Genomic DNA, 345,320 nt, shown 5'->3' with positions numbered 1-345,320 from the left:
GTGGCGCGACGGACAACCGTCCGTCGCGCCACCGGCACATCCGCTTGAGTTCTCCCGGGGCGGGTCACCGGACCGGAGGCGACCGCCTGAAACGGGAGAACGGGGGTGCCACTCGTGCGGATCGGACTGCTCACCGAAGGTGGTTATCCGTATGCGACGGGAGAGGCCAGGATCTGGTGTGACCGGCTCGTACGCGGCCTGCCGCAGCACGAGTTCGAGCTCTACGCGCTGAGCCGCAGCGCCGAGCAGGAGGAGCGCGGCCGGGTCGTCCTCCCCGAACACGTCACCCGGGTCTGGACCGCCCCGCTGTGGGCCCCGGCCGACGACGGCCGCAGCTACTCCCGACGCGAACGCCGGCGTTTCGCCGACTGCTTCAATGAGCTCGTCCGGGGCATCTGCGCCGACGAGCCCGCGGCCTTCGCCGCCGGACTGTACGGGCTGGCCGAACTCGCCCGCGAGCAGGGCGGGCTGTACGCGGCGCTGCGCTCCGAGACCGCGGTGCGCGCGGTGGAGGCCGCCTGCCGCGCCCCGGGAGCGCGCCGCTCCGTACAGCGCGCCCAGGTGGCGGACCTGCTGGAGTTCGTCGACGCCCTGGAGCGGCTGCTGCGGCCGCTGTCCCTCGACTGGTACGAGGACCTGCGCGAGGTCGACGTGTGCCACGCGGCCGCGGGCGGGGTGGCGGCGCTGCCCGGACTGCTGGCCAAACGCTTCTTCGGGGTTCCGCTGCTGGTCACGGAGTACGGGGTGCAGCTCCGGGCCCACTACCTGGAGGACGCCGAAGGCACCCGGCCGGCCGTGCGGGCCCTGCTCGCGGCCTTCCACGTACGGCTGGCCGCCGAGATCTACGCCCGCGCCGACCTGCTCACCCCCGGCAACGCGCACGCCCGCCGCTGGCAGGAGCGGTGCGGGGCGCAGCGGGAGCGGGTGCGGACGGTGTACCCGGGAATGGAGGCGGACCGATTCGCCACCGTCGGGGAGGCGCCGGACCGCGGAGACCCGGACACCCTGGTGTGGGTCGGCCGGATCGAGCCGGCCAAGGACCTGATCGCTTTGCTCCATGCGTTCGCCGAGGTCCGCAAGGGCGCGCCGGGGACCCGGCTGCGCCTCTTCGCCACGGCGGCGGTGCCGGGGTACCTCGCGGACTGCCGCTCGCTGGCGGCGCAGCTCTTCCCCGACGAGGCCGCCGACGCGGTCACGGTGGGGGAGAACCCGGTCACCTTCGAGGAGATCGGCGGACCCGAGGCCCCCTCGTCGGCCGACGCGTACGGCTCGGGACGCGTGGTCGTCCTGTCCTCCGTGATCGAGGGCTTCCCCATCACCTTGGCCGAGGCGATGTTCTGCGGGCGGGCCACCGTGTCCACCGACGTCGGGGCGGTGTGCGAGGTCATCGGCGGCACCGGCCTCGTCGTCCCCCCGCGCAATCCGCGGGCCCTGGCCGACGCCTGCCTGGCGCTGCTGGGCGACCCCGAGCGGGCCGGGCGGCTGGGCGCCGCCGCCCGGGCGCGGGCCATGGAGCTGTTCACCGTCGAGCAGAACGTGGCCGCCTTCCGGGAGATCTACCTGCAGCTGCTGGCCCGCGGGCCGGGGCGCGCGGGCGCGGGGGTCCCCTTCGCGCAACCCCCGGAGGCCCGGGTCCCGGGCCATTGGACGACCCCGACCTGGGCGTCCACGCCGAGCGCGGGCGCGGGGCCCGATGCCGGCCCGGCGACCGACGCGGGTCCGGCGACCGAGACGGATCCGGCCGCGGTGCCGGTTCCCGCCGCGGGCGCGGCGGCGGCTCCGGGCCCGGCTTCGGCCGCGGCCCCGGACGTGTATCCGGGCGCCGCGGGCCCCGGCGCGGCAGCCCCGTCGGAGGCGGCGGTATGACCCTCGACGAAGCGGCACCCCTCGCCCCCGTCCCCGGGACACCCCGCCGCCGCGCCGCCGGGGACCCCGTCAAGACCCTGCTGCACCGCCACCGGGCGCTGTGCGAACGGGCCGTGGACCCGCTGGAGATCGCCGCCGGGCTGGAGGCCCAGGGCATCACCGACCGGACCGCCGCCCGCTTCCGCCACCGCGACGTCTTCTCCCTCGCCGAGGAGCTGTACGCCCGGACCCCGCGCGGGGACGAGCCCGCCGCCCCGCCCGCCGGCCGGGCGGTCGACGCCCGTGCGTTACGCGGCTTCGGGTACGCCCTGCTGCCCGGGGCCCTCGCGCTCGGGGCCGCAGCCGCCGGGACGCCGTTCGCGGGCCCGATCGCCGTACTCGCCACCGTCGCCGCCCTGGTACGGCCCGGCCGGCCCGGCGGGGCCGCCGCCGGACGCTTCCCGTACGCCGCGCACCTCCTCGCCGCGGCCGCCGTCGGCTGGGCGGTGTACCGCCACGGCACCGCCCTCGGGGTCGCCCTCGCGCTGGCCGTGGCCCCCGGCCACCTGATCGGCGCCCTGTTCGCCGCCCGCGCCCGGCGCAGGCTCGCCGGGAGCCGCGCCCTGGAGGACTTCGCCGAGGGGACCCGGCCGCTGCTGCTCGGCGCGGTGGCCGCCTTCGCCGCAGCCGCCGCCGGGGCGGCCGCCCTCGCCGGGACACCGCTCGCGCTCGCCGTACCGCCGGCCGTCCTGCTGTTCCTCACCCGCCTGCTGCTCGGCCACGGCGCCGCGCGCGGGCCCGTGACCGCAGCCCTCGCCCTCGCCCTGGTCCCCGTCCCGCTCGCGGTGTCCGCCGCCGCGGCAGGGCTCCTCGTCCACGCCGTCGTCGCGCTGTCCCGCGCGTCCGCCCACGCAAGGCCCTGAACCGCCGAACCCGGCCCCCACCCCGACCCCGACACGACCCCTGCCCACCGACGAAGGAGACACAGGATGACCGGCCAGCCAACCGATCAAGGGGCCGCGCGATGAGGGTGCTGCTGATCGGAGCCAACGGATACCTCGGCCGCTACGTCGCCGACCGCCTGCTCGCCGACCCCGCCGTCCAGCTCACCGCGCTCGGCCGCGGCGACGACGCCGACGTCCGCTTCGACCTCGCCACCGGCAGCCCCGGCGCGCTCACCCGGTTCCTCGACGCCGTCCACCCGGGCGTCGTCATCAACTGCGCCGGCACCACCCGGGGCGGCGCCCGGGAACTGACCCGCCACAACACCGTCGCCGTGGCCACCATCTGCGAATCGCTGCGCCGCAGCGGCTGCGGGGCCCGCCTCGTCCAGCTCGGCTGCGCCGCCGAGTACGGGCCCAGCCAGCCCGGATCGTCCACGGCCGAGGACGCCGTGCCCAGACCCGGCGGACCGTACGGCGTCAGCAAGCTCGCCGCGACCGAGCTGGTGCTCGGCTCCGGACTCGACGCGGTCGTCCTGCGGATCTTCTCGCCCGTCGGCCCCGGCACCCCTGCCGGATCCCCGCTCGGCCGGCTCGCCGAGGCCATGCGGCGCGCCATGCAGAACGGGGACGGTGAGCTCAAGCTCAGCGGGCTCGGCGTCCAGCGCGACTTCGTGGACGTCCGGGACGTGGCGCGGGCCGTGCACGCCGCCTCGCTCTCCGCCGCCCAGGGCGTCGTCAACATCGGCACCGGCCGCGCGGTCCGGCTGCGCGACGCGGCGGCCGTGCTGGCCAGGGTCGCCGGCTACGGCGGGGCCCTGCACGAGCTGGACGTACCGCACGGCGGAGCGCAGCAGCACGCCCACGGGCACGGGCCCGGACACGGGCACCCGGGCCGGCCGGCCGGTCTGGCGGCCATCGGAGCCCCGCGTTCGGAGGCCACGCCCGAGCAGATCGCCGCGGCCGCCACGGTGCCTGCGGCGTACCCGTACCCCGACGGCTGCGGCGCCTGGCAGCAGGCCGACGTGCGCACCGCCCGGGACCGGCTCGGCTGGCGGCCCCGGATCAACCTGGAGGAATCCCTCGCGGACATCTGGATGGAGGCGGCGTGCCGCATCTGACGACACAGGCCGCGGCCGCCGCCACCGAGGCGGGCCGTCTCGGCCTGGGCGTGCCCGGCTACGCGCACCCGCTGCTCGCGCCGGTCGAATGGGCCGAGCTGACCCGTCCCGGGACCCCGCTGCACTGGACCGTGCTCAACGTCGCCGACGGGCCGGGCGGCCGGCCCGACCCGCACTGCACCGAAGCCGCGGCGAAGCTCCGTAACGCCGGCGGCACCGTACTCGGCCATCTGGCGATGCGGGACGGGTCCCGCTCCTTCGGGGAGCTCGTCTCCGACGCCCACCGCTACCGGGACTGGTACCGGGTGGACGGGTTCTACCTCGCCGACGCCCCCGCGGACCGGGCGGACCTGGTCGCGGTACGCCGGGTCGCCGACACGCTGCGCGGGCTCGGCGACGGGGGAGAGGCGCTGCGGATCGTGCTGGGACACGGCACGCACCCGTACGAGGGCTACGTGGAGGCCGCCGACCAGCTGGTCACCTTCTCCGGCGCATGGACGGACTACCGCTGGTCCCAGGTGGCGGAGTGGACCGCCGAGTACCCGGCGGAGCGGTTCTGCCACCTGGTCCACGGGGTGCCGCGCACGCACCTGGAGGAGGCGGTGCGGATCGCCCGCTGGCAGGGCGCGGGCACGATCTGGTTCACCGACCGGCGCGGGACGGGAGACCGGGACCCCTGGGCGTCAATGCCCGCGTACTGGGACGAAATCGTCTCACGCATCGGACCGGGTGTCTCGGAATGAAGAAGGGCGTGGCAGTGTTACGGAAAGAACCACCGTTCAGACATACCCATCTACGGAGTCCCCGTGTCGCTGCCACCCCTGGTCGAGCCAGCTGCTGAGCTCACCGTTGACGAGGTTCGTCGGTACTCCCGCCACCTGATCATCCCGGATGTCGGGATGGACGGCCAGAAGCGCCTGAAGAACGCCAAGGTGCTGGCCGTGGGCGCGGGCGGCCTCGGCTCTCCCGCCCTCATGTACCTCGCCGCGGCCGGCGTCGGCACGCTGGGCATCGTGGAGTTCGACGAGGTCGACGAGTCGAACCTGCAGCGTCAGATCATCCACAGCCAGGCGGACATCGGCCGGTCCAAGGCCGAGTCCGCGCGCGACAGCGTGCTGGGCATCAACCCGTACGTGAACGTGGTCCTTCACGAGGAGCGGCTCGAAGCCGACAACGTGATGGAGATCTTCAGCCAGTACGACCTCATCGTCGACGGCACGGACAACTTCGCCACGCGCTACCTGGTCAACGACGCCTGCGTGCTGCTGAACAAGCCGTACGTGTGGGGCTCGATCTACCGCTTCGACGGCCAGGCCTCGGTCTTCTGGTCCGAGCACGGACCGTGCTACCGCTGCCTGTACCCGGAGCCCCCGCCGCCGGGCATGGTTCCGAGCTGCGCCGAGGGCGGCGTCCTGGGCGTGCTGTGCGCGTCCATCGGGTCCATCCAGGTCACCGAGGCCATCAAGGTCCTCACGGGTGTCGGCGAGCCGCTGGTCGGCCGCCTGATGATCTACGACGCCCTGGAGATGCAGTACCGCCAGGTCAAGGTCCGCAAGGACCCCGACTGCGCGGTCTGCGGCCCGAACGCGACGGTCACCGAGCTCATCGACTACGAGGCCTTCTGCGGCGTCGTGTCGGAGGAGGCCCAGGAGGCCGCGGCCGGTTCGACGATCACTCCCAAGCAGCTCAAGGAGTGGATCGACGAGGGCGAGAACATCGAGATCATCGACGTCCGCGAGAAGAACGAGTACGAGATCGTCTCGATCCCCGGCGCGAAGCTGATCCCCAAGGGCGAGTTCCTGATGGGCACCGCGCTCCAGGACCTCCCGCAGGACAAGCGGATCGTCTTGCATTGCAAGACGGGTGTCCGTAGTGCGGAAGTCCTCGCGGTCCTGAAGTCCGCGGGCTTCGCGGACGCGGTCCACGTGGGCGGCGGCGTGATCGGCTGGGTCCACCAGATCGAGCCGGAGAAGCCGGTCTACTAGTCCTCCAGTCCTCCTCCCGGAGGCACTTCGCAGGCACTTGGACCTTCGAGGGGCCGTACCGCGCACGCGGTGCGGCCCCTCGGTCCGTTCCTACCCCGCCGAGGTGGAGGAGGCGGAGACGGCGGTCGCGGAGGAAGAGGCGGACGAAGAGGACGGGGTGCAGACGGTATTGGCCGCGGGCACCTTCCCGTCCAACAGGTAGGCGTTCACGGCCTGCTGCACGCACTTGTCGCCGCTGTTGTACGCCCCGTGCCCCTCGCCCTTGTACGTGAGTTCCACGCCGACACCGGGCCCGAGCCGCTCGACCATCCTGCGGGCGCCCTCGTACGGGGTCGCCGGGTCACCGGTGTTGCCGATCACCAGGATCGGGGCGGCGCCCGGGGCGGAGACGTCCGGGGTCTCCCAGGCGCCCGGGACCGGCCAGTCGGTGCAACTCATCAGCGCCCAGCCGAGGAAGTCCCCGAAGACGGGGGAGGCGGCGCGGAACTCCGGCAGCTTCGACCGGGTCTGCGCCAGGGTGAACCGGTCCTTGGAGTCGGCGCAGTTGATGGCGGCGTTGGCGGCGCCGATGTTGCTGTAATGGCCTTGCTGGTCACGCCCGTTGAGCGCATCGGACAACGCCATCAGCAACTGCCCCTGGCCGCCCTCCGCCTCGTCCACGCCCTGCTCCAGCAGCGGCCACAGCTCCTGCGAGTACAGGGCCTGGGCGATGCCGTTGGTCGCCGCGGAATCGGTGAGCATCCGGCCGCCGAGGCCGGGGATGGGCTTCGCGGCCAGGTCCTTCTGGAGCTTGAGGATGTTCTCCTCGATCTCCTGGGCGGTGCTGCCCTGGATCCGGCAGGCCTCGCCCCGGTCCACGCAGTCCTGCGCGAAGTTGCCGAGGGCCAGTTGGAAGCCCTTGGCCTGGCCGAGTGCACCTCCCTCCGCGGTCTTGGTGGGGTCGACGACGGCGTCGAAGACGGCCCGGCCGATGTTCTTCGGGAAGAGGTGCGCGTAGACCCCGCCGAGCTCGGTCCCGTAGGAGATCCCGAAGTAGTACAGCTTCTCGTCGCCGAGGGCCTGGCGGATCCGGTCCATGTCGCGGGCGGCGTTCTCCGTCCCGACGTAAGGCAGCACCTTCCCGGACTTCGTCTTGCAGGCCTGCTGGTACTTCTTGATGTTGTCGACGAAGACGACCTCTTCCTGAGGGGTGTCGGGCGTCGAGTCCTGGGAGTAGTAGGCGTCGAGCTGCTTGTCGTCCTCGCACTGGACGGGGGCGCTGCGGCCCACCCCGCGGGGATCGAAGCTGACCAGGTCGTAGCGGGCACGCAGGGCCTCGTACTCCTTGGCGGCGCCGGGCAGCGTACTGATCCCGGACCCGCCGGGCCCGCCGAAGTTGAACACCAGCGAACCGATCCGCTTGCCCTTGTCCCGCGCGGGCGCCTTGATCAGCGCGATCGGGATCGTCTCCCCCTCGGGCTTCGCGTAGTCGAGCGGCACGTGCAGGGTGGCGCACTGCCAGTCCTTGGGCGGCGCCTGCCCGCCGCCTTCGGCGACGGTGGGGGCCCCGCACTCCCCCCACTTGAGCGGCGCGGCCCCCTTGGTCCCGCCGGCCCGGGGGGTCTTCTCCTCCCCGCTGTCAGAACACCCACTGACCCCGGCCAGCAGGGTGGCGAGCACGGCGAGAGCGGAGATCCGCGGCAGGTTTCGCGACATACCCCCATCCTGCGCGCCCCCACTGACCCCCGCCCCCGCGCTGACCCATCCGGGTCGGACCGGCGAGCGGCCCCGTACCTCTGAGCCGGCGGGACCGCGATTCGGCCCGCGGCTCCCCGCTAGATGGCTTCCTTGCGGGTGAGGAAGTTGAACGAGATCCAGCCCGGGAGGACCGGGAGCCAGAAGGTCATCAGGCGGAACAGCAGGACCGCCGAGATGGCGACCTCCTTGTCCAGGCCGGCCGCGATCAGGCCGAGGGTCAGCGTCGTCTCCACCGCACCGATGCCGCCCGGGGTCGGGGCCGCCGAGCCCAGGGCGTTGCCGGCCAGGAAGACCACCGCGATGCTGGCGTAGCTCAGGGCCTCGCCGCCGCCGAAGGCACGGATCGAGGCGTCCAGGCACATCACGAAGCAGCCGGTCAGCAGCAGCATGCCGCCGATGCCCGTCATCAGCTTCTGCGGCCGCTGCAGGACGTCCAGCATGCGCGGCACCACGCCCGCGAACAGGGCGCGCACCCGCGTCACCACGAACTTGCGCAGGAACGGCACCGCCGTCACCACCAGCACCAGCACCGCCACCGTCAGCAGACCCGCGATGACCGTCCTGGACGGGGTCATCTCTGGGGTCTTCTCGGTGCCCGTCAGGTAGCCGAAGGCCAGCAGCAGCAGGACGTGGCTCGCGAGGCCGAACAGCTGCGAGGCGCCCACGCTCGCCACCGCCAGCCCCGGCCGGATCCCCGCGCGCTGCAGGAAGCGCGTGTTCAGGGCGACGCCGCCGACCGCCGCCGGGGCGACGAGCTTCACGAAGGACCCCGCCACCTGGGCGACCACGGTGCGCAGGAACGGCACCCGTTCCGGTACGAAGCCCAGCAGGCTCATCGCCGCCGCGAAGTAGGTGAGCGCCGAGAAGGCCAGTGCGGCCCCCACCCAGCCCCACTCCGCCTCGCCGATGATCGTCCCGAAGTCCACATGGGCCAGCTGCGTGAGCAGGAAGTACGCACCGAAGGCTCCGGCGATGAACGACACCAGCGTCCGCGGGCGGATGCGCTCCAGCCGGGCCGGCTCCACCGGGGCCTGCGGGCGGATCAGCAGCACCTGCTGGCGGATCTGGCTCAGCAGGTCCTCCTCCCGGGCCCCGTCCAGGGCGTCGTCCAGCGCCTTCTTCTCGGCCTTCCGGTCGGCCGCGGAGGTCGTCCCCGCACCGGACTCCGCCCCGGCGGCCGCCTCCCGCGCCGCCTTCGCCGCCCGCGAGGACTCCAGTACGGCCTCCCGCTGCCGGTCGGCCCGTTCCCGGGCCAGCCTGCGCAGCGTCGACCGGGTGGAACGGCTCAGCGCGATCGGCTGGAGCAGCGGCAGGCAGTCCGCCACAGTGTCGGGGCCGAGCACCGACACCGCCGAGGCCACCGCCCGCTCCGCGCCGACCCGCAGGCCGAGCGTGGTCAGCAGCTGCGCGGTGTCCATCCGGAGCACCAGGTCGCCGGCCGCGATCTCGCCGCCGCGCAGGTCGGTGAGGATGACCTTGCCGGAACGATCCACCAGCAGGGCGTCACCCTCAAGCCGGCGGTGCGCGATCCGGCGCGACTGCAGGGCCCGCACCTGCTCCCACGCGTTGCGGGTCAGGTCGTCGGTGATCTCCTCGTCGGCGAGGGCGTGCAGCGGCCGGGCATCGAGGTGCTCGTACACGAGCATGACGGCGTCCGGGCCCAGCTCGGAGGTGGCGATCAGCTTCGGCGCGTTGGCCCCGGCCGCGATGGCGGCGTACGCGAGCAGCGCCTCCTGCTCCAAGGCCTGGCGCAGCGACTGGAGGCTGCGCCGGGTGGTGATGCCGCGCAGCGTGAGGCGGCGCCAGACCCGGTAGAAGAAGCCGTGGGCCTGCTGCTCGCGGTCGACGACGGTGACGTCGAGCGGCGGGCCGTCCTCCAGGGTGACGTGGTAGCGGCGTCCCCGGTCGCTCACCTCGGGGGTGTCGCCGCCCTCGGGGACCTCGGCGCGCATCGCGCTGACCGGCTGGAACCCCACCCGGCGCAGCCCGGCCAGCAGGTGCTGCCCGGTGGGCCGCACGTTCGGCGAGCCGACGGCGTACAGCGTCCCGTACGCGACGCTCCAGCCGATCAGCACCGTCAGGATGATCGAGAACGGGGTCGTGTAGCCGCTCACCAGCATCGCGAACGCGTCGAGCAACAGCACCACCCAGAGGGCGACCCGCCAGCGGGGCCGCCGCGTCATGCCGACGGCGGTCATGTACGCGATGACCGGCGCGAGGTAGCCGTGCACCGGGTCGGTGAGGGCGCCGCCCGCCCCGGTGGCCCGGGTCAGGGCGTCCTGGATGGTCGCGGGGGCGGCCTGGGAGACCCACAGGTCGGTGGCGAGGGTGACGCCGTGGGCGAGTACGGCGGCGAGGACGCCGTCGGCGATGCGCAGCCCGTCGCGTTTGATCAGCCGTTCGATGGCGAAGGCGACGGGGACGAGCAGGACGGCGATGCTGGAGACCAGCCCGGCGACCTTGATCAGCAGGTCGGGCGCGGCACCGGTGCCCTGGGAGATGTCGGCTTCGAGGCCGGCGGTGGTGCCGTGGGCGAAGGCGGCGATGGCGAGGACGACGGCGATGCCGAGGATGCCGACGAGGAGGCGGACGAGGTCGGAGGGCCGGTGCACCCGGGCGGCGAGCAGCGGTTCGTCGCCCTCGACCTGGTCGGCGGGGTCGGAGCCGAGGCCGTGCTCCTCCCCGGACGCGGACCCGGCGGACCGGGCCCCGGCGCCGGACGCGGAGCCGGGCGCGGCAGGGGCGGTCTCCGGCCCGGTCCCGGGCTGCGACGCGGCCCTGCTCCGCTCGCCGGGGCCGGAGCCCGGGCGGGGTTCGGGGCGCGGGTCCGGGCGCGTGCCGTCGTCCTCTGCCGCGCCGTCCGGAGGGCTCACACCCTGCTCCTTCGTCGTCACTTCCGTCTCTTCTTGATCACGTATCACCAGTCACCGCCCGGAAGATGGTGGCACGGACCGGCGGGCAAGGGAGGCATCAGGGTGCGCGCCGGTGCGGAGGGAAGCCCTCCGCGGGCCCGTCGGCGACGTGCGGCACCATGGGCGGAATGAGCGAAGAGCTGCCCGCGTACGCGGAGCGGGTGCTGGAAGCGACCGAGCGGATTCCGCCCGGGCGGGTGATGACGTACGGGGACGTGGCCGAGTGGCTCGGCGAGGGCGGCCCGCGCCAAGTCGGCCGCGTCATGGCCCTGTACGGGGGAGCCGTGCCCTGGTGGCGGGTGGTGCGGGCGGACGGGCGGCCCCTCCCGGGCAGCGAGCACCGCGCCCTTCAGCACTACCGGGCCGAGGCCACGCCGCTGCGCCTGACCGCCGGCGGCGAGGCCCGGCTCGACATGCCGCGGGCGCGCTGGGACGGCCGGGACGTACGCGAAGAGCGGGAGGGGGCTCACACCTGACAGCTTCGTCCATCCGGGGCGCGAGCGGGTGGCCGAGTCCCCGTACGAAGGCCCGTACGGGGGACGGTACGCCTCCCCGGACGCCCCGCGGGCCTGCCCGCACGCCGGCCCGTCCGGTGCGGTGGGGAGCCCCCGGCCCCGAGCCGGCGCCCCACCTCGGGGAACTGCGCGGGGCGCGCCGGTTGCCGTAGCGTTGCCTCTTCGGCGGACGCGGCAGCGGCCGCGGCAACGGCAGACCCACCAGGACCGGCACCCCACGTGATCACCTCTCCCTCCGACCGCTCCGAGCGGCGGCGTACGCGGACCCCTGACGCGTACCGCCTCGTGCGCACCGGGCCGGAACGGGTGGATCCCCCTGTGCTGGACGCAGCGCAGCAGGCGGTGGTTGACCACACCCGCGGGCCGCTCCTGGTCCTGGCCGGGCCGGGCACCGGGAAGACGACCACGCTGGTCGAGGCGGCCGCCGCCCGCGTCGAGGCCGGTACGGACCCGGCCCGGATCCTGATCCTCACCTTCAGCCGCAAGGCGGCCGTGGAGCTGCGCGACCGGGCCGCGCTGCGCCTGGGCGGCGCGCGGGCGCCGCAGGCCACCACCTTCCACTCCTTCTGCTACGGGCTGGTGCGCGCCCACCAGGACACCGACCTGTTCGCGGATCCGCTGCGGCTGCTGTCCGGCCCCGAGCAGGACGTGATGGTCCGCACCCTGCTGGAGGGCCAGCGCCAGATCCGCTCGATCCGCTGGCCCGATGACCTGCGGGCCGCGCTGACCACGCGCGGCTTCGCGGACGAGGTCCGCGCGGTGCTCGCCCGCGCCCGCGAGCTGGGTCTCGGGCCGGAGGCGCTCGACGCGTTCGCCTCCCGGCTGGGGCGTCCGGACTGGAAGGCGGCGGCCGCGTTCCTCGCCGAGTACCTGGACGTCCTGGACATGCAGGGCACGCTGGACTACGCCGAGCTCCTCCACCGTGCGGTCCTGCTGGCCGAGCGCACGCCGTCGCTGTCCGGTGCGTACGACGTGATCTACGTGGACGAGTACCAGGACACCGACGCCTCGCAGCTGCGGCTGCTGCGGGCCCTGAACGGGCCGGCCGGCACGCTGGTCGCCTTCGGCGATCCGGACCAGTCGATCTACGCCTTCCGCGGCGCCGACCTGAACAACATCCTCGACTTCGAGGGGGTCTTCCCCGGCGCGGCCGTCCATGCCCTGACGGTCGGCCGCCGCTCGGCCGCGAACCTGCTGGCCGCGACCCGCCTGCTGACCGCGCGGATGCCGGTTCCGCGGCTGCCCGCGGCCGCCGTACGGGCGCACCGGGAGCTGCGGGCCACGCGGGAGGGCGGCCGGGTCGAGGTGTTCACGTACCCGACGGCCGGCGCCGAGCTTGACAACATCGCGGACATCCTGCGCAGGGCGCACCTGGAGGACGGCGTGCCCTGGCAGGACATGGCCGTCCTGGTCCGCTCGGGCGGGCGCACCCTGCCGGCGATGCGGCGCGCGCTGATCTCGGCGGGGGTCCCGGCCGAGACGGACGGCACGGACATCCCGCTGCGCCACGAGCCGGCGGTGTCCCCCCTGCTGACGGCGCTGCGCACGCTGGCCCTGTCCACCCTGCCCCCGGGCGCGGACCGGGCCTCGGCCGGACCGGTCCCGGCTTCCGCCGCCGCCGACGAGGCCGCCGGTGAGGCCGCAGCTCCTCCCGCCACCGTCCCCGCCCAGCGCCAAGCGGGCGCCCCCGCCACCCCGGCGTCCGCAGCCGCCGGGCCGGAGGCCGCAGCCCCGGCCGCGCCGAACGACGCCGAAGCCGAAGCCGAAGCCGAAGCCGGAGCCGCGGCCGGAGCCGTAGGCGGGCCCGGCGGCGCCCTTGATGAGGGGTGGGTCGGGGTGGAGGCCGCCATCACCCTGCTCGGTTCGCCCCTCGGCGGGATGGACTCCGCCGACCTGCGCCGGCTCGGGCGTGCGCTCCGCGACGAGGAGCGGGCCGCCGGGATCAAGGTGCCCGCACCGTCCGACGTGCTGCTGGCCCGCGCCCTCGCCGAACCGGAACGGCTCGTCGCGCACGACCCCTCGTACGCCCGCGGAGCGCAGCGCCTCGGCCTGCTCCTGCGCAAGGCCCGCGAGCTGCTCCAGGGCGGCGGCACCGCCGAAGAGGTGCTGTGGACCCTCTGGGACGGCACCCCCTGGCCGCAGCGGCTGGAGCGCAGCGCCCGCCGCGGGGGCCCGGCCGGCCGCAACGCCGACCGCGACCTCGACGCCGTCTGCGCGCTCTTCGACACGGCCGCCCGCGCCGAGGAGCGGACCGGCGGCCGCGGCGCCCTGAACTTCCTCGAACAGCTCGAAGCCGAGGACATCGCGGCCGACACGCTCACCCGCAAGGCCACCCGCACCGAAGCGGTCCGGCTGATGACCGCCCACCGCTCCAAGGGCCTGGAGTGGCGGCTCGTCGTCGTCGCCGGCGTGCAGGAAGGCCTCTGGCCCGACCTGCGCCGCCGCGGCTCCCTCCTCGAAGCCGACCGCATCGGCCGCGACGGCCTCGCCGAGCCCCTCACCCCCGGCGCCCTCCTCGCCGAGGAACGCCGCCTCTTCTACGTCGCCGCCACCCGCGCCCGCGAACGCCTCGTCGTCACCGCCGTCAAGGCCCCCGCCGAGGACGGCGACCAGCCCTCGCGCTTCCTCACCGAGCTCGGCGTCACCCCCAAGGACGTCGCCGGCCGGCCGCGCCGCCCCCTCGCCGTCCCGGCGCTCGTCGCCGAGCTGCGCGCCACCACCGTCGACCCCGAGGCCTCGCCCGCCCTGCGCGACGCGGCCGCCCGGCGGCTGGCCCGCCTCGCCGCGCTCACCGACGAGGAGGACCGCCCGCTCGTCCCCGCGGCGCATCCGCAGCGCTGGTGGGGCCTGTACGAGCCCACCCGCAGCAGCGTTCCGCTGCGCGACCGGGACCGCCCCGTCGCCCTGTCCGGCAGCGCCCTGGACCAGCTCGCCAACACCTGTTCCCTCCAGTGGTTCCTGGGCCGCGAGGTCAAGGCCGACGCACCCTCCACCGCCGCGCAGGGCTTCGGCAACGTCGTCCACGTCCTCGCCGACGAGGTCGCCTCCGGCCGCACCCCCGCCGACCTGGCCGTCCTGATGGAGCGCCTCGACTCCGTCTGGGACGCCCTCGCCTTCGACGCCCCCTGGAAGTCCCGCCAGGAGAAGGAGACCGCCCGCGCGGCCCTGGAGCGCTTCCTGCGCTGGCACACCACCGACCGCGGGGGCAGGGCGGCCGTGGCCACGGAGCACGCGTTCGACGTCACGCTCGAAGCGGGCGAGTACGCCGTTCGGATCCGGGGCTCCATGGACCGGGTCGAATCGGACCCGCAGGGGCGTGCGTACGTCGTGGACTTCAAGACCGGCAAGGCCGCGCCCACCAAGGCCGAGGTCGCCCGGCACCCGCAGCTCGCCGTCTACCAGCTCGCGGTGCGCGAAGGCGCCGTCGACGAGGTCTTCGACGGCCTGCGGCCGCAGCCGGGCGGCGCCGAGCTCGTCCACCTGCGCCAGGGCGCCGCCGTCCGCGAGGGCGGCGACGCCGTCCCCAAGGTGCAGGCCCAGGAGCCGCTGGACGGCGAGTGGGTCGGCGACCTGCTCGCCACCGCCGCGGGCCGGGTGCTCGACGAGCGCTTCACCCCCGCCGTCGGCAAGCACTGCGACCACTGCTCCTTCCGCAGTGCCTGCAGCGCCCGGCCGGAGGGCCGCCAGACGGTCGAGTGAGCGGGACTGTCGGCGGCTGCGGCTAGCCTCTTTCCCGTGCCCGCGCGTCCGTCCCCTCCCCCCTCCGCTCCCGCCGCTCCCTCGCTTCCGGCCGTCCTCACCGACCCCGAGCAGCTCAAGGAGCTCCTCGGCATCCCCTTCACGCCCGAGCAGCTCGCCTGCATCACCGCGCCGCCCGCCCCGCAGGTCATCGTGGCCGGCGCCGGCTCGGGCAAGACCACCGTCATGGCCGCCCGCGTGGTCTGGCTGGTCGGCACCGGGGCGGTCGCGCCCGAGCAGGTCCTCGGCCTGACCTTCACCAACAAGGCCGCCGGCGAGCTCGCCGAGCGCGTCCGCAAGGCCCTCGCGGCGGCCGGCATCGGCGACCCCGACCCCGCCCCCCTCCTGACCGGGGTCGATGCGGTCGGCGGTGAGCCGCGGATCTCCACGTACCACGCGTTCGCCGGGCAGCTCCTCAAGGACCACGGCCTGCGCATCGGCCTGGAACCCAGCGCCCGGCTGCTCGCGGACGCCACCCGCTTCCAGCTCGCCGCGCGGGTGCTCCGCGAGGCGCCCGGCCCGTACCCGGCGCTGACCAGGTCCGTCCCCGACCTGGTCAGTGACCTGCTCGCGCTCGACGCCGAGCTCTCCGAGCACCTGGTCCCCCCGGAGCGGCTGCGCGCGTACGACACGGGGCTGCTGGACGTGCTGTCCGGCACCCGGCTCACCAACGACGACCTGCGCAAGGTCCCCGAGGCGGCGCGCGGCCGCCTGGAGCTGCTGGAGCTGACCGAGCGCTACCGCGCCGCCAAACGCTCCCGCGACCTGTTCGACTTCAGCGACCAGATAGCCCTGTCCGCGGAGCTCGCGACCACCCGGCCCGAGGTGGGGGCGCTGCTGCGCGAGGAGTTCCGGGTGGTCCTGCTCGACGAGTACCAGGACACCTCGGTGGCCCAGCGGCTGCTGCTGTCCGGGCTGTTCGGCGGGGGCAGCGGGCACGCCGTGACCGCCGTCGGCGACCCCTGTCAGGCGATCTACGGCTGGCGCGGTGCGTCCGTGGCCAACCTGGACGACTTCCCCGAGCACTTCCCGCACGCGGACGGCAGCCCGGCCACGCGCTTCTCGCTCAGCGAGAACCGGCGCAGCGGCGGCCGCCTCCTCGACCTGGCCAACGGGCTCGCGGCCCCGCTGCGGGCCATGCACGAGGGAGTCGAGGCGCTGCGGCCGGCGCCGGGGGAGGAGCAGGCCGGCTCCGTGCGCTGCGCGCTGCTGCCCACCCGCGCCGAGGAGCTGGAGTGGCTCGGGGACTCCGTCGCGCACCTGGTCCGGACGGGCACGGAGCCGCGGGAGATCGCGGTGCTGTGCCGTTCCGCCGCCGACTTCGCGCAGATCCAGGCGGTGCTGGTGGCCCGGGACGTGCCGGTCGAGGTCGTCGGCCTGTCGGGGCTCCTGCACCTCCCGGAGGTCGCGGACCTGGTCGCGGTGTGCGAGGTGCTCCAGGACCCGGGAGCCAACGCCTCGCTCGTACGCCTCCTCATCGGGCCGCGGTGGCGGATCGGCGCGCGCGACCTGGCCCTGCTCGGGCGGCGCGCGCGGCTGCTGATCGGCCGCTCGCCGGGCGGGGCGGAGGACCCGGACGAGCGCCTCGCGGCGGCGGTGGAGGGCGTGGACCCGGCGGAGATCATCTCGCTGGCGGACGCCCTGGAGACGTTCCTGGACGGCTCCGGCACGTCCTCGCAGCCGGACGACCTGCCGTTCTCGGCCGCCGCCCGGGTCCGCTTCGCGCACCTGGCCCAGGAGCTGCGCGACCTGCGGCGCTCGCTCGCCGACCCGCTGATGGACGTACTGCACCGGGTGCTGGCCGTGACCGGCCTCGACGTGGAACTGTCCGCCTCCCCGCACGCCCTGGCCGCGCGGCGGCGCGAGACGCTGTCCGGCTTCCTGGACGTGGCGGCGGGCTTCGCCTCCCTGGACGGGGAGGCGTCGCTGCTGGCGTTCCTGGCCTTCCTGCGCACGGCGGCCCAGTACGAGAAGGGCCTCGACCACGCCCTGCCCGGCGGCGAGAACACCGTGAAGGTGCTCACCGCGCACAAGTCCAAGGGGCTGGAGTGGGACGTGGTCGTGGTCCCGGAGCTGTGCGCGGGCGCGTTCCCGAAGGAGAACCCCCCGGAGGCCTGGACCTCGTACGCCAAGGTGCTGCCGTACGCCCTGCGCGGCGACGCCTCCACCCTTCCCGGTGATCCGGCGTGGACCTCGGCGGGGCTGAAGGCCTTCAAGGCGGCCCTGAAGGACCACAAGGAGACCGAGGAACTCCGCCTCGGCTACGTGACCTTCACCCGCCCCCGCTCCCTGCTGCTCGCCTCGGGGCACTGGTGGGGCCCCACGCAGAAGAAGCCGCGCGGACCGTCGTCTTTCCTGTCGGCGCTGTACGAGCACTGCGTCGCGGGACACGGCGAGATCGAGGCCTGGGCGCCTGAGCCGGCTCCGGGCGAGGAGAACCCGGCCCTGGCGGCGGGGTCGACGCAGGACCAGTCCTGGCCGCTGCCGCTGGACCCGGAGTCCCTCGCCCTGCGCCGCTCGGCGGCCGCCCTGGTCGAGTCGTACCTCACGGCCCGCCCCCCGCACCGACCGGCTGCGCCCCCGGCTTCCGCCTCCGCTCCCGCGGGGGAAGACCTCTGGGGCCCGCCCGCGGATGCACCGGCGGACGAGGACCACTACCTTGCGGCTCCGCCCGCAGCCGCCGCGGCCGACGACCCGTGCCGCGCGGCTCCGCGCCCGGCTTCCGCTTCCGCTCCTGCGGACGATCCGGCCCGCGAGGCTCCGGCCCCGGCTGCGCCCGGGGCCGACGACCCGTACCTCTGGCCCCCGGACTGCGAGGACCCGGCGTACGCGTCGGAGCCCCCGGAGCCGGAGCCGTGGACCGACGACCCGTTCCCGGGCGGGCACGGGGAGTCCGGGCTGCCCGCGGACGCGGCGCAGGGCCCCGGGCACTGGGCCGACGGCTCGGTCGGTTCCGGGGGCCGGGGCGGAGCCCCGGTTTCGGGAAGGGGCGGGGTGGGGAAGCCGAGCACCCGGGCCGCCGCCCCGCAGGACGACGAGCTCTGGCCGGAGGCGGAGCTCTGGGGCGCCGCCGCTCCGGAGGCCGCCCTCCGGGGCTCCGGCTCAGGCTCCGGCTCCCGCACCGGCAACGGCCCCGAGACGACGCCCGAGGAGGAGCGCACCATCGCGTCCTGGGACCGGGACCTCGACGCCCTCGAAGGCGAGCTCCGCCGTGCCCGCGCCACCGTCCGGGACGTGGAGCTCCCGGCCGCGCTCTCCGCCAGCCAGCTGCTGCGCCTCGCCGCGGACGAGCAGGCCTTCGCCCGCGATCTCGCCCGCCCCATGCCCAAGCCCCCGCAGCCCGCCGCCCGGCAGGGCACCCGCTTCCACGCGTGGGTGGAGTCCCGCTTCGACGAGCTGCCGCTGCCCTTCCTCGACCTGCTCGAACCGGAGACGGAGCTGCCCGGCTCCGACCAGGAGATCGCCGACGAGGCCGACCTTGACGCCCTCAAGGCGGCCTTCGAGCGCAGCCCGTACGCCGAGCGCACCCCCCACCGCATGGAGGTCCCGGTCCAGCTCACCCTCGCGGGCCGGGTGATCCGCGGCCGGATCGACGCCGTCTACCACGACCCCCGCCCCGGCGCCCCGTACGCGTACGAGATCGTCGACTGGAAGACCGGCCGCACCACGCAGGCCGATCCCCTCCAGCTCGCCGTCTACCGCCTCGCCTGGGCGGAAGCCACCGGCACCCCCCTCGACCGGGTCGCCGCCGCCTTCCTCCACGTCCGCAGCGGCCGCGTGATCCGGCCGCGGGACCTCCCCGACCGCGCCCGTCTTGAGCGGATCCTCCAAGGCAAATCGGGCACGGGCAGTGGCCCCGAGGCCGACAGATAGGCTCATGGGCATGAGCGAAATCCCGGCGGACAGCGTCGTCCGCACGTACATCGACACGCACCGCGCCGCCTTCCTCGACGACCTCGCCGAGTGGCTGCGCATCCCCTCCGTCTCGGCGCAGCCGGAGCACGCGGACGACGTACGGCGCAGCGCCGAGTGGCTCGCCGCGAAGCTCAAGGAGACCGGCTTCCCGGTCGCCGAGATATGGCCGACGCCCGGCGCGCCCGCCGTCTTCGCGGAGTGGCCCAGCGAGGACCCGGACGCGCCCACCGTCCTCGTCTACGGACACCACGACGTGCAGCCCGCCGCCCTGGCCGACGGCTGGCACACCGACCCCTTCGAGCCGGTCGTCCGGGACGGCCGGATGTACGGGCGCGGAGCCGCCGATGACAAGGGCCAGGTGTTCTTCCACACCTTGGGCGTACGGGCCCACCTGGCCGCCACCGGCGCCACCGCTCCCGCCGTGCACCTCAAGCTGCTGGTCGAGGGCGAGGAGGAGTCGGGCTCCCCGAACTTCCGGGCCCTGGTCGAGCGGGAGGCCTCGCGCCTGGCCGCCGACGTCGTGATCGTCTCCGACACCGGCATGTGGTCCGAGACCACCCCCACCGTCTGCACCGGCATGCGCGGCGTCGCCGACTGCGAGATCGACCTGCACGGGCCCGACCAGGACATCCACTCCGGCGCCTTCGGCGGGGCCGTGCCCAATCCGGCCACCGTCGCCGCCCGCCTGGTCGCGGCGCTGCACGACGCCGACGAGCGCGTGACCATCCCCGGCTTCTACGACAACATCGCCGAGCTCACCGACGAGGAGCGGGCGCTGATCGCCGAGCTGCCGTTCGACGAGTCCGAGTGGCTGCGTACGGCCAAGTCCCACGCCACCGCGGGCGAGCGGGGCTACTCCACCCTGGAGCGGGTCTGGGCCCGCCCGACCGCCGAGGTCAACGGCATCGGCGGCGGCTACCAGGGCCCCGGCGGCAAGACCATCGTGCCCGCCTCCGCGCACCTGAAGCTCTCGTTCCGCCTGGTGTCCGGGCAGGACCCGTACGAGGTCGAGGCGGCCGTCAGGGACTGGGTCGCCGCCCGGATCCCGGAGGGGATCCGGCATTCCATCGTGTTCGGCGCCCCCACCCGGCCGTGCCTGACGCCGCTGGACCACCCGGCGCTGCAGTCGGTCGTACGGGCCATGGGCCGCGCCTTCGGCGAGAAGGTCCGCTTCACCCGCGAGGGCGGCTCGGGACCGGCGGCGGACCTCCAGGACGTCCTGGACGCGCCCGTCCTGTTCCTCGGCATCTCCGTGCCGTCCGACGGCTGGCATGCGCCGAACGAGAAGGTCGAGCTGGACCTCCTCCTCAAGGGGGTGGAGACGGCCGCGTACCTGTGGGGTGATCTCGGCGCCCGGGGGAAGCCCGCCTGAGACCACCCCAGCCCGCCCGGGACCGCCGCGCCACAGCGCCACAGCGCCACACGCGGCGTCCCCGGCTCACCACCGTCCACGTTTCACCGAGCCTGCCTGTCTGTCCCACCACCGGGGGAGTTGGAAGTACCTGTGAGCACGCACACCGAGCGCCCTCTCTCGCTCGCCGCGGCCAGCGGAATCGACCGCGCCGCACACCACCGCCTCGACGAGGCCTGGCTCGCCGCCGCCTGGAGCCACCCGACCACGCGCGTCTTCGTCGTCTCCGGCGGCCAGGTCCTGATCGACGACACCCCCGACGGAGAGACCGGGATCGTGATGACCCCGGCCTTCGAGGCCCCGCTCACCGAGACGCACCGGTACTTCCTGGGCACCGACGAGGACGGCGTGCGGTACTTCGCGCTGCAGAAGGACTCGCTGCCGGGCCGGATGGACCAGTCGGCCCGCCCGGCCGGCCTGCGCGAGGCGGGCCTGCTGCTGTCCCCGCGCGACGCCGGGCTGATGGTCCACGCGGTGGCCCTGGAGAACTGGCAGCGGATGCACCGCTTCTGCTCCCGCTGCGGCGAGCGCACGGTCGTCGCGGCGGCCGGGCACATCCGCCGTTGCCCGGGCTGCGGCGCCGAGCACTACCCGCGCACCGACCCGGCCGTGATCATGCTCGTCACCGACGAGCACGACCGGGCCCTGCTGGGCCGCCAGGTGCACTGGCCGGAAGGGCGCTTCTCGACGCTGGCCGGCTTCGTGGAGCCGGGCGAATCGATCGAGCAGTCGGTGGTCCGGGAGGTGTGGGAGGAGGCCGGCGTCAAGGTCGGCGAGGTCGAGTACGTCGCCAGCCAGCCCTGGCCGTTCCCGTACAGCCTGATGCTGGGCTTCACGGCCCGCGCCGTCAGCTCCGAGATCACGGTCGACGGCGAGGAGATCGAGGAGGCCCGCTGGTTCTCCCGCGAGGAGCTGCGCGCGGCGTTCGAGTCGGGCGCGGTGATCCCCCCGTCGGGCATCTCCATCGCGGCCCGCCTGGTGGAACGCTGGTACGGCGAGCCGCTGCCGAAGCCGCTCGCGTAGCGCGCAGGCGTCGTTCGTCACAGCAGAAGGCCCCCGCCGCGGCGGGGGCCTTTCTGGGCTCCGGGTGCGCGGGGCGCGCAGGCGGATCAGCGGGATCAGACGGCGAGGGCCTGCTTGACCTGGGCGAGGCTCGGGTTCGTCATGACCGACTCGCTGCCGGCGGGGGAGACGACGAGCACGGTCGGAACCGTCTGGTTGCCGTTGTTCGCCTTCTCGACGAAAGCGGCGGACTCGGGGTCCAGCTCGATGTTGATCTCGTTGTACGCGATGCCTTCCCGGTCCAGCTGGGTCTTCAGCCGGCGGCAGTAGCCGCACCAGGTCGTGCTGTACATCGTCACGGAACCCGTGTCCTGCATGCTCGCTCCTCTGTGGTCTGGGTGGTCCGAGTACTCGAACGTACGGGAGTGCGGTGCCATTCCCGCACCCGTGGTGCACCGGGTCCGTCAAGTACGACGAATACGGTCGGCCTGTGGACGGATTTCCCGTCCGCCCCGGGCGACCTGGCAGCATGGCGGGGTGACAGCAGCAACGCACTTCCCTTCCCTCCCAGCCGACGCCGAGTCGGCCGACGCGGTGCTCCTGGGCCTGGACCCGGAGCAGCGCGAGGTCGCGACGACCCTGCGCGGGCCGGTGTGCGTCCTGGCGGGCGCCGGGACGGGCAAGACCCGGGCGATCACACACCGCATCGCCTACGGCGTCCGCTCCGGGCGGCTCATGCCGGCCAGTGTGCTTGCCGTCACCTTCACCAACCGCGCCGCCGGCGAGATGCGCGGCCGCCTGCGCTCCCTCGGCGCGGGCGGGGTCCAGGCGCGCACCTTCCACTCCGCCGCCCTGCGCCAGCTCCAGTACTTCTGGCCCAAGGCGATCGGCGGCGAGGTGCCGCGGCTCGTCGAGCGCAAGGTCCAGCTCGTCGCCGAGGCGGGTGCCCGCTGCCGCATCCGGCTCGACCGCGGCGAGCTGCGCGATGTCACCGGCGAGATCGAGTGGGCGAAGGTCACCCAGACCGTACCCGCCGACTATCCGGCGGCCGCGATCAAAGCCGGCCGCGAAGCCCCCCGGGACATGGCGGAGATCGCCCAGATCTACGGGACGTACGAGCAGCTCAAGCGCGACCGCGGCATGATCGACTTCGAGGACGTGCTGCTGCTCACCGTCGGCATCCTGCAGGACCGCCACGACATCGCCGAGCAGATCCGCGCCCAGTACCAGCACTTCGTCGTCGACGAGTACCAGGACGTCAGCCCGCTCCAGCAGCGGCTGCTGGAGCTGTGGCTCGGCGAGCGCGACAGCCTCTGCGTCGTCGGGGACGCCAGCCAGACCATCTACTCCTTCACCGGGGCCACCCCCGACCACCTGCTCAACTTCCGCACCCGCTACCCGCAGGCGACGGTGGTCAAGCTGGTCCGCGACTACCGGTCCACCCCCCAGGTCGTCCACCTCGCCAACGGGCTGCTGCGCCAGGCCAAGGGGCGCGCCGCCGAGCACCGCCTGGAGCTGGTCTCCCAGCGCGAGCCCGGCCCCGACCCGGTCTACGCGGAGTACCCGGACGAGCCCGCCGAGGCCGAGGGCGTCGCCGCGCGGATCCGTGACCTGATCGCGGCCGGCGTCCCGGCCGGCGAGATCGCCGTGCTGTACCGCATCAACGCCCAGTCCGAGGTCTACGAGCAGGCCCTCGCCGACGCCGGCGTCCCGTACCAGCTGCGCGGCGCGGAGCGCTTCTTCGAGCGGAACGAGGTGCAGAAGGCGATCCTCGCGCTGCGCGGCGCCGCCCGCTCCGGCGGGAACGACCCGCTGCTCGACGACGTCGTCGAGCTCGGCTCCCAGGTGCGGGCCGTGCTCAGCTCCACCGGCTGGCCGGCCGAGCCGCCCGCCGGCTCCGGCGCGGTGCGCGAGCAGTGGGAATCCGTGGCGGCGCTGGTCCGGCTCGCCGAGGACTTCTCCCGGGCGCGCCCGGGGGCCACCCTGGCCGACCTGGTGATCGAGCTGGACGAGCGCAGGGCCGCCCAGCACGCTCCGACCGTCCAGGGCGTCACCCTGGCCTCGCTGCATGCGGCGAAGGGCCTGGAGTGGGATGCCGTGTTCCTGGTCGGCCTCACCGACGGCATGGTGCCGATCACCTACGCCAAGACCGACGAGCAGGTCGAGGAGGAGCGTCGGCTCCTGTACGTCGGTGTCACGCGGGCCCGCCACCACCTGACCCTGTCCTGGGCGCTCTCCCGCTCCCCGGGCGGCCGGGCCTCCCGACGTGCCAGCCGCTTCCTGAACGGGCTGCGGCCGGGCTCCGCGCTCCCGGGAAGCCGGGTGGCCGCCGCGGGCGAGCAGCCGGCCCGCAAGCGGGGCCGCCGCGGGCCGGTGCGCTGCCGGGTCTGCGGCAAGACCCTGACCGAGGCCGGCGAGCTGAAGCTGATGCGCTGCGAGGACTGCCCGTCGGACATGGACGAGGGCCTTTACGAGCGGCTGCGGGAGTGGCGCGCGGACCGGTCGAAGGAGCAGGGACTGCCCCCATACTGCGTCTTCACGGACAAGACGCTCATGGCCATCGCGGAGGCCGCGCCGTCCGAGGCGGGAGAGCTCTCGATGATCTCGGGAGTGGGCGGCCGCAAGCTTGACCGGTACGGAGCCGAGGTGTTGGCCATCTGTGCAGGTCAGGCGCCTGGGGGTGCGGATGCTGACGACGCGTAGAAACTCGTCGGAAAAATAGTTTGCACATGCCCAGCGGATCCCCATAGGTTCTTAGCAACGGAAACGGTGGCTTCTTCGAAGCCCTGGATCCGTGCTGTACTTATCCGAATACGCATGGGACGGGCCCTCGGGCCCAGCTCCCCGAGACGCCGAGAGGAGGCGAGACCAGTGACCAGCTTCATCACCAGCACCAAAATGACCGATCGCTCGGTTGCCGCCTCCTGCCTGCTCGGCTCCTCCGCTTCGCTCCTGGGTACCGGTCTGTCCGCGATTTCCGCTGACAGCCGTGCCCTCCTGGCCACGCTTCCCGTGCGTGAGCGGAATGAGCGACCGACCCAGGCACCGGTGGCAGTAGCGGAAGCCCAGGCGCATGGCGCCTATGGCTTCGCGGCCGCAGCCGGTGCCGGATCCCAGACGACGCAGACGAAGCAGCAGCACCACCTGATGTGGGCCTTCCGTGGGCTCGAACCCTGGAGTGATCCAGCCTGATCTGACGATCAGGCCGGCGCCTTCAGGGCCGCGGAACCCCACCCGGGATCCGCGGCCCTTCTGTTTGTCCCCGAATGGGGACGACAGCACGAAGGAGCCTCGGGACTGGCAAGACCAGGTACCAGCCGCCCCCGGCCGAACCGGGCCGGACCGACTAGCCGATCAAGACGAGGAAGAAAACACCGTGCAACTCGAAGCGCACGCCCCGTCCGTACCGCAGACCCAGACGATCTCCCCGCCCGCAGTCCCGGAGGACTCCACCTTGACTCCCCTCACCGCGCTCACCGCGCTCGACGACGCCATCGAGAACCTCGGCGTACCCGTTGCCTGTCGTACCTACGACCCCGAGGTCTTCTTCGCCGAGTCCCCGGCCGACGTCGAGTACGCGAAGTCGCTCTGCCGGACCTGCCCGCTGGTCGAGGCCTGCCTCGCCGGGGCGATCGAGCGCCGCGAGCCCTGGGGTGTCTGGGGTGGCGAGCTGTTCGTCCAGGGCGTGGTCGTAGCCCGCAAGCGTCCCCGTGGCCGCCCGCGCAAGAACCCGGTTGTCGCGGCATGACCGCCATCGGAACCATCGACCGCCCCCTGACGCACGACCCCCTGAAGCAGGCCCCCATGACCGCCCTCACCACGAGCGAGCAGCCGAACGGCTCCGCCACCGCAGACTTCATCACCGCCGGCGCGATCACCTCGCGTCAGAACAGGACCCGCGAAATGCAACTCATCCCAGAAGCCCTGGCCCGTGCCCATATGGACGACCGCATGCGTGAGGCCGACGCCGAGCGTCGCGCCCTGCGCCTGGTCGCCGCCCGCCGCATGCAGCGGCGAGCCGAGCGCGTCTCGCTGCGCGCCCGCCGCGCGCTGGCCATGGCCGTCATGCACTAAGAGCCGAGAACAGCCACCGGGGGGACCGGTCCCGAAGGGACCGGTCCCCCCGGTGCGTTGCGGAAGGGTCCGCGCCCTGCGCGGAGGTATCGTCTGGAGGTGGACCAGCCGACTCCCCACCCTGCCCCGTCGGGACCCCAGGCCGAACCCGTCGTCTGCGCGAGCTGCGGCAAGAAGGCCCCTGACGGCGCCCCGCCCACCTGGACCTGCTCGGTGGAGAACGGGACCAGACAGTTCTTCTGCGTCGACTGCGCGCGGGCCAACCTCCGCGCGATCGAGGGCCGCCTCGACTCCTCCTGGTGGTGAACCGGCCGGCCGGCCGCGGGGCGCGCGGCAGCCGGGACTAATCCCGGTCCTGCACCCGGTCCTCGGACGAGAAGCCCGGGAGCCAGGAGTCCAGTTCGTCCCGCAGCCGCACCGTCGCGCCCAGCTGGCACAGCACCCCGATGGTGCTCAGCGTCACCCGGTGGATCAGCAGGTACGAGGGCGGCAGGTTGATCTGCCGTCCCAACTGGTGTGCGGGGGAACGGGGATCCGCGATCCGAGCCGCCTGGCCGCGCAGCCACGGCCGCGTGAAGGTGAACTCCTCCGCCTCGGCGGGCTCGATGATGGGCTTCAGGTAGTCCAGCACCGCATCCGGATCGAGCTCGATGGACTCGCGTACGAAACCTTCCGCGCACAGGTGCCCGTAGATCCCCTGGGCATCCCCCTCCAGCGTCATCCGCAGCGAGGTACCGATGGGCTTGGGCCAGCCGCCCGGAAGCCGGTCGACGGTGCCGAAGTCCAGCACGCCCAGCCGCGTCCGGCCGTCCGCCCCCTGTATCAGGCGGAAGTTGCCCGGGTGCGGGTCCGCGTGCAGCAGGCCCGTGCGCGCGGGCCCGGAGAAGAGGAACCGGGCCAGCAGCTGTCCGGCGCGGTCGCGCTCCTCCTGGGTGCCGTCGGCTATCACCTCCGACAGCGGGGTGCCTTCCATCCACTCGGTCACCAGCACCTGGTCGCCCTGGTGCACGACATCCGGTACTACCACGTCCGCGTCGCCCTCGAACGCATCGGCGTGCGTCCGCTGCGCCTCCGCTTCGAGCTCGTAGTCCAGCTCCTCCGAGACCCGGTCGCGCAGTTCCTTGATCAAAGGCTTCATGTCCATGCCGGGTATCAGCGGCCCCAGCAGTCCGGCGAACCGGCCCAGTTGCTTCAAGTCGGAGAGGAGTGCCTCTCCGGCGCCCGGATACTGGACCTTGACCGCGACCTGCCGGCCGTCGTGCCAGACCGCCCGGTGCACTTGCCCGATCGAGGCCGCCGCGGCCGGCTTGTCCTCGAACTGCTCGAACAGGTCCCGCCAGTCGGCGCCCAGCCGGTCCGCCAGCACCTGGTGCACCGTCGCCGCGGGAAGCGGCGGCGCCGCCTCCTGCAGCTTGGTCAGCGCCGCCCGGTACGGCCCGGCGACCTCCTCGGGCAGGGCCGACTCGAAGACCGAGAGGGCCTGCCCGAACTTCATGGCACCGCCCTTCAACTCCCCGAGGGTGCGGAACAGCTGGTCGGCGGTGCGCTGTTGGAGCTCGCGCGCCACGATCTCCGCCGACTTGCCCCCGATCCGCTTCCCCAGCCCCCAAGTGACCCGGCCCGCGATGCCGAGCGGCAGCGCGGCCAGCTTGACGGTACGGGTGACCGCCTTCCGGGGAAGATCAGACATACGCCCCTCCAAATCCCAGACAGCTGCGCCCCACAAGGCGTTTCAGCGCGGCGCCCTCGGCCCCTTGCATCCTGTCATGGCCTTCCCGCGCCCCCCTGGCCGAGTCGGCCGCCGGCGGATGGCGGGAACCGGGCCGTCTGCCGGACAGCGTTCACCCCCATGGGACAGCATGGCCGGACAGTGGGTCGAGCAGTGAGCCGAAAGGGCTGCGGATGGCGGTGCGGGGGCCTTCGAGGCAGGAGCTGATCCGACGGCGGCGCTCCAGCGGCTTCATCGGGCGCCAGGGGCAGGTCACGGCGTTCCGCGAGGTCCTGCGGCAACCGCCCCAGGAGGCGGCGCAGTTCCTCTTCCACATCCGCGGCCCGGCCGGCGTCGGCAAGTCCACCCTGGTGCGCCAGCTGGACACCACGGCCCGCGAGGGTGGGGCGATCACTGCCTACGTGGACGAGTCGGTCGCGGACGTGATCGAGACGATGGAGGTCATCAGCGCCCAGTTCACCCAGCAGGGAGCGGCGCTCAAGAACTTCGACAAACTGCTGTCCACCTATCGCCAGCGCCGGCACGAGGCCGATGCCGGGGTCGCCTCGGCCGTGGCCGTGGCCGGGGCGGACGCGGCAGCCGGCGGCGGGCCGTCCCCGTCCCCGTCCAGCGTGATCGCCTCGCAGCTGGGGCTGGTCGGGCTGGGCATGATCCCGGGGGTCGGCGCCTTCACCGGTGCGGTCGACCCGAACCAGCTCGCCGCCGGCGCCGACCGGGTCAAGACCCTCCTCAGCACCCGCCTGCGCAGCCACGGCGATGTCGAGCTGGTGCTGTCCCCCGTGGACGCCCTGGCCCCGGTCTTCCTTGAAGAGCTCGGCGAGGTGGCCCGCAGACATCCGTGGGTCGCGCTGTTCTTCGACACCTATGAGCGCACCGGCCCGATGCTCGACACCTGGCTGCGTGACGTGCTGGTCAGCGACCGCCACGGCGAACTGCCCGCGAACGTACTCGTCACCCTGGCCGGGCAGGCGCCACTGGCCGCCCGCTGCTGGGAGGACTGGCGCGACCTGGTCACCGACTGGCCGCTGGAGGTGTTCACGGACTCCGAAGCCCGCCAACTGCTGACGGGCAAGGGTGTGACGGACGAACGGGTCGTCGAGATGATCCTGCACCTGTCCGGGCGGCTCCCGGTCCTGGTCTCCACCCTGGCCGAGGCCCAGCCCGGCACGGTGGAGGAGATCGGGGACCCCAGCGGCACCGCCGTCGAGCGGTTCCTGAAGTGGGAAACCGACCCCGCCCGCCGAGCCGCAGCCCTGGCCTGTGCCTTTCCCCAGGAGCTGGACGAGGACGTGTACCGGGCTGCCGTCGAGGAAGAGGCCGCCGAACTCTTCGGCTGGCTCCGGTCGATGCCCTTCGTCACCGACCGCTCGGGCCACTGCCGCTACCACGAGGTGGTCCGCAGCACCATGCTGCGCCTGCAGCGCAGGCAGTCCCCGGCCCGCTGGGAGCAGCTGCACACCCGGCTCGCCGGCGCCTTCGGGCAGCGCCGCGCCCGGCTGGAGGAGGCCGCCACCCCGGCCGACGGCTGGTGGTCGGACGAGAGCTGGCGCGGACACCGCCTGCAGGAGACCTACCACCGGCTCTGCGCCGCCCCCCGTGGCGCCATGCCGGCCGCCCTGCGGGAACTCCTCGACGCCTACGACCACGACGTGACCACGCTGCACCGCTGGGTACAGGTGGTGGTCAGGGCCGGCCGCGACACCGAATCCGGCGACCTGACCGGCTGGGGCGAGCGGCTCCAGACGGCCCTGGGCCGGCCCGACCCCGGTACCGCCACCCTGACCCTTCTCCTGACCCGAGCCGGACTCGCCCCCGACGGCCGGTGCCTGGCCCTGACCCTCCGTGCCCGAGACCACCGCAACGCCGGGCGATATCCGCAAGCCTTGACCGACTACGCCCAGGCACTCGCCCTGGATCCCGAAGCCGCCCGCGTCCACTTCGGCCTCGGACGGACGCACGAGCTCATGGAGCGGTACGAGGAGGCGATCGCGGACTACTCGCGCGCGCTCGAACTCAAGCCCGGCGACTTCCTGACGCTGGCCAACCGCGGGGTCTCGTACCGCTTTGCCGAGCGGTTCGAAGAGGCGCTGGCCGATCTCGACCGCGCCGTCGAGCTCGACCCGACCGTGCACTGGGTGCTCACCATCCGCGGGATCGTCCACCAGCTGACGGGACGGCACGAGGAAGCCACGGCGGACTTCACCCGTGCCATGGAGACCGGGGGCGGGAGCGCATGGGCCTGCGTGAACCGGGGGAACACCCACACCCTCGGGGGACGCTATGAGCAGGCGTTGGCGGACTTCGACCATGCCATCGAACTGGCCCCGGACTACTACCCGGCCTTCACCAGCCGCGGGCTCGTGCACCGATACCTGGGGCGGTACGAGGAGGCGCTGGCCGACTTCCGGCGCGCCCTTGAACTGAGGCCCGACAGTGCCTGGGCCCTCGCCTGCAAAGGCGACATCCACCGATCGATGCAGCGGTACGACGAGGCGCTGGCCGACTTCGACCGGGCCATCGAACGCGAGCCGGATTCCAGCTGGGCCCTCACCGGACGGGGTGAGACCTTCCGGTTGATGGCCCGGCACGAGGAGGCATTGGCCGACTTCGACCGGGTCGTCGAGCGCGCCCCGGACGACCACTGGGCTCTCCACCTGCGGGCCTCGCTGCTTGAGAAGCTCGGTCGCTTCGAGGGGGCACTGGCCGACTTCGTGCGCCTCGGCGAGCTCCGTCCCGACGACCACTGGGCAGCCACCAAGCGGGGTGATGTCCATCGCCTGCTGGGCCGGTACGAGGAGGCCTTGGCGGACTACGGCGTGGCCGCCGCACTCCGGCCGGCCAGCGCATCCGCCCTCACCGCCCGAGGACTCACCTACCGTCTGCTCGGCCGGTACGACGAGGCTCTGGCCGACCTCACCCGCGCCACCGGGCTCGAACCGGGCTTCGCCTGGACGCATTACGAGAAGGCCGTCGTGCTGCACGCGCTGCGGCACCCGGATCGGGACGGAGAGCTGGCGCGCACGGTCGAGATCCTCGCCACTGGCGACGCAGGTGACCGTTCCACTTCCGATGTGGGCAATCTCCTGCTTGCGCACTGCCTCTGGCCGAGGTGGGAGCAGGCCGAGCAGAATCTTGCGGAGTTCCTCGGCTGCAATCCGCCTCCTGGGCAGATGCGTGAGATGGTCGCCGCCCTGCGCAGCCTGGCGCTGGTGGTCCCCTCGGCGCAGCCCCGCCTCGAAGCGCTCTGTCGCACCGTCGAGGACAGGATCGCGGAGCCGTCGTAACAGCCTCCTCATGACGGCACCGCCTCTTCCACCGGGACCGCCGCGCCACACGGGCACTCCGGGTCGGGGCGGACGTCCGTGCGCTCCCAGTGCAGCCCCGGGAGGGCCGCCTCCCAGCGGGAGGCGGTGGAGGCCGGGAGTTCGCCGTCGAGGAAGGACAGGGCGTGGGCCGCGGCCAGGCCCGCCACCGCCGTGGACAGGCCCAGGTCGCAGGCTCCGCCGGCCCGGCGGCGGTGCGCCGATCGCCACTGGACCAGCATCCGGGGCCAGGCGGGATCCTGCGCGACCCGGTCCCGCTCCATACAGCCCGCGCAGGCCGTGGCACCCGGCAGCACCAGCGGCCCCACCACTCCCGTGCCCTCCAGCACCCCGGCGTACAGGTGGGGCGTGCCCGTGGCGATCCAGTCGGCGGCCGTGCCCGGATCCGGGGCCCAGGCATGCAGCCCGTCCCGGGGTGCGACCACCACCAGGGCCAACCCGGGCTCGGGGCCCTCGCGCTCCTCGGCCCGCGGCGCGCGCCCCGGAGCCGACGCCCGCACCAGCCCGGCCGCGGCCTCGGCCCGCAGCCGGCCCACGCCGGCCGGTCCCAGCCCGCCCGGGGCCACGTCCCCCGGCTCGACCCGGCCGCCGTCGAGCACTTCGACCCGGCCCACGCCCGCTCCCGCCAGGACCGCCGCGATCACCGCGCCCACCCGGCCGCTGCCGCGCACCTGCACTCTTATCTGCCGGCGCGCCGCAGCCCCCCGCAGGTTGCCCCCCGGTTCGCGGTGGACCAGGGAGAGGGAGCCCAGATCGGGCCCGAGCCGCTCCAGCTCCTTCGGGCGCCGGCGCATGTCCTGGGCCCGTGGGCCGCCCGCCGTGGCGTCGTCGAGCAGCCCGGCCGATGCCAGTCGCCGGACCAGCCCGTCCACCTGGCCCTCCGGCAACCCCATCCCCGCCGCCTCAGCCCGCAGCAGCTCCATCCCCCGCGTCCCGTCGATCCGCTCGATGAGCGATCCGGTCGCCGTGTCCACCGGTTCCAGCACCACCGCATGCGCGGGCGTCACCCCGAACTGCACCGTCTGCAGATCCCGCCAGGCCCTCGCCAGCGCCGGCTTCACCTTCGGATACATGGCCGTCCCCTTGTCAGAATCCCGCTCTGGATTTCCGCTCCTCCGCAGAGTGCCCGCCCCCCGGATTTCCCGTCCGTATTTGTCCACAGGCAAGCCCTATTAGGCATATGAGATGGAGAAATGGTGTGTTTCCTGCGCCACCGCGGAATCGATCATGTTCGAAGCGTGGAGCAGGGGGACTTCGGCCGCGGCGAGCAGGTACGGTCTTGGGCGTGTCCGCCGACCCACCCCAGCGCGCCGTCGAAGTTCGCCGGAGCGCGCGCCGCCGCAGGACCGTATCCGCCTACCGCGAGGGTGACCGTACGGTCGTCCTCATCCCTGCCCGGATGTCGGAGGCGGAGGAGCGGCGCTGGGTGGGCGTGATGCTCGACAAGCTGGCGGCCCAGGAGAACAAGCGCACCCTGGGAGACGGGGAACTCACCGCGCGCGCCGAGCGTTTGTCCGAGCAGTACTTCGGCTCCCGGGCCCGTCCCCGCTCCGTGCGCTGGGTCACCAACCAGAACACCCGCTGGGGCTCCTGCACCCCCGCCGAGGGCAGCATCCGGCTCTCGCACCGCCTCCAGGGGATGCCCGAGTACGTGGTCGACTACGTACTGCTGCACGAGCTGGCCCACCTCCTCGTGCCCGGACACGGGCCGCGTTTCTGGGAGTTGCTGGCGGCCTATCCGCGCACCGAGCGGGCCCGCGGCTATCTGGAGGGAATCGTCGCCGCCGAACGCCTTCCCGCGGTTCCCGCCGCCCGGGGCGAATGACCGCGGCCACACCCCGGGCGGCGGCTGGGACGGGATGTACCGGATCGGTACCGGCTTGGCCGGATGTCGGCAGTTGCGGCTAGCCTGAGCGCCACGCAATTCACTGTCGGGATGGGGGACGGTCGTTACGTATGGCCAGGGAATTCCAACGCGGTCACAAGGCCAGGATCAGCGATCTGACGGCAGGCACGGACCTGTACGTAGGCGTCCAGATCGCCGGGCCGGGACTCGCCATCGACATCAGCTGCTTCGGTCTCGACGCCCATGAGCAGTTGTCGGACGACCGCTACTTCGTCTTCTACAACCAGCCGAAGTCGCCCGAGGAGTCCATCCAGCAGCTCGGCGCCCAGGCCGGTGACACCGAGTCCTTCCGGGTGACGCTGGACCGCATCCCGGCGAACATCCACAAGCTGTCCTTCGCCGCCTCCATCGACGGCCCCGGACAGATGTCGCAGATCGGCCCCGGCTACATCCGCATCGTGGCGGGCGGCGAGGAAGTCGTCCGCTACTCCTTCACCGGTGCGGAGTTCAGCACCGAGCGGGCGCTGATGATCGGCGACTTCTACCTGAAGGACGTGTGGCGCTTCGCCGCCGTGGGCCAGGGCTTCGACGGCGGCCTCGCCGCCCTGCTGGAGAACTTCGGCGGAGAGGTCGCCGAGGAGGAGCAGCCCGCGCAGGCCCAGCCTCCGGCCCAGAGCGGCGCCGCGCCCGGATTCGCCCCGCCGCCGCAGGGCGCCGCTCCCGCGCCGTCCTTCGGCGCCCCGGTCCAGGCCCCCGCCCCGCAGGCGCCCGCCGCCCAGGCGCCTGCCCCGCAACCTCCGGCCCCCGCCCCGCAGTACCAGCAGCCCCCGGCTCCCCCCGGGCCGGCGGCCCCGGTGCACTCGGCGCCCACCATGGTCGCGCCGCTGGGCGCGCCCGCCCCGGCGTACGGTCAGCCGCCCCAGCCTCCGCAGCAGGCCGACCCGCCCTCGTACGGCCAGCTGCCCGGCCACGGCCAGCAGCAGGGTTACGGCCAGCAGCCCGGCTACGGCCAGGTGCCGCCGCCCGCCCCGGCCCCCGCGCCTTACGGCCAGGTCCCCGGCCAGCAGCCGCCCCCGTACGGCCAGCAGCCCGGCTACGGGCAGGTCCCGCCGCACGCAGGCGCCCCGAACGCCGCTGCCCCGCACGCCGCCGGAGCCGGCCTCGCCGCCGCCCTCCAGCCGTACAAGGAAGCCCCCACCGGCGCCCGCTGGACCCCGCAGAACCAGCAGCTCATGCGCGTCGACCTGTCGATGGGCGGCCAGCCCGTCCTCGCCCGTCAGGGCAGCATGGTGCTCTACCAGGGCAAGGTCGACTTCAGCTACAAGGGCGCGGGCTTCGCCGGCCGCATCGTCGGCAACGCCACCGGCCAGGAGATGCAGCTGATGCGCTGCAGCGGCCGCGGTCAGGTCTTCCTCGCCGAGAACGGCGCCCACCTGCACGCCATCGAGCTCCAAGGCGACGGGATCTGCGTCTCCGCCGAGTCCGTCCTCGCCTTCGACGAGTCCCTCCAGCACGAGGTCCGCCGGATCGAAGGCCACGGCATCCCGGGCGGCGCGCTGTTCACCATGCTCTTCCAGGGCACCGGCACGGTGATCGTCAAGACGCACGGCGTGCCCGTCGTCCTGCCCGTCACCCCGACGACCTTCGCCGACAGCAACGCCATCGTCGCGTGGTCCGCCGCCTCGCAGGTGATCGTCTCCAGCCAGGTCCGGCTGCGGCGCAACGCCTACCCCGGCCACAGCGGGGAGACCGTGAACCTCCAGTTCCGCGGCGCCCCCGGCAACTTCATCGTCGTCCAGCCGTACGAGGTCTGAGGGAGCCCGTCATGAACGCAATGAACCAGCAGCTCGCGGGCTACGCCCCCACCCCCGTCACGGCCCGCATGGAGAACCACGGCCGCGCCATGCTCAAGGTCGCCATGCAGAGCGGCCAGGACCTCTTCGCCCGCACCGGATCGATGGTCGCCTACGAGGGCTTCGTCCAGTACGAGCCCAACCCGCCCGCCCTGCGCCAGATGGCCTCGCAGTGGCTCACCGGCGAGGGCGCACCGCTGATGAAGTGCACCGGCGACGGCCTGCTCTACCTCGCCGACTACGGCGCGGACGTCGTCGTCATCAATCTCAACAACGACGCGCTGTCCGTCAACGGCACCAACCTGCTCGCCTTCGACGCCCACCTCCAGTGGGGCGTCGAGCGGGTCAGGGGCATGGCCAAGTTCGCCGGCCAGGGACTCTTCAACGTGCAGATCGCCGGCACCGGCTGGGTCGCGATCACCTCCCGGGGCACCCCGATCGTGGTCGACTGCGGCCGCGGCGAGGACGAGACGTACGTCGACCCGGACGCGCTCGTCGCCTGGTCGCCGAACCTCAAGGTCAAGGGGAAGCGCAGCTTCAAGGCCTCGTCGATGATCGGCCGAGGAAGCGGGGAGGCCTACCAGATGGCCTTCTCCGGCCAGGGCATCGTCGTCGTACAGCCCAGCGAGGACAGCACCGACCGGCTCCGGACCCGGGGCTGAGGGGGAGCGGACACATCATGCAGAGCGCACTTTTCGCCCACGCCGAGGCGCAGTCCCAGGAGCGGTACACCGTGCAGAACCCGCAGCTGCTGCGGGTCACGCTGAGCGGCTCCGACGACGTCCTGGCCCGAAAGGGCGCGATGGTCGCCTACCAGGGGATCATCGACTTCGACGGCGAGTACCAGAACACCACCCAGCGCACCGCCCGCAGCCGCACCGGCGAGGGCCTGGACCTGATGCGCTGCTCCGGGCAGGGCACGGTCTACCTGGCCAACCTCGCCCAGTACGTGCACGTGGTGGACGTGGACCACGACGGCCTCACCGTCGACAGCAGCTACGTGCTGGCGCTGGACTCCACGCTGCACACCGAGGTCATCGCGGTGGACAGCCAGTACGGGATCTCCGGCTCGGGCAAGTACCAGCTCAACATCAGCGGCCGCGGCAAGGTCGCGCTGATGACCTCCGGGCAGCCGCTGATGATGCAGGTCACGCCCGACAAATACGTCAACGCCGACGCCGACGCGATCGTCGCCTGGTCCACCTCGCTGCGCGTGCAGATGCAGGCCCAGACGCACTCCAGCGGCGTCTGGCGGCGGCGCGGCAACACGGGCGAGGGCTGGGAGCTCAGCTTCCTCGGCACCGGTTTCGCGCTGGTGCAGCCCAGCGAGGTGCTGCCGCCGCAGAACGCCCAGCTCGGCCAGGGCGTCGCCGCCCAGTTCGGCATGGGCCAGCACGGCGCCCACGCCCAGAACCAGAACAACGCCTGGAACTGAGCACCACGCATTACCGGCGGCCCACGGGCCGCCATGCAGTGAGGGGCGGCCCGCATCCGCGGGACCGCCCCTCACCCATCCTCCCCAGGGCGTCAGAGCCGCGCCCGGGTCGCCTCCACCAGCCGTACGACCGAGGCGTCGGCCACCGACGCCACCTCCTCGTACGGGAACCAGCGCAGGTCGAGCGACTCCTCGCTGATCTCGGCCAGGGCCCCGGCCGGTGCCAGGGCCGCGTACTGCACGTCCAGGTGCCAGTTGCACGGTGCCGGGATCGGATGCCGGTCCAGCCGCACCGGGCCGCCCGGCAGCAGGCTCAGCCCCGTGCCGATCCCGGACTCCTCGACGGCCTCCCGCAGCGCCGCCGAGGCCAGCGTCGTGTCACCGGGCTCGCAGTGGCCGCCCATCTGGAGCCACATGCCGAGCTTCTTGTGCAGGGTCAGCAGCACGCGCCCCCGCTCCGGGTCGACCACCAGCGCACTGCCGGTGATGTGCCCGGCCGTGCAGGGCTTGTACACCCCGTCGGGATGCGTGCCGAGGTGCTCCAGGTACAGGTCGCGCAGGTCGGGCTGGTCCTCGTAGGACTCCAGGACGCGGACTGCGTCTTCGTGCAGGCTCACTTCTGGTCTTCGCCCTCGCCCTTGCCGTCACCCTGATCCCGCTTCTGCGCGGCCTCTCCGAGCATCTTGTCGATCTCCGAGAAGTCCAGCTGCTCGCGGTGCACGAACCCGTCCGGGTCGTCGAGGTCGGAGGCCGTCGGCAGCATGTCCGGGTGCTCCCACAGCCCGTCGCGGCCCTCCATGCCGCGCGCGTCGGTGAGGGAGGCCCACAGCCGCGAGGCGTCGCGCAGCCGGCGCGGGCGCAGCTCCAGGCCGATCAGGGTCGCGAAGGTCTGCTCCGCCGGTCCGCCCGAGGCGCGCCGCCGGCGCATGGTCTCGCGCATGGCGTCCGCCGAGGTCAGCCGGGGCTTGGCCGCCTCGTGCACGACGGCGTCCACCCAGCCCTCGACCAGCGCGAGGGCCGTCTCCAGGCGGGCCAGGGCCGCCTTCTGCTCCGGGGTGTCCTGCGGCTGGAACATGCCGCCCTGGAGCGCTTCCTGGAGCTGCTCCGGGTTGGTCGGGTCGATCTGGCCGACCACGTCCTCCAGCTTCGAGGTGTCGACCTTGATGCCGCGCGCGTACCCCTCGACCGTGCCGAGCAGGTGCGAACGCAGCCACGGCACGTGCGCGAACAGCCGCGCGTGGGCCGCCTCGCGCAGCGCCAGGTAGAGGCGCACCTCCTCGGAGGGGACGCCGAGGTCCTTGCCGAAGCCCTCGATGTTCAGCGGGAGCAGCGCCGCCTTGCCGGCCGGGCCCAGCGGCAGGCCGATGTCGGTCGAGCCGACGACCTCGCCCGCGAGCACGCCCACGGCCTGCCCGATCTGCTGGCCGAACATGGCCCCGCCCATCGAGCGCATCATGCCGAGCAGCGGGCCCGCCATGGCCTGCATCTCCTCGGGCAGCACATTGCCCATGGCCGCGCCGACGCGCTCGGCGACCGGGTCCACGAGCTCCTTCCACACCGGGAGGGTCGCTTCGACCCACTCGGCGCGGCTCCACGCGACGGCGGTGGTGGCGCCCGAGGGCAGCGAGGTCACCCCGTCCAGCCAGTGGTCGGCGAGGCGTACGGCCTCCTCCACCGCGGACTTCTCGGCGAGGCCGACGCTCGTGTCCTTGACGCCGTCCGCCGTGCCCTGCGCCACGGTCTGGCGGGCGATGTCCTTGGCCATGTCCCAGTTCACGGGACCGCCCTCGTAGCTGAGCATCTGGCCGAGCTGCTGGAAGGCCGCCCCCAGGTCGTTCGGGTTCATCGCGCCGAACATCGCGGCGAAGGGATTGTCCGCACCGCCCGGGCCGCCGGCGCCGCCCGGCAGGCCCATGCCGCCGGGGAACCCGAACGGATTCGGGCCGCCCTGGCCGCCCTGACTGCCCTTCTTCTTGCCCTCGTCGCCGTTCTCCGGCTCCTCCGGCGGAAGGCCGAATCCGAATGGGGTGTCGCTCACGGGTTTCCTCGGCTCGTAGGGCCGCCGGCGGGAGCCGACGGGCGATGGTCCGACAACACCACCCAGCGTAGACACCGGACCCGCTTCCGGGCTCGGTGCTCCACCCACTCCCGCGCTGCGGCAGGATGGACGCCAACTGGTGGGCACGCGTCACGGCGCGTCCCTACTGAAGACAACCGCTGGAGACGCCCCGTGAGTTCCCCAGATCCGCAGCTTCGCCCGCCGCACGACGGCGAAGACCGCCCTGAGCACGGTGACGGCGCCCAGGGCGTTCGCCAGCCGCGAAACCAGTCGGCCCCCCGACGCCCGAGCCCCGTGATCGCCGTCACGGGCGCCGCCTCCGGCGTCGGGGCGGCACTCGTGAACCGCCTGGTCGACTCCGACGAGGTCAAGCAGGTCGTCGCCATCGACGAGCGGCGCGGCGACTGTGCGGCCGCGCAGTGGCACGTCCTGGACGTACGCGACCCGGCGATCGCCGAGAAACTCCGCGGCGCCGACGTGGTGGTCCACCTCGCGCTGGACCTGGACCTGGAGACGGACCCGGCGGCCCGTACCGCGTACAACGTGCGCGGCACCCAGACCGTCCTGACGGCGGCCGCGGCGGCCGGGGTGCACCGGGTCGTGCTCTGCACCTCGGCGATGGTCTACGGGGCCCTGCCGGACAACGACATCCCGCTCTCGGAGGACTCCGAGCTGCGGGCCACGGCCGAGGCGACCGGCGTCGGCGACCTGCTGGAGATCGAGCGGCTCGGCCGCCGGGCCCCGCGTGCGCACCCGGGGCTGAACGTGACCGTGATCCGCCCGGCCGTGCTGGTCGGCGGCACCGACACGGCGCTGACCCGCTACTTCGAGTCCCCGCGCCTGCTGGTGGTGGCCGGATCCCGGCCGACCTGGCAGTTCTGCCATGTCGAGGACCTGGTCAGCGCCCTGGAGTACGCCGCCCTGGAGAAGGTCGAGGGCGAGCTCGCGGTGGGCTGCGAGGGCTGGCTGGAGCAGGAGGAGGTCGAGGAGCTCAGCGGCATCCGCCGGATGGAGCTGCCGTCCGCGGTCGCCCTCGGTGCGGCGGCCCGGCTGCACCGCATCGGCCTCACGCCGTCCCCTGCGGGCGACCTCGCGTACACCATGCACCCCTGGGTGGTCAGCGTCAGCGGCCTGCACGCGGCGGGCTGGCGGCCGCGCTGGACGAACGAGGAGGTGCTGGCCGAGCTCCTGCAGGAGGTCGCGGGCCGGCACACCGTCGCGGGCCGCAGGCTCGGCCGCAAGGACGCCACGGCCGCAGGTGCGGCGGGTGCCACGGTCGCGCTGCTGGGAGCCGCCGCGGTGGTCCGCCGGGCCCGCCGGCGGCGCGGGATCTGACCGCTGCGCTGCCAGGGGCGCGCGCGGTCCTGTAGGAGGCTCCCAAGTGCGGGGGCGCGGCACGGGTGAATCGGCTATTTCGCGACCATGGAGGCTAGGGCACGATGGAAGGCATGGCACCGCACTTCGACCACCCCGGCGAGCAGGCCGCTCCGGACCCGATCCGGCTGCTCCAGATCCGCGAGACCCCGCTGTCGATCGACGAGGTCTTCCAGGCCGTCGGCGACGACGCGACGGGCGGCACGACGCTCTTCGTCGGCACGGTGCGCAACCACGACGGAGGGGCGGACGTCGACTCGCTCGGCTACTCCTGCCACCCGACGGCCGAGGCCGAGATGCGCCGCATCGCCGAGCGCGTCGTGGCGAAGTACCCGGTGCGCGCCCTGGCCGCCGTCCACCGCATCGGCGACCTGTCGGTCGGTGACCTGGCGGTCGTCGTCGCCGTGTCCTGTCCGCACCGCGGGGAGGCCTTCGAGGCCTGCCGCATGCTGATCGACGACCTCAAGCACGAGGTCCCGATCTGGAAGCACCAGACCTTCTCGGACGGCACCGAGGAGTGGGTCGGCGCCTGCTAGGCGATCTTGTCGTTCGCCTGCTGAGGCGACCTCGGCGCGGTCGGCAGGGGGCGGTGCGTGCCCAGCCCGGGGGTCGTTGAAACCCGGTCGGCGGGGCGGTGTACTGTCCCACCCGTTCGGCCGCGCAACACGCCCTCGATTTGCGTAACCCCCCCACGGGCACGAGCGTTGAAGCCACCAACGACACGCACTTCGGGGTAGGGAGGCACGTCCATGGCGTCACTGGCGTGGTTGCTGATTCCGCTGTTCGCCGCGATCGGAGCAGCGATATGGGGCAGCTGGGCGGCCCGCGACCGTACCCAAGGTGACATATCCGAGCTCGCGGGCTACGCGAGGTTCCGTGAAGCCATGGGGAAGGCCGAGCAGAGCAGGGTGAAGGCAGAGGCACACTCCGGTTCCGACGCCGTCTGACGCGTCCCGTACTGTCGATCCATGCCACGCCGCACTGCGACGATGCTCGCCTCCACGCTCATGCTGTTCGCGCTGCTCTGCGCAGGGGTGTTCATCAAGGTTCCGTACTCGGAGATGAGCCCGGGCCCCACGGTGAACACGCTCGGAGACTCGCACGGCGCGCCCGTCATCAGCATCGCGGACCGCAAGACCTATCCGACCAGCGGCCACCTCAACATGACGACCGTCCGCGTCACGGGCGCGGACTACGACATGAACCTGCTGGAAGCGGTCTACGGCTGGCTGTCCGGCGACAACATCGTCGTCCCGCACGAGAACCTCTACCCGGACGGCAAGACGGAAGAGCAGTCCACCCAGGAGAACGCCGAGGAGTTCAGCCAGTCGCAGGAGAGCGCCAAGGTGGCGGCACTCAAGCAGCTGGGCGTCCCGGGAGTCAGCACCCGCGTGGTGGTCTCCTCCGTGGTCAAGGGCAGTCCCGCCGAGGGCAAGCTGCACGCCGGGGACGTGATCCGCGCGGTCGACGGCACCGCGGTCACCGCCCCCGACGACGTGGCCAGGCTCGTCACCAAGCACAAGCCGGGCGAACCGGTCGAGTTCACCCTCGTGCCCGCCGCCGAAGCGGCCGAGGCCGAGAAGACGCACCGCGAGCCCACCGGCTCGACCAAGGTCACCATCACCACCGCCAAGGCGCAGGGCGACGGGCACGCCATCGTCGGCATCCGGGCGGGCACCGACCACACCTTCCCGTTCGCCATCGACATCAAGCTCGCCGACGTCGGCGGCCCCAGCGCGGGCCTGATGTTCTCCCTCGGCATCGTCGACAAGCTCACCCCGGGCGACCTGACCGGCGGGAAGTTCGTCGCGGGCACCGGCACCATCGACGACACGGGCAAGGTCGGCCCCATCGGCGGCATCCAGATGAAGACCATCGGCGCCCGCAACGCCGGCGCCGAGTACTTCCTGACCCCCGCCGAGAACTGCGCCTCGGCCGCCAAGAACGTCCCCGACGGCCTGACCCTGGTGAAGGTCTCCACCATCGGCGACGCCACCCAGGCGCTGGAGAAGATCGGCAAGGGGGACCCGGCCGGGCTGCCGCAGTGCGGCACGCCCTGACCGCTCCCGCAGGGACCGGCCCGCGGGGAGCCCCCCCGCGGGAGTCCGCCCCCGCGTTACGCGAACGTCGCGGCCAGCGCCTCCGCCAGCCCGGGCACCAGGCCCCCGCCGGTGAGCACCTCGGTCGAGGAGTCCTTCTCCCGCAGCCGTACGGCAGACTCGCGCGATCCGTCGCGCAGCACGGCCACGGTCAGGCGCACCTCCTGCCGCTCCGGGTGGCCGGCGACCCACTTCGCCAGCTGCTTGTCGCCGAGCCCTTCCGGTACGGAGGCCTCCGCGGACGGCGGCAGCATCAGCCGCTCCACGGTCAGGGCGCAGCCGACGACGGAGTCGGGCCAGGCGATGGTGCCCAGGAACTTGTCGAGGGGGGTCCCGGCGGGCAGCTCTTCCTGCTCGATGGGGGTGAGGGAGGACTTGCCGGCGTCGTCCTGGTCGAGGCCGAGCTGGTTTGCGAGACGGGGCTCCTGCCTCTTGAGCTTGGCCGTGTCGACGAGGGCGAACAGCCGCGCGGGCTGGTCCCAGCCCAGGCCGGCCGCGTACTCGTCGATCTCAAGGCAGGCGCGGGTGAGCGGGCTGGCCGCCATCGGCGTGCCGGGGGAAGGGGAAACGTTGGACATGGACAACATCCTGCCTCGTTTCCACCCGATAACGGGAACTGACTAAAGCCTCAGTAAGTTGCATGAGTGGGCCCTACGATCGGGGGCCCAGCTTTTGAAATGCCCCATCACCAGACTCAGCGACTTTCGAGGTGCGCACCTTGGCTTTCCAGATGCCGGACCGCGGCGGAGGCCCCTCCGGGCCACGGATGAGAGTCGGCCGCCCCTCCCGGCGGTCCCGCACTCTTCTGATGACCTTGGGCGTGCTGGCCGTCCTGGGCATGGCGTTCGTCATGTTCGCGGGCTTCTGGACCGACTGGCTCTGGTTCCGCTCCGTCAAGTACTCCACCGTCTTCACCACCACCCTGTGGACCAAGATCGGCCTCTTCGCCGTCTTCGGCCTGCTGATGGCCGGCGCCGTCGGGCTGAACATCTGGCTGGCCCACCGGCTGCGGCCGCCGCTCAGCGCGATGTCGATGGAGCAGCAGAGCCTCGACCGCTACCGGATGAGCATCGCCCCGTACAAGAAGTGGCTGCTCTTCGGGATCGCCGCGCTCGTCGGCATGATCGCGGGGGCTTCGGCGGCCGGCCAGTGGAAGACCTGGCTGATGTACGTGAACGGGGTGCCCTTCGGCGAGAAGGACCCCCAGTTCCACCTCGACGTGTCCTTCTACACCTTCGAGCTGCCCTGGTACCGCTTCCTCCTGGGCTTCGGCTTCGCGGCGGTCGTGCTGTCCGTGATCGCCGCGGTCGTCGTCCACTACCTGTACGGCGGCCTGCGCGTGACCAGCCCGGGCGCCCGGGCCACCGCCGCCGCGACCGGGCACCTGTCGGTGCTGCTCGGCCTGTTCGTCACGCTCAAGGCGGTCGCGTACTGGCTGGACCGGTACGGGCTCGCGGTGAAGTCCAGCGACTTCAAGGCCGCCGACAACTGGACCGGCCTGCGCTACGTCGACGCGAACGCGTACCTCCCGGCCAAGACGATCCTCGTCGCCATCGCCGCCATCTGCGCCGTGCTCTTCTTCGCGACCCTGTGGCGCCGCACCTGGCAGCTGCCGGTGATCGGCTTCGGCCTGATGGTGCTCTCGGCCATCCTGATCGGCGGGCTGTATCCGGCGATCGTCCAGAAGTTCCAGGTCCAGCCGAACGAGCAGGCCAAGGAATCGCCGTACGTCGAGAAGAACATCAAGGCCACCCGCGATGCGTACGGGATCGACCGGTCCGAGGTGAAGGACTACCCGGGCGTGCCGCAGACGCAGGACAAGTCGAAGCTGCGGCAGGCCGCCGACACCACGGCCAGCGTCCGCCTCCTCGACCCCAACATCGTCTCCCCGGCGTTCCAGCAGCTCCAGCAGGTCAAGGGGTACTACGCCTTCCCGTCCACGCTCGCCGTGGACCGGTACAAGGGCCAGGACACCGTCATCGGGCTGCGTGAGCTGAACATCGGCGGCATCCCGAAGAACAACTGGATCAACGACCACTTCAAGTACACGCACGGATACGGCGTGGTCGCCGCCAAGGGCACCACCGTCGGCGACCAGGGCGCCCCCGACTTCACCCAGTCCGACCTGCCCTCCAAGGGCATGTTCGGCACCGACTTCGAGCAGCGCATCTACTACGGCGAGCAGACGAAGCAGTACTCGATCGTCGGCGGTCCGCAGAAGGAGCTCGACTACTCGGACGACAAGGGCGAGAAGGAGACGAGCTACCAGGGCGACTCCGGTGTCAACCTGGACAACCCGGTCAACCGGGCCGCGTACGCCCTGGCCTTCAGCGAGCCCCAGATCCTGTACTCCGGTGCCATCGGGGACGGTTCGCGGATCCTCTACCACCGCACGCCCAAGGAGCGCGTCGAGGCGGTCGCCCCGTGGCTGACCATCGACGGCGCCCCGTACCCGGCGGTCATCGACGGCCGGATCAAGTGGATCGTCGACGCCTACACGACGACGAACGGCTACCCCTACGCCTCGCGCACCACGCTGGGCCAGAGCACCGCGGACTCGCTGACCAACAGCCAGCGCGCGGTGGTGGCGCAGGAGAACCAGGTCAACTACATCCGCAACTCGGTGAAGGCGACCGTCGACGCGTACGACGGCACGGTCAGCCTCTACCAGTGGGACACCAAGGACCCGGTCCTGCGCACCTGGATGAAGGCGTTCCCCGGCACGGTCAAGACCAAGGGCGAGATCCCCAAGTCGCTCATGGAGCACCTGCGCTACCCGCAGGACCTCTTCAAGGTCCAGCGCGAGCTGCTGACCCGCTACCACGTCACGGACCCGCAGACCTTCCTCAGCGGCAGTGAGGCCTGGGCCGTCCCCGACGACCCGACGACCAAGGCCGGTACGGCCGTTCCGCCGTACTACCTGTCGATGAAGATGCCGGACCAGAAGGAGAAGGACCAGGTCTTCTCCCTCACGACGACCTTCACGCCCAACGAGCGGCCCAACCTGAGTGCCTTCATGGCGGTCAACGCCGATCCCGGCACCCCGGACTACGGCAAGATCAGCATCCTGAAGCTGCCGACCAGCAAGCCGGTCGACGGCCCGGGCCAGGTGCAGAGCAAGTTCCAGTCCGAGCCGAAGATCGCCGAGTCGATCCGGCTGCTGCGCGGCGGCGACTCCGAGGTCGAGTACGGCAATCTGCTCGCCGTGCCGCTCGACGGCGGAATGCTGTACGTGGAGCCGGTGTACGTGCGCAGTTCCGGGCTGAAGTACCCGCTGCTGCGCAAGGTGCTGGTGACCTACGGCGGCCAGACCGCGTTCGAGGACACCCTGGAGAAGGCGCTGAACGTGGTCTTCGGGGCGGAGGCGCCGACCGTGCCGACGACGCCGGTGACCCCGCCGGGCGACGGGACGGCCACGCCGCCGACCGCCCAGGACCCGACGGTCAAGGCCGCGCTCGCGGATGCCCAGAAGGCCGTCGAGGACGCAGAGAAGGCCCGCCAGGCCGGTGACTGGGCGGCGTTCGGCAAGGCGCAGGACGAGATCAAGGCGGCGCTGAAGCGGGCGATCGACGCGGAGGCGAAGCTCACGACCCCCAAGCCGGGGGGCTGAGCGCCCGGCGTAATGGCTCGGCCCCGCGTCGTGATACTGTGGTTTCACCGACGCGGGGTGGAGCAGCTCGGTAGCTCGCTGGGCTCATAACCCAGAGGTCGCAGGTTCAAATCCTGTCCCCGCTACTGAAGATGAAGGCCCGGATCCATGGGATCCGGGCCTTCGTCGTGCCCGGGACGGGTGCATGGGGAGCATGAGGTAGCTGGGGCGGGTGAGTTGGGGGCGGAGCGTGTTTGACTTATCTCTCTGTGGGCATGTCGACAAAACGCTGTAGTGACCTCACAGGCTGCGACATACCAGGTGTACGCGGGTAGCAGGTGATGCGACGATGGGATTTATGGGGGACAGGTCAACTCTGCTGGAGGCAGGGCGGTTTGTGAGGACGGCAGCCGCATCGGGCACAGAGGCCATGGAGGAGGCTCCGGTCGTTAACGCGCAGACCGCACTGACCGATGCGGATTTCGCGGAGGAAATGTTCGCCGAGACCGACCCGGCGAGCGACGCCGAGCTGGAGGCACGGCACCGGGTCGCGGCGGACCGGGGCGACCCGGGCGCGATGAGCGTGCTCGGGGCGCTGCTGCTGCGCCGCGGAGACCTGGACGGCGCCGAGCCGTACCTGAGGGGGGCCACCGCGGAGGGGGACCGCGCCGCCGCCAACAACCTCGGGGTGCTGCTGCTCCAGCGGGGCTACCCGGACGAGGCCGCCGGCTGGTGGCGGGTCGCCGCCGTGGCCGGCTCCGCGCCGGCCGCGCACGCCCTGGGCCGCCACTTCCGCGAACGCGGGGACGAGCCCGCCGCCGAGTACTGGCTGCGCCAGGCGGCGGAATCCGGTCATGCCCTGGGCGCGTACGGCCTGGCCGAGCTGCTGGAGCACCGCGGGGACAAGGGCGTCGAGCGGTGGTACCGCCAGGCCGCCGAACAGGGCCACCGCGAGGCCGCCTACCGGCTGGCCCGGCACCTGCGCAAGGGCGACCCCGCAGAGGCCGAGCAGTGGTACCGGCAGGCCGCCGCGCGCGGCCACCGGCGGGCAGCGCTGCACCTGGGCGCCCTCCTGGAGGCGCGCGGCGAGCTCAAGGAGGCCGCCCGCTGGTACCTGACCTCCGCCAAGCAGGGCGAGGCCAGGGCCGCGTGTGCGCTCGGCTTCCTGCTGCGCGACGCCGGTGACGAGGAGAGCGCCGTCGCGTGGTGGAACCGCGCCGCGCAGGACGGCGACGGCAACGCCGCGAACGCGCTGGGTGCGCTGCACGCCGCCCGGGGGGAGACCGAGACCGCGGAGAAGTGGTACCGGACCGCCATGGACGCGGGCGACCAGAACGGGGCGTACAACCTTGCTTTGCTGTGCGCCGCACAGGACCGGACCGCGCAGGCCGAGCAGTGGTACCGGCGGGCCGCCTACGCGGGGCACCGGGAGGCGGCCAACGCCCTCGCCATCATGCTGCTCCAGGTCGGCGACGCGGCCGGGGCGGAGCCGTGGTTCTCGAAGGCGGCGGAAGCCGGCAGCGTGGACGCCGCCTTCAACCTCGGCATCCTGTTCGCGAGCCGGGACGAGGACCGCACCGCCCTGAAGTGGTACGAGCGGGCCGCGTCCGCCGGGCACACCGACGCCGCGCTCCAGGTCGGCATCGCGCTGGTCCGGGACGGCGAGGAGCGGGCGGCCGAGCGGCACCTGCGGTGCGCGGCGGGCGGCGGCAGCGCCGAGGCCGCGTTCCGGCTGGCCGCGCTGCTCGAATCGCTGGCTCCGCCGCCGGAACCGGTGGCGCTGGGCGAGCCGGTGGGCGGAGCCCCGAAGACCGAGAGCGAGGAGTGGTACGAGCGGGCCGCGGAGCTCGGGCACCGCCGGGCGCAGGTGCGGGTCGGGATGCTGGCCGCCGCGCGGGGCGAGCTCGCCGCGGCCGCCCGGTGGTACCGGGAGGCGGCGGAGGCCGGCTCCCGCAACGGTGCCTTCAACCTCGGGCTGCTGCTCGCCCGCGAGGGGAACGAGCCGGAGGCGGCGCTGTGGTGGACCCGTGCGGCCGTCGCCGGCCACGGCCGGGCGGCGCTGCGGCTGGGGCTGCTGGCGGCCCGGCACGGGGATCTGGCGGAGGGGCAGAAGTGGTGCGTCCGCGCCATGGAGCTGGGGCCGGCGGAGGTCTCGGAGCGGGCGGCGCGGCTGCGCGACGCGCTGGCCGAGGAGCTGTCCGCCTGACCTGCGGCCGGGGCCCGAAGCCCCGGCCGCAGGTCCGCGCCCGTTAACCGATTTGCATGTGTCGCGGGGTGTCACGTAACGTTGGGTTTACCGACGCGGGGTGGAGCAGCTCGGTAGCTCGCTGGGCTCATAACCCAGAGGTCGCAGGTTCAAATCCTGTCCCCGCTACTGAAGGCTGAAGGCCTGGATCCTTGGATCCGGGCCTTCAGTCGTTTCCGGTCCCGTTCAGGTCTGCGCAAGGGGCCCCCTTCGGGCACGCGCAAAGGGCCGGGGGCTGCGGCCCCCGGCCCTGCTTGCTTTCCTCAGCGGCGTGCCGCGCCGCTCACGCGCCCGCGCAGTTCGGGCACAGGCCCCGGTAGGTCACCTCGACCGCCGACACCACGAAGCCGAAGCGCTCGGCGTCCGGCAGGTCGGCCAGCGGGTTGCCCGCCGGGTGGACGTCCCGGATCGAGCCGCACTGTGCGCAGACCAGGTGCTGGTGGGGCTGGTGGGCGTTCGGGTCGTACCGCTTGGCGCGGCGGTCGGTCGAGACTTCCAGTACCTCGCCGAGGGACACGAGCTCGCCCAGGGTGTTGTAGACGGTCGCGCGGGATATCTCGGGCAGCTTCTCCACCGCGCGCGCGTGCACCTCGTCCGCCGTCAGGTGAACGTGGTCACCGTCGAGCACCTCGGCCACGACACGCCGCTGTGCGGTCATGCGCCATCCGCGTCCGCGAAGTCGTTCCAGCAGGTCACTCATGGACACCAGCCTAACAGTGAGGGGATTCGGTGTAACTCCCGAATCAGTGCGGACTTGGATCCTTGCTTGACTTAGACAAAGTCCATCGTAGGATCGAGTACGGCAGAGGCCGAGGGCAGGACACGCAGGAATGACGCAGGAGGCGCACGTGACGCAGGGACCGCTCACCACGGAGGCCGGGGCGCCGGTCGCCGACAACCAGAACAGCGAGACCGCGGGCATCGGCGGCCCCGTCCTGGTCCAGGACCAGCTCCTGCTGGAGAAGCTCGCCCACTTCAACCGCGAGCGCATCCCGGAGCGCGTGGTGCACGCCCGCGGCGCCGGCGCCTACGGCACCTTCACCCTCACCCGTGACGTCTCGCAGTGGACCCGGGCGAAGTTCCTGTCCGAGGTCGGCAAGCAGACCGAGACCTTCCTGCGCTTCTCCACCGTCGCGGGCAACCTCGGTGCCGCCGACGCGGTGCGCGACCCCCGCGGCTGGGCGCTGAAGTTCTACACCGAAGAGGGCAACTACGACCTCGTCGGCAACAACACGCCGGTGTTCTTCATCAAGGACGCCATCAAGTTCCCCGACTTCATCCACACCCAGAAGCGCGACCCGTACACCGGCTCGACCGAGGCGGACAACGTCTGGGACTTCTGGGGCCTGTCGCCCGAGTCCACCCACCAGGTGACCTGGCTCTTCGGTGACCGCGGCATCCCGGCGTCCTACCGCCACATGAACGGCTACGGCTCCCACACCTACCAGTGGAACAACGAGGCCGGCGAGGTCTTCTGGGTCAAGTACCACTTCAAGACCGACCAGGGCATCAAGAACCTCACCCAGGCCGAGGCCAACCGGCTCGCCGGCGAGGACCCCGACTCGCACCAGCGCGACCTGCGCGAGGCCATCGAGCGCGGCGACTTCCCCAGCTGGACCGTGCAGGTCCAGATCATGCCGGCGGCCGAGGCGGCCGAGTACCGCTTCAACCCGTTCGACCTCACCAAGGTGTGGCCGCACGAGGACTACCCGCCGATCGAGATCGGCAAGCTGGAGCTCAACCGCAACCCGGAGAACATCTTCGCCGAGGTCGAGCAGTCGATCTTCTCTCCGGCGCACTTCGTCCCCGGCATCGGTCCCTCCCCGGACAAGATGCTCCAGGGCCGCCTCTTCGCGTACGGCGACGCCCACCGCTACCGCGTCGGCATCAACGCCGACCACCTGCCGGTGAACCGGCCGCACGCCACCGAGGCCCGCACCAACTCCCGTGACGGCTTCCTCTACGACGGCCGCCACAAGGGTGCGAAGAACTACGAGCCGAACAGCTTCGGCGGTCCGCACCAGATCGACCGACCGCTGTGGCAGTCCCTCTCGCTGACCGGCGGCACGGGCAACCACGCCGCGCCGGTGCACCGCGAGGACAACGACTTCGTCCAGGCGGGCAACCTCTACCGCCTGATGTCCGAGGACGAGAAGTCCCGTCTGATCGAGAACCTCTCCGGCTTCATCGCCAAGGTCTCCCGTGACGACATCGCCGAGCGGGCGATCAACAACTTCCGCCAGGCGGACGGCGACTTCGGCAAGCGGCTGGAGGCCGCGGTCCAGGCCCTTCGCGGCTGACCCGCTCGCCGAAAGCAGGAGGGCCGGACCCCGCGGGGTCCGGCCCTCCGGCGTTCACGCAGGGACGGTGCGGCGGGCGGGTGCCCAGCAGCGGATGACGTCACGGACGGACACGATGCCCACGGGGCCGCCGTCCTCCAGCACGATCAGATGCCGGAAGCCGCCGTGGACCATCGCCTCGGCGGCTTCCTGGACGGTGGCCTGCGGGGTGCAGAACACCACGTTGTTGGTGGTGTGGGTGCCCACGGTCTCCCGGTCGGGATCGTGGCCGGCGCCGATCGAGTTGAGGATGTCGCGTTCGGTGAGGATGCCGACGCCGCTGTGGTCGGGGTCGAGGACGACGGCCGCGCCGACGCGACGGCCGGACATCAGGCAGGCCGCCTGCCGGAGGGTGTGGGCGGGTCCGAGGGTGAGGATCACGGTGCTCATGGCGTCACGGACGAGCATGAAGAGAGCCACCTCCTGAGGAGAGTCCCTCCGCTGGAGAAAGCCTTCACAAGCGCACAAGCGGAGGAGTCCCAGATTCCCACGGGCACGGAGGGTCATCAAGAGGGCGCACCGGGTTGTCCGGGTGCAGGCCCGCGCCCGGCTCAGGCGCGGGGGCGCAGGTAGCCGAGCATCTCCTCGTGCAGCAGCCCGTTCGAAGCGGCCGCGTTCCCGCCGTGTACGCCCTCGACCCCGTCCAGGCTGGTGAAACGGCCTCCGGCCTCCTGGACGACGACCGCGACGGCGGCCATGTCCCACAGGTTCAGCTCCGGCTCGGCGCACAGGTCGAGCGAGCCCTCCGCGACCATCATGTACGGCCAGAAATCGCCGTAGCCGCGCGTACGCCAGCACTGCCGGGTCAGGTCCAGGAACCCGTCGAGCCGCCCCTGCTCCTCCCAGCCGCTCAGCGAGGAGTAGGCGAACGAGGCGTCGCCCAGGGAGGCCACCTTCGACACGCCGATCGGGGTGGTCCCGCCCAGCGCACCGCCGGCGTACGCGCCCGCGCCGCGCGCCGCCCACCAGCGGCGGCCCAGCGCCGGCGCCGAGACGACACCCACCACCGGCCGGAACACGCCGTCCGGGTCCTCCTGCATCAGCGAGATCAGGGTCGCCCAGACGGGGACACCGCGGACGTAGTTCTTCGTACCGTCGATCGGGTCCACCACCCAGCGGCGCGGGCCGCTGCCCTTGAGCCCGTACTCCTCGCCCAGGATCGCGTCGGCGGGCCGCGCGGTCCCGATCCCGGCCCGGACGACCTCCTCCGCGGCCTGGTCGGCCTCGCTCACCGGAGTCATGTCCGGCTTGGTCTCGACCTTCAGGTCGAGGGCGCGGAAGCGCTGCATCGTGGCGGCGTCCGCCGCGTCGGCGAGCTCAAGGGCAAGGCGCAGGTCATCGTCATACTCGGGCATGGCCGAACAATATCGAGACTGCCCGGGCCCGGCGAACGGCGTTCACGGAGCGGCCGGCAGGCGCCCTTGACAGGATCTGTCGACCCGTCAACTCTGGCGGGAAGGCCCAGCGGGGAAAGCGGAGCGGGGAGGCGCGGATGCCGGCAGCCCGGGAGTCCTTGCTGGAAGCGGCGGGAGCGGCGCTCGCGACGCGCCCCTGGCCGTCGGTGCGGATGGTCGACGTGGCTGCCGCCGCCGGGGTGTCCCGGCAGACCCTCTACAACGAGTTCGGCGGCAAGGCGGGCCTCGGCCGGGCCCTGGTGCGGCGGGAGGCCGACTGGTACCTCGACGGGGTGGACCGGGCCCTGCGCTCCCCGGCGGCCGGCGGCGAGCGCCTCGCCTCGGTCGCGGAGTGGACCGTGCGGGCGGCTCGCGCGCGTCCGCTCGTACGGGCCCTGCTGACGGGGTGCTGGGACGGGAACCTGCCGGTGCCGCCCGGCCAGGGGGCGCGCCCGGGGGTCCCGGCGCCCGGCCCCGGAGAACTGGCGCGGGCCGTCCGCGACCGGGCCTCGGCCGCGCTGCGGCCGGGGGAGGGGGCGCAGCGCTTCGAGCTCGCCGTACGCCTCGCGCTGTCCTACGTGATAGCCCCCGGGGAGGAACCGGGGCTCGGGGAGCTGATGCGCCTGCTGCGGCTGCTCAGTGAGCCGAGCCCGACAGCTGGAGGCCGATGACCCCGAGGATGACCAGCGAGATCGAGACGAGCTTGAGGGTGGAGACCAGGTCGCCGAGGAAGACCATGCCGTAGATGGCCGTTCCTGCGGCGCCGATGCCCGTCCACACCGCGTACGCGGGACCCACGTCGAGTTTCTTCAGGGCGAGCGTCAGCAGGCCGAAGCTGCCGAGTGCGAAGGCGGCGAAGGCGATGGTCGGCCACAGGCGGGTGAAGCCGTGGGACAGCTTGAGGCAGACCGCGAAACCCGTCTCCAGGAACCCGGCCACCACGACCAGCAGCCACGCCATGGCGTATGCCTCCCCGTGTCACGTGACGTCGCATCACTTCGGGCGCTCGTGCATCGAGTGCATCACGACAGACTTGACCCTTGGCAAACGCGGCCAAACCCCGTCGGGCGCTCAGTCCCCTTCGCGGCGCTCGCGCGTCTCCAGCAGCCGCCGCAGCGAATACAGCCGGGCCGGGTCCGCGTGGCCGTCCTGTACCCACTGGTCGAGCGCGCAGTCCGGCTCGTCGTGGCTGCACGCGCGCGGGCAGCCCTCCGTGCCCGGGACGAGGTCCGGGAAGGCCAGGATCACCCGGGACGGGTCCACGTGGTGCAGGCCGAAGGAGCGCACACCGGGGGTGTCGATGACCCAGCCGTCGCCCGAGGGCAGCGGCAGCGCGAGCGCCGAGGTGGTGGTGTGCCGGCCGCGGCCGGTCACCGCGTTGACGTGGCCCGTGGCGCGCTGGCGCCCCTCGGCGACGAGCGCATTCACCAGGGTGGTCTTGCCGACGCCCGAATGGCCGACGAAGGCGGTGATCCGGCCGGTCAGCCGCTCCCGCACCCGGTCCGCCGCATCACCGTTGGCCAGCTCCTCGCGGTTGGTGACCACGTAGTTCAGGCCGAGCGTCGAGTAAATCTCCAGGATCTTGTCCGCGGAGGTCAGATCGGACTTGGTCAGCACCAGCAGCGGTTCCAGCCCGGCGTCGTACGCGGCCACCAGACAGCGGTCGATCATGCGGGGCCGCGGCTCCGGGTCGGCCAGCGCCGTGACGATCGCCAGCTGGTCGGCGTTGGCCACGACCACGCGCTCGTACGGGTCGTCGTCGTCTGCGGTGCGCCGCAGCACCGACTTGCGCTCCTCGATCCGCACGATCCGCGCGAGCGTGTCCTTCTTGCCGGTCAGATCGCCCACGATCCACACCCGGTCGCCGACCACCGCCGCCTTGCGGCCCAGCTCGCGGGCCTTCATCGCGACGATCGTGCGGTCTTCGACCAGACAGGTGAGCCGACCGCGGTCCACGGTCAGGACGAAGCCCTCGGCCGCGTCCTCGTGCTTGGGCCGGATGCTCGTTCGCGGCCGGTTGCCCTTGGGATTGGGGCGGGAGCGGATGTCGTCCTCGTCGGTGTGCTTGCCGTACCTGCGCATGACCGGCCCTACGCTCCCGCGCTCCGCGGAGCTCGGCCGAGCATGTCGGCCCACATCCTCGGGAAGTCCGGCAGGGTCTTCGCGGTCGTCGCCACGTTCTCGATCTGCACGCCCTCCACGGCCAGGCCGATCACCGCGCCCGCGGTGGCCATCCGGTGGTCGTCGTAGGTGTGGAACACCCCGCCGTGCAGCGGGCGCGGGCGGATGTGCAGGCCGTCCGCGGTCTCGGTGACCTCGCCGCCGAGCCCGTTGATCTCCGCGGTCAGGGCCGCCAGCCGGTCCGTCTCGTGCAGCCGAAGGTGTGCCACCCCGCGCAGGGTGGAGGGGGAGTCGGCGAGCGCGGCCACGGCGGCGATGCCGGGGGTCAGCTCGCCGACCTCGCCCAGGTCCACGTCGATGCCGTGGATCTTGCCGCTGCCGGTGAAGACCAGCCCGGCGTCGGTCAGCTCGCAGGATCCGCCCATCTCCGTGAAGATCCGGCGCAGCTCGTCGCCGGGCTGCGTGGTGCGCAGCGGCCAGTCCGGGATGGTCACCGTGCCGCCGGTGATCAGGGCCGCCGCCAGGAAGGGCTGGGCGTTCGACAGGTCCGGCTCCACGATCATGTCGCGGCCCAGGAGGGCGCTCGGCGCCACCCGCCACACGTTCGGCTCGCCGCCTGCCTCCGGGGTGTCGACCTGGGCGCCCGCCGCCCGCAGCATCTCCACCGTCATCCGGATGTGCGGCATCGAGGGCAGGGTGGTGCCGACGTGGCGGACCTCGACGCCCTGGTTGAACCGGGGAGCGGACAGCAGCAGCGCCGAGATGAACTGCGAGGAGTTCGAGGCGTCGATCTCGATCGTGCCGCCCTCCAGGGCCCCGCCGCCCTGGACGGTCATGGGCAGGGAGCCCCGGCCGTCGTCGTCGATCCGGGCGCCCAGCGCGCGCAGGGCGTTGATGACCTGCCCGAGCGGACGCTCGTAGGAGCGCGGGTCGCCGTCGAAGCGGATGTCGCCCGCGGCGAGCGTGGCGACCGGGGGCAGGAAGCGCATGACCGTGCCCGCGTTGCCGACGTCGACGGTGGCCGGGCCGTGCAGGGCCGCCGGGATGATCCGCCACGCCTCGCCACCGGCCTGGCCGCCGGAGCCGGAGCCGGAGCCGGAGCTGGAGGAGACGGTCTCCTCGATGCCGACACCCATCGCACGCAGCGCATCGGCCATCAGCCGGGAGTCGCGCGAACGCAGCGGGCGGCGCACCCAGCCGGGCTCGGCGGCGAGCGCCGCGAGCACGAGGGCTCGGTTGGTGACCGACTTCGACCCGGGCACGGAGACGGTGGCCTGGACGGTTCCGTCGGCGAGCGGCGCGGGCCAGAGGGCGGGGAGAGCGGGGGTCTCGGTCATGTCGACCACTTTAGTGGCTCGCCAGGGCTCCAGATCTTGATCGTGGCCCGTGCGGGGCCCCGTCTCAGAGGCCGAGAAGCCAGCGCCCGCCGCCGATGAGCGAACACAGTGCGACGGCGTGGAAGAGGAGCAGCCAGGCCACCGGATGGACGTGGGTGAGCCGGCCGAGCTGGTCGGCGTCGGAGTCGGGGGCTCCGCCGTGCCGGCGCATGGCGCCCAGCTCGAAGACCGGCCGTACGCCGCCCAGCAGCAGGAACCACACCACGGCGTACGCGAACAGGGCCTGCACCTCGGCGGGGGTCTGCCAGGACACCAGCACGAAGGTCCCGCCGACCAGCAGCACCGTCAGGACGCCGTACGCGTTGCGGATCATCACCAGCATCGCCACCAGCAGGGCCGTCGCCGCCCACAGCAGCACCGTGATCCGGTGGGCCGACAGCAGTGCGGCCCCGCCGAGGCCCAGCAGCGAGGGCGCCGTGTACCCGGCCGCGGCGGTCAGGACCATCCCGATCCCGGTCGGCCGGCCCCGGCTGAGGGTGACCCCGCTGGTGTCCGAGTGCAGCCGGATGCCGTCCAGCTTGCGTCCCGTCAGCAGGGCCAGCAGTCCGTGGCCGCCCTCGTGCGCGATGGTCACGGCGTTGCGGGACAGCCGCCACACCGGGTGGGGCGCCACGGCGCATAGTGCGAGCACGCCCGTCACGATCACCACCCACACGGGGGGCGAGGCCTGTATGCCGGTGAGCCGGTCCCACAGACCGGCGGCCGTCGTGGTGCTGTCCATAGAGTGGCGGACTCCTTGCGGTGGTGGTCGGGTCGCATGGCAGTGTGGCAGCCATGTGCGGACGGTATGCAGCGAGTCGCAGGCCCGAGGACCTGGTCGAGCTCTTCGGCATCGAGAAGTGGGAGCCCGAGGAGACCCTGGCCCCCGACTGGAACGTGGCGCCGACGAAGGAGGTCCACGTCGTCCTCGACCGTCCCCTGAAAGACGCCGCGGACCCGCGTCCGGTTCGGCAGCTGCGCGTCCTGAAGTGGGGGCTCGTCCCCTCCTGGGCCCAGAACCCCGACGGCGCCGCCCGCATGATCAACGCCCGGTCCGAGACGCTGGCCGAGAAGCCGTCCTTCCGCCGGGCCTTCGCACAGCGCCGCTGCATCATCCCTGCCGACGGCTATTACGAGTGGGTCACCGCCCACGACGAACGGCAGCTGGAGGTCGAGGGGAAGAAGAAACGGGCGCGCAAACAGCCCTACTTCGTGCTGCCCGCCGACGGCACCGTCTTCGCCATGGCGGGGATATACGAGTTCTGGCGCGACCGGACCCTGCCCGACCAGCACCCGCTCGCCTGGCGGGTGACCTGCTCGGTGATCACCACGGAGGCCGAGACCGGACCGCTGGCCACGGGGCCCGCCGAGGGGCCGCGCTCCCTGTCCGAGATCCACCCGCGGATGCCGCTGATGCTGACCCCGGACCGGTGGGACCGCTGGCTGGACCCCGCGGACACGGACACCGAGGGCTCGCTGCGGGACCTGCTGGCGCCGCCTCCGGGCGGGCTGATGCGGGCGTACCCGGTGTCCACCGCCGTGAGCAGCGCGCGCAACAACGGGCCCGAGCTGCTGACGGAGCTCGCCGCGCCGGAGGAGGGCACGCTCTTCTGAGGAGCGGCCCGGGGCAGGATGGGCCCCATGACCACCCGCACCGAGAGCGTCGACACCCCCGCGGGCCAGGCCCGCATCACCTGGCACACCGCCTTCGGAGCCTCCCTCGTGCTCGCCGTCGGTCACGGCGCGGGCGGCGGGATCGAGGCGCGGGACCTGCAGGCGCTGGCCGGCGCCCTGCCCGCGCTGGGCACCACCGTGGCCCTGGTCGAACAACCCTGGCGGGTCGCCGGGAAGAAGGTCGCCGCCGCGCCCAAGGTGCTGGACGAGGGCTGGCGGGGGCTGTGGCCCGCCCTGGCGGCACCCGGCCTGCCGGTGGTGGCCGGCGGGCGCAGCGCCGGGGCGCGGGTGGCCTGCCGGACCGCCGCCGAGCTGGGTGCCGTCGGCGCCCTGGCCCTGGCGTTCCCGCTGCACCCGCCGGGGCGGCCCGAGAAGTCCCGCGCCGGGGAGCTGCTCGGCGCGGGGGTGCCCACGCTGGTGGTGCAGGGCGGCCGGGACCCCTTCGGACGCCCGGAGGAGTTCCCGCCGGCGGCCGGGCAGACGGCGTACGAGCTGGTGGAGGTCCCCCACGGCGATCACGGCTTCGCGGTGCCCAAGAAGGCGGACCTGACCCAGGACGGGGCGCTCCGGGTGATCACGGAGGCGGTCGCCGGATGGCTCGGCGGGCTCCCGCGGTGACCCGGGCCTCCCCGCCGACCTGACAGGGTCCGTACGGCCCGTGCCCGCGCGGGAATGCGCGACCCGGCCGCTCTGTTGTGCCGGATGTCAGAACGCACGGAACCCGTCGGAGGAGAGGGAGCGCATGACCCAGGTCATCAGCCAGGAGCGTCCGCAGGTCGCCGGCCTGGGGGCCCCGTCCAGCGGCAGCTGGGGGAGGACGGTCCTGCCCGCGCCCAAGCGCAGCCCGCTTCGGGCGGCGGAAGGCCGGGATGGTCGACTATTCTCCGATTCGAGCGGGTCCGCTTTCGGAGCCGTCACGCAGTCGGAGGAGGTGGGTCCTGTCGCTGGGACCGACGAAGGCCACGCGGAGGAAACGACCCCGGAGCGCAATGCGCGCTTCGAGAGGGACGCCCTCGGCTACCTCGACCAGATGTACTCGGCCGCCCTGCGCATGACGCGCAACCCGGCCGACGCCGAGGACCTGGTCCAGGAAACGTATGCGAAGGCGTACGCGTCCTTCCACCAGTTCCGCGAGGGCACCAATCTGAAGGCGTGGCTTTACCGCATTCTGACCAATACGTTCATCAACTCCTACCGCAAGAAGCAGCGCGAGCCGCAGCGCAGCGCCGCGGAGGAGATCGAGGACTGGCAGCTGGCGCGCGCCGAGTCGCACATGTCGACGGGGCTGCGTTCCGCGGAGTCCCAGGCGCTCGACCACCTGCCCGATTCCGACGTGAAGGAAGCGCTTCAGGCCATTCCGGAGGAGTTCCGCATCGCGGTCTATCTTGCCGACGTAGAAGGCTTTGCGTACAAGGAGATCGCGGACATCATGGGTACACCCATCGGTACGGTCATGTCCCGACTGCACCGTGGCCGCCGTCAACTCCGCGGAATGCTGGAGGACTACGCCCGTGAGCGCGGGCTGGTCCCGGCCGGCGCGGGAGAGTCGAACGACCTGAAAGGCTCGGGCTCATGAGCTGCGGAGAGCCGCACGAGACGGAGTGCTCGGAGGTACTTGACCACCTCTACGAGTTCCTGGACCACGAGATGCCGGACAGTGACTGCACGAAGTTCGAAACACACTTCGGCGAGTGCAATCCCTGTCTGGAGAAGTACGGCCTGGAGCAGGCCGTGAAGAAGCTGGTGAAGCGCTGCTGCGGGTCGGACGACGTGCCCAGCGACCTGCGGTCGAAGGTGATGGGGCGGATCGAGCTGATCCGGTCCGGTCAGGCCGTCCCCGACCACGACGTCACCGCGGATCCCGCCACCGGCTGAGCTGACCAGTTGACCAGCTGACAGCTGATGGGACAACCGCCCCTGGAAGACCCCTTCGTTCACTCGAAGGTGCTAATCCGGGGGCGCCCGTACGGCGCAATACGAAAATGTGGCCCACTTCGCAAGGGGCCCCACTTATTCTCCCCAAACGGTGCTGGTTGGATCGGTACCTGATGTGCACGGCACAGGGGAGGAGAGCGCCATGCGGGTACTTCCGGCAGGGGCGCGCGCCCTCATCCTGTGCGCCGTTCTCGCGGCATGCGCCTGCACCGCCCCCGCGCTCGCGGATCCCCGGACCCCCTGGCCGGCCGTGGGGCTGCTCATGCTCCTCTATGCCGGCTGCGAGCTCGTGAAGGTCTGCCCCTTCGTGGGCAGCCGGGTTCCCGAGGGCATCGGCTCCTTCTTCCCCGTGCTGCTCGCCGCGGTCTTCCTGCTGCCTCCCTCCGCCGCGGCGCTCGTCGCGCTGCCCGGGGGGTTCGCCCAGGCCGTCGACCAGCGCCCCGCCCGGGTACGCCGGGTCTGGCACGCGGCGCAGCAGGCGCTCGCCGCCTGGGCCGCGGGGCGGGCGTACGGACTGCTGGGCGCCCCCGGCGCGCTGGGCGGCTCCGGCTCCGGTCAGCCCGGCCGCACCGCGGACTTCCCGTACGTGCTGGTGCCCGCGGCGGCGGGGGCCGTCGCCTTCTCCCTCGTCCTGACCGCCCTCGACGCGGGCATCCTCGCCCTGGCCGAGCGGCGCCCGGCGCGGACCGCCTGGCGCGGGCCGGTGACCCGGTCCCTGGCACCGCACTGCGTGCACGGGCTCGCCGGACTGATGATGGCCGTGATGTGGCGCAGCCCGTACGGGGTCCCGGCCGCGCTGCTCGTCCTGCTGCCGATGTACATCTCCTGCTGGGTCTTCGCCCAGTACCACCGCGAGCGCGCCGCCCACCGGGCCACCATCCGGGCGCTCGTCCAGGCCGTCGACATCAAGGACCGCTACACGCGCGGCCACAGTGAGCGGGTCGGCCAGGCCTCCGCGATGATCGCCCGCGAGCTGGGCATGGGCGAGGAGCGCCTCGAAGTGGTCCGGATCGCCGGGATCCTGCACGACGTGGGCAAGCTCGGCGTCCCGACGCGGCTGCTGCGCAAGGACGGGCCGCTGACCCCCGAGGAGCGGCGGGTCATCGAACTGCATCCCGAGTACGGCCACGAGATGGTCCGCGGCATCGGCTTCCTCGGCGAGGCCCGGGCCGCGATTCTGCACCACCACGAGCGGGTCGACGGCTCCGGCTACCCGTACGGGCTGAGCGGTGAGCAGATCCCGGAGCTGGCCCGGGTGGTGGCGGTGGCCGATGCCTTCGACGCGATGACCTCGACCCGCTCGTACAGCCGGGCCAGGCCGGTACCGACCGCGCTGGCCGAGCTGGAGCGGTGTGCGGGGGCCCAGTTCGACCCGGCGATGGTGCACGCGCTGGTGGACGCCATCGGGCGGCACGGCTGGCATCCGGTGGTGACGGCGGACGAGGACGTCCCGGCGGCGCTGCCCGCTCAGGGCGGCCGGGCCGCGGGGGCCGCCCGGCCGCCTGCCCCGGCGCCGTCCGCCCCGGCCCCGGTCGGCCCCCGGTCGCGGGCCGGGAGCGGGCAGGCCCCGCGGGACGCCGAGCGCGGGGGCGGGCCGTGACGGGGTGGGCCGTGTGGGGGGTGCGGGGAGCCGCCGGGGCGCTCACCCTCGCGGCGCTCGGGCACACCCTGTGGAACGGCGTCGTCGAACCGGGCACCGCCCTGGCCTTCGCCGCCCTGATCGCCTGCGGAGAGCTCGCCCGCCGGGACACCCGGGACGGCCCCGACGACCGCCACCCCGCGCCGCTCGGCTTCGCGGGCGCCCTCGCGTACGCCCTGCTCGGGCGCAGCGCCGCCCTGCCCACCCACCACGGGGTGCTCCAGATCGTCGCCGTCACCGTCGCCGCGGCCCTCGTCGGGATCGTCCCGCACATCGCCCGGGGTCGCGGGCCCGCCGTCGACCACCTGGCCCGACGGGTGCTGACCGTCGCCTTCGCCGCGGCCTGCTTCCAGCCGCTCTACAACTCCGGCCGGCTGGAGCAGTGGCTCGGCCGGAGCCCGTACCTCGTCCTCTTCCTGCTGCTCCTGCTTGGGCTCACCGCCCTGTGCGACGCCGTCCTGGCCGCCGCGCTGGCCGGGGCCCGCACCGGCTGGCCGTACGGGCCCCTGCTGCGCGACGGGCTGCGGGCCCAGCTCGGCATCGGCTCGGCGATCTGCGCCACCGGCGCCGTCATGGCCCTCGGCGCCGCCGTCGCCGGCCTGTGGGCGCTGCCCGTCTTCTGCGTGCCGCTGCTGCTCACCCAGATGTCCTTCCACCGGATCACCGCGATCCGCACCACCTACCGCCAGACCATCACCTCCCTGGCCCGCGCCACCGAGATCGCCGGCTACACCCGGCCCGGCCACGCCCGCCGGGTCGCCGTTCTGAGCTGCGCCGTCGGCAGGGAGCTCGGCCTCACGGAGCGGGAGCTCACGGTGCTGGAGTACGCCGCCCTCATGCACGACATCGGCCAGCTCTCCCTCGTCGACCCCGTCCACGCCGGGGCCACCGCCGAGCTGCCGGCGGCCGAGGCCTGCCGGATCGCCGGGCTCGGCGGCGAGGTGGCCCGCCGGACGGGAGTGCCCGCCGAGGTCGCCCGAATCGTGGAGCGCCAGGCCGATCCGTACCGGGAGCAGCCGGTCGCCGCACGCATCGTGCGCGCGGTCAACGCGTACGACGACCTGCTCGGCGGGAGCCGTCACCCGGGCAGCTCACTGGAGGCGCTGGAACAGCTCCGGCTGGGCACCGGCCACGACTACCAGCCGGAGGTCGTGGAATGCCTGGCCAGGGTTCTGGCCAGGGGCGGACGTGACAGAGTTGTTCCCGTCCCACCTGGGTAACCCATGGGTAATGAGCGGCCGTCCGAGTGGGCATGGTTGGATGCCAGTAGGAGTGTCCGCAAGGCTGCACCTTGTCCCAGCGACCGCTGGGAGGTGCCCCCAGGCAGGCGGGAATCGTGAGGATCTTCGGGAAGGTACGGCATCGGCCCTCCGCCTCGTGGCGGCAGGCCACCGACCGCGCGTTCACGCTGATCGGCGACGGTCGGTACGAGGACGCGGGGGCGCTGCTCACCAGAGCCGCCGACCTGGAGCCCTGGCTGTCCGAGTCCTGGTTCAACCTCGCCCTGCTGCACAAGTTCCGGCACGACTGGGAGCAGGCACGGGCCGCCGGACTGCGCGCCGTGGCCCTCCTCGACCGCGGGACCGGAGCTCCGGACTGGTGGAACGTCGGGATCGCCGCCACCGCGCTGCAGGACTGGCCGCTGGCCCGCCGTGCCTGGCAGGCGTACGGGCTGAAGGTCCCCGGGGATCCGCACGGCGCGGGCGGAGGCGGCGAGCCGGTCGGCATGGAGCTCGGCAGCGCCGCCGTCCGGCTCTCGCCCGAGGGCGAGGCCGAAGTGGTGTGGGGCCGCCGGCTGGACCCGGCGCGCATGGAGATCCTGTCGATCCCGCTGCCCTCCTCGGGGCGGCGCTGGGGCGAGGTCGTCCTGCACGACGGGGTCCCGCACGGCGAGCGGGTCACCGCGGCCGGGCCGGCGTACCCGGTCTTCGACGAGATCGAGCTGTGGGCGCCCTCGCCGGTGCCGACCTGGGTGGTGCTGCTGGAGGCGGCCACCGAGGCGGACCGCGACGCCCTGGAACAGCTCGCCTCGGACGCCGGCTTCGCCGCCGAGGACTGGTCGTCCTCCGTGCGGCTGCTGTGCCGGACCTGCTCGGAGAGCGTGATGCCGAGCGCCGAGGGCGACGGCGAGCAGCTCGACCCGCACGACCACAGCGAACCGGGGCACCCCGGCCCGCTGGGGCACCGTACGGCCGGCTCGGGCTCGCTGTGGGTGCCCGAGCGCGAATGCGGTATCGCGGCGCCGGCCGGCCTGGTGCGCGGACTGCTCGACGGCTGGGTCGCGGACAGCCCGGACACCCGTGAGTGGCGGGATCTCGAAGAGGTCTGCTGACCGCGCACCGTAGGCTGTACCGGCACATTGGTGAACGGGTGGACTTACGGAAGGCGTACGGCGGACATGGCGCAGCAGGAGAACGAGGTTGTCGGTGGTGTCGAGGCCGTCAACGACGGGTACGTCGTGGACACCGAGGACTGTGCGGCGCGTGAGCTCGCCCACCGCGAGCGCGGCACCGCCCGGCCGATCACCGTGGTCGGCAACCCGGTCCTGCACCGTGAGTGCAAGGACGTCACCGAGTTCGGCGACGAGCTGGCGCAGCTGATCGACGACATGTTCGCCAGCCAGAAGGCCGCCGAGGGCGTGGGCCTGGCGGCGAACCAGATCGGCGTGGACGCCAAGGTGTTCGTCTACGACTGCCCGGACGACGAGGGCGTGCGCCACACCGGCGTCGTGGTCAACCCGAAGCTGGTGGAGCTGCCGGCCTCCGCCCGCGTGCTGGACGACTCCAACGAGGGCTGCCTGTCGGTCCCCACCGCGTACGCCTCGCTGGCCCGCCCGGACTACGCGGAGGTCGAGGGCCAGGACGCGCAGGGCAACCCGATCAAGGTGCGCGGCACGGGCTACTTCGCCCGCTGCCTCCAGCACGAGACGGACCACCTGTACGGCTACCTCTACATCGACCGCCTCTCCAAGCGCGACCGCAAGGACGCCTTGCGCCAGATGGCCGAGGGCACCCCGCGCTACGAGACCGTCCCGAACGAGTAGTCCGCGGGCGGCCGCGGACCGCGGAAGTCCCGGAACGCCGGATCGGCCGGCAGCCGCACGAGGCGGCTGCCGGCCGATCACCTGCCCGGGAGGAGGAGGCGAGGGCTCAGAAGTCCTCGTCCAGGTCGACGGTCCCCTCGACCGCGACCTGGTAGGCCGACGGGCGGCGCTCGAAGAAGTTGGTCAGTTCCTGGACGCCCTGGAGCTCCATGAACGAGAACGGGTTCTGCGAGCCGTACACCGGCGGGAAGCCGAGGCGGACCAGGCGCTGGTCCGCGACGCACTCCAGGTACTCGCGCATGGACTCGGTGTTCATGCCCGGCAGGCCGTCACCGCACAGGTCGCGGCCGAACTGGAGCTCCGCCTCCACGGCCTCCTTCAGCATGTCGGTGACCTGCTGCTGGAGGGCGTCGTCGAAGAGCTCCGGCTCCTCCTTGCGGACCGTGTCCACGACCTCGAAGGCGAAGTTCATGTGCATGGTCTCGTCACGGAACACCCAGTTGGTGCCGGTGGCCAGGCCGTGCAGCAGGCCCCGCGAGCGGAACCAGTAGACGTACGCGAAGGCGCCGTAGAAGAACAGGCCCTCGATGCACGCGGCGAAGCAGATCAGGTTCAGCAGGAAGCGACGGCGGTCGGCCTGCGTCTCCAGCCGCTCGATCTTCTCGACCGAGTCCATCCACTTGAAGCAGAACTGGGCCTTCTCGCGGATCGACGGAATCTCCTCGACCGCGTCGAAGGCGGCCGCGCGGTCGTCCGGGTCGGGCAGGTAGGTGTCGAGCAGCGTCAGGTAGAACTGGACGTGCACGGCCTCCTCGAACAGCTGGCGCGACAGGTACAGGCGCGCTTCCGGGGAGTTGATGTGCTTGTAGAGCGTCAGCACCAGGTTGTTCGAGACGATCGAGTCGCCCGTCGCGAAGAAGGCGACCAGCCGGCCGATCATGTGCTGCTCGGCGGGCGTCAGCTTCGCGAGGTCGGCGACGTCCGAGTGGAGGTCGACCTCCTCCACGGTCCAGGTGTTCTTGATCGCGTCCCGGTAGCGCTCGTAGAAGTCCGGGTAGCGCATGGGGCGGAGCGTGAGCTCGAAGCCCGGGTCCAGGAGGTTCTTCTTCTCGGTGGTCATTACTGGCAGGCCTCGCAGGACTCGGGGTTCTCAAGGGAGCAGGCCAGCGCCTCGGCGTCGACGGCCTGCGGGAGCGGGGTGGCGGCGGCCGGGACGGCGGCCGAGCCGGACGCGGCGCGGGCGATCTTCGTCGCCGGGCGCGAGCGCAGGTAGTACGTGGTCTTCAGGCCCTGCTTCCAGGCGTACGCGTACATCGAGGACAGCTTCCCGATGGTCGGCGTCTCCAGGAACAGGTTCAGCGACTGCGACTGGTCCAGGTACGGGGTGCGGGCCGCCGCCATGTCGATCAGGCCGCGCTGCGGGATCTCCCACGCCGTGCGGTACAGCTCGCGCACCTCGGCCGGGATCCAGCCGAAGCCCTGGACGGAGCCGCTGGAGTCGCGCAGCGCCTCGCGGGTCTGGGCGTCCCAGACGCCGAGCTTCTTCAGGTCCTCCACCAGGTAGGCGTTGACCTGGAGGAACTCGCCGCTCAGCGTCTCGCGCTTGAACAGGTTGGACACCTGCGGCTCGATGCACTCGTACACGCCGGCGATCGAGGCGATCGTCGCCGTCGGGGCGATGGCGAGGAGCAGCGAGTTGCGCATACCGGTGGTCGCGATGCGGGCGCGCAGCGCGTCCCAGCGCTCCGGCCAGCTGAGCTCGACGTCGTAGTGGTCGGGGTGCAGCACGCCCTGGGCGGTACGGGTCTGCTCCCAGGCCGGGAGCGTGCCGTGCCGCTCGGCCAGGTCGGCGGAGGCCTCGTAGGCCGCCAGCATGATCCGCTCGGCGATCTTCGTGGAGAGCGCCTTGGCCTCGGCGGAGTCGAAGGGCAGGCGCAGCTTGAAGAAGACGTCCTGCAGACCCATCGCACCCAGGCCCACCGGACGCCACTTGGCGTTGGAGCGGCCGGCCTGCTCGGTCGGGTAGAAGTTGATGTCCACGACGCGGTCGAGGAAGGTCACGGCGGTGCGGACCGTCTCGTCGAGGCGCTCCCAGTCCATCTCGCCCGTCCCGGTGAGCACGAAGGCGCCGAGGTTGACCGAGCCGAGGTTGCACACGGCGGTCTCGCCGTCGTTGGTGACCTCGATGATCTCGGTGCACAGGTTCGACGAGTGGACCACCGTGCCGGGCAGGGCGGTCTGGTTCGCGGTCCGGTTGGAGGCGTCCTTGAACGTCATCCAGCCCTGGCCGGTCTGCGCGAGGGTGCGCATCATGCGGCCGTACAGGTCGCGGGCCGGCATGGTCTTCTTCGCGAGGCCCGCCGCCTCGGCCTTGCGGTAGGCGACGTCGAACTCGTCGCCGTACAGGTCGACGAGCTCGGGCACGTCGGCCGGGGAGAACAGCGACCAGTCGGCGTCGGCGTTCACGCGGCGCATGAACTCGTCCGGCACCCAGTGCGCCAGGTTGAGGTTGTGCGTGCGGCGCTGGTCCTCGCCGGTGTTGTCGCGCAGCTCCAGGAACTCCTCGATGTCCGCGTGCCAGGTCTCCAGGTAGACGGCGGCGGCGCCCTTGCGGCGGCCGCCCTGGTTTACGGCGGCGACGGAGGCGTCGAGGGTCTTCAGGAACGGCACGATGCCGTTGGAGTGGCCGTTGGTGCCGCGGATCAGCGAACCGCGGGCCCGGATGCGGGAGTACGAGAGGCCGATGCCGCCGGCGTGCTTGGAGAGGCGGGCGACCTGGTGGTAGCGGTCGTAGATCGAGTCGAGCTCGTCCAGCGGGGAGTCCAGCAGGTAGCAGGAGGACATCTGGGGGTGCCGGGTGCCGGAGTTGAAGAGCGTGGGGGAGGACGGCAGGTAGTCCAGGCGGCTCATCAGCCGGTAGAGCGAGGCCACTTCCTCGACGGCCTGGATGCTGTCGTTCTCGGCGAGGCCGCAGGCCACGCGCAGCATGAAGTGCTGCGGCGTCTCGACGACCTGGCGCGTGATCGGGTGGCGCAGCAGGTAGCGGCTGTGCAGGGTGCGCAGGCCGAAGAAGCCGAAGCGGTCGTCGGCGCCCTCGGCGAGGCTGTGCTCGACCAGCGCGTCGAGGCGGCTCGCGTGCAGCGCCACGAACTCGGCCGTGCGGTCGGCGATCAGGCCCTCGCGGTGGCCGACCGCGACGGAGGCGGAGAAGGAGGTGGCCCCCTGGCCGGCCGCCTCGTCCGCGACGGCCATCGTCAGCAGCCGGGCGGCGAGCCGGGAGTACGCCGGGTCCTCGGAGATCAGCCCGGCGGCGGCTTCGGTGGCCAGCGCGCGCAGTTCGGCCTCGTCGGCGGCGGAGCTGCGCCCGCGCAGCGCGGCGGCGGCGACCCGGCCGGGGTCGGTGTCGGGGAGGTCGGCCGTCAGCTCGGTGAGGGTACGCAGCAGCGCGGCCCCCGGACCCTCGGTCTCGGGGTGGTCGGACTCGGCGCGCGGTGCGGAAGGCGCGATGGTCACGGGGAGCTCTCCCTCGCTCGGCCCGGTCAACGGCGGGTCGGGGCAGGGGGAAGCGCGTGCGGGCAGGGCAGGGAGCGCGCAGGCCGCATGGCGTCCACCGGCCCAACCGCGAGGCCCGGACGAATCGGCACCCGGTTCGGTCGAGCCGGGCGCACTGTCGGCAGGTCCTCGGACTTGCGGTAGCACCGTGGGTGTACGTCATACCGTTGCGGGACAGTTCCGGATTCGCACCGGATTCCCCTGCGGCGACAGCGAGCACGAGCATACATGTGGGGGGCCGTTGCTGCGTGCACCCCCACATGTTGTGTCGGCGCTGGTGGTGTTGGCGCTTGCTGAGCGTGGCGTCACAGCTCCAGTCGGTAGGTGAGCAGCCTCAGCGCGGGGATCGGCGACCAGTCCCGCTCGGGAGTCCGCACGAAGCCCAGGCGCGTGTAGATCCGCTGGGCGCCCCGCATGGCCGGCTGGGTGGACAGGACCAGGGCCGTGACCCCGCCGACCGCACGGGCCCGCTCGATGCAGGCCCGTACGAGAGCCTCCCCGACGCCCTTTCCGCGGGCTGCGGCAGCCACCGCCAGCATCCGGAACTCGGCCTCGTCCGGTCCGGCGATGTCGGCGAGCGGGCTGCCGGGCGCGGCGAAGGTCACCCCGCCGAGGAGCTCCCCGTCCTGGACGGCGACGAGGACCTCGCCGTCGCCGGCCCGGCCCGCGACATCGTGCAGGACGTTCAGGTAGGTGTCGTCGTCGTTCAGGTCGAGCAGCCCGTCCCCGGTGTAGGCCAGCCCGGTGATCCGGCCCAGCCGCTCGTACTCGGCGGGTGCGGCCCTGCGTATCTCGAAGTCCATGCGGTCGAGTGTGCAGTACGGCTGTCGGCGCCCGGCGCTATCGTCGGAGACAGCACCGTCGAGGAAGGCGAGCGAGGCATGAGCGTCATGACCGAACGTCCCCACATGTCGACCGCGTGCTTCGAGCACCTGGCCCGCATAGCCGCCCGCGAGGAGGAGGGGCTGCGACTGGAATTCATCGGTGGGGTGCTGAGGAGCAAGGCCATGCCAGACGGGGACCACGGGCGGATCATTCTGTGGTTGACCCGGATCTGTATGCAGCACCACCCGGACTTCTGGCTGCACCCGGGGCAGGGGATCAAGGCGGAACAGTACCGAGAGGGCCGCGCCATTCCGGACGGGGTTCTGGCGCACGAGGACGCGTTCGTTGGACAGGGCGACTGGGTGGATCCGGGCCCGATCCTGATGGCCGTCGAGGTGACCTCGTGGGACTCCGACACCGAGCGGCGCGACCGGATCGAGAAGCCGCGTGCTTATGCGGAGACCGGTATCCCCGTCTACCTGCTCATCGACCGGCTCAAGTGCCAGGTTCTCGTCCACAGCGACCCGGATGGCGACCGCTACGAGACCGTGCGCACCGTTCCCTTCGGTAAAGAGGTCAAGCTTCCCGACCCCGTCGGCATCACCCTCCAGACCGAGCCCCTCAAGGACTGGGTGCGCTGAGTACGCGGAAGGGGCCCCCGCCGGCTGACCGGCGGGGGCCCCTTCACGCTGTCAGCAGCAGCGGAAGCCCTCGCGGGGGTCGCCCTCGCGCGCGTCGGTGCGGGCGCGTTCGAAGGCGCGCCGGGTCATGACCTCCGCGTCCGGGTCGTGCGAGCGGGTGTGGGCGACGTACCGGTCGTAGGCCGCCTCGCCCGAGAACTCCCGTACGAAGAACCGCGCCTTCGCCAGCGCTCCGCGGACGCCGCTCACGCCACCGGCTCCTTGGCGCGGCCGCCGCCCGAGTCGAGACCGGCGGCGGCGAGCTCGGCCCGCTCCTCGGCCGTCGCGATCAGCCCGGCCGGGGCGATGATCTTCGACTCGGTCCACGGGACCTCGGACAGCGTGGCCGACTCCGGCGCGCGGACTGCCTTCAGGCAGGTCCGGGCCGCGTCCAGCAGGACGATGATGATCAGGAGGGCGAAGAGCGCCGACAGCACGCCGTCGACCGTGGCGTTGGTGACCACGGTGTGCATCTCGTCCATGTTCTTGGCGGGCTTGAGCACCTTCCCCGCGTCGATGCCCTGCTGGTACTTGTCGCGCTGCGCGAAGAAGCCGATCTTCACGTCGTCGGAGAAGACCTTCTGGTAGCTCGCGGTGAGGGTGACGGCCACGTCCCAGGCCAGCGGAACGGCGGTCACCCAGGCCCACTTGAGCCGACCCGACTTCACCAGCAGGGTCGTGCAGACGGCCAGGGCCACCGCGGCGAGCAGCTGGTTCGCGATGCCGAACAGTGGGAACAGCTGGTTGATGCCGCCCAGCGGGTCCTTGACGCCGACCCACAGGAAGTAGCCCCAGCCGCCGACCACGACCGCGCTGGCCAGCCACACACCGGGCTTCCAGCTGACGTTTCTGAAGGACTTGTGCACGTTGCCGAGGGTGTCCTGGAGCATGAACCGGCCGACCCGGGTGCCGGCGTCGACCGTGGTCAGGATGAACAAGGCCTCGAACATGATGGCGAAGTGATACCAGAACGCCTTCATCCCGGCGCCGCCGATCACGGCCGAGAAGATCTCCGACATCCCGAGTGCGAACGTCGGCGCGCCACCCGTGCGGGAGAGCAGGGAGGTCTCCTCGACGTCCTTCGCGGCCTGGGTGAGGAACTCCGGGGAAATGGCGAAGCCGAAGTCGGACACCGCCTGCGAGGCGGTCTGGACGGTGGTGCCGATGACCCCGGCGGGGGAGTTCACGGCGAAGAAGAGCCCGGGCTCGATGATGGTGGCCGCGATCATCGCCATGACGGCGACGCAGGACTCGGTCAGCATGGCGCCGTAGCCGATGACCCGGACCTGGGTCTCCTTTTGGATCATCTTCGGCGTGGTGCCGGAGGAGACCAGCGCGTGGAAGCCGGACAGGGCTCCGCAGGCGATGGTGATGAACACGAAGGGGAACATCGAGCCGGCGAAGACCGGGCCGTCCCCGCGCGTGGCGAAGTCGGTGATCGCCGGCATCTTCAGCGTCGGCATGGCGATGACGACGCCCAGCGCGAGCAGCCCGATCGTGCCGACCTTCATGAAGGTGGAGAGGTAGTCGCGGGGTGCGAGCAGCATCCACACCGGCAGCACCGAGGCGATGAAGCCGTACCCGATCATCCACAGGACCAGCGTCTCCTTCTCCAGGGTGAAGGTGGACGCGAGGGAGGACTCGGCGACCCAGCCGCCCGCGACGATGGCGAGCAGCAGCAGCGCGACACCGATGACGGAGACCTCGGTGACCCGGCCCGGGCGCAGCACGCGCAGGTAGAAGCCCATGAACAGGGCGATCGGGATGGTCATGCCGATGGAGAACACGCCCCAGGGGGAGTGCCCCAGTGCGTTGACGATGACCAGCCCGAGCACCGCCAGCAGGATGATCATGATGGTGAACACGGCGAGCAGCGCGGCGGCTCCGCCGACGGGGCCGATCTCGTCGCGGGCCATCTGCCCGAGCGAACGCCCGTCACGGCGGGTGGAGAAGAAGAGCGTGACCATGTCCTGGACGGCGCCCGCGAAGATGACGCCCGCGACGATCCAGATGGTGCCCGGGAGGTATCCCATCTGCGCGGCGAGCACGGGACCGACCAGCGGTCCGGCGCCGGCGACGGCGGCGAAGTGGTGGCCGAAGAGCACGCGGCGGTCGGTCGGGTGGAAGTCCACGCCGTTGTCGAGGCGTTCGGCGGGGGTGGCCCGGGTCTTGTCGACCTTCAGGACGCGGTGGGCGATGAAGCGCGCATAGAAGCGGTAGCCGATGGCGTACGAGCCCAGCGCGGCGGCGAGCATCCAGGCGGCCGAGATGTCCTCGCCGCGCGACAGCGCCAGCATGCCCCAGCCGATGGCCCCGACGAGGGCGACCAGCACCCACACGGCGATCGAAGCGGGCGTCATGCGCCCGGATGCGGAAGGCGAGCCCGGCTCGGTGCCCGGGCCCGCCGTGTTCCGTTCTGTCCCTGTTGCTTCCGGTTCCGGCATGACCCTCGTCCCCTCGTCGATCATCTGCTGAGCGCAGGGAATCTACGGGGGACGGCCCGGTGAGCGTAAGACCCCGTCCGCAATCCGGTACCGGGGCCGGCTGTCAGACGGCGGGGCGCTGGAGGCGGGCGACGAACTTGTAGCGGTCGCCGCGGTACACCGACCGCACCCACTCGACGGGTTCGCCGTCCGCGTCCAGGGAGTGCCGCGAGAGCATCAGCATCGGCAGGCCGACGTCGGTGCCGAGCAGGCCCGCCTCGCGCGGGGTGGCCAGTGAGGTCTCGATCGTCTCCTCGGCCTCGGCGAGGCGGACGTCGTACACCTCGGCGAGGGCGGTGTAGAGGGAGGTGTACTTGGCCAGTGAACGGCGCAGCGCGGGGAAGCGCTTGGCCGAGAGGTGGGTGGTCTCGATGGCCATGGGCTCGCCGCTGGCCAGGCGCAGCCGCTCGATGCGCAGGACCCGGCCGCCGGTGGCGATCTTGAGCAGGCCGGCCAGGGTGTCGTCGGCCGTCACGTAGCCGATGTCCAGGAGCTGGGAGGTGGGCTCCAGCCCCTGGGCCCGCATGTCCTCCGTGTACGAGGACAGTTGGAGCGGCTGGGACACCTTCGGTTTCGCGACGAAGGTGCCCTTGCCCTGGATGCGCTCCAGGCGGCCCTCCACGACGAGCTCTTGCAGCGCCTGGCGCACGGTGGTCCGCGAGGTGTCGAATTCGGCCGCGAGCGTGCGCTCCGGCGGCACGGGGGTGCCGGGGGGCAGGGTCTCGGTCATGTCGAGCAAGTGCCGCTTGAGTCGGTAGTACTTGGGCACCCGCGCCGTGCGAGTGGCCGCCCCGCCTTCCGGCTCGGTGGTCGCCCCTTCGGTGGCCATCGCCGCCCGCCTTCCCGACTCCAGTTTCGCTGCCGTCACCGGCTCCTCCGATATGTGCGGTCACATGGTGACACGGGCGGGAGGGCAGGCCTCCTCCCTCCCCCAGGTGTCGGTCCGGTAACGGACCCGGCACCCGCTCATTAGACCCTTGACACCCCTAAAGGTCTAGGCCAAGCTCCGGTTACTGGTCTAAACCAATGCGGATCAGATCCCGGCCCCAGGGCAGTACTTGGTGCATGTCACCGCGGCGGGCGAGGGAAGGTGCAGGCAGCATCCCTGAGGAGGGTGGCGTGAAGCGCAAGCTCATCGCGGCGGTCAGTGTCGCGGGCATGATGGTCGGGGTCGCGGCGTGCGGCGGCAACGACGGCGACGGCAAGGGGAAGACCGACGCGGGCGGCGCCAAGGAGATCACCGTCTGGGTGATGGACGGCTCCGCGCCGAAGGCCTGGATCGACGAGGTCAACAAGGAGTTCTCGGCCAAGCACCCGGGCGTCACCGTCAAGGTGGAAGAGCAACAGTGGAAGGGCATCCAGGAGAAGGTCACCACGGCCCTCTCCGAGGACACCCCGCCGGACGTCCTGGAGCTCGGCAACACCCAGGCCGTCGGCTACGCCGTCACCGGCGGTCTCGCCGACCTGACCAAGGACAAGGCCAAGCTCGGCGCCGACGCCTGGCAGAAGAGCATGCTCGCCTCGGCCGAGTACGAGGGCAAGCTCTACTCCGCCCCGTGGTACGCCGCCAACCGCGTCGTCGTCTACGACAAGAAGGCCTTCGCGAAGGCCGGCGTCACCCCGCCGACCACCCGTGACGAGTGGATCGCCGGCCTGGAGAAGCTGAAGGCCGCCGACCCCTCCTCGCAGCCCATCTACCTGCCCGGCCAGAGCTGGTACGTCCTCGCCGGACTCGTCTGGGACGAGGGCGGCGACCTCGCCGTCAAGGACGGCGGCAAGTGGAAGGGCGGACTCGGCACCCCCCAGGCCGCCTCCGCCATGGAGTTCTACAAGAAGCTCCAGTCCTACTCCACCGCTCCCAAGGACAAGGACGAGGCCACCCCGCAGCAGTCCACCGACATCGTCCCCAAGGGCGGCGTCGCCTCCTGGATCGGTCTCGGCTGGGAAGCCGGCGGAGCGGAGAAGGCCCTGAAGGAGGCGGGCAAGGAGGCCGACTTCGGCTACTTCCCGATCCCGGGCAAGACCGCCGACAAGCCGGGCACCGTCTTCCTCGGCGGCTCGAACCTCGCCGTCGCCGAGCGCTCCAAGAACAAGGAGCTCGCCAAGGAGTGGCTGGCCCTCGCCGCCGGCAAGGACCAGATGACCAAGTACGCCGCCGAGACCAAGGGCGCGCTGCTCCCCAACCAGGCGGCCGCCAACTTCACCCCCGCCGCGGGTTCCTTCGCCGAGGCCATGGGCAAGGCCGGCGTCAACGGCAAGATCACCCCGGTCACCCCGAACTGGGCGAACGTCGAGACCGAGCCCAACCCGGTCAAGGAGTTCATGACCAAGGTGCTGAAGGGTGAGGACGCCGCCAAGGCGGGCGAGGCCGCGGACAAGGACATCGCGAGCCGCCTCAACAAGTAGCACCCGACGTACCGGCAGTGAACGCACCGGGGTGTGCGGCCGGCGCCCGCGCGCCCGCCGCACCCCCCGGTCGCGCTTGGACAGACGTAGGCGACGCCCGAACGCAGCCGAGGTAACCACGACATGACCGTGCACTCCCAGGGAGCGGTGACCGCTCCACAGGACGCACCACCCACGTCCGCCGGACGGCAGCAGACGCCGCCCCCCGCCGGGACCACCCCGCCGCCCCCCGGCCGCGGCAGGACCTCCCGCCCCACCGGCTGGCTGCCCTACCTGCTGATCGGACCGGCCGTCCTCAGCCTGGCGACGCTGCTGCTGTACCCGCTGGCCAAGAACGTGATCCTGTCCTTCCAGAAGGTCGACAAGATCGAGTTCATCCAGCGGAAGTCGCCCTTCAACGGCGTTGCGAACTACACCCAGCTGCTCGGCGACACCCACTTCTGGACCGTCGTCCTGCGCACCTTCGCCTTCACCGCCGCCAACGTCGTGCTGATCATGGTGATCGGCAGCCTCGTCGGCATCCTGCTGAACCGGCTCGGCACGTGGATGCGCCTGGTCCTCTCGATGGCGCTGGTGATGGCCTGGGCCATGCCCATCGTCGCCTCCGTCACCGTCTTCCACTGGCTGTTCGACGAGCAACTCGGCGTCATGAACTGGGTGATGCGCACCCTCGGCTTCTCCGGCTACGAGCAGCACAACTGGTTCGAGACCGGCCTCTCCACCCTGACGATCATCACGGTCCTGGTGGTCTGGGGCTCCGTCCCCTTCGTCGCCCTCAACATGTACGCCGGCCTGACCACGGTCAGCGGCGAACTGTACGAGGCCGCGCGCATGGACGGCGCCAACGGCTGGCAGACCTTCTGGCAGGTCATCTTCCCCAACCTCAAGCCGTTCTTCCTCGTGACGACCTTCCTTGAGGTGATCTGGGTCTTCAAGGCCTTCACCCAGGTCTACGCGATGAACAAGGGCGGCCCCGACCGCGCCTCCGAGACCCTTCCCGTCTTCGCGTACGTCGAGGGCCAGAGCCAGGGCCACTACGCCCTCGCCGCGGCGATCTCCGTCCTGACGATCGTGATGCTCGTGATCGTCATGTCCTTCTACTTCCGCCTGATCCTGAAGCAGGAGGAGGAGCAGTGAACACGACCACCGCGCCGAAGCAGGTCTCCCAGGCCGCCCCGACCCCCGCCCGGCAGCTGCGCACGCGCCGCCCGCTGCGCCCGGGGACCCTCGCCAAGAACCTCGGCGCCCTGCTCCTGGCCGCCGTCTTCGTCTTCCCCGTCTACTGGATGTTCTCCTCGGCGCTCAAGCCGTCCGGCGAGATCCTCTCCAAGGACCCGGTCTTCGTCTTCACCCCGACGCTGGACAACTTCACCAAGGCCACCGGCGTCGAGCTGTTCTGGACCTACGTCACCAACAGCCTGGTCGTCACCGTCGGGGCCGTCCTGCTCGCCCTGGTCGTCGCGCTCGCCGCGAGTTTCGCGATCGCCCGGATGAAGTTCAAGGGCCGCAAGGGCCTCGTCCTCGCCGTGATGATGGCCCAGATGGCCCCCTGGGAGGTCATGGTCATCGCGATGTACATGATCGCCCGCGACGCCGAGACGCTGAACAGCCTCCCGCTGCTGACCGCCATCTACTTCGTGATGGTCCTCCCCTTCACCATCTGGACCCTGCGCGGCTTCATCGCCGCCGTCCCGGTGACCCTGGAGGAGGCCGCCCAGATCGACGGCTGCACCCGCGGTCAGGCCTTCCGCAAGGTGATCTTCCCGCTGCTCGCGCCGGGCCTGATGTCCACCTCGCTCTTCGGCTTCATCACCGCCTGGAACGAGTTCGCGATGGTCCTGATCCTGAACAAGGAGAAGACCGCGCAGACCCTCCCGCTGTGGCTGACCCAGTTCCAGACGGCCTTCGGCAACGACTGGGGCGCCACCATGGCCGCGTCCACGCTCTTCGCGCTCCCGGTCCTGGTGATCTTCATCTTCCTCCAGCGCAAGGCCGTCGGCGGAATGACCGCCGGCGCCGTGAAGGGATAACGGCCCATGACTGTCCTTGCGCACCGCACCACCGCGTCCGGTCCGGACGACGGCCTCACCCGCGACGCCCTCGCGGTCCTCCAGCCCGGCTTCGAGGGCACCACCGCCCCCGCCTGGCTGCTGCGCAGGATCGGCGAAGGCCTCACCTCCGTCGGCCTGTTCGGCCGCAACATCGCCTCGACCGGGCAACTCGCCGCGCTCACCTCGCAGCTGCGCGCCGAGCGCGACGACGTCCTCGTCGCCATCGACGAGGAGGGCGGCGACGTCACGCGCCTGGAAGTACGCGGCGGCTCGTCGTTCCCCGGCAACCTGGCCCTCGGCGCCGTCGACGACACCGCCCTGACCCGCGGGGTCGCCCGCGAGCTGGGCCGCAGGCTCGCGGAGTGCGGGGTCAACCTCAACTGGGCGCCGTCCGCCGACGTCAACTCCAATCCGGACAACCCCGTCATCGGCGTACGGTCCTTCGGGGCCGACACCGCCCTCGCCGCCCGGCACACCGCCGCGTACGTCGAGGGCCTGCAAGCCGCCGGGATAGCCGCCTGCACCAAGCACTTCCCCGGCCACGGCGACACCAACGTCGACTCCCACCACGCGCTGCCCCGCATCGACGCGGACCTCGACACCCTCCAGGTCCGCGAGCTCATCCCCTTCAAGGCCGCCATCGAGGCCGGCACCCGGGCCGTGATGAGCGCGCACATCCTGGTGCCCGCCCTCGACCCGACCCGCCCCGCCACGCTCAGCCCGCAGATCCTGACCGGCCTGCTGCGCAAGGAGCTCGGCTACGAGGGCCTGATCGTCACCGACGGCATGGAGATGAACGCCATCGCCGGGACGTACGGCATCGAACGCGGCTCGGTCCTCGCCATCGCGGCCGGCGCCGACGCCATCTGCGTGGGCGGCGGGCTCGCCGACGAGGCCACCGTGCTCCGGCTGCGCGACGCCCTGGTCGCGGCCGTACGGGAGGGGACGCTCCCCGAGGAGCGGCTCGCCGACGCCGCCGCCCGGGTACGGGAGCTGGCCGCCTGGACCCGGCAGGCCCGGGCAGCAGCCGCCGTGCCGGGCGCGCCGGAGGGGGGTGCGCCCGGCATCGGCCTGACGGCGGCCCGCCGCGCGCTGGCCGTGACGGGCGCCGCCGCGCCGGTGTCCGCCCCGTACGTCGCCACCCTCGCACCCGTCGCGAACATCGCGGTGGGCGACGAGACCCCCTGGGGCCTGGCCGCCGAACTGGCCGCGCTGGTGCCGGACACCGCCTCGGGCGTGTACCCGGAGGGCGCCTCGGCCCGGGACGTCCTGGCGGCGGCGGGCAGCCGCACCGTGGTCGCGGTGGTCCGCGACGCGCACCGGCACCCCTGGATGGCCGAGGCCCTGGACGCGCTGGTCGCGGCCCGGCCGGACACCGTGGTGGTCGAGATGGGCCTCCCGCGGGCCGAGCCGCGCGGGGCCCTGTACATCGCCACCCACGGCGCCTCCCGCGTCTGCGGCCGCGCGGCGGCGGAGGTCATCGCGGGGGCGTAACCGGGCGGGCCGCCGCCCGGCGGCAGCCCCGTGCACGACGGAGGGCCGGACCCGCGACAGGGGTCCGGCCCTCCGTACGTACGGCTACAGGCCCTGCCAGGCGGGCTTGTCGGCGTAGGTGTGGCGGAAGTAGTCGGCCAGCTTCAGCTTCGAGGCGGCGGCCTCGTCCACGACGACGGTCGCGTGCGGGTGCAGCTGGAGCGCGGAGGCCGGGACGAGGGCGGACAGCGGGCCCTCGACGCTCTGCGCGACGGCCTCGGCCTTGCCCTCGCCGGTGGCCAGGAGCACCAGGTGGCGGGCGTCGAGTATGGTCCCGATGCCCTGGGTGATGACGTGGTGCGGCACCTGGTCCAGGTCGTCGTCGAAGAACCGCGCGTTGTCGACGCGGGTCTGCTGCGTCAGCGTCTTGATGCGGGTGCGGGAGGCCAGCGAGGAGCAGGGCTCGTTGAAGCCGATGTGCCCGTCGGTGCCGATGCCCAGCAGCTGGAGGTCGACCCCGCCCGCCTCGGCCAGGGCCCGGTCGTACGCCTCGCACGCGGCGACGATGTCCTCGGCCGAGCCGTCCGGGCCCATGAAGGAGGCCTCGGAGAGGCCGAGCGGCTCGACGACCTCGCGCAGCACGACCGCGCGGTAGGACTCGGGGTGCCCGGCCGGCAGGCCGACGTACTCGTCGAGCTGGCAGATCCGGGCCCGGGAGGCGTCGACCTCACCGGCCCTGACCTTGGCGGCGAGCGCTTCGTAGACGGGCAGGGGAGTCGAGCCGGTCGCCACGCCGAGCAGGGCGTCCGGCTTGCGGCGTACCAGGGCGGCCATGGCCTCCGCGATGAGCTCGCCGCCTGCCTTGGCGTCCGGGACGATGACAACTTCCACGCGGGGCCTGCCGATCTGGAGTGCGGTGGTGTGGTATAGACCAATCTAGCAGAGCCCGGGCAGCGCGGGCAGGGGTTCAGGGGGCTCCCGGCCCCCTTTTCCATGGTGGTCCGGATCCCCGTCCGCGGCCTCCCGTCCGAGGCCTCCCGGCCCCGGCTCCACGGCTCCGCTCGAAGCAGCGCGAGCTGCAGGCAGCCGGTGGCGTCCGGGTGCCGGCCGGTCACCCAGCGGGAGTCCGGCGAGGCGGGGAAGGCCACCACGTCGGCGGCCTCCTCGGCCGTACCCACCCGCCGGCCGGGATCGCGGGCAGGGTGATCCATCGGGGTGTCCCGGCAGGCGCGCGACGGCGCGGGGCGGGCGGGGCTGGAGGCGGTGGCGGAGCCGGCCGTACGGGCCTGGCCGCAGTAGCGGACGCCGTACGGGGGGCGCGGGGGGCGATCTCCGTACGGGTCTGGCCTCGGTACGGTCGCCGGTTCCTCTGGGCCACGGTGCCAGGACGGGACCCTCAACCCGTCCGGCACCGTAGCCCGGAGTACTTACGGCCGGCGGGTGTGCGGTTCCCGCGGCCGGGGGAGGTGCCTGCGCGGTCAGGGCAGAGCGCGCGGCTACCTCTATCCGTCCTCCTGTGCGGGGAGGGCGGAAGCTTATGGCAATTGTGGACTAGACCAATCTGTCCTGTCCATCCAATGACGGGGTCTGCGCACCCGTCACTTCCTCCAACAGTACGCGTCCCGGACCCCTCCTGGATACTCCTGAGTAGGGCGGCGTGTGGAATGTCATGGCCCCTACCCGGGGTACGCTCGCCACGTGCCCTCCATGAACGACCTCGTACGCCAGCACACCGCTCTCGGTGAAACCGACCTGGAGTGGCTGCACCTGCTGGTTTCGGAGTGGCAGCTGCTCTCCGACCTGTCCTTCGCCGACCTCGTGCTGTGGGTCCCCACCCTGGACGGCACCCGGTACGTCTCGGTCGCGCAGATGCGCCCGAACACGGGTCCGACCTCCTACCAGGACGACATGGTCGGCCACCTGGTGCCCCGCGGCCGGCGCCCGCTGCTCGATGCCGCCCTCGACGAGGGCCGGATCGTGCGCGAGGGCGACCCGGAGTGGCGCGAGGAGGTGCCCGTACGGGTCGAGTCCATCCCCGTGCGCCGCGAGGGCCGGGTCCTGGGCGTGATCGCCCGCAACACCAACCTGCTCACGGTGCGCACCCCGAGCCGGCTGGAGCTGACGTACCTCCAGTCCGCCTCCGACCTCGCCCAGATGATCGCCGCCGGCTCCTTCCCGTTCCCCGGGCAGCAGGTCGACATGGACGCCTCCCCGCGGGTCGGGGACGGCCTGATCCGCCTCGACGCCGACGGCGTGGTCACGTACGCGTCCCCGAACGCGCTCTCCGCCTACCACCGCCTGGGGCTCGCCTCGGACCTGGTCGGCCAGCACCTGGGCACCACCACCGCCGAACTGGCCCCTTCCCGAGGTCCGGTGGACGAGGCGCTCGTCAAACTCGCCAGTGGCTGGGCCCCGCGCGAGACGGAGATCGAGGGCAACGGCGGGGTCATCCAGCTGCGCGCGATCCCGCTCAAGCCCAAGGGGATCCGGATCGGCTCCCTGGTCCTGTGCCGCGACGTCACCGAACTGCGCCGCCGCGAACGGGAATTGATCACCAAGGACGCGACCATCCGGGAGATCCACCACCGGGTGAAGAACAACCTGCAGACCGTGGCCGCCCTGCTGCGCCTCCAGGCCCGCCGGATGGACTCCGAGGGCGGCCGCGAGGCCCTCAACGAGGCCGTCCGCCGGGTCGGTTCGATCGCCATCGTCCACGAGACGCTGTCTCAGAACCTGGACGAGCGGGTGGAGTTCGACGAGATCGCCGACCGGGTCATTGCGATGGTCTCGGAGATCTCCCCGGGCAAGGTGGACTGCCGGCGCACCGGCCGCTTCGGGATCCTCGACGCAGAAGTCGCCACACCGCTGTCGATGGTGCTGACCGAGATCCTGCAGAACGCCCTGGAGCACGCCTTCACCCAGGGGGAGGGCGGCACCGTGGAGGTGTCCGCGACGCGCACCGGCACCGGCCGCGCCGACGCCCGGCTGCTGATCACGGTGCTCGACGACGGGTCGGGCCTGCCCGAGGGATTCGACCCCCAGCGGGCCGGCAATCTCGGGCTGCAGATCGTACGCACCCTGGTGGAGGGCGAGCTCGGCGGCACGTTCGACATGGTCCGGGCCGAGCCGCGCGGCACCAGGGTGGTCCTGGACGTCCCGGCCAGCCCGCAGAAGTAGCAGGCCGCCGGTCGCGGCGGGAGGCGGACAGCCGACCGTCACTCAGCGTGAGCGAAGGAGTCCCGTCGGCGCCCCGCACAGCACTGAGCCCCGGACCGAAGGGTTCCCGGTCCGGGGCTCAAGAGCACGTTGCTGAGCGCTTGTACGGTGTTACTACGCGCTGCGTCGAGGCTCGAAAGTCAAATGTCAGGCGCTGGCGTTGCGCGCCCGGTTGCGAGCGGCGCGGCGCTTCATGGCGCGGCGCTCGTCCTCGCTGAGACCGCCCCAGACGCCGGAGTCCTGACCGGACTCAAGCGCCCACTGCAGGCACTGCTCCATGACGGGGCAACGGCGGCAGACGGCCTTGGCTTCCTCGATCTGCAGCAGCGCAGGACCGGTGTTGCCGATGGGGAAGAAGAGTTCCGGGTCTTCCTCACGACAAACGGCGTTGTGACGCCAGTCCATGGCTGCTCCATCTCCTTGTATTGCGGGCAGGTTGCTTGTGAATGTGAACGCTTTCACGAATCCCCCCGTGAGGGAAGGGCGACCATCCAGTCACCTGGAAGGTCAGTCGAAGATTCGTGGTGGGGTTCTGGCGGTCTGTTGGGGTGCCGGGTTCTGCGGGCCGTCCCGATCGCCATGAAGAGATTCGCAAACCTCGGACGGGGATACAACCCCTTCCGGAAAGTTTTTTTTGATTCGTCGGTGTCTACTAGGTCACAGCCCTACATCGTGAGGGTGGACCGGCGTGTAAACGTTCGAGTGAAAGGACTTTAGGCCCTTCCACTCACACAATCACACGCAGTGCACGGCGTACGCCTGTGAACCGAACGCTGGTCCGCAGACCGAGATGGTCGCCGTCCATCTGGAAGGGCAGGGGGACCTTCGAATGCAAGGTGAAGTCGGTCAGATCGTGCAGAGACACCGCGTGCTTGCCCTGGGGACCGCGCTCAGGAGTCGAGGTCAGGAGCTGTGTCGCGTACCGCGCGACGGCCGGAGTTGACAAACGGTCCAGCGCCAATACGTCAAGTGCAGTATCGAACGAGGCCTCCGGCGAGGCGTACAGCGGACGATTGCCCAGATACGTCCAGGGGGAGGTGTTGCAGACTATCGACAGCACCAGATCGGCGACGGGATCCGCGCCGGGGCGCTCCAACGTGATCGTTCCGTGCCGCCGGTTCGGCTCATCCCAGAACTGGCGCATCAGCTGCCGTACATACAGGGCGTGCGTCGAACGCTTGCCGCGCTCGCGCTGCTGTTCGACCCGCCCGACCACACCCGCGTCGAAACCGAAGCCCGCGCAGAAGGTGAACCAGCGCGCCGGGACCGACTCGTCCTCCGTGCCCGGGGTGCCGGCCGCGAGGCCGAGTCCCACCGTGCGCTCGCGCCGCTCGCGCAGTGCGTCCAGCAGGGCCCCGGTCGCCTCGACCGCGTCATTGGGCAGGCCGAGCGCGCGGGCGAAGACATTGGTGGAACCGCCGGGGACCACCGCCAGCCCGGGCAGCCGCTCCGGATCGGGCCCGCTGTGCAGCAGTCCGTTGACCACCTCGTTGACCGTGCCGTCGCCGCCCAGCGCCACGACGAGGTCGATGCCGTTCTCCGCGGCCTTGCGTGCCAGGTCCCGGGCGTGTCCCCGGTACTCGGTGGTCACCGCCTCCAGCTTCATCTCGCTGGCCAGGGCGTGGGTGAGCACGTCGCGGGTGCGCGCACTCGTGGTCGTCGCTGCTGGGTTGGCCACGAGAAGTGCACGCATGCACGTCAGCCTACCGACCCGTCCATGGGCCGCCCATACTGCCCGTCCCGTCCGGCTCCGGGGGCACGCGGCTACCCTGCTGGGGTGAGTACCAAGCCCACCCCCGCCCCGGCCCGGACGAGCGCCCCGCTGCCCCGCCGACTGACCGCCGCCGCCGCGCTCACCGCCCTGGAGGGCCTCGCGCTGGCCGGCCTCGGCGCCTACCTGCTGTTCGTGGGCATCGCCGGCGACCCCGACTCCCCCCAGCAGGCCGAGACTGGCGGGATCACGGTGCTCGTGCTCGCCGCGCTGCCCCTGCTCGCGGCCCGCGGGCTGCGCCTGGGCCGCCGCTGGAGCCGGGGCCCCGCGCTGATCACCCAGCTGATGGCGCTGCCGGTGGCGTGGACCCTGTACACCACCGGCGGGGCGATGATCGCCGCCGCCGTCGCGCTGGCCCTGTCCGCCGTGGCGGTGGTGGCGCTGCTGGTGAACCCGACGGCCACCGAGGCCCTGGGCATCGGGCCCGGCGAGCAGACCCGATGACCCCTCCAGGTGCGTACCGGTAGCCCCGTACGCACCTGTCCTACTCCTCGACCAAGAGCTTCTCGCGGAGCTGGGCCAGGGTGCGGGCCAGCAGGCGCGAGACGTGCATCTGGGAGATGCCGACCTCCTGCGCGATCTGCGACTGGGTCATGTTGCCGAAGAAGCGCAGCAGCAGGATCCGCTTCTCCCGCGGCGGCAGCCCCTCCAGCAGCGGCTTGAGCGACTCGCGGTACTCGACGCCCTCCAGCGCCTCGTCCTCCGCGCCCAGGGTGTCCGCGACCGCCGGCGACTCGTCGTCCGTGTCCGGGACGTCCAGCGAGAGCGTGCTGTAGGCATTGGCCGATTCCAGGCCCTCCAACACCTCCTCCTCGGAGATCCCGAGCCGCTCGGCCAGCTCGTGGACCGTGGGGGAGCGGCCGTGCTGCTGGGACAGCTCGGCCGTGGCCGTCGTCAGCGAGAGCCGCAGCTCCTGCAGCCGCCGGGGTACACGTACCGCCCACCCCTTGTCCCGGAAGTGGCGCTTGATCTCGCCGACCACCGTCGGGGTCGCGTACGTGGAGAACTCGACCCCGCGGTCCGGGTCGAACCGGTCCACCGACTTGATGAGGCCGATCGTGGCGACCTGCGTCAGGTCGTCCAGCGGCTCGCCGCGATTGCGGAACCGCCGGGCCAGGTGCTCGACCAGCGGCAGGTGCATCCGCACGAGCCGGTTGCGCAGCTCGGCCTTCTCCGGCGAGCCGTCGGGCAGCGCCCGCAGCTCGATGAACAGGGCCCGCGCCCCGCTGCGGTCCCGTGGATCCGGCAGCACCGAAGCGGGCACCGGGAGGACCGGCGCCTGATCGGTGTCCGGATCCGTGTCCGTCGGCGCATCCGTCAACGGCCCCGCGTGCTGCTCCGGGGCTGCGGCAGCGGCCCCGGGTGGCTGCGCCGCCAGTGGTTCTTCGTGCTGGTTCTCGCTCATAGGGCCCGCCCGTCGCTCCGCCGAGTCCAAAAAGCCGTCTTCCGCATCCGCGTCAGCCGGGTGCGGCCGGGCGTGCTGCTGCTCCGGGATGCCGCCGTCGACCTCGTGCCGTACCCGGGGCCGATCCCCGCCCCGCACCGGGATCTCCCCGCCGCTCACGCCGGGCCTGGACCCGCGCCGCGCTGTTTGTAGAGGCTGATGCTCACCGTACGGTCCTCCTCGACCGTCGACTCGACCTTCCCGGCCAGTGCGGACAGGACGGTCCAGGCGAACGTGTCGCGCTCCGGCGCACGCCCGTCCGTGGTCGGCGCCGAGACGGTCACCTCCAGCGAATCGTCGACCAACCGGAACACGCAGCTGAGGACGGAGCCGGGCACGGCCTGCTGGAGCAGGATCGCGCAGGCTTCGTCCACCGCGATGCGGAGGTCCTCGATCTCGTCGAGGGTGAAGTCCAACCGTGCCGCGAGACCGGCCGTGGCCGTGCGCAGCACTGACAGGTAGGCACCCGCAGCGGGCAGCCGGACTTCCACGAAGTCCTGGGTCCCGGGCTCGCCTGCGATCTGGGACACCCTCACCTCCAAGGTGGTACGAGCTCTGTTCGCCGGTGACGCTACCGCGATCCGGGCGATCGTGTCGCGGCACCCCTCATGACGCCCGCTGCGGACACCCTCGCCTACGGCCAGTGACTGATGGTATGCCCATGGGTACGCACAGTGGCTAGGGGTCTGCGGGTCCAAATCGGGGGAACCGGCGGAGGGTTGAACTACCCCGCCTCAGACGATCGAACCGTCGACAAAACACCACCGCCAGGTCTCGCCCGGTTCGAAGCTGCGCATCACCGGATGGCCGGTGGCCTGGTAGTGCGCCGTGGCGTGCCGGTGGGGGGAGGAGTCGCAGCAGGCGACGTACCCGCACCCGAGGCACATCCGCAGCTGGACCGGGTGACTGCCGAGTGCCAGACATTCCGGGCAGGTCTGGGCAGCCGGGACAGGCTCGGGGCGCGGCAGTTCGGGAACATGCGTGCACTCGCTCATGATGGCCAGCGTACTGAGGTGCGGGCGCCCGAGGACGACCAATTCCGAGGAGAATGGATCTTCGATGGAGGTATTGCCGCTGGTGGCGCTGGTGGCGGGCAGCGCGGTCGTCGCAGGGGTCGCTCGCCGTACGCCGGTGCCGGCGCCGCTGCTGCTGGTCGCGGTCGGGCTGATCGCCTCGTACATCCCGGGACTGCCCGCGTACGGCCTCGATCCGCACATCGTGCTGCCGCTGCTGCTGCCGCCACTGCTCCACACGGCCGCCGTCGACAGCTCGTACCTGGACCTGCGGGCCAACGTACGGCCGGTCGCGCTGCTGTCGGTGGGCTACGTGCTCTTCGCGACGCTCGCCGTGGGCTGTGCGGCGTACCTGGTGGTGCCCGGACTGTCGCTGCCCGTGGCGCTGGTGCTGGGCGCGGTGATCGCGCCGCCCGACGCGGTGGCCGCGACCGCGATCGCGCGCAGGCTCGGGCTGCCGAACCGGATCACGACCATCCTGCAGGGCGAGTCCCTGGTCAACGACGCCACCGCCATCACCGCGTACAAGGTGGCGCTGGCCGCGGCCGTGGGCACCGGCGTGGGCTGGGCGGGCGGGATCGCGGAGTTCCTGCTCGCCTCGGTGGGCGGGATCGGGGTGGGCCTGGTGCTGATGGTGCCGATCCACCACCTGCGCAAGCGGCTGCGGGAGCCGCTGCTGCAGAACACCCTGTCGCTGCTGATCCCCTTCGTGGCGTACGCGGCGGCCGAGCGGGTGCACGCCTCGGGCGTGCTCGCGGTGGTCGTGGTGGCGCTCTACCTCGGGCACCGCAACTGGCAGGTCGACTTCGCCACCCGGCTCCAGGAGGAGGCGGTGTGGAAGATGGTCGCCTTCATCCTGGAGTCGGTGGTCTTCGCGCTGATCGGGCTGCAGCTGCCGGTGGTGCTGCGGGGGCTGGAGGAGTACGAGGGCCTGCACGCGGCCTGGTACGCGCTCGCGGTGTTCCTGGCGGTCGTGGTTGCGCGGTTCCTCTGGGTGTTCCCGGCCACCTTCGTACCGCGGTGGGTGTCGCAGCGGATCCGGGAGCGGGAGCCGGACACCACCTGGAAGGCGCCGGTGGTGGTGGGCTGGGCCGGGATGCGCGGGGTGGTCTCGCTGGCGATCGCCTTCTCGGTGCCGATGAGCGTCCCGCACCGGAACCTGATCCTCTTCCTCACCTTCACGGCGGTGATCGGCACGCTCGTGGTGCAGGGGCTGACGCTACCGCCCCTGATCCGGCTGCTGCGGCTGCCCCAGCGGGACCAGCAGCAGCAGACCCTGGCGGAGGCCCAGGCGCAGAACGAGGCCTCGCGGGCGGCGGAGGAGCGGCTCGCGGAGATGCTGGCCGAGCCGGAGAACGCACTGCCGCCGCCGCTGGCGGAGCGGCTCCGCACGGTGATGGAGCGGCGGCGCAACGCGGTGTGGGAACGGCTGGGCGAGACCAACCCGGTCACCGGCGAATCCGCCGACGACGTCTACCGGCGCCTCGCCCGGGAGATGATCGCGGCGGAGCGGGAGGTGTTCGTGTCCCTGCGCGACCGGCGCCGGATCGACGACGAGATGCTGCGGGGCCTGCTCCGCCGCCTGGACCTGGAGGAGGCGGCGGCCTACCGCGAGGAAGGGGCCTGATCCCAGGCCTGGGGGCGGCCGGTGACGACGGCCGTCAGGGTGGTGCCGCGGGGGAAGGCGCCGGACGCGGTGAGGGCGGCCAGGGCCCAGAGCAGTTTGGCCACGTAGATCCGCTCGACCGGGATGCCGTGCCGCGCCTCGAAATCGGCGGCGAAGGCCTCCAGCTCGGCGGGGACACGGGCGTAGCCGCCGTGGTGGAAGCCCTCCGCCAGGCTCCATTTCCCGGCCGGGCCGCCGAAGGCCGCCCGCTGGAGGGAACGTATCTCCTCCGCGAGGAAGCCCCCCGCCAGCACCGGCACGCCGAGGGCCCGCTGGCCGGGGGCGAGGCCGGCCGCCAGGCCTGCCAGGGTGCCGCCCGTACCGCAGGCCACCGCCACCACCTCGCCCGCGCCGTGCAGCTCGCGCCCCAACTCCGCACAGCCGTGCAGGGCGAGGGCGTTGCTGCCGCCTTCCGGGACCCGGTACGCGGCGTCGGCGCCGGCCGCGGACAGCAGCCGGGCCAGCACCTCGGGGTCGGACTTGCGCCGGTACTCCGCACGGGAGACGAAGTGCAGCCGCATCCCGTCCGCCGCGCACCGGCCGAGGGAGTCGTTGAGCGGCCGGCCTGCCAGCTCGTCGCCGCGGACGATGCCGACGGTGGCCAGCCCCAGCAGCCGCCCGGCCGCGGCGGTGGCCCGCAGATGGTTGGAGTACGCCCCGCCGAAGGTCACCAGCGCCGGAAACCCCCCGGCGACGGCGGCCCGCAGATTGGGCGCGAGCTTGCGCCACTTGTTGCCGGGCAGCTCCGGGTGGACGAGGTCGTCCCGCTTCAGCACCAAGCGCACCCCGTGCCGCTCGAACCGCTCGTCGCGGAGCTCCTCCAGGGCGGAGGGCGGCCGGGGCTGCAGGAGCACGTCAAGGTACGCGGGGCGGTTCACCCGTCCATTGTCGCGGGAGGGGGGCGGGCGGGCGGCGCGACTCCTGGTCATTTGAGGCGGTTCGCCACGCGGGCGCGGAAGGAGTCCATCGTGAAGCCCTTCGGGTCGATCTTGCCCGGCTGCCATTCGAGGTGGCCGATCACCGAGCGTTCCGTCCAGGCGTGGACCCGGCAGAGAGCCGCCGCCGCGCGGGCCATGGCGTCGAGCTGGACCTCCGGCCAGGGGTCCTTGCCGTCGCCCAGGTTTTCGCATTCGAAGCCGTAGAAGTGGCGGTTGCCGTCGGTGTTCGCGTGGTGGTCCGGGGGGAGCCGCTTTTCCGCGATCACCGCCGCCAGGACGTCGGAGTCGCCCGCGCCCGCGTGGTTGGCGCGGCCGTAGCCGACCAGGTGGACCCGGCCGTCCTTGGTGATCACGCCGTGGCAGAGCGGGCCGGGCAGGGCCTCGTCGCCGTCGCGGCAGAGCTGCACGGTGTAGGCCGTGCCGTGGGTGACCGTGTGGTGGACCATCACCCCGTGCACCGGGCCCCAGGGGCCTTTGTGGTTGCGGTTGTGGGTGCGCCAGGCGCCGACCTCGACGACGGTCAGACCCTCGTTGCGCAGGGCGTTGATGAACCGGCTCGCGGACATGGGTGCGGACACGGCCGCCTCCTCTCCGGTGCACGGCGGTCACGTCACGTGTCCACCTCGTTACAGACCGGTGTAGTGGAGGCCACCCCTCCGGGCTAGTGCCTTCGTACGGTGAGCGAGCGAATCCGGACAACCGGGCAGCGTCCTGCCGCAGCAGCGGGGGGTTCGCACGGGCGGGAAGGGTGCCCACGCCGCGGACGGAGTAGTCCCACACTTTTGTGTAATGGTCCCACCACGCTCCGTGCTGAAAAGCTGCTCCCGCAGATCCATGGAGTGATCGAAGGGGAAACACATGTCGGTCCAGGCGGGTTCCGAAACCGAGGCCCAGGCCCCCCAGCGGAGTCTTGGCACCTCGGCCGCGCGGAACTTGGCGACCACGACCAAGTCCGCGCCGCAGATGCAGGAGATCACCTCGCGGTGGCTTCTGAAGGCGCTCCCGTGGGTGTCCGTCCAGGGCGGTACGTACCGGGTGAACCGGCGCCTGAGCTACACGGTCGGTGACGGACGCGTGGAGTTCATCAAGACGGGGACGCAAGTCCAGGTCATCCCGGCCGAGCTCGGCGAGCTCCCCCTGCTGCGCACGTACGAGGACCTGGACGTGCTCACCGAGCTCGCCCGGCGCTGCCGGCAGGTCGACTTCGAGGCCGGCCAGGAGCTGACCTCCTTCGGCAGCTCCTCCGACCGCGTGTTCCTGCTCGCCCACGGCCGGATCGAGCAGATCGGGCCCGGCCCGTACGGCGAGGACGCCGTCCTGCGGACGGTCGCCGACGGCGCCTATTTCGGCGAGGACTCCCTCGTCGACGAGGAGGCGATCTGGGAGTACACCGCCCGCTCCGTCACCTCCGGCACCGCGCTCGTCCTGACCCGCCAGGACTTCCGGCTGCTCGCCGACCGCGTCGACTCGCTGCGCGCGCACGTGGAGGGCGCGCGCTCGCTGCCTGCCCAGCGCACCAACGCGTATGGCGAGGCCGCGATCGACCTCTCCGCCGGCCACCAGGGCGAGGCCGTCCTCCCCGGCACCTTCGTCGACTACGAGGCCAGCCCGCGCGAGTACGAACTCTCCCTTGCACAAACGGTCCTGCGCGTGCACACCCGCGTCGCCGACCTGTACAACCATCCGATGAACCAGACCGAGCAGCAGCTGCGGCTCACGGTCGAGGCGCTGCGCGAGCGCCAAGAGCACGAGATGGTCAACAACCGCGAGTTCGGCCTGCTCCACAACGCCGACTACGACCAGCGCATCCAGCCCCACGACGGCGTGCCCAGCCCCGACGACATGGATCAGCTGCTCAGCATGCGGCGCGGTTCCAAGCTCTTCCTCGCCCACCCCAAGGCCATCGCCGCCTTCGGCCGCGAGTGCAACAAGCGCGGGCTGTATCCGGAGGCGGTCGACGTCGGCGGACACCGGGTGACGTCCTGGCGGGGCGTGCCGATCTTCCCGTGCGACAAGATCCCGATCAGTGACGCGCGTACGACGTCCATCCTCTGCATGCGTACCGGCGAGGAGGAGTCGGGCGTCATCGGTCTCCACCAGCCGGGCATCCCCGACGAGATCGAGCCGAGCATGTCGGTGCGCTTCATGGGCATCAGCGAGCAGGCGATCATCTCGTACCTGGTCACCGCCTACTTCTCCGCCGCAGTGCTGGTGCCGGACGCCCTCGGCGTCCTGGAGAACGTCGAGATCGCCCGCTGGCGCTGAAATGATCACCACCGGTGAGGGGCAGGAAGCCGCGGTCCTGCTGGAGCGGGCAAGAGAAACGGTCAACCCGGAACTGCGCCGGACGATCGAGGGGCTGCCCGGTGCGATGCGGCGCGTGGCGATGTACCACTTCGGCTTCGAGCAGGAGGACGGCACCCCGGCGGCCGGCCACGCGGGCAAGGCCATCCGGCCCGCCCTGGTGCTCGCCGCCGCCCAGGCCCTGCACGGCCCGCACACGGCTGCGGCCGAGGGCGCGGTGCGGGCGGCGGTGGCCGTGGAACTGGCGCACAACTTCACGCTGCTGCACGATGACGTGGTCGACCAGGACGTGCGGCGCCGGGGCCGCGCCACGGCCTGGACCGTCTTCGGGACACCGGACGCGGTCATCACCGGCGACGCCATGATGGCGCTCGCACTGCGGCTGCTGGCGCAGGACCCGCATCCCGCCTCGGCGGCGGCCTCCTCGCGGCTCGCCACCTGCATCATCGAACTGTGCGCGGGACAGCAGGCGGACTGCGCCTTCGAGCAGCGGCCGTACGTCTCGCTCGACGAGTGCCTGAGCATGGCGATGGCCAAGACCGGCGCCCTGCTGGGCTGCGCGTGCGCACTCGGCGCCCTGTACGCGGGCGCCGGGCCGGACGAGGTCGACGCGATGGACGCCTTCGGGCGTGAGGCGGGTCTGGCCTTCCAGCTGATCGACGACCTGATCGGCATCTGGGGGGATCCCGGGCACACCGGCAAGCCCGCCGGGGCCGATCTGCTCGCCCGGAAGAAGTCCCTGCCGGTGGTGGCCGCCCTCACCTCCGGCACCACGGCGGGCGAGGAACTGGCCGCCCTGTACGCGGGTCCCATGACCGGGGGCGACGTGCGCAAGGCTGCCGATGCGGTGGACCGGGCGGGTGGCCGCGACTGGGCGCAGGCCCATGCCGCGGACCGGATGGGCCGGGCGGTGCAGCAGCTGTCGCGGGCCGTGCCGGACCTCGCGGCGGCGGGCGGGCTGCTCGCGCTGGCGGAGTACGTCACGCGGCGCACCAGGTGAGGCCGGGGGAGGGAGCGCGGCAGCAGTAGGAGGGGAAGCGCGGGACGCAAGCCCTGTTCCGGCACCGCATGGTGCCGGAACAGGGCTTTCCGCCGGTGCGGGCCAACTCTAGGATCACTCGCGGTCGTTGACACGTGAGCGAAAGGTGTGGCCAGTGGGACTGGAGATACGTCAGGCGCAGCAGTCGGACCGCGACGCGGTGGCGCGGCTGCTCGACGAGGCCTTCCGCACCGACCCCGTGAGCAGCTGGGTCTTCCCCGACCCGGAGCACCGGGCCGCCGTGCACGGCGCGTTCCTCGGCGTGTTCGTGGACGTGGCGCTGGAGGAGGGCCGGATCGACTACGCGGCCGACGGCTCGGCGGCCGCCCTCTGGCTGCGGATCCCGGCGGGCGAGCCGGAGGGCGAGGACGAGGTCCCGGCCCGGATGCGGGCGGTGGCCGACCCCGGCAACGAGCGGTGCGAGCTGGTCGGACGGCTGACGGGCGCCGTGCACCCGACGGCCGAGGAGCACGAGTACCTGCTGATGATCGCGGTGGCCCCGGACCGGCAGGGCCAGGGGCTGGGGACCGAGCTGATCAGGCCGGTGCTGGAGCGCTGCGACCGGGACGGCGTGCCGGCGTACCTGGAGGCGAGCAGCGAGCGGAGCCGGGGCCTGTACGAGCGGCTCGGCTGGGAGTTCACGGGGACGGCGGTACAGCTGCCGGACGGCCCGCAGATGTGGCCGATGTGGCGCAAGCCGCGGGTGTAGGGGGAGCGCTCGTCGCCGGACGGCCGGGTTGCCCTCGTCCACCGTTGCCGGACCACTACAAGTGAAGTACTTTATGCGACGTGCCCCGGGAGTCGGGGCGCCGTCGAACGGAAGAGAATCGCTTGCGCAAGCTCACGTACTTCATCGCCGCGACGGTCGACGGGTTCATCGGAGCCCCGAACGGCGACGCGGACTTCCTCTACGCGTTCCTCGACCCCGAGTTCATCGACCACCTGAAGGCCGAATATCCCGAGACGGTTTCCGGCCAGGGCCGCAAGCAGCTCGGGATCGAGGGCGCCGCGCCGAAGCGGTTCGACACGGTGCTCATGGGGCGGGGTACATACGAGCCGGGCCTCAAGGCGGGCATGGCCAGCCCGTACGGGCACATGCGCGAGCAGTACGTCGTCTCGCGCTCCCTCACGGAGGCCCCCGACCCCGAGGTGCAGCTGATCAGCGGGGACGTCGCGGCCCGGGTCCGCGAGCTCAAGGCACAGGACGGGCTCGACATCTGGCTGTGCGGCGGCGCGGACCTCGCGGCCCAGCTGGTCGACGAGATCGACGAGTACATCGTCAAGACGTACCCCGTCGTGGTCGGCACCGGCATGCCGATGTCCCGGGCCGGCTTCGGCGTGCGCCCGCTGGAACTGACCGGCTGCGCCGCCCTCGGCGGAGGCCAGGTCATCACCTCGTACACCGTCAAGCGCTGACCCGCCGGAGACGGAAAACCGGCCTACCGTGGAGGTATGGCCGGTGAGCAGCAGCACGAGCACGAGCACGAGCACGAGGCGGTCGCCCCGCAGGCCGGGCACGCGGAACACACGTGCCCGGCCTGCGGGCGCCCCGTCGAGACCGTCGTCCGGCGGCGCAAATCGCTCGGGATCTTCGTCCCGGAGTGGGCTCCGGGTCCCTGCCGGAACCCGGACTGCCCGCGGTACGTTCCCCTGGTGGCCGGCTAGCTCTTCGTGCCCAGGCCGGAGGCGGCGAGGCCGTTCGCCCACAGCTGGTTCACGCGCGCCCGCTCGGTGCTGTTCGGGTAGGCGTTCTGGCAGGAGGTGCCCGGACCGCCGCCCGACATCAGCTCGGAGCACGGGCCCGAGTAGTGGTCGGGCAGGCCGAGCACGTGGCCGGTCTCGTGCGCGGTCACCCGGGTGGAGTTGTACTGCTGGTTCTGCTGGTAGTCGAGGAAGATGTAGCCGCGGCCGTGCCCGTCGGTGCTCGCGTACGAACCGCGGGAGTCACTGCCCTCGTAGTACGCGAAGTTCCCGCCGGAGGAGACCTCCTGCAGCTTCACGTTGGACACCGAGCTGTTCCATATCTGCGTGGAGCGCGATATCTGGCTGCGGAAGCTGGGTGCGTTGCGGGTGTTGTACGTGACGGTCACGGCCAGGAGCCCCGGGTTCGCGGCGCGCTGCTCGGCGACCGAGCGCTGCACGGCCTCGAAGAAGGCGCGGTTCGCGTCCTGGTTCTCCTGGGAGCGCTCGTAGGCGGCGTACGTCGCGGGGCTGCCGGTGGGGGCGGCGGCGCTCGCGGCGGGCACGACACCGCCGAGGGCGGCGGCGAGCCCGAGGCCGATGGCGGTGGCGAGCATGGCCTTGCGGGAGGTGCGGGGCATGCCGGAGGGGCGCATGTGGGGGGCTCCTACTCATCCGGTGTGTGGGGGGTGGGTCGTTCCGGTACCGGAGTCTGAGGGAGCGGGAGCGGTCGGCGGATGATGTCAGCCACCGATAGCGCCGGACTATCGGGAGGATTTCAGGCGCCAACTTCCTTGAGATTGGCGTGATTCGATGGGGTGTCAGTGGCTGGTGCGGTCGGCGGGGGCCGCCCTACCCTCTGGGCATGGAGCTTGAGGTCAGGCACTTGCGCGCCCTGTGCGCCATCGCCGACGCCGGCAGCCTGCACAAGGCGGCGCGGCAGCTCGGCGTGAGCCAGCCCTCCCTGACGACCCAGCTCCAGCGGATCGAACGCGCCCTGGACGGCGAGCTGTTCCTGCGCGAGCGCACCGGCTGCCGCCCCACCCCGTTCGGCCGCACCGTCCTCGGCCGGGCCCGGCCGCTGCTCGACGAGATGACCGCCCTCGTCGCCGAGGCCAGGGCACTGGCCCGCGGGCCGCGCCTGCGCATCGGCTCGACGGCCAGCCGAGCGCTGCCCGGATGGCTGCGCAGACTGCACCGGCGGCATCCGGACACGGAGACCTCACTGGTGGTGGACGTCTCCCCGAACGCCCTGCTGAGGATGGTGGCTTCGGGACAGCTCGACGTGGCGTTCGTGCACGAGGTCGAGGGCAGCCCGCTGCGGGTGCCGGCGGGGCTGGAGCTGCGGGTCCTGATGGAGCGGGAGCCGCAGTTCGTGTCGATGGCCCTGGACCATCCGGCGGCGCGGCGGCCCGTCGTGGAGTTGGGGGACCTCGCGGCCGACCGGTGGACCGTGGACCCGTCCGTGGACGGGGAATGGGACGGGCTGCGGCGGGTGTTCGCCCGGGCCGGGCTGGATCCGCCGGTGCTGCACGCCGATTACCACACCGCGGCCTCCCTGATCCTCTCCGGTGAGGCGGTCGCCCCCTGCCAGCCGACCTCGGGGCCGCGGGACGGCATGGCGATCCGGCCGCTCTCGGGCGACCCGCTGGCGGTCCGGCTGCTGCTCGCGACGCGGCCCGGCGCGCATGCCGAGGTGTACGAGGACCTGCGGGCGGCCTACCGCGAGGCCGCCCTGCGCACGCCGCCGTACCGGGCGTGGCTGCACCACCATGCGAGTCCGCTGCTGGCGGCGTAGCCGCGCCCGGGGCGGAAGGCTAGGGGCGGGCGTAGGGCCGGGTCATGACCTCCAGGTTGTGGCCGTCCGGGTCGGTGAAGTAGGCGCCGCGGCCGCCGAACAGCCTGTTGATGCGGCCGGGCTCGGTGTGGGCGGGGTCGGCGTAGTAGGTGACCCCGACCGCTTCCAGGCGGGCGATCACCCCGTCGAACCGCTCCTCGGCGACGAGGAAGGCGTAATGCTGTGACTGGATGGGCTCGTCGCGCTTCTCGTAGTAGTCGAGGGTCACCCCGTTGCCGAGGTCGACGGGCAGGAACGGCCCGAACGGCGCGCCCACCTCCAACCCCATGACCACGGCCAGGAACTCGGCCGACAGCCGCCGGTCACTGGCGTAGACGGCGGTGTGGTCCAGGCGGACGGGCGGCTGCGGGTGCGGCTGTGCGTCGTGCATGAGTGGTGTGTGTCTCCGTGTCTCGGATGCGCTGGGACGGCGCCGCGCAAGGGCGCCGGGGCAAGAGGACGCGGAGGGGTGGCGGGGCTCTGGCCCGCCCCGTGCTCACGCCGAGGCCGGGAATCCCACTCGTGCATGGCTCAAGGCCGACCCGGCAGTCACCCGCCCGACTGTAGTGATCATCACGGCGGCTCGCAACGCAGTTCCGAGCCCCTGCGCGGCCGCCGCCGCTCTTGACTTCAGCCAACCGCGATATATCGTGTTCTTCGAGAGACGCGATATGTTGCGCGAGTCCGTACGCCCAGGAGGGCCCCATGGCAGAGCAGAAGACGTGGTCCGTCGCCGCACCGCAGAAGCTCACCTTCGACGAGCCGGTGACCGAGGTCCGCGTCCGTGTCGTCGCCGGCACGGTCAACGTCGTCGCCGACGAGGGCCCGGCCCGGCTGGAGGTGGCCGAGGTCGACGGGCCGCCCCTCTACGTGGTGCAGGAAGCCGGTGCCCTCACCGTCTCCTACGAGGACCTGCCCTGGAACGGGTCACAGGGCTTCAAGAAGTGGTTCGAGGGCAAGCCGTGGAAGGCCTGGACCGGTTCGGGCTCCGGCCGCAAGGCGTGGGAGCGCAGCGTCACCGTCACGCTCACCGTCCCCGCCGCCACCCGCGTGCAGCTCGCCGCCGTCAGTGCCGCCGCCGTGGTCTCCGGCATCGCGGGCGGCACCGAGCTCAACGGGGTCTCCGGGGATGCCACGCTGGTCGGGTTGTCCGGCAGCGTCAAGGCGCACACCGTCTCCGGCAGCGTCGAAGCCCAGTCCGTCACCGGCGAGCTCACGTTCCACTCGGTCTCCGGCGGCCTGACGGTGGTCGACGGCTCGGGCGTGAGCGTACGGGCCGACTCGGTCAGCGGGGACATGCTCATCGACCTCGAAGCCGATCCGGCGGCCCCCCGCCCCGTGGACATGACCCTCAACTCCGTGTCCGGGCAGGTCGCCATCCGGCTTCCGCACCCGGCGGACGCACGGGTGGAGGCCAACACCGCCACCGGCGGCCTCTCCAACGCCTTCGAGGACCTGCGGGTCTCCGGCCAGCTGGGCACCAAGCGGATCACCGGCACTCTGGGCTCCGGCACCGGGACCCTGCGCGCCACCACCGTCTCGGGCGCCATCGCCCTGCTGCGCCGCCCCGCCGCCGACGCCCCGGCCGCGCCCCTCGTGCTCGACAAGAAGGTGCTCTGACATGCCGCCCGTCTTCGCCCACGGACGCCTGCGCCTCTACCTGCTCAAGCTGCTGGACGAGGCCCCGCGCCACGGGTACGAGGTGATCCGCCTGCTGGAGGAGCGCTTCCAGGGCCTGTACGCGCCCTCGGCGGGCACCGTCTACCCACGGCTGGCCAAGCTGGAGGCCGAGGGGCTGGTCACGCACGCCACCGAAGGCGGCCGCAAGGTGTACTCCATCACCGACGCCGGCCGCGCCGAACTGGCCGACCGGGGCGGGGAACTGGCCGCCCTGGAACTGGAGATCCGCGACTCCGTCTCGGAGCTGGCTGCCGAGATCCGCGACGACGTACGGGGCGCCGCGGGTGCTCTGCGGCGGGAGATCCGGGCCGCCGCCACCGCGACCGCCACCCCGGTCGAGGACGCCTCCTGGGCCGCGGCCAAGGAGGAGCTGCGCCGGGCCAAGCAGGAGTGGAAGGAGCAGGCCCGCCGGGCGAAGGACGAGAGCCGCCGGGCCCGCGAGGAGGCCCAGCAGGCCCGCCGCCAGGCCAAGGAGGCACAGGAGCGGGCCCGGGAGGAGGTCATACGGATCGCGGGGCAGCTACAGGAGCAGTTCGCCAAGTCGGGCGGGGTCCTGGGCAACCTGGCCGGCAGCTGGCTGGCCGGCGCCACCCCGCCGGTCCCCACGGCCGCGCCCGCCGGAGCGGAGACCGGAGCGGAGGCCGCCCCGAACGCCGGTGCGAAGGCCGACGCCGAGGCCGGAGCCGGAGCCGGAGCCGGTACGGGCTGGGCGGAGGACCTCACCCCGAGCGGCGACGCCGCCCGCGACCTGGACCGGCTGCTCGACCGCTTCCGCGACGACGTGCGCGATGCGGCCCGCGACCACGGCATCACGGCCGCCCAACTGGCGCAGGCGCGCAGCCACCTGGCGGCGGCGGCAGCCCACCTCGCGGACACCCTGCGCTCCGCCCGCTGAGCCCGCCCCCGGCCGGCCCCGCACGAGGGCCCCCGTACCCGCACGGGTCCGCGGGCCCTCGCGGGTCACGGCTTCAGGACGATCTTGCCGAAGAGGTCCCCGGCCGCCAGCTTCTCGAAGCCCTCCCGCGCCCGGTCGAGCGGGAGCACCTCGTCGATCACCGGCCGGACTCCGGTCGTGGCGCAGAAGGACAGCAGGTCCTCCAGCTCGTCCTTGGACCCCATCGTCGACCCGACGACCTTCAGCTCCAAGAAGAAGATCCGGGTCAGTTCGGCGTGCGCCGGGCGGTCCCCGCTGGTGGCGCCCGAGATGACCAGGGTGCCGCCCGGCCGCAGGGACTTGACGGAGTGCGACCAGGTGGCCGCGCCGACCGTCTCGATCACCGCGTCCACCCGCTGCGGCAGCCGCGCGCCCGGCTCGTACGCCTCCAGGGCGCCCAGCTCGACGGCCCGCTTGCGCTTGGCCTCGTCCCGGCTCGTGGCGAAGACCCGCAGGCCCGCCGCCTTGCCGAGGGCGATCGCGGCGGTGGCGACGCCGCCGCCCGCGCCCTGGACGAGCACCGAGTCCCCGGGGCGTACGCCCGCGTTCGTGAAGAGCATCCGGTACGCCGTCAGCCAGGCCGTCGGCAGGCAGGCGGCCTCCTCGAAGGACAGCTCGGCGGGCTTGCGCAGGACGTTCCAGGCGGGGACGGTGACCTGCTCGGCGAAGGTCCCCTGGTAGCGCTCGGTCAGGATGGAGCGCGGCTCGTCCGGGCCGACCCCGTGGCCGCTCTGCCCGATCACGGAGTGCAGGACGACCTCGTTGCCGTCCTCGTCGATGCCTGCGGCGTCGCAGCCGAGGATCATGGGGAGTTTGTCCTCGCCGAGGCCCACCCCGCGCAGCGACCACAGGTCGTGGTGGTTGAGCGAGGCGGCCTTGACGTTCACGGTCACCCAGCCGGGGCGTGCCTCGGGGGCCGGGCGCTCGCCCAGCTCAAGGCCGCTCAGCGGCTGGTCACGGTCGATTCGGGCGGCGTAGGCAGCGAACATGCCGCCAGACGCTACCGCTCGGTAGGGGCGGGGGCCAGGCCCGTCGGGGTGCTGCCGGTGAGGCGTTCGTCGCACAGGTCCGGCGCGGGCCCTGCACCGCGCGTACGCGCAGAGCAAGAAAGGCGGGAACCGGACAGGGGTGTTCCGGCGTCCTGAATGGCCCTCCGGGAGCCTGAACGGAACTGTCCGTCGCCCCGCCAACTACCGTCCGTACGTGCAGTCTTGTGTTGTCACCGACGGAAAGCGGAATGCGCGGATCGGGCTTCGGAGAGGGGTAATATTCAAGCCGCGCGGCCGGCTGATCATGAGCCTGTCACCGTGGACCGCGCGCTCTTCCGTGCACCCGGGGCGCCTTGCGGCGCGCCCTGCACGGAAAGTCCGCGGCGCGGCGACCCCTCCCGGTTCGGGGGCCAGGAGGGTGCGTCGGCGGCGCGGCCGCGCCGTCGGACGCAGTCCGACGCAGCGGACCGGAGCCGGAGAGGCCCGCCAGGGCCGAGCCGTACGGGGGCGCGAACGAAAAGCAGAGGCCCGGCCGGAGTGATCCGGCCGGGCCTTCTGGTGCGTGTGCTGCGGGTCAGACCAGGCGGGCCACGCCGTCGGCCTTCGCCGCCGCGGCGACCGCGGTGGCGACGGCCTCGGCCACGCGCTCGTCGAAGGGCGACGGGATCACGTAGTCGGCGGCGAGCTCGTCACCCACGACACCGGCGATGGCGTCGGCAGCGGCGATCTTCATGCCCTCGGTGATCCGGCTGGCGCGGACCTTGAGGGCGCCCGCGAAGATGCCGGGGAAGGCGAGCACGTTGTTGATCTGGTTCGGGAAGTCCGACCGGCCCGTGGCCACGACCGCCGCGTACTTGTGCGCGACGTCGGGGTGGACCTCCGGGTTCGGGTTGGCCATGGCGAAGACGAACGCGTTCTGCGCCATCGAGGCCACCGCCTCCTCCGGCACCGTGCCGCCGGAGACGCCGATGAAGACGTCCGCGCCGGCCAGGGCGCTCTCCAGGGAGCCGGTGAGGCCGGTCTTGTTGGTCAGGCCCGCGATCTCGGCCTTGACGTCCGTCAGGTCCTCGCGGTCGGCCGAGACGACGCCCTTGCGGTCGGTGACGCAGACGTCGCCGATGCCGGCGTCCACGAGGATCTTGGCGATGGCGATGCCCGCCGCACCGGCACCCGAGATCACGGCGCGCAGGTCACCGAGCGTGCGCCCGGTCAGCTTCGCGGCGTTGCCCAGGGCGGCCAGCGTCACGATGGCGGTGCCGTGCTGGTCGTCGTGGAAGATCGGGATGTCCAGCTGCTCCTGCAGCCGGCGCTCGATCTCGAAGCAGCGGGGCGCGGAGATGTCCTCCAGGTTCACCCCGCCGAAGGACGGCGCGAGACGGACGACGGTCTCGATGATCTCGTCCGTGTCCTTGGTGGCGAGCGCGATCGGGACCGCGTCCACGCCGCCGAACTGCTTGAAGAGGATGGCCTTGCCCTCCATCACGGGGAGGGAGGCCTCGGGTCCGATGTCACCGAGTCCGAGCACGGCCGTGCCATCGGTGACGACGGCGACCACGTTGGACTTCCAGGTGTACTCGTTGACCAGCTCGGGCTGCTCCGCAATGGCGCTGCAGACCTTCGCCACGCCGGGCGTGTACGCGAGGGACAGGTCATCCTTGTTCTGGACCGGCACCGTGGCCTGAATGGCCATCTTGCCGCCCCTGTGCAGCGCGAACACCGCGTCCGGGTTGTTGTCCGTCGCGCTGTCGCTGCGAGGATTGACGATCTCCGCTGCCACTTTCTTGGCCCCTTAGGTCTTTGAATCGTTGAGGGTGGCCACTCCTGGTTAAGGGGTGGGCGGGCACCGCGTCCGTACTCCGCATCGACGGTTGGCCCGTCTCCGCGAAGGGGAGGTTCGTACGCGCGGGCGCGCCGCACGCGCGCCCTGAGCCCCGGATGAGGGGTGTAAGGATCCGTTGTACCGGATGAACGCTCACCCAGACGAGTCGATTCCTGCTCGACTGTAAGCCCCTTGTCCCGTTTTCGGCGAAAGGTCCAAACGGCTCTGTCCAACAGGCGAGACGTGCTGCAAATAGTCCGTCAAAAGCGCCTGGTCGCCGGGGTTCCTGCGGCGTCGGGGCCTGCTGCCCGCAGGGCTGTTGGGTACCCCCGCCCACCCGTTATCCGATTTTGACCTGACGAACTGCCTGAATGCGTCAGTCCGAATGGCAAGATGCCGTAATCACACGAGGTCGCGACACTCGAAGGTGCGTGCCCGACCGCTCTCGGATGCTTTCCCCAGCCACCCGGAGGAACCAGCTCATGACCGCTAGCACCACTCGTCGTACGACCGCCGCCCGGTCCCGGATCGCCGCGGTCGGCGCGATCGCGGTCGCCGGCGCCCTGATCCTCACCGGCTGTGGTGACCAGACGGAGAAGGGCTCCACGTCCACTCCGACGGGCGGTGCGGCGTCCAAGGACACCTCCGCCCCGCTCTTCTCGGCCCTGCCGAAGAAGATCCAGGACGCCGGTGTCATCAAGGTGGGTACGGACTCCGCGTACGCCCCGATGGAATTCGTCGAGAACGGCAAGATCGTCGGTGTCGACCCCGACATCGCCGAGGCCCTCGGCAAGCAGCTCGGCGTGAAGTTCCAGTTCACCGCGGGCACCTTCGACGGCCTGATCACCTCGATCTACTCGGGCCGCCAGGACGCGATCATGTCGTCGATCACCGACAACAAGAAGCGCCAGGAAGGCCTTGACGACAAGGGCCAGAAGATCGGCAAGGGCGTCGACTTCGTCGACTACTTCTCCTCCGGCCTCTCCCTCCTCGTGAAGAAGGGGAACCCCGAGGGCATCAAGTCCATGGACGACCTCTGCGGCAAGACCGTCGCCGTCCAGCGCGGCACGATCTACGAGGACACCTTCAAGGCCCAGGCCGAGAAGTGCGGTGACAAGAAGCTCACCATCCAGGCCTTCGACACCGACGCCGAGGCGCAGACCCGCGTCAAGGCCGGCGGCGCTGTCGCCGACCTGAACGACTACCCGGTCGCCGCCTACACGGTGAAGACCTCGGGCGGCGGCAACGACTTCGAGATCGCCGGCCAGCAGAGCGACGTCGGCCTCTTCGGCATCGGCGTGAGCAAGGAGAACACCCAGCTCCGCGACGCCCTCAAGCAGGCCCTCGACGCCATCATCAAGGACGGCTCCTACGCCAAGGTCCTGGAGAAGTGGAACGTCGCGGACAGTGCCGTGAAGGAAGCCACGGTCAACGCCGGCCAGTGACCCCCCACGCACCAACGAGTTCCACTGAAGGGCAGTCATTGTGACTGACAAGATCGACAAGGGTCCGGCCGCAACCCCGCCGGCCGGACCCGGCGCCTCGGGCACCCCGTACGAGGCCATCAAGGCAATCCCGGTCCGGCACTACGGTCGCTGGATCAGCGGCGTGATCGTGGTCGCGCTGCTCGGCTGGCTCGTCTACGCCTTCTCCCAGGGCAACGTGATCTGGGCGACGGTCGGCGACAAGCTGTTCGACCCGGCGATCATGAGCGGTCTCGGGAACACCGTGATCATCAGCGTCTCCGCCATGGCGCTGGGCCTCGTGCTCGGCATCCTCTTCGCGGTGATGCGCCTCTCCAAGAACCCGGTGACGAACTCCGTCGCCTGGCTCTACATCTGGTTCTTCCGCGGCACCCCGGTGTACGTCCAGCTGCTGGTGTGGTTCAACCTGTCGCTGATCTTCCAGTACATCAACCTCGGTCCGATCTACAAGAACGAGACCGTTGACGTCATGACCCCGTTCATGGTGGCCCTGCTGGGCCTCGGCCTGAACGAGGGCGCGTACATGGCGGAGATCGTCCGGGCCGGCATCCAGTCCGTCGACGAGGGCCAGACCGAGGCGGCGCACGCACTCGGCATGCCCCAGACGAAGACCATGGCCCGCGTCGTGCTGCCCCAGGCGATGCGCGTGATCATCCCGCCGACCGGCAACGAGTTCATCAACATGCTGAAGACCTCGTCCCTGGTCTCGGCGGTGCAGTACACCGAACTCCTGCGGGCCTCCTCGAACATCGGCAACACGGCCGGTGCCATCATGGAGATGCTGTTCGTGGCCTCGGTCTGGTACCTGGCCCTGACCAGTGTGTTCAGCGTCGGCCAGTACTACCTGGAGCGCCGCTTCGCCCGTGGTTCCACGCGGAACCTGCCGCCGACGCCGTTCCAGCGCCTGCGTGCCAACCTGAACATGTTCCGCCGTACGGAGGTCGCGCGATGACCGCCCAGCCGATGGTCAAGGCAGAAGGCGTCCACAAGTCGTACGGCGCCGCCCACATCCTCCGGGGCATCGACCTCGAAGTCGCCCCCCGGGAGGTGTTCTGCCTGGTCGGCCCGTCCGGCTCCGGCAAGTCCACCTTCCTGCGGTGCATCAACCACCTGGAGCGCATCAACTCCGGGCGGCTCTCGGTCGACGGCCAGCTGGTGGGCTACCGCCAGAAGGGCGACAAGCTCTACGAGCTGAAGGACAGCGAGGTCGCGGCCCAGCGCCGTGAGATCGGCATGGTCTTCCAGCGCTTCAACCTGTTCCCGCACATGACGGCCATCGAGAACGTCATGGAGGCCCCCGTCCAGGTCAAGGGCGAGAGCAAGTCGGTGGCGCGGGCGCGCGCCGTCAAGCTGCTCGACCGCGTCGGCCTGGGCGACAAGGGCGGGAACTACCCCTCGCAGCTCTCCGGCGGCCAGCAGCAGCGGGTGGCCATCGCCCGTGCGCTCGCCATGGAGCCCAAGCTGATGCTCTTCGACGAGCCCACCTCGGCGCTCGACCCGGAGCTCGTCGGCGACGTCCTCGACGTCATGCGGGACCTGGCCGAGTCGGGCATGACCATGATCGTGGTGACCCACGAGATGGGCTTCGCCCGCGAGGTCGGCGACAACCTCGTCTTCATGGACGGCGGCGTCGTGGTCGAATCCGGCCACCCGCGCGAGGTCCTCGGCAACCCGCAGCACGACCGGACGAAGGCGTTCCTGTCCAAGGTGCTGTGACGCTGCGCTTGCTCGGCATGAGGAGGGGCGGTACGGGATCCCGTACCGCCCTTCCTGTGTTTCGATTCTTACTTTCCTACAAGTCCCTACCTGAGACCTAGGACCAGGGCGTCGGAGGGGGAGCGCCACACCGTCCGGGCCTCCGCGAAACCCGCCTCGCGCAGGGCGCGGACGTGCCAGGCCGCGTCGGGGGTGTCGCCGTCCGCGTGCTCCCCGTAGATCTCGTAGCGGCGCCTGGTCGGCTCCGCGAGCACCGGATCGGCGGCGGCCAGCGCCCACCAGTCCGCCCAGTCCAGCGCCCCCGCGGCGCGGGCCCGGTCCATGGCGGCGTGCCGGTGGGCGCGGTCGGCGGCGTTTATCCGCGGGGTCGCCGGATCGGGCATGTGGTCGGCGTTCATGAACACCCCGCCCTCCCGCACCAGTGGCGCGATCTGCCCGTACAGCACGGCGAGCTCGGGGCTGTGCAGCCAGTGCAGGGCGGTGGCCGTCAGGACCGCGTCGTACGAGGGGTGCGGGAGCGCCGAGACCCAGGCGGGGTCCTTCAGGTCGGCGGCGACGAAGGCGGCCCGGTCGTCTCCCGCGAAGTGGCCCCGGGCGATGGTCAGCAGCGCCGGGTCGAGATCGACGCCCGTGCTGGTGGCGTTCGGGAACCGCTTGAGGACGCGGTCCGTGATACTTCCCGTACCGCACGCCAGATCCAGAACCCGGGGGGTGGGCCCGACCAGCGCCTCGACCATGTCCAGCACCACCCGGAACCGCTCCTCGCGGTCGGGCATGTACCACTCCTGCTGCCGGTCCCAGCTGTCCTGCCAGGCCTGCCAGTCGGTCGTGGTCTCTGCCATCGCGAACCCCTCCGCCCGTAATACCCTCGAAAGTGTCTCAGCCGTTACCGAGACCCTAATCCGCAGCCGTAAGGACTACAAGTGGAACTGGCCCATTACTCGGACTATGCCGTGCGCCTGGTCAACACCGAGGAGCCGGCCCGCAACAAGGACGCCCTCACCTCCGTGGACGCCGTCCGCTCGCTCTTCGGCCCCGGGGTCCAGGCCGCCCGCCGGGTCACCGACGCCGACGTCACCCGCTTCCGCAACGTCCGCGGCCGCCTGCGCGCCGTCTTCGAGGCCGCCGACGGCGGCGACCACGTCCTCGCGGTCGACCTGCTGAACTCTCTCCTCATGGAGTTCCCGGTCAGCCCACAGGTCTCCGGCCACGACCACGTCGGCGAGGACGGCCGCCCCAACTGGCACATCCACCTCGCCGACCACCCCTCGAACGCCTCCGCCGGATACGCGGCCATCGCGTCCTTCGGGCTGGCCTTCCACCTCACCGAGCACGGCCCCGACCGGCTCGGCCTGTGCCAGGCGGCCCCCTGCCGCAACGCCTACCTGGACACCTCCACCAACCGCTCCCGGCGCTACTGCTCCGACCGCTGCGCCACCCGCGCCAACGTCGCCGCCTACCGCGCCCGCAAGCGGCTGGAGGCCGAGGCGTCCGCCCACAGCGGGCGAAGCGCCGAGGCGGCCCAGGACAACCGCGCCCTCAGCGAGCTCTGACCGGCCGGGCGCGGCCTGAAGCGCAGCACGGCCGTCGCGAGCACCAGCTCCTCGGGCACCGTCCCGTAGTCGGTGCTGTCGCCGGTCTCGTTGTACGGGTTGTCCCCGAGCACCCACCAGCCGCCCGGCCGCCGCTCCACCGCCCGCTTGACCACCAGCAGGTCCTGCTGGAAGGGGTGCCGCAGCACCACCACGTCACCCGGGCGGACCGGCGCCCCGTACCGGACCACCAGCCGGTCCTCGTGCAACAGCGTCGGCACCATCGACGGCCCCGCCACCTCCAGCACCTCGAACCGCACCCGCGCCCGCCCGTTCTCCGCCATGCGTGACCTCCTCACCAGCACCCGTCTCCGTGCGCATGCTGCCGCACGCTCCCGTACATTCGCTCACCGGTTCCGCCGGGCCCCTGGACTTTTGTCCTAAGCCCCTGGGGGCGCCCGCGAAATCCGGTTCTCCAGCGAGTAATCTCCCCCTTGAGAAGACGATCACGAGGAGGACACTCCATGCTTTCCCGCCTCTTCGCCCCCAAGGCGAAGGTCTCCGCCCACTGCGATCTTCCGTGCGGCGTGTACGACCCTGCCCAGGCCCGCATCGAGGCCGAGTCCGTCAAGGCCGTCCAGGAGAAGTACCAGGCCAACGAGGACGCCGACTTCCGCGCGCGCGCCATCACCATCAAGGAGCAGCGCGCCGAGCTGGCCAAGCACCACGTCTCGGTGCTCTGGAGCGACTACTTCAAGCCGCCGCACTTCGAGAAGTACCCGCAGCTGCACACCCTGGTCAACGACACCCTGAAGGCCCTCTCGGCCGCCAAGGCGTCCAACGACCCGGCGACCGGCCAGAAGGCCCTCGACCTCATCGCCGAGATCGACCGCATCTTCTGGGAGACCAAGGCCGCCTGATCCGGGCCGACTCCCGACGACGAAGGGGCCCGACCGCCGCGGCGGTCGGGCCCCTTCGTCGTCGGCCGCCCCCGGGGAAACGGCGGTCTCACTCGACGCTCAGGCGTCCTCGTCGTCCTCGTCGTCCAGCCGGGCCAGCCACGTGGCCAGGCGCTCCACCGGAACCTCGAAGTCCGGGTTCAGGTCGACGAAGGTGCGCAGCTGCTCGGCGAGCCACTCGAAGGTGACCTCCTCCTCGCCGCGCCGCTTCTCCAGCTCCTCGATGCCGCGATCGGTGAAGTACAAAGCGGGCTCCGTGCCGTGATGAAGGTGTGCAGGGGGTGTTTCCCGCCAGGATAATCCGCATGCCCGGCGAGACCTCCCCCGTCCCGCCCCCCGGCGCTAGCCTTGAACAGCCACAGACCTGAGGGGGCAGGGGATGCAGGACGGGCGCACGACCGGCACCGCGCGCGCCTACGAGCTCCTCGAACCCCTCGTCCAGGCCGCGACCGTACGCGTCCATGCGGCGCCGGGCGGGTATGCACCCTCTGGGACCGGCCCCACCTGGGGGAGCGGCTTCTTCGTCGCCCCCGGCTGGGTCCTGACGTGCGCGCACGTGGTCGGCGAAGGGGGTGCTGCGGTGCGTCTCGTGGGACGTGAGCTCGGCATCACCTTCTCTTCCGGCGGCGGCGCCACCGGAACCGTCACCGGCCGTGTCGAGTGCGTCCTGCCCGAGCGGCTGGAGGAGCGCCGGCCCGCCCGGCGGGCCCTGTGGGACCTGCCCGACCTGGCGCTGGTCCGCGTCCTCGCGCCGATCTCGCACGCCTGCGTCCGGCTGACCGACCGGGCCCGGCCGCGCCTCGACGAGGTCGCGTACTTCGGCTGTACCGAGGACCTCGGCACCCCCGAGATCACCGGCCGCACCACCCGGCTGCGCGGGACCGCCGCCAACGGCGCCGCCCTGCGCCTCGGCGACGAAGACGAGATCGAGCCCGGCATGTCCGGCGGTCCCGTCGTGGACCTGGCCCGCGGCGAGGTCATCGGCGTGGTCAAGGCCCGCCGGCAGGGCGGAGGCGGCGGGCTCGCCGTCTCCGTGATCCAGTTACGGACCCTGCCGCTCGCCGCCACCGGCCAGATCGGGCTGTACCGCCGGGTCATCCAGGCCCACGACCTCTACCACTACGACCAGCACCTCAGCGATCTGGGAACCCGCCGCACCTGGACCGACGTCCACGACGAGCTGCCCGCCGAGGACGACCCGTACGAGGGGCGCCGGCGGCTCACCCCCGCCGAGCGCACCACCCTGTGCGGGCTGCTCGCCGAACTCCCGCCGCCCCGCTCCTCCGAGGCCGTACGGGCCCTGGTCGAAGCGGCCCGCGGGGAGGAGCCGGACCCGGCCCTGCCCGCCCCCCTGAGCTGGCGCGACGGCCTCGGGATGCTGCTCGACCCGCCCGGCGCCGCCGGGGAGGCCGCCGCGATGCTCCGGTACGCGACCGACGTGAGCGTGGCCGACCACCGCGAGCCGCCGTCCCCCGGCGCCGACGAGGAGCTGTGGGACTGGGTCCGGGCCACGGCCGAGCGGCTCTGGAGGCCCCTGCGCCGCGAGCTCGCCGAGCGGCACGAACGCGGCCTGGTCGAACGGGAACGACGCCGCCGCGCCCGGGCCGGCCGGCCCGCGGCAGCCCAGGGCCGGCCGGCCGCAGGGCCGCGGCCGGGGCCCTCCGTCCTGCTGGAGGCCTGGGCCCACGGCTGGGAGAACGTGTACGACTGGCGGGTCTCGGTGCTCGCCGGGCCCGCCCACCCGGAGCGGCTCACCCCCGTCGACTCGGGCGAACGCGTCACCGCGGCGGGACTGCCCGAGGCCCTCCGGGCCCCGCTCGCCGAGGCGTTCCGCCGCTGCGACACCCACGACGCGGCCGCCGTCCTCGAAGTCGCCGTCGCCCCCGAGCTGTTCGGGCTGCCCGTCGACACCTGGACCGTGACGGGCCGGGTCCCGCTGGGCGTGCAGCGGCCGGTGGTGCTGCGCCACCCCGCCGGGAGCGGCGAACCCCCGCCCGGCAGCGAGGCCGCCCACCGCAGGGCGGACCGCTGGGCCCGCGTCCAGGCCGGCCCGCCGCTGGACGAGCGGGCCGACTGCGCGCGGGGCCGCCCCCGGATCCCCGACCCGGCCTGGCTCGACGCACTGCCCGACAACACCGTGCCCGTGCACTGCCGGGCCGCCGACCAGGAGCCCACCCTCGGCTCCCTGCAGGCGGTCCACGACGCGGGGTACGGGGTCGCCGTCGGGCGGCGTCCCCCGGCCGATCCGGCCGCGCCGTGCGCGCCGTTCCACCGCGGGCTGCGCGAGGAGCTGACCGAGGCGGGACACGGCGAGCGGCTGCCGGAACGGCTCCAGGCGCTGCGGGCCCGCGCCCACGGAGCGGACCCGGACGCGTACTGGGCCGACGGGATGACCCTGATCTGGGAGGACCCTGCCCGCGCCCTGCCCGAGGACGAGCCGCTGCACGGTGACCTGTGACCGGAGGGAGGGAGCAGCAGTGAACGAGGAATGGCTCATATACCGGGGGGTGGGCGAACCCCACGACGGGATCGACGCACTGCCCGATCCGCCGCCCTGGCGGGACTTCGACGGCGGACCCGTCGGCGAGCCCGGCGGCCAGGCCGCGACCGCCGACGGGAACGTCACCCGGCGCCTCGGCGCGCACCGGCACGCAGCCGAACTGCACCGCCCCGAACCGGAGGAGCTGGAGGCCATCAACGCGGCGCTGTACCTGCGCCGCCCCCTGCTGGTCACCGGGTACCCGGGCACCGGGAAGTCGACCCTCGCGCACGCCGTCGCCCACGAGCTGAAACTCGGCCGGGTGCTGCGCTGGCCCGTGGTGTCGCGGACGGTGCTCCAGGAGGGGCTGTACCGGTACGACGCCATCGCCCGCCTCCAGGACGTGCAGATCGCCGCCGGCGGCGGCGCACCCGGCGGCGCCCCGGGCATCGGAAAGTACATCCGCCTCGGCCCGCTCGGCACCGCCCTGCTGCCCACCGAACGGCCCCGCGTCCTGCTCATCGACGAGCTCGACAAGAGCGACATCGACCTGCCCAACGACCTCCTGAACGTACTGGAGGAAGGCGAGTACGCGCTGCCCGAACTGGAGCGCGTCGCCGACACCGAACCCGAGGTGCAGGTGCTCACCGACGACGGGGCGAAGGTCACCGTCCGGGGCGGCCGGGTGCGCTGCCGGGCCTTCCCCTTCATCATCCTGACCAGCAACGGCGAACGGGACTTCCCCGCCGCCCTGCTGCGCCGCTGCATCCAGCTCAAACTCGGGCAGCCCGGCGAGAAACGGCTCGCCACCATGGTCCGCGCCCACCTCGGCGAGGAGGCCGCCCAGCTCGGTGCCGACCTGATCCGCGAGTTCCTCAGCCGCTCCCAGTCCGAACTCGTCGCCGCCGACCAGCTGCTGAACGCCATTTACCTCACCCACTACGCCGCCCCGCCCACCCGGGAGGACCTCGCCGACCTGCTCATCCAGCGCCTCGACCGTCCGAGGTGAGCGGCCGTGACCCCCGACCGGCCACCGGTCCCCCCGGGCCTGCGCGAACTGGCCGCGCTCCTGCGCACCGCGGGACTCGATCCCTCCGCCGAGGAACTCGCCGACGCCCTGTGGCTGGCCGGGCACATCGGCCCGCCCGCGGCCGGCGGCCCCCCGCGCCAGGAGGCCCGGATCAGGCGCCCGCGGACCGGGGGGGCGCCGCCGCCCGAGGAGGAGCCCGTACGGCCCGGCGCACCGGCCGAGGACCCCGTCCGGCTGTACGCCGCCCGGGCCCGGGGGGCCGTCGCGGCGGAGGCCGCCCTGCTGCCGGACGGGGGAGGGGTGCCCGTACGGGTGCCCGGGGCCGCGGCCCTGCCCCGGATACTCGACATCCAGCGGGCCCTGCGCGCCCTCCAGCGGCACCGGCCGCCCGGTCCGCCCACCCGGCTCGTGCTCGACGAGCCAGCCACCGCCGAGGCCAGCGCCCGGGCCCTCGGGCTGGTCATTCCGGTGCTGCGGCCGGAGAGCCGGCGCGAGGCGACCGTACGGCTGGTGATGGACGCGTCCCCGTCCATGGCCGTCTGGCAGGAGATGTTCGAGGAACTCCGGGCCGTGTGCGAGCGCTTGGGCGCCTTCCGGGACGTGCAGGTGCACTACCTGCACCGGCTCGCCGACGGCCGGGCGGCCCTCGGGCGCGGGCCCGGCCCCGGCACCCGGCTGCGCTCCGGGGACCAGCTGCGCGATCCCACCGGCCGGGCGCTGACCATGGTCGTCTCCGACTGCGCCGGCCCGCTGTGGCGCGAGGGCGAGGCCCAGCGGCTGCTGTACCGGTGGGCCGAGTGCACCCCCTGCGTGGTCGTGCAGCCGCTGCCCCAGCGGCTGTGGAACAGGAGCTGGCTGCCGACCGAGCGGGGCGCCCTCACCCGCATCGAAGGCGGGTCGGGCAGGCTGAAGTTCCGCCCCGACCGGCCGGCCCGGCCCGGGCGGCCCACCGGCGGGCTGACCGTCCCCGTCCTGCCGCCCCGCGCGACCGCCCTCGGCGCCTGGGCCCGCCTCGTCGCAGGACTGGGCACCGGGCCCGTACCCGCCGAGGTGGGCCGGGTGCTCGCCGACCACCCCGCCGCCCCCGTACCGCCGCCCCGGGCCGTGCGGCCGCCGCAGGAACTGGTGCGCCGCTTCCGCTCCTCGGCCTCGCCGCGCGCCGTGCAGCTCGCGGTGTACCTGTCGGCCGCGCCGCTGACCCTGCCGGTGATGCGCCTGGTCCAGCGCACGATGCTGCCCGACTCGGAGCCCTCGGACCTGGCCGAGGTCCTGCTCAGCGGGCTACTGCGGCGCGGCACCGCACCCGGGCAGTGGTACGAGTTCGTGCCCGGTGTCCAGGACGTGCTGCTCGGACCGCTCGGGCGGGACGAGGCCGCCCTCGTGCTCAAGCACTGCTCGGAGTACGTCCTCGCGCACTTCGGGCGGGGCGTGCGCAACTTCCCGGCGCTCGCCGTCTCGCAGCTGACCGGAGCGCCCCTCGTCGAGGAGGGCGGGGACGAACGGGTTGCCGCCGGACGCCTCCCGCAGGCCTTCGCCGAGGTCTCGGCGAGAGTCGTACGGCGCTACCTGCCCGGCCCCGACGAGGAGGAACGCGCCGCAGCCGTCCCGGACGCACCGCTCGGCCGGGCCTGGGCCGTGCGCACCGCCCGCGACCGGCTCGCCGCACCCGACCCCGACGCCGGCGGGCGCGGGCTGTACGAGGCCGCCGCCGTGCTGCGCCGGGCCGTGGCGGCCCCCGCCACCGCCGACGACCCGCCGGGGGAGGCGGAGTGCGAGCTCGCGGCCGTGCTGCTGCGGCTGTGGGCCCGCCGCCGGGACCCCGACCTGCTGACCGAGGCCCAGCGGGCCGTGACCGGGCTCCCGACCGCGCAGGCCCGGGCCGTCCTCGGCCGGGTGCTGTACGAACGGGCCCTGGAGGGCGCGCCCGACGCGGAGCTGCTGGCCGCGGCGGAACGGGAGTTCGCGGCGGCTGCCGCCGCCCCGGAGCTGGATCCGCAGCTGCGGCTGGACTGCGTGGTGCGGCGGGCCCAGACCCTGGTCCGGCTGGGGAAACTGCGGGAGGACACCGGGGCGCTGCGCGAGGCACGGGCCGCCCTGGAGGCCCTGGCCGGACCGGCCCCCGTACCGCTGGTGCAGGCCGCCCTGGGCCGGGTGCTGCTGGCCCTGCTGAGCCGCACGCCCGACCCGGCGGAGCGCACCGCCCTGGCCGAACAGGCCGCCGACCGCCTCGCCGCGGGGCTCGCCGCCGGGCCGGGTGCACGGATCCGGGTGGAGCTGGCGACCGCCCTGCGCCATCTGCCCGGGCGGCTGGAGGAGGCCGCCGAACAGCTGGGCCTGGCCCTCGCCGAGACCCCCGCGGATCCCGAACTGCGCCTGGCCGGGCTGGTCTGCCTGGCCAGGGTGCACCGCGCCCGGTACGCCCGGGACGGGGACCCGGCGGCCCTGGAGGACGCGGCCGAGGCCTACGGCCGGGCCCGCCGGCTGATCCCCCGGGACGGGGAAGCGTACGGGGAGCTGCTGCCCGAGTGGGGCGAGGTCCTGCTGGACCGGGCGCGGGCCGCCGACGGGCGGCGCTTCACCTCGGCCGCCGTACGGGTGCTGCGCGACAGCCGGGCGGCGGTGCCGCAGTCCGACCCCCGCTCGGCGCAGCGGCTGCTGCGGCTCGCGGCGGGGCTGCGGCTGCGGCACGCGTACGAGGGCGACCTGGTGGACCTGCGGGAGGCCGAGTACCTGCTGGAACTGGCCGTCCGGCAGAGCCGCGACCCGCTGGAGCAGGCGCGTGCCTGGCGGGAGCACGGAGACGTCCAGCAGGAGATCCACTCCCACACCCGGGGACTGGACCGGCTCGACCGGGCGGCCGACTCCTACCGTCGGGCGTGGCGCCAGGCGCTGGCCGCCGACCGGGAGGAGCGCGAGGAGGTGGCCGTGGAACTGGCCGCCCGGGTCCAGGAGCTGCGGGGGGAGGTGCTGGAGCGGCTGGCGCGGCCCCGGGCGGCCCTGGACGCCTACCGCTCCGCGGTGGAGCTCCTGGGGCGGCTCGGGACGGCCGCAGCCGACCGGAGGGAGGCGGTGCAGGTGCGCGTACGCCTGCTGGAGGCGGCGCTGTGACGTCCACCGGGGCTTGGAGGGCCGAGGCAGTGGGAAAGGGCAGTGGACCATTGAATGCGCAGACTCGACAGGGGGACGGGCAGCCCATGGTGACGCGGCACCAGGAAACGGCCACGACGGGAACAGCCTGCGCCGGAGCGTTACCGGACCTGTCCGGGTTCGATCTGGCCGCACTGCGCGCCATCGACCATCCCGTGCTCGCCCAGGTGATCGAGGGCATGGTGGAGCGGGTCACCCACCCCGCCGAAATCCTCAACGCCTTCGATTCCGGGGTCTCGTGACACAGCGCGTTCCCAGCGCCACTCAGCGCACGCAGAGTTGACCGTTTTCCGTCGTTAGCCCGGGCTGTCCGCGGGCAGGGATGGACCGTCCGCCGGGGGGAGGGAGTGCAGGCCATGAGGCAGACCCGCACGGGCGGCGCCGCGCTGCCCGCCCACCGCACGCACGCCCCCTGGCCCCACGCCCGGCTCGACGTGGCCGCAGCCCGCGCCCAGGGCCACCGGCCGCACCCCATACGGCAGTTCGTCCTCAAGACCCGCAGCCGCTGCAACCTCGCCTGCACCTACTGCTACGTCTACGAGATGGCCGACCAGGGCTGGCGCGGCCAGCCCGCCGCCATGGCCCCGGCCACCGTCGCCCGTACCGCCGAGCGCATCGCCGAACACGCCGCCGCCCACGCACTGACCCGCGTCGACCTCGTCCTGCACGGCGGCGAACCGCTGCTCACCGCACCCGACCGGCTCGCCGTCCCCGTCGACGCCGTACGGGCCGCGCTCGCCCGGACCTCGCCGCGCACCCGGGTCACCGCCACCGTCCAGACGAACGGCACCCTGCTCACCCGCGGCCGGCTCGCCGCGCTCGCCGACGCCGGGATCCGCGTCGGCGTCAGCCTGGACGGCGGGCTCCCCGCGCACAACACCCGGCGCGTGGACCACGCCGGACGGCCCGGCTTCACCGCCGCGGCCCGCGGCCTGCGGCTGCTCGCGCGCCATCCCGCCGGCTACGCCGGGGTGCTGTGCGTCATCGACCTCGACCAGGACCCGGTGGAGACCTACGAGTCCCTCCTCGCCTTCGCCCCGCCCGCCATCGGCCTGCTGCTGCCCCTCGCCAACTGGAGCACCCCGCCGCCCGGCCACCACCCGCCCCGGACCCCGTACGCCGACTGGCTCCTCGCCGTCTTCGAACGCTGGTGGCAGGACGGGGTCCTGCGCACCCGGATCCGGATCTTCGAAGAGATCATCGCCCTGCTGCTCGGCCTGCCCGCCGCCACCGAGACCCTCGGCCTCGCCCCGGCCGCCACCGCCGTCATCGAAACCGACGGCAGCCTGGAACAGGCCGACTCCCTGAAATCCGCCTACGAGGGCGCCGCCGCCACCGGGATGAGCGTGCACCGCCACAGCTTCGACCAGTTCCTCGACCACCCGGGGCTCGCCGCACGGCAGCTCGGCCTCGACGCCCTGGCCGCAGGCTGCCGCTCCTGCGAGCTCGTCACGGTCTGCGGCGGCGGCCACTACCCGCACCGCTACCGCGCCGGCGAAGGCTTCCGGCAGCCGTCCGTCTACTGCGCCGACCTCCAGGTCGTCATCCGGCACATCGCCGCCGCCCTGCACCGGGCCGCGGTCCCCGCGGTCCCCGCGGTCCCCGCGGCCCCCCGGGCGGCCGCCTCATGACCGGCACGGCCGCCACCCTGACCGGATTCACCGTCGGCTCGGCCACCCTGCGCGCCCTCGGCTCCACCGAACCCTGCGCCGAGGCCACCCGCCTGATCCGCGCCGTCCGCCGCTCCAAGCGCCTCGTCCTGCTGCGCGCCGTACTCGACGCCGTTCCCGCCGGCCGGGCCGCGGAGGCCGCCGACCACTGGGCCCTGCTGGAGGAGGCCGAACGGCACGACCCCGCAGCCGTCCACGACGTCCTGCACTACCCGGCCACCGGCGTATGGGCCGAGGAGACCCTGCGCAGGCTGCACGCCCCCGCCGGGCCGCCGCCCGACCTCGGCCACCTCGGGGCCCTCGCCGTCGCCGCCGCCCTGCGCTCCGGCATCACCTTCAAGACCGCACTGCGGCCCGCCGGCGGCCGCCTCGCCCTCCCCACGCTCGGCCTGCTGCGGCCCCCGCGCCCGGGCCCGCTCGCCCTCACCGAGCGCTCCTGGGACCCCGAGGACCCCGCGGTCCTCACCCTGCACACCCTCCCCGGGGGACACACCGCCCTCGACGACCTCGACCCGTACCGGGCCACCGGCCCCGCCCACCCGGCCAGCGCCCGCCCCGCCCGCCGGCTCACCCCCAAGGGGCACAAACGCTGGGACACCCAGTGGTCCGGCGCGCTCACCCTGCTCCAGCGCTACGACACCGCCCGCGCCGGGGAGGTCGGCCGGCTGCTGCGCTCCGTCGTCCCGCTGGGCGGCGGCGCCCGCTCCAGCGGCGCCACCCTGCCCGCAGCCGCCGGGGCCGTCCTCGCCCGCGCCCAGGCCCCGCCCGCCCTGGCCGCGACCCTCGTCCACGAGGTGCAGCACGGCAAACTGGCCGCCCTCGCCGACATCCTGCCGCTGCACACCGCCGACCGGACGCCCCTGCACTGGGCCCCCTGGCGCAGCGACCCCCGCCCGTTGGAGGGACTGCTGCACGGCGCGTACGCCCATCTGGCCCTGGCCGGCTACTGGCAGCGCGCCGCCCTCTACGGGGCCCGCGGCGCCTGGGCCCAGCACGCCCGGATCCGGGCCCAGGTGGCCGCCGTGCTCCCGGTCCTGCACGAGCATCCCCGACTGACCGCGGCCGGACGCCAGTTCACCGCCGCGATGACCGCCGCCGAGCAGGCCATGGACGAACTGCATCCGCCCGGTGACCAGCACGCCACCGCCCGCCGGGCCGTCGACCGCGAACGCCGCGCCTGGTGCGAGGACCACCCCGAACTCGCCCCGTTCGCACAGGGATGACGGACCGTCCGCTGCGGTACCTTTTCAACCCCGTCCACTGCCCGGATTCAGGGAGACGGCCGCATGACCACCGGTAGTCGGCAGGACCGAGACCGAGACGGAGCCGCGCAGCCGCAGCGCTTCGTCATCAGCTTCGCGGGCTTCAACCGCCCCTGGGCCGTGTGGATCGCCCACCGCCTGGAGGAGCACGGCCACCGCGTCGCCCTCCAGCGCTGGGACCCGCAGAACAGCCCGGGCATCGCGCAGGCCCTCGACGACCTCGCCCGCAGCGGCAGCCGCGTCCTGCTCGTCCTCAGCGAACGCTACTTCTCCGCGGGCACCCACACCGACGAGGAGTGGAACACGGCCCTGCGGACCGTCACCGACGACCACCCCGACCGGTTCGCCGCCGTCTGCCTCACCGACGCTCCGCTGCCCAGCGCCGTCGCCGTACTGGAGAAGACCGACCTGTGGGGCCTGGACGCGTACGAGGCCGAATACCGCGTGCTGCGCAGGCTGGAGCTGCCGACCGACCGGATCGGCACCGAGACCGGCCGCCGCGGCCCCCGCTTCCCCAACGACCCGCCCGAGATCTGGGGCCGGGTCCCGCGCCGCAACCCGCGCTTCACCGGCCGCAACGACGTCATCGGCCGACTGCGGGCCGCCCTGACCGAAGCCCCGCCCGGGGCCGCCACCGTGACCCTGCTCGGCCTGTCCGGGGTGGGCAAGACGCAGGTCGCCACCGAATACGCCTACCGTTTCGCCTCCGAGTACGACGTGGTGTGGTGGGTGCCCGCCGAGGACCGGCCCACCCTGCGCGAGCGGCTCGCCGACCTGGCCCCCGCCCTCGGCCTGCCACGCGGCGCGGGCAGCTACGGCGAGCAGATCCGGGCCGTCCTGGAGGCGCTGCGGCGGGGCTCCCCGTACCACCGCTGGCTGGTGGTCTTCGACGGCTGCGACAACCCCGACGACCTCACCGATCTGCTGCCGCAGGGCGCCGGCGACGTCATCATCACCTCCCGCAACCGTGAATGGGCCTCCCGGCACACCAGCCTCGTCGAAGTCCCGCTCTACGCCCGGCCCGAGTCGATCACCTTCATCCGCCGCCGGGCCATCCGGCTCACCGGCGAGGAGGCCGACCAGCTCGCCGAGGCCCTGGAGGACTACCCGCTCGCCCTCGACCAGACCGCCGGCTGGCTCGCCGACTCCCCGCTGACCGTCGGCGACTACCTGCGGCTGCTGCGGAGCCGGCTGGACTCGCGGGAGGCCGTCACCGTCTCCGACGACTACCCGCTGCCCTTCCCGACCGCCCTGGCGATACTCCTCAACAACGTCCGGGAGAACTTCCCCGACGCCCTCGCCCTGTTGCGGCTGTTCGTGTTCTTCGCACCGGGACCGGTGCCCCTGCGGCTGCTGCGCGAGTTCCCCGCCGCCGACGTGCCCGAACAGCTCGCCGGGCTGATCAACGACCAGATCCGGTGGAACGCGGCCCTCAACAAACTGGTCCAGTTCTCGGTGGTACGCCTCGAATACTCCGACCTGTCCGTGGAGGAGGGCGGCGGGCTGGAGACCGTACAGCTGCACCGCATGGTCCACGGCATCGTCCGCGAGGACCTCTCCGCGGACGAGGCCGAACCCCTCTCCCGCGCCGTGCGCCAGGTCCTCGCCGCCGCCGACCCCGGCCGGCCCTCCGATTCCCGGCTCTGGCCCAGGTACGCCGAACTCATCCCGCACCTGGAGAGCTCCGGCGTCCTGACCAGCACCAATCCGCGCATCCAGAACTTCCTGCTGCACTGCCTGCGCTACCTGATCCTCGCCGGGGAGTACCGCACCTGCCTGCGGCTCGCCGAACTGACCGACGCCGTCTGGCGCACGATGCTCGGCGACGACCACGACCAGGTGCGCGAGCTCAGCTACCACTACGGCGGCGCCCTGCGCATGCTCGGGCACTTCAAACGCGCCGAGACCCTCGCCAAGGCGGTCGCCGACCGCATGCTGGCCGAGCGGGGCGACCGCGACCTGGAAACCCTGCGCGCGACCAGCACCTACGCCGGGGTCCTGCTCAGCACGGCCAAGTTCGACCAGGCCCGGGAACTGCTGGAGCACGCCTTCGCCCGCTACCGCGAGCTGCTCGGCGAGGACGACCCCACCACGCTCAACGCCGAGAACAACGTCGCCGTCGCGCTGCGGCTGCTCGGCCGCTACCAGGAGGCCTACGACACCGACCTCGACACCCTGCGACGGCGCGAACGGGTCCTGCGCGTCCGGCACATCGCCACCCTGTCCTCCGGGATCGGCTGCGCGATGGGCCTGCGGCTCATGGGCCGCTACCGCGAGGCCCTCGCCCGCCAGGAACAGGGCCTCAAGCTCAACTCCCAGGTGCTGGGTGCCAACCACCCGCAGACCCTGCGCGCCGAGCACAACCTCGGGATGTGCCTGCGCCGCTCCGGGGACATCCCCGGCGCCGGAGCCCGGCTGCGCAGCGTCCTGGAGCGCTCGACGCGGGTGTTCGGCGCGACGTTCCCGTGGACGCTGATGGTGGCCTCCGACTACGCCACCCACCTGCGGGAGTACGGGGACATCGGCGAGGCCCGCCGGATCTCCGAGGAGGTCGTACGCGGCTACCAGACGCAGCTCGGCCTCGCCCACCCGTACAGCATCGGCACCGTCGGCAACCTCGGCCTGGTGCTGCGCGCGCAGGGCGAACGGGTCGAGGCACTCAGCCTCGCCGAACAGGCACTGGTCGGCATGCGGGGCGCGGTCGGCGAGCGGCACCCGTGGACCCTGGGCTGCGCCCTCAACGCCACCGGGCACCGCAACATCACCGGCCGCCTGGAGGACGCGCTCGACCTGAGCCGGGAGACCCTCCGCGGCTGCGAGCAGGTCCTCGGCCCCGACCACCCGATGACGCTGAGCGCCCAGATCGCCTTGGCGGCCGACCTCCGGTCGGTACGGGAGGACGTGGAGGCACAGAAGCACGAGGACGCGGGCCTGCGCGCCCTGACCCGCACCCTGGGCCCCCAGCACGTCCACACCGTCTCGGCCCGCCAGCAGATGCGCCCGTACTGGGACTTCGAACCACAGCCGTAGGCGGCGATCAGCCCCGACAGGGCGCACGGAGACGGCCCACGACGCCCCCGTTCCGCAAGCCGTTCCGGGCGCGAAAGGCCGTCGGCGCCCGGCCACCCGGGTGCCAGCCGCGCCCGGAACGGCCGGAAGGCCCGGCCCCCTTGAGGGGTCGGGCCTTCCTTGTTCAGCTCAGCGCAGCGACTAGGCCTCGAAGACCTCGTTCAGCAGCAGCTGCTGCTCCGCCTGGTGGCGCTTCGCGGAGCCCACCGCCGGGGAGGAGCCGTGCGGGCGCGAGATGCGCCGCAGGCGCTCGCCCGACGGGATGTCCGCGCCGACCGCCAGGTCGAGGTGGTCGATCAGGTTCAGCGCGATGAACGGCCACGCACCCTGGTTCGCCGGCTCCTCCTGCGCCCAGATGTACTTGGCCGCGTTCGGGAACTTGGCGATCTCCGCCTGGAGCTCGGCACCCGGCAGCGGGTACAGCCGCTCGATGCGGATGATCGCCGTGTCGGTGACACCGCGCTTCTGCCGCTCGGCCTCCAGGTCGTAGTAGACCTTGCCCGCGCAGAAGACGACCTTGCGCACCGCGTTCGGGTCGACGGTGGAGTCGCCGATGACCGGGCGGAACGAACCGCTCGTGAACTCCTCCGCCTTCGACGCCGCGGCCTTCAGGCGCAGCATCGACTTCGGGGTGAAGACGATGAGCGGCTTGTGGTGCGGGTTGTGGACCTGCCAGCGCAGCAGGTGGAAGTAGTTCGACGGCAGCGTCGGCATGGCGACCGTCATGTTGTTCTGCGCGCACAGCTGGAGGAAGCGCTCGGGGCGGGCGGAGCTGTGGTCCGGGCCCTGGCCCTCGTAGCCGTGCGGCAGCAGCAGCGTGACGCCGGAGGTCTGGCCCCACTTCTGCTCGGCCGAGGAGATGAACTCGTCGACGACGGTCTGCGCGCCGTTGACGAAGTCACCGAACTGGGCCTCCCACAGGACCAGCGCGTCCGGACGGGCCAGCGAGTAGCCGTACTCGAAGCCCATGGCCGCGTACTCCGAGAGCAGCGAGTCGTAGACGTTGAACCGGGCCTGGTCGTCCGACAGGTACTGCAGCGGGGTGTGGTCCTCGCCGGTCTCCCGGTCGATCAGCACCGCGTGGCGCTGGCCGAAGGTGCCGCGGCGGGAGTCCTGGCCCGACAGCCGGACCGGGGTGCCCTCCATCAGCAGCGAGCCGAAGGCCAGGGTCTCGCCCATGCCCCAGTCGATGGTGCCCTCGTCGATCATCGCCGCGCGGCGCTGCAGCTGCGGCAGCAGACGCGGGTGGACGGTGACGTGGTCGGGGATGTTGACCTGCGACTCGGCGATCCGCTTGACGACCTCCGGGGAGACCGCGGTGTCCACGGGCACCGGGAACTCGGCCTGACCGGCCGGGGCGACCGGCGGGGCGACCGCGGGCTGCGTGGCGGCCTCGCGGACCTCCGCGAAGACCTTCTCCAGCTGGCCCTGGAAGTCCTGGAGCGCCTGCTCGGCCTCTTCGAGCGTGATGTCGCCGCGACCGATGAGGGACTCGGTGTAGAGCTTGCGCACCGAGCGCTTCTTGTCGATCAGGTCGTACATCAGCGGCTGCGTGAAGGCCGGGTTGTCGGACTCGTTGTGGCCGCGGCGGCGGTAGCAGATGAGGTCGATGACCACGTCCTTGTTGAACGCCTGGCGGAACTCGAAGGCGAGCCGCGCGACGCGGACCACGGCCTCCGGGTCGTCACCGTTCACGTGGAAGATCGGCGCCTCGATCATGCGGGCCACGTCGGTCGCGTACATCGAGGAACGCGAGGACTCCGGGGCGGCGGTGAAGCCGACCTGGTTGTTGATCACGACGTGGACGGTGCCGCCGGTGCGGTAACCGCGCAGCTGCGACATGTTGAGCGTCTCGGCGACGACGCCCTGGCCGGCGAAGGCCGCGTCACCGTGCAGCGCGACGGGCAGGACGGTGAAGTCCGTACCGCCCTTGTTGATGATGTCCTGCTTGGCGCGGGCGACACCCTCCAGGACCGGGTCGACCGCCTCCAGGTGGGAGGGGTTCGCGACGAGCGAGACCTTGATCTGCTCGCCGTCGAGGCCGGTGAAGGTGCCCTCGGCGCCCAGGTGGTACTTGACGTCGCCGGAGCCGTGCATGGACTTCGGGTCGAGGTTGCCCTCGAACTCGCGGAAGATCTGCGCGTAGGACTTGCCGACGATGTTCGCGAGCACGTTCAGGCGGCCGCGGTGGGCCATGCCGATGACGACCTCTTCGAGGCGGGCCTCGGCGGCCGAGTCGATGACGGCGTCGAGCAGCGGGATGACGGACTCGCCGCCCTCCAGCGAGAAGCGCTTCTGGCCGACGTACTTCGTCTGCAGGAAGGTCTCGAAGGCCTCCGCCGCGTTCAGCCGGCGCAGGATGCGCAGCTGCTCCTCGCGCTCCGGCTTGGAGTGCGGGCGCTCGATGCGGTCCTGGATCCACTTGCGCTGCTTGGGGTCCTGGATGTGCATGAACTCGACGCCGGTGGTGCGGCAGTACGAGTCGCGCAGCACGCCGAGGATGTCGCGCAGCTTCATCATCGACTTGCCGGCGAAGCCGCCGACCGCGAACTCGCGCTCCAGGTCCCACAGGGTGAGGCCGTGCTCGGTGATGTCGAGGTCGGGGTGCTTGCGCTGCTTGTACTCCAGCGGGTCGGTGTCGGCCATGACGTGGCCGCGGACCCGGTAGGAGTGGATCAGCTCGAAGACGCGGGCGGCCTTCGTGACGTCGTCGTCGTGCGAGGCGTCGATGTCGCGGTTCCAGCGAACCGGCTCGTACGGGATGCGCAGCGACTCGAAGACGCCGTCGTAGAAGCCGTCCTCGCCGAGCAGCAGGTTGGCGACGATGCGCAGGAACTCGCCGGAGGCCGCGCCCTGGATGACCCGGTGGTCGTAGGTCGAGGTCAGGGTCATGACCTTGGAGATGCCCAGCTTGTTCAGGGTGTCCTGCGAGGTGCCCTGGAACTCGGCCGGGTAGTCCATGGAGCCGACGCCCATGATGACGGACTGTCCGGGCATCAGGCGGGGCACGGAGTGCACGGTGCCCAGGCCGCCGGGGTTGGTCAGCGAGACGGTGACGCCGGTGAAGTCGTCCATCGTCAGCTTGCCGACGCGGGCGCGGCGGACGATGTCCTCGTACGCCTGCCAGAACTCGAAGAAGTTGAGGGTCTCGGCCTTCTTGATGCCGGCGACGACGAGCTGGCGGTCGCCGTTCGGCTTCACCAGGTCGATCGCGAGGCCGAAGTTCACGTGCTCCGGCTTGACCAGGGTCGGCTTGCCGTCCTTCTCCGCGAAGGAGTAATTCATGGACGGCATGGCCTTGATGGCCTGCACCATCGCGTAGCCGATGAGGTGGGTGAAGGAGATCTTCCCGCCCCGGGCGCGCTTGAGGTGGTTGTTGATGACGATGCGGTTGTCGAACAGCAGCTTCACCGGGACGGCGCGCACGGACGTGGCCGTCGGCACCTCCAGCGAGGCGTTCATGTTCTTCGCCACGGCGGCAGCCGGGCCGCGGAGCGTCACCAGCTCGGGGCCCGCGGGGGCCTCGGCGGCGGGCGCGGCCTGCTTGGGGGCTGCGGTGGCGGGAGCGGCGGCCGGGGCCTGAGAGGCGGGCGCGGCCGGTGCGGCGGCCGGGGCCTGGGAGGTGACAGTCACAGCAGGGGCACCAGAGGGGGTGGCAGGAGCAGGGGCAGGAGCTGACACAGGAGTGGGCGCGGCAGATGCGGGCGCGGCGTCGGCCGCTGCGGTGGAGCCGGTGCCTGCACCGGGGCCGGCCGCCCCCGTGGCGGCAGCCTCGGAGACCTGCGGGGCCTGGGTGACGGCCGTGGCGGCCTGTGCGGAGGCGCCATCCGTCACCGGGGACTTCTTCGGTTCTTCGGCCTTCGCGGGAGCGGCAGCGCCGCCCGGCTTGTAGTCGGCGAAGAAGTCCCACCAGGCCCGGTCGACCGAGTTCGGGTCCTGGAGGTACTGCTGATAGATCTCGTCGACGAGCCACTCATTCGCGCCGAAGCCCGAGGCAGGGGTCTTCCCGCCCCCTGCTGCTTCGGTCGTGGTGGTCGGGTTACTGGGGGACTGTGGCGACACGGCGGCAACCGCCCTCTTCCGCTTCACAAGGTATGGACAGCGGGAATAAAGGCTACGCCTCTCCAGGGGTGAGATGCAGACCGGGCCGGACTTCCGTCATGTAGGTCACACCGAACGGCGGGTTTCGCCGCGCGGAATGGCGGGAAACCAGCCAGGTTCGGGTAGGCGGCACCCAGGTTGCGGCCCCCTTGGCTTCGCACCCCTGACGGACCCCGGGCACGTGTGGCCGAGATCATGTCCTTCCCACTCGAACCCTACGTCAATGAGGCGCCTGTGAACTGCCCGGAAGCGTGACAAGGATGCGGCAGCCGCGTGACGATTCGGCCACTCCGATGTCCCCTCCGTGCAGGCCGACGGCCCAACGGGCGATCGCCAGGCCCAGCCCGGTGCCCCCGTCGCCGCCGTGGGCGCTGCCGCGGTTGAACCGTTCGAAGACCCGGTGCCGCTCGGCCTCGGGGATGCCGGGGCCCTCGTCCCGTACCTCCAGCGCCAGGCTCCCCGGAGTCTCGCCCGCGCGGGCCCGGACCGTGACCCGGCCGTGCGGCGGGCTGTGCTTGACCGCGTTGTCGATCAGGTTCGCCACCACCTGGTGGAGGCGCTCGGCGTCCGCGTAGGCCGTCAGTCCGGACGGGAAGACGTCGAGGTGCAGGTGCACGTCGTTGCGGGTGTGCCCGCCCGAGCCGGACGACAGGCCCGGTCGGCCGGCGGCGGCGAGGCCCGACTCCTTCAGCACGCCCGACAGGTACGGCCACACCTCGAAGCGGCGGGCCTTCAGCGGCACGACCCCGTTGTCCACCCGGGACAGGTCCAGCAGCGTCTCGACCAGCCGCCCCAGCCGCTCGGTCTGCTTCAGCATCGTCCGCATGGTCTCCGGGTCGGCGGCCGAGACCCCGTCCACCACGTTCTCCAGCACCGCCCGCAGGGCGGCGATGGGCGTGCGCAGCTCGTGCGAGACGTTGGCGACCAGCTCCCTGCGGTGCCGGTCCACCGCCTCCAGGTCGTCCGCCATCAGGTTGATGGTGGAGGCCAGGTCGCCCAGCTCGTCGCGGCGCCCCGCCCCGCGGACCCGGCGGGTGAAGTCCCCGTGGGATATCGCCCGGGCCACGGTGGTCATCTCGTCCAGCGGCGCCGTCAGGCCGTGCGCGACGAACTGGGTGATGAGCATCGAGGCGATCACCGAGAAGACGGTGATGAACCGCAGCTCCGTGTCCGTGCGCAGGGCCACCATCAGCAGCCCCGTGGTGATGAAGACCGACACCACGACCAGCGTGCCCAGCTTGGTCTTGATCGAGAAGGGGGAGTACGGCCTCAGCTGGTGGGCGGGCCGGGGCCGCGGCGGGCGGCCCGTACCGGGGCCCGTGCCGGGGCCTGTTCCGGAGCCCGTACCGGGGTGCATGCCGCGGCTCATGCCTGGGCCGGGGTCTCCAGGGCGTACCCGACGCCGTGGACCGTACGGATCCGCTCCGCCCCGATCTTGCGGCGCAGGGCCTTGATGTGGCTGTCGACCGTACGGGTCCCGGACGCGTCGGCCCAGTCCCACACCTCGGCCAGCAGCTGCTCCCGGGAGAGCACCGCCCGCGGGGTCCCGGCCAGGCACACCAGCAGGTCGAACTCGGTCGGGGTCAGGTGCACGTCCTCGGACTGGACCCGGACCCGGCGCTGCGCGTGGTCGATCTCCAGGTCGCCCAGCCGCAGCGTGGCCCCGCGCGGGGCGTGCGCGGCGAGCGTCGCCCGCTCCACCCGCCGCAGCAGGACGTGGACCCGCGCGGCCAGCTCGCGCATCGAGAACGGCTTCGTCATGTAGTCGTCCGCCCCGACCCCGAGCCCGACCAGCATGTCCGTCTCGTCGTCGCGGGCGGTGAGCATCAGCACCGGCACCGGCCGCTGCGCCTGGACCCGGCGGCAGACCTCCAGCCCGTCGAAGCCGGGCAGCATCACGTCGAGGACCAGCAGCTCGGGCTGCCAGCTCTCGGCCGCCGCCACGGCCGCGGGGCCGTCGAAGGCCGCCTGGACCTGGAAGCCCTCGGCGCGCAGCCGGGCCGCGATGGCATCGGCGATGGTGCGGTCGTCCTCGACCACGAGCACGCGCCGCTGAGCGCCGGGAGTGGCCGCGGCCCCGCTGTGGGTGGTGTGTGTCTGTTCCATTTCCGCCCCTGAAGATCCGCGTAATGGGGTGCAGCGTAGAGGAGCCACCGGCCTGCGGCTATGCGGGGTTCGGACAGGCCAGGCGGCGGAACCGATGATTCCGATTCCGTCGGGAATGGGGATATGACGGGCCATGCCGGGTGCCCGGCCGCCCTCGGGAGACGGGGCCGGCCGCGCGGCGGGGCCGGGCACCGCCCCCGGTTTGTGGGCCTCCTACAGGACGCCGCCCGCCCGCGGCCTCAGCCGCTCTCGAACGGGGGCAGCACCGCGAGCACCTTCTGCAGCCCCGGCGGCACCGACCCGTCGGCGGTGGCCACCTCGAAGCCGGCGTGCACGAAGGCGTACGTGAACCCGTCGAACACCGTCGGACCGCCGCGCACCACCCGGGGCAGGTGCGCGAAGTCCGCCTCTGCGAGCGCGGTGCGCAGCCCCGCGAGCCGGTCCGGTGACAGCTTCCCGCTCCCCTCGGGTCCGCCTTGCCCGTCCAGCCGGGTCCACGAGCCGTCGCCCCTGATCAGCAGCGTGTGCGTCCTGCCCGCGAAGCCGCCGCTGCGGGTGACCGTGACCAGGCGTTCCGCCGCGGAGGACGGGGCCGGGGAGGCGGGCGGCCCCGAGGCCGACGCCGGGGGCGACGGGCTCGCGGGCGGCGCGCCCGTCGGGCCGGGCGCCGCAGACGAGAGGGCCGTGGCCCCGGGGGCGGGCGGCGCCGACGGGGTCACGGCCGCCGAGGCCGTCCCCCCGGAGCCGGACCCGCCGCCGGAGCCCGCACCGCATCCGCCCAGCGCCACCGCGCCGAGCAGTACCGCCGCCACTCCTCGCACCGCACGCACACCCCACCCCCACGGGTCCTCGGGTCGACCCCCGAGTATGGAGTCGGCACCCCCCGTACGGAAAGCACCAGGAGGACGACATCCGCAGCATCGCCCCCTGGCGCTGGCTGCCTGCGCTGCTCGCCGTGCTCCTCGGCCTCTGGGGCCTGCGCCGCGGCGGCAGCATGTGGCGCGACGAGTCCGTCACCTGGCAGGTGGCGCACCGGCCGCTCGGCGGCATCGGCGAACTGCTGGGCCAGGTCGACGCCGTGCACGGGCTGTACTACCTGCTCATGCACGCCGTCTTCCTCGTGGGCGGAGACGGCCTGTGGACGCTGCGCCTGCCCTCCGTCGCCGCCACCGCCCTCGCGGCGGCCGGCGTGGCCGCCATCGCCCGGCGGCTCGCGGGGGAGCGGGCCGCGCTGTTCGCCGGGGCCGTGTACGCCCTGCTGCCGCCCGTGCAGATGTACGCCCAGGAGGGGCGCTCGTACGCCCTGGTCGCGGCCGCGGTGGTGTGGGCCACGTACCTGATGCTGTGCGAGCGGTGGACGGCCTACACGGTGGTGCTGCTGATGGGCTGCTGGCTCCACGAGTTCGCCGCCCTCGTCCTGCTCGCGCACGCCTTCCGGGGCCGCCGCTTGCGGGGCTGGCGCCGCAGCGCCGCCGTCGTGGCCGCCCTGCTGCTGCCGCTGGCGGTGGTCACCGCCCGGCAGGCCCAGCAGCAGCTCGGCTGGCTCGGGCGGCCGAGCTGGCAGGACTGGGCGGCGTACGCGGTGGTCGGGGTCGTGTCGCTGCTGCTCGCCCGCGGGACGGCGGTGCGGGAGCTGGCCGGCGTGGCCCTGCCGCTCGTCCTGCTGCCGCCCGGGCTGCTGATGGCGGTCTCGCTGGTCCACCCCTGGTACGTCGACCGGTACGTGCTCTACGCCCTGGCCGGGCCGGCCCTGCTGGCGGGGGCCCGGCTGTCCGCGCTCCGGGTGCCCGCGCTCCGGGTGCCCGCGCTCCGGCCGTCCGGGGCCGGGTTCCGGTGGTGGGGGTCCTGGGCGCTGGCCGCGGTCCTGCTCGTGCCGTCCGGCTGGTGGTCGGCGTGGCTGCGTACGCCCGAGAGCCGCAAGGACGACGTCCTCGCGGTGGCCGCCGCGGTCCGGGAGCGGGCCGTGCCCGGGGACGCGGTGCTGTTCCTGCCGGCGCGGCGGCGCGAGTGGCTGCTGTCCTCGCCGGACGTGTACGGGGGCCTGTACGACCTGGCCCTGGACCGCACCCCGGCGGCCTCGCACACCCTCCAGGGCACCGAGCTGCCCGCGGACCGGATATGGGCCCGCCTGGTGGACGCACCCCGGGTGGTGGCCCTCCTGGACCCGCCTGACCAGCCCCGCGACCGCACCCCCGCGGAGGCGGTCAAACGCCAGACCCTGGCCGCCCACTTCGAACTGTGCTCCCTGACGCCGGCCCGGGGCGCCCGGATCGCCGTCTTCGCCCCACCGGGCCGCTGCCCCGCGAAATGAGCGGTGCGGCAGGATGGCGCCACCGATCACGTACCAGGCTCCGGGGGGCGCGCCGCAATGACCAGTGACGAGAACGGGAACGCGGGGGCCCTGCCGGGGCCGCTGGTCGACGTGCGGTGGCTGGGGGAGCGGCTCGGTGCGCCCGGGCTCGTCGTCCTCGACGCCTCCGTCGGCGCCCACCGCGGTGCCGCCCTGCGGATCCCGGGGGCGCGGCCCTTCGACCTCGACGGCGACCTCTCCGACCACGAGGCCCCCGCCCCGCACACCATGCCCGCGCCCGAACGGTTCACCGAAGCCGTACGCGGCCTCGGCATCGACGACACCAGCACCGTCGTCGTCTACGACGGCGCCGGCATCTACTCCAGCGCCCGCGCCTGGTGGATGCTGCGCGCCATGGGCTTCGACCGGGCCGCCGTCCTCGACGGCGGGCTGCCCGCCTGGGTCGCGGCGGGGCTGGACGTGGAGAGCACCGCCCCCGCCTACGCCGGGCCGGCCGGCTCGTTCACCGCCCGGCCCCGCCCCGGGCTGCTGGTCGACCGTACCGCCGTCCGCGCGGCCCTGGCCGATCCGGCCGCGGCCGTACTCGACGCCCGGACCCGCGAACGCTTCGCCGGCACCGCCTCCGAGCCCCGCCCCGGGCTGCGCGGGGGCCACATGCCGGGCGCGGTCAATCTGCCCTTCGGGGAACTCCAGCGCGACGGCGGCCGGATGCGGCCCGCCACCGAACTGCGCCAGGCCTTCGCCGCGTTGGCCGCAGACCGCGAAGAGCTCTACTTCAGCTGCGGCTCGGGGGTGACGGCGTGCGTCCTCGCCCTCGGCGCCACCCTCGCCGGCTACACGCACCTGGCGGTCTACGACGGCTCCTGGACCGACTGGGCCATGGACCCGGAGCTCCCGGCGGTGACCGGCCGGAGGGCCGAGTTCTTCCCCGGCACCACCACCGAGCGGGAGTTCGACGTGCCCGCCACGGGCGAGGAGCGGCGCATGCTGGCGGGGTTCCTCGCCGCCCAGCGCGCCACGCTGGAGCTGAAGTGCGCGGGCCTGGAGGGCGCGGACCTGGCGCTGCGTTCCGTGGAGCCCTCCACGCTGTCGCTGCTCGGCCTGGTCCGCCACCTCGCGGACGTGGAACGCCGGTGGTTCCGGCGCGTCCTCGCCGGGGAGGAGGCTCCGGCGCTGTACTCCTCGGAGGCCGACCCGGACGGGGACTTCGACCGCGTACAGGCCGGCCCGGCCGCCGTCGCGCAGGCGTGGCAGGCCTGGCGCTCGGAAGTGGCGTTCGCGGAGGCCTTCGTCGCGGACGCCCCGCACCTCGAGGTCGAGGGCGAGGACGCGTGGCGCGGACGGGTCTCGCTGCGTTGGGTGCTGCTCCACCTGATCGAGGAGTACGCGCGCCACAACGGCCATGCCGACTTGCTGCGCGAGCGGATCGACGGGGCCGTCGGCATCTGACGCAGGAGCGGCCGGCACCGCAGCGGCCCGCCCGCGGCGGCCCGGCATGCCATGTTCGCCCCGGGCGAACGGGGGTTGGGGAACATCGGGAGGCGCACATGCATTGAGTCGGCATAGCTCAACTTCACTGCCGGAGGGAAGATCATGGCTTCGACGTCCGTAACGCTCACTCTGCCCGTGCTGCCGCTCGACGACGAGGTCGTGCTGCCCGGGATGGTCGTCCCGCTCGAACTGTCCGACGCCGAGGTGCGGGGGGCCGTCGAGGCCGCCCAGGCGGCGGGCGGGAGCGGGAAGCCCCGGGTGCTGCTCGTGCCGCGCGTCGACGGGAAGTACGCGGGCACCGGTGTGCTCGGAACCGTCGAGCAGGTGGGGCGGCTCTCCGACGGGGACCCCGGGGCGCTCATCCGCGGCGTCGGCCGCGTCCGGATCGGCGCCGGCACCACCGGCCCCGGCGCCGCGCTCTGGGTCGAGGGCGAGAGCGTGGACGAAAAGCTCGCCGAGCCGCTGCCCGGGGCCGTGGCCGAGCTCGTCAAGGAGTACAAGGCCCTCGCCACCAGCTGGCTCAAGAAGCGCGGCGCCTGGCAGGTCGTGGACCGGGTCCAGCAGATCGAAGGCGTCTCCGCCCTCGCCGACAACTCCGGCTACTCGCCGTTCCTGACGGTGGCCCAGAAGGTGGAGCTGCTGGAGACCGCCGATCCCGTCGCGCGGCTCAAGCTCGCCGTCAAGTGGCTCCGCGACCACCTCGCCGAGCAGGACGTCGCCGAGTCCATCGCCAAGGACGTCCAGGACGGCGTCGAGAAGCAGCAGCGCGAGTTCCTGCTGCGCCGTCAGCTGGAGGCGGTCCGCAAGGAACTGCGCGAGCTGAACGGGGAGAAGGAGGGCGAGGAGTCCGACGACTACCGCACCCGCGTCGAGGCCGCCGACCTCCCCGAGAAGGTGCGGGAAGCCGCCCTCAAGGAGGTCGAGAAGCTGGAGCGGGCCAGCGACCAGTCCCCCGAGGGCTCCTGGATCCGGACCTGGCTGGACACGGTGCTGGAGCTGCCGTGGAACGAGCGGACCGAGGACGAGTACGACATCCGCGGGGCCCGGGCCGTCCTCGACGCCGAGCACGCCGGGCTGAGCGACGTGAAGGACCGCATCACCGAATACCTCGCCGTACGCAAGCGCCGCTCCGACCGGGGCATGGGCGTCGTCGGCGGCCGCCGCGGCGGGGCCGTGCTCGCGCTCGTCGGGCCGCCCGGTGTGGGCAAGACCTCCCTCGGGGAGTCCGTCGCGCACGCCATGGGCCGCAAGTTCGTCCGCGTCGCCCTCGGCGGCGTACGGGACGAGGCCGAGATCCGCGGCCACCGCCGGACGTACGTCGGCGCGCTGCCCGGCCGGATCGTCCGCGCCATCAAGGAGGCCGGGTCCATGAACCCGGTCGTGCTGCTCGACGAGATCGACAAGGTGGGCTCCGACTTCCGCGGGGACCCCGCCGCCGCCCTGCTGGAGGTCCTGGACCCGGCCCAGAACCACACCTTCCGCGACCACTACCTGGAGGTGGAGCTCGACCTCAGCGACGTGGTCTTCCTCGCCACCGCCAACGTACTGGAGGCCATCCCGGAGGCCCTCGCGGACCGCATGGAGCTCGTCCGCCTCGACGGCTACACCGAGGACGAGAAGATCGTCATCGCCCGCGACCACCTGCTGCCCCGTCAGCTGGAGCGGGCCGGCCTGGAAGCCGACGAGGTGGTCCTGGAGGAGGACGCCCTGCGCAAGCTCGCCGGGGAGTACACCCGCGAGGCGGGCGTGCGCACCCTGGAGCGCTCCATCGCGCGGCTGCTGCGCAAGGTGGCCTCGCAGCACGAACTGGGCGAGCGGGAGCTGCCCTTCCGGATCGGCGCCGACGACCTGCGCCCCCTCATCGGCCGGCCGCACCACGTCCCCGAGTCCGGGCAGGACCCGGCGGAGCGGCGCACCGCCGTCCCCGGGGTGGCCACCGGCCTCGCGGTGACCGGCGCGGGCGGCGACGTGCTCTTCGTCGAGGCCTCGCTGGCCGACCCGGAGACCGGGGCCGCAGGGCTCACCCTCACCGGCCAGCTCGGCGACGTGATGAAGGAGTCCGCGCAGATCGCGCTCAGCTTCCTGCGCTCGCACGGAGCCGAGCTGGAGCTGCCGGTGGCCGACCTGAAGGACCGGGGCGTGCACATCCACTTCCCGGCGGGCGCCGTGCCCAAGGACGGCCCGAGTGCGGGCATCACCATGACCACCGCGCTCGCCTCGCTGCTGTCCGGCCGGCAGGTCCGCACGGACGTGGCGATGACCGGCGAGGTCTCGCTGACCGGGCGGGTCCTGCCGATCGGCGGTGTCAAGCAGAAGCTGCTCGCCGCGCACCGGGCCGGCCTGACCACCGTGATCATCCCGAAGCGCAACGAGGCCGACCTCGACGACGTCCCGTCCGAGGTCCTGGAGGGGCTTGAGGTGCACCCGGTGACGGACGTGCGTCAGGTCCTGGAACTGGCGCTGGCGACGGCCGGCGCCCAGGCGGTGGCCACCGCGGCCTGACCCGCCGGGGCGGCCCGGGCTCCCGCTGCGGCGGGGTCCCGGGCCGCCGCCGTACCCGCTGCGAAATACTGGAGTCCTCGGGAACCCCCACTCGGACACAGACTCAGACAGCGGGAGCGGAACGTGCACGGGAGCGAAGACCAGGAGTTCCTTGCCCTGGAGCGGGAGCTGTCCGTCTTCCTCCGGCGGGCCCGCGCCTCCTCCGGGGAGATGGCCCGTGCCCTCCACCCCGAACTGGAGCCCGCCGCGTACGGCCTGCTCGTCCGCCTGGAGGCCGCCGGCCGGCAGCGGGCCACCGACCTCGCCGCCTACTTCGGGGTCGGCAAGGCCACGATGAGCCGGCAGCTGCGCGCCCTGGAGGTGCTCGGGCTGGTGGCCCGCGAGCCCGACCCCGCGGACGGCCGGGCCTTCCTGGTCGGCCTCACCGAGGAGGGCCGGGAGCGCTTCCTGCGCGTCCGCGGCGCCCGGCGCGAGCAGTACATGCGCAAGCTCGCCGACTGGGACCGCGGCGAGGTCGCGGAACTGGCCAGGCTCCTCAACCAGTTGAACCAGGGCGAGGACTGAGCGGACCGAAGCGACCGAGCGGACCGGGAGGGCTGAGCGGACCGAGAGGCCTGAGCGGGCCGGGCGGCCGGCTGCGCCCGGCCCCTACAGCTCCGCGTACGCCGCAGAGGCATCGTCGTGGCGCTTGCCCCGGGACGGGGTGCGCTGCGGATCCGACTCCAGGGCGCGCACCCGGCCGATCAGCCCCGCCGCCCCCTCCTTCCGCAGCACGGCCAGGCACTGCGCCCAGTCGCCCTCCCCGAACGTGTCCGTCCACCGGCTCGCCCCGTCGGTGAGCGCGGCCAGCGCCCGCACCCGCTCGCGCGGGGTCCGGCCGGTCACCGCCCGCGCCGCCACCGCAGGATCCGCGGCCGCCGTGAAGAAACCGCCCTCTCTGTTGCGCAGCGTGTCCGCCGAGGCGTTGGTCCGCAGCAGCTCGCGCGGGACCCGGTCGAGCCGGTCGTCGAGCACCGCCGTCACCGCGCCCCCGGGGTCCTGGAGGAGGAGGACGGAATCCGAGAGCACCAGGTGCTCCACGTACGCCTCGTCCCAGCGGACCAGCACCACCGTCGCCTGCGGAGTGCGCACGTGAGAAAGGTCACAGGTGTGGCGGTGGGAGTCGGCCGTGTCGCGGATCGCCTCCGCCAGGATCCGGTCCAGCGGCATGTCCCGCCGCGAACCGGACAGTTCGGTCAATCGGCCGCCGAGCCGCGCCGCGAACCACGGCACGCCGTGCGCGCAGCCCGCCTCGCCGTCCGGCGGGGTCACCCCGTCCAGGGCGACCAGGACCCCGCCTCCCACCGCCGGAATCGCCGCCGACAGCCAGTCCTCATTGGGGCGTTCCGGGTTGCCGGGGACCGAGGCGAGGTCGATGCGCATGCGGACATTCTGCCCGCCGGGCCCCCCGCGGACGGGCAAGGTCCGTACCAGAGGGGGAAGGGCGGGGCGGGCCGTGCCCCAGGCCCCGCGAACGTGCGGGCGGGCATACTGCCAAAGCCCCCATAGATCTTTCAACCACCCGTCCACGGCGGCGCCCTGACCTCACCCCGCCGAGTTGGTCGCCAACTCATCCGTGATGTTCACTCGTTCGAGTGGCCGGGTGGGCGATGTCAGGCTCTGTCCCCAACACACTGCGAAGGTCTGAGGCGGTACGAGGGGGCAGGGGGCGTTTACTTGTTGACCGGCCGTTACCTCGGCCACACGAGTAGACGAGCACGAGCACACGTACAGGATTGCGAGCACCGGTGCAGAAGAAGCGGTCTCGGAAGAACGGCACCGCCACCGACGGACCCGCCCCCGCAGGACCCCGTGTCCGCGTGCGCAGCAGGCTGGTCGTCGGCGTGGCCGTCGCCGGCCTCACCGTCCTCGCGGCCGGCGCGCCCGCCGTGGTGTCCGCGACACGGGAGCTGAACGACTCCCAGCAGCTGGTCACCCTCGCCGAGCAGACCCGGCACACCCTCACGCTCGCCCACCTCCTCGGCGACGAGCGCGACGCCGTCGTCGAGTACGTGGCCAAGGGCCGTCCCGGCGGACAGGCCAAGGCGCCCGTCCAGGAGCGCATCCTCCTCACCGACCGGCAGCTCGCCGAGATCCGCTCCGAGGCCGACGAACCGCTCGCCCGGAGCCTCAGCCGCATCGCGGCCGTCCGCTCCGAGGCCGTCGACGGCAAGGGCAGCGCCCTCGCCGCCCACCAGGCGTACGCGGGCGCCATCGCGGAGGTGCTGGCCCCGGGCGACCGGCTCGCCGTGCTCACCCCGCCCCGTGCCGGCGCCGCCCTGGTCACCACCCGCCCGCTGGCCCCCCTCGGCCAGGCCGTGGAACAGGCCTCGGCCACCCGTGGACTGCTGCTCGCGGCGCTGGCCGTCCCCCGCGGCGAGCAACCCCCCAACTCGGCGGTCGTGGACGAACTCACCGCCGCCGCCCAGCGCGCCCGCGTACGGGAACAGGCGGCCCTCGACGACTTCGCGCGGGCCGCCCGACCCGACGTGCGCCAGACCCTCGCCGCCACCGTCACCGGTCCCGAGGTCAAGACGGCCGACGACCTCCTCAAGCGGCTCACCGAACGGCCCACCCTCACCTCCGCCGACCGCAAGCTCGACGGCGCGGCCGTCGGCCCGCCGCTCACCGCCCGGATCGAGCGGATCCGGAGCGTGGAGGCCACCCTCGCCGGGCAGCGGGCCACCGCCCTCGCCACCTTGCGGGACGACGACGTGACCCGGCTGGAGCTGCTGGTCGGCGCGCTCGGCGCACTGTTCCTCTTCGTCGTCGGCGTCTCCACGGCCGTCGCCCGCTCGCTCACCCGGCCCCTGTCGGTGCTGCGGCGCGGCGCCGCCCGGCTGGCCACACCCGAGGGCTCGGTCGAGCCGGTCCGCTTCACGGGCCGCAACGACGAGTTCGCCGAGGTCGTCCGCCACCTGAACGCGGTCCGGGACCAGACGGTGTCCCTGCACACGCGGATCGCCGGCCTCGACGCCGACCAGCGCCGCCTCATCGGCCGCAACGAGGCGCTGACCGCCGGCCGGGAAGCACTGGAGCAGGAGCTCAAGGAGCTGCGGGCGGGGCTGGAGGAGCACCGCCGCATCATGTCCACCACCTCGGTCTCCCTCTCCCTGCGCACCCTCGGCCTGGTGGAGCGGCAGCTCACGGTCATCGAGGAGCTGGAGTCCAAGGAGCAGGACCCGGACCGGCTGGCGACCCTGTTCAAGCTGGACCACCTCGCGACGGTGATGCGCCGCCACAACGAGAACCTGCTCGTGCTCGCCGGACAGGAGACCGGCCACGGCGCCGGAGCCCCCGCGGTGCCGCTGGTCGACGTGATGCGGGCCGCGGTCAGCGAGATCGAACGCTACGAGCGGGTCGACCTCGCGGGGCTGCCGTCGTTCACCCAGGTGGCCGGGCACGCCGCGGACGACATCTCGCACGTCCTGGCCGAGCTGCTGGAGAACGCGACGACCTTCTCGCCGCCGGACGCCAAGGTGAGGGTGTCCGGCTGGCAGCTGGACTCCGGCGACGTCGTGCTGTCGGTGGTGGACGCGGGCATCGGAGTCACCGAGGACCGGCTGGAATCGCTGAACTCCCGGCTGGCGACGCCCGAGGCCTACGACGAGGAGCCCGAGGCGGAACACGGCCTGGGTCTCGGCCTGTACGTGGCCGGCCGCCTGGCGGCCCGGCACGGCGTCACCGCGGAACTGCGCGCCGGCCGGCACGGGGGCACGGAGGCCCTGGTGGTCGTCCCCGCGGCGCTGCTGCCGACGACCCCGCCGGCCACCCCGGTCCACACCTTCGCCGCACCGGACCGGCCGGAGCTGCGGCTGCCGGGTGTCATCGCCGAGGCCAACGAGCACACGCTCCCGCCCCGCACCCGGCCGCAGCCGGAACCTCCGGCGGCGGAGCCGGCGTCGGCCCCCGCCGGGGCCGAGGCCGGGGCCGAGGCCGAGGCCGAACTCGGCCTTGAGCCGGAGGCGGCCGCGACCGAGCTTTGGCCGGAGCCGGAGCTCGGGTTCGGAACGGAGGCGGAGCTCGGGCAGCAGCTGGAGCTCGGGCCGGAGCCTGAGGCGGCCGCGGCCGAGCTCTGGCCGGAGCCGGAGCCGGAGCCGGGGCTCGGGCTTGAGCCGGAGGCGGCTGCGGGGGCCGGAACGGAGCCCGATCGGGAGCTGCCGGCCGAGGCCGCGCCGGAGCCTGCCCAGGATGGGCACGGCTCCGCCGGGGCCGAGGGCGCGCTGCCGCCCCCGGAGCAGGTCTTCACCGTCCCGGCCCCGGCTCCGGCCGGGCCGGAGCCCGCCCAAGAGCTCCTCGCGCGGGTCGTCCCCGACGGCGCGGACGAGGCCTTCGCAGGGTTCGACCCCGCCCCGGCGTCCCCCGACCCGTCGGCCGGTTCCGCCCCGCGGGCCGACGTACACGAGGAAGCGGCCGGGCCCGACACGGAGCGGACCCCGCACAGCCACGCCACCCCCGAAGGCGACTGGCTGCCCCGCCGGGGAGCCCACCCCGAGGCGGAGACGCCCGAGGCCGCCGAGGCCACCGGGCCCGTCACCGGCAAGGGGCTGCCCAAGCGGACCCCCCGCGTGGTGGCCGCCCGGCGCAGCGAAGCCGCCCGGCCGCCGGAGCCGCCGCGCCGTGTCGACGCGGACGAGCTCCGGCGCCGGCTCGGCGGGTTCTACCAGGGGACGCGCGACGGCAGACGCGTCGTCGCCGCCGAACTCGCACAGGACACCGACCGGGGGGACACCGCACAGGAGGCACGCACATGACCGCGCCCAGTACGTACGGACTGAGCACCCAGGCCCGCAACCTGCAGTGGCTGCTGACCGACCTGGTGGAGGAGGTACCCGGCGTCAACTCCGTCGCCGTCGTGTCCTCGGACGGGCTCCTGCTGCTGTCCTCCGACCCCGCGGGAGCCGGCCAGAGCCCCACCCCGACCAAGGGGCCGCGCGGCGCCTCCGCCGACCTCGCCACCATCGTCTCCGGGCTCGGCAGCCTCACCACCGGCGCCGCCGCGCTCATGGAGGGCGGCGGGGTCAAGCAGACCATGGTGGCGATGGAGCACGGCTCCGTCTTCGTCATGGCCATCAGCGACGGCTCCCTGCTGGGCGTGCACGCCACCCCGGACTGCGACATGAGCGTCGTCGCCTACCACATGGCGCTGTTCGTCGGCCGCGCCGGCCACGTCCTGACCCCCGAAGTCCGCAGCGAGCTGCGCCAGTCGATGGAGAAAACCCCGTGAGGAGTCCGGCCTCCGACCGGCTGCCGATACGCGGCGCCGACCGCCGCCCCGCCCGCGTCCGCCCGTACTCGCTCACGGGCGGCCGCACCCGGTTCACCCAGGTCCTGCACGTCGAGACGTTCGTCGCCGCCCTGGACGCCAAGGTGTCCCAGCCGCAGCTGCCGGGCGGGACGGAGGACAAGACCGACGGCACGTCCGACGGCAGGGCGGACGGCAGGTCCGACCGCATGCCCGAGATGCCCGCCATCGTCGAGGTCTGCCGGCGCATGCGCACGATCGCCGAGATCGCCGCGCTGCTGAAGCTGCCGCTCGGCGTGGTCCGTGTCCTCGTCAGCGACCTCGCCGACCAGGGGAGGGTCCGCGTCTTCGGCACGGGCCACGGCCCCGGCCGGCCCGAACGCGCACTGCTCGAAAGGGTGCTCAGTGGCCTTCGCCGTCTCTGACCCGGTCGCGTCGGTGGACGACGAACCCGTCCAGCCCTGGCAGTACGACCGCTCCCGTGCGCCCGTGGCCGTCAAGGTGCTGGTCGCGGGCGGCTTCGGCGTCGGCAAGACCACCTTCGTCTCCTCCGTCTCCGAGATCACACCGCTGCGCACCGAGGCGGTGATGACCCGCGCCAGCCTGCCGACCGACGACCTGTCCGCGACCCCGGACAAGAACACCACCACCGTCGCGATGGACTTCGGCCGCATCACCCTCGACGACGACCTCGTGCTGTACGTGTACGGGACGCCCGGCCAGGAGCGGTTCTGGTTCATGTGGGACGACCTCGTCCGCGGAGCCGTCGGCGGCATCGTCCTGGCCGACACCCGTCGGCTGCGGGACTGCTTCCCGGCCCTCGACTACTTCGAGAGCTGCGGGCTCCCGTACGCCGTCGCCGTGAACCACTTCGAGGGCTCCCGCTCGTACGAGCCGGAGGACGTGCGCGAAGCGCTCACGATCCCGCCCGACGTACCGGTGGTGATCATGGACGCGCGGCGCCGGCCCACGGTCGTCGAGTCCCTGCTGACCCTGGTGGGCCACGCCCTCGACACCACTCCCGAATAGAGAACGCGGATGCGCAGGATACTCGTCGTCGGAGCCGGGCAGTCCGGTCTCCAGCTCGCCCTCGGCCTCCAGGCGAAGGGGTACGAGATCACCCTCATGTCCAACCGGACGCCGGACGAGATCCGGACCGGGAAGGTCATGTCCACGCAGGTCATGTTCGACGCCGCGCTCCAGCACGAGCGCGACCTGCAGCTGAACTTCTGGGAACGGCAGGCCCCGCGGATCGAGGGGCTCGGCGTCTCGGTCGCCGCCCCGGACGGTTCCCGCCCGATCGACTGGCTGGGCCGTCTCAAGAACTTCGCGCAGTCCGTGGACCAGCGGGTGAAGATGGCCGGCTGGCTCGACTGCTTCGTGCAGCGCGGGGGGCAGCTCGTCGTGCACGGCGCGTCCGTCGCCGACCTCGACTACTTCTCCCGCACCTACGACCTGATCCTCGTCGCCGCGGGCAAGGGCGAGCTGGTGTCGATGTTCGAACGGGACGCGGCCCGCTCCCCGTACGACGTGCCGCAGCGCGCGCTGGCGGTCTCGTACGTGCACGGGCTGGGGCCGCGGCCCGAACACCCGCAGACGGAAGCGGTGCGCTGCAACCTGGTCCCGGGGGTCGGCGAGCTGTTCACCATGCCGGCGCTGACCGCCTCGGGGCGGGCGGACATCCTGTTCTGGGAGGGCCTCCCGGGCGGTCCGCTGGACGTGTTCCGCGGGGTCAACGACCCGGCGGAGCACCTGCAGCTGACGCTCGACCTGATGGAGAAGTACACGCCCTGGGAGTACGCGCGGGCCAAGGACGTCGAGCTGACCGACGCGGGCGCCACCCTGGCCGGGCGGTACGCGCCGGTCGTGCGCAAGCCGGTGGGGCGGCTGCCGGGCGGCGGACTGGTGCTGGGCGTCGCGGACGTGGTCGTGACGAACGACCCGATCACGGGCCAGGGCTCGAACACGGCCGCCAAGTGCGCGGCCTCGTACCTGTCGTCGATCCTGATGCACGGCGACAAGCCGTTCGATGCGGCCTGGATGCAGGCGACCTTCGACAGGTTCTGGTTCACGACGGGCAAGCCGGTGACCCAGTGGACCAACGCGATGCTGGGCGCGCCGCCGGAGCACGTGCTGAACCTGATCGGTGCGGCCGGGCAGCTCCAGCCGGTGGCGGATCGTTTCGCCAACGGCTTCGACAACCCGGCCGACTTCGACGGGTACTTCTACGATCCCGAGGACGCGGCGGACTACTTGGCGGAGGTCTCGGCGGCAGCCTCGGCTTCCTCCGCCTCCTCGGCCGCTTCGGACGCTTCGGCCGCCGCCGTGGACGGTGCCGCCCCGGCGGCTGCGGACGGTGCCGCCTCGCCCGAGTAGCCGGTGTCGTCGCCCGCCTCCGCCCCCTCGGGCAGCGGCGGCGGGGTGTAGGCGGTGAGCGGGGTGCCCCCGGGGTCGGGGCGGACGGCCCCCAGCAGCGGATTCGCCGCGATCGGGGACACCTTGACCTTGGCCCCGGGCCGGGGCGCCTGCACCACCTTGCCGTCGCCGATGTAGAGGGCCACGTGGGTGGCGGTGGGGAAGTAGACCACCAGGTCCCCGGGCCGCAACTGGTCCAGCGGCACCTTCGGCAGCTGCGCCCACTGCTCCTGGCTGGTCCGGGGGATGGACCGGCCGGCGTGGGCCCAGGCCTTGGAGGTGAGCCCGGAGCAGTCGAAGGCACCGGGCCCCTCGGCGCCCCACGTGTACGGTTTGCCGATCTGGGCGGCCGCGTAGCTCAGGGCGGCGCCGCCCGCGGCCGTGGGGGTACGGGGGGCGGCCGGGCTGCCGAGCGTCCCCGCGGCGATGAGCTCCCGCTGGGCGGTGGCCGTCTGGGCGGCTTCGCGGGCGCCGAGCTGTGCCAGTTGCTCCGGGGTGAGGGAGGAGAGCATCCGCTCGACCTCCCTGAGCCTGAGGGTCACCTCGTCCTTGCGCTGCTTGCGCTGGGCGGCGAGGGACTGCTGGGCGTCCAGGGCCTTGCGGGCGGCGGTGGCGAGGGCGTCGGCCTCGTGCTCTCCGCGGGCGAGCCGGGCCAGGATCCCGGCCCGGCGGGCGCCCTCGCGGGCGGCGAGGTGGCGCTGGTCCTGGGCGGCCTGGGCGTCGCCGGTGAGCAGCATCCGGGCGTACGAGGAGAGGCCGGCCCGGGCGCCCTGGTACTGCTCCCGGGCCATCCGCCCAGCGGCTGCCCGCTCGGCGTCGAGGGCGGTCCGGGTCTTGCCGAGGGCGGAGCTGAGGCGGCGCTCCTCGGCTTGGCGGGCTTGGAGGGTGACGTCGGTGGCGTTGTAGGCCTCGGTGGCCTCTTCGGCCTGGCGGTAGAGGGTTTGGAGGCGGGTGAGGAGCGCGCCGAGGCCCTGGCCGGGGGTGGCTGCGGCGGTCGCGGTGGTCCCCGTGGGCGCGGTACCCCCGGTGGTCGCGGTGGTGCCCGTAGGCGCGGTGCTCCCGGTGGTCCCGGTGGTCGCGGTGGTGCCCGTAGGCGCGGTGCTCCCGGTGGTCCCGGTGGTCGCGGTGGTGCCCGTAGGCGCGGTGCTCCCGGTGGTCGCGGTGGGCGCGGTGGTCGCGGTGCTCCCGGTGGTTCCGGTGGTCGCGGTGTCCGTCGTGGTTTCGGGGGTCTCCTTGTCCTCAGTGGTTTCTGTGGTTTCGGCCTCGGCGGGTTCGGTGGCTTCTGCGGTTCCGCCGGGTCTTTCGGTGCCGGTGCTGGTGGTTCCGGTGGGCGGGTCTTCCGGGCCGGGGTTGGCATGGGCGGGCCCGGCCGCGACGAGTACTGCGGCGAGACATGCGGCGCGGAGCAGCCGACGTGACATGGGATCACCTCCAAGGCGGCCGATGCTGCCATGCGCGGTATGACTAGATGCTGAACGGCGGCGGCCAGCCGTCGGGGCCCACCCGTCCGGCCGATCCCTCGGGGCGGGGGCTGCGTGGTGGGGCCGTCGCCGGGCCGGCCTGGGCCGCCGCCTGCACCTGACCGGTCTTCGGCGCACTGCGACATACGCGGACATTCCGACCGGCGCCTTGCTACGTTGCCCTCATGACCGCCCTGACGGAACAGGTGGTGGACCCCGTTCCGCCCCCGCCCCCCGACAGCCGCGCCCCCCGCCGCGGGGTGGAGTCGGCGCTGCTGCTCGGGGCCGTGCTCATTGCCGTCCTCGGTCATCTGTACGTCGGCCTCTCCGGCACCGGCCGCATTCCCGAGTCCGCCGCCCGGTACGGTGCCGGGCTTGCGGCTGCTGCCTTCCTTGCGCATGTCGCCGTCAGAGTGTGTGCTCCTTATGCCGATCCGCTCGTTCTGCCCATCGCCGTCCTGCTGAACGGCTTGGGGCTGGTGCTGATCCAGCGTCTCGACCTCACCACGCCCGGGCACCTCACCGCCGGAGACCAGCTGCGGTGGTCCGCGTTCGGGGTGGCGCTGTTCGTGTGCGTGCTCGCCGGGTTCCGGGACCACCGCCTGCTCCAGCGGTACGCGTACCTCTCGGTGGCCGCCGCCCTCGTGTTGATGCTCGTGCCCGTCTTCTTCCCGGCCGTCAACGGGGCCCACATCTGGATCCGGTTGGCCGGACTCTCCTTCCAGCCGGGAGAGTTCGCCAAGATCCTGCTCGCGGTGTTCTTCGCCGCGTACCTCGCGGCGAACCGCACCGCCCTCGCCCTCACCGGCCGTCGGCTGTTCTGGCGGCTGCGGCTCCTGCCCGGGCGGGTGCTCGGGCCGATCCTGGCGATCTGGCTGCTGAGTGTCGGCGTGCTCGTGCTGGAGCGGGACCTGGGGACCTCGCTGCTCTTCTTCGGGCTGTTCGTGATCATGTTGTTCACCGCCACCGGCAGGGTCGGCTGGATCGCCATCGGGCTGCTGCTCGCCGCCCTCGGGGCGTACGCCGTCGGAACCTTCGAGCCGCACGTGAACAGCCGGGTCGAGGACTGGCTGAATCCTTTCGCCTCGATCGGGCGCGGCGAGGGTCCCGGACAGCTCGCCCAGTCGCTCTTCGCCTTCGGTGCCGGCGGGCTGCTCGGTGCCGGGCTCGGGCACGGGCAGTCGTTCCTGATCGGTTTCGCCGCCAAGTCGGATTTCGTCCTGGCCACGGCGGGCGAGGAGCTCGGCCTCGTCGGGGTCAGCGCGATCCTGCTGCTGTACGGGCTCCTCGTCGACCGGGGCTTCCGGGCCGGGCTCGCGCTGCGCGATCCGTTCGGGCGGCTCCTCGCGACCGGGCTCGCCTCGATCGTCGCGCTCCAGGTGTTCGTCATCGCCGGGGGAGTGACCGGGCTGATCCCGCTGACCGGCATGGCCATGCCCTTCCTCGCCCAGGGCGGCTCTTCCGTGGTCACCAACTGGATCATCGTCGCCCTGCTGGTCCGGCTCAGCGACAGCGCCCACCGCCCCCGTCCCGCCGACGGGGAGGCCGCCGCGTGATCCGCTACATCCGCTGGTGCGCGTACTTCTGTGCCGCCCTGCTGCTCGCCCTCCTGGTCAACGTGGCCCGGGTGCAGGTCTGGGAGTCCGCCGCGTACGGGGCGAACCCGGCCAACAAGCGTCCCGCCATCGCCCGCTACGCCGAGCCCCGCGGGGACATCCTGGTCGAGGGCCGGCCCGTCACCGGATCCCGGGACAGCGGCCAGCTCCTGCGCTACGAGCGGACGTACGCCGACGGCCCGCTGTACGCGCCGGTCACCGGCTACTCCTCGCAGACGTACGGGACCAGCTTCGTCGAGCGCGCCGAGGACCGGATCCTCTCGGGCACGGATCCGGGGCTCTCCGCGTTCCCCCTCTGGTACGAGCTCTCCCGGCGCCGTCCGGCCGGGGGGAACGCGGCGACCACCCTCCGGGCCGCGGTGCAGCGGGCCGCGTACACGGGGCTCGCCGGCAAGCGCGGTGCGGTGGCCGCGCTGGAGCCCGCCACCGGGAGGATCCTCGCGCTGGTCAGCAGCCCCTCGTACGACCCGGGGACGCTCTCGGGGACCGGTGCGGCCGTGAAGGCGGCCTGGGCGCGGCTGAATGCGGATCCCGCCCGGCCGATGCTCAACCGGGCGCTGCGGGAGACGTATCCGCCCGGCTCGACCTTCAAGATCGTGACGGCTGCGGCGGCCCTGGACGCGGGCGTGGTCACCGATGCGGACGCGCCGACGCGGACCCCCGACCCCTACCCCCTGCCCGGCACCCGCACCCTGCTGCCGAACGCGGCCACCGGCTGCGAGGACGCCTCGATGGCGGAGGCGGTGCGGTGGTCCTGCAACACGGTGATGGCGAAGATCGGCGTCCAGGTGGGGCTGCGCAGGATGGTGGAGGCGGCCCGGCGGTTCGGGTTCAACGACGACGGGCTGCGCGTGCCCTCGTGGGTGTCCCGCTCGAACTTCGACACCGACATGAGCCAGGACCAGCTGGCGCTGTCCTCGATCGGGCAGTTCAACACCACGGCGACCCCCCTGCAGATGGCGATGGTGGCGGCGGCCGTGGCGGACGGCGGCGAGCTCAGGGCCCCCTACCTGGTGGACCGGACCACGCGCGGCGACGGCGGTCCGGTGCGGCGGGGCGTCCCGCGCAGTCTGGGCCGGGCCATGAGCCCGGCCACCGCGGTGCAGCTCCAGGAGCTGATGGTGAAGGCGGTGGAGGACGGCACCGGGCGCAACGCGGCGATCCGGGGCGCCGTGGTGGGCGGCAAGACGGGGACGGCCCAGCACGGCGTCGGCAACGCGGGCACCCCGTACGCGTGGTTCATCGGCTGGGCCAGGGCCGAGGACGCACCGCTGCCGGGGGTCGCGGTCGCGGTGGTGGTCGAGGACGCGTCGGCGGTCCGCGGGGGCGTCAGCGGCAACGGCGCGGCGGCCCCGATCGCCCGGGCGGTGATGGAGGCGGCCCTGTCCGGGGCGCGGCCGCGGGCCTGACCCGCCCTACGGGTTCTCGCCGCCCTCCGCGATGGCGGCCTGCACCTCCGCCACCCTCTCGGCCTCCTCGGCCGCGAACCGCTCGCGGTCGAGGGCTTCGGCGATCTCCTCGTCCTGGCTCATCAGCAGGTCAAGGTTGGAGTCGCCCATGTCGAAGACGCCCATGTCCAGGTACGCCTTCTGCAGCCGCTCGCCCCACAGCCCGATGTCCTTCACGCAGGGCACGATCCGGCTGAAGAGCAGCCTGCGGAACATGTGCAGGAACTCCGACTGCTCGCTGAACTCCTCCGCCTCCTTGCGCGGGATGCCGAAGTTCTCCAGCACCTCCACCCCGCGCAGCCGGTCGCGCATCAGGTGGCAGCCCTCGATCACGAACTCCTCCCGCTCGCGCAGCTCGGCGTCCGTCAACTGCTTGTAGTAGTCCCGCAGCGCCATCCGCCCGAAGGCCACGTGCCGGGCCTCGTCCTGCATCACGTACGCGAGGATCTGCTTGGGCAGCGGCTTGTCGGTGGTGTCGCGGATCATCCCGAACGCGGCCAGCGCCAGCCCCTCGATGAGCACCTGCATGCCCAGGTAGGGCATGTCCCAGCGGGCGTCACGCAGGGTGTCGCCGAGCAGGCCCTGCAGGCTGTCGTTGATCGGGTAGAGCATCCCGATCTTCTCGTGCAGGAAGCGCCCGAAGATCTCGGCGTGCCGGGCCTCGTCCATGGTCTGGGTGGCGGAGTAGAACTTCGCGTCCAGGTCCGGCACCGACTCCACGATGCGTGCGGCGCACACCATCGCGCCCTGCTCGCCGTGCAGGAACTGGCTGAAGTTCCAGGCGGCGTAGTGCCGGCGCAGCTCGCCCTTGTCCTGGTCGGTGAGCCGGGACCAGTAGCGGGTGCCGTGGAGGGTCAGCGCCTCGTCCGGCGTGCCGAGCGGGTTGTACGGGTCCACTTCCAGGTCCCAGTCGATGCGCTTGGCACCGTCCCACTGCTTGTCCTTGCCCTTCTGGTACAGCGCGAGGAGGCGCTCCCGGCCCTCGCCGTACTCCCAGCTGAAGCGGGCGGCGCCGGTGGCGGGAACCTGCCAGACGTCTGCGCCCGGGTCCTTGGTGTAGAGCTCGTGCGTCGACACTGACGCCCCCTCGGCTCGTGTACTTCCGTACAGGACTGGATGGTTGGCAGCGTCACACGTTGGTAGACGCGCGGTCAACAAGTGACGCGCGGGGGATTGACGCCCTTGCTGACAGGCAGTCTCATAACTGGTGACGCAAGCAGTGACGCCCCACCCATCCATCCATCCGGAACACGGCGAGGTGCCCCCGCCATGACGACCACGACTGATCGACGGGTCCTCCAGGACGCGCTCGGCGTCCTCAAGGACCGCGAGCAGATCGCCGCACGCCTCCTCGAATCCTCCGCCAAGCACTCCTTCGACCCCGACAAGGAACTCGACTGGGACGCCCCGACGGTCGACGGGAAGTACTACTGGCCCCCCGAGCTGCTCTCCCTCTACGACACCCCGCTGTGGAAGAAGATGGGCGAGGAGCAGCGCATCGACCTCTCCCGCCACGAGGCGGCGGCGCTCGGCTCCCTCGGCATCTGGTTCGAGATCATCCTGATGCAGCTCCTGGTCCGGCACATCTACGACAAGCCGCTGACCAGCAATCACGTGCGGTATGCGCTCACCGAGATAGCCGACGAGTGCCGCCACTCGATGATGTTCGCCCGCATGATCCAGAAGGCCGGGGCCCCCGCGTACCCGGTGTCCCGCACGAACCACAACCTCGCCCGCATCCTCAAGACGGTCTCCACCACCCCGGGCTCCTTCGCCTGCACCCTGCTCGGGGAGGAGATCCTCGACTGGATGCAGCGGCTGACCTTCCCCGACGAGCGCATCCAGCCGCTGGTCCGCGGGGTCACCCGGATCCACGTCATCGAGGAGGCCCGGCACGTCCGGTACGCCCGCGAGGAGCTGCGCCGCCAGATGCTGACCGCCCCGCGCTGGGAGCAGGAGCTCACGCGCATCAGCTGCGGCGAGGCCGCCCGCGTCTTCTCCCTGGCCTTCGTCAACCCCCGGGTCTACGAGAACATCGGCCTGGACCGCCGCGAAGCCGTCGCCCAGGTCAAGGCGAGCGGCCACCGGCGGGAGGTCATGCAGACGGGTGCCAAGCGGCTCACCGACTTCCTGGACGACATCGGCGTCCTGCGCGGGGTCGGCCGCAAGCTCTGGCGGAGCTCGGGACTCCTCGCCTGAAGCCCGGGGGGTGGGGCTACCCTGCGGGCATGACCGTACGCGCGTACCGCAGGCTGAGCGTCGAGGAGCGGCGGGCCCAACTCCTCGACGCCGCCCTGTCCCTGTTCGCGCACCGGGCGCCGGAGGACGTCTCCCTCGACGACGTCGCCGAGGCGGCCGGAGTCTCGCGCCCGCTGGTCTACCGGTATTTCCCCGGCGGCAAGCAGCAGCTGTACGAGGCCGCCCTGCGCTCGGCGGCCGACATCCTGGAACTGTGCTTCGCCGAGCCCCAGGAAGGCCCGCTGACGCAGCGGCTGTCCCGGGCGCTGGACCGCTACCTGGGCTTCGTCGACGTGCACGACGCGGGCTTCGCGGCCCTGCTGCAGGGCGGCAGCGTCGTGGAGACCTCCCGTACGACGGCGACCGTGGACGGCATCCGGCGGGCTGCCGCGCAGCAGATCCTCGTCCACCTGGGCGTCCCGTCGCCGGGGCCGCGGCTGCGCATGATGGTCCGCACCTGGATCACCGCCGTCGAGGCCGCCTCCCTGATCTGGATCGACGAGGGCAAGCAGCCGGACGTGGCCTCGCTGCGGGACTGGCTGGTGGACCAGTTCATCGCCCTCCTCACGGCGACCGCCGCCACCGACCCGCAGACCGCGGCCGCGGCGGGGGCGGCGCTGGCCCTGGAGTCGGCGGACGGGCCGGCGGGAGTGCTGGCCCGGCGCGTGATGCCCGTGGTCTCGCAGGCCGCGCACCTGCTGTGACACTGGTGGGGTGAGAAGCGAACCGACCCCCTTCGAGGGCGGCCCGATGGACGGCCGCGTCCTCCCGATCCTCCTCGGCCCGACCGGCCACCCGCCGCGGTGGTACGAGATCCCGGTCCCGGCGGCGGACGGCGGGGCCCCGACGGTCCTGCTCTACGAACGCGTCCCGGCCGGCTACAGCAAGCGGCTGCACCTCCAGAAGGGCTGGAAGTACGCGTACCGCCCGCAGGCGAGCAAACCGGGACTGCGCTGGCCCTGGAGCAAACCGAGCCGGCCCCCCGCCGCCTGAGGCAGGCCTTGGGGTTCGTCCCCTTCGCCCCCCGCCTGAGGTGGCTCCCGCCTGAGGTGGCCCCCGCATGGGGTGGCCGCCTCGATCGAGGTCAGCCCTCGCTGCGGCCGCGGCGCAGCAGGGCGAAGCCGAGCCCGGTGGCGCCCAGTGCCGCCATCCCGGCGCCCGCCGCGACCAGCACCAGCCCGTCGCCCGGTTCGTCGGCCAGGGTGTCCAGGCGCAGCACCCCGGTCGCGTCGGCGGCGACGGTGTGCGTGCGCGGCGCCGCCGCCGGGGCGGTGTGCCCGTCCCGGATGCCGGTCTTGTAGCCGTCGCCTCCGGGCGTACCGCTCGGGGCGGAGGGGTCGCCGACCCAGGAGGAGAACCGCCCGTCGGGCTGCAGGGCCGCGTGCAGCGGGCCCGCGCCGCCGACGGCGGGGATCCCGTCGCGGCTGGTCACGGTGGTGGCCAGGGAGCCGTCGGCGGTGAGGATCTCCGCCCGGTACACGCCCTCGGAGACCCGGTACACCTTCGCGGTGGAGACGCCGTCGGCGAGGCCGAGGCTCTTGACCGGCGTCCCGGGTGCGCCGGCGGTGTGCGCGGCCGACGCGGCCGGCACCCCTTCGGCGAGCGCCGCCGCGGCGGGCAGCGCGAGCAGGGCTGCGGCGCAGGCGGTCACGGCGGCTGCGCGAACGGGAGTGCGGCGGCTGACGGTGGTCACGTGAATCCCTCGGTGCGGTGGGTCCGGCGGCTGCGGGTGCCACCAACGTAGGTGCGGGCCATTGCGGTTGAGCACGCGCCGTGTAACAGGAACCCGGCGGAGTCCCGTAGAAGTCGTTACACGGCCGAACGGCCGAGAACTCCACCGGGGGATTGCCGCACGGCCCCGAGGCTGCTCCCATGTACGGCGGGGGTGAGGTCCCGTGCGCGGACTCAAGGTGCTGCCGAGCGGCCGGCCCGGCCGCGGCCGGCTGTATGTGAACCTGCCCGACGGGCGGGCGGTGGCCTGGTACGACCGGGAGGCCAACCGGATCAGCGTGCTCGCCGACGAACACCGCGACGCGGTCCTGGCGGCCCTGCGCCCGTACCTGGCCCGCGGCTACGCCGTCGGCCCGCCCCCGGTCCCCACCCGGGCCGAGCTGCGCCGGCTCTCCCTGCCCCCGGACCGGGACCTGGCCCCGAACCGCCCGGGCGAGCTGCTGCTCGGCGAGCTCGAACACGGCTCGGCGGGCACCAGGGCCCGGCACCGGCTGCGCCAGGACCTGACCGCCCAGCAGCAGATGGGCGAGGTCCTCGACGCCCTCGAAGCGGAGGGCTGGCGGGTCCTGCACGGAGTTCCGCTGCCCGCCCTGGGCCCGGTCGACCACCTGCTCATCGGCCCGGCGGGACTCTTCTGCGTCCGTACGGTCCCGGGCCGCAGGCAGCGCGCCTCGGTGGGCGACCTGCTGCTGACCGTGGGCCGTACGGAGCCCCGCCCGGACCCGCGCTGGATCCGCCGCGCCGCCGCAGCGGCCACCCGCGCCCTGGCAGCCCCCGTCAGCCCGGCCCTCGCGCTGGTCGACGCGGCCCGGATCGCGGTGGCGCCCACGGTCGCCGACATCCGCGTCCTGGAACCGGCCACGGCGGCCGAGGTGCTCGCCTCGGCCCCCGCCACCCTCAAAGCGCCGGACACCGAAGCCCTCTTCGCCCTCGCCCGCGACAGCCGGACCTGGCTCCCTGGTCCCGCGGTCCCCGGCCCGCGCAGCCTCCTCAGGCCGTTCGCTTCCGCGGGGCCGCCTTCTTCGCTCCCGAGGCCGTCTTCGCCGCCGAGGCGGTCTTCTTCGCGGAGGTCTTCTTCACCGCCGAGGTGGACTTGACCGTGCCGGACCGGGCCCCGGAAGCGGATTTGCCCGACGCCGACTTGGAGGTCGACTTGGCCGCCGACTTCTTGGCCGTTCCCGAGGCCGCCGTCTTCTTCGCCGTCGTCGCGGTCGACTTCTTGCCGCCCACGTCCTTCGGTGCGGATCCCGCGGACTTGCGGGAGGTCCGGGAGCCGCCGGAACCGGAGGACGCGGACCGCCGCATCGGCGTCACCTCCGCCTCGCCGCCCTCCGCCCCGGCCGCGCCCGCCCCCGACGCCGCCTCACCCCGGGCGGCCTTGGCCGCCCGTACGCTGTTCTCCAGTGCCGCCATCAGGTCGATCACCTTCCCGGCCGGCTCCGTCCCCACCTCCGCCGGAGGCTCGAAGGCGCCCTCCGCCTTCGCCTCGATCATCGATTCCACGGCGTCCCGGTACTCGTCCCGCAGCGAGCTGATGTCCACCTCGCCCAGGGTCGCCATCAGTGCGTCCGCCAGGTCCAGCTCCGCGTCCCGCACCGACACCGACCCCTCCGGGGCCACGCCCTCCGGCTCGCGGATCTCGTCCGGCCAGAGCAGCCCGTGCATGGCGATCACATCGTCGACGACCCGCAGCATCCCCAGCCGCTCGCGGCCCCGCAGCGCGTACTTGGCGATGGCGACCTGCCGGCTCCGCTTCAGCGCCTCCCGCAGCAGGGTGTACGGCTTGGCGGCCGTGGCCCCGTTCGCCGCGAGGTAGTACGCCGCGTCCATCTGGAGCGGATCGATCTCGTCGGCCGGCACGAAGGACACGATCTCGATCGTCTTCGCCGTCGCGATCGGCAGCTGCGCCAGGTCCTCGTCCGTGATCGGGATGATCGCCCCGTCCGGCTCCTCGTAGCCCTTGCCGATCTCGGCGTTGGTCACCTCCTCACCGTCCAGCTCGCACACCTTGCGGTAGCGGATCCGTCCGCCGTCGCTCAGGTGGATCTGCCGAAAGGAGATCGAGTGGCTCTCGGTGGCGTTCACCAGCTTGATCGGAATGCTGACCAAACCGAAAGAGATTGCGCCGTTCCAGATGGATCGCACGGTTCCTCCCGTTTCATGGCAATCTCATCGTATGACGCCGATCACCATGGTGGAGGGGCGTCGCATCTCGCTCAGCAACCTGGACAAGGTCCTGTACCCGGAGACCGGCACCACCAAGGGCGAGGTGCTGCACTACTACGCCACCGTCGCGGACCCGCTGCTGGCCCACACCCACAACCGGCCGGTGTCGTTCCTGCGCTACCCGGACGGCCCGGACGGCCAGCTCTTCTTCACGAAGAATCCGCCGCCCGGCACACCCGCCTGGGTGAAGACCGCCCCGGTGCCGCGCAGCGACGAGCCCTCCGCCGCCCAGGTGCTCGTCTCGGACCTGCCGTCCCTCATGTGGGCGGCCAACCTCGTCGTCGAGTTCCACACCTACCAGTGGCCGGCGGGCAGCCCCGCCGTCGCCGACCGGATGGTCCTCGACCTCGACCCCGGCCCGCCCGCCACCGTCGTGGAGTGCTGCGCCGCCGCGCTGTGGCTGCGCGAGCGCCTGGCCGCCGACGGCCTGTCCGCGTACGCCAAGACCTCCGGCTCCAAGGGCCTCCACCTGGCCGTGCCCCTGGAGCCCACCCCGTCCGACCGCGTGTCCGCGTACGCCAAGGCCCTCGCCCAGGAGGCCGAGCGGGTGCTCCCCGACCTGGTCGTGCACCGCATGGCCAAGGCCCTGCGCCCCGGCAAGGTCTTCGTCGACCACAGCCAGAACGCCGCCGCCAAGACCACCGCCGCCCCTTACACCCTGCGGGCCCGGGCCCGCCCCACGGTCTCCGCGCCCGTCTCCTGGGAGGAGGTCGCGCACTGCGGGGACCCTTCCCAGCTGGTCTTCCTCGCCGAAGACGTCCCGCCCCGGCTGGAGCGCGACGGGGACCTCTTTGCCCCGCTGACCGACCCCGACCGGGCCCGCCCGCTCCCCGGGCACCACCGGACCCGGACATCCCCCGCGACGCGGAAGCCCCCCGGGACCAGGCGATGATCAGGGTCGCGCTCGCCGCGCCCGTGCGGACCCTGCCCGTCGCGGCGGGCCTCGCGTACGAGCCCAAGTTCGACGGCCACCGGATGGTCATCGTCCGCACCGGGCGGGACGTCCAGCTCCAGGCCCGCTCCGGGCGCATCGTGACCAGCGCCTTCCCCGACCTGGCGGCCGCGGCGCTGCACCTGCCCGCCGACACCGTCCTCGACGGCGAGGTGGTGGTCTGGCACGAGGGCCGGACGGACTTCGCCCTCGTCCAGCGCAGGGCGGCCGCCACCGCGGCGCGCGCCCCCGTGCTCGCGCAGAGCCTGCCGGCCTCGTACGCCGCCTTCGACGTGCTGGAGCTGGGCGGCGTGGACGTACGCGGGCGCCCCTACGTGCGGCGCCGGGCGCTCCTGGTGGACCTGCTGCTCCCGCTCGGCCCGCCGCTCCAGCCCGTACCGATGACCACCGACCCCGAACTGGCCGCCACCTGGTACGAGACCCTGCCCGCGAGCGGCATCGAGGGGATCGTGGTCAAACGGCTCGACCAGACCTATCCGGCGGGACGGCGCGGCTGGCAGAAGCTGCGGCACACGGAGGTGCGCGACGCGGCGGTGGTCGGCTACACCGGCACCCCGCGGCGGCCGCTCGCGCTGGTGGTGGTGGTGCCGGTGGAGGACGAGACGCCGCTGGTGTCCAGCCCGTTGTCGGCGGCGCTGCGGGCGGAGGTGGCGGCGGAGGTGGCGGTGCGGGCGGGCTCGGCGGGGGAGGCCGGAGCGGCCGGGGTGCGGGCGGGGGCGGGGGTCGGGGCCGCGACCCGGACCGTCACGGCGATCGGGTTCGGCGAGGTCGTGTACCGGACGCTGGACCCGCCCCTGGCGGCGGAGGTCCGCTACACCTCGCTGAGGCATCCGCCGCCCGAGGTGCTCAGGCTCCGGACAGACCTCTGACCTGCGCCGTGGGGTGGCGCAGGTCAGAGGCGATCGGCACGGACAGGGGGCGGCCCGGCACGGACGGACAGGGCTCAGGCGTGGCCGGTGGGTTTGTCCCGCGGCGGCTCGCCCTTCGGCGGCTGCTGCGGCCCGGGGTACGTCGGCGGATTCCGGTAGCCCGCCTCGCGCTCGGCCCGGATGTCATCGGGATGTGCGGAGGTGGTGGACCCGAAGTTCCCGAAGCCCTGCATCTCGTGCGGGCGCAGGCCCTCCGGCGGGAACCCCACCGGGTCGCGCTCCTCCCGGATCTCCCCCACGGCGCCGCCGTTCGGCAGGTGGGGCTGGCTCTCGGGGGTGGGCGGCGGCGGCTCCTTGGCGCGGACCCGCTGGCCCAGCTTGAAGGCGCCGAGCAGGAAACCGACGATCGCGATTCCGACGACCAGGAACCACGCGATGTTGGTCAGCATCCTGTCCATGCTCAAAGTCACGTCCATATCCACCATTTTCCCGCATATCGGCCCAATGCACTCGGGCGCTTGGAAAACCTCCGGACCGGATACCTCGTCCGGGCCGGGGTAAACGCCCCAGGCAAGCGACCGGTACATGACCCGGAAAGGAGCGCGTCATGCCCCGCGGATCCTCCCCCAAACGGGAACGCCAGTACGAGCACATCAAGGAGAGCGCCGAGCAGCGCGGCGAGTCCGAGGACCGGGCCAAGGAGATCGCGGCCCGGACGGTGAACAAGGAACGGGCCCGGGCCGGCGAGTCCAAGACGGCGAGCAAGGAGTCCCTGGAGGACATGTCCTCGTCCCGCCGGGGCGGCCTGCACTCGCACTCCGGCGCGCAGGGGCCGACGTACGACCAGCTCTACGCGGAGGCCAAGCGCCGCAACATCCACGGTCGCTCGGACATGAACAAGGACCAGCTGAAGCGCGCCCTCGACAAGTGACACCGCGCACCGGCGGGCGACCCGCCTGAATTCACCCGCCCGCACACACCTGTCCGGGTGACGCCGGGCCGGCGGCGGACCCGAATGCCGGAGCGGGAGCCGGAGCCGGAGCCGGTGGGCGCCGGCCGCCGCCGAGGCCGAAGCGCCCGGCGGCGGCCGCCCGGCCCTACCGGAGCGGCCCGTCCGAGTCCCGCAGGGCCCGCACCTCGTACCCCCCGAGCACCGCCAGGACCTCCGCGCAGATCGCCAACGCCGTCTCCGCAGGAGTCCTGGCCCCCAGGTCCAGCCCGATCGGCCCGTGCACCCGCGCCAGCTCCGCTTCGCCCACCCCGGCGGCGATCAGCCCCTCCCGCCGCCGCGCGGTGGTCTTGCGGGAGCCGAGGGCGCCGACGTACGGGATCCCGAGGGCCAGAGCGGTCCGCAGCGTCGGGACGTCGAACTCCGGGTCGTGGCTCAGCATCACCAGGCAGGCGGCGTCGCGCCGAGCCTCCAGCAGTTTCTCCGCCTCCCCGGCGTCGGCCACCGTCGCGCTCGTCCAGCCCAGCAGCCGGACCTGCGCCGCGATGACGTCGGCGAGTTCACCGCCCCCGCCGATCAGCACGTACGGCGGCGACGGGTACGCCTCCACCAGCACCAGCCCGGAGTCCCCGTACAGCGCGTCGCGGCCGGGCCGGCGCGTGGCCAGCAGCTCACCGGCCCGGCGCTCGGCGTCGTTCCCGTGCGCGTCCACGGCCCGTACGACCTCGCTCACGGCCTGGTCGGCCCGCTCGTTGAGCCGGGTCACCAGAGCCACCCCGACCCCCTCCCCGAGCAGCTCCCACCACTGCGCCGGGGCGGAGGCCAGCGGCTGCAGCAGGATCTCCGCCCGGCCGCCACAGGTCAGCCGCGCCTCGGCGGCCCCGTCGGCCCCGACCGAGACCTCGCACACCCGCGCCGTCGCCCCCGGCTCCCACGCACCGGCCTCGGCCAGCAGCTCGGCGTCGAAGACCCCCCGGTACAGGTCCCCCTCGCACGCCCCGCCCCGCGCATCCAGGAGCAGGGCCCCGGCAGGGTCCCGCGGCCCGAATCCCTGCTCGGCCACGGGCCTGGCCAGGAAGCCCACCCGCCCCTCGGCCACCCACTGCCGCGCCGTCTCCACCAGCTCACGCATCCCGCTGCCCCATCCTCGTCGTCAGAGCCCGCCGCAAAGCACCAGGTCAGCGGCGCAATTGCGGCCTCTCGCCCAACCTACGCACGCTTCCCACCCCTACCCACCCCCCAAAACCCACAGACCCCGACCCCCCTCCCTCGTACGGTCCACCGGACCCGACTTGCGCAACGGCCGCGGCAGAGGTTGTTTCGTAGGAGAAGGCTCAACGCTCCTGCACCGAGGTGGAACCAGGTGTTCTTCACCGACCGCGAGGACGCGGGACGAAGACTGGCCACGGCACTGCGCAAGTACGCGCCGGAGAACCCGGTGGTGCTCGGCCTGCCCCGGGGCGGGGTTCCGGTGGCCTTCGAGGTGGCCGAGGCGCTGCACGCCCCGCTCGACGTGGTCGTCGTCCGCAAGCTCGGCGTGCCGTACCAGCGCGAGCTGGCCTTCGGCGCCATCGGCGAGGGCGGCGTACGCGTGATCAGCGAGGACATCGTCCGACGCGGCCGGATCAGTGCCCAGGCCATCGCCTCGGTCGAGGAGGCCGAGCAGACGGAGCTCACCCGCCGCGCGGCCCGCTTCCGCGCCGGCCGGCCCCGCGTGGAACTGGCCTCGCGTACCGCCATCGTGGTGGACGACGGCATCGCGACGGGCGCCACCGCCGCCGCTGCCTGCCAGGTCGTACGGGCGCAGGGCGCGGCCCGCGTGGTGATGGCGGCCCCGGTGGCCCCGCCCGATGCGGTGGCCCGGGTCGGTGCGGCGGCGGACGAGGTGGTCTGCCTGGCGACGCCGAGCGACTTCTCTGCGGTCGGCCAGTGGTACCAGGACTTCTCCCAGACCCCCGACGAGGTGGTGGTGGCCCTGCTGGCCCGGGCCGCAGCAGGTCCCCCGACGGCGGAAGGGAGGCCGGAGCAGTGACGGAACAAGGAGCGGTACCCGACGAAGGAGCGGTGCCGGACGAAGGAGCGGTGACGGAAGCGGTGTCGGTCGAAGCCGCAGCCCTCACCCTCCCCGGCGACCTGACCACACCCCCGCACGCCCGGGCGGTGGTGATGTTCGCCCACGGCTCGGGCAGCAGCCGCCACAGCCCGCGCAACCGCGCGGTGGCCGAGGCCCTGAACCGGGCCGGCCTGGGCACCCTGCTCTTCGACCTGCTCACCCCGGCCGAGGAGGCGAACCGGGCCCACGTCTTCGACATCGAGACCCTGGCGGCGCGCCTCTCGGCCGCCACCGCCTGGCTCCGCACCCGCACGGACGCCCCCGTGGCCTACTTCGGCGCGAGCACCGGAGCCGCCGCAGCCCTGACGGCGGCCGCAGCCCCCGACTCCCCGGTCTACGCGGTGGTTTCCCGAGGCGGCCGCCCGGACCTCGCGGCCCCCCACCTGGCCGCGGTCCGCGCCCCCACCCTCCTCATCGTGGGCGGTGACGACGACCTCGTCCTCACCCTCAACCGCGAGGCCCAGGCCCAACTCCGCTGCGAGAACCGGCTGGACGTCGTCGAGGGCGCGACCCACCTGTTCGAGGAACCGGGCGCCCTCACGGAGGTCTCCGCCCTGGCCACCGCCTGGCTCACCGGCCACCTTCCCTGACGGCCTACGACCGCCCTGCCCGAGGCCGCCGGTGCACACCCCGCACCGCACCGCGCCGCGCGTACGAAAACCGCGTGCACCGGCTCGAACACCTCTGGGAGCATGCCCGGATGGTCCACCGCCTCGAACCCCTGGTCATCCGGCACACCCTCCGCCTGCCCGTCCCCTCCGGACCCGCCGGGCAAGGCGCCGTCGCAGCGCGGCAGTTCGACGCCGCGCTGATGTCGGTGGGCTTCAAGCTCTCGGCGGCCCTCCTGGAGCACCTGTCGGGGCTGGCCGAGGAGACGGTCATCCACACCGCCGCGCACACGCTGGACACCGTCCGCGCGATGGCCGGCGACCACGTCCGGCACAACGTCTACTTCGTCGACTTCCCCGCCAACGTGCCCGACACGTTCGACTTCTGGACGCGGTGCATCACCGAGGCGCTCGCCGACGACGCCTCCCGCGACAGCACCCTCGCGCAGCTGCGCACCGGTCTGGTCGACCTGCTCACCCTCCCCTCGTACGGCACCTACCAGCACCCGTACGCCGAAGTGCTCGCCGCTCACGACGAGCTGATCGCCGCCGCCGGCGACCGCATGACGGTCCTCCACCGGGGCGGCACCGCGCACGACGAGGCCACCGCCCTGTACCTGGCCCTCGCGGGCAGCAGCACCCCGCTCGGCGAGGAGGGCCTGCGCGATCTGCGCACCCTCGCCGAGTACTGCGTCGACGGCCCCCAGCCCGCGGCGGTCCCGGTCCGCGAGACCCGCGCGGTCGTCAACCTCGCCCGCCTCGACGCCGGCGCGGCCCTCCTGCTGGACACCGTCACCGACGTGCTCCGCCTGGCCTGCGCGCTGTCCGGCGGCGACGTGACCCTCGTGGAGCCGACCCGGTTCCGCTCACTGACCCGGCCGGTCCGCCGCGCCCTGCTCGCCGGCCTCGACTCCCTCGTGGCGGCGGCTCCCGCCAAGCTCGCCGACGTCACCGCGCACCGCGAGGCGTTCAAGCGCCTCGGCGAGCGGCTCCACCCGCACGAGTACCCGCGGTGGCCCCACGCCGCCGAGGTGTTCGCCGTGGCCCGCGGCGAGAAGGAGGCCCGGTCCTTCGACAGCCGCCTTGAGGAACTGCTCGGCGCGAAGGACGTCACCGGGGCCGTGCGGCTGCTGGCGGCCGCCCCGGGCCGGCTGCTGCGCTCCCTGGACCGGCTGCTGCGGGCCTGCCCCACCCAGGAGGAGCGCGACGCCGTCGTGGCCGCCGCCGAGCGGGCCGCCCCGCAGGTCTCCGGGCGGGTCCTGCTGTCGGTCCGGGAGCACTTCCACCACCGCACCCGGGAGACCGGCGAGCGCCGCGTCTTCGTCAACCGCTTCGGCCGTGCCTGGGTCGCCGCCGACACCCGCGCACCCGTACCGCCGCCCGAGAGCGAGCGCCTGATCGCGGCCGTGGACGCCGAGACGCGCCGCCGCCTCCCGGAGCCCGGACATCTGCTGATCGACCCCGACGTCCTCGACGTGGCGCTGCCGCTCAGCGGCAGGGCGACGGCCGCCGGCCTCGGCGTGCTGCCCCGCGGCTCCCTCTCCCCGGTCGACGGCGAACTGCTGCGGTTCTTCGTGCACTGGAAGCAGACGAGCCGCCGCACCGACTACGACCTGTCGGCGCTGATGCTGGACGCCTCGTACCGGACCGTCTCCTGGCTGTCGTACACGGCTCTCACGGAGGTCGGGGGTGAGCACTCCGGCGACATCACCGACGCGCCGGACGGCGCCTCGGAGTTCATCAACCTGCGCCTGGACGCCGTGCGCGGCGCGTTCATCGTCCCCCAGGTCAACATCTACGCGGGAGAGGGCTTCGAGGAGGTCGAGGAGTCGTTCTTCGGCTTCATGCTGCGCGACGCCGAGCAGCAGGGCCGCCCCTTCGAGCCGCGCACCGTACGCATGAAGTCGGAGCTGCGCGGGCCGGGCAAGGTCGCCCTCCCGTTGGTGTTCCTGCGCGGGAACGACGGCCGCTGGCGCGCCAAGTGGCTCCACCTGTACCTCCAGGGCCACCCGGACGCGAACCGTGTCGAGGGCAACCGGGTGTCGGTCGCCACGCTCGTACGCGGCCTCGTCGAGCGCGACCACCTCACGGTCCGGTACCTCACGGACCTGATGGCCGACCGCGCCACGGCCACCACCCTGTGGGACGGCACGACCCTCCCGGACGGCCCCGTCACCTACATCGGGCTGGACCGCCCGGAGGGACTGCACCCCGATTCGCGGATCTTCACCCCGGAAAACCTGCGCGACGTGATCCCCGCCTGACTGCTAGCGTGAGCCTCGGCGAGGCCATGGACGGACTTCCTTCTCACTCCACTGAAACTAGTCCCTCCGCTTTCCTCGCCCTCAACGTCCCGCCGGGGGGTGCCGAAACGGCACCCCCCGCGGCCGTTCCCGCACCGCGCAGCCTGCCTGCCCCGGCCGGGGGGCCACGCCACCGGCCCCGGGCCCGGCGGCGGAGCCCGGGCCCACCGGGGGAGCCGACCCGGCGAAGCCCGCGCCGGCCGGGGGAGCCGACCCGGCGGGGTTCGGGCCTACCGGCGGAGCCACGCCGCGGGGTCCGTCCCCCACCGCGACGGCCCCCGCAGCCAGTCCCCGAAGGGGCTGGCCGCGTAACGCAGCTTCCCGTACCCCGAGTTCCCCTCCCGCAGCCACGGCTCCGGGTCATATCCCGGCACCTGCCCCGGCCCCGGCTCCGATACCTCCGCACCGGCCCTCGGGACGTCCCGGACCAGCCACGACGCCGTCCCCGCGAGGGAGAACCGCAGCGCGCACCCGCCCCCGTCCGCCAGCGCCCGAAGCACCCCCGCCGCCACCAGGTACCCCGTGCCGTGGTCCAGTGCCTGCGCCGGCAGCACCCCCGGCTCACCCTCCGCCCCGGCGCACCGCGCGGCGATCCCGTACCCCGCCTGCACCAGCGAGTCGAAGCCGCGCCGCCCCGCCCACGGCCCGCGCCACCCCCACGCGCACAGCTCCGCCACCACCAGCCCCGGCCACCGCTCCAGCAGCTCCTCCGCGCCCAGCCCGTACCGTGCCAGCGCCCCCGGCCGGTACCCCGACACCACCACGTCGGCCTCGGCGAGCAGCCCCTCCAGCACCGCCCGGTCGTCCGCCCGCGCGAGGTCCAGCAGCGCCGACCGCTTCCCGAAGCCGGTGTCCGCGTACGCGTCGTCCGCCTCCGGCAGCCCGGGCGGGTCGATCCGCAGCACGTCCGCCCCGAGCAGTCCGAGCGTTCGGGTGGCGACCGGGCCGGCGATGACCCGGGTCAGGTCAAGGACCCGTACCCCCGTCGCAGGCGGCTCCCCCGGCTCCCAGGGGCCCGGCACCCGCCCGCGCCCCGGATCCGGCCGACGGACCCACTCCACCAGCGGCTGCGGCTCCCCGTACCCCTGCGCGACGGCGACCGCCAGCCCGCCCTGCGCGTACACCAGCTCCTGCGCCTCCACGGCGCCCCGCCGCGCGAGTGCCTCCCGTACGGCCTCCGGGGACGCGGCCACACCGAGCGCCCGTACCAGGGCCGCCTCGTGGTGGGGATAGTTGGCGTGGGTCCGCACCCACCCGTCGGCCGCCCGCCAGAACCCCGACAGCGGCGCGAAGGCGACCGGCGCCCGGCCCTCCACGCGCAGGTGCCGCTCACTGACGAACGCCGTGGCCACCGCCCCCTCGTCCACCACCACGGGAGCCGCGTCCAGCGCCGTCCCCCCGGCCCGTACGGCAGCCAACTCGGCCGCCGCGAGCCCGCACACCCCCACGGCGGCCCGCGCCAACTCCCGTACCGGCAGCGGACTCTCCAGCCCGCTCCCGCCCCGGTAGCCCACCCGCTCCGCCAACTCGCCCGCCCCACCCAGCGCTTCCCACGCCTGCGCGGTCCCACCGTCCCGTGTCGCCATCCCCCCATGCTGACACCCCACCTCACACAGGCCGCCGCAGCCCCTCGATGCCCCCGGCCCCGCACAGGCAAAGACCCCGCTCAGCGAATGCGCTGAGCGGGGTCCATGGCTACTTCTCACGAAGTACCCGGCATCAGGGCACGCGTCCCGCCGGGCCACTGCCATCAGTCGTGGTCGATGCAACCATCCCCGTGGAGGTGGGTGAAGCGGAGGCGGCGGGCCATGGCGTTGACGGCGCGCTGCGACGGGGTGGCTTCTGGCGGGTCCGGAAGGAAGCTGAGCCACCCTTCCCGGGCCGCTGCCTCGGCGACTGCATGGGCCAGTCGTTCGACGCGTCGCAGGTATTCCAGTTCATCGGCCGATGGCGGCTCGCTTATGTCGTCATCCACGGCCGCCAAGGTAGCCCAGCGGTCGTCGCCCCTGGGTGATTCCCGGGGGCCGCGTATTGCCGGGGCTGACCTGCGAGGTTCTGGCCATACCCCAGGCCGGGAATGGGGCGCAGGGGCTGTCATGCGGCTGCACAGGGCGGCAGTTGGCTGCGCATACGCGAAGACCCCGTCCTCAGCGTTTTCGCTGGTGGCGGGGTCTTGTGACACTTACACAGTAAGTGCCCCCGGCAGGATTCGAACCTGCGCACACGGCTCCGGAGGGCGCGTGCTTCTTGGTCGTTTATGCAGGTCAGAGACCTAAGAGCTGGTAGCTAAGCCTGGCCGGTCCACAAATAGGCCGCGTCCAACCGAGGCGCCTTCGGGCCTCACCCGGCAGTGATGTGGGCACACAGGCTTCGCTGTTGGTATCCCCCGGGCACCTCAGCTCCAATGGCTTCCCAGAATCCCTTGGAGTCACGGAGGTGCCCACCCAAGGTGTGCCACGACAGCCCCGGATGCTCGATCCGCAGCGCCGCGAGGCCAGCGGATGCCAGGCCGCACCGCTGATACTCCGGCAGCGTGTACGGCTGCTCCACCCACCCGAGCTGACAGTTCGGGCAGACCTGGTAGTCCACGCTGAACGCGAACTCGCCGTCCAGATTGGCTGCACGCTCACGCCAGCCTTGCCGTTCCCCTGAGAGGGTGTCTTGCCATGGCGTGTCCAGCTTCGGCGCTCTCGCCCATCCACTCTGCCGCCCGAACCGCCCGCGGCTCACCCGCTGCAACAGGTCGGCCCACCCCTTCCGCCCGGACACCCGCCCCACTTCATGAGCCCGGCCGGCTAACTGGTTCGCTGCCCTCTGTTCGATGGTCATGCCCTCCTCGTTCCCACTGCGGACCCGAGGCGACCATGTTCGCCACTCGTGCCGTGGTATCACTGGCGAGAAACACCCCGTCTTGCCTGACTGCCACCCCTGGGTGCGAACCAGTAGGTGAGGGGTCCCCTGACCTGCGTGTTCCTGGCTCACCCTCGTAGCGACCTTGTCACTATTGGCCGCCTCCGGTCGCCCCTGAGCCCCCTCGCACTGCCCACAGACGGCCCGAGTGTCACCCACTCCCCTGCCGCCGCCACGGAAGCCCGAGAGTCGGGCCGAGTCGACGGGCATGACCTCTCTGCGGCCTTACCGTTCGCACCGGCCAGCTCGACCAGGTCCCCGACCTGTAGGTTTACAGGAAGCCGCCATTGCGCTAAATTCCTCGACGAAGCCGGAGCTTTCCGGCCTCCGAAGTTTCCGGCTTCGGGCTGATTGGTGTAATGGTGTGCGAATTTGCGCCGGTCAATTCGCACAAGAACACGCTCGCCTGGCGAGAGTTCCTCGGTTCAATTCCGAGGTCGGCAGAGTCTATTAATCTTGGTAGATTCTGCCGACTTCGGTAATTAAACCTTAGGGGAGCCCGATGGATCGCGGGAAGCGCCATAGCGCACACGTACGCAATATGGAAGCCCTTGAAACGTCTTTCGAGGTGGCCAGCCGATCCTGCAAGGAATCCATTCGGCAGGGCGAAAAGCACGAGGTTGAGGCGCTAACGCGAACCTGTGCACTTCTCCTCGGCGCCACTCTCGAAGATCGCCTCATGACGATCATTAGCTCACCGTACTTCCCGGAAGCAAGCGAGCAGCGCGTCATGCGACAGCGGACTGTACTCGACATGTGGAACCAGGTACTCGTCGAGGCTTTCGCAATCCGCTACAAAATACCTCGCACAAAGGTTCCCTCAGGTCTCCCCTATACCAGCGCAGCCCACTTCGCCGGCATGAAGTCAGTTCTTGACGTGTGGATGGAACCGCTCATCAACACCAGGAACTCCCTTGCCCACGGCCAGTGGATTGTCGCCTTCAATGAACAGCGCGACAAGGTCAACAACGATCGAACCAAACGATTGAATGCGCTGACTCTCTGGCATCTTCGCCTGCAAAGGAACATGCTGAAGCATCTTGAGCGGCTGATTTTCGACCTAACGGCCACTCAGTATGCTTTCGAGCGAGATTTCGACAGGCATTGGGCGAACCTTAAGGCCGCTCAAACTAGAATTGCCATGGATAAGGCAGCAGATTGGGAACTCCTCCTTCAGCGTCGGCACCAGAGAGGGAAGAGGCACATCAGGCGGAACTACCGTCGCCTCATTGACGCTGGCCTCATCTAAGTCGGCCACCACGACTGACCCCAGCTCCCATCCCGTCTGCCGTCGACCCACACACCGTGGAGCAGGCGCGGTGCCGGGCGTCCAGGTGGAGCGCCCAACTGGACGAACGACCTGGACGCCCGGTGCCGTGTCTGCTCGGCTCTGCCTGGGTCGACGGCAGACGGGATGGGAGTCCCCACCGCCACACCCCACCGGCCGGCACCCGCGAACGGCCCCCTCCCATCCCGGAGCCTGAGCGCCCCCGCCGGAGGCATCGTCTTGAGCCGCACTCGCGTACCGCCTCGGCCGCATTGTGGGTTCGTCACCCATCAACCCGAGCCGTCAGGCGTGCGGTCGGCGGCCGGGCTGGAGCGGGGCGGAGACAGGAGCGCAGGCCCGGGCGACGGGCCGCGCGCGCCGCGCCGTGCGCGGCGGGTGCCTTGATGAAGTAGGGAAACTCTTACCGCGCCTGCACCAGGTGCTTGCCGTCGTGGCTCCGGACATGGGGCCCATCTCCGTCCAGGGCATCCAAGAGGCGGATCGCGAAGACCTCGGACATCTGCTGGGACACCTCCTCCGGGGTGAGCCAGGCAACTGCGGTCGATTCCTCCGAGGTGCGCTCCGTTCCGCCGGATACCTTGCAGCGGAAGACCAGGGCGACGATGCCGCGCGTGGTGTTCTTGTAGACACCGGTGAGCTCGTCCACCTCGACCTCGATGCCCGTCTCCTCCAGGACCTCGCGGCGGACGCCGGCCTCCGGGGACTCCGTGAGTTCGAGTACGCCACCCGGAAGTTCCCAAGTCCCGTTGTCCGCTCGGCGGATCGCCAGGAGTCGGCCGTCCTCGCGCAGCACTGCCCCGGCTACGGACACGGAGTGCAGTGGCGTTGACTTGGTCTGCGGGGAACCCGTACTCATGTACAGGAGCATAGGAGGAAGAGAAGGACTATGGGAACCGCAGTGGGAGGTGGCCGCGCCGTACCGAGGTACGTGCAGATCGCCGATGACATCGTGCAACAGATCCGGGCCGGGGTGCTCAAGGCTGGCGCCATGGTGCCAAGTGAGTCCGAGCTCGTGGACCGCTACGGCGTCTCCGGCGGGACGATCCGTAAGGCCATGGTGGAGGTCCGGGCCAGTGGGCTCGTGGAGACTCGGCACGGCAAGGGATCGATGGTGAAGGCCCGGCCGCCGGTACGCCACCGGTCCTCGGACCGCTTCCGGCGTACGCACCGGCAGGAGGGCCGCGCCGCCTACCTCGCCGAGTCCGCACAGTCCGGGGCCGAGGCCAAGGTGAGCGTCCTGTTCATCGGGCCCATGGTGGCGCCCGACGAGATCGCGGAGCGGCTCGGAGTCACCGTGGGCACTCAGGTACTCGCCCGGCGACGGCTGTACTTCCGCAACGGGACACCCGTGGAGACCGCCACCTCGTACCTGCCGTGGGACGTCGTCAAGGACATCCCCGAGCTGTTCGCGGAGAACCCCGGCCCCGGCGGCATCTACGCACGGCTGGAGGACCACGGCCACGTCTTCGCCGAGTACGTAGAGACGCTCCAGGCCCGGCCGGCCGCCAAGTCCGAAGCCACCGAGTTGTCGCTGAGCCCCGGCGCTCCTGTGGTGCATCTGCTCCGCAACGCCGTCACTAAGGAAGGCCGTGTGGTCGAGGTCTGCGACACCCTGATGGCCGCTGACCAGTTCGTTTTCGAGTACCGGATCCCTGCCCGCGACTGACGGTCGCTCAACTCCCCCCAGCCCGCCGCGAGTTTCTCTTCGCGGCGGGTTGACTCATGTATAGGAGTGGTGCACTCTTCTTCATGTCACTCATGTACATGAGTGACGGAGTTCCACCCCTATAGAGGAGTGATCTTCCGTGCGTCAGATCCCTGTCGACACCACCGGTGCGACCGTGATGGTCGCCCAGCCCCCGCAGCTCAAGATCCGCGACAAGAAGACCGGTCAGGTCGCAGTCGACAACGAGAGCGGCAGCAACCTCATGACCGTCGACGTGCTGTTCGTGATGAACGGCAACGCCGAGGTCATCTCCGTGACCGTGGCGGAGCCCGACATCTCCGGCGAGCTGGCCATGGGTACCCCGGTCGCCCTGACCGGCCTGGTCGCCCGCCCGTGGGAGAACGAGTTCAACGGTCAGAAGCGGCACGGGATCAGCTTCCGCGCCGTCGCCGTCACCTCCCTGGCCAAGGCAGGCTGAGCATGAACGCCTTATGGATCACGCTGCTGGTGGTTCTCGCCCTCGCGCTCCTTCTGCGCTGGCTGCGGCCCACCTGGTACTGGATGACCTTCGGGGTCACCTTCGCGACGGTCCGCGTGCTGATCCGCTACCGCTCGGTCATGGACGCCTGCGGGCTCACGGTCCCGCCCTCCCGCTGGCGGCTCACTCTCGCCCGGGTCACCAACCGCCCCACCCCCGAAGCCCGGTCGCCGCGCATCCTGCGTCTGCGGCCCACCGCGACCGGCCTGGTCCTCCGGCTCAAACTCCGCCCTGGTCAGGACGCGTTCGACTTCTCCGCCTCATCCGATCGGCTACGGCACTCCTTCGCTCTCCACAACGTCGTCTCCCGGGAAATCCGGTCCGGCGTGGTCGAGCTGCGGATGACCGGATACGACGTACTCAAGCGCGTGCGAATGCCCGCGGCCCGGCCCACTGAGGTGCTCCGGGTGCCGGTGGCCCTGCGCGAGGACGGGGAGGTCCACCACCGGGACTACCGCCAGGTCCCGCACGCCCTGAACGTCGGGGCGACGAAATCGGGGAAGTCCGTCTATCAGCGCACCCTCGTCGCCGGGCTCGCACCGCAGAACGTCACGCTCGTCGGCATCGACTGCAAGAACGGTGTGGAACTCTCGCCGCTGGCGGCGCGATTCACCGCCATGGCGGACAACCCCGCCGACGCTGCCAAACTGCTGGCCGCACTCGTCCAGTACATGAGTCGCGTGTACGAGGTCATCCGCGCCGAGCAGCGCATCAGCGTCGCCCTGCCGGATGCGGAGATCACCGCCGACATCTGGGACCTGCCCGCGCACCTTCGCCCCCTACCCGTCGTGGTCCTGGTGGACGAGGTTGCTGAGCTCGCACTCGCCGCGAACAAGGCCGAGGAGGCCCGACGGGACCAGATCGTCACCGATCTCGTCCGCCTGGCCCAGCTCGGCCGAGCCGCCGGCATCCACCTGGAGATCTGCGGCCAGCGCTTCGGCTCCGAGCTCGGCAAGGGGATCACCATGCTCCGCGCCCAGCTCACCGGCCGTACCGCCCATCGCGTGAACGACGAGACCTCGGCGAACATGGCCTTCGGGGACATCTCACCGGACGCCGTCCTCGCCGCCGTCCAGATCGACAAGGACCGCCCCGGCACCGCCGTGGCCGGTGACTCCTCCGGCGGCTGGTCCCGCATACGGGCCCCGCACACCACGCTCCGCCAGGCCGTGGACACCTGCAACGCCCACGCGCACCGCACCCCGAGCATCCCGGAGCTGGAGCCCTTCCGGCCTGCGCTCCCTGCTCGGGTCCTCGTGGGCAAGGTGCAGCCCAAGGCTGCTACGGCAACTGCCTTCTAAGCACGTCGCCCACCCGGTCGGCGCGGCCTCATCGCGCCACGTCCCTACCACCCCCATGCCTGAAAGGAGGTGAACACCATGACCCGCCTGGTCCGTCCGGACGCCGTCCTCGTCCAGGCCGTCATCGCCGGAGCCCTCTCCTTCGCCCACCTGCACGACCTTGCCGCAGCTGCTGGACAGGACGGCTGGAAGGCCTGGGCCTACCCGATCAGCGTGGACCTGCTCCTCGTCGCCGCCTGGCATCGCCTGCGCACCCTGCGGGACGCGGGAGAGCCCTCGCGGTCGGCCTGGTCCTGGTTCGCCGTCGCCCTCGCGGCCTCGCTTGGCGCGAACGTCGCGACCGCCGGCCTTCTCGACCTGAACGACGTCCCCGCCTGGCTCCGGATCCTCGTCGCCGGATGGCCCGCGCTCGCCTTCCTCGGCGGAACGCTCCTGGTCCACAGGCCTACGCCGTCCAGCACGCCGTCTCCCGAGCCGGACCCTGCCACGGCTCCTCAGCCCGTGGTCGAGCGGGAGACAGAACCCGGCGTACAGGTCGCCCCGGTCCCCGCCCTACCCGCACCGGCGCCGACGATCACGGCTCCGCCCGCCCTCGTCGCCCATGCCCAGAAGATCGCGGCCGATCACCGCACCCGCACCGGCTCGGAGATCGACACCGAGACGCTGCGCGCCCGGCTCGGCGTCCCGCCCCCGCTGGCCGAGGCCATCGCCGCCCAGCTCACCTGACAGGAGACCGTCATGCCCGCCCGGATCAACTTCCGCTCGCTCATGAAGATCGGCCCCGTCCAGATCGGTACCTACCGCGACCGCCACGGCCGCTCGAAGGACGCCGCCGTGTGCACCTCCGACGGCTGCGGCTGGTCCTCGGACTACAGCTCCTCGACCGCTGCCCAGCTCGCCGCCCGCTCCCACCGCTGCCGCGTCAGCTGAACCGAAAGGCCAAAGCCATGGACGTCCCGCTCTGGTTCGCCCTCCTCGCCGTCGGTGTCCTCGGCGTGAAGCTCATCCGCCCGCCGTGGTGGCTCGTCGCCGTGATCCTCCTCGGCGGCTTCCTCCTCGCGGACAGCTTCCTCGCCCCGGCCATCGACACCGCGATCCACAAGTAGCCCACCCCGGAAGGAGAACCGCTGTGTTCAAGCCCCAGTACCCCCGCCCGGACACCTACCCGCCGGCGACCATCCGCCCGACCCCGGTCCCCGTCGAACACCCCGCGTCCGCCCCGGCTCCCGCAAAGACCCCTACCGCCCTCGGCGGCCTGGTCCAGAACTCGCCCGGCACCGCGCTCGCCCTCGCCGCCGGCGGAATCGCCGGAGTCCTCGCCCTGGCCTCCGTCGCCGTCTCGCTCCTCCTGGCCGTCGCCGTCACCGCAGTCGCTCTGTCCGTCAGCGGCGTGGTGCTGCTCTTCCTCGTCCGGGCCCTGCGCCAGGGGTTCAAGAACCACTGATCGACCGGTCTCCGCGGGGTGCCACAAGCCGCCAAGCATCGCCGCCGCTCGGAGCCCGACCCATCACTACTTCCGACCGCACGAAGGAGCATCGTGGACACCCAATCGCTCGCCTTAGGCCTGCCGCTCATCGGCTGGGCCGCCCACTCCGCCCTGTTGACCCACCGACTCGCCACCGCCCGCCGCGACCCGCTGACGGGCCTGCGGACCCGCGCCGGATGGACCGTACGCGCCGAGCGCTTCCTCCGCCGTCACCGGGACTCCGCCGTCCTCCTCCTCGACCTGGACGAGTTCAAGAGCCTGAACGACACCCACGGCCACGCCGCCGGGGACGCTGCCCTCGCCGCGACGGCCGCCCGGCTCACCGGCTGGTGCGAGCACTACGGGTTCGCCGGCCGTCTCGGCGGAGACGAGTTCGTCGCCGTGCATCGTCGCTCGGACCTGGACCTGGACCGGCTGAACGCCCTGCTCCACGCCCCCGTGATCCACGACGGCCGCCCGCTGCCGGTCTCGGTCTCCGTCGGCTCCTGCCGCCTCGCGGACCTGCCCGTCCGCAGCCTTCCCGAAGCCCTGGCCGTCGCCGACGCCGCGATGTACGCGGCCAAGGGCACCCATGGCCGCCGAGGCTCGCGCCACACCACTCGCTGACCGGCCTCCGGGCGACGCACAAGCCGCCAAGCATCGCCGCCGCCCGGACGGACCGGCCCCTCCCAACCGCAATCGAAAGGACCACCATCATGGCCCAGCCCACTCCCATACCGCCCCAGGTCTGCCCCAACTGCGACGGCTTCCCCGCCGTTGCCATCACCCTCGGCGGCCGCGACCGCACAGGGGCCCTGCGCACCATCACCGCCCACTGCTCGGCCTGCCACGGCACCGGCCACCGCTCCACCCGCCGACCCCACCGGACGGTGACGGCGTGACCCACCCCGCGGCCCTCACGGACCTGGACCCCGGGCTCCTCGGCGACATGCTGACGGTGGCTGGGGCTCCTGGTTACGCACGCTGGGAAGACCAGATCCGCCGTACCGGCGGCTGCTCCGACCCGATCCACATCACCGGCTGGACCGTCGCCAAGGACAAGACCACCGGCGAGATCCTCCACCGCTACTCCACCGAGAACGAACCCGGCGCCCGCCTCCGGATCGCCTGCGGCAACCGCCGCGCCTCCCGCTGCCCTGCCTGCGCCTGGACGTACTCGGGCGACACCTACCACCTCATCCGGGCCGGGCTGGCGGGCGACGACCGCCGGGACATTCCCGCCACCGTCCGCGTGCACCCGCGCGTCTTCGCCACCCTCACCGCCCCGTCTTTCGGACCAGTCCACAACCGCCCCGCCGGCCGCCCCTGCCGCTGCGGCAAGCACCACCAGGAGCAGGACGCCGAACTAGGAACCCCTCTCGACCCGAGCACGTACGACTACGCCGCTGCCGTCCTCTTCAACAACCACGCCGGACAGCTGTGGCAGCGCTTCACGACCCGCCTGCGCCGCGAGGTCGCCGCGTACGCCGGGCTGACCCAACGCGAACTGAAGGAGGAAGCCCGAATCTCCTACGGCAAGGTCGCCGAGTTCCAGAAGCGCGGCGCCATCCACTTCCACGCAGTGATCCGCATCGACGGACCTGCCGGCCCTTCCACCTCACCGCCGTTCTGGGCCAGCACCGAACTCCTCGAACGCGCGATCCGGGCGGCTGTCGCCCACTCCTACACCTCGGCATCGGTCCCGGCCGCAGCCGACCAGCCTGCCCGCACATTCCGCTGGGGCACGCAGCTCGACGTACGGTCCATCAAGGCCTTCGGGGATGGATCCGATATCACCGAGCAGGCCGTCGCCTCCTACGTTGCCAAGTACGCCACCAAGGCTGCCGAGACCACCGGAGCCTCCGACACGGCCGTGCACTGCCGCATGTGCGGGGGATCGGGCCGCTCCAGCCGGTACAGCCGCTCTGGTTCCGCGCTGAGCCGTTGTGCCCGCTGTCACGGCACGGGGCTGGGTGAAGACCTCGCCCAGATGTCCGTCTCGGAGCACGCCCGCCGTCTGATGGGTGCCTGCGCCGCCCTACAGCCCCTCTACCCGGATCGCCCACTCACCCGCTGGGCCCACATGCTCGGCTTCCGGGGCCACTTCTCCACCAAGTCCCGCCAGTACTCCACCACCCTCGGGGCCCTCCGCCAGACCCGCGCTGACTACCGCGCTTCCCAGGAACGTGAAGCACGGGGTCTCGATGACCTCGAACCGGACACCGTCCTCGTCCTCGCCTCTTGGCAGTACGCCGGCCACGGACACAGCCCGGGGGAGTCGGTACTCGCCGCCACCATCGCCCGAGACATCCAGCTCAACCGCCAGACCGCCCGCGAAGCCCTGCACGACTTGGAAGGAGCTGCGACGTGAAAGACGAGCTGATGACCGTTCCGGAGATCCTTTCCGAACTGAAAGGGATCTCTCGACGCACCTTCTACCGGTGGCGTGAGCTGGGCCTCGCACCTCAAGCCTTCAAGCTGCCGAACGGCGAACTGCGCGTGTGGCGGAGTGACTTTCTCGCCTGGCTGCGGAGCCAGGAAGGTGCTGCCGCGTGAAGTCGCTCGACGTCAAGATCTGGAGTGTCCGAAAGAGGGACACGAAAAGACCTTCCTACGACGTTCGCTGGTCGGTGGCTGGACAGGTCTTTTCCGAGTCCTTCCGGACGAAGGGCCTCGCTGACAACTACCGCTCCAAGCTCATGCGGGCGACACGTGACGGTGAGGAGTTCGACACCGCCTCGGGCCTTCCGGGCTCGATGACCGAGCAGAAGGCGACGCTGAGCTGGTACGACTTCGCCCTGAAGTACCTCGCCATGAAATGGCCGCATGCGGCGCCCAACACGCGCGACGGGATCAACGAATCCTTGACCTCAGTCACCATGGCGCTCTTGGACGATAGGCCTGGCCGACCCTCCGATGCCGAGTTACGGAAGGCGCTTCGCAGCTGGGCATTCGTCCTGCCCGGCCCTGACAGCACGGATCTTCCCTCGCAGATCGGGAACGTCCTGCACTGGGTTGCCAAGGCCTCCCGGCCTCTTTCTGACTTTGCTGATCCGGCTCTCGGCCGGGCCGTCCTCGACTCCCTGAAGATCAAATTGGATGGGACCGCTGCAGCGGCTGAAACCGTACGCAGGAAGCGCCGCACACTCGTGAATGCCCTGCACTATGCCGTCGACCTCGGGAAATTCCGAGAGCACCCGCTCACCTCAGTGCGCTGGCAGAAGCCAAAGGTCTCGAACGAGGTGGATCCCCGGGTGGTGGCCAACCCGGAGCAGGCGCGGTCGCTGCTGCACGCGGTCTCGTACGTCGGTGGTTACCGCCGCGCTCGCGGTCGGCGGCTGGTGGGACTCTTCGCCGGGATGTACTTCGGGGGCTTCCGGCCGGCGGAGGTTGTGGGGCTCGCTGCGGGAGATCTGACGCTGCCCGATTCCGGGTGGGGAACTGCCTTGCTTCATCGGACCCGGCCGAGTGTCGGGAAGCGGTGGACTGATTCAGGGGCGAGCCATGATGACCGCGGGCTGAAGAACCGACCCATGGAAGACGTGCGGCGGGTGCCGATTCCCCCGCAGCTCGTGACGATCCTCCGCGAGCACGTGGACACCTTCGGGACCGCCGACGACGGGCGGCTGTTCTTCAGTGAGGGCGGGGGAGTGGTGTCCTCGTCGACGTACTACCGGGCCTGGCAGGAGGCGCGCGTCCTGGCCCTGCCGCCGACCGCGGCTGCCTCGCCGCTCGCCCAGCGGCCCTATGACCTTCGGCACTCGGCACTCTCGACGTGGCTCAATGCCGGGGTCGACCCGACTGAGGTCGCCGAGCGCGCCGGCAACAGTGTGGAGGTGCTGCTGAGTCGGTACGCGAAGTGCCTCGACGGTCGTCAGGAGGTGGCCAACCGTCGTATCGAAGATCTGCTGCGCGAGTACGAGTGATCGCGAGTGAGTGGCGATAGCCTGCGAGGCCCCTGGACCTGTCCGGGGGCCTTCGGCGTTTCCGAGGCTGACCTGGGGTGATGGGCCAAGATCCTGTCCACGAATAGTCCACAGGGTCTGACATACGGGTGCACAGGGCGGCAGTTGGCTGCGCATACGCGAAGACCCCGTCTCAGCGTTCTCGCTGATGGCGGGGTCTTTGGGCACTTCCTGCGAAGTGCCCCCGGCAGGATTCGAACCTGCGCACACGGCTCCGGAGGCCGTTGCTCTATCCCCTGAGCTACGGGGGCGTGTCGTTCGCGGTGCGGCGACGGGTTGAACACTACCAGCTTCCGCGGGGTGATCAGGAACCCCTTTTGCGGGTGGGTGGGGGGTGGGTCGCCCGGACGGGGTGGAAGTGGCAAAAACCCGGACGCGGGGGCTTAGGCGGACCTACTCTCGAGTTGTGCCAGGCGCCTCGGGCCGGGTGCTTGTTGTCGACGACAACAAGGTCATCCGGCAGCTGATCAAGGTCAACCTCGAACTGGAGGGCTTCGAGGTGGTGACCGCGAACGATGGTGCCGAGTGCCTGGACGTCGTCCACCGCGTGCGTCCCGACGTGGTCACCCTTGATGTGGTCATGCCCCGGCTGGACGGGTTCGGGGCGGCCGCACAGCTGCGGGCCGATCCGCGGACGCGGCATCTGCCCGTCGCCATCGTGAGCGCCTGTACGCAGCACGAGGTGGAGTCGGGGATCGCCGCCGGGGTGGATGCCTTCCTCGCCAAGCCGTTCGAGCCGGCCGAGCTGGTGCGGGTCGTACGACGGCTGGTCGAGCGGAAGGACCGGAGGGAGCGGAAGGGCGCCCCCGCGGGCAGCGGCCGGGGGTAAGAGGCCGGAAAAGCCCCCGGCTGTCCCCGCCCCGCCGGCGCCACCACCGGCCCCCTGCCCCCGCCGGGAGCACCACCGCCCCCGTCCTCCTGTTCACATGGCGAAACCGTTCGCGGGTTGCCAGGGCTTCTCCCCTAGGCTGGGCCTGTGACCCCCGTGGACCTCTCCCGTACCGTCGTACGCGCCGTGCGCTGCGCCGTGGAGGACGGGGAGCTGCCCGCCGCGGCGGGTGTGCCCGAGCGGGTGGTCGTCGAGCGGACCAGGCCCGGGGGAGTGGGGGAGTACGCCACCCCCGTGGCCTTCCAGGTGGCGAGGAGTGCCGGGCGGCAACCCCGCGACGTGGCCCGCGTGCTGGCCCGGCGGCTCGGCGGTGAGCCCGGTATCGAGCGGGTCGAGATCACCGGCGCCGGCTTCCTGAACTTCGTGCTCGCGCAGCGCTCCGCCGCCGAGCTCGTACGCGAGGTGCGGGCGCGGGGGCTGCGGTACGGGTACGCCCCCGACGGCGAGCTGCGGGCGCGGGTGGTGGGCGAGGCCGTGGACCGGATCGCGCGGAGCCAGGGACTCCGCCCCGCCGAAACGGAACTGCGGGTCGCCCCCGTGGCCCGGCGCGACGCGGACGTCGTCGCCCGCTACGGCGCGGACGCCGCCGCCTGGGCCATGCTGTCCGTGCCCGCCCGGGAGACCCCCGTGTTCTTCCCGCAGCTGCTCGTCCAGGGCGAGGACAGCGAGTTCTTCCGCGTCCGCTACGCCCACGCCCGCAGCCGTGCGCTGGTGCGCAACGCCGCCCGGCTGGGGTTCGCGGGCGAGCCCGGCGATGTCGCCGGCGACGACGCCCCCGAGCTGGTGCGCGCCCTCGCCGACCACCCCCTCGTGCTCGAAGCCGCCGCGCACCACCGCGCGCCGGAGAAGCTCGTGCGGCACCTCGTCGTGACCGCCGATGCGCTGCTCGACTTCCAGTACCGCGTCCTGCCCCTCGGCGACGAGAAACCCTCGGCCGCCCACCGCGCCCGGCTGGCTCTTGCCGAAGCCGCCGGGACGGTGCTGGCCGGTGGCCTGGCCCTGCTCGGCATGGATGCACCCGACTGCCTGTGATTTGCGAAGAGAGATACCGATGAGCCGTTCCGCGCACCCCGCCGGGCCCCGCCACGCCGACGTCCTGCCCGAGGGCCACTACGCCCCGCCGCCCGCCGACCTGAACGCGCTCGACGAGAAGGTCTGGGCCCGGACCGTCAGCCGCAACGGCGACGGGGTCGTCACCGTCGGCGGGGTCGAGGTCACCCGGCTCGCCGAGGAGTTCGGGACGCCCGCGTACTTCCTCGACGAAGAGGACTTCCGGGAGCGCTGCCGGGCCTGGGCGCACGCGTTCGGACCCGACGCCGACGTGTTCTACGCCGGGAAGGCGTTCCTCTCCAAGGCCGTCGTGAAGTGGCTCCGGGAGGAGGGGCTCAATCTCGACGTGTGTTCGGGGGGAGAGCTCACCACCGCGCTCGCCGCCGGGATGCCGGCCGCGCGGATCGCCTTCCACGGGAACAACAAGTCCGTTTCCGAGATCACCCGCGCCGTCGAGGCCGGGGTCGGGCGCATCGTGCTCGACTCCTTCCAGGAGATCGCCCGCGTCGCGCACATCGCCCGCGAGCTGGGGGTCCGCCAGCCCGTGCAGATCCGCGTCACGGTCGGCGTCGAGGCGCACACCCACGAGTTCATCGCCACCGCCCACGAGGACCAGAAGTTCGGCATCGCCGTCGCCGACGGCTCCGCCGCCGAGGCCGTGCGCCGGGCGCTGGGGCACGACAGCCTGGAGCTGCTCGGCGTCCACTCCCACATCGGTTCGCAGATCTTCGACATGGCCGGCTTCGAGGTGTCCGCGAAGCGGGTCGTGCGGCTGCTGGCCGCCGTACGCGACGAGCACGGCGTCGAGCTGCCCGAGATCGACCTCGGCGGCGGCCTCGGCATCGCGTACACCCCCGCCGACGACCCGCGCGAGCCGCACGAGATCGCCAAGGCCCTGCACGAGATCGTCGCCCGCGAGTGCGAGTCCGCCGGTCTGCGGGCGCCCCGCATCTCCGTCGAGCCCGGGCGGGCCATCGTCGGGCCCACCGCCTTCACCCTCTACGAGGTGGGGACGATCAAGCCGCTGGAGGGGCTGCGTACGTACGTGTCGGTCGACGGCGGCATGTCGGACAACATCCGCACCGCCCTCTACGACGCCGAGTACGCCGTGACCCTCGTCTCCCGTGTCTCCGACGCCGAGCCGATGCTCGTCCGCGTCGTCGGCAAGCACTGCGAGAGCGGCGACATCGTCGTCAAGGACGCCTTCCTGCCGGCCGACCTGGCCCCGGGCGACCTCCTCGCCGTGCCGGCCACCGGGGCGTACTGCCGCTCCATGGCCAGCAACTACAACCATGCGCTGCGCCCGCCCGTCGTCGCGGTGCGCGACGGGCAGGCCCGTGTGATCGTCCGGCGGGAGACGGAGGAAGATCTCCTGCGTCTCGACCTCGGATGATGCCCATGTTTCCGGGGGAAGCCCCCCGGACCCCCAAAATGGGTGTCTCACCCAATGGACCGAAGGTGGAAACTGCTGTCCATTGCGTGAGACTGGTTCAGACCTGGAATGCAATACCGCGTACCGGGTGAAGCTGGAAGATCGAAAGGCGTAGGTCGAATGATGCGTACGCGTCCGCTGAAGGTGGCGCTGCTGGGCTGTGGAGTGGTCGGCTCAGAGGTGGCGCGCATCATGACGACGCACGCCGACGATCTGACGGCCAGGATCGGGGCGCCGGTCGAGCTGGCCGGAGTGGCCGTGCGCCGCCCGTCCAAGGTGCGCGAGGGCATCGACCCGGCGCTCGTCACCACCGATGCGACCGCGCTCCTCAAACGCGGCGACATCGACGTGGCCATCGAGGTCATCGGCGGCATCGAGCCCGCCCGCACCCTGATCACCACCGCCTTCGAGCACGGCATCTCCGTCGTCTCGGCCAACAAGGCGCTGCTCGCCCAGGACGGCGCGGCCCTGCACGCGGCGGCCGAGCAGCACGGGCTGGACCTCTACTACGAGGCCGCCGTGGCCGGCGCCATTCCGCTGGTCCGCCCGATGCGCGAGTCCCTCGCCGGCGACAAGATCAACCGGGTGATGGGCATCGTCAACGGCACGACCAACTTCATCCTCGACAAGATGGACTCGACGGGCGCCGGCTACCAGGAAGCGCTCGACGAGGCCACCGCCCTCGGGTACGCCGAGGCCGACCCGACCGCCGACGTCGAGGGCTACGACGCCGCCGCCAAGGCCGCGATCCTGGCCGGCATCGCCTTCCACACCCGGGTCCGGCTGGACGACGTCCACCGCGAGGGGATGACCGAGGTCAGCGCCGCCGACTTCGCCTCCGCCAAGCGGATGGGGTGCACCATCAAGCTGCTCGCGATCTGCGAGCGGGCCGCCGACGGCGAGTCCGTCACCGCGCGCGTCCACCCCGCGATGATCCCGCTCAGCCACCCGCTCGCCTCCGTCCGCGAGGCGTACAACGCCGTCTTCGTCGAGGCGGAGGCCGCCGGGCGGCTCATGTTCTACGGGCCCGGCGCGGGCGGTTCGCCGACCGCCTCGGCGGTCCTGGGCGACCTCGTCGCCGTCTGCCGCAACAAGCTCGCCGAGGCAACGGGGCCGGGCGAGTCGGCGTACACCCAGCTGCCGGTCAGCCCCATGGGCGACGTCGTCACCCGGTACCACATCAGCCTCGATGTGGCCGACAAGCCGGGCGTCCTCGCCCAGGTGGCGACGACGTTCGCGGAGCACGGTGTCTCCATCGACACCGTCCGCCAGCAGGGCAAGGACGGCGAGGCGTCCCTCGTCGTCGTCACCCACCGCGCACCCGACGCCGCCCTCTCCGGGACCGTCGAGGCGCTGCGGAAGCTGGACACCGTCCGCGGTGTCGCCAGCATCATGCGCGTTGAAGGGGAGTAAGGACCCATGAGCAGCAATCGCACCCACCAGTGGCGCGGCATCATCGAGGAGTACCGGGACCGCCTGCCGGTGACGGACGCGACGCCCGTGGTCACGCTCCGCGAAGGCGGCACTCCCCTCGTCCCCGCACAGGTGCTCTCCGAGCGCACCGGCTGCGAGGTGCACCTCAAGGTGGAGGGCGCGAACCCGACCGGGTCCTTCAAGGACCGCGGTATGACGATGGCGATCACCAAGGCCAAGGAGGACGGCGCCAAGGCCGTCATCTGCGCCTCCACGGGCAACACCTCGGCCTCCGCCGCCGCGTACGCGGTGCGCGCCGGGATGGTCTCCGCGGTCCTCGTGCCCCGCGGCAAGATCGCGCTCGGCAAGATGGGCCAGGCGCTGGTGCACGGCGCCAAGATCCTCCAGGTGGACGGCAACTTCGACGACTGCCTGGACCTCGCCCGCGCGCTGTCCGACAACTACCCGGTGGCGCTGGTCAATTCGGTCAACCCGGTCCGCATCGAGGGCCAGAAGACGGCCGCGTTCGAGATCGTCGACGCCCTCGGCGACGCCCCGGACATCCACGTGCTGCCCGTCGGCAACGCCGGCAACATCACCGCGTACTGGAAGGGCTTCAAGGAGTACAAGGCCGACGGCCTGTCCTCCCGTACGCCGCGCGTGTGGGGTTTCCAGGCGTCCGGGTCCGCGCCCATCGTCCGCGGCGAGGTCGTCAAGGAGCCGCACACCATCGCCACCGCGATCCGCATCGGCAACCCGGCCTCCTGGGACTACGCGCTCGCCGCGCGTGACGAGTCGGGCGGCTTCATCGACGAGGTGACGGACCGCCAGATCCTGGCCGCCTACCGGCTGTTGGCCGCGCAGGAGGGCGTCTTCGTCGAGCCCGCGTCGGCCGCCTCCGTGGCGGGCCTGCTCAAGGCCGCCGAGCTGGGACTGGTCGACCCGGGCCAGAAGATCGTATGCACCGTCACCGGCAACGGCCTCAAGGACCCCGACTGGGCGGTCGCCGGCGCTCCGCAGCCGGTCACCGTTCCGGTGGACGCCGAGGCCGCGGCCGTCCGGCTCGGCCTGGTCTGACCGGGCGAGCCCGCACCGCCCCACCTTGAGTTGCCGGGTTCCGGAGTCTTCCGGAACCCGGCAACCCGGCTCGTACGGCATCAAAACCCGGCGGCCCCGGAGCGAGGGCAGCGACACGCATCGTGCGCCTCCTGTGCGCCCTATGTCGCGAGAGAACCTTCCTTCGATAGGCTGTACTTACATCCGCCACCGCGCATATGACCGTGGTGCTGCCCAGAGGGCCTTCGGGTGTCGTACGTTCTCCAGTACATTCGCAGCGAGCCAGCGAACACCTCGTCTCGCACAGTCACAAGGAGTGTCATCGGACGATGGCCGGTCCAGCGTTCCGCGCCGCCGCCGTACGGGTGCGCGTCCCCGCCAGCAGTGCCAACCTCGGCCCGGGTTTCGACGCCCTCGGCCTGGCCCTGGGGCTCTACGACGACGTCGTCGTCCGGGTGGCCGACTCCGGCCTGCACGTCGACATCGCCGGTGAGGGTGCCGACACCCTCCCGCGGGACGAGAGCCACCTGCTCGTACGCTCCATGCGCACCACCTTCGACCTGCTGGGCGGCCAGCCGCGCGGCCTTGAGGTCGTCTGCGCCAACCGCATCCCGCACGGCCGCGGCCTCGGGTCCTCCTCCGCCGCCATCTGCGCCGGCATCGTCGCCGCCCGCGCGGTGACCATAGGCGGCGAGGCCAAGCTCGACGACGCGGCCGTACTGGAACTGGCCACCGAGATCGAGGGCCACCCCGACAACGTCGCCGCCTGTCTGCTCGGCGGCTTCACCCTGGCGTGGATGGACGGCGGCAGCGCCAAGGCGATCCGGATGGAGCCCGCCGATTCCATCGTTCCGGTGGTATTCGTGCCCTCCAGGCCCGTTCTGACCGAGACCGCGCGCGGCCTGCTGCCGCGCAGCGTCCCGCACGTGGACGCGGCCGCCAACGCGGGCCGTGCGGCCCTGCTCGTGGAAGCCATGACCAGGCGTCCCGAGTTGCTGCTGCCCGCCACCGAAGACCGGCTCCACCAGGAGTACCGGTCCCCCGCGATGCCCGAGAGCGTGGCACTCGTGGGCCGACTGCGGGGGGACGGCATCCCCGCGGTCATCTCCGGCGCGGGCCCCACGGTCCTCGCGCTGGCCGACAACGACGCGGCCGACAAGGTCGCGCAGCTCGCCGGTGAGGGATGGGCGGCCAACCGGCTCGCCCTCGACGCCGCGGGCGCGAGCGTACTTCCGCTGGGCACCCCGGCCGGTTAGGCCGCGGACTGCGCAGTGCGGGCGGTGGCCGAAACACGTCCACCGCCCGGGGGCGGCCAGGGCAGGCCGCCCCCGCGGAAGGCGCGATTGCGGGTGATTGAGAGGGGGAATATCTATTGGATCCGGTAGTGTTAGTCTCAAGTGCGCAGCCGAAGCCGCCATGGCTCGGTGCTCAGTGTCCCCATCCGGGACCACCTTTCTTCCGGGAGCCTCCCCGACTGCTTTGATCGCTGCCAGCAGTTTCGAGCACGCTCCGGAATCGGCGTGAACTTCCCACGCTTCCAGCTCGGGGGCCTCTCGCCGGAACCACCATGCACGTTTCTCTCCGCCGTATCTCTACCGGCGGACCACCGCCCCGGCACGGTCCACACGTAGGACCGTTGTCGGACAGCACAACCGGTCGCCGAGCCAGACAGGCCGACGTCCGCTCCAGGGAAGGACCCTTCGTGAGCGACACCACCGATCTGATGGGCGCTGCCGACACCAATGTCGACACCAGTGCCCCCGCCGCGGGCGCCCCGGCTGCCACTGCCGGACGGCGTCGCCGCTCCGGCACCGGCCTTGAGGGCATGGTCCTGGCCGAACTGCAGCAGGTCGCGTCCGGCCTCGGCATCAGGGGCACCGCGCGGATGCGCAAGAGCCAGCTGATCGAGGTCATCAAGGAGGCCCAGGCGGGTGGCGGCAGCGCCCCCAAGGCCACGGCCGCCCCGACCGCCGACGCCGCCGAGGCCAAGCCGAAGCGCCGCGCCACCAGCAAGGCCCGTACCGGCGAGACCGCCGCCCAGGCGCCTGCCGAGAAGCCTGCCACGCAGGCGCAGATCGAGATCCCGGGCCAGCCGGCCAGCGACGACGCCCCGGTCGGCGAGCGCCGCCGCCGTCGGGCCACGGCCCCCTCCGGCAGCCCGGAGACCGCGGCTCCGGTCGCCACGGCCGTCCAGGTCGAGCAGAAGACCGAGACCGCCGCGGCCCCGGCCGCCACCGCGCAGACCGACCTCAAGGCAGAGGCGGCCACCGCCGTCTCCGCGCCCGCGCAGGACGGCGAGGGCCGCGGCCGCCGGGACCGCCGCGACCGCGGTGACCGTGCCGAGCGCGGTGACCGTGCCGAGCGCGGCGACCGCCGCGACCGCCGCGACCGCGGCGCCAAGGCCGACGACCAGGGCCAGGCCGCCCCGGGCCAGGGCCAGGGCGGCGGTCAGGGCGGGGGCCGCCAGGACCGCCAGCAGGGCGGCCGTGGCCAGGGCCAGCAGGGTCAGCAGGGCCGCCAGGACAGCGGTCCGCAGGACGACTTCGACGACGAGGGCGGCCGCCGCGGCCGTCGCGGCCGCTACCGCGACCGCCGGGGCCGCCGCGGCCGCGACGAGTTCGCGCCGGGCGAGCCGCAGGTCGCCGACGACGACGTCCTGATCCCCGTCGCGGGCATCCTCGACATCCTCGACAACTACGCGTTCATCCGGACCTCGGGCTACCTGCCCGGCCCCAACGACGTGTACGTCTCCCTCGCCCAGGTCCGCAAGGCCGGCCTGCGCAAGGGCGACCACACCACCGGTGCCGTGCGCCAGCCCAAGGACGGCGAGCGCCGCGAGAAGTTCAACGCCCTCGTGCGGCTGGACTCCGTCAACGGCATGGCGCCCGAATCCGGCCGCGGCCGACCGGAGTTCCAGAAGCTGACGCCGCTGTACCCGCAGGACCGGCTCCGCCTGGAGACCGACCCGGGTGTGCTGACGACCCGCATCATCGACCTCGTGTCGCCGATCGGAAAGGGTCAGCGAGGCCTGATCGTGGCCCCGCCGAAGACCGGCAAGACCATGATCATGCAGGCGATCGCCAACGCGATCACCACCAACAACCCCGAGTGCCACCTGATGGTCGTCCTGGTGGACGAGCGTCCGGAGGAGGTCACCGACATGCAGCGGTCGGTCAAGGGCGAGGTCATCTCCTCGACCTTCGACCGCCCGGCCGAGGACCACACCACCGTCGCCGAGCTGGCCATCGAGCGCGCCAAGCGTCTCGTCGAGCTGGGTCACGACGTGGTCGTCCTGCTGGACTCCATCACCCGCCTGGGCCGCGCGTACAACCTCGCGGCGCCCGCCTCCGGCCGCATCCTGTCCGGTGGTGTCGACTCGACCGCGCTGTACCCGCCGAAGCGCTTCTTCGGTGCCGCGCGCAACATCGAGGACGGCGGCTCGCTGACCATCCTGGCCACCGCGCTGGTCGACACCGGCTCGCGCATGGACGAGGTGATCTTCGAGGAGTTCAAGGGCACCGGCAACATGGAGCTCAAGCTCGACCGGAAGCTCGCCGACAAGCGCATCTTCCCGGCCGTCGACGTCGACCCGTCGGGCACCCGCAAGGAGGAGATCCTCCTCAACAGCGAGGAGCTCGCCATCGTCTGGAAGCTGCGCCGGGTGCTGCACGCGCTCGACTCGCAGCAGGCGATCGAGCTGCTGCTCGACAAGATGAAGCAGACGAAGTCGAACGCCGAGTTCCTGATGCAGATCGCCAAGACGACTCCGTCGGGCAAGAACGACGACTGACGTCTTCGCAGCGCACCACCGGGACCGCCCCCGCCGCATCCGCGACGGGGGCGGTCCCGCGTTCGCGTCCGGTCCCCGGCCCGGCGGGGATGCGCGTACGGATGCGCGGCGGGCGCGCCTGCGGTTGCGGACGGGTGCGAGCTTCAGCACACCCCGCCGCCGCGCGACCGCGTCCGCCGCCACCCCGGCCCCCAGGGAAACCGCAGGTGGGAGGGGGCGCGGCGGAAGGCCCGTCCCGGCCGGCCCGATCGTGGCCGCCCGTCGGCAGCCTCCCTGCGCCGTGGAACCCTGAGGGGGCGTTCCGCCGTCTGTGTCAGCGACAGCGGGAGGCCACCGGGCCGGAACCGCCCGGAGACGGCACGCAGGACTGAGGAGAGCATGAGCGAGGACAGCAGCGGCCAGGGCCGACGTGCCGCGGGCCGGCGCCGACGGAAACCGGCGAAGCGCCGCAGAGCCCTCGTGGTCGCCGCGTGGAGCGCCGCGGGCGTCGTCCTCCTCGGCGGAGCGGGCCTCGGCTACGTCTACTTCTCGCTGAACGGGAACCTGAAGACGGTCGACATCGACCAGGCCCTCGGCACCGACCGCCCCCAAGACGTGGACAACGGCTCGATGGACATCCTCGTCCTCGGCTCCGACTCCCGCAGCGGCGCCAACGGCGAGTACGGACAGGACGACGGCGGCTCCGCCCGCTCCGACACCGCGATGATCGTCCACCTGTACGAGGGCCACAAGAAGGCCAGTGTCATATCGATCCCGCGAGACACCCTCGTCACCCGCCCCGCCTGCACGGTCACCGGTTCGAACAAGACCGACCGCGGCGGGCCGCGGCAGATGTTCAACGAGTCGTTCACCATCGGCGGGGCGGCCTGCGCCGTCAAGACCGTCGAGAAGATGTCGGGGATCCGCATGGACCACTACATCGAGGTCGACTTCACGGGCTTCAAGAAGATCATCGACAACCTCGGCGGCGTCGAGGTGACGACCACCAAGCCGATCAAGGACGGGTCCAGCCACCTCGACCTGCCGTCCGGCACCAACAAGCTCAACGGCGAGCAGGCCCTCGGTCTCGTACGCACCCGCAAGAGCGTCGGCGACGGCAGCGACCTCGGCCGAATACAGCTCCAGCAGGCCTTCATCAAGGCCCTGATCAAGCAGGTCAAGGGCATCGGCGTCTTCGACAACCCCAAGCGGCTCCTCGACCTCGCCGACACCTCCACCAAGTCGCTCACCACCGACACCCAGCTCGGCAGCGTCAAGGCGCTCGCGGGCTTCGCCCAGAGCCTCCAGGGCATCGACGCCCAGAACATGCAGATGATCACCCTGCCGGTGACCGCCGACCCCCGGGACCCCGACCGGGTGGTCCCGCTCACCAAGGAGTCCCAGATGGTGTGGACCGCGCTGCTGGGCGAGCAGACGATCCCGGCCGAGGCCACGGCGAACTCCATGGGCGACAAGGGCAAGGCCGGCGAGATCGTCCGCTAGGGCCCGTCGGCCCCTCGGCCGGGGGCCATCTCCCCGGGCCCGCACCCGGCCGCCGCCGGGCTCCCGCCCGGCTCCGCGTCCCGCGGAATAGATCCCGGGCGCCCCTGGTTGAGGGGATCGTCCTCAGAATTTTGACAGGCAGCCCGGTCCTGGCAGACTGGTCTGTCGGCCCCGGTTCACGCAGTGCGCAATTCGGCTCCTGCGACCCGGCGCCCTCCCGAATCTAGGAGACACCTTGAAGCGCGATGTTCACCCCGAGTACGTCGAGACCCAGGTCAGCTGCACCTGTGGCGCGTCGTTCACCACCCGCAGCACCCTGACCGAGGGCACCATCCGTGCCGAGGTCTGCTCCGAGTGCCACCCGTTCTACACGGGCAAGCAGAAGATCCTCGACACCGGTGGCCGTGTCGCCCGCTTCGAGGCCCGCTTCGGCAAGGCTGCCGGCTCGAAGTAGCGAGCCCCCGGCGCCGGACCCCGGCTGCACCCTGTCCACACGGGGGCAGCCGGACCGGCGCCTTTGTCGTCCCGCAGCCCTTTTTCGTACTTTTCACCCCAGGAGCCCCCGATGTTCGAGGCGGTCGAGGAACTGATCGGCGAACACGCCGATCTTGAGAAGAAGCTCGCCGACCCTTCGGTCCACTCCGATCAGGCCAACGCGCGCAAGCTCAACAAGCGCTACGCGGAGCTGACCCCGATCATCGCGACCTACCGGGCGTGGAAGCAGACCGGGGAGGACATCGAGACCGCGAAGGAGTTCGCGGCCGACGACCCGGACTTCGCCGCCGAGGTCAAGGAGCTGGGCACGCAGCGCGAGGAGCTCACCGAGAAGCTCCGCCTGCTGCTGGTCCCGCGCGACCCCAGCGACGACAAGGACGTGCTCCTGGAGGTCAAGGCGGGCGCGGGCGGCGACGAGTCGGCCCTCTTCGCCGGCGACCTGCTGCGCATGTACCTGCGCTACGCCGAGCGGGTGGGCTGGAAGACCGAGATCATCGACGCCACCGAGTCCGAGCTCGGCGGCTACAAGGACGTGCAGGTCTCCGTCCGCACCAAGGGCGGCAACGGTGCCACCGAGCCCGGCCAGGGAGTCTGGGCCCGCCTGAAGTACGAGGGCGGCGTGCACCGCGTCCAGCGCGTTCCGGCCACCGAGTCGCAGGGCCGCATCCACACCTCCGCCGCGGGCGTGCTCGTCACCCCGGAGGCCGAGGAGGTCGAGGTCGAGATCAACCCGAACGACCTGCGCATCGACGTCTACCGCTCGTCCGGCCCCGGCGGCCAGTCCGTCAACACCACCGACTCGGCCGTGCGCATCACGCACATCCCGACCGGTGTGGTCGCCTCCTGCCAGAACGAGAAGAGCCAGCTCCAGAACAAGGAGCAGGCGATGCGTATCCTTCGCTCGCGACTGCTCGCGGCCGCCCAGGAAGCAGCCGAGCAGGAGGCCTCCGACGTGCGCCGCAGCCAGGTGCGCTCCGTGGACCGCTCCGAGAAGATCCGTACGTACAACTTCCCGGAAAACCGGATCTCGGACCACCGGACCGGCTTCAAGGCGTACAACTTGGACCAGGTCCTCGACGGCGACCTCGACCCGGTCATCCAGGCCTGCGTCGACACCGACTCGGCCGCCAAGCTCGCCGCCGCGAACTGATCCGCCCGCTCCGCCCCCGCACCACCCCCGTACGACAGCAGCCCGGAGGACCAGCGTGAACTTGCTGCTTGCCGAGGTGGCCCAGGCCACCCAGCGGCTGGCCGCCGCCGGCGTGCCCTCACCGCGCTTCGACGCGGAGGAGCTCGCGGCCTTCGTGCACGGCGTCAAGCGGGGGGAACTGCACCACGTCAAGGACGCGGACTTCGACGCCCGCTACTGGGAGGCCGTCGCCCGGCGCGAGGCGCGCGAACCGCTGCAGCACATCACCGGGCGCGCCTTCTTCCGGTACCTGGAGCTCCAGGTTGGGCCGGGGGTCTTCGTGCCCCGGCCCGAGACCGAGTCGGTCGTCGACTGGGCCATACACGCCGTCCGGGCGATGGACGTCGTCGAGCCGCTGATCGTCGACCTGTGCACCGGTTCCGGCGCCATCGCGCTGGCCATGGCGCAGGAGGTGCCGCGCTCGCGCGTCCACGCGGTGGAGCTGTCCGAGGAAGCCCTGCGGTGGACCCGCAAGAACGCCGAGGGCTCCCGGGTCAGCGTCCACCAGGGCGATGCGCTCAGCGCGCTGCCCGAGCTGGACGGCCAGGTCGACCTGGTCATCTCGAACCCGCCGTACATCCCGCTCACCGAGTGGGAGTACGTGGCCCCCGAGGCCCGCGACCACGATCCGGAGATGGCCCTGTTCTCCGGCGAGGACGGCCTCGACACCATCCGCGGCATCGAGCGCACCGCGCACCGGCTGCTGCGGCCCGGCGGCATCGTCGTCATCGAGCACGCCGACACCCAGGGCGGCCAGGTCCCGTGGATCTTCGCCGAGGAGCGAGGCTGGGCCGACGCCGCCGACCATCCCGATCTGAACAACCGCCCGCGCTTCGCGACCGCCCGCAAGGCCCTGCCGTGAGCGCACCCCTGCCCGAGAACACCCTGCTGCACGAGGAGTCCCGCTGATGGCCCGGCGATACGACTGCAACGACGCGACGGACCGCAAGACGGGTCTGCGCGAAGCCGCCTCCGCCGTGCGCCGCGGCGAGCTCGTCGTGCTGCCCACCGACACCCTGTACGGGATCGGCGCGGACGCCTTCAGCGCGGAGGCCGTCGGCGACCTGCTGGCCGCCAAGGGGCGCGGCCGCAACATGCCGGTCCCGGTGCTCATCGGCTCCCCGAACACCCTGCACGGCCTCGTCACGGACTTCTCCGAGCAGGCGTGGGAGCTCGTCGACGCCTTCTGGCCGGGCGCACTGACGCTGGTCGCCAAGCACCAGCCCTCGCTGGCGTGGGACCTGGGCGAGACCCACGGCACCGTCGCCGTCCGCATGCCCCTGCACCCCGTCGCGATCGAGCTGCTGACCGAGGTCGGCCCGATGGCGGTGTCCTCGGCGAACCTGTCGGGGCAGCCCGCGCCGGAGGACTGCGACGCGGCGCGGGCGATGCTGGGCGACTCCGTGTCGGTGTACCTGGACGGCGGCCCGACGCCGGGCATCCAGCCGTCCTCGATCGTCGACGTCACCGGAAAGGTTCCCGTCCTGCTGCGCGAGGGGGCGCTGACCGCCGAGCAGCTGCGCGAGGTCGTACCCGACCTTGAGGTGGCCCCGTGAGCCCTGAGGGGCGTGGCATAGCAGGCGGGCACCACCCGGCGCTGGCTCAGGGAGACACCTTCCGCATCCTCCACGTCAGCACCGGCAACGTGTGCCGTTCGCCCATCACCGAGCGGCTGACGCGGCATGCGCTGGCGCACCGGCTGGGCGGGCTGCCGGCGAGCGGTCTGATCGTGGAGAGCGCGGGCACCTGGGGGCACGAGGGCGCCCCGATGGAGGCCAACGCGGCGGCCGTGCTGGCGGACTTCGGCGCGGACGCCTCCGGGTTCACCGGGCGGGAGCTGCTGGACGAGCACGTGATCCGCGCGGACCTCGTGCTGACGGCCACCCGCGACCACCGGGCGCAGGTCATCTCGATGGGGCACTCGGCGGGGCTGCGGACCTTCACGCTGAAGGAGTTCACCCGGCTGGTGCGGGCCATAGACCCGGCCACGCTGCCGCCGCTGGACGACGGGGTGGCCGAGCGGGCCCGCGCCCTGGTGCGGGCCGCGGCCGCGCTGCGCGGGTGGCTGCTGGCGCCCTCGCCGGACGCGGACGAGGTGTACGACCCGTACGGCGCGCCGATCACCTTCTTCCGCTCGATCGGCGACGAGATCAACCAGGCGCTGGAGCCGGTGGTGACGGCCCTGACGGGCGTCACGGCCGCCCGCTGACCCTCCCGGCCCCCAGGCGCGGTCCGGCCGCGCTCCGGCTGCGGCGACGCACCCGGTCCCGGCGGACGGCTCACAGGGCGGAACGGGCCGGGCCGTCCTAGAGTGGCGGGTACCGGGACAGCCCACTGGAGTCGCGCCATGAGCGTCATCACCCCGCCCACGGACCTGCTGCGGCAGCAGGACCCCCAGATGGCCGACGTCCTCGCCGGTGAGGCGCAGCGGCAGGCCGCCACTCTGCAGCTGAGCGCCGCCGAGAACTTCACCTCGCCCGCCGTGCTGGCCGCGCTCGGCTCGGCGCTCGCCAACAAGTACGCCGAGGGCTATCCGGGCCGCCGCTACCACGGCGGCTGCGAGTACGCCGACCTCGCCGAGCGGGCCGCCGCCGAGCGGGCCTGCGCCCTGTTCGGCGTCGAGCACGCCAACGTACAGCCGCACTCCGGCTCCGCGGCCGTCCTGGCCGCGTACGCCGCGCTGCTGAGGCCGGGGGACACGGTGCTCGCGATGGGGCTCGCGTACGGGGGCCACCTGACGCACGGCTCGCCCGCCAATTTCTCCGGGCGCTGGTTCGACTTCGTGGGCTACGGGGTCGACGCCGAGACCGGGCTCATCGACTACCACCAGGTGCAGAACCTGGCCCGGACGCACCGGCCGAAGGCCATCGTGTGCGGGTCGATCTCCTCCCCGCGCCACCCCGAGTACGCGGCGTTCCGGGAGATCGCCGACGAGGTGGGGGCCTTCCTCATCGCGGACGCCGCGCACCCCATCGGGCTGGTCGCGGGCGGAGCGGCCCCCAGCCCGGTCCCGTACGCGGACATCGTCTGCGCGACCACGCACAAGGTGCTGCGGGGCCCGCGCGGCGGGATGATCCTGTGCGGCTCCGAGTTCGCCGAGCGGATCGACCGGGCGGTGTTCCCGTTCACCCAGGGCGGTGCCCAGATGCACACGATCGCCGCGAAGGCGGTGGCCTTCGGGGAGGCGGCCGCGCCCGCGTTCAGCACGTACGCCCATCGGGTGGTGGCCAACGCGCGGGTGCTGGCGCAGGAGCTGGAGGGCTGCGGCTTCGCCGTGACCACGGGCGGCACCGACACCCACCTGATCGTCGCCGACCCGGCCGGCCTCGGCATCGACGGGCCCTCCGCCCGCGCCCGGCTCGCCGCGGCCGGGATCGTGCTCGACACGTGCGCCCTGCCGTACGGGGACCAGCGGGGGATCCGCCTCGGAACGGCGGCCGTGACGACCCAGGGCATGCGGGAGCCCGAAATGGCGCGGATCGCCGAGCTGTTCACCGCCGCGCTGACGGGGAACGCGACGAGAACCCGGAGGGAAGTCACCGAACTGACGGGTGGATTTCCCCCGTACGGGGAGTAAGGCAGACAAAAGGGGAACTGGTGCAACCGGCATACGGACCCCTCGCGTCCTCGGTGGCGGGGACATCGCAGCTAATGTGTGGGGCTGAGATGGCCGGCGATACATCTGGGGCAGCCCGTGCGTGAATATCTGCTGACGCTTTGCGTCACGGTCGCGGTGACCTACCTGCTGACCGGGCCCGTGCGCAAGTTCGCGATCGCGGTCGGCGCCATGCCGGAGATCCGGGCCCGCGACGTCCACCGCGAACCCACCCCGCGGCTGGGCGGCATCGCCATGTTCGGCGGGCTGTGCGCGGGCCTGCTGGTCGCCGACCACCTGCAGAACCTCAACGGCGTCTTCGAGCTGTCGAACGAACCCCGGGCCCTGCTCTCGGGCGCCGCCCTGATCTGGCTGATCGGCGTCCTCGACGACAAGTTCGAGATCGACGCCCTGATCAAGCTCGGCGCGCAGATGATCGCCGCCGGCGTGATGGTCATGCAGGGGCTGACCATGCTGTGGATCCCCGTCCCGTGGATCGGGACGGTGGCGCTGACCCAGTGGCAGGGCAACCTGCTCACCGTGGCGCTCGTGGTGATCACCATCAACGCGGTGAACTTCGTGGACGGCCTCGACGGGCTGGCCGCCGGCATGGTGTGCATCGCCTCCGCGGCGTTCTTCCTGTACGCGTACCGGATCTGGTTCGGCTACGGCATCGAGGCGGCCGCGCCCGCCACCCTCTTCGCCGCCATCCTGATGGGCATGTGCCTCGGCTTCCTGCCGCACAACATGCACCCCGCCCGGATCTTCATGGGCGACTCCGGCTCGATGCTCATCGGCCTGGTGCTCGCCGCCGCAGCGATCTCCATCACGGGGCAGGTGGACCCGGACACCATGGCCCTGTTCGCGGGTGGTGAGCGCAATGCCACGCACGCGATGCTGCCGGTCTTCATCCCGCTGCTGCTGCCGCTCACGATCATCGCCATCCCGATGACCGACCTGATCCTGGCCGTCGTCCGGCGCACGTGGAACGGGAAGTCGCCCTTCGCGGCGGACCGCGGGCACCTGCACCACCGGCTGCTGGAACTCGGGCATTCCCACAGCCGTGCCGTGCTGATCATGTACTTCTGGTCGGGGCTGATCGCCTTCGGCGCGGTGGCCTACTCGGTGCATTCGGCCTCGATGTGGATCGTGCTCGTGATCGTCGCGCTCAGCGCGGTGGGCCTGGTCCTGCTGCTCCTGCCGCGGTTCACCCCGCGTGCGCCGCGCTGGGCCGAGTTCCTGGTGCCGCCGCGCTACCGGCACGCGGAGCGGGCCGCGGAGGCGGCCGCCCTGGACGCCTCGGGCCTGGAGCCGGAGCCGGCCCGGCCGATCGTGGTGGGTGTGTCCGGCGTCAACGGAGCGACTGCGGTAGGCCCCCGTTCGCGCTTCCCCGACCGGCGTAAGGCCGGATCGGCGCGCTGACGCCGCCGGTGCATGTCCGACATGGGCGGCCTTTAGCACACAAGGTCATCGGTTGTCGCGCACACACGGGCGGGTTAGCTCTCATGTGTGACAGTCGGCACACCCGCCGGGTAAAGCTCTCATCAAATAGTTTGTGATACCGTTCACTAAACCCGGCGACAGAGCCGAAGGACCGTAGTGCGACGGTCCATTGGCCCGAGGTTCGATCTCGGACCGGGCTTACGCTCGTCCCGTACGAGTCCCGTGCCCCCACCACCACGCGGAGCAACCCGCCATGCGGTCAGATGACGTCCGATCCCTCCTGCACGCCGCTGTGCCCACAGCCGCTGCCGGCGGCCTTGCCGCCGTCATCAGCGCTGTCGTGGCCGGCGGCAAGGGGGCGCTGGGTGCCGTCATCGCCACGCTGGTGGTGCTGCTCTTCATGGGCGCCGGATTCGTCATTCTGCAACGCACCGCGAAATCGCTGCCGCACTTGTTCCAGGCCATGGGGCTCATGCTCTACACGGTCCAGATCCTGCTGCTCTTCGTCTTTGTCGCCGTGTTCAAGAACACGACGCTGTTCCACCCCAAGGCCTTCGCGATCACGCTCGTCGCCACCACCCTCGTGTGGATCGGCGCACAGACGCGTGCTCATATGAAGGCCAAGATCCTCTACGTCGAACCGGACTCGAAGGGCGACAAGCCCGAAAATTCGGGGCCGAAGTCGTGAGGGGTAGGGCCGGAATAAGGGCGCGTTCGAGATGCTGCTATCGTCCGGTGCCAACTGCGGCATTGCGGGCGCGGGCATCTGAGCTGACGCCTGTTCCATCGCGAGGCTCGATGCCAGACCGCCGCCCCCAAACCCGTTACACCAGTCCAGTGCCGAACCGCGGCCGTGCGCCGCGCCGACACAACGAGGTTGCCGTACCTATGCGCCACGCTGAAGGAGCCCGCGGTGAGTGACCCGACGCAGGTGCTCGCTTTCGAGACCGACTGTCACATCTTCGACGGATGCGGCTTCCCCGGCCCGGGCCTGCACTCGTTCCTCTTCGAGCCGCTGTGGGGCGAAGCGGGCCTGACGAGCGCGTACTTCAACAAGCCGATGCTGCTGGCCCTGCTGGGCTCGCTGATCATCGTCGTCTTCTTCTGGGCGGCCTTCCGCAAGCCGAAGGTCGTCCCGGGCAAGCTCCAGATGGTCGCCGAGTCCGGCTACGACTTCGTGCGCCGCGGCATCGTGTACGAGACGCTGGGCAAGAAGGAGGGCGAGAAGTACGTCCCCTTCATGGTCTCGCTGTTCTTCTTCGTCTGGATCCTGAACGTCTGGTCGATCGTCCCCGTGGCACAGTTCCCGGTGACCTCGATCATCGCGTACCCGGCGGTTCTCGCGGCGATCGTCTACTTCATCTGGATGTCGGTGACGTTCAAGCGTCACGGCTTCGTCGGCGGTTTCAAGAACCTCACCGGCTACGACAAGTCGCTCGGCCCGGTGCTTCCGCTCGTCATGGTCATCGAGTTCTTCTCGAACGTCCTGGTGCGCCCCTTCACCCACGCGGTCCGACTCTTCGCGAACATGTTCGCCGGTCACACCCTGCTGCTGCTGTTCACCATCGCCAGCTGGTACCTGCTGAACGGGATCGGGATCGCCTACGCGGGCGTCTCGTTCATCATGGTCGTCGTGATGACCGCCTTCGAGCTCTTCATCCAGGCTGTCCAGGCGTACGTCTTCGTCCTCCTGGCCTGCAGCTTCATCCAGGGCGCGCTCGCCGAGCACCACTGAGTCCGGCCCACCCCCAAACCCCCTTGTCGTCCGGTGGCCAACCCCCACCGGTCCGTGAAAGAGAAGGAAGAACTGGCATGTCCCAGATCCTTGCTGCCGCCGAAGGCGTCACCGGTTCCCTCAGCTCCATCGGTTACGGCCTCGCGGCCATCGGCCCGGGCGTCGGCGTCGGCATCATCTTCGGTAACGGCACGCAGGCTCTCGCCCGTCAGCCCGAGGCTGCCGGTCTGATCCGCGCCAACCAGATCCTCGGCTTCGCCTTCTGTGAGGCGCTCGCCCTCATCGGTCTGGTCATGCCGTTCGTCTACTAAGACGAGCCGACCACTAGTCCGATTAGACGAAAGGCACTGATGTGAACCTCCTGGTTCTCGCGGCTGAGGAGGCCGAAAACCCCCTCATTCCGCCGATCCCCGAGCTCGTCATCGGTCTGATCGCCTTCGTCATCGTCTTCGGTTTCCTCGCGAAGAAGCTCCTCCCGAACATCAACAAGGTTCTGGACGAGCGTCGCGAGGCCATCGAGGGCGGTATCGAGAAGGCTGAGGCCGCTCAGACCGAGGCCCAGAGCGTGCTGGAGCAGTACAAGGCCCAGCTCGCCGAAGCCCGGCACGAGGCCGCGCGCCTGCGCCAGGAAGCGCTGGAGCAGGGCACTGCGCTCAAGGAAGAACTGCGCGCAGAGGGCCAGCGGCAGCGTGAGGAGATCATCGCTGCCGGCCACGCCCAGATCGAGGCCGACCGCAAGGCCGCCTCTCAGGCGCTGCGTCAGGACGTGGGCAAGCTCGCCACCGACCTGGCCGGCAAGCTCGTCGGTGAGTCCCTTGAGGACGTCGCCCGTCAGAGCCGCACCATCGACCGCTTCCTCAGCGAGCTTGAGGAGAAGGCCGAGGCGGCCCGATGAACGGAGCGAGCCGCGAGGCGCTGGCCTCCGCGCGTGAGCGTCTCGACGCGCTGACGGACAACACGTCCGTCGACGCGGCGAAGCTCGCCGGTGAGCTGGCTGCCGTCACCGCGCTGCTCGACCGTGAGGTCTCGCTGCGTCGGGTCCTCACCGACCCGGCGCAGTCCGGCGAGGCCAAGGCCGAGCTGGCGGGCCGGCTGCTGGCCGGCCAGGTCGGCGGGGAGACCCTCGACCTGCTGTCGGGCATGGTCCGGTCCCGCTGGTCGCAGTCCCGCGACCTGGTGGACTCGCTGGAGGAGCTGGCGGCCACCGCCGACCTCACGGCGGCCCAGCAGGGTGACGCGCTGGACAACGTCGAGGACGAGATCTTCCGGTTCGGCCGGATCGTCGCCTCGAACACCGGGCTGCGCTCCGCGCTGACCGACCGGGGGGCCACCGCCTCCGCTAAGAGCACGCTGCTGCGCAGCCTGCTCGGCGGCAAGGCGAACGCGGTCACCGAGCGTCTGGTCACGCGTCTCGTCACGCACCCGCGTGGACGTAGCCTGGAGGCGGGACTCGAGTCCCTGTCCAAGCTCGCCGCCGAGCGCCGCAACCGCATGGTCGCCACCGTGACCACCGCGGTTCCGCTCAGCGACGTGCAGCGGCAGCGTCTCGGCGCGGTGCTGGCGAAGCTGTACGGCCGCCAGATGCACCTGAACCTGGACGTGGACCCCTCGGTCCTCGGCGGGATCGTGGTGCGCGTCGGCGACGAGGTCATCGACGGCAGTGTCGCGGAGCGCCTCTCCGAGGCCTCCCGCCGCATGGCCGGCTGACCGGCCACCAAAAGAACAACGCATTCCTAGCGGCCCGGTTGGGCCGTGCAGAACTTGCAGAAGATTCCTGGGGGTCGCCCCCAGACCCCTAAGAAGCTTCAGGCCCAACAAGGAGAGCAGGGAACCCAGATGGCGGAGCTCACGATCCGGCCGGAGGAGATCCGGGACGCACTGGAGAACTTTGTCCAGTCGTACCAGCCGGACGCGGCCTCGCGCGAGGAGGTCGGAACGGTCAGCGTTGCCGGCGACGGCATCGCGAAGGTGGAGGGTCTGCCCTCCGCCATGGCGAACGAGCTGCTGAAGTTCGAGGACGGCACCCTCGGTCTCGCCCTCAACCTTGAGGAGCGCGAGATCGGTGCGATCGTCCTCGGCGAGTTCAACGGCATCGAAGAGGGCCAGCCGGTGCAGCGCACCGGTGAGGTTCTCTCCGTAGGTGTCGGCGAGGGCTACCTCGGCCGCGTTGTCGACCCGCTCGGCAACCCGATCGACGGCCTCGGCGAGATCGCGACCGAGGGCCGTCGCGCCCTCGAACTGCAGGCCCCGGGCGTCATGGTCCGCAAGTCGGTGCACGAGCCGATGCAGACCGGCTACAAGGCCGTCGACGCGATGGTGCCGATCGGCCGTGGCCAGCGTCAGCTGATCATCGGTGACCGCCAGACCGGCAAGACCGCCCTGGCCGTCGACACGATCATCAACCAGCGCGACAACTGGCGCTCGGGCGACGTGAACAAGCAGGTCCGCTGCATCTACGTCGCCATCGGCCAGAAGGGCTCGACCATCGCGTCCGTGCGCGGCGCCCTGGAAGAGGCCGGCGCGCTGGAGTACACGACGATCGTCGCCGCCCCGGCGTCCGACCCGGCCGGCTTCAAGTACCTGGCGCCGTACACCGGTTCCGCCATCGGCCAGCACTGGATGTACGCCGGCAAGCACGTCCTGATCATCTTCGACGACCTGTCGAAGCAGGCCGACGCCTACCGCGCCGTGTCGCTGCTGCTGCGCCGCCCGCCGGGCCGTGAGGCCTACCCGGGTGACGTCTTCTACCTGCACTCGCGGCTGCTGGAGCGTTGCGCCAAGCTCTCCGACGACATGGGCGCCGGTTCGATGACCGGTCTGCCGATCGTCGAGACCAAGGCCAACGACGTCTCGGCGTTCATCCCGACCAACGTCATCTCCATCACCGACGGCCAGTGCTTCCTGGAGTCCGACCTGTTCAACGCGGGCCAGCGCCCGGCGCTGAACGTCGGTATCTCGGTTTCCCGTGTCGGTGGTTCCGCGCAGCACAAGGCCATGAAGCAGGTTTCCGGCCGTCTGCGCGTGGACCTGGCCCAGTACCGCGAGCTGGAGGCGTTCGCCGCCTTCGGTTCCGACCTGGACGCCGCGTCGAAGGCCTCGCTGGAGCGCGGCAAGCGCATGGTCGAGCTGCTGAAGCAGGGCCAGTACCAGCCGATGCCCGTCGAGGAGCAGGTCGTCTCCGTCTGGGCCGGCACCACCGGCAAGATGGACGACGTCCCGGTGGCCGACATCCGCCGCTTCGAGTCGGAGCTGCTGGAGTACCTGCGCCGTGAGCGCAAGGACCTCCTCACCTCCATCGCCGAGGGCGGCAAGATGTCGGACGACACCCTGACGTCGATCGCTGACGCCATCGCCGGCTTCAAGCGCCAGTTCGAGACCTCGGACGGCAAGCTCCTGGGCGAGGACGCACCGGCCGTCAACGTCTCCAAGTGACGACGGAAGGGACCTGACTCATGGGAGCGCAGCTCCGGGTCTACAAGCGTCGCATCCGTGCCATCACGGCGACCAAGAAGATCACCAAGGCGATGGAGATGATCTCCGCCTCGCGCATCGTCAAGGCGCAGCGCAAGGTGGCGGCATCGATGCCGTACGCGACCGAGCTCACCCGTGCGGTGACCGCGGTGGCGACCGGTTCGAACGCCAAGCACGCCCTGACCACCGAGGTCGAGTCGCCGACCCGCGCCGCGGTCCTGCTCATCACGAGCGACCGCGGTCTGGCCGGCGGCTACTCCTCGAACGCCATCAAGCAGGCCGACCGGCTCACCGAGCGGCTGCGCGCTGAGGGCAAGGAGGTCGACGCCTACATCGTCGGCCGCAAGGGTGTCGCGTACTACGGGTTCCGCGAGCGCAAGATCGCGGACTCGTGGACCGGCTTCACCGACAGGCCGGAGTACGCCGACGCCAAGCGCGTCGCGGGGCCGCTGATCGAGGCCATCCAGGCGGACACCGCCGAGGGCGGCATCGACGAGCTGCACATCGTCTACACGGAATTCGTGTCGATGATGACGCAGAACGCGGTCGACAACCGGATGCTGCCGCTCAGCCTCGACCAGGCTGCGGAGGAGAGCGGTACGAAGGGCGAGATCCTTCCGCTGTTCGACTTCGAGCCGTCGGCGGAGGACGTCCTCGACGCCCTGCTGCCGCGCTACGTCGAGAGCCGCATCTACAACGCACTGCTGCAGTCGGCTGCCTCCGAGCACGCCGCCCGCCGCCGCGCGATGAAGTCGGCGACCGACAACGCCGGGGACCTCATCAAGAGCCTCTCCCGGCTTGCCAACGCGGCCCGCCAGGCCGAAATCACCCAGGAAATCAGCGAGATCGTCGGTGGCGCGAGCGCCATGGCCGACGCGACCGCGGGGAGTGACAAGTAATGACGACCACTGTTGAGACGGCCGCCGCCACGGGCCGCGTCGCCCGGGTCATCGGCCCGGTCGTCGACGTGGAGTTCCCCGTCGACGCGATGCCCGAGATCTACAACGCCCTCAAGGTCCAGGTCGCCGACCCGGCCGAGGACGGCAAGCTCAAGACCCTGACCCTTGAGGTCGCGCAGCACCTGGGTGACGGCCTCGTCCGTACCATCTCGATGCAGCCGACCGACGGTCTGGTCCGCCAGGCCCCGGTCACCGACACGGGAACGGGCATCACCGTCCCGGTCGGCGACTTCACCAAGGGCAAGGTGTTCAACACCCTGGGTGAGGTGCTCAACGTCCCCGAGGCCAACGCCGAGGTGACCGAGCGCTGGCCGATCCACCGCAAGGCCCCGAACTTCGACGAGCTTGAGTCGAAGACCGAGATGTTCGAGACCGGCGTCAAGGTCATCGACCTCCTCACCCCGTACGTCAAGGGTGGAAAGATCGGTCTGTTCGGTGGTGCCGGTGTCGGCAAGACCGTTCTGATCCAGGAAATGATCTACCGCGTCGCCAACAACCACGACGGTGTGTCGGTCTTCGCGGGCGTCGGTGAGCGTACCCGTGAGGGCAACGACCTCATCGAGGAAATGCACGACTCGGGCGTCATCGACAAGACGGCCCTCGTCTTCGGCCAGATGGACGAGCCCCCGGGCACCCGTCTGCGCGTCGCCCTCGCCGGTCTGACCATGGCGGAGTACTTCCGCGATGTGCAGAAGCAGGACGTGCTCTTCTTCATCGACAACATCTTCCGGTACACCCAGGCGGGTTCCGAGGTGTCGACCCTGCTCGGCCGTATGCCCTCCGCGGTGGGTTACCAGCCGAACCTGGCCGACGAGATGGGTCTCCTCCAGGAGCGCATCACCTCGACCCGTGGTCACTCGATCACCTCGATGCAGGCGATCTACGTCCCCGCGGACGACCTGACCGACCCGGCGCCGGCGACCACCTTCGCCCACCTCGACGCGACGACGGTTCTCTCCCGTCCGATCTCCGAGAAGGGCATCTACCCGGCCGTGGACCCGCTGGACTCGACGTCCCGCATCCTCGACCCGCGGTACATCGCGGCGGACCACTACGCGACCGCCATGCGCGTCAAGGGGATCCTCCAGAAGTACAAGGACCTCCAGGACATCATCGCGATCCTCGGTATCGACGAGCTGGGCGAGGAGGACAAGCTCGTTGTCCACCGTGCCCGTCGCGTCGAGCGCTTCCTGTCGCAGAACACCCACGTCGCCAAGCAGTTCACCGGCGTGGACGGTTCGGACGTTCCGCTCGACGAGTCGATCACCGCGTTCAACGCGATCTGCGACGGTGAGTACGACCACTTCCCCGAGCAGGCGTTCTTCATGTGCGGTGGCATCGAGGACCTGAAGGCCAACGCCAAGGAGCTGGGCGTCTCCTGATCCGGCGCGCTCCTCCGGGAGCGCATCCGGTCGCAGGTTTCTCCGGAGAGGGGCGGGTGTGTCCCGTCCCTCTCCCCACGCCCATTAGAATTTGACCCAACACCCGGCTGACCCGCCGGGTGGTGACCCGAGGAGCCACCTTGGCTGCTGAGCTGCACGTCGAGCTGGTCGCGGCGGACCGCAATGTCTGGTCCGGCGAGGCCACCCTTGTTGTCGCCCGCACCACGTCCGGCGACATCGGCGTCATGCCCGGTCACCAGCCGCTTCTCGGTGTGCTGGAATCGGGCCCGGTGACCATCCGTACCAGCGAGGGCAACACTGTCGTCGCCGCGGTGCACGGCGGATTCATCTCGTTCGCGGACAACAAGCTGTCCCTGCTGGCCGAGATCGCCGAGCTCGCCGACGAGATTGACGTCCAGCGGGCGGAGCGGGCACTGGAGCGCGCGAAGTCGGAGGCCGATGCGGCCGCCGAGCGTCGCGCCGATGTCCGGCTGCGCGCGGTCACGGGGCACTGAGCCCCGTAACCGAACAGGTGTGAGACCTCAGCCGCGGTCCGGTTCTGGAATTTTCCAGACCGGGTCGCGGCTGAGGCGATGCAGGTGCTTTTTCGTGTGCGGTATGTCGATGAGCGAGGAGGTCGGTGAAAGATGCTCCTCGCTCTGCTTGTGAGCGGCCTGGTCGTAGCCCTGGTGGTGATCGGGCTGTTTGTGTTCGGCCTGCGCCGCAGACTCATCCAGCGTTCCGGCGGCACCTTCGACTGCAGTCTGCGCTGGGGCGTCTCCGAGGAGCCCGACGTCTCCGGCAAGGGCTGGGTGTACGGGGTGGCCCGCTACAGCGGTGACCGGATCGACTGGTTCCGCGTCTTTTCGTACTCGCCCCGGCCGCGCCGGCTGCTGGAGCGGGCCTCCATCGAGGTGATCGCCCGCCGCGCCCCCGAGGGCGAGGAGGAGCTGGCGCTGCTCTCCGACGCCGTCGTGCTCGGCTGTCTCCACCGGGGGACCCGCCTGGAGCTGGCGATGAGCGAGGACGCGCTGACCGGTTTCCTGGCCTGGCTGGAGGCGGCGCCTCCGGGGCAGAGGGTGAACGTCGCGTAGGCGCGGACACCGCCTTCGGTACGCGAAGAAGCCGGGGAGACGGGGGCGGACCCGTCTCCCCGGCTTCGTCATGTCACCGGGGCGGTGTGGGGTTCACTGCAGTCCGGTGTGGATCGCGTTGGCGAGCTCGCCGTTCGCGGTGTCGCCGCTGAATTCCCAGAAGAAGGCGCCCTTGAGGCCCTGCTGCCTGGCCCAGGTCATCTTCCCGGCGACGGTGGCGGGGGTGTCGTAGCTCCACCAGTTGCTGCCGCACTTGGCGTAGGCCGTGCCGGCGACGGTCCCGGTGGCCGGGCAGCTGCCCTTGAGCACCTTGTAGTCCTCGATGCCCTGCTCGTACGTGCCCGCGGCGGGCCCGGTGGCGGCGCCGCCGGGGGCGTCCTGGGTCACGCCGGTCCAGCCGCGGCCGTAGAAGCCGATGCCGAGGTTGAGCTTGGCGCCGGCGATGCCCTTGCCCTTGAGCTTCGTGATGGCGGCCTCGGAGTTGAACCCGGCGATCGGGATGCCGGCGTAGGAGGTGAGCGGGGAGTGGGGGGCGGTCGGGCCCTTGGCGTCCCACGCGCCGAAGAAGTCGTAGGTCATGACGTTGTAGAAGTCGACGTACTGCGCGGCGCCCGCGTAGTCGGCGAGGTCGAGCTTGCCGCCGTTGGAGCCGTCCGCGGAGATCGCGGCGGTGACCAGGTTGCTGCCGCCGAACTTGGCGCGCAGGGCGGAGAGCACGTTCTTCAGGGAGGCGGCGCCGCTGGTGTCGCATGACAGCCCGCAGGCGTTCGGGTACTCCCAGTCGATGTCGATGCCGTCGAAGACGTCCGCCCAGCGCGGGTCCTCGACCAGGCTGTAGCAGGAGTCGGCGAAGGCGGCCGGGTTCGCCGCGGCCTGGCCGAAGCCGCCGGACCAGGTCCAGCCGCCGAAGGACCACAGCACCTTGATGCCCGGGTACTTGGCCTTGAGCTTGCGCAGCTGGTTGAAGTTGCCGCGCAGCGGCTGGTCCCAGGTGTCGGCGACGCCGTCGACGGCCTGGTCGGCGGTGTAGGCCTTGTCGTAGTCGGCGTAGGAGTCGCCGATGGTGCACTTGCCGCCCTGCACGTTGCCGAAGGCGTAGTTGATGTGGGTGATCTTCGCGGCGGATCCGGAGGTCACCAGGTTCTTCACGTGGTAGTTGCGGCCGTAGACGCCCCACTCGGTGAAGTAGCCGAGCTTGACCTTGCCGCCCGGGTCCGGGGGAGTGGTGCCGCCGCCGGTCGTGGTGACCGAGAGGGTGCCGGAGGACGGGCCGGTCTGGCCGGCGGTGTCGCGGGCGGTCACGCTGTACGCGTACGTGGTGCCCTTGGTCAGGCCGGAGTCGCCGAAGCTGGTGCCCGTGACGGTCGCGATCTTGGTGCCGCCGCGGTAGACGTCGTAGTTCTTGATGCCCTTGTCGTCGGTGGCGGCGGTCCAGCCGAGGGTGAGCGAGGTGTCGGTGACCCCGCTCGCGGTCGGGGTGCCGGGGGCCGACGGCGGGCTGTCGGTGGGGGTGGTGCCGCCGTCACAGGAGCCGCCGTTGATCTTGCAGCCGCCGGGGGCGCCCGGGCCGGCGCCGTTGAAGCCGAAGCTGACCGCGGCCCCGGGGGCCAGGGTGCCGTTCCACCCGACGTTCTTGCCGGTCCAGTGGGTGCCGGAGCTGGTGACGGTGGCGTCCCAGGCCGAGGTGACGGTCGTGCCCGCGGGGTAGTCCCACTCCACGGTCCAGCTGGTGAGGGTGGTGGTGCCGGTGTTCTTCACCGTCCACTTGCCCTCGAAGCCGGAGCCCCAGTCGGAGACCTTCGTGTACGTCGCCGTCGCGGAGGCGGCGGCCTCGGCAGGGGCCGCCAGGGCCACGAGCCCCGCGACAGGCAGGGCGAAGGCGGCCACGGTCGCGGCGAGCCGCCGGATCAGTCGGAAGCGGGGTGGGGGTGCTGTGCTCAAGGGTGCTCCTCCGTAGGTCCGTCGTGGCCGTGGGGCCGACTACGACTGGGGATGGGACCTGCGCCGCCCGTGAGCGTGTTGTCATGGCACGCTCACCACAGTTCCGGCGAGCGTAGAAAGGTCTGGACCAAGCGTCAAGAGGTCCAGACCTCCTGTCAGCCCGGCTCGCCGGAGTCCTGCTGGAGCCCCAACTCCCTTGCCAGCACCGCCGCCTGGACCCGGCTGCGCAGCTCCAGCTTCCCCAGCAGCCGGCTGACGTGCGTCTTCACCGTCGCCTCCGCCATCTCCAGCCGCACCGCGATCTCCGCGTTCGCGAGCCCGTCGCCCAGGCAGCCCAGCACCTCCCGCTCCCGGCGCGTCAGCGAGGCCACCGCCGCGGCACGCTCGGGCGGCACGCAGGGCCGCACCGGCTGCGGGGCCGCGAACTCGGCGATCAGCCGCCGCGTCACCGCCGGGGCGATCAGGCCCTCGCCGCGTGCGACGGTCCGTACCGCCTCGATCAGCTCGGCCGCCTCCGCGTTCTTCAGCAGGAAGCCCGCGGCCCCCGCCCGCAGTGCGCCGAACACGTACGCGTCGAGGTCGAAGGTGGTCAGCACCAGGACGTCGGCCAGCCCCTCCGCCACCACCTGGCGGGTCGCCGACACGCCGTCCAGCCGCGGCATCTGCACGTCCATGAGGACGAGATCCGGCCGCATTTCCCGGGCCAGGCGCACCGCCTCCTCCCCGTCCGCGGCCTCGCCCGCCACCTCGATGTCGCCGGCGCTGCGCAGGATCAGCACCAGCCCGGCCCGCACCGCGCTCTGGTCCTCCGCCACCACCACCCGGATCGTCACCCGGTCACCGCCTTCTCCTCCGCGGGCAGGACCGCCCGCACCTGCCACACCGACCCGGCCCGGCCCGCCTCGAACCGGCCGCCCAGCAGTTCCGTCCGCTCCCGCATGCCGACCAGCCCGGCGCCGGAGCCGGGCGCGCGGGGGCCCGGCCGGTGCCCGTACGGCGATTCCACCCGTACGGTCAGCAGCCCGTCCGCGTGCGACACCCCGACCCGGACCATGCCCGGCGCCGCGTGCTTGAGGGCGTTGGTCAGCGACTCCTGCACGATCCGGTAGGCGGCCAGCTCCACCGGAGCCGGGACCGGCTTCCCGGGCGGCCGCTCGTCACGGAGTACGAAGTCCAGCCCGCTCGCCGAGCCGTTGACACGGGCCTGCCCCAGCAGGGCGTCCAGTCCGGCGAGCGAAGGCGTGGCGGCCGGCTCCTGCTCGGCGCCCGCGTCCCGCAGCAGCCCGATCAGCCGGCGCATTTCGGCCAGCCCCTCCACGCTGTTCTCCCGGATCACCCCGAGGGCCTCGCGGCTGGTGGCGGGGGAGTCGATGGAGAGCGCGGCGGTGGAGTGGATCGCGATGGCGGACAGGTGGTTGGCCACCATGTCGTGCAGCTCGCGGGCCATCCGGGCGCGCTCGGCGACCACCGCCTGGTGGCGATCCATTTCGGCCAGCAGCGCGGTCTGCTCGGCCCGCAGCCGGGCGGCCTCCGCGGCCTCGCGGTGGTTGCGCAGGGTGGCTCCGGTCAGGGCGGGGCCGAAGCTCACGATGCCGGTGATCACGCCGATCATCAGCGCCTGCGGGGTGCGCAGCCAGGCCACGGAGGCGATGGTGACGGCGACGGTGACCAGGCCGGTGGAGACCGGCAGCCGGCGGGCCATCGAGGGTTTCCCGTAGACCACGGCCGCGTACATCAAGTCCGTGAAGATCAGGACGGTGCCCAGGTTCCCCACGGTGAACTGGTCGGCGATGACCCCGACCGTGCCGACGACCACCCCGACCCGGGGGGCGGTGCGGCGCAGCAGGCTGACGGCACCGAGGGCGAGGAGGGGGACCAGCGCGGCCCAGGCGGGGAAGAAGTGCCGGTTGCCGGTGCTGTAGATGCCGAGCCCCCACAGGACCACCCCCGCGAGGACGCTCAGCGCGGCGAGCAGGACGTCGTGGCGGTGCGGCCGGAAGACGGCGTGCGGCCGGAGGGCGGGGCGCGGCCGGAGGGCGCGGTGCGGGTCGGCGGTCCTGGTCACGGTCCCATCCAACACGGTGCGGGAAGGACCCGGCCTCGGCACAGCGGTGGAGAGCCGGGCCCCCGGACTACACCGAAGGATGCAGTCGCTCTTCGTCTCCCGCGACGAAGAGGAGCACGGCGGCGGCCGGGACCCTGGGAGGAGTGGGCTTTTCGAGGAACCGAGCGGAAAGGGGAGCCACGTGCTCGTCGCCCTGATCATCGCCTGCGAGATCGGCTTCTGGGTGCTGCTGGCCGGCGGACTGGCCCTGCGCTACCCGGCGCGGATGCCGAGGCTGGGAGCGGCGGTCCTGCTCTGCGAACCCCTGCTGGAGCTGGCGCTGCTCGTGGCCACGACCCTGGACCTGAAGAACGGCGGGGAGCCGAGCTGGACGCACGGCCTCGCCGCGCTCTACCTCGGCTACACCGTCGCCTACGGCCCGTACACGGTGAATTGGCTCGACCGGCACGCCGCATACCGGTTCGGCGAGGGGCCGAAGCCCCCCGGTCCGATGTACGGCAAGGCCCGGGCCGCCCACGAGTGGAAGCTATGGGTCCGGACCCTGGTCGGAGCGGCCGTCGCGCTCGGACTGCTCCAGGCGGCGGTCTGGTACGTAGGCGACGCGGCGGACACCGGGGGGCTGCGGGGCTGGCAGACCGCAGCCCTGCGGGTGTTCGTCATCCACACCGTGGTCGCGGCGACCTACTCGATCTGGCCGCGCAAGGCCCCGGCCGGAGCCGGGCCCGCCCGCTAAGGGGTCTCTAGCGCTCGCCGCCGGGGACCCAGAGCACGTCCCCGACCTCCTTGTTCGCCGTCCGGGCCAGGATGAACAGGAGGTCGGACAGGCGGTTGAGGTAGGTGGCGGTCATCGGGTTCATCGTCTCGCCGTGCACCTCCAGCGCCGCCCAGGTGGAGCGCTCGGCGCGCCGGACCACGGTGCAGGCCTGGTGCAGCAGGGCCGCACCCGGGGTGCCGCCGGGGAGGATGAAGCTGCGCAGCTTCTCCAACTGCTCGTTGAAGCGGTCGCAGTCGGCCTCCAGCTTGTCCACGTAGAACTGCTCGACGCGCAGGGGCGGGTACTCCGGGTTCTCCACCACCGGGGTGCACAGGTCGGCGCCGACGTCGAACAGGTCGTTCTGCACCCGGACCAGGACCTTCACGACCTCCGCGGGCAGGCCGCCGAGGGCGATCGCGGCGCCGATGGCCGCATTGGCCTCGTTGGCGTCGGCGTACGCCGAGATCCGCAGGTCGGTCTTGGCCGTACGGCTCATGTCGCCGAGGGCGGTCGTGCCCTTGTCGCCGGTGCGGGTGTAGATGCGCGTGAGGTTCACCATGCGGCCAGCGTAATGAGCCGCCCCGGAAAACCCCACGCGCTCCCCGGCCGCCCTGACCTGTCGTCCCGCCGTGAGCCATATCGGCCCGGAGGGGGGATACGTACGGTGGGCAGACATGTCCGCCCTCCGGCAGCGGGCCGCAACGGCGAAGCGGACCGATGTGACGGCGATCGTCACCCGCAGGCGGACGGCCCTCGACCTGGGCCGTGCGCCGGCCGCGGCGCGGGAGGCCGATCGGCTGGAGGGAGCCGGAGGAGCGGATCCTCGGCGGGGCCCGTCGGTGACGGCGGGTGAACTCGGCGCCGGAGGCCGGGTGGTGGGCCGGACCGGTGTGATGTCCGTCATCTGAGACGTGACGCGTGTTACTTCACGGTCACACCGCCGCCCGCGAGCGCTAGTCTCCGCCGGAGAGGCTACGAGACCGGGCCGTTTGAGAACGAGGGGTGTGCAGTGGCTGGGAAGCTCGCCGTCATCGGTGCAGGACTGATGGGTTCGGGGATTGCTCAGGTCTCCGCTCAGGCGGGTTGGGACGTCGTGCTGCGCGACGTCACCGACGCCGCCCTGACGCGCGGTACCGACGGCATCAAGGCCTCGTACGACAAGTTCGTCTCCAAGGGCAAGATGACGGCCGAGGACGCGCAGGCCGCGCTCGCCCGCATCAGCACGACCACCGACCTCGACGCGGTCGCCGACGCCGACATCGTCGTCGAGGCCGTCTTCGAGAAGCTTGAGGTCAAGCACGAGATCTTCCGCTCGCTCGACAAGCTCGTACGGGACGACGCGATCCTCGCGTCCAACACCTCCGCCATCCCGATCACCAAGATCGCCGCGGTGACGGAGCGTCCGGAGCGGGTCGTCGGCGCGCACTTCTTCTCGCCCGTCCCGATGATGCAGCTGTGCGAGCTGGTCCGCGGCTACAAGACCAGCGACGAGACCCTCGCCACCACCCGCGCGTTCGCCGAGTCGGTCGGCAAGACGTGCATCGTCGTCAACCGCGACGTGGCCGGCTTCGTGACGACCCGTCTGATCTCCGCGCTCGTCGTCGAGGCCGCGAAACTGTACGAATCGGGCGTGGCGTCCGCCGAGGACATCGACATCGCGTGCAAGCTGGGCTTCGGTCACGCGATGGGCCCGCTGGCCACCGCCGACCTCACCGGCGTGGACATCCTGCTCCACGCGACCAGCAACATCTACACCGAGTCCCAGGACGAGAAGTTCGCGCCGCCGGAGCTGATGCGCCGCATGGTGGACGCGGGTGATTTCGGCCGCAAGACCGGGCAGGGCTTCTACAAGCACTGAGCGATCGAGCGCCCTTGTTCGAATGCCAGCACCCGCACGGGTGAATTAGGTATCGGTTCGCTCACGGTCGGCAACTTCCCTGCCCGCGTGGCAGTCAGTTGCAGTGAGAGTTGTCGACCACGGACCAGTCGGACCATACGTACGCAGGACTGCCGGGAGCACACATGCACATCAGGGGCGACCACGCTGAACTCGCTGTCGGGGGCCGCCTCGACGTGCGCAGCGCGGCGGACGCCCGTACGGCCCTCCATGCCGCCCTCGACGACGGCCGCGGCGACCTCGTCCTCGACCTCACCGGGCTCGACTCCTGGGACGCGACCGGCCTCGGCGTGATCATGGGCGCCCATCGGAGGGCCGGCCGGACGGGGCGGCGCCTCGTCCTGCGCGGGGTGCCGGCGCAGATGCAGCGGCTCCTCGTCGCGACCCGGCTGCACCGGATCCTCGCGATCGAGGGCGGCCTGGAAGCGGAATCCCTCCCGCGGGTCTGAGGCCGGATTCCGTTTGCGTTTCCTGCGGAAACGTAACGGTCCGGTGGTGATGGCACCCCTGCGGTTCCCCGTATGACCGGCCACCGTCTAGGGTTCGGGCGGAAACCGGACCAGTAGCGACAGCGGCATGTGCGAAGGCCGGGCGGCAGGACGGCGAGGCGCAGGGCGCGATCGGGGGACTTGGTCATGGACCGTACACAGGGGCAGGCCCATCCGCAGGAGCCTTCCGCGGGAGCATCCGGGGCGGCGGAAGGACCCGTACCGCCGGCGCCTGCGGCGCCCTCCGCTTCTTCGCCGACGCCCGCCGCGCGGGTCGTCACCCTCACCGCCGGGGACTTCACCCTCACGGTCAACCCCGTCGACGGCAGCGAGATCGAGCCGCGCCGCCCCGGCACCGGCGGCGGCCGCCCGCCCAAGCGCGACGCGGCCTCCCGAACCGCCCGTGACGCCGCCGCCCGTCCGCCCGCCCTACCCGGAGCGGTCGTCCCGGCCGCCCCGCTGCTGGGGCGCGAGGAGGAACGGGAGCGGCTCGTACGGCTGCTGGGCCGGGGCCGTTCCGTACGGCTGACCGGTCCCGCCGGATCCGGCCGCACCGCCCTGCTCGACGCGGTCGCCTCCGACTGCGCGGGCATGGCGCCCGACGGAGTCGTACGCCTCAGCGGCCACGGGCACCAGCAGCCGGGTGAGCTGCTCCACGCGCTGCACGCGGCCGTGTTCGAGGCCTCTCTGGAACGGCCGGAGCGGACCGAACTCCTCGCCCGTGTACGGGACATCGGCGCCATCGTGCTCCTCGACGACCTGGAGATGGGCGGGAGCGCCCTCGACGAGCTGCTGCGCGCCACCCCCGAATGCGCCTACCTGCTGGCCGCCACGCCCGATACCCGGGCCCCCTCCGACGACTCCCACCTGGAAGAGGTCTTCCTCGGCGGCCTGGGCCGCACCGAGTGCCTGCACCTGCTCGAAGCCGGGCTCGGCCGGGCACTGACCGACGAGGAGACCGCCTGGGCGGGCGACCTGCGCTTCGCCTCCGAAGGGCTGCCGCTGCGTTTCGTGCAGGCGGCCGCGCTGCTGCGGCAGCGCGACGAGCTGAACCGGCTCTCGGCCGAGGACGACGACGAAGAGCCCGGAGTCTTCGAGGAACGGCCGCGCGACGCCGCCTACGTGCCGCTGCCGACGCTGGCCGAGGGCGCGGCCCCCGCCGAGCTGCTGGCCTCGCGGGCCAGCGAATCGGCGCGGGCGGCGCTGCGGATCGCGTGCGCGCTCGGCGGTGAACTGCCGCACCACGCCCACCTGCCCGCACTGGTGGGGGACACCCACGCGGACGCGGCCGTCGCCGAACTCCTGGCCGGCGGGCTGGTGACCCCGGTCGGCACCCGGTACCGGCTCGCCGCCGGGGTGGCCCGGCAGCTGGAGGAGGCAGGCTACGGGGACACCGCGGCGGAAGAGGCCCGTACGGCGGCCCGCCACTACGCCTGGTGGACCGGGCACGCCTCGGTGGCCCCGGAGCGCGTCGCGGCGGAGGCCGACGCGGTGGTCGCGGCCCTCGCGGGAGCGGATGTGGTGGCCGCGGTGCTGCTGGCCCGTACGGCGGCGCCCGCCTTCGCGGCCTCCCGGCACTGGGAGGCGTGGGAGCGGGTGCTCCGCTCGGGCGCGGAGGCCGCGCGCAAGGCGGGAGAGGTCGCGGAGCAGGCGTACTTCCACCACGAGCTCGGGGTGCTCGCGCTGTGCGAGGGCCGGCTGGACCGGGCGCGCGCCGAGCTGGAGGCGTCGATCGGGCTGCGGGGCGCACTCGCGGACAAGCGGGGCACGGTCGCGGGGCGGAGGGCGCTGGCGCTCGTCGCGGACCGGGAGGCGGCGGGCGTCCAGGTGTCGCCGCCGCTGCGCCTGGAGCCGCCTGCGGCTGCGGCGGCTCCGCCGGCGGCGGCGCGGTCTTCGGAGGCCGTGACGGCGGCCCTGCCGGTGACCGCACGCGTGGCGCCGGTGGTGCCGGTGATCAAGCGGGCGGAGCCGTCGACGCTGTCCGAGGTGTTCGAGGAGGCCTTCCCCCTCAACCCGAAGCCGGCGCCCGCCCCGATCGTCCGGCCCGAGCCGCCGGCCCGGGAGTCGCGCCGCAAGCCGGTGCTGCTGGCGGCGGCGGGGGCGCTGACCGTGGCGGTGCTGGGCACGGTGGTGAGCCTCGCCATGTCCTCGTCGGACTCCGAGGCGCCGACGGGCGGTGGCCCGGCGGTCTCCTCGACGCCTGCGTCGTCCCTGCCGGGGGCACCGGAGAGTGGCGGGAACGTTCCTGCACCGGACCCTGGGGCACCGGTCGGGGACGCCTCCGAGCCGGCCTCCCCGGCCCCGGGCCTCAGCCCGGACCCGAACCAGTCGTCCCGCACCCCGTCGCGCAAGCCGGCCACGGGGCCGACGCCCCCGTCCCGCACCCCCTCGACCACGGGGTCGACGCCCACGTCGAATCCGCCGAGCCCGGACCCCAAGCCGACGCCGTCCACGGACCCGACGACCCAGGCCCCCCCGACCACGCCGCCCCCCACGACCGGCCCCGTCGGCAGCCCGTCGAGCACCTGAGGGCTCGCCCCCCGGGCCGGCGGAAGCCGGTTCCCGCCCCCCTCGCCGGCGGCGGCTCAGGGGCCGGGGGCGCGGACCGAACCGGTGCTCGGGCCGCCGCTGTCGGCGACGAAGCAGGTCACCTCGCGGTCGCCGGCGTCCCATACGACGGCGCGTACCAGCCCTGCTGTCCGGGGGCGGCGGTGCGTACGGTCCCTGCGGTCCGGCCCCGGGTCCGGGCGGCCCGGGCGGCCCCTGGCCTCCCCCGTGCGGGTAAGGCTCGGGGACGAGGGGGTTGCGGTGGTGTGGACCTGCGCGTGCCCTCCTTGCAGGAAGGTGAGACGCAGCCGGCAGCCGGGCGCATGAGGCCCGGCCCGGGTCGGATCGCGCGCCGGCACGAACGGGCGCCCACGGGGACCGCTCCCCGTCCGGTGCCGCCTCGACGCCGTCGGCGGACGGCCGAGCCGGATCGCACCGACGCAGGCGCCCCGATGGACAGTTGTGCGCGGTGCCACCACCACGCCACTGCCGGGGGCGCCGCTCGGCGAGCCGGGACTCAGAACAGGCGGAGCTTGTCGTCCTCGATGCCGCGCAGGGCGTCGTAGTCCAGGACCACGCAGTCCATCCCGCGGTCAGCGGCCAGCACACGGGCCTGCGGCTTGATCTCCTGCGCCGCGAACACGCCCCGCACCGGCGCCAGGTGCGGATCCCGGTTCAGCAGTTCCAGGTAGCGGGTCAGCTGCTCGACGCCGTCGATCTCGCCGCGGCGCTTGATCTCCACCGCCACCGTCCCGCCGGAGGCGTCCCGGCACAGGATGTCCACCGGGCCGATCGCCGTCATGTACTCGCGCCGGATCAGGGTGTAGCCCTCGCCCAGCGTGTCGATCCGGTCCGCCAGCAGCTCCTGCAGGTGCGCCTCGACGCCGTCCTTGATCAGGCCCGGGTCGACGCCCAGCTCGTGGGAGGAGTCGTGGAGGACTTCCTCCATGGTGATGATGAGCTTCTCGCCCGCCTTGTTGACCACCGTCCAGACGCCGGCGTCATCCCCGCTCCCCTCCTTGAGGGTGCACGGCGGCGACATCCAGTTGAGCGGTTTGTAGGCCCGGTCGTCCGCGTGGATCGAGACACTGCCGTCGGCCTTCACGAGGATCAGACGGGGTGCCGAGGGCAGATGGGCGGTGAGCCGGCCCGCGTAGTCGACGGAGCAGCGGGCAATGACGAGACGCATGGTCGGCAACGCTACTCGACCGACCCGCCTCCACGCGATTCGCCCCCGAAAGCCCCCTTCGCCGATGGCGCGTTGTATGCGCATTCTCCTGGTGCGGCACCCGAGGGGCGCCTACCGTGGTGAGCGGGAGGTTGCCGAGCGTGCACGCTGCGTCGCGGCCTCCTTCCCTGCCCGTAAGACTCCGGCAACCCAAACGCCGGGGTCGCGAGAGGAGAACCCATGTCGCTCGACGTCTCACCGGCCCTACTCGAACAGGCCGAGCGAGGCGAGGTCGACGAAGCCGCTTTCGTCGACTGCGTCCGGACCTCCCTGCCCTATGCCTGGGAGATGATCAGCTCGTTGGTGGCCCAGCTGAAGGTCGACGGCGGAGAGTTCGCCGACAACCAGACGCCGCCGCCCGACGAGCAGGCGCGCGGGCAGCTGCTGCGCGCCCTCGCGAGTGACGCGATACGTGGTGCGCTGCAGCGGCACTTCGGGGTGCGGCTGGCCTTCCAGAACTGCCACCGTGTGGCCGTCTTCCCGCTGGATGCTTCGGTGGACGACAGGCTGGCCAAGTTCACGTCGATCCGCGGCCAGCTGCTCAACCAGTCGCCGGAACTGCGGGACTGCTAGGACCGGACGCACCACCAGCCGGGTCAGCCGTACCAGTAGGACCAGCAGGAGAAGCCCCGCACCAGCAGGGCCGAGCCGGACCGGCACAGCGCGGTCCGACCAGGCCACCCGCGCCACCGCGCCATCCGCTCCACCCGCAATCCCCGTACTCCGCTGCCGCTCCGTATCCACGCGGGAGGTGCACTGATACCGGAGCGGCAGCAGTTCCGGCCGGCTCTCAGCCGAGGCGGGGCAGGACCTCGGCGCCGAGGCGCCGTACGTTCTCCTCCGTCGCGGCGAGATCGCCCGAGCCCTCCGTCAGCAGCGCGAACCGCGTGATGCCCGTCCGCTCGGACGTCGCCGCCAAGCGGTCCGCGGCCAGCCGCGGGGTCCCCACGGGATGCAGATCACACAGCAGCTCCGTGTAGGCCACCGGGTCCCGCATCGAGCGCAGCCGCCCGTCCACCGTCACGTGTGCGTCCAGTCCCTGTTTCAGCCAGCCCGGCATCGATTTCATCAGCGTTTCCCGGGCGTCCACGGTCCGGTCCGCCAGCTGGCACACGCCCGCCGACACGTGCGGAGCGTCCGGCGAGTGGCCCGCCGCCGCGGCGGTACGCCGGTACAGCGCGACCATCTCCGCCTTGTCCTCGTCCCCGCAGTGCATCCCGAGCAGCATCGGCAGCCCGCGCTCCGCGGCCAGCCGGACCGACGCGGGGGAGGTGCAGGCGACGATCACTTCCGGCCCGGATCCGTCCCCGTCCAGCGCCTCCGACGGGCGCGGTACGACAGCCACCTCGCGGAAGCCGTACCGCTCGCCGGCAGCGGAGACCCGCGGCTGCGCCAGCCAGCGCCGCAGCAGGTCCAGCGCCTCCGGGAAACCGTTCTCGTACGCGTCGAGGCCGCCCCCGAACACCTCCAGGTCCACCCACGGCCCGCCCCGGCCCACGCCCAGGGTGAACCGGCCCCCCGCGGTGAGGTGCAGCAGCGCCGCCTGCTCGCCGAGGGCCACCGGATGCGCGGTCGGCAGTACGCTCACCGCCGTGCCCACCCGCAGCCGCCGGGTCCGGCCCAGCAGCAGGGCCGCCAGGGTCACCGCCGAGGGGCACACCCCGTACGGGACGAAGTGGTGCTCGGCGAGCCAGACCGCGTCGAGACCGGCCTCCTCGGCCACCTCGGCGGTCCGCACCGCCCGGTGCAGCGCCTCCCCCTGCCCCTGACCCGGGAACTGGGCCGCCAGTACAAACGCTCCTACGCGCATCGCCCTTAGCCTCCTCGTGGCTGACGCGGCCTCCCCCAGGTGGACCGGTTCTTCTGACGGCAACAACGTCTGACACGTGCCAAAGGCACGGCCTGACAGGAAAGTTATTGGGATAGTCAGGCCAGTCGTCGCCCTCCGGGCGGCCTCTGTCAGCCACCCTGCGGGTACCCGTCCTCGCTGCGCGTAGTCTGGGAGAAAGTCACTTCCGTCCGCCCATTCGTGAGGTATACGTGTCACCGCGCCACAACCGCCCCAGGGGCGGCGGGAATCCAGCCGACCGTCCGGACCCGGGCGCGGGCGGCCTGGACCGGTTCGGGCTGGAACGGACCGAGGAGTACCAGGGCGAGGAATGGAAGGTCCGGCACGTCGCGGGCGCGAACGCGGCGGGCAAGCGCTACCGCTGCCCGGGCTGTGACCAGGAGATCCCCTCGGGCACCCCGCACCTGGTGGCGTGGCCTGAATACGGCGGCGTCGACGACCGCCGTCACTGGCACAAGGCCTGCTGGAACGCGAAGGACCGCCGCACCTCGCGGGTGCAGCGGTCCCGTAACGCCCCGCGGTACTGACGGGGACAGCGCGCCGAGGCGCGGGCCGGGCGCCGCGAGCCCGGCCCGGTCGGGGAGCCGCCCCCTAGACGTCCCGGCGGCCGACCACCACGTACGACGCCGCCACCGCGGCTCCCGTCACCACCGTGATCAGCAGCATCTGGGACAGAGTGCCGGGCAGTGACTCGGTGTCGGGGCCACCGCCGTTCGCCATGCCGAACAGCTGCATCAGCGCCACCGGGGCGTTGTGCTGCAGGACCGCCGTCCCGAGCGAGGCGGTGGCCTGCCAGGCGCTCAGTATTCCGCCGACCACCGGCGGCAGGGTGACGACGCCGATCATGACGGCGATGGCCCCGGCCGAGTGCCGTACGAGCGCCCCGACGGCCAGCGCGAGCACGCCCAGCAGCGTCACGTAGACGCAGCCCGCGAGCCCGGAGACCCACTCGTGGCCGGAGTGCGCTCCCGCGGCGGGGCCGCCGTGCGCGATGGCCGCGGCGACGCCGACCGCGAAGACGGACCCGGCGGTGGCGGTGAAGCAGGCGAGGGCCGAGACGAGGTACTTCGCCGTCAGCACGCGGTAGCGGTCCGGGGCCGCGGTGAAGGTGGTGCGGACCAGCCCGGTCCCGTGCTCCGAGGTGATCGTCAGCACCCCGAGCACCATCACCGAGAGCTGCCCGATCAGCAGCCCGAAGACGGCCGGCGTGGTGAACGGCATCTCGTTGTAGTTCTCGTCGCGGGTCTGCGAGATGGCGAGCAGGCCGACGCCGACCACGAGCAGCACCAGCGAGCCGAGTGTCCACACCGTGGAGCGCACCGAGATCAGCTTCGTCCACTCCGAGGCGAGCGCGTGCCCCAGATGCGGGCGCGGCGTCGGAAGCGGCGAGCTGTAGGGCTCGGACGCGGCCGCGGGCGCCGGCGCGGCCGCGTCCACGGGCGTCGGGCGGCCGGGCGTCGGGTGGCCAGTCATCGGGTGGCCGGTCATCGGGTGTCCTTGCGGGTGTCTGCGGTGGTGTTCCGGGCGGCTTCGGCGAGGTCGGCTGCACTGCCGGGCATCAGGAAGGGCCGGCCGCCGGCCCCGGGCGGCGGGGGAGCGAAGAACCCTTCCTGCGGGATCTGCGGCGCGGGCGCCTCCTCCTCCCACTCCGGGACGCTCAGCGGCTCGGGCTCCCACAGTTCGGCCCGCGGGTCCTCGGTGGAGGTGTACTCGACGGAGGACTGGGTCATCCGCATGTAGGCCTCCTCCAGCGAGGCCCGGTGCGGGGACAGTTCCCACAGCCGTACGCCGGCCCCGTGGGCGAGGTCGGAGATGCGGGGCAGCTCCAGGCCGGTCACGCGCAGTGCTCCGTCGGGCTCCTGGAGCACCCGGCCGCCCGCCTCGGTCAGGGCCGCCGCCAGCGTGTCCCGGCCATCCCGATCGGTGTCGGCCGCCCGCACCCGTGCGAATCCGGCCGAGTTGTGCGTGATGAACTCCTGGGTGCCCATGTCGGCCAGGAGCCGGCCCCGGCCGATCACGATGAGGTGGTCGGCGGTCAGCGCCATCTCGCTCATCAGGTGCGAGGAGACGAAGACGGTCCGGCCCTCGGCGGCGAGCTGCCGCATGAGGTTGCGGACCCAGAGGATCCCCTCGGGGTCCAGCCCGTTGACCGGCTCGTCGAACAGGAGCACCTGGGGGTCGCCCAGCAAGGCCGTGGCGATGCCGAGCCGCTGGCCCATGCCGAGCGAGAAGCCCTTCGTACGCTGGCGTGCGACGTGCTGGAGACCGACCACGGCGAGGACCTCGTCCACCCGCTTCTCCGGGATGCCGGAGAGCTGGGCCACCGAGAGCAGGTGGGTGCGCGCCCGGCGGCCGCCGTGCACCGCCTTGGCGTCGAGCAGGGCGCCGACGTGCCGCTGGGCGTTCGGCAGCTCGCGGAAGGGGAGGCCGTTGATCGTGACCCGGCCGGAGGTGGGCCGGTCCAGACCGAGGATCATGCGCATGGTGGTGGACTTGCCGGAGCCGTTGGGCCCCAGGAAGCCGGTGACATGACCTGGCCTGACCTGGAAGGACAGCTGGTCGACGGCGGTCTTGGCGCCGAAGCGCTTGGTCAGGCCGACTGCCTCGATCATTGCTCTGCCCCTTGCCGGACGGACGGTTTTCGTCCGAGTAAGGGTTAAGAGGATATCGAGGGGGTTCTGGTTCCGCCCGCGTCCGATCCCTGAGCCTCCCCTGAGATCGACCCGGGGATGACCCGTAGTACGGGCGGTGTCCGCCCCGGGGCGGACCGGGGCGCGGGGTCCGCCGTGAGACGGACCCCACACCTCCCGACCACCCCGGCGGATTGCCCTCAGGCGTCGCGCTTCCTCAGCACGAGGTAGCCGCCGAGCACCGCGGCGAGCACCCACAGCGCCATGATCCCGAAGCCGCCCCACGGGCCGTACGGCGCCTCGGCGCTGTCCATCGCCCCCGGGACCGTCTGCATGATCTTGGAGCCGGCCTGGTCCGGGAAGTACTGGGCGACCTTCCGGGTGGCGCTCACGGCTCCGAGGATCGTCGAGACGAGGAAGAAGAACGGCATCAGGATGCCGAGGGAGAGCATCGAGCTGCGCAGGACCGTCGCCACGCCCATCGAGAACAGGGCGATCATGGCCATGTAGAGCCCGGCGCCGACCACCGCGCGCAGCACGTTGGGCTCGTCGATGCCGATGCTGTGGTCGCCGAGGATGGCCTGTCCGAGGAAGAAGGACAGGAAGCTCGTGACCAGGCCCACGACGAGCGCCAGCGCGGTCGCCACGAGCAGCTTGCCGAACAGGAACTGCGCGCGCCGCGGGACGGCGGCGAGCGAGGTGCGGATCATGCCCGAGCTGTACTCGGTGCCCACGACCAGGACCCCGAAGACGATCATGGCGAGCTGGCCGAGGGTCATGCCGGCGAAGCTGGCCAGGGTCGGGTCGAAGGTGACCTGCTGCTCCTGGGGCATGTCCTTGAAGGTGGCGTTGAAGACGGCGCACAGGCCGGCGCTCACGCCGACCGTGACCACGAGCGCGGCGACCAGCGTCCACGTGGTGGAGGCCACCGTACGGATCTTGGTCCACTCGGACCGGAGCACTGCGGGGAAGGACATGGTCACTGCCCGCCCTTGCGCTTCGCCTCGAAGCCGGAGCCCCACGCGGGGGCGTCCTCGGCGGGGCCCGGAGCGGCCGGGACGGCGGGGGCGCCCGGGGCCTGCGGGGCGCCCGGGGCCTGCGGGGCGCCCGGCGCGTGGGCGTGGTACTCGACGGAGTCCGCCGTCATCCGCATGAACGCTTCCTCCAGTGACGCCCGTTGCGGGCTGAGTTCGTGCAGCACGATCCCGTGCTGGGCGGCCAGTTCGCCGAGCTGCTCCGAAGCGACCCCGTCGATCTCCAGCGCACCGGTGCCCGGGACGCTGATGGCGGTGATGCCGGCCTGGTGCAGGACGTCCTTGAGCCGCTCCTGCTGCGGTGAGCGGAGCCGGACGTAACTGCGGGAGTTCTGGTGAATAAATTCAGCCATGGACATGTCGGCCAGAAGCTTTCCCTGGCCGATGACGATCAAATGGTCCGCCGTCAGCGCCATTTCGCTCATCAAGTGGGAAGAGACGAAGATCGTCCTCCCCTCGGCGGCCAGGCCCTTCATCAGATTGCGGATCCAGAGAATTCCCTCCGGGTCCAGACCATTGACGGGCTCGTCGAACATCAGGATCTCCGGGTCGCCGAGCAGCGCAGCGGCGATTCCCAGCCGCTGGGCCATACCCAGCGAAAATCCTTTCGACTTCTTCTTCGCCACCGGCGTCAGGCCCACGAGATCCAGTACCTCGGTGACCCGGCGCTCGGGGATCCCGTTCGACTGGGCAAGGCAGAGCAGGTTGTTGTAGGCGCTGCGGCCGCCGTGCATCGCTTTCGCGTCCAGCAGCGCACCGACGTGCTTCAGCGGTTCCGTCAGGTCCCGGTAGTGCCTGCCGTCGATCCTGACCGTCCCGCTGGTCGGGTTGTCGAGGTCGAGCATCATGCGCATGGTCGTGGACTTCCCCGCCCCGTTGGGGCCGAGGAAGCCGGTCACCACCCCCGGTCTGACCTGGAAGCTGAGGTGGTCCACGGCGGTCTTCGCGCCGAATCGTTTCGTAAGGCCCTCAAGCTCGATCATGCGCCTCACGCTAGAACGCCCGAGGGCCCTACGCCACCTCAAAGACGTGACATAAGGCCCTCGGGCAAGTGCGCCTCGACAGCACGGAGCGGCCGGTGCGCGAACGACCGGCGAACTAGCGGCTCTGCTGCGCCGGAACGCCTCGGGTCACCGGCTCGTCGTCGATCGGGGAGCCGGCGGCCGCGACGGCCGCACCGGTCAGCGTCGCCAGCATCTCGCGGACGTTGGTCAGCTGGGCGTTGATGGAGTCGCGGCGGTTGGTGAGCGCCGCCAGCTCGCGCTCGGACTCGCTGCGGATACGGTCCGCCTTGGCGTTGGCGTCGGCCACGATGTCCTCGGCCTGGCGCTGCGCGGTCTCCACGGTCTGACGGGCCCGGCGCTCGGCGTCCGTACGCAGCTTCTCCGCCTCCAGGCGCAGCTGCTCGGCGCGGTGCTCGATCTCCGCGAGGCGCTTCTCGGCCTTGGCCTGACGCGAGGCCAGGTCCCGCTCGGACTGCTCACGGCGCTTGGCCAGGTTGGTCTCGAAGTCCGCGGCGGCCTGGGCGGCCTTGGCGCGGGTCTCCTCGAACAGCGCGTCGGCCTCCTCGCGCTTGGAGGCCGCGTCCTTCTGCGCCTCGGCGCGCAGGGTGGCCGCGTCGCCCTTGGCCTTCTCGACGATGCGGACGCCCTCGTCCTCCGCCTTCGTCTTGCGGTCGGCGGCGAACGACTCGGCGTCGTTGCGCACCTGCTGGGCCGCCGACTCGGCCAGCTCGCGGTGCTGCTCGGCCGCCCGACGGGCCTCCTCGCGCAGGTCCTTGGCCTCCTCCTCCGCAAGGCGCAGGATCTTCTCGACCCGGGCGCCGAGACCCGCGTACGACGGCTCGGCGTCGCTCACCTGGGCCTGGGCGTTCTGCGTTTCGAGGTGCAGCTCCTCGATCCGCTTTTCCAGAGAGTTGATTCGTCCAAGGGCGCTGTCGCGGTCCGAGACCAGCTTGCTGATGCGGTCGTCCACCTGACCGCGGTCGTAACCACGCCGCACGAGCTCGAAGCCGAAGGGGGAGGAAGTGTCGCTCATGGGGTTCCTGTCGAATGAGACCGATGAGGTGCTACGTGAGGTGTTGGGGGAATCCTAGGCGCCCGAGCGGCGTGTCATCGAGTCAATCCCAGTTTGATCTGGACAATGACACCCCTTTTGAGTGGCAAGGCGACAGAATGCTTATCACTCGTTCGTGTGAACCTTCATCAGGAACACACAACTCCCACCGTGACTAGCTGTCCGACGCCTTACCACCTGAACGAGTGGAACCCGCGGTCGCCCCGGCCTTCACGCCCCCCGCCCCCTGGCCGCCGATCGCCGGCTTCCCGCCACCCGAGGGCGCCTCGAATGACTCCAACGCCTCAAGAACGTCCTGGACACGGGAGATCTCCGCCTGAATGTCCTCGCGCCTGCGCACCAGGACCTCCAGCTCGCGCCGCCCCTCCTCGACGAGCCGTTCGGCCTCCGCCTTCGCCTCCGCGAGCGCCTGCTCGGCCTGACGCGCCAGCTCGGCCTTCTTCTGCTCGGCCTCCTTCAGCAGCGCCTCGGCCTTGCGGACCGCGGCGATACGGACCTTGCTCGCCTCGCTGCTCGCGTCCGACACCAGAGCCTTGGCCTTGGCTTCGGCCGCCACGCTCTGCTCGGTCGCCGCACGGACCAGCTTGTCCACGCGCTCGCCGGCCGACTTCATCTGCTCGGCCGACTCCCGGCGGGCCCGCTCGTGCAGCTCCTCCACCTCGGACTCGACCCGGCCGCGCAGCTCCTCCGCCCGCTCCCTTATGGCCGCCGCGTCGGAACGCGCGCCGACCAGCAGCTCGTCCGCGTCCGTACGGGCCTTCTCCACCAGGGAGTTGCCCTCGACCGTCGCCTCCGAGGTGATCCGCACGGCCTCCTTGCGGGCGGCGTCGACCATCGCGTCCGCCTGCTCCTCGGCCGCCGTCGTCGCCGCGAGGGCCTGCTTCTGCGCCTCGGAGGTGAGCTTGTCCGCCTCCGCCGCGGCCTCGGTGATGAGCCGGTCCACCTGCTCCGCGGCCTCGGTGCGCCGCTTGTTGGCCTCCTCGCGGGCCTCGTCCAGCAGCCGCTCGGACTCGGCGCGGGCCTCCGTACGGGTGCGCTCCGCCGCGGCCGCCGCCTCGGCCTTGACCCGCTCGGCCTCCGCGCGGGTCCGGGTCGCGTGCTCCTGCGCCGAGGACAGCGCCTCCGACGCCTCCGCCCGCAGCCGTTCGGCCTCGGTGGCCGCCTCGCCGACGGTGCGCTCGTTGTCCTTGCGGGTCTGCTCGGTGAGCTTGTCCGCCTCCGCCGCGGCCTCGGTGATGAGCCGGTCCGCCTGCTCGGCGGCCTCGCTGCGCAGCCGGCCCGCCTCCGCGCGCGCCTCGTCGAGGGTCTGCTCGGCCTCCCGTTCGGCGGCCGCCAGCGTCTCGTTCGCCGCGACCGTGACCCGGTCCGCCTCCGCGGTGGCCTCGCCGATGATCCGGCCGCCCTCCGCCCGGGCGTCGTCGAGTACCTGGGCCGCCTCGGCCCGCAGCCGGTCGGCCTCCGCCGTCGCCTCACCGATCGTCAGCTCGTTGGCCGCACGGGTCTCGTCGACCAGGCGGTCGCCCTCGGTGCGGGCGTCGACCAGGATCCGTGCCGAGTCCCGCTCGGCCGCGGCCAGCGTGTCGGCCGCCTGCTTGGTGAGCCGCTCGGCCTTCGCCGTCGCCTCGCCGACCGTCGCCTCGTTCGCCGCGCGCGTCTCCCGCGTGAGCCGCTCGGCCTCGGACGCGGCCTCGGTGACCAGCCGGTCCGCCTGTTCGGCGGCGTCGCTGCGCAGCCGGTTCGCCTCCGCGCGGGCCTCGTCCAGCGTGTTCGCCGCCTCGGCGCGGGTGGCGTCCGCGGCCGCGACGGCCTCGGAGGTCAGCCGCTCCGCCTCCGCCGCGGCCACCTCGACGGTGGCCGCGTTCGCCGCGAGCGTCTCCTCGGTGATCCGCTCGGCCTCCGCCGTCGCCTCGGCGACGATCCGGCCGCCCTCGGCACGGGAGGCCTCCAGGGACTCCGCCGCCTCGCCGCGGATCCGGTTCGCGTCCGCACGGGCGTCGGCCCGGGTCCGGGCCGCGTCGCGCTCGGCCGCGGCCAGCGCGTCCGTGGCCTCCGTACGCACCCGCTGCGCGTACTCGGCGGTGTCGCTGCGCAGCTGCTCCGCCTCGGCGATCGCGTCGCTGACGGTCCGCTCGGCCAGCGCCTTCGCCGCGTCCGTCTCGGCCCGGGCCTCGCTGCGGATGCGGTTCGCGTCCTCGGTGGCCCGCTCGCGCTCCTCGTAGGCGTCCTTGCGGACCCGGCCGGCCTCCTCCTCGGCCTCCGTCCGCGTCCGCTCCGCGGCGTGCTCGGCCGCGCTGCGCAGCCCGGCGACCTCCTCCTCGGCCTGCTCGTGCAGACCGGCCACCGCATCGCGCACCTGCTGGGCGGTGGCCTCGGCCGCCGACACCAGCTCCGCGGCGCGCCGCTCCGCCTCCTCGGTCAGGCGGGCCGCCTCGGCCTGCGCCTCCTCCGAGCGCCTGCGGGCCGCGGCGAGCAGCTCCTCGCTCTGCTCGCGGGCCTGCGCCCGCTCGTTGTCCGCGTCGGTACGGGCCGACGCCAGGGTCTCCTCGGCCTCCCGGCGACGCCGGGACGCCTCCTCGGCGGCAGCGGCCAGCGCCTCGGCCGCCTCCTCGGCGACCCGTTCGGCGGCGGCCTTCGCCTCCGCGCGCAGCCGGTCCGCGGTGTCCTGCGCCTCGGAGCGCACCCGCTCCGCCTCGGCCTCGGCCTCGCTGCGCAGCCGTACGGCGATCTGCTCGGCCTCGGCCCGGACCCGACCGGCGTCCTGCGCCGCTTCGGTGCGCAGCTGCTCGGCCTCCGACTCGGACTGCGCCTGGAGGGTGCGGATCCGCTCCGCCGACTCGGCGCGCAGCCGGTCGGTCTCCTCGGTGGTCTCCCGGCGGATGTTCTCCGCCGCACCGCGGGCGTCGCGCAGGGTCTGCTCGGCCGTGGACAGCCGGCTCTCCGCCTCCGCGTGCAGGCGTACGAGCTCCTCCTCGGCCTCCGTCCGCTTCGCGGCCAGGGCCTGCTCGGTCTCCTCGCGCCGCGCGCGGGCCGCCGCGTCCGCCTCGGTGCGGACGGCCTCGGCCTGCTCCTCGGCCTCGGCGCGCAGCCGCTCCGCCTCGGCGCGGGTGCGCTCCAGGGTCTCCTCCGCCTGCCGGCGCAGGGTGGTGGCCCGCTCGACGGCCTCGGCGCGGACCCGCTCGCTCTCGGCGCTCGCACCGGCGCGCAGTTCGTCCGCGTCGGCCTTGGCCTTGCCGAGCAGCTCCTCGGCGGTCTTCGCCGCTTCCTCGATCTGCTGGACGGCCTCACGGCGGGCCTCGCCGCGGATCCGCTCGCCCTCGGCGACGGCCTCGGCGCGCAGCTGCTCGGCCTCGCCGCGCAGGCGCCGCGCCTCCTCCTGGAGTTCGACCGTACGGGCCCGGTACTCCTCGGTGTCGTCCTTGGCCGCGCCCTTGAGCTCGTCGGCCGTGGCCGCCGCCTGGGCGCGCAGCCGCTCCGCCTCCGCCTCGGCCTCGCGGCGGATCCGCTCGGCCTCCTCGGACGCGGCGCGGGTGGTGGCCTGCGCGTCCTGCGAGGCCTTGTTCAGTACGTCCTCTGCCGTCCGGGCGGCCTTCGCGAGCTGGGCCGCGGTGTCCTCGGCCGCCGCCGCACGCGCCTGCTCGCCGGCCTCGGTACGCAGCCGCTCGACTTCCGCGCGGGCGTCGGCGAGGGTCTGCTCGGCCTCCGCCTTGAGGGCCTCGGCCTCCTTGGTGGCCTCGCCGACCAGCCGGGCCACCTGCTCCTTGGCGGTGCGGGTGCGCTGCTCGTTGACCGACTCCGCCGACGCGAGCTGGCGGGCGGCGCTCTCCTTGGCCTCCGCGAGGACCTTCTCGGCCTGGGCGCGGGCCTCGCGCAGGGCCCCGTCGGCCTCCTGGACCCGCTGCTCGGCCACCCGGCCGAGGTCCAGGGTCTGCTGCCGGGTCAGCTCGGCCTCGGCGGTGGTGCTCGAACGCAGCCGCTCCGCGTGCTCGGTGGCCTCCTGGGCCTGCGCGGAGGCGGCGGTCAGCAGCCGCTCGGCCTCCTTGCGGGCGCGCAGCAGGGTGGCCTCGGCCTCGGCGCGGGCCGCCTCCGCGTCGGCGGCCATCCGGCGCCGGGTCTCCTCGGCGACGCGGGCGGCCTCGGCGCGGGCGGCGTTCAGGGACTGCTCGGCCTCGGCGCGGGACTCCTCCATGAGCCGGCGGGCCTGGGCCTCGGTACGGGCGCGCAGCTGCTCGGCCCACGCCACGTTCTCGTTGACGTGCGCCTCGACGGTCTGGCGGCGCTCGTTGAGTTCCTGGTCGAGCCGCTGGCGCCGGTTGACGGCCTCGGCGTGCAGCTCGGCCTGCAGGCGGGCCTGGTGCTCCGCGTGCTCCTGGAGGATGCGCTGGGTCTGCGCCCGGGCGTCGCGCAGCTCGCGCTCGGCGTCCGAGCGCATCTGGTCGGCCTGGACCTGGGCATTGCGGAGCAGCTGCTCGGCCTGGTAGCCCATGTCCGCACTGTCGTAGGCGGGGCGGGACGCCAGAGCGCGCCGTACCTCGTGGAGCTTCGCACGCAGCACCTCGACCTGGTAACCGAGGTCCTCGGCGTGCTGGACGGCCTTCCCGCGCTCCTTCTTCAGCCGCTCCATCTCGGCTTCGAAGCGCGTGAGATGGTCGGCTTCAGCCTGATGGCTCTCCTGGCTTTCGTAGCCCCGCACAGCGCGGTCCCATCCGTCCCCTGGTCGCAAGCTCACTCCCAAATGAGCACCGTCCGCCCGCTGAACGGCGCCCCCGGGGGAATGGTGTCAGATACCGGGGCAGGGGTCACAGGCCCCGACCCCGTCTCCGCACCGAACCCCGGCCGAGCCACGGCCACTCTACCGGCCGGGGAATCGGGACATCAGTGCGCTGGTGCACGGATCGTCCGCTTCCGGTATGCGGACGTCCGGTTTGTGATCAAGAAGAAACGGAAGAAGCGGGGCGGGGTGCTCGCGGCCGGGACCTTCCCGGGCCGCGAGCACCCCGCGCCGTCAGTGCCCGGCGCCGGCCTCCTGCGGGGCGGAGGTGACCAGTTCCGTGAGCACCCCGTGGCAGTCCTTGGGGTGCAGGAAGGTGATGGAGGACCCCATCGAGCCGGTGCGCGGCTGGTCGTAGAGGACGCGTACGCCCTTGCCGCGGATGGCCTCGGAGTCGCCCTGGACGTCCTCGGTGCCGAAGGCGATGTGGTGGACGCCCTCGCCGTTCTTGGCGAGCCACTTGCCCACCGCGGAGTCCTCGCGGGTGGGCTCCAGGAGCTGGAGGTAGGAGGCCCCGCCGTCGGAGGTCTCGTTGATCTTGAGCATGGCCTCGCGCACACCCTGCTCCTCGTTGACCTCGGTGTGGAACACCTCGAAGCCGTACGTGGCACGGTAGAACTCGACGGTCTTGTCGAGGTCGAAGCAGGCGATCCCGATGTGGTCGATTCTTGTCAGCATGGGACCAGTGCACCGCCGAGGAGGGTTGTCACGCAACGTGCCAGCGATCACACCGACTGCCCGGTGACGGCGCGGGTACCGCTCAGTACATTCAGGTAAACCCTCGTTCACTCCTCATCTTCAAGGGGCTGTGCCTCATGTCCGGAACGAACAACACCACGTCCGTGATCGTCGCCGGGGCCCGCACGCCCATGGGACGGCTGCTCGGCTCGCTGAAGTCCTTCTCGGGCGCCGACCTCGGCGGCTTCGCCATCAAGTCCGCCCTGGAGCGGGCCGGCATCGCCGGCGACCAGGTCCAGTACGTGATCATGGGCCAGGTGCTGCAGGCCGGTGCGGGCCAGATTCCCGCCCGCCAGGCCGCCGTCAAGGCCGGCATCCCCATGAACGTGCCCGCGCTCACCATCAACAAGGTGTGCCTCTCCGGCCTCGACGCGATCGCCCTGGCCGACCAGCTGATCCGCGCCGGCGAGTTCGACATCGTGGTGGCGGGCGGCCAGGAGTCCATGACCAACGCCCCGCACCTGCTGCCGAAGTCCCGCGAGGGCTACAAGTACGGCGCGATCGAGATGCTCGACGCGATGGCCTACGACGGCCTGACCGACGCCTTCGAGAACATCGCGATGGGCGAGTCCACCGAGAAGCACAACACCCGCCTCGGCATCGAGCGCGCCCCGCAGGACGAGTTCGCCGCCGCCTCGCACCAGCGGGCCGCGGCCGCCCAGAAGAACGGCGTCTTCGAGGCCGAGATCACCCCGGTCGAGATCCCGCAGCGCAAGGGCGAGCCGGTCGTCTTCTCCCAGGACGAGGGCATCCGCCCCGAGACCACGGCGGAGTCCCTCGGCAAGCTGCGCCCCGCGTTCGCCAAGGACGGCACCATCACCGCCGGCACCTCCTCGCAGATCAGCGACGGCGCCGCGGCCGTCGTCGTGATGAGCAAGGCCAAGGCCGAGGAGCTGGGCCTGGAGTGGATCGCCGAGATCGGCGCCCACGGCAACGTGGCCGGCCCCGACAACTCCCTCCAGTCGCAGCCGTCGAACGCGATCCTGCACGCCCTGAAGAAGGAGGGCCTGGAGGTTTCCGACCTGGACCTCATCGAGATCAACGAGGCCTTCGCGGCGGTCGCCGTGCAGTCAATGAAGGACCTGGGCGTGACCCCGGAAAGGGTGAACGTCAACGGTGGCGCCATTGCCCTCGGCCACCCGATCGGCATGTCCGGTGCCCGTGTGGTGCTGCACCTGGCGCTGGAGCTGAAGCGCCGCGGCGGCGGGGTCGGCGCGGCCGCGCTGTGCGGTGGCGGCGGCCAGGGCGACGCCCTGATCGTCCGCGTCCCGAAGGCGTAACCCCCTGCGGACCGGTGCCGGCGCCGGCGCCGGCACCCGTACCCGTACCCGTAGCGAGATCCGAGGAGCGCAGCACGTATGACGGTGGACGTCCCCCAGCTGGTGGCCCAGGCGCGTGAGGGCCGGCCCAGAGCGGTGGCCCGGCTGATCTCCCTGGTCGAGGGGGCGTCCCCGCAGCTGCGCGAGGTGATGGCGGCCCTGGCCCCGCTCACGGGCGGGGCGTACGTGGTGGGCCTGACGGGATCGCCCGGCGTCGGCAAGTCCACGTCCACCTCGGCGCTGGTCTCCGCGTACCGCAAGGCGGGCAAGCGGGTCGGCGTGCTCGCCGTCGACCCGTCCTCGCCCTTCTCCGGAGGGGCGCTGCTCGGCGACCGGGTGCGGATGTCGGACCACGCCTCCGACCGCGGGGTCTACATCCGCTCCATGGCCACCCGCGGGCACCTGGGCGGTCTGGCCTGGGCCGCCCCGCAGGCGATCCGCGTCCTGGACGCGGCCGGCTGCGAGGTGATCCTGGTGGAGACGGTCGGGGTCGGCCAGTCGGAGGTGGAGATCGCCTCCCAGGCCGACACCTCGGTGGTGCTGCTGGCCCCCGGGATGGGCGACGGGATCCAGGCCGCGAAGGCGGGCATCCTGGAGATCGGCGACGTCTACGTGGTGAACAAGGCGGACCGGGACGGCGCGGACGCCACCGCCCGGGAGCTGAACCACATGCTGGGCCTCGGGGAGTCCCGGGGCGCGGGCGACTGGCGTCCGCCGATCGTCAAGACGGTCGCCGCGCGCGGTCAGGGCATCGACGAGCTGGTCGAGGCGCTGGAGAAGCACCGGGCGTGGATGGACGAGCGGGGCGTGCTGGCCGAGCGCCGGACGGCCCGGGCCGCGCGCGAGGTGGAGACCATCGCGGTGACCACCTTGCGGGCCCGGATGGCGGACGTGCACGGGGACGCCCACCTGGGCGCCCTGGCGGGCCGGGTCGCGGCGGGCGAGCTGGACCCGTACGCGGCCGCGGACACGCTGCTGGCGACGCTGACCGAGGCCTGAACGCGAGAGCCGCGCCCCGATCGATCGGGGCGCGGCTCTCGTACGTCTGTCAGCGGACCGGTCAGGCGTTGGGACGCTTGCCGTGGTTCGCCTTCTTCTTCTTGCGTGCTCGCTTCTTGTTGCCGCGCTTGGCCATGAGCCACTCCCTCGAAGATCGGGGTAAACCGGGCGCTCGCCAGTCTAGGGTCGGCCGCACCCGTCCGCATCAGAAACCGCGGACGTGCCAGACGGCGTCGTCCCTGTCGACGGATTCCACGACACCCGGGTACTTCTTCAGCGCGGCCGCCGCGGCCTCCTCGGCGTCCACGTCGGCGCGGGCCGCCGCCGAGACGGGGGCGGTTCCCGCCGTGTCGGCGGTGTGCGCGGCGGCTGCGGCCGCCGCCGGGCCCCCGATCATCAGGGCCACGGCCGCGGCCGACGCGACGTACGCCTTGTGCTTGCGGTGCATGCTGACCTCCTCGGGCCGGCCATGCGCTCACACTGCTGGCGGTGACCGGCGAGCGGGCATTGCCCACGCATTTTCCGGCTGCCGCCGGGGACGGCACCCGGAGCCGGTGCGGGCCGGTCAGACCTTGCCGCGCTGGTCGCGCAGGTGGGCGGCCACGGGCTCCAGTGAGGCCCGCAGCGCCGCCAGGGCCTCCGGCGGCAGCAGGTCGATGAAGTGCCGGCGGACGGACGCCACGTGGTGCGGGGCGACCTTCCGCATGAGCTCCATGCCCTCGTCGGTCAGTACGGCGTACAGGCCCCGGCGGTCGGACTCGCAGTTCACGCGGACGACCAGGCCGGCCGTCTCCATCCGGGTGATCTGGTGGGACAGCCGGCTCTTGGACTGGAGCGTCGACGTCGCGAGGTCGCTCATCCGCATCCGGTGGTCCGGCGACTCCGAGAGGTTCACGAGGATCTCGTAGTCGTTGTTGGTGAGTCCGAAAGGCTGGAGATCCTTTTCCAGCTGGTGCATCAGCAGTCTGCTGACGTCCAGGTGGGTGCGCCAGGCGCACTGCTCGGCGTCGGTCAGCCAGCGCGTGGGCGTCTCGGTCTCCATGGTCTCCATGAATGAACTCTACCTAAGAAGTTGAATGACGTACAAAGCAGGAAAGCCGAAGATCACAGCCCGAGGCGCCGCTGGATGTCACCCAGCTGCCCCGGCATCCGCGGCACGCCGAGCTGGCCCAGCGGGCCCTGCCCGCCGCCGTGACCGGCCCCGGGCACGCCCGCCGACTCGGCGCCGGCGCCGACCGCCCCGACCGACTGCTCCGCCATCAGCATCTCCGACGACTGGAGCAGCACCGTCCCGGCGCCGACGAACTCGAACTGGTGCTCCTCGCCCGAGGTGCCGCCGAGGCCGGTCAGCGAGCGCAGCCCGCCGATGACACCCGACATGTACCCGTGATCGTAGTGGTGGCAGGGGGAGGGGCAGTCCGCCCAGCCCACCAGCGCCTGCGGGTCCACCCGCAGGGGGGGCTCCATGAACACCACCGGTCCGTTCGAGGCGGCCACGAACTTCCCCGTGCCGATCAGCGTCAGGAAGCCCGGCACGATCGACTGCTTCAGCGCGAGCGAGGGCTGGTACGCCAGCAGGTTCCCCGACCGGATCGTCAGGTTCCCGTCGTCCAGGTCGTACGAGTTCACGTCGAAGGCCCGGTCGGCGAGCAGCATCTTGCCCTGCCCCTCGGCCACCACCCAGTCACTGGCGTGCAGCGGCGAATGGAAGCTGGTGCGCAGCAGCCGGTCGAAGCGCCCGTTGCCGATGCCGTTGAACTCGATGCGCCCGTAGTAGGCGATCATCTTGCCCTTCTGCAGGAACCACTGGCTCCCCTTCAGCTCCACGCAGAAGGTGTACGCGTTCACGTTGTCGTCGGAGGGCAGGGTGTACGGGTCGAAGACCGTCGGGCCGCCCGGGCCACCGGTCACGGGACCAAAGTTCACAGCTTCTCCTCCGACGCCTGTACGTACACCGCGCCCTGACCCGACAGCTCCAGCTGGAACGCCTCGCCCGAACCGCGCCCGACCATGTCCCGCCAGCCCAGGGCCGCGGAGAGCTTGTTCCTGACCTCGCCGTGGTGGGCCACGTACGCCTGCGGGTCGACGTGGACGGGCCGGTTCGGGGTGATGGGGAGCTCGATGACCCCGCCATGGGCCATGACGGCGACCGAACCGTGGCCCTTGAGGGTGGTGGTGAACAGGCCCTGGCCGGTCACCTGGCCGCGCACCATGCCCATGACGCCGCCCTGCGAGCCCATGAACATCGTGCCCTGCTGCAGGGTGCCGTCGAAGGCCAGCAGCCGGTCGGCCTCGACGTAGAGGGTCTCGCCGGTCAGGTTGATCACCTGGATGTGGTGGCCGCCGTGGCCGAACATCACGGTGCCGCTGCCCTCGACGGCCATCAGCGGGGTCTGCTCGTTCGCCACGCGGCGCCCGATCATGCCCATCACCCCGCCCTGGCCGCCGGTCAGGCTCGGGGTGAAGGAGACATCGCCCCGGTACGCGAGCATCGCGCCGCGCTGGCTGTACATCTTCTGCCCCGGGACGACCTGGGCCTCGACCATCTTCGAGTTGATCTCGCGGAACGGCATCAGATGTCGCCCCCGATCGTGTTGCGCTCGCTGGGCTGCACGTACACCAGGCCCTCGCCCTCGAAGCGGATCTGGAACGCCTCGCCGGAGCCCTCGCCGATCAGGGTGCGGAAGGTGACCCCCGACTGGAAGGACTGCTGGAGGTTGCCGGTGTGCGCGATGTACGCCCCCGGGTCGACGGAGAGCGGGTACTGGGCGCTGACCCGCAGCACCACCGCCGGGCCGTCGGACATGATCGCCGCCTGGCCGCTGCCCTCGACGGTGGTGGTGAACAGGCCGTTGCCCGTCGCCCCGCCGCGCAGGCCGGTGAAGGTGGTGCCGGTGCGCAGGCCGGCGTCGGTGCACAGGAGGTTGCTGGACTCGACGTACAGCTTCTCGCCGCGCAGATCGACGAGATTGATCTCGCTCGCGCGGTCGGCGAAGAAGCAGGTGCCGTGCCCTTGCACCTCCATCACGGTCATCTGTTCGCCGGTCAGCCGGCGGGTCACCATGCCGCGCAGGCCTTCGCCGCCGCCGGTCATCTTCTTGAAGGCCATCTGGCCGTCGTACGCGACCATGGAGCCGTTTTTCGCTTTGACGGCATCCCCGGTCAGGTCGACGGCGAGCACCTTGCTGCCTTGGAGTCGGAACTGAGCCACGGGATGACGTTATCGGCAGCGGGCGGAGGCCGACAGGGCACGGTGGCCGATACGCGGTGCCCGGGGGCGCCCGTGCGTACCCCAGGTCAAGATCGACCGGGGTGGCTGAGACACTGGGACGGACCCCCGCCGCCCCACGCAAAGGTTCCGTACGTGGACATCAAGACCGCTTCCGCCCTGCACCGGCTGCGCCTCATCTCCGTACCGGAGGCACTGTCGTTCCCGGCCCTGCTGATCTTCGGCTCGCTGCTGAGCCGGATCTCGGACATCGACTACCTCATGATGCCGCTGGGCGGGCTGCACGGGATCCTGTTCCTCATCTACGTGGTCTTCCTGCTGGACGTCTGGAACAAGGCGAAGTGGCCGGCGAAGAAGGCGGCGCTCTTCTTCCTCCTGGCCCTGGTGCCCTTCGGCGGGCTCTACGGCGACAAGCTGCTCAAGCGCGAGGAGGCTGCGAGCGTCATGGCGGCCCGGGCGCGGCGCGAGGCGGCGAGCGCATGATCGTCGCGTTCTCGGTGACCCCGCTGGGGGTCGGCGAAGAGGTCGGCGCATACGTGGCCGAAGCGGTGCGGGTCGTGCGCGAGTCGGGGCTGCCGAACCGCACGGACGCGATGTTCGCCTCGGTCGAGGGGGAGTGGGACGAGGTGATGGACGTCGTCCGGCGCGCGGTGGCGGCGGTCGAGGCCAGGGCTCCGCGGGTCTCGCTCGTCCTGAAGGCCGACATCCGCCCCGGGGTGACGGACGGTCTGACCTCCAAGGTGGCCACGGTGGAACGCCACCTCACGGCGGGCTGACACGCTCATACGGCGTGGATGTGCACATCGGGCGGATTCAGCACGGCCAGATAAGCCGCGATGTCTTCCGGGTCGCTGGTGAAGATCACCGCGCTGCCGTGTTTCGTGGCGGCCAGGGCGACGCAGGCATCCACCGCGTCGGGCCGTTTCTTCGGTGGGAGTTGGGCTTGCCCCAGGACGGTGCCGATCCGGTGCCAGTCGGCCAGGTCGAAGCCCGTCGCGCAGGCGATGCACTCAGGCCGGCCCGCCCTGGTATCGCGCATCGGCGGGGCCGAGCTTCGAGCCTGCGGCACCGTGCAGTCTCTTAGGGTGGTGGCCAGTCCGCGCACGAGCGCCGGATTCGGGCGCCATGCCTGGGCCAGCACCGGCCCGAGGACCAACGCCCGGTGAGGGGTGGCTTTCAGCGCTTCATGCAGGTGGGCCGGCTTGGCTTTGCGGTCTGCCAGAGCGATCAGCATTCCCGTGTCGTAGACAGGGACCCTTGCATTCACGCGGCCTCTCCGGGGCGGGCACCGGCTCGATCCGGCCCATAGACGAGGTCGAGGGCGGATTCGACCTCCCGTTGCTCCTGTGCGGTCAACTCGCCGGCCGGCGGAACGGCCTCCGGAGGGACGCCGGCAGCCTCGGCCTCGGCCGCTGCGATGATGGCGTCAACGCCCGCGAATTGATCCTCTATGGCCTCGGTCTCGGCCATCTGCCGTGTTGCCGCGTGGACGAGGTATGCGGAGACATCCAGGCCGGCACGCTCGGCGTGTCGCCTGATGCGGTCGGCCTGGTGCTCCTCAAGGCTGATGCTGATCCTGGTCTTGGCCACAAACGTTGTGTATGACGCGTATTACGCCGGGCCAAGGGCGGCGTTCTCCGGGTGCTGCCCGCCCCTCGGCGTGCTGCTTCCCCGCTCGCCGGCTCATGTGCTCAGGGGTGAGCACCTCCAAGGTGTCCCCGGTGGAGGGCCACCTGTGTGCTGTTCATGCTCGTCCACGTCGTCTCCGTGGCCCACACCACGATGGCGGCCCGCGACCCCGTGCCCGTACCGCCCCAACCCGGTACGAAGTCGCCTTCCTGACGCCGTACGTCCCCGGCAAAGAGCCGCTCACGATGGCGCGCGACACCCTCCGCGCCGCGGTGGAGCTGCGGCACGACGGACCGCTCGACGTGTGGCTGGGCCGCCGTCCTCGCGGTCTCTCCGGCCTCATCGGCCCGCCTCGGCCACACCCACGCGGCCATGCACGCCTGGGCGGTGCTCGCCCTGCTGATCCCCTCGCGCCCGTGGCCGTGTGGGGCGCGGGCCTGCTGCGCGGCCGCCGCGCCCCGGCGCGGGCGCGCCTGGGCCTCGGGCGTCCCCACGGGCCGGGCGAGGAGCCGGAGCCGGCGTTCGCCACGACCACGGGAGGGAGCCGACCCATGCCCCACCGGCCTTCGAAGCAGTTCAAGAACACCGTTCTGGGCACCGGGGCCGTGGTGGTGCTGGCGGCGCTCAACGCCCCGGCCGCGCTGACGTTCGCGCAGGAGAGGTACCACGCGTACAAGATCGGGCAGTCCAGCTACAAGATTGCAGTACGGGTCGTGGGGGCTGGTCGGGCTCCGAGGAGTGCGGGGCGCCAGCGACATCCGCAAGGCGCAGTTCTACTACCCGCGCACCGGCTCCTTCAGGGCCGCGGCCGACCCGGCGGTCGGCCGCAACTACCACTCGGAGGCGCTGCTGCTGCCCGACGGGCGGGTGGCCACCTTCGGCTCCGACCCGCTCTTCGCGGACAAGGACAACACCAGGCTGGGGAAGTTCGAGCACCGGCTGGAGGTGTACCGGCCGCCGTACCTGTACCGGGATCCGGCGCGGCGTCCCGTACTGGGCGCGGGGCCGCAGGAGTTCGGCGAGGACGGGCGGGCGACCTTCGAGGCGGCGCACCCCGAGCGGATCGAGCGGGCCCGGCTGATGCGGCCGAGCGCGGTCACATACACCACCGACGGGAGCAGCGGTCGGTCGCGCTCGGACTGACGAAGACGGCCGGCACGGTCACGGTGGAGGTGCCGCGGGATCCGACGCCGGTGCCGCCGGGCTGGTACATGCCGTTCGTGACCGACGCCGACGGGACGCCCTCGGAGGCGAAGTGGCTCCGGGTACGGGCGCCGGCACCGGAGCCTGCACCCGAGCCCGCGGCGGAGCCTGCGGCCAGGCCTGCGGTCGAGCCTGCGAGCAGGCCCGCGGCGAAGCCCCGGCCGTGGTAGCCCCGGCGGCCCGCGCCCCGCCCCGGCCGCCTCACTCCTTGGCGCGGCGGGCGAGGCCGAGGGCGTAGTCCGGCCACCAGGTGCCGGCCGACGGACCGCCGCGGCAGGGCCCGTCGGACTCGCCGGGCCGCTTGATCCACAGGTACGCGTCGACGAGCGGGTCGCCCGTCCGGTCGGTCGGCGGGACGCCGAGCGCCCGGCCCGGCGGATTGCACCAGGCCTCCTGCCCGTGCCCCGCGAGCGGGCCCGCGCCGTTGCGGCTGGTGTCGAGGACGAAGTGCTTGCCGTGCGCGGCCTTGGAGAGCGCGGCGCCGTACGCCCGGCCCGCCGCGTCGGGCTGGAAGTTGGAGACGTTGAGCGAGAAGCCGTCGGCGCGGTCGAGCCCCGCCCTGCGGAGGGGTTCGACCAGCTTGGCCGGATCCGGGACCCAGGCCGGGTTCCCGGCGTCGAGGTAGACCTTGGTGTTCCGGTTCTTCTTCAGCCGGGTCACGGCCTCCGCGAGGAGGCGCAGCCGCTCCTCGTGGCGGTCGGGTCGGGTGCAGCCGTCCACGACGTGGGGGACGGCGTCCGGTTCCAGGATCACCACGGCCCTGGCCGCGCCGACGCCGTCGGCGAAGGCGCCGATCCACTTGCGGTAGGCGACGGCGTCGGCCGCTCCGCCCGCGGAGTGCTGCCCGCAGTCCCGGTGGGGGATGTTGTAGGCGGTGAGCACCAGGGTCCGGCCGGCCGCCGCGGCGCTCCGCGCGGCCCGGCGGATCTCCGGCCCGGGATCCCCGCCCGGTACCCACAGGGCCATGGGCCGCTCCGAGATCCGGCGCAGCAACTGGGCGTCGCCGTTGCGGCCCTGGGCCTCCCAGGCCGCGACCTGCCGGGCGGCGTCGCTCTGCGGGTCCACCCAGAACGGCGACTCCGCCGGCGCCGCCTGCGCCGGGGCCTCGGCCGGCGCGCGCGGAGGGGCGGGCTCCGGAGTCGAGGGCGCAGGGGTGCAGGCGGCCCCCGCGGCGAGCAGCAGCGCGATACCGGTGAGGGTGGTGGTGAGGGGGCTGGGACGGTGGCGGCGTCGGCCTGGCATCCGGCTTCCTCGGGGCGAAGGGATGGTGCCGCGGACCGGTTGGCGCGGACCGTGACATCGTGACACGGCGGTCACACACCGTCAGCCCGCGACACCGGGGCGGCCGGGCGCCCGGCTGCTACGGCACCGAGCCCGTGGTCAGCGCGATGCCCACGGGGGTGCGCTCGTAGAGCACCTGGTGGCCGTGCCGGGCCGAGACCAGCAGGCCCGCACCGTGCAGGGCCTTCAGATGTGCGGAGACCGTGGCGGGCGCCAGCCCCAGCCGGTGGGCCAGTGCCGTCGTCGAGGCCGGCTCGTGCAGCGCGCACAGCACCTCCGCCCGGGCCCGGCCCAGCAGCCGGGCCAGCGCCGGCGGGGCCGGCCCCTCGGGCGCCGTCCACAGCGCTCCGATCCCGCGCGCCGGATACACCAGGGTCGGCTGCCACGGAGGGTCGTACCCGCCGACCACCTGCGGCCAGACGAACGCACTCGGCATGAGCAGCAGGCCCTGTCCGTCGAGCGAGCGGTCGTGGTGCCCCGGGCGCCGGATGGTGAGCGTGCTGCCGTGCCACCGCAGATCCGGGTGGAGGCCGTCGAACAGCGCCTCCAGCCCGCCCGCGGCCAGCCGCCGCGAGTGGAAGAGGATGTCCGCCTCCAGCAGGGCCCGCAGCCGCGGCCAGTGCGGGGCGACCAGCGCCTGCCAGGCCTGCTCGTACAGGTCCGCCAACTCCCGTACGGCCCGCGCCGGATCCGCGAGCATCCGCTCCCCGATCGCGCTCTGCGCCGCGCCCGGGGTGCAGACCAGGGCCCGGCGCAGGTCCTCGCCCACCGCGTCGGGGACGGCGGCCGCGGCCCGCACCCGCGCCAGTTCCTCCTCGATGGTGACGTAGGGCCCGACCGGAGGCGGGCTCAGGAAGTCCGGATTGTGGCCGGCACGCGGCATCAGCAGCCACAGCGGGCGCAGGTCCAACCCGTCGGCCGCCGCCCTGATCTGCCGCAACCACGGCAGGTGGTAGACGTGCCGGGCCGGGCGGAGCAGCGTCCGTACGGCCTCCTGCGTCTCCCAGCGCGGCGAGACGCCGAACCGGCAGCGCAGCAGGTCGTCCGCCCCGAAGCGGAAGTGGAACCCCATGCGGCCGTGCCCCCCTTTCCCCGGACCCTTCCCGGACCTTTCCCGGACTCTTCCCCAGGCCCGCTGTCCGCAGCCCGTCGGTCGCTGCCCCGCCGGCCGCCGGCCGGTGATTCGGGCTGTGACGAATCTTTACCGGCGCCGCCCGGGACCCGCCAGGGTGAGCGGCATGGCCCTCGTCCACGACGCCGCGGCCCGCGGCTACCGCTCCGTCTTCCGGGTCCGGGAGTTCCGACCCGTCTTCGCCGCCCACCTGCTGTCCGTCCTCGGCACCGTGGTCGCCGAGATCTCCCTGACCGTCCTCGTCTTCCGCACCACCGGCTCGCCCCTGATGAGCGCGCTCACCTTCGCGCTCGGCTTCCTCCCCTACGCCCTCGGCGGGACCCTCCTCGCCGGGATCGCCGACCGCCGCCCCGCCCGCCGGGTCCTCGTCGGCTGCGACCTGCTGTGCGCCACTTGCGCGGCCGCGATGGTCCTGCCCGCCACCCCCGTCGCGGGGCTCCTCGCGCTGCGGTGCGCGATGGCTTTCGTGGCGCCGCTGTTCCAGGGCACCCGGGCCGCCTCCCTGGCCGACATCCTCGGCCCCGGCGAGGCGTTCGTGCTGGGGCGCTCGCTGATGCGCATGGTGGCCCAGAGCGCCCAGCTGATCGGCTTCGGGCTCGGCGGGCTGCTGCTCACCGTCCTCGCGCCGCGCGCGGCGATCGGGCTGACCGCCGCCGGGTTCCTCGGCTCGGCCGTGTTGCTGCGCTTCGGCACCCGGGCCCGGCCCGCCCGCGCCGCCGCCGCGCGGACCTCGCCGCTCGCGGGGCTGCGCGCCGTGCTCGCCGGGCGCCGGCTGCGGGTGCTCACGCTGCTGTGCTGGCTGCCGCCCGTCTTCTTCATCGCACCGGAGGCCCTGCTCGCCCCGTACGCCGACGGCATCGGCGCGGGCACCGCTGCCCTGGGGGTGATGATGTGCGCCCTGCCCGTCGGCACCATCGCGGGTGAACTGTGGGCCGGTTCGGTGCTCAGCGCGCGGGCCCGTTCCCGGCTGGTGGCCCGGCTCGCCCCCGTCGCCCTGCTGCCCCTGCTCGTGTTCGCCGTCCGGCCCCCGGTGCCGGTCGTCCTGGCGGCGCTGCTGCTCGCCGGGCTGGCGCACGCGTACGGCCTGGGGCTCGACCAGTGGTACGTGGACGCCGTCCCGGAGGCGCTGCGCGGCCGGGCCATGACCCTGCTGAGCACCGGTCTGATGACCTTCCAGGGGGTCGGCATGGCCCTGGCCGGCCTCGCCGCCGAGTTCGCCCCTGTCCACACGGTCGTCACCGGAGCCGCCGTCGTCGGCACGGCGGTGGTCGTCCTGCTCCTCGCCGCCCTACGCTCCGCGGGCCGCGAGAACGCGGAGCGAGGACCGAGGAATGAGACGGGCCCCGCGGCCAAATGACCGCCCGGTAGGGTCGGAAGCGTGTCCAAGCCGCTCAGCCTGTCCTTCGACCCCATCGCCCGCGCCGACGAGCTCTGGCAGCGGCGTTGGGGGCCGGTGCCCTCGATGGCCGCCATCACGTCGATCATGCGTGCGCACCAGATCCTGCTGGGCGAGGTCGACGCGGTGGTCAAGCCGTACGGGCTGACCTTCGCCCGGTACGAGGCGCTCGTGCTGCTCACCTTCTCCAAGGCCGGCGAGCTGCCGATGTCGAAGATCGGCGAGCGGCTCATGGTCCACCCGACGTCCGTGACGAACACGGTGGACCGGCTGGCGAAGGCGGGGCTGGTGGCCAAGCGGCCGAACCCGAACGACGGGCGCGGCACGCTCGCGTCCATCACGGACAAGGGCCGCGAGGTCGTCGAGGCGGCGACCAAGGACCTGATGGCGATCGACTTCGGCCTGGGCGCCTACGACGCCGAGGAATGCCAGGAGATCTTCGCGCTGCTGCGCCCCCTGCGGGTGGCCGCCGCGGACTTCGAGGAGCAGTGAGCCCGCGGCCGGGTCCGGCTATGCTCCCGGCCGCCGTGGGGGTGACCCGCGCGCGCTCACGCCGTACGGGGTGACGGGCCGCTCCCCGCGTCCGCGGGGGTTTTCCGGGCGGTTACGCTCGTATCCATGAAACGAAGCGTGCTGACCCGCTACCGCGCCATGGCCTATGTGACCGCGGTCATGCTCCTGATCCTCTGTTCCTGCATGGTGGCGAAGTACGGCTTCGACGTCGGCGCCGACCTGACCCTCGTGGTCTCGCAGGTGCACGGCGTCCTGTTCATGATCTACCTGGTCTTCGCCTTCGACCTGAGCTCCAAGGCGAAGTGGTCCTTCGGCAAGATGCTGTGGGTCATGCTCAGCGGGACCATCCCGCTGGCCGCCTTCTTCGTCGAGCGCCAGGTCCGCGCCGAGGTCGAGCCGCTGGTCGCCGACGCCCCGGCCGCCGCGGGCGTCGGCGCCTGATACTCCGCCGGAGGTCCCCGGGGAAGACTCCCCGGGGTTTCCCATCGACATTTACTAGGACGTCCTAGTAAATTCGTGGGTATGGACGCTGACGCCATCGAGGAGGGCCGCCGTCGCTGGCAGGCCCGTTATGACAAGGCCCGCAAGCGCGAGGCCGACTTCACCACGCTCTCCGGCGATGCCGTCGATCCGGTCTACGGGCCCCGGCCCGGCGACGCGTACGAGGGGTTCGAGCGCATCGGCTGGCCGGGGGAGTACCCGTACACCCGCGGTCTGCACGCGACGGGCTACCGGGGGCGCACCTGGACCATCCGGCAGTTCGCCGGCTTCGGGAACGCCGAGCAGACCAACGAGCGCTACAAGATGATCCTGGCCGCCGGCGGCGGCGGGCTCTCGGTGGCCTTCGACATGCCGACCCTCATGGGGCGCGACTCCGACGACCCCCGCTCCCTCGGCGAGGTCGGCCACTGCGGGGTCGCCATAGACTCCGCCGCCGACATGGAGGTCCTGTTCAAGGACATCCCGCTCGGCGACGTGACCACCTCGATGACCATCTCGGGCCCCGCCGTGCCCGCCTTCTGCATGTACCTCGTCGCCGCCGAACGCCAGGGCGTGGACCCGGCCGTGCTCAACGGCACGCTGCAGACGGACATCTTCAAGGAGTACATCGCCCAGAAGGAGTGGCTCTTCGAACCCGAGCCGCACCTGCGCCTCATCGGCGACCTCATGGAGTACTGCGCCACCGGCATCCCGGCGTACAAGCCGCTGTCGGTCTCCGGCTACCACATCCGCGAGGCCGGGGCGACGGCCGCGCAGGAGCTGGCGTACACCCTCGCCGACGGTTTCGGGTACGTGGAGCTCGGGCTCTCCCGCGGGATGGACGTCGACGTCTTCGCGCCCGGCCTCTCCTTCTTCTTCGACGCACACCTGGACTTCTTCGAGGAGATCGCCAAGTTCCGTGCCGCGCGCCGGATCTGGGCGCGCTGGATGAAGGAGGTGTACGGGGCCAAGAGCGAGAAGTCGATGTGGCTGCGCTTCCACACGCAGACCGCCGGAGTCTCGCTGACGGCGCAGCAGCCGTACAACAACGTGGTGCGCACCGCCGTCGAGGCCCTCGCGGCCGTCCTCGGCGGGACCAACTCGCTGCACACCAACGCCCTCGACGAGACCCTCGCGCTGCCGAGCGAGCAGGCGGCCGAGATCGCCCTGCGCACGCAGCAGGTGCTGATGGAGGAGACCGGCGTGGCCAACGTGGCCGACCCGCTGGGCGGTTCCTGGTACGTCGAGCAGCTCACCGACCGCATCGAGGCCGACGCCGAGAAGATCTTCGAGCAGATCAAGGAGCGCGGGCTGCGCGCCCACCCCGACGGGCAGCACCCGATCGGGCCGATCACCTCGGGCATCCTGCGCGGCATCGAGGACGGCTGGTTCACCGGCGAGATCGCCGAGTCGGCCTTCGCCTACCAGCGGGCGCTGGAGAAGGGCGACAAGCGCGTCGTCGGCGTCAACGTCCACCACGGCTCGGTTACCGGCGACCTGGAGATCCTGCGCGTCAGCCACGAGGTCGAGCGCGTGCAGGTGCGCGAGCTGGGGGAGCGCAAGGCGCGACGCGACGACGCGAAGGTGTCGGCCTCGCTCAAGGCCATGCTGGACGCCGCCCGCGACGGGTCGAACATGATTCCGGCCATGCTGGACGCGGTCCGGGCGGAGGCCACGCTCGGCGAGATCTGCAATGCGCTCCGGGACGAGTGGGGCACCTACACGGAGCCCCCGGGCTTCTAGTCCCCGTCCGACGCGCCCGAGGCCGGTCGCGGTCCGCCCCCGAGGGGACGGCCGTTGGCCGGCCTCGGTGCATCCGGTGCGCCCGGGGGACCAGGGAGTATCCGTCGGCCGCTTCAGGCGGCGGCGGGGCCGCGCAGGCCGTGCATCAGCAGGGAGGTGAAGGTCGCCACCCACAGCGCGTCCACCGGCTCCGAGCTGACCAGCGCCCGGTGTACCACCGTCCCCGCGATCACGTCGAAGATCAGGTCGGTGGTGCGGCAGGCGATCGCCTCGTCCTCCTCGTACGGGAGTTCGCCGCGAGCCTGGGCCCGCTCGCGCCCCAGTACGACGAGACGTTTTTGCCGATCCACGATGGCCGACCGGATCCGGTCGCGCAGTGCTTCGTCGCGAGTGGATTCGGCCACGACCGCCATCAGCGCCGTACGGGCCTCCGGCCGGCGCAGGAGCTCCGCGAACTGCAGGACCACGTCCTCGACGTCGGCTTCGAGCGAACCCCGGTCGGGGAGTTCGAGGGAGTCGAAGAGCTCCGCGACCGCGTCCACGACCAGCTCGTTCTTGCCGGCCCACCGCCGGTAGAGGGTCGTTTTCGCGACCCCGGCGCGGGCCGAGACATCGCCCATGGTCAACTTCGACCAGCCCAGCTCGACCAGTGCGTCCCGCGTCGCGGCGAGGATCGCCGCGTCCGCGGCGGCACTGCGGGGGCGGCCGGTGCGGCCGGTCGAGGAGCTGGGGCTGCGCATGGCCGAGACCATACCCGTCGGTAGCCGAACTGCCCGCTGTGCTTCAGATCACGGAGCGCGCGCCGCCGCGGGGAGTTACGCTACGGCTCGTAGCGTAAGAGCGGCAACCACGCGAAGAGCTACCGGCGCCAGGTGGGGACCCGGCGCCACAGGGGGAAATGGGCCGATCCTTTTCGTCGGCGCGCGCACAGGGGGGAGGATGTACGCATGCAGCCCAGAAACATGTCCATGAGCGGCGTCGTCGACCTCGCCGCGGTGAAGGCGGCCGGCGAGGCCAAGGCGAAGGCCGAGCAGGCGCGCGCCGAAGCGGCGCGGCAGGCCTCCCAGGGCGGCGCACCCGCCTCCGCGGGTGCCGTGCCCCCGTCCGCGCTCGTGATCGACGTAGACGAGGCCGGCTTTGAAAGCGATGTCATCCAGCTGTCCGCCGAGGTTCCGGTCGTCCTGGACTTCTGGGCCGAGTGGTGCCAGCCGTGCAAGCAGCTCAGCCCGTTGCTGGAGCGGCTGACCGTCGAGGCGAACGGCCGCCTCGTCCTGGCCAAGGTCGATGTCGACGCCAACCAGATGCTGATGCAGCAGTTCGGCATCCAGGGCATTCCGGCCGTCTTCGCCGTGGTCGCGGGGCAGGTGCTCCCGCTGTTCCAGGGTGTGGCGCCCGAGCAGGAGATCCGCGCGACCCTCGCCCAGCTGGTCCAGGTCGCCGAGGACCGCTTCGGCATCATCGGCCTCGCGGTCGACCCGGATGCCGCGCCCGGCGCCGCGGGCGGCGCCGCTGCCGAAACCGCCGTCCCGGCCGGTCCGTACGACGCGCTGCTGGAGGCGGCCGTCGTGGCACTGGACGCCGGTGACCTGGGCGGCGCGATGCAGGCGTACAAGAACGTCCTCGCCGACGACCCGGCGAACACCGAGGCGAAGCTCGGGCTCGCGCAGGCCGAGCTGCTCGCCCGCGTGAAGGACATGAACCCGCAGACGGTGCGCACCGCGGCCGCCGAGAACCCGAAGGACCCGGCGGCCCAGATCGCCGCGGCGGACCTGGACCTGGTCGGCGGGCACGTCGAGGACGCCTTCGGGCGCCTGGTCGACACGGTCCGCGTGACGGCGGGCGCCGACCGGGACGCGGTCCGGGTGCGGCTGCTGGAGCTGTTCGAGGTCATCGGGGCGGACGATCCCCGGGTCGCGGCGGCGCGCACGGCCCTCGCGCGGGTGCTCTTCTAGGGCGCCGCCGGAGCCCTTCCGGAGGGCCGCCGCAGGAGCGGCGATTTGTTGACACGGAGATAAACAGCGGCCGCACTTTGCCAAAACTTGGCAATTGCGGCTGCTGTTACTCGCAGTAAACGGAACCCTGTGAACTGTCCGGTGTGTTCCTGAATCAACCGCTCTGTCGTGGCCTTGGGTGACACCCTGTGTCGCCGCCCGACGGCGAGGGGTCGTACCCCGGTTATCTTGCCGTTACCCGCCAGTAACGACCCCCCTTGTGCCCCGGCCTGGAATGGACCACGATCGGCGACGCTCGGTCCTTCCCGCAGAGCCGCTCGTCCGGAGCCGCGGTGGAGGGTCCCCACCGGGCCGGCCGGTGGCAGTGGCACCGGCCGCAGGACAGGGGGGTCTTCGCCGCACCGGCGGAGCCTGTCCTCCTGGTTGCGCGAACGCGTGACCCAGTGGTTGTCGCTCGGGGGTGAACGCCGGTGTACCGGACGCGGCTCGGCCGCGGCTCGGCCGCCTGCGCTCCTTCCCGAGGACGTAGCACTTCTCCCATCCCAGGACGGGCACGGCCCGGACCGGAGATGTACGTCCGAGAAGGAGGAACGAAATGAGTTCTCAGGTTCGTGGCGGGACCAGATGGAAGCGCTTCGCGCTCGTCATGGTGCCGAGCATCGCGGCCACCGCCGCGGTCGGTGTGGGTCTGGCGCAGGGTGCCCTCGCGGCGTCGTTCGCAGTTTCCGGCCAGGACTTCAAGGTCCGTGCCGACAAGCTTGACGGTGACAACCTCATTCAGTACGGCGGTATCGCCGAGGGGCACGACCTCAAGGGCAACGCGGCGCACCACCCGGTCACCATCTCCGGGTTCAGCCACGCCGAGATCACCAACATGTGCCAGTCGCTGGTGACCCCGACGCCGCTCGGCAACATCACGCTGCAGCTGCGCACGGGCAACAAGGGCAAGCCGGCCGTCGCCGACAACATCTACCTGGATGTTGCGGAGCTCGACACCGACGCCACTTTCACCAACCTGGACATCGGTGTCGCCGTGGGCGACGCGAGCCACAAGACCAAGCCGCAGGCCGGTACGGTCGCGAGCCCCTACGCGTTCTCGCAGCGCGCCGACAAGGCGATCCTGACGAACGTGCGCCAGAAGGCGTGGGCGACGACGGCGGGCACCTTCAAGCTGCCCGACCTGAAGCTGCGCCTGCTCGGTGGCGACCAGCCCTGCTACGAGGACATCAAGGACTGATCAGTCCCGATATGTCACCGGACGGGTGGGCGGCGGCAGCCGTCGGCCACCCGTCCGGGCTCCACAGATTTCTCCGTACCACCGTTTCCAGGGAGCTGTAGTCCATGAACCCCCAGGCCCCGGTCTACGTTCGCCGCTCGGATGACGCTTGGCTCACCGTGGTGTACTACCACTTCTACGCCTGGCGCGGTCGCCGTCCCTTCTGGGCAGGGCTGTTCACGCTCTTCAGTGGCTTCCCTATCGCGTACTTCCCGTACGCGGACCTCCGGCTGGGCAATATCACCCTCGCGATGGCGACGACGGCCGGCTCCGGCTCGCTGATCATCGGCATCCTGCTCATCACCCTGGGGCTGGCCCTCTGGTTCCAGCAGGGAATCCGGGTCTTCGCCGGTGTCGCCTCCATCCTGCTGGCCCTGGTGTCCCTGCCGGTGTCCAACCTCGGTGGCTTCTTCATCGGCTTCACCTGCGCCATGATCGGCGGCGGCCTCGCCCTCGCGTGGGCCCCCGGTACCCCGGTGGACGAGACGGATCCCGCGGCCGGCGACCTGGGCAAGGCAGAGGCGATGACGGGCGGCCCCCAGGGCATCCCGGCGCCCCGCGGCACGGAAACGGCCTACGCGAGCGAGACGACTGCCCACGCCGATGGCGGGAGGAACAGTGCGGGGTGACGAGACGCAGCCGGGCGTGGCCCCGAGCGCGGAGTCCCGTGAAAGAAGGGGTCCGCGGCACGCCGCGCCCCGGAAGTCGCTGCTGAACAAGATCCAGATACCCGTCGGCAAGACGATGGCACTGGCGGCCATGCCGACCGCGGTCTTCGTCGGGATGGGCATGGCGCCGAAGCTGGCCATGGCCGACGACCAGGAGATCCCCTTCGCGCCCGGACCGTGCGTGACCCGGTCCGACGGCCCCACGGAGTCGGCCTCCCCGAGCCCCTCGAAGACGCCCTCGCCGAGCTCGTCGGCCACCGCCGCCCCCTCGCCCGGTGCGTCCACCGCCCCCAAGCCCGGCGTCACCCCGCCGGCACCGAAGCCGTCCGCCAGCAGCTCGGCGGCAGCCGCCGGTGCGCAACAGACGGTCCCCAAGGCCCCGGCCGCCGCGCCGACGCCCTCCAAAACCACGAACCCGCTGGACCCGCTGGGCGTGGGAGACACGCTCAAGGGGCTGCTGGACCCGCTCACCAAGCCGCTCCAGCCCGCGCAGCCGTCGGCCACCCCGACGCCCACCCCCGCCAAGACGTCCACGCCCACCACGCCTCCGAAGCCCTCCACGACCACGCCCGCGCCGGCGAAGCCCGCCCCGGACCCGGCCGCGGACGCGATCCGCGAGGCGGCGAAGAAGGCCGGGGTCGACGTCTCCGAGCTCTCCCAGGACGTCAAGGACACCGCGACGAACCCGAAGGACGAGACGGGCGCCGCCAAGCCGGGGGAGACGAAGGACGCGAACGGGAAGGAACCCTTCCCCTGCCCGACCTACGACGCCAAGGCACTGGCCGACGCCGAGCTGGAACGGGGCATCCCGCTCCTGCCGGACGAGCCCTGGTACCTCGACAGCTCGAAGCTGACCCTCTACGGCCTGGACTACCACGGCATCGTCGAGGTGAAGACGGCGGGCGGCAAGACCAAGAAGGTCCTGAAGTTCACGGCCGACTCGCTGGACATCAAGGACCTCTACCAGACGGTCGGCAAGAGCGGGAACGTCGCCCACCTGAAGTCCCGCCCGGGTTCCACCTCCAAGATCCGCGGGGCGACGGTGACGATGTACACCGAGAGCCTCAAGGGGAACCTCTTCGGCCTGATCCCGATCGAGTTCAGCCCGAACAGCCCGCCGCCCCTGAACGTACCGTTCGCGTTCTTCACGAACGTCAAGGTCGTCCAGGCCGGCCAGTTCGGCGGCACCCTGACCGTCCCGGGCCTCAAGAACTACATCGGCCCGCCGGAGTAGGGAGCATCATCCCAGGTGAACCGGCTTGTCTTCCGGTGGCCCGTCCCTCGGTCCGAGGGGCGGGCCACTTACTTTTGGACATTCAACTCGGCTGATCTTCACGGGAGTTACGCGTTCGAGTAGCGTGAACGTACCGCTGACGAATGCGGTGCGTCGGCTGTCTCAGGGGGGAATTCCGAGCTCTTCGGTGTGCCTGTGGCACGCCCGCCGCTCGTGATCCCTGTGAGGAACCACAACTCGATGCTGCAATCCATGAACCGCTCGGTACGCCGGGCGGTGATCTGTGCGATCGGCCTGGTGTTGGCCGCCGTCGCGGCGGGGGTGTCCGGCGTGGCACCGCCGCTCTGGTCGGGCCGGGCCGCCAACGCCGGCTCCGTAGGCGCCCAATCCTCGGGCCCGGCTCTGAAGACGTTCCCGCTCCTCGCGCGCAACGCGAGCACCGGCAAGCTGCGGGCGTACGAGGCGAACGGTACGGGCGGCCTGAAGTCCGCCTACGAACTCGGCGGCGGCTTCGGCGAGGCGACCGCACTCGTCCAGGCCAACGTCTCGGAGGGCGGCAGGGCCAACGACCTCTACCACCGCGCGGCCGGGACGCTTTACTACACCGCCGAGCACGGCAACGACACCAAGGTCGTAGGCGGTGGCTGGGACATCTACGACACGATCGTCTCCGTGGGGAACATGGGCGGTTCCGCCGACCCGGACCTGGTCGGCCGGGACGCCTCCGGCACCCTGTGGCTCTACCAGGGCAAACCCGACGGTACCCTCGCGACCCGGATCAGGGTCGGCACCGGGTGGAACGGAATGACGCTCGTGGGCCGCGGCGACTACACGGGCGACGGCAAGGCCGACCTCCTCGCCCGCTTCGGCGACGGCACGCTCAACATCTATGCGGGTACGGGCGCGGCCACGGTGGACGCCGTGGTCGGCACGCGGTACGCCGCGGGCACCGGCTGGCAGGCGTACAAGACGCTCGCCTCCGCCGGTGACACCGACGGCGACGGCAAGACCGACCTGATCGCGGCCGATACCGCCGGCGCGCTGTGGCTGTTCAAGGGCACCGGCAATGCCGCCGCCCCCTTCGCCCCCCGGGTGCAGATCGGCACCTCGGGCTGGGCCGCCTTCGACGTCCTCTTCTGAGCAGAACGGCTGATACGGGTATGCGCCAGAACGCACAGACGCCCAGACGCCGTCGTTTCGGCAACTGGACGCGCTTCCTGACCACCACGGCCGTGGCCACCGCCGCGGCCGTCACCTTCACCAGCAGCGGCGTGCAGCCCATCGACACCCTGCGCGCGGCTGCCACCGCCGACGAGCCCGCTCCGTTCGACCTGGAGGCGGCCCAGAAGGTCCGCGAGGCCCAGTGCCTGCTGGGCAACGTCCTGCGCAAGGGGGGCGGGGACATGAAGGCCGTCGCCCGCACGGGACTCAACGGAACCGAACCCGAGCTGCTGGCCGCCGCGGCGCGCAACTACTGGGACGGCACGCCACTGTCGACCGCGTACGACAAGGACCATGCCGCCGCGAATGCCAAGTTCGCCGAGATGGACGAGCGCGGCAAGGCATGGCAGGCCTCGCTCTACATGAACGACGTCCCGCCGGGCTACACGATCACGGGATTCCAGTGGCCGCCGAACGACCCGACGATCTTCACCGCCACGGGGTTCACCGATTGGATCGCAGCCCGCCACTGGCAGGGGCAGAGCGACTTCTACGTGGACCAGCACCCGGTTGCCGGCAAGGAATCCGTCGATGCGGTCACGAAGATCGCGACGTCGCGGTACTACCCCTCGGGATCCTACGAGGACCGCAAGGCGTGGGAATGGGACATGCAGCGCTCGCATCCCATGTACGCCGACGACGCACGGATCTTCCTGCAGAACGGCGGTTTCCCCACCAGCGCTCCCGCGCCGGACTCGATGGAGTTCCGGATCGACGTCGAGCAGCTCAAGGCGCGTTTCGCGTCCTGTGAGACCAGCAACCCGGTCGATCCGCACAAGGTCCTGACCGCTGAGGTGGCGGTCGCTTCCCAGGAGTGGCAGTCCGAGATCACGGGCCAGCGCACGCAGCGGGACACCATCCTCGGTGCCGAGCAGGCCGCTTCCAAGGACCTGCAGATCACCGCACAGGCCATGGCCGAGGCACTCGGCCAGTCCATGATCGCGAGTCGGCTGACCGACTGGGAGGCACACTTCCTCAAGGTTCCGGCAGGCAGCGGACGGCCGCCGGCGAGCGAGTTCACCAAGGCCCGCACGGGGATCGAACAGGCCCAGGCCCGCGCGACCGGGCGGCTCTACGTGGCCTCGCGCGCGGCCCAGGATGCCCAGGCGCAGGCCGACAAGGTGACGGCCGCGCAGACCTCCGCGTACGCCGTCGCCGACCAGGCGGGACTCCCGCGCGGCCGGGGTCTGCTCTACGGCCAGCAGGCGGCGCAGGTCACCAAGGCATCGGCAGCCGCTGCCCAGGCGGCGGCGAAGGCCACCGAGACCGCGCTGAACGCGACGCGTGCCTCGGCGGCCGACAGCAAGACCTTGAACTCGCTGGCCATGACGCAAGCGCACGCCTCGAAGGCGGAGTTCCGGCGCAAGGCCGCCGAAGAGGCCGCTGCTCAGGCGAAGGCCTCGGCGGAGGGCGCTGCGGCGCAGGCGGTGAAGGCCGCCGAGAACGCCGTGAAGGCGAAGACGGCTCAGGTCAAGGCGGAGAACGCGGAAAAGGAGGCCAAGACCGCGGCCCAGGACGCGAAGGCCAAGCGGGAGAAGGCCGAGGCCGAGCGGGACTACGCCAAGTCGCAGAAGGAACTCGCCGAATCGGAGCGGGCGAAGGCCGCGACGGCGGAATCGAGGGCCCAGACCCAGCGGACCGAGGCGGGGAACCTGTTGGCCGCGGCGCAGACCGCAGGAACCACCGCCGAGAACAAGATGAAGGCAGCGGTCGACGCCGAGAAGAAGGCCGTGACGGCCCGGAACAACGCAGTCGACGCGGAACAGCAGCGCGACGCCCTGGAAGCCAAGGCCTATGCCAAGGAGTCAAAGGCTGCCGCGGACGAGGGCACGGAGGCGGCTGAAGGCTCCCGTACCGCGGCGACCGCCGCGCGTACCGCGGCCGACAACGCGGGCACGGCGGCCACGGCCGCACGGGCCGAGGCGAACGCGGCGACCGAGGCCGCGACCAACGCGAGAGCGGCGGCCACCCGTGCCCAAGGGGCGGCCAAGCGCGCCCAGGCGGCGGCCGACGGGGCCAAGAGGGACGTGGCGGTCACTGAGGCCGCCGTCAGGACGGCGCACGCGGCGGCAGCCGAGGCCATCGATGCGTCGGACGCGGCCAAGTGGAACGCGATCACCGCGAAGTCGCAGGCGGAGACCGCCCATCAGAAGGCGGAGAAGGCCAAGACGGATGCCACGGTGGCCCGCAGTGAAGCGGTGGCGGCCGGAGCCGAATCCATCCGTACGGCCGGATTCGCCTTCTCGACGGCGCAGGCGGCCATGGCCGCCAGTGAGTCGGCCATGCAGGTGATCAAGCCGGCCAACGATGCCATCGAGCTGGGTTCTCCGTACAAGGAGACCGATGCCTCGGCGGGTCTGGCCGTGCTGACCGGCCAGGCCGCGAAGACGGCGGCGCAGCAGCAGGCCGCGGTGGCCCAGGCCAAGGCGGACCAGGCCGGCAAGGCTGCGGCCGAAGCGAAGAAGCTCGCCGAGCAGGCGGACGCGGACGCGAAGGCGGCGGCGGAGGCCGCGCTGCAAGCGGCGGACTGGGCGGCCAAGGCGGCCAAGTCGGCGCAGGCCGCGCAGAGCTCGGCCAATGCGGCGGCGGCATCGGCGCAGGCGGCGAAGGCCGCCGAGACCAGGACAGTCGAGTACAACCGGCAGGCCACGAAGGACGCCGCGGCGGCCCAGACCGCGGCCAATACGGCCGGAACCTACGCGTCAGCCGCCGATTCCGCGGCCACGGACGCGGAGCGCGATGCCGCCTCGGCCCGTAAGGCGGCCACGGCGGCGGAGGCCGACGCGGCCACCGCGAACACGGTCGCGACCAAGGCCGAGACCGACGCCACCACGGCGGAGGCGGCGGCGACCCGGGCCCAGGAAGCGGCGAAGGAGGCGCAGGACGCGGCAACCCGCGCGGAGAACCAGAAGAGCCGCGATGCCATCGCCTCGGGCGGCGTGACCGGCCAGAAGGGTGTGTTCGCGCGCAACACGATCGAACCGGTCGGAGAGCCGGTGGACCAGAACAAGTGCGTCCTGGAGATCGGCTTCGACGGCTGCACGGTGACGTTCAAGCTGACCTACAACCTTACCGTCGACTTCTACATGTGCACCGACCCCGCGGCCCCGGAGAACGTGACCGAGGCCAACTGCCCGGCCGAGTACGTGACCTGGATCTACGTCGAGAACCTGGGCCTGCAGGCGTACTACAAGGACGTCTACTTCAGCAGGTGGGAGCTGGCCAAGATCTTCGACAAGGTGTTCCTGAAGACCCTCTGGCACATGGTCACGGACGACTTCGTCAACTGCTACAAGGGCGATGTGCAGGCCTGCATAGCGGTGAAGATCGACATGATCATGGGGATCAAGAACAAGCGCCTCGAACTCATCATGGACTCGATGCTGGCCTACCGGGCCGTCATGAGGAACGGCGTGGGTCTGGAGGACGCCAGGGCGCTGGCCAAGAAGGCCGAGATGGACCCGAGCGCGATCGCCGCTCTCGAAAACGAGATCGAGGTGTCCCAGCGGCTGTTCAGCTCGTGCAAGCGGAACAGCTTCCCCGCATCGGTACCCGTACTCATGGCGGACGGTTCGCACAAGACGATCGGGTCGGTGCGGGTCGGCGACCTGGTGATGGCGGGCGACACCCTGGCGGGGACGGTGAGGCCGCAGCCGGTGACCGCCGCCTTCCGGCACGACACCGGCCGGCTGATCGACATCACCCTGGCCGACGGCAGCCGTCTGAGCACCACGGCGGGTCACCGGTTGTTCGTCGTGGGTCGTGGCTGGACCTACGCCTCTGATCTGGAAGCGTACGACCGGCTGTGGGATCCGCAGGGCCGGGAGCAGGCGATCACCGCCCTGGGCGATCGCGGGAACATCACCCCCGTGGAGGTGTTCGACCTCACCGTCGACGGCCTGCACACCTTCTTCGTGCAGGCCCAGGGCCCGGAGCCCGTGGACGTACTCGTCCACAACTGCCTGGACATCGTCAATGACGAGGGTGTTTCGGGTGCCCACACCCTGGGGGACCATGTCGATCTGGATCGGGCGAAGATTCTGGCGAAGCTGGAGAAGGGTTCTGCCACCGAGTGGACCGACCAGGCCACCGCTGTTGCCTCCGTTCGGCAGGCCTTCGAGGAGTGGAGCGCGGTCCCGGGCAACAAGGACGCGCTGCAGAAGTGGCTGGACAAGAAGCGGAAGGCGAACAAGCCCTTCGACCCCCGCTTCGACCTCTACCCGATCAAATGGACGCTGAAGGACAAGGGTTCCCTGGGCAAGAAGTGGGCCAAGGGCCCGCTGGACAGCAACGGCAATCCGACCCTCGTTTCGACCCCGGTCGGGAACGAGGTGTTCATCCAGATCAAGATGGTGCCGAATCAGAAGGGCCCCGGCGGAAAGCATCCGGGCGGATACGTCGTATACACGAGCTACCCGCAGTAAAGGACACATGGGTGAACCAGGACCACCACCACCACCGCCGGCTCGGCTCGGACATCGGGCTCAGCTGCCTGATGAAAACGTTCCACTATCCCCTGACGAACAGGATGTCCATCGCCCTCGCCACCGTGTGGTCGTTCGCAGACCGTGAGGAGGGCGCGTTCGCCCATCAGCTGCTGGACGACGCCAGGCGGCTGTTGGCCTCGGACCTGCCGGGCCCGGAGCTGTCCGTGCTGTGGCGGGCGGGGACGTTCGGTGACTTCGACCTGGAGGCCTGCGGCATCGAGGGACGCCAGTGGCTCACCTGGATCGAGGAGATCGCCGAGTACCGCATCACCTGGAACGTCGGGAACGCGCCCGCCCCGGTGGATCCGCCACCCGCTCGTGGGCTCGGGGAAGCGGTGCTGGGTGAGATCGCGTTGGTGGCCCAGGACCTGGAGTCGGCCACGGCCGGGCACGCCTACGCAGCGGTGTCCGGCGTGGTTCCGGCGATGCGCCGGGTCGTCACCGAGGTCGATCCCGATCTCGGGTTCCGGCTGCTGCTGCGGGTGCTCAAGTCCTATTCCGTGGTGATCGACCCCGAGCGAGTCGAGGCCTACCGGGCACTCGCGACGCTTCTGGGGCTGGAGAAGGAGGTCGTGGAGGACGGCGATTTCAACGTCCGGCGTGACTGATCCCGCCTGAGCGGCGGCCGGAACAGCCCGAGGGCGGCACCCGGATCCTGTAAGGGGTCCGGGTGCCGCCCTCGGTCTCTGTGCGGCAGAGTACGGGTCGGCAGGGCGCGGTCAGGCGCCGGCGGTGCCGCCCAGGTGGTGGACGCGGACCATGTTCGTGGTGCCCGGGACGCCGGGGGGCGAGCCGGCGGTGATGACCATGGTGTCGCCCGCGTTGTAGCGGCCCAGCTTGAGCAGCTCGCCGTCGACCAGGTCGACCATCGCGTCCGTGGTGTCCACGTGCGGGACGATGTACGAGTCCACGCCCCAGCTCAGAGTGAGCTGGTTGCGGGTGTTCTGGTCGGTGGTGAAGGCCAGGATCGGCTGCTGCACGCGGTAGCGCGAGAGCCGGCGGGCCGTGTCCCCCGACTGGGTGAAGGCGATCAGCGCCTTGCCGCCGAGGAAGTCGGCGATCTCGCAGGCCGCGCGGGCCACGGAGCCGCCCTGGGTACGGGGCTTCTTGCCCGGGACCAGCGGCTGGAGGCCCTTGGACAGGAGCTCCTCCTCGGCCGCGGCGACGATCTTCGACATCGTCTTGACGGTCTCGATCGGGTAGGCGCCGACCGAGGACTCGGCCGACAGCATGACCGCGTCGGCGCCGTCGAGGATCGCGTTGGCGACATCGGACGCCTCCGCGCGGGTCGGGCGGGAGTTGGTGATCATCGACTCCATCATCTGGGTCGCGACGATCACCGGCTTGGCGTTGCGGCGGCACATCTCGATGAGCCGCTTCTGGACCATCGGGACCTTTTCGAGCGGGTACTCGACGGCCAGGTCGCCGCGGGCCACCATGACCGCGTCGAAGGCGTCGACCACGGCCGCCATGTTCTCGACGGCCTGCGGCTTCTCGACCTTGGCGATGACGGGGACCCGGCGGCCCTCCTCGTCCATGACCTTGTGGACGTCCTTGACGTCGTTGGCGTCGCGGACGAAGGACAAGGCGACCATGTCGCAGCCCATCCGCAGGGCGAAGCGGAGGTCGTCGACGTCCTTCTCCGACAGGGCGGGGACGTTCACGGCGGCACCGGGCAGGTTGATGCCCTTGTGGTCCGAGATGACACCGCCCTCGATGACGATGGTCTTGACCCGCGGGCCGTCGACCTCGGTCACCCGCAGCTCGACGTTGCCGTCGTTGATCAGGATCTGGTCGCCCTTGGCGACATCCCCCGGCAGGCCCTTGTAGGTGGTGCCGCAGACGGACTTGTCGCCCGGGACGTCCTCGGTGGTGATGGTGAACTCGTCACCGCGCACCAGCTCGACGGGGCCTTCGGCGAAGGTCTCCAGACGGATCTTGGGACCCTGGAGGTCGGCGAGGACACCGACGGCACGCCCGGTGTCCGCGGAGACCTGCCGGACGCGGTCGTACCGCTCCTGGTGTTCTGCCTGGGACCCGTGGCTGAAGTTGAATCGGGCCACGTTCATGCCTGCCTCGATGAGTGCTTTCAGCTGCTCATACGAGTCGACGGCGGGGCCCAGCGTGCAGACGATTTTGGAACGGCGCATGAAGCGGATCCTATCCGTTTGTTTCGTAGCGGAATATTCCGTCTGGTGGAAAGTCCAAGTGACTACCGGGTAACCAACGCGTACGCCTGGGTGGCGATCTCCAGTTCCTCATCCGTCGGGACCACGGCCACGGCCACCCGGGAGCCCGCGGCGGAGATCAGCCGCGGCTCGGCCGAGCGCACGGCATTGGCCTGGGCGTCCAGCGTCAGGCCCAGCTCCGCGAGCCCCGCGACGGCAGCTTCCCGGACCTGGTGGGCGTTCTCGCCCACCCCGGCCGTGAACACCACGGCGTCCACCCGCCCGAGCACCGCCGAGTAGGCGCCGATGTACTTCTTGAGGCGGTGGATGTACGCGTCGAAGGCGAGCCGCGCCGACTCGTCGCCCTCGCCCGCACGCCGCAACACCTCGCGCATGTCGTTGTCGCCGCACAGGCCCAGCAGACCGCTCTTCTTGTTCAGGAGCGAATCGATCTCATCCACCGAGAGGCCGCCCACCCGCGCCAGGTGGAAGACGACCGCCGGATCCACGTCGCCGGAGCGGGTCCCCATGACCAGGCCCTCCAGCGGGGTCAGGCCCATGGAGGTCTCCACGCACACCCCGCCCCGCACGGCCGAGGCGGAGGCCCCGTTGCCCAGGTGCAGCACGATCACGTTCACGTCCGCCGCCGTCTTGCCGAGCAGGGCGGCCGCGGCCCGGGAGACGTAGGCGTGGGAGGTGCCGTGGAAGCCGTACCGCCGGACGGCGTACTTCTGCGCGGTCGCCGCGTCGATCGCGTACCGCGCCGCGTACTCCGGCACCGTCGCGTGGAAGGCCGTGTCGAAGACGGCCACCTGCGGGAGGTCCGCGCGCAGCGAGCGCGCCACCTCGATGCCGGTGACGTTCGCCGGATTGTGCAGCGGGGCCAGCGGGATCAGGTTCCGGATCTCCGCCAGCACCTCCTCGTCGACCACCGTGGGCCGGGTGAAGCGGGTCCCCCCGTGCACCACCCGGTGGCCCACGGCCGCCAGTTCGGGGGAGTCCAGGCCCATCCCGTCGGCGGCGAGCTCCGCCGCGACGGCCTTCAGCGCCGCCTCGTGGTCGGCGATCGGCCCCGTCTGCTCCCGCGTGCCGCCCGTGGCGCCGGGCCCGGCCAGCGGCTCGTGCACCAGCCGCGAGGTCTGCTCGCCGATGCGCTCCACGAGGCCGACGGCGAGGCGGGAGGAGTCCACCATGTCGAGCAGCTGGTACTTCACCGACGAGGAGCCGGAGTTGAGGACGAGTACGCGCGATGCGGTCACGAGGGGGTTCATTCCTTTGGCGGTCGGTGGAGGAGGTCGGGTGGGGGAGGCCGGGTGGGTCGGGGCTCAGGCGGTGGGGGCCGGCGCGCCCTGCGCCTGGATCGCGGTGATCGCCACGGTGGTGACGATGTCCTGGACCAGGGCGCCGCGCGAGAGGTCGTTGACGGGCTTGCGCAGACCCTGGAGCACCGGGCCGACCGCGACGGCGCCCGCCGAGCGCTGCACGGCCTTGTACGTGTTGTTGCCGGTGTTGAGGTCGGGGAAGATCAGCACGCTCGCCCGGCCGGCCACGTCGGAGCCCGGCAGCTTCGTCGCGGCGACCGAGGGCTCGACGGCGGCGTCGTACTGGATGGGACCCTCGATCAGCAGCTCCGGATGCCGGGCGCGGACGATCTCGGTGGCCTTGCGGACCTTGTCCACGTCCGCGCCGCTGCCCGAGGTGCCGGTCGAGTACGAGAGCATCGCGATCCGCGGCTCGACGCCGAAGGCGGCCGCCGTGGCCGCGGACTGCACGGCGATGTCGGCGAGCTGCTCGGCGTCGGGGTCCGGGTTGACCGCGCAGTCCCCGTAGACGAGGACCCGGTCGGCCAGGCACATGAAGAAGACGGACGAGACGATGGAGGCCTCCGGCTTCGTCTTGATGATTTCGAAGGCCGGGCGGATGGTCGCGGCGGTGGAGTGCACCGAGCCGGAGACCATGCCGTCGGCCAGGCCCTCCTGGACCATCAGCGTGCCGAAGTAGTTCGCGTCGGTGACCACGTCGTTGGCCAGCTCGACGGTCATGCCCTTGTGGGCGCGAACCTGGGCGTAGAACTCGGCGAAACGTTCCCGCAGAGGGGAGGTCGCCGGATCGATCAGCTGCGCGCCCGAGATGTCGACGCCCAGGTCGGCGGCCTTCTTCAGGATCGCCTGCTCCTCGCCCAGCAGCGTCAGGTCGCACACCCCCCGGCGCAGCACCACGTCCGCGGCCCGCAGTACCCGCTCCTCGGCGCCCTCGGGCAGGACCACCCGGCGGCGCTCGGCGCGGGCCCGCTCCAGCAGCTCGTGCTCGAACATCATCGGGGTCACCCGCTCCGAGCGGGCCACCGAGAGCAGGTCCCGCAGCTCGGCGGTGTCCACGTGCCGCTCGAACAGACCGAGCGCCGTTTCCAGCTTGCGCGGGGTCGCGGAGTTCAGCCGGCTCTGCAGCGCGAAGAGCTCGGCGGCGGTCGGGAAGCTGTTGCCGGCCACCGAGACCACCGGGGTGCCGGGCGCCAGCTTCGAGGCCATCGTCAGGACGTGCGGCGCCGGGCGCTCGTTCAGGGTCAGCAGCACCCCGGCGATCGGCGGGGTGCCGGACGCGTGCGCGGCCAGCGCCCCGACGACCAGGTCGGCGCGGTCCCCGGGGGTGACGACCAGGCAGCCGGGCGTCAGGGCGTTCAGGAAGTTCGGCAGCATGGCGCCGCCGAAGACGAAGTCCAGGGCGTCGCGGGCCAGCCCGGCCTCGTCGCCGAGGAGCACCTCGCCGCCGAGCGCGCGGGTGATCTGGGCGACGGTGGGGGCGGAGAGCGACTTGTCGTCCGGCAGCACGTAGCAGGGGACCGGGAGGCGGGCGGCCAGCCGCTCGGCTATGTCCGCACGGTCCTCGGCGGCCACCCGGTTGACGGCCATGGCCACGACGTGGCAGCCCAGGCTCTCGTACGCGCGGTAGGCGTTGCGGGCCTCGGAGCGCACGGCCTCGGCGGGGCGCTTCGTCCCGCCGACGACGGGTACGACGACCGCGCCCAGCTCGTTGGCGAGGCGGGCGTTCAGCGCCAGCTCGTCGGGGAGGTTCGTCTCGGCGTAGTCGGTGCCGAGGACGAGCATGACCTCGTAGTCACGGGCGACCCGGTGGTAGCGGTCGACCAGCCGCGAGACGAGCTCGTCGGTGCCCTTCTCGGCCAGGACGGCGGAGGCCTCGCCGTACTCCATGCCGTACGCGGTCGAGGCGTCCTGGTCGATCCGGTAGCGCGCCTTGAGCAGGTCGAAGAGCCGGTCCGGCGCGTCGTGCAGGAGCGGCCGGTAGACCCCGACCCGGCCCGTCTGGCGGGTCAGCAGCTCCATGATCCCCAGCTCGACGACCTGACGGCCGTCCCCCCGCTCGATACCGGTCACGTACACGCTGCGCGTCACGCGGGCTCTCCGTCCATGTTGCGCCTGGGCGCAGCTCTGGGCGCCGCGGGCGGATCCACGAGATCTACGAGGTGCGAGTAGATTCTCCCGTGTGGGTGGGCTTGACCTCTTGACAATACCTCGATGGAGGGATAGGGCGCCCGCCGGGAAAAGTCGGCCCCGGACGGCCGGGAGGCCCCGCCGTCCGAGCGGCACAGCACGCGCCGCAGCCGGGCCGCGTGGAACAATCGGACACGCTTCACCCATACGCCCTTCATGTGTACGACTGTCCGCCCGCACGCGGACGGTCCGGTACGACCAGGAGCAGGAGACACAGCACGATGCGCATCGGAGTTCTCACCGCAGGCGGAGACTGCCCGGGACTGAACGCTGTCATCCGGTCGGTCGTACACCGTGCCCTGGTCGGGCACGGGGATGAGGTCATCGGCTTCGAAGACGGCTTCAAGGGCCTCTTGGACGGGCATTACCGCCCCCTCGACATCAACGCGGTCAGCGGCATTCTGGCCCGCGGCGGTACGATTCTCGGTTCAGCCCGGATGGAGCGGGCCCGGCTGAGCGAGGCCGCCGAGCACGCGCAGGAGCTGTCGCAGCGGTACGGCCTCGACGCGCTGATCCCGATCGGCGGCGAGGGCACGCTGACGGCCGCCCGGATGCTGTCGGACGCCGGGATGCCGGTCGTCGGCGTGCCGAAGACCATCGACAACGACATCTCCTCCACCGACCGCACCTTCGGGTTCGACACCGCCGTCATGGTCGCCACAGAGGCGATCGACCGCCTCAAGACCACCGCCGAGTCGCACCAGCGCGTGATGGTCGTGGAGGTCATGGGCCGGCACGCGGGCTGGATCGCCCTGGAGTCCGGCATGGCGGGCGGCGCCCACGGGATCTGCCTGCCCGAGCGCCCCTTCGAGGTGGACGCCCTGGTGAAGATGGTGGAGGAACGCTTCTCCCGCGGCAAGAAGTTCGCCGTCATCTGCGTCGCCGAAGGCGCGCACCCGGCCGAAGGCTCGATGCCGTACGAGAAGGGCGCGATCGACCAGTACGGCCACGAGCGCTTCGCGGGCATCGGCAACCGCCTCGCCGTCGAACTGGAGCACCGCCTGGGCAAGGAGGCCCGCCCGGTCATCCTGGGCCACGTCCAGCGCGGCGGCACCCCCACCGCGTACGACCGCGTCCTCGCCACCCGCTTCGGCTGGCACGCCGTCGAGGCCGTCCACCGCGGCGACTTCGGCAACATGACGGCGCTGCGCGGCACCGACATCGTGATGGCCCCGCTGGCCTCGGCGGTCACCGAGCTCAAGAGGGTCCCGGACCACCGCATGTACGAGGCCGAGTCGGTCTTCTGACGCCCCCTAGCCGACGCCGGAGGCCAGGGACCAGAAGTGGGCGACGACGTCGGCGAGGTACTCGCGGCCCGCATCGCCCGTCCCGGCCTCGAACGAGGTGCTGTTCCAGCTCAGGGTGGAGACCATCTTGGCCTGGTAGTCCCCGTGCATCCGCTCCAGCACCGGCTCCAGGTGGGCCTTGGGCACCGGGAGCAGCTTGGCCAGCGGTTTCACGTACGCCTGCCAGCGGGTGGTGACCGCGCTGCGCAGGATCTCGGCGAGCTCCTCCTGCTTGCCGGTCGCCGCCACGAACTGGGAGAGCGTCAGGCCCAGCGTCTGCGCCAGGGCCACGGACTGCCGCTCGTTGCCCTTCCAGCGCCCGGTGTCCTCCATCTTCTGGTACGCGTTCGTCTCCAGGCCGATCCGCCGGGCCAGCTCGTCGGGGGCCAGGCCCCGGGCGATCCGGTGTTCCCGCAGGGTGACCGGTTCGGCGAGCAGTTCGCCGGGGGCGCACCAGAGGACGCCGGCGAGTGCCGTCAGCTCCGCGGAGTTCGGCGAGATCTCGCCCCGTTCCCAGGCCATGACGGTCTCGGGTTCGACGATCAGTCCGTACTGGGCGCGCAGGCCGTAGGCGACATGGCCGGGGGCCATGCCCAGGGCGGCGCGCAGGCGCCGCGCGGCGGGGGCGTTGAAGGGAGGGCTGGAGTGCACAGGGCACACCGTAGGAGTGGCCGAGGGGTGACGACTACAGACCGTTCAAACAAGGCCAGAACTCGTACGAAAGTCCTATGGAGTTCGGCGCTTTGGGCGGGTTTCCCGGCGACTGTCCGGTAATCGGATTGTTTCTAGATCCAATTCCAAGCGTACGGTTCCGGCCATCCGTTGCGATACCCCTCGGCACGATCTTCACGGAACCGCCCCCGCTCCTGAACCGCACGTCCCGGCCGTACGTGATCCCTGTCGGGGGCCCTCGCATACGGGGGTGGCGAGGGCCCCACCCGGCCCCCCTTTTCCGCCGCCTCCCTTTTCGCCCCCGCTCCTCCCCCTCCCCGCTCCCTTGCCTTGACGTCGGCGTCAAGGATTACGGTCGGGGCATGCGAATCGGCGAACTGGCGCAGCGGGCCGGGACCAGCACGCGGACCCTGCGGTACTACGAATCCCGCGGACTGCTGCCCGCGCGGCGGGCCGGCAACGGCTACCGCACCTACGACGAGGACGACCTGCGGCTGCTGCGCCAGATCCGGACGCTCCAGGACTTCGGCTTCGACCTGGAGGAGACCCGGCCGTTCGTCGACTGCCTGCGCGCGGGCCATCCCGCGGGCGACTCCTGCCCGGCCTCCCTGGCCGTCTACCGGCGCAAGCTCGCCGAGCTCGACGGGCTCATCGGCCGGCTGGCCGACGTACGGGACCAGGTCGCGCGGCAGCTCGCCGAGGCGGAGCAGGCCGCCGGGGCCGCCGGCGAAGCGGTGGCCCCGCGGTGCGAAATGACCGGATGACATGAAGGGGAGAGGGAGCACACGATGATTCACGCCGCAGGTGTGGCCGAAGTGACCGATCAGGACTTCGAGGCGGAGGTGCTCGGCGAGCGCGCCCGGCCCGTCCTCGTGGAGTTCACCGCGGACTGGTGCGGCCCCTGCCGCCAGCTCGCGCCCGTGCTGTCCGCCGTCGCGGCCGAGCACGCGGACCGGCTCAAGGTCGTACAGATCGACGCGGACAGCAACCCCGCCACCGTCACGCGGTACGGGGTGCTGTCCATGCCGACCATGCTCGTCTTCCGGGACGGCGAGCCCGTGCAGCAGATGGTCGGGGCCCGGGCCAAGCGCAAGCTGCTTCAGGAACTGGAGGAGTTCACCGGCGTCACGGCCTGAGCCAGACGGTCGCCAGCGGCGGGAGCGTCAGACGCAGGCTCACCGGGCGGCCCTGCGCCGGCACGGGCTCGGGCCGCAGCGCCTGCGGATGGCGCACGCCGCTGCCGCCGTACTCCTCCAGGTCCGTGTTGAGGACCTCCCGCCACCCCGGCACCGCCTCGGGTACCCCGATCCGGTAGCCGTGCCGCACCACCGGCGAGAAGTTCGACACGCACAGCAGCGGCGAGCCGTCCTGCCCGTAGCGCAGGAAGGCGAGCACGTTGTCCTCGGCGGCGTCCGCCTCCACCCACGCGAACCCCTCCGGCACGGTGTCCCGTTCCCACAGCGCGGGCGTGGCCGTGTACGTGTGGTTCAGGTCGCGCACCAGATCGCGTACTCCGCGGTGGTCGCCCGCCGCCGAGTACGCGGGGTCCAGCAGCCACCAGTCGGGCCCGTGCGCCTCCGACCACTCCGAGCCCTGCGCGAACTCCTGCCCCATGAAGAGCAGTTGCTTGCCCGGGTGGGCCCACATGAAGCCCAGGTACGCCCGGTGCGAGGCCCGCTGCTGCCACCAGTCCCCGGGGATCTTCGACACCAGCGAGCCCTTGCCGTGCACCACCTCGTCGTGGGAGATCGGCAGCACGAAGTTCTCGCTGTACGCGTAGACCATCCCGAAGGTCAGGTCGTTGTGGTGGTACTTGCGGTGCACCGGCTCCTTCGAGAGGTAGCGCAGCGTGTCGTGCATCCAGCCCATGTTCCACTTCAGGCCGAAGCCGAGGCCGCCGCCGTCCGTGGGCCGCGTGACCCCGTCCCAGGCCGTGGACTCCTCGGCGATCGTCACCACGCCCGGGCAGCGCCGGTACACCGTCGCGTTCATCTCCTGCAGCAGCGCGACCGCGTCCAGGTTCTCCCGGCCGCCGTACACGTTCGGCAGCCACTCGCCCTCGCCCCGCGAGTAGTCCAGGTAGAGCATGGAGGCCACCGCGTCCACCCGCAGCCCGTCCACGTGGAACTCCTGGCACCAGTAGACGGCATTGGCGACGAGGAAGTTGCGGACCTCCTTGCGGCCGTAGTCGAACTCCAGCGTCCCCCAGTCCGGGTGCGCGGCCCGTCGCGGGTCGTGGTGCTCGTAGAGCGGCCGCCCGTCGAACTCGGCGAGCGCCCACTCGTCCCGGGGGAAGTGCGCGGGCACCCAGTCGACGATCACTCCGATGCCGGCCCGGTGCAGGCTGTCCACGAGGAAGCGGAAGTCGTCCGGGCTGCCCAGCCTGGAGGTCGGCGCGTAGAAGCCGGTCACCTGATAGCCCCAGGAACCGCCGAAGGGGTGCTCGGCGACCGGCATGAACTCCACGTGGGTGAAGCCGAGCTCCTTGACGTACGCCGGCAACTGCTCGGCCAGCTGCCGGTAGGAGAGCCCCGGCCGCCACGACGCCAGGTGCAGCTCGTACACCGAGAACGGCGCCTGGTGCACGGGGCGGGCCCCGCGCTGCGCCATCCACTCCGCGTCCTGCCAGGCGTACCGGGAGTCGGTCACCACGGACGCGGTCGCCGGCGGAACCTCCGCCTGCCGGGCCATCGGGTCGGCGCGCAGGGTGTGGCTGCCGTCGGGGCGCGTGATGTCGTACTTGTAGAGGGCGCCTTCGCCCACCCCCGGCAGGAACAGCTCCCACACCCCGGAGGAGCCCAGCGAGCGCATCGGGTGGGCGGTCGGGTCCCAGTACGAGAAGTCCCCGGTGACCCGCACGCCCTGGGCGTTCGGGGCCCACACCGTGAACCGGGTGCCGAAGACGCCCTGGTGCTCCATCGGCCGGGCGCCGAGCGCCGTCCACAGTTCCTCGTGCCGGCCCTCGCCGATCAGGTGCAGGTCCAGCTCGCCCACCGCCGGCAGGAACCGGTACGGGTCCTGCACCTCGGTCTCGGCGCCGTCGTAGGCCACCAGCAGCCGGTAGTCCGGCACCCCGGTCAGCGGCAGCAGCCCCGAGAAGAGCCCGTCGCCCTCGTCGTGGAGCTCGGCCCGCAGCCCCTTGGCGACGACGGTCACCGTCTTCGCGTACGGGCGCAGCATGCGGAAGACGACCCCGCCGCGCAGGGGGTGCGCGCCCAGCACCGCGTGGGGATCGTGGTGGCGGCCCTCCAGCAGCCGGGCCCGTTCCCCGGCGTCGAGCACGGGCGCGGGCCGGACCCCGCGCGCCGGGGCGGCGTCCCGGCGCGCCCGGGGCGCACGCGCCCCCGAGGCCTTCGGGCGGGGCGGCTCCGGGGCGGGAGCGGCTTCGTCGCGGACGGACGGTGACGGCTGTCGTGCGGCGCTCACGCGAGCGGCCTCCTCGGGGGCTTCGGATGGGGGGTGTTCGATGCGGGCGGCGCGGGAGGCGCCGCCGCACGGCGGCCCGGTCGGTGGGCAGGCCGCTCCCGTTCGGACAGGCGGCGGATGGCCGCCATGGGGACGTGCAGCCAGTCGGGCCGGTGCCGGGACTCGTAGCGCGCCTCGTACACCGCCTTGTCGGTCTCGTACGCGCGCAGCAGGACCGGGTCCTCGCGCGGGTCGCGGCCGGTGGTCCGGGCGTAGCCCTCGCAGAAGGCGGCCCGGCAGGCGTCCGCCCAGGCGGGTGCGAACGGCCGGTGGGAGCGGGCCGCGTAGTCGAAGGAGCGCAGTATCCCGGCGATGTCGCGCACGGCAGGCTCGGGGCGGCGCCGGTCGGCCAGCGGCCGGGCCGGCTCACCCTCGAAGTCGATCAGCGCCCAGGTACCGTCGGCGGTGCGCAGCGTCTGGCCCAGGTGCAGGTCCCCGTGGATCCGCTGGGCCGGGACGCCGGACCCGCGGGAGGCGGCCAGCGCGTCGAAGGCCCCGCGCAGCCCCGCCTCGTACGGCCGCAGCGCGGGCACTTCGCGGGCGGTGGCCGCCAGGCGCGCCGTCATGCCCGCGGCGAGCCGGGCCGTCTGCTCGGGGCCCAGCGCCACGGTGGGCAGGGCGGCGGCGAGGGCGCTGTGCACCTCGGCGGTGGCCCGGCCCAGGGCGTGCGCCTCGGCGGTGAAGTCGGCCCCGGCTCCGAGCCGGCGCAGGGCGAGCTGCCAGCCGTCGTCGGAGCCGCGCAGGTACGGCTGGAGCACGCCCAGGGTCAGCGGCTCCGAGCCGGGCAGCTCGGCCTCGTACCAGGCGACCGGCGCCGGCACGCGGGAGCAGCCGGCCGCGGCCAGCGCTCTGGGCAGCTCCAGGTCCGGGTTGACCCCGGGCCCCACGCGGCGGAACACCTTCAGGATGTGTGAATCGCCGTAGATCAGCGAGGAGTTGGTCTGCTCCCCGGACAGCGGCCGGGGCGCGGATTCGGCGGGGATCAGCGCGGCCCGGTCCCGGTCGAAGCGGAGCGGGCCGTGCGCGCCGGGGGTGCGCAACCGTTCCAGCAGCAGCGCCGCGAGCCGCGGATCGCCGAGCCCCTCGTACACGGCCTGGCCGGCGTACGGGCCCTGCTCGGCGTGCCCGATCAGCGCGGGTGCGAGCGCGGGCGGCAGCGGCGCGGGCCGCACCCCCAGCAGCAGCTGGTAGCAGTCCGCGCTCCCGTCGGCGCAGTCCACCCCGACGAGCAGGTGCACGAGCCCGGGGGTGCTCCCGGGCGGCAGCAGCTCGACGGCCGAGACGAGCCGCAGCCGGGTGATGGCGCGCCCCTTTCCGGCGTACCAGCGCTGCCTGGGCAGCCAGGCCCGCAGCATGGGTTCGAGCGGTCCGAGCGGGACAGCGGCCAGACTGCCCTGGCGGCTCCGGGCGGATGCAGCCTCCGACATGGCGTCGCGTCCTTTCCCCGGGCCGTCACGAATGCGCAGAGTGTCCCGGATGGCGAGCATTGCTGTCCGGTGGTGAGTGGGTGTCGGGTCAGGATGATCCGTACAGGGGCGGGCGACTGACCCGTTCGTGTGCCCGCCCCCTTGGCTCAAGCGCCGGTCTTGAGCTCCGGCTTCTGCTCGTGGCGCAGCCGGAACCAGAGGAAGCCGTGGCCCGCCAGGGTGAGCAGGTACGGCCACTCGCCGATCGGCGGGAAGCGCACATCACCGGTCAGCTCCACCGGCACCCGCCCGTTGAACGACCGCAGATCCAGCTCGGTGGGCTGCGCGAACCGCGAGAAGTTGTGCACGCACAGCACCAGGTCGTCGCCGTACTCCCGGAGGAACGCGAGCACCGCCGGGTTGGACGACGGCAGTTCGGTGTACGAGCCGAGCCCGAACGCCGGATTCGCCTTGCGGATCTCGATCAGCCGGCGGGTCCAGTGCAGCAGTGACGAGGGCGATGCCATGGCCGCCTCGACATTGGTGACCTGGTACCCGTAGACGGGGTCCATGATGACCGGCAGGTTCAACCTGCCCGGATCGCAGGAGGAGAAACCGGCATTGCGGTCCGGGGTCCACTGCATCGGGGTGCGGACGCCGTCGCGGTCGCCCAGCCAGATGTTGTCGCCCATGCCGATCTCGTCGCCGTAGTACAGCACCGGGGAACCGGGCAGCGACAGCAGCAGGGCGGTGAACAGCTCCATCTGGTTGCGGTCGTTGTCGAGGAGCGGGGCGAGCCGGCGCCGGATGCCGATGTTGGCCCGCATCCGCGGGTCCTTGGCGTACTCGGCGTACATGTAGTCGCGCTCCTCGTCGGTGACCATCTCCAGGGTCAGCTCGTCGTGGTTGCGCAGGAAGATGCCCCACTGGCAGTTGGCCGGGATCGCCGGCGTCTTGGCGAGGATCTCGGAGACCGGGTAGCGGGACTCTCTTCGCACCGCCATGAAGATGCGCGGCATGACGGGGAAGTGGAAGGCCATGTGGCACTCGTCCCCGCCCTTGGCGAAGTCGCCGAAGTAGTCCACGACGTCCTCGGGCCACTGGTTGGCCTCGGCGAGCAGGACGGTGTCGGGGTAGTGCGCGTCGATCTCGGCCCGGACCCGCTTGAGGAGGGCGTGGGTGCGGGGCAGGTTCTCGCAGTTGGTGCCCTCCTCGGCGTAGAGGTAGGGGACGGCGTCGAGCCGGAACCCGTCGATGCCGAGGTCGAGCCAGAAGCGCAGCGCCGAGATGATCTCCTCCTGCACGGCCGGGTTCTCGAAGTTGAGGTCCGGCTGGTGCGAGAAGAAGCGGTGCCAGTAGTACTGCTTGCGTACCGGGTCGTACGTCCAGTTGGAGGTCTCGGTGTCGATGAAGATGATGCGGGCGTCCTGGTACTGCTTGTCGTTGTCGGCCCACATGTAGTAGTCGCCGTACGGTCCGTCCGGGTCCGTGCGCGACTGCTGGAACCACTCGTGCTGGTCGCTGGTGTGGTTCATGACGAAGTCGATGATCACGCGCATACCGCGCTGGTGCGCGGCGTCCACGAACTCGACGAAGTCGGCGAGGTCGCCGAACTCGGGGAGGACCGAGGTGTAGTCCGAGACGTCGTACCCCCCGTCGCGCAAGGGCGAGGCGAAGAACGGCGGCAGCCAGAGGCAGTCGACGCCCAGCCACTGGAGGTAGTCCAGCTTGGCGGTGAGCCCCTGGAGGTCCCCCACGCCGTCGCCGTTGCTGTCGTGGAAGGAGCGGACGAGGACCTCGTAGAAGACCGCCCGCTTGAACCAGTCGGGATCGCGGTCCTTGGCGGGGGTGTCCTCGAAGGTGTCGGGGACGGGGTCGTTGATCATCATGTGGTGGGTGACCCTCCGGTGGGCGGGGACGGTCGCAGAGCGGCCAGCACGTGCGCGGGCGTACGGCCCGGCTCTAGGCGCACGTAGTTCGCCCTGCCCCAGTGATAGGTCTCGCCGGTGAGCTCGTCGCGCACCGCGAGGGACCCGTGCCAGTCGAGGCCGAGTACCGGCATGTCCAACGAGACCGTCGCCTCCTGGGTGTGGTGTGGATCGAGGTTGACGACCACCAGTACGGAATCGGCTCCGGCATGCTTCGAATAGGCGATCACCTGGTCGTTGTCGGTCGTGTGGAAGTGGATGTCGCGCAGCTGCTGGAGCGCCGGGTGGCGCCGGCGCAGCCGGTTCAGCGTGGTGATCAGCGGGGCGATGGTCCGGCCCTCGCGCTCGGCGGCCGCCCAGTCACGTGGCCGGAACTCGTACTTCTCGGAGTTCAGGTACTCCTCGCTGCCCTCGCGGACCGGGGTGTTCTCGCAGAGCTCGTAGCCCGCGTAGATCCCCCAGGTCGGGGAGAGGGTGGCGGCCAGGACCGCCCGCACCTCGAAGGCGGGACGACCGCCGTGCTGCAGGTAGGCGTGGAGGATGTCGGGCGTGTTGACGAAGAAATTCGGCCGCATGACGGAGGCCGACCGGGTGTCGGACAGCTCGGTCAGGTACTCGGTGAGCTCCGCCTTGGTGTTGCGCCAGGTGAAGTACGTGTACGACTGCTGGAAGCCGGTGGCGGCGAGCGCGCGCATCATCGCGGGGCGGGTGAAGGCCTCCGCCAGGAAGATCACGTCGGGGTCGGTCTTGTTGATGTCCGCGATCACCTTCTGCCAGAAGACGACAGGCTTGGTGTGCGGATTGTCGACCCGGAAGATCCGGACACCGTGCTCCATCCAGTGGCGCAGGATGCGGACCGTCTCCGTGACGAGGCCGGCCATGTCGGTGTCGAAGTGGATCGGGTAGATGTCCTGGTACTTCTTCGGCGGGTTCTCCGCGTACGCGATCGTCCCGTCGGCGCGGTGGCGGAACCACTCGGGGTGCTTCTCCACCCACGGGTGGTCGGGCGAGCACTGCAGGGCGAAGTCGAGCGCGATCTCCAGGTGGAGCTCGCGGGCGCGGGCGACGAAGGCGTCGAAGTCCTCGATGGTGCCGAGTTCGGGGTGGACGGCGTCGTGGCCGCCCTCGGTGGAGCCGATGGCCCACGGCACACCCGGATCCCAACTCCCCGCGGAGAGCGTGTTGTTGGGGCCCTTGCGGTAGGTGCTCCCGATCGGGTGGATCGGCGGCAGGTACACCACGTCGAAGCCCATCGCGGCGATGGCCGGCAGCCGCTCGGCGGCGGTCGCGAACGTCCCGCTGACCGGTGCCCGGCCCGGCTCGACGACGGCCCCCTCGGAGCGGGGGAACATCTCGTACCAGGAGCCGAAGAGGGCGCGCTTGCGCTCCACGATCAGCGGCAGGGCCTTGGCGGCCGTGACGAGCTCCCGGTACGGGCGCCTCGACAGCGCCGCCTCCACCTCCGGCGCGAGGGCGGCGGCGTAGCGTACGTCCACCTCCAGGTCCTCGTCGCGCATCGTGGCGGCGGCGGCCAGGACGTGCTCGCGCCCGTCGCGCTTGGGGATCCGGGACCCGGCCCGCTCCAGGACCGCCGCCCCTTCGAGGAGGGTGAGCCCCGGGTCGATCCCGGCCGGGATCTTGATCGCGGCATGCGCCCGCCAGGTGGCGACCGGGTCGCTCCACGCCTCGACCGTGTACGTCCACCGCCCCTCCGCGTCGGCCGAGACCCGGGCCCCCCAGCGATCGGTGCCGGGCGCGAGCTCGCGCATCGGCACGGGGGGCCGCATCCGCCCGCTGGGGTCGCGCAGCACGACATGGGCGGCGACGGCGTCGTGGCCCTCGCGGAACACGGTGGCGGAGATCTCGAAGACCTCGTCCACGACCGCCTTGGCGGGTCTGGCCCCGCAGTCGACGGCAGGGCGGACGTCCAGTACGGGAATGCGACCGATCATGATGGGATCACCTGGGGGCGTTTCGCAGGGCTCGGTGACAACAGGCCAGCCGTGGAACCGGCTGGTAGTGCACGCTCTGTTCGCTCTGTTTCTAGCCGCTCGGAAGACGGCTGGGCTGCGGGCATGGCCGCTCCTGTCCGCGTTCACTCGGGTGGCGGGAGAGGTGGAGTGCGGGGTGCGCCGTGCGTGTACGCGGGGAGGCCTTCCCACTCTCGCCGCGCCCATGCAGGGTGTCGGTCAACTACTCGTACGTAGTCGCACGGCCCAGACCAAGCCCCTGTCCGACATCCGCCGAGGCTCCATCAAGTCGGTGCGGACTACCGGATGTAGGACCGCACACCACCGACCCCACCCTCCCCTCGGACCCCGCCGATCCGGCCCGGACGGGGGCGGAGTGCGACGCGGACGGGCTAGGTGAGACGCGAGGGGTGGTGTTGACGGGAAGGCGTTTTGTCCGGAGTGACATCCGTCGGCCGACCAGGGATCACGGCTTCGTCCTCGTGGATGCTCGTGCGCCCGACGGCCTGGGGGAATCGGCCGCTTCGCCGTCATGCAGCTGTGCAACGCCCCGCATTCCACGCAGCTTTTCCTGCATGACGAAGGAAGCCATCCCTTTGCGTCCCACTCGTGCGGTGGTCCTGCTCACTGCAGGTCTCGCCGCCCTCCTCGGTGTTCCCGGCGCTGCGGCCGCCGATACGCCGTCCACCCTGTACGTCAGCAACCATGACGGCTCGAACTGCTCCGACGCCGGATCCGGCACGCAGCCCGTTCCGTTCTGCACCGTCTCGGCCGCGGCCAAGGTCGTTCGGCCGGGCCAGACGGTGCTCGTCAAGACGGGCAGGACCTATGACGAGGCCGTGACCGTCGACCGCTCCGGGGAGCCGGGCAGGCCGATCACCTTCGCCGCCGATCCGACCGAGGGCACCCCCTCGGCGGAGCTGTCCAAGGGCCTGGCCGTCACGGGCGCCGGCCACGTGGTGGTACGCGGCCTGACCGTCCGCGGCGGCGTCCAGATCAGCCGATCGACCGATGTGGAGCTGGACCGGACGGTCGTCTCCCGGGGCACGCTCGACGCCCTCGGGGTCGGCGGGGGAAGCACGGACGTGCGCCTCACCCGGAGCCGGCTGACCGGAGTCCGGATCGAGGGCGGCTCGCGGGGCACCGTGCTCAGCCGCAACCAGATCATCGGCGCAGTCCGGTCGGCGGTCACGGTGGTCGACGCGTCCGGCACGGTCGTCACCAACAACACGCTCTACGGTTACTGCCCGGCGGCCCTCTCGGTCAGCGGCGGCTCGACCGGCTCCGCACTGTTCAACAACGTGCTCTACACCGGAACGACCTCCACGCGGTGCGAGTCGGCCGAACCTGCTCAGGGCATGTCGGTGTCGCAGAGCGCGGCCGAGGGCACCCGCGCCGACTACAACCTGATCGTTGCCGGCGACGGGCGTACGGTCTACAGCTGGGCCGGCACCGGGTACCAGAGCTCCGCGGCGTTCCAGGCCGCCAGCGGCCAGGGTGCGCACGACATCCTGACCGCGTCCCGCGACGAGGCCGGCCAGATGGACGGCTCACGGGCCATCGACTCCGCCGACCCGACGGCACCGGGCGTACTGCCCACGGACCACAACGGGAACCCGACCGCCGACGACCCGCGCGTGCCCAACACCGGCAAGGACGGGGGGTACCTGGACCGCGGCGCCTACGAGACGCAGGACGGCCTGAGCGAGGCCTGGATGGTGATCGACCGGACCTGGGCGCCGGCCGGCACTGCGGTGGAGGTGCAGGCCGTGTCGAACAGCCTGTGGCCCACCGCCATGGAGTACCACGTGGACTTCGGCGACGGGACGGCGCCCGTCGTCACCCGCCAGGGCAACGCCGACCACGCCGTCGCCACGCACGTCTACAGCGCGCCGTGCGAGTGCACGGTCAAGGTCACGGCGGTCAACGGCGTGGGGGCGAAGGCCTTCACGCAGAAGTCGACCAAGGTGACCGCGGCCGGCCCGCTGACCGCCGCGTTCACCGCCGAGCCGGTGCTGCCGACCTCGGACAACCCCATGGGCTCCACCCGTCCGCTGACCGTGCGCATCGACCCCGCGGCCACCGCTGCCCCGTGGCCCGTGGAGCGGGTCGACCTGGACTTCGGTGACGGCACCACCATCCAGGGCAACAGCCTGGAGCCGGTCCAGCACACCTACAGCCGGCCCGGCGACCACCGGGTGGCGGTCACCGTCCGCGACTCCCATGGCGCCACGTCCACGGCGGCCAAGACGGTGAAGGCCGACTACGCGCCCTCCGGCTACGTCGCCACCGCCCCGTTCCGCCTGCTCGACACCCGCACCTCCAACAGCCCCGTCGCGGGTGGGACGCCGACCGGCGTGATCCTGCCGGTCGGCCTGTCCGTGCCGGACCACGTCCTCTCCGGCGGCATGGCCGCGGCCGTCCTCAACGTCACCGTCACGGGCGCCACGGAGGACACCCACCTCAGCGTGTGGCCCTCCGGCCAGCCCCGCCCGGCGACCTCGAACGTCAACGTCCGCGCGGGCGGTACGTCCTCCAACACGGTCACCGTCCCCGTCGGAGCCGACGGCCGGGTCTCGGCCCAGCTGAACTCCGGCCGGGCCTCGCTCGTCGTCGACTTCGTCGGCTACTACCAGCCGAACGCCGGGCAGCGCTTCAGCCCGCTCGCCCCGACCCGCCTCGCCGACACCCGTACCGCGGGCGGCGCGCTCGCCGGGGGCACGAGCCGGACCGTCAAGGTCGCGGGGGTGGGCGGTGTCCCAGCCGACGCCACCGCGGTCGCACTCAACCTGACCAGCACCGGTTCCACCGCCGACGCCCACGTGATCGCCTACCCGGACCCGGCGAACCGGCCCGCCACCTCGAACCTCAACCCCGAGCCGGGCAAGGACAAGTCGAACCAGGCCATCGTCCCGGTGGGCCCGGGCGGCACGATCACCCTCTACACCAACACCGGCTCCACGCACCTGGTCCTGGACGCGGTCGGCTGGTACGGCAAGGACGGCAAGACCCTGTTCACGCCGACCGTCCCGAGGCGCCTCGCCGACACCCGGACCACCGGCAAGCTCGCCCCCGGCGCGGACACCACCGTCGCAGGCCTGCCCGCCGGAGCCGTCGGCGCCGTACTGAACGTCACCGCCACCGAGTCCACCGGACCCGGATTCCTCACCGTCTACGGGTACGGAGCGAGCCGCCCGGGTGCCAGCAGCCTCAACACCCGTCCCGGCGACACCGTCCCCAACCACGTCACCACCCCGGTGGCGGACGGCCGCGTCGCCGTCTGGAACAGCTACGGCGGCAGCACCCACGTGATCACCGATCTGCTCGGCTACTTCACCCAGCCCTGACCGGCCGCCCCAACCCGCCCCGGCCGCCCACGCCCTGCGTGCGGCGGCCGGGGCGGCGGCGTGTCCGGGCCCCGTCCGCGGACACCACCGAGGGCGGCCGCGTCCGGGCGTCGAGCGAGGCGCCATGGCCGAGCGGCGGGGGTCGCCGATAGCCTTCCGGGGGTGATGCGCGGCGCACAGCGTGGTGTGGCCGCTCCTATCCGCAATTGCCTGCGAAGGTGGAACGCGTGAAGGCTATCCGTCGATTCACCGTACGCCCTGTCCTCCCGGAACCCCTCCTGCCGCTGGCGGACCTCGCGCGCAATCTGCGCTGGTCCTGGCATGCGGAGACCCGCGAACTCTTCCAATCCGTCGACCCCGACGGCTGGCACGCCGCAGGGGGAGACCCCGTCCGGCTCCTCGGCGGGGTCAGCGCCTCCCGGCTGGAGGAGCTGGCCGGCGACCGCCGGTTCCTGCGCCGCCTCGCCGCCGTCGCGGCCGACCTCGACGACTACGTCCACGGCGGGAGGTGGTACCAGGGCCATGAGGACGTCGCCGATCTCCCCGCCGCGATCGCCTACTTCTCACCGGAGTTCGGCATCACCGCCGCCCTCCCGCAGTACTCCGGCGGGCTCGGCATCCTCGCCGGGGACCACCTCAAGGCCGCCAGCGACCTCGGCGTCCCGCTCATCGGTGTGGGACTGCTGTACCGCCACGGGTACTTCCGCCAGACCCTCTCCCGCGACGGCTGGCAGCAGGAGCACTACCCCGTACTCGATCCCAACGAACTCCCCCTGTCCCTGCTGCGGGACGAGGACGGCGCCCCCGCCCGCGTCCGCCTGAGCCTGCCCGGCGGCCGGGCCCTGCACGCGCACATCTGGCAGGCCCGGGTCGGCCGGGTGCCGCTGCTGCTGCTCGACTCCGACGTCGAGGACAATGACGCGGGCGCCCGGGAGGTCACCGACCGGCTCTACGGCGGCGGCAGCGACCACCGGCTGCTCCAGGAGATGCTGCTCGGCATCGGCGGCGTGCGCGCGGTGCGCACGTACTGCCGGATCACCGGCCATCCCGACCCCGAGGTCTTCCACACCAACGAGGGCCACGCCGGGTTCCTCGGACTCGAACGCATAAGGGAACTGGAAGGGGAGCTGGGGCTCGGCTTCGAGGCCGCCGTCGAGGCGGTGCGCGCCGGGACCGTGTTCACCACGCACACCCCCGTGCCCGCCGGCATCGACCGCTTCGACCGGGCCCTGGTGGCCCGTCACTTCGGGACCGGTGCCGAGCTGGAGGGCGTCCCCGTCGACCGGATCCTGGAACTCGGCGCCGAGACCTACCCCGGCGGCGACCCCGGGGTGTTCAACATGGCGGTGATGGGCCTGCGGCTCGCCCAGCGGGCCAACGGGGTCTCCACCCTGCACGGCGCCGTCAGCCGGGGCATGTTCGCCGGGTTGTGGCCGGGCTTCGACCCCGCCGACGTGCCCATCACCTCGGTGACCAACGGCGTGCACGCTCCTACCTGGGTGGCCCCCGAGGTCGCCCGGCTCGGCGCCCGCCAGATCGGCGCCGGACGCACCGAGGACGCCCTGTCCGTCGGCGGCTCCCAGCGCTGGGACGCCGTCGCGGACATCGCCGACCAGGACATCTGGGACCTGCGGCGGGTGCTGCGCGAGCAGCTGGTGCAGGAGGTGCGCGACCGGCTGCGGGCCTCTTGGCGCCGGCGCGGGGCCGCGGCCGCCGAACTGGGCTGGGTGGACTCCGTACTCGACCCGGACGTGCTCACCATCGGCTTCGCCCGGCGCGTGCCCTCCTACAAGCGGCTCACCCTGATGCTGCGCGACCCCGAGCGGCTGCGCCGGCTGCTGCTGGACCCCGACCGGCCCGTGCAGATCGTGGTCGCGGGCAAGGCGCACCCGGCCGACGACGGAGGCAAGCGGCTCGTCCAGGAGCTGGTGCGGTTCGCGGACGACCCGCGGGTGCGGCACCGGATCGTCTTCCTGCCCGACTACGGGATGGCGATGGCGCAGAAGCTCTATCCGGGCTGCGACGTCTGGCTCAACAACCCGCTGCGGCCGCTGGAGGCATGCGGGACCAGCGGGATGAAGGCCGCCCTGAACGGCTGCCTCAACCTGTCCGTGCTGGACGGCTGGTGGGACGAGTGGTTCGAGCCGGACTTCGGCTGGGCCATCCCGACCGCCGACGGACTCGGGACGGACGAGGAACGGCGCGACGACCTGGAGGCCGCCGCCCTCTACGAGTTGATCGAGAGCCGGGTCGCGCCCCGGTTCTACGACCGCTCGGGGCGGGGAGCCCTCCCGGTGCGGTGGATCGAGATGGTCCGGCGCACCCTCGTCTCCCTGGGACCCAAGGTGCTGGCGGGACGGATGGTACGGGAGTACGTGGAACGGCTGTACGTGCCGGCCGCCCACGCCCACCGGGCCCTGACCCCGGAGGCGGCGCGCGACCTCGCTTGGTGGAAGGGCCGGGTCCGGGCGGCCTGGCCACGGGTCGGCGTCGAGCACGTGGAGGCACTGGCCGACGCTCCCGTCAACGGCACCGCCGAGCTCGGGGCCACCCTCACGCTGCGGGTGCGGGTGGCGCTGGACGCGCTCGCGCCCGAGGACGTGGAGGTACAGGCGGTCGCGGGCCGGGTGGACCCGCAGGACGTGATCCGGGACGGGAGGAGCTTCCCGCTCAAACCGGCCGCCGGGCCGGACCTGGAGGGCCGATGGGTGTACGAGGGCACGCTCGCCCTCGACCGCACGGGGCCCTTCGGCTACACCGTACGGATCCTGCCCGCCCACCCGCTGCTGGCGAGCCCGGCCGAACTGGGGCTGGTCGCCGCCCCGGTGGTCACGGAGGCCGGCGGCGGGGTGGTGCTGCGGTAGGAGCCGCCGCGGTACCGGTTCAGGGGGCGGGCGGCGGGTCCACCAGCCGCTCGCCCTCCACGAGCATCCCGGCCCGCTTGACGCTGCGCAGGGCCGGGATCACCTCCACCTGCCCCACGCCGTCCACCGCGCCGATCCGCTCGGTCAGGTACGTGTACAGCGCGTCGGTGTCCCGGCACACGACCACCGCCATCAGGGAGGCCGCCCCGGTCACGGCCGCCGCGAACGGCACCTCGCGGTGGCTCGCCAGCGCGGCCCCCACCTCCGCGAGGCGGGCCGGCGGGACGGTCAGCACCACCGTCGCCTCCGCCTCGTATCCGAAGAGCGTGGGAACGAACTCCACGTCGAAGAAGAGGACCCCGAGCTCGCGCAGCCGCTCCAGCCTGCGGCGGGCGGTCGACTCCGACAGGCCGGTTGCGCGGGCCAGTTCCGGATACCCGGCGCGGCCGTCCCGCCCCAGCACCGCGAGCAGCGCGAACTCCGTGTCGTCCAGGGCGTACCGCTCCGGCCGGGGCGGCGCCGGCGGCCGCTCCAGGGCCGCGATCTGGTCGGGGCGCAGCACGTCCACGCCCGCCCACGCATCGGGCCCGCCGAAGAACTTCCGCAGGATGGTGTGGGCGCTGATGCCGGTCACCCGGCGGGTGCGCGGCAGCTTCTCCAGCAGCAGGGCGTCGCGGTCCTTGCGGGTACGGGCCCGGGTCATGCAGTGGACCTCCGTGCCGCCCGAGTTCAGGGTCACCCACGCGATGTCCGGGCGGCGGGCGAGCGCCCCGGCCACCGGGAGCGCGGCGTCCGGGGCGCACTGCACGCGCAGCCAGGACTCGAACAGCCCGACGCGGCTGCCCACCGGCAGCCCCACCACCCGGATCAGGCCGGTGGTCCGCAGGCGCCGGTAGCGGCGTACGACGGTCTGGTCGGAGACCTCCAGCACCTCGGCGAGCCGACTGAAGGGAGCCCGGCCGTCGATCACGAGGGCCTGGACCAGGGACCGGTCGAGTGCGTCCAGCTCCGTGTCGTTCACCTTTTCCATCATGCCAGGGACCTTGACGACGGAAATCCGGCAGAGACGGGCCGCTGGATGGGGACGGGAGCCGGGCGGTGGGAGCTTGGACCCACCGGGGATCCGCCCGTGCCTTCGCCCCTCCGTCATCCGAGGAGAACCCCCATGCGCAAGTGGCTGCCGCTGACGGCCGTCTGCCTCGGAGCCTTCATGCTCCTGGTCGACGTCACGATCGTGACCGTCGCCCTGCCCGACATGACCGCCGACATGCACACGGGCTTCGCCGGTCTCCAGTGGGTGATGGACGTCTACGCCGTCGCGCTGGCCGCCCTGCTCCTGGGAGCGGGCTCGCTCGCCGACCGGATCGGCCGCCGCCGCGTCTACCTCGGCGGGCTCGGGCTCTTCGCCGCCGCCTCGCTCGCCTGCGGTCTGGCCACCGGTCCGGCCGGGCTGATCGCATTCCGCGCCGCCCAGGGCATCGGCGGAGCCGCCATGTTCGCCACGACCATGGCCCTGCTCAGCGCGTCCTACCAGGGCCGTGACCGCGGGGTCGCCTTCGGCGTCTGGGGCGCGGTCAACGGCGCCGCCGCGGCGGCCGGACCGGTCGTCGGGGGGCTGCTCACCGAGCAGTTCGGCTGGCGCTGGATCTTCTTCGTCAACCTGCCCGTCTGCGCGCTGGCCGTGTACGTCACCCTCAAGGCGGTGGCCGAGTCCCGCGACCCGCAGGCGGGGCGTCTGGACCTGCCCGGCATGGCCACCTTCACCACGGGCGCCGCGGCCGTCACCTACGCCGTGATCCGTGGGGGCGAGAACGGATGGAGCTCGGGCACCACCCTCGGGCTGTTCGGCCTCGGTGTGGCCGCCTTCGCCGGCTTCGTCCTCGTCGAACTGCGCAGCCCCCGTCCGATGCTGGACCTCGCGCTCTTCCGCAGCCCCACGTTCGTGGCCGTCATGGCCGCAGGACTGCTGCTGTCGGGCGCCGCGTTCTCCTCCCTCGTGTACGTCTCCCTCTGGCTGCAGTCCGCCGAGGGGATGGGCCCGGTCGGCGGGGGGCTGGTGCTGCTGCCGCTGAGCGCCGCCGGCTTTGTCGTCGCGGCGGTGGCCGGGCGGCTGCTGCACGGGGTCCCGCCCCGGCTGACCATCGGCGGCGGGATGCTGCTGATCGGCTTCGGCGCGCTGCTCCAGGGCCGAATGCTGGACGCGGGAGACGGCTGGGCGACCCTGGTGCCGGGACTGGTGGTGACCGGGGCGGGGGTCGGGATGGCGACCCCGGCGCTGGCGGCCGCCGCGATGGGCGCCGTGGCCCCGGCCCGCGCCGGGATGGCCGCCGGAGCCCTGAACACCGCGCGGCAGCTGGGCATGGCCCTCGGCATCGCGGTGATCGGCGCCGTGTTCCACTCGGGGCTGGCGGACGGGCTGCGCGGCTCCGGCCAGGGGAGCGGGACCGTGCGGGCGCTGGCCTCCGGCCGGGCCGGGGAACTGCTGGCGGCGGCTCCCGCCGCGCGCGACTGGGTGGAGGCGGCGTTCGCGAGCGGGCTGCGGGAGGCGTTCTGGGCTTCGGGCGTGATGGGCCTGGCCGGTGCGGCGCTGGCGGCCCTGCTGGTCCGCCCGGCCGGGCCGGCAGCCCCGGCCGGTCCCGCGCCCGTACCGGGTGCGGCCAGGGGGCGCGGGGACGGGGTCCCGTCCGGCGAACGCGCCTCCGCCTGACACCGCGCACCGCTGCCGTATGGGCTCAGCCGGGCGCTCCGGGCGAGTGAACCTCCGAACACGCGCGCATGCCGAACCGTTTCAGCAACACGGCTCGCTCCTACGCTGCCCGCTGGATGCCACCGGACCGGCATTCACGCCCACAGAACGGACTTTTACCTCATGCGTCTTCGCCCCACGGCCGCCGCGCTGCTCGGAGCCCTCGCACTCGTCCTGCCCACGGCCGGCCCCTCGCTGGCCGACGACCACGACGACCGGCGCCCCCTCGGACGGCTGGACTACATCGTCGATGAGGACGGCAACGAGCGCCACCAGATCCGCCCGGCCGACAACGACACCTGCTACGAGCTGACGGGAACCTCGCGCAACAACCCCGCCATCGCGGTGGCCAACGAAACGAGGTCGCTGGCCCTGCTCTTCGAGGAGCGCGGCTGCAACGGCCGCCCCGAGCGGGTTCTTGAGCCGGGGGACGTGGTGCACAACGTGAACGTGCGGTCGGTGTTCTTCCAGCCGGCCGACGTGGACGGGCGCAAGGACCACCGCGACGACTTCGACGAGGACTTCCGCGGCGCGGACCGGAGCCGCCACGACGCCCGCGTCGACCAGGCGGTCAGCCGCCCGGCCGGGGACGACGACCAGCCGTCCGTCCTGCCGGCCCCCGACGAGGGCCAGGAGGACCAGCGCGGCGAGGAGCAGGGCCCGGGCGAGGACCAGGGCCGTCCGGAGCACCAGCGCGGCGAGGAGCAGGGCGAGGAGCAGGGCCGCCCCGAGGACCAGGGCGAGGAGCAGGGCCCGGGCGAGGACCAGGGCCGTCCGGAGCACCAGCGCGGCGAGGAGCAGGGCGAGGAGCAGGGCCGCCACGAGGAGCAGGGCGAGGAGCAGGGCCGCCCCGAGGAGCAGGGCGAGGAGCAGGGCCGCCACGAGGAGCAGGGCGAGGAGCAGGGCCGCCACGAGGAGCAGGGCGAGGACCAGGCCCGCCACGAGGAGCAGGGCGAGGACCAGGGCCAGGGCGAGGAGCAGGGCCGCCCCGAGGAGCCGGGTCAGGACCAGGCCCGCCACGAGGAGCCGGGTCAGGACCAGGCCCGCCACGAGGAGCCGGGTCAGGACCAGGCCCGCCACGAGGAGCAGGGCGAGGACCAGGCCCGCCACGAGGAGCAGGGCGAGGACCAGGGCCAGGACGAGGAGCAGGGCGAGGACCAGGGTCAGGACGAGGAGCAGGGCGAGGACCAGGGTCAGGACGAGGAGCAGGGCGAGGACCAGGGTCAGGACGAGGAGCAGGGCGAGGACGAGGGCCGGCAGCAGTACGACGAGGAGCCGGACCTCTTCGACCGCATCTTCCGCGCCGTCTGATCAGCATGGAACAGGGCCGTCCGGGAGGGTCTCTCCCGGACGGCCCCGCGCTTTCAGGGGTGGCCGGCCCACAGGTCGGCCCGGAGGTCAGCCTTCAGGGGTTCAGAAGGTGAGCTTCCAGCTGTTGATGTAGCCGGTGTCCAGGCTGGCGAGGTCCGCCACCCGCAGCTTCCAGGTGCCCTGCGCCACCTCGGAGGAGGCGTTCACCGTGAAGCTCTGGACGATGTTGTCCGCGCTGCCGCCGGAGCGGTTGCGCAGGTTGTAGACGGTGCCGTCGGGGGCGACCAGGTCGACCCGCAGGTCACCGACGTAGGTGTGGACGATGTTCACGTCCACCTGCAGGGTGCTCGGGGCGTTGCCCGAACGGGCCACGTTGATCGGGGACTCGACGGTGGCGTTGTCGTTGATCGGGTAGTCCGTCGTGTTCTCGAACACGTTCTGCTCGGTGCTGCTGATGGTCCAGGTGAAGGACGCCGTGCCGGTCTTGGCGGCGGAGTCGGTCACCGTCACGGTCACGTTGGACGTGCCCGTGGTGGTCGGCGTGCCCGAGATCAGACCCGTCGAGGAGTTGATGGACAGGCCGGCCGGCAAGCCGCTGGCCGAGTAGCTCAGGGCGCCCGGGTTGGTGCTGGTCGCCTGGACCTGGAGGCTGGCGGCCGTGTTGACCTTGGTGGTCTGGTTGGCGATCGGGGTGACCGTGACCCCGTTGTTGATGCGCGGGCCGACGGCGATGGCCGCCCACGCGTTCGCCGCGTTGTTGTACGTGGCCGAGCCGGCGCCGTACAGGTCGGCGGCGGCCTGCAGGGTGGCGGTACGGGCGGCCGCGTAGTTGGTGTTCGACTTGAAGTAGCCCACCGTCAGCGCGCGGAACCAGATCTTCGCGGCGGCGTCACGGCCGATGCCGGTGACCGGCAGGCCGTCCGAGGTCGGCGAGTTGTAGCTCACGCCGTTGATGACCTTGGCGCCGGAGCCCTCGGAGGCCAGGTAGAACCAGTGGTTGGCCGGGCCCGAGGAGTAGTGGACGTCGATGTTGGCGATGCCGGAGTACCACGAGTCCTTCGACCCGCCGTCCTTGCTCGGCTTGTCCATGTAGCGCAGCGGGGTGCCGTCGCCGTTGATGTCGATCTTCTCACCGACGAGGTAGTCGCCGACGTCCTGCGGGTTGTTGGCGTAGAATTCGACGGCCGCCGCCATGATGTCGGAGGTCGCCTCGTTCAGGCCGCCGGGCTCACCGCTGTAGGTCATGTTGCCGGTGACCGAGGTCAGACCGTGGGTCATCTCGTGCGCGGCCACGTCGATGGACGTCAGCGGGTGCGTGTTGCTCGTACCGTCACCGTACGTCATGCAGAAGCAGCCGTCGTCCCAGAACGCGTTCACGTAGGCGTTGCCGTAGTGGACCCGGCTGTAGGGCGCCACGCCGTCGTTGCGCAGGCCGTTGCGGCCGTGCACGTTCTTGTAGTAGTCCCATGTCAGCTGGGCGCCGTAGTGGGCGTCCGCGCCGGCGGTCTCCTTGTTGGAGGCCGCGCCGTTGCCCCAGACGTCGGTGGTGTTGGTGAAGAGCGTGCCGGTGCCGGAGCTGCCGCCGTTGAGGTTGTAGGTCTTGTGGTTGCCGCGCCCGGCGTCGGTCAGCGTGTAGTTGCTGCCCGACTGCGAGGTGCCCATCGTGACCTGGCCGCTGTACATGGTGTTGCCGGTGCCGGTCTCGATGGCCTGCCACTCGGTGATCTTCGCGCCCGTCTTGGCGTTGGTGATCACGTGCAGCTCGCTCGGAGTGCCGTCGTCCTGGAGGCCGCCCACGACGGTCTCGTAGGCGAGGACCGGGACGCCCTCGGCGGCCCAGATCACCTTGCGGGCGCTCTTGGAGGCCTTGGCGTCCTTGGAGCCCGCGGAGTTCGCGGCGGAGACGGCCTGGCCCTCGGCGGCGGCCGGGGTGACCGTGGCCGTGGTGTCCGCGACCTTGATCTCGTGGTTGGTGGCCTTGGTGATGCTCTTGGTGACGCCGCCCTTGGCGTGGACCGTCAGGTCGCCGCCGAGTACGGGGAGTCCGCCGTACGTGCGCTCGTACGTGGTGTGCGTGGTGCCGTCGGCGTCCTTGACGACGTCGCGGACGACCAGCTTCTCCTGCTCGCCGAGGCCGAGGGCCTTGGCCGCTTGGACGGTGGTCAAGTTGGCGTCGGCGATGAGCGTCGCACGCTCGGAGGGGCTCAGCTTGACGGCTGCCGCGCCCGGGTTGGGCTGGGCGGCGGTGCGGGCCTGCGACGCGGTGGCGTCGGCGGATGCAGTGCCGGCCTGTATGCCGACGGCGAGCAGCGCTGCGGCGGCAACGAGCGCGCCGGCCGCGGTGGCACGCCTGTGGGGGGTGGGACTCAACGCAGACTCCTTCTGCAAGGGGGGTTCCGGACGGCTGGGTGGGCCTCCGGGCAGAGCAGGCTGGTGCGATGAACGGATCGAAGAGTGCCAGCTACGCAATGCAATGTCAGGAGCGCGTCAAAAGGTTGGCTGGAAACGGTTCGTTGACCGAGGAGACGTATCCGGTATCCGAACCATTCACCTTCGTGTGCGAAAAAGCGGCCCAACATCTGGAACGGTTGGTACCGGTTGCTAACGCTTGGGCAACAAGAGCTCTCGTTCGCGCAATCGGCACCTGGCGAACGGGTGTTTGTCGTACTGTTTCCCGGTGCGCCAGATGTTCGTCGCCTGGGGAAGCCACGGGCACGCGCCACTGTCATAGACCACGTGCCAGGGGGGCCCATGAGGCATGTCCATTTTCCTGCGCAAAGAGTGGCCGCGGCGGCCGCTGAATCCGTGCGGTCCGCCGCCGCACCGGTAAGGCGGCTCGGCGACAAGGCCCGCTGGTACCTGCCGGCCGCCCTCACCGCGGACTTCCTCGGCGCCGCCGTGCCCGTGGGACTCGTCTTCGAGGCCGCGCAGCAGGTCCGGCCGGTGTACTGCGCCCTCGGCGCGGCGCTCGCCTGGACCGGGGTGCAGGCGCTGCGCCGCCGTTACGCGACCCGGGTGCTCGGCGAATCGCGGGGAGTGCTGCCCGTCGTCCACGACTGGCTGATTCTGATCGGTGTCCTGGCCGTCGCCCGCGTGGTGACCGGTGAGAACACCCCGCGCCTGGCCGCACTCGGGGCCCTGCTGCCCGCCCTGCTCATCACCGTGGCCTGCCACAAGCTGACCTACCGCCACCTCTCCGCCGCCCGGCGCGAGGCGCAGGCCGTCAGCCGCGTCCTGGTGGTCGGCGAGCCCGGCGCCGCCGATTCCGTCATCGCGCACCTGGCCGCGCGCACCGACCACCCGTATGTCGTGGTCGGCGTGGTCCCGGTCGGGACCGGCCCCCTCGACAGCGGGGTGCCGGTGGCCGCCCGGCTCGACGCGGACGCGCCCGAGGCCCCGAACGGCGACTCCGCCGCGGTGCTCGGCGCCGTCCGCAGCCACCACGCCGACCTCGTCCTCGTCGCCCCCGGGGCGCGCATCGCCGGCGAGCGGCTGCGCCGGGTGGCCTGGGCCCTGCACGACGCCGGGCTGGAACTGGCCGTCTTCCCCGGGCTGGTGGAGGTGTCCGTCAAGCGGCTGGAGACCCTGTCCGCGGGCGGGCTCGCCGTGCTGCGGGTGGCGCCGCCGGTGGGCCGGGGCGTCCAGACCTTCCTCAAGGCGGTGCTCGACCGCGTCGGGGCCGCGCTCGGACTGCTGCTGCTCTCGCCGCTCTTCCTCGGCATCATCGCGGCGATACGCCTCGGCTCGAAGGGCCCGGCGTTCTACCGCCAGCGGCGCATCGGGCGTGACGGGGTGCCGTTCGTGATGTGGAAGTTCCGGACCATGGTCGTGGACGCGGACCGGCTCAAGGGCGAACTGTCCGGGGCCAACGAGAACGACGGCCTGATGTTCAAGATCCGCCGCGATCCCCGGGTGACCCGGGTCGGCCGGCTGCTGCGCCGCACCTCGCTCGACGAACTCCCGCAGCTCCTCAACGTCCTGGGCGGCCACATGTCGCTGGTCGGGCCGCGCCCGCCGCTGCCGGAGGAGGTGGCGCAGTACGACGAGGTCGAGCTGCGCAGGCTCACCGTGCGGCCCGGGATGACGGGGCTGTGGCAGATCAGCGGCCGCTCCGACCTGTCATGGGACGAGACGATCGCACTCGACCTCCAGTACGTCGACAACTGGTCCTTCACCAGCGATGTCGACGTCATGGGCCGTACGCTCCGCGCCGTCGTCGACGGTCGCGGAGCCTACTGAGGGGCGAGGGCCGCTCTCCGTGCGATCAGCTCTGCTCGCGCCACCACCGGTAGGTGGCGGCGATGCCGTCCCGCAAGGCGATCTCCGGCTTCCAGCCGAGCGAGGTCAGGCGGCTGACGTCGAGCAGCTTGCGCGGGGTGCCGTCCGGCTTGGACGTGTCCCAGGCGATCCGGCCGCGGAAGCCGGTCACCTCCGCGACGGTTTCGGCGAGGGCCTTGATGGTGAGGTCCTCGCCGCAGCCGATGTTCACGGGCTCGTCGCCGTCGTAGGAGCGCAGGAGCACGGCGCAGGCGGCGGCCAGGTCGTCCACGTGCAGGAACTCCCGGCGGGGCGTGCCGCTGCCCCACAGGGTGACCTCTTCGCGGCCCTCGGCGGCGGCCTCGTGGAAGCGCCGGACGAGGGCGGGCAGGACGTGCGAGGTCTCCAGGTCGAAGTTGTCGCCCGGACCGTAGAGGTTCGTCGGCATCGCGGAGATGTAGGAGGCCCCGTACTGCTTGCGGTACGACTGCACCTGCACGATGCCGGCGATCTTCGCCAGGGCGTACGCCTCGTTGGTCGGCTCCAGGGGGCCGGTCAGCAGGGCGTCCTCGCTGATGGGCTGGGGAGCGAGCTTCGGGTAGATGCAGGAGGAGCCGAGGAACAGCAGGCGGCCGACGCCCGCTGCGTGCGCCCCGCCGATGACGCTGAGCTGGATCTTGAGGTTGTCCTCAAGGAACTGCACCGGGTAGGTGCTGTTGGCCATGATCCCGCCGACCTTGGCCGCGGCGAGCACGACGGCGTCGGGGCGGACCTCCTTGAGGTACGCCCCGGTCGCGGCGGCGTCGCGCAGGTCGAGGTCGGCGCGGCCCCGAGTGAGCACCTGGTGGCCGTCGGCGGTGAGCCGGCGGGCGACCGCGGAGCCCACGAGGCCGCGGTGGCCCGCGACGAAGACGCGGGCGTTCGGGGGCAGGAGCGGCAGCGAACTTGTCATACCGCCGATGATGCCAGTCCGCTCCCGCGGGCTTCAGGGGAGGTGGACGCCCCGCCCGCCCGCCGCGCGCCGGAACTCGGCGCGAGGGGTTCCGGTTCGGCCGTGTACGGTACCCATCCGGCCCCTGCGGGGCCGCTGGCGGAGCCTGCCGAGGCGGCCCCGGCCGGGTCCGGGATCCCGGTGCCGCAGGCCGGCCGGGCGGGTGGACCCGGACCGCCGCCCGGGGGCAGGACCCGGGGGAACGGGTGGGGGGAGCCCCGCCCACCACAACAGAGCGCAACGACAACCAGGGGGACCCCATGGGCAAGACCGCACTGATCACCGGCGTCACCGGGCAGGACGGCTCCTATCTTTCCGAGCTGCTGCTGTCCAAGGGCTACACGGTGCACGGGCTCGTGCGGCGGTCCTCCAGCTTCAACACGGAGCGGATCGACCACATCTACCAGGACCCGCACACCGCGAACCGCTCCTTCGTGCTGCACCACGCGGACCTGTCCGACGGCGTCGCCCTGGTGAACCTGCTGCGTGAGATACGGCCCGACGAGGTCTACAACCTGGGCGCCCAGTCGCACGTGCGGGTCTCCTTCGACGCCCCCCTCTACACCGGCGACGTGACCGGCCTCGGCGCCCTGCGACTGCTGGAGGCCATCCGGGCCAGCGGTGTGGACACCCGGATCTACCAGGCCTCGTCCTCCGAGATGTTCGGCGCCACCCCGCCCCCGCAGAACGAGAAGACCCCGTTCCACCCGCGCAGCCCGTACGGCGCCGCCAAGGTCTTCGCGTACTGGACCACGGTGAACTACCGCGAGGCGTACGACATGTTCGCGGTCAACGGGATCCTCTTCAACCACGAGTCGCCCCGCCGCGGCGAGACCTTCGTGACCCGCAAGATCACCCGCGCGGTCGCCCGGATCAAGGCCGGCCTGCAGGACCACCTCTACCTCGGCAACCTCGACGCGGTCCGCGACTGGGGCTACGCCCCCGAGTACGTGGACGCCATGTGGCGGATGCTCCAGCAGGACGAGCCGACCGACTACGTGGTCGCCACCGGCGTGGCCGCCACGGTGCGCGAGTTCGTCGAGTCCTCCTTCGCACACGCCGGCCTGGACTGGGCCGAGCACGTGCGCTACGACCCCAAGTACGAGCGCCCCAGCGAGGTCGACGCCCTGATCGGCGACGCCTCCAAGGCCCAGGAGCTGCTTGGCTGGAAGCCGACGGTGCTCGTGGCCGAACTGGCGCGGATCATGGTGGACGCCGACATCCGCCAGGTCGAGGACCAACTGGCGGGCGTGACCGTCCGGATCGACCGCTGAGGCCTTATATTTCCCCTACGATTTGCCGTGTCACGGTCATTCCCGCGGGTAACTGCGGGCGTGACCGGGGCAAACCTGCCGTATGTCCGTTGTGCGCCCTCCGCGGCGGACCCGTTGATTCCAAGTTGGTATGCAATGGGTCAAGTGAGGTGACCGGGCCTTCACGCGAGCCCTAGTCTGCGCCAGTACATATGGCTGTTCGGATAGTTCCAGCCATCAAACCGGGCGATTGCCCTGGGGGGCTCATGCGTAGATCCAGAGGGCTGACTGCTGCCCTCGTCCTGTCACTGGCGGGTGCCGGCACCGGCATAGGCCTGGTGCTGATGCCGGAAGCGTCCGCCATCACCGCGCCGGTGGCGTTCACCGCCGACGAACTGCCCACCTGGCAGCCGAACGGCATCGTGTTCGCGATGGCCGAGGCGAACGGCACCGTCTTCGCCGGCGGCACCTTCTCGGCCGTCCGTCCGCCCGAGGGCGGCGCCGGCGCCGAGCAGGAGGCCGTGAACTTCGTCGCCCTGGACGCCGCGACGGGCAACCCCACCTCGTGCAAGCTCGCCTTCACCGTCGGCGACGGCACCGCGACCGTGCGGGCGCTGACCGTCTCGAAGGACAAGAAGACCCTCTACGCGGGCGGCTACTTCGGCGCCGTCAACGGCACGCCGGTCTCCAGCCTCGCGGCGATCGACATCGAGACCTGCACCCCCAAGGCCGCCTTCCACCCGGCCTTCCCCGCCACCGTGCGCGCGCTCGCCGTCACCGACGACACGCTCTACACGGCGGGCGACTTCGGCACCGTCGAGGGCCAGACCCGCGAGCGGTTCGCCGCGGTCGACGCCACCTCCGGTGCGGTCAAGCCCTTCACCGCCAACGCGGACGAGCCCGGCCGCGCCGTCGCGGTCACCCCCGACGGCAAGAACGTGCTGCTCGGCGGCGACTTCTTCTCGGTCAACGGCTCCAACACGCACGCCCTGGCCGTCGTCAACGCCGCCACCGGCGCCGTCGCCAAGACGTACAGCACCATCCCGTCGAACTCGGTCGTCAAGACGATCGCGACCGACGACACCGGCTTCTACACGGGCAACGAGGGCTCCGGCGGCGGCGTCTTCGACGGCCGCATCGGTCTGCGGCTGTCCGACTTCAGCGAGAAGTGGCGCGACCGCTGCCTCGGCGCGACCCAGTGGGTCCTGCCGTACCAGGGCGTGCTCTACAGCTCCTCGCACGCGCACGACTGCTCCCTCAACGGCGAGTGGCCCGACGGCAAGCGCAACTTCCTGCTGGCCCAGCCCACGAACTACGAAGGCGCCGCCCCCGCGCCCGTGGACGGCTTCGTGGCGAGCCCGCGCAAGCTCGGCTGGCACCCCACCGCGAACGACGGCATCGGCGAGGGCATCGGCCCGCGCGTCATGGCCATCGCGGAGAAGAGCGACGTCAAGTACATGTGGGTCGGCGGTGAGTTCACCCTCATCAACGGCAAGGCACAGCAGGGCCTGACGCGCTTCGCCTCCACCGGCGACGTCGGCGCCCCGACCACCCCGGTGGCGAGCGCCGCGAGCGTCAAGCCCGGCGAGGTCCAGGTCCGCTGGCGCACCAGCTACGACCAGGACGACAGCAAGCTGACGTACCGCATCTACCGCAACGGTTCGGCCACCCCGATCGCCACCGTGGTCGCGGACTCCGTCGAGTGGGAGCGCCCGCAGGCCTCCTGGACCGACACCACGGCCAAGGCCGGCCAGTCCTACACCTACCGGGTGACGGCCACCGACGGCGCCGGCAACACCAGCGCCCTGTCGGCCACCGCCTCCGTGACGGTCCCGGCCTCCGTGCAGGCGTACCCGAACCAGGTCCGCGCGGACGGCGCCAACCTGTACTGGCGCTACGACGACACCGTCAGCCCGTACGTCGCCGACTCCTCGGTCTCCGGCAACACCAGCGGCATCCAGGTGAACACCCCGGCCCTGCGCCAGACGCCCGGCGCGGTCTCCGGAGCCAGCACGGCCATGGGCTTCAACGGCACCAGCCAGCAGGTCTACAGCGACCGCCGCCAGACGGTGAGCAGCGCGTACACCATCGAGACCTGGTTCAAGACGAACACCACGCGCGGCGGCAAGCTGATCGGCTTCGGCAACAACACCACGCGCAACAGCGGGTCGTACGACAAGCAGATCTACATGACCAACACCGGTCGTCTGGTCTTCGGCGTCTACAACGGCTCGACCCGCACCGTCTCCACCGGTCTGTTCGACACGTACAACGACAACAAGTGGCACCACGTCGTCGGCACCCAGGGTCCGGCCGGCATGGCGCTGTACGTCGACGGTCAGAGCAAGGGCACGCTGAACGTCACGGACTTCCAGCAGTACGCGGGCTACTGGCACGTCGGCGGCGACAACCTCGCCAGCTGGCCGACCAGGCCGACCAGCAACTTCTTCGCCGGCCAGATCGACGAGACGGCCGTCTACCCGAAGGCGCTCACCGCGGCCCAGGTCAAGAACCACTTCGACCTGGCCAAGACCGTCGCCGACACGGTCTCCAAGGTCACCGCGACCGAGGACACCTACATCAACCAGGGCGCCCCGAGCACGGCCAACGGCGCGGCCACCTCGCTCGCCGTCCGCGGCGCCTCGGCGTACGAGACGTACCTGCGCTTCGACGTGCCGGCCGCGCCGGCCGGCACGGTCCTGAAGTCCGCCACCCTGCAGGTCAAGACCACGACCCAGACGGGCGCCGGTACGGCCGACACCGTGTCCGTGGTCCCGGTCACCGGCACCTGGAGCGGTACGAGCACGACCTTCAACAACAAGCCGACGCTCGGTACCACCCCGCTCGGCACGTTCGGGGCGATCCCGGACGGCTCGGCGATCCAGAGCACCCCGCTCGACACCGCCGCGGTCACCGCGGTGCTGGGCAGCAGCTACAGCATGGCCCTGACGAGCACGGGCACCGACCCGCTGTGGATCTGGTCCAAGGAGTCGACGGCGGCGGACGCCGCTCCGCAGCTCGTCCTCACGTTCGGCCCGAAGTAACCGCCTGACGGCGTGCGGGGCCCGGCGCTCGTGCCGGGCCCCGCACGCCTGCCCCAACCGGCAAGTACGGGAGCCCCACTGATGTACCGACGCTCCGCAGCGGCTGCTGTTCTGCTGGCCGCCGCTCTGACCCTGACCGCCTGCAGCTCGGGCGGCGACGGAAAGGCCGACGCCGCGGCGGCCAAGCCGCCGGCCTCGTCGTCGGCGCCCGACCCCGCGGACTCCGCGGCGCCGCCCGCCTCGCCCGGCGCGAAGCCGACGGGCCCCGTCCTGCCCGACGCGAAGCTCACGCCGAAGACGGGCAGCTTCAAGCCCAACGAGAAGCAGTACCTGAGCGGCCGCGTCCCGGAGAAGATGGACCCGGCGGCCGTACTGCAGACCGGCCAGGAGTCCTGCCAGCGGGTGGAGCGCACCGCGAAGCGCGACAAGGACGCGGCGACCGGGTCCATCATCGCCGGGGAGGTCCCGGGGGCGAAGGACGCGATCACCTACCTGTGCCCGGAGCAGAAGCCGATCCTGGCGGCGGCGGAGAAGGGCTTCGGCGACGGCACCCGCCCCGCTCCGGCGGCCGGCACCTACCGGGCGCTGACCCAGAGCACCACGTGCACCTGGGAGGCCAAGGGCAAGGACGGCTCGGTCGTGGCCTCGGGCCCGGAAAGCACGCCGAAGGCCGGTGACAAGATCACGGCGACGATCCCGTCGGGCGCCGCCCAGTTCACCTCCACCGGCTGCTACGCCTGGATCCCGGCGTAACGCGCACCGCACCCGTACGAGAACGCCGCCCCCGAGCCCGAACCACGGGCCGGGGGCGGCGTTTTCATGTGCCGTCCCCGGGTAGCCGCGGGGTCAGACATCAACGACTGCGGAGGCGAATCACATGGGAGGCATCGGCGGCTGCATCGCGCTGATCGTGGTGGGGGCCATCCTCACCTTCGCGACGGACTGGGACATGGAGAGCGTCAACCTCGACGTCGTCGGCCTGATCATGATGGCGGCCGGCGCCATCGGCCTCGCCGTCTACGCGAGCGTCTTCAAGCGGCGCCGCGCGGCGGCCCTCCCGGTGGTGGACGAGACCCGCCACGAGCTGTAGCGCCTCAGCGGCGGGCCGCCTCGTACACCGGGAGCAGGGTGTCCAGGACCGCGTCCATCGAGAAGGACTCCCCGGCCAGCTTGCGGGCGGCCCGGGAGGCGGAGGTGTTGGCCGCCGGGTCCAGCAGGGCGAGCACCGCCGCCGCCACGCCCGCCGGTCCCGGGTCCACGGCCCGGCCCGCGCCGGCCGAAGCGATGTCCCGGGCCAAGCCGTTGGAGTGGGTGACCACCGGGGGTACGCCCACGGCCAGGGCCTCCAGGACCGACATCGGGAACGGCTCGTCCACCGAGGGCAGCACGTAGACGTGCGCCCGGCGCAGCTCCACGAGCACCTGCTCCGCGGACAGCGCCCCCGGGACGGTGAAGTGCGCACCGAGGCCGAGCTCCGCGATGCGCGCCCGCACCGCGGCCAGCTCCCCCTCGTCCGGCCCGGCCACCACGAACTCCGCCTCCGGGTGCGCCGCCAGGACCGCGGGGGCCGCGTCCACGAAGTCCACCGGGCGCTTGCGCGCCTGCAGGCGGGCCGAGTAAAGGATGCGCGGCGGCCCGGACAGGGCGGGGCGCTCCACCTGCGCGGGAGTGCCGTTCACCAGCCGCACCGCCCCGGCGAGCGGCCCGCCGACCACCGCGTCCAGGCCCTCGCGCTCGTACGGGGTCAGGTACAGCACCGCGTCGGCGCCGCGCAGCAGCCGGCGTACGGCCACCGCGTCCAGCACCTTGGCCAGCAGTTTCCCGCTCGGGTCGACCATCCCGTGGGTCTGCAGCACCAGCGGCCGGCCGGCCCGCAGCGCCGCCAAGGCCACCGGCAGGGTCACCAGGTCCCGCGCCAGGTGGACATGGACCACGTCCGCCTCCCGCACCAGCCGGCCCGCCGAGGCCAGCAGCGCCGGCGAGGTCATCCCGCTGAAGCCCAGCGGCAGCAGCCTGCGCGCCGGGAACAGCTTGGCCGGGACGCCCTCGACCGAGGTCGGCCAGGGGTCGGCGAAGCCCTCTCCCAGCGCCACCAGGACCGCCTCGTGGCCGCGCGCCCGCAGCCCCTTGGCCAGGTTCAGCGCGACCCGCACCGGGCCGCCGAATGCGTGCGAGGGGGAGTGCAGCGTAACGGCGTGCAGGACTCTCACTTGGGCTCCTCGACCGGGCGGCGCCGCCCGTCCGTCGTCTGCAGGGTCAGCGCGGGCAGGTCCTGGTGGACCACCGCTCCGGCGCCCGCCACCGCACACCGGCCCACGGTCACACCGGCGAGCACGGTCGCCCGTACGGCCACCCACGCGCCGTCCTCGACGACGACGGGCGCGTTGCGGTAGCGGAAGTCGGCGGCCCGGTGGTCGTGCGAGCCCGTGCAGAGCATCGCCTCCTGGGAGATGCACACGTGGGCCCCGATGGTCACCGGCTCCAGGTTCAGCAGCCAGGCACCCTCACCGATCCAGGTGTGGTCCCCGACGGTCAGCTTCCACGGCCACAGCACCCGCACCCTGTGCCGGATCAGCACGCCCTCGCCGATCTGCGCGCCGAACGCCCGCAGCAGGGCCACCCGCAGCCGCGCCGGACAGAACCACGCCATGAACAGCGTGTTCATCACGGCGAACCAGAGCGCCTGCGTCAGCAGCCCGCGCCCCTTGTCGTAGCCGGACAGCGTGAAGGCAGGAAGATCACGCAACGGTCGCCCCTCGTTTCCACCCCGGACCGCGCCTCCCCGGGCGCAGACCGCTCAGACTAGACTGCGCGCGGACCAGGCACGCGGGGTGGGGGCAACAGTGGCAACGGACACACGGAAGCCCTCGGCCGCGCAGCCGGCACGCCCTCCGGCCATACCCGTGCGCGAGCCCGACGAGAGCCTGTGGGGCCGGGTCACCACCCCGCGCACCCTCCTCTCCCGCGCGCTCTCCGTCCCCCTGGCCCTCGGATTCACGGTCTTCCTGCCGTTGTTCGTCGCCGTCCAGACCGGGGCCGGCGTACGCGACGCGGCGTTCTGGCTCCAGCTCCTGCTCGCCATGTACGCCGGCGCCCGGCTGTCGGCCATGGTGCTGACCAGCCGCCGCAAGCTGCTCCAGGGCTCCTTCTGGCTCTTCGTCTACATGGCGATGGGGGTGGCCCCGCTGGCGCAGGCCGTCCTCGGCCAGGTCCCGACCCCGGTGGTCGGCCCCCGCTCCGACCTCACCGCCGCGATCGGCCTGGTGCTGCTCGGCTGTACGGCGTTCGACGTCGGCGTCCTGCTCGCCCGGCACCGGCCGGCGGGGCGCGCGGGCGGCTCCCAGAAGGAACCGCGCCCGGTCATGGCCCACCGGCGCCGGCTCCAACTGCTCACGGCCCTGTCCTTCCTGTGCAGTGCCGCCTTCGTCATGAAGCTCGGCGGCCCGGCGGTCTTCTTCTCCAGCCGCCAGGAGATCATCGCCGGCATCCAGGAGGCGGGCGTCTCCAACGGCGACGGCCAGGCCGGGCAGGCCCTGCTGCGCGGCTTCGGGACCGTCCCGGCGCTGCTCGCCCTGCTGCTGTACACGCGCTGGCTGATCACCTCGAAGTACGCCCGCCGCAAGGTGTCGATCATCGTCACCTGGGGAGCGCTGGCCCTGCTCAACCTGGTGGTCAACAACCCGATCTCGAACCCGCGGTACTGGTTCCTCACGGTCATGTTCGCGCTGTTGTTCACCGTCTTCCCGGTGAGCGCGGCGATGTACCGGGTGGCGCTGTCGATGGCGGTGGTCGTCGCCCTGCTCGTGTTCCCGTTCGCGGACCGCTTCCGCTACGACGAGAAGAACTACAAGCCGGTCGAGACGACCTCCTTCCTTGAGCCGATGGCGCTGAAGGACTACGACCAGATCGGCATGTTCGCCAACACCATCACCTACTCGGACTCCGGCCCCGGCCACTTCTACGGGCGCCAGCTGGCCGGCTCCCTGTTCTTCGCCGTGCCCCGCGCGGTGTGGCCGGGCAAGCCGAAGGACACGGGCGTGATGATCGGCGAGTGGATGGGGACGGTCAACACCAACCTGTCCTCCCCGATCTGGGCGGAGCTGTGGATCGACTTCGGCCCGCTGGGCATGGGCGCCGGACTGCTGGGGATGGGCTACGCCGCCGCCCGCGTGGACCGGCGCTACGCCAAGCGCGCCACCCGGCGCTCGCCGCCGGGCAGCCTGATCTCGGTGGTGGTCCCGCTGGTCGCGGGCTACTCCTTCATCCTGCTGCGGGGCCCGCTCCTCCAGGCCTCGGGCCGGGTGGCCATCGCGGCCCTGTGCCTGGCGCTGGTGGCCACGTACCGCCAGGACAAGGGCACCACCCTGCGCTGAACCCCGCGCACTGCCCCGCTCGGGCGGGGCGGGCCGGGTGCACGCCCCTCCCGAGTGCGCTGCCCCCGATCGGGGGCAGGGCCTCACGGTGCCTCCCAGGGGCTCAGACAGCCGGGACCGGCTCCTCGGACGCCGCCGGGGTCTTCACACGGGCCACCCGCAGCCAGGCCGCCGCTGCCTTGAGGGCCGAGCCCGCTGCCAGGCCCCAGGCCGCACCCGCGACGCCCCAGGCCGCGTAGCCGCCCAGCAGGAAGGCCACGGACAGCAGCGAGAACACCACCTGCAAGGAGAGCGTGGCCCGGGGGTTGAGGACCCGCAGGGTCAGCAGCGCGCACGTGCCCAGGCCCATCACCGCGTACTGGGCGCCCGTGGCCGGAAGGAGGGCGGCCGCCGCGGACCAGGTCTCGCCGAGCATCCGGCGCCCCACCCGCTCGGGCAGCGCGTACAGCACCGCCGCCCATCCCGCGCCGAGCACCGCCAGCCCGCTGCCCAGCAGCAGGGTCATCCGGACCACGCCCCGCTTGCCGCGGGCCCGCCCCACCACGGGCGGGCCGAACGCGTTCGCCGAGTTGAACAGCACGTTCAGCGGCCCGAACAGGGTCGTCGCCCCGCGCAGCGCGCCCACCGCCAGCGGCGTCGCGAAGACGCCGAGGCCCAGCACGGCCAGCTGGCTGGAGCCGTTGCCCACCGCGAACTCGACCACGAACCGCTGTCCCAGGTGGCCGCGGCGCAGATACGGGCGCAGGTCGGCCCGCGCCCCGCGCACGCCGGGCCGCAGCAGCCACAGGCCCAGCCCGAGCGCCGGCAGCGCGGAGACGCCCCACACCAGCACCAGCCGTCCCGCCGAGGCCCCTTCGGGCTGCACCGCCAGCGCGGCGACGACGCACACCAGCCGCACCGCGTCGGCGGCCAGGGCCCGCTCGGGCGTGCGCAGTGCGGAGAAGCAGTACCGCAGCCCGTCCTGGACGAGGACCAGCGGCAGGACGAGGCCGAGCGCGAGGAAGGCCCGGCCGCCGGCTCCGGGCAGGGCCAGGCCGACGAGGGCGAGCAGCGCCGCGGCGACGCCCGAGGCGGCCGCCGTGAAGCCCACCGCCGAACGGCACACCGCGCCCAACCGCTCCTCGGCCTTCTCCAGCACCACCGTCTGGCCGACGTAGGCCATGTTCAGCCCGAGGAGCACGCTGAAGGCCACGTACACCATCGAGAAGTCGGCGAAGCCGGACGCCGTCGACAGCCGGGCCGCCAGCACCAGCACCAGGATGTTGGTGGCGCTGGAGGCGGCCTGGTCGAGGACCGATGCGACGGCGGCGAGTCCGCGCCTGCTCACCGCCGGCCCATGCGCACCGTGCGCAGGGCGACGGTGTCGGTGCCGTCACCGGGGATGTGCTGCTCGGGCTCGGCCGGCTGGCGCGACAGCGGCTGCGGCGTGCCCGGCCGGGGACGGGGCGGGGCCGGCGGGGCGCTCTTGCGTCCGCTGCGGCCCCCGCGCTTCTCGTCGGCCAGCGGGGCGTGCAGCACGGCGCCGAGCACCGTGCCGCCCGCGCCACTGATCAGCTCGCGGATCCGGATCAGGTCGGTGCGGTGGACGGCGCGCGGATCGCAGACGACGAGCACGCCGTCGACGCGGTCGACGAGGGCGAGGGCGTCGGCGTACGAGAGCACGGGCGGCGCGAGGACGACCACCGTAGAGTTGGGCGAGTCGGCCTCGGAGATCAGGCGGGTGGCGCGCGGGGAGGTCAGCGCGCGGGCCACGTTGCGCGCCTGCTCGCCGGGGATCAGGTCGAAGGCGCCCGATTCCCCGGCGTCCACGACGAGCTGGCGCCCGTCGGGCCACTCGGAGTCGGCGTGCGCCCCGGGGTTCCCGCCCGCGGCCGGGCTGCCCGGCGTCTGGCTCCACCGCGGTCGGCCGCCCGCATCGGTGGGCAGCTGGCTGGCCAGCACCGGCGTGCGCAGGTCGGCTTCGATGAGCAGGACGTCCTTGCCGGTCTCGGCGAAGGAGGCGGCCAGGTTCACGGCCACCGCGGCGGCGGTCTCGCTGCTGCCGCGGGGGGCGACCACCAGCAGGCGGCGCCGGTCGGCGAAGCGGGAGTCGTAGGCCAGCCGGAAGGCCACCGAACGGAACTCCTCGGCGAGCCGGGGGTCTTCCTCCCCGGCCGCGAGCAGGGGCCCGCCGCCGGTCTTGTCGCGGGGCAGGGTGCCGAGGACGGGCGCGCGCAGGGCCCGCGCGACGTCGCCGTCGGAGCGGGGAGCGGGGTCGAAGACGAGGCGGACCCAGGCGGCGAGCAGGCCGAGGGCCAGACCCACGGCCGCGCCCAGCGCGAGCGACATGGGAATGCCGGGCCCGTCGGTCGCGCTGGGCGGGGTCGCGGCGCTGGTGACCCGGCCCGGGGTCATGTCGAGGGCCTGGAGCTTGGCGATGTTGCTGTTGAGCGTGTTGACCTTGCTCTGGAGGTCGGTCTTCGAGGAGTACGCCGCGTCGCGCGCCGGACCGGCGGGCATGGAGTTGATCTGCCGGACGAGCTCGTCGAGCTGCTTGGCGACCGGATCGCGCTGATCCTGGTAGCCCTTGACCATCTTGTCGCGCGTGACGTCCAGGGACTCCTGGCGCTTGAGGAGGTACGCCTCGGTCATCGCGTTGGCCCGGGTCGCGGCCTCCTTGGGGGAGGACGCGGTGTACGTGAAGCGCAGCACCATCGTCTGCGGCGGGTTGGTGACCTGGAGGCCGCTGCGCAGCCCGGCGAAGTCCTTCGCGGAGACGCCGAGCTTCTTCGCGGCCTCGTTGGCTATGGAGGAGCTGAGCGCCACCTGCCGCTCCGAGCCGATGTTGATCGCCTTGTCGGGGGCGAGGCTCGGGTTGAACGGGTCGTCGGTGGGTGCGCGCAGCACCACGTCCGCGGTCGCGACGTAGGTGTCGGCCGTGGAGATGCCGAGGTAGACGCCGCCCAGCAGCCCGACCCCGATCCCGGCGCCGATCAGCCGTCGGTAGCGCAGGAGCTGGCGGAACTGGTCTCGGAGGAGGTCGGGTTCGTCCTCGGCCGGGACCGCTGCGGGGCGGTTCGTCTCGATCACGGCTGCGGACCCCCAAGTGCTTCGTCTATCAGTGCGTCGATGCGGGCCAGACCCGCGTCACGGCTCAGGTGCGCCGCCACGTGCCGGGGCCCGGCCGCCCCGAGTGCGTCTGCGCCCTCGGGGTCCTCGGCCAGGGCCCGTACGGCCTTCAGCAGGGCGTGGGGGTCCTCCGGCGGTACGAGCACCCCCGCGCCCGAACGTTCCACCTCCTGGGCGGTACCGCCCTGCGCCGCGACGGAGGCGACGACAGGCCGGCCGGCCTGGAAGTACGAGGTCAGTTTGGACGGCACGCTCATGTCGAGCACGGCCGCGTGCTGCGTCACGGCGAGCACGTCCGCCGCGGCGAGGATATCGGGGAACTCTCCGTCGGCGGCAGGGGGGATGATGTCCAGATTCGGTACGTCGGCCGCCAGGTCGGCGAGGGCCGCGCGCTGGCTGCCGTCGCCCATGAGGACGAAGCGGACGTTCTCGTCCAGCCGGGCCGCACCGACGAGCACTTCGAGGCCCTGCTTGAGGCCCATGTTCCCGGAGTGCAGTACGACCGTCTGGCCGGGGGCCCAGCCGAGGTGGCGGCGGGTCTCACCGCGCGGCCGCGTGGGCTGCGGCACATGGGACCAGTTGGGCACCAGGCGGATCTTCTTCGGGTCCACACCCATGCCGACGACCCGGTCGACGAAGGTCTCGTGGATCACACCGACGAGGGTGGCGCGCCCCAGGGCGTAGGCCTCCGCGCGTCCGGCGAACGCGGCCGCCTTGTCGCCGCCGCTGATGCCGCTCTGGGCTGCCGCGGCGCCCATCAGGTCCTGGACGACCGGGACGTACGGCACCTTCCACTTCGCCGCGAGACGGGCGGCCAGCACGCCACCGGCCAGGCTGGGCATCTGGGCCATGACGGCGTCCGGCCGGGGCATCCGGGGCGGGGCCACGGCGCCGTGCAGCAGAATCGATCCTTCGAACAGGGCCCGCTTCATGGCGGTCTGGCGCGACGGCACGGTGTGCGCGCGCCGGTGCACGATGACCCCCGCGCGCCGTTCCGTGCGCCGCAGCGCCCCCTTGTACTCCGGCTCCAGCGACCACGACGGGTAGTGCGGCATGCCGGCGAGGACGTGGGTCTCATGGCCGAGATCCGCCCAGTGCTCCGCGATCTGGGTGGCGTACGGCCCAATCCCCGCGTGCTCGGGAGCGTAGTTGGTGGAAACCAGCAGGAGCCGCCGGTGACCGGATCTCGACACGTAAAGTCCCCTTCTCCCCAGGATGATGCCCTCGTCACCCTATTCGTTCACCGGCAGGGTGCAGAACGTGCACGCTATTGTCTGCTAATCCGCCGCACCGGGGGTGCGGCCACTGGGGGGTAACTCATGACGGAGCAGGACATGTCCGACCTTGGCGTACCTGGACGCAGGCCTTATCGAGTCGGCTATGCCCCGGGTGCCTATGATCTGTTCCATATCGGGCATCTCAATATCCTTCGCCACGCCCGCAGCCAGTGCGACTACCTCGTGGCCGGAGTGGTCTCCGACGAGATGGCCGAACGGGCCAAGGGCCGCCGCCCGATGATCCCGCTCGTCGAACGGCTGGAGATCGTGCGCAGCGTGAAGTACGTGGACGCCGCGTTCGTCGAGACGGTCCCGGACAAGGTGGAGACCTGGAAGCAGGTCCGCTTCGACGTGATCTTCAAGGGCGACGACTGGCGGGGCACCCCCAAGGGCGACAAGCTGGAGCAGGACTTCGCCGCCGTCGGTGTCGACGTCGTGTACTTCCCCTACACCGTGCACACCTCCAGCACCCAGCTGCGCCGGGCGCTGGACGCGCTCGCCGAACCCCTCGCCGAGCCGTTCACCGCGGAACGGCGCTGAGCTCCCGGAACCACTTCGCCAGGAACGCCGCCAGGAACAGTGCGGCGACGGCGCCGAGCCCCGCGTACGCCCAGCGGAACAGCTCCCCGCCGCCGAGCAGCAGGAACACCAGGCAGAACACGCCGTAGTCCACCGGCAGCAACGCCACCGCGCGCAGGGTCGACGGCGCGGCGGCCGCGCTCCCCGGAGCCGGCTTGGGCTTGAGCTTCTCGGTCAGCAGCCCCCCGAAGAAGGTGACGACCGAGGCGAACTGGAAGCCGAGCGGCACCAGCAGCCAGCCGTCCCCGCCCGTCCCGTAGGCCTCCGGGAAGCGGTGGAAGGCGATCAGCACGCAGGTGTGCAGGGCGGTCAGCTTCGCGCAGTCCACGACGTGGTCCAGCCATTCGCCCGCCGCACTGCCGCCTCCGCGCAGTCGGGCCAGCTGGCCGTCGGCGGAGTCGAAGGCGAAGCCGACCGCGAGCGCGGCCCACACGGCGATCCCCAACCCCCAGGAGGGCGCGGCGAGTGCGACCGCCGCCACGGCGGCGAAGCTGAAGGCGGCGCTGACCAGCGTCACCTGGTTCGGAGTCAGCCCGAGGCCGTACGAGACGGCGGCCAGGTACCGCCCCGCGGGCCGGTTGACGTACCGCGAATAGAGCGACACGCCCTTCGCCGACTTCTGCGCCCCGCGCAGCTCCCGCAGCGCGGTCCCGACACTCGCCATGCGTACCCCTGATCCCTGCGACATCACACGTGTGTCCAGGTGCACGTGTGTACGAGGGCCACATCATCGCAGGGTGGCGGCGGGCTCCCGCCCCCGAGCGGTCCGTACGTCCGGAAGCAGCAGGACGCAGAGGTTCGCGGCGGCGGTGAGCACGGCCGCGGCCAGCAGCGGAGCGGCCGTTCCGGTCACCGCCGCCAGCGGCGCCGCCACCGCGAGCCCGAGCGGCCGGGCGGCGAAGGAGATCAAGGTGTCGAAGGAGCCGACCCGGCCGAGGGCCTCCGGCGGGACGCGTAGCTGGATCTCGGTCTCCCACAGCGGGCTGAGCAGCCCGACGCCACCCATGCCGATGAAGTACGCGGCTGCCGCCACCGGCAGGGGCAGCCGCAGCCCGAGGGCGGCGAGCGCCGGGGCGAAGGCCGCGGCGGCCACCGCCACCCACACCAGCGGCCGCCGCACCGGCAGCCGCCCGGCGGCCCAGGCCCCGACGAGCAGCCCGACCGTGCCGGCCTGGGCGATCATCACCCAGGCGCCCTCGCCGCCGAGGGACTCCACGGCGATCAGCGGGCCGAGGGTGAGCAGCAGTCCGGCGGCCAGGTGCCAGACCCCATGGGCCAGCACATTGGCGAGGAACCACGGATGCCGGCGCGTCTGCGCCCACCCCGCCCGCAGTTCGGCGCCGAAGCCGGGCCGGTCCGCCGCGCCGCCGCCCCGGCGGGCCGGGGTGCGGATGCCGCCGAGGGTGAGGGCCGAGGCGGCGAACAGGGTGCCGGTCAGCAGCGAGGACCAGCCGGGTCCGAGGGTCAGCATCAGCGCGCCCGCGGCGGCCGGCCCGGCCATCGAGGCGAGCCCCTGGGCCACCATCAGCCGGGAGTTGGTCCGCAGCCGGTCCGGTCCGGCGGCCACCGCGGCCACCAGGGTGCGCGCCGAGGGGTTGCCGAAGGCCACGGCGGCTCCGGTGAGTGCCGCCAGCGCCGCGAGGGCGGGAATGCGTACCGGCCCGGCCCACAGCAGCACGCCGGTGCCGGCCTGCGCGGCGGCCCGTACGAGGTCGGCCGCGAGCACGACCAGCCGGGGCGGGAACCGGTCCGCGGCCACCCCCGCGACGGGCAGCAGCACCAGCATGGGCAGCATCTCGGCGGCGAGTACCAGGCCCAGGTCGCCGGCGGTGCCGTCGCGGACCACCGCCAGGGTGAGGGTGGTCGGGATCAGCGCGGTGGCGAAGGCGGCGCAGGTGCGGCCGGAGAGCAGCCGGAAGATCGTCGGGGTCATGGGCGAAGTCAATTCGCCGACGAATGATTCGTCAACGAAATAATGCGCTCGGACGGACTGCCGACGGGGCGATAATGCGGGCATGGAGGAGCCAGCGGGACCGACGGCGCGCACGCCGCGCACCAGGCACGCGCCCGGAGCGGCGGCGGGCGCGGAGAGGCCCGTCACGGCGCGTGCCCGGGCCGGGGCCCACCCGCCGGCGGTCGCGGAGGACACGGGCGCCGAGGACTCCGTCGACCGGCACATCGCCCGATGGAGCGGCAAAGTGCCCTTCGACGTGCCCACCGAGGCCGTCATCACCCGTATCCAGCTGCTCGCCAAGCATGTCGGACACGGCAAGGAGCGCGCCCTCGCCAAGACCGGGCTGCAGGCCTTCGAGTTCGAGACCCTGCACCGGCTCGCCTCCCGCGGCGCCCCCTGGCGGGCCCCCTCCGCCGAGCTCGCCGCCGAACTGCTGCTCTCCCCGGCCGGGATGACCGGCCGTCTCGACACCCTGGAGAGGTCCGGGCTGATCCGCCGGGTGCGCCCCGCCGGGGACCGCCGCCGGGTCGACGTCGAGCTGACCACCGAGGGCCACCGGCGCTGGACCGAGGCGATGCGCTGGCGCGCGGTCGCCGAGGCGGAGATGGTCGAGCCCCTCGGCGAGGCCGAACGCGACGCCCTGGCCGCCCTGCTGAAGCGGATGCTGCTGCACGTCGAGGCCGGGTAGCCGCCTGCCCCGACGTCCTGCCGCCGACGTCCTGCCCCCGACGTCCCTTCGCCGGGGGCCCGGACCTGCCGGGCCCGGGCCCCCGCCGCCGACCCTCAGCCCAGCACGCGCAGCAGCTGCACCGACCGCGCCGGGACCGTCAGCGTCTGCCCGCCCCGGTGCCGGGTACCCGGCGGGGCGGCCTGGTCCTCCCGCGAGGTGTCCAGCACCAGTTCGTACTCGGCCGCCCACGGAGGACCCGGCAGCACCCACGGCACCGGACGGTCCCCGGCGTGCAGCAGCGTCAGGAAGCTGTCGTCGCTCACCTGCCGGCCCCGCTCGTCGCGGCCCGGGATGTCCCGGCCCGACAGGTACATCCCCAGTGCGGCCGCCGGCGCGTACCAGTCCCGCTCCGTCATCTCCGTACCGGCCGGGGTGAACCAGGCCAGGTCCCGCAGCCCGTCGGCGCCCTGCGGCCGCCCCGAGAAGAACGCCCGCCGCCGCAGCACCGGATGCGCCTGGCGCAGCGCCACCAGCCGGGAGGCCAGCGCGAACAGCTCCCGCCAGACCGGGTCCTCCAGCAGCGACCAGTCCACCCAGCCCGTCTCGTTGTCCTGGCAGTAGGCGTTGTTGTTGCCGCCCTGGGTGCGGCCGAACTCGTCGCCCGCGACCAGCATCGGCACCCCGGTCGACAGCAGGAGGGTGGTCAGCAGATTGCGCAGCTGCCGCCGCCGCAGCCCGCCGATCCGGGCGTCGTCCGTCTCGCCCTCCGCCCCGCAGTTCCAGGACCGGTTGTCGTGGGTGCCGTCCCGGTTCGCCTCCCCGTTGGCCTCGTTGTGCTTGCGCTCGTACGAGACCAGGTCGCGCAGGGTGAAACCGTCGTGCGCCGTCACGAAGTTCACCGAGGCGTACGGACGCCGCCCGCCCCACGCGTACAGGTCGCTCGACCCCGACAGCCGGTACCCCAGGTCCCGTACGTCGGGCAGCGCGCCCCGCCAGAAGTCCCGGACGGCGTCCCGGTACCGGTCGTTCCACTCCGTCCACAGCGGCGGGAAGGCCCCCACCTGGTAGCCGCCCGAGCCCACGTCCCAGGGCTCCGCGATCAGCTTGACCCGGCGCAGCACCGGGTCCTGGGCGATCACCGCGAGGAACGGCGAGAGCATGTCCACGTCGTGCATCGAGCGCGCGAGCGCCGCCGCCAGGTCGAAGCGGAAGCCGTCGACCCCCATCTCCGTGACCCAGTAGCGCAGCGAGTCGGTGATCAGGCGCAGCACGTGCGGACGCCCCGCGTGCAGGGTGTTCCCGCAGCCCGTGTAGTCGGCGTAGCGGCGCTGGTCGGACTGGAGTCGGTAGTAGCCCCGGTTGTCGATCCCGCGCAGTGACAGCGTGGGGCCCAGCTCACCGGCCTCCGCCGTGTGGTTGTAGACCACGTCGAGGATGACCTCGATCCCGGCGGCGTGCAGGGCCCGGACCATCCGCTTGAACTCGCCGACCTGCTGACCGGCCGTACCGGAGGAGGAGTACCCGGCGTGCGGGGCGAAGTAGCCGATCGAGTTGTAGCCCCAGTAGTTGCGCAGCCCCTTGCGCAGCAGATGGTCCTCGTGCGCGAACTGGTGCACCGGCAGCAGCTCGACCGCCGTCACCCCGAGCCGGGTCAGGTGCTCGACCGCCGCCGGATGGGCGAGCCCCGCGTACGTGCCGCGCAGTTCCTCGGGGACGCCCGGATGGCGCATGGTGAACCCGCGCACGTGCAGCTCGTAGATCACCGAGTCGGCCCACGGGGTCTTCGGGCGGACGTCGTCGGCCCAGTCGTCGTCATCGTGGACCACGACCCCCTTGGGCACGAACGGGGCCGAGTCCTGGTCGTCGCGCACCGTGTCGGCGATGTACTGCTGGGGCCAGTCGCGCACGTGCCCGTACACCTGCGGCGGCAGCGTGAAGTCGCCGTCCACGGCGCGCGCGTACGGGTCCAGCAGCAGCTTCGCCGGATTGAACCGGGCGCCCGTCCACGGGTCCCAGCGGCCGTGCACCCGGAACCCGTACCGCTGCCCGGGGCGCACGCCCGGCAGGAAGCCGTGCCAGATCTCGTGCGTGAGCTCGGTGAGCGCGCACCGGGTCTCGGTGCCGTCCGCGTCGAACAGGCAGACCTCCACCGCCTCCGCACCCTGGGCCCACAGCGCGAAGTTGGTGCCGGCCGTGCCGTCCGGGCCGCTGTGGAAGCGGGCCCCCAGCGGGTGCGAGGACCCGGGCCACACCGCGGGGCCCGGAAGCGCGCGGACCCGTAAGGCCGGTCGGCCGTTGACCTGGGGGAGGGGCGGGGCGGCGCCCTTGCCCCGCACCCCGTTCCCGGCGGACGCGGGGTGCGCGGCGACGACGGCCTTCACCGCCCCGGCGGCTTCGACGACCTCGGCCGCGTTCACGGCATCCACGGCCTCCATGGCGTTCGCGGCCTCCACGGCCTCCACGGCGGCGGGTTCCACCGCCTCTTGCTCGGCTGCGCTCGACACTGCCCGCCTCCACGGCTCCTGGGTACCGTCGGGGGAGGGAGTGCGGCCCCGGGCGTCCCGGCCCGGGCCCGCCCCCCGTCTGGTCCTTCCCACTGTTCTGCCCGGACAGTTCTGCCCGGAACGTGCCCCGCCCTCACGTTTCCCCCGGAGGGGGCCGGTCGTTGGAGGGATCGTGACACTTCTGACGAGGCGGGCAGGGGCGGGATGGGCCGCCGTGGCGGCATGGGCGGCCCTGCTGGGCGGACTGGCCGGCTGCACGGGGGGCGGCGGGGCGCCGGTCGAGATCCAGCTGCCCGGCAAACCCCGGTCGCCGGACGAGGCCATCCGGATCACCCCCGAGGACAACGCCAAGGGCGTCCCGGCGGAGGGCCCGCTCACCGTCAGGGTGCCCGAGGGCCGGCTGGAGCGGGTCGTGGTCACCAAGGTCGAGGACGCCCAGGAGGAGAAGGTCCCCGGCGCGATCGCCCCCGACGGCCTGAGCTGGAGCCCCGACCCGGCCCACGGACGGCTCGCGCTCGCCGCCAAGTACACCGTGGACGCGGTCGCGCTCGACGGGCACAACCGCCGCCAGGCCCGGCACACCACCTTCACCACCTACGTCCCCGAGGAGCGGTTCATCGGCTACTTCAAACCCGAGAACCGCTCCACCGTCGGCACCGGCATGATCATCTCCTTCAGGTTCAACCGGTCGATCGAGAACCGCGCCGACGTCGAGCGCGCCATCACCGTCACCTCGAAACCCGCCGTCGAAGTGGCCGGCCACTGGTTCGGCCGTGAACGACTGGACTTCCGGCCCAGGCAGTACTGGAAGCCCGGCACCGAGGTCACCGTGAAGATGAGCCTGCGGGACGTCCAGGGCGCCCCCGGCTCGTACGGCATCCAGGACAAGACCATCTCCTTCACGGTGGGCCGCTCCCAGGTCTCCACCGTGGACGCGGCCGCGCACACGATGGAGGTCCGCCGGGACGGGCAGCTCGTCTCCACCCTCCCCGTCACCGCGGGCGCGCCCAAGAACACCACCTACAACGGGAAGATGGTGGTGATGGAGATGTTCGACGTCACCCGCATGAACGGCCAAACGGTGGGCTTCGGCGGCGAGTACGACATCCCCGACGTGCCGCACGCCATGCGGCTCACCACCTCGGGGACCTTCCTGCACGGCAACTACTGGGCCAGCCCGGACACCTTCGGCTCCACCAACGTCAGCCACGGCTGCGTGGGTCTGCGCGACGACAAGGGCGGCGGCTCGGACACCCCGGCGGGCTGGTTCTTCGACCGGACCCTGATCGGGGACGTGGTGGAGGTCGTGAACTCCCAGGACAAGACCGTCGCCCCCGACAACGGGCTGGGCGGCTGGAACATGTCCTGGGCCAACTGGGTCGCCGGCTCCGCCGTCAGCTGAGTGACGGCGGGTCGGCCCCGGCCGACCTCCCGATTCTTGGTGCGGAACGGTGACATGACCGTTTCTCTTCGTGATCCCTGCATGTGATTTCCTGTCGGCAAGCGCGCGACTGTCCGCGCGCGGGGGACATGGGGAGAAACAGAGTGAACGTGCAGCCGATACGCGGCCGCGCCCGCCGCACCGGCCTGCCGGCCCTCCTGCTCGGAGCGGCCCTGCTGCTCACCAGTGCGTGCAGCGGCGGTGGTACAGGCGGCGGAGGCGGCGACAACGCCGGTGGCGGAGGGGGCGGCAAGACCGGCACCGAGGCCTCCAAGGCCGTGGTCAGCGTCAAGCCGGACGACGGGGCCAAGGAGGTCGCGACCAGCGGCGTCCTGAAGATAACCAGCACCGGCGGCAAGCTCACCACGGTGACCGTCGCCGACACCAAGGGCAACGCCGTCGAAGGCAAGCTCGCCGCGGACGGCGCGAGCTGGGAGCCGGCCCGGAACCTGGCGTCCGCCACCGAGTACAAGGTGCACGCGGTCGCGAAGGACGAGGCCGGCCGGGAGTCCGCCAAGGACACCACGTTCACCACCCTCACCCCGACCAACACCTTCGTGGGCCACTACACGCCCGAGGACGGCGAGACCGTCGGCGTGGGCATGCCGGTGTCGATCAACTTCAGCCGCGGCATCACCAACACCGACGCCGTCGAGAAGGCCATCACGGTGACGGCCGAGCCGTCCGTACCGGTCGAGGGCCACTGGTTCGGCAACGACCGCCTCGACTTCCGCCCCGAGAAGTACTGGGCCGCCGGCACCAAGGTCACCGTGAAGATCGCCCTCGACGGCGTCGAGGGACGCCCCGGCGTCTACGGCAAGCAGACCCGCACGGTCAACTTCACCATCGGCCGCTCGCAGGTCTCCACCGTCGACGCGAGCGAGCACACGATGCAGGTCGTCCGGGACGGCCAGGTGCTCAAGAACCTCCCGATCACCGCGGGCGCCCCGTCGACGACCACCTACAACGGGCAGATGGTCATCAGCGAGAAGTACAAGGTGACCCGGATGAACGGCGCGACGGTCGGCTTCGGCGGCGAGTACGACATCTCCGACGTCCCGCACGCGATGCGCCTGTCGAACTCCGGCACCTTCGTCCACGGCAACTACTGGGCCTCCTCGGGCACCTTCGGCTCGGAGAACGTCAGCCACGGCTGCGTCGGCCTCAAGGACGTCCGCGGCGCAGGCGACGGCAACCAGCCCGCCGCCTGGTTCTTCAACGAGTCGCTGATCGGCGACGTGGTCATCGTGAAGAACTCCAAGGACAAGCAGATCGCCCCGGACAACGGCCTCAACGGCTGGAACATGGACTGGGCGGAGTGGATCAAGTAGCCACCCCGAGCGCGTAGTGCGGTGGCCCGGTGCTGTGACCCACAGCACCGGGCCACCTTGCGTTAACCGGCGCTAACCTTCCCCGTATGACCATCTCTCTCGAAGTCTCCGAAGGCGTCGGCACCATCCGCCTGGACCGGCCGCCCATGAACGCCCTGGACATCGCCACCCAGGACCGGCTGCGCGAGCTCGCGGTGGAGGCCACCGAGCGCGCCGACGTCCGTGCGGTGATCCTCTACGGCGGCGAGAAGGTGTTCGCGGCCGGCGCGGACATCAAGGAGATGCAGACGATGGACCACGCGGCGATGGTCGCCCGGTCCCGCGGACTGCAGGACGCCTTCACCGCCGTGGCCCGGATCCCCAAGCCGGTCGTCGCGGCCGTCACCGGCTACGCCCTGGGAGGCGGCTGCGAGCTGGCGCTGTGCGCCGACTTCCGGATCGCCGCCGACAACGCCAAGCTCGGCCAGCCCGAGATCCTGCTGGGCCTGATCCCCGGGGCCGGCGGCACCCAGCGGCTGTCCCGGCTGATCGGCCCGTCCAAGGCCAAGGACCTCATCTTCACCGGCCGGATGGTCAAGTCCGACGAGGCGCTCACCCTCGGGCTCGTGGACCGCGTCGTGCCCGCCGCCGAGGTCTACGAGCAGGCCCACGCCTGGGCCGCCCGGCTCGCCCAGGGGCCGGCCCTCGCGCTGCGCGCCGCCAAGGAGTGCGTGGACGCGGGCCTGGAGGCGGACATCGACACCGGCCTGACCATCGAACGCAACTGGTTCTCCGGCCTGTTCGCCACCGAGGACCGCGAGCGCGGCATGCGCAGCTTCGTCGAGGAAGGCCCCGGCAAGGCCAAGTTCCTCTGAGGCCGGGGCGATCCGCCGGAACCCCGGTGACCGGTTCCTTCCTGGGGGTGGATTAGCCAGGCCTTAAAGGACCCTTAAGGCAGGGTGGTGATCCACTCTGGGTGATCGTCTCCTCGCCCGGTGTCATCCCAGGTCAACCCGGTTCGCACGGGGGCCGGTTGCCTCATGCATATGACGGGACACCCCCTCGGGAGCATCTGCTCCGGGGGGTGTTTTCCCGCGGAACGGCCCGGGCGGGCCGGTCGGCCGTCCATGATGGGTGCATGGCGGGCCTGGAGGGTGTGGAACAGCCGCGGCAGCGCAGCAGCGCTTCCGCCGTACGGCTGACGGCGGCGGCGCTTGAGGACGAACAGGGCCTCAAGGCGCTGGAGTTGTACGGAAATCCCGCCGAGGCGGAAGTGACGCTGCCGTCCATGCCCGAGTCGGCGAGCACCGCCCGCCGGCTGACCCAGTGCGTGGTGATCCGCCTCTGGGGCTTCTCCCCGCAGATCGCCGAGCACACCGTCCTGCTGGTCTCCGAACTCGTCGGCAACGCGGTGCGCCACACCGGGGCGCGCTCCTTCGGTCTGCGGATGGTGCGCCGGCGCGGCTGGATCCGCGTCGAGGTGCGTGACCCCTCCCGCGGGCTGCCGTGCCTGATGCCGGTCCACGAGCTGGACACCACCGGGAGGGGGCTCTTCCTCGTCGACAAGCTCTCCGACCGGTGGGGCGCCGACCTGCTGCCGCGCGGCAAGATCACCTGGTTCGAGATGCGGGTGGCCGACCGCTGAGCCCCCGGATGCGCCAGAAGCCCCCGTTCGCCGCTGGTGGGGCGTCGTGGGGGCTTCATGGGTGCGCCGAGGATCGAAGGGGGTGTGATCCTCGGCGTGGCGACTTCGCTCGGGTCAATGGGGAAGCCGTGATTCCGACTATGGCAGACGGGCGAGCAAACGCCAAAAGTCCCAACTTGGACATAAGTGTGCATATCCTAAGAGTTTCCACCTAAATCCTAGGTGAGGTCGACCACTCACCTCGCAATCCATGAATGACTATCCACTGCTGTGGGTGAATCGTTGATCGGATAGCGGACAGGTCCCCCGGGTGGCCCCGCTCGGCAAACATCCCGAAATGGGTCAATCATTACCTTCCGGGTCATCCACCCCTTAAATGGGCGGGTGCTCTGCTACCCGGACCGCCGATCAGCTCTCCGCGCGGGCGCGGCGGTCGCCGCCGGTACCCTCACCGCCGCCTGCGGGACGGACACCCGCACCCCGTCCGCCCGACCGGCCGCCACGCCCGGCGACCGCGGAGCGCCCCCGAAGTCCGGCCGGGTCCAGGCGCCCGCCCCGGCCCCCGCCCCGCGCCGGTTCCCCGGGCAGCCCGTCGAAATCGCCCACGGCCCGCGCGAGCGCCCCCGGGTCGCCCTCACCTTCCACGGCAACGGGGACCCCGCCACCGCCCGCGCCGTCCTCGCCGAAGCCGAGAAGGCCGGTGCGCGGGTCACCGTCCTGGCCATCGGCAGCTGGCTCGACGCCCATCCCGACCTGGCCCGCCGGGTCCTGGACGGCGGCCACGAGCTCGGCAACCACACCCAGCGCCACCTCGCCATCAACGCGATGCCCGAAGCGGAGGCCTATGCCGAGATCACCGGCTGCGCGCAGCGGCTCAAGCGGCTCACCGGCTCCATCGGCACCTGGTTCCGCCCCTCGCAGACCCAGTACGCCACCCCGCTCGTCCAGAGGCTGGCCCAGCGGGCGGGCTACCCGCACGTCCTCTCGTACGACGTGGACTCCCTCGACTTCACCTCGCCCGGCGCCGCGGCCGTCATCCGCACCGTCACCGGGACGATCCGCAGCGGATCGGTGGTGAGCCTGCACTTCGGCTACGCGGACACGGTCGACGCGATGCCGTCCCTCCTCGAAGAACTCGCGCGCCGCAAGCTGCGCGCGGTGACCACCACGGAGCTGCTGACCTCATGACGACCACCCGCCTTCCCCGGAAGGCCACCGTGCTGCTGGCCGGTCTGGTCCTCGCCGCCCTGGCCGGCTGCGGATCGGCCGACAAGAGCCCCGCCGAGGCGCTCGGCTCCGAAGCCCCGGCCCTGCCCCCCGTCAAAGCCGTCCCGGCGCCGCCGCCGGGACTGGCCGGAATGCCACCCCTGATCGACCCCCACGACGTGTACGCGGCCGACCGGCCGAACCAGCTCTCCCCGGTGGTCAAGAACTTCCCCTCCCGCGTCTACGTGCCGAACACGTCCTCCAACACGGTGTCCGTCATCGACCCGAAGACGTACAAGGTCATCGACACCATCCCGGTCGGCATCCAGCCGCAGCACGTGGTGCCCTCCTGGGACTTGAAGACCCTGTGGGTCAACAACAACCGCGGCCACACCCTCACCCCGATCAACCCCGCGACCGGCGAGGCCGGCCACCCCGTCGAGGTGCACGACCCGTACAACCTGTACTTCACGCCCAACGGCAAGTACGCGGTCGTGATGGCCTCCATGGACCGCGAACTCGTCTTCCGCGACCCGCACACGATGAACCGGGTGAAGACCGTCCCGGTGACCTGTTTCGGCGTCAACCACGCCGACTTCTCCGCCGACGGCCGCTACTTCATCGTGAGCTGCGAGTTCTCCGGCGAGCTGCTCAAGGTCGACACCGAGCGGATGGAGGTCATCGGCCAGCAGAAACTGCCGTTCGAGGGGGCGATGCCGCAGGACGTGAAGGTCTCCCCGGACGGGAAGACCTTCTACGTCGCGGACATGATGGCGCACGGCATGTGGGTGCTCGGCGGCGACGCCTTCGACACCCCGAAGCTGCTGCCCACCGGCAAGGGCTGCCACGGCCTCTACGTCAGCCGCGACTCGAAGGAGATGTACATCTCCAACCGCGGTGAGGGCAGTATCTCCGTCTTCGACTTCACCCAGAACAAGCTCACCAAGAAATGGGAGCTGCCGGACGGCGGCAGCCCCGACATGGGCGGCGTCTCCGCCGACGGCAAGGTGCTCTGGCTCTCCGGCCGCTACAACTCCGAGGTCTACGCGATCGACACGGCCACCGGCCAACAGCTCGCCCGGATCCCCGTCGGCAGCGGCCCCCACGGCCTGGCCGTCTACCCGCAGCCCGGGCGTTACTCCCTCGGGCACACCGGCATCTTCCGGTAGGGCCGGCGCAGGGCATGACGATGCCCCGGGAGCCCGCACAAGCTCCCGGGACACCGTCGTCCACTCACCAGGCGACGGGAAGCCGTTCCGGTAGCCGCTTGATGAAGCCCGTACGCCAGACCAGGTTCTCCGCGGGCACCGCGAGCCGCAGTTCGGGCAGCCGCTCCACCAGCACCTCCAGCGCGATCTCGGCATGGGTCCGGCCCAGCGCCGAGGCCGGGCAGAAGTGCCGGCCCGCGCCGAAGGCGAGGTGGGCGTTGGCGCTCTGGCGCTCCAAGTCCAGCTCCTGCGGACGCTCGAAGGCATCCGGGTCGAAGTTGGCCCCCTCCAGCAGGACGAGCACCAGCTCCCCCTCCTTGACCAGCACCTCGCCGACCTGGACGTCCGCCAGGGCGATGCGCGGCAGGCCGTCACCCACGGACAGGTTCCAGCGCAGCAGCTCGTCGACGGCACCGCCCATGCGCTCGGGGTGGCGGCGCAGGTAGCCGATCAGCTCCGGCTTCTGGAGCAGGGCGAGGACGGCGAGGGTCAGGAACGCCGACGTGGACACGGCCCCGGCGCCGAAGAGCGACACGGCGACCGTCGCGAACATCTCGTCGGTCAGGTGCGCCGACTCCGGGTCGGCCTCCCGCAGGTCCGCGAACCGGCCGAGCAGCCCCGTACGCTGCTCGGCGGGCCGTGCGAGCTGCGCGCGGAACCGGTCGACGAAATAGCCGACGTCCTTGTACCAGTTGAGGGCCGAGTCGGCGAACGGTTCGCGCGCGGTCATGAACGCGACGTCCAGGCCGGACATCAGCCGCCGCCAGTCCTCGAAGGGCACCCCGAGGACCTGGCAGTGCATGGCCGCCGAGAAGGGGTCGGCGAACCCCGCCCGGAGATCTGCGGGGCCACCCTCGGCGATGATCGCGTCGAGGAGCTCGCCCGCCGTGGCGCGCAGCCGGTCCTGCAGCCCCTTCTGGCGCGGGTTGAGCGCCTTCATCACCGCGTTGCGCAGCCCGGCGCTGTTGATGTTGCCCATGTTGTTGACGACCTCGGGCGGGATCGTCAGCGCGTACTGGCGCGGAACGCCGGCGTTCGCCGTGTCCTTGAGGCTGAAGCGCTCGTCCTCCAGCACCTGCTTGGCCAGCGCGTAGCTGCTGACCAGCCAGGCCGGATCCCCGGTGAGGGTGCGGACCTTCGCGACCGGGGCCTTCTCGCGCAGCCAGGTGCACTCCTCGGGGAGCACATCGCCGCGGCGGGAAAGGGGGAAGTCGAGGAGGGCCTCGGTGTGGCTGCGGCGGTCGGCTGCGTGGCCGCCCTCAAGCTGCTCGACGCTCATCGACGGTCCCTTCGGTCGGTGCATGGATCGTGGGCGGCGCGGACGCAGCGGCCTCGGGCCGTACGACGGCGTACGCCTGGTTGCGGGTCGCGCGCAGGCCGCCGCCGCGTGCGAAGAGGACGTCCGTCAGCGGCATCTTGACGTGGTAGGCCGCCACCGAGGACGGCACATCGAGAATGCTGGGGGTGTCCACGAAGAACGGCAGCTCTGCCGCCATGTAGTCGAAACACACCTGCAACTGCCCGGTGGTGATGGATTCACCTTCCGGCAACTTCGAGCCGACAAAGTGGAGGGCCATTTCCTCGCATCCCTTGCGGAATTCGTCATCGGTCTCAAGGAAATGCAGTACGCGTCGGTGCAGTAGTTGGTAAACGGGGTTCGATTGGAACTCTGAAAGTGCCCTCACGCGGATCTCCGCATGGGGGTCGCCTGCTTCCTCCACGCCCTTGAGAATCCGCCGTCGCACCGCTTTGATCTCCTTCGTGGCGCGCTTCTCCGCGTGCTCCCGGGTGTAGCCGAAAGCGGCGAACATCCGGTCCACGTGCAGATCTGCGTACACGAAGTCGACCTGCGCGAAGCGGGCGGTGGCCCATCGGGCGAGACTGCTGATGCGCTCGGAGCTGAAGTAGCTGTTTCCAGGACTCACTCCGATGAGCACATGGTCGCCGTCTTCCCAGATATGGCGGCAAGTGCGGGTGAAGGGCAGAACTTCGAATGATGCGTCAGCTGTGATCGTCACCTGTGTGATCGCCCTTGTTGCCGCTTGTCCCTGGGAGCCCTGCGCTCCTGGTGTGGCGGCAATGTCGGTACGTTATGCCGTGACCCCGGAACGTGACAAGTCCGGGGCCGATTTCTTGGCTGGAATTGTTGCTTCCGCATCGCGGAAGAGCAATTGAATTTCTATCTGCCGGCCGAACGGGACCCGCGGGACGGGCGTGGTCCGGCTGGCGCTACCCTGAGCCGGTCAACAAGCACCAAGAAGGGGTGGACCCAGTGGCGGACATCGAGAACGCGCGGACGACGTTCGGCAAGTTCGACGCGAACGGCGACGGCTTCGTCACGGCCGACGAGTTCCGTGCGGCCATGGCGGAGATGGGCGACCCGTTCGTCACCGGCCCGGTCGCGGACGCCGTGATCGCCGCCAAGGACGCGAACGGCGACGGCCTGCTCAGCTTCGACGAGTTCTGGGCCTCCCTGAACAAGTAGGCGTCACGCCGGGCCCCCGTCCCGCCCCGCGCCGGGCGGGACGGGGGCCTGCGGCTGCCCGTCGGCGGCGGTCATGTCCTCGACCACGCTGACGGCCTCCTCCAGCCAGTGCAGCCAGAACGTCTCCAGGCTGATGCCGCCGTGCAGCACGAGCCGGCGCAGCCGGTCCTGGTCGGAGGCCGGCCCCGGGCGGAAGTCCTTCTCCTCGATGGCCTCGTACGTGGCCAGCTGGCGGCGGTGCAGATCGCGGTGGCGGCGCAGTTCCGCGGCCAGGCCCTGCGGGCCGACGACACCGGCCGCCCGGATGCGCAGCAGCAGCGGATCCCGGATGGCCTTCGGATCCTGGCTCTCGCCGACCCACCGGGCGAGCTCCGCGCTGCCCGCGGGCAGCACCTCGTACTCCTTCTTCTGCCCCCGTACGGGCGCCTCGCTGGGCAGCGCCCGGATCAGGCCCGCCTCCTCCAGCCGGCCGAGCTCCCGGTAGATCTGCTGGTGCGTCGCCGACCAGAAGTACCCGATCGACTTGTCGAACCGCCGGGTCAGCTCCAGCCCCGACGAGGGCTTTTCGAGCAGGGCGGTGAGGATGGCGTGCGGGAGCGACATGCGGTCATCCTAGGTTCGCGGCGGTCTCAGGCGTCGGGCGCCGCCAGGGACGCCAGGGCCCCGGGCGTGCGCGGGCCCGGAACGTGCGGCGCCAGCAGGCCGTGGGCACGCAGGAAGGCCGTCACCGCCGGGGACCAGGCCTGGCGCAGGCCGGCCGAGGCCAGCAGCTCCGGGTCCGAGAGGAGGATCTCGGCCGGGCCGCAGCGGATCCCCGCCGGGGTGAGCACCGCCGCGTCGTCGGCCCAGCGGACCGCCAGGTCCACGTCGTGCGTGGCCATGACGACCGTGGTGCCCTGCGCCCGCAGACCCGCCAGGACGTCCAGCAGGCGTTCCTGCCCGTCCGGGTCGAGGCCGGCCGTCGGCTCGTCCAGGATCAGCACCCGCGGGGCCATCGCCACCGCGCCGGCGATCGCCGCGCGCTTGCGCTGCCCGTAGGACAGCAGATGCGTGGGGCGCTCCCGCAGGGCGCTGATGTCCAGCGCCGCGAGCGCCGCGTCCACCCGCTCCCGGACCTCCGGCAGCGGCAGGCCCAGGTTCATCGGACCGAAGGACACGTCCTGTTCGACCGAGGCCGCGAACAGCTGGTCGTCCGGGTCCTGCACGACCAGCTGGACGGCGGAGCGCAGCCGGGTCAGCCCGGCGCGGTCGTGGGCCACCGCGCGCCCGTCCAGGCGCAGTTCGCCCGGCGCCGGACGAAGGCCCCCGCTCAGCAGCCGCATCAGCGTGGTCTTCCCGCTGCCGTTGCGGCCGAGCAGGACCAGCGCCCGGCCCTCGGCGATGGCGAAGTCCACGCCGGACAGGACCGCCGGGCCGTCCTCGTACGCATAGCCGGCGCCGGACAGTTCCACCAACGGGTTCACAGGTACAGCCCCTTCAGGGTGAGGGTCAGCGTGATCAGGGCGGCGAGCAGGGCTCCGGACGCCGCCAGGAACCGCCAGGACACGGCCGCCTCGGGTACGAGCACCCGCAGTGCACCGTCGTAGCCCCGCCCGGCCAGGCCCACCTGGAGCCGGGCCGCGCGGTCGAAGGCCCGTACGAACGAGGTCGCGGCGAGCCCGGCGAGCGAGCGCCACACCGCCGCCCGCCCCGCCTGCCCCAGCCGGGCCGCCTGGGCGCGCCGCACCTGGGCCAGGGAGTCCAGCAGCAGGAAGCCGATCCGGTACATGACCAACGCCACGTCCACCACCGGCGCCGGGACCCCGGCCCGGACCAGCCGGGGCAGGACGTCCGAGACCGGGGTGGTGAAGGCGAACAGCAGCACCCCGAGGGAAGCCGCGGAGGTACGCAGCAGCAGCTCGGCGGCGTGCCGCGGGCCGTCCGGGGCAGGCGCGAGCAGCCCCGCCGGACCGCCCACCGCGAACAGCAGGGGCACCGCCCCCGTGAAGCAGAAGCCCAGGGGAATCCGGAAGGCGCGCCAGAGCTGCCGGCCGGACACCCCCGCCGGGCCGAGGAGCACCGCGAGCGTTGCGGCGGCGGTCAGGGGCCCGCCCGGCCAGGGCGGCAGGCACACGGCCGTGACCGTGAGCCCGAGCCCCAGGAGGGCCTTCTCCAGTGGATGACGGCCTCGCCAGCGGCTGCTGTGGGCCGCCACGTCGATCGGCAGCACCGGCTACGACTCCGCCGACTCGGCCCCGGCCTCGGCCCGCGCCCGGGCGAGCCCCTGGCGGCGGCCCTTGCGCACCCCGAAGTAGTACGCGAGCACGCCCGCGCCCAGCGCGGCCTGCAGGGCGAACAGCGCCGACTCCACCTCGGCGGAGGGGGGCTCGTACAGGGGCGAGAACCACGGCTCGTAGTCCGGCTTGAGCTCCGTGATGGCCGTCTCCGCCTGGGCGTCCGCGCCCGTGAAGGGCTCCTCCCTGCCCTCGCCCATGCCCAGGGCGATCGGCAGGACGGCCAGCGCGGCCACCAGGAGCAGCAGCAAGCCGTTGATCTGCGCGTTGCGGCTCATCTTCCGGCTCATCAGACGGCCGCCTTCTGCTCGGTGGAACCGGTCAGCTTCGCCACGCCCAGCCGGACCAGGTCCGACTTGCTGGACTGCATCAGCAGCCGCATCACGAGGACGGTGAGCAGGCCCTCGCTGACGGCCAGCGGGATCTGCGTGACCGCGAAGATGCCGCCGAACTTCAGGAGCGCGCCCGGGAAGCCGCTGCCCGGGTCCGGGAAGGCCAGGGCCAGCTGCACGGAGGTCACGCAGTAGGTGACCAGGTCGGCGAAGAAGGCGCCGAAGAAGACGGTCACCATCAGCGGGACGCCGGAGCGCCGCAGCAGCACGTAGACCCCGTAGCCCGCCCAGGGGCCGGCGATGGCCATGGAGAAGACGTTCGCGCCGAGTGTGGTCAGGCCGCCGTGGGCCAGCAGCAGCGCCTGGAAGAGGAGGGTGATCGTGCCGAGCACCGCCATGATCGGCGGCCGGAACAGGATCGCCCCGAGCCCGGTACCGGTGGGATGCGAGCAACTTCCCGTCACCGAGGGGATTTTCAGGGCGGACAGGACGAACGTGAACGCACCGGACGCTCCGAGCAGCAGTGTGCTCTCCGGGTTCGCCTTCACCTCGCGGCTGAGGGCGCGTACGCCGTGGACGACGAACGGAGCGGACGCGGCGCCCCAGGCGACCGCGTGCAGCGGGGGCAGAAAGCCCTCGGCTATATGCATGAGTGGGAGACCTCTCCAGCACCTCGTGGATGGACAACGCGCCCCGGCCGGTCTCCTGGCTCACGGGTGATGATGCCCGGGCTCCGCCTTCCCGGGCCGTGCGGAGACTCCCGCGCAGCCCAGTGGCTTCCCGCTGGGGGCACCCCCGGCGGTGGCTGGGGGAGGAGCCGGACTTCCCGTTCACAGTGGCGAGGGCCGCACCGGTTTTCCACCGGTTTCCCGAACACCAAGGCCCGCTGACCCTAGTCGGCCGGACGGACCGGTAACAACCCGACCCAAACCCGCCCACAGGACGGAGGGATTCCACTTCGTCGCCCGCCTCCCGTCCCCCGCACGGGTGCGGCCCGGTGGCGGCCCCGGTCGCCCGTGCCCAGGCTGGGGGCGTGGCTGCCGACTACGACTACTCCGACCTCAGCGCCGTCTACGTGAACTGCACCCTCAAACGTTCCCCCGAGACGAGCAACACCGAAGGGCTGATCGACCGGAGCCGGGCCGTCATGGAGGCGGCCGGCACCCGTACTTCGCTGATCCGCGCCGTCGACCACGACATCGCGACCGGCGTCTGGCCGGACATGACCGAGCACGGCTGGGAGAGCGACCAGTGGCCCGTGCTCTACAGCCAGATCATGGCCGCCGACATCCTCGTGCTGTGCGGACCGATCTGGCTCGGCGACAACAGCTCCGTCATGAAGCAGGTCGTCGAGCGGCTCTACGCCTGCTCCTCGCTCCTGAACGAGCAGGGGCAGTACGCCTATTACGGACGGGTCGGCGGTGCCTTGATCACCGGCAACGAGGACGGCGTGAAGCACTGCGCCATGAACGTCCTCTACAGCCTCCAGCACCTCGGCTACGCCATCCCGCCGCAGGCGGACGCGGGCTGGATCGGGGAGGCCGGGCCGGGACCCTCTTATCTCGACCCGGGATCGGGCGGCCCCGAGAACGACTTCACCAACAGGAACACGACCTTCATGTCCTGGAACCTGATGCACCTGGCCGCGCTGCTCAAACGCGCGGGCGGGATCCCGGCCCACGGCAACCAGCGCTCGGAGTGGGACGCGGGCTGCCGCTTCGACTTCCCGAACCCCGAGCACCGCTGAGGCCGCCGGTGCCGGTCAGCCGCAGGTGTTGCGGTGGGCGACGTCCAGCACGAACCGCTCGGGCGCGTGCAGCGTGAAGGTGCGGAAGGCCGGCTTGCCCCGGAAGGCTGCGCCGAAGGTGACGTACCCCTCGAAGTCACCGGTCAGCGCGAGCCCTTTCAGCCGGAGCAGATGGATCGTGATGAGCTTCGGGCCGTGGTAGACGCTCTGCCCGGCACGGTCGTGCGCCTCGGCGGGATGCAGGCGGATCTGGAGGAAGTGCGTGCCGGCCAGGGGTACGGGCTTGCCGGACCCGTCCTGGACCAGCCTCGGCACGCGGGTGACGGCGACCTGGGGGACGTGCCCCCGCAGGTCGATGACGATCCGGTCGTACGTGCAGTGCCCGCCCCAGCGGGCGTTGACGACGAGCGGAGTGCGCGGGGCGGTGGCGGTGGCGGTGGCCGTCGCGGTGGAGGCCGGAGCGGCGAGAGCGGTCCCGGCGGTGAGCAGGGCTCCGGTGGCGAGGGCCACCACCCGCCGGCGGTGCGGATGGTTCATGGCGTCCCCCTGATTCGGGAGAGACGGGGACAGTGTCATCGGGAAAGACATCCCCGCTCTTCCCGCGGTTCCACCCGAACCGGGCAAAATCGGTAAAATCGCTCAGCGGGTCAGGAGGGCGTCCAGCTCGGCGTCGAGGTCGTAGTACCGGTGCTCCCGGCCCCGCGGCACCAGCTCCACCAGCCGTCGGCACAGCATGCGCACGTCCTTCGCGCGGGCGGAGACGACGCAGCCGTGCACACCGTTGCTGAAGGAGAGGAAGACGCGCGGCTCGCCGCCCGCCCACCCCGGCCAGACCCGCACGTCCCCGTCACCGGTGGCGCAGGCCTCCCCGTCGAGCAGCAGGTCCCGGGCGAACACCCAGCGGGCCAGACGGGTCCCGTCCCCCAGGAAGTCGACGCACAGCTCGAAGGGCCGCTCGGGCCGGTAGACGAATGCGCCGAGGATCGGCAGCGGGGCCGGTGCGGCATCCAACAGGAGGGGGAGGACGCCGTGCTCGGTGCCGGTCATGGGGTGGGCCTCTCTTCGGGCGCAGGTCAGGCGCGGGCGAGGATCGCGGGTGTACCCGCGACTACCCCCGTCCGGCCAAAGTCCTCACTCCCCGGGCCCCTGATTTCCCCGAATCCGCCGTCCGGCCCAATCCCGCCGGGCGCCCCGGGCCCCTCAGCACTCGATGACGTTGACCGCGAGGCCGCCGCGGGCCGTCTCCTTGTACTTGATCTTCATATCGGCGCCCGTCTCCTTCATGGTCTTGATGACCTTGTCGAGGGAGACCTTGTGGGAGCCGTCGCCGCGCATCGCCATCCTGGCCGCCGTGACCGCCTTGACCGCGGCCATGCCGTTGCGCTCGATGCACGGGATCTGCACCAGGCCGCCGACCGGGTCGCAGGTCAGGCCCAGGTTGTGCTCCATGCCGATCTCGGCCGCGTTCTCCACCTGCTCCGGGGAGCCGCCGAGGACCTCGGCCAGGGCGCCGGCCGCCATCGAGCAGGCCGAGCCGACCTCGCCCTGGCAGCCGACCTCGGCGCCGGAGATCGAGGCGTTCTCCTTGAACAGCATGCCGATCGCGCCCGCCGCCAGCAGGAAGCGGACCACACCGTCCTCGTCCGCGCCCGGGACGAAGTTCATGTAGTAGTGCAGGACCGCCGGGATGATGCCCGCGGCGCCGTTCGTCGGGGCGGTGACCACCCGGCCGCCCGCCGCGTTCTCCTCGTTCACGGCCATCGCGTAGAGGGTGATCCACTCCATCGACAGCGCCTGCGGGTCGCCCTCGGAGCGCAGCTTGCGGGCGGTGTTCGCGGCCCGGCGCTTGACCCGCAGGCCGCCCGGCAGGATGCCCTCGCGGGACATGCCGCGCGCGACGCAGGACTGCATGACCCGCCAGATGTCCAGGAGGCCCGCGCGGATCTCCTCCTCCGTACGCCAGGCCTTCTCGTTCTCCAGCATCAGGGAGGAGATCGACAGGCCGGTCTCCTTGGCCAGGCGCAGCATCTCGTCGCCGCTGCGGAAGGGGTACTTCAGCACCGTGTCGTCGAGCTTGATCCGGTCCTCGCCGACCGCGTCCTCGTCGACCACGAAGCCGCCGCCGACCGAGTAGTACGTCTTCTCCAGCAGCGGGGCCCCGGAGGCGTCGTACGCGAAGAGGGTCATGCCGTTCGCGTGGTACGGCAGGGACCGGCGGCGGTGCAGGATCAGCTGGGTCGCCTCGTCGAAGGCGATCTCGTGCGCGCTCCCTATCTCCGCGCCGAGCAGGCGCAGCCGGCCGCTCTGGCGGATGCGCTCCACCTCGTCGTCCGCGGTCTCCACGTTCACCGTGCGCGGGGAGTGGCCCTCCAGGCCCAGCAGGACCGCCTTGGGGGTGCCGTGGCCGTGGCCGGTGGCACCGAGGGAGCCGAACAGCTCGGCGCGCACCGAGGCGGTCTCGGCGAGCACGCCGTCCTTCTTCAGCCGCGTCACGAACATGCGCGCCGCGCGCATCGGACCGACGGTGTGCGAGCTGGACGGACCGATGCCGATCGAGAACAGATCGAAAACGGAGATGGCCACGTTGGCGGACTCCCGGGTCATCCCCATGGTGGTGGGGAGCGGACCGTCCAGTCGCTCTCGCACGGTGGCGAGGCGGCCGACGGAGGGGCGGACTTTGCAGGGATTTGGGCAAAGGGCACCTCGTGGGCACCCTTGCCCGGTTCATCAGCGTACGTCAGTTCGTGCGGGGGACGGTTACGCCGGCCTGTACGGCGGCTGTCGCGGTCTCGACGTACAGGACCGCGGGTCCGGACCGCGAGAAGGGCCCGGCCCTGTGCGAAGCAAGGCCGGGCCCTCCCAAGCCGTTGCCTAGAGCGACGGGTACAGCGGGAACTTCGCGGCGAGCGCCGAGACGCGCGCCTTCAGGGCCGCGCTGTCGTACGTAGGCTTCAGCGCCTCCGCGATGACGTCGGCGACCTCCGTGAAGGCCTCCGCGTCGAAGCCGCGGGTGGCCAGGGCCGGCGTACCGATCCGCAGACCCGAGGTGACCATCGGCGGCCGGGGGTCGTTCGGGATGGCGTTGCGGTTGACCGTGATCCCGACCTCGTGGAGGCGGTCCTCGGCCTGCTGGCCGTCCAGCTCGGAGTTGCGCAGGTCGACCAGGACCAGGTGCACGTCGGTGCCGCCGGTGAGGACGTCCACGCCCACGGCCTTGACGTCGTCCTGGACCAGGCGCTCGGCGAGGATCTTCGCGCCGGCCAGGGTGCGCTCCTGGCGCTCCTTGAACTCGGGCGAGGCCGCAACCTTGAACGAGACGGCCTTGGCCGCGATCACGTGCTCCAGCGGGCCGCCCTGCTGACCGGGGAAGACCGCGGAGTTGATCTTCTTGGCCAGCTCCTGCGTCGACAGGATGACACCGCCGCGCGGACCGCCGAGGGTCTTGTGCGTGGTGGTGGTGACGACGTGGGCGTGCGGCACCGGGTTCGGGTGCAGACCCGCGGCAACCAGGCCCGCGAAGTGCGCCATGTCGACCATCAGGTACGCGCCGACCTCGTCCGCGATGCGGCGGAAGGCGGCGAAGTCCAGCTGGCGGGGGTAGGCGGACCAGCCGGCGACGATCAGCTGCGGCTTGGACTCCTTGGCCAGGCGCTCGACCTCGGCCATGTCGACCTGGCCGTCCTCGCCGACGTGGTACGGGACCACGTTGTAGAGCTTGCCGGAGAAGTTGATCTTCATGCCGTGGGTCAGGTGACCGCCGTGGGCCAGGTTCAGGCCCATGATCGTGTCGCCCGGCTTCAGCAGCGCGAACATCGCGGCGGCGTTCGCCTGCGCACCGGAGTGCGGCTGGACGTTCGCGGCCTCGGCGCCGAAGAGCGCCTTGATGCGGTCGATCGCGATCTGCTCGACCACGTCGACGTGCTCGCAGCCGCCGTAGTAGCGGCGGCCGGGGTAGCCCTCGGCGTACTTGTTGGTCAGGACCGAGCCCTGGGCCTCCATGACGGCGACCGGAGCGAAGTTCTCCGACGCGATCATTTCCAGGGTCGACTGCTGGCGCACGAGCTCGGCGTCGACGGCGGCGGCGACGTCCGGGTCGAGCTCGTGGAGAGGGGTGTTCAGAACAGACATCAGGGTCCCCTGGGGGTCAGTTGCCGGCGGTGAGCTTGGCGTACTCATCGGCGGAGAGCAGGTCCTTCGGCTCGTCCGTGATGCGTACCTTGAACAGCCAGCCGCCCTCGAACGGTGCGGTGTTCACGAGGGCCGGGTCGTCGACGACGTCCTGGTTGAACTCGACGATCTCGCCGGTGACGGGGGAGTACAGGTCGCTGACCGACTTGGTCGACTCCAGCTCGCCGCAGGTCTCGCCCTCGGTCACCGTGTCGCCGACCTCGGGGAGCTGGGCGTAGACGACGTCACCGAGCGCGTTGGCCGCGAACTCCGTGATGCCGACCGTCGCGACGCCGTCCTCGACGTCCGACAGCCACTCGTGCTCCTTGCTGTAACGCAGCTGCTGGGGGTTGCTCATGACCTGATTCTCCTGGATGCGGGGGAGTGCGAACGAACAGTGGTCTTGCGTACTGAGACGGCTCGGGAGGCGGCCGGGGCCGGCCGGCCCGGCCGGGCCGGGGTACGGAGCGTTACTTCTGCCGCTTGTAGAACGGCAGGGCCACGACCTCGTACGGCTCATGCGTACCGCGAATGTCCACGCCGACGCCGGAGGTGCCGGGCGCGGCGTGGGCCGCGTCCACGTACGCCATCGCGATCGGCTTGCCCAGCGTCGGGGACGGGGCGCCCGAGGTGACCTCGCCGATGACCTGGCCGTCGGCCACGACGGGGAAGCCGGCACGCGGGACGCGGCGGCCCTCGGCCACCAGGCCGACCAGCTTGCGCGGCGGGTTCGTGGCGGCGCGCTCGGCGGCGGCCTCCAGGGCGGCGCGGCCCACGAAGTCGCCCTCCTTCTCGAACTTCACGACCCGGCCCAGCCCCGCGTCGAAGGGGGTCAGGGCGGTGGTCAGCTCGTGCCCGTACAGCGGCATGCCCGCCTCCAGGCGCAGGGTGTCGCGGCAGGAGAGGCCGGCCGGGACCAGGCCGGCGCCCTCGCCGGCCTTGGTCAGCGCCTGCCACAGCTCCACGGCGTGCTCGGGGGCGACGAACAGCTCGAAACCGTCCTCGCCGGTGTAGCCCGTACGCGCGATCAGCGCGGGCACGCCCGCGACCGTGCCCGGCAGGCCGGCGTAGTACTTCAGCCCGTCCAGGTCGGCGTCGGTGAGGGAGGCGAGGATGCCGGGGGACTCCGGGCCCTGCACGGCGATCAGCGCGTACGCGTCGCGGTCGTCGCGGACCTCGGCGTCGAAGCCGGCGGCGCGCTCGGTCAGGGCGTCCAGCACGACCTGGGCGTTGGAGGCGTTCGCGACGACCATGTACTCGGTCTCCGCGAGGCGGTAGACGATCAGGTCGTCGACGATCCCGCCGTCCTCCTGGCAGATGTGCGTGTAGCGGGCGCGGCCGACGCCGACGGTGGAGATGTTGCCGACCAGCGCGTAGTCCAGGGCCTTGACGGCCTCCGGGCCGGTCAGCGTGATCTCGCCCATGTGGGACAGGTCGAACAGGCCGGCCTTGGTGCGGACGGCGTTGTGCTCGTCGCGCTCACTGCCGTACCGCAGGGGCATGTCCCAGCCCGCGAAATCGGTCATGGTCGCACCGAGCGAACGGTGCAGCGCATCGAGGGCGGTCAGGCGGGGGGCGTTGCTCATGGGTGTGGCTCCCGGGTCCCAGGGCATGACATGACGAGGACGGTCCTCCCCATCTGTCATCGGAACCTGAGAGGTTCGCCGAAAGGTCCCGGCCCGGCCGGGATGCGTCGACTTGCACCTTGGGTGGAGCGTGCGCCGGTTCCGTCACGGCGGACGGCGGCGCTGCTCGCTTTTCAGATCTGCCTCATCCACGCGGTACGGGGCCTGAGAGATTCAAGGGAGGAACTTGCTCCTTCGGCGCCCGGACACGGCCTGTAGGCCTGCCGGGACTCTCCCGCGCGGATTCAAGCGGCCGGTATGCAGTTGGTCCAGATGGCGCACATCATTGCACGCCCCGGGGGTGATCGGGCGGGTGGGCCCGCAAGAACGTGCGGACGTGAGATGGCCCGGCCGGAACCGCCGCCGCCGGATTACCGTCTCTTTACATTCAGTGGGCATGGGGTCGTGAGGACCCGGATCGGGGGGAGGCGGTCACCGTGCGGAGATTCGGACTGCTGGCGGCGACGACCGGGACCGTGGACGGGGTGCCGGCCCAGCGCAGCCGCGCCGAGGAGGTCCTTCCGGTACGCGACCTGCGCGGACGCGGGACGCGGGGCCCGCGCTGGCTCGGCTTCGCGGAGGGGGACATCGTCGTGGTCTCCGGCCTGCCCGGAGGCGGCAAGAGCACGCTGATCCGACGGGCCGCGCAGGGCCGCGGCATCGACTCGCAGGACGTCCGCGAGCGCTGGGAGCAGCGGATGCCCGGGGCCCTGCCGTACGCCGTGTACCGGCCGCTGGTCCGCGCCGCGCACTACTGGGGGCTGTGGCGCACGCTCCGCTCCGGAGCCTCCGCGGTGGTCCACGACTGCGGCACCCAGGCCTGGGTCCGGGCCCTGCTCGCGGCGGTGGCGCGCCGCCGCGGCCGGGCCCTGCACCTGCTGCTGCTGGACACCACCCCCCAGGAGGCCCTGTCCGGGCAGGCGGCCCGGGGCCGCGGCGTGTCGGCGTACGCCTTCGCCCGGCACCGGGGGGCGGCCGCCCGCCTGCTGCGCGCCGCCGAGTCGGGGCGGCTGCCGGCGGGCTGCGCCTCGGTGGTGCTGCTGGACCGCCCGGCGGCCTCCCGGGTGACCCGGATCGCCTTCCGCGGGCAGTGATCGGGGGCGTTCCGGGCGGGGGAGCCCCGGGACAGGGGTGCGCCCCGAGCCGTCCACGCCGAGCCGTTAATCTCGGGCGGGCAGACCTTGGGCGAAACAGCGGAGGCGTAGATGCACGGCGGCGGCTGGCCGGAGAACGAGCTGGAGCAGGTGCTCGGGGCGGCGCTGGGGCAGGCGGACGCCGGTGCGCGGATCGTCGAGGTGCTCGGGCGCAGCCGGGTCTGGGTGCCGCTGCCCGCCGGCGGGAGCCCGGACGGGCCCGGTCTGACCCTGCCCACCATGGACATCGGCGGTGCCGCGTTCGTCCCCGTCTACAGCTCGGAGGGCCAGCTGCGCGCCTGCGCCGGCCCCGCGCTGGACTTCGCCGTGGCCCCCGCCGTCGAGTTCGCGCGCGGGCTGCCCCCACAGCTCGGCATCGCCGTGAACCCCGGCGGGGCCGTCGGCGTGCCGCTGCCGCCCCCGGCCGTCGCCGAGCTCTGCCGCACCGGGCGCACCCCGCTCGACGGCCCGGCCGGCGGCGGGCGGGTGCGGCTGTACGAACCGGACTGGCAGGAGGACCCGGTGGACTTCCTGTCCGCCGCCGCGGAGGAGTTCCGCGCCACCGGGGTGGTCGCCGCCGCCCACCGCTGCCTCGCCAGCGTCGAGGGCGGGGCCCCGGAGCTGTACATCGGTGTCCGACTGGTGGGATGGGAGGCCGAGATGCGAAATGCCCCGCTGGAGGCCCTCGGCCGGGCCCTGACCCGCGTTCCGCCGCCCTGGCCCGTGCAGTTGATCCTGCTGGACGCCGCCGAGGACCCGGTGGTCGACTTCATTTGTGAGCGCGTACGCCCCTTCTACCTCCCGTAGGGCCGCTTAAGCTGGTGGCCGATACGGGTGTATGCCGTGCGCTCGCGCGGACGAAGCGGACGAAGAGGGGTACCGGGTGAGTGCGTCAGGCACGGCCGCGGCCGGGCAGGTCGAGCACATGATGCGCCAGGTGACTCCCGGGCGCTATGAGGGCTACGAGTCGCTCCTGCACGCCCTGGCCGAGGGCCGGCTGTGGATGCTGCTGTGGCAGGGGCAGCCGGGCTCCCCCGACGCCCAGTACGGCGGCATGGAGATCGAGGGCCTCGGATACGCGCCCTGCGCCACCTCCCCCCAGGAGCTGGCCGCCAGCGGCTGGAACCGGGGCTACGAGGTGGTCACCGGCCGGGACATCGCCCGCGCCCTCTACCCGGACCGCTGGGGCCTGTGGCTGAACCCGCACGCCCAGGGCGGCGGCCTCGGCATCCCCTGGGCCGATCTGCGCCGCATCGCCACCGGGCTGGACCGGATGCCGGCGGGCCCGCTGCGGCTCTCCGAGCCCACCCTGGAGCTCCCGCAGTTCTACGGGCTGCTGACCCAGCACGCGCACCGCACGCCCGCCGTGCGCTCGCTGCGCCGCGCGTGGGTGCAGCCCGCGCTGGGCTCCCCGTACCTGGCGGTGGGGCTCGACCTGTACGACGCCTCCGCGCCCGCGCTGGAATCCGTACGGGAGATGATGCGCCAGTCCGTCGGCGCCGTCCCCGACGGCGTACCGGTGTGCACGGTGGCGCTGGCGGACGAGCACGACCCCGTCGCGATGTGGCTGCGGGCCCAGACCCGCCCCTTCTACGACCGGGAGGGCCACGCTCCGGCCTACTGACCGGGGCTGCCCGGACCCTGAGACATCCGGACAGGGCGCCACCCGAGGCCGCAGGGAACCACCGTTCCCTGCGGCCTTCGCCTTGTCCGGATTTCGCCGTGGATGTGGGCCCAAAAGGCATGCGAGTCCGGCGAGTTGGGTGCCATGTCCGATTGCGTACCGAACAGACGGGCTTGCTCCGCTGAGGCGAGAGCGAAGTCCGGATAACGGGAACCCGACCCTCACATCACGGTTACGCATCCATTGGTCTGCGGGTCTGGCGGCTGATCGCGGGCCCGATGAAGACTCCCCACCCAAGAGCCGGTCAGTCCTCCAAGACGCGGTTCGGCACCTGCACTTCGCTCGTCTTCCTGCACGGCTGCCCAGGCAGCACCTGCACAGCACCGCGTACCGCACCATCTGCCATTCCTGCACCTCAGCACGCGTACTGCGTATCACCACGCACTCCGAGCGCCACTCCGCACCAACGCCGCCACAGCGGCGGGCATGGGCCGGCACACCCGTCGGCCGAGAGGGGTCCCCACCACGATGACGGCACCACTGCATGACACGAGCGCGGAATCGCCCGCACCCGTGTCCGTAGCCGACGTCCCTGCCAAGGCCATCGAAGGCCGCTCGCCCGGCCGCATCGCCTGGATGCGGCTCAAGCGCGACAAGGTCGCGCTGACCGGCGGCGTGATCGTGATCTTCCTGATCCTGGTGGCGGTCTTCGCCCCGCAGATCGTGAGCCTGCTGGGCCATCCGCCCAACGAGTTCCACGAGGACCTGATCGACCCGGACCTCGGCACGCCGCTCGGCTCCTTCGGCGGCATGAGCTCCGACTTCCTGCTGGGCGTCGAACCGACCAACGGACGCGACGTGTTCAGCCGGATCGTCTTCGGCGCCCGCATCTCGCTGGTCGTCGCCTTCCTGGCGGCCTTCGTCTCCGTCGTCATCGGCAGCCTGCTCGGCGCGCTCGCCGGGTTCCTCGGCGGCTGGGTCGACGCAGTCATCAGCCGCACGATGGACCTGCTGCTGGCCTTCCCGCAACTGCTGTTCACCATCGCCCTGGTCTCCGTCGTCCCCAACTCCCTGTGGGGATTCGAGGGTTCGGGCGTCCGGATGGGCGTGCTGATCGTCGTCATCGGCTTCTTCGGCTGGCCGTACATCGGCCGTATCGTCCGGGGCCAGACGATCTCCCTGCGTGAACGCGAGTACGTCGAGGCCGCCCGCAGCCTCGGGGCCGGCCGCGGCTACATCCTGGTCAAGGAGCTGCTGCCCAACCTGGTCGCACCGATCCTCGTCTACTCGACGCTGATCATCCCGACCAACATCCTGACGGAGGCGGCCCTCAGCTTCCTCGGCGCAGGCGTCAAGCCGCCCACCGCCTCCTGGGGAAAGATGCTCTCCGACGCCGTCCCCATCTACCAGGACGACCCCACATACATGGTGGTCCCCGGTATCACGATCTTCATCACCGTCCTGGCGTTCAACCTCTTCGGGGACGGGCTGCGTGACGCACTCGACCCCAAGGGCAGCTGAACCGCTTCACCGATTCACCCACCAATGGAGGTTGGACAACCGTGATCCGCAGAAAGCAGGCACTCGCGATCACCGCAGTGATCGCCGCCCTGTCCCTGACCGCCGCGTGCGGTGGCAAGGACGGCGACAAGAAGGACGAGGGCAAGGGCAACGGCGCCGCCGCCTTCAACGCGGCCACCACCGGCTTCGTGAACCCCTCGGACGCCAAGGGCGGTGAGCTCAAGCTCTGGTCGCCGCAGGACGTCGACTACCTCGACCCGGCGCGTGCCTACTACGGCTTCGTGTGGGACATCCAGCGCCTCTACGTGCGCCAGCTGCTCGCCTACGACAGCAAGCCGGGCAAGGACGGCAGCAAGCTCGTCCCGGACCTCGCCGAGGCCCTGCCGGTGCTGAGCAACGAGGGCAAGACGTACACCCTCAAGCTCAAGGACGGCGTGAAGTTCGAGGACGGCTCGCCGATCACCTCGAAGGACATCAAGTACGGCATCGAGCGCGTCTTCGCGCAGGACGTGCTGTCCGGCGGTCCCACGTACCTGATCGACATCCTCGACCAGGGCCAGAAGTACCCCGGCCCCTACAAGGACACCGACCCCAACAAGATGGGCCTGAAGTCCGTCGAGACGCCGGACGACAAGACGATCGTCTTCAACCTGGCGAGCGCCAACTCCGACTTCAGCTACCTGCTGGCCATGCCGTCCTCCTCGCCGGTCCCGGCGGCCAAGGACACGGGCGCCACCTACACCAACAAGCCGGTCTCCACCGGCCCGTACAAGGTGGAGAGCTTCACCGCGAGCAAGGGCGCCACCTTCGTCCGCAACGAGAACTGGGACCCGAAGACCGACACGATCCGCAAGGGTCTGCCGGACAAGGTCTCCTTCACGGTGACCACCAACCCGGACGACATGGACGCGCGTCTGCTGTCGGGCGACATCGACCTCGCCATCGACGGCACGGGCATGCAGCAGGCCGGCAAGAACAAGGTCCTCAAGGACGAGAACCTCAAGAAGAACGCGGACAACCCGTTCACGGGCTACATCCGCTACTTCGCCTTCCCGACGACGGTCGCGCCCTTCGACAACATCGAGTGCCGCAAGGCCGTCATCTACGCGGCCGACCCGAAGTCCCTGCAGACCGCCCGCGGCGGCCCGACCAGCGGTGACCTCGGCGCCAACATGCTGCCGCCCGGCATCCCCGGTGCCGACAAGAGCTACGACCCGTACAACCTGACGAAGGGCGAGCCGCAGGAGGCCAAGGCCAAGGAGGCCCTCAAGGCCTGTGGCAAGCCGGACGGCTTCGAGACCACCATCGCGGTGCGCAACAACCGCGCCCCCGAGGTCAAGACCGCCGAGTCCCTGCAGGCGTCCCTCGCCAAGGTCGGCATCAAGGTCACCATCGACCAGTACGACGGCAAGCTCTCCTCCTCCACGATCGGTTCGCCCGAGAACGTGAAGAAGAAGAACTACGGAATCATCGTCATGGGCTGGGGTGCCGACTACAACTCCGGCTCGGGCTTCCTGCAGCCGCTGGTCGACGGCTCGTTCATCCAGCCCAACGGCAACAACAACTACACGATGATCAACGACCCGGAGATCAACCAGCTGTTCAAGACGGCCGCGGCCGCCAAGACGCCGGAAGAAGCCGCGCCGTTCTACACCCAGATCAACCAGAAGGTCATGGAGAAGGCGCTCTACCTGCCGATCAACTTCGACAAGGCCTTCGTCTACCACAACCCGCGCCTGACCAACGTCTACTTCAACGACTCCATGGGCAAGATCGACCTTGCCACCGTGGGCATCGCTGCCAAGTAACCGAAAGTCAAGCTCAGCAGGCAAGTAAGTAAGTGCCTTCACCGCACATGCGCTAGTCCGAAGGGCAGGTGAAGGCCGCAGGCGGCGGCTGTCGTCCCCACGAGGGACGGCAGCCGCCCGCCCCGGGCGGCCGACTGCAGTGCTCGTCTACCTCATACGGCGGCTTTTCAACGTCGCCGCCACGCTGCTGGTGGTCTCCGTGGTCACCTTCGGCATCTTCTTCGCGGTCCCGAAGCTGACCGGCAGTGATCCCGCGCTCATGTACGCCGGCCGCGAGACCAACGAGACCGCCCTGGCGGGCATCCGCGTCAAGATGGGCTTCGACAAGCCCATCTCCGAGCAGTACCTGACCTTCGTCAAGGGCATCTTCGCCGGCCGCGACTACGACGGCGGCACCGATGTCACGCACTGCGCGGCGCCCTGCTTCGGCTACTCCTTCAAGACCGAGGCGCCCGTCTGGGAGACCATGGTCGACCGCATGCCGGTCACCCTGTCCCTCGCCCTCGGCGCGGCGGTCATCTGGGTACTCGCAGGTGTGGCCACCGGCGTCGTCTCCGCCCTCAAACGCCGGACCGCCATCGACCGCACGGTGATGGTCGGCGCACTCGCCGGCGTCTCCCTGCCGATCTTCTTCACCGGCATGGTGGCCCCCGCGATCTTCGTCTACAGCCTCGGCTGGCTGGACGTCTCCAACTACAAACCCCTCACCGAAGACCCGGTGGCCTGGCTCAACTCCATGATCCTGCCCTGGGTGACCCTGGCCTTCCTCTTCGCCGCCACCTACGCCCGCATCACCCGCGCCACGATGCTGGAAGTGCTCGGCGAGGACTACATCCGCACCGCCCGCGCCAAGGGACTCAAGGAGGGCGTGGTCATCCGCAAGCACGCCCTGCGCTCCACCCTCACCCCGATCGTCACGATGTTCGGCCTGGACCTCGGCGGACTCCTCGGCGGTGCTGTGCTCACCGAGACGACCTTCAACTTCCAGGGTCTGGGGACGGCGGCCGTCGCCGCCATCGGCCAGGGCGACCTCCCCGTGATCATGGGTGTCACCCTGCTCGCCGCGCTGTTCGTGGTGATGGCCAACCTGATCGTGGACATGCTGTACGCCGTCATCGACCCGCGCGTGAGGCTGACGTGACCGAGACCCCTTCCTCTTCTTCCGGCACCGCCGGCCCCGGCTCCGGTGCGACCCCCGAGGACGGGCCCGCGTTCGTCCCCGAGCAGGCCGGCCCCCGCGACGGCGCCTTCCTGTCGGTGCGCGACCTCAAGGTGCACTTCCCGACCGACGACGGCCTGGTCAAGTCCGTCGACGGGCTCTCCTTCGACCTGGAGCGCGGCAAGACGCTCGGCATCGTGGGCGAGTCCGGCTCCGGCAAGTCGGTGACCTCGCTGGCCATCATGGGTCTGCACCGCACCGGCAACGCGCGCAGCCGCCCGCACATCTCGGGCCAGGTCGTCCTCGACGGGGAGGACCTCGTCCGGGCCGACGCGGACCACGTACGCAAGCTGCGCGGCCGCAAGATGGCGATGGTCTTCCAGGACCCGCTGTCCGCGATGCACCCGTACTACTCGGTCGGCAAGCAGATCATCGAGGCGTACCGCACCCACCAGGGCGTCGACAAGAAGACCGCCCGCACCCGGGCGGTCGAGATGCTCGACCGGGTCGGCATCCCCGAGCCCCACCGGCGCGTGGACGCGTACCCCCACGAGTTCTCCGGCGGTATGCGCCAGCGCGCGATGATCGCGATGGCGCTCGTCAACAACCCCGAACTGCTCATCGCGGACGAGCCGACCACCGCCTTGGACGTCACCGTCCAGGCGCAGATCCTCGACCTGATCCGCGATCTGCAGAAGGAGTTCGGCTCCGCGGTCATCATGATCACGCACGACCTCGGCGTGGTCGCCGAGATGGCTGACGACATCCTCGTGATGTACGGCGGCCGGTGCGTGGAGCGCGGCACGGCGGAGAAGGTCTTCTACGAGCCCCGCCACCCCTACACCTGGGGCCTGCTCGGCTCCATGCCGCGCATCGACCGCGACCAGACCGAGCGCCTGATCCCGGTCAAGGGCTCCCCGCCCAGCCTCATCAACATCCCGAGCGGCTGCGCCTTCAACCCCCGCTGCCCCTACGCCGACGTCCCCAAGGGCGGCATCACCCGCACCCAGCGGCCCGAGCTCACCGAGGACGACAGCCGGCACTGGTCCGCCTGCCACATGTCGCAGGAGGAGCGGACCCGGATCTGGACCGAAGAGATTGCGCCGAAGCTGTGACCGACATGAAGAAGGACCCCGTCCCCGCGAAGGACTCCGCCTCCGAAGCGGAGCCGCTGCTGAAGGTGACCGGCCTGGTCAAGCACTTCCCCATCAACAAGGGGCTGCTGCGCCGGCAGGTCGGGGCCGTCAAGGCCGTGGACGGCATCGACTTCGACGTCCGGCGCGGTGAGACGCTGGGCGTGGTCGGCGAGTCCGGCTGCGGCAAGTCGACCATGGGCCGGCTGATCACGCGCCTGCTGGAGCCGACGGGCGGCACGGTCGAGTTCGAGGGGCGCGACATCACGCACCTCGGGGTCGCCGGGATGCGTCCGCTGCGCCGCGACGTGCAGATGATCTTCCAGGACCCGTACGGCTCGCTGAACCCGCGGCACACCGTGGGCACCATCGTGAGCGCCCCCTTCAAGCTCCAGGGCGTGGAGCCGGAGGGCGGGCTCAAGGCGGAGGTGCAGCGCCTCCTCTCCCTGGTGGGCCTCAACCCGGAGCACTACAACCGCTACCCGCACGAGTTCTCGGGTGGCCAGCGCCAGCGCATCGGCATCGCCCGGGCGCTGGCCCTGAAGCCGAAGCTGGTGGTCGCGGACGAGCCGGTCTCGGCGCTGGACGTGTCGATCCAGGCCCAGGTGGTCAACCTGCTGGACGACCTCCAGGAGGAACTCGGCCTCACGTACGTGATCATCGCGCACGACCTGTCGGTCATCCGGCACGTGTCCGACCGGATCGCGGTGATGTACCTCGGCAAGATCGTGGAGCTGACCGACCGCAAGTCGCTGTACGAGAGCCCGATGCACCCGTACACCAAGGCGCTGCTGTCGGCCGTGCCGGTGCCGGACCCGCGCAGGCGCGGGGCGAAGAGCGGGCGGATCCTGCTCAAGGGTGACGTCCCGTCCCCCATCTCCCCTCCCTCCGGCTGCCGCTTCCACACGCGGTGCTGGAAGGCCACGCAGATCTGCACGACGCAGGAGCCGCCGCTGGCGGCGCCGGTGACCGGCCACCAGGTGGCCTGCCACCACCCGGAGAACGCCCCCGACCAGGCCCCGGGCGACCCCGCCCTGCCGGGCGCGGCGGACGTGGTGGCGGTGGTCTCGGAGTAACCCCGAAGCCAGCCGGTGACCCGGGCCGAGTAGCGGTCGCCCCCGGGCCACCGGCTCACTTTTCCCCCGCGCCGCGCCCGGCGGGGTCCGCGCACCCCAGGCTGCGCGCCTGGCCCCGCCGTGCGTCCCGCCCGGCCGGGTGCCTCGCGGGCCCGGGCGCCGCGGTGGCCGTTCGGGCACGGAGCAGCCACGCGTGCCCGCCGGGGCGTCGGGCATGCCTGCCGACCGCGGGTGGCCCCGGCCCAGCCTGCGGGTGCCGGGTTTGGCCGGCCCGCTGCGTGCTGGGGTGGCCGTTCGGGCGCGGAGAGGCCGGGCCTCGCGGCGCGGCCGCGGGCGCGCAGCAGCCAAGCCGTGCCCGCCGGGGCGCCCGCCGCGCCCGTTGACCGGGTGCCCCCGGGCGCCGGGTCGGCGTGAGCCGGCAGCCGCGGACGGCTCCCGGCCGAGGGAGCGCCGGGCCGCCGGGCCGGCAGCGGCCCGGCTCTGTAAGGCCGCCGGCCAGGCGAGCGGCACAATGGGGCCGTGCTCCACGATCTCTTCCCGCCCGGCATCCAGCACGCCCTGGACCTCGCGGGCATCTTCGTCTTCGCCACGGCGGGCGCCCTGCTCGCCGTCCGCAAGAACTTCGACGTCTTCGGCATCGCCGTCCTCGCCCTGGTCACCGCCCTCGGCGGCGGCCTCTTCCGCGACCTCGTCATCGGCGCCGTCCCGCCCGCCGCCTTCGGCGAACTCAGCTTCTTCGTCACCCCGCTGATCGCCGCCGCGATCGTCTTCTTCCTGCACCCCGAGGTCCAGCGGATCAACACCGCCATCAACGTCTTCGACGCCGCCGGCCTCGGCCTGTTCTGCGTGACCGGCACCACCAAGGCCTACGAGTTCGGCCTCGGCCTCACCGCCTCCGCCGCGCTCGGCCTGGCCACGGCCGTCGGCGGCGGCGTCCTGCGCGACGTCCTCGCGGGCGAAGTGCCCCGGCTGCTGCGGGACCGCGAGATGTACGCCGTCCCCGCCACCGTCGGCTCCTCCATGGTGGCCGTCTTCATCGGCTTCGACGTCCTGAACGCCCTGACCACCGCCCTGGCGATCGTCACCACCTTCGTGCTGCGCCTCCTCGCCATGCGCTTCCACTGGCGGGCCCCGCTGGCCTGGAACCGCCGTTCCGCAGTGGCCGAAGAGCCGTAGTAAAAGCTACCGCTTAGTAGCTTGCCGTTGTAGGGTCGTTCCATGTCTTACGCAGCGGCCCAGGCCTCCATCGGCGACAGCGAGTTCGACCGCGACACCACCCTCACCGCACGCGCGGACGAGCCCGGGGTGTACGACGCGGAGCTCTCCGCCGGATGGACCATCATCAGCGCCGTCAACGGCGGCTACCTGCTGGCCCTGGTCGGCCGGGCCCTGTCGGCGGCCCTGCCGCACCCGGACCCGTTCACCGTCTCCGCCCACTACCTGACCTCCTCGGTGCCCGGCCCCGCCGTGGTCCGCACCGAGGTCGTCCGCGTGGGGCGCACCCTCTCCACCGGCCAGGCCTCCCTCTTCCAGTACGACGAGAACGGCGCCGAGGTCGAGCGCATCCGCGTCCTCGCCTCCTACGGCGACCTCGCCGCCCTCCCGGACGACGTCCGCACCACCGCCGTGCCGCCGCAGATGCCGCCCTACGAGGACTGCCTCGGCCCGGAGGCCGGCCCGGCCCCGATCCCCGGCAGCAACGCGATCGTGGACCGGCTCAGGCTGCGGCTGGACCCGGCCACGGCGGGCTGGGCGCTCGGCGCGCCGTCCGGCAAGGGTGAGATGCGGGCCTGGTTCGAACTGGCCGACGGCCGCGACGCGGACCCGTTCTCGCTGCTGCTGGCGGTGGACGCGCTCCCGCCGACCTGCTTCGACCTGGGCCTGATCGGCTGGAGCCCGACCGTGGAGCTCACCACGCACATCCGCCAGCGGCCGGCGCCGGGCCCGCTGCGCATCGCGATCACCACGCGGAACCTGGCCGGGGGCTTCCTGGAGGAGGACGCCGAGGTCTGGGACTCGGCGGACCGCCTGGTGGCCCAGTCCCGCCAACTGGCCCGCGCCCCGCGCTAGCCCCGCACTGCGCGTCCCCGGGCCGTACGCCGGCCCCGTCGCACCGGCGTACGGTCCGGGGGCCGGGGCTCGTAGAATCGGGGGATCATGGCCTACCTCGACCACGCAGCCACCACCCCGATGCTCCCGGAGGCCGCCGCGGCGATGACCGCGCAGTTCGCCGCCACGGGCAACGCCTCCTCCCTGCACGCCGCCGGCCGCCGCGCCCGCCGTACCGTCGAGGAGGCCCGCGAGGCCCTCGCCGAGGCGCTCGGGGCTCGGCCGAGCGAGGTGGTCTTCACCGCCGGCGGCACGGAGGCCGACAACCTCGCCGTCAAGGGCCTCTACTGGGCCCGCCGCGGCGCCGACCCCGCCCGGACCCGGGTGCTCGCCAGCCCCGTCGAGCACCACGCCGTCCTCGACGCGGTGCATTGGCTCGCCGAGCACGAGGGAGCCCGGGTCGAGTACCTGCCGGTCGACCGGTACGGGCGGGTGCACCCCGAGGCCCTGCGCGAAGCCGTCGAACGCAACCCCGACGACGTGGCGCTGGCCACCGTCATGTGGGCCAACAACGAGATCGGCACCGTCATGCCGGTGCACGAACTCGCCGCGGTGGCCGCCGAGTTCGGGATCCCCCTGCACTCCGACGCCGTCCAGGCCGTCGGGCAGCTCGACGTCCGCTTCGGCGACAGCGGGCTCGCCGCCATGACCGTCAGCGGCCACAAGATCGGCGGCCCGTACGGCATCGGCGCGCTGCTGCTCGGCCGCGACCAGAGCCCCGTCCCCGTCCTGCACGGTGGCGGCCAGGAGCGGCACGTACGCTCCGGGACCCTCGACGTGCCCGCCGTCGCGGCCTTCGCAGTCGCCGCCGTCCTCGCCGCCGAGCGGCGTGAGCGGTTCGCCGCCGAGATCGGCGCCCTGCGCGACGAACTGGTCACCGCCGTGCGCGCGGCGGTGCCGGACGCCGTCCTCGGCGGGGACCCGGTCGACCGGCTGCCCGCCAACGCCCACTTCAGCTTCCCCGGCTGCGAGGGCGACTCCCTGCTGCTCCTGCTCGACGCCCAGGGCATCGAGTGCTCCACCGGCTCCGCCTGCACCGCGGGTGTGGCCCAGCCCAGCCACGTCCTGCTGGCCACCGGCACCGACCCGGACCTGGCCCGCGGAACCCTGCGGTTCTCGCTCGGACACACCTCCACCAAGGAGGACGTCGCGGCCGTGGCCGCCGCGATCGGCCCGGCCGTCGCGCGCGCCCGTACGGCCGGCCTGGTATGAGTCCCTGAGGGGCCGCGGTGCCGCGGCCGGAGCGGCTACTGGAGCTGGGAGAGGTCGACGGATTCACCCGGCCGCGGGGTGCCGGCGGGCACCGGCTTGTCGTAGTCGGAGAAGTCGGCCTTCCCCTTCTGGCCGTCCTGCCGTCCCTCGACCCGCAGCAGCCGGGGCTTGCCCTCGGTGGCGACGTAGTACGTGCTCGACTCGTCCTCGGAGCGGCTGGTGACGGTGATCGCCTCCGCGCCACCCACGGTGGTTTTCCCGCCCTTCGCAAGGCTCTCGGAGGCCGGTCGCGATGCGTACTTGCGCTGGAACCCGGACAGATCGCAGACCTCGCTGAACTCGTGCAGCAGGGCGTTGCGGGTGCTGCCGTGGATCCAGCGGCCGTTGATCAGCTCGGCCGCGTCCTTGCCGCCGGCACCCGGGATCTGGGACTGGAAGAACTTTGCGTCGGGTTTCAGCCACACGTCCTCCCCCCGCTTGACGATGTCCGCGTGGCCGCCGTTCCCGGGCAGCCCGACGGCGCCGGTGCAGTTGCCGTCCACGTCGAAGCGGAGGTCCAGGGTCGTCGTTCCCGCCGCGTCCTCGACCCGCGCCTGCATCCGGAGGGACTGCGCCTCGTCCAGCGCCTTCCGCGCCTTCTGGACGATCACCTGGGCGCTGTCGTCCTCGACGCCGTTCCCCTGGGGGGCCGCGAATCCCGTCAGCAGTCCACCGAGCGCCCCGGCGGCCAGGCCCAGCGCCGCGCCCCGCAACCCGGACATCGCCTCACCTCCGACGAAACCCCGTCCCCGATCAGCCTAAGCCGGGTCCCTGCACCCCGCAGTCCCGCCCGCCTCAGGCGGCCATGAGCGAGCGCACCAGGCCGAGGTACCGGTCCCAGTCCCAGTGCGGCCCCGGATCGGTGTGGTCGGCGCCCGGGACCTCCGCGTGCCCCAGGATGTGCCGGCGGTCCACCGGTATGCCGTACCGGCGGCAGACATCGGCGGCCAGCCGGGCCGAGGCCGCGTACATCGCGTCCGTGAAGTCCTGCGGGCGGTCCACATAGCCCTCGTGCTCTATGCCGACGCTGCGCTCGTTCATCGAGCGGTTCCCCGAGTGGAAGGCCACGTCCAGCTCGCGCACCATCTGCTCCACATGCCCGTCCTGGCGCACGATGTAATGGGCCGAGGCCCGGTGCCACGGGTTCTTGAAGGCATCCACCGAGGACGCGAAGCTGCCCTGTGTGACATGCACGACGATCCGGTCCACCCGGTAGTCGTCGGGCCGGTCCGCCAGTCGCCAATTCGCCGGCGAGGCCGCCGTCCAGCTCGCGCCCGCGTGGTCCAGCGCGCCCTCCTGGCGCGGCTTGCCCACACCCGGCAGCAGCCACCAGGCGCGGCCGATCTCGTCCCGCCCGGCGACCGCCGCCACCGTGAAGACTCCGAGACCCCCGAACAGCACCGCCCTGCGGGTCCTGCCCTTGTTCCCCATGTGATCCACCCCCCGCACCCGACAACGCGCTGTGACCCGTCCCGGTTCCCCCGTACCCTGGACGGTGCTATGACTGAGAACCTGCCGCGCACCGCCCGCCCCCTTCGCGTCCTGGCCGCCATGTCCGGCGGCGTGGACTCCGCCGTCGCCGCCGCCCGCGCGGTCGAAGCCGGGCACGACGTGACCGGCGTCCACCTGGCGCTCTCCGCGAACCCGCAGTCCTTCCGGACCGGAGCCCGCGGCTGCTGCACCATCGAGGACTCCCGCGACGCCCGCCGCGCCGCCGACGTCATCGGCATCCCCTTCTACGTCTGGGACCTCGCCGAGCGCTTCCGCGAGGACGTCGTCGAGGACTTCATCTCCGAGTACGAGGCCGGGCGCACCCCGAACCCCTGCCTGCGCTGCAACGAGAAGATCAAGTTCGCGGCGCTGCTCGACAAGGCCCTCGCCCTCGGCTTCGACGCCGTCTGCACCGGCCACTACGCCACCGTCGTCGAGAACGCGGACGGCTCCCGCGAGCTGCACCGCGCCTCCGACATGGCCAAGGACCAGTCGTACGTCCTCGGCGTCCTCGACGAGAAGCAGCTCGCCCACGCCCTCTTCCCGCTCGGCGACACCCTCACCACGAAGGACGAGATCCGCGCCGAGGCCGAGCGCCGCGGGCTGGCCGTGGCGAAGAAGCCCGACAGCCACGACATCTGCTTCATCGCCGACGGCGACACGCAGGGCTTCCTGGCGAACCGCCTCGGCAAGGCCGAGGGCGACATCGTCGACGAGGCCGGGGCGAAGGTCGGCACCCACGACGGCGCCTTCGGCTTCACCATCGGCCAGCGCAAGGGCCTGCGGATCGGCCACCCCGCCCCCGACGGCAAGCCGCGTTACGTCCTCGACATCTCCCCGGTGAACAACACCGTCACCGTCGGCCCTGCCGAGGCCCTCGACGTGAGCGCCCTCACCGCGATCCGCCCCCGCTGGTGCGGCTCCGCGCCCGCCGCCCCGGGCACGTACACCGCGCAGCTGCGCGCACACGGCGGCGAGACCGAGGTCTTCGCCGAGCTCGTGGACGGCGAGCTGCGCGTCTCCTTCACCGAGCCGGTCCGCGGCGTGGCGCCCGGCCAGGCGATCGTGCTCTACGACGGCACCCGCGTGGTCGGCTCCGCCACGATCGCCACGACCACCCGGGCGGCCGCCGCCGTCTGACCCCGCGGGATCAGGCCACCGTCAGGACGATCTTGCCGGTGGTCCGGCCGCGCTCGCCGAGCTCGTGGGCCTGCGCGGCCTGCGCCAGCGGCAGCACCGTGTCGATGACGGGGCGCAGCCGCCCCTCCTCGACCAGCGCCGCGATCTCCACCAGGCCCCGGTAGTCGGGCTCCACCAGCGTCCAGCCGGTGTGCACGCCGTCCGCCCCGTCCGGTACGTCGTCCGGGGAGGGCAGCGTCACCAGGTGCCCGCCGGGCCTGAGCACCTTCAGTGAGTGCTGCCCGTTGCCCCCGCCGAGCGAGTCGATCACCACGTCCACGTCGGACACCGCCTCGGCGAAGTCGGTGGTGCGGTAGTCGATCACCTCGTCGGCGCCCAGTCCGCGCAGCAGCTCGTGCTTGGCCGCGCTCGCGGTGCCGATGACGTACGCGCCGCGCGCCTTCGCGATCTGCACCGCCAGGTGGCCGACCCCGCCGGCCGCGGCGTGCACCAGCACGCGCTGGCCGGCGGTGACCCGGGCCGTGTCCACCAGCGCCTGCCAGGCGGTCAATGCCGCCAGCGGCAGCGCGGCCGCCTGCGCGTGGTCGAGAGAGGCGGGCTTGCGGGCGAAGTGCCGGGCCGGACCCACCACGTATTCGGCGTAGCCGCCCGCCTGCCGCGGGAAGCTCGGCATTCCGTACACCTCGTCACCGGGGGCGTAGAGGGTCACGCCCGGGCCGACCGCCTCGACGGTGCCGGAGACGTCCCAACCCACGATCGGGGTCTCGCCCCAGGCGATCAGGCCGCCGCTGGCCCGGGTCTTCCAGTCGACGGGGTTCACGCCGGCCGCGTGGACGCGTACCAGGATCTCGTTCAGGCCCGGCTCTGGGCGGTCGATCTCCCGCTCCACCAGGGTCTCGGGTCCGCCCCATCCGTTCACGACGATCGCACGCATGTCTGTTTCCTCGTTCCATGGGATTCCGTCCGATACCGGGTCCTCCCCCGGCGACACGTCCCACACTCGGGCATCGCAGAACTCCGTGGTATTGGCCGGATGGCCAGGGTGTGACAGGATCTGGCCATGGAGAGCGCACCGAAGACGACAGCGGAGGCCGCGGCCGGCCGGCGTACCCACCGGGTCGCGGTGCTTGCGCTGCCCGGTGTTCCCCCCTTCGAGCTGGGCATTCCCTCCCGCGTCTTCGGCAGCGCCGTGGACGAGGCCGGGCAGGCCCTGTACGAGGTCACCGTCTGCACCGCCGACGGCCGCCCCGTGCTCAGCGACGCCGGTTTCACCGTCCAGCCCGCCGCGGGCCCGGAAGCCCTCGCCGCCGCCGACACCGTGATCGTCCCGCCCACCCACGCCATGCCCGAGCTGGCCCGCGGCGGACCGCTGCCCCCCGAGGTCACCGCCGCCATCGCCGGGATCCGCCCGGGCACCCGCCTGGTCTCCATCTGCACCGGCTCCTACGTCCTGGCCGCGGCCGGCCTCCTCGACGGCCGCCCTGCCACCACGCACTGGAACCTCGCCCCCGAGTTCCGCCGCGCCTACCCGCGCGTCCTGGTGGACGAGGACGTGCTGTTCGTGGACGACGGCGACGTCCTGACCTCCGCCGGGGTCGCCGCCGGGGTGGACCTGTGCCTGCACCTGATCCGCCGGGACCACGGAACCACCGTCACCAACCGGGCCGCCCGGATGTGCGTCGTCCCGCCCTGGCGCGACGGCGGCCAGGCCCAGTACATCGACCGGCCCGTCCCCGCCCCCACCGTCGCCACCACCACCGCCACCCGCGCCTGGGCGCAGCAGCGGCTCGGCGAGCCCCTCACCCTGGCCGAGCTGGCCGACCACGCGCGGATGAGCCTGCGCACCTTCACGCGCCGCTTCCGGGACGAGGTCGGCATGACGCCGGTGCAGTGGCTCACCGGCCAACGCCTCGAAGTGGCCCGCCAGTTGCTGGAGTCCAGCGACCTCCCGGTGGACCTGGTCGCACACCGGGCGGGCTTCGGATCGGCCAACTCGCTGCGCCAGCACATGCGGACGGCGCTCGGCGTCTCCCCGATCGCCTACCGCCGCACCTTCCAGCCGCACGGCCCGGCCGCCTCCGCCGTGACCCCGGAGGTAATCGCCACCGGGGCGGCTCCCTGACAGCATTGGCTCAACGGCACGGAACACCGGGCCGGTTGACAGGGGAGACGACCATGACCGCGTACGCCATCGGCCACATCCGTCCCGAGACCATGAACGAGGACATCCTCCGCTACATCGAGGAGATCCAGTCGACCATGGACCCCTTCGAGGGCCGGTTCCTCGTCCACGGAGCCAAGGTCGAGGTCCTGGAGGGCGCCTTCCCCGGGGACCTGGTGATCATCGCCTTCCCGGACATCGAGCGGGCCCGAGCCTGGTACGCCTCACCCGCCTACCAGGAGATCCTCCCGCTGCGCACCCGCCACATCCCGGGCGACGTCCTCCTCGTCGAGGGCGTCCCCACCGACTACGACGCGGCGAAGACGGCCGCCACCCTCCGCAGGGCCGCCAACCTCTGAACGCGACCGACGCCCAGGAGGGCCTCCTGGGCTCTGCAGGCGGGGTGGGGACACTGCGGTGGTGAGTCGCGGACGAGCGGTCACCGCCGAATCCGTTCCTGATGCGGCCGGGATCCGCGAGGCGAGACGAACTTCCGGAGTGGCCCCACCCCGCCACGACACGCTCCCGCCCAACACCACCGAGCCTCCGAAGCCCCGCATGCACGGGCGTATCCGGATCCGAGCTCCCGGAAAGCCCCGGCCGCCAGGCCGAGCCCACCCGGCCCGGGGACCGGGCCCACCGGCACCTGCGAGCATGACCCCATGCCTACTCACCTGATCACCGGCGCCGGCTCCGGCATCGGCGCCGCCGTCGCCACCCGCCTGCACGCCCGCGGCGACGACCTCGTCCTCCTGGCCCGCGACGCCGCCCGCGCCAAGCAGCTCGTCGAGCGCTACCCCGGCTCCCGTACCCTCGTCGGGGACCTCGCGGACCCCGACCGGCTGTCCTGGGCCTTCTCCAAGCAGGCCGTCCCCGAGCGGATCGACTCCCTCCTCCACGTCGCCGGCATCGTGGACCTCGGCCCCGTCGGTGAGCTGCGCCCCAAGACCTGGCACCAGCAGCTCAACGTCAACCTGATCGCCCCCGCCGAGGTCACCCGGCTGCTGCTGCCCACTCTGCGGGCCTCCAAGGCCACCGTCGTCTTCGTGAACTCAGGCGCCGGCCTGACCGCCCACGCCGACTGGAGTGCCTACGCCGCCTCCAAGCACGGCCTCAAGGCCCTCGCCGACTCCCTGCGCGCCGAGGAGAAGGCCAACGGCATCCGGGTCACCTCCGTCTACCCGGGCCGTACCGCCAGCCCCATGCAGGCCAAGGTGCACTCCCAGGAGGGCAAGGAGTACGACCCCGCCGCCTGGATCGACCCCGAGTCCGTGGCGACCACCATCGTCATGGCCGTCGACCTGCCCCGCGACGCCGAGGTCAACGACCTGAGCGTGAGGCCGGGCCGATGAGCGCGAACGCCACCGGAGTCGGGTCCCTGCCCGGCGGTGACGCCCGCGAAGCCGCCAAGACGGTCACCGGATCCTTCGAGGAGTTCCCGTACCTGCCCGAGCTGCCGGCCCGCGGGCCCGGCGCGGACATGATCGGCCGCTCGCTCGGCCTGCTCGTCGAGCTGTACGCGCACGTCGAGCCCAGCGGCTGGCGGATCAGCGACCGCCCCGGCCGCGACACCCGGCGCGCCCGGTCCTGGCTCGGCGAGGACCTGGACGCCCTGGAGGAGTTCACCCAGGGCTACGAGGGCAGGCTCAAGGTCCAGGCGGTCGGGCCGTGGACCCTGGCCGCCGCCCTGGAACTGCACGGCGGCGAGGCCGTCCTCCAGGACGCCGGGGCCTGCCGGGACCTGGCCGCCTCGCTCGCCGAGGGCCTGCGCGGACACCTGGCCGACGTCCGCAGGCGTATTCCGGGCGCCGAGATCGTCCTCCAGTTCGACGAGCCCTCGCTCACCGCCGTCCTCCAGGGCCGGGTCCGCTCCGCCAGCGGCTACCGCACCTACCGGGCCGTGGACCGCCAGGTCGTCGAGGGCGCGCTGCGCGACCTGTTCGCCGTCCACGAAGGGGAGGTGATCGTGCACTCCTGCGCCCCCGAGGTCCCCTTCGGCCTGCTCCGCCGGGCCGGCGCGGCAGGCGTGTCGTTCGATTTCTCCTTGCTCACCGAGCGCGAGGACGACGCCATCGGGGAAGCCGTCGAAGGCGGGGCGAAGCTCTTCGCCGGAGTGGTGCCGGGCACCGACACCCCGTTGTCGGACCCGGGCGGTAGCGTCATGGGTGTCAGGAAGCTTTGGCGCAGGCTGGGGCTGTCCCCGGGGACTCTCGCCGAGTCCGTGGTGGTCACCCCGTCGTGCGGTCTGGCGGGCGCTTCGCCCGCCTATGCCCGCGCGGTGCAGGCGCACTGCGTCAGGGCGGCGAGGTCGCTCGCCGACAACCCTGAGTGACGGACGAGACGGGCCACGGGAGGACACGGCATGGCAGCCGAACAGAAGCAGGCCGGCGACGGCACGGCGGCACCGGCGGCGGTGCGTGAGCAGCACGCGCTGCTGGCCGAGCAGGTCGAGGAGCACCGCTTCCGGTACTACGTGAACGACCAGCCGGTCGTCAGCGACGCCGAGTTCGACCAGCTGCTGCGCTCGCTGGAGGCGCTGGAGGACCAGTATCCGGAGCTGCGCACGCCCGACTCGCCCACCCAGAAGGTGGCCGGGGCGTACGAGACGGACTTCGCCTCCGTCCAGCACCGCGAGCGCATGCTCTCCCTCGACAACGCCTTCGACGACGAGGAGCTGACGGCCTGGGCCGACCGGGTGGCGCGGGACGTCAACACGCCCGACGTCCACTTCCTGTGCGAGCTCAAGGTGGACGGCCTCGCCGTCAACCTCACCTACGAGAGGGGCCGGCTGACCCGCGCCGCCACCCGCGGCGACGGCCGCACCGGCGAGGACATCACGCCCAACGTCCGCACCATCGCGGAGATCCCGGACCGCCTCAAGGGCGACCGGATCCCGGAGCTGGTGGAGATCCGCGGCGAGGTCTTCTTCCCGATGGAGAAGTTCGAGGCGCTCAACGCGCGGCTGGTCGAGGCCGGTGAGAAGCCCTTCGCCAACCCGCGCAACGCGGCGGCAGGGTCCCTGCGCCAGAAGGACCCGAAGGTCACCGCCACGCGCCCGCTGCACATGGTGGTGCACGGCATCGGCGCGCGCGAGGGCTTCGAGATCGACAAGCTCTCGCACGCGTACGGGCTGCTGCGCGAGTGGGGCCTGCCGACGGCCCGGCACAACAAGGTGGTCTCCTCGCTCGCGGAGGTCAAGGAGTTCATCGCGTACTTCGGCGAGAACCGGCACTCCGTGGAGCACGAGATCGACGGCGTGGTCGTCAAGCTCGACGAGATCCCGCTCCAGGGCCGCCTCGGCTCCACCGCGCGGGCGCCGCGGTGGGCCATCGCCTGGAAGTACGCCCCGGAAGAGGTCAACACCAAGCTGGTCGACATCAAGGTCGGCGTCGGCCGGACCGGGCGCGTGACCCCGTACGCGCAGGTGGAGCCGGTCACGGTGGCCGGGTCCGAGGTCGAGTTCGCGACCCTGCACAACCAGGAGGTCGTCAAGGCCAAGGGCGTGCTGATCGGGGACACCGTCGTGCTGCGCAAGGCCGGCGATGTGATTCCGGAGATCCTCGGCCCGGTGGTGGACCTGCGCGACGGCACCGAGCGGGAGTTCGTGATGCCGGCCGACTGCCCCGAGTGCGGGACCGCCCTGCGGCCGATGAAGGAGGGCGACATCGACCTGCGCTGCCCCAACGGGCAGACGTGTCCAGCCCAGTTGCGCGAGCGGCTCTTCTACCTGGCCGGCCGCCAGTGCCTGGACATCGAGAACTTCGGTGCGGTGGCCGCGGCCGCCCTCACCAACCCGCTGGAGCCGGCCGAGCCGCCGATGCGCGACGAGGGCGACCTCTTCGGCCTCACGATGGAACAGCTGCTCCCCATCAAGGCGTACGTTCTGGACGCCGACAGCGGACTGCCCAAGCGCGACCCGAAGACCGGCGAGGAGAAGATCGTCACGGTCTTCGCCAACCAGAAGGGCGAGCCGAAGAAGAACGCCCTGGCCATGCTGGAGAACATCCGGGCCGCCAAGGAGCGCCCGCTGGCCCGGTTCATCAACGGCCTGTCGATCCGGCACGTGGGACCCGTGGCGGCGGAGACCCTGGCGCGCGAGTTCCGTTCCATCGAGCGGATCGAGGCGGCCACCGAGGAGGAACTGGCCGCGACCGAGGGCGTCGGACCGATCATCGCGGCGGCCGTCAAGGAATGGTTCGCCGTCGACTGGCACCAGGAGATCCTGCGCAAGTGGCGGGCCGCCGGAGTCCGGTTGGAGGAGGAAGGTTCCGCCGAGGAGGCGGGGCCGCGCCCCCTGGAGGGCCTGACGGTCGTCGTGACCGGCACCCTGCAGAGCCACACCCGCGACGGTGCGAAGGACGCCCTGCAGAGCCGGGGCGCCAAGGTGACCGGCTCCGTCTCCAAGAAGACCTCCTTCGTCGTGGTCGGCGACAACCCGGGCTCCAAGTACGACAAGGCCGTCCAGTTGAAGCTGCCCATCCTCGACGACGCGGGCTTCGCGGTGCTGCTGGAGCAGGGCCCGGACGCGGCGCGCGAGGCGGCGCTCGTGGTGGACGGCGCCCCCGAAGCGGAGTAATACCCCTGGAGGGACTCGTCCCGACAGGCGCTCCGGGCGAATGGATGCGTGGCGTGCGGCCGGACGGGCGGGCGCACGCCAGGCGCGACAGCGGGGGGCAAACGGCTGGTACAAGGCTGTTCGCAGGGCGGTGAGCTGTCGGATCATCGGATGGGTGACCCGGGGGTCCTGGTCCCGGCTCACCCGTTCGGCGGATACCGTACTGATGAGGATGGCTGGGTCGCATTCGGGCAACCGCCGCCGACCGCTGCCCCTGGGAGCCTCTCGCGTCCTACTGTTGAGGGGTGCGCCTGTCGTGCGCGGCTGCGTGATGGGTATTCCAGCCGTGATGGCATGACATCGGGGCCATCGCGTGACATCGGCATCCCCGGCTGTGAGAGGGACGGGCATGAAACCCACCGAAAGCGCCGACCCGTCACCTGATTTCGGCGGGGAGATCCCGTCCATGCGGACGGGCCGGCCCGGGGTCCTGGGTGCCAGGACACCGGACACCCATCCGCTCGACGGCGGAGCGGGCCCCGGCGGAGCACGGCAGCGCACGGTGCTGCCCTTCCTCGTCGTGGGCCTGGCCGTCGTGGTGCTCGTCGCCGGCATCGCGTCCGCGCTGACCGATCGTCATGCCCTGTTCCCCGGCGGACCGGTCGGCTGGGCACTCGCCCTGCTCACCGGTGTCATCGTCGGGCACCTGGTCGCGCTGGGCCGCGACCGCTGGTGGGGCGGCACCGGCTCGGGCGCGGCGCTCACCCTCGGCGTGCTCGTCCTCTACGGGTGGGTGCCGGCCGCGCTCGTCTCGCTCGCGGTGGTCTCCCTGGTCGGGGCCGCGCGCCGGCACCGCTGGCGGCAGGGGCTGCTGCACGGCTGCGCCGACATCCTCGGCATCGGCGCGGGGGCGCTCGTCCTCGCCGCGTTCGGGCACGTCCCGACCGTCGAGACGCCGTGGACGCCGACCGGCTGGGGGCTGGACGCCGCCCCCGAACTCATCCTCGTCGCCGTGGCCTACCTGGTGGTCACCCGGACCCTGCTGTGGGCCGCCCTCGCCCCGCGCGGCGGACGGCCCGGCCTCGACCGGGCGGCCCTGCTCCGGCACGCCTTAGTCGCCGTCGCGCTGCTCGGCATCGCCCCGCTGATCTGCGTGGTCGCCGTGACGCAGCCGGTGCTGCTGCCGCTGTTCGCCGTACCGCTGATCGCCCTGGACTCCACCCTGTGGATCGCCCGCGCCCGCGCCGAGGAGCAGCTGCGCGATCCGCTGACCGGGCTGCCGAACCGGCAGTGGCTGCTGGAGCGGGCCTGGAGCGCCCTGGACGAGGCTGAACGTTTGGGCACCCGGTCAGCCCTTGTGCTGATCGACCTGGACCGCTTCCGCGCGGTCAACGACACCCTGGGCCACCTGGCGGGGGACCGGCTGCTGCTCCAGATCGCCGACCGGCTGCAACAGGCCCTCCCGGAGGACGCGGAGGCCGCCCGCCTCGGAGGCGACGAGTTCGCGGTCCTGCTGCCCACCACCGACTCCACCACCAGCGCCCAGCGGGTCGCCCGCCACCTGGTCGCCGAGCTCAGCTCCCCCCTCGACCTGGACGGGCTCACGCTCGTCCTGGAGGCCAGCGCCGGCCTCGCCGTCTTCCCCGACCACGCCCTGGACGCGGAGGGGCTGCTGCGGCGCGCCGACGTGGCCATGTACCAGGCGAAGCGGGACCGCACGGGCGTGGAGGTGTACGAGTCCAAGCGGGACAGCAACACCCCCGACCGGCTCGGCCTCCTCGGCGACCTGCGCAGAGCCCTGGACGCCGGCGAGGTGGAACTGCACTACCAGCCCAAGGTCCGCTTCGACGGGCAGGTGGCCGGCCTCGAAGCCCTCGTACGGTGGGTCCACCCGGAGCGGGGGCGGGTCTCGCCGGACGAGTTCATCGCGATCGCCGAGACCTCCGGCCTGATGCCGCACCTCACCGAGTACGTCCTGGAGACCGCCCTGGCGCAGGCGGCCCGCTGGCGCGCCCAGGGCCTGAAGGTCCCGGTGGCCGTCAACGTCTCGCCGCGCGACGTCCACACCCCGGGCTTCGCCGGGGCGGTGGCCGCACGGCTGGCCCGGCACGGCGTCCCGGCGAGCGGTCTCCAGCTGGAGATAACGGAACACGTCCTGCTGGAGGACCCGCAGCGGGCGGCGGACACGATGGCGGGCCTGACGGGCCACGGCGTCAAGATGTCGCTGGACGACTTCGGCACGGGCTACTCCTCCCTCGTGCACCTGCGCCGGCTGCCGGTGAGCGAGCTGAAGATCGACCGCTCGTTCGTGGCCCGGCTGGCCGTGGACACCCAGGACGCGGAGATCGTCCGCTGCACGGTGGACCTCGCCCACTCCCTGGGCCTGCTCGTGGTCGCCGAGGGCGTGGAGGACGACGAGACGTGGGAGCGCCTGCGCGACCTCGGCTGCGACGCCGTCCAGGGCTGGCTGGTCGCCGCCGCGATGCCCCCGCAGGAGGCGACGGCCTGGCTCCTGGCCCGTGGCGAACGCGGCTGGCGCCGCCCCGCGGACATCACCGCGGAACTCTCCATCGCCCCCACCCGGGCGGAATCCGCCCCCTGACGGCCCTCGCCCGGGGCCGCCGCGCAGGCAGCGGGACGGCCGTCCCGGGCGGGATTTCCCGGGGGTCCGGGGGAAACGGTTTCGTGGGTCCGGGGCCCGGCCCCATAGGATTGGGCACGAAACTACACACTCACCACCCCCAGAGGATCGCTGCATGCCTGGCATCACGCGCGAGGAGGTCGCCCACCTCGCTCGGCTGGCACGTCTGGAGCTCAAGGCCGAAGAGCTGGAACACTTCGCCGGACAGCTCGACGACATCATCGGCGCGGTCGCCCGCGTATCCGAGGTCGCCGACCAAGACGTCCCGCCGACCTCCCACCCGCTGCCCCTGACGAACGTCATGCGCGCGGACGAGGTCCGACCGTCGCTCACCCCCGAGCAGGCGCTTTCCGGCGCTCCCGCCCAGGAGCAGCAGCGTTTCAAGGTGCCGCAGATCCTGGGGGAGGACTAAGAAGCCATGACCGACATCATCAAGCTCACCGCAGCCGAGACCGCCGAAAAGATCGCCTCCGGCGAGCTCACGGCCGTCCAGGTCACCGAGGCCCACCTCGCCCGCATCGACGCGACCGACGAGAAGGTCCACGCCTTCCTCCACGTCGACCGGGAGGGCGCCCTCGCCCAGGCCCGCGCCGTCGACGCCAAGCGCGAGCGCGGCGAGAAGCTCGGCCCGCTGGCCGGCGTCCCGCTCGCCCTCAAGGACATCTTCACCACCGTCGGGGTCCCGACCACCGTCGGTTCGAAGATCCTCGAAGGCTGGATCCCGCCGTACGACGCCACCCTGACGCGCAAGCTCAAGGAAGCCGACGTCGTCATCCTCGGCAAGACCAACATGGACGAGTTCGCCATGGGGTCCTCCACCGAGAACAGCGCCTACGGCCCCACCGGCAACCCCTGGGACCTCACCCGCATCCCCGGCGGCTCCGGCGGCGGCTCCGCGGCCGCCCTCGCCGCCTTCCAGGCCCCCCTCGCCATCGGCACGGACACCGGCGGCTCCATCCGCCAGCCCGCCGCCGTCACCGGCACCGTCGGCGTCAAGCCCACGTACGGCGGCGTCTCCCGCTACGGCATGGTGGCCTTCTCCTCCTCCCTCGACCAGGGCGGCCCGTGCGCCCGTACGGTCCTGGACGCGGCCCTCCTGCACGAGGTCATCGCCGGCCACGACCCGCTGGACTCCACCTCCATCGACGCCCCGGTCCCGCCGGTCGTCGAGGCGGCCCGCAACGGCTCCGTCGCCGGCATGCGCGTCGGCGTCGTCAAGCAGTTCGCCGGCGAGGGCTACCAGGCCGGCGTCGTCCAGCGCTTCAACGAGTCCGTCGAGCTCCTCAAGGAGCTGGGCGCCGAGATCGTCGAGCTGGACTGCCCGTCCTTCGACCTCGCGATGGCCGCGTACTACCTGATCGCGCCGTCCGAGTGCTCCTCCAACCTGGCCCGCTTCGACGCCATGCGCTACGGCCTGCGCGTCGGCGACGACGGCACCAAGTCCGCCGAGGACGTCACCGCGCTCACCCGCGAGGCCGGCTTCGGCGACGAGGTCAAGCGCCGCATCATCCTCGGTACCTACGCGCTGAGCTCCGGCTACTACGACGCGTACTACGGCTCGGCCCAGAAGGTCCGCACGCTCATCAGCAAGGACTTCGAGAAGTCCTTCGAGCAGGTCGACGTGATCGTCTCCCCGACGACCCCGACCACCGCCTTCCCCATCGGCGAGCGCACCGACGACCCGCTGGCGATGTACCTCGCCGACCTGTGCACCATCCCGACCAACCTGGCCGGCAACGCCGCCATGTCGCTGCCGTGCGGCCTGGCGCCGGAAGACGGCCTGCCGGTCGGACTGCAGATCATCGCCCCGGCGATGAAGGACGACCGGCTGTACAAGGTCGGTGCCGCCGTCGAGGCCGCCTTCACCGCGCGCTGGGGTCACCCGCTGCTTGAGGAGGCTCCGTCGCTGTGAGTTCGAGTGCGCTGTCCAAGGCCAAGGGCTTCAAGAAGTCCAAGTCCGGTACGTACCTGTCGATCGGCACCACCGCCTTCGGTGCCATCAGCGTGATCAAGCAGGCCCGCAAGGCCCGCACCGAGAACGACACGCTGAAGCTGGTCGACGCCGTTGTGTCCGCCGCCGCCATCGTCACCGGCCTCGCGATCCTGTACCGCGAGCTGAAGCGCCTCGGCGACGACGACGTCCTGCTGGGCTGAGAGGGAAGTTTCACTGTGACCGTCACCGAACTGCTGTCGTACGAGGACGCCCTCGCGTCGTACGACCCCGTCATGGGCCTGGAGGTCCATGTCGAGCTCGGCACCAAGACCAAGATGTTCTGCGGCTGTTCCACCGAGCTGGGCGCCGAGCCCAACTCGCAGACCTGCCCCACCTGCCTCGGCCTGCCCGGCTCCCTGCCGGTCGTCAACGCGATCGGTGTCGAGTCGGCCGTCAAGATCGGCCTCGCGCTGAACTGCGAGATCGCCGAATGGTGCCGTTTCGCCCGGAAGAACTACTTCTATCCGGACATGCCGAAGAACTTCCAGACCTCCCAGTACGACGAGCCCATCGCCTTCAACGGCTACCTCGACGTACAGCTGGAGGACGGCGAGGTCTTCCGCGTGGAGATCGAGCGCGCCCACATGGAGGAGGACACCGGCAAGTCGCTGCACGTCGGCGGCGCCACCGGCCGTATCCACGGCGCGTCTCACTCCCTGCTGGACTACAACCGCGCCGGCATCCCGCTCATCGAGATCGTCACCAAGCCGATCGAGGGCGCGGGCGTACGGGCCCCCGAGGTCGCCAAGGCGTACGTCGCCGAGCTGCGCGAGGTCATCAAGGCGCTCGGCGTCTCCGAGGCCCGGATGGACAAGGGCCAGATGCGCTGCGACGTCAACCTGTCGCTGCGCCCCAGCCCCGACGCCCCCTTCGGCACCCGCTCGGAGACGAAGAACGTCAACTCGCTGCGTTCCGTGGAGCGCGCGGCGCGCTTCGAGATCCAGCGCCACGCGGCCGTCCTCAGCGGTGGCGGCACCATCGTTCAGGAGACCCGGCACTTCCACGAGGAGGACGGCTCCACCACGGCCGGCCGCATCAAGGACAACGCCGAGGACTACCGGTACTTCCCGGAGCCCGACCTGGTGCCCGTCGCCCCGGCCCGTGCGTGGGTCGAGGAACTGCGCGCCGGACTGCCCGAGATGCCGCGCGTGCGCCGCAACCGGCTCCGCGAGGAGTGGGGCGTCTCCGAGCACGACATGCAGTCGATCCTCAACGCGGGCGCCGTGGACTCCATCGTCGCCACGATCGAGGCGGGTGCCGACTCGGCCGCCGCACGCAAGTGGTGGATGGGCGAGCTCGCCCGCAACGCCAACGAGCAGGGCGTCTCGGTCGACGAGCTGCCGATCACCCCGGCCCAGGTCGCGCGCGTCGCGGCGCTGGTCGCGGCGGGCGACCTGAACGACAAGCTGGCGCGCCAGGTCATCGAGGGCGTCCTCGCCGGCGAGGGCACCCCGGACGAGGTCGTCGAGAAGCGCGGCCTGAAGGTCGTCTCGGACGAGGGCGCGCTCGGCGCGGCCGTGGACGAGGCCATCGCGGCCAACGGCGCGATCGCCGACAAGATCCGCGGCGGCAAGGTCGCCGCCGTCGGCGCCCTGGTCGGCGCGGTCATGAAGACCACCCGCGGCCAGGCCGATGCGGCCCGTGTCAAGGAGCTCATCCTGGAGCGCCTCGGCGTCTCCGCGTAGTCGCTCCGTCCGTACCACGGCGGCCCCGCACCGGATTCCGGTGCGGGGCCGCCGTGCGTCCGGCCCGGTCCTGCCCGGGGCCTGCCCGGTGGGGCACTGCCGGCGCGGGATGGTGCGGCTCGGGTCAGCGGGTCAGCTGGGGGGCGGCGATGACGACGGTGCCGTTGTCGCAGCCCATGTCCACCTTGACGCGCAGCCGCAGGGCTCCCGTCACGTCCACCGACTGCGTGGCCGGCTTGCCGAGCTCGACGAGCTCGGAGAAGGCCGCGGGCTTCCCGTCGAGCGAGATGCTGACCCGTCCCTTCTCGTGGGTGGAGCCGTCGTCGATCCCGGCGGTGAACTCCAGGTGCTTCCACTCGCGGTTGAGGTCGAACTCCGTGATCGCCTCGTCGTTGCAGTCGGGCTGCGCGACGAAGGCCGCCCCGTACTGCTTGGTGTTGATCTTCGCCGCCCCGACGGTGAAGTTGCCCAGCCCCGCGATGGGCGTCAACTGGGTCAGGTCCGCGGCCTTGATGTCCGGCGCGACGCCGCCCGGCCGGGTACCGCTCGCCGTGGGGTCGGGGCTCGCGGCCTGCGGGCTCTCGCTCTCCGAGGGGCTCGGGGTCGGGGACTCGGCCTCCGCTGCGGCCGCCTCGGAGGCGGAGTTGCCGCCCTTGTTCCCCGACGCCGCCTGGTCGGCGCCGCCCTTGTCCTTGTCCAGCAGCCGTACGCCGAGCACCGCGAGGGCCGCGACGACCAGTACGGCGGCCACCGAACCCAGGACCAGCCCGGTCCGCCGCTTCTTCGACCGGACCGGCCCCGGGGGTGGGGACTCGTGCAGCGGGTACGTCGGCCCGTATCCGGCAGGTACGTGCGCCTGCTGCGCCTGTTGCGCCTGCTGCGCCTGCTGCGCCTGCTGCGCCTGCTGCGCCTGCTGCGGCGCCGGGGCGGGCGGGGCCGGTGTGTGGACCGGCGGCGGGCCCGCAGGCTGCGGAGGCACCACCGGCCTCGCCGGTGCGGGAGCCGCAGCCGCAGCCGGATCGGGAGCCGCGTCCCGCACGGCCCGCTGCGAGGCGGAGGAGGTGGTGGACACCACCGCGTGCCGTACGTCCTTCATCCAGGCGGCCAGGCTCACGGGCCGCTGCGTCGGGTCGCCCGCGTAGACGGCGGTGATCCGGGCCCGCTGCTCGGCGTCCAGTACGGCGATCTGCGGCAGCGCGGCCATCGCTCGGGCCAGCTGCTCGGGCGAACTGGGCGGGGACTCCCCGCTCAGCAGGAAGTACGCGATGGCCCCGAAGGCGTACCGGTCGGCGGCCGGAGTCCGCTTGCCGTCGAAGACCTCGGGAGCCGCGTATCCCGGGGTGAACCAGACCTCGGCCGTCTGGTGGTCGGCGGTCAGCTTGCTGAGCCCGAAGTCCACGAGGGTGGCCTGCCCGTGGGCGTCGACCATCACATTGCCGGGGGACAGGTCGCCGTGGATGACCTGGCGCCCGGAGGGGGTGGCCTTCCCGGAGTGCAGCCAGTCCAGGACGTCGGCCAGCTGCTCCAGCGTCCGCATCACCTCGCGCCGCTCGGCGGCGGTGGCGAGGCTCCGCTCGGCCCGCCAGTCGCGCAGGTCGAGCCCGTCGACGTGGTTCATCACGAGGACGAGCGCCCGCCCGGTCAGCGTTCCGGACTCCCCGGGCCGGTGGATGGGCGGCCCCTCGAAGTGCTCCCGCACGCCGACGACGCCCGGGCGGTGGACGAAGCGCAGGAGCTCGGCCTGCTCGTTCCACTTGCGGCTGATCCGGTCGAACTCCTCGGGCGTGATGGTCGTCTTGGAGTCCAGCACCTTGACGACCACCGGTTCGCTGCCGCCCGCGAGCTCGATCTCCGCGAGATAGAGCACGGCCTCCCCGCCGCGCCCGATCGCCCGGAGCAGCCGGTACCGGTCTGCTGCCGCATCCGGCCCGATGTACAGATTCTGGCTGGTCAATTTCCCCCCAGCGCCGATGCCTTGAGTGGCCATCAGTCTGGCGTGGCCGGAATCACAGGGTCAATCGGAATGGTCGGTTTGCCGTGGGGAGGACGCTCCGGTCGCCAGGGCCGCCGGCTCCCCGTCCTCCTGCGGAGCGTGGAGGAAGACGAGGCGGGCCTTCTTCGCCGGGAGGTGGACCTCGGGCAGGTCGATCTCGGGCAGTTCGACCTCGGGGCCGAGGTCGAAGCCGGAGCGTTG

299 protein-coding genes, 3 tRNA genes, 5 pseudogenes and 3 riboswitches (1 of these 310 only partly in view) are annotated in these 345,320 nt (G+C 72.1%); of the genes and pseudogenes, 194 read left to right on the top strand and 113 right to left on the bottom strand.

Annotation, left to right across the window (positions count from 1 at the left end; genetic code table 11):
• Positions 1-114 precede the first annotated feature (114 nt).
• From AC0666_RS01770 to moeZ, 5 genes are all read left to right on the top strand, one after another.
• Positions 115-1,866 (top strand): DUF3492 domain-containing protein, encoded by a 1,752-nt coding sequence (locus AC0666_RS01770; protein ID WP_468963215.1) that lies wholly within the window; start codon positions 115-117, stop codon positions 1,864-1,866.
• Entirely contained in the window at positions 1,863-2,768 is a 906-nt protein-coding gene (locus tag AC0666_RS01765; RefSeq protein ID WP_478706917.1) for a hypothetical protein, read from the top strand. The genes AC0666_RS01770 and AC0666_RS01765 overlap by 4 nt, the downstream gene beginning before the upstream one ends.
• Positions 2,769-2,869: 101 nt before the next feature.
• On the top strand, positions 2,870-3,907 hold the full coding sequence (locus AC0666_RS01760) for an NAD-dependent epimerase/dehydratase (RefSeq protein WP_478706916.1): 1,038 nt from the start codon (positions 2,870-2,872) through the stop codon (positions 3,905-3,907).
• Positions 3,895-4,650, top strand: a complete 756-nt coding sequence (locus AC0666_RS01755) for a spherulation-specific family 4 protein (protein WP_478706915.1) — start codon at positions 3,895-3,897, stop codon at positions 4,648-4,650. The genes AC0666_RS01760 and AC0666_RS01755 overlap by 13 nt, the downstream gene beginning before the upstream one ends.
• Positions 4,651-4,713: 63 nt before the next feature.
• Positions 4,714-5,892: an adenylyltransferase/sulfurtransferase MoeZ gene (gene moeZ, locus AC0666_RS01750; protein WP_356849824.1), complete on the top strand. Its 1,179-nt coding sequence runs from the start codon at positions 4,714-4,716 to the stop codon at positions 5,890-5,892.
• A gap of 90 nt (positions 5,893-5,982) precedes the next feature.
• On the opposite strand, the gene AC0666_RS01745 is transcribed toward moeZ, so the two are convergent.
• Together AC0666_RS01745 and AC0666_RS01740 are read right to left on the bottom strand one after the other, a co-directional pair.
• On the bottom strand, positions 5,983-7,587 hold the full coding sequence (locus AC0666_RS01745) for an alpha/beta hydrolase (RefSeq protein WP_468963219.1): 1,605 nt from the start codon (positions 7,585-7,587) through the stop codon (positions 5,983-5,985).
• A 119-nt stretch (positions 7,588-7,706) separates the two neighbouring features.
• Positions 7,707-10,502 carry a lysylphosphatidylglycerol synthase transmembrane domain-containing protein gene (locus tag AC0666_RS01740; RefSeq protein WP_468963220.1) on the bottom strand — a complete coding sequence of 932 codons (2,796 nt, stop codon included), beginning with the start codon at positions 10,500-10,502 and terminating at the stop codon, positions 7,707-7,709.
• A gap of 158 nt (positions 10,503-10,660) precedes the next feature.
• On the opposite strand from AC0666_RS01740, the gene AC0666_RS01735 reads away from it, so the two are divergent.
• From AC0666_RS01735 to nudC, 5 genes are all read left to right on the top strand, one after another.
• Positions 10,661-11,017, top strand: coding sequence for an MGMT family protein (locus AC0666_RS01735; RefSeq protein WP_468581541.1), 357 nt, complete (start codon positions 10,661-10,663; stop codon positions 11,015-11,017).
• A gap of 261 nt (positions 11,018-11,278) precedes the next feature.
• Complete coding sequence (locus AC0666_RS01730) at positions 11,279-14,755, top strand: ATP-dependent helicase (protein WP_478706990.1); 3,477 nt, start codon at positions 11,279-11,281, stop codon at positions 14,753-14,755.
• A gap of 36 nt (positions 14,756-14,791) precedes the next feature.
• Positions 14,792-18,667: a UvrD-helicase domain-containing protein gene (locus tag AC0666_RS01725; protein WP_478706914.1), complete on the top strand. Its 3,876-nt coding sequence runs from the start codon at positions 14,792-14,794 to the stop codon at positions 18,665-18,667.
• A gap of 10 nt (positions 18,668-18,677) precedes the next feature.
• Positions 18,678-20,081, top strand: a complete 1,404-nt coding sequence (locus AC0666_RS01720; protein ID WP_478706913.1) for a dipeptidase — start codon at positions 18,678-18,680, stop codon at positions 20,079-20,081.
• Between the two features lie 120 nt (positions 20,082-20,201).
• Positions 20,202-21,143: an NAD(+) diphosphatase gene (gene nudC / locus AC0666_RS01715; protein ID WP_361717696.1), complete on the top strand. Its 942-nt coding sequence runs from the start codon at positions 20,202-20,204 to the stop codon at positions 21,141-21,143.
• Positions 21,144-21,238: 95 nt separating this feature from the next.
• On the opposite strand, the gene AC0666_RS01710 is transcribed toward nudC, so the two are convergent.
• The gene (locus AC0666_RS01710) at positions 21,239-21,499 is read right to left on the bottom strand and encodes a mycoredoxin (protein ID WP_356849836.1); all 261 of its coding nucleotides are present in this window, start codon (positions 21,497-21,499) and stop codon (positions 21,239-21,241) included.
• On the opposite strand from AC0666_RS01710, the gene AC0666_RS01705 reads away from it, so the two are divergent.
• The 5 genes from AC0666_RS01705 to AC0666_RS01685 all read left to right on the top strand — a co-directional run bounded on the left by AC0666_RS01705 (position 21,498) and on the right by AC0666_RS01685 (position 25,502).
• Positions 21,498-23,825, top strand: coding sequence for an ATP-dependent DNA helicase UvrD2 (locus AC0666_RS01705; RefSeq protein ID WP_478706912.1), 2,328 nt, complete (start codon positions 21,498-21,500; stop codon positions 23,823-23,825). The two genes, AC0666_RS01710 and AC0666_RS01705, sit on opposite strands and share 2 nt — an antisense overlap.
• Before the next feature lie 168 nt (positions 23,826-23,993).
• A complete protein-coding gene (locus tag AC0666_RS01700; RefSeq protein WP_361717702.1) occupies positions 23,994-24,314 on the top strand; it encodes a hypothetical protein in 321 nt (106 codons plus the stop codon).
• 184 nt (positions 24,315-24,498) lie between these two features.
• Complete coding sequence (locus AC0666_RS01695) at positions 24,499-24,870, top strand: WhiB family transcriptional regulator (protein WP_356849839.1); 372 nt, start codon at positions 24,499-24,501, stop codon at positions 24,868-24,870.
• Positions 24,867-25,196, top strand: a complete 330-nt coding sequence (locus AC0666_RS01690; protein ID WP_361717705.1) for a hypothetical protein — start codon at positions 24,867-24,869, stop codon at positions 25,194-25,196. The genes AC0666_RS01695 and AC0666_RS01690 overlap by 4 nt, the downstream gene beginning before the upstream one ends.
• Before the next feature lie 99 nt (positions 25,197-25,295).
• Entirely contained in the window at positions 25,296-25,502 is a 207-nt protein-coding gene (locus AC0666_RS01685; protein ID WP_468581533.1) for a hypothetical protein, read from the top strand.
• Between the two features lie 37 nt (positions 25,503-25,539).
• Here the strand turns inward: AC0666_RS01685 and AC0666_RS01680 are convergent, their stop codons facing one another.
• A complete protein-coding gene (locus tag AC0666_RS01680; RefSeq protein ID WP_468963225.1) occupies positions 25,540-26,886 on the bottom strand; it encodes an ABC1 kinase family protein in 1,347 nt (448 codons plus the stop codon).
• A gap of 212 nt (positions 26,887-27,098) precedes the next feature.
• On the opposite strand from AC0666_RS01680, the gene AC0666_RS01675 reads away from it, so the two are divergent.
• Positions 27,099-30,209 carry a tetratricopeptide repeat protein gene (locus AC0666_RS01675; protein WP_478706911.1) on the top strand — a complete coding sequence of 1,037 codons (3,111 nt, stop codon included), beginning with the start codon at positions 27,099-27,101 and terminating at the stop codon, positions 30,207-30,209.
• Positions 30,210-30,217: 8 nt separating this feature from the next.
• On the opposite strand, the gene AC0666_RS01670 is transcribed toward AC0666_RS01675, so the two are convergent.
• Positions 30,218-31,321, bottom strand: coding sequence for a ThiF family adenylyltransferase (locus tag AC0666_RS01670; protein WP_478706910.1), 1,104 nt, complete (start codon positions 31,319-31,321; stop codon positions 30,218-30,220).
• Between the two features lie 107 nt (positions 31,322-31,428).
• Here AC0666_RS01670 and AC0666_RS01665 point away from each other — a divergent pair, with 107 nt between their 5' ends.
• The 4 genes from AC0666_RS01665 to AC0666_RS01650 all read left to right on the top strand — a co-directional run bounded on the left by AC0666_RS01665 (position 31,429) and on the right by AC0666_RS01650 (position 35,382).
• Positions 31,429-32,073, top strand: a complete 645-nt coding sequence (locus tag AC0666_RS01665) for a M48 metallopeptidase family protein (protein WP_478706909.1) — start codon at positions 31,429-31,431, stop codon at positions 32,071-32,073.
• Positions 32,074-32,204: 131 nt separating this feature from the next.
• Complete coding sequence (locus tag AC0666_RS01660; RefSeq protein WP_478706908.1) at positions 32,205-33,908, top strand: TerD family protein; 1,704 nt, start codon at positions 32,205-32,207, stop codon at positions 33,906-33,908.
• 20 nt (positions 33,909-33,928) lie between these two features.
• Entirely contained in the window at positions 33,929-34,609 is a 681-nt protein-coding gene (locus tag AC0666_RS01655; RefSeq protein WP_478706989.1) for an AIM24 family protein, read from the top strand.
• A 17-nt stretch (positions 34,610-34,626) separates the two neighbouring features.
• Positions 34,627-35,382 (top strand): AIM24 family protein, encoded by a 756-nt coding sequence (locus tag AC0666_RS01650; RefSeq protein ID WP_356849847.1) that lies wholly within the window; start codon positions 34,627-34,629, stop codon positions 35,380-35,382.
• Positions 35,383-35,474: 92 nt separating this feature from the next.
• Here AC0666_RS01650 and AC0666_RS01645 read toward each other — a convergent pair whose 3' ends face one another.
• Positions 35,475-35,999, bottom strand: coding sequence for an NUDIX hydrolase (locus tag AC0666_RS01645; protein WP_361717728.1), 525 nt, complete (start codon positions 35,997-35,999; stop codon positions 35,475-35,477).
• On the bottom strand, positions 35,996-37,420 hold the full coding sequence (locus tag AC0666_RS01640) for a zinc-dependent metalloprotease (protein WP_478706907.1): 1,425 nt from the start codon (positions 37,418-37,420) through the stop codon (positions 35,996-35,998). The genes AC0666_RS01645 and AC0666_RS01640 overlap by 4 nt, the downstream gene beginning before the upstream one ends.
• Positions 37,421-37,612: 192 nt before the next feature.
• Between AC0666_RS01640 and AC0666_RS01635 the strand changes: the two genes are divergently transcribed.
• The 4 genes from AC0666_RS01635 (at position 37,613) to AC0666_RS01620 (ending at position 40,875) form a co-directional block, all read left to right on the top strand.
• Positions 37,613-38,776 (top strand): SDR family oxidoreductase, encoded by a 1,164-nt coding sequence (locus AC0666_RS01635; protein ID WP_361717734.1) that lies wholly within the window; start codon positions 37,613-37,615, stop codon positions 38,774-38,776.
• 113 nt (positions 38,777-38,889) lie between these two features.
• Positions 38,890-39,351 (top strand): molybdenum cofactor biosynthesis protein MoaE, encoded by a 462-nt coding sequence (locus AC0666_RS01630; protein WP_356849851.1) that lies wholly within the window; start codon positions 38,890-38,892, stop codon positions 39,349-39,351.
• A gap of 213 nt (positions 39,352-39,564) precedes the next feature.
• Positions 39,565-39,762 carry a hypothetical protein gene (locus AC0666_RS01625; protein WP_356849852.1) on the top strand — a complete coding sequence of 66 codons (198 nt, stop codon included), beginning with the start codon at positions 39,565-39,567 and terminating at the stop codon, positions 39,760-39,762.
• A gap of 21 nt (positions 39,763-39,783) precedes the next feature.
• Positions 39,784-40,875 (top strand): YlbL family protein, encoded by a 1,092-nt coding sequence (locus AC0666_RS01620; RefSeq protein WP_468963231.1) that lies wholly within the window; start codon positions 39,784-39,786, stop codon positions 40,873-40,875.
• A gap of 56 nt (positions 40,876-40,931) precedes the next feature.
• On the opposite strand, the gene AC0666_RS01615 is transcribed toward AC0666_RS01620, so the two are convergent.
• Entirely contained in the window at positions 40,932-41,501 is a 570-nt protein-coding gene (locus tag AC0666_RS01615; RefSeq protein WP_468963232.1) for a PPA1309 family protein, read from the bottom strand.
• A gap of 143 nt (positions 41,502-41,644) precedes the next feature.
• Here AC0666_RS01615 and AC0666_RS01610 point away from each other — a divergent pair, with 143 nt between their 5' ends.
• The 4 genes from AC0666_RS01610 (at position 41,645) to AC0666_RS01595 (ending at position 46,877) form a co-directional block, all read left to right on the top strand.
• A complete protein-coding gene (locus tag AC0666_RS01610; RefSeq protein WP_468581577.1) occupies positions 41,645-44,524 on the top strand; it encodes a UPF0182 family membrane protein in 2,880 nt (959 codons plus the stop codon).
• A gap of 51 nt (positions 44,525-44,575) precedes the next feature.
• Positions 44,576-44,649 (top strand) — tRNA-Met (locus tag AC0666_RS01605).
• A 212-nt stretch (positions 44,650-44,861) separates the two neighbouring features.
• On the top strand, positions 44,862-46,709 hold the full coding sequence (locus AC0666_RS01600; RefSeq protein ID WP_468581522.1) for an SEL1-like repeat protein: 1,848 nt from the start codon (positions 44,862-44,864) through the stop codon (positions 46,707-46,709).
• A 94-nt stretch (positions 46,710-46,803) separates the two neighbouring features.
• A tRNA-Met gene (locus AC0666_RS01595) sits at positions 46,804-46,877 on the top strand.
• A gap of 154 nt (positions 46,878-47,031) precedes the next feature.
• Here the strand turns inward: AC0666_RS01595 and AC0666_RS01590 are convergent.
• Positions 47,032-47,448, bottom strand: a complete 417-nt coding sequence (locus AC0666_RS01590; RefSeq protein WP_468581521.1) for a Fur family transcriptional regulator — start codon at positions 47,446-47,448, stop codon at positions 47,032-47,034.
• Between the two features lie 130 nt (positions 47,449-47,578).
• Here AC0666_RS01590 and AC0666_RS01585 point away from each other — a divergent pair, with 130 nt between their 5' ends.
• Complete coding sequence (locus tag AC0666_RS01585; RefSeq protein WP_468963233.1) at positions 47,579-49,048, top strand: catalase; 1,470 nt, start codon at positions 47,579-47,581, stop codon at positions 49,046-49,048.
• 54 nt (positions 49,049-49,102) lie between these two features.
• On the opposite strand, the gene AC0666_RS01580 is transcribed toward AC0666_RS01585, so the two are convergent.
• Together AC0666_RS01580 and hisN are read right to left on the bottom strand one after the other, a co-directional pair.
• Complete coding sequence (locus tag AC0666_RS01580) at positions 49,103-49,495, bottom strand: CBS domain-containing protein (RefSeq protein ID WP_361717752.1); 393 nt, start codon at positions 49,493-49,495, stop codon at positions 49,103-49,105.
• Between the two features lie 143 nt (positions 49,496-49,638).
• Positions 49,639-50,442 (bottom strand): histidinol-phosphatase, encoded by an 804-nt coding sequence (gene hisN / locus AC0666_RS01575; protein ID WP_468963234.1) that lies wholly within the window; start codon positions 50,440-50,442, stop codon positions 49,639-49,641.
• Positions 50,443-50,579: 137 nt separating this feature from the next.
• Between hisN and AC0666_RS01570 the strand changes: the two genes are divergently transcribed.
• Complete coding sequence (locus AC0666_RS01570; RefSeq protein WP_468963235.1) at positions 50,580-51,152, top strand: TetR/AcrR family transcriptional regulator; 573 nt, start codon at positions 50,580-50,582, stop codon at positions 51,150-51,152.
• On the opposite strand, the gene AC0666_RS01565 is transcribed toward AC0666_RS01570, so the two are convergent.
• From AC0666_RS01565 to AC0666_RS01550, 4 genes are all read right to left on the bottom strand, one after another.
• The gene (locus AC0666_RS01565; RefSeq protein WP_361717761.1) at positions 51,118-51,441 is read right to left on the bottom strand and encodes a DMT family transporter; all 324 of its coding nucleotides are present in this window, start codon (positions 51,439-51,441) and stop codon (positions 51,118-51,120) included. The two genes, AC0666_RS01570 and AC0666_RS01565, sit on opposite strands and share 35 nt — an antisense overlap.
• Before the next feature lie 111 nt (positions 51,442-51,552).
• On the bottom strand, positions 51,553-52,563 hold the full coding sequence (gene rsgA, locus AC0666_RS01560; protein WP_468963236.1) for a ribosome small subunit-dependent GTPase A: 1,011 nt from the start codon (positions 52,561-52,563) through the stop codon (positions 51,553-51,555).
• Between the two features lie 8 nt (positions 52,564-52,571).
• Complete coding sequence (gene aroA, locus AC0666_RS01555) at positions 52,572-53,939, bottom strand: 3-phosphoshikimate 1-carboxyvinyltransferase (protein WP_478706906.1); 1,368 nt, start codon at positions 53,937-53,939, stop codon at positions 52,572-52,574.
• Between the two features lie 64 nt (positions 53,940-54,003).
• Entirely contained in the window at positions 54,004-54,720 is a 717-nt protein-coding gene (locus tag AC0666_RS01550; protein ID WP_478706905.1) for a M50 family metallopeptidase, read from the bottom strand.
• 53 nt (positions 54,721-54,773) lie between these two features.
• On the opposite strand from AC0666_RS01550, the gene AC0666_RS01545 reads away from it, so the two are divergent.
• The 8 genes from AC0666_RS01545 (at position 54,774) to def (ending at position 62,269) form a co-directional block, all read left to right on the top strand.
• Positions 54,774-55,592: an SOS response-associated peptidase gene (locus tag AC0666_RS01545; RefSeq protein WP_468963239.1), complete on the top strand. Its 819-nt coding sequence runs from the start codon at positions 54,774-54,776 to the stop codon at positions 55,590-55,592.
• A 27-nt stretch (positions 55,593-55,619) separates the two neighbouring features.
• Entirely contained in the window at positions 55,620-56,270 is a 651-nt protein-coding gene (locus tag AC0666_RS01540) for an alpha/beta hydrolase family protein (RefSeq protein WP_468963240.1), read from the top strand.
• 313 nt (positions 56,271-56,583) lie between these two features.
• Entirely contained in the window at positions 56,584-57,228 is a 645-nt protein-coding gene (locus AC0666_RS01535; RefSeq protein ID WP_008741505.1) for a sigma-70 family RNA polymerase sigma factor, read from the top strand.
• On the top strand, positions 57,225-57,527 hold the full coding sequence (rsrA, locus tag AC0666_RS01530; protein WP_383504660.1) for a mycothiol system anti-sigma-R factor: 303 nt from the start codon (positions 57,225-57,227) through the stop codon (positions 57,525-57,527). Before AC0666_RS01535 ends, rsrA begins: the two co-directional genes overlap by 4 nt.
• Before the next feature lie 202 nt (positions 57,528-57,729).
• Positions 57,730-59,187, top strand: a complete 1,458-nt coding sequence (locus AC0666_RS01525) for an HD-GYP domain-containing protein (protein ID WP_468963241.1) — start codon at positions 57,730-57,732, stop codon at positions 59,185-59,187.
• Positions 59,184-60,446 carry an HD-GYP domain-containing protein gene (locus AC0666_RS01520; protein ID WP_478706904.1) on the top strand — a complete coding sequence of 421 codons (1,263 nt, stop codon included), beginning with the start codon at positions 59,184-59,186 and terminating at the stop codon, positions 60,444-60,446. Before AC0666_RS01525 ends, AC0666_RS01520 begins: the two co-directional genes overlap by 4 nt.
• A gap of 116 nt (positions 60,447-60,562) precedes the next feature.
• Entirely contained in the window at positions 60,563-61,558 is a 996-nt protein-coding gene (locus AC0666_RS01515; protein ID WP_468963243.1) for a tetratricopeptide repeat protein, read from the top strand.
• 66 nt (positions 61,559-61,624) lie between these two features.
• A complete protein-coding gene (def, locus tag AC0666_RS01510; protein ID WP_468963244.1) occupies positions 61,625-62,269 on the top strand; it encodes a peptide deformylase in 645 nt (214 codons plus the stop codon).
• 106 nt (positions 62,270-62,375) lie between these two features.
• Here the strand turns inward: def and AC0666_RS01505 are convergent, their stop codons facing one another.
• From AC0666_RS01505 to AC0666_RS01495, 3 genes are all read right to left on the bottom strand, one after another.
• Entirely contained in the window at positions 62,376-63,389 is a 1,014-nt protein-coding gene (locus AC0666_RS01505; protein WP_468581506.1) for a ribonucleotide-diphosphate reductase subunit beta, read from the bottom strand.
• A complete protein-coding gene (locus tag AC0666_RS01500) occupies positions 63,389-65,782 on the bottom strand; it encodes a ribonucleoside-diphosphate reductase subunit alpha (protein ID WP_468963245.1) in 2,394 nt (797 codons plus the stop codon). Before AC0666_RS01500 ends, AC0666_RS01505 begins: the two co-directional genes overlap by 1 nt.
• 142 nt (positions 65,783-65,924) lie before the next feature.
• Positions 65,925-66,047, bottom strand: a riboswitch (cobalamin riboswitch).
• 79 nt (positions 66,048-66,126) lie between these two features.
• On the bottom strand, positions 66,127-66,624 hold the full coding sequence (locus tag AC0666_RS01495; RefSeq protein ID WP_478706903.1) for a GNAT family N-acetyltransferase: 498 nt from the start codon (positions 66,622-66,624) through the stop codon (positions 66,127-66,129).
• 78 nt (positions 66,625-66,702) lie between these two features.
• On the opposite strand from AC0666_RS01495, the gene AC0666_RS01490 reads away from it, so the two are divergent.
• A complete protein-coding gene (locus tag AC0666_RS01490; protein ID WP_478706902.1) occupies positions 66,703-67,287 on the top strand; it encodes a Uma2 family endonuclease in 585 nt (194 codons plus the stop codon).
• A gap of 51 nt (positions 67,288-67,338) precedes the next feature.
• On the opposite strand, the gene AC0666_RS01485 is transcribed toward AC0666_RS01490, so the two are convergent.
• The 3 genes from AC0666_RS01485 to AC0666_RS01475 all read right to left on the bottom strand — a co-directional run bounded on the left by AC0666_RS01485 (position 67,339) and on the right by AC0666_RS01475 (position 70,638).
• A complete protein-coding gene (locus AC0666_RS01485; protein ID WP_468963248.1) occupies positions 67,339-67,536 on the bottom strand; it encodes a YbdD/YjiX family protein in 198 nt (65 codons plus the stop codon).
• The gene (locus AC0666_RS01480) at positions 67,533-69,686 is read right to left on the bottom strand and encodes a carbon starvation CstA family protein (protein WP_478706901.1); all 2,154 of its coding nucleotides are present in this window, start codon (positions 69,684-69,686) and stop codon (positions 67,533-67,535) included. Before AC0666_RS01480 ends, AC0666_RS01485 begins: the two co-directional genes overlap by 4 nt.
• A 187-nt stretch (positions 69,687-69,873) precedes the next feature.
• Positions 69,874-70,638, bottom strand: a complete 765-nt coding sequence (locus AC0666_RS01475) for a GntR family transcriptional regulator (protein WP_123080305.1) — start codon at positions 70,636-70,638, stop codon at positions 69,874-69,876.
• Between the two features lie 290 nt (positions 70,639-70,928).
• On the opposite strand from AC0666_RS01475, the gene AC0666_RS01470 reads away from it, so the two are divergent.
• From AC0666_RS01470 to AC0666_RS01455, 4 genes are all read left to right on the top strand, one after another.
• Entirely contained in the window at positions 70,929-72,215 is a 1,287-nt protein-coding gene (locus AC0666_RS01470) for an extracellular solute-binding protein (protein WP_478706900.1), read from the top strand.
• 123 nt (positions 72,216-72,338) lie between these two features.
• Positions 72,339-73,352 (top strand): carbohydrate ABC transporter permease, encoded by a 1,014-nt coding sequence (locus AC0666_RS01465; protein ID WP_468963251.1) that lies wholly within the window; start codon positions 72,339-72,341, stop codon positions 73,350-73,352.
• A 56-nt stretch (positions 73,353-73,408) separates the two neighbouring features.
• Positions 73,409-74,245 carry a carbohydrate ABC transporter permease gene (locus tag AC0666_RS01460; protein ID WP_468963521.1) on the top strand — a complete coding sequence of 279 codons (837 nt, stop codon included), beginning with the start codon at positions 73,409-73,411 and terminating at the stop codon, positions 74,243-74,245.
• A gap of 6 nt (positions 74,246-74,251) precedes the next feature.
• Positions 74,252-75,760, top strand: a complete 1,509-nt coding sequence (locus AC0666_RS01455; RefSeq protein WP_468963252.1) for a glycoside hydrolase family 3 protein — start codon at positions 74,252-74,254, stop codon at positions 75,758-75,760.
• Positions 75,761-75,844: 84 nt separating this feature from the next.
• On the opposite strand, the gene nagB is transcribed toward AC0666_RS01455, so the two are convergent.
• Positions 75,845-76,630, bottom strand: coding sequence for a glucosamine-6-phosphate deaminase (gene nagB / locus AC0666_RS01450; RefSeq protein ID WP_361717816.1), 786 nt, complete (start codon positions 76,628-76,630; stop codon positions 75,845-75,847).
• An 816-nt stretch (positions 76,631-77,446) separates the two neighbouring features.
• Here nagB and AC0666_RS01445 point away from each other — a divergent pair.
• Positions 77,447-78,916 carry a sensor histidine kinase gene (locus AC0666_RS01445; protein WP_361717900.1) on the top strand — a complete coding sequence of 490 codons (1,470 nt, stop codon included), beginning with the start codon at positions 77,447-77,449 and terminating at the stop codon, positions 78,914-78,916.
• A gap of 186 nt (positions 78,917-79,102) precedes the next feature.
• Here AC0666_RS01445 and AC0666_RS01440 read toward each other — a convergent pair whose 3' ends face one another.
• Together AC0666_RS01440 and AC0666_RS01435 are read right to left on the bottom strand one after the other, a co-directional pair.
• On the bottom strand, positions 79,103-79,360 hold the full coding sequence (locus AC0666_RS01440) for a WhiB family transcriptional regulator (protein ID WP_003953983.1): 258 nt from the start codon (positions 79,358-79,360) through the stop codon (positions 79,103-79,105).
• Between the two features lie 322 nt (positions 79,361-79,682).
• A complete protein-coding gene (locus AC0666_RS01435; protein ID WP_468581490.1) occupies positions 79,683-80,648 on the bottom strand; it encodes a diacylglycerol/lipid kinase family protein in 966 nt (321 codons plus the stop codon).
• 84 nt (positions 80,649-80,732) lie between these two features.
• On the opposite strand from AC0666_RS01435, the gene AC0666_RS01430 reads away from it, so the two are divergent.
• A complete protein-coding gene (locus AC0666_RS01430) occupies positions 80,733-81,170 on the top strand; it encodes a hypothetical protein (protein ID WP_468581489.1) in 438 nt (145 codons plus the stop codon).
• 40 nt (positions 81,171-81,210) lie between these two features.
• Here the strand turns inward: AC0666_RS01430 and AC0666_RS01425 are convergent, their stop codons facing one another.
• From AC0666_RS01425 to AC0666_RS01415, 3 genes are all read right to left on the bottom strand, one after another.
• Positions 81,211-82,290 (bottom strand): RNA polymerase sigma factor SigF, encoded by a 1,080-nt coding sequence (locus tag AC0666_RS01425; RefSeq protein WP_468963253.1) that lies wholly within the window; start codon positions 82,288-82,290, stop codon positions 81,211-81,213.
• Positions 82,287-82,700, bottom strand: coding sequence for an ATP-binding protein (locus AC0666_RS01420; protein WP_030153599.1), 414 nt, complete (start codon positions 82,698-82,700; stop codon positions 82,287-82,289). Before AC0666_RS01420 ends, AC0666_RS01425 begins: the two co-directional genes overlap by 4 nt.
• A 204-nt stretch (positions 82,701-82,904) precedes the next feature.
• Complete coding sequence (locus tag AC0666_RS01415; protein WP_468963254.1) at positions 82,905-83,165, bottom strand: UBP-type zinc finger domain-containing protein; 261 nt, start codon at positions 83,163-83,165, stop codon at positions 82,905-82,907.
• Positions 83,166-83,229: 64 nt separating this feature from the next.
• Between AC0666_RS01415 and AC0666_RS01410 the strand changes: the two genes are divergently transcribed.
• Entirely contained in the window at positions 83,230-84,810 is a 1,581-nt protein-coding gene (locus tag AC0666_RS01410) for a Na+/H+ antiporter (protein ID WP_468963255.1), read from the top strand.
• Here AC0666_RS01410 and AC0666_RS01405 read toward each other — a convergent pair.
• A complete protein-coding gene (locus AC0666_RS01405) occupies positions 84,789-85,727 on the bottom strand; it encodes a 1-aminocyclopropane-1-carboxylate deaminase/D-cysteine desulfhydrase (protein WP_468963256.1) in 939 nt (312 codons plus the stop codon). The two genes, AC0666_RS01410 and AC0666_RS01405, sit on opposite strands and share 22 nt — an antisense overlap.
• A gap of 47 nt (positions 85,728-85,774) precedes the next feature.
• Positions 85,775-86,365 carry an N-acetylmuramoyl-L-alanine amidase gene (locus tag AC0666_RS01400; RefSeq protein ID WP_468963257.1) on the bottom strand — a complete coding sequence of 197 codons (591 nt, stop codon included), beginning with the start codon at positions 86,363-86,365 and terminating at the stop codon, positions 85,775-85,777.
• Positions 86,366-86,645: 280 nt separating this feature from the next.
• Here AC0666_RS01400 and AC0666_RS01395 point away from each other — a divergent pair, with 280 nt between their 5' ends.
• The 5 genes from AC0666_RS01395 (at position 86,646) to AC0666_RS01375 (ending at position 90,795) form a co-directional block, all read left to right on the top strand.
• Entirely contained in the window at positions 86,646-88,052 is a 1,407-nt protein-coding gene (locus AC0666_RS01395; RefSeq protein ID WP_468963258.1) for a family 2B encapsulin nanocompartment shell protein, read from the top strand.
• Between the two features lies 1 nt (position 88,053).
• On the top strand, positions 88,054-89,091 hold the full coding sequence (locus AC0666_RS01390; RefSeq protein ID WP_468963259.1) for a family 2 encapsulin nanocompartment cargo protein polyprenyl transferase: 1,038 nt from the start codon (positions 88,054-88,056) through the stop codon (positions 89,089-89,091).
• A gap of 154 nt (positions 89,092-89,245) precedes the next feature.
• Positions 89,246-89,839, top strand: coding sequence for a GNAT family N-acetyltransferase (locus tag AC0666_RS01385; RefSeq protein ID WP_468963260.1), 594 nt, complete (start codon positions 89,246-89,248; stop codon positions 89,837-89,839).
• Between the two features lie 122 nt (positions 89,840-89,961).
• A complete protein-coding gene (locus AC0666_RS01380; RefSeq protein ID WP_468963261.1) occupies positions 89,962-90,546 on the top strand; it encodes a dihydrofolate reductase family protein in 585 nt (194 codons plus the stop codon).
• Between the two features lie 36 nt (positions 90,547-90,582).
• Positions 90,583-90,795, top strand: coding sequence for a hypothetical protein (locus AC0666_RS01375; protein WP_468963262.1), 213 nt, complete (start codon positions 90,583-90,585; stop codon positions 90,793-90,795).
• On the opposite strand, the gene snpA is transcribed toward AC0666_RS01375, so the two are convergent.
• Positions 90,792-91,466 carry a snapalysin gene (gene snpA, locus AC0666_RS01370; RefSeq protein ID WP_468963263.1) on the bottom strand — a complete coding sequence of 225 codons (675 nt, stop codon included), beginning with the start codon at positions 91,464-91,466 and terminating at the stop codon, positions 90,792-90,794. The two genes, AC0666_RS01375 and snpA, sit on opposite strands and share 4 nt — an antisense overlap.
• A 209-nt stretch (positions 91,467-91,675) precedes the next feature.
• Here snpA and AC0666_RS01365 point away from each other — a divergent pair, with 209 nt between their 5' ends.
• Positions 91,676-92,608 carry a LysR family transcriptional regulator gene (locus AC0666_RS01365; protein WP_468963264.1) on the top strand — a complete coding sequence of 311 codons (933 nt, stop codon included), beginning with the start codon at positions 91,676-91,678 and terminating at the stop codon, positions 92,606-92,608.
• A gap of 19 nt (positions 92,609-92,627) precedes the next feature.
• On the opposite strand, the gene AC0666_RS01360 is transcribed toward AC0666_RS01365, so the two are convergent.
• A complete protein-coding gene (locus AC0666_RS01360) occupies positions 92,628-93,038 on the bottom strand; it encodes a VOC family protein (RefSeq protein ID WP_468963265.1) in 411 nt (136 codons plus the stop codon).
• A 314-nt stretch (positions 93,039-93,352) separates the two neighbouring features.
• Between AC0666_RS01360 and AC0666_RS01355 the strand changes: the two genes are divergently transcribed.
• Positions 93,353-94,267, top strand: a complete 915-nt coding sequence (locus tag AC0666_RS01355; protein WP_468963266.1) for a DUF4097 family beta strand repeat-containing protein — start codon at positions 93,353-93,355, stop codon at positions 94,265-94,267.
• A gap of 1 nt (position 94,268) precedes the next feature.
• The gene (locus AC0666_RS01350; protein ID WP_478706899.1) at positions 94,269-95,222 is read left to right on the top strand and encodes a PadR family transcriptional regulator; all 954 of its coding nucleotides are present in this window, start codon (positions 94,269-94,271) and stop codon (positions 95,220-95,222) included.
• Positions 95,223-95,287: 65 nt separating this feature from the next.
• Here the strand turns inward: AC0666_RS01350 and AC0666_RS01345 are convergent, their stop codons facing one another.
• Positions 95,288-96,250, bottom strand: a complete 963-nt coding sequence (locus AC0666_RS01345; protein ID WP_361717866.1) for a zinc-binding dehydrogenase — start codon at positions 96,248-96,250, stop codon at positions 95,288-95,290.
• Positions 96,251-96,824: 574 nt separating this feature from the next.
• Complete coding sequence (locus tag AC0666_RS01340) at positions 96,825-98,027, bottom strand: NAD(P)-dependent malic enzyme (protein WP_468963268.1); 1,203 nt, start codon at positions 98,025-98,027, stop codon at positions 96,825-96,827.
• A gap of 524 nt (positions 98,028-98,551) precedes the next feature.
• Between AC0666_RS01340 and AC0666_RS01335 the strand changes: the two genes are divergently transcribed.
• Genes AC0666_RS01335 through AC0666_RS01325 form a run of 3 tightly spaced genes read left to right on the top strand, consistent with a single transcriptional unit; the run spans position 98,552 to position 101,269 of the window.
• A complete protein-coding gene (locus AC0666_RS01335; RefSeq protein ID WP_468963269.1) occupies positions 98,552-99,514 on the top strand; it encodes an ABC transporter substrate-binding protein in 963 nt (320 codons plus the stop codon).
• 40 nt (positions 99,515-99,554) lie between these two features.
• A complete protein-coding gene (locus AC0666_RS01330; protein ID WP_468581467.1) occupies positions 99,555-100,505 on the top strand; it encodes an amino acid ABC transporter permease in 951 nt (316 codons plus the stop codon).
• A complete protein-coding gene (locus AC0666_RS01325; protein ID WP_361717877.1) occupies positions 100,502-101,269 on the top strand; it encodes an amino acid ABC transporter ATP-binding protein in 768 nt (255 codons plus the stop codon). The genes AC0666_RS01330 and AC0666_RS01325 overlap by 4 nt, the downstream gene beginning before the upstream one ends.
• Before the next feature lie 86 nt (positions 101,270-101,355).
• Here AC0666_RS01325 and AC0666_RS01320 read toward each other — a convergent pair whose 3' ends face one another.
• Entirely contained in the window at positions 101,356-102,111 is a 756-nt protein-coding gene (locus tag AC0666_RS01320) for a class I SAM-dependent methyltransferase (protein WP_478706898.1), read from the bottom strand.
• A gap of 81 nt (positions 102,112-102,192) precedes the next feature.
• On the opposite strand from AC0666_RS01320, the gene AC0666_RS01315 reads away from it, so the two are divergent.
• Positions 102,193-102,822: a CGNR zinc finger domain-containing protein gene (locus AC0666_RS01315; protein ID WP_468963271.1), complete on the top strand. Its 630-nt coding sequence runs from the start codon at positions 102,193-102,195 to the stop codon at positions 102,820-102,822.
• On the opposite strand, the gene sodX is transcribed toward AC0666_RS01315, so the two are convergent.
• Complete coding sequence (gene sodX, locus AC0666_RS01310) at positions 102,726-103,145, bottom strand: nickel-type superoxide dismutase maturation protease (RefSeq protein WP_478706897.1); 420 nt, start codon at positions 103,143-103,145, stop codon at positions 102,726-102,728. The genes AC0666_RS01315 and sodX overlap by 97 nt on opposite strands.
• A gap of 180 nt (positions 103,146-103,325) precedes the next feature.
• Between sodX and sodN the strand changes: the two genes are divergently transcribed.
• Positions 103,326-103,721, top strand: a complete 396-nt coding sequence (gene sodN, locus AC0666_RS01305) for a superoxide dismutase, Ni (protein WP_048475438.1) — start codon at positions 103,326-103,328, stop codon at positions 103,719-103,721.
• A gap of 99 nt (positions 103,722-103,820) precedes the next feature.
• Here the strand turns inward: sodN and AC0666_RS01300 are convergent, their stop codons facing one another.
• Positions 103,821-104,006, bottom strand: coding sequence for a DUF6104 family protein (locus AC0666_RS01300; RefSeq protein WP_003966321.1), 186 nt, complete (start codon positions 104,004-104,006; stop codon positions 103,821-103,823).
• Positions 104,007-104,139: 133 nt separating this feature from the next.
• On the opposite strand from AC0666_RS01300, the gene AC0666_RS01295 reads away from it, so the two are divergent.
• From AC0666_RS01295 to fxsT, 7 genes are all read left to right on the top strand, one after another.
• A complete protein-coding gene (locus AC0666_RS01295) occupies positions 104,140-106,218 on the top strand; it encodes a VMAP-C domain-containing protein (RefSeq protein ID WP_478706896.1) in 2,079 nt (692 codons plus the stop codon).
• A gap of 19 nt (positions 106,219-106,237) precedes the next feature.
• On the top strand, positions 106,238-107,248 hold the full coding sequence (locus tag AC0666_RS01290; protein ID WP_468963273.1) for an AAA family ATPase: 1,011 nt from the start codon (positions 106,238-106,240) through the stop codon (positions 107,246-107,248).
• Between the two features lie 6 nt (positions 107,249-107,254).
• Positions 107,255-110,377 (top strand): SAV_2336 N-terminal domain-related protein, encoded by a 3,123-nt coding sequence (locus AC0666_RS01285; RefSeq protein WP_478706895.1) that lies wholly within the window; start codon positions 107,255-107,257, stop codon positions 110,375-110,377.
• An 86-nt stretch (positions 110,378-110,463) separates the two neighbouring features.
• Positions 110,464-110,658: an FxSxx-COOH cyclophane-containing RiPP peptide gene (gene fxsA, locus AC0666_RS01280; RefSeq protein WP_468963275.1), complete on the top strand. Its 195-nt coding sequence runs from the start codon at positions 110,464-110,466 to the stop codon at positions 110,656-110,658.
• Between the two features lie 114 nt (positions 110,659-110,772).
• The gene (locus tag AC0666_RS01275; protein ID WP_478706894.1) at positions 110,773-112,047 is read left to right on the top strand and encodes an FxsB family cyclophane-forming radical SAM/SPASM peptide maturase; all 1,275 of its coding nucleotides are present in this window, start codon (positions 110,773-110,775) and stop codon (positions 112,045-112,047) included.
• Complete coding sequence (locus AC0666_RS01270) at positions 112,044-113,309, top strand: HEXXH motif domain-containing protein (protein ID WP_468963277.1); 1,266 nt, start codon at positions 112,044-112,046, stop codon at positions 113,307-113,309. Before AC0666_RS01275 ends, AC0666_RS01270 begins: the two co-directional genes overlap by 4 nt.
• Positions 113,310-113,372: 63 nt before the next feature.
• A complete protein-coding gene (gene fxsT / locus AC0666_RS01265; protein ID WP_468963278.1) occupies positions 113,373-116,378 on the top strand; it encodes an FxSxx-COOH system tetratricopeptide repeat protein in 3,006 nt (1,001 codons plus the stop codon).
• A 180-nt stretch (positions 116,379-116,558) separates the two neighbouring features.
• On the opposite strand, the gene AC0666_RS01260 is transcribed toward fxsT, so the two are convergent.
• The 4 genes from AC0666_RS01260 to AC0666_RS01245 all read right to left on the bottom strand — a co-directional run bounded on the left by AC0666_RS01260 (position 116,559) and on the right by AC0666_RS01245 (position 123,436).
• On the bottom strand, positions 116,559-120,479 hold the full coding sequence (locus tag AC0666_RS01260) for a multifunctional oxoglutarate decarboxylase/oxoglutarate dehydrogenase thiamine pyrophosphate-binding subunit/dihydrolipoyllysine-residue succinyltransferase subunit (protein ID WP_478706893.1): 3,921 nt from the start codon (positions 120,477-120,479) through the stop codon (positions 116,559-116,561).
• A gap of 259 nt (positions 120,480-120,738) precedes the next feature.
• Positions 120,739-121,887, bottom strand: a complete 1,149-nt coding sequence (locus tag AC0666_RS01255) for a HAMP domain-containing sensor histidine kinase (protein WP_469154216.1) — start codon at positions 121,885-121,887, stop codon at positions 120,739-120,741.
• Entirely contained in the window at positions 121,884-122,624 is a 741-nt protein-coding gene (locus AC0666_RS01250; RefSeq protein WP_356849500.1) for a response regulator transcription factor, read from the bottom strand. Before AC0666_RS01250 ends, AC0666_RS01255 begins: the two co-directional genes overlap by 4 nt.
• Positions 122,625-122,863: 239 nt before the next feature.
• Entirely contained in the window at positions 122,864-123,436 is a 573-nt protein-coding gene (locus tag AC0666_RS01245) for a hypothetical protein (RefSeq protein ID WP_468963281.1), read from the bottom strand.
• Positions 123,437-123,579: 143 nt separating this feature from the next.
• On the opposite strand from AC0666_RS01245, the gene AC0666_RS01240 reads away from it, so the two are divergent.
• From AC0666_RS01240 to AC0666_RS01220, 5 genes and pseudogenes are all read left to right on the top strand, one after another.
• The gene (locus tag AC0666_RS01240; RefSeq protein WP_478706892.1) at positions 123,580-124,935 is read left to right on the top strand and encodes a glycosyltransferase family 39 protein; all 1,356 of its coding nucleotides are present in this window, start codon (positions 123,580-123,582) and stop codon (positions 124,933-124,935) included.
• 57 nt (positions 124,936-124,992) lie between these two features.
• Positions 124,993-125,844 (top strand): annotated as a pseudogene (locus AC0666_RS01235) (sulfurtransferase); the annotation flags it as partial.
• A gap of 75 nt (positions 125,845-125,919) precedes the next feature.
• Positions 125,920-126,384: a DinB family protein gene (locus AC0666_RS01230; RefSeq protein WP_478706988.1), complete on the top strand. Its 465-nt coding sequence runs from the start codon at positions 125,920-125,922 to the stop codon at positions 126,382-126,384.
• A 144-nt stretch (positions 126,385-126,528) separates the two neighbouring features.
• Positions 126,529-128,928 carry an endopeptidase La gene (gene lon, locus AC0666_RS01225; protein WP_468963283.1) on the top strand — a complete coding sequence of 800 codons (2,400 nt, stop codon included), beginning with the start codon at positions 126,529-126,531 and terminating at the stop codon, positions 128,926-128,928.
• A gap of 123 nt (positions 128,929-129,051) precedes the next feature.
• Complete coding sequence (locus AC0666_RS01220) at positions 129,052-129,492, top strand: MarR family winged helix-turn-helix transcriptional regulator (protein ID WP_356849494.1); 441 nt, start codon at positions 129,052-129,054, stop codon at positions 129,490-129,492.
• A gap of 84 nt (positions 129,493-129,576) precedes the next feature.
• Here the strand turns inward: AC0666_RS01220 and AC0666_RS01215 are convergent, their stop codons facing one another.
• A complete protein-coding gene (locus tag AC0666_RS01215) occupies positions 129,577-130,350 on the bottom strand; it encodes a hypothetical protein (RefSeq protein ID WP_478706891.1) in 774 nt (257 codons plus the stop codon).
• Between the two features lie 437 nt (positions 130,351-130,787).
• Between AC0666_RS01215 and AC0666_RS01210 the strand changes: the two genes are divergently transcribed.
• From AC0666_RS01210 to AC0666_RS01190, 5 genes are read left to right on the top strand one after another with little or no spacing between them, the layout of a single operon-like run.
• Positions 130,788-133,721, top strand: a complete 2,934-nt coding sequence (locus tag AC0666_RS01210; protein ID WP_478706890.1) for a sensor histidine kinase — start codon at positions 130,788-130,790, stop codon at positions 133,719-133,721.
• The gene (locus tag AC0666_RS01205; protein ID WP_361722778.1) at positions 133,718-134,194 is read left to right on the top strand and encodes a roadblock/LC7 domain-containing protein; all 477 of its coding nucleotides are present in this window, start codon (positions 133,718-133,720) and stop codon (positions 134,192-134,194) included. The genes AC0666_RS01210 and AC0666_RS01205 overlap by 4 nt, the downstream gene beginning before the upstream one ends.
• Complete coding sequence (locus AC0666_RS01200; protein WP_478706889.1) at positions 134,191-134,637, top strand: DUF742 domain-containing protein; 447 nt, start codon at positions 134,191-134,193, stop codon at positions 134,635-134,637. Before AC0666_RS01205 ends, AC0666_RS01200 begins: the two co-directional genes overlap by 4 nt.
• On the top strand, positions 134,618-135,241 hold the full coding sequence (locus AC0666_RS01195) for a GTP-binding protein (protein ID WP_468581444.1): 624 nt from the start codon (positions 134,618-134,620) through the stop codon (positions 135,239-135,241). Before AC0666_RS01200 ends, AC0666_RS01195 begins: the two co-directional genes overlap by 20 nt.
• Before the next feature lie 9 nt (positions 135,242-135,250).
• Positions 135,251-136,588, top strand: a complete 1,338-nt coding sequence (locus tag AC0666_RS01190; RefSeq protein ID WP_478706888.1) for a styrene monooxygenase/indole monooxygenase family protein — start codon at positions 135,251-135,253, stop codon at positions 136,586-136,588.
• A gap of 167 nt (positions 136,589-136,755) precedes the next feature.
• On the opposite strand, the pseudogene AC0666_RS01185 reads toward AC0666_RS01190, so the two are convergent.
• Positions 136,756-137,139 (bottom strand): annotated as a pseudogene (locus tag AC0666_RS01185) (C40 family peptidase); the annotation flags it as partial.
• Between the two features lie 1,133 nt (positions 137,140-138,272).
• On the opposite strand from AC0666_RS01185, the gene AC0666_RS01180 reads away from it, so the two are divergent.
• Positions 138,273-139,643: an FtsW/RodA/SpoVE family cell cycle protein gene (locus AC0666_RS01180; protein WP_478706887.1), complete on the top strand. Its 1,371-nt coding sequence runs from the start codon at positions 138,273-138,275 to the stop codon at positions 139,641-139,643.
• A complete protein-coding gene (locus AC0666_RS01175) occupies positions 139,640-141,112 on the top strand; it encodes a penicillin-binding transpeptidase domain-containing protein (protein ID WP_478706886.1) in 1,473 nt (490 codons plus the stop codon). Before AC0666_RS01180 ends, AC0666_RS01175 begins: the two co-directional genes overlap by 4 nt.
• Before the next feature lie 6 nt (positions 141,113-141,118).
• On the opposite strand, the gene AC0666_RS01170 is transcribed toward AC0666_RS01175, so the two are convergent.
• Entirely contained in the window at positions 141,119-142,228 is a 1,110-nt protein-coding gene (locus AC0666_RS01170; RefSeq protein WP_468581439.1) for a ferritin-like domain-containing protein, read from the bottom strand.
• A gap of 192 nt (positions 142,229-142,420) precedes the next feature.
• Here AC0666_RS01170 and AC0666_RS01165 point away from each other — a divergent pair, with 192 nt between their 5' ends.
• Genes AC0666_RS01165 through AC0666_RS01155 form a run of 3 tightly spaced genes read left to right on the top strand, consistent with a single transcriptional unit; the run spans position 142,421 to position 144,382 of the window.
• Positions 142,421-143,350, top strand: a complete 930-nt coding sequence (locus tag AC0666_RS01165; protein ID WP_478706885.1) for an AurF N-oxygenase family protein — start codon at positions 142,421-142,423, stop codon at positions 143,348-143,350.
• 29 nt (positions 143,351-143,379) lie between these two features.
• Positions 143,380-144,093: a TetR/AcrR family transcriptional regulator gene (locus tag AC0666_RS01160; RefSeq protein ID WP_468963293.1), complete on the top strand. Its 714-nt coding sequence runs from the start codon at positions 143,380-143,382 to the stop codon at positions 144,091-144,093.
• Positions 144,094-144,103: 10 nt separating this feature from the next.
• Positions 144,104-144,382 carry a hypothetical protein gene (locus AC0666_RS01155; protein ID WP_468581435.1) on the top strand — a complete coding sequence of 93 codons (279 nt, stop codon included), beginning with the start codon at positions 144,104-144,106 and terminating at the stop codon, positions 144,380-144,382.
• A gap of 91 nt (positions 144,383-144,473) precedes the next feature.
• On the opposite strand, the gene AC0666_RS01150 is transcribed toward AC0666_RS01155, so the two are convergent.
• A complete protein-coding gene (locus AC0666_RS01150) occupies positions 144,474-145,082 on the bottom strand; it encodes a hypothetical protein (RefSeq protein WP_468963294.1) in 609 nt (202 codons plus the stop codon).
• Between the two features lie 202 nt (positions 145,083-145,284).
• On the opposite strand from AC0666_RS01150, the gene AC0666_RS01145 reads away from it, so the two are divergent.
• A complete protein-coding gene (locus tag AC0666_RS01145; protein WP_468963295.1) occupies positions 145,285-146,217 on the top strand; it encodes a nuclease-related domain-containing protein in 933 nt (310 codons plus the stop codon).
• Here AC0666_RS01145 and ku read toward each other — a convergent pair.
• Positions 146,111-147,265, bottom strand: a complete 1,155-nt coding sequence (gene ku / locus AC0666_RS01140) for a non-homologous end joining protein Ku (protein ID WP_468963296.1) — start codon at positions 147,263-147,265, stop codon at positions 146,111-146,113. The genes AC0666_RS01145 and ku overlap by 107 nt on opposite strands.
• A 31-nt stretch (positions 147,266-147,296) precedes the next feature.
• On the opposite strand from ku, the gene ligD reads away from it, so the two are divergent.
• On the top strand, positions 147,297-148,238 hold the full coding sequence (gene ligD / locus AC0666_RS01135; RefSeq protein ID WP_468963297.1) for a non-homologous end-joining DNA ligase: 942 nt from the start codon (positions 147,297-147,299) through the stop codon (positions 148,236-148,238).
• Entirely contained in the window at positions 148,235-149,167 is a 933-nt protein-coding gene (locus AC0666_RS01130) for an ATP-dependent DNA ligase (protein ID WP_468963298.1), read from the top strand. The genes ligD and AC0666_RS01130 overlap by 4 nt, the downstream gene beginning before the upstream one ends.
• Positions 149,168-149,241: 74 nt before the next feature.
• Here the strand turns inward: AC0666_RS01130 and AC0666_RS01125 are convergent, their stop codons facing one another.
• The gene (locus AC0666_RS01125) at positions 149,242-149,643 is read right to left on the bottom strand and encodes a DUF6479 family protein (protein WP_468963299.1); all 402 of its coding nucleotides are present in this window, start codon (positions 149,641-149,643) and stop codon (positions 149,242-149,244) included.
• A gap of 131 nt (positions 149,644-149,774) precedes the next feature.
• Between AC0666_RS01125 and AC0666_RS01120 the strand changes: the two genes are divergently transcribed.
• Positions 149,775-150,098, top strand: a complete 324-nt coding sequence (locus AC0666_RS01120; protein WP_361722728.1) for a plasmid stabilization protein — start codon at positions 149,775-149,777, stop codon at positions 150,096-150,098.
• 166 nt (positions 150,099-150,264) lie between these two features.
• Here AC0666_RS01120 and AC0666_RS01115 read toward each other — a convergent pair whose 3' ends face one another.
• The gene (locus AC0666_RS01115; RefSeq protein ID WP_478706884.1) at positions 150,265-151,248 is read right to left on the bottom strand and encodes an XdhC family protein; all 984 of its coding nucleotides are present in this window, start codon (positions 151,246-151,248) and stop codon (positions 150,265-150,267) included.
• A gap of 231 nt (positions 151,249-151,479) precedes the next feature.
• On the opposite strand from AC0666_RS01115, the pseudogene AC0666_RS01110 reads away from it, so the two are divergent.
• Positions 151,480-152,819, top strand: a pseudogene (locus AC0666_RS01110) (alpha/beta fold hydrolase).
• A 110-nt stretch (positions 152,820-152,929) separates the two neighbouring features.
• Positions 152,930-155,101, top strand: coding sequence for a TerD family protein (locus AC0666_RS01105; RefSeq protein WP_468963523.1), 2,172 nt, complete (start codon positions 152,930-152,932; stop codon positions 155,099-155,101).
• Positions 155,102-155,370: 269 nt separating this feature from the next.
• On the opposite strand, the gene AC0666_RS01100 is transcribed toward AC0666_RS01105, so the two are convergent.
• From AC0666_RS01100 to AC0666_RS01090, 3 genes are all read right to left on the bottom strand, one after another.
• Positions 155,371-156,726 (bottom strand): CoA transferase, encoded by a 1,356-nt coding sequence (locus AC0666_RS01100; RefSeq protein WP_468963301.1) that lies wholly within the window; start codon positions 156,724-156,726, stop codon positions 155,371-155,373.
• Positions 156,727-156,890: 164 nt separating this feature from the next.
• Positions 156,891-157,115, bottom strand: coding sequence for a hypothetical protein (locus tag AC0666_RS01095; RefSeq protein ID WP_468963302.1), 225 nt, complete (start codon positions 157,113-157,115; stop codon positions 156,891-156,893).
• 365 nt (positions 157,116-157,480) lie between these two features.
• Positions 157,481-157,969, bottom strand: coding sequence for a hypothetical protein (locus tag AC0666_RS01090; RefSeq protein WP_478706883.1), 489 nt, complete (start codon positions 157,967-157,969; stop codon positions 157,481-157,483).
• Positions 157,970-158,591: 622 nt separating this feature from the next.
• On the opposite strand from AC0666_RS01090, the gene AC0666_RS01085 reads away from it, so the two are divergent.
• On the top strand, positions 158,592-159,299 hold the full coding sequence (locus AC0666_RS01085; RefSeq protein ID WP_478706882.1) for a hypothetical protein: 708 nt from the start codon (positions 158,592-158,594) through the stop codon (positions 159,297-159,299).
• A 439-nt stretch (positions 159,300-159,738) separates the two neighbouring features.
• Here AC0666_RS01085 and AC0666_RS01080 read toward each other — a convergent pair whose 3' ends face one another.
• Positions 159,739-160,206 carry an NUDIX hydrolase gene (locus tag AC0666_RS01080; protein ID WP_478706881.1) on the bottom strand — a complete coding sequence of 156 codons (468 nt, stop codon included), beginning with the start codon at positions 160,204-160,206 and terminating at the stop codon, positions 159,739-159,741.
• A gap of 18 nt (positions 160,207-160,224) precedes the next feature.
• Here AC0666_RS01080 and AC0666_RS01075 point away from each other — a divergent pair, with 18 nt between their 5' ends.
• From AC0666_RS01075 to AC0666_RS01020, 12 genes are all read left to right on the top strand, one after another.
• Positions 160,225-161,004, top strand: a complete 780-nt coding sequence (locus tag AC0666_RS01075) for a GntR family transcriptional regulator (RefSeq protein WP_478706880.1) — start codon at positions 160,225-160,227, stop codon at positions 161,002-161,004.
• Between the two features lie 139 nt (positions 161,005-161,143).
• Entirely contained in the window at positions 161,144-161,482 is a 339-nt protein-coding gene (locus AC0666_RS01070; RefSeq protein ID WP_478706879.1) for an SCO3933 family regulatory protein, read from the top strand.
• Positions 161,483-161,484: 2 nt separating this feature from the next.
• Positions 161,485-162,843: an FtsK/SpoIIIE domain-containing protein gene (locus AC0666_RS01065; protein ID WP_478706878.1), complete on the top strand. Its 1,359-nt coding sequence runs from the start codon at positions 161,485-161,487 to the stop codon at positions 162,841-162,843.
• A 78-nt stretch (positions 162,844-162,921) separates the two neighbouring features.
• A complete protein-coding gene (locus AC0666_RS01060) occupies positions 162,922-163,569 on the top strand; it encodes a DUF2637 domain-containing protein (protein WP_478706877.1) in 648 nt (215 codons plus the stop codon).
• Between the two features lie 12 nt (positions 163,570-163,581).
• Entirely contained in the window at positions 163,582-163,773 is a 192-nt protein-coding gene (locus AC0666_RS01055) for a mobile element transfer protein (protein WP_356849447.1), read from the top strand.
• Positions 163,774-163,790: 17 nt separating this feature from the next.
• Complete coding sequence (locus tag AC0666_RS01050) at positions 163,791-163,949, top strand: hypothetical protein (protein ID WP_356849446.1); 159 nt, start codon at positions 163,791-163,793, stop codon at positions 163,947-163,949.
• 23 nt (positions 163,950-163,972) lie between these two features.
• Positions 163,973-164,287, top strand: a complete 315-nt coding sequence (locus AC0666_RS01045; protein ID WP_478706876.1) for a SpdD protein — start codon at positions 163,973-163,975, stop codon at positions 164,285-164,287.
• Positions 164,288-164,380: 93 nt separating this feature from the next.
• Positions 164,381-164,935 carry a GGDEF domain-containing protein gene (locus AC0666_RS01040; protein WP_478706875.1) on the top strand — a complete coding sequence of 185 codons (555 nt, stop codon included), beginning with the start codon at positions 164,381-164,383 and terminating at the stop codon, positions 164,933-164,935.
• A gap of 89 nt (positions 164,936-165,024) precedes the next feature.
• Positions 165,025-165,210 carry a hypothetical protein gene (locus tag AC0666_RS01035; RefSeq protein WP_478706874.1) on the top strand — a complete coding sequence of 62 codons (186 nt, stop codon included), beginning with the start codon at positions 165,025-165,027 and terminating at the stop codon, positions 165,208-165,210.
• A 47-nt stretch (positions 165,211-165,257) separates the two neighbouring features.
• Entirely contained in the window at positions 165,258-166,679 is a 1,422-nt protein-coding gene (locus tag AC0666_RS01030; RefSeq protein ID WP_478706987.1) for a replication initiator, read from the top strand.
• Between the two features lie 11 nt (positions 166,680-166,690).
• Positions 166,691-166,864, top strand: a complete 174-nt coding sequence (locus tag AC0666_RS01025) for a helix-turn-helix transcriptional regulator (protein ID WP_478706986.1) — start codon at positions 166,691-166,693, stop codon at positions 166,862-166,864.
• Positions 166,861-168,234, top strand: a complete 1,374-nt coding sequence (locus AC0666_RS01020) for a tyrosine-type recombinase/integrase (RefSeq protein ID WP_478706873.1) — start codon at positions 166,861-166,863, stop codon at positions 168,232-168,234. Before AC0666_RS01025 ends, AC0666_RS01020 begins: the two co-directional genes overlap by 4 nt.
• A 218-nt stretch (positions 168,235-168,452) precedes the next feature.
• Here the strand turns inward: AC0666_RS01020 and AC0666_RS01015 are convergent.
• Positions 168,453-168,524, bottom strand: a tRNA-Arg gene (locus AC0666_RS01015).
• 101 nt (positions 168,525-168,625) lie between these two features.
• On the opposite strand from AC0666_RS01015, the gene AC0666_RS01010 reads away from it, so the two are divergent.
• From AC0666_RS01010 to AC0666_RS00890, 25 genes are all read left to right on the top strand, one after another.
• Entirely contained in the window at positions 168,626-169,102 is a 477-nt protein-coding gene (locus AC0666_RS01010; protein WP_468963303.1) for a response regulator, read from the top strand.
• 147 nt (positions 169,103-169,249) lie between these two features.
• A complete protein-coding gene (gene nrtL, locus AC0666_RS01005) occupies positions 169,250-170,194 on the top strand; it encodes an ArgS-related anticodon-binding protein NrtL (RefSeq protein WP_468963304.1) in 945 nt (314 codons plus the stop codon).
• Between the two features lie 19 nt (positions 170,195-170,213).
• On the top strand, positions 170,214-171,605 hold the full coding sequence (gene lysA / locus AC0666_RS01000; RefSeq protein WP_478706872.1) for a diaminopimelate decarboxylase: 1,392 nt from the start codon (positions 170,214-170,216) through the stop codon (positions 171,603-171,605).
• Between the two features lie 162 nt (positions 171,606-171,767).
• Positions 171,768-173,057, top strand: coding sequence for a homoserine dehydrogenase (locus AC0666_RS00995; protein WP_468581572.1), 1,290 nt, complete (start codon positions 171,768-171,770; stop codon positions 173,055-173,057).
• 6 nt (positions 173,058-173,063) lie between these two features.
• Positions 173,064-174,134 carry a threonine synthase gene (gene thrC, locus AC0666_RS00990; RefSeq protein WP_356849432.1) on the top strand — a complete coding sequence of 357 codons (1,071 nt, stop codon included), beginning with the start codon at positions 173,064-173,066 and terminating at the stop codon, positions 174,132-174,134.
• A gap of 308 nt (positions 174,135-174,442) precedes the next feature.
• Positions 174,443-175,369, top strand: a complete 927-nt coding sequence (gene thrB, locus AC0666_RS00985) for a homoserine kinase (RefSeq protein ID WP_478706871.1) — start codon at positions 174,443-174,445, stop codon at positions 175,367-175,369.
• Between the two features lie 446 nt (positions 175,370-175,815).
• Positions 175,816-177,903, top strand: a complete 2,088-nt coding sequence (rho, locus tag AC0666_RS00980) for a transcription termination factor Rho (RefSeq protein WP_478706870.1) — start codon at positions 175,816-175,818, stop codon at positions 177,901-177,903.
• Between the two features lie 378 nt (positions 177,904-178,281).
• Positions 178,282-179,385: an LCP family protein gene (locus AC0666_RS00975; protein ID WP_468963308.1), complete on the top strand. Its 1,104-nt coding sequence runs from the start codon at positions 178,282-178,284 to the stop codon at positions 179,383-179,385.
• 235 nt (positions 179,386-179,620) lie between these two features.
• A complete protein-coding gene (gene rpmE / locus AC0666_RS00970) occupies positions 179,621-179,839 on the top strand; it encodes a 50S ribosomal protein L31 (protein WP_030153765.1) in 219 nt (72 codons plus the stop codon).
• A gap of 111 nt (positions 179,840-179,950) precedes the next feature.
• On the top strand, positions 179,951-181,030 hold the full coding sequence (gene prfA / locus AC0666_RS00965) for a peptide chain release factor 1 (protein ID WP_468581414.1): 1,080 nt from the start codon (positions 179,951-179,953) through the stop codon (positions 181,028-181,030).
• Between the two features lie 55 nt (positions 181,031-181,085).
• On the top strand, positions 181,086-181,931 hold the full coding sequence (prmC, locus tag AC0666_RS00960; RefSeq protein WP_361714832.1) for a peptide chain release factor N(5)-glutamine methyltransferase: 846 nt from the start codon (positions 181,086-181,088) through the stop codon (positions 181,929-181,931).
• A gap of 46 nt (positions 181,932-181,977) precedes the next feature.
• The gene (locus tag AC0666_RS00955) at positions 181,978-182,625 is read left to right on the top strand and encodes an L-threonylcarbamoyladenylate synthase (protein WP_468581413.1); all 648 of its coding nucleotides are present in this window, start codon (positions 181,978-181,980) and stop codon (positions 182,623-182,625) included.
• Positions 182,622-183,278, top strand: coding sequence for an arsenate reductase/protein-tyrosine-phosphatase family protein (locus tag AC0666_RS00950; protein WP_468963309.1), 657 nt, complete (start codon positions 182,622-182,624; stop codon positions 183,276-183,278). The genes AC0666_RS00955 and AC0666_RS00950 overlap by 4 nt, the downstream gene beginning before the upstream one ends.
• A 138-nt stretch (positions 183,279-183,416) precedes the next feature.
• On the top strand, positions 183,417-184,646 hold the full coding sequence (locus AC0666_RS00945) for a serine hydroxymethyltransferase (RefSeq protein WP_478706869.1): 1,230 nt from the start codon (positions 183,417-183,419) through the stop codon (positions 184,644-184,646).
• 105 nt (positions 184,647-184,751) lie between these two features.
• Positions 184,752-186,086, top strand: coding sequence for an MraY family glycosyltransferase (locus tag AC0666_RS00940; protein ID WP_478706985.1), 1,335 nt, complete (start codon positions 184,752-184,754; stop codon positions 186,084-186,086).
• A 274-nt stretch (positions 186,087-186,360) separates the two neighbouring features.
• Positions 186,361-186,795 (top strand): Cg1360 family ATP-synthase-associated protein, encoded by a 435-nt coding sequence (locus AC0666_RS00935; protein ID WP_356849420.1) that lies wholly within the window; start codon positions 186,361-186,363, stop codon positions 186,793-186,795.
• Between the two features lie 210 nt (positions 186,796-187,005).
• Positions 187,006-187,842: a F0F1 ATP synthase subunit A gene (atpB, locus tag AC0666_RS00930; RefSeq protein ID WP_361715064.1), complete on the top strand. Its 837-nt coding sequence runs from the start codon at positions 187,006-187,008 to the stop codon at positions 187,840-187,842.
• Positions 187,843-187,919: 77 nt separating this feature from the next.
• Positions 187,920-188,153: an ATP synthase F0 subunit C gene (gene atpE, locus AC0666_RS00925; RefSeq protein ID WP_355965164.1), complete on the top strand. Its 234-nt coding sequence runs from the start codon at positions 187,920-187,922 to the stop codon at positions 188,151-188,153.
• A gap of 41 nt (positions 188,154-188,194) precedes the next feature.
• Positions 188,195-188,737 carry a F0F1 ATP synthase subunit B gene (locus AC0666_RS00920; RefSeq protein WP_361714846.1) on the top strand — a complete coding sequence of 181 codons (543 nt, stop codon included), beginning with the start codon at positions 188,195-188,197 and terminating at the stop codon, positions 188,735-188,737.
• Positions 188,734-189,549 carry a F0F1 ATP synthase subunit delta gene (locus AC0666_RS00915; RefSeq protein WP_468581408.1) on the top strand — a complete coding sequence of 272 codons (816 nt, stop codon included), beginning with the start codon at positions 188,734-188,736 and terminating at the stop codon, positions 189,547-189,549. The genes AC0666_RS00920 and AC0666_RS00915 overlap by 4 nt, the downstream gene beginning before the upstream one ends.
• A 129-nt stretch (positions 189,550-189,678) precedes the next feature.
• Positions 189,679-191,274, top strand: a complete 1,596-nt coding sequence (gene atpA, locus AC0666_RS00910) for a F0F1 ATP synthase subunit alpha (RefSeq protein WP_468581407.1) — start codon at positions 189,679-189,681, stop codon at positions 191,272-191,274.
• A gap of 20 nt (positions 191,275-191,294) precedes the next feature.
• Entirely contained in the window at positions 191,295-192,212 is a 918-nt protein-coding gene (locus AC0666_RS00905) for a F0F1 ATP synthase subunit gamma (protein ID WP_361714854.1), read from the top strand.
• Positions 192,212-193,654 (top strand): F0F1 ATP synthase subunit beta, encoded by a 1,443-nt coding sequence (atpD, locus tag AC0666_RS00900; protein ID WP_468963311.1) that lies wholly within the window; start codon positions 192,212-192,214, stop codon positions 193,652-193,654. Before AC0666_RS00905 ends, atpD begins: the two co-directional genes overlap by 1 nt.
• Positions 193,655-193,794: 140 nt before the next feature.
• On the top strand, positions 193,795-194,169 hold the full coding sequence (locus tag AC0666_RS00895; RefSeq protein ID WP_008738187.1) for a F0F1 ATP synthase subunit epsilon: 375 nt from the start codon (positions 193,795-193,797) through the stop codon (positions 194,167-194,169).
• Positions 194,170-194,301: 132 nt separating this feature from the next.
• On the top strand, positions 194,302-194,748 hold the full coding sequence (locus tag AC0666_RS00890) for a DUF2550 domain-containing protein (RefSeq protein WP_356849412.1): 447 nt from the start codon (positions 194,302-194,304) through the stop codon (positions 194,746-194,748).
• A gap of 93 nt (positions 194,749-194,841) precedes the next feature.
• On the opposite strand, the gene AC0666_RS00885 is transcribed toward AC0666_RS00890, so the two are convergent.
• The 3 genes from AC0666_RS00885 to AC0666_RS00875 all read right to left on the bottom strand — a co-directional run bounded on the left by AC0666_RS00885 (position 194,842) and on the right by AC0666_RS00875 (position 198,664).
• Positions 194,842-196,689 (bottom strand): glycosyl hydrolase family 18 protein, encoded by a 1,848-nt coding sequence (locus AC0666_RS00885; protein ID WP_478706868.1) that lies wholly within the window; start codon positions 196,687-196,689, stop codon positions 194,842-194,844.
• Positions 196,690-196,844: 155 nt separating this feature from the next.
• Positions 196,845-197,522: a response regulator gene (locus tag AC0666_RS00880; protein ID WP_478706867.1), complete on the bottom strand. Its 678-nt coding sequence runs from the start codon at positions 197,520-197,522 to the stop codon at positions 196,845-196,847.
• On the bottom strand, positions 197,519-198,664 hold the full coding sequence (locus tag AC0666_RS00875; RefSeq protein WP_478706984.1) for a sensor histidine kinase: 1,146 nt from the start codon (positions 198,662-198,664) through the stop codon (positions 197,519-197,521). Before AC0666_RS00875 ends, AC0666_RS00880 begins: the two co-directional genes overlap by 4 nt.
• 271 nt (positions 198,665-198,935) lie before the next feature.
• On the opposite strand from AC0666_RS00875, the gene AC0666_RS00870 reads away from it, so the two are divergent.
• Positions 198,936-199,487 carry a hypothetical protein gene (locus AC0666_RS00870; RefSeq protein ID WP_468963314.1) on the top strand — a complete coding sequence of 184 codons (552 nt, stop codon included), beginning with the start codon at positions 198,936-198,938 and terminating at the stop codon, positions 199,485-199,487.
• A 7-nt stretch (positions 199,488-199,494) separates the two neighbouring features.
• Here AC0666_RS00870 and AC0666_RS00865 read toward each other — a convergent pair whose 3' ends face one another.
• Positions 199,495-200,067, bottom strand: a complete 573-nt coding sequence (locus AC0666_RS00865; protein ID WP_468963315.1) for a cob(I)yrinic acid a,c-diamide adenosyltransferase — start codon at positions 200,065-200,067, stop codon at positions 199,495-199,497.
• Positions 200,068-200,182: 115 nt separating this feature from the next.
• Here AC0666_RS00865 and AC0666_RS00860 point away from each other — a divergent pair, with 115 nt between their 5' ends.
• From AC0666_RS00860 to AC0666_RS00845, 4 genes are all read left to right on the top strand, one after another.
• The gene (locus AC0666_RS00860) at positions 200,183-200,416 is read left to right on the top strand and encodes a hypothetical protein (RefSeq protein ID WP_468963316.1); all 234 of its coding nucleotides are present in this window, start codon (positions 200,183-200,185) and stop codon (positions 200,414-200,416) included.
• 101 nt (positions 200,417-200,517) lie between these two features.
• Complete coding sequence (locus AC0666_RS00855; RefSeq protein WP_361714873.1) at positions 200,518-201,366, top strand: 3-hydroxyacyl-CoA dehydrogenase family protein; 849 nt, start codon at positions 200,518-200,520, stop codon at positions 201,364-201,366.
• Positions 201,367-201,530: 164 nt separating this feature from the next.
• Positions 201,531-201,854 carry an STAS domain-containing protein gene (locus AC0666_RS00850; RefSeq protein WP_478706866.1) on the top strand — a complete coding sequence of 108 codons (324 nt, stop codon included), beginning with the start codon at positions 201,531-201,533 and terminating at the stop codon, positions 201,852-201,854.
• 186 nt (positions 201,855-202,040) lie between these two features.
• The gene (locus AC0666_RS00845; protein ID WP_468963318.1) at positions 202,041-204,422 is read left to right on the top strand and encodes an ATP-binding protein; all 2,382 of its coding nucleotides are present in this window, start codon (positions 202,041-202,043) and stop codon (positions 204,420-204,422) included.
• A 535-nt stretch (positions 204,423-204,957) separates the two neighbouring features.
• Here AC0666_RS00845 and nucS read toward each other — a convergent pair.
• Positions 204,958-205,629, bottom strand: coding sequence for an endonuclease NucS (gene nucS, locus AC0666_RS00840; protein ID WP_361714882.1), 672 nt, complete (start codon positions 205,627-205,629; stop codon positions 204,958-204,960).
• Between the two features lie 219 nt (positions 205,630-205,848).
• Here nucS and AC0666_RS00835 point away from each other — a divergent pair, with 219 nt between their 5' ends.
• Positions 205,849-206,241 carry an SCO5389 family protein gene (locus tag AC0666_RS00835; protein WP_361714885.1) on the top strand — a complete coding sequence of 131 codons (393 nt, stop codon included), beginning with the start codon at positions 205,849-205,851 and terminating at the stop codon, positions 206,239-206,241.
• A gap of 217 nt (positions 206,242-206,458) precedes the next feature.
• Here AC0666_RS00835 and AC0666_RS00830 read toward each other — a convergent pair whose 3' ends face one another.
• On the bottom strand, positions 206,459-207,478 hold the full coding sequence (locus tag AC0666_RS00830; protein WP_361714888.1) for an LLM class flavin-dependent oxidoreductase: 1,020 nt from the start codon (positions 207,476-207,478) through the stop codon (positions 206,459-206,461).
• Between the two features lie 230 nt (positions 207,479-207,708).
• On the opposite strand from AC0666_RS00830, the gene AC0666_RS00825 reads away from it, so the two are divergent.
• Positions 207,709-208,044 (top strand): ATP/GTP-binding protein, encoded by a 336-nt coding sequence (locus tag AC0666_RS00825; protein ID WP_468963319.1) that lies wholly within the window; start codon positions 207,709-207,711, stop codon positions 208,042-208,044.
• A gap of 64 nt (positions 208,045-208,108) precedes the next feature.
• Here AC0666_RS00825 and AC0666_RS00820 read toward each other — a convergent pair whose 3' ends face one another.
• The 7 genes from AC0666_RS00820 to mce form a co-directional block, all read right to left on the bottom strand.
• A complete protein-coding gene (locus AC0666_RS00820; protein WP_468963320.1) occupies positions 208,109-209,005 on the bottom strand; it encodes an ABC transporter permease in 897 nt (298 codons plus the stop codon).
• Positions 209,002-210,129, bottom strand: a complete 1,128-nt coding sequence (locus tag AC0666_RS00815) for an ABC transporter ATP-binding protein (protein ID WP_468581395.1) — start codon at positions 210,127-210,129, stop codon at positions 209,002-209,004. The genes AC0666_RS00820 and AC0666_RS00815 overlap by 4 nt, the downstream gene beginning before the upstream one ends.
• Before the next feature lie 218 nt (positions 210,130-210,347).
• A complete protein-coding gene (locus AC0666_RS00810) occupies positions 210,348-211,124 on the bottom strand; it encodes an ABC transporter permease (protein WP_468581394.1) in 777 nt (258 codons plus the stop codon).
• A gap of 2 nt (positions 211,125-211,126) precedes the next feature.
• Positions 211,127-212,164, bottom strand: coding sequence for an ABC transporter ATP-binding protein (locus AC0666_RS00805; RefSeq protein ID WP_478706865.1), 1,038 nt, complete (start codon positions 212,162-212,164; stop codon positions 211,127-211,129).
• Positions 212,165-212,279: 115 nt separating this feature from the next.
• On the bottom strand, positions 212,280-213,218 hold the full coding sequence (locus AC0666_RS00800) for a coiled-coil domain-containing protein (protein ID WP_356849393.1): 939 nt from the start codon (positions 213,216-213,218) through the stop codon (positions 212,280-212,282).
• Between the two features lie 193 nt (positions 213,219-213,411).
• The gene (gene scy / locus AC0666_RS00795) at positions 213,412-217,947 is read right to left on the bottom strand and encodes a polarized growth protein Scy (RefSeq protein WP_478706864.1); all 4,536 of its coding nucleotides are present in this window, start codon (positions 217,945-217,947) and stop codon (positions 213,412-213,414) included.
• Between the two features lie 312 nt (positions 217,948-218,259).
• Positions 218,260-218,703: a methylmalonyl-CoA epimerase gene (mce, locus tag AC0666_RS00790; RefSeq protein WP_361714912.1), complete on the bottom strand. Its 444-nt coding sequence runs from the start codon at positions 218,701-218,703 to the stop codon at positions 218,260-218,262.
• Positions 218,704-218,840: 137 nt separating this feature from the next.
• Between mce and AC0666_RS00785 the strand changes: the two genes are divergently transcribed.
• Together AC0666_RS00785 and meaB are read left to right on the top strand one after the other, a co-directional pair.
• Positions 218,841-220,043, top strand: a complete 1,203-nt coding sequence (locus tag AC0666_RS00785) for an acetyl-CoA C-acetyltransferase (protein WP_361714915.1) — start codon at positions 218,841-218,843, stop codon at positions 220,041-220,043.
• A gap of 78 nt (positions 220,044-220,121) precedes the next feature.
• Positions 220,122-221,081: a methylmalonyl Co-A mutase-associated GTPase MeaB gene (meaB, locus tag AC0666_RS00780; RefSeq protein WP_478706863.1), complete on the top strand. Its 960-nt coding sequence runs from the start codon at positions 220,122-220,124 to the stop codon at positions 221,079-221,081.
• 61 nt (positions 221,082-221,142) lie between these two features.
• Here meaB and AC0666_RS00775 read toward each other — a convergent pair whose 3' ends face one another.
• The 6 genes from AC0666_RS00775 to AC0666_RS00750 all read right to left on the bottom strand — a co-directional run bounded on the left by AC0666_RS00775 (position 221,143) and on the right by AC0666_RS00750 (position 224,292).
• Entirely contained in the window at positions 221,143-221,217 is a 75-nt protein-coding gene (locus AC0666_RS00775; RefSeq protein ID WP_099895366.1) for a 50S ribosomal protein bL37, read from the bottom strand.
• A 69-nt stretch (positions 221,218-221,286) separates the two neighbouring features.
• Positions 221,287-221,529 carry a hypothetical protein gene (locus AC0666_RS00770; RefSeq protein ID WP_468963325.1) on the bottom strand — a complete coding sequence of 81 codons (243 nt, stop codon included), beginning with the start codon at positions 221,527-221,529 and terminating at the stop codon, positions 221,287-221,289.
• A gap of 117 nt (positions 221,530-221,646) precedes the next feature.
• Positions 221,647-222,123 (bottom strand): MarR family winged helix-turn-helix transcriptional regulator, encoded by a 477-nt coding sequence (locus tag AC0666_RS00765; protein ID WP_468581568.1) that lies wholly within the window; start codon positions 222,121-222,123, stop codon positions 221,647-221,649.
• A gap of 62 nt (positions 222,124-222,185) precedes the next feature.
• Positions 222,186-223,007 (bottom strand): AIM24 family protein, encoded by an 822-nt coding sequence (locus AC0666_RS00760; RefSeq protein WP_468963326.1) that lies wholly within the window; start codon positions 223,005-223,007, stop codon positions 222,186-222,188.
• Positions 223,004-223,654, bottom strand: coding sequence for an AIM24 family protein (locus tag AC0666_RS00755; RefSeq protein ID WP_478706862.1), 651 nt, complete (start codon positions 223,652-223,654; stop codon positions 223,004-223,006). The genes AC0666_RS00760 and AC0666_RS00755 overlap by 4 nt, the downstream gene beginning before the upstream one ends.
• Positions 223,654-224,292: an AIM24 family protein gene (locus AC0666_RS00750; protein WP_361714929.1), complete on the bottom strand. Its 639-nt coding sequence runs from the start codon at positions 224,290-224,292 to the stop codon at positions 223,654-223,656. Before AC0666_RS00750 ends, AC0666_RS00755 begins: the two co-directional genes overlap by 1 nt.
• 153 nt (positions 224,293-224,445) lie before the next feature.
• Here AC0666_RS00750 and AC0666_RS00745 point away from each other — a divergent pair, with 153 nt between their 5' ends.
• Both AC0666_RS00745 and AC0666_RS00740 read left to right on the top strand, forming a co-directional pair.
• Positions 224,446-224,793 (top strand): DUF3817 domain-containing protein, encoded by a 348-nt coding sequence (locus AC0666_RS00745; protein WP_468963327.1) that lies wholly within the window; start codon positions 224,446-224,448, stop codon positions 224,791-224,793.
• The gene (locus tag AC0666_RS00740; RefSeq protein ID WP_478706861.1) at positions 224,790-225,086 is read left to right on the top strand and encodes an MTH1187 family thiamine-binding protein; all 297 of its coding nucleotides are present in this window, start codon (positions 224,790-224,792) and stop codon (positions 225,084-225,086) included. Before AC0666_RS00745 ends, AC0666_RS00740 begins: the two co-directional genes overlap by 4 nt.
• Before the next feature lie 5 nt (positions 225,087-225,091).
• Here the strand turns inward: AC0666_RS00740 and AC0666_RS00735 are convergent, their stop codons facing one another.
• The gene (locus AC0666_RS00735) at positions 225,092-225,544 is read right to left on the bottom strand and encodes a hypothetical protein (RefSeq protein WP_468963329.1); all 453 of its coding nucleotides are present in this window, start codon (positions 225,542-225,544) and stop codon (positions 225,092-225,094) included.
• Between the two features lie 29 nt (positions 225,545-225,573).
• Positions 225,574-225,900, bottom strand: coding sequence for a hypothetical protein (locus AC0666_RS00730; RefSeq protein ID WP_478706860.1), 327 nt, complete (start codon positions 225,898-225,900; stop codon positions 225,574-225,576).
• A 150-nt stretch (positions 225,901-226,050) separates the two neighbouring features.
• Here AC0666_RS00730 and AC0666_RS00725 point away from each other — a divergent pair.
• Together AC0666_RS00725 and AC0666_RS00720 are read left to right on the top strand one after the other, a co-directional pair.
• Positions 226,051-226,250, top strand: a pseudogene (locus AC0666_RS00725) (glycosyl transferase); the annotation flags it as partial.
• Positions 226,251-226,680: 430 nt separating this feature from the next.
• Positions 226,681-227,207 (top strand): annotated as a pseudogene (locus tag AC0666_RS00720) (galactose oxidase early set domain-containing protein); the annotation flags it as partial.
• Positions 227,208-227,343: 136 nt separating this feature from the next.
• On the opposite strand, the gene AC0666_RS00715 reads toward AC0666_RS00720, so the two are convergent.
• Together AC0666_RS00715 and AC0666_RS00710 are read right to left on the bottom strand one after the other, a co-directional pair.
• The gene (locus AC0666_RS00715) at positions 227,344-228,384 is read right to left on the bottom strand and encodes a glycoside hydrolase family 6 protein (RefSeq protein WP_468963331.1); all 1,041 of its coding nucleotides are present in this window, start codon (positions 228,382-228,384) and stop codon (positions 227,344-227,346) included.
• Positions 228,385-228,502: 118 nt separating this feature from the next.
• Positions 228,503-229,495 (bottom strand): ArsR/SmtB family transcription factor, encoded by a 993-nt coding sequence (locus tag AC0666_RS00710; protein WP_468581378.1) that lies wholly within the window; start codon positions 229,493-229,495, stop codon positions 228,503-228,505.
• A 166-nt stretch (positions 229,496-229,661) separates the two neighbouring features.
• Between AC0666_RS00710 and AC0666_RS00705 the strand changes: the two genes are divergently transcribed.
• The 4 genes from AC0666_RS00705 to AC0666_RS00690 all read left to right on the top strand — a co-directional run bounded on the left by AC0666_RS00705 (position 229,662) and on the right by AC0666_RS00690 (position 233,687).
• Complete coding sequence (locus tag AC0666_RS00705) at positions 229,662-230,912, top strand: MFS transporter (protein WP_468963333.1); 1,251 nt, start codon at positions 229,662-229,664, stop codon at positions 230,910-230,912.
• A gap of 21 nt (positions 230,913-230,933) precedes the next feature.
• Positions 230,934-231,443 (top strand): MarR family winged helix-turn-helix transcriptional regulator, encoded by a 510-nt coding sequence (locus tag AC0666_RS00700; protein ID WP_468581375.1) that lies wholly within the window; start codon positions 230,934-230,936, stop codon positions 231,441-231,443.
• A gap of 126 nt (positions 231,444-231,569) precedes the next feature.
• Entirely contained in the window at positions 231,570-231,905 is a 336-nt protein-coding gene (locus AC0666_RS00695) for a DUF3817 domain-containing protein (RefSeq protein WP_478706859.1), read from the top strand.
• Positions 231,906-231,986: 81 nt separating this feature from the next.
• Positions 231,987-233,687 carry a coenzyme B12-dependent isobutyryl-CoA mutase large subunit gene (locus AC0666_RS00690; RefSeq protein ID WP_361714952.1) on the top strand — a complete coding sequence of 567 codons (1,701 nt, stop codon included), beginning with the start codon at positions 231,987-231,989 and terminating at the stop codon, positions 233,685-233,687.
• Positions 233,688-233,800: 113 nt separating this feature from the next.
• Here the strand turns inward: AC0666_RS00690 and AC0666_RS00685 are convergent, their stop codons facing one another.
• Positions 233,801-234,427 carry a TetR/AcrR family transcriptional regulator gene (locus tag AC0666_RS00685; protein ID WP_468581373.1) on the bottom strand — a complete coding sequence of 209 codons (627 nt, stop codon included), beginning with the start codon at positions 234,425-234,427 and terminating at the stop codon, positions 233,801-233,803.
• A gap of 207 nt (positions 234,428-234,634) precedes the next feature.
• On the opposite strand from AC0666_RS00685, the gene AC0666_RS00680 reads away from it, so the two are divergent.
• The 7 genes from AC0666_RS00680 (at position 234,635) to AC0666_RS00650 (ending at position 245,133) form a co-directional block, all read left to right on the top strand.
• A complete protein-coding gene (locus AC0666_RS00680) occupies positions 234,635-235,639 on the top strand; it encodes a tetratricopeptide repeat protein (RefSeq protein ID WP_478706858.1) in 1,005 nt (334 codons plus the stop codon).
• 595 nt (positions 235,640-236,234) lie between these two features.
• The gene (locus AC0666_RS00675; RefSeq protein WP_468581371.1) at positions 236,235-236,876 is read left to right on the top strand and encodes a DUF6230 family protein; all 642 of its coding nucleotides are present in this window, start codon (positions 236,235-236,237) and stop codon (positions 236,874-236,876) included.
• Between the two features lie 104 nt (positions 236,877-236,980).
• Positions 236,981-237,544 (top strand): DUF6114 domain-containing protein, encoded by a 564-nt coding sequence (locus tag AC0666_RS00670; RefSeq protein ID WP_468581370.1) that lies wholly within the window; start codon positions 236,981-236,983, stop codon positions 237,542-237,544.
• A complete protein-coding gene (locus tag AC0666_RS00665) occupies positions 237,534-238,817 on the top strand; it encodes a hypothetical protein (RefSeq protein WP_468963335.1) in 1,284 nt (427 codons plus the stop codon). The genes AC0666_RS00670 and AC0666_RS00665 overlap by 11 nt, the downstream gene beginning before the upstream one ends.
• 240 nt (positions 238,818-239,057) lie before the next feature.
• A complete protein-coding gene (locus tag AC0666_RS00660) occupies positions 239,058-239,957 on the top strand; it encodes an FG-GAP repeat domain-containing protein (RefSeq protein WP_478706857.1) in 900 nt (299 codons plus the stop codon).
• Between the two features lie 20 nt (positions 239,958-239,977).
• Positions 239,978-244,462 carry a polymorphic toxin-type HINT domain-containing protein gene (locus tag AC0666_RS00655; protein WP_478706856.1) on the top strand — a complete coding sequence of 1,495 codons (4,485 nt, stop codon included), beginning with the start codon at positions 239,978-239,980 and terminating at the stop codon, positions 244,460-244,462.
• A gap of 11 nt (positions 244,463-244,473) precedes the next feature.
• Positions 244,474-245,133 (top strand): hypothetical protein, encoded by a 660-nt coding sequence (locus AC0666_RS00650; protein ID WP_469154184.1) that lies wholly within the window; start codon positions 244,474-244,476, stop codon positions 245,131-245,133.
• Positions 245,134-245,244: 111 nt separating this feature from the next.
• Here the strand turns inward: AC0666_RS00650 and pyk are convergent, their stop codons facing one another.
• From pyk to pta, 3 genes are all read right to left on the bottom strand, one after another.
• The gene (pyk, locus tag AC0666_RS00645; RefSeq protein ID WP_468581366.1) at positions 245,245-246,675 is read right to left on the bottom strand and encodes a pyruvate kinase; all 1,431 of its coding nucleotides are present in this window, start codon (positions 246,673-246,675) and stop codon (positions 245,245-245,247) included.
• 62 nt (positions 246,676-246,737) lie between these two features.
• Complete coding sequence (locus AC0666_RS00640) at positions 246,738-247,952, bottom strand: acetate/propionate family kinase (RefSeq protein ID WP_468963339.1); 1,215 nt, start codon at positions 247,950-247,952, stop codon at positions 246,738-246,740.
• 66 nt (positions 247,953-248,018) lie between these two features.
• Entirely contained in the window at positions 248,019-250,103 is a 2,085-nt protein-coding gene (pta, locus tag AC0666_RS00635; protein WP_468581363.1) for a phosphate acetyltransferase, read from the bottom strand.
• 320 nt (positions 250,104-250,423) lie between these two features.
• On the opposite strand from pta, the gene AC0666_RS00630 reads away from it, so the two are divergent.
• On the top strand, positions 250,424-251,449 hold the full coding sequence (locus tag AC0666_RS00630; protein WP_361714981.1) for an ATP-dependent 6-phosphofructokinase: 1,026 nt from the start codon (positions 250,424-250,426) through the stop codon (positions 251,447-251,449).
• 6 nt (positions 251,450-251,455) lie between these two features.
• Here the strand turns inward: AC0666_RS00630 and AC0666_RS00625 are convergent, their stop codons facing one another.
• Positions 251,456-252,148, bottom strand: a complete 693-nt coding sequence (locus tag AC0666_RS00625) for a helix-turn-helix domain-containing protein (RefSeq protein WP_468963341.1) — start codon at positions 252,146-252,148, stop codon at positions 251,456-251,458.
• A 374-nt stretch (positions 252,149-252,522) separates the two neighbouring features.
• On the opposite strand from AC0666_RS00625, the gene AC0666_RS00620 reads away from it, so the two are divergent.
• Both AC0666_RS00620 and trxA read left to right on the top strand, forming a co-directional pair.
• Complete coding sequence (locus AC0666_RS00620; RefSeq protein ID WP_468963342.1) at positions 252,523-252,924, top strand: MerR family transcriptional regulator; 402 nt, start codon at positions 252,523-252,525, stop codon at positions 252,922-252,924.
• 24 nt (positions 252,925-252,948) lie between these two features.
• Positions 252,949-253,296, top strand: a complete 348-nt coding sequence (gene trxA / locus AC0666_RS00615; RefSeq protein ID WP_361714990.1) for a thioredoxin — start codon at positions 252,949-252,951, stop codon at positions 253,294-253,296.
• On the opposite strand, the gene glgB is transcribed toward trxA, so the two are convergent.
• The 4 genes from glgB to AC0666_RS00595 all read right to left on the bottom strand — a co-directional run bounded on the left by glgB (position 253,286) and on the right by AC0666_RS00595 (position 260,911).
• Positions 253,286-255,628 (bottom strand): 1,4-alpha-glucan branching enzyme, encoded by a 2,343-nt coding sequence (gene glgB, locus AC0666_RS00610; protein ID WP_468963524.1) that lies wholly within the window; start codon positions 255,626-255,628, stop codon positions 253,286-253,288. The two genes, trxA and glgB, sit on opposite strands and share 11 nt — an antisense overlap.
• Positions 255,583-257,052 carry a maltokinase N-terminal cap-like domain-containing protein gene (locus AC0666_RS00605; protein ID WP_468963343.1) on the bottom strand — a complete coding sequence of 490 codons (1,470 nt, stop codon included), beginning with the start codon at positions 257,050-257,052 and terminating at the stop codon, positions 255,583-255,585. Before AC0666_RS00605 ends, glgB begins: the two co-directional genes overlap by 46 nt.
• 146 nt (positions 257,053-257,198) lie before the next feature.
• On the bottom strand, positions 257,199-258,920 hold the full coding sequence (treS, locus tag AC0666_RS00600; RefSeq protein ID WP_468963344.1) for a maltose alpha-D-glucosyltransferase: 1,722 nt from the start codon (positions 258,918-258,920) through the stop codon (positions 257,199-257,201).
• Positions 258,917-260,911 (bottom strand): alpha-1,4-glucan--maltose-1-phosphate maltosyltransferase, encoded by a 1,995-nt coding sequence (locus AC0666_RS00595; protein ID WP_478706855.1) that lies wholly within the window; start codon positions 260,909-260,911, stop codon positions 258,917-258,919. The genes treS and AC0666_RS00595 overlap by 4 nt, the downstream gene beginning before the upstream one ends.
• Positions 260,912-261,504: 593 nt before the next feature.
• On the opposite strand from AC0666_RS00595, the gene AC0666_RS00590 reads away from it, so the two are divergent.
• Both AC0666_RS00590 and glgP read left to right on the top strand, forming a co-directional pair.
• The gene (locus AC0666_RS00590) at positions 261,505-264,276 is read left to right on the top strand and encodes a PKD domain-containing protein (protein WP_478706854.1); all 2,772 of its coding nucleotides are present in this window, start codon (positions 261,505-261,507) and stop codon (positions 264,274-264,276) included.
• A 227-nt stretch (positions 264,277-264,503) separates the two neighbouring features.
• Complete coding sequence (glgP, locus tag AC0666_RS00585) at positions 264,504-267,140, top strand: alpha-glucan family phosphorylase (protein ID WP_468963347.1); 2,637 nt, start codon at positions 264,504-264,506, stop codon at positions 267,138-267,140.
• Positions 267,141-267,159: 19 nt separating this feature from the next.
• On the opposite strand, the gene AC0666_RS00580 is transcribed toward glgP, so the two are convergent.
• Entirely contained in the window at positions 267,160-268,170 is a 1,011-nt protein-coding gene (locus tag AC0666_RS00580; RefSeq protein WP_478706983.1) for an Lrp/AsnC family transcriptional regulator, read from the bottom strand.
• 135 nt (positions 268,171-268,305) lie between these two features.
• Between AC0666_RS00580 and AC0666_RS00575 the strand changes: the two genes are divergently transcribed.
• Positions 268,306-269,847, top strand: a complete 1,542-nt coding sequence (locus tag AC0666_RS00575; RefSeq protein ID WP_478706853.1) for an MFS transporter — start codon at positions 268,306-268,308, stop codon at positions 269,845-269,847.
• Positions 269,848-270,009: 162 nt separating this feature from the next.
• On the top strand, positions 270,010-271,197 hold the full coding sequence (locus AC0666_RS00570; RefSeq protein WP_478706852.1) for a hypothetical protein: 1,188 nt from the start codon (positions 270,010-270,012) through the stop codon (positions 271,195-271,197).
• Between the two features lie 102 nt (positions 271,198-271,299).
• Here the strand turns inward: AC0666_RS00570 and AC0666_RS00565 are convergent, their stop codons facing one another.
• Positions 271,300-273,567 (bottom strand): M4 family metallopeptidase, encoded by a 2,268-nt coding sequence (locus tag AC0666_RS00565; RefSeq protein WP_478706851.1) that lies wholly within the window; start codon positions 273,565-273,567, stop codon positions 271,300-271,302.
• A 381-nt stretch (positions 273,568-273,948) separates the two neighbouring features.
• Here AC0666_RS00565 and AC0666_RS00560 point away from each other — a divergent pair, with 381 nt between their 5' ends.
• Positions 273,949-275,436 (top strand): sugar transferase, encoded by a 1,488-nt coding sequence (locus AC0666_RS00560; RefSeq protein ID WP_468581349.1) that lies wholly within the window; start codon positions 273,949-273,951, stop codon positions 275,434-275,436.
• 25 nt (positions 275,437-275,461) lie between these two features.
• On the opposite strand, the gene AC0666_RS00555 is transcribed toward AC0666_RS00560, so the two are convergent.
• Positions 275,462-276,406 (bottom strand): GDP-L-fucose synthase family protein, encoded by a 945-nt coding sequence (locus tag AC0666_RS00555; RefSeq protein ID WP_361715020.1) that lies wholly within the window; start codon positions 276,404-276,406, stop codon positions 275,462-275,464.
• A 299-nt stretch (positions 276,407-276,705) separates the two neighbouring features.
• Here AC0666_RS00555 and gmd point away from each other — a divergent pair, with 299 nt between their 5' ends.
• From gmd to AC0666_RS00535, 4 genes are all read left to right on the top strand, one after another.
• Complete coding sequence (gene gmd, locus AC0666_RS00550) at positions 276,706-277,719, top strand: GDP-mannose 4,6-dehydratase (protein WP_468581346.1); 1,014 nt, start codon at positions 276,706-276,708, stop codon at positions 277,717-277,719.
• Between the two features lie 245 nt (positions 277,720-277,964).
• A complete protein-coding gene (locus AC0666_RS00545) occupies positions 277,965-280,742 on the top strand; it encodes a CBM96 family carbohydrate-binding protein (protein WP_478706850.1) in 2,778 nt (925 codons plus the stop codon).
• Between the two features lie 81 nt (positions 280,743-280,823).
• Positions 280,824-281,495: a hypothetical protein gene (locus AC0666_RS00540; RefSeq protein ID WP_478706849.1), complete on the top strand. Its 672-nt coding sequence runs from the start codon at positions 280,824-280,826 to the stop codon at positions 281,493-281,495.
• Between the two features lie 124 nt (positions 281,496-281,619).
• Positions 281,620-281,832, top strand: a complete 213-nt coding sequence (locus AC0666_RS00535; protein ID WP_361715031.1) for a hypothetical protein — start codon at positions 281,620-281,622, stop codon at positions 281,830-281,832.
• Positions 281,833-281,836: 4 nt separating this feature from the next.
• Here AC0666_RS00535 and AC0666_RS00530 read toward each other — a convergent pair whose 3' ends face one another.
• Positions 281,837-282,952, bottom strand: coding sequence for a glycosyltransferase (locus tag AC0666_RS00530; RefSeq protein ID WP_478706848.1), 1,116 nt, complete (start codon positions 282,950-282,952; stop codon positions 281,837-281,839).
• Positions 282,949-283,488, bottom strand: coding sequence for a WcaF family extracellular polysaccharide biosynthesis acetyltransferase (locus AC0666_RS00525; RefSeq protein WP_468963352.1), 540 nt, complete (start codon positions 283,486-283,488; stop codon positions 282,949-282,951). The genes AC0666_RS00530 and AC0666_RS00525 overlap by 4 nt, the downstream gene beginning before the upstream one ends.
• Positions 283,489-283,585: 97 nt before the next feature.
• Between AC0666_RS00525 and AC0666_RS00520 the strand changes: the two genes are divergently transcribed.
• A complete protein-coding gene (locus AC0666_RS00520) occupies positions 283,586-285,115 on the top strand; it encodes a hypothetical protein (protein WP_478706847.1) in 1,530 nt (509 codons plus the stop codon).
• Positions 285,116-285,218: 103 nt separating this feature from the next.
• Here AC0666_RS00520 and AC0666_RS00515 read toward each other — a convergent pair whose 3' ends face one another.
• Genes AC0666_RS00515 through AC0666_RS00505 form a run of 3 tightly spaced genes read right to left on the bottom strand, consistent with a single transcriptional unit; the run spans position 285,219 to position 289,386 of the window.
• The gene (locus tag AC0666_RS00515; protein WP_468963353.1) at positions 285,219-286,442 is read right to left on the bottom strand and encodes an MATE family efflux transporter; all 1,224 of its coding nucleotides are present in this window, start codon (positions 286,440-286,442) and stop codon (positions 285,219-285,221) included.
• Positions 286,439-288,184 carry a lipopolysaccharide biosynthesis protein gene (locus AC0666_RS00510; RefSeq protein WP_468581338.1) on the bottom strand — a complete coding sequence of 582 codons (1,746 nt, stop codon included), beginning with the start codon at positions 288,182-288,184 and terminating at the stop codon, positions 286,439-286,441. The genes AC0666_RS00515 and AC0666_RS00510 overlap by 4 nt, the downstream gene beginning before the upstream one ends.
• Entirely contained in the window at positions 288,181-289,386 is a 1,206-nt protein-coding gene (locus tag AC0666_RS00505; protein WP_478706982.1) for a glycosyltransferase family 4 protein, read from the bottom strand. Before AC0666_RS00505 ends, AC0666_RS00510 begins: the two co-directional genes overlap by 4 nt.
• A gap of 171 nt (positions 289,387-289,557) precedes the next feature.
• Between AC0666_RS00505 and AC0666_RS00500 the strand changes: the two genes are divergently transcribed.
• Positions 289,558-290,040, top strand: coding sequence for an FAD synthase family protein (locus AC0666_RS00500; protein ID WP_468581337.1), 483 nt, complete (start codon positions 289,558-289,560; stop codon positions 290,038-290,040).
• Here AC0666_RS00500 and AC0666_RS00495 read toward each other — a convergent pair.
• Together AC0666_RS00495 and AC0666_RS00490 are read right to left on the bottom strand one after the other, a co-directional pair.
• The gene (locus AC0666_RS00495; protein WP_468963354.1) at positions 290,021-290,743 is read right to left on the bottom strand and encodes a CDP-alcohol phosphatidyltransferase family protein; all 723 of its coding nucleotides are present in this window, start codon (positions 290,741-290,743) and stop codon (positions 290,021-290,023) included. The two genes, AC0666_RS00500 and AC0666_RS00495, sit on opposite strands and share 20 nt — an antisense overlap.
• Before the next feature lie 63 nt (positions 290,744-290,806).
• Entirely contained in the window at positions 290,807-292,012 is a 1,206-nt protein-coding gene (locus tag AC0666_RS00490; protein ID WP_478706846.1) for an MFS transporter, read from the bottom strand.
• An 82-nt stretch (positions 292,013-292,094) separates the two neighbouring features.
• Between AC0666_RS00490 and AC0666_RS00485 the strand changes: the two genes are divergently transcribed.
• A complete protein-coding gene (locus AC0666_RS00485; RefSeq protein WP_468963356.1) occupies positions 292,095-292,721 on the top strand; it encodes a MarR family winged helix-turn-helix transcriptional regulator in 627 nt (208 codons plus the stop codon).
• Positions 292,722-292,816: 95 nt separating this feature from the next.
• Here the strand turns inward: AC0666_RS00485 and glgX are convergent, their stop codons facing one another.
• Positions 292,817-295,207 carry a glycogen debranching protein GlgX gene (gene glgX, locus AC0666_RS00480; protein WP_468963357.1) on the bottom strand — a complete coding sequence of 797 codons (2,391 nt, stop codon included), beginning with the start codon at positions 295,205-295,207 and terminating at the stop codon, positions 292,817-292,819.
• A 181-nt stretch (positions 295,208-295,388) separates the two neighbouring features.
• Between glgX and AC0666_RS00475 the strand changes: the two genes are divergently transcribed.
• From AC0666_RS00475 to AC0666_RS00450, 6 genes are all read left to right on the top strand, one after another.
• On the top strand, positions 295,389-296,609 hold the full coding sequence (locus tag AC0666_RS00475; RefSeq protein ID WP_468963526.1) for a L,D-transpeptidase: 1,221 nt from the start codon (positions 295,389-295,391) through the stop codon (positions 296,607-296,609).
• Between the two features lie 143 nt (positions 296,610-296,752).
• Positions 296,753-297,979 (top strand): L,D-transpeptidase, encoded by a 1,227-nt coding sequence (locus AC0666_RS00470; protein WP_468581331.1) that lies wholly within the window; start codon positions 296,753-296,755, stop codon positions 297,977-297,979.
• An 86-nt stretch (positions 297,980-298,065) separates the two neighbouring features.
• The gene (locus tag AC0666_RS00465; protein WP_468581330.1) at positions 298,066-298,833 is read left to right on the top strand and encodes an enoyl-CoA hydratase/isomerase family protein; all 768 of its coding nucleotides are present in this window, start codon (positions 298,066-298,068) and stop codon (positions 298,831-298,833) included.
• Between the two features lie 263 nt (positions 298,834-299,096).
• Positions 299,097-299,603 carry an ATP-binding protein gene (locus AC0666_RS00460; protein ID WP_468963359.1) on the top strand — a complete coding sequence of 169 codons (507 nt, stop codon included), beginning with the start codon at positions 299,097-299,099 and terminating at the stop codon, positions 299,601-299,603.
• A gap of 384 nt (positions 299,604-299,987) precedes the next feature.
• Entirely contained in the window at positions 299,988-300,791 is an 804-nt protein-coding gene (locus AC0666_RS00455; RefSeq protein ID WP_468581328.1) for a polysaccharide deacetylase family protein, read from the top strand.
• On the top strand, positions 300,788-301,978 hold the full coding sequence (locus AC0666_RS00450) for a YncE family protein (RefSeq protein ID WP_468963360.1): 1,191 nt from the start codon (positions 300,788-300,790) through the stop codon (positions 301,976-301,978). Before AC0666_RS00455 ends, AC0666_RS00450 begins: the two co-directional genes overlap by 4 nt.
• Before the next feature lie 64 nt (positions 301,979-302,042).
• Here the strand turns inward: AC0666_RS00450 and AC0666_RS00445 are convergent, their stop codons facing one another.
• Positions 302,043-303,296 carry a cytochrome P450 gene (locus AC0666_RS00445; protein ID WP_478706845.1) on the bottom strand — a complete coding sequence of 418 codons (1,254 nt, stop codon included), beginning with the start codon at positions 303,294-303,296 and terminating at the stop codon, positions 302,043-302,045.
• Entirely contained in the window at positions 303,277-304,035 is a 759-nt protein-coding gene (locus AC0666_RS00440) for a tRNA-dependent cyclodipeptide synthase (RefSeq protein WP_478706844.1), read from the bottom strand. The genes AC0666_RS00445 and AC0666_RS00440 overlap by 20 nt, the downstream gene beginning before the upstream one ends.
• A gap of 254 nt (positions 304,036-304,289) precedes the next feature.
• Between AC0666_RS00440 and AC0666_RS00435 the strand changes: the two genes are divergently transcribed.
• Positions 304,290-304,502, top strand: coding sequence for an EF-hand domain-containing protein (locus AC0666_RS00435; RefSeq protein WP_356851130.1), 213 nt, complete (start codon positions 304,290-304,292; stop codon positions 304,500-304,502).
• A gap of 3 nt (positions 304,503-304,505) precedes the next feature.
• Here AC0666_RS00435 and AC0666_RS00430 read toward each other — a convergent pair whose 3' ends face one another.
• From AC0666_RS00430 to AC0666_RS00410, 5 genes are read right to left on the bottom strand one after another with little or no spacing between them, the layout of a single operon-like run.
• Positions 304,506-305,105, bottom strand: a complete 600-nt coding sequence (locus AC0666_RS00430) for a PadR family transcriptional regulator (RefSeq protein ID WP_468963363.1) — start codon at positions 305,103-305,105, stop codon at positions 304,506-304,508.
• Positions 305,106-305,131: 26 nt separating this feature from the next.
• Positions 305,132-305,965: an energy-coupling factor ABC transporter ATP-binding protein gene (locus AC0666_RS00425; RefSeq protein WP_478706843.1), complete on the bottom strand. Its 834-nt coding sequence runs from the start codon at positions 305,963-305,965 to the stop codon at positions 305,132-305,134.
• Positions 305,962-306,711 (bottom strand): cobalt ECF transporter T component CbiQ, encoded by a 750-nt coding sequence (gene cbiQ / locus AC0666_RS00420; RefSeq protein ID WP_468963365.1) that lies wholly within the window; start codon positions 306,709-306,711, stop codon positions 305,962-305,964. Before cbiQ ends, AC0666_RS00425 begins: the two co-directional genes overlap by 4 nt.
• A 3-nt stretch (positions 306,712-306,714) precedes the next feature.
• Positions 306,715-307,053: an energy-coupling factor ABC transporter substrate-binding protein gene (locus AC0666_RS00415; RefSeq protein WP_468963527.1), complete on the bottom strand. Its 339-nt coding sequence runs from the start codon at positions 307,051-307,053 to the stop codon at positions 306,715-306,717.
• 11 nt (positions 307,054-307,064) lie between these two features.
• A complete protein-coding gene (locus AC0666_RS00410; RefSeq protein ID WP_468963366.1) occupies positions 307,065-307,757 on the bottom strand; it encodes an energy-coupling factor ABC transporter permease in 693 nt (230 codons plus the stop codon).
• A 28-nt stretch (positions 307,758-307,785) separates the two neighbouring features.
• Positions 307,786-308,003, bottom strand: a riboswitch (cobalamin riboswitch).
• A gap of 137 nt (positions 308,004-308,140) precedes the next feature.
• Between AC0666_RS00410 and AC0666_RS00405 the strand changes: the two genes are divergently transcribed.
• Positions 308,141-308,854 (top strand): flavodoxin family protein, encoded by a 714-nt coding sequence (locus AC0666_RS00405; RefSeq protein WP_468963367.1) that lies wholly within the window; start codon positions 308,141-308,143, stop codon positions 308,852-308,854.
• 15 nt (positions 308,855-308,869) lie between these two features.
• Here the strand turns inward: AC0666_RS00405 and AC0666_RS00400 are convergent, their stop codons facing one another.
• The 6 genes from AC0666_RS00400 to gcvT all read right to left on the bottom strand — a co-directional run bounded on the left by AC0666_RS00400 (position 308,870) and on the right by gcvT (position 314,607).
• Positions 308,870-309,391, bottom strand: coding sequence for an AMIN-like domain-containing (lipo)protein (locus tag AC0666_RS00400; RefSeq protein ID WP_478706842.1), 522 nt, complete (start codon positions 309,389-309,391; stop codon positions 308,870-308,872).
• Positions 309,392-309,493: 102 nt separating this feature from the next.
• Positions 309,494-309,901: an SsgA family sporulation/cell division regulator gene (locus AC0666_RS00395; protein ID WP_468963369.1), complete on the bottom strand. Its 408-nt coding sequence runs from the start codon at positions 309,899-309,901 to the stop codon at positions 309,494-309,496.
• Between the two features lie 153 nt (positions 309,902-310,054).
• A complete protein-coding gene (locus AC0666_RS00390; RefSeq protein WP_468581562.1) occupies positions 310,055-311,437 on the bottom strand; it encodes an L-serine ammonia-lyase in 1,383 nt (460 codons plus the stop codon).
• A gap of 288 nt (positions 311,438-311,725) precedes the next feature.
• Positions 311,726-312,982, bottom strand: coding sequence for a serine hydroxymethyltransferase (gene glyA / locus AC0666_RS00385; RefSeq protein WP_468581315.1), 1,257 nt, complete (start codon positions 312,980-312,982; stop codon positions 311,726-311,728).
• A gap of 16 nt (positions 312,983-312,998) precedes the next feature.
• Positions 312,999-313,379 carry a glycine cleavage system protein GcvH gene (gcvH, locus tag AC0666_RS00380; protein WP_361717593.1) on the bottom strand — a complete coding sequence of 127 codons (381 nt, stop codon included), beginning with the start codon at positions 313,377-313,379 and terminating at the stop codon, positions 312,999-313,001.
• A 112-nt stretch (positions 313,380-313,491) separates the two neighbouring features.
• Positions 313,492-314,607, bottom strand: coding sequence for a glycine cleavage system aminomethyltransferase GcvT (gcvT, locus tag AC0666_RS00375; RefSeq protein ID WP_468963370.1), 1,116 nt, complete (start codon positions 314,605-314,607; stop codon positions 313,492-313,494).
• A 183-nt stretch (positions 314,608-314,790) separates the two neighbouring features.
• Positions 314,791-314,894, bottom strand: a riboswitch (glycine riboswitch).
• A 189-nt stretch (positions 314,895-315,083) separates the two neighbouring features.
• On the opposite strand from gcvT, the gene AC0666_RS00370 reads away from it, so the two are divergent.
• The 11 genes from AC0666_RS00370 (at position 315,084) to AC0666_RS00320 (ending at position 327,421) form a co-directional block, all read left to right on the top strand.
• The gene (locus tag AC0666_RS00370) at positions 315,084-315,740 is read left to right on the top strand and encodes an AAA family ATPase (protein WP_468963371.1); all 657 of its coding nucleotides are present in this window, start codon (positions 315,084-315,086) and stop codon (positions 315,738-315,740) included.
• 111 nt (positions 315,741-315,851) lie between these two features.
• Positions 315,852-316,586 (top strand): enhanced serine sensitivity protein SseB, encoded by a 735-nt coding sequence (locus tag AC0666_RS00365; RefSeq protein ID WP_468963372.1) that lies wholly within the window; start codon positions 315,852-315,854, stop codon positions 316,584-316,586.
• 76 nt (positions 316,587-316,662) lie between these two features.
• On the top strand, positions 316,663-317,403 hold the full coding sequence (locus tag AC0666_RS00360; RefSeq protein ID WP_468963373.1) for an enhanced serine sensitivity protein SseB C-terminal domain-containing protein: 741 nt from the start codon (positions 316,663-316,665) through the stop codon (positions 317,401-317,403).
• A gap of 528 nt (positions 317,404-317,931) precedes the next feature.
• The gene (locus AC0666_RS00355; RefSeq protein WP_468963374.1) at positions 317,932-318,924 is read left to right on the top strand and encodes an ABC transporter permease; all 993 of its coding nucleotides are present in this window, start codon (positions 317,932-317,934) and stop codon (positions 318,922-318,924) included.
• Between the two features lie 41 nt (positions 318,925-318,965).
• Positions 318,966-320,732 (top strand): ABC transporter substrate-binding protein, encoded by a 1,767-nt coding sequence (locus AC0666_RS00350; protein WP_468963375.1) that lies wholly within the window; start codon positions 318,966-318,968, stop codon positions 320,730-320,732.
• Between the two features lie 139 nt (positions 320,733-320,871).
• Positions 320,872-321,873 carry an ABC transporter permease gene (locus AC0666_RS00345; protein WP_468581310.1) on the top strand — a complete coding sequence of 334 codons (1,002 nt, stop codon included), beginning with the start codon at positions 320,872-320,874 and terminating at the stop codon, positions 321,871-321,873.
• 110 nt (positions 321,874-321,983) lie between these two features.
• Complete coding sequence (locus tag AC0666_RS00340; protein WP_468963528.1) at positions 321,984-323,006, top strand: ABC transporter ATP-binding protein; 1,023 nt, start codon at positions 321,984-321,986, stop codon at positions 323,004-323,006.
• 5 nt (positions 323,007-323,011) lie between these two features.
• Positions 323,012-324,100 (top strand): ABC transporter ATP-binding protein, encoded by a 1,089-nt coding sequence (locus tag AC0666_RS00335; protein ID WP_468963376.1) that lies wholly within the window; start codon positions 323,012-323,014, stop codon positions 324,098-324,100.
• Between the two features lie 519 nt (positions 324,101-324,619).
• The gene (locus AC0666_RS00330) at positions 324,620-325,276 is read left to right on the top strand and encodes a trimeric intracellular cation channel family protein (protein WP_361717572.1); all 657 of its coding nucleotides are present in this window, start codon (positions 324,620-324,622) and stop codon (positions 325,274-325,276) included.
• Positions 325,277-325,318: 42 nt separating this feature from the next.
• Entirely contained in the window at positions 325,319-326,170 is an 852-nt protein-coding gene (locus tag AC0666_RS00325) for a thioesterase family protein (protein WP_468581308.1), read from the top strand.
• An 87-nt stretch (positions 326,171-326,257) separates the two neighbouring features.
• Positions 326,258-327,421 carry a cysteine desulfurase family protein gene (locus AC0666_RS00320; RefSeq protein ID WP_468963377.1) on the top strand — a complete coding sequence of 388 codons (1,164 nt, stop codon included), beginning with the start codon at positions 326,258-326,260 and terminating at the stop codon, positions 327,419-327,421.
• 35 nt (positions 327,422-327,456) lie between these two features.
• Here the strand turns inward: AC0666_RS00320 and AC0666_RS00315 are convergent, their stop codons facing one another.
• Together AC0666_RS00315 and AC0666_RS00310 are read right to left on the bottom strand one after the other, a co-directional pair.
• A complete protein-coding gene (locus AC0666_RS00315; RefSeq protein WP_468963378.1) occupies positions 327,457-328,182 on the bottom strand; it encodes a hypothetical protein in 726 nt (241 codons plus the stop codon).
• 73 nt (positions 328,183-328,255) lie between these two features.
• Positions 328,256-328,891, bottom strand: coding sequence for an N-acetylmuramoyl-L-alanine amidase (locus AC0666_RS00310; protein WP_361717560.1), 636 nt, complete (start codon positions 328,889-328,891; stop codon positions 328,256-328,258).
• 69 nt (positions 328,892-328,960) lie between these two features.
• On the opposite strand from AC0666_RS00310, the gene mnmA reads away from it, so the two are divergent.
• A complete protein-coding gene (mnmA, locus tag AC0666_RS00305; RefSeq protein WP_478706841.1) occupies positions 328,961-330,091 on the top strand; it encodes a tRNA 2-thiouridine(34) synthase MnmA in 1,131 nt (376 codons plus the stop codon).
• Between the two features lie 10 nt (positions 330,092-330,101).
• Here the strand turns inward: mnmA and AC0666_RS00300 are convergent, their stop codons facing one another.
• Entirely contained in the window at positions 330,102-331,025 is a 924-nt protein-coding gene (locus AC0666_RS00300) for an NADP-dependent oxidoreductase (protein WP_468963380.1), read from the bottom strand.
• 126 nt (positions 331,026-331,151) lie between these two features.
• Between AC0666_RS00300 and AC0666_RS00295 the strand changes: the two genes are divergently transcribed.
• From AC0666_RS00295 to gatB, 10 genes are all read left to right on the top strand, one after another.
• Positions 331,152-332,213, top strand: coding sequence for a GlxA family transcriptional regulator (locus AC0666_RS00295; protein WP_468963381.1), 1,062 nt, complete (start codon positions 331,152-331,154; stop codon positions 332,211-332,213).
• A 53-nt stretch (positions 332,214-332,266) separates the two neighbouring features.
• Entirely contained in the window at positions 332,267-332,611 is a 345-nt protein-coding gene (locus tag AC0666_RS00290) for a DUF1330 domain-containing protein (protein WP_468581300.1), read from the top strand.
• Between the two features lie 303 nt (positions 332,612-332,914).
• Positions 332,915-333,604 carry an SDR family oxidoreductase gene (locus AC0666_RS00285; RefSeq protein WP_468581298.1) on the top strand — a complete coding sequence of 230 codons (690 nt, stop codon included), beginning with the start codon at positions 332,915-332,917 and terminating at the stop codon, positions 333,602-333,604.
• Positions 333,601-334,584: a methionine synthase gene (locus AC0666_RS00280; protein WP_468963383.1), complete on the top strand. Its 984-nt coding sequence runs from the start codon at positions 333,601-333,603 to the stop codon at positions 334,582-334,584. Before AC0666_RS00285 ends, AC0666_RS00280 begins: the two co-directional genes overlap by 4 nt.
• Positions 334,585-334,614: 30 nt before the next feature.
• Positions 334,615-336,828, top strand: coding sequence for an NAD-dependent DNA ligase LigA (gene ligA / locus AC0666_RS00275; RefSeq protein ID WP_468963384.1), 2,214 nt, complete (start codon positions 334,615-334,617; stop codon positions 336,826-336,828).
• A gap of 388 nt (positions 336,829-337,216) precedes the next feature.
• Positions 337,217-339,409 (top strand): putative bifunctional diguanylate cyclase/phosphodiesterase, encoded by a 2,193-nt coding sequence (locus AC0666_RS00270; protein WP_468963385.1) that lies wholly within the window; start codon positions 337,217-337,219, stop codon positions 339,407-339,409.
• Positions 339,410-339,563: 154 nt separating this feature from the next.
• The gene (gene gatC, locus AC0666_RS00265) at positions 339,564-339,860 is read left to right on the top strand and encodes an Asp-tRNA(Asn)/Glu-tRNA(Gln) amidotransferase subunit GatC (RefSeq protein ID WP_165335824.1); all 297 of its coding nucleotides are present in this window, start codon (positions 339,564-339,566) and stop codon (positions 339,858-339,860) included.
• Between the two features lie 6 nt (positions 339,861-339,866).
• A complete protein-coding gene (gene gatA / locus AC0666_RS00260) occupies positions 339,867-341,360 on the top strand; it encodes an Asp-tRNA(Asn)/Glu-tRNA(Gln) amidotransferase subunit GatA (RefSeq protein ID WP_361717533.1) in 1,494 nt (497 codons plus the stop codon).
• Positions 341,357-341,602 carry a hypothetical protein gene (locus AC0666_RS00255; RefSeq protein ID WP_030295076.1) on the top strand — a complete coding sequence of 82 codons (246 nt, stop codon included), beginning with the start codon at positions 341,357-341,359 and terminating at the stop codon, positions 341,600-341,602. Before gatA ends, AC0666_RS00255 begins: the two co-directional genes overlap by 4 nt.
• A gap of 15 nt (positions 341,603-341,617) precedes the next feature.
• Complete coding sequence (gene gatB, locus AC0666_RS00250; RefSeq protein WP_468581293.1) at positions 341,618-343,126, top strand: Asp-tRNA(Asn)/Glu-tRNA(Gln) amidotransferase subunit GatB; 1,509 nt, start codon at positions 341,618-341,620, stop codon at positions 343,124-343,126.
• 124 nt (positions 343,127-343,250) lie between these two features.
• On the opposite strand, the gene AC0666_RS00245 is transcribed toward gatB, so the two are convergent.
• The gene (locus AC0666_RS00245; RefSeq protein WP_478706840.1) at positions 343,251-345,080 is read right to left on the bottom strand and encodes a protein kinase domain-containing protein; all 1,830 of its coding nucleotides are present in this window, start codon (positions 345,078-345,080) and stop codon (positions 343,251-343,253) included.
• A gap of 60 nt (positions 345,081-345,140) precedes the next feature.
• Positions 345,141-345,320, bottom strand: partial view of a GNAT family N-acetyltransferase gene (locus AC0666_RS00240; RefSeq protein ID WP_478706839.1) — the 3' end only. 483 nt of this gene lie beyond the right edge of the window; 180 of the gene's 663 nt are visible here — the last part of the coding sequence; its start codon lies off the right edge, out of view; the stop codon is at positions 345,141-345,143.

Source organism: Streptomyces sp. NPDC043680, from assembly GCF_056436685.1.
Note: the sequence above shows the minus strand (reverse complement) of the source record. Positions and strands in the feature narration are given on the sequence as shown.

What these genes read in the sequence shown, in the direction of transcription:
- AC0666_RS00395 (WP_468963369.1), bottom strand. Translation starts at nt 309,901, where the DNA reads ATGACCGGCACCGAGCACGGCGTCCTCCCCCTCCTGTTGGATGCCGCA.
- AC0666_RS00785 (WP_361714915.1), top strand. Translation starts at nt 218,841, where the DNA reads ATGTCCGGAACGAACAACACCACGTCCGTGATCGTCGCCGGGGCCCGC.
- AC0666_RS01355 (WP_468963266.1), top strand. Translation starts at nt 93,353, where the DNA reads ATGGCAGAGCAGAAGACGTGGTCCGTCGCCGCACCGCAGAAGCTCACC.
- AC0666_RS00715 (WP_468963331.1), bottom strand. Translation starts at nt 228,384, where the DNA reads ATGCCAGGCCGACGCCGCCACCGTCCCAGCCCCCTCACCACCACCCTC.
- AC0666_RS01360 (WP_468963265.1), bottom strand. Translation starts at nt 93,038, where the DNA reads ATGCACGACGCACAGCCGCACCCGCAGCCGCCCGTCCGCCTGGACCAC.
- treS (WP_468963344.1), bottom strand. Translation starts at nt 258,920, where the DNA reads ATGATGATCAACGACCCCGTCCCCGACACCTTCGAGGACACCCCCGCC.
- AC0666_RS01295 (WP_478706896.1), top strand. Translation starts at nt 104,140, where the DNA reads ATGCAGGACGGGCGCACGACCGGCACCGCGCGCGCCTACGAGCTCCTC.
- AC0666_RS01255 (WP_469154216.1), bottom strand. Translation starts at nt 121,887, where the DNA reads ATGAGCCGCGGCATGCACCCCGGTACGGGCTCCGGAACAGGCCCCGGC.
- AC0666_RS01035 (WP_478706874.1), top strand. Translation starts at nt 165,025, where the DNA reads ATGGCCCAGCCCACTCCCATACCGCCCCAGGTCTGCCCCAACTGCGAC.
- ligA (WP_468963384.1), top strand. Translation starts at nt 334,615, where the DNA reads ATGGCAGCCGAACAGAAGCAGGCCGGCGACGGCACGGCGGCACCGGCG.
- AC0666_RS01090 (WP_478706883.1), bottom strand. Translation starts at nt 157,969, where the DNA reads ATGACCATCGAACAGAGGGCAGCGAACCAGTTAGCCGGCCGGGCTCAT.
- AC0666_RS00680 (WP_478706858.1), top strand. Translation starts at nt 234,635, where the DNA reads ATGCAGCCCAGAAACATGTCCATGAGCGGCGTCGTCGACCTCGCCGCG.
- AC0666_RS01710 (WP_356849836.1), bottom strand. Translation starts at nt 21,499, where the DNA reads ATGCAGGACACGGGTTCCGTGACGATGTACAGCACGACCTGGTGCGGC.
- AC0666_RS01080 (WP_478706881.1), bottom strand. Translation starts at nt 160,206, where the DNA reads ATGCTCCTGTACATGAGTACGGGTTCCCCGCAGACCAAGTCAACGCCA.
- AC0666_RS00335 (WP_468963376.1), top strand. Translation starts at nt 323,012, where the DNA reads ATGAAGAAGGACCCCGTCCCCGCGAAGGACTCCGCCTCCGAAGCGGAG.
- AC0666_RS00570 (WP_478706852.1), top strand. Translation starts at nt 270,010, where the DNA reads ATGCGTCTTCGCCCCACGGCCGCCGCGCTGCTCGGAGCCCTCGCACTC.
- AC0666_RS01115 (WP_478706884.1), bottom strand. Translation starts at nt 151,248, where the DNA reads ATGCGTGAGCTGGTGGAGACGGCGCGGCAGTGGGTGGCCGAGGGGCGG.
- AC0666_RS01440 (WP_003953983.1), bottom strand. Translation starts at nt 79,360, where the DNA reads ATGGACTGGCGTCACAACGCCGTTTGTCGTGAGGAAGACCCGGAACTC.
- AC0666_RS00860 (WP_468963316.1), top strand. Translation starts at nt 200,183, where the DNA reads ATGTCCGCCCTCCGGCAGCGGGCCGCAACGGCGAAGCGGACCGATGTG.
- AC0666_RS00755 (WP_478706862.1), bottom strand. Translation starts at nt 223,654, where the DNA reads ATGCCGTTCCGCGAGATCAACTCGAAGATGGTCGAGGCCCAGGTCGTC.
- AC0666_RS01445 (WP_361717900.1), top strand. Translation starts at nt 77,447, where the DNA reads ATGAACGACCTCGTACGCCAGCACACCGCTCTCGGTGAAACCGACCTG.
- AC0666_RS00310 (WP_361717560.1), bottom strand. Translation starts at nt 328,891, where the DNA reads ATGGGGAACAAGGGCAGGACCCGCAGGGCGGTGCTGTTCGGGGGTCTC.
- thrB (WP_478706871.1), top strand. Translation starts at nt 174,443, where the DNA reads ATGGCCGGTCCAGCGTTCCGCGCCGCCGCCGTACGGGTGCGCGTCCCC.
- AC0666_RS00905 (WP_361714854.1), top strand. Translation starts at nt 191,295, where the DNA reads ATGGGAGCGCAGCTCCGGGTCTACAAGCGTCGCATCCGTGCCATCACG.
- AC0666_RS00770 (WP_468963325.1), bottom strand. Translation starts at nt 221,529, where the DNA reads ATGCACCGCAAGCACAAGGCGTACGTCGCGTCGGCCGCGGCCGTGGCC.
- AC0666_RS01745 (WP_468963219.1), bottom strand. Translation starts at nt 7,587, where the DNA reads ATGTCGCGAAACCTGCCGCGGATCTCCGCTCTCGCCGTGCTCGCCACC.
- sodN (WP_048475438.1), top strand. Translation starts at nt 103,326, where the DNA reads ATGCTTTCCCGCCTCTTCGCCCCCAAGGCGAAGGTCTCCGCCCACTGC.
- AC0666_RS01410 (WP_468963255.1), top strand. Translation starts at nt 83,230, where the DNA reads ATGGAGGTATTGCCGCTGGTGGCGCTGGTGGCGGGCAGCGCGGTCGTC.
- fxsT (WP_468963278.1), top strand. Translation starts at nt 113,373, where the DNA reads ATGACCACCGGTAGTCGGCAGGACCGAGACCGAGACGGAGCCGCGCAG.
- AC0666_RS01030 (WP_478706987.1), top strand. Translation starts at nt 165,258, where the DNA reads ATGCTGACGGTGGCTGGGGCTCCTGGTTACGCACGCTGGGAAGACCAG.
- AC0666_RS01580 (WP_361717752.1), bottom strand. Translation starts at nt 49,495, where the DNA reads ATGCTCGTCCGTGACGCCATGAGCACCGTGATCCTCACCCTCGGACCC.
- AC0666_RS00630 (WP_361714981.1), top strand. Translation starts at nt 250,424, where the DNA reads ATGCGCATCGGAGTTCTCACCGCAGGCGGAGACTGCCCGGGACTGAAC.
- AC0666_RS00740 (WP_478706861.1), top strand. Translation starts at nt 224,790, where the DNA reads ATGATCGTCGCGTTCTCGGTGACCCCGCTGGGGGTCGGCGAAGAGGTC.
- mnmA (WP_478706841.1), top strand. Translation starts at nt 328,961, where the DNA reads ATGACTGAGAACCTGCCGCGCACCGCCCGCCCCCTTCGCGTCCTGGCC.
- gcvT (WP_468963370.1), bottom strand. Translation starts at nt 314,607, where the DNA reads ATGAGCAACGCCCCCCGCCTGACCGCCCTCGATGCGCTGCACCGTTCG.
- lon (WP_468963283.1), top strand. Translation starts at nt 126,529, where the DNA reads ATGGCTTCGACGTCCGTAACGCTCACTCTGCCCGTGCTGCCGCTCGAC.
- AC0666_RS00660 (WP_478706857.1), top strand. Translation starts at nt 239,058, where the DNA reads ATGCTGCAATCCATGAACCGCTCGGTACGCCGGGCGGTGATCTGTGCG.
- glyA (WP_468581315.1), bottom strand. Translation starts at nt 312,982, where the DNA reads ATGTCTGTTCTGAACACCCCTCTCCACGAGCTCGACCCGGACGTCGCC.
- AC0666_RS00295 (WP_468963381.1), top strand. Translation starts at nt 331,152, where the DNA reads ATGGAGAGCGCACCGAAGACGACAGCGGAGGCCGCGGCCGGCCGGCGT.
- AC0666_RS01690 (WP_361717705.1), top strand. Translation starts at nt 24,867, where the DNA reads ATGACCGCCATCGGAACCATCGACCGCCCCCTGACGCACGACCCCCTG.
- AC0666_RS01230 (WP_478706988.1), top strand. Translation starts at nt 125,920, where the DNA reads ATGCTGGCGGGGTTCCTCGCCGCCCAGCGCGCCACGCTGGAGCTGAAG.
- AC0666_RS00320 (WP_468963377.1), top strand. Translation starts at nt 326,258, where the DNA reads ATGGCCTACCTCGACCACGCAGCCACCACCCCGATGCTCCCGGAGGCC.
- AC0666_RS01650 (WP_356849847.1), top strand. Translation starts at nt 34,627, where the DNA reads ATGCAGAGCGCACTTTTCGCCCACGCCGAGGCGCAGTCCCAGGAGCGG.
- AC0666_RS00955 (WP_468581413.1), top strand. Translation starts at nt 181,978, where the DNA reads ATGGCCCGGCGATACGACTGCAACGACGCGACGGACCGCAAGACGGGT.
- AC0666_RS00835 (WP_361714885.1), top strand. Translation starts at nt 205,849, where the DNA reads ATGTCGCTCGACGTCTCACCGGCCCTACTCGAACAGGCCGAGCGAGGC.
- AC0666_RS00580 (WP_478706983.1), bottom strand. Translation starts at nt 268,170, where the DNA reads ATGGAAAAGGTGAACGACACGGAGCTGGACGCACTCGACCGGTCCCTG.
- AC0666_RS00490 (WP_478706846.1), bottom strand. Translation starts at nt 292,012, where the DNA reads ATGACCCCGACGATCTTCCGGCTGCTCTCCGGCCGCACCTGCGCCGCC.
- AC0666_RS01625 (WP_356849852.1), top strand. Translation starts at nt 39,565, where the DNA reads ATGGCGTCACTGGCGTGGTTGCTGATTCCGCTGTTCGCCGCGATCGGA.
- AC0666_RS00595 (WP_478706855.1), bottom strand. Translation starts at nt 260,911, where the DNA reads ATGATCGGTCGCATTCCCGTACTGGACGTCCGCCCTGCCGTCGACTGC.
- AC0666_RS00820 (WP_468963320.1), bottom strand. Translation starts at nt 209,005, where the DNA reads ATGACCGGCCACCCGATGACTGGCCACCCGACGCCCGGCCGCCCGACG.
- AC0666_RS00810 (WP_468581394.1), bottom strand. Translation starts at nt 211,124, where the DNA reads ATGTCCTTCCCCGCAGTGCTCCGGTCCGAGTGGACCAAGATCCGTACG.
- AC0666_RS01735 (WP_468581541.1), top strand. Translation starts at nt 10,661, where the DNA reads ATGGGCGGAATGAGCGAAGAGCTGCCCGCGTACGCGGAGCGGGTGCTG.
- AC0666_RS01365 (WP_468963264.1), top strand. Translation starts at nt 91,676, where the DNA reads ATGGAGCTTGAGGTCAGGCACTTGCGCGCCCTGTGCGCCATCGCCGAC.
- sodX (WP_478706897.1), bottom strand. Translation starts at nt 103,145, where the DNA reads ATGGCGGAGAACGGGCGGGCGCGGGTGCGGTTCGAGGTGCTGGAGGTG.
- ligD (WP_468963297.1), top strand. Translation starts at nt 147,297, where the DNA reads ATGACGCCGATCACCATGGTGGAGGGGCGTCGCATCTCGCTCAGCAAC.
- AC0666_RS00495 (WP_468963354.1), bottom strand. Translation starts at nt 290,743, where the DNA reads ATGGCGAGTGTCGGGACCGCGCTGCGGGAGCTGCGCGGGGCGCAGAAG.
- AC0666_RS00285 (WP_468581298.1), top strand. Translation starts at nt 332,915, where the DNA reads ATGCCTACTCACCTGATCACCGGCGCCGGCTCCGGCATCGGCGCCGCC.
- AC0666_RS01275 (WP_478706894.1), top strand. Translation starts at nt 110,773, where the DNA reads ATGAGGCAGACCCGCACGGGCGGCGCCGCGCTGCCCGCCCACCGCACG.
- AC0666_RS01130 (WP_468963298.1), top strand. Translation starts at nt 148,235, where the DNA reads ATGATCAGGGTCGCGCTCGCCGCGCCCGTGCGGACCCTGCCCGTCGCG.
- atpE (WP_355965164.1), top strand. Translation starts at nt 187,920, where the DNA reads ATGTCCCAGATCCTTGCTGCCGCCGAAGGCGTCACCGGTTCCCTCAGC.
- AC0666_RS01670 (WP_478706910.1), bottom strand. Translation starts at nt 31,321, where the DNA reads ATGTATCCGAAGGTGAAGCCGGCGCTGGCGAGGGCCTGGCGGGATCTG.
- AC0666_RS01105 (WP_468963523.1), top strand. Translation starts at nt 152,930, where the DNA reads ATGGTCCACCGCCTCGAACCCCTGGTCATCCGGCACACCCTCCGCCTG.
- AC0666_RS00710 (WP_468581378.1), bottom strand. Translation starts at nt 229,495, where the DNA reads ATGGGGTTCCACTTCCGCTTCGGGGCGGACGACCTGCTGCGCTGCCGG.
- AC0666_RS01395 (WP_468963258.1), top strand. Translation starts at nt 86,646, where the DNA reads ATGTCGGTCCAGGCGGGTTCCGAAACCGAGGCCCAGGCCCCCCAGCGG.
- AC0666_RS00535 (WP_361715031.1), top strand. Translation starts at nt 281,620, where the DNA reads ATGGGAGGCATCGGCGGCTGCATCGCGCTGATCGTGGTGGGGGCCATC.
- fxsA (WP_468963275.1), top strand. Translation starts at nt 110,464, where the DNA reads ATGGTGACGCGGCACCAGGAAACGGCCACGACGGGAACAGCCTGCGCC.
- AC0666_RS01680 (WP_468963225.1), bottom strand. Translation starts at nt 26,886, where the DNA reads ATGTCTGATCTTCCCCGGAAGGCGGTCACCCGTACCGTCAAGCTGGCC.
- AC0666_RS01390 (WP_468963259.1), top strand. Translation starts at nt 88,054, where the DNA reads ATGATCACCACCGGTGAGGGGCAGGAAGCCGCGGTCCTGCTGGAGCGG.
- mce (WP_361714912.1), bottom strand. Translation starts at nt 218,703, where the DNA reads ATGCTGACAAGAATCGACCACATCGGGATCGCCTGCTTCGACCTCGAC.
- aroA (WP_478706906.1), bottom strand. Translation starts at nt 53,939, where the DNA reads ATGACCGAGACCCCCGCTCTCCCCGCCCTCTGGCCCGCGCCGCTCGCC.
- AC0666_RS00945 (WP_478706869.1), top strand. Translation starts at nt 183,417, where the DNA reads ATGAGCGTCATCACCCCGCCCACGGACCTGCTGCGGCAGCAGGACCCC.
- AC0666_RS00695 (WP_478706859.1), top strand. Translation starts at nt 231,570, where the DNA reads ATGAAACGAAGCGTGCTGACCCGCTACCGCGCCATGGCCTATGTGACC.
- AC0666_RS00300 (WP_468963380.1), bottom strand. Translation starts at nt 331,025, where the DNA reads ATGCGTGCGATCGTCGTGAACGGATGGGGCGGACCCGAGACCCTGGTG.
- AC0666_RS00315 (WP_468963378.1), bottom strand. Translation starts at nt 328,182, where the DNA reads ATGTCCGGGTTGCGGGGCGCGGCGCTGGGCCTGGCCGCCGGGGCGCTC.
- AC0666_RS01465 (WP_468963251.1), top strand. Translation starts at nt 72,339, where the DNA reads ATGACCGTGCACTCCCAGGGAGCGGTGACCGCTCCACAGGACGCACCA.
- AC0666_RS00605 (WP_468963343.1), bottom strand. Translation starts at nt 257,052, where the DNA reads ATGTCGGAGGCTGCATCCGCCCGGAGCCGCCAGGGCAGTCTGGCCGCT.
- gmd (WP_468581346.1), top strand. Translation starts at nt 276,706, where the DNA reads ATGGGCAAGACCGCACTGATCACCGGCGTCACCGGGCAGGACGGCTCC.
- AC0666_RS00460 (WP_468963359.1), top strand. Translation starts at nt 299,097, where the DNA reads ATGGCGGGCCTGGAGGGTGTGGAACAGCCGCGGCAGCGCAGCAGCGCT.
- AC0666_RS00915 (WP_468581408.1), top strand. Translation starts at nt 188,734, where the DNA reads ATGAACGGAGCGAGCCGCGAGGCGCTGGCCTCCGCGCGTGAGCGTCTC.
- AC0666_RS00765 (WP_468581568.1), bottom strand. Translation starts at nt 222,123, where the DNA reads ATGGAGACCGAGACGCCCACGCGCTGGCTGACCGACGCCGAGCAGTGC.
- AC0666_RS00830 (WP_361714888.1), bottom strand. Translation starts at nt 207,478, where the DNA reads ATGCGCGTAGGAGCGTTTGTACTGGCGGCCCAGTTCCCGGGTCAGGGG.
- AC0666_RS00445 (WP_478706845.1), bottom strand. Translation starts at nt 303,296, where the DNA reads ATGAGCGTCGAGCAGCTTGAGGGCGGCCACGCAGCCGACCGCCGCAGC.
- AC0666_RS00500 (WP_468581337.1), top strand. Translation starts at nt 289,558, where the DNA reads ATGTCCGACCTTGGCGTACCTGGACGCAGGCCTTATCGAGTCGGCTAT.
- AC0666_RS01055 (WP_356849447.1), top strand. Translation starts at nt 163,582, where the DNA reads ATGCCCGCCCGGATCAACTTCCGCTCGCTCATGAAGATCGGCCCCGTC.
- AC0666_RS01270 (WP_468963277.1), top strand. Translation starts at nt 112,044, where the DNA reads ATGACCGGCACGGCCGCCACCCTGACCGGATTCACCGTCGGCTCGGCC.
- AC0666_RS00290 (WP_468581300.1), top strand. Translation starts at nt 332,267, where the DNA reads ATGACCGCGTACGCCATCGGCCACATCCGTCCCGAGACCATGAACGAG.
- pyk (WP_468581366.1), bottom strand. Translation starts at nt 246,675, where the DNA reads ATGCGCCGTTCCAAAATCGTCTGCACGCTGGGCCCCGCCGTCGACTCG.
- AC0666_RS01585 (WP_468963233.1), top strand. Translation starts at nt 47,579, where the DNA reads ATGACGCAGGAGGCGCACGTGACGCAGGGACCGCTCACCACGGAGGCC.
- AC0666_RS00975 (WP_468963308.1), top strand. Translation starts at nt 178,282, where the DNA reads ATGAGCGAGGACAGCAGCGGCCAGGGCCGACGTGCCGCGGGCCGGCGC.
- AC0666_RS00995 (WP_468581572.1), top strand. Translation starts at nt 171,768, where the DNA reads ATGCGTACGCGTCCGCTGAAGGTGGCGCTGCTGGGCTGTGGAGTGGTC.
- AC0666_RS01060 (WP_478706877.1), top strand. Translation starts at nt 162,922, where the DNA reads ATGACCCGCCTGGTCCGTCCGGACGCCGTCCTCGTCCAGGCCGTCATC.
- gatC (WP_165335824.1), top strand. Translation starts at nt 339,564, where the DNA reads ATGCCTGGCATCACGCGCGAGGAGGTCGCCCACCTCGCTCGGCTGGCA.
- AC0666_RS01540 (WP_468963240.1), top strand. Translation starts at nt 55,620, where the DNA reads ATGACCACCCGCACCGAGAGCGTCGACACCCCCGCGGGCCAGGCCCGC.
- AC0666_RS00805 (WP_478706865.1), bottom strand. Translation starts at nt 212,164, where the DNA reads ATGATCGAGCTTGAGGGCCTTACGAAACGATTCGGCGCGAAGACCGCC.
- AC0666_RS01525 (WP_468963241.1), top strand. Translation starts at nt 57,730, where the DNA reads ATGCGGGTACTTCCGGCAGGGGCGCGCGCCCTCATCCTGTGCGCCGTT.
- AC0666_RS01615 (WP_468963232.1), bottom strand. Translation starts at nt 41,501, where the DNA reads ATGTTGTCCATGTCCAACGTTTCCCCTTCCCCCGGCACGCCGATGGCG.
- AC0666_RS00400 (WP_478706842.1), bottom strand. Translation starts at nt 309,391, where the DNA reads ATGAACCATCCGCACCGCCGGCGGGTGGTGGCCCTCGCCACCGGAGCC.
- AC0666_RS00410 (WP_468963366.1), bottom strand. Translation starts at nt 307,757, where the DNA reads ATGCATATAGCCGAGGGCTTTCTGCCCCCGCTGCACGCGGTCGCCTGG.
- AC0666_RS01325 (WP_361717877.1), top strand. Translation starts at nt 100,502, where the DNA reads ATGACCGCCCAGCCGATGGTCAAGGCAGAAGGCGTCCACAAGTCGTAC.
- AC0666_RS01050 (WP_356849446.1), top strand. Translation starts at nt 163,791, where the DNA reads ATGGACGTCCCGCTCTGGTTCGCCCTCCTCGCCGTCGGTGTCCTCGGC.
- AC0666_RS00620 (WP_468963342.1), top strand. Translation starts at nt 252,523, where the DNA reads ATGCGAATCGGCGAACTGGCGCAGCGGGCCGGGACCAGCACGCGGACC.
- AC0666_RS01215 (WP_478706891.1), bottom strand. Translation starts at nt 130,350, where the DNA reads ATGCGCATCGACCTCGCCTCGGTCCCCGGCAACCCGGAACGCCCCAAT.
- AC0666_RS01100 (WP_468963301.1), bottom strand. Translation starts at nt 156,726, where the DNA reads ATGGCGACACGGGACGGTGGGACCGCGCAGGCGTGGGAAGCGCTGGGT.
- AC0666_RS01665 (WP_478706909.1), top strand. Translation starts at nt 31,429, where the DNA reads ATGAGATGGAGAAATGGTGTGTTTCCTGCGCCACCGCGGAATCGATCA.
- AC0666_RS00815 (WP_468581395.1), bottom strand. Translation starts at nt 210,129, where the DNA reads ATGATCGAGGCAGTCGGCCTGACCAAGCGCTTCGGCGCCAAGACCGCC.
- AC0666_RS01455 (WP_468963252.1), top strand. Translation starts at nt 74,252, where the DNA reads ATGACTGTCCTTGCGCACCGCACCACCGCGTCCGGTCCGGACGACGGC.
- AC0666_RS00890 (WP_356849412.1), top strand. Translation starts at nt 194,302, where the DNA reads ATGCTCCTCGCTCTGCTTGTGAGCGGCCTGGTCGTAGCCCTGGTGGTG.
- AC0666_RS01190 (WP_478706888.1), top strand. Translation starts at nt 135,251, where the DNA reads ATGCGCAGGATACTCGTCGTCGGAGCCGGGCAGTCCGGTCTCCAGCTC.
- AC0666_RS01675 (WP_478706911.1), top strand. Translation starts at nt 27,099, where the DNA reads ATGGCGGTGCGGGGGCCTTCGAGGCAGGAGCTGATCCGACGGCGGCGC.
- AC0666_RS01345 (WP_361717866.1), bottom strand. Translation starts at nt 96,250, where the DNA reads ATGTTCGCTGCCTACGCCGCCCGAATCGACCGTGACCAGCCGCTGAGC.
- AC0666_RS01065 (WP_478706878.1), top strand. Translation starts at nt 161,485, where the DNA reads ATGAACGCCTTATGGATCACGCTGCTGGTGGTTCTCGCCCTCGCGCTC.
- meaB (WP_478706863.1), top strand. Translation starts at nt 220,122, where the DNA reads ATGACGGTGGACGTCCCCCAGCTGGTGGCCCAGGCGCGTGAGGGCCGG.
- AC0666_RS01590 (WP_468581521.1), bottom strand. Translation starts at nt 47,448, where the DNA reads ATGAGTGACCTGCTGGAACGACTTCGCGGACGCGGATGGCGCATGACC.
- AC0666_RS00705 (WP_468963333.1), top strand. Translation starts at nt 229,662, where the DNA reads ATGGCCCTCGTCCACGACGCCGCGGCCCGCGGCTACCGCTCCGTCTTC.
- AC0666_RS00545 (WP_478706850.1), top strand. Translation starts at nt 277,965, where the DNA reads ATGCGTAGATCCAGAGGGCTGACTGCTGCCCTCGTCCTGTCACTGGCG.
- AC0666_RS01570 (WP_468963235.1), top strand. Translation starts at nt 50,580, where the DNA reads ATGCCGGCAGCCCGGGAGTCCTTGCTGGAAGCGGCGGGAGCGGCGCTC.
- AC0666_RS01085 (WP_478706882.1), top strand. Translation starts at nt 158,592, where the DNA reads ATGGAAGCCCTTGAAACGTCTTTCGAGGTGGCCAGCCGATCCTGCAAG.
- AC0666_RS01205 (WP_361722778.1), top strand. Translation starts at nt 133,718, where the DNA reads ATGACCGCGCCCAGTACGTACGGACTGAGCACCCAGGCCCGCAACCTG.
- AC0666_RS01025 (WP_478706986.1), top strand. Translation starts at nt 166,691, where the DNA reads ATGACCGTTCCGGAGATCCTTTCCGAACTGAAAGGGATCTCTCGACGC.
- AC0666_RS01610 (WP_468581577.1), top strand. Translation starts at nt 41,645, where the DNA reads ATGCCGGACCGCGGCGGAGGCCCCTCCGGGCCACGGATGAGAGTCGGC.
- AC0666_RS01375 (WP_468963262.1), top strand. Translation starts at nt 90,583, where the DNA reads ATGGCCGGTGAGCAGCAGCACGAGCACGAGCACGAGCACGAGGCGGTC.
- AC0666_RS00800 (WP_356849393.1), bottom strand. Translation starts at nt 213,218, where the DNA reads ATGAGCGACACTTCCTCCCCCTTCGGCTTCGAGCTCGTGCGGCGTGGT.
- AC0666_RS01545 (WP_468963239.1), top strand. Translation starts at nt 54,774, where the DNA reads ATGTGCGGACGGTATGCAGCGAGTCGCAGGCCCGAGGACCTGGTCGAG.
- AC0666_RS01505 (WP_468581506.1), bottom strand. Translation starts at nt 63,389, where the DNA reads ATGACCACCGAGAAGAAGAACCTCCTGGACCCGGGCTTCGAGCTCACG.
- AC0666_RS01415 (WP_468963254.1), bottom strand. Translation starts at nt 83,165, where the DNA reads ATGAGCGAGTGCACGCATGTTCCCGAACTGCCGCGCCCCGAGCCTGTC.
- AC0666_RS01760 (WP_478706916.1), top strand. Translation starts at nt 2,870, where the DNA reads ATGAGGGTGCTGCTGATCGGAGCCAACGGATACCTCGGCCGCTACGTC.
- rsgA (WP_468963236.1), bottom strand. Translation starts at nt 52,563, where the DNA reads ATGCGCAGGTACGGCAAGCACACCGACGAGGACGACATCCGCTCCCGC.
- AC0666_RS01620 (WP_468963231.1), top strand. Translation starts at nt 39,784, where the DNA reads ATGCCACGCCGCACTGCGACGATGCTCGCCTCCACGCTCATGCTGTTC.
- AC0666_RS01320 (WP_478706898.1), bottom strand. Translation starts at nt 102,111, where the DNA reads ATGGCAGAGACCACGACCGACTGGCAGGCCTGGCAGGACAGCTGGGAC.
- atpA (WP_468581407.1), top strand. Translation starts at nt 189,679, where the DNA reads ATGGCGGAGCTCACGATCCGGCCGGAGGAGATCCGGGACGCACTGGAG.
- rsrA (WP_383504660.1), top strand. Translation starts at nt 57,225, where the DNA reads ATGAGCTGCGGAGAGCCGCACGAGACGGAGTGCTCGGAGGTACTTGAC.
- atpD (WP_468963311.1), top strand. Translation starts at nt 192,212, where the DNA reads ATGACGACCACTGTTGAGACGGCCGCCGCCACGGGCCGCGTCGCCCGG.
- gcvH (WP_361717593.1), bottom strand. Translation starts at nt 313,379, where the DNA reads ATGAGCAACCCCCAGCAGCTGCGTTACAGCAAGGAGCACGAGTGGCTG.
- AC0666_RS00865 (WP_468963315.1), bottom strand. Translation starts at nt 200,067, where the DNA reads ATGGTGAACCTCACGCGCATCTACACCCGCACCGGCGACAAGGGCACG.
- AC0666_RS00845 (WP_468963318.1), top strand. Translation starts at nt 202,041, where the DNA reads ATGGACCGTACACAGGGGCAGGCCCATCCGCAGGAGCCTTCCGCGGGA.
- AC0666_RS00690 (WP_361714952.1), top strand. Translation starts at nt 231,987, where the DNA reads ATGGACGCTGACGCCATCGAGGAGGGCCGCCGTCGCTGGCAGGCCCGT.
- AC0666_RS01250 (WP_356849500.1), bottom strand. Translation starts at nt 122,624, where the DNA reads ATGGAACAGACACACACCACCCACAGCGGGGCCGCGGCCACTCCCGGC.
- AC0666_RS01475 (WP_123080305.1), bottom strand. Translation starts at nt 70,638, where the DNA reads ATGGCCACCGAAGGGGCGACCACCGAGCCGGAAGGCGGGGCGGCCACT.
- AC0666_RS00540 (WP_478706849.1), top strand. Translation starts at nt 280,824, where the DNA reads ATGTACCGACGCTCCGCAGCGGCTGCTGTTCTGCTGGCCGCCGCTCTG.
- AC0666_RS00575 (WP_478706853.1), top strand. Translation starts at nt 268,306, where the DNA reads ATGCGCAAGTGGCTGCCGCTGACGGCCGTCTGCCTCGGAGCCTTCATG.
- AC0666_RS01565 (WP_361717761.1), bottom strand. Translation starts at nt 51,441, where the DNA reads ATGGCGTGGCTGCTGGTCGTGGTGGCCGGGTTCCTGGAGACGGGTTTC.
- AC0666_RS01655 (WP_478706989.1), top strand. Translation starts at nt 33,929, where the DNA reads ATGAACCAGCAGCTCGCGGGCTACGCCCCCACCCCCGTCACGGCCCGC.
- AC0666_RS01120 (WP_361722728.1), top strand. Translation starts at nt 149,775, where the DNA reads ATGCCCCGCGGATCCTCCCCCAAACGGGAACGCCAGTACGAGCACATC.
- AC0666_RS00590 (WP_478706854.1), top strand. Translation starts at nt 261,505, where the DNA reads ATGACGAAGGAAGCCATCCCTTTGCGTCCCACTCGTGCGGTGGTCCTG.
- AC0666_RS01630 (WP_356849851.1), top strand. Translation starts at nt 38,890, where the DNA reads ATGGCACCGCACTTCGACCACCCCGGCGAGCAGGCCGCTCCGGACCCG.
- AC0666_RS01495 (WP_478706903.1), bottom strand. Translation starts at nt 66,624, where the DNA reads ATGGACTTCGAGATACGCAGGGCCGCACCCGCCGAGTACGAGCGGCTG.
- AC0666_RS00365 (WP_468963372.1), top strand. Translation starts at nt 315,852, where the DNA reads ATGCACGGCGGCGGCTGGCCGGAGAACGAGCTGGAGCAGGTGCTCGGG.
- AC0666_RS01125 (WP_468963299.1), bottom strand. Translation starts at nt 149,643, where the DNA reads ATGGACGTGACTTTGAGCATGGACAGGATGCTGACCAACATCGCGTGG.
- AC0666_RS00280 (WP_468963383.1), top strand. Translation starts at nt 333,601, where the DNA reads ATGAGCGCGAACGCCACCGGAGTCGGGTCCCTGCCCGGCGGTGACGCC.
- AC0666_RS01160 (WP_468963293.1), top strand. Translation starts at nt 143,380, where the DNA reads ATGACCGTACGCGCGTACCGCAGGCTGAGCGTCGAGGAGCGGCGGGCC.
- AC0666_RS00270 (WP_468963385.1), top strand. Translation starts at nt 337,217, where the DNA reads ATGAAACCCACCGAAAGCGCCGACCCGTCACCTGATTTCGGCGGGGAG.
- AC0666_RS00735 (WP_468963329.1), bottom strand. Translation starts at nt 225,544, where the DNA reads ATGCTGATCGCTCTGGCAGACCGCAAAGCCAAGCCGGCCCACCTGCAT.
- AC0666_RS00415 (WP_468963527.1), bottom strand. Translation starts at nt 307,053, where the DNA reads ATGAGCCGCAACGCGCAGATCAACGGCTTGCTGCTGCTCCTGGTGGCC.
- AC0666_RS01660 (WP_478706908.1), top strand. Translation starts at nt 32,205, where the DNA reads ATGGCCAGGGAATTCCAACGCGGTCACAAGGCCAGGATCAGCGATCTG.
- AC0666_RS00355 (WP_468963374.1), top strand. Translation starts at nt 317,932, where the DNA reads ATGACGGCACCACTGCATGACACGAGCGCGGAATCGCCCGCACCCGTG.
- AC0666_RS01550 (WP_478706905.1), bottom strand. Translation starts at nt 54,720, where the DNA reads ATGGACAGCACCACGACGGCCGCCGGTCTGTGGGACCGGCTCACCGGC.
- AC0666_RS01705 (WP_478706912.1), top strand. Translation starts at nt 21,498, where the DNA reads ATGCTCGCTCCTCTGTGGTCTGGGTGGTCCGAGTACTCGAACGTACGG.
- thrC (WP_356849432.1), top strand. Translation starts at nt 173,064, where the DNA reads ATGAGCAGCAATCGCACCCACCAGTGGCGCGGCATCATCGAGGAGTAC.
- AC0666_RS00450 (WP_468963360.1), top strand. Translation starts at nt 300,788, where the DNA reads ATGACGACCACCCGCCTTCCCCGGAAGGCCACCGTGCTGCTGGCCGGT.
- AC0666_RS00325 (WP_468581308.1), top strand. Translation starts at nt 325,319, where the DNA reads ATGTCTTACGCAGCGGCCCAGGCCTCCATCGGCGACAGCGAGTTCGAC.
- AC0666_RS00430 (WP_468963363.1), bottom strand. Translation starts at nt 305,105, where the DNA reads ATGTCGCTCCCGCACGCCATCCTCACCGCCCTGCTCGAAAAGCCCTCG.
- AC0666_RS00850 (WP_478706866.1), top strand. Translation starts at nt 201,531, where the DNA reads ATGCACATCAGGGGCGACCACGCTGAACTCGCTGTCGGGGGCCGCCTC.
- AC0666_RS00935 (WP_356849420.1), top strand. Translation starts at nt 186,361, where the DNA reads ATGCGGTCAGATGACGTCCGATCCCTCCTGCACGCCGCTGTGCCCACA.
- AC0666_RS00670 (WP_468581370.1), top strand. Translation starts at nt 236,981, where the DNA reads ATGAACCCCCAGGCCCCGGTCTACGTTCGCCGCTCGGATGACGCTTGG.
- AC0666_RS01180 (WP_478706887.1), top strand. Translation starts at nt 138,273, where the DNA reads ATGACCGCCCTGACGGAACAGGTGGTGGACCCCGTTCCGCCCCCGCCC.
- AC0666_RS01165 (WP_478706885.1), top strand. Translation starts at nt 142,421, where the DNA reads ATGACGACCACGACTGATCGACGGGTCCTCCAGGACGCGCTCGGCGTC.
- AC0666_RS00465 (WP_468581330.1), top strand. Translation starts at nt 298,066, where the DNA reads ATGACCATCTCTCTCGAAGTCTCCGAAGGCGTCGGCACCATCCGCCTG.
- AC0666_RS00675 (WP_468581371.1), top strand. Translation starts at nt 236,235, where the DNA reads ATGAGTTCTCAGGTTCGTGGCGGGACCAGATGGAAGCGCTTCGCGCTC.
- AC0666_RS01075 (WP_478706880.1), top strand. Translation starts at nt 160,225, where the DNA reads ATGGGAACCGCAGTGGGAGGTGGCCGCGCCGTACCGAGGTACGTGCAG.
- AC0666_RS01720 (WP_478706913.1), top strand. Translation starts at nt 18,678, where the DNA reads ATGAGCGAAATCCCGGCGGACAGCGTCGTCCGCACGTACATCGACACG.
- nucS (WP_361714882.1), bottom strand. Translation starts at nt 205,629, where the DNA reads ATGCGTCTCGTCATTGCCCGCTGCTCCGTCGACTACGCGGGCCGGCTC.
- AC0666_RS00685 (WP_468581373.1), bottom strand. Translation starts at nt 234,427, where the DNA reads ATGCGCAGCCCCAGCTCCTCGACCGGCCGCACCGGCCGCCCCCGCAGT.
- prfA (WP_468581414.1), top strand. Translation starts at nt 179,951, where the DNA reads ATGTTCGAGGCGGTCGAGGAACTGATCGGCGAACACGCCGATCTTGAG.
- def (WP_468963244.1), top strand. Translation starts at nt 61,625, where the DNA reads ATGGCGCAGCAGGAGAACGAGGTTGTCGGTGGTGTCGAGGCCGTCAAC.
- AC0666_RS01480 (WP_478706901.1), bottom strand. Translation starts at nt 69,686, where the DNA reads ATGACGCCCGCTTCGATCGCCGTGTGGGTGCTGGTCGCCCTCGTCGGG.
- trxA (WP_361714990.1), top strand. Translation starts at nt 252,949, where the DNA reads ATGATTCACGCCGCAGGTGTGGCCGAAGTGACCGATCAGGACTTCGAG.
- lysA (WP_478706872.1), top strand. Translation starts at nt 170,214, where the DNA reads ATGAGCCGTTCCGCGCACCCCGCCGGGCCCCGCCACGCCGACGTCCTG.
- AC0666_RS01335 (WP_468963269.1), top strand. Translation starts at nt 98,552, where the DNA reads ATGACCGCTAGCACCACTCGTCGTACGACCGCCGCCCGGTCCCGGATC.
- AC0666_RS00655 (WP_478706856.1), top strand. Translation starts at nt 239,978, where the DNA reads ATGCGCCAGAACGCACAGACGCCCAGACGCCGTCGTTTCGGCAACTGG.
- AC0666_RS01350 (WP_478706899.1), top strand. Translation starts at nt 94,269, where the DNA reads ATGCCGCCCGTCTTCGCCCACGGACGCCTGCGCCTCTACCTGCTCAAG.
- hisN (WP_468963234.1), bottom strand. Translation starts at nt 50,442, where the DNA reads ATGCCCGAGTATGACGATGACCTGCGCCTTGCCCTTGAGCTCGCCGAC.
- AC0666_RS01490 (WP_478706902.1), top strand. Translation starts at nt 66,703, where the DNA reads ATGAGCGTCATGACCGAACGTCCCCACATGTCGACCGCGTGCTTCGAG.
- AC0666_RS01765 (WP_478706917.1), top strand. Translation starts at nt 1,863, where the DNA reads ATGACCCTCGACGAAGCGGCACCCCTCGCCCCCGTCCCCGGGACACCC.
- AC0666_RS01435 (WP_468581490.1), bottom strand. Translation starts at nt 80,648, where the DNA reads ATGCGTGCACTTCTCGTGGCCAACCCAGCAGCGACGACCACGAGTGCG.
- snpA (WP_468963263.1), bottom strand. Translation starts at nt 91,466, where the DNA reads ATGCGCCCCTCCGGCATGCCCCGCACCTCCCGCAAGGCCATGCTCGCC.
- AC0666_RS00485 (WP_468963356.1), top strand. Translation starts at nt 292,095, where the DNA reads ATGGAGGAGCCAGCGGGACCGACGGCGCGCACGCCGCGCACCAGGCAC.
- AC0666_RS00560 (WP_468581349.1), top strand. Translation starts at nt 273,949, where the DNA reads ATGAGGCATGTCCATTTTCCTGCGCAAAGAGTGGCCGCGGCGGCCGCT.
- AC0666_RS01600 (WP_468581522.1), top strand. Translation starts at nt 44,862, where the DNA reads ATGGGGGACAGGTCAACTCTGCTGGAGGCAGGGCGGTTTGTGAGGACG.
- gatA (WP_361717533.1), top strand. Translation starts at nt 339,867, where the DNA reads ATGACCGACATCATCAAGCTCACCGCAGCCGAGACCGCCGAAAAGATC.
- AC0666_RS00555 (WP_361715020.1), bottom strand. Translation starts at nt 276,406, where the DNA reads ATGACAAGTTCGCTGCCGCTCCTGCCCCCGAACGCCCGCGTCTTCGTC.